This window comes from Ralstonia insidiosa (assembly GCF_008801405.1).
Lineage (GTDB): Bacteria > Pseudomonadota > Gammaproteobacteria > Burkholderiales > Burkholderiaceae > Ralstonia > Ralstonia insidiosa.
The window spans coordinates 2,395,307-2,850,659 of record NZ_VZPV01000001.1 but is presented as its reverse complement, the minus strand read 5'-3'; the positions used below and the strand labels follow the sequence as shown (position 1 = coordinate 2,850,659).

The window sequence follows — 455,353 nt, the reverse complement described above, 5'->3', positions numbered from 1 at the left end:
CCTGCATTCGAGATCGACGCGCAGCCGGTTACCAACGCTCAGTATCTGGAGTTCATTGAAGACCGTGGCTACGACCATCCGCAGTGGTGGTCGCCCGCCGGCATGGAGTGGCTGATGATGCAGGAGCGCTCCGCGCCGCTGGGCTGGCAACGTGACCCGGTCACGCGCGCGTGGCAAGCGCTGCGCTATGGTCAGGCGCGCACGCTCAACCGTGACGAACCTGTGCGCCATGTCAGCCTGTTCGAAGCACAGGCATGGTGCGGCTGGGCTGGCCGCCGCCTGCCGACCGAGGATGAGTGGGAAATGGCTGCCGTGCAGGGCCGGGCTGGCTTCCACTGGGGGCAGGTGTGGGAGTGGACCGCATCACCGTTCGAGCCGTATCCGGATTTTGTGCCGGGTGTGCCGCGCGGCCGCGTGGCAGGCCTGTCGGCGCCGCATTTTATGACGATGCAAGCGGTGCGGGGCGCGGCTGCCCACACGCCGCAACGGGCACACCATCCGCGCTTCCGTGGGTTCTTGCTGCCGGAGCGTGATGACATCTTTGTCGGCTTCCGCACGTGCGCACTGTGAGTTCGGCGCAGACAAAAGAAAAGGCCCCTTGCGGGGCCTTTTTCATTGGGGCGATGCGCTTAGCTGATCAACGATCGAAATCGCGCGAGCGGCCCTTGCTGCCGTAGCTGCTGCGGTTGCCGTCACGGTCGCCATAGCTGCGACGCGGTGCGCCTGTGCCGTTGCTATCGCCGAAGCGGCTGCCGCCGTTGTTGTCGCCGAAGCGACGCGGTGCACCTTCGCGAGCGCCATAGCCTTCGCGGTTGCCGTCACGGTTGCCGTAGCCGCCGCCGTTGCTGTTGCTATTGCCGAAGCCACGGTTGCCGTCTTGCGTACGGGCCGGGCGCTGTTGCCAGTCGCCACGGGCTTGCTGGCCTTGGCCGTACGACTGGCGCGGGGCGCGGTCATCACGGTTCCACTCGCGCTGGCCGCCTTGGCCTTGGTAGCCACCGCCACCATTGCCGTTGCGATCATCACGACGCGGGGCGAAGCCGTCACGGTCGCCGCCGAAGCTGCGCTGGAAGCGGCCTTCGCTGTTGCCGCCATTACCACCGGCGCCACCTTGGCGTGCGCCGTAGCCTTCGCGTTGGCCGCGGTAGCCGCCGCCATTGCCACCACCGTTTCCACGGTAGCCGCCACGGTCACCGCCGGCACGCGGGCCACCGGTGCGGGGCTTGGCCGAACGCTTCGGCTCCAGGCCTTCAATCACGGATGCGTCGATGCGGCGATCCACGAAGCGCTCGATGCGGCGCCATTGGAACGTATCGTTGTGGTTCACCAGGTTGATGGCGATACCACTACGGCCGGCACGGCCCGTGCGGCCGATACGGTGCACGTAGTCTTCGGCTTGCTTGGGCAGGTCGAAGTTGACCACGTGCGTGATGTCCGGCACGTCGATGCCGCGAGCGGCCACGTCGGTGGCCACCAGCACGCGCAGCTGGCCACGGCGCAGTGCCGTCAGCGTACGGTTGCGCGCGCCTTGGTGCATGTCGCCATGCAGGGCGCCAGCGGAGAAACCATGCTCGGTCAGGCGTTCGGCCAGCGAGTCGGCGTCACGCTTGGTGGCCGTGAAGACGATGGCCTGCTTGAGCGACGAATCGCGCAGCAGGTGGTCGAGCAGTTGCTGCTTGTGCGAGACGTCGTCGGTGAAGTGCAGACGCTCTTCGATGTTGCTTTGGTCAACCTTGGCAGCGGCGATTTCAATACGCTGCGGGTCGCGCATCATGCGCTCGGCCAGCTGTTCGATGCGGCGGTCCATGGTGGCCGAGAACATCAGCATCTGGCGCGTAGCCGGCGTGGCGCCGACGATGGCTTCGATGTCGTCCGAGAAGCCCATGTCCAGCATGCGGTCAGCTTCGTCAAACACGAGCATGTCGAGCGCCGACAGGTCGATGCGGCCCGAGTCGATGTGGTCGAGCAGGCGGCCCGGCGTGGCGATGATGATGTCCGGCATGCGTGCCAGCATGTCGAGCTGCTTCGGGTACGGCATACCGCCCAGGATGCTTGCGCAGACGATACGGCGCAGATGGCGGCCGTATTGTGCGGTGGCGGTGGTCACCTGCAGGGCCAGTTCACGCGTGGGCGTGAGCACCAGCAGCGACGGCTTGGCCGGGCTGGGGCGCGGGCGGCGGCCCTTCATGCGTTGCGGCGGGCCGTCCATGCGCGGACGCTGCGGCTCGGGCTGCTCGCTGATGCGCTGGATGGCCGGCAGGATGAAGGCCGCGGTCTTGCCCGAACCGGTCTGGCTCGTGACCAGCAGGTCGCGACCCGACAGGCAGGCCGGGATGGCTTGCGCTTGCACCGGCGTCGGCGTGGTGTAGTTCACTTCGCCGAGCGCGCGGACGATGCGATCGTCCAGGCCCAGCTCAGCGAATGCGCTCGCACGCGTTGCGGCTTCGGCGAGGAGGTTGTCGGTATTGGTATTGATGGTTTCAGCGTGCGCAATAGCGCCGCTGCCGTCTTGAGGCTGCGTCATGTCGAATAGGTAGTAAGGCTGCCGCGTCGACCGCTCACATGAGGCAGACGACGGAAATGGGATACGGCGACCGGTTAATCACGGGCGTCGGCGCCAATCGGATAAGGCCGGTTCGACAGACGGGCTGCAGAACGGACAGACGGGGGAGTGGGCCGGCCTCAGGCTGAATGTGAATCACATGGATCAGCGAGGTGGGGCGGCGGTCCCTGCGGCGTGATGTGAATCCACGCGGGAGATCGGAGACGATGCCAAGCACAATGGCAATCGGCTGCGCATGCTACGGGGCGGAACTGTGAGCAATGCACGCCGGCGTAGAAACCGGCACATCGATCAACCGCAATGAGGCAGTAAGCAGCCAAGCCTCGAACTATAGCACGATTTTTTGCAGTGCGCAAAAAATAAATGCGGGCTGTATTACAACAGGTTGCCGGAACGGGAGCGCGTCCTATACTCAAAACACCGGCCATTCACGGTCGGCAAGGGGCGGATGATGGAATTCCCGATGGCCTTCTCCAACCTATACCTGTTGCTCGCCGTCTGCGTGGCGGGCGTGATCGGACTGGTGTCTGCACCACTGGCGATCCGAGGTGCGCGGATAGGGATCCGTGTGCTGCTGACGATCATTGGGGTGCTGATCGGGCTGCTCGTGCTCGAAGCGCTGCCGGTGTTGACCTAGATGACCCGGGGCCATCCGCAACCATAGGCCCGCCCGATTGTGGCGGGCCTCGTCATTTGAAGGCCGGAAAAACAAAAAGCCAGGCGATGGTTCCCTGGCTTTTGTTGTCTATGCGTTGGTCCCGCCGACAGGAATCGAACCTGTATCTCACGCTTAGGAGGCGCGTGCACTATCCATTGTGCTACGGCGAGTGACCTGCCCCGGGTGACGCGAAAGGCCGCCCGAGCGAGCGGCGATTCTACGCAATTTGCCCCGCCAAGGCCAGACAGCCTAGGCCTTTGCAGCCTTTTCGGAAGCCGCTTCCACGGCCAGTGCCTCACGCCGGAAGTTGCGCGAGGCTGCGTGATAGAACGGCCGCGGGCAGAACTGCCGCGCCACGAATGAAGCCAGCAAGGTCGCGGCGAGCAAGTGGAACATCATGTTCTGGCTGCGCGTCATCTCCATGACGATCACGCTGGCGGTGATGGGCGCCTGCGTGGCCGCTGCCAGAAACGCGGCCATCGACACCAGTACCAATACGCGCTCGTCGGCAAGGCCCGCAGTGAGCTGCCACAAGTGCTGGCCCAGTCCCGCGCCAATTGCCAACGACGGCGTGAAGATGCCGCCCGGAATGCCCGCAAAGTAGGACGCCACAGTCGCGGCCAGCTTGGACACGCCAAACCAGTGTGTCTCGATCGGGTGGCCGTTGAGCAGTGCAGCCACTTGCTCATAGCCGGTGCCATAGGTATCGCCGTGCGTGCTGGCGCCGATGCATGCGAGGACGACGCCACAACCAAACGCAGTCCACACCGGATGCTGTTGAACGCGCTGCCCGATGGCTGCGGGCAGAATCCCCGTAACACCGCCCAGCAACAGCTTGGCGAACAACCCGCCGAACACGCCACACACCAGCGCGGCCAGCACGATCCACGGCCACGCTTCGCGCAGAAATAGGATGGGCTCGTGCACCTGGAAATACGGGTTGTTGCCGACGATCGCCAGCGACAGGAAGCCCGAGGCCAGCACGCCCGCCAATACCAGGCGATCCCATCGCAGCGAGGCACCTTTGCCCAGTTCTTCAATGGCGAAGACCACCCCAGCCAGCGGTGTGTTAAACGCCGCCGCCAAGCCACCAGCCGCGCCGGCAGTCAACAGCGCCTGCGCATGAAAACCGACACGCACGCCGGCGCGATGCTGCCACCAAGATCCCCAAGCCAGCATGGCCGCCGCGCCCACCTGCACGGATGGCCCCTCGCGCCCGACGGATGCGCCCAGGAACAACGCCACTGCTGTCAGCCCGATCTTCCACAACGCTTGCGGAAAGGACACCAGCGTCGTCTGCGCCACCCCAAACGGCGGCAGATGCTGCGTGGCGATAACTTGCGGGATGCCGCTGCCGCGCGCCTGCGGTGCCACACGCAACGTCAGCCAGCGCAACGCCGCCAACCCCGGCGGCAGGAGCACGAGTGTCGCCCACGTGTAGTGCGTATGCAGGGCGCGTTGCCACGCCAGCGCGGTATCCGCCACCCATGAGAACACCAATGAGAACACCGCCACGCCCATCGCGCCGGCCAGGAAAATCGAGAACCGCAGCCCGTTGCGCGACATGCGCGAGGTTTGCCGGAGTTTGCGATCCAAGGCACGCAAAACGCGCTCGCGCAACGCGGCCAATGGAGAAGAGGGTGGGGAGGGCGTATCACTCATGGAAAGGCAGGCAGGGGCGACGCAAACTGCGGCACAGAGGGACTATTCGAGCGGCGTGAAGCTTTGATGATGGTAGGGGTTTTGTGTGAAGCGCCCCACAATTCGGATGCGATTGTGGGGTAGCAAACGCTAAATCGAACGAACGATCGGTCACCGAATCTGATTTAAGTATTACGAACTTTGCATGATTGTTCACGGAAGTTATGCTTCCCCTCTCATCGGAAATTCTTTTTTGGCGACCAACATGCTGACATCCGAAGAACGGGACGATCCGTGGACGGTGGAGTCGTCGCTGGATAGCCTGCTACCGAAGCAACGGCCAGGGACGATCGATCGCCCGATCTATTTTCGTCATACCGATACCCCTGACGGTCACGTCATCAAGCAGTTTCCGGACGGCTCGCGCCAGCTCGTGCGCTTTATCGGCCTGGAAGAACAGGTCGTCAAGCACTTCCTGTAACCCCACTTTCCCTTCATCAACGGCTGGGCGCGTCACATTTGTGACGCGCCGTATGACATGCAGCGTTGTGTTTCCTGGCAATGCGCTGCGTCGTGAACGCCCTATCATTCGCGAATAAATTTGCCTAGGCGATTGATAAGTTCATGGGAAGTATGCAGGGGTTTGCGCCGGCTCAGCAGCCGGTCCGCGAAGAGTGCGCTGGGGAGTTGGCCGCCGTTGCGCCGCCCACCGTCGACATGGTGGTGCCTTGGCCGGTGCGCGAATGGGCGCCTACCGTTACCGCAACCGAAGCGATTGCCATGCGCGCCGCTCTGGAGCGCGGCAACGTGCTGCATTTCCCTGCCCTGGATTTTCCGTTGAATACGCGTGAGCGGCGCTTTCTTGATGCGCGTTGGTCTGACGGCAAGACGAAAAACATCAACCTGCGCGCCAACGAGACCGCTGTGCGCGGCGCAGTGGGCGCGCCTGTTGACCTGCGCGACCTTTCCACGCTGATCCGCCGCTACGCCGATGCTGCCGAGCGTCTGGTGCTTGCGCTGTTTCCCGACTATGGCCCGCACCTCAAGCGCGCCGGCACCTCGCTGCGACCCGCGGAGATCGCCGGGCGCGCGGTGAGCTGGCGCAAGGACGACACACGCCTGCATGTCGACGCCTTTCCGTCGAACCCGTTGTACGGCCAGCGTTTGCTGCGTGTGTTCCACAACGTGGATCCGGATGCGGCGCGCATCTGGCGCATCGGTGAGCCGTTTGCGCATTTCGCCAAGCGCTTCGTACCGAAAACGCGAGGCATGCTGCCCGGACAGCCCTGGCTGATGCACAAGCTGCGCATCACGAAGCGCCCGCGCTCGGATTACGACCATCGCATGCTGCAGCTGCATGATTTGGCGAAAGCCGATCTGCAATACCAGCGCAGTGCTCCGCAGCAGACCTTCGCGTTTGCGCCGGGTGCGACGTGGGTGGTATTCAGCGATCAGGCGTTGCATGCCGCCATGCGCGGCTGCGCGATGATGGAGCAGACCTTCTACCTAGACCCCGCTGCGATTGCCGATCACACGCACTCGCCGGAAGCCGTGCTCGCGCGCCTGCTCGGCAGACCGCTGCGCTAGTCGTGCAACGAAAAACGCCGCCGGACAAAGCGGCGGCGTTGAGCGTTCAACTGCGATATTCAGTCAGCGACCTTGTCACTCGGATACTTGAACGAATCACGCAGCAGGAAGCTCATCGGAATATCGAGCTTTGCCCCGTTGGGCGGAATCGGCTGCAGGAACCACTTCTTGTAGAGCTTCTCAGCCTCGTAGTCGAGGATGATGTTGGTCATCGCGCGGTCGACCATCCGCTTGAATTCGGCGTCGTCCTTGCTGAGCATGATCGCGTACGGCTCGATCGTCAGCATGTCGCCGACCACGGCGTAGTCGCTCGGTTTCTTGGCGTTGGCACGAAAACCGTAGAGCAGCACGTCGTCCATGGCAAAGGCATCGGCCTTGCCGGCTTCGACCATGGCGAAGGCCTCGCCGTGGTCCTTTGCTTCGATGATGTTCATGCCCAGCACGCGCGCGTCGTTCACCTTGCGCAACTCGGTGATGTTGGTGGTGCCCTTGGTCGAGACCACCGTCTTGCCGCGCAGGTCGTCCCACTTGCGGATGCCCGACGATGTCTTGACGATCATCCGGCTGCCGGCGATGTAGTGCGGGATGGTGAAGGCCACTTTCTCGCGGCGCTCGCGCGTGTTGGTGGTCGAACCGCATTCCACATCAGCCTTGCCTTCGGCGATGGTAGGAATACGCGAAGACGACGTCACCATCACATACTGCACCTTCAGGTCGGGACGCTTGAGTTCGGTACGCAGCTTGTCGACCACACGCAGGCAGAGATCCATCGCATAACCAATGGGCTTCTTGTCGGCGTCGTAGAACGAGAACGGCACGGAACTCTCACGATGCGCAACGCGGACGGTACCGGTATCACGAATGCGGTCGAGAACGGGTGTGGCAGAGGCCAGGGCAGTGCCCGGCGCAAAGACGGACAGCGAGATGGTCAGAAAAGCGGAAAGCAGCGCTGCGATCGGCAGCGTGCGCTTGAAGCACAGCATGGTTGTATCCCCCGGAAAGAATGGCGGCCCGCCTTATCGTTATGTCCGGCTTGTGGCCGGAGGGCCTGCCGCATGATACGGCGCGACGAGCGAGCCTGCAGGTCCGCACTTTTGCTCTGTTGTAAGCAGGCCGCAAGACTGGATTCCATGCTCTAGAAATCTGCTTGCAGGTGAGACGGGGTGCGTGCCTGACAGTGGTGCGTGACGCACATCAAGCGTGCGCGGATTGCACTGCATCAGCCTTGCGGCTGGCGCGTCGCACCCTTGTGGCGTGGGGCGCGCGCAAGCTTGACGCGGCATGCGTTGTTGCGGTGCAAATCCGCTCGGGGCTTGGCTTTGTGAGTCGTCTCGGCGTTTTTCCCTACCGGGTTTGTCCTGACTGCCCGAGACGGACAAGGGGCGCTATGCTCAGGCCATGTCTTGTTCGCAAGGCATCGAGGAGAGACTCTTCCGGCCCGCCGAAAGCGGGCCGTTTTCTTTGGTGCGAACCTTTGACGCACCCGATATCAGCGTTGCCCGGTTCAGCTTTGATTGGGCAACACATTGCCCGGCTGCGACGACTGCCGCGGCCAGTTCGAGAACGCGAAGATCCACAGCGCCACGAGGTTCACCAGCGGTAGTAGCACCAGCAGCGTCCACCACTGCGAGAAACCGGTTCGCAGCAAGACCTGCCGCACCGGGATACCTACCACGATCAGGGCGATCAACAAGCCGAACAGTCCGCGCATCAGTGTTCCCCTTCGCTAACGTTGTGGATGGAAGCGGCCGGAAAAGCGAGCCCGGCGGCACAAGCGTTATAGCACCGACGCGCGCAAGCGCAATGACGCCGGATGGCTGCCGCGCGGGCCGACTACAATACGCGCCTTCCGGCCCCACGCGGCCCGCATCCTTTATCACTCCAGCATGGCCCTGTTTTCCATTACCGATGCGCAACTGGCGTTCGGCCACGTGGCGCTGCTCGACCACACCGATTTCTCGCTGGAAGCTGGCGAGCGCGTCGGCCTGATCGGCCGCAACGGCACCGGCAAGTCGTCGCTGCTCAAGATCGTGGCCGGCACGACGGCCCCCGACGACGGCCTGATCGCCCGCCAGAGCGGTGTCACCTCGGCTTATGTGCCGCAGGAACCCGTATTCGACCCCGATCAGACGGTGGCCCAAGCCGTGGCGATGGGCGTGCCGCATGCCGCTGGCCTGCTCGCCGAGTACGAGGCGCTGATCGCCACCATGGGCGATGCGCACGATGACGAGGCGATGCATCAGCTGCATGCCCTGCAAGCCCAGCTCGACGCCGCTGATGCCTGGCAATTGCACACCCGTGTGGAAACCACCATCGCGCAGCTTGGTTTGCAGCCGGGTGCGCGCATCGGTTCGCTCTCCGGCGGCCTGACCAAGCGCGTGGCGCTGGCGCAGGCGCTGGTGGGGGCGCCTGACATTCTGTTGTTGGACGAGCCGACCAACCACCTCGACTACGACTCCATCCGCTGGCTGGAAGACTTGCTGCTCGCTTTCCGCGGCAGCGTGCTGTTCATCACACACGATCGCGCGTTCCTCGACCGTGTCGCCACGCGCATCATCGAACTGGACCGCGGCAAGCTGCGTTCATACCCCGGCAACTTCACCGCGTATCAGGAGCGCAAGGCACAGCAGTTGGAAGCCGAAGCGCTGGAAAATGCCCGCTTCGACAAGCTGCTCGCGCAGGAAGAAGTGTGGATCCGCAAGGGCGTGGAAGCGCGCCGCACACGCAGCGTCGGCCGCGTCGCACGGCTGGAACAGATGCGTGTGGATCGCCAGGCGCGTCGTGAAGTGCAGGGCAACGTCAAGCTCGAAGTCTCACAGGGCGACCGCTCCGGCAAGATCGTCGCCGAGCTGACCGATGTGACCAAGCAGTACGGTGACAAGACCGTGGTCGACAACTTCACCGCCACCATCATGCGTGGCGACAAGGTGGGCATCCTGGGCGCCAACGGCGTCGGCAAGACCACGCTGCTCAAGCTGATCCTCGGCGAACTGGCACCCGATTCGGGCACGGTGCGCAACGGCACCAACCTGCAGGTGGCGTATTTCGACCAGATGCGCGCGCAACTGGACCTGAACCGCTCGCTGGCCGACACCATCAGCCCGGGCAGCGACTGGATTGAGGTCAATGGCCAGCGCAAGCACGTGATGAGCTATCTGGGCGACTTCCTCTTCCCGCCCGAGCGGGCACGCTCGCCGGTGGCGTCGCTGTCGGGCGGCGAGCGCAACCGGCTGCTGCTGGCGCGCCTCTTCGCGCGCCCGGCCAACGTGCTGGTGCTGGATGAGCCGACCAACGATCTGGACATCGATACGCTCGAGCTGCTGGAAGAGCTGCTGCAGGAATACAGCGGCACGGTGTTCCTGGTCTCGCACGATCGCGCGTTCGTCGACAACGTCGTCACCTCGGTGATCGCCGCCGAAGGCGAGGGCCGCTGGCGTGAATACGTGGGTGGGTTCTCGGATTGGCAGACGCAATCGGCGCGTTCGGCGCAGATGGCCAAAGCTGCCACGCCGGTTGCCGAAGAGAAAAAGCCCGAAGCCGCCAAGCCCCGCGAGCGCGCCACGGTCAAGCTCAGCTACAAGGAACAGCGCGAGCTGGAGGCGTTGCCCGCCACCATCGAGGCGCTGGAAACCGAGCAGAAGCAAGTCAACGCCGAACTGGAAGACGGCGCGATCTACGGACGTGATCCGGAGCGCGCCCAGAAGCTGGCCGAGCGCCACGAGGCCATCGAGCTGGAACTGCTGGAGGCACTTGAGCGCTGGGAAGCCCTCGAAGGCAAGCGCGCCGGTACGGCGTGATGTTGCCGTAGTCCGTCAATATGTCAGCGGGATGTCGACTGTGCGTCGCATCCTGATGCTGACGATCCCTCCGCATTGTTGAGGGCGGCTTCCTTTACAATGCGCGCTGCATTCCGGTGCTCAGGGCAGACCCTGAGCCCGCCAGTTTTTCCGCCTTCCATGAGCAAAACCTCCCAATACAGCGAATCGTCGATCAAGGTCCTCAAGGGCCTGGAACCGGTCAAGCAACGGCCGGGCATGTACACGCGCACCGACAACCCCCTGCATATCGTGCAGGAAGTGATCGACAACGCCGCCGACGAGGCGTTGGGCGGCTTCGGCAAGCTGATTGCCGTGACGCTGCACAAGGACGGCAGCGTGAGCGTGGAAGACGAGGCGCGCGGCATTCCCGTCGGCATCCACCCGGAAGAGGGTGTGTCGGTGGTCGAGATCGTCTACACGCGCCTGCACGCGGGCGGCAAGTTCGACAAGGGCAGTGGCGGCGCGTATGCGTTCTCCGGCGGCCTGCACGGCGTGGGCGTGTCGGTCACGAACGCGCTGTCGACGCGGCTGGAGGTGACGGTTTGGCGTGATGGCAATGTGTCCACGCTTACCTTCTCCGGCGGCGACGTCATTGAGCCGCTCGCCACCCGCAAGGCCGAGCGCGGCGAGAAGAAGAGCGGCACGCGCGTACGCGCCTGGCCGGACGCCAAGTATTTCGATTCCGAGAACATCCCCCAGGCCGAGCTGCAGCGTTTGCTGCGTAGCAAGGCTGTGCTGCTGCCGGGCGTGAAGGTCACGCTCACGCTGGAGAAAACTGGCGAGACGCTCGAGTGGCAGTACGCCGAGGGCCTGCGCGGCTACCTGGTCGAATCGCTCGCGCAAGGTAGCGGCGCCGAGCCGGTCATCCCGCTGTTCGAGGGCGAACACTTTGCTGACCCTGACAAGTCCGGCGAAGAAGGCTTTGCCCTGGGCGAAGGCGCCTCGTGGGTGGTGGCGTGGACGGAAGAGGGCTCGCCGGTGCGCGAGTCGTACGTCAACCTGATTCCGACGCCTGCTGGCGGCACGCATGAATCGGGCTTGCGCGAAGGCCTGTTCCAGGCCGTGAAGAGCTTTGTCGAGATGCACGCGCTGCAGCCCAAGGGCGTCAAGCTGATGCCCGAAGACGTGTTTGCGCGCGCTTCGTTCGTGCTGTCGGCCAAGGTGCTGGACCCGCAGTTCCAAGGTCAGATCAAGGAACGCCTGAACAGCCGCGATGCGGTGCGGCTCGTTTCCACGTTCAGCCGCCCCGCGTTGGAGTTGTGGCTGAACCAGCATGTCGAGCACGGCAAGAAGCTGGCCGAACTCGTCATCAAGCAAGCACAGGCCCGCACGCGCGCGGCACAGAAGGTCGAGAAGAAGAAGGGCTCCGGCGTGGCCGTGCTGCCTGGCAAGCTGACCGATTGCGAATCCGACGACATCACCCGCAACGAACTCTTCCTGGTGGAGGGCGATTCCGCCGGCGGTTCCGCCAAGATGGGCCGTGACAAGGAATTCCAGGCGATCCTGCCGCTGCGCGGCAAGGTGCTGAACACGTGGGAAACCGAGCGCGACCGCCTGTTCGCCAACAACGAAGTGCACGACATTGCGGTCGCCATCGGCGTCGATCCGCATGGCCCGACCGACACGGTTGACCTCTCCGGCCTGCGCTACGGCAAGATCTGCATCCTGTCTGATGCGGACGTGGACGGCGCCCATATCCAGGTGCTGCTGCTCACGTTGTTCTTCAAGCACTTCCCGCAACTGATCGACCGCGGGCACGTATGCGTGGCCCGCCCGCCGCTGTATCGGGTCGATGCCCCGGCGCGCGGCAAGAAGCCCGCGCAGAAGCTCTACGCGCTGGACGATGGCGAGCTCGAAGCCATTGAAGACAAGCTGCGCAAGGACGGCGTCAAGGAAGGCGCGTGGCAGATCTCCCGCTTCAAGGGCCTGGGCGAAATGAGCGCCGAGCAGCTCTGGGAAACCACCATGAACCCTGACACGCGCCGCCTGCTGCCCGTGAAACTAGGCGAACTGGGCGAAGAGCAGACCATCGGCGTGATGAACATGCTGATGGGCAAGGGCGAAGCCGGCGCGCGCCGCACATGGCTGGAAGCGCGCGGCAACGAAGTCGAAGCCGATATTTGATCGCTGACTGAACGATGAAGTTGTTCCGACGATTCGCTTTGCTGCTCACGGCGCTGGCCCTGTTGGCCAGCCAGCCGGCGCGCGCGGATGTCTACGGCTACATCGACGAGAACGGCCTTGCGCACTTCGCCTCCGAACGTCTGGACGACCGCTACGTGCTCTTCATGAAGGGCGCGGCAGTGGCGGGCAGACCGGGCGACAAGAGCGACAACGCCATCGCCCTGCCGGCCACCGAGCTGCCGGACGCCGATGCCTACCTAGCTGCCAGCAAGCGAGATGCGCTGGACAACGCGGGTGATATGCGCCAGCGCCTCGTGCGCGCGGTGCTGCAGCACCCGAACGTGCCGACGGTCGAGCCGCTGATTCGCCAGGAAGCGGGCAAGCGCGGTATCGACCCGGCACTCGTGAAGGCCGTGATTGCTGCCGAGTCCGGCTTCAACCCGCAGGCTGTGTCACCCAAGGGGGCGATCGGGCTGATGCAGGTGATTCCCGACACGGGCGCACGCTATGGCGTGATCGGAGATGCGCGCCGCACGGCCGCGCAGAAACTGGCCGACCCCAAGATCAACATCACCACGGGCGTGCGCTATTTGAGCGATCTGCTGCGCATGTTCTCCGGCAATCTTGAACTGGTGCTCGCCGCCTACAACGCGGGCGAGGGCGCCGTGCAGAAGCACGGCAACGACATCCCGCCCTACGCCGAGACGCAGAACTACGTGAAGACGGTGATGCAGTTCTATCGCTACTACAACCCGATGGCTGAGATGAACGGGGCGGGCGGCTTCATGACCGTGAGCGCCAACGGTGCCATGGTCACGCGCAAGCCCGGTCGCACGGGCCGGCCCGCACGCATTGAAGTGGTACTGGACCCGGCCACCGGCGTGGTCACGAACGCACAACAACATTGATCCTGGTGGCGCCGCATGAATGCGCGCCGCCTTCGCTTGAGCTTCCATGGAACAACAAGACATCCTCTTCGACCCTAGCGAGCCGGCCGAAGCGCTCACGCTTGGCGCCTATGCCGAGCGCGCCTACCTCGACTACGCCGTCAGCGTGGTCAAGGGCCGCGCACTACCCGAGGTGGCCGACGGCCAGAAGCCGGTGCAGCGCCGCATCCTGTTTGCGATGCATGAGATGGGCCTGCGCTCTGACGCGAAGCCCGTCAAGTCGGCCCGCGTGGTGGGCGACGTGCTGGGTAAATTCCACCCGCACGGTGACCAATCCGCCTACGACGCGCTGGTGCGTCTGGCGCAGGATTTCTCGCTGCGCTACCCGTTGATCGACGGCCAAGGCAACTTTGGCTCGCGCGACGGCGACGGTGCGGCGGCGATGCGGTACACGGAAGCGCGCCTGACGCCCATCTCGCGCATGCTGCTCGAAGAACTGGACCAGGGCACGGCCGATTTCGTCCCCAACTACGACGGCTCAATGGACGAGCCGAAGCTGCTGCCGGCGCGCTTGCCGTTCGTGCTGCTCAACGGCGCATCGGGCATCGCGGTGGGCATGGCCACGGAAATCCCGTCGCACAACCTGCGCGAAGTAGCCACCGCCGCTGTGGCGCTCATCCGCGACGACAAGCTCACCAGCACCGACCTGATGCAGTACATGCCGGGTCCGGACTATCCGGGCGGCGGGCAGATCATCTCGTCGCCGGCGGACATCGCGCAGGTGTACGAAACCGGCCGCGGCAGCCTGAAGGTGCGCGCGCGCTGGAAGATCGAAGAGCTCGCACGCGGCCAGTGGCAACTGGTGGTCAACGAACTGCCGCCCAACACCTCGTCGCAGAAGGTGCTGGAGGAGATTGAAGAGCTGACCAATCCGAAGGTGCGCACGGGCAAGAAGTCGCTGTCGCCGGATCAGCTCACCATGAAGCAGACCATGCTCGGCCTGCTGGATGCGGTGCGCGATGAATCGGGCAAGGATGCCCCGGTGCGCCTGGTGTTCGAACCCAAGAGCAAGAACATTGACCAGCAGGAGTTTGCCAATTCGCTGCTGGCGCATACGTCGCTGGAGCAGGGTGCCTCCATCAACTTGGTGATGATCGGCATGGATGGCCGGCCGCGGCAGAAAGGTCTGGCCGAGATCCTGCGCGAGTGGATCAGCTACCGCTTTGCCACGGTCACGCGCCGTACGCGCCATCGCCTGGGCAAGGTGGAAGACCGTATCCACATCCTCGAAGGCCGGCAGATGGTGCTGCTGCGCATCGAGGACGTGATTCGCATCATCCGCGAGAGCGACGAGCCCAAGGCGGCGCTCATCCAGGCCTTCAACCTGAGCGATCGCCAGGCGGAAGACATCCTGGAAATCCGCCTGCGTCAACTCGCGCGCCTGGAAGCCATCAAGATCGAGCAGGAACTGAAGAACCTGCGCGAAGAGCAGTCCGAGCTGGACGTGCTGCTGAAGTCCGAGACCATGATGCGCCGTCGCATCATCAAGGAGATCGAGACCGACGCGAAGCAATACGGCGACGACCGCCGCACCCTCATCCAGGAAGAGCGCCGTGCCGCTGCCGAGGTGAAGGTCATCGACGAGCCCGTCACGGTGGTCGTCTCGCAGAAGGGTTGGGTGCGCACGCGCCAGGGTCATGGCCACGACGCCACGCAATTCGGCTTCAAGGCGGGCGATACGCTGTACGACACGTTTGAATGTCGCACGACCGATGCGCTGCTGATCTTCGGCACGCGCGACGACAAGGGTACGGGCCGCGTCTACTCCGTGGCCGTGGCGAATCTGCCGGGCGGCCGTGGCGACGGTGTGCCGCTGACCACGCTGATCGAACTGGCACCGGGCACGCATATCGCCCACACGTTCGCTGGCCATGCCGAGCAGAACCTGGTGATCTCCACGCGCGGCGGCAACGGCTTCATGGCCAAGGTGAGCGACATGGTCGGCCGCCAGAAGGCCGGCAAGGCGTTCCTGACGCTGGATGAGGGCGACCAACCCAACAAGCCGGCACCCGTACCGGAAGACGCATACGGTGTGGCTTGTCTGTCGGAAGGCGGGCGCATGCTGCTGTTCCAGATCAGCGAGCTGAAAACGCTTGCCAGCGGCGGCCGTGGCGTGATCCTGATGGAGCTGGAGAAGAACGAAACGCTGCTCCAGGCACTGGCCTTCGGTGCAGCCGGCTTCGTGCTCTCGGGCACTGGCCCGCGTGGCGGCAAGGCGGTCGAGCAGACCATGACGACCCGCGCGCAAGAAGCGTACGCCGGTAAGCGCGCACGCAAGGGCAAGACGCTGGAGCCCAAGCTGCGCGAGCCGAAGCTGTCGCTGCCCAAGCCTGCGCCAGAAGCTGCTTGATTCGTCGCCTGAATCAATGACCGACCTGAGCGCCGAGCCTGACAACGACGCTGCGGCCCCCGCAGCAAACGTTCCCTCCTGCAGCAAGCTCTTCACCGAGTTTGCGCGCATGGGGTTGTCAGGCTTCGGCGGCGTGCTGCCATTTGCGCGCGCGGGCATCGTCGACCGCAATGGCTGGCTCACCAACGCTGAGTTTGCTGAACTCCTGAGCCTGGGCCAGGTGCTGCCCGGCCCGAACGTCGTCAACCTCTCGGTGATGCTCGGCTACCGCTACCACGGCGTGCGCGGGGCGGCTGCGGCCATGTCCGGTCTGGTGGTTGTGCCTGCGGTACTGCTGCTGTTGATCGTCATGCTGTACGACCACTTCAGCGCGCTGTCCCTGGTGCAGAACCTGCTCAAGGGCATGGCGGCGGTGGCGGCGGGGCTGGTGCTGTCGACGGCGATCCGGCTGGCGCAAGGGCAGTCGCGCACGTGGCGCGCCATCGGCATTGGCTTAGCGGTGTTCCTGGCGATTGGCGTGCTGCAATGGCCGCTGCTGCCGGTCATGCTGGTGCTGATTCCGCTGGCGCTCGTGCTGGAGTGGAGGGCAACGCGATGACCTACCTCACCACGCTGTTCGACCTGTTCTGGCACTTCCTGACGCTGTCGTTTCTCGCCATTGGTGGGGCCAGCTCAACGCTGCCCGACATGCATCGCTTCCTGGTCGACACGCGACACTACATGACCAGCGAGCAGTTGAGCGCCATGTATGCCATCTCGCAGGCTGCACCGGGGCCGAACGTGCTGTTTGTCGAGCTGTTCGGCTGGCAGTCCGCTGGGTTGGGCGGTGCGATCGTCGCCCTGGTGGGCATCTGCGGGCCGTCCTGCGTGATTGCGGGTGTGATCGCTCGCGTCATGGACCGCGCACCCGATGCGCGCTGGGTCACGCTTATCCGACGTGGCCTCGCGCCGCTGACCATCGGCCTGATGTTCGCAACCGGCTGGGTGCTGACGCGCGGTGCAGATCACAGCATCGGCACCATCGTGCTGACGGTAGCGACGGTGCTGGCCTGCACCTTCACACGTGTGCATCCGCTGTTGCTGGTGGGGCTTGGCGCGCTCGTGGGCGGGCTGGGCTGGGTCTAGCGTCTAAGGGCGGGCGCGATGCATCGGCGCCGCAGGTGATCACAAAGGCGAACTGGGTTCGCCTTTTTTCATGGCGCGTGATCCGAGAAATCAGGTGCGCTGTGCTTCCTATTCTCGAAACCTCGGGAACACCCTAGTGCAACTCGTATTGTATATACAAGAGTATACGAATTATTGCGATGTTGCTTAGATATGGTGGCTATGCTTCGGCGCGCGTGCTGTCGCGTGTCCGAGCCGCGCCGCACTGGCGTCAAGCGGACGAAGATCCGCATGCCGCAGCGGTACGCCCCAAAGGCCACCTTGCTTACCCAGACAGGACAGGAGACAGATTGGAACACCTTCAACGCAACCTGCGCGCGCGGCATATCCGCTTTCTCGCGCTCGGTTCGGCCATCGGCACGGGCCTCTTCTATGGGTCTGCATCGGCCATCCAACTGGCGGGGCCGGCTGTGATCCTGGCGTACATCCTCGGTGGCGCGGCCGTGTACATGGTGATGCGCGCGCTGGGCGAAATGGCGGTGCGCCAGCCCGTCTCCGGCTCGTTCGGGCGCTATGCGCGCGACAACCTCGGGCCGCTCGCCGGTTTCCTCACGGGGTGGACGTACATCCTCGAAATGGTGATCGTCTGTCTGGCAGACGTGACGGCCTTCGGCATCTACATGGGTTTCTGGTTTCCCGATGTGCCGCAGTGGATCTGGGTGCTCGGCATCGTCATGCTGATCTGCGCGCTGAACCTGTGCAACGTCAAGGTGTTCGGCGAGATGGAGTTCTGGCTCGCACTGATCAAGATCGTGGCGATTGGCGCGATGATCGTCGGCGGCATCGCAATCCTGTTCCTCGGCGTACAGATGAACGGCGAGCAGGCGCCCGGCCTGAGCAACCTGTGGGCGCACGGCGGCTTCCTGCCGCACGGTGTAGGTGGCCTCGTCGCCTCGCTTGCGGTGGTGATGTTTGCCTACGGCGGCGTCGAGATCATCGGCATCACCGGTGGTGAAGCGCAGAACCCCGAGAAGGTCATCCCCAAGGCGATCAACGCCGTGCCCGCGCGCATCCTGCTGTTCTATGTGCTGACGATGTGCGTGCTGATGGCGATCTTCCCGTGGACCGGCATCGGTGGCCAGGGCAGCCCGTTCGTGCAGATCTTCTCCGGCCTGGGCATCAAGTCTGCCGCGGCGATCCTCAACCTGATTGTCATCTCGGCAGCCATCTCGGCTATCAACAGCAACATCTTTGGCGCGGGCCGCATGATGTACGGCATGGCCGAGCAGGGCCAGGCGCCGCGCATCTTTGCCGCAACGTCCCGCCACGGTGTGCCCTGGGTGACGGTGCTGACCATGGCCGGCGCGTTGCTGGGCGGCGTGGTCTTGAACTACCTGATTCCCGAGAACGTGTTCCTGATCATCGCGTCCATTGCCACCTTCGCGACGGTGTGGGTGTGGCTGATGATCCTGCTCTCGCAGGTGGCCATGCGCCGCCGCTTGTCGGCCGAGGAAGTGCACGCGCTCAAGTTCAAGGTGCCGCTGTGGCCGGTCGGTCCGGCACTCGCCATCGCCTTCATGATGTTCGTGATCGGTGTGCTGGGCTACATGGAAGACACCCGCGTGGCGCTGTACGTTGGCGCAGGCTGGGTTGCGCTGGTGTCGGCTGCGTGGTACCTCCGCGTCAAGCCGACCGCCACGGGTGCGCTGGCGGAAGAGGCGAGCGGGGTCTGAGCCAGCCAGCCGCCCCAAAAATAATCAATACGGAGACCACACCCATGTCCAACGACACCACCGCCCCGTCGTACGGCAGGACAGCCGGCGCGCCCGCAGCGGCGCACGCGCGTCCTCTGTCACGTCCACGCGCGATTGCCGCCATCACCATCGGCAATGGCCTCGAGTTCTATGACTTCGTGGTCTACAGTTTCTTTGCCACGCTGATCGGCCGGCTGTACTTCCCGGTCGGCAATGCCACGGGCCAGTTGCTGATGTCGTTCGCCACGTTTGGCGTGGGCTTTCTGATGCGGCCGCTCGGCGGCCTGCTGATCGGCATGTACGCCGACCGCGCAGGCCGAAAGCCGGCCGTGGCGCTCACGCTGTGGTTGATGGGCCTGTCGTCGCTGATCTTCGTGGTGACGCCGACGTATGCGCAGATCGGCATCATGGCGCCAGTGCTGGTGGTGCTCGCGCGGCTCGTGCAGGGCTTTGCCATCGGCGGCGAGATGGGTGCCTCGACCGCACTGCTGCTCGAATACGCGGACGACCGTTCGCGCGGCTTCTACACGAGCTGGCAGCCATTCAGCCAGGGGCTGGCCGCGCTGTTCGGCGCGCTGGTGGGCCTGCTGCTGAGCAACGTGCTGGCGCCGGCGCAGCTGGAGTCGTGGGGCTGGCGGGTCGCATTCCTGATCGGCATTCTCGTGATCCCGGTCGGCCTCATCATCCGCCGCCGTCTGGAAGAGACCGCCGCGCCGTCGAGCACGCATGAAGCCGATGCAACGCTGCCGCTGCTGCGCGAACACCGCCGCGCGCTGGTGGCGAGCATCCTGCTGATGATCGGCGTGGCCTCGTCGACGTACATCATCGTCTACTACCTCAGCAATTACGCCGTCAGCGTGCTGCACATGCCGCTGTCGCTGGGCATCTGGGCGGCGTGCGTCGCTTCCGTGGTGCAGGTGCTGCTGTCACCGTTCGCGGGCTGGCTCGCAGATCAGGTCGGACGCCGCAAGGTGGTGCTGTGGTCGCGCGTGGCGCTGCTGGTCATGGTCTATCCGGCGTTCGCACTGATCAACGCCGAGCCCTCGCTCGCGCGGCTGCTGATCGTGGTGGGCTGCCTGTCGGTGCCGATGTCGATGACCTCGCCGGCGTCGATGGTGCTCGTCAGCGAGGTGCTGCCGCAGCGGCTGCGCGCCACCGGACTGTCGATTGCCTACTGCGTTGCCATCGCCATCTTTGGCGGCTTCGCGCAGTTCTTCTCGACCGAGCTGATCCACCTGACCGGCAATGCGAACGCACCCGCGCTGTATGTGATCGGGTGCGGGCTGGTGTCGCTGATCGGCCTGGCGATGGTGCCGGAAACGCTTGGGCGCCGGCTATCGTAAGGCTCAGTCCACCCCGACAAAACCACCGGTCTGGTGCGCCCACAGGCGGGCGTACAGACCGCCGCGTTCCAGCAGTTCGGCGTGCGTGCCGCTCTCGACAATGCGGCCGCCGTCGAGCACCACCAGCCGGTCCATGCGCGCGATGGTCGAGAGCCGGTGCGCAATCGCAATCACCGTCTTGCCTTGCATCAGCGTTTCCAGGCTTTCCTGGATGGCGGCTTCCACTTCTGAATCCAGCGCTGACGTGGCTTCGTCCAGGATCAGGATCGGCGCATCCTTGAGCAGCACACGCGCAATGGCAATGCGCTGGCGCTGGCCGCCCGAGAGCTTCACACCACGCTCGCCGACCAGCGCATCAAAGCCGCGTCGGCCTTGCGCATCCGACAGGTGCGGGATGAACTCATCCGCGCGTGCGCGGCGCACGGCTTCCATCAGTTCCGCTTCGGTGCTGTCGGGTTTGCCGTAGCGCAGGTTGTCGCGAATGGAGCGATGCAGCAGCGACGTATCCTGCGTGACCATGCCGACTTGCGCGCGCAGGCTCTCTTGTGTGACGACGGCAATGTCCTGGCCGTCCACCAGAATGCGGCCGCGCTCCACGTCGTACAGGCGCAGCAGCAGGTTGACCAGCGTCGACTTGCCCGCACCCGACGGGCCGACCAGGCCGATGCGCTCGCCAGGGCGTACGACGAGATCCAGCCCTTCGATCACGCCGCTGCCCTTGCCGTAGTGAAAGCCCACTTGCTCGAAGCGCACTTCGCCGCGTGTGACGTGCAGCGGTTTGGCATCGGGGCGGTCCGTCACCGTGCGCGGCAGGGCGATGGTCTGCATGCCGTCCTGCACCTGCCCGACGTTCTCGAAGATGCCGTTGACCACCCACATGATCCAGCCCGACATGTTGTTGATGCGGATCACCAACCCCGTGGTCAGCGCGATGGTGCCGGCGCTCACGCGGCCCTCACTCCACAGCCACAGCGCGAGTGCCGTCGTGCCCGCAATCAGCAGACCGTTCATGGCAGTAATGGTGAAATCCATACCGCTGATCATGCGGCCCGAGAGGCGCGTCTTGTCGGTCTGCTCGGCCATCGCATCGCGCGCATAGGTTTCTTCGTGCTGCGTGTGCGCGAACAGCTTGAGCGTGGTGATGTTGGTGTAGCCGTCAACAATGCGGCCCATCAGCTTGGAGCGCGACTCCGAGGCGATGACCGAGCGCGCCTTCACGCGCGGCACGAAATAGCTCAGTGCGGCGATGTAGCAGCCGATCCACACCAGCAGCGGCACCACCAGCCACCAGTCCGCCTTGGCAAACAGCACCAGCGCGCTGACCGAGTAGATCAGCACGTGCCAGAGCGCATCCACCGATTGCACGGCCGAATCGCGCAGTGAAAAGCCGGTCTGCATGATGCGCTGGGCAATGCGGCCGGCAAAGTCGTTCTGGAAGAACGTCAGGCTCTGCTTGAGCACGTAGCGGTGGTTCTGCCAGCGGATCAGGTTCGACAGGTTCGGGTTGATGACCTGATGCACCAGCACATCGTGCAGACCAAAGATGACCGGCCGGGCGATCAGTGCGACAAAGGCCATCCACAGCAGTTCGCTGCGATGGCGGGCGAAGAATGCTGCCCCGGGCGTCGTCTGGATCATGTCGACGATGCGGCCGAGGAAGTCGAACAGCGCGACCTCGATCAACGCGCCCAGCAGCCCCACGAGCAGCAGGAGCGCGAACACGCCGCGCACCTCGCGCAGGAAGTAGGCGTAGAAGCGCCAGACGTCGCCCGGAGGCTGGGTGTCGGGCAGGGGACGGAACGGGTCAACGAGCTTTTCCAGGCGGCGCAGCAGCATGTCGGATCGGGAGGAAGGGACCGACGCCCCAGGGCGGGACGTGCGCGGAAGAGCGATCCATCATACGCGCGCGAAAGAACCCTTGCCCGAGCCTGGGCATTCGGGGTGAAGAATGCGGCGTGTTCCAAGTCCATTGGCGGTCTCAGTTGCTGGCGGCGGCACAAAAAAAGCCGCTCGGTTTGAGCGGCTTCTTGTGCTGATAGCGCCGGGTCTTCAATGCACGACCATGTGCGTGAACGGCTCCACGTATGCCTGCAGCGTGATCATCAGCCCCACCAGGAAGGCCAGTGCAATCGAGTGGAAGAACACGTAGCGCAGGATGTCGCCCTCGTGGCCGTACCACTTGGTGGCGGTGGAGGCCACCACGATGGACTGCGCATCGATCATCTTGCCCATCACGCCGCCCGAACTGTTGGCCGCCGCCATCAGCAGCGGCGGCAGGCCGAGTTGCTCGGCGGTGGTCTTTTGCAGGCCGCCGAACAGCACGTTCGATGCCGTGTCCGAACCGGTGAGTGCCACGCCCAGCCAGCCCAGCATCGTGCCGAACAGCGGATACAGCACGCCGGTGTGCGCAAAGGCCAGGCCCAGCGTGGCGTCCAGACCCGAGTAGCGGGTCAGGTACCCAATGCCGAACATCGCGCAGATGGTCAGCAGCGAATAGCGCGTGAGCTTGATGGTGTTCCAGTACTCCTTGAGCATGCGTGGGATCGAATAGCCCATCAGCAGGCCGCCCACGACGGCCGAGACCAGAATGCCCGTACCCGCCATCGACAGCACGTTGAAGAGGAACACCGCGCCTTCCTTTGTTTCCTTGGCGACCACCGGCGGGCCCTTGACCACCATCTTGTCCAGCCCCGGAATCGGGAACTTGAATTGCCAGATGCCGTCGACCAGCGCCTTGAACTGCGGCACGCCCCAGATGAACACGAATACCGTCAGGATCACCCACGGCAGCCACGCTTGCATCCGGCTGATCTTGCCGTCGGTAGCAGTGGTGGCTTCGCGGGCTTCAGCGGCGGCTTCGGGATCGACGCGGGAGTTGTCTTCACGGTTGCGCAGGGCCGTCGACGTCCAGATGGTCTTGGGCTTCCACACTTTCAGGAACAGCGTGAGCGAGCCCATCGACACCAGCGCCGCAATCACATCCACCAGCCACGGGCCATGGAAGTTCGACACCAGGAACTGCGGAATGGCGAACGACACGCCCGCCACCAGGATCGCCGGCCAGATCTGCAGCATGCCGCGGAAGCCCGCAAACGCCCAGATCAGCCAGAACGGCACCAGCACCGAGAAGAACGGCAACTGGCGGCCCACCATGGCCGACAGCTTCAGCAAGTCCAGCCCAGTGACCGAGGCCAGCCCGATGAGCGGCGCACCCAATGCCCCGAAAGCCACCGGCGCGGTGTTGGCGATCAGCGCCAGGCCAGACGCCGCCAGCGGTGAGAAGCCCAGGCCGATCAGGATGGCGCCCGTGACCGCCACCGGCGTGCCGAAGCCCGCTGCGCCTTCAAAGAAGGCGCCAAAGCTGAACGCCACCAGCAGCAGTTGCAGGCGGCGGTCTTCGGTAATGCCCGAGATGGAGCTCTGCAAGACCTTGAATGACCCATTCAAGGTGGTGAGCCGGTGCAGGAAGATGATGTTGAGGACGATCCAGCCGATCGGGAACAGGCCGGAGACGATGCCAAGGCCCGCTGCCTTGCCTGCCATGGCGGCCGGCATGCCAAACACGAACGACGCGATGCCGATGCCGACAATCAGCGCCAGGCCCGCAGCCAGATGGGCCTGCATATGAAAGAAGGCCAGCGAACACAGCAGCACGGCCACCGGTACCCCGGCCGCGATGGTTGACCACACGGCACTGCCGAGCGGGTCATAGACTTGATTCCACATCTTGATCTCCTCCTGTTTCTGGGCGTTTCAGTTCTTGGCGATACCGAACGTCTTCTTGCGGCCGCGTCTGGATAGATCAACGAGGCGAACGCGGATTTTAGGAACAAGCGTGTCGGGGTCTGCGCAATATTCTGTCACTTTCAACCTGAAAAGTATTCATCGGCGCGCGACGCCCGATGTTGTGCGGCTTGGTGCGGTGCGCAGGATTTGCACCGGGTAAATCCGGGTTGTGGAATCATTGCGCCTGCAAAGTTTCATTTGATAACAAATCAGCCCCGATCGATCCTTCCTTCATGGCTTTCCTGACGGCTCTCTCTCTGCGCCGCCTGGCCGTTGCCGGGCTGGTTTTGCTGATCGCATTCTCGCCAGCGGCGCGCGCCCAGACGGCGTCCGACGCCGCATCGACACCCGAGAAAAGCGAATCCACGCGCCCGCGCATCGGCCTTGTGCTGTCGGGCGGCGGGGCGCGCGGCTATGCGCATATCGGCGTGCTGAAAACGCTGGAGCGCATGCGGATTCCCGTGGACGTGATTGCCGCCACCAGCATGGGTGCCGTGGTGGGCGGGCTTTATGCCAGCGGCCTGCGGGCCGATGCGTTGGAGCAGAAGCTCACCCAGGTTGACCTGAGCGACATCGCCTTCGACCGCAACGAGCGCGCCAAGCTGCCCCAATCGCTGCGTGAGGATGATTTTCAGTATCCGATCGGTCTGTCTGCCGGTTATGGCAACGGCAAGCTCAAGCTGCCGGCCGGGCTGGTGCAGGGCAACCGCCTGCTGGCGCTGCTCAAGAACTGGACGGCGCAGTGGCCCGACAACATCAAGTTTTCGCAGTTGCCGATTCCGTTCAAGGCCATGGCAACCGACCTTGCGACGGGTGATCCGGTGATCCTCGATCGCGGCTCGCTGCCGTTGGCGATGCGCGCGAGCATGGCGGTGCCCGGCCTGTTTGCACCGATCGAGGTGGATGGGCGCACGCTGGTCGACGGCGGCCTGGTGGCCAACCTGCCGGTGCAGCTGGCGCGCGACATGGGCGCGGACATCATCATCGCCGTCAACATCGGCTCCGACCTGCAGCGCCCGGAAGACCTGGACTCTCCGGCCGCGGTGACGCAGCAGATGATCACCATCCTGGTCGGCCAGAACGTGCGCGCGCAGAAGGCGCTGTTGCGGGGGCGCGACGTGCTGATCGAACCGCAGCTCAATGAGTTGTCGTTCACCGACTTTGCCAAGGGCCCGCAGGGTGTGGCCCAGGGCGAGAAATCGGCGCGGGGCGTCGAGGCCAAGCTGGCGGCGCTGTCGATCTCGCCGCAGGCTTATGCGGCCTACCGCGCCGCCCACGTGCCGCAGGGCGTGCTGGCGGAGAATGCGCGCATCGATGCCATTGACGTGACCACCAGCGGCCGCGTGCCGGTGGCACGCGTGCGCCAGCTGCTCAAGGTGCGCGAGGGCGACCCTTACAACGCTGAAGAACTCAACCGCGAGCTGTCGGCCCTGGCGACGACCGGCGACTTTGAAACCGTGACGCAGCGTCTGGTGGAAGAGAACGGTGTGCACACGCTCAAGATCGACGCGCACGAGAAATCGTGGGGCAACCAGTTCTTCCTGTTTGGGTTGGGCATGTCGACCAACTTCGATGGGCGCGGCGCGTTCAACATCAACCTTGGCCATCGTTATCCATGGCTTACGCAGAGTGGGTTGGAGTGGCGCAACGACATCGTGCTCGGCAGCAACCGGGCGAGCATCCATACCGAGCTGCGGCAGCCATTGTGGCCGGCACGGGGGTTCTATATCGCGCCCTATGCAGAGTATTCACGCCGCCGCTCGGATCAGTACTTTGACGATCAGCCACCAACCAAAGACGCCAGACCGTTCAACAGTCTCACCATCGAAACGACGCGTGCCGGTGTCGACATGGGCATCCCACTGGGCCGCAAGGGCGAGCTGCGGCTGGGGGTGAACTACGTGAAAAAAACCGCGACCTACAACTACCTGTCGCTGGTGACGGATGACTCCGGCGACATCGTGGATGCGCTCAATCTTCCATCCCTGACGGCCACTCAGCCGGCATTCCGTGCGCAGCTCACACTGGACCAGCTTGACGACGCGCTGTTCCCGCGCAGGGGCTACTACCTGTTCGGCAGCGTGGAAGCAGGCTTCGGCTCGCCCGACAAGAAGTACAACATCGCCCAGGCCAAGGGCCTGTGGGCGACGAGTTATGGGCGCCACACGTTCAACGTTGCGCTGGAAGGAGCGGGGCAGTTCGGCGCAAACAGCCCGACGCAGGAGAACGGCGGTAACAGTGGTAACGGCGCCAATGAGGGTTTCTATCTTGGTGGCTTCCAGCACCTTTCTGCCTATGCGCAGGACCAGTTCAACGGGCAGTACCTGCTGTATGGCCGTCTGACCTATCTGTACGACCTGCGCGTGGATGATCTGCTGGGTTTGCGCGCACCGGTCTTTGGCGCGAGTGCAGAGGCGGGCAACGTCTGGCAGTTGCGCAACAACTTCGGTCGCGGCGGTTACCTGAAGAGTGGCAGCGTGTTCGTCGGCGGTAACAGCCCGATCGGGCCGTTGTACTTCGGTTTTGCACTGGCGCCGCAGGGCGTGTGGAACGTCTACCTGCAGTTGGGGCGCGTGTTCTGACGCCGCTTCACGCAGTGCATGTACGCAGGCGCCTTGGGGAAGTGCCTGCTTCGTAAGGTCTTGATCAGATTGGGAAATCAATCGACCAAGCCGTAGCGGGGCTGCGTGCTAGCCTTCCGCTTCGCTTTTTCAATATCTCGGGCGCGCACGCGCCCAGCCCCCTTTCCCATGATGTTCTCCGTGTTGTCCCAGGGTTCCCGTTCGTTCCGGTGGTTGTTCTGCGTAGGTGTGTTCGGCGCGCTGGTGGCCTGCAGCAAGCACGCTGATGAGGCTGCCAAACCTGCCGGCCCGCCGGAAGTCGAGTTTGCGGTTGCGCAGCGCTCCGATGCGCCACTGGTGACCGAGTTGCCCGGCCGTATCGAGCCGTATCGCACGGCAGAAGTGCGCGCACGCGTCGATGGCATCGTGCTCAAGCGCGCCTATGAAGAAGGGCAGGTGGTCAAGGCGGGCCAGGTGTTGTTCCGCATCGATCCCGCACCGCTCAAGGCGCAGGTGGATGCCGCACAGGGTGCGCTTGCCCGTGCGCAGGCGCAGGCCGCCATTGCCCACGACAAGGCCGCGCGCTACAAGGGCCTGGCTGCCACCCGTGCCGTGAGCGAACTCGAATACGCCGAAGCCCAATCCGCCGAGCGTCAGGCCGCAGCCGATGTGGTTTCCGCCCGTGCCGCGCTGGAGACCGCGCAACTGCGCCTGGGCTATGCCACGGTTACCGCGCCCATTGGTGGCCGCTCGCGCCGCGCGCAGGTGACCGAAGGCGCGCTGGTCAAGGAAGACGCCGCGACGCCGCTCACCACGGTCGAGCAGATCGACCCGATCTACGTTGACTTCGCCCAGCCTGCTGCCGAGGTGCTTGCCTTGCAGCGCGCACTGAAGAAAGGGCAGGCTGCTGCATTGACGGGGCAGGACATTGGCGTGCAAGTGATCCTGAGCGATGGCGTGGCCTACGAGCGCCCGGGCAAGTTGCTGTTCTCCGATCTGGCGGTGGACCGCGCGACGGATAACGTCTCGATGCGGGCCGTGCTGCCCAACCCTGATGGCCTGTTGCTGCCCGGCATGTACGTCCGCGTGAAGCTGTCGCACGCGGTGCAGCAGGGCGCGGTGACGATTCCGAAGGGCGCCTTGCAGCGCGATCGTCATGGCGCGACCGTGTTCGTGGTGAAGGCCGACAACACGCTGGCGGCGCAGCCCGTGGCTGCGCAAACGTTGGCCGGCGATCAGTGGCTCGTGACGAGCGGCCTGACCGGCGGCGAGCGTGTTGCCATCCCCGGCATGCAAACACTGGAAGCCGGCATGGCCGTCAAGCCGGTGCCTGCCACCAAGCACGCCAGTAGCGTCACCGATAGTGCCGCTGACACCAAGCCGACCGAGCGCACCAAAGGCTGACCATGGCACGTTTCTTTATCGACCGCCCGGTCTTTGCCTGGGTGATTGCGCTGGCCATCATCCTGGCCGGCCTGCTTGCGCTGCCGAGCTTGCCGGTGGCCCAGTATCCGAACATCGCGCCGCCCAACGTAAGCATCAACGCCAACTATCCGGGCGCGTCTGCGCGCACGGCGGAGAGCGCTGTCACGGCCATCATCGAGCGCGAGATGAACGGGGCGCCGGGGCTGCTGTACATGTCGTCGTCGTCCGATGCGGCGGGCAACGTGTCGATCAACCTGTCGTTCAAGCAGGGCACCAGCCCCGATCTGGCGGCGGTGGAGGTGCAGAACCGCCTGAAGATCGTCGAGGAACGCCTGCCCGAAGTCGTGCGCCGCAACGGCATCCGCATTGAGAAGGCGGCCGAGAACTACATGATGTATCTGTCGCTGACGGCCGAGCGTGGCCGCTTCGACGGTATCGACCTGGGTGATCTGGCCTCGTCCGACCTCATTCCGCAACTGCGCCGCGTGCCGGGTGTTGGTACCGCACAGTTGTTCGATGCGGAATACGCCATGCGCATCTGGCCCGATGCGGACAAGCTCACCGCGCTCGGCCTCACCGCCGGTGACTTGAGCGATGCCGTGCGCCGTTACAACGCGCGCATCACCGTGGGGGAAATCGGCAGCGGGGCGGTGCCGGGCAGTGCGCCCATCAACGCGAGCATCACCGGTGACGATGGGCTGACCACGCCTGATGCGTTCGGCCAGATTCCGCTGCGTGCCGATGCGCAGGGCCGCATGATGCTGCTGCGCGATGTGGCGCGTGTGGAGCTGGGCGGTAGCGACTACCTGTACCTCTCACGGATGAACGGCAAGCCGGCCACGACCATCGGCATCAAGCTCGCGCCGGGTGCCAACGCGGTGGGTGTGGCCAAGCGCGTGCGTGCAGTGCTGGACGAGGCGCAAGCCCATTTCCCGCCGGGCGTGCGCTACGAAGTGGCGTACGACAGCTCGCGCTTTGTCGGCATCGCCATCGAGCAGGTGGTCAAGACGCTGCTCGAAGCGGTGGTGCTGGTGTTCCTGGTGATGGTGCTGTTCATGCAGAACCTGCGTGCCACGCTCATCCCCACGCTGGTCGTGCCGATTGCGCTGCTGGGCACGTTTGCGGTGATGCTGCCGATGGGCTTTTCCATCAACGTGCTGACGCTGTTTGGCCTCGTGCTCGCCATCGGTATCCTCGTTGACGATGCCATCGTGGTGGTGGAAAACGTTGAGCGCGTCATGCACGAAGAGGGGCTCTCGCCGCGCGATGCCACGGCCAAGGCCATGCGCCAGATCAGCGGGGCCATCGTCGGCATCTCGCTGGTGCTGACGGCGGTGTTCGTGCCGATGGCGTTCTTTGGCGGCGCGGTGGGCAACATCTACCGGCAGTTCTCGTTGTCGCTGGCGGTGTCGATGGTGTTCTCGGCCTTCCTGGCGCTGACGTTGACGCCGGCCTTGTGTGCGACGTTGCTCAAGCCGGTGGAGCCTGGGCACAGCACGGAGCGCAAGGGCTTCTTCGGCGCGTTCAACCGCGGTTTCGGGCGATTGACTGCGCGTTACCAAGGTGGTGTCGCCAAGCTGCTGACGCGTACCGGCCGCGCGCTGATTGTCTATGGCGCGATCATCGGCGTGGTGGTGCTGTTGTTCATGCGCTTACCGACCGCCTTCCTGCCGGAAGAGGACACCGGCGAGTTCATGACTGTCGTCATGCTGCCCACGGGGGCCACGCAGGCACAGACGCTCGACGTGGTGCGCGAGGCCGAGCAGTACTTCATGACCAAGGAGCCGGCTGTTGCATCCACGCTGGCCATCACGGGCTTCAGCCTGTACGGCAACGGGCAGAACGCGGCCATGCTGTTCCTCACGCTCAAGGAGTGGAAGCACCGCAAGGGTGACGACCAGCACGTCGATGCGGTGGTCGCTCGCGCCAATGCCGCGTTCGGCAAGATCAAGGGCGCGATGGTCATGGCGATGAACTCGCCCGCGCTGCCGGAGTTGGGCAGCAAGCCCGGCTTCGATCTGCGTCTGCAAGATCGCGGCGGCGCCGGCTACGAGCGCCTGGCGCAAGCGCGCGACCACGTACTGGCCGCGGCCGCCAAGCATCCGGCACTGTCGGACGTGACCTTTGCCGGCCAGGGTGATGCCCCACAGATCCTGATCGACGTGGACCGCAAGAAGGCGCTGTCGATGGGCGTGTCGATTGACGACATCAATCGCACGCTGGCCGTGATGTTCGGCTCCGACTATGCGGGCGATTTCGTCTACCGCAACCAGGTGCGCCGCGTGATCGTGCAGGCTGACGGCAAGCAGCGCGTGTCGGTCGAACAGCTTGGTCGCATGCACGTGCGCAATGCAGCGGGCACCATGGTGCCGCTGTCTGCCTTCACCACCGCCAAGTGGATCGTCGGGCCGCTCAAGCTGGACCGCTACAACGGCTTCCCGGCCATGTCGATCAGCGGCTCACCCGCACCCGGCCACAGCTCGGGTGAGGCGATGGCCGCCATGGAATCCATCGTGCGCGACCTGCCCGACGGCTTTGGCTATGAGTGGACCGGTCAATCGTTCGAAGAGCGCTTGTCGGGCGCGCAGGCGCCGGCGCTGTTTGCGTTGTCGATCCTGGTGGTGTTTCTGTGTCTGGCGGCGTTGTATGAAAGCTGGTCGATTCCGCTGGCCGTGATGCTGGTCGTGCCGCTGGGCGTGCTCGGTGCGCTGCTGGGTGCCACGCTGCGTTTCCTGCCCAACGACATCTACTTCAAGGTCGGCCTGATCGCCACGATCGGCTTGTCAGCCAAGAACGCGATCCTGATCATCGAAGTCGCCAAGGACCTGGTGGCGCAGGGCATGGGGCTGATTGAGGCGACGCTGGAGGCGGCGCGCCTGCGCTTCCGGCCGATCGTGATGACCTCGCTGGCGTTTGCATTCGGCGTGGTGCCGCTGGCGATGGCAACGGGGGCGGCATCCGCCAGCCAGCGCGCGATCGGTACGGGTGTGCTGGGCGGCATCATCACGGCGACGGTGTTGGCGGTGTTCCTGGTGCCGGTGTTCTTTGTGGTGGTGCGGCGCGTGTTCAAGGGCAGCGAGCGCCAGCGCCGGCTGGATGCGGCGCACGAGCACGAGACGGCCGGGCCGGCGGCCTGACTAGCTCAATCGGCGGCGGCTGTGGCCTTACGCCTGGCGGCCGCCGGGTCGAACTGGAAGAAGCCCAGCAGCTCGGCCGCGACCTGATCACGGTCGTTGTCTACGCAGATCATGTGGTAGCTGTTTTCCAGCACCACGGTGCGGGCATGCGGCAAGTTGGCCTGCAGGGTCTCGGCAGAACGCAGGCTGGTCAGTTCGTCTTCACGGGCGTGGATGATCAGCGTCTCGCAGGGGGTGGTGCGCATGGCTGCATGTGCCTTGGCGCGCAGCCGATCGACTTCGCGAATGCACGTGAGCGGCACCCACGGATAGTGGAAGCTGTCGCCGCGCGCGAGCTTGGCCTTGATGATCCGTCGCAACAGCGGGTTCTTGATGCCGAAGGGCTCGTCTTCTTCCACACGCATGCGCGCGGCCATGCCGGGAATCCGGTACACCGCGTGACGCAGCTCCCGGTACCACGGCGTCGACCAGCCGTCGATGTACATAGGCGTGGCCAGCAGCGCCAGCCTGGCTTGTGGGCGATCCACGCCGTGTCGCACGCGATGCGCCAGCACCAGCGCCAGCAGCGCGCCCATGCACATGCCAGCGATGTGCACCGTTTCATGCTCGGCCAGGAGTTGGTTGTACGTTTGCGCAAGCGTATCGAGCCACGCCTCGGCATGTGTGGCGAGCAGGTCTTCCGGGCGCGTGCCATGGCCGGGCAGGGTGGGGGCGAGCGCCACCGCGCCCGCGTTGCGCAGCGCTTTCTGCAGCACGCCCAGATCGTAGGACGTACCGCCCAGGCCATGGATCAGCAGCACAGCCGTGCTGCCGGGCGCCGGCGTAGTCACAGTGCCGTCTCGACCGACCAGGTACCGGCCACCAGCGCCGTATTGCCCACGGCGTCCGTCAGCGGCCCGCCGGTATCCACCACTGTATGCAACGTGCCGTCGCGTGCGGTCAGGCGCAGCGTTTGCCGGCGTGCGGGCGGGACAGCCTCATCGTCGAATACCGGCGTGCCCAGCCAACGAGCGCTCAAGCCGGCGCGGTCGTCCGGATGCACGAGCTGCAGCACGGTGGAGACCGAAGCCATGGTTTGCGCGTCATGCCCGAAGGCCAGTGTTACGTCGCCGCCCCAGTCGATGCGGCCGCTGGCCGGGTCGATGGTGTAGACGAGCTGGCTGGATGCGGCCAGTGCAAGCTCCACGCGGTTCTGCCAGTGCGCGCTTTGCTCGTGCAGTTGCTCGCGCGTCGTCTTGAGCGCGCTCACAAGCAGCACCAGTAGTGCGGCAACGCCCAGGTACAACTGCGTTTCCAGCAACGATTGGCCGTAGTGGCGATCGAGCACTGCAAACGGGCCATCGCCTTCGGCCGTTTGCGTGAGCGCCACCAGCGCCAGCAGCAGCACCGCCACCGAGCCGCCGCGCCCGCCCCACAGCAGGGCCACCACCACGGCAAAGAACAGCGGGACGTAGGTCAGCGCAAAGCCAATGCCATCGCCAAACTTGTCCGCGCTGTTGCCATCGAAGACCACGTAAGACGACACGGCCAGCGCGATGAAGGCCACCAGACCGAGCAGGAAGTCGGTGCGATCGGTCCCCCCCGAGCGGAATGCGCGAAAGCGCGACCAGGCCGCCAGCACTGGCGTGACAATCAGCACGCCCAGGAAATCCGATGCGCCCCAGACCCGGAAGACGTGTCCGAACGAGCCGCCCTGCGACCACGCAAACCATGCCGCCCCGAACAGCGCGCCGACAATGCCGCTGATCGCGCCCGCCGTTAGCATGGCGCGCAGGAAGTACAACCCTTCAAGCGGCACGCCCATCAGCCGGATCAGCGCCACGGCCAGCGCCGAGCTGCCGACCTCGTCCAGCGCGAAGAGCATCGCGTGCGCCGGATTGGTGTGCTCGATGGCGGCCAGCGCCAGTTGCGCCACGGCAAAAGCGGCACCCAACCCCGGCCATTCGCGGTACGGCCGCAGCATGAAGGCCGCCATGGTCACGCCCGCCGGCAGCCAGATATAGCCCGTCATGTCCACCGGCCCGTTCAGGCGGTGCGACACGATGGCGGCAACCAGATACAGCACGCCCCACAGGATCGTGGCAACGGGGGTGGAAAGTCGGTGGAATCGCATCCGGGTTTCCCTCGGTAAAAACAAAAAACCGCGCCGGCGTTGAGGGCCGTGCGCGGTTGGTGATGCTACCGCAATCAGCTACGGTGTTGGCTTAACGCCAACCCTCGTGCCAGCCATGGTGCGGGTGCCACCATCCCCAGCCGTAGTGCGCGTGATAGCGCCAGGTATAGCCCGGTCCAGGGGCGACAGCCACTGGTGCGACATACACCACACCGGCCGGGGCCACCGTGGGCGGCTCGATTGGTGCGACCACACAACCGGCCAGCGCACTGCTGAGCGCCAACGCGGGCAGCAAAAGGCGGAATCCAACGTGCTTCATCAAGACATCTCCTAGTCATTCCAGGGCGGGCGCCCGGACATGAGGCGCGTCACACGGAATGACGCTTGCGCCTACCGCTCTTGAACGGGAGCCCGGTGGGTGTGGATGACTGGAGGTTTGTAACAGCCTATTAATCGCGGCGATCGGACGACCAGCGCAGGCCGAATGGCAATGTCCGCGGTCCATAGACGAAATGCAGTACGCGACGCGGTCGCCCGCTGGTGACCTTGGAGGAGGCATGCAGCAGAAGTGGGCGCATCAGCAGCACGCCACCGCGATCTGCCAGGCACGTGACCTCGCCAAGTCGGTCGCGTGTGCCCAGCATCTCGGTCTGACTCGCCCGGCCCTGCCGATGAGATCCCGGCACGACGCGCAACGGACCTTCAGCTTGGCCACAGTCGTCCAGGTGTAATCGGACGGCGATCAGGTCTTCCAGCACGTCATGTGGCGGCTGCACGTACAGTTGGCCATGCTTTTCAGACCAACCGGTCAGCGATGGATCGTTCACGCATTCCGCCACAGGAATGCTCAGGTCCTGGTGGATCGCTACCAGCCAGTTCTGCTCGGCGGACTTATTGAAGCCAGTGCATTGCACGGCGACATGCGAAGCAGGGATCAGCGGTGCAAGGGCATGGTGCTGGTGCAGCGTAACCGCCAACTCTGCGCACCAAGGCTGCGAAAGCAGTTCACGCGTGCCTGCGCCGTTGGTTTGCAGCTTGTCGGCTAGACGTTCGCAGGCCGCATTTGCCAATACGTTTGGGACGATGGTGTAGCCGTCAGCCAGAAAATCGCCGGACATCGGTGTGAGTCTGTTCAGACCACCGGCAACGCCAACACTTCCTGCGCCGCGCGCCGATCGCGCAGCTCGGCCATCCAGCGCTCGAGGTGGGGACGCGCCGGGCGCTCGATCGGCAGCCCGAACCAGCGGTGAGCGGCGCAGCCGCAGACGATGTCCGCCATGGTGAAGCGCTGGCCGGCCACATAGGGCTGTTTGGCCAGCACGGTGTCGAGGATGGCGGTGGTGCGCTCGGCAGCCTGGCGCGAGCGCTCGATGCGGGTGGCGTCGCGCTGGTCTTCCGGCGTACGTACGAGCTGCAGGAACGCATCCACCATCGACGGGCTGAATGAGGTGGTCTGCCAATCCATCCAGCGATCGGCGTCTGCGCGCTCGTGCAGTTCAAGCGGGTACAGGTTGCCCGGGCCGTAGCGTGCGGAGAGATAACGCACGATGGCGTTGGACTCCCACAGGACGAAGCGCGTGTCGCTGGAATCGTTCAGGCCGTCTTCGATGACGGGGATCATGCCGTTCGGGTTCATCGCCTTGAATGCCGGCGTGTCAACGCCCCCGAAGGCACCGCCGACGTCGATGCGCTCATGGTCGAGCGATAGCTCGCGCGCGCACCAGACCACTTTCTGTACGTTGACCGAAGAGAGTCTTCCCCAGATCCGCAGCATCGACGACGGCTCCTTTCCTTTCAATAGATGCGTGAGTTCAGTGACGTAATTTAGGCGGCCTTGGGTGTGATTGCCGCAATTTCTGCGCGCATCAACTCACCCAGCACGGCAATGCCTTGTTCAATGCGTTCCGGCGCCACCGTCACGAACGCCAGGCGCAGGGTATTGCGGCGCGGGGCGTTGGCATAGAACGGTGCGCCCGGCACGAAGGCCACGTTGCGCGCGACGGCTTTTTCCAGCAGCGCCATCGTATCGATGCCTTCCGGCACTTCCACCCAGATGAACATGCCGCCTTCCGGGCGATTCCAGTGCACGCCTTGCGGCATGTGGCGCTGGAGCGAATCGAGCATCGCCTCGCACTGCTTGCCATACAGGTTACGGATGCTCGGGATGTGCGTGTCGAGCAGGCCAGTCTTCAGCACCTCGTAGGCCACGCGCTGCGTGAAGCTGGGCGTGTGCAGGTCCGATGCCTGCTTGGCCTGCACGAGTTTGAAGTGGATATGCTCGGGCGCAATGATGTAGCCCAGGCGCATGCCCGGCGCCAGGATCTTCGAGAACGAGCCCATGTAGATCACGCCGTCCGGGTTGAGCGAGCGCAGCGAGGGCAGTTGATCGCCGGTGTAGCTCAGCTCGCCGTACGGATCGTCTTCCACCAGCAGCACGCCGAGTTCCTTGGCGCGGGCCACCAGGGCCTGGCGGCGCTCCAGCGGCAGACGGCGGCCGGTCGGGTTCTGGAAGTTCGGGATGGTGTAGAAGAAGCGCGCGCCAGCGGTCAGCTCGGGCGTGAGCGCTTCGGGCAGCAGGCCCTTGTCGTCGCTGGGCACCGATGCATAGGCCGGCTCGAACAGCGAGAACGATTGCAACGCGCCCAGGTAGCTCGGCGTTTCGACCATCACCTTGCTTTGCGGGTCGATGAAGATCTTGCCCAGCAGGTCCAGCCCCTGCTGCGAGCCCGTCGTGATGAGCACGCGCGATGCGGTGGTGCCATGACGCTGGGCAATCCATTCACGCAGTCCGGACAACCCTTCAGTCGGGCCGTACTGCAACGCGGCCTGCGGGTTGTCTGCAAACATGCGGGCGCACGCCGCCTGAATCGCTTCGACCGGGAAAGTGACCGGGGCGGGCAGGCCGCCGGCAAACGAAATGACCTCAGGACGTTCAGTGATCTTGAGGATTTCCCGGATCGCCGAGCTGGTCAGTTTCTGAGCACGGTTGGAGAAGGTACAGGCGGTGTGGTCCATGGTGTGGTCCTAGTGTTGCGACGCCCACCTCGTGAGCGGGCGCCGTGGGTGGGCAAAGCGAAAAGGATAGCAGGCAACGCCCCCGCCTTGGGTGACAGGAGCGTCGCAATTGGGGTGCTTAAGCGACTTCAGCAATCAGCTCGATTTCGACGCACGCGCCGAACGGAATCTGGGCGACGCCGAAGGCGCTGCGCGCGTGCTTGCCAGCATCGCCAAACACGTCGGCAAACAGCTCCGATGCGCCGTTGGTCACCAGGTGCTGCTCGGTGAACTCCTGCGTGGAATTGACCAAGCTCATGACCTTGACGATGCGCTTGACGCGGCTCAGGTCGCCGCCCAGGTGCGTATTCAGCGTGGCGATCAGGTCGATAGCGATGGCGCGTGCGGCGGCCTTGCCTTCTTCGGTGGTCATGCTGGCACCTAGCTTGCCAACCCACGGCTTGCCGTCCTTCTTGGCGATGTGGCCGGACAGGAAGACCTGGTTGCCGGTTTGCGCGGCCATGACGTAGGCGGCGGCGGGGGCGCCGGCGGCAGGCAGTTCGATACCGAGTTGCTTGAGCTTGGCCTGGGCGTCGTGCGTGGCGGACATGAGGACTCCTTGAGGTGTTGGGTGAATAAATACGGGTGAGGTAACGCTGACAGACGCGCTATCGGCGCACCGACGTCCGCCGGCCGATGCCGACCACGGCAATCACTGCCAGCGCAAACAGCACAGTGGGCGCATCCAGCGATTCGCCCAGCAGCAGCCAGCCGCCGATCAACGTCATGAAAGGTTGCAGCAATTGTATCTGGCCGACCCGCGCAACACCGCCCGCAGCCAGGCCCGAATACCAGAACAGGAAGCCGATGAACATGGAGAAGGCCGACACGTAGGCCAGCCCCACCCAAGCGCGGGCGGACGCATGCGTCAGCGCTTCGGCCTGATGCGTGGACGGCAGCCACGCCAGTGCACCCACCATCGGCAGCAGCACGGGCAGCGAGATGACCAGCGCCCAGGCAATTGTCTGCGTGCCGCCCAACTCGCGCGAGAGCTTGCCGCCCGTTGCATAGCCGAGGGCGCCAGTCACCATGGCGGCGAACAGCAGCCAGTCGGCGCGGTGCAGGGCGCCGGCACCTTGCAGCAGCGCAAATGAGACGACGAGCACGCTGCCCACCACCGCACACAGCCAGAACCCCGTCGATGGCCGTTCACGCCCAAACCACGCGGCAAACACAGCAGTCGCCAGCGGCAGCAGGCCGGTGATGATGGCGCCATGGGCAGCCGGTACATCGCGCATTGCCAGCGAAGAGAACAACGGAAAACCCACCACCACGCCCATCGCCGTGACCGCGAGTTGCCACCACTGGCTGCCATGCGGCCGTTTGGCTGCCGCGAACGCGCCGGTGGCTGCCAGCAGGCCCAGCGCCAGCACACTGGCCAACACCGCGCGCACGAGTGCCACGAAGGTCGCATCCAGCTCGGCCACGGCCATGCGGGTGAACGGCAGCGTCTGGCTGAAGATGGCCACGCCGATGAAGCCGAGCAGCATGCCGCGGCGTTCAGCGTGGTCGGTGTGGTGCATCGGCAGGGCGGCGGACTTGTTCATGGCGCGCGCCCGCTCAATCTGCAAACGCCACTGCCACGCGGCGGTTCTGGCGGCTCTTCTTTTCGATCTTGGTGACGACCACGCGGCCGATCTCGCCGGTGGCGCGCACGTGGGTGCCGCCGCACGGTTGGCGGTCGATGCCGTCGATATGGATGATGCGGATGGCTCCAGCGCCCACGGGCGGCGCAGCGCCGATGGTGCGCACCAGTTCGGGCTGCGCGGCCAGTTCTTCCGGCGTGATCAGGTCGATGCGCACGGGCGTGTTGCGGCCGATGAGTTCGTTCAGTTGCGTGGTGAGCGTGTCGCGGTCGAGCGTCGATTCGGGCAGGTCGAAATCGATGCGGCCGGAATCCGGCGAGATGCCGCAGCCTGTGACTGGCACCGGGATTAGCGAGCCGAGCAGGTGCAGGCACGTGTGCAAGCGCATCAGCCGGTGGCGACGGTCCCAGTCGATGGCGGCGGTGACGGGCGTGCCGGAAGCGAGCAGGGTGAGATCTGCGCCCTCGGCCGGCACGTGCAGCACCGTCTGGCGATCCGGGCTGTAGACGGTGTCGGCAATGGCGATGGTTTGCCCATCGCCGAGGGTGAGCACGCCGGTGTCACCCGCCTGGCCGCCGCTGCGGGCGTAGAACACGGTCTGGTCCAACTCGATGCCTTCCGGATGTACGGCGACGACGGTGGCGTCGCAGGTGACGCGGTAGGCGTCTTCGTCAAAGCGCTTGAGCGTTGGCATGGCGGGGGTCTCCGATTCGCTGGGTGCGGATTTCTGACCTTGATCCTACCGAACTGTGTCTGTACAGTACCTGTACACTTTGTCATGGTGCTTTCTGTACAGTTCTCGGCCCTTCTTTTGCCCACCTCCGTCATGACCGCTTCCTCCCAAATCGTCAGTCTGGATGCCCGGCGCGCCACCGCAAGGCCGGCTGCGGAGCAACTGCCCGACCCCATTCCATCGGCGCAGATGACGCTGGTGGATCAGCTGACCGAATGGGCGCGCATGCGCATCGACGAGCGCGTCTTTCGGGCCGGCATGCGCATGCCGTCGATCCGGCAACTGGCGCAGGAGAAGAGCATTTCGCGCTTCACCGTGGTGGAGGCGTATGAGCGGTTGGTGGCGCAGGGGTATCTGGAGTCGCGTCGCGGCTCGGGCTTCTATGTGAAGGAGCGCCATACGCCGCTGCCGGAAGAGCCGGTCGCGCCGCTGGCGGTTGGGCGCAAGGTGGATGTGGCCTGGCTGCTGCGCAACATGTTTCTTTCGGCCGAGCCGCGCAAGTCGCCCGGGACGGGTTTCTTGCCCAACGGCTGGTTGGATGGCGAGTTGATCGCCAACGCATTGCGCACACTGGGCCGCCAGAACGGCAGCCAGTTTCTGGCGCCGGGTTTGCCGCAGGGCTTCTTGCCGCTGCGCCAGCAGTTGCAGACGCGCCTGGCGGAGCTTGAGATCGGCGCACGGCCCGACCAGATTGTCATGACCTCAGGCATCACCTCATCGCTCGACCTGATCGCGCGCCAGTACGTGCAGCCCGGTGATACGGTGCTGGTGGCCGATCCGGCGTGGTTCCTGATGTTCGGCCGCTTTGCCGCGCAGGGTGCCCAGGTGATCGGTGTGCCGTACACCACCGAGGGGCCGGACCTGGTGGCCCTGGAAGGGCTGGTGCAGGTGCGCCGGCCCAAGCTGCTGATCATCAACTCGATCCTGCACAACCCGACGGGCACGTCGCTCTCGGCGGCCAAGGCGTTCCAGTTGTTGCGGTTGGCCGAGCAGTACGGCTTCCTGATCGTCGAAGACGATATCTATGGGGACCTCGCGCCGCCTGGACACCAAGGCACGCGCCTGGCAAGCCTCGACCAGTTGCGCCGCGTGATCTACCTGAGCAGTTTTTCCAAGACGCTGGCGATCAACCTGCGCGTGGGCTTTATTGCGTGCCATCCGGAGTTGGCCAAGAACCTGACCGATAGCAAGCTGCTGGCGGGTCTGACCACGCCCGAGATCAACGAGCGGGTGCTGTACAGGATCCTCACCGAAGGCCAGTACCGCAAGCATGTCGACCGGGTGCGAGGCCGCCTGGACCGTGCCCGGGATGGCGTTCAGCGCAACCTCGAACGCATGGGCCTGAAGCTGTTTGCCCAGCAGGGCGCGGGCATGTTCCTCTGGGCCGATACCGGGCAGGACACCAACGCCATCGCCCGTGCCGGCCACGAGCAGGGCTACGTGTTTGCGCCGGGGAGCCTGTTTTCGCCGTCGCAGATGCCGTCTACGTGGATGCGCTTCAACATTGCCACCAGCGGTGACCCCGACATGCTCCGCTTCCTGGCCGAACAGCTCGATCGCGGGGCTTGAAAACCGGGCCATCCGCCTTATCTAGCCTCACAAATTCATGCGGGCGCACGCGCAAGGTGTAGCCCGCTTCTCTTTCCACTTTCCAGACTTTTGATGCACACCATGAGCGCACCGCACGAGAAGATGGCTTTCCAGGCAGAAGTGAAACAGCTTCTGCACTTGATGATCCACTCGCTGTACAGCAACAAGGAAATCTTCCTGCGGGAGTTGGTTTCCAATGCGTCGGATGCGGTGGACAAGCTGCGCTTTGAAGGCATCGCCGATCCGTCGCTGCTCGAAGGCGGTGGCGAGCTGGGTATCCGCATCGGTTTCGATGCCGCCGCACGCACCATCACCATTGCCGACAACGGCATCGGCATGAGCCGCGACGAGGCCATCCACAACCTCGGCACCATCGCCCGCTCGGGCACGCGCGAGTTCTTCAGCCAGCTCTCTGGCGATCAGCAAAAAGATGCTGCGCTGATCGGCCAGTTTGGCGTGGGTTTCTACTCCGCTTTCATTGTGGCCGACCGCGTGACGGTGGAATCGCGCCGCGCCGGCGTGGCCGCCAATGAAGGCGTGCGCTGGGAAAGCACCGGCGATGGCGAATTCACCGTCGACACCATCGAGCGTGCCGAGCGCGGCACCACCATCACGCTGCACCTGCGCGAGGGCGAGGACGATTTCCTTTCCGCCTGGCGCATCAAGTCGGTCGTGCAGAAGTATTCGGACCACATCTCCCTGCCGATCCAGATGCGCAAGGAAGCGTGGGACGAAGAGAAGAAGGAGATGGTTGCCCAGGACGAATGGGAAACCATCAACCAGGGCAGCGCCCTGTGGGCCCGCCCGCGCGCCGACGTGACGGACGAGCAGTACATCGCGTTCTACCAGCACATCGCGCACGAAAACGGCAAGCCGCTCGCCTGGACGCACAACCGCGTGGAAGGCCGCAGCGAATACACGCAGTTGCTGTACCTCCCGACCAACGCCCCGTTCGACCTGTGGGATCGCGAGCGCCGCAGCGGCCTGAAGCTGTACGTCAAGCGCGTCTTCATCATGGACGACGCCGAGCAACTGCTGCCGGGCTACCTGCGCTTCGTGAAGGGCGTGATCGATTCGGCCGATCTGCCACTGAACGTGTCGCGTGAAATCCTGCAGGAAAGCCGCGATGTGAAGGCCATCCGCGAGGGCTCGACCAAGCGCGTGCTGGGCATGCTCGAATCGATGGCCGAGTCGGATGACGCCGCCGAGAAGGAGAAGTACGCCACCTTCTGGCAGCACTTCGGCCAGGTGCTCAAGGAAGGCATCGGCGAAGACCACGCCAACAAGGACCGCATCGCCAAGCTGCTGCGCTTCGCTTCCACGCACAACGAAGACAGTGCGCAGACCGTCTCGCTGGCCGACTACATCGGCCGCATGAAGGAAGGCCAGGACAAGATCTACTACGTGACCGCCGAGAACTGGACGGCCGCCAAGTCGAGCCCGCACCTGGAAATCTTCCGCAAGAAGGGCGTGGAAGTGCTGCTGCTGACCGACCGCGTCGACGAGTGGATGCTCTCGTTCCTGCACGACTTCGAAGAGAAGGAACTGGTGTCGGTGGCGCGCGGCGATCTCGACCTAGGCGCCATGGAAGACGAGGCCGAGAAGGCCGAGCACGCCAAGGTGGAAGGCGAGTTCAAGGCACTGGTCGAACGCGCCAAGGCCGTGCTGGGCGACAAGGCCAAGGACGTGCGCATCACGCATCGCCTGACCGATTCGCCGTCGTGCCTGGTCGCAGACGATGGCGATATCAGCGGCACGCTGGCGCGTCTGCTCAAGCAGGCTGGGCAGCAGGCTCCGGAAAGCAAGCCGGTGCTGGAACTGAACCCGACGCATCCGCTGGTGCGCAAGCTGGCGCTGCTGGAAACCATCACCGGCAACGACGCCGATCGCGCCGCGTTTGAAGATCGCCTGCACGTGCTGTTTGATCAGGCACTGCTGGCTGAAGGCGGTTCGTTGACCGACCCGGCGGCTTACGTGCAACGCGTGAACCGTCTGCTGGCCTGATCGGCGATCCGTCCACTGCAGTGACGCTCAAGCGATGCTTTCCGCCCGTGGTCGACGCGCATACCCGCGTGTTGATCCTGGGCAGCCTCCCCGGCGAGGCATCGCTTGCGCAAGCGCAGTACTACGCCTACAAGCACAACCAGTTCTGGCGTCTGGCCGGTGAGGTGATCGGCCAAGATTTGCCGGGCATGGACTACGACGCGCGCCTGCAAGCGCTGCGCGCGCATCGCCTTGGTTTGTGGGATGTCGTGGCCGAGGCCAAGCGAGAAGGCAGCCTCGATAGCAACATCCGCGACCACGCCGGCAACGACCTCGTCGGCCTCATCGCATCATTGCCGGAACTGGCGGTGATTGCCTTCAACGGCGGCACCGCCGCGCGCATCGGCCAGAAAGCGCTCGGTGCGTACGGCGGCAGCCACCACATCCTTACGCTCCCCTCCAGCAGCCCAGCGCATACCTTGTCCTACGCGGAAAAGCTGCGTGCGTGGCAGGCACTGCGGCCCTGGTTGGGTTAAGCCGCGTCTTCCTTCAAGCAGTTGCCTTGCGCTGTTCCACCAGGCGATTCGAGAGCATGCCAGCGCGGTTTCCGCTCCTGCAGTACGCGAGAATCGGCTTGGGCAGTGCATCAACCAACGCGCCAAACGCGTTGACTTCCGCATCACCGATGTGATTCGGCTCGACAGGCAGGTAACGTGTTTCCAGACCCAGTTCGCGCGCGGCTGCGGCGATCTCTTCAAAGTCGGGCTGGTCGATGTCTTCCCCATCGGGGCGGTTGCAGATCACGGAGCGGAACCCCGCATCGCGAATCGCTTTCAGATCCGTCGGCATGATCTGGCGCGAAGCGGCCAATCCATTCGACGCCGTGGCCCGGCATTGCTCGACGGCCCGTTGAAAACAGGCAATTGCAAAGTCGATGTCTTCCTCCGTCGTGAAACGACCGAGGCTGATGCGCACGGTGCGGCCCGCCGCGTCGGCATCCAGACCGATTGCCGTGAGCACGTGGGACGGTGTGCCGGCAGCGGAATTGCACGCAGAGGTCGAAGACACTGCGAGGTCATCACCCAGCATGAACGGGAAGAAGCCGGGCGCATTGACCGTCAAGCTCAGGGTGTGCGGGATGCGTCGTGCTACGTCACCGTTGTGGACCACATCGCCAAGGGCGAGCACTGACGTCTTCAGTCGCTGGCTGAGCGCCGAGATTCGGGCGGTTTCGCTCTCGATCTCTTCGGCCGCCAGTGCGCATGCAACCCCCATGCCGACGATCTGATGTGTCGCCAGCGTGCCCGAGCGCAGGCCGCGCTCATGCCCACCGCCATGCATCTGCGGCGCAATGCGGTCTGCAATATCGCGGCGGACATACAGCGCGCCGATGCCCTTTGGGCCATAGAACTTGTGTGCGGACATCGACAGCATGTCGATCCCGAGCGCGCGCACGTCAATCGGCGTCTTGCCCAGCGCCTGTGCTGCATCGACATGGAACAGCGCGCCCGCAGCGTGCACGATCTGCGCGATCGCACGGATGTCGGTCAGCGTGCCAAGCTCGTTGTTCACCAGCATGAGCGAGACGAGCCCCGTTTCCGGCGTCATCGCGGCGGCTACGGCGTCAGCGGTCATCTCGCCCTGCGCAGTTGGCGAGAGGTACGTCACCGAGACTGCCGATGGGCCGCGTGTCGACAGGTGCGCCATCGTGTCCAGAATGGCCTTGTGCTCGATGCGGCTGGTGATCAGGTGGCGCTTGTCGGTGGCGGTATCCGCGTAGCCCTTCAGGGCGAGGTTGTTGGATTCGGTGGCGCCGGATGTCCAGATGATTTCATCGGCATCTGCGTTAATGAGTGCGGCGACCTGTTCGCGTGCGTGCTCGACCTGGTTCTTCGCGCGTCGCCCGGTCGCGTGTGAGCTCGATGCGGGATTGCCAAATGCACCCTCGATGCCAAGGCAGGCAGTCATCGCGGCGATCACGCGGGGGTCGGCCGGCGTGGTGGCGGCGTAGTCGAGGTAATGCATCGTGTTGCTGTTGCTCATGTCGTTCTCTTGCTGCGGTAGTGGCGAGGAAATGATACGGCGAACGACCCGGAAAAATAATTCAAAATTCCTGCTGGATGCCTATCGATGGGGGAAAATATTTCCTAAAATTGCGGCTATGTAAAAGTATTTTCTCTACAAAAAAATGGATGCCATTGACCGCGAGTTGCTGAGGTTGTTGCAGACCGATGTGACCCTGCCCATAGCGGAGCTCGCGCAACGCGTGAATCTCTCGCAGACGCCGTGCTGGAAGCGGGTGCAACGTCTCAAGGAGACAGGCGTCATCCGGGCGCAGGTGGCGCTGTGCGACGCGCGCAAGCTGGGTGTCGGTACCACGGTGTTCGTTGCGGTGCGAACCGATCAACATACGGAGAAGTGGGCGCAGCGTTTCACGCAGGTGGTGAGTGCGATGCCGGAAGTGGTCGAGGTCTACCGGATGAGCGGCGAAGTCGACTATCTGTTGCGCGTCGCGGTGACGGGCATCGAGGATTACGATCGCGTCTACAAGCAGCTCATCAAGGCGGTGCCGCTGTCCGATGTGAGTTCATCGTTTGCGATGGAGCAGATCAAGTATTCGACCGCGTTACCCGTTCGCGATGGTGGATAAGGTGGTGCGGTCATCAACGCCGCAACGCCGCAATGCCGTAATCCGATCCGGTGCCTTCCGTATGATGGGCGTCTTGCCCGCCAGGCCGGTGCGGCGCCCAAACCATTTCTGTGACTCCCATCATGGCCCGTCTCAAACTCGACCTGCCTGTCGAACAGTTCTGCTATGCAACGCACCTGACTGTGCGCGTCACCGATATCAACTCGGCCAACCATCTTGCCAATGACTCGATGATCTCAATGATCTCTGAGGCGCGGGCGCGCTTTCTTTATGAGTTCGCCAGTGAGGACGTGGAGCAGAAAGGAAGCGGCATTATCGTGACCGACCTCGCCACCATGTACCGCAACGAGGCGCATGCGCGCGATCAACTGCTGTTTGAGGTGGGGGTGATGGACTTCAACAAGTACGGTGGCGACATCATCTTCCGCATCACGCGCCCGGCCGACGATACGCTGATCGCCATGGCCAAGTCGGGCTTCGTGTTCTTCGACTACGTGGACAAGAAGGTGGTGGCGATGCCGGAGGGGTTTGCAGGTCGGTTCCCGAAAGTGAATTGGGTGGAGTAAGGTTCCCGAGCGGGCCGGACAAGGCGACTAGCTGCCGGATTTTTTCGCCAGCGCCGTTTCCAGATCTCTGCGCATTTCGCGGGCGGTTGTTTTTCCGTTGCGGCCGGCGCCCAGCGTTGTGCCGTCGGGTGACAGGAACACCCACGAGGGCGTGGGGTACGCTGCAAAAATCTGGATGATGCCCGCTCGGGTTTGCTGCACACCATTCGGCAGATCAAACACCTCACTCTTTGGACCGCCCTTGGTGTCGAAATAGGCGAGCACGACCGATGACTGATATTGCGCGCGCAAGTCGTTGTCGCTCATTGCGCCTGCGTACAGCCGACTGCACCATGGACAGTCCTCAAAGCCGAACAACACAAAGATCGGCTTGTTGTCTCGTTTGGCAATTTTGATTGCCTCTCCCAAGGGCAAAAACCCCCATTCCTTCGGTGGTGCCGCGTTTGCCATGCTGGACATCAACACCAGCAGAAGTGCGAGCAGGAGTGTGCGCAGAGTCGATGTGTTTGGCATGGCAGCTTTCCGAAGACTGGGTCTCGTGTGCTCCCAATGTACTGGCGAGCGTTGCAGCACGCATCCCCAAAATTGGGGGCAAGCTGGGCCTGTTTGCACCTGGGTTTTTGGTTGGATGGGCTCGGGTGAGCCATTGCGTGCAGCGGTAGAATCGCGCCACAGTTGTTGTGGCTGGCGTTGCCGCAACGCTTCCTGAACTTACGGAGCACTTCCAGATGACAACTCCTTCCATGTACGAATTTCTGGTGCCGACGGCCAACCGCATGCTGGGCAATCTCTCGGCGTTGCTCGACAAGGCGGCTGCCCATGCAGAAGCGAAGAAGTTCGACCCTGCCAATCTCATGACGGCGCGCCTGGCGCCCGACATGCATCCGTTCACGCGTCAGGTGCAGATCGCCTGCGATCAGGCCAAGGGCGCGGCGGCGCGTTTGTCGGGCGCCGAGCCGCCGTCATATCCGGATGTCGAGGCCACCATTCCGGAACTGAAGGCGCGCATCGCCAAGACGCTGGAGTACGTCAACAGTGTCGACCCGGCGGCGTTTGCCGGCAGCGAAGACCGTACGGTCACGCTCAAGTCCCCGAGGGGCGAGCTGCAGTTCAGCGGTATCGACTACCTGCGCGGCTTCATGCTGCCGAATTTCTATTTCCACATCACCATGGCGTATGCGTTGCTGCGCCATAACGGCGTGGAGATCGGCAAGTTCGACTACATTGGGCGCCCTTGAGCGATAGGCTTCTCTGCAAAGACAACGCCGGCCGTCTGATCACAGGCGCCGGCGTTTTGCTTTTCAGGGTCGGGATCTTGATGCCGTGTCTCGACCGGCCCTGCGCTTTCGGGCGCGCCGCTGCGCCAGCAGCCAATGCGTTCGCGCGGGGTCGTTCGACCTGTGGTGCTTGATGCCGCCGGTGACCAGTCGACGCCAATCTCGGTCGTTCGGCGCGGGGTGGTGTGTGCTTCGCGGTGGACGTTTCCTGGCGGCCAGCATTTGCGCGCGCAGCGAGGCTGCCTCGATCTGCGCATAGCTTTCGCTGGCGGCGTCGGCCAGTGTGCATAGCAGGTCGACTTCCTCATCTTTCAGATCATCGCCTGCCCGATGTGGTCCGTAGAGCGCGACTGCGGAAAGATGGCCACTGACGAAAATGGGTACAGCCAGTGCTGGCGTTTGCGCAGCCGAAGCAAGGTCGCTCTCGAACGTGGCGCGGTCTTCAATGCGCAGCGCGGCCCGTGTGCGTTCAAGCTCGATGGCCAGCGGCCCGTTGGTGGCCAGTGCAGGTACGGTTGCGTTGGCGGTGCCGCCGAAGATCGGGGCACTACGAAAGCGTCGGTCGTCTTGGCGGTGCAGGACCTGCGCAGATACAAGGCTCAGGCTGCCGGCCATGTCGTGTGTCAGGAAATGGTCGATCGTTGCCGCGACTGTGGTTGCCTTGATCTGACCAACGAGCGCATGCACCTTTTTTTCTGCGTGATGCAAGCGGCGGAAGAACAGCAGGTCGCACCCGTGGTTCAACTGTTCGTGCAGAAACTCAAAGCCAAGCTGGAAGAAGATCATCGGCAGCGAGAACGAGAGCGCTCGCACGGAGAAGATGGCCTTGAGATCATCCTCGGCAAGCCAGTCGGCGCCAATCAGGAGTGCTTTTAATTCGTCCTCGAGCAAAAGTCCACACGCGCCGAGGGCTGCTCCGAGCAGGAGCCATGTCAATACAAGTGTTGCGCCACGGCTCAATGCAAACTTCACGTCGATCACCCGATGCCGGCGCACGGCGTGCCAGACGGCAATTGCCAGGCTGGCGCTCAGTACGTACAGGATCGCCAACACCCATTCGGGCGGATGAAAATCTTCCCCCAGGATGGTGGTTGCCTCGATCATGTCGGCCAGCAGGAAGGTAATCAGCCCCGGGCCGCCCAACCAGAACACCCAGCGCGTACGTTGACGGTCTTCCGGCGATTGGGCTCGCATGCGCAACGAGAAGATCATCAGGATTGAACATGCGAGCAACGCATCGGCCAGGTACGAGAGCCGTGCTGCGCGCTCCACGGGAAAACCGAAGCTCGCGCCCAGCCCCCACAGATGCACGATCGTGAGCAGCACGCAGACGACGGGCAGAGCGCGCTCGTACTTTTGCCAAGGGCCTTCTGCCGTGTCATGTGGAAAGCGCAGCGAAAACAGGATGAGCCCGACAATGCCAAGCGCGGCGATGATCGACTGAACGATTTCCTGCAGCACCAGGATTGCCGGAAAGCTCTGCAGATATGCAGTGGCAATGAAGTTGGGGCCGGGGTTGAACCACGCGCTATAGAAAAAGAACCCCCACGTCATCAACGTGGGGCGTTGCCAGGTCAGGATAAGCCCCACGGCAATGAAACCGAGGCCGAGCAACTCCTGCAGCGTCAGCATCAATTTCGCTTCGATTGAGGTCGTGGCGGGGCGAGAACGGATCAGGGTCGGTATCGAAGGCGTGTCTTCCGCGCGAGCGCAGCTTTCCGCGGGAATGATGCTGAGGTTCAGGATCTGGTCATGCCGCAGGTACTGCATACCGCCCATGCCGGCGAACACGGCCAGCCGCTCGGGCAGTGGGGTGCGCTGCAGGTCAATGCAGTCATTTCTATGCACCGGCAGATCGGCTACCTCTGGGTTGACCCAGTAGATCTTTCCATCGTTGTTGGCGTAAAAGCCGGGCGTTCCGTACTGGAAACTGTCTACGAGACGGAGCGCATCGGGGATGATCTGCGCCGATGCCCATAGCGCGAGCAGCAGCATCGCCATGCGTTCCCAGGCGCCTGCGGTGCGTCGCAGGGAGTGTGCGCCATGTCCGGTGGCAGAGGAGGTCGACTCGCCAGACCGGTCCGGCTCGGGAACCGCGCTCGTGTGCTGATGGGCGAGGTCTGGTCGTGGCATGGGGCGAGCCGTGATCTTTTTGAGATGACCGGTTCGCTTGATATTAGGGCACGCAGCGGGAAGCCCCCAAGGCTGCGAAACCTGCGTAGGCAAGCTTGGCAACGGCCGAGTGCATTGCCGAAGCCATGTCGGCACCGGTGTCACAGGCGGACGTCGGTGCCGGTGCGTATCAGGAGCTCACCCCAGTTCCGGCATCGTGGCGGCGTAACTGGGCCGTGCACGCATGGCGGCCTGCCCACGCTGGATGTTGGGGCGCGCATCCAGCAGCGCCTTGGTTTCGGGAAACATCTCCAGGTACATCGCGATCGGCGCGAAGAACAGGTCGGCCATCGATACTGTGTTGCCGACGAGGTAGTCGCGCTCGCCATAGGCCTGTTCCAGCGCGTCGAGCTGCGCGACGATTTCAGGCACGGCGGCGTCGATCACCTTGCGATCCGGCTGGCCGTCAGCGCCTTTGGGGAAGACGTACTGCAGCACGTAACGGCGCACCATCGCGTCATACGCATGGCAGTTGATCAGGCTGATCCACTGCTCGTTGCGGGCGCGGGCGGTGGGGCCGGTCTGCGGTATCAAGCTCGGGCCGTCGAAGGCTTCATTGATATAGCTGAGAATGGCCCGCGTTTCGTAGAACTCGATCGGCCCGTCGCTGAATGCCGGTACGCGGCCGAAGGGATTGTGCTCAAGCAGCTCGGGCGTATGCGGGGTGAGTGGGTCGAGCTTGTAGCGCAGGCCTTTTTCCTCAAGCGCCATGCGCACCGTGCGGCAGTAGGTGCTGCGTGGATTGCCGTAGACGGTGAGCGTGCCGGCGCTGCCTTCGGGGTCCAGGTAGTCGCTCAATCGGTTGAAGACGGATTGCCAGCCGCCATTGTGCGAATCGCGCGTGGGCTCGTCGGGGAAGCCGCTATGACGCATGTGCAGACGCGTACCGCCGTCCTGGTCGGTGAGGGTGACTTCAATGAGCGTGCGGGCGCTGGCCGGCAATTCGCCGGATTCCCAGCCCCAGGTGTAGGCGAGAAAGTTGGCGCGGTCGAGCAACTGGTATTCGCCATGTGCCACGTGCTGCTCGCCATCGCGGGCGCCCATGACGATGCGGTATTGGCCGCCGACGCGTGCATCGGCGCTGGCTTCGACCACGCCCATGCCCCGCGGGCAGTGCCAGACCGCCAGCGCAGCCTGATCGGTAAAGGCATCGAACACCCGCTCGCGCGGTGCGCGGATATGGCGGGTCATCTCCAGTTCGAATGTGGCGGCGCGGTCCATGGTGGTCTCCGGGTGTCTGTTGTCAGTCCTTGGTGGATGGGGTGTCCGCGTCTTGGTCTTGCGGCGCAGACGCGGCGTGGGTTTGCTCGACAAACGCGACCAGGCGATCCAGGTTGCCTTCCCAATGCAGGCGGTAGCGCTCCAGCCAGCCGTGCGCGTCGCGCAGGGCGTCGGGGCGCAGGTGGCAGATGCGCCAGCGCGCGTTGATTTCACGTTCGATCAGCCCGGCTTCGGCCAGCACGCGCAGGTGCTTGGAAATGGCCGGAGCGGACATGTCGAACGGGCGGGCGAGCTCACTCACCGGGGCTTCACCTTCCGCCAGGCGCGCAAGAATCGCGCGGCGCGTTGGGTCGGCCAGGGCGGCGAACACGGTGGAGAGGATGTCGTCTGATGTCGGCATGTCTTCATTTAACCAATTGGTTAAATGATTGTCAAGGTCGGTGACATCGGGCTTTGCCCGTACTCGACTCGCAAAGGCTAAGGAGAGGTCACGGCCGCGTGCCCGCGCATCTGTCACAATCGCGCCCGTGGCCGGCGCGGGGGTGCCGGCACATTTCTGTTACCGGGCCTCAACATGCCGTTTCTTGGAATCGGGTTTCACGTCATCGTCGCGCTGTTCTTTGCCGTGCACGTGGTGCGCAGCAACCAGAACATGTACTGGCTGTTCATCCTGTTCGCGTTTCCGCTGCTGGGCAGCGTGGTGTACTTCTTCGCCATCTACCTGCCGGGGATGCGCCACACGCGCGGTGCCCGTGTAGCGAGCCGCGCCGTGACCCAACTGATTGACCCGAACCGTGCTGTGCGCGAGGCACGCAACGATTTCGATCGTGCGCCGACCGTGCAGCACCGCCTGCGCCTGGGCGAAGCACTGCTGGAAGCGGGCGATGCGAAGGAAGCGCGCCAGCATTTCGAGCAGGCTGCCACCGGCCCGTTCGCGGGGGATTCGGCCGTGCTGCTGGGCTTGGCCCGCGCACAGTTCGCCACCGGCGATGCGGCGCTCGCCAAGAGCACCCTGGAGACGCTGTTCGAGGCGCATCGCGTGACGCGCCAGCAGCCTGATCCGACGCTGCTCTACGCCCGCGCGCTGGCTGCCATCAGCGCACCCAACACGCGCGAGGCATTCGAGCAAGCGCTGACCTACGCCAACGATGCCGCCGCCCGCTGCCTGTTCGGCGAATGGCTGCTCACCCAGAACAACGATGCCGACAAGCAACGCGCCCAAACGTTGTTTGACGACATCCTGCGCGACGCCAAGCACTGGACGCGCTACGCCAAAGACCACAACCGTGAATGGCTGCAGCGCGCTGCTGCCGCTCAGTCTTCTTCCCGTTGATCCGCTTTATGACGCTGTTGAAACGTAAATCCATCGAGGCCGTGGCCTCACGCCGTCCGGCCCGCGCCAAGCGCGAAGACCGCCTTGATCGTGTTGACCACGACGATGAACCGAAGCGCATGGCCCCGCGTTTTGCGCCGGTCACGTTCTCTGAACTGGCTGGCGTGCGCTACCTGCACTTCGGCACCGAGTGGGTGCAGGGCGCCATGCGCCTGTCAAAGCCCGATGCCATCGAACTGGAATACGCCCAGCAGATGATGGCGTGGATGCTGTTTCTCGATCCAAACGCGCGTCCGGATTTCCATGTCGTGCAACTCGGCCTGGGCGCTGCGGCGCTGACCAAGTTCTGCCATCGCCAGCTCGCACCCGTGCAGGTGACGGCGGTTGAACTGAATCCGTCGGTCATCGTCGCCGCGCGCAGCATGTTCGGCATGCCGTTCGACGACGCGCGCCTGAGCGTGCTGGAGCAGGACGCCTACGACTGGGTGATGGACGCCAGCCACCACAGCACCGTTGATGCGTTGCAGGTCGATCTGTACGACGCCACTGCACGCGGCCCGGTGCTCGACACGCCCGCGTTCTACAAGGCTTGCCGCCAGGTGCTGCGCTCGCCCGGCGTGATGACCATCAACCTGTTTGGCGATCACACGAGCTTCCCGCGCAACATCGAGCGCATCTGCGATGCGTTTGACAATCGCGTACTCGTCTTCCCCGAAGTGCACGACGGCAATGTGATTGCGTTGGCCTTCAACGGTCCGCCGCTGCAGGTGAGCTGGGAGGCGGTGCAAGAGCGTGCCGCTGCATTGCAGGCCTCACTCAAGCTGCCGACCAAGGGTTGGGCAGAGGGGCTGCGCAATGCCAATGCGGGTCAGGAAGACATGCTGACGATCTGAGCGACGTAGCGATACGCCAATGCAAAACGCCCCGGACTTCCGGGGCGTTTGCTTTTGCGCGGTGGGTGCTCAGGCTGCCTCGCCCATGCCGGGCATCTGGTCGATGAAGCCGGTCACCACGTGCATGCGGTCGCCAACGATCCGCACGAAGTCCGTGCCCTTGACCAGCGCCTGACCGTCCGGCCCGAGCGTCCAGCGGAAACGAATGGTGTCCTGCACCACGTCCACGCCGCCATCGCGCGCAAAGCGGAAACCCGGAAACTTGGCCTGCACACCGGCGATGAGCGCGTCGATGCCGTCGTGGCCCGCGCCCTGCATCAGCGGATCAACGTAGGTGGCGCCTTCGGTCCAGGTCTGGGCGACGAGGGTGCGGCGTTGCGCGGCGTCGGTTGCGTTCCAGGCGGCGATGTAGCGGTCGACCAGCGTGTCGGCGAGGGTTTCGTTGGCGGCGAGTTGCGTGGCGGTCATGGCGTTTCTCCGTACGAGGTTGAGGAGCTTGGCAGCGCGGGGTTTGTCTCCCGTGCTGCATGGCCTCATCTTCGGCGCCGGCGTGGATGGTGTCGATTACGCGGCAGGTAATCACGACATCCACGCCCGGAGAAACGAGAGGGAGAAAGGCGAGGGCGTTACTTGGACAACAACCGCATCGCCGATTCCAGCCCGGCGATGGTCACGGGATACATCCGCGTCTTCACGATCTGGTTGATGACCGAAATCGACTGGCGGTACTCCCACAGGCCCTCCGGCTCGGGGTTGAGCCAGACGAACTTCGGGAACTGTTCAATCAACCGCTTGAGCCACACTGCACCAGCCTCGGCATTGTTGTATTCCACCGAGCCGCCAGCTTGCAGGATCTCGTAGGGGCTCATGGTTGCGTCGCCCACGAAGATCAGCTTGTAGTCGGGCGGGTACTTGCGGATGACGTCCCACGTGGAGAAGCGCTCCGCATGGCGGCGCCGGTTGTTCTTCCACAGATGCTCGTACACGCAGTTGTGGAAGTAGTAGTACTCCAGGTGCTTGAACTCGGTCTTGGCGGCGGAGAAGAGTTCTTCCACGCGCTTGATGTGGTCGTCCATCGAGCCGCCCACGTCCATCAGCATCAGCACCTTGACGTTGTTGTGCCGCTCGGGGCGCATCTTGATGTCGAGCATGCCGGCGTTGGCAGCGGTCGAGTGGATGGTGTCGTCCAAGTCCAGCTCGATGTCAGCCCCGTCCCGCGCGAACTTGCGCAGGCGGCGCAGCGCCACCTTGATGTTGCGCGTGCCGAGTTCGACGGTGTCGTCGTAATCCTTATACGCACGCGCTTCCCACACCTTGACCGCCGTGCGGTTGCCCTTCGATGGTCCGCCGATGCGGATGCCTTCCGGGTTGTAGCCGCCGTGCCCGAACGGCGACGTGCCACCGGTGCCGATCCACTTGCTGCCGCCTTCGTGGCGCTCGTGCTGTTCGCCCAGCAGTTCCTTCAGGCGCTCCATGAGCTTGTCGAGGCCGCCCATGGCTTCGACCTTGGCTTTCTCTTCCGGCGAGAGCTCGCGCTCCAGCTTCTTGATGAGCCAGTCGAGGGGGATGTCCGCGCGCCAGTCGACCGCGCCTTCCACGCCTTTGAAATAGGCGCCGAAGGCCTGGTCAAACTTGTCGAAGTGCTTCTCGTCCTTTACCAGCGTCATGCGCGCCAGGAAGTAGAACTCGTCGAGCGAGGGCGCAATGACCTGCTGCTTGAGCCCCTCGAGCAGCGTCAGGTATTCCTTGACCGAGACCGGCAACTTGGCGTGCCGCAGGGTGAAGAAGAAATCGATGAGCATGTCAGTCTCCTGCTCGGTGGCTTAGTGGGCCAGTTAGTGAGACGCGCCGCTGACGTTCAGCAGAACCACGCCGCCCACCACCATGCCGATGCCCGAGAGCTTGGCCATCGACACCCCCTCCTTGAACAGCAGGATGCCGACGACGGCCGTCAGCACCGTGCCCACGCCCGACCACACCGCATACGTGATGCTCATGTCGATGCGCTTCATGACGATCGCCAGGCCCCAGAAGGCCAAGCCGTAGCAGATGGCCGTGCCGATGATCCACAGCGGCTTGGAAAACCCGTCTGACAGCTTCAGGCACAAGGTGCCGATCACCTCGGAGACGATGGTGCCGGCCAGCAGCAGCCACGGGTTCATCGCGGCTGCTCCAGCTTGTATTGCAGATGGCGTTTCACGGTCAGCCATTCCGATTCGATGATCGAGAACACCACCGTATCGCGGAAGCTGCCGTCCGGCATGCGCTGGTGATTGCGCAGCACGCCGTCCTGCTTGGCTCCCAGGCGGGCGATGGCGGCGCGGCTCTGGTGGTTCATCCAGTGCGTGCGGAACTCCACCGCAATGCAGCGCAGCGTTTCGAACGCGTGCGTCAGCAACAGCAGCTTGCATTCCGTGTTGATGGCGGTGCGCTGGACGGACTTGGCGTACCACGTATGGCCGATTTCCAGCCGACGGTTGGCTTCGTCCACGTTGAAGAGCCGCGTGGCACCAACCACCTTGCCTGGCTGCCCGTCGCGCATTTCGCGCACGACGAACGGCATGGCGCCCAGGCGTTCGCGCATGTCCAGCGCAATGGCCAGCCAGTCGCCAACGTTGTCAGGCGAGGGCACGGAGGTGTACCAGAGCCGCCACAGTTCACCGTCAGCGGCTGCGGCGCGGACTTCCTCTGCGTGCTCAGGGCCAAGCGGTTCCAGCCAGGCGTGCTGGCCGGACAGCGTGACGGGTTCGATCAGGCGCGGCATGGTGCAGCCCCGGTCAGCGGTTGGCGCGGTTCATGAAGACCAGGCGCTCGAACAGGTGCACGTCCTGCTCGTTCTTGAGCAGCGCGCCGTGCAGCGGCGGAATCGCGGCGTTCTTGTCCTGGCTGCGCAGCGATTCCGGCGGAATGTCTTCGGCCAGCAGCAGCTTGAGCCAGTCGATCAACTCGGAGGTCGAGGGCTTCTTCTTCAGCCCTGGCAGGTTGCGCATCTCGTAGAACGCATCCAGCGCGGCCTTGACCAGCGCCGGCTTGATGCCGGGGTAGTGCACGTCGACGATGGCCTGCATCGTCTCCGCATCTGGAAACTTGATGTAGTGGAAGAAGCAGCGGCGCAGGAAGGCGTCGGGCAGCTCCTTCTCGTTGTTCGACGTGATGATGACAAGCGGACGGTGCTTGGCGCGGATGGTCTCGCGCGTCTCGTACACGTAGAACTCCATGCGGTCCAGCTCGCGCAGCAGGTCGTTCGGGAATTCGATGTCGGCCTTGTCGATCTCGTCGATCAGCAGCACGACGGGCTCATCAGCCTCGAACGCCTGCCACAGCACGCCCTTGACGATGTAGTTGCGGATGTCGTGGACTTTGTCGTCGCCCAGTTGCGAATCACGCAGGCGCGAGACGGCGTCGTATTCGTACAGGCCCTGCTGGGCCTTGGTCGTGGACTTCACGTGCCACTGCAGCAGCGGCATGCCCAGGGCGGCGGCCACTTCCTCGGCCAGCATGGTTTTGCCCGTGCCCGGCTCGCCCTTGATCAGCAGCGGGCGCTGCAGCGTCATGGATGCATTGACGGCAAGCTTGAGGTCGTCGGTGGCGACGTACTGTTCGGAGCCTTCAAAACGCGCACGCGGGTTGGATGCGGCAGGCGAGGTGGTGGTGTTCATCGTGCAAGCCTACTGGGCGGTAAAAGAAATCGGAAACGGCCAGTATAAGAGACTTTGGGTGTTTGCTGCCCGGTGCCGCCAGGGCTGTTCTGTCGTGCCATTCCCCGCTGTCAAGTCACGGGACCCCTAACTGGACTGGAAAAAAATCTGTGCGCTACAATGCGCCGGTTTGACGCACCTCAAGACAACCGTCTTATGGCACCTTGCCAGCAGCCGGTGAAGGCGCCCAAAGAGACAGCCGGCTGACGGTCAAGCCAGGCAGGGCGAGCAGGATTCTGAACTCCACGCTTAAGAACGAGATGAAAAAGATCCTCACCATGGCGGCCGTGTTTGGCACATTAGGCGCGCTGGCCGCGTCAGCCTCCGCAGCGGACATCCAGGGCGATGCCGCCGCCGCCCAGAGCAAGGTCGCAATGTGCATCGGCTGCCATGCCATCCCCGACTACAAGACGTCGTTCCCCGAGGTGTACCGCGTGCCCTACCTGGGCGGCCAGAACGCCAAGTACATCGAAAGCGCGCTACACGCGTACCAGAAGGGTGACCGCAAGCACCCGACCATGCGCGCCATTGCCGGTTCGCTGACGGACCAGGACATCGCCAACCTGGCTGCGTACTACGCGCAGCAGACGGCCACCACGCCCAACAACCCCCGGAAGTGACGAGGAAGAACATGAAGAAGATCTCGCTTGGTTTGGGCGCGTTGATCCTGGGTGCTGCCGTGTCGGTACAGGCCGCCGATCTGGAAAAGGGCAAGCAACTGGTGGAGAAGGGCACGTGCGCGGCCTGCCACGGTGCTGGCCTGAACGCCCCGATTTCGCCGGACTACCCGAAGCTGGCTGGCCAGCACGGCGACTACATCTATCACGCACTGCTGGCCTATCAGACCAGCAATAATCCGCTGATGGGCCGCAGCAACGCCATCATGGCGGGCCAGGTCAACAGCAACCCGGCCACCATCGGTGCCGATGGCAAGCCGCGTCCGTTTACCGAGGCGGAGTTGAAGGACATTGCCGCCTACATCGAATCGCTGCCCGGCTCGCTGGTGCTCAAGAAGTAAGCCGGCTCCGGCAGGCAAAGAAAAACCGCTCCTCGGAGCGGTTTTTTATTGGGTGATTGACTCGGGCGTTTAGCGGGCGGTGGCGCGCTTGCGCACGCATTCAATATACACCTCGCCGTCGGGCGGCAGGCCGGTGCGCTGCGCGGTCCAGAGCATCTGGCCAAGGCATTCCATCACCTGATGTTGGGCTTCGTGCGGCGAGTCGAGCCGCTGGGCCAGCGCCTCGTATGCGGCGCGGATGCCGCGCGGCTGGTCCACCGACACCTGTTCGCTGATCGACAGATGCATCGACAGGTGCAGGAACGGGTTGCTCTGGCCGCTTTCGGGCGTGTAGTCACGGGCGAGGGCGTCTTCGCCGGCATCCAGGGTGTCGTGGTACTCGGGATGCAGTTGCATCCAGTCGACCGCCATGGCTTCGAGCGGCGTGAGGATTTCGGCCTGGCGATGCTTGCGCCAGGCGCCGCAAAAGAACTGGCGGACTTCGTCGCGGGAGGGATTGAACATGATTCCACCATTGTACCGGCCTGCCCTAGCGTGTGCCGGACCCTCCAAGCGACGCCAACGCTACAATGGCGACCCGCCCGCAGACGGCAACCCAACGCCGCGCGCCATGAGACAAAGTACTGATTCCACCCTCGCCGCACGCGCGGCCGACAAGCTGCTCGGCGTGCTGCTGATCGCCATTTCCGCCGCGTCGTTCGGGGCAATGGCCATCTTCACCCACTACGCCTACGCGAGCGGCGCCAACGTGGTGGGCTTGCTGATGGTGCGTTTCGTCATCGCAGCCGTGGCACTGATGGTGGTGATGCGCGTGCGGCGTATCGGGATTCCGCAGTGGTCGCGTGTGCTCGGCCTAGCTGCAATGGGGGGGATCGGCTATGCGGGGCAGTCGTTTACGTTTTTCTCGGCATTGAACTACGCGCCGGCCAGCCTGGTGGCGCTGCTGCTGTATCTGTATCCGATGTTCGTGACGGTGCTGGCAGCCGTGTTCCTGCGTGAGCGGCTGACCACGGCGGCGATTGTGGCACTGGTGCTGTGCTCGGTGGGGGCGGGGCTGACGGTGGGCGGCGCGGGGCTGTCGGGTGGCAGCGTGCTTGGCATTGCGCTGGGTGTGGCGTCTGCGGCGATTTACTCGATCTACATCACCGTGGGCGCGCGCGTGACGCATGGGGTGGACCCGCTGGCGTGCACCACGGTCATCTGTACGGCCGCGGGTGTCGTCTACACGGGTATGGCGTTAGCCGGTGCCCCGGCGCACTTGCCGGGTACGGTGGGTGGCTGGGCGGCCGCACTGGCGATTGCCGGGCTGTCGACGGTGGTGGCCATTCTCGCGTTCTTTGCCGGCCTGCAGAAGCTGGGTGCGGCGCAGGCGTCGATGCTCTCCACGCTGGAGCCGGTGGTGACAGTGCTGCTGGCGGCAATGCTGCTGGGTGAGTCGATTGCCCCCATGCAGATGGTCGGCGGGGCGCTGATCCTGGCCGGCGTGCTATGGCTCACGCGTGCTGATGCGAAGCCGACGGGTCACCGTGCGGAAGACATGGCCTAAGGTTTGATCGGCTGCTCAAAATGAAAGCCGCCCGGCCTGGTATGACCCAGGGCCGGGCGGTTTTTCTTTGTACCTTCAGGCGATTACTTCTTCACGCCTTCCGGCAAGCGTTGCAGGCCCTGCACCCGCATCAGCGCCGGACGATTCGCCAACACGCCATCGTAGAACGAGGCCAGGTCACCCTTGAGCGCCGTGCGCGACGCATCGTTCAGATAGATCATGTGGCCCGACGGGTAGTTCTTGATCGTCAGGTTCTTGGCCTTGATGGTCGGATCAAGCGGCATCTGCGCCAGCGTCAACTCGGTCTGGTGGAACGGCGTGACCGCATCGAAGTAGCCGCTGGCTTGCAGCACCTTCAGATCCGGGTTCAGGCTCATCGTCGAGGCCAGGTCGCCGGCGGTGTACAGCGTGTTGCCGCCGCCCTTGTTGGCGCCTGTCGGGTCGATGTGGCTGAAGTCCCAGTTGTTGAACACGGCGTCGTTCAGGTCCACGAACGACGAGGTCGACGTGTACTTGAGCTGGGTGTTCAGGTAACTGTTCCACAGCACCGTATAGGCGCCGCCGATGTTGGAGATCGACGGATCGTTGCTGCCCGAATTCGGCAGAATGAACGGTGCGATGCCCTGGCCCGTGTAGTTCGCGCGGCCGTCGTACTGACCGATCTGGATGCCCGGATTGAGCGTCAGGAAGAACGTGTACGGCGGGTTGTTGTTCTGCGACGGCACGTTGCCCAGCGCAGCCGGGTTGCCGAACGTCTGGATCAGCGAGATTGGATCGGTGCCGATGTACGAACCCATCGTCTGCGCGGCCTGCAGGTTCAAGTTCAGACGCACGTTGACGAGGCCACCGTCTTGCGGGTTGGGCGCTTGCGCGAGCGGCGTGAGCGTGTTGTCCGCATAGTTGCGTGCCTGGACCATGTAGCTGTCGAGATCGGCGGGCGGCGGGTTTACCGTCGTCTTCTTCCAGTACCACGCGTCCGCAGCCAGCGTCGGGAAGATACCGACGGCCGAGAGCGCGTTCGAGTAGTCGAGAATGGACGATTGCAGCGTGATGCCGTTCAGCTCGATGCCGTCTTCATGCAGCACCCACGACACCACCGCACTGCGCGCCGTGCCATACGACTCGCCGAACAGGAACTTGGGTGAGTTCCAGCGGGAGTACTTGGTCAGGTAGCGCTGGATGAATCGGTCGATCGAGTGGGCGTCCTGATCCACACCCCAGAAGTTCTTGTTAACGGCAGGGGAGATGGCGGCCGAATAGCCGGTGCCCACCGGGTTGATGAACACGAGGTCGGAGCGGTCGAGCAGGCTGTCCGGGTTGTCGGGCAGCTTGTACGGCGCCGGCGGCGTGAAATTCGGGAACGACGACTGCAGGCGCTTCGGCCCGAACGAGCCCAGCAGCAGGAAGACCGACGACGAGCCGGGGCCGCCGTTATAGAAGAACGTCACTGGGCGCGGCTTGGACGGGTCCGGATTGTCCTGCGTGTACGCCACGTAGAACATCGACGCATTGGCCTTCGACGTGACGGGGTCGATGGTCGTCAGGTGGCCGGCGGTGGCCGTGTAGGCGATGCTCTTGCCACCAATGCTCACCGTGTGGTGTGTGATGGCGGCGTTTTCGCCTGGGTCGGCGGCGAGGGCGTCATTGGGGCCGGTGCCGTAGACGTTGGGGTCAACGTAGGGCTGATCAGGTGGCGTGGCTGCTGTCACCGGTTGCGTGACCGTCTTGCCGGCATCCACAGCGGTGCCGCTGGGGTTGGCGGTGGCAGAGGAGTCTCCGCCGCCGCAACCCGCCAGCAGCGAGGCAGCGAGCGCTGCCGCGGCAAGCGATGCGCCCACGGCTTTGGGCAAACCTGCAAAATCACTGGTCGATAACCTGGATTTTTTCATGGCGATAAAGGCCTTTTTCAGGATGACGAACGCCATCACTTAAAACGGATGGTTTTAAGTTGGCTCCATATCTGATTTGCGTTTTGTAATCTCTATCCCGCGCAAACCGGATATTCTGATTTCCCGCTTCTTACGGGGAATTTAATTCAATCTATTTTTATTCGGCAAAATAATCCCCTTGAAAACCGGTTGGGTTTCAAAAAATAGGAGCAGCGCCGGAGTCAAGGTGGCAGGGTGTTTGCGCAAAGCCAGTGATGGCAATGCGAAAACGTTAGCGCGAATGCATCCGCGCACTTTGGTTAAATCAAAGTGCGAATCCGGTTCGCTCAGCCTGCTGGTGATTCAATGACGAACGAAAAAGTAGTTCGTAAGGAAACCGTTGTAAAGGCCTGTTTTATGGAGTGTGCAATCTACTGGTAAAAATGACATGCGCTTTGAATGGCGCGTCGCAAGAAAAGTGATTAAATACAATGCAGGCATGTCGTTTCTGCATGCTGGTGCGTGTTGACCGTCAAGGGGTTGATGCATTCCTGCGCTGAGACCCGGCCGGCGCAACGTGGCGGGCCGCATTACAATGCGCTCCTTGACTCTTTTCAGGAGCACACTGCAATGCCCATGCTTGAACCGTCCGTGCTGGACCAACTGTTCCACGAAGCCCGCACCCACAACGTGTGGCTGGACAAGCCGGTCGACGATGAACTGCTGAACACGCTGTACGAGACCGTCAAGTACGGCCCGACCGCCGCCAACAGCACGCCGGCCCGCTTCGTGTTCGTGAAGAGCGCGGCTGCCAAGGAGCGCTTGCTTCCGTGCATGTCGGCCGGCAACCAGGAAAAGACCCGCCAGGCACCCGTGGCCGTGATCGTCGCGTACGACACGCAATTCCACGAGCAACTGCCCAAGCTGTTCCCGCATATCGATGCGCGTTCGTGGTACGTGGGTGATCAGGCCAAGATCAACGCAGCCGCGTTGATGAACAGCTCGCTGCAGGGCGGCTACCTGGTGATCGCCGCGCGCGCGCTGGGTCTGGATTGCGGCCCGATGGCTGGCTTTGATGCCAACAAGGTCAACGAGACCTTCTTCCCCGATGGCCAGTGGAAGGTCAACTTCATCATGAACATCGGCTACGGCGACGTGGAGAAGCTGCACCCGCGCAACCCGCGCCTGTCGTTTGAAGAGGCCTGCAAGATCATCTGATCGACAGCCGATCGCGCAAAGAGAAACGGGGACTCGCATTCGAAACTGCGGTCCCCGTTTTTTATTCCTTCGGCGCCGGCGTCTTCGGCCTGAACTCGCACAGTGGCTCGATCGCGCAGTGCCAGCACTCGGGCTTGCGCGCCTTGCACACGTAGCGCCCATGCAGGATCAGCCAGTGGTGGGCATCCTGGCGAAACTCCTCCGGCACCACTTTCAGCAGCTTCAGTTCCACTTCCAGCACGTTCTTGCCCGGCGCCAGCCCGGTGCGGTTGGCTACGCGGAAGATGTGCGTGTCCACCGCAATCGTCGGCTCGCCGAAGGCCGTGTTCATCACCACATTGGCGGTCTTGCGGCCCACGCCCGGCAGGCTTTCCAGGGCGGCGCGATCACGCGGCACCTGGCCGCCGTACTGGTCGAGCAGGATGCGGCACGTCTGGAGGATGTGCTTGCCCTTGGTGCGGTACAGCCCGATGGTCTTGATGTATTCGGTCAGTCCTTCCTCGCCCAGCGCCAGCATCTTGGCCGGCGTATCCGCCACTGGAAACAGCTTGCGCGTGGCCTTGTTCACGCCCACGTCAGTGGCCTGCGCAGAGAGCAGGACAGCAATCAGCAGCTCAAACGGCGAGGTGTATTCCAGCTCGGTCGTCGGTGTGGGGTTGTTCTCGCGCAGGGTCTCGAAGATGGCGTGGCGCTTGGCGGGATTCATCGTCGGGGCAGGGCGTTTAAGGTTGGTCTGCGTCGGGGTTGGCGCCGTGCTCGATCTGGTCGGCGATGCGCTTGCGGCGGGCTTCGGCTTCGTCAATCTGGGCTTGCACGTCTGCCGACACATCGGTGACGTTGCGCGGACCTTGTCCGCGCGCAGCCATCTCGGCCTGCTTTTGGCGGGCGCGCTCGATGGCGGCCTGGATGATCGCCTTCTTGCGCGCCTGGGCGGCACGCTCGGCATCATCGGCGGGTTGTTCTGCGCTGACGGCGGCTAGCTTGGCGGCGGCCTTGGCGGCCAGGCGTGCTTCGTTCTCGGTTTGCTCTCGCTTGAGGCGCGCGTTGCGGAATTCGTAGCGATCGCGGGCGACGTCGGCCTGTGCCTGGCTCCAGGCGCCCCAGCCCGTGCGTTCACCGGTGATGGGGATCATGTCGATGCAATCGACCGGGCAGGGCGGAATGCACAAGTCACAGCCAGTGCACCAGTCTTCCAGCACCGTATGCATGGCCTTGGGTGCGCCGACGATCGCATCGACCGGGCATGCCTGAATGCACAACGTGCAGCCGATACAGCGTTCCGGGTCGATGACGGCGACTGCGCGTGGCTGCTCGATGCCGTTGGCTGGGTCCAGCGGCAGCAGATCGCCCGTGCGGCCGAGCGCGTCGGACAAGCGGCGGATGCCCTCTGCACCGCCCGGCGGGCAACGGTTGGGCAGCGCCTCGCCGTTCGCCATGGCTTCAGCGTACGGGCGGCAACCGTTGTAGCCGCACTTGGTGCATTGCGTTTGCGGCAGGAGGTGTTCGAGCCGGTCGGCCAAGGACATGGCCAATACGGGGACCAAGGAAACCACGATGGGACTTATCGTTTGAATAGCCTGCCATTATCGCTGATTTGGCGGCCGCGCAAGGCGTGCATGCCCTGACATTGACCGCGGCGGCCATGTCTTAACCGTATGACATAATCCTTGGGTTCTAAACGGACCGACGTGCCATGCCGTCTTACCCAGCCGCGCCGCTCGCCGACATTGATCCGGTCGATTCCTCGGGCGATCCCGCCACACCCCGTGCACGTCGCGACCCCGCCGGTACGCGTCGTCGCATCCTTGCTGCGGCCCTTGAAGAGTTCTCACGCGGTGGCTTTGCCGGCGCCCGTGTGGACGCCATCGCCCGCCGCGCCGAGACCAACGAGCGCATGCTGTACTACTACTACGGCAGCAAGGAAAAACTCTTCCTGACCGTGCTCGAGCACATGTACTTCCGCTTCAAGCAGGCCGAAGAGCAGGTGCAGATCGAGTCGTCCGACCCGCGTGAGGCGGTCATCCAGCTGGCGCGTTTCGTCTGGGATTTCTACTACGAGAACCCCGAGTTCATCCGCCTGCTCAACAGCGAGAACCTGCACGAGGCACGGCACCTGAAGACGTCACCGCATCTGGGGGAGCTGGTCAACCCGGTCATTGATGTGCTGCGTGGCGTGGTCGAACGTGGTCAGCGCAGCGGCATCTTCAACAAGGATGTGGATGTCTCGCGGCTGTATCTCACGATCTCTGCGCTGGGCTACTACGTGCTGTCCAACCGCTACACGATCAGCGCGGTGATCGGCCGAGACATTGCCTCGGCTGACGAGCACGAAGCCTTCGCGCAGTTGCACATCAAGATGCTGCTGGCTTATCTGGAGCGGCCTGAGGGCTGAGCAATGTGCCGGTTCAAAACGAAAAAGCCTCGCAACTGCGAGGCTTTTTTCTGGCAGGCCAGGCTTAGGCGACGGCCTTGATGCGCGGTGCGCCCTGATCGTACTGGCGGATGAAATCGCGCAGTTGCGGATACACCTGCTCGCGCCAGCGGCGGCCCGAGAAAATGCCGTAGTGGCCGCACTTCGGTGCCGTCAAATGTTGCTTGCGTGCCTTCGGAATGCCGGTGCACAGGCCATGGGCCGCCTCGGTCTGGCCGCTGCCGGAGATATCGTCCAACTCGCCTTCGATGGTGAACAGTGCAGTGCCCTTGATGTCCTGCGGGCGCACCGGCTTGCCTTCGATCACCCAGGTGCCGTTAGCCAGGTGGAACTCCTGGAACACGTCACGGATGGTTTCTAGATAGTAATCGGCGGCCATGTCGAGCACGGCGTTGTACTCGTCGTAGAAGCGCACGTGGGCTTCGGCGTCTTCCGTGTCGCCTTCGATCAGGTTCAGGTAGTAATCGTAGTGCGACGACAGGTGGCGATCCGGATTCATGGCCACGAAGCCGGCATGCTGCAGGAAGCCCGGATAGACCTTGCGGCCATGGCCGGGGTAGTTGGCCGGCACGGTGTAGATCACGTTGGTCTCGAACCAGCTGTGCGATTTGTTGGTCGCCAGCGAGTTGACGGCCGTCGGGCTCTTACGCGCGTCGATCGGGCCGCCCATCATGGTCATGGTGCGCGGCGTCTTTTCGCCGTCCGAGGCCATCAGCGAGATGGCGGCCAGCACCGGCACGGTCGGCTGGCACACCGAAATCACGTGCAGCTTGTCAGCACCAATGTGGTTGATGAACTCGCGGATGTAGTTGATGTAGTCCGACAGGTGGAACGCACCGTGCTCGGCCGGCACCATGCGGGCGTCGATCCAGTCCGTCACGTACACCTTGTGATCCTGCAGCAGCGTGCGCACGGTATCGCGCAGCAGTGTGGAGTGGTGGCCCGACAGCGGCGCACACACCAGCACCACCGGCTCATCCTTGAGCAGCTTGATGGTCTCGGCGTCGTCCGCGTAGCGCTTGAAGCGGATCAGGCGGCAGAACGGCTTCTCGATGATCGTCTGTTCGACGATCGGGATGTCGCGCCCGTTGGACTTGACCGAGCGGATGCCGAATTCCGGCTTCTCGTATTCCTTGCCCAGGCGATAAAGCAGCTCGTAGCCAGCGGCATAGCGCTGGGCACCGGGCACCATGGACAGCGGGCTGAGCGGGTTGGTGAAAGTCTTGGCGGTGGCTTGAGCCCAGGCCGTCATCGGGCTGAGCAGGGCGCGTTGGAATTCGTGGAGCTGGTAAAGCATGGCTGGACCGATCTGTGGTGGCGAGGGCGACGCAAACGATTATGCACCTAGGCGCATATTACTGCGATGCAGCAGAAACCCTGATAACAGAGTGTTGCGCGGCTTGTATGATGCGCCCATGTCAGTCTAGCGATATGCAGCAAAAAAGCGGCCGAAGCCGCTTTTCTTTTTGCAATTGCACCTAAGGCGTGACGCCTACTGCACCTTACAGAACATCAGCGATAGCGTTCACCACGGCGTCGATGTTGTGGGTGTTCAGCGCAGCCACGCAGATGCGGCCGGTCGACACCGCGTAGATGCCGTGCTCGTTGCGCAGGCGGTCCACCTGGGCCGAGGTCAGGCCCGAGTACGAGAACATGCCGCGCTGGGCCTTCACGAACGAGAAGTCGGTCTTCACGCCCTTGGCAGCCAGCTTGTCGACCAGCGCGTTGCGCATCGATTTGATACGGTCGCGCATTTCGCCCAGTTCCTGCTCCCACATGGCGCGCAGTTCGGGGCTGTTCAGCACCGTGGCGACCACCGTGCCGCCGTGCGTCGGCGGGTTGGAGTAGTTCGTGCGGATCACGCGCTTGACCTGCGACAGCACGCGGGTGGCTTCGTCCTTGCTGGTCGTCACGATCGACAGGGCGCCGACGCGCTCGCCATACAGCGAGAACGACTTCGAGAACGAGCTCGACACGAAGAACGGCAGGCCCGATTCTGCAAACAGTTGCACGGCCAGACCGTCTTGCTGGATGCCGTCGGCAAAGCCTTGGTAGGCCATGTCAAGGAACGGGATCAGGTTCTTGGCCTTGATGACTTCCACGACTTGCTTCCACTGGTCGGCGGTCATGTCGACGCCGGTCGGGTTGTGGCAGCAAGCGTGCAGCACGATGATGGTGTTCGCTGCGTAGCTGTTCAGCGAATCCAGCAGGCCAGCGAAGTTCAGGCCGTGCGATGGGGCATCGTAGTACGCGTAGTTGACGACTTCAAAGCCAGCCGACTCGAACAGCGCGCGGTGGTTTTCCCAGCTCGGGTCGGAGATGGCAACCTTGGCGTTCGGGTACAGGCGCTTGAGGAAGTCGGCGCCGATCTTCAGTGCGCCGGTGCCGCCCAGGGCTTGCGCCGTGACCACACGGCCTTCGGCGATCAGGTGGGAATCCGCACCGAACAGCAGCTTCTGCACGGCCTGGTCGTAGGCGGCAATGCCTTCGATCGGCAGGTAGCCGCGCGGAGCGACAGTCGCCAGGCGGGCCTTTTCAGCTTCCTGCACGGCGCGCAGCACCGGGATTTTCCCTTCGTCGGTGAAGTACACGCCCACGCCCAGGTTCACTTTGGTGCTGCGGGTATCGGCGTTGAAAGCTTCATTCAGGCCCAGGATGGGGTCGCGCGGGGCCAGTTCGACGGCGGAGAAAAGCGACATGAGATGTGTCTCGATCGGTTGGTTCGGAATTCGGTGGAGTGCTGCAGGCGGTGCGCCGCAAGCGGTCGGCAGGGCTGCCGACGCCGAATGCATGAAGCGGGCACAAGACTGAATTGTACCGAATACAGGCTCTAATCGCCCGAAAAATCCTTGCAGAACAGGGGTCTAAAGCGTTTGGGCAGCCGCTACAGATGCGCCGTGCAGGGCGCTTAAACGATTGCTGGGGCGCCGCGCTACACTAGACGGTTGGTTGCAATTGCCGCCGCCGCCCTCATTTTCTGGGGACGTGCGAGTCACTTTGTCGACTTCCTGCGCTGCCATCCACCCCCGCCGCCATGACCGATCTGAGCCAAGTCCCCCTTCAGCACGACAACTCGCACGACGAGTCGAAATTCGTGACCTTCGAGGGCTCGCCGTTCCAGTTGTACCAGCCGTATCCGCCGGCCGGCGACCAGCCCGAGGCCATTCGCCAGCTCGTCGAGAACATTGGCGATGGGCTCTCGTACCAGACCCTGCTGGGCGTGACGGGCTCGGGCAAGACCTTCACCATGGCCAATGTGATCGCGCAGGTGGGGCGCCCGGCTATCGTGTTTGCGCCCAACAAGACGCTGGCGGCGCAGCTGTATTCGGAGTTCCGCGACTTCTTCCCGCGCAACGCGGTCGAGTACTTCGTTTCGTACTACGACTACTACCAGCCTGAGGCCTATGTGCCGCAGCGCGATCTCTTCATCGAGAAGGATTCGTCGATCAACGAGCACATCGAGCAGATGCGGCTGTCGGCGACGAAGAGCCTGCTGGAGCGCCGCGACGTGGTGATCGTCGCCACCGTGTCGGCCATCTACGGTATCGGCAACCCAAGCGAATACCACCAGATGATCCTGACGCTGCGCGCGGGCGACAAGGTCAGCCAGCGCGACGTGATCGCGCGCCTGATCGCCATGCAGTACACGCGCAACGAGACGGATTTCCAGCGCGGTACCTTCCGCGTGCGCGGCGACACGGTCGACATCTTCCCTGCCGAGCATGCCGAGATGGCCGTGCGCCTGGAGCTGTTCGACGATGAAGTCGAATCGCTGCAGCTGTTCGACCCGCTCACCGGGCGCGTGCGGCAGAAGATTCCACGATTCACCGTCTACCCGTCGAGCCACTATGTGACGCCGCGCGAGACCGTGTTGAAGGCCATCGAGACCATCAAGGTGGAACTGCGCGAGCGGCTCGATTTCTTCTACAAGGAAAACAAGCTGGTGGAAGCGCAGCGGCTGGAACAGCGCACGCGCTTCGATCTGGAGATGCTGCAGGAGCTCGGCTTTTGCAAGGGCATTGAGAACTACTCGCGGCACCTGTCTGGCGCGGCACCGGGCGAGGCGCCGCCGACGCTGGTCGATTACCTGCCGCCCGATGCGCTGATGTTCCTGGACGAATCGCACGTGCTGATCGGCCAGCTCAACGGCATGTACAACGGTGACCGGGCGCGCAAGGAAACGCTGGCCGAATACGGCTTCCGCCTGCCTTCCGCACTGGACAACCGGCCGCTCAAGTTCGCCGAATTCGAGACCAAGATGCGGCAGGTGACGTTCGTGTCCGCCACGCCGGGGGATTACGAAAAGAGGACCGCCGGTACCGAGGTGGTCGAGCAAGTCGTGCGCCCCACGGGCCTGGTCGATCCGACCATTGAAGTGCGCCCGGCCACGACGCAGGTCGACGATCTGCTCTCCGAGATCCACCTGCGTGTGGAAGCCGGCGAGCGCGTGCTGGTGACCACGCTCACCAAGCGCATGGCCGAGCAGTTGACCGAGTTCCTGTCGGAGAACGGCGTCAAGGTCCGCTACCTGCACTCGGACATCGACACGGTGGAACGCGTGGAGATCATCCGCGACCTGCGCCTGGGCACGTTCGACGTGCTGGTCGGCATCAACCTGCTGCGCGAGGGCTTGGACATTCCCGAGGTGTCGCTTGTGGCGATTCTGGATGCCGACAAGGAGGGCTTCCTGCGCGCCGAGCGCTCACTGATCCAGACCATTGGGCGGGCGGCGCGGAACGTGAACGGCACCGCCATCCTCTATGCGGATCGCATCACCGATTCCATGCGCAAGGCGATCGACGAAACCGAACGCCGCCGCGCCAAGCAGATCGCGCATAACGAGGCGCACGGCATTACGCCGCGCGGGGTGGTCAAGCGCATCAAGGACATCATCGACGGCGTGTACAACGTCGACGATGCACGTGCCGAGCTCAAGGCCGCGCAAGAGGCCGCCAAGTACGAAGACATGAGCGAGAAGCAAGCGTCCAAGGAAATCAAGCGCCTGGAAAAACAGATGCTGGACCACGCCAAGAACCTCGAATTCGAAAAGGCGGCGCAGGTGCGCGATCAACTGGCCAAGCTCAAGTCGCAGCTCTTCGGGGCGAGCGGCGAGGACCATATCGTTCCGGCCGCCTGAACCGCACGGGCGGTTGATGCGTCAGAAGTCAGAACTGCACCGCAGCCTCGCCCGAGGGCTGGCGGCGGGGGAGTCGTGACACAATTGCGAACACATTTTCAGGCGCTGCACGTCGCCTGATCGCGGCGTCCAGACTTGCGCAGAAGAATCGGCCCAGGGGCGAGGCCGAGTCATGCGTGTCCGCCAACTAGGGAGTTCGATGTTCAAGTTTTTGCTCAATCCGTGGCGCAAATGGCGCGCTTCCCGGCACGCCAGCCATCAGCTCGACGCCATCCTGGCGCAGTTCGCGCCGACGCGCAGCGTGGCCGAACGCAATGAATGGCTGATCGAGCTGGCCTATTGGCTGCGCCGCGCAGACCGGCCCGCGGGCGCTACGTCCGAATCTTGGCGCTATGCGCGCCTGCGCTACCTGCTGCAGGTGCTGGAAAACAACCCTGAACTGGCCAAGCGCGTCGGGCAGACGCTGCGCGCGATCGTGCGGGACAACGACCCGGTCTCGCTGCTGTGCGATACGGGGTTGTCCTCGCGCTCCGGGTTCTGGGGCGAACTGGTCGATCGCTGGCAGGCGCGCTTCCTGCCGCCGGCACCCAATCAATCGCAATTGGCCACGTTGTTTGCGCTGCTGTTTGTCGGCCCGACCGATGCGCAGTGGGTGGATGGCCTGGACGATGAACTGGTCACGCGCCTGCATGCGCTGTTCCGCGCCGGGTTGAGCGACGAGGATGAAGCCGCCGGCCAGACGCGGTTGGAACGCAGCCTTGGCATCGGTATCCAGATCCTGATCAGCCAGGTGCGGGCGGCAGGGTTGTCGCGCGGCATCCGCTTGCGCATGGAGTATCCGGACGTCACCGATTCACCGTTCTACCGGCTGGCCGATGCGGCCAACGCCATCTTTCTTGAACGCCCGGACGAAACACTGGCCGCACCGGAGCGTCTTCCGCAGCAGCTCAATTACTTCCGTGCGGTGCTGGACCAGTGCCGCACTGCCACGGCCAGCGTCTACCAGCATCTGGACGAGAACGGTGTCTCCGTGGAGGTGGTGTTCCAGGTGGAACGCATGAAGGCGTGGCTGGGGCGCATTGATCTGCTGCTGACGGCCTGGGCCGACGCTAAGGCCTCACGCCGCTTCGTGCATTTGACGGCTGAGCTGGTGTCCGCCAGCCAGCATCGCCGCAGCGTCGGCTATCTGATCCGCTCCACGTTTGCCGATCTGGCGCGCAAGGTGGTCGAGCGTTCTGCCGAGAGCGGCGAGCACTACATCACCCGCGACAGCAAGGAGTACGGCGCGATGGTGAAGGCGGCCGCAGGCGGTGGTGTCATCACCGCGGCCACGGTGTACATCAAGTTCTTCATTGCCGGTGCGCACTTGTCCCGGTTCACTGAGGGTTTCTTTGCGTCGATCAACTACGCGGTCAGCTTTCTCGGTATCCACTTTGCCCATTTCACGCTGGCCACCAAGCAGCCGGCCATGACAGCGCCCGCGCTGGCGCACCGGCTGGACCAAGTGGGCCGTCCGGAAGGGCTGGACCGCTTTGTTGACGACACCGTCGCCATGATCCGCACCAATGCGGCGGCGATTGCCGGGAACCTGGTAGCGGTGGCGCCGGTGGCCTTTCTGGTGCAGTGGCTGGCGGGGCGGTTCTTCCACGCAAACCTGATTTCGCCGGAAAAAGCCGTGGCGACCATCGACTCGTTTTCGATTCTCGGGCCAACGCCGCTGTACGCGATCTTCACGGGCGTGTTGCTGTGGGCATCGAGCTTGGCGGCTGGCTGGGCCGACAACTGGTTCGCGCTGCACCGTGTGCACGATGTGATTGCCTACCATCGCCGTCTGCGCTTCATGGTGGGCACGCGGGGTGCGCAGCGTATTGCCGGGTTCTGGAAGCGCAACCTTTCGGGCATCGTCGCCAACGTGTCGCTGGGTTTCATGCTGGGCTTGGGGCCGGAGATCGTGTCGTTCTTCGGGCCGCACGTGGAGGTGCGCCACGTCACGCTGTCGACCGGTGCAGTGGCAACGGCGGTGGGCGTGCTGGGCCCGAGCGTGATGCATACGGCGCCGTTCTGGCTGGCCGTTGCCGGCATCGCGCTGATGGGTGTACTCAACGTGATGGTGTCGTTTGCGCTGGCGTTCAACATGGCGATGCGCTCGCGCAACTTGCGTGGGCTCGATCGCAAGCGCATCACCGGCGCGGTGTGGCGGCGCATTCTGCGTGATCCGCTGTGCCTGCTGGTGCCGCGTGCGCCGACTGCGGCCACGCCGCCGGGAACCGGTACGCCGGCCTGATCCGCCGGCTTAATGCGCGTGCGCGGCGAGCACACCCAGCTCGCTGCGGAAGGGGATGGACGGTTGCGCGCCCAGCCGCGTGACCGACACGGCGGCTGCCGCCTGGCCAAACGCGATGGCCGCATCCGGTGCGGCGCCCTCGGCCAACGCGGCAGCCAGCGCGCCGACAAAGGTGTCGCCGGCCGCAGTGGTGTCGACAGCCTGCGCAATGGGCGCCGGCATCAGCAGGCGCCTGGTGGCATCCACATAGGCAACGCCATGCGCGCCCAGCGTGACCATCACGTGCCGCGCGCCCTGTGCATGCAGGTCGGCTGCTGCATCCAGCGCGGATTCGGGGGAGTCGACGGCGTGTGCGGTCAGCAGCGCCGCTTCGGTTTCATTCGGGATCAGGTAATCGCACGCCGCCAGCCAGGGTGTCGGCAACGGGCCGATGGCCGGCGCGGGGTTCAGGATGACCGTCTTGCCCAGCCGTGCCCCAAGCTTGAGCGCGCATTCCACCGCATCTGGCGGTGACTCCAACTGGCAGACGATCACACGGGCGCGCTCGAACGCCGCGCGTTGCGCCTCGATCATGGCCGGCGTGAGCAACTGGTTGGCCCCCGCCACAATCACGATGGTGTTCTGGCCGCTGTCCGCCACCGTCACGCAGGCGATGCCCGTGGCCTCACTGGCATGCACCGACACCATCGACGTATCCACACCTTCGCGCCGCAGGCCGTCGCGCAGGGCCGTGCCATACGCATCATCGCCCACGCAGCCGAGCATGGCGACCCTGCCCCCCAGGCGGGCCGCAGCCACTGCCTGGTTGGCACCCTTGCCACCAGGAATCGTCTCCAAAGCGGGGGCCGCAACCGTTTGCCCAGGGCGGGGCAAGCGTGGCGTGCGGATCACGAGATCCATATTGAGGCTGCCGACGATCAGCACGTCGGCAGCCGGGTGGGCAGAAGAGGCAGAAGGGTGCTTGGCCACCATGGCGGACGACGTTGAGAGAGTGAGTGGGTGGGCGCTCAGGCGGCGCGGGCAGGGCGAGCCGGCTCTGCGGTCGACTCGCGCAGCGACAGGCGCGGCGGCAGCACAATGCGGCGCGCCTGCCGCTCGTCGACCGGATGGCGCATGGCGGCATCGCTCAGGTGCTCGAGCAGCGTCTGCGCGGTGGTCTCGCCCAACTGGCGGATCGACTGGCCGACCGTGGACAGCGCTGGATAGACGTAGCGGCTGAGTTCGATGTCATCAAAGCCGATGATCGAAAGCGCCTTCGGCACCGGGATGCCCAACTCGGCCGCGGCACGCAAGGCCCCGATGCCCATCAGGTCGTTGCTGGCAAAGATGGCGGTGGGCATTTCGCCCTCGGTCAGCAACTGGCGCGCGGCGCGGTAGCCGCCGGGGCTGGTGAAATCGCCTTCGGCAATGCGGGCGGAGGCTTCCGGCACGCCGGCTTCGCGCAGTGCACGGTGGAAGCCTGCCAGGCGGCCAGCCGTCACGCTCAGCTCCGATGGCCCGCTGATGCAGGCGATGCGCCGGTGGCCAAGCTCCAACAGATGCTTGGTCGCCATGTAGGCGCCTTCTTCGTGATCGACCTGCACCTGGTCGGCCTGGATGCCTTCGGTCGGGCGGTCCACCATGACCACGGGCAGGGCGGATTCGCCCAGCGCTTCGATGAGCGCGTTGTCGGGCCCGGCGCTGCTGACGATGATGCCGTCCACGCGCTTCTCCATCAGCACGCGCAAGTAGTCGCGCTGCTTGCGTGGGTCGTCGTCGGAGTTGCAGAGGATCACGCTGTAGCCGGCAGCAGCACAGACATCTTCAATGCCGCGCGCCAGCTCTGCAAAGTAGGGGTTGGTGGCCGTCGGTACCAGCACGCCGATGGTGCGCGTGGTGCGGTGCTTGAGCGAGCGTGCGACCGCGCTGGGCACGTAGCGCGTGGCGCGGATGGCTTCTTCCACGCGCTTGCGCGTCTCCGAGTTGACCGGCCTGGTGTTGTTGATGACGTGTGAGACGGTGGTGAACGAAACCCCAGCCAATGCTGCGACGTCCTTGATGGTTGCCATGACGATCTCCTCTGTCTCTTCAATGTTGCTTGCTACGGCCGGATTGACTGCCGGATCGGCTGTTACGTCTGCTGCGATACGTATCCATGACCACGGCCGCAACGATGACCGCGCCCGTGATGATGCGTTTGGTGGGTTCGGAGGCACCGATCTGTGCGAGGCCCGATTCGAGCACCGAGATGATCAGCACGCCGAACAGCGTGCGCGCGACCGAGCCGCGCCCGCCCATCAGGCTCGTGCCGCCGATCACCACGGCCGCGATGACCTGCAATTCCATGCCGACGCCGGCGTTCGGGTCGGCCGCCTCCAGCCGCGACACCTGGAACAGCGCCGCCAGGCCCGCCAGCAGCCCCATCAGCGCGAACACCGCGATCTTGTAGGGGCGCGGGTTCACGCCCGCCAGCCGCACGGCTTCTTCATTGGTGCCGATGGCGACGAGGTAGCGCCCGAACACGGTGCGCACCAGCACGATCTGGCCGATCACCGTGACGGCAATCGCAATGAGGAACGACGGTGCGATGCCCAGTGCAATCGGGTTGGCCAACCAGTCGACTGCGCTGCCGATATAGGCGGTGCGCGAATCGGTCAGGCTGTAGGCGAGGCCGCGTGCCATTTCCAGCACACCCAGCGACACGATGAACGACGGGATGCCCCAGTGCACCGTAACCGTGCCGGTCACCGCACCGGCGGCCGTTGCCACCAGAACGCCCGCCAACGCCGCTGGTAGCACGCCCCAGCCGAGCTTGGTCATGGCAATCGACAGCACCGAGGCTGCCAGCGCCAGCACCGATCCCACGGACAGATCGATGCCGCCGATCATCAGGATGAAGGTCATACCCACCGCCATCACCAGCAGGTCGGGAATTTCGTTGGCGATGGTGGTGAAGGTGGGTAGCGTGAAGAAGGTGGGCGACAGGGTGCCGAACAACACCAGCATGGCAATCAGCGCGCCTAGCAGCCCGCCGATGGTGCCGAGCGACATGCTCACCGCAGCGCGACGGTTGGCCTGCGTGCTCTCTGTACTGGCCGGCGGCAAGGTGGAATCAGAGCGCATCGGCGGTCTCCGGAGATGACTTGGGGGCCGGCGGAGCGGACTCGCCGAAGGCAGCTGCGAGCAGGGCATCCTGGCTCCAGCCGCCGCGTTGGAACACGTGTGTCAGCCGGCCGGCGCGCATGACGCCAATGCGATCACACAACTGCATGAGTTCGCGCAGATCGCTGGACACTACGACAAGGGCTTTGCCGCGTGCAGCCAGCGCATCGAGCAGGGCATAGATGTCGAACTTGGCGCCGACATCCACGCCGCGTGTGGGCTCATCGAATAGCAGCACTGGGGTGTCGCGCTCCAGCCAGCGCGCAATCGCCACCTTCTGCTGGTTGCCGCCGGAGAGTTCGCCCACCGGTTGCTCGGGCCCCGCGCAGCGGATGCGCAGTGCGTCGATGTGCCGCTGTGCCAGTGCACGTTCACGCGCAGGCTGCAGCCAGCCGCGTGTGGTCACGCCCGGCATGTTGCCCAGTGCGATGTTGGTGGCGATGGGCAAGCCCAGCATCAGGCCTTCATCCTTGCGGTCTTCGGTGAGCAGGCTGATGCCGTGGCGCACCGCGTCGCCGGGCGAGTGGATGTGCACCGGCTTGAGCGGCGACCCCGCTTCGATGGTGCCGGCGTCCGCGCGGTCTGCACCGAAGATCAGGCGCAGCAACTCGGTGCGCCCCGCGCCTACCAGGCCGGCAATGCCAAAGATTTCGCCCGGTGCCACCCCGAACGACACCTCGCGCACGGCCGGTGCACGGGTGAGCCCGGTCACACGCAGGGCAGGGGAGCCGTCGCCGGGCCACGGTTCGCGTGCAGCGCGTTTGCCTTCGGGCGAGGTGGCAACGTCGCGCCCGACCATTGCCTGGATCAGCGCGTCCTGTGTGACGGTGACGGCCGGCGCATCGGTAATGAGCTTGCCGTCGCGCAATACGACGATGCGGTCGGCGATGCGGGCCAACTCATCGAGCCGGTGAGAGATGTAGATGATCGCTACGCCCTCGCGGCGCAGCGCGTCGATACGTGCGAACAGCGTCGCGCTTTCATGTGCGCTCAGCATGGCGGTCGGCTCGTCGAGGATCAGCACGCGGCAAGCGCTGGCCAGCGCGCGGGCGATTTCGATCATCTGCCGGTGACCGATGCCGAGTGTGTGCACGGGTGTCCACGGGTCGAGGTCCAGGCCGACGCGGGCGAGCGCTTGCTCAGCCTGGTGGCGCAGGGTGGGGCGGTCGACAAAACCCAGCCGCCGCGGCAATTTGCCCAGGAACAGGTTTTCCGCCACCGTAAGCGTGGGCACCATGCTCAGTTCTTGCAGCACCATGCGCACGCCCAACGCTTCCGCTGCGCTGCGCGAGGCCGGTGTGTACGCCGTGCCCGCGAGCGTCATCGAACCGGATGTTGCCGTCTCCAGCCCGCAGAGGATCTTGGAGAGCGTGCTTTTGCCAGCACCGTTCTCGCCCGTCAGCGCAAGCACCTCACCCGCGTGCACATCGAGATCGATCTCGCGCAGCACGGGGGCGGCGTAGTGCTTGCTGATGGCGGACGCGCGCAATAGCGGCGGGCGTGGTTCGTAGGCGGTGGACATGGCTGGCGGCGGCTTGCCTTGTCGATCGGGTTATGTGCGCGTGACGAGGTTGACGGGCGTTTCGACCACGCCTGACAGCTTTGCCTGCGGCGTCTTGGCGGCGAGCGCCTTCAGTGCGGTCTCGATGCCATACACCGCTTGCTGGTCGGCGTGCTGGTCTGCTGTGGCCACCACGCGCCCGTCCGCCAGCATGGCCTTGATGGCGTCGATGTTGTCGTAGCCGCCAATCAGCACTTTGCCCAGCTTGCCCGCCGCACGCACGGCCGACACGGCGCCGATCGCCATGTTGTCATTGCCGCACAGCAGGGCCTTGAGATCCGGCTGCGCGCGCAGCATGGCGGCGGCTACCTTGTTGCCCTTGTCGATTTCCCACTCGCCCGACTGCACGCTGGCGATCTTCAGCTTGGCGGCCTCGGCGGCCTCCTTGAAGCCAGCGGTGCGTTGCTGGGCGTTGGTGGTGGTGGGAATGCCTTCGATGATGCCCACCTCGTCGCCCGGCTTGAGCGCCTTGGCGACAAAGTCACCCACCAAGCGCGCACCCTTGCGGTTATCCGGGCCCACGAAGGGCACGTTCAGGCCCTTTTCCTTGAGTGCCGCCGGGTCCAGCCGGTTGTCGATATTGATGACGAGGATGCCCGCGTCCACTGCCTTCTTGACCACCGGCACCATCGCCTTGGAATCGGCCGGCGCCAGCACCAGTGCATCCACGCGCGCGACGATCATCTGCTCGACCAGGCGGATCTGGCCGCCGGTATCGGTTTCGTCACGGATGCCGTTGGTGAGCAGCGAGTACTCCGAGGCGTGCGCCTTCTGGTGGGCTCGCGCGCCGTTCTCCATGGTCAGGAAGAACTCGTTGGCCAGCGACTTCATCACCAGTGCCACCTTGGGCGGCTGGTTGGCGGCATGCGCCAGCGAGGATTGGAAGATGAGAGGCAGGGGCAGAGCAAGGGCTACAGCAGAGCCCGAGCCAAGTTGCAGGGCGCGGCGACGGCGGATATCCATGGTGTCTCCTCCAGGAAAGGGGCCTGTCTGAGGCTTGGGTGGAGGCGGTCGTCGTTGCCCTGAGGTTCGTAAGCTAATCCTAAGGGCAATCGCGCCGCGTCGTTCGCAAACGTTTGCGTATTTAACAGTCTCGGTGGGTGCGTAACAAAAGTCAATGAATTTAGGCTGTGCGCAGCATAAGGAAAACCCGCAGTGGTGCCGCTTCGCGCATGGCGCTGGCAAGGTGCGGTGCGGGAGTGGAGCGATAGCCCTACCCGACGTGGTTGATTGTTTTAGTCCACAATACGGCCTGCCGCGCGGTTGCCCACCCAGGTGGGATCAGCAAATCCCCTTGCTGCGACGCGGAATCCCCCGACACCTTAGTTGACCGATTTTGTCGGGTTCCTTTATACTTGAGCAAAACGATCAGGTATTTCCCCGACGCCATGAGATTGACCACCAAAGGCCGCTTTGCGGTCACCGCCATGATTGACTTGGCGCTGCGCCAAGAGCAGGGCCCGGTCACGCTGGCTGGCATCAGCCAGCGCCAGAAGATTTCGCTGTCGTACCTTGAGCAGCTGTTTGGCAAACTGCGCCGCCACGAGATCGTGGAAAGCGTGCGTGGCCCGGGCGGCGGCTACAGCCTCGCGCGCCGTGCGGACGACGTCACCGTTGCCGACATCATCATCGCTGTGGACGAGCCCCTTGATGCCACCCAGTGCGGCGGCAAGGGCAACTGCGGCGGCGAGGAGCACAACGGGCACGCCGCCCGCTGCATGACGCACGACCTGTGGGCGACGCTCAATCAGAAGATGGTCGAGTACCTCGATTCGGTGTCGCTGCAGAACTTGGTCGACCAGCAGCGCGAACGCCAACCCGAAGTGATTCAGGACATGCGTGAAGCGCGTCCGGCGCGTCGCGAACGGTCACCGGCCCGCGCCCGCGCCGTTGATGCGCCGGCAACGTCGGTGGCCGCCGAGCCGGTCAAGCGTGCACCGCTGGTCAACTCCGTTTTCAGTCTGGCGCAGTCGTGATTGCATGACTGCACTAGCGTGAGGCCTGGCCACGACGCCAGCCCCACATATAGAACATCGCCCCCCACACAAGGCAGACAAGATATGAGCACCCTGCATCTTCCCATCTACATGGACTATTCCGCGACGACGCCGGTGGACCCGCGCGTGGTCGATAAGATGATCCCGTACCTGCGCGAGAGCTTCGGCAATCCGGCCTCGCGCAGCCATCCGTTCGGCTGGGAAGCTGAAAAAGCCGTCGAGACCGCGCGTGAGCAAGTCGCCGCTCTGGTGAACGCCGACCCACGCGAGATCGTCTGGACGTCGGGCGCCACCGAGTCCGACAACCTGGCGATCAAGGGTGCCGCCAACTTCTACAGCAGCAAGGGCAAGCACATCATCACCGTCAAGACCGAGCACAAGGCTGTGCTGGATACGACGCGTGAGCTGGAGCGCCAGGGCTTTGAGGTGACGTATCTGGACGTGAAGGACAACGGCCTGATCGATATCGATGTCTTCAAGCAAGCCATCCGCCCGGACACCATCCTCGCTTCGGTGATGATGGTGAACAACGAAATCGGCGTGATCCAAGACATTGAAACGCTGGGCGAAATCTGCCGCGAGAAGGGCGTGATCTTCCACGTGGATGCTGCCCAGGCCACCGGCAAGGTCGAGATCGACCTGCAAAAGCTGAAGGTCGACCTGATGTCGTTCTCGGCGCACAAGACGTATGGCCCGAAGGGCATCGGCGCGCTGTACGTGCGTCGCAAGCCGCGTATCCGCATCGAAGCACAGATGCACGGTGGCGGCCACGAACGCGGCATGCGTTCGGGCACGCTGGCCACGCACCAGATCGTCGGCATGGGCGAAGCCTTCCGTATCGCCAAGGAAGAAATGGCGACCGAGAACGAGCGCATCCGCATGCTGCGCGATCGCCTGTACCGCGGCCTGAACACGATGGAAGAGGTGTATGTGAACGGCGACATGGAAGCCCGTGTGCCGCACAACCTGAACATCAGCTTCAACTTCGTGGAAGGCGAGTCGCTGATCATGGCGATCAAGGATGTCGCCGTGTCGTCGGGCTCGGCTTGCACGTCGGCATCGCTGGAGCCGTCGTACGTGCTGCGCGCGCTGGGCCGCAACGACGAGCTGGCCCATAGCTCGATCCGCTTCACGGTGGGCCGCTTCACCACGGAAGAAGAAGTCGACTACGTGGTCGAGCTGCTCAAGGGCAAGATCGGCAAGCTGCGCGACCTGTCTCCGCTGTGGGAGATGTACAAGGACGGCGTGGATCTGAACAGCATTCAATGGGCGGCGCACTAAGCGCGGCGCGCTTTGACGGATAGCGGACAACGGATAAACGGCGCCCCCGCGCCAGCCAACGATTGAAAGAGGTGTGAAATGTCTTACAGCAACCAAGTTCTGGATCACTACGAAAACCCGCGCAACGTCGGTTCCTTCGAGAAGGGCGACGACACGGTCGGCACCGGCATGGTCGGCGCGCCGGCTTGCGGCGACGTGATGAAGCTGCAAATCAAGGTCAACGAGCAAGGCGTGATTGAAGACGCCAAGTTCAAGACCTATGGCTGCGGCTCGGCCATCGCCTCGTCGTCGCTGGTGACGGAGTGGGTGAAGGGCAAGACGCTGGACCAAGCGCTGGAGATCCGCAACACGCAGATCGCCGAAGAACTGGCGCTGCCGCCGGTGAAGATCCACTGCTCGATTCTGGCCGAAGACGCCATCAAGGCGGCCGTGGCCGACTACAAGGAAAAGCACGGCACCGCCGAGCAGAAGGCTGCTTAAGCCGCCTCCAGCATCAATAGAAAGGACGCAGCATGATCACCCTGACCGACAAGGCCGCGCAGCACGTTTCCCGCTATCTGACCCGCCGTGGCAAGGGCGTGGGCCTGCGCGTGGGCGTGAAGACCACCGGTTGCTCGGGCCTGGCTTACAAGCTCGAATACGCGGACGAGATTGCCGCGGAAGACCAGGTGTTCGAATCCAACGGCGTCAAGGTGATCGTCGATCCGAAGAGCCTGCCGTACATCGATGGCACCGAGTTGGACTTTGCACGCGAAGGGTTGAACGAAGGCTTCAAGTTCAATAACCCGAACGTGAAGGACGAGTGCGGTTGCGGCGAGTCGTTCCGCGTTTGAGCGGGGCGCATTGAAGCAAGCGATTGTCGGTTTCGAGCGGGACGAGGAAGGCCACTGGGTCGCCCGTCTCGCTTGCGGGCACGGGCAGCACATGCGTCACGATCCGCCTTGGCAGCAACGGCCCTGGACTGAAACCGAAGCCGGGCGCGCCAGCAAGATCGGCGTGGTGGTGGAATGCCTGAAGTGCGATCGGGGCGAGGTTCCGACATTCCCCGTCGAGTAGCAACACAAAGGCGGCGCGGCCGCTTTTTTTATTCATGAACGTCAGCGACACGCATTTCTCCTTGTTCGGTCTGCCCGAGCACTTCGAGGTCGACGAAGACGCGTTGAACGCTGCGTACCGCACCGTGCAATCGCAAGCGCATCCCGATCGTTATGCACACGCGGGCGACGCCGAGCGCCGTGTCGCCATGCAATGGGCCACGCGCGCCAACGAGGCGTATCAGACGCTGCGTGATCCGCTCAAGCGGGCCACGTATCTGCTGCATTTGAAGGGCATCGACGTGCAGGCCGAGAACAACACGGCCATGCCGCCCGCGTTTCTGATGCAGCAGATGGAGTGGCGCGAATCGCTGGGCGACGCCAAGGCTGAGCGCGATGTGGATGCGCTGGACGCGTTACTCGGCATGCTGCGCAAGGAAAAGCGCGCACGCTACGCCGCACTGGCGGGGCTGCTGAACGGTGATGGGGGCGACGGCAACAGCGCCGCTGCCGCAGATGCCGTCCGCCAGTTGATGTTCATTGAAAAGATCGAGCGCGACACTGCTGAGGCAATCGACCGGCTGGACGACTGAGACACAGAATTTGCGACAATGGCGGGTTTGCCGAGGCCGGCATCCTGCGACTTCCGCGCAATCGAGACATCCCATGGCTTTACTGCAGATTTCCGAACCCGGCGAATCGCCCGCACCGCACCAGCGCCGTCTGGCGGTGGGCATCGATCTGGGCACGACCAACTCGCTGGTGGCTGCTGTGCGCAGCAGTGTGCCGGAAGTGTTGCCCGATGATCAGGGCCGTCCGCTGCTGCCCTCCGTGGTGCGCTATTTGCCCGCCGGCGGCGCGCATATCGGTTACAAGGCCCAGGCCGAGGCCGTGCGCGATCCGAAGAACACCATCATCTCGGTCAAGCGCTTCATGGGCCGCGGCCTGAAGGACGTCGCCCACATCGAGAACACGCCGTACGACTTCGTCGATGCGCCGGGCATGGTGCAACTCAAGACCGTGGCCGGTGTGAAAAGCCCGGTGGAAGTGTCGGCGGAGATTCTCGCCACGCTGCGCCAGCGCGCGGAAGACACGCTCGGCGATGAGTTGGTCGGCGCTGTGATTACTGTGCCGGCGTACTTTGACGACGCGCAACGCCAGGCAACGAAAGACGCCGCCAAGCTGGCCGGCTTGAACGTGTTGCGCCTGCTGAATGAGCCGACTGCTGCTGCCATTGCCTACGGCCTGGACAACGCGGCGGAGGGCATCTACGCCGTCTACGACTTGGGCGGCGGCACGTTCGACATCTCCGTGCTCAAGCTCACCAAGGGCGTGTTCGAGGTGATGTCGACGGGCGGCGATTCCGCGCTGGGCGGCGACGATTTCGACCAACGCATCGTGTGCTGGATCGTCGAGCAGGCCAGCCTGCAACCGCTGTCGGCCGAAGACACCCGCCTGCTGCTGAACAAGGCGCGTGCAGCCAAGGAATGGCTCTCCACCGCCGACAGCACCGAGATTGACGCGATGCTCTCCACCGGCGAGACCGTGCACCTCGTGCTGACCGCCGAGACGTTTGCTGAGCTGACCGCCAATCTCGTGCAGAAGACGCTGTCGCCCGTGCGCCGCGCATTGCGCGATGCAGGCGTGACGGTGGAAGAGGTGAAGGGCGTGGTGCTGGTGGGTGGCGCAACGCGCATGCCGATCATTCGCCGCGCCGTGGGCCAACTGTTTGGCCGCACGCCGCTCACGAACCTCGACCCGGATCAGGTAGTCGCCATCGGCGCCGCCATGCAGGCCAACCTGCTGGCCGGCAACCGCGCGCCGGGCGAAGACTGGCTGCTGCTCGACGTGATCCCGCTGTCGCTGGGCGTCGAGACGATGGGCGGTCTGGTCGAGAAGATCATCCCGCGCAACAGCACGATTCCCGTGGCGCGCGCGCAGGAATTCACCACTTTCAAGGATGGCCAGACGGCCATGGCGATCCACGTGCTGCAGGGCGAGCGCGAACTGGTGAGCGACTGCCGCTCGCTGGCCCGCTTCGAGCTGCGCGGCATTCCGCCGATGGTGGCCGGCGCGGCACGCATCCGCGTGACGTATCAGGTGGATGCAGATGGCCTGCTGTCGGTGTTCGCTCGCGAGACGGTATCCGGCGTGGAAGCGTCCATCACCGTGAAGCCGTCGTACGGTCTGGGCGACGATGACATCGCCCGCATGCTGCAGGAAGGCTTCCAATCCGCCGAAGACGACATGCGCCGCCGTGCGCTGGCCGAAGAGCGCGTCGAAGGCGAACGCCTGCTCGAAGCGCTGTCGCATGCGCTGGAGGCCGATGGTGATCTGCTCTCGCCCGAAGAGCGGGCTGCGATCGACACCGAAGTCGCCGCGCTGCGCGCCACCATGCAGGGTGAAGATCACCGCGCCATCAAGGACGCCGTCGATACGCTCTCGCACGGCACCGACGAGTTCGCCGCGCGCCGCATGGACCGCGGCATCCGCAAGGCGCTGGCCGGCAAACGTATCGAGGAGCTTGGCTGACCGATTCGCCATCGGCCGCCGTGTTCCCAACCTTTTATTGAACGAGTCTCTTCATGCCACAAATCGTCATCCTTCCTCACGTCGAGTACTGCCCGGAAGGGGCCGTGATCGAAGCCAAGACCGGCACGACCATCTGCGACGCGCTGCTGGGCGCCGACATCGAGATCGAGCACGCCTGCGAAAAATCGTGCGCCTGCACGACCTGCCACGTGATCGTGCGCGAGGGCTTCAATTCGCTGGATGAGGCTTCGGAGAAGGAAGAAGACCTGCTCGACAAGGCCTGGGGCCTGGAGCCGAATTCGCGCCTGTCGTGCCAGGCCAAGGTGACGGACGAAGACCTCACCATCGAGATCCCGAAGTACACCATCAACCACGCCAAGGAAAACCACTGAGCCGAGTGGCCACGGTGCCGCCAGTGGAAAGGGAGCCCATCATGAAATGGAACGACATTCAGCAGATCGCCGAAGCGCTGTACGACAAGTACCCCGACGTCGACCCGACGCGTCTGAACTTCGTCGATCTGCACAACAAGGTCGTCAGCCTCGACGGCTTTGACGACGACCACAAGCGCGGCGGCGAGAAATTCCTCGAAGCGATCCAGCAAGCGTGGATCGACGAAGCGGAATAAGCGCACAGCCTCAAGTGCACGCGCATGAAAAAACCGGCCCGAAGGCCGGTTTTTCTTTGGGCGGGAATCCGCTACCCGATTAGCCTGCCACCAGCGAGCCGTCTTCGATATGCACGCGGTCGCCCGGCTGGAAGCCTGGGGCAGCCTTGTAGGTGAAGCTGCGGTTGGTGCCGTTGTCCATACGCACGTTCACGCGGTATTGGGTATCGCGGCTGTAGTAGTTCTCCGCCACATGGCCGCCGTAACCGCCCGCCAGCGCGCCGCCCACCGTCGCGAGCGTGCGGCCATTGCCGCGACCGACCTGGTTACCCAGCAGGCCACCCACCACTGCACCGCCGATCATGCCGAGACCGGTTTCCTTGGCTTGCGTCGAGATCGGGGTGACCGACGTGACATGGCCGGTGTACGGGCTGACCGATTGGCGTGGCTGCGTTTGAGCGTAGTGCGGGCTGGTCGACGGGGCGCGTTCAGCGTACGACGGCTCACGCGCACGTGCCGGGGCCGGAGCGGGTGCCACGTTCTGTGCCGGATACGGCGCGGCCTGATTCGGTTGCGTCGTCTGGCCCGGAGCCGCCAACGCCATCGGAGCGGAGGCGCCCGGTATCGCTGCTGCAGACTGGGCTGCGACGTTGGGATCGGTGCTGCCCTGCGTGGCCTTTGACGTCGGCAGGATGCCGGTGATGGCGGCCACTGCCGTCAGGCTGGCGATGATCACGGCCACAGCGGCCGTCGTCATCAGCGGATGCATGCGGCGCGACGACGGCGGCACTTGGCCCGGCGACGTGGCGGCATATTGTTGACCTTGGTTCGATTGGACGTTGTTGTTCATCATCGTTCTCCTGCGCCGTGATCGGTTCGGCGTTTTGATGATCACAGTGTGGTGCATCGCCGGAACGGATACCGTTTTAATTTGTAAGCATCTGTAGTCCTGTTTTTCTATTAAAAATCAAAGAGTTGCCGCGTTTTGATACATGTTGTGGCATCGTGGGGATGTTACAAATAGCAGGGTAGGCGCGCCACTTGCGCGACTGCGCGCCCAACAAAAACGCCCCCGAAGGGGCGTTCTCGTGAGGCAGGCTTTCCGACCGATCAGTCTTCGCGGCGCAGGTGCGGGAAGAGGATCACGTCGCGGATGTTCGGGCTGTCGGTCAGCAGCATGACCAGACGGTCGATGCCGATGCCGCAGCCACCGGTCGGGGGCATGCCGTATTCCAGCGCGCGGATGTAGTCGGCGTCGTAGAACATGGCTTCTTCGTCACCGGCGTCCTTCTGCTCGACCTGCTTGCGGAAGCGCTCGGCTTGGTCTTCCGCGTCATTCAGCTCCGAGAAGCCGTTGGCGATTTCGCGGCCGGTGATGAACAGTTCGAAGCGCTCGGTGATGCCCGGCTGCGTGTCCGATGCACGCGCCAGCGGCGAGACTTCGACCGGGTAGTCGATGATGAAGGTCGGTTCCCACAGTTGCGACTCGGCCGTCTCTTCAAACAGCACGAGCTGCAGCGAGCCCACGCCGGCGTTCAGGAACTGCGGCGCGTTGGTGTCGATCTTGAACTTCTTGAGTTCGGCGCGCAGGAAGTCGACGTCGGCCAGTTGCGCGTCTGTGTACTGCGGCGCGTACTTCTGAATGGCCTGGCAGATCGTCAGGCGGTGGAACGGCTTGGACAGGTCCAGCTCGCGGCCTTGGTACGTCAGCGTGGCGGTGCCCGAGGCATCGATCGCCGCTTGGCGGATCAGCTGTTCGGTGAAGTCCATTAGCCAGCGGTAGTCCGTGTAGGCTGCGTAGAACTCCATCATCGTGAACTCGGGGTTGTGTCGCGGCGACACGCCCTCGTTACGGAAGTTGCGGTTGATTTCGAACACGCGATCAAAGCCGCCGACGATTAGGCGCTTGAGGTACAGCTCCGGCGCGATGCGCAGGAACATCTGCATGTCCAGTGCGTTGTGGTGCGTGATGAACGGTTTGGCCGCAGCGCCACCCGGAATCGGGTGCAGCATCGGCGTCTCAACCTCCATGAAGCCGTTGCCGGCCATGAAGTTGCGCAGCGAGGCCATGGCCTTGGTGCGGGCGCGGAAGGTGTCGCGCGTTTCCTTCGAGACGATCAGGTCGACGTAGCGCTGGCGGTATTTCACTTCTTGATCGGCCAGGCCATAGAAGTCGCCCGGCAGCGGACGCAGGCTCTTGGAGAGCAGGCGCAGTTCTGTCACGGACACCGACAGTTCGCCGGTCTTGGTCTTCATCAGCGTGCCGCGCGCGGCCACGATGTCGCCCAGATCCCACTTCTTGAAGCTGGCGTAGACGTCCTCGCCCACCGCGTCGCGGCTGATGTAGAACTGGATGCGATCGGTGCTGTCCTGCACGGTGGCAAAGCTGGCCTTGCCCATCACGCGCTTGAGCATCATGCGGCCGGCGATGGCGACTTGCACCGGCTCGGCTTCCAGCGCGGCCTGCTCGAATTCGCGGTACTTGGCTTGCAGATCGCCGGCGTGATGCGTCGGGCGGAAATCGTTGGGGAAGGCGACGCCGTGCTGGCGGATCTCGGCCAGCTTCTCGCGGCGCTCGGCGATGATCTTGTTGTCATCCTGCGCGTGTCCGGCAACGAGGGGGGCGTTCGATTCGGCCGGGTTGTTCTGTTCGGTCATGGTGGTGATGAGAGGAGAGTCTTGTCAGGCGCGGATTAGGCGTAATTGCGCAGGTCGTCCAGCTCGGTCGCGCCAAAGTCGGGGCGAACGAGGTAGGCGGCGATGCGCGCGGCGGCGTCTTGCGGCGAGACCAGCTCGCCGTGCGCGTGCAGATCGCGGAAGCGCTGCACGCCGGCAAAGTCGGCGCCACGGATGGTGCGTTGCATGTCGGTGTCGATCACGCCCGGGGCCAATGCCACGGCACGCACGCTGGCATCGCCATCGGCGTTGATGGCGCGCACGAACATGTCGAGCCCGGCCTTGCCCGTGCAGTAGGCGGCCCAGCCGGCGATCGGCCGGCGTGCGGCGCCCGACGAGATCGCCAGCACGCGGCGCTGCGCATTCCACGCAGCGGTGCCGCGTAGCAGGGCGGCGGTCAGTGCCATCGGGCCAGCAAGGTTCAGTTGCAGATGCGGCAGCAGCGTGTCGGCGCGCAGCGTGTCGATGGTGCCGATCGGCTCGACGGCGCCGGCGTTGAGCACCAGCGTGACGTTCTTGTGAGCGGGCAGGGCAGCCAGCGTCTTGGTCATCCAGGCCTCGGCGGCATGCGCGTCGGTCAGATCGACCTGGTGCCAGTCGAGCGCCACGCCGGCGGCGGCCGCCTGCGCACGCAGCTCGGCGTTGTCGCCGCGCGCCACGCAGATCAGGTGGTGGCCAGGCTGCATCAGCGCCTGGGCCAGCGCGGCGCCCAGCCCGCGCGAGGCACCGGTCAGGATGAACAAGGACTGAGGTTTCCCAATGCTGGACATGGCAGTTGCTCGGGCTCGGTTAGACGCCTTGCTTCAGGCTGGCCTGGATGAAGGCATCGAGATCGCCGTCCAGCACCTTTTGCGTGTTGGAGATTTCCACGTTGGTGCGCAGATCCTTGATGCGGCTCTGGTCCAGCACGTACGAGCGAATCTGGTGGCCCCAGCCCACGTCCGTCTTGGCGGCTTCTTGCGCGTCGGCTTCAGCCTGGCGCTTGCGCAGTTCGTGCTCGTACAAGCGCGACTTCAGCATCGTCATCGCTTCAGCGCGGTTGCGGTGCTGCGAACGGTCGTTCTGGCACTGCACGACGATACCCGTCGGGATGTGCGTGATCCGCACGGCCGAATCGGTCTTGTTGATGTGCTGACCGCCCGCGCCGGAAGCACGGTACGTATCCACGCGCAGGTCCGCCGGATTGACCTCGATCTCGATCGAGTCATCCACTTCCGGGTACACGAAGATCGACGTGAACGACGTGTGGCGGCCACCCGCCGAGTCGAACGGCGACTTGCGCACCAGGCGGTGCACGCCGGTTTCCGTGCGCAGGAAGCCGAATGCGTATTCGCCCTCGACCTTGATCGATGCGCTCTTGATGCCGGCGACGTCGCCTTCGGACTCTTCCAGCACTTCGGTCTTGAAGCCCTTGCGCTCGCAGTACTTCAGGTACTGACGCAGCAGCATCGACGCCCAGTCGCACGCCTCGGTGCCACCGGCGCCGGCCTGGATGTCGAGGAAGCAGTTGGCGGCGTCCATCTTGCCGGAGAACATGCGGCGGAATTCCATGTCTTCGACAATGGCGCGCATGCCGGCGGTATCGGCTTCGATGGCCTCGATGGTGTCGTCGTCACCCTCTTCGCGGGCGAGCTCGAACAACTCGGCGCCGCCGGTGAGGTCTTCTTCGAGCTTGGTCAGCGTGTGGACCACGCCCTCGAGCGATTTTTTCTCGCGGCCCAGGTCCTGGGCGCGTTTGGGGTCGTTCCAGACCTCGGGGTTTTCGAGTTCTTTGTCGACTTCAACTAGACGTTCAGATTTGACGTCGTAGTCAAAGATACCTCCGAAGTTCGTCGGCGCGCGACTTCAGGTCGGCCAACGTGTTCTGGATGGCATTGAGGCGTTCTGCTTCCATGGTGCAAAAATCCGGTCGGAAACCAGAAATTATAGCGGAATCAAGGGGTTCCCAGCCCGCGCGGGTGGGTGAAACCGGCCTTTTCCGGCATCCTTTGCGGGATTTCTGTGGCGGAGGCGGGCGCTGCGGCGGGCTTCGGTTAGCATGACGCCCAATCCACGTGGTTTTGGCGCGCTGCCGCAATGAAGCAATGATCATCCACTCGCTGCTCGATACCGATCTGTACAAGTTCACCATGATGCAGGTGGTGCTGCATCACTTTCCCGGTGCGCACGTCGAATACCGCTTCAAGTGCCGCAATGCGGGTGTTGATCTGGTGCCGTTCATCGAGGAGATTCGCGCGGAAATCCGCCATCTCTGCACGCTGCGCTTTACCGAGGCGGAACAGGAGTACCTGCGCGGCCTGCGCTTCATCAAGAGCGATTTCGTCGATTTTCTCGGCCTGTTCCACCTGAACGAGAAGTACATCGAGGTGCGCCCCGCATCGACCAATGACGCCAGCAACGACGGGCAGATCGAGATCGTCATCGCCGGGCCGTGGCTGCACACGATCATGTTCGAGGTGCCGGTGCTGGCCATCGTCAACGAGGTGTTCTTCAGTCGCACGCAGAGTCACCCGCAATGGGACGAGGGCAAGCGCCGCCTGACCAGCAAGCTGGGCTCGCTGATGCGCCCCGGGCTGGAAGACTGCCGCATCGCCGACTACGGCACGCGCCGCCGCTTCTCGCACACGTGGCACGAGCATGTGCTGCTGGAGACACGCACGCAGCTCGGCGCCCAGTACGCCGGCACCAGCAACGTCTACTTCGCCATGAAGCACAACATGACGCCGCTGGGCACTATGGCACACGAATACCTGCAGGCCTGCCAGGCGCTGGGCCCGCGCCTGCGCGATTCCCAGACCTTCGCGCTGGAGACCTGGGCCAAGGAATATCGCGGCGACCTCGGTGTCGCGCTGTCGGATACCTACGGTTTCGATGCTTTCCTGCGCGATTTCGACATGTTCTTCTGCAAGCTCTTCGACGGCGTGCGCCACGATTCCGGCGACCCGTTCGAGTGGGGCGAGCGCATGCTCAAGCACTACGAAGAGATGCGCGTCGAGCCGAAATCCAAGGCGCTGATTTTCTCCGACAGCCTGGATATGCCCAAGGTGATCGGCCTGTACGAGCGCTTCCATGATCGCTGCAAGCTGGCCTTTGGCGTGGGTACCAACCTCACCAACGACCTGGGCTACACGCCGCTGCAGATCGTCATCAAGATGGTCCGCTGCAATGGCCAGCCGGTGGCTAAGCTGTCGGACGCGCCCGAGAAGACCATGTGCGACGACCCGGCCTATCTCACGTACCTCAAGCAGGTGTTTGGCGTGCAATAAGGTTCACGCGGTCGTCCAATAAGTTTCAGCGGCAGTTTCGGCGGCGTCAGGCGGCATGGCGTTGACCGGCTCGTATAATCGACCGATCCCACGCCAGCCGTTCCGGACATGACCACACGAGCCGATTCCCCCGCGCAGGATCCTGTTGATCCGCTCGACACGACCCGCGCACGCGACGCCATTTTTGCGCGCATCCGCAACGCGCAACATCGTCCTGAGCAGCCTACACAAGGCGAGCGCGACGCCGTGGCCGACTACATTGCGCGCCATCCGGCTGGCCCGCGTCCGCCGATGCCCCAAGACCTCGTTGCGCACTTTGCCGAGCAGGCGCTGAAGATGGCCTCCACGCTGGAGTCCGTTGCCACGCTGGCCGACGTGCCGGCGGCCGCGGCGCGTTACCTCTCGGGATTGAGCCTCAAGCCGCAGGCGGTGGCGTGGACCACGCTGCAGTCGCTCGACTGGGCGGCCGCCGGACTCAACGTTGAATTCCGTCCGCCGGTGCGCGAGCCGCAAGCCGATCACGACCACGGTGACCTCGTCGGTATTACCGGCTGCTTCTGCGCGATTGCCGAAACCGGCTCGCTGATGCTGCTGTCGGGGCCGGAGAACGTAGCCTCTGCAGCGTTGCTGCCCGAGACGCATATCGCCGTGGTGCCGCAGTCGCGCATCGTCGCCCACCTGGAGGATGCCTACGCGTTGATGCGCACGGAGCGGGGCGAATTGCCGCGCGCGACCAACGTCATCAGCGGGCCCTCCCGCACGGGCGACATCGAGCAGACCATCGTGCTCGGCGCGCACGGCCCGTACCGCGTACACGTCATCGTCGTGACAGGCGCCTGATCCCTGGGTTTGCCCAGGCGGCACTGTCAAACATGTGTGTACGTTTCATGGGGTAACGGACCCTAGGCGTTTACACTGGCGTCTTTGTTCATGTGGCGTGTGGCTTCGCGGCGCGCCAATGCTTAGGAGAACGTCTACGTGAAACGCCTCTGGCCCCTTGTCTTCCTGTTTTCCTGTGGCCTGGCGCGTGCCGCCGACGTGAATGGCGCGGAGTTATCGCTCTGGTGGGGCGCACCGTTTGCCGGCATCTTGCTGTCGATTGCCATTGCACCGCTGGTAGCGCCCAAGCTTTGGCACGACCACTACGGCAAGATCGCGGCGGCATGGGCGCTGGCGTTTCTGGTGCCGTTCGGCATCGGCTTTGGAGGTGAGTCTGCCGTTGCCTCCGTCATCCATGCCGCGCTTGCGGAGTACATCCCGTTCATCGCGCTGATCGCCGCACTGTACGTAGTGGCCGGCGGTATCTGCATTCGCGGCAATATCCACGGCACTCCAAAACTGAATACGGGCCTCATCGGGCTGGGCACGGTTCTCGCCAGCATCATGGGCACGACCGGGGCGGCCATGCTGCTGATCCGGCCACTGCTGCGCGCCAACGAGGCGCGCCGGCACCGTGCGCACGTCGTCGTGTTCTTCATCTTTCTGGTGGCCAACGCGGGCGGGGCACTGACGCCGCTGGGCGATCCGCCGCTGTTCCTCGGCTTCCTGCAGGGCGTCGACTTCTTCTGGACCGCCAAGTACCTCTGGCGCGAGACGCTGATGATGTGGGTGCTGCTGCTGGCGATCTTCTTCGCGGTCGACAGCTACTTCTATCACACGGGCAAGGAAGAACTGCCCAACATCACCGATGCCACGCCCGACGACGCCGGTCCGCTGCGCTTCGAGGGCAACGTCAACTTCATCCTGCTGGCTGGCATCCTGGGCCTCGTGCTGATGAGCGGGCTGTGGAAGCCCGGCATCGTCTTCCACGTGATGGGCACCGAGGTGCTGCTGCAGAACGTGGTGCGTGACATCGGCCTGGTCTGCATCGCTTTGCTCTCGCTGTGGCTGACGCCCGGCAGCGCGCGCGCCGGCAACGAATTCAACTGGGAACCCATCCTGGAAGTCGCCAAGTTGTTTGCCGGCATCTTCATCACCATCGGGCCGGTCATCGCCATGCTCAAGGCGGGTGTGGATGGTCCGTTCGCAATGATCGTTCGTCTCGTCAACGACAGTGCAGGGCAGCCGAACAACGCGATGTACTTCTGGGCGACGGGGCTGCTGTCATCCTTCCTCGACAACGCGCCGACGTATCTCGTGTTCTTCAACACTGCCGGCGGCGACGCCAAGATGCTGATGACCGAAGGCGCCTCCACGCTGGCGGCCATTTCAGCGGCGGCCGTGTTCATGGGGGCGAATACCTACATCGGCAATGCCCCCAACCTGATGGTCAAGGCCATTGCAGAGAGCCGTGGCCTGCAGATGCCGAGTTTCTTCGGCTACATGTTGTGGTCCGTGGGCATTCTGGTGCCGATCTTTGTGCTCATGACTTTCGTCTTCTTCCGCTAGAGATGCACTGCAAACCTACTGCGCGGTCCGATCTTGGCCCTGTGATGCTCACCGTACGCGTGTACGGCTGCGCGTCTCGGACCAACCTCGGACCGCTCGCTACGGTTTCCAGAGCATCTCAATTTCAGTGAGTGTGGAGCGTATGAAACCCGGAATCCTTGTCACCCGCGCGATGTTTCCCGAAGTACTGGAACGCCTGCGCGAAACCTTCGACGTGATCGACAACCAGGCGGACGTCGTCTATCCGCCTGAGGCCCTGGCCGAGCGTCTGCAGGGCCGCGTGGGGTTGCTGTCCAATGCCGCCGACACCATCAACGCCGAGTTGATCAGCCGTGTACCGACGCTGCGCGCGGTGTGCAACATGGCGGTCGGCTACAACAACTTCGATCTGCCGGCGATGACGCGCGCGGGCATTCTCGCCACCAACACGCCGGACATCCTGACCGAGACGACAGCGGACTTTGGCTGGGCGCTGCTGATGGCCGCTGCCCGCCGCGTGCCGGAGTCCGAGCACTGGTTGCGTGCGGGGCATTGGAAGCGCTGGACGTACGACATGTTCCTCGGTGCCGAGGTGTACGGCAGCACGCTGGGCATTCTTGGCATGGGCCGCATCGGGCAGGCTTTGGCGCGGCGCGCGAGCGGCTTCTCGATGCGCGTGATCTATCACAACCGCAGCCGGCTCGCGCCCGAGATCGAGCAGGACACGCGTGCCACGTACGTCAGCAAGGAAGATTTGCTGAAGCAGGCCGATCATCTCGTGCTGGTGCTGCCGTATTCCAAGGAAAGTCATCACGCCATCGGCGCTGCCGAGCTGGCGCAGATGAAGCCCACCGCCACGCTAGTCAACCTCGCGCGCGGCGGTATCGTCGACGATGCCGCGCTGGCGCAGGCACTGGCTGACAAGCGCATCTTTGCGGCCGGTCTCGATGTGTACGAAGGCGAGCCGAAGGTGCATCCAGCGCTGCTGGAGGCCGAGCATGTCGCGCTCACGCCGCACATTGCCAGTGCCACGTTGGGCACACGCCTGGGCATGGCCAACATGGCCGCTGACAACCTGATTGCCGCACTCGGTTTCGGCCCGCACGCGGGCCAACCGCCCAACTTGTTGAACCCTGACGCGCTGGCTGTGCCGCGCGCCGCTTCCTGATCGAACCGAACGCCCCTATGGATTGGTTGGCTTTATTGACGTTGTTTGGCGTGGCCATCGTGGCCGTGCTGTGTGTGCTGATCTGGCGAGGCGTCTCGCGCCCGGCGGCAAACGATGTGTCGCCATTGCTTGCGGCGCTGCAGGAAGGGCTCTTGCGGGAGCTTGCGCGCGGCAACGAACGCATCGAGCGTGAACTGCGCGGCGAAATTGCCGAGACGGCACGCATCGGCCGCAGTGATGTCACGCAACAGCTGGGGCAGTTCCAGCAGGTGCTGGCGACGCAGCTCACCAGCGTCGCCACGCTGCAGAACAACCAGATCGACACGTTCGCGCAGCAGCTCACCAAGCTGACGGAGACGAACACCCAGCAGTTGGAAGCCGTGCGCCAGAGCCTGCAGCAGCAGGCCCAGCAGGCACGCGAAGAGCAGGGCAACGCGCTGCGCCGCTTTGGCGAGGCGATGCAGCAGCAGCTCGCCCAACTGGGCGAGGGCAACGAACGCCGTCTGGCCGAGGTGCGCGCCACGCTGGAGCAGAAGCTCAAGGACATCGAGGCCAACAACGCCACCAAGCTCGACGAGATGCGCCGCACCGTCGACGAAAAGCTGCACGCCACGCTGGAGCAGCGCCTGGGCGAATCGTTCAAGCTGGTGTCGGACCGTCTGGAGCAGGTGCACCGCGGCCTGGGCGAAATGCAGGCGCTGGCGCAAGGCGTGGGCGATTTGAAGAAGGTGCTGACCAACGTGAAGACGCGCGGCACCTGGGGCGAAGTCCAGTTGGAAATGCTGCTGGAGCAGATGCTTACGCCCGAGCAATACGACAAGAACGTTGAAACCGTACGTGGCACCGGCGCACGCGTGGAGTTCGCCATCCGCCTGCCCGGCAAGAACGATGCCGATCGTGACGCCGCAGTCTGGCTGCCGATCGACGCCAAGTTCCCGAAGGAGCAGTACGAGCGTCTGCTCGACGCACAGGAACGCGCCGATGCAGAAGCCGCCGCCGTCGCCAGCCGCGAGCTGGAGGTGGCGGTACGCAAGGAAGCGCAGACCATCCACGAGAAGTACATTGCGCCGCCGGCGACGACGGATTTCGCGATTCTCTTCCTGCCGACCGAAGGTCTCTACGCTGAGGTGCTGCGCCGTCCGGGCCTGACGGATGAACTGCAGCGCAAGTTCCGCGTTACGGTGGCGGGGCCGACCACACTGACGGCCATCCTCAACAGTCTGCAGATGGGTTTCCGCACGCTGGCGCTGGAGAAGCGTTCCAGTGAGGTCTGGCAGGTGCTGGGCGCGGTCAAGACTGAATTCGGCAAGTTTGGCGATGTGCTGGCTAAAACCAAGACCACACTGGAACGTGCCATCAACAACATCGGGGACGCCGAGCGACGCACCCGCGTGATGAGTAGCAAGCTCAAGTCGGTGGAGGCTTTGCCCAGCGATTCTGCGCAGAACGTACTGGGTTTGGAGTCGGCCGTGCCGTCGGATGACGAGGCCGAGGCTGAATAAGCCAACAGCATCAGCAAAAGAAAAGGGGCGGAATTTTCCGCCCCTTCTTTTATCGGCCTACGACCGGATCAAGCTTCTTCCGGTACATCGCGCAGCGCGATCTCGATGCCGCCAAAGCGTGCGGCCACCCAGTTGTAGGCGTGGCAGCCGAGCCAAAGTGCACCAAAGCCGATCAGCGCGTTGAGTAGCAAGCCGCTCAGAATGGCGATTGCTGGGAGCTCACCCGTGCGGACAAAGCCGGTAAAGAACACCAGCCCGACGATCGGGAGCGAGAAACACAGGTACACCAGCACCAGCGCACGCGCGGTGTGGGCGGGGTGGAGGTAGACAATCTCCCTTTTCATCATGGCGTCACGCAGGCTCTAAACATTCAAACTGGCGCAAAGTGTAGCGAATCGACCGACGCGCCGATACCCGCGCCCTGAGGGTGACGCAAAAAACCGACAATATGCCTCACTGCTTCCAGCGGGAGGCGCCGTGAGCGCCACGCTCGCACTGTGATGGGGCTTGCCTGTAGCGACAGCAGGCCAGACGACACAGGTCCCAAGTCTCAGATCAGCCCGTCGAACAGCAGGATTTGTACGGCATCCCCTGCGTTCACCTGGCCCTGCTCGTGTGCGAGTACCACGAAGCAGTTCGCCTCACTCATGGACCGCAGCACGCCCGAGCCTTGCTGGCCGGTCAGGCGGACTTCGAGTTGGCCGCGCGCGTTCAGTACAGCTATGGCGCGCTGATACTCCGTGCGCCCGGGGCGTTTTCGGATTGGTGCAACGCTCACGGCGGGCACCAGCGGTGCGCCCAGCTCGGTGGCACCCATCATGCGCAGCAGCGCGCCACGCACGAAGTGATAGAACGTCACCATCACCGCCACCGGGTTGCCCGGCAGGCCAAACAGGAAGGCGCTGCGGCCGTTGGAGTGGATGCGTCCGAAGGCCATTGGGCGGCCTGGGCGCATGGCGATCTTCCAGAAGGTCACGTCGCCGAGCTTGGCCATCATCTGTTTGGTGAAATCGGCCTCGCCGACGGACACGCCGCCTGAGGTGATGATTGCATCGGCGTTCTCGGCGGCGGTGCGAAAGGCGGTTTCGAGCGCGGCCGGGTCGTCACGCACGACGCCCATGTCGATCAGTTCCACGCCCAGGCGCGAAAGCATGCCGTGCAGCGTGTAGCGGTTCGAGTCGTACACGCAGCCGGCGTCGAGTGGTTCACCGATGGAACGCAGCTCGTCGCCGGTGGAGAAGAACGCCACGCGCAGCTTGCGGCGCACGGCCACTTCGGCGATGCCTAGCGAGGCGAGCATGCCGATGTCGGCTGGACGGAGGATGCGGCCGGCCGCCAGCGCTGCGCTGCCCCGGGCGAGGTCTTCGCCACGCAGTCGGCGGTTGTCGCCTGCGCGTACCGCATCGCGGGCAAAGCGGACGGTGCTTGCGTCGCCCTGCGTGAATTCCTGCGGGATGACCGTATCGCAGCCGGTGGGCATGACGGCGCCGGTCATCACGCGTACGGCCTCACCCGCGCCTGGTGTGCCGTCGAAGGCGACACCAGCGTACGCCGTGCCGATCACATGCAACGACACCTCGCCTTCTCCGCGCGCGAGTTCTGCGCTGGCAAAGGCGAAGCCGTCCATCGCCGAGTTGTCATGCGAAGGCACGTCAATGGACGACAGCACATCTTCGGCCAGCACGCGGTCAAGCGCGCTGCGGATCGGCACGCGCGCAAAGCCGCTGATCGGCTGTACGAAGTCGCGCATGATGGCTTGCGCTTGCGCGACCGGCAGCGCATTCGGATCGTAGTCAGACAGGCAGGAAACGACGGAGGCGAGGGTGGTCATGACGTCGGTGAGGGGGAGGGCGGCGCTCTAGCGGCGCTCAGCCAGGTGCTGCAGTTCTTCCAGCGTGTTGATGTTGGCGAAGGCAGTGGCGTCGTCGAACAACACTTCCACCGTCGGGTGGCGCGCAGTCCAGGTTTCGATCTTACGGCCGCCGCCTTGCAGATAGGCGGTCAGGTCGTCTGCCAGCAGCGCATCGATCAAACAGAATACCGGCTGCACCTGCTTGCGCGGCTGACCGTGCGCATCTGGTTCCATCGTCACCGGCATGGCGATGCGTGCGTTGGCTTGTTCAAGCGCGGCCGACAGCTTGGTGGCCAGGTCGATCGGCACGAAGGGTGAATCGCACGGCGCGGTCAGCAGATAGCGCGTCTGGCATTGCTCCAACCCCGCGAGCACACCGGCCAGCGGCCCGGCAAAGTCCGGTACGGAATCCACCACGACCGGTACGCCAAACGATTCGTACGCGGCCAGGTTGCGATTGGCGTTGATCAACATGTGATCCACCTGCGGCGACAGGCGCATCAGCGTGTGCATCGCCATCGGCGCGCCGCGGAAGGTCTGCAGGCCCTTGTCGACGCCGCCCATGCGGCTGCCCCGGCCGCCGGCCAGGATCAGGCCGGTGATGTCGGAAGTCTGAATCATGTGATGGGTGACCGGCGGGTTTAGCCGCCGATGTAGGACATTTCGATGCGCCGGCCGGCCGGATGGCCCTGGCCATTGGCGCGCAATTCGGAGTAGCGATCTGCGCGGCCCTGCCAGATGGCGCGGATCGCGTTGGAGAGTTCGAGGTCAGTCGTGCCGCCGCGCAGCAGGGCGCGCAGGTCGAAGCCTTCGGTCGCGAACAGGCACAGGTACAGCTTGCCCTCAGTCGAGAGCCGCGCGCGCGTGCAGTCGTGGCAGAACGCTTGCGTGACGCTGGAGATCACGCCGATCTCGCCCGCGCCATCCACGTAGCGCCAGCGCTCGGCCGTCTCGCCGCTGTAGTTGGCCGAAACCGGCTCCAGCGGAAACGCTTCAGACAGGCGCTTGACCACCTCAGCAGACGGTACGACGGAGCCCATCTCCCAGTGGTTGGTTGTGCCCACATCCATGTATTCGATGAAACGCACGATGATGCCGCTACCCCGGAAATGACGCGCCATCGGCACGATCTGGCTGTCGTTGTCGTCTTTCTTGACGACCATGTTGACCTTGAGCGGCGCGAGGCCCACCTTCTGCGCGACTTCGATACCGCGCAGTACCTCGCTCACGGCAAAATCAACGTCGTTCATGCGGCGGAAGGCCGCATCGTCAATGGCATCCAGACTGACGGTCACGCGGTTGAGCCCGGCGTCCTTGAGTGACTGCGCCTTGCGCGCCAGCAGGGCACCGTTGGTGGTCAGCGTGAGGTCCAGCGGTTTACCCTCGGCGGTGGTCAGGCGCGCGAGCATCTCGACCAGGCGCTCGATGTCCTTGCGCAGCAGCGGCTCGCCGCCCGTGAGGCGGATCTTCTCGACACCATGCTCGATGAACAACCGCGCCATGCGCTCGATCTCTTCGAACGACAGCAGTTCGGAGTGGCGCAGGAAGCGGTAGTCCTTGTCGAACACATCCTTCGGCATGCAGTAGACGCAGCGGAAGTTGCAGCGGTCCGTGACCGAGATACGCAGATCGTGCAGCCGACGGCCGCGTGTATCCGTCAGCCAGCCCTGTGCCGGGACGAGCGTGTCCGGCACGGCAGGCACCGTGGCGCGATGGTGCTGGCCATCACGTACATCACGCAGATCGTAGAGGGGGATGACGGTTTCGGTCATGGTGTGTTGCGGCGCGTCAATCCACGAAGCAGGACAGGACGATCACGCTGGATATAGCTTCGAGTGTAGCGCAGCCCCCGTTTGACGCGGGGAGCACAATTCAGGCCCTGCCAGTCGTGCACAGGAAAAAGGGCGGCCGAAGCCGCCCTTAGGCAATGTGCCGGCGGTTGCCCGCCGGGTAGATTGCTTACTGCTGGTCAGCGCCGCTCGCCGTGCGGCCGGTCTCAACCAGGATCATCGGACCTTGCTGGATCGGCGGCAGCGGCTTGCGCTCACGCGGCACGCGCGGCGGCGTGACGGTGCGGGCAGCCTCTTCCTGCGAGGCTTGCAGCTTTTGCGCATCCGTGTGGACCCACGTCATGCCGACATTGGTCACCACGCTTTGCAGCGTTTCAACGGACAGCGGCGCAGCCTTGGCGACCGCGCTGACCGGTGCCGGTGCAGCGGCCATCGCAGTTTCGACAGCAGCCTCGGCAGCTTCAATTGCCGGAGCAGCGGCAGCCACCACGGCCGGTTCAGCCGGCTGCACAACAGGCGCAGCGGCGACTGGTGCCACGACTTCAGCCGAAAGCACGGGTTCCTGGACCACCGGGGCCGGCGCTTCAACCGGTGCGAACGTGGCGGTCTGCACCGGCTCGGTCACGGTCGTGTGCGGTGCCGGTTCGGCGGACTGGTTAGCTTCAGGCGCAGCATGCACTTCGGTTTCTGCGATGGCGTTTTCGCTGCCTTCCGCGTCGTCTTCACCTTCAGCGCGCACGCCTTCTGCGCCTTCGCGATCACGGCGATAGCGGTTGCGACCACGACGACCACGACGGCGGCGCTCTTCGCCCTCACCGTTGCCTTCTGCGCCCGGAGCCACGCCTTCTGCGCCGGTGACTTCTGCCGGAACCGTGGTGTCGAGCAGGGCTTGCTGCACTTGCGGTGCAGCAGCCTGGTCGATCAGGTCCTCTGCTGCCAGCGGAGTTGCGGCGGCAGCTTCCTTGGCTTGTTGATCGCGTTCGCGGTTTTCACGCGGCTCGCGCGGTTCGCGGGCCTCACGACCTTCACGGCCCTCGCGGGCACCTTCGCGCGGCTGACGCTCACGGCGTTCCTGGTTGCGCTCGCGGCGGCCTTGGCCCTGATTCTGACCGTCGGCGCGGGCTTCCTGGCCCTGTTGCGGCTGGCGGGCTTCAGCGGTTTCGCGTGCACCGCCTTCGACCTGAGCTGGCTGACGGTTGCGATCACGATTGCCGCGTTGGCCGTCACGTTGACCTTCGCGCTGGCTTTGTTGTTGCTGACCTTCGCGAGCTTCGTTGCGGTCACGGCCTTGGCGGTTGCCATCGCGGCCGTTCTGGCCTTGGCCTTGACCCTGGCGCTCGCCACGTTCTGCGCGTTCGCCACGCTGGCCGCGGCCACCGCGATCTTGGCGGCCGCCACGGTCGCGGCGGTTGGCATCTTCAGCGCGTTGTTTCGGAGCCTCAACCGGGGCTGCTACCACCGGCTCAGCCGGCTTGCCGCCAAACAGCGACTTCAGCCACGAAATGAAACCACCTTGTGCGGGCACCGGCGCAGCCACTTGCGGGGCAGCGGGGGGCTCGGTGCGAACCGGACGCTCCGGACGCGGCACCGACACCGGCGCCGGCTGCTCCGGCGTGATGCCCTTGACGGCGGCTTCCTGACGCGGCTTGGCAGCTTCCTTGCGGGTGCTGTAGGCGGTGTCGGCTTCCAGTTCCTTGGCGGCTTCCTCGGCCATCTTGTAGCTAGCCTTGGTGTCGTCCAGGCGCGGATCGTCGTGGCGCAGGCGCTCGAGCTTGTAGTGCGGCGTCTCGAGGTGCTTGTTCGGGATCAGCAGGACGTTGACCTTGAAGCGTGTCTCGATCAGGTTGATGTCCTGGCGCTTCTCGTTGAGCAGGAATGCAGCCACTTCCACCGGCACCTGGCAGTGCAGCGCGGCGGTGTTTTCCTTCATCGCCTCTTCCTGGATGATGCGCAGCACCTGCAGGGCAGACGATTCAGTATCGCGGATGTGGCCCGTGCCGTTACAGCGCGGGCAAGTGACGTGCGAGCCTTCCGATAGCGACGGACGCAGGCGCTGGCGCGACAGTTCCATCAGGCCGAAGCGGCTGATCTTGCCCATCTGCACGCGGGCGCGGTCGTGGCGCAGCGCGTCTTTCAGACGGGTTTCGACGTCCTTCTGGGCCTTACTCGACTCCATGTCGATGAAGTCGATCACGATCAGGCCGCCCAGGTCGCGCAGGCGGAGCTGGCGGGCGATCTCATCAGCGGCTTCGAGGTTGGTGCGCGCGGCGGTTTCCTCGATGTCAGCGCCCTTGGTGGCGCGTGCCGAGTTCACGTCGATGGCGACCAGCGCCTCGGTGTGGTCGATCACGATGGCGCCGCCCGAGGGCAGCATCACCATGCGCGAGTACGCCGATTCAATCTGGTGTTCGATCTGGAAGCGCGAGAACAGGGGCACGTCGTCGCGGTACTTCTTCACCCGATTCATGTTGTCGGGCATCACCACGCTCATGAAGGCGCGGGCCTGATCGTAGATATCGTCCGTATCGATCAGGATTTCACCGATATCCGGCTGGAAGTAATCGCGAATGGCGCGAATCACGAGGCTGGATTCGAGATAGATCAGCAGCGGCGCCTTGTTGTCGACGGCAGCGCCATCGACGGCCTTCCACAGCTGCATCAGGTAGTTCAAGTCCCACTGCAGTTCTTCCGCCGAGCGGCCGATGCCGGCGGTGCGGGCGATGATGCTCATGCCGTCCGGTACTTCGAGCTGCGCCATGGTTTCGCGCAGTTCCTGGCGGTCTTCGCCCTCGATGCGGCGCGACACGCCACCGCCACGCGGGTTGTTCGGCATCAGCACCAGGTAGCGGCCGGCCAGCGAGATGAACGTGGTCAGGGCTGCGCCCTTGTTGCCGCGCTCTTCTTTCTCAACCTGGACGATCAGCTCCTGGCCTTCGCGCAGCGCATCCTGGATGCGCGCGTTGCGCACGTCCACGCCGTCCTTGAAATAGGCGCGGGCGACTTCCTTGAAGGGGAGGAAACCGTGCCGCTCTTCGCCGTAGTTGACGAAGCAGGCTTCCAGCGACGGTTCGATGCGGGTGATGACACCCTTGTAGATATTGCCTTTGCGCTGTTCGCGCCCGGCGGTTTCGATGTCGATATCGATCAGTTTCTGACCATCGACAATGGCGACGCGCAATTCTTCTTGCTGCGTCGCATTGAACAACATGCGTTTCATTGCAACCTCACTCCAATGCCGTGCATGCACGGCGCTTCATGGAGCACGCGAAGGCGGAGCGGGTGGTCAACGAATTGCCGGGGTGTCGGCCGATGAAAAGACGGCGCGACGGGGCACGGGCGAAAGAAATGAGGGCGTCACGGACGGCAGGGCGGAGTTCGCAGACGCGGTTGGCGTCTTGTCGCGCGTCCTGTCACTCGTGCCACGGGCCCAACGCGTTGTGCGGGCGGGCCGGCGGCGGCGAGTCGCGTGAAGCGACCACAAAGAGCGAATAGACGGCGCGGCGTGTCCGGGCGAAACCCGCGGCGGGGCGAATCGGGCGGCGTGCTGCTTGTTGGAGTTTTGCCGCCGGACCGCCATGGCAACGCGGTAACCGGATACTGAGCCGGCCGGCACCAACTGTGGTGCGGCAAGGGCTTCTTTCACCAAGCGGGCGCCGTATGGAGACCATGTGGCGCCCGCTTTTGAATTCTGTTCTACCAGCTGCTCGTTCTACGCTGGCCGATCTTGCCGACGTGATCTTTGGTTCACGTCCTGCGCGATGGGACAGCGGTGCGTGCTGCTTTCGTGCCGATTGGACCGGCCACGTGATTAGCTTTGTAACACAAGTGGGTGGGGAATCGGCACGTTCCGGACGGAAACGGTGGCTGTGTACAATAGCTGTTGTTTCGTCCCGACCGGCTTTGCTGGCGCCTAAACGACTGTCCAGCGAGAAAATTATATTGAAAATGAATGAGTTACGCCATCCATTTGATGGCCGCATTCAACAGGCCGCGCGTGACGCACTCGATGGCAAATCCGTCGCCTATGTGGAAATCGGTGAAGACGCCGAAGGGCAGCGCATCGACAATTTCCTGATGCGCTTGGCCAAGGGCGTGCCCAAGAGCCATATCTACCGCATCCTGCGCTCCGGCGAGGTGCGCGTGAATAAAGGTCGGATTGATGCCGAATACCGTCTGAAACTTGGCGATCTGGTGCGCATTCCGCCGCTTCGGATCGCTCAACAGACTGACGCGCCGCGTGTGGTGCCGGCGGCCGAATTCACGATCCTCCACGAAGATGCGCACCTATTGGTGATTGATAAGCCGGCCGGCGTGGCCGTGCACGGCGGCTCGGGTGTCGCTTTCGGGGTGATCGAGCAGTTGCGTCAATCGCGTCCGGACGCCAAATTCCTTGAGCTGGTGCATCGCCTGGATCGCGAGACTTCTGGCGTCTTGCTGCTCGCCAAGAAGCGCTCGGCACTGGTGGCGCTGCATGAGCAGATTCGCGAAGGCCAGCTCGACAAGCGCTATTTCGCTGCCGTGAAGGGCGTCTGGCCGCACAAGCGCCAGCACATCAAATCGCCGCTGCACAAATTCACCACGCCAGAAGGCGAGCGCCGCGTGCGCGTGCAGGCCGACGGGCAGCCGTCGCACACGATCTTCAACAAGGTGGGGGTGTTCGGGCCTTACACCCTGCTGGAGGCCGAGTTGAAGACTGGCCGCACGCACCAGATTCGGGTGCACCTGGCGCATGCCGGTTTTCCTATTCTGGGCGACGACAAATACGGCGATTTCGCACTCAACAAAGCGCTATCGCGTGCAAACGCCTCGCCGCGGCTGGGGCGGATGTTCCTGCACGCGCATCGCCTGCAATTGACGCATCCGCATAGTGGTGAAATCGTCACATTCAATGCGCCGCTGCCGGCCGAGTGCGCCGATTTCCTCAACGCCTTCCAATCTGAGAGTCCCGATCCCGATGCCCCAGCAGCGCTTTGACCTGATCGTCTTCGACTGGGACGGTACCTTGATGGATTCGACGTCGGCCATTACCCGGTCGATCCAGCTTGCGTGCCGGGATCTGGATCTGCCTGTGCCGGATGATGCGCACGCCAGCCACGTGATCGGTCTGGGGTTGCGCGATGCGCTCGAATACGCGGTGCCGACGCTCGACCCGGCCGACTACGGCAAGTTGGCGGAACGTTATCGTTTTCATTACCTCAGCCGCGATTCGCAGCTGGTGCTGTTTCCGGGCGTGCGCGAGATGCTCGATGCACTGCGCGGCGAAAATTACCTGCTGGCCGTGGCGACCGGCAAGTCGCGCATCGGCCTGCAGCGTGCGCTGGAGGTCACAGGCCTGACCGGCGTGTTCGACAACACGCGTTGCGCTGACGAGACGTTCTCCAAGCCGCACCCGGCGATGCTGCTCGAACTCACGCGCGACCTCGGCATGGATGTCGAGCGCACGCTCATGATTGGTGACACCACGCACGACTTGCTGATGGCCGCCAATGCGGGGGCTGCCGGTGTGGCCGTCACATACGGCGCGCACCCTGCCGATGTGTTGCATGCGCTCACGCCGCTGTACTGCGCGCAATCGGTCGCTGATCTGCACCGCTGGCTGACTGACCATGCCTGAAATGACCGAGCCGATTCGTATTTGCGAAAGCGCCGCGCTGGAAGATGGCGGTCTCGGCGTGCGTTTCCCCGTGGAGGTGCGTGGGCGTGCGGTGAGCGCTTTCGTCGTCCGCTACGCAGGCAGCGTGCATGGCTACCTGAACCAGTGCGCGCACGTGCCGATGGAAATGGACTGGCAGGAAGGTCAGTTTTTTGAAAGCTCCGGGCTGTATCTGATGTGCGCCACACATGGCGCCATCTATGAGCCGGATACCGGTCGCTGCGTCGGTGGGCCGTGCCGAGGCTCGCATCTGTCCAAGCTCGACATTGCCGAGCGCGACGGCGAGGTCTGGTGGCAGCCCGACGCGTTGTTTCGCATGCCGGCACCCGCACCGGCGCCGATTCCACCGGCATGATGGTGTCGTCCATCTTCTCGATCTCCTCGAACGTTCTCCACTTCGTCTATGACCGACTCGAATCCGCCGAAAGGGCCTGAAAACGCACCCGAAGAGGGCGCCGGCAAACCGGAAGCACTGGAAGTCACGCGGCACGCCGATCACCCGCTCGAAGCTGAGCTGCGTGATTCGGCCGCCGGCAAGCCTGCATCTGCGGCTCCAGCGTCGGCCCAGGCCCAGCCGAGTGGCTGGGAGCGCGAGGTACTCGAAAAGGTACTCATGGCGACGGTGCGTGAGCAACGCGCTGCACGCCGCTGGCGCATCTTTTTCCGCTTCGTGTTGCTGGGTATCGTTGGTCTGATTCTTTGGGCGTTCGCCAGCTTCGAGGGCGAGACCGTCAGCACCGGTCGCCACACCGCAGTGGTCAACCTCGATGGCGAGATTGCCGCCAGCACAAACGCCAGCGCCGAGAACATCAATGCATCGCTCGAAGCCGCGTTTGCCGATGACAACACGGTCGGCGTGATCCTCAAGATCAATTCACCGGGTGGCTCGCCGGTGCAGGCGGGCATGATCAATGACGACATCCGCCGCTTGCGTGCCAAGTACAAGAACATTCCGCTGTACGTGGTGGTGGAGGAGATGTGCGCCTCGGGTGGTTACTACGTGGCCGCGGCGGCTGACAAGATCTATGTCGACAAGGCCAGCATCGTTGGCTCGATCGGTGTGCTGATGGACGGCTTCGGCTTTACTGGCCTGATGGACAAGGTCGGTGTGGAGCGCCGCCTGCTCACGGCTGGCTCGAACAAGGGAATGCTCGACCCGTTCTCGCCGGTGTCGCCGCAGCAGAAGCAGTACGCGCAGGACATGCTCAACGACATCCACCAGCAGTTCATCGACGTGGTCAAGCAAGGTCGCGGCAACCGTCTGAAGGACGATCCGACGCTGTTCACGGGCTTGTTCTGGACTGGCTCGAAGGCAATTGAGCTGGGCCTGGCCGATGGGCTTGGTAGCGCAGATTTCGTGGCGCGCAACGTTATCAAGGCGCCGGACGTGGTCGACTACACGGTCAAGGAAAACTTCGCCTCGCGCGTTGCCCGCAAGCTTGGCACGGCGATGGGCGCGGGGGCCGTCAAGGCGCTGGCCGCGACGGGCCAGCTCAAGCTGCTGATGAAGGAATAATCAGCGCGCCAGGAGTGAGAAGATCGCCGGCCGCTTGTGCAAATCCATGCGGTCGGCGCGCCAGTCGCTCACGGGCAGCGTCACCACCTGCTCGCTGGGCAACGTCAGATCCACCGCGATGGAAAGCAGCGTGCCCGGTGCGCAACCGGCCTGGATGGCTTCCAGCAGCGCGCCGTTGCGGTACGGCGTCTCAATAAAGACCTGGGTTTGCCCCGCTGAGCGTGAGAGCTGTTCCAGCGTACGCAGCTTGGTCTTGCGCTCGGCCGCATCCACCGGTAGGTAGCCGTTAAACGCAAAGCTCTGGCCATTCAGGCCGGATGCCATCACCGCCAGCAGAATCGAACTGGGCCCCACCAGCGGCTTCACGCGCACGCCGTGCTGGTGGGCGAGGCGCACGAGGTTGGCGCCCGGATCGGCCACGGCCGGCACACCCGCTTCCGACATCAGCCCTGCGTCTTGCCCGGCAATGATCGGCGCCAGCAGCGCTTTCAGCTCTGAGTCCGGCGTCTTGACGTTGAGTTCGCGGATGGTGATTTCCTGCAGCGGGCGCGCCAGCGGCGTGGTTTCGGCCAGCTTCTTCAGCAGCGCACGCGCCGTCTTGGCGTGCTCGGCGACGAAGTAATCGAGCCGGGCAGTGATCTGCTGTACGCCCGCGGGAATCACGTCGGGCAACGGGTCGGCCGCATCGCGCGAGCCGAGTGTGTTCGGGATGAGATAAAGCGTGCCAGCCATGATTTAGGCGAAGAGGGGGTAGTGCACGTTGCGCAGCATGCTGGTCAGTGCGATGAGCGGCAGACCGACCAGGGCCGTAGGGTCCGACGATTCCACGCGCTCCAGCAGAGCGATGCCCAACCCTTCGGATTTGGCGCTGCCGGCCACGTCGTACGGGTGCTCCAAGTGCAGGTAGGCGTCCAACTCGGCATCGGAGAGGTCGCGGAACGTCGCCAGCGTACGGACATCCTCACTTTGATGCTGCCCGGTGCGGCCGTCGTACAGGCACAACGCCGAGTGAAATGTGACGGTACGTCCACGCATCCAATGCAATTGGGCGAGTGCGCGAGCGTGATCGCCAGGCTTGCCGACCTGTTTGCCGTCCAGCGTGGCAACCTGGTCGGAGCCAATCACCAGCGCGCCCGGATAGTCCAACGCCACCTTTTCCGCCTTCTGCCGGGCCAGACGTAGTGCGGTCTGGTCGGGCGATTCACCGGGCGCAGGGGTCTCGTCGATGTTCGGCACCACGATTTCAAACGGCAGGCGCAGGCGTTCAAGCAATTCCCGCCGATAAGGCGAGCTGGAGCCGAGAATCAGCGGCGGACGCGAGGCAGAAGTCATAAGTGCTTGAAGATGCAGTGATTTTTGAGCGAAAACCTTTTGACGTCAGAGGTTTTTGTTCGCTATAATTCCGCGTTTCGCGGTTTGGCCGCGCAGTGTCGCAAACCGGGCGCCCAGGCGCAAGATGCCGAAAGGTGTCGGGGTTCGCGCGCAAGGCGGCACAAATCAGGTTTCGCGCACATATCGGCAACAAGCGGCAACGCGTTCAGCGGGTTCGATCATGAATTTTCGATCATTCGATCTTTTCGCGTTCATCCGCAGTGGCGAGCAGGTAAGTGGCACGGTCGCCCTGGCCGATATGCCCCGTCTGCTGGCCGAGCAGGCCGCCGATGCGCCGGCTGATGCCAACAAGCAGTTCCGTTGGCAGATGCAGGGTACGGTGCGCGAGGAAGCCACCGCGGGTCAGTCGGCCCGCCAGCGTCTTTTCGTTGATCTGGAAGTGGAAGGTGTCGTCTGGCTGCAATGCCAACGTTGCCTGCACGCCTACGAACAATCGCTACTGGTGCGTACGCGCCTGGAAGTGATGCGTTCGGAGGAGGAGGCCGACGCAGCGCCGCTGGATGATGATGAGGCGGATGTCATCGTCGGCTCCCGCAGCTTCGACCTGATCACGCAGATCGAAGACGAGTTGCTGCTGGCGCTGCCGGTGTCACCGCGTCATGCAGTCTGTCCGGATGAGGTCTTGCCGGAAGAGGCGGAAGCCGAAAAGAAGCCATCGCCGTTCGCGGTGCTGGCCAATCTGAAGACCAAACATTAGGCGCATGCAGGTTTTGCGTGCGTTGATGGCAGTACGTTTCACACGCCTACCGGAATGGCTACGCTCCGGCTCCGTGTGATGTGATAAAATCGATCAAATTGCTTAGGAGTCAGTCATGGCTGTTCAACAAAACAAGAAGTCGCCGTCCAAGCGCGGCATGCATCGTTCGCACGACTTCCTCACCACGGCCCCGATCGCTGTCGAGCCGACCACGGGTGAAGTCCATCTGCGTCACCACGTGAGCCCGAACGGCTACTATCGTGGCCGCAAGGTTGTGAAGACCAAGAACGACTGATGCGATTTGCCAGTTCTCTGGCAAGCGCGTTGGGTTGGTCTGAACGCACAGGTTCATGATGCAAACGAAAAAGCGGCAAGCCAATTTGCCGCTTTTTTGTTGCGCAGAATTCGGCAAGGCGTGGTCGGGTTTGTGTACCATACGGCGCCTATGCTGAAGCCGCACGTGAAACCGCAACTCAGACTCGCATGACCATCAAGCTTGCCATCGACTGCATGGGTGGCGATCACGGCGTTGGCGTGACGATCCCTGCAGCGATCCAATTTCTCGCCGCACACGAAGACGTCGAAATGCTGCTCGTCGGGCAGCCTGACGTCATTGCGGCGCAGCTCAAGCGTCTTCACGCTACCGCGAACCCCCGCATCCACGTCGTCCCCGCCTCCGAGGTGGTGTCGATGGACGATCCGGTGGAGGTCGCGCTGCGCAAGAAGAAAGATTCTTCGATGCGCGTGGCCATCAATCAGCTCAAGGAAGGCGCTGCACAGGCGTGCGTCTCTGCTGGCAATACCGGTGCCCTGATGGCTGTGTCGCGTTACGTTCTCAAAACGCTGGACGGGATTGACCGCCCAGCTATCGCCACCGCCATCCCGAACGAGAAAGGCTCCGGTACCACGGTGCTGGATCTCGGCGCCAACGCAGATTGCGAGCCCGAACACCTTTTGCAGTTCGCACAGATGGCCTCCGCGATGGTGTCGGTGGTCGAGCAGAAACCACGCCCGACGGTGGGCCTGCTCAACATCGGCGAAGAAGTCATCAAGGGCAACGAGGTCGTCAAGCAGGCGGGTGAGCTGCTGCGCGCTTCCGATCTCAACTTCTTTGGCAACGTTGAAGGCAACGACATCTTCAAGGGCACCACGGACATCGTCGTCTGCGACGGCTTTGTCGGCAACGTGGCGCTCAAGAGCACGGAGGGCCTCGCCAAGATGATCGGCGAGATGCTGCGCGAAGAATTCAGCCGCTCGTGGTTCACCAAGCTGCTCGCCGTGGTGGCACTGCCCGTGCTTTCGCGTTTCAAACGCCGTGTTGACCATCGGCGCTACAATGGCGCCGCGCTGCTCGGCCTGCGGGGCCTTGTCATCAAGAGCCACGGCTCGGCCGATGCCTATGCGTTTGAATGGGCGATCAAACGCGCCTACGACGCAGCGGCCAACGGCGTGATCGCCCGCATTGCGCAGGCGTTCGAATCGCATCACGACGCAGCGGGCGCTGCGCCGGTCTCCACTTCCACTCCGGCCGCCGACGCCGCTTGAGCGCGTTGCCCCCGAGTCAGCATTCACCCCACTGCACATGACACGTTACGCAAGGATCATCGGCACGGGCAGCTACCTGCCGCCCAAGCGGGTCACCAATCAAGAACTGGCTGCACAACTGGCCGAAAAGGGCATCGAGACGAACGATGAATGGATCGTCACGCGCAGCGGCATTCGCGCGCGCCACTTTGCCGAACCCGATGTCACGTGTAGCGATCTCGCCGTCAAGGCAGCCGAGCGCGCCATTGAGGCCGCCGGCATCGATCGCTCTGAGATCGACCTGATTCTGGTGGCGACGTCCACGCCGGATTTCGTCTTCCCGAGCACGGCTTGCCTTGTGCAGCAGAAACTGGGCATTACCAACGGCTGTGCTGCGTTCGACGTGCAGGCTGTGTGCTCCGGATTTGTCTACGCGCTGTCGACGGCCGACAACTTCATTCGTTCCGGCGCGTACCGCAACGTGCTGGTGATCGGTTCGGAAGTCTTCTCGCGCATCATCGATTTCAATGACCGCACGACTTGCGTGCTGTTCGGTGATGGTGCGGGTGCTGTGGTGCTGCAGGCTTCCGACGAGCCGGGCATCCTGTCGACGGCCCTGCATGCCGACGGCAGCCACGCCAACATTCTGTGCGTGCCAGGCAATGTGGCCGCGGGCGCGATCCAAGGCAGCGCCTTCCTGTACATGGATGGCCAGGCCGTCTTCAAGCTGGCCGTGACAGTGCTCGACAAGGTGGCGCGTGAGGCGCTGGCCAAGGCTGAAATGGCGGCCTCGCAGGTCGACTGGCTGATCCCGCATCAAGCCAACATCCGCATCATGCAAGGCACGACCAAGAAATTGGGGCTGTCGAACGAACGCCTGATCGTCACCGTTGATGAGCATGGCAATACGTCGGCCGCTTCGATTCCGCTGGCGCTTGATGTCGCTGTACGCGACGGGCGCATCCAGCGTGGCCAGCACGTGATGCTCGAAGGCGTGGGCGGCGGCTTTACGTGGGGCGCGGCACTGCTGCGCTTCTGATCGACGAATTTCCAGAACGAACAATACGAGCCATGACATTCGCTTTCGTCTTTCCCGGCCAGGGTTCGCAATCGGTCGGCATGCTCAACGCGTTTGCCGATCATCCGGCTGTGGCGGCCACGCTGGCCGAAGCCTCGGATGCACTGGGTCAGGACATCGGCAAGCTGATCGCCGAAGGTCCGGCTGAAGAGTTGAACCTGACCACCAACACGCAACCGGTCATGCTGACGGCTGCGGTGGCGGTCTATCGCGCGTGGCAGGCGGCAGGTGGCCCGGTGCCGACCGTCGTGGCTGGCCACAGCCTGGGCGAGTACTCGGCGCTGGTCGCTGCTGGCGCGATCGCCTTCAAGGATGCCGTACCGCTGGTTCGTTTCCGCGCCAAGGCGATGCAGGAAGCCGTGCCGGTGGGCGAGGGCGGCATGGCTGCCATCCTCGGCTTGTCGGACGACGACGTGCGCGCTGCATGCGCCGAGGCATCGGTTGCAGGGGTGGTCGAAGCCGTGAACTTCAATGCGCCGGCCCAGGTGGTGATCGCGGGTGCTAAGGCCGCTGTCGAGAAGGCCTGCGAGATCGCCAAGGCCAAGGGCGCAAAGCGCGCGCTGCCGCTGCCGGTGTCAGCGCCGTTCCACTCGTCGCTGCTCAAGCCGGCATCGGATCGTCTGCGTGAATATCTCGCCAACGTAACGATCAACGCGCCAGTCATCCCCGTCATCAACAACGTGGACGTGGCGATCGTGAGCGATCCGGCAGCCATCAAGGATGCGCTGGTGCGCCAGGCTGCCTCGCCGGTGCGCTGGGTCGAGACTGTGCAGAAGATGAAAGCCGACGGCATCACCCGCGTGGTCGAGTGCGGCCCGGGCAAGGTGCTGGCGGGCCTGGTGAAGCGTATCGACGGCGAGATCATCGGCGATGCGATCTTCGATCCGGCTTCGCTTGAGGCTGTGCTGGGCCAACTCAAATAATCAACGGGATTCGTATGACCCAAGCATTGAACAACCAAGTCGCGCTCGTCACCGGCGCGTCTCGCGGTATCGGCCGTGCCATCGCACTGGAACTGGCACGCCAGGGCGCGACGGTGGTCGGTACGGCAACGTCGGACGCTGGTGCGCAAGCCATCACGGCCTACTTTGCGGAGGCCGGCGTGAAGGGTGTGGGCGTGGTGCTCAACGTGAATGATGCTGCGCGCTGCGAAGCCGTCATCGACGAGACCATCAAAACGCATGGCGGCCTGAACATTCTGGTCAACAATGCCGGCATCACACAAGACAACCTGGCGATGCGCATGAAGGACGAGGAGTGGGTGTCGGTCATCGACACGAATCTCTCCGCAGTGTTCCGTCTGTCGCGCGCCGTGCTGCGCCCGATGATGAAAGCGCGCGGTGGTCGCATCATCAACATCACCTCGGTGGTAGGCTCTGCGGGCAACCCCGGTCAGGCCAACTACGCCGCTGCCAAGGCCGGTGTAGAAGGTATGGCGCGTGCACTGGCTCGCGAAATCGGCAGCCGTAATATCACGGTGAACTGCATCGCACCGGGCTTCATCGATACCGATATGACCAAGGTTCTGTCGGAAGAGCAACATACCGCGCTGAAGGCGCAGATTCCGCTGGGCCGTCTGGGCGCGCCGGAAGACATCGCCAGCGCGGTTGCCTTTCTGGCGTCACCGGCAGCCGGCTACATTACGGGCTCGACGCTGCACGTCAACGGCGGCATGTACATGGGATAAGGAAGCCGTCCCGGCGGCGATTGTGCGGGGTCTTGCGCATGCGCAGAATCCTGTGAAATCGCTGAATTAACTGGCTTTTAGCATCATGTTGGGCGCAGTTTTTGCAAGGATTCAGGCGCGGTTTTTCGCTGCGCAAACCTGCTAGAATGCGCGCACTTTTTGTCGAATACTTCCCTGGAGGGTTAAATGGACAACATCGAAGCACGCGTCAAGAAGATCGTCGCTGAACAACTCGGCGTCGCTGAAGGCGACATCAAGAACGAATCGTCGTTCGTGAACGATCTGGGCGCGGATTCGCTCGATACGGTTGAGCTGGTGATGGCTCTGGAAGACGAGTTCGGTATGGAAATCCCGGACGAGGAAGCCGAGAAGATCACCACGGTGCAACAGGCCATCGACTACGCGACCGCCCACGTCAAGGCGTAAGCGTCAATCGATCTCTTGACATCGCGGGCCACAGAAAGGGCGGTTGTCCGGTTTGACCGGGTGGCGCGCTTTCTGTGGCCTTTGTCGCTGATACAGAGTTGCAGGAAAGCATAGTGAGCCGTCGTCGCGTAGTCGTAACCGGCCTGGGGCTGGTCTCTCCGGTAGGAAACTCGGTCGCCGAAGCATGGGCCAATCTGGTCGCCGGCAAGACTGGGATCGCCACCATCACCAAATTCGATCATTCCGCGCTGGCCGTGCACTTCGCTGGTGAAGTGAAGGGCTTCAATGTCGAGGAATACGGTATCCCCGCCAATGAGGCGCGCCGCATGGATACCTTCATCCACTACGGCATTGCCGCGGGCGTGCAAGCGCTCAAGGACAGCGGGCTGGAGATCACCGAGGCCAACGCCGAGCGCATCGGCGTGTTGGTCGGCTCCGGCATTGGCGGTCTGCCGATGATCGAAGATACCCATGCTGAATACACGAATCGCGGCCCGCGCCGCATTTCGCCGTTCTTCGTGCCGGGTTCGATCATTAACATGATCTCGGGTCATCTGAGCATCATGTTCGGCCTGAAGGGGCCGAACCTGGCGGCCGTGACCGCCTGCACAACGGGTCTGCACAGCATTGGTCTGGCGGCTCGCCTGATTCAGGCTGGCGATGCCGATGTGATGGTTGCCGGTGGTGCCGAGTCGACCGTCTCGCCGCTGGGCATCGGCGGTTTTGCCGCGGCGCGCGCATTGTCGACCCGCAACGATGACCCCGCCACCGCGTCCCGCCCGTGGGACAAGGATCGCGACGGTTTCGTGTTGGGTGAAGGCGCCGGTGTGGTGGTGCTCGAGGAGTACGAAGCCGCCAAGGCGCGTGGCGCCACGATCTATGCGGAAGTCTCGGGCTTCGGCATGAGCGGCGACGCATTCCACATGACTGCGCCGAACATGGATGGCCCGCGCCGCTGCATGCTCAACGCGCTGCGCGATGCCGGCATCAATGCGGATCAGGTCCAGTACCTGAACGCGCATGGTACGTCGACGCCGCTGGGTGATAAGAACGAATCGGACGCCATCAAGGCGGCCTTTGGCGATCACGCCAGCAAGGTTGTCGTGAACTCCACGAAATCCATGACCGGCCACTTGCTGGGCGGGGCGGGGGGGCTGGAGTCGGTGTTTACGATTCTGGCGTTGCACAATCAGGTGTCGCCGCCGACCATCAACATCTTCAATCAGGATCCTGAGTGCGATCTCGATTACTGCGCCAATACCGCGCGTGATATGAAGATCGACGTGGCCGTGAAGAACAACTTCGGCTTTGGCGGGACCAACGGCACGCTGGTGTTTACGCGCCCATGACGCTATGCGGCGCGCACCCTTCGGGTTGTGCGCCGTTTTCGCTCCCCATATCTTGGTTGTTCAGCGCATCGTTTTTCCGGCGCCGTACCGACGGTTGTGTGCCGTCGGTCGCCTCTGTATGGCAGGCCTTGTTTGCTTTGTCTTGCTCTGGCTAGTCGGTGCGTGGGGTGCGGCGCTGCCGATGCCGGCGTGGGTCGTGATCGGTGCGCTGGCGGTGGCAGCGTGCATTCCGCTGGCAGTGAATCGTTCGCCGCTTACGATGGAACTGATGTGGCGCGCTCGTCTCAAAGCAGATGGTGAGCCAGGTCAGCCTGTTTGGCAGGTCCGGCTGGAGACGCCTCAAGCGGTCCGAAATGCGCTTCTGTTATGGTCTTGGTCTCTTGGCGAGCGCGTCTTGATCCTGGGTGTCGCGCAGCGCGGGTGGTGTCCGCAGATCTTCGTGCTGATGTCTCCTTGGTTTGCCGCCGGGCTGTTGCGCCGTATGCGAAGTCTGTTGCGTCTGGGGCCGCCGCCGATGGCCTCTCAGGCGACCGGTGTGTCGTAGGTAAAATACAACGTTTCGAAGTCATAAAAATTCAAGGCGATACACTGCAGGTGAAGAATCCGTGAGTGAACGCGAAGCCGACCAGATCCTCGTCGAGCGCGTCCAGCAAGGCGACAAGCGAGCGTTTGAGCTGCTGGTGGTCAAGTACCACCGCAAGATCATTCGGCTCGTCTCGCGCTTGATCCGTGACCCGGCCGAAGTCGAGGATGTGGCACAGGATGCCTTTATCAAGGCCTACCGTGCGTTACCCCAGTTTCGGGGTGAATCCGCGTTCTATACGTGGCTGTATCGCATCGCCGTCAACACGGCCAAGAATTACCTGGCGACCCAGGGCCGGCGCCCGGAATCGTCCAGCGACATTGACACCGAAGAGGCTGAAACTTTTGCCGACGGTGAGCAACTAAGGGATATCAATACGCCGGACTCCATGCTGCACACCAAGCAGGTGGCCGAAACGGTCAACCGTGCAATGGAAGCGCTGCCCGAGGAATTGCGTACCGCAATTACGCTCCGGGAGATCGAGGGTCTGAGCTATGAGGAAATCGCCGAAGCGATGGAGTGCCCAATTGGGACGGTCCGGTCACGGATCTTCCGGGCTCGCGAGGCGATTGCCGAGAAATTGCGCCCCCTGCTGGGAACAGTGGAGGGCAAACGGTGGTAGCCAGCCGATATGACAAGCCGGCGACCGTGGGTGCAAACCTCGGTTGCAAACGGTGAAACCTCGGGAAGTCTTCTCTCGGATCGTTGATTGGACGTTGGAGTTTTTGGGGTCGGGAAATGGGTCAGGCTCAAATGCAAGCAGCAGAAGCGGAGTTCGCGCAGCGTATCTCCGCGTTGATGGACGGTGAACTGGCGGCGCACGAGGTGTCGTCGGCTGTCGAACTCGCCAAGGACGGCGAGGGCGCGGCGCACTGGCGCGAGTATCAACTGATCGGTGATGTGCTTCGGTCGGAAGACCTGCTGAACACGCGTTCCTCCGAAGATTTCCTCAGCCGGTTCTCGGCCACGCTCGAAGCCGAGCCGCATCTGCTGGTGCCGGCCGTGGCGCAGCGCGCGCAAGCCGAAGAGAGGCATCGCTTCCTGGTTCGCCCATCTTGGGTCCGCCGGATCATGCCGACGACAGCCGTGGCTGCGGCGGTGGCGGCCGTTAGCTGGGTGGTTGTGCCGCAATTGCGGGGTCCCGCCGACGGCGGTAACACCTCGCCGGCGCTGGTCGCCAAGGCGGTACAGGGTGCCGACGTACCAGGCGTAACGCTGGCCTCGGCCGACAACACGCCCATGATCCGCGACGCCCGCCTGGACGAATACCTGAGCGCGCATCGTCAGTCCGCGACCAACGGCATGGTGGTTCCGTATCTGCGTGCGGTGGCCAACGGGGTGTCGAACACCCAGGACTCCAATCAGGAATAATGCGGGCATCCATGTCGAAGGTGTGGCACCCCGTTGCCGGGGCAGGCGCCCGCAAGCTGCAGGCCGTTCGTCGGTCCGTTTTCCTTTTTCTCTGTGCCTCGACGCTGGCTGCCGCTGCGCAGCCACAAGTCGAGCCCATGCCGCGCAAGGAGGCTGCCTCATGGCTGGCCAAGATTCATCGCGCGGCGCTCAAGCAGAACTATGTCGGCACGCTGACGTATCAGCGTGGCACCGGCATGCATTCCACGCGCATTCAGCACTACGCCGATCTCTTCAATAACGAGTACGAGCGCGTTGAAGCGCTGGACGGCAAGCAGCGAGAGATGCTGCGTCAGAACGACGTCGTCCGGAACCTGATCTACGACGTCAAGCTGGTTGTGACCGAGAAGCAGGAGCACAAGGACAGCTTTCCGGCGCTGCTCGCCACGACCAATGGTGATGTGCTCGACCAGTACGACATGCGTCACCTGCCGTCTGAGCGCGTTGCCGGCATGGATTGCGAAGTCTTCCAGCTCGACCCGAAAGATGGCTTCCGCTATGCCTATCGCATCTGGGCCGACCGCAACAGTGGTTTGCTGATGCGCGCGCAGACCGTCGGCGACGACGGCAAGGTGCTGGAGCAGGTCGCCTTCTCGCAGGTCGAGGTGGGGGTGCCGTCGGAGAAGCAGAAGATCATCGCAGCGCTCAAGAATCTGAGTGGCTGGAACCAGTACGAGATCGTCACGCAGCCGACCAACCTGGCTGATCAGGGCTGGACGATTGGCTCGCCCATCAAGGGCTTCCAGAAGATTCGTGAAGTGCGCCGTCCGCTGGGTGACATTGCGCCGGCGGGCAAAGGCAGTTCGAGCTTTGAGGTGCAGCAGGTCGTGTTCAGCGATGGCCTCGCCGGGCTGTCGCTTTTCATTGAGCCGGTTTCCGAGAAGCGTACGCGTCGCGAAGGCTTTATTTCGCAGGGTGCTACGCATGTGATGGTGCGCCGCATTGCCGATTTTTGGCTAACGGTGGTGGGCGAAGTGCCCTTCGCCACCATCAAGCAGTTTGGAGCGGCGGTCGACTACAAGCCGGTTTCCGCCAACGCAGCCAACTCGGCAGTCAGCAAGCCGGCCAACGCACCGCAGTAGGTCGGCGCCTGCCTCAAGCTGCGTGAACAGATCACGCAGCGTATTTCTCACTCTGTCTTTGTTCTCCGGGGAGCCTTCATGCGTACCGCTCGAGCCGTTCATGCATTGCGTCTGTTGTGCGTCGCTGCCCTCATGGCGGCTGGAGGCGCTCTCGCGCCCGCCTATGCGCAGAATGCGACCGGCAGCGTGGCCACCGGCACGTATGGTTTGCCCGATTTTGCCGATCTGGTCGAGAAGGTCAGCCCCGCCGTCGTCAACATCCGCACGACCGAGAAGGTCCGCTCGCAAGGTGGCCCGAACGACGATGACATGGCTGAATTCTTCCGCCGTTTCTTCGGTGTGCCGATGCCAGGCATGCCTGGCCAGGGGCAAGGGCAGAAGCGCCGCAATACACCACAGCCGCAGGAAGAAGAGCAGAGCCGCGGTGTGGGTTCCGGCTTCATCATCTCCGGCGATGGTTACATCCTGACCAACGCTCACGTGGTTGACGGCGCCGAGACCATCTACGTGACGCTGCTGGACAAGCGAGAGTTCAAGGCCAAGCTGATCGGCCTGGACAAGCGTACCGATGTGGCGCTCGTCAAGGTGGAGGCCAGTGGCCTGCCAAGCCTGAAGCAGGGCGATTCCGACAAGGTGCGCGTAGGCGAGTGGGTGTTGGCGATCGGCTCGCCGTTCGGGCTGGACAACACGGTCACGGCTGGCATCGTGTCAGCCAAGGGGCGCGATACGGGTGACTACCTGCCGTTCATCCAGTCGGATGTGGCCGTCAACCCGGGCAACTCGGGCGGGCCGCTGATCAACCTGCGCGGCGAGGTGATTGGCATCAACAACCAGATCTATAGCCAGAGCGGCGGCTATATGGGCATCTCGTTTTCGATTCCGATCGATGAGGCGATGCGCGTGGCCGAACAGCTCAAGGCGACAGGGCGCGTGACGCGCGGCCGCATCGGCGTGGCCATCGACAATGTGCCGAAGGATGCGGCGGAATCACTGGGTCTGGGTCGTGCGCGTGGTGCCTACGTGGGCAACGTCGAAGCGGGTGGTCCGGCCGATAAGGCAGGCATCGAAGCGGGCGACATCGTTCTGAAGTTCAACGGTCGCGATGTTGAGAAGGCGGGTGACCTGCAGCGTCAGGTTGGTGAAACCAAGCCCGGCACGCGCGCGACCGTGCAAGTCTGGCGTAAGGGCGCAACGCGCGATCTGACCGTGACCGTGGCTGAACTGCAGGCGGACACCAAGGTCGCGCAGCGCGGCAAGGGTTCTCAACCTGACAACAGCCAGCAGGGTCCGGGCAAACCGAACGCCCTGGGGCTGGTGGTGGCCGATCTGTCGGAGGGTGCGCAGCGCGAGTTCAAGACCAAGGTGGGTGTTGAGGTGCAAGTGGCGGAAGGTCCGGCGGCACGCGTTGGCATCCGCCCGGGCGACCTGATTCTGCGCGTGGGCGATACCGACGTTACCAGCGCCAAGCAGTTCAACGAGGTGGTTGGCAAACTCGACAAGAATCGCATGGTGGCAGTCTTTGTGCGCCGCGGTGATGCCACGCAAGTGGTGACGATGCGCCCGAGTGCGGCGCGTTCGGGCAGCGGCCAGTGATTGAGCTGACGCTCTACGGCCGCACGTACTGCCATCTGTGCGACGACATGAAGGTCGCGCTGGAACCGCTCCGGCGCGATTTTTCTTTTCAGTTGCACGAGGTGGACGTCGACAGCGATCCGGCGCTGGAAGCGCGTTTTGGCGAGCTGGTGCCCGTGCTTATGGCCGGCGCGCCCGACACGCCGCCCGAGGTAGCGCAGGAGTTGTGCCACTACTTTGTGGATGTGCCTGCCGTACAGGGCTGGCTGGCTGCGCAGGCGACGCGGGCTTGATCTCGGCGGTGCCGCAAAAAGAGGCGCGGGAGGCCCCCTGAAATCCGGTAAAATCGCCTGTTAGCGCCGATTTTTGCATCGCACGATTTTGCGTCGCAACCTTGGCTTGAAATCCAATTCTCCTGCCGGTGCCGTTCTGAGCGCGCCGGCTATGCTGGACTCGCCACACGCAGTCCGGCAACGCGCTCCTGGGATGGGCGCGCTTTTCGACGCATTCGATGGACAATATCCGTAATTTCTCGATCATCGCCCACATCGACCACGGCAAATCGACGCTGGCCGATCGCATCATCCAGTTGTGTGGCGGCCTCTCCGACCGCGAGATGGAAGCCCAAGTGCTGGACTCGATGGATATCGAGAAGGAGCGCGGCATCACCATCAAGGCCCAGACCGCTGCGCTGTCGTACAAGGCGCAGGACGGCAAGGTCTACAACCTGAACCTGATCGACACCCCGGGCCACGTTGACTTCAGCTACGAAGTCAGTCGCTCGCTGTCCGCCTGCGAGGGCGCGCTGCTGGTGGTTGACGCCTCCCAAGGCGTGGAAGCCCAGACGGTTGCCAACTGCTACACCGCCATCGAGCTGGGCGTGGAAGTGGTGCCGGTGCTCAACAAGATCGATCTGCCTGCGGCCGACCCAGACAACGCGATCCAGGAAATCGAAGACGTGATTGGCATCGACGCGACGGATGCGACGCGCTGCTCGGCCAAGACCGGTGTGGGTGTGCAGGACGTGTTGGAAGCACTGATTGCCAAGGTGCCGGCGCCCAAGGGCGATCCGGACGCACCACTGCAGGCGCTGATCATCGACTCTTGGTTCGATAACTACGTCGGCGTGGTGATGCTCGTGCGCGTGGTGAACGGCACGTTGCGCGCCAAGGACAAGGTGCTGCTGATGGCCACGGGTGCGCAGCACTTGGTGGAGCAGGTCGGCGTGTTTTCGCCCAAGTCGGTTCCGCGTGAAACGCTGTCGGCAGGCCAAGTGGGCTTTGTCATTGCCGGTATCAAGGAGCTGAAGGCCGCCAAGGTGGGCGACACGATTACCCACGTGGCGCCGCGCAAAGCTGAGGCACCGTTGCCGGGCTTCAAGGAAGTCAAGCCGCAGGTGTTCGCCGGTCTGTATCCGGTGGAAGCCAACCAGTATGAAGCACTGCGCGAATCGCTGGAGAAGCTCAAGCTCAATGACGCTTCGTTGCAGTACGAGCCGGAAGTCTCGCAGGCGCTGGGCTTCGGCTTCCGCTGCGGCTTCTTGGGCCTGCTGCACATGGAGATCGTGCAGGAGCGCCTGGAGCGTGAATTTGACATGGACCTGATCACCACCGCGCCGACGGTGGTCTATCAGGTGCAGCAGCGCGACGGCACCATGGTGCAGGTGGAAAACCCGGCCAAAATGCCGGCAGACCCAAGCAAGATCGAGGCGATCCTGGAGCCGATCGTCACGGTCAACCTGTATATGCCGCAGGAATACGTGGGCGCCGTGATCACGCTGTGCGAGCAGAAGCGTGGCTCGCAGATCAACATGAGCTATCACGGTCGCCAGGTCCAACTGACGTACGAGATCCCGATGGGCGAAATCGTGCTGGACTTCTTCGATCGTCTGAAGTCGGTCTCGCGCGGCTATGCGTCGATGGACTACGAGTTCAAGGAGTATCGCGTGTCAGACGTGGTCAAGGTCGACATCCTGATCAATGGCGACAAGGTCGACGCGCTCTCCATCATCGTGCACCGCTCCAACAGTGCCTACCGTGGCCGCGAAGTGGCTGCCAAGATGCGCGAGATCATTCCGCGCCAGATGTACGACGTGGCCATCCAGGCGGCCATCGGTGCCAACGTGATCGCACGCGAGAACGTCAAGGCGCTGCGCAAGAACGTGCTGGCCAAGTGTTACGGCGGCGATATCTCGCGCAAGAAGAAGCTCCTCGAGAAGCAGAAAGAGGGCAAGAAGCGCATGAAGCAGGTCGGCACCGTTGAAATCCCGCAAGAGGCGTTCCTCGCCATCCTGCGCGTCGAAGAAAAATAACCCCGGACGAATCTCTTACACATGAACTTCGCCCTGATTCTGTTTGTTCTCGTCGTCATCACCGGTATTGCGTGGGTGGCTGACAAGCTCGTGTTCCAGCGCCAACGCCAAGCGGCCGCAGCCACTGCGCTGGCTGAGTTCGATGCGCGCGCTCAGGTGCAGGCGCAATACGGTGGTGGTGGCGATATCGGCGCCGCGCGTCTTCAGTTGGCCGAAGACAAACTGCGCCAGCCGTGGTGGCTGGAGTACACCGCGAGTTTCTTCCCGGTGATTGCGGCCGTGTTCCTGCTGCGCTCGTTCGTGATTGAGCCGTTCAAGATTCCGTCGGGTTCGATGATTCCGACGCTGCAGATCGGCGACTTCATCCTCGTCAATAAGTACACGTACGGCATTCGTCTGCCGATCGTGAACAAGAAAGTTGTCGAGCTGAACCAGCCGCAGCGCGGCGACGTGATGGTCTTCCGCTACCCGAAAGACGAGTCGATGGACTACATCAAGCGCGTGATCGGCGTGCCGGGCGACGTGGTCAAGTACGACAACAAGCGTCTGACGGTGAATGGCCAGCCTGCCACGTATGCACCGCAGTCCGATTACCTCGATGGCGAGCGCCTGACGTATTCCAAGCAGTACCAGGAAACGCTCGGCACGGTCTCGCACAACATCCTGAACGACGCCGATCGCCCGGCCTATGTGTCCGGCCCGGACGATTTTCCGTTCCGCGAGAACTGCACTTACAATCAGACCGGCTTTACCTGCAAGGTACCTGAAGGTCACTATTTCATGATGGGCGATAATCGCGACAATAGCGCGGACTCCCGTTACTGGGGCTTCGTACCAGACAAGAACATCGTCGGGAAAGCGTTCTTCATCTGGATGAACCTGGGTGACCTGAAGCGGATCGGCAGCTTCCATTGAGCTGATAAGTGACTCAAAAATCTCTTATTGAAACTCGGCAATTGCACAACGGGGGAAATGCAATGCGGATTCGTCAGGCCGGTCTGAAACGCCAGTCGCGTGGGATTACGATGTTTGGGATGCTGATCGGCATCATCGTGCTGATCACGGCAGTGTTGCCGGCAATCCGGTCTATTCCGAGCCTGATGGAGTACCAAGCGATCACCCGTGCTGTGAAGCAGGCACGTGAACGCGCGAGCACGCGTGAAGAGGTGTCCAATGCATTCGACAAGCAGGCCGCCATTGACGACATCAAGTCGATCAAGGGCGAGGACCTGGAAGTACTGGATGCGGGCGGCACCATCCAGGCAGTGCGCTTCTCGTATAAGCGCGAAATTCCGATGTACGGTCCGATCGGCTTGGTGATTACCTATTCGGGAACCCTGCGTTGACATGAGTTTGGATGCATTGCAGCAACGCCTTGGCTATCGCTTCAGCAAACCGGAGTTGCTGCAGCAGGCGCTCACCCATCGCAGTCACAGCGCGATGCACAACGAGCGCCTGGAGTTTTTGGGTGATTCGATCCTGAATTGCGCCGTCGCAGACATGCTCTACGGCATGTTCGGCAAGCTGGATGAAGGTGATCTGTCGCGCGTGCGGGCCAACCTGGTCAAGCAGCAGGCGCTGTACGAGATCGCTCAGATGCTGCTGTTGCCTGACGCATTGCGCTTGGGCGAGGGCGAGTTGAAGAGTGGTGGCTTCCGCCGGCCGTCCATCCTGGCGGATGCGCTGGAAGCGATCTTCGGTGCGGTGTTTCTCGATGGCGGCTTCGATGCCGCGCGCACGCTGATCCGCAAGCTGTACATCCCGATTCTGGAGCAGGTCGACCCGCGCACGCTGGGCAAGGACGCCAAGACGCTGTTGCAGGAGTACCTCCAAGGTCACAAAATTGCGCTACCGCTGTATACGGTGGTTGCCACGCATGGCGCGGCGCATAATCAGCAATTCGAGGTCGAGTGCACGATCCCGAAGCTGGAGATTCGCGTCTCCGGCAACGGCGCTTCGCGGCGCGCGGCCGAACAATCGGCGGCCAAACTGGCTCTGGAAGAAGCGCATCGTCTGGTGCCGCAGCTCGTCAAGCGCAGCCGCGCCGAGCGCACTGGCAAGACGCGCAAGCAGGCCACACCGCCCGATCCGCAGTTGTCTCTCAGGTTGAAGGAATAATCAGGTAAATGAGCGACACCCCATTGCAGCCTCCGTCACCCGCACCGGGCACGCCGGAGGGGTTCCGCTGCGGCATGGTCGCCATTGTTGGGCGGCCGAACGTCGGCAAATCCACGCTGATGAATGCCCTGGTGGGCCAGAAAGTCAGCATCACGTCACGCAAGGCGCAGACCACGCGCCACCGCATCACCGGCATCCAGACGACGGACGACGCGCAGTTCGTCTTCGTTGATACGCCGGGCTTCCAGACGCGCCATGCTACCGCGCTCAACCGCTCGCTGAACCGTGCGGTTACGTCCACGCTCACGTCGGTGGATGCCGTGTTGTTTGTGGTTGAAGCGGGTCGCTATGGCCCGGACGACGAGAAGGTGCTCTCGCTGTTGCCGCGCGAGACGCCCGTGATCCTGATCGTCAACAAAGTTGACCGGCTGGATGGTTACACGCGTGCCGAGATGGTCGCCACGTTCCTGCAGGACATGGCGCAGGTGTTTCCGTTTGCCGAAATCGTGCCGATGTCCGCCAAGAACCGCGATGACATCGACCGCCTGCTCGGCATCGTGCGCCCGTACCTGCCGGAAGGCGAGCCGATGTACGACCCGGAAGCGCTGACGGACCGCAGCGAACGCTTCCTGGCCGCCGAGATCGTCCGAGAAAAGGTCTTCCGCTGGACGGGCGACGAGTTGCCGTATTCCAGCACCGTCGTCGTCGACAAGTTCGAGACCGAAGGCCGCCTGCGCCGCGTATTCGTGACCATCCTGGTCGACCGCGATGCGCACAAGGCCATGATCATTGGCGCGAAGGGTGCCAAGCTCAAGCAGATCTCTACCGAAGCCCGCATGGACATGGAAAAACTGTTCGACGGCAAGGTGTATCTGGAGGTCTGGATCAAGGTCAAGAGCGGCTGGGCTGACAACGAAGCCGGCCTGCGCGCCTACGGTTACGAGTAACCGTTAGCCAATCACCGTTCGCTGGCCCACTCCACACACGCTCGATGGCGGGACGATCCGATCCGATTCCGGACGAGGCGGCGGAATGGCTGGCCGAAGAAGGCGTTGCCGGCGCCGCGCCGCGCAGGGGCTTTCCTGCCGGGCGCTCCGAGACGCGCGTTGCGGCGCAGCCGGCCTTCGTGCTGCATAGCTATCCGTACCGCGAGACCAGCCTCATCATCGACGTTTTCACGCCGGACTACGGCCGCATGGCGCTGGTCGCCAAGGGCGCCAAGCGACCGCATTCGGCATTGCGTGCGGTACTGCAGACGTTCCAGCCGCTGTCGGTGTCATGGAGCGGTCGCGGCGATGTGCGCACGCTGACCCGCGCAGAATGGGTCGGTGGCATGGTGCCGCTGGGTGGCGAAGGGCTGTTGTCGGGCTTCTATCTGAACGAACTGCTGGTCAAGTTCGTCGCCCGTGAAGACGGCCATCCGGTGCTGTTTGCGCACTACGTCGAAACGCTCAATAAACTCGCTCACGGAGAACCCGCGGCCCTCACGCTGCGTGCGTTCGAGCGGGTGCTCTTACGCGAGACCGGCTTCGCAGCCCAGTTGGATCGGTGCATCGACGGCGAGCCGGTGCAGGCCGACGGCGACTACGTCTATCACCCTGAGCGTGGCATCCGTCGCGCGTTGCCGAGTGATCCCTCCTCCTGGCCCGTGCTGCGTGGCCAGACCCTGATCGACATGGAGCGCGACGATTACGCCTCACGCCCCACGACTGCCCAGCAGAGCCGCAGCCTGATGCGTTTCCTGCTGCATTATCATTTGCACGGCACGCCGCTTTCGACGCGCCAGATCCTCATCGACTTGCAGAAACTATGATCTTTCATGCCTCGCCGGGGGTCATCGACCTGGGCGTCAACATCGACCACGTCGCCACGCTGCGCAACGCACGCGGCACCGTCTATCCGGATCCGATCGCTGCGGCGCTGCTGGCTGAAGATGCCGGCGCCGATCTCATCACGCTGCATCTGCGTGAAGACCGTCGCCACATCAAGGACGCCGACGTGCGCGCACTGCGCCCGCAACTGCGTACGCGCATGAACCTCGAATGCGCGGTCACGCAGGAGATGCTCGACATCGCGTGCAACATCGGTCCGCAGGATGTTTGCCTCGTGCCGGAGCGCCGCCAGGAAGTGACCACCGAAGGCGGGCTGGACGTGGTGGGCGGTTTCGCCAAGGTGCAGGCCGCGTGCAAGCAACTGGCCGATGCGGGCATCCGCGTGTCGCTGTTCATCGATCCGGATGCCGCGCAGATTGAGGCGGCCGCTGCCGCAGGTGCACCCGTCATCGAACTGCATACTGGCCGTTATGCCGAAGCCACCGACGATGCCGAAGTGAAGGCCGAACTGGTCCGCATCGAAACGGCGGTGGAAGAGGGTATCCGCTGGGGGGTGCGCGTGAATGCCGGACATGGCTTGCATTACACGAACGTGCAGCCGGTTGCGGCCATTGCCGGCATCCATGAACTCAATATTGGCCACGCCATCGTGGCGCACGCGGTGTTTGCCGGCTGGCAAAATGCAGTGCGCGAGATGAAGGCGATCATGGTAGCGGCGCGCTTGTCGTCCATGACGCCCACTGCAGCCCATCCGGGCGTGCCCGTATGAACGAGCAGGCCACCACCACGGTTTCCGGTGCCATCTACGGCATTGGGACCGACATCATCCAGATCGAGCGTGTCGAAGGCGTGATGCAGCGGACCAACGGCCGCTTCGCCGAAAAGGTGCTTGGGGCCGATGAGCTGCGCGTCTACCACGCCCGCAAGGCACGTTCCGAGCGCCGCGGGCTAGCCTTTCTGGCGACGCGCTTTGCCGCCAAGGAAGCCGTGTCCAAGGCCATCGGCCTGGGCATGCGTTGGCCGATGACGTGGCGCGCCGTGCAGACGCTCAACTTGCCCTCCGGGCAACCCGTGGTGCGCTACAGCGGCGAACTGGCCGACTGGATTGCGCAGCATGGCCTCCATATCCAGATCAGCGTGACGGACGAGCGCGACTACGCAGTCGCCTTTGCCGTCGCCGAGTTGCAAACGAAACCCACCGAATGAATTCCACAGCAAAGACGCAGAAACGCCCCGGTCCGATCGTCCTCGACGTGGCAGGCCTTCAGCTTGGGCCTGACGATGTCCGCCGCATCGCGCACCCGCTGACGGGCGGTGTGATCCTGTTTGCGCGCAACTTTGAATCCCGTGCGCAACTGACGGCGCTCACCCAGGCCATCCGCGCCATTCGCGACGACGTACTGATCTGCATCGACCACGAAGGCGGCCGCGTGCAGCGTGCCAAGGCCGACGGCTTCACGCATCTGCCTGCCATGGGCGCCCTCGGCAAGCTGTGGGACAAAGACGTGCTGGCCGCCACGCGCGCCGCCACCGCATGCGGCTACGTGCTGGCCGCCGAACTGCGTGCGTGCGATATCGACCTCAGCTTCACGCCGGTACTCGATCTCGACTACGGCACCAGCAGCGTCATTGGCGACCGCGCCTTTCACCGCGACCCGCGCGTGGTGACCATGCTCGCCAACCATCTGACGCTCGGCCTGCGCCTGGCGGGCATGGCCAACTGCGGCAAGCACTTCCCTGGCCACGGCTATGTCCAGGCTGATTCGCACGTTGCCGTGCCGGTGGATGATCGCCCGCTGGAGGCCATCCTGAATGACGACGCCCAGCCCTATGGCTGGATGGGCCTCGGCCTGCAATCGGTGATGCCGGCGCACGTCATCTATTCGGCCGTCGATCCGAATCCGGCGGGTTTCTCGCGCTTCTGGCTGCAGGACATGCTGCGCGCCCATTTCAATTTCGACGGCGTGATCTTCAGCGACGATCTGAGCATGGAAGGCGCGAGCGTGGCGGGCTCTGTGGTGGACGGTGCCCGTGCGGCGCTGGCTGCGGGCTGCGACATGGTGCTGATCTGCAATGCGCCGGACAAGGCCGATCGCCTGCTGGGTGAGCTGGATGTGGCGATGGGCAAAGCTTCGCAGCGACGCGTGCGTCGGCTGTTTGGCGGCAGGGCAATCAAGGACTGGTCGAAGCTGCAGCAGCAATCGGCCTACAAGCAGGCCCTGCGTACCCTGCGTGAGGCCCGGCTGATCGCGTAAAGCGTAGAGAGGCGATGGCAGGCTGCATGCCTGCTGCGTTTCTCACAGGCAACAAAAAGGCAGCGCGAAGCTGCCTTTTTTGTTGGTGCGGCGCCAGCTTACTTGGCGCGGCTCTTGTACTCGTCCGTACGTGTGTCGATTTCGATCTTCTCGCCGATGTTGCAGAACAGCGGGACCATGATCGTGAATTCTTCGTTGTCGTTGATGCGCGCGGCTTTCAGCACCTTGCCCGACGACGTGTCGCCCTTGACAGCCGGTTCCGTGTAGACGATTTCGCGGACAACCGTGGTCGGCAGTTCCACCGAGAGGGGGGCATCGTTGTACAGCGTCACTTCCACTTGCATGCCGTCTTGCAGATAGTTCAGCGCGCTGCCCATGTTTTCGGCGCTGAGCTCGTACTGCTCTCCGGTCGCCATGTTCATGAACACGTAGTTCGTGCCATCGAAGTAGGAGTACTCGGCTTCCTTCTTGTCCAGGATGACTTGATCCAGCTTGTCGTCAGCGCTGAATACCCACTCACCACCAGCGCCGTTCAGCAGGTTCTTGTACTTCATTTTGACGACAGCGCCTTGACGGCCAGAGCGGCTGTACTCGGTCTTGAGCACAACCAGCGCCTCTTGGCTCTTGCCGGGAGGGCCCCACATAAACACGTTGCCGGTGCGGAGTTCTTGCGCGATTTTCAAAGCCATTTCACAGTTCCTGAGAGTAAGAGGGTTCGATGCGCGCCAAGCAACGAAGCACCGCGCGATACCCTCAGGTCGCGCGAACCAGGTCAGAGCCGGGGCCGCATACAAATCAGCCCGCTATTTTACCTGTTTTTCGCAAAATGCCACCAAATTCGCGGCGAGATCACCCAGTTGCATCAGGCTTTGCTCCCAGGTGATGGCCCGTACGCGCAGGCGGGGAGCAATGGCGGCAAACTCGGCCCAATTGAGTGACGCGGGCGCACCATTCCATGCGTGCCAGAAGGCGATGAGGATGTTGGCGTCGGTTTCCGCCAGCGCTGGTGTATAGCGAGCCAGAAAGGCGCCCAGCTTGGTGAGGTGCACATCGTCGCTTTGCGGGTAGATGTGCCAGACAAAGGGCTGCAGCGCCCATTGGGCGCGTACGAAGGAATCCTCGCCGCGCACAAAGTTGATGTCGCACGCCCACAGCAGGGGGTCGTAGTGTTCTTGCGGCACAAACGGCACGACGGCCACGGTCAGTTGGCCGCGCGTCCAGCGCGCACCTGTTTTGGCGGCACCGGTGTTACCGAGCAAGTCGGCGATCTGCGTAGCGGCCAAGCCCTCGGGCACCAGGCAGATCAACGGCTCTGGGGAGGCCTCCCATTGGGCAACCAGCGTCGGCAGGGCCGGGTTGGCGTACGCAAATAGGCTCACGCGCAGCGCGTTGGGGTTGTCGCGCATCAGGTCGTCAACCCCAAGGCGATGCCACAACGCCTGATGTGCTGCCGGGCTGGCGTTGAATGTCGTGCGCTGCGCGCCGAGGTGCGATTCGCGCAGCACGCCGCCTGTGTTGCGTGCAAAGCCTGGAAAGAAGAAGTGTCTGGTCTGCCCGCTTGGATGTGGCGATGGCAGCGCGTGGAATTCGGCCACCCAGTTTTCTGCACTGAGATATTCCAGGTTGATCCAGACAGGCGCCGTGCCCTGGGCTGCCTGCTCGGCCATGCCCTGCAGAATGGGCTCCGGGACGGCACACGCAAAGGCCCCAACCACCACGTCATGCGGCGCGGGGTGCGCATCCGCGGCGAGTAGCGCGGCGACCTGGGCATCGTCGCCCCAGTGGCGGATATCGACACCCGAGACGCGCTGCGCTTCGGCAGCCACATCAACAGCGGGGCAGAGTTTCTCGAACGAGCGCAGATCGTCGACCCACAGCCTGACGGTGTGGCCGTGCTCCTGTGCGAGCTGCCGGGCCAGGCGCCAGCACACGCCGATGTCGCCGTAGTTGTCGACGACGCAGCAGAAGAGATCCCAGGAGGTGATGGTGCGCATGGGGTGAAGCGGGGAAGGCCGGAGAAGGCCGACATTGTAGTCGGCGGCTTGTTCTACACTGACGCCCTCTGAGCCTGCAAACGCCATGCCGTCCGACCCCACGCCCCCCGATCTTCCTGAGACGCCCGAGAGCGTTGAACCCAGCGCAGCCGCGAATGTGCCCGATTTCGACGCGAAAGCGACCATCGCGCGCCTACCGAACCTGCCCGGCGTCTATCGCTACTTTGATGCGCAGGGCAATGTGCTCTACGTCGGCAAGGCGCGTGACCTGAAGAAGCGTGTCTCCAGCTACTTCAACAAGACGCTGCTGTCACCGCGTATTGCGATGATGGTGGCGAAGATCGCCCGCATCGACACCACCGTCGTGCGCAGCGAGGCCGAGGCGCTGCTGCTCGAGAACAACCTCATCAAGGCACTGGCGCCGCGCTACAACATCCTGTTTCGCGACGACAAGTCGTATCCGTATCTCAAGCTCACGCAGCATGCGTATCCGCGCATGGCGTATTACCGCGGCGCGACCGATCGCAAACACCAGTACTTCGGTCCGTTCCCGAGTGCGCATGCAGTGCGCGAGAGCATGCAGATCCTGCAGAAGGTGTTCCAGTTGCGCACGTGCGAAGACACCGTCTTCAACAACCGCACGCGCCCGTGCCTGCTGCATCAAATCCATCGCTGCAGCGGCCCTTGCGTGCAGGCGATCAGCCCTGAGGACTACGCCCGCGACGTCGCCAACGCAGCCGGGTTCCTGCAAGGTCGTCAGGACGAAGTCATGCAGACGCTGCAAAACAAGATGCAGCGCTATTCAGAGGCGCTTCAGTTCGAGCAGGCCGCCGTCGTGCGCGACCAGATCGGCGCGCTGTCGACCGTGCTCACGCAGCAATCGGTGGAAGAGGTGGGACAGGCCAGCGACATCGACATCCTCGCCGTGGCCATCAAGGGTGGTCACGCCTGCGTGAACCTGGCGATGGTGCGCGGCGGCCGGCATCTGGGCGACAAGGCCTATTTTCCGACTCACGTGGAGGATGGCGCCGCCATCGTCGGTGAAGACGTGGAAGCCGAGGTTGCTGCTGCAACCGATGCGGCGCGCGATCCGGAGCGCATGGCCAGCGACATCCTCGAGGCATTCGTCGCGCAGCACTATCTGGACCAGTTCGTGCCGCCCGTGCTGGTGGTCAGCCACCCGATCCACGCGACTGAGCTGATCGACGCACTGGCTGAACAGGCTGGGCGCCGCGTGTCGGTCGTGCGCCAGCCGCAGGGTGGGCGTCGCGCGTGGCTGGAGATGGCCGAGAAGGGTGCTGAGCTTTCTCTGATGCGCCGTCTCTCCGAGCAGGGCAGTCAGCAAGCCCGCACGCGCGCACTGGCCGAGACCATCGGCATCGATCTGGAAGACCTCGCCGCCCTGCGCGTCGAGTGCTTCGACATCAGCCACACTGCCGGCGAGGCCACACAGGCCTCGTGCGTGGTGTTCCACAGCCACGCCATGCAGAACGGCGAGTACCGCCGCTACAACATCCAGGACATCACCCCCGGCGACGACTACGCGGCCATGCGCCAGGTGCTCACCCGCCGCTACCAGAAGATCGTCGAGCAGGCAGGCGAAGACACACCCAGTATGCCGACCATCGTGCTGATCGACGGCGGCAAGGGGCAGGTGGAAGTCGCGCGCCAAGTGTTTGAAGAGCTGGGGCTCGACATCGGCTTGCTGGTCGGCGTGGCCAAGGGCGAGGGCCGCAAGGTTGGCCTGGAAACGCTGGTCTTTGCCGACGGCCGCCCATCGCTGGAGCTGGGGCAGGGCAGCGCCGCGCTGATGCTGGTCGCGCAGATTCGTGACGAAGCACACCGTTTTGCCATCACCGGCATGCGCGCCAAGCGGGCGAAGGCACGCAATACGTCGCGGCTGGAAGAGATCGAAGGCATCGGCGCCAAGCGCCGGCAGCGGCTGCTGGCGCGCTTCGGCGGCTTGCGCGGCGTCATGTCTGCCAGCGTGGATGAGCTGGCCACGGTGGAGGGCATCTCCCAGACCCTGGCCGAAGAAATCTACCGCCAGCTGCATTGATCGGCGACAATGCCCCATCTTGCCGCGCCGGCGCATGACCCGGCGCAGTAGTTGTTTTCTCGACTTGCCATGCCTTTCAATTTCCCGATCCTCCTGACCTGGCTGCGTGTGGCCATGATCCCGCTGGTGGTGGGCGTGTTCTACCTGCCGGACACTTGGATGGCGCTGCCCGCCAAGAACCTGACGGCCGCGGTGTTCTTTATCGTCGCGGCACTGACCGATTGGTTCGATGGCTTTCTCGCGCGCCGCTGGAACCAGACTTCATCGTTCGGTGCCTTTCTCGATCCGGTGGCCGACAAGCTGATGGTGGCCGCTGCGCTGCTGGTACTGCTGGCGTTGGGCCGTGTCTCGGACATCGTCGCGTTGATCATCATCGGCCGCGAGATCACCATCTCGGCGCTGCGCGAGTGGATGGCGCAGATCGGCGCGTCAAAGAGCGTCGCCGTCAATATGCTCGGCAAGCTGAAGACGACCTTCCAGATGATCGCGATTCCGCTGCTGTTGTTCGAGGGCAAGCTGCTCGACGTGATCGACGCGCATGTGTGGGGGACTTGGCTAATCTATGTGGCAGCGGTGCTCACGCTGTGGTCGATGGCGTACTACATGAAGCTCGCCTGGCCGCAGATCCGCGAGCGCGCAAAATGAGCCTGCAAAAACTCTTGCGCAAAAGTGTTGACGAGCGCGATTCTTTTTTGCCATAATCTCTTTCTCGTTGCAGCGATGTGACGAGCTGATGTAAAAGTCAGGGTCTGGCAGCACAAAAGTTGTACGGCAGTGCTGGTAGCCAAAATGCGGGAATAGCTCAGTTGGTAGAGCGCAACCTTGCCAAGGTTGAGGTCGCGAGTTCGAGCCTCGTTTCCCGCTCCAGTTTGAAATGTGTGGCCGTGTTGATGTGATGGCGCGGCGGCATAACCGGTTACGCGGGAATAGCTCAGTTGGTAGAGCGCAACCTTGCCAAGGTTGAGGTCGCGAGTTCGAGCCTCGTTTCCCGCTCCAATCCCGAAGGGAAGCCTTGCTTCCCTTTTTCTTTATCGGCACGGCAACCACGCGGTTCTTCACGAATTGCTACAATGCGGTGTTGAGCCCTTGGCGGGGTAGCAAAGTGGTTATGCAGCGGCCTGCAAAGCCGTGTACGCCGGTTCGATTCCGGCCTCCGCCTCCAGAATGCAAAAAAGCCCCGACTGGTTCGGGGCTTTTTCTTTGGCATCGCAGCCTAGCTGCGCGCTTTGATCGCCACCTTCCTCACCTCAGTTTCTGCGGCCCGTATCGCACGGCCGTCACGGGCCACGGGCTGCATCGGCGCGAGCGGTTGTTCCGTTTGCTTTTCGATCAGTACGGAGTGCTTCTCGCCCCGCGCAAACAGATGCGCTTCCCCCCATTGCCGCAGACCCACGACCAAAGGGAAGAGCGCCTCGCCCCTGGGGGTCAGCACGTACTCCTGATACGCCGTGCCATCGGAAGCCGGGGCAACGGCAAAGATGTCGTGCTCAACCAGTAGCCGCAGGCGGTCGGCCAGGATGTTGCGGGCCGCGCCGGTGCTCTTCTGGAACTCACTGAAGCGGCGCAGGCCGTCGAATGCGTCCCGCACGATCAGCAGCATCCAGCGGTCACCGATCACATCGAGCGCGCGCGCAACGGGGCAGGTGGAGTCATCGAAGCGTTTGCGTTGAACCATGGTCCATTGGCCATGAATGGCCGTGTCGATCAAGTGGTTGCATGATAAAACAAGTCTGTCTAGACTCATCTAGTTTTAAATTAAAACTAGATGGGTGGTGCGTGTCTGTCGATTCTCTTGATACTGATTTGCCTGGAGAGGGCGCTGTGCCTGCAGGCGCTTTGCCGCGGGCTTGGGTTGCCATGCTGGCGACGTGTGCGGCGGTCAGCGTGGCCAACGTCTACTTTGCGCAGCCGCTGCTCGATGCGCTGACCCGCGACTTTGCGCTCAGCGATGCCCGGGCCGGCGGCATCATCGGCGCAACGCAGGCGGGGTGCGCGCTGGCGTTGGTGCTGGTTGTACCGCTGGGCGACCGTTGGCCACGCAAGCCGCTGCTGTTGGCTCAACTTGTATTGCTGGCCTCGGCGCTGCTGGGTGTAAGCCTCGCGCAAACGCGTTGGCCGCTGTTGCTGGGCATGCTAAGCGTTGGCCTGCTGGGAACGGCGATGACGCAAGGTTTGATCGCCTGCGCCGCAGCGTTGGCGCCGGCGGCCGAGCGCGGCCGCGTGCTCGGCGTGGTGCAGGGTGGTGTGGTGATCGGCTTGCTCCTTGCGCGGGCGGCGGCGGGCGTCATTGCAGACGCCTGGGGCTGGCGCGCGGTGTATGCCGTGTCGGCGGTAATCTCGGTGACGATGCTGGCCGCGTTGTGGCGCTGGTTGCCAGCACCGGCGATGGCTGCCGCGCCCATGCGCTACGGCGCGCTGCTCCGCTCGATGTGGCAATTGCTACGGACCGAACGTGTGCTGCAGGTGCGTGGGCTGATCGGCTTGTTGATGTTTGCCGCATTCAGCGTGTTCTGGAGCGCGCTGGCATTGGCGTTGAGCGCGCCGCCGTATGCGTTTTCGACGGCGGTTATTGGCATGTTCGGGCTGGTGGGGGCGGTTGGAGCGATGGCGGCGGCACGTGCGGGGCGTTTGGCAGACCGGGGTTGGGCGCAACCGGCCACCGCCGTCGCGCTGGGGTTGCTGCTGATTGCGTGGGTGCCGTTGGGGTTGGGCTTGCAGCATCTGGCCTGGCTCATCGTTGGTGTCATCCTGCTTGATCTGGGTGGGCAGGCAGTTCACGTGCTCAACCAGAGCCTGATCTTTCGTTTGCACCCGGAGGCGCACAGCCGGCTGGTCGGCGCCTACATGCTGTTCTACGCGGCCGGCAGCGGGCTCGGGGCGATGACCTCGACGGCGATGTATGCGTGGGCGGGGTGGTCGGGCGTGTGCCTCTTGGGCGCGGGCATCAGTGTGGCCGCGCTGGGGTTATGGGCGGTAACCACGGCTTGGATGCGCCGCTTGGAGGCGCGGGCGCGTTAGTCATTCCCCTCTTTCGTGGGGCATGTCGGACCGATGTATTCCCAGCAGCCCTGCCATTCGATAAGCCGAGTCCTATACTTTTCGAAGGGGGGCTGCCTTGTTCTAACGTGGTAAAAAATGATAGAACACGACAGAGCCTTGGCTCTGCGCCTAGGTTTTCACAATTGTTTGCAATATGACAGGGTTGGCCTTTTAGGATGACCTGGGCTCAAGTCGACATGTCAGGCATGTTGGTGGCCTGGGTAAGGTCTTGCGCGGGAGTCGGTGCCGCGCCGGAGGTGGCCAGCAGATCCAACCATGATGCGCTGGTCCGGGACCCCGATCACAACGACAAAGGGAGCGAGCCGGCGTCCCATGTAGCGGCGGCGGGAGCCGGTTAAGCAGCCGGACCCGGAGCGGGGAAAGGGCAGTCCAGATGGCGATACGAATTGCCTCGGTAGAAGACAACCAGGCGCAATCGGAGTTGATTCGAGAGATCCTGGTTTCGTCCGGATACGAATGCGAGTCTTTCAGTAGCGGGGACGCCTTCGTCAAGGCGCTGCGGGATCGAACCTTCGATCTGCTGCTGCTCGACTGGCAGTTGCCGGACATCAGCGGCATCCAACTCGTGAGCTGGGTGCGGCAGACGGTCGGCCCGGCGCTGCCGGTGCTGTTTCTGACCAACCGCTCACTCGAAGATGACGTGGTGCGCGGGCTGGCTGCCGGCGCGGATGACTACGTCATCAAGCCAGTGCGCCGCGCCGAGCTGGTGGCACGCGTGGGCGCCTTGCTGCGCCGCGCCGCACCGCGCACCAGCGAATCGCTTGAGCGCATTCGCGTGGGTCCGTATGCAGTCGACCCGATCGGACGTGTGCTGACGCTGAACGGCTCGCAGGTCGAGTTGTCGCCGCGGGAGTTCGACCTGGGGCTGTACTTGTTCCGCAATGTCGGCAAGCTGGTGCCGCGCGAGCTGATCGAGCAAGCCGTCTGGGGGCGCAGCATCGGCCCGGATTCGCGTACGCTCGCCACACATATCTCCAAGCTGCGGCTCAAGCTGGACCTCAATCAGAAGAATGGCGTGCGGCTGGTCTCGGTGTACTCGCATGGCTATCGACTCGAAACCACACAAGAAGATGGCGAAGCAGGTTGAAGCGTTTCGACGCGAAGGATTCAGGCGCGCCGCGGTTGTCGGCGCGTTTGTTGTTTTTGGGGGCGCTTGGCAGGCAGCGGTTGCTCAACCTTCCGGTGCAGACGGCAGCGATTTTCTCTATCGCGTGCAGCCGGGCGACACGCTGATCACCTTGGCAGACCGCTACATGGATAGCGTCGAGGGTTGGCGCCTGCTGCAGCAGCGCAACCACGTCGCCGATCCGTATCGTTTGCAGCCGGGTTCTATGCTGCGGATTCCCTTCGATCGCATTCCGGTGGTGCCGGCCACGGCGCAGGTCGTGTTTGCGCGCGACGCCACGACTGCCGACCGCAAGCCGTTGCAGGCCGGCATGAAGCTCGCAGAGGACGCGCAGATCGAAACCGGCGACAAGGGCGCCGTCACGCTCGCATTTGATGACGGCACACGCGTGACCGTGCCGCCGGGCAGCCGCGTGGCGCTGTCGCGTGTGCGCGCGTTTGCACGCGCTGGGCTGATCGACGTGCGTGTGCACGTGAAGCAGGGCGAGGCCGAGTCGAACGTTTCGCCCAAGAAAACGGGCGTCGGCCGCTATGAGATTTCCACGCCTGCGCTCGTGACGGGCGTGCGCGGCACGCGCTTCCGCGTGCAGGCGAGCGAGTCCGTGTCGACCAGTTCTGTGCTCGAAGGGGAGGTGGCCACCAAGGCTGGCCGCCAAACGCAGGGGGTCAAGGCCGGGTTTGGTGTGCAGGTTTCGGGCGGACACCTCAAGCGTGCGGCGCTACCGGCGGCGCCAAAACTCGACGCCATTCCGGATCTGGTGCAGCGGCCGTGCTTCCGGGCGACGTGGCAGCCGGTGAAAGGGGCGGTTGCCTACCGTGCAGCCGTTGCGCGTGACGCCGCCCTAACCGAACTGAGTGCCTATCAGCACAGCAAGACGCCGGGTGCCACGCTGTGCGGTGACGAAGATGGCGACTACACGCTGGTCGTGCAGAGCATTGACGCGCTCGGCCTGACCAGCCCGTCGGCCACGCGGCCCTTTACGGTGCGCCTGCACCCGGAGGCGCCGTACACGATTCAGCCGGCGAGTGGCAAAACCTACCGCAGCGGTGAACTGGCGTTCTCGTGGGCGGCGGTGTCGGACGCGCGCAGCTATGACATGGAAGTGGCCGAAGCAGAGACCTTTGCATCGCCCGCAATCCAGGAGCACGGGCAGGACGTGCGTGTGAGCAAGACGTTGAGCGCGGGCACCTGGTGGTGGCGCGTGCGCTCGGTGGCCGAGGGCGGCAAGACCGGCCCTTGGAGCGACGCATTGCGCTTCCAGGCGCTTGATATTCCACCGGGCGCTGTGCCGCCTGCCTCCGTCGATGCGGGTGACGACGGCATGCTGCACGCCCACTGGCCTGCGCTGACGCCTGAACTGGCGGCAGCGGGCGCACGCACGCGTGTGCAACTCGCCAGCGAGCCGACCTTCGCCAAGCCGGTTGCCGACATCGTGAGCGACGGCAGCGAAGCCGCCATTCCGCAGCCGCCGGCCGGTACGTACTACATCCGTACGGGCGTTGACCTGGGCGATCCGGCATCGGTCGTGTACGCCAAGCCGCAGCGCATCGACGTCGGCGCGTTCGTTGGTGATTCATCGCGCAGCCCGGTGCAGAGCGGCGGTGGCAACCTCCTGCTCAATGACTGGTCCGGTCGCACCAACCCTCGCTGACCCGATGCGCGCGGCTCCGCGCGGCAGGCTGCGCTCTCTGGTGGAGTGGGGCGTGCTGGTGCTGCTGGCTGCCCTGCTGACGATCGGTGCCGTGCACTGGAGTGTGGTCGAGCGGTTGGATTCGGCGCTGTACGACACCGTGATCACGCTGCACGGGCATCCGGCGCGCGACGATATCGTCATCGTCGCCATCGACGATCAGAGCCTGGATGCAATGGGCCGCTGGCCTTGGCCGCGCCGCCGCCTGGCCGATCTGCTGGCGCGTGTGGGGGCGGCGCACCCGCGGGGAATCGGCGTCGATATTCTGTTTATCGAGCCAGACCTCGCACACCCCGAAGACGATCACGCCCTGGCTGCAGCCGTCGCTCAGGCTGGGCACGTTATTCTGCCCGCGCTGCCGGAGCGCACGGAGCAAGGGCGCGTGTATCACTACCCGTTCCTCGGCATCGAGGCCACCGTCGCACACATCAATGCTGCCGCCGACGCGGACAGCGTGGTGCGCGGCGTGTATCTGGCTGAAGGCCCACGTGGGCATGTGCTTGACCACCTGGCGGTTCAACTTGCGCGGCTGGCGGCACAGGCACCCGCGTCGACGCCAGCCACGCTCGATCTGGAAACCGACGCCGGCGGGTGGACCCGGCAGGCGCATATCCGCCTGAGCTTTGCCGGGCCGGCCGGTACGTTCCGGCATGTGCCCGCGCTGGATGTGCTCAATGGCCGCGTGCCGCCCGAAGTCTTCGCGGGCAAGCTGGTGCTGATTGGCGCCACGGCTTCGGGCGTGTCGGATATTTTCGCCACGCCCACTTCGCGCACGATGAGCGGCGTGGAGGTGCTGGCCAACGCCACGCAAACGGTGCTCGACGGCAGTGCCATCCTGCCGGTGCCGACCGGTGTGTTCTGGGTGACGACGTTGCTGCCGCTGTTGATGACCGCGTGCGCGGTGCGCTGGCTCACGCCACGCATGGCGCTGGCGGTGGCGCTGGCGAGTGCGGCAGCGCTGCTGCTGGGCGTGGTCGGCGCGCTGGTGCTGGGTAACCGCTGGCTGCCGCCGTTTGCCGCGCTGGTCGGGCCGCTGGTGCTGTATCCGCTGTGGAGCTGGCGCCAGCAGGAGGCTGCCTTGCGTTTCCTGCGTGACGAGCTCTATCGCCTCGCGCGCGAGCCCGGTGTCCTCACCGATACGGCGCCACTGGCCCGCACGGGCCGCACGCTCGGCGCACACATGGATGCGGTGGCCTCGCTGATCGACAAGCTGCGTGGGCTGCGCCGCTTCCTGGCCGATGCGTTGGAGAGCTTGCCCGATGCCACGGTCATCTGCGCCCCCGACGGCACGATCCGCCTGGCCAACGGCCGCAGCGCAGGGCTTGCTGGCCAGTCGAGCACGCCTGGCCAGAACCGCGCGGCTGCGCTGCGTGACCTGTCGAGCCTGCTGGCGCGCGCATTTTCCGACCCGGCCGCGGGTGAGCGTTACTGGGCGGACTGGTTGGCTGGACCCGACGCCAAGCTGGAGCCTGTCGAGCTGCATACACACGACGGCCGCTCGATGCTCATGCACGCCGCCGCCTTGCGTGACGATGCTGGCCGCCCCATCGACATCATCGTCAGCTTTGCCGACATCACCCCCGTGCGCCGGGCCGAGCGCCATCGTGAAGAAGCGCTGCGCTTCATCTCGCACGACATGCGTTCGCCGCAGAGCGCGATTCTTGCGCTCATCGAGCTGCAGCGCGATGCCTCGCGCGCGCTGGATCGCGAAGTGTTGCTCTCGCGCATCGAGCAGCTTTCGTCGCGCACGCTGGAGCTGGCCGACGCCTTCATCGACCTGGCGCGTGCCGAATCCCAGGCGCTCAAGCTGGTGGACGTGGATCTGGTGGGCCTGGTGCTCGATGCCGCCGACGAGGTCTGGGCCTTGGCGAATCGTCATCAGGTGGAGGTGCGTGTGAACGCCGACATCGAAGCGCCCGTGCGCGGCGAGCCGCGTCTACTGGTGCGTGCTCTGGTCAACCTGCTCAACAACGCCATCAAGTTCAGCACGCCGGGCTCGGTGGTGACGGTATCCGTAGGGACCGACGATGGGATGTTCACGGTGGCCGTGGCCGATCAGGGCGTGGGCATTGCGCTGGCGGATCAGCCAAGGCTGTTCCAGCCATTCCATCGCTTGCACGAGACGGAGGCCAACGCACCATCGGGCAGCGGCCTTGGCCTCGTCTTCGTGAAGACCGCCATTGAGCGCCATGGCGGCCGTATCGCCGTGCAGAGTGCACCGGGGCTGGGCTCCACCTTCACGGTCTGGCTGCCGCGCGGGCCGATTCACCAAGACGCCTGATCGCAGGCGTCTGCGACATATGGGCAACCGCACACACGGTGCGGCTTCTGCCACTTTCCTTTTTCAATCATTTGCAATCCGCTTGTCTGGCGGCCCTACAGTTCAATGGCCGACTGGCACAACGTACCCGGGTGATGCACCCGGTCGAGAGACGGCGGCACCTGGGCGAGAACCGGAAGCGCAGGCAGAAGCGAACCACGCAAGAAGGACCGGCGAACCGAGGTGCACCGTATGTTGAGCAAGACCGCAACCGATGTGCTGAGCGAATGCGAATACGAACACCTTCGCATGCAACTGCACCAAGCCCTGCGCGGCAACGGGAATCTGCCGCAGGATGCGCGAGTCTGGCTGGCTGGTCGGCGTTTATCCGCTCTGCGCGGCGAAGGCATCGTTCGGGTTGATGCGCGCCGGCGCGATGTTGTTTGCAGTTGATTTACGCGAAGCAGGCGGTTGATGCACCTCGCGGCCTTTCCAGAAAGAGACCGAGCCATGAAGATCGGCCTGATCGATACACATGTCGCCCGCCAACAGGCAATTCACTCCGCGCTGCAGCCGTCACGCTTTGAATGCGTGCCGCTGTTTCTCTCCCGCCAGGTATTCGAAGCCATCGACGTGCATGGCATCAACCTGCTGATGGTCGGTGCAAATGCGCATGACATGCCGGGCCTGTCGCTGGTGCGCACCGTGCGTGAGCGTGTGGGCCCTGGCATGGCCATCGTTTACCTCGCCGACGGTCAGGCCGATGTCGAGACCGCCGACGCACTGAACCACGGCGCAGATCTGTGCTTCCAGGGTGATATTCGCCCGCCTGAGCTGCTGGCGCGTCTCGATGCACTGATCCGCCGCTTTGCCGTCAGCCGTGCCGTGCGCGCCTCTGAAATTCGTCTGGGGCCCTACACGATCGACAGGCAGAACCGCTCGATCCGCCTGCGGGACACGCCGGTAGCAGTGCACGCCCGGGAGTTTGAGCTGGCGTTGCTGCTGTTTGCAAACGCCGGGCGCGTGCTGTCTCGTGCAGATATTGAGCTGGCGTTGTGGGGCCGCGAGCTGAGTCCGTATTCGCGCACGCTCGACACGCACGTCTCGCGCCTGCGCAAGAAGTTGCTGCTGGGCACCGAGAATGGCCTGCGCCTGCGCGCAATCTATGGGCAGGGTTTCTGCCTGGACCGCGTGATGGAAAGCGTCGTTTGACGGTGTAGCAACGCTGAAAGCGTCCCCACGCAGAACAAAGCCCCGCCAGTCGGGGCTTTTTCGTTGGCCGAAGAAGGGGCGGTAGGGGAGCGTGCCCAAAGAAAAACGCCCTGACACTCGGGACAGCAGCATCAGGGCCAAGTAGATCGCGGCTCTCTCTTCCGCGACCGGAGCGCACCCACGAGGGGTCGGTGCCTATTCAGGTTACGTGGCTGGCGTCGACACAATGCAAATCTTTATCAAGACCAGCCGGGGTGCGGTATGCGCCCAATCTGCGTTGGTTTGTCATAAGACATCGTACAACGTGGATGCCAATGTACCGCTTCCGCCTTCAGCTGCCGGCTGGTTCAGGTAAAGGCTTCCGATATCGAGGTGTCGGCCAGATCGTGCGCACGGCGCAGTCGTTCGCGGCTGTTCGACAGGTGCATGCGCATGGCTGCACGGGCGGCTTCCGGCTCCCTGCGGGAGATGGCCTCGAAGATGCTGCGGTGCTCGCGGTTGACGGTGGCGCGAGACTCTTGCGAGTTCAGATAGCCGACCTGCGATGCGTCAATGCGGCTGCGCGGGATCAATGTCTTGCCCAGTTGGTCTAGCACCGTCACGAAGTGCTGGTTGCCGGTGGCGCGCGCAATGCTCAGGTGAAAGCGCAGATCGGACGCCGCGCTGTCACGGCCGGCGGCCTGGTCTTCTTCGATGGCGTCGAGCGCTTGTTGCAGCGTGGCGAGATTCTCCGGCGTGGCGCGCTGGGCGGCTAGGCCGGCACATTCGGTTTCCAGCGCCACGCGCAACTCCAGCATGGCCAGGATCTCGTGCAGCGTAGAGGCGGTGCCCAACTGGATGGTGTTGTCCTGGCGCGGGGGCAGGACAAAGCTGCCGATGCCGTGGCGTGTCTCGATCAGCGCCTTGGCCTGCAGGCGTGAAATGGCCTCGCGCACGACGGTGCGGCTGACGCCCAATGCTTCCATCAACTCCGATTCGGTGGGCAGCTTGTCGCCGATGCGCAACGCGCCCGTGGCGATGCGCTGCTTAACGTAATCGACCACCACTTCCGCCAGGCTTTGGGTGCGGCGCGCGAGCGTTGCGGGGGAGCCTGGGGTGGGCATGCTGTCTCCGGATGGGTTTCGGGTTTACCAGGGGTGGTTCTGCGTGGATACGTCCATTATATTCCGCTCCATGTTGTATGACGACTGATAACGTATGTGACGGCCATGAATCACAACTCTGCTGAATCCACCCTGCGCACGCCGCGTATCACCCGCCTCCAGGTCATTCCCGTGGCCGGACGCGACAGCATGCTGCTGAACCTGAGCGGCGCGCACGCCCCGTTCTTCACCCGCAACATCGTCATCCTGGAAGACTCCGACGGCCATACCGGCGTGGGCGAGGTGCCGGGCGGCGAGGCGATCCGTAAAACCATTGAAGACGCGACACCGCTGGTGGTGGGGCAGCCGATCGGCGCATACAACAACGTGCTCAACACCGTGCGCCGGCAATTTGCCGACCGCGATGCGACCGGGCGCGGGCTGCAGACGTTTGACCTGCGCACCACTGTGCACGCCGTCACAGCATTGGAAAGCGCCTTGCTGGATTTGCTGGGCCAGCACCTGGGCGTGCCCGTGGCTGCCTTGCTGGGGCAGGGGCAGCAGCGTGCCAAGGTGCCGGTGCTGGGCTACCTGTTTTTCGTGGGCGACCGCAAGCGCACCAATCTCGACTATGCCGATGGCAGCGACGCCACCGACGACTGGACTCGTGTGCGCCACGAAGAAGCGCTCACCCCCGAAGCTGTCGTGCGCCTGGCCAAGGCCGCGCACGCCCGCTACGGCTTCAAGGATTTCAAGCTCAAGGGCGGCGTGTTGAGCGGCGATGATGAAATGGTCGTCACCACCGCGCTGGCCGAGGCCTTTCCCGACGCGCGTGTCACGCTGGACCCGAACGGTGCGTGGTCGCTGGAAGAGGCCATCCGCCTGTGCCGCGACAAGCACGACGTGCTGGCCTATGCCGAAGACCCGTGCGGTGCCGAAGGCGGTTACTCCGGCCGTGAGGTCATGGCCGAGTTCCGCCGTGCCACCGGCCTGCCGACCGCCACCAACATGATCGCCACCGACTGGCGCCAGATGGGCCACGCCATCCAGTTGCACTCGGTCGACATTCCACTGGCCGATCCGCACTTCTGGACCATGCAGGGCTCCGTGCGCGTGGCACAAATGTGCGATGACTGGGGCCTGACCTGGGGCTCGCACTCCAACAACCACTTCGATATTTCACTGGCGATGTTCACGCACGTGGCCGCTGCCGCGCCGGGCAACATCACTGCCATCGACACCCATTGGATCTGGCAGGACGGCCAGCGTCTGACGCGTGAGCCGTTCCAGATCGTGGGCGGCGAGATCGACGTGCCTGCTGTGCCGGGGTTGGGCGTGGTGCTCGACATGGCCCAGGTAGAGAAGGCGCACGCGCTGTACAAGCAGCACGGGCTGGGCGCGCGCGACGATGCTGCCGCCATGCAGTGCCTGGTGCCCAACTGGACGTTCAACAACAAGCGTCCGTGTCTGGTGCGTTGAGGTAGGCAGACCCCGGGCGGTCTCAGACCGCCCAAAAAAATACAAAAAATATCTGGAGACGAATCTTGAAAACCATCAAGGGTTTGCGCTGGTGGATCATCGTGCTGGTGTGTCTGGGCACGATCATGAACTACTTGGCGCGCAATTCATTGGGTGTGCTGGCCCCAACGCTCAAGGAAGATCTGTCAATGACCACGCAGCAGTATGGTTACGTGGTCATGGCGTTTCAGTTTGGCTACACGCTCATGCAGCCAGTGTGCGGCTTCATCGTCGACTTGATCGGCCTGCGCATCGGCTTTGCGCTGTTCGCTGTGTTGTGGTCGTTTTCCGGTGTGCTGCATGCAGGCGCAACGGGGTGGCTGTCGCTGGCAGGTTTCCGCGCCTTCATGGGATTGACGGAGGCGGCGGCCATTCCATCGGGTATGAAGGCCGTGGCGGAGTGGTTCCCGGACAAGGAAAAATCGGTGGCGACGGGCTGGTTCAACGTCGGCACGTCGTTCGGCGCCATGCTGGCGCCGCCGCTGGTGTTGTTCCTCTCCATGCGGCATGGCTGGCAAGCTGCGTTTGTGGTGACCGGTGCGCTGGGCTTCTTCTGGGCGGCATTGTGGTACGCCTTCTACCGTTCGCCAAACGAGCATCCGCGGTTGTCCAAGCAAGAGCTGCAAACCATCACCGACGGGCAACTGCGTTCGGCGGGCGGGAAGCGCGAAAAGCGTCCGATCTCCGAGATCGTGTTGTCGCGCCGTTTCTGGGCGATTGCACTGGCGCGCTTCTTTACCGAGCCGGCCTGGCAGACGCTCAGCTTCTGGATCCCGCTGTACTTCTTCAAGGAGCGCGGCATGGATCTGAAGCAGATCGCCATGTTTGCGTGGTTGCCGTTCCTCGCGGCGGACTTGGGTGGCATGGCCGGCGGTTATCTGTCACCGCTGCTGATGAAGTATGGTCGCCTGCCGCTGGTGTGGTCGCGTGTAGGCGGCGTGGTACTGGGTGCACTGATGATGATCGGCCCGGCGTGCGTCGGCCTGGTGGCATCGCCGTATGTAGCCATCGCGCTGTTCTGCGTGGGTGGCTTCGCGCACCAGATGATTTCCGTGTCCGTCAATACGCTCAGCGCAGACGTGTTCGATCCGCAAGAAGTGGGTACGGCCAGCGGTTTTGCCGGTATGTCCGGCTGGATCGGCGGTCTGGCATTCACTGCTGTGGTGGGCGCTTTGGCCGATACGGTTGGCTATGGCCCGCTGTTCAGCCTGCTGGGCGCGTTTGACGTGATTGCCGCCGTGCTGTTGATCATCCTGATCCGCGGTCAATCTCAGGAAGAGCGTGCTGCACGCCAGATGAAACTCTCCGCTTCAAATTGAGCTGAAACCGATGTCCATGCTGCATCCCCCCCGATTCGAACTCCAGGCGCAAGACGGCAACCGACTTCGCCTGGCCAGCAGCACTGGCGCTGCGATTGAAGTCTTCGTGCTCGAAGAAGACATCATCCGTGTGCTGGTGCTGCCGCACGGTGACTTGCGCGGCCCGGCCACGTGGTCGATTGCGCCGGGCGCCGACGATACGCCGCTCGAAGGGCGTGACCGACGTGATCTCAGCGGGTTCTCGCTGCCGACGTTCGAGCTGCATGCTGATGCCGACACGCTGCGCTTGCAGACCAGCAAGATCCGCCTGAGCGTTGCACTCGCGGGCGGCTTCTGCACGTGGGAGATCAGCCGAGCCGGCCAATGGCAGGCGGTGCTGCACGATCGCGCCACCCAGGCCTACAACTTCGGCTACTGGGATGAACAGGTCTATCACTACGTGCGCCGCGAACCGGGTGAGATGTACTTCGGTCTGGGTGAACGCGCTGGTGAGCTCAACCGCGCGCATCAGCGCTACGAGATGCGCAACATCGACGCGATGGGCTATAGCGCACGTACGACCGATCCGCTGTACAAGCACATTCCGTTCTATGTGACGTGGCACCCGGAGAACGGCACCGGTTTCGGCCTGTTCTACGATACGTTGTCCGACTGCAGCTTCGACATGGGCCGCGAGCTGGACAACTACCACGGCCACTACCGGTACTTTGCAGCGCCGTTTGGCGATCTGGACTACTACTTCATCGCTTCGCCCGATACGCCGCTCGACGCCACGCGCCGCTTCACGTGGATGACCGGCCGCCCGGCGTGGATGCCGAAATGGGGCCTGGGCTATTCCGGCTCGACCATGACGTATACCGACGCGCCCAACGCGCAGGAGCAGATGGGCGAGTTCATCAAGGGATGCCGCGAGCACGACATCCTGTGCGATTCGTTCCACCTGTCGTCGGGTTACACATCGATCGGCCCGAAGCGCTACGTCTTCAACTGGAACACCGACAAGTTCCCGGATGCGCGCGGCTTCGTACAGGGCTACCTGGATGCCGGCATTCGCCTGTGCCCCAACATCAAGCCCTGCCTGCTGCAGGATCACCCCAAGTTTGCAGAGGCTAAGGAAGCCGGCCTGCTGGTGTGCGACGCCAATGGTGAGCCCGCCTGGGTGCAGTTCTGGGATGAGGTGGGCGCGTATCTCGACTTCACCAACCCGAAGACACTGGATTGGTGGAAAGCCAACGTCAAGAGCGCGTTGCTCGACTACGGCATGGCGTCCACCTGGAACGACAACAACGAGTTTGAAGTGTGGTCCCCCGATGCCTTCGCGCAGGGGTTTGGCAAGAAGCACCCGATTCGCGAAGCCAAGGTACTGCACACCATGCTGATGATGCGCGCCTCGCGCGAGGCGCAGCTTGAGTACGCGCCGCAGCGCCGGCCGTTCCTGGTGTCGCGCTCGGGCGTCGTCGGCATGCAGCGCTACGTGCAGACCTGGTCGGGCGACAACTACACCTCGTGGGAGACGCTGCGCTTCAACAACAAGATGGGCCTGGGTCTGGCGCTGTCGGGGGTGTCGAACATCGGCCATGACATTGGCGGTTTCGCGGGTCCGGCGCCGTCGCCGGAACTGCTGGTGCGCTGGGTGGCGTTCGGCGCCTTCCTGCCGCGCTTCTCCATTCACTCGTGGAACGACGACAAGACCGTCAACGAGCCGTGGATGTACCCAGAGGTGACCTCGCAGATCGCCTCGCTCATCAAGCTGCGCTATCGCCTGATTCCGTATCTGTACGAGCTGCTGTGGCAATCCACGCAGGCCTACGAGCCGGTGCTCAAGCCGACGTTTGCCGAGTTCCCATCGGACCGCCGCTGCTACGAAGAGAACGACGACATGCTGATCGGCGCGTCGCTGCTGGTGGCGCCGGTGGTGGAGCAAGGGCAGCGCGAGCGCTCGGTCTATCTGCCCGCCGGTGCGCGCTGGGTGTCGTACTGGAGCGGTGAGGCATTCGAGGGTGGTCAAACCGTCACGCTGCCTGCACCGTGGGACCAGCCGGTCATGTTGATCCGCGAAGGTGGTGTGATTGCGCTGAACGTGGCTGAGCAGCATTTCGACCAGCGCGCCGATCAGCGTGCCTTCCTTGTGGTGCCGACGAGCGGCGCCGGCGAGGCGGTTGGTGGCTGCATTGAGGACGACGGCGAGACCGAAGCCTGGCGCCACGGCGAGCAGGGTCGCTGGAACGTGCGCGCGGTGTCGGACGCGCACACCCTCACGCTGCATGTCTCACGCGAAGGCCGCATGTCTGTGCAGACAGACACCATCGAGATCCAGTTGCCCGCCGCCGAGCAGCGGCAGGTGCAGGCCTCAAAGGCCCGTATTGTTGACGACAACGTTGCAGGCGGCTGGCGCCGTCTGACGCTGCAGTTGCTGGCCTAGTGCCGCATCCCCCGTGCATCGCAACCGGGCGCGGAGAGCCCGGAGATGCACGGTTTCCCCAAGGTGCTGGAGATAACCAAAACCGAGACAACAACGATGAAAACCACACGAGCCAAATTTTCTGTCAAACCTGTCTATGCATGCGCCGCACTGCTATGCGCGGGGCTGTCGATGCACGCATCGGCGCAATCGTCGGTCACGCTGTACGGCGTGGTCGATAACGCCATTGCCTATTCGAGCAATCAGGGCGGGCATTCCAACACGTACATGAACTCTGGCGCCCTGGCCGCCAGCAAGTTCGGCCTGATGGGCTCGGAAGACCTGGGCGGCGGCAACACGGCAGTGTTCCGCCTGGAGAACGGTTTTGCAGCCGATACGGGCGCGCTAAGCAAGGCGAACACCATTTTTAATCGCCAGGCCTATGTCGGCCTCGCTAACAAAGACTACGGCCAGGTCACGATGGGTCGTCAGTACACGCCGTACTTCCAGTACGTTGCCGCGCTGGGCCCGACCAATGTGTTGACCGGCGCTGTCGGTGCGCACCCGGGCGACGTCGACGCGATGGACACCACGCTGCGTGTGCCGAATTCGATCACCTATACGTCGCCCACGTTCGGCGGTTTCCAGGCGGGTTTGCAGTACGGCATGGGCGAGCAGGCGGGCAGCATGTCCAACGGCAGTGCCTTCAGTGCGGCAATGCGTTACGACTACCAGGCGTTCGCCTGGTCGGCTGGCTACATTCGCTTGAAGAACGTCCCGACCTTCCAGAACAACACTGGTGACTTCGCCAACAACGCGCCCATCAACAAGGGCTATGCAACAGCCGATACCGCACAGATCATCGGTACCGCTGCACGTTACACCGTGGGCAAGCTGATGATGGGGTTGAACTACTCCAACGTGCAGTACAAGCCGGGTGCCACCTCGCCGGCAGGGTTTGCACAGACGGCGTCGTTCAACACGTTTGGTGCGATTGCCACGTACGCGCTCACGCCTGCTCTGACTTTGGCCGCCGGCTACAGCTACACCGCCGAGAACAAGCGCAACGGCGTGGACAAGGCGGCGCGCTATCACCAGATCTCGATGGAGCAGCTGTATTCGTTCTCCAAGCGCACGGCGTTCTACATGGTTGAGGCCTATCAGAAAGCGAGCGGCCAGACGCTGAGCTCGACGGGCAGCATCGTCAACGCTGTGGCATCGGTGGGTGACTCGCAGAACGGCACGCCGTCCAGCGGCCCGAGCCAGTTCGTCGGCATGGTTGGCATTCGTCATTTCTTCTGATGACGTTGACGACGTGGCTGGCACCTGGCCCGGTGCATACGCTGCGGGCCGGCGCATTGACAATGGTCGTCGCGCCGGCGGCGGGTGGCCGCATTGCCTCGCTGGCTTCGGCCGGCGAGGGCAGCCAGCGCATTGATTGGCTGGCGCCGATGTCCGAGGTTTGCCTGCGTGACGGCTTCAATGGGTTGGCATGGCCCAAGGCGGGCTGCTACCCGTTGTTGCCGTTCTCCAACCGCATCCGCGAAGGACGCCTCCAATGGGGTGGCCGCGAGATTCGTCTCGCGCCGCATCCGGGCCAGCCGCATGCCATGCACGGTCTGGCGCACGCACGTGCATGGGCGGTCGAGCAACTGACCGCATCGTCGATCGTGCTCGGCCTGCGCCACGTGCCCGACGTCGACAGCTGGCCCTGGGCATTTACCGCCACGCAAACGCTGGTGTTGACCGCGGAAGGGCTGGACGCCGTCATGACGCTGCGCAATGACGGTGACAGTGATATGCCTGCAGGCGGCGGCTTTCATCCGTACTTCGTGCGCGCTGCCGGCATGCACATCCAGTTTGATGCGGCGACGATGTGGCCGACCGATGCCGGCGAGGTGGCCATCCGCAGCGAGCCGATCACGGCGCGCGAAGACTTCAGCAACGCACGTGCGTTGCCGGACGACGCCCTCAGCGTCTACTACAGCAATTGGCGGCAGCAGGCCGCCATATCCCGCGTCGACAGTGCAACGCTCACGATACGCGCTGCCGATCCCCTCGATCATTTCATCCTCCATGCGCCGAAAGGGCAGCCTTACTTCTGCCTAGAGCCCGTCTCGCATGTGGCCGACGCGGTCAATCTGGCCGCGCAGGGTTGGGAAGGAACGGGGCTGCGTGTTCTCGCGCCGGGCGAGACGATGCGTTTGCGCATGCAACTGCGTATCGAACCCGCCGTCAGCTGATCTCCCAAAGGGCGCTTGTACAGCGGGGTCATGACGATATGCAAACGGATTCGTTGGCGGCCCGGGATTAGCCCGTAGCATGGCTCCAGAAGGGAGCAGATTGACCAGCATGGCGTCTTTGTGCATCCAGCAAACCGTCATGGGGTCATCGTGAGCAGTCCAGTCGATCCGTCATCGCTGTCTTCGCAGTCCGGCTGGCAATCTGGCCAGGTGATCGCCGGTGTTCGTTCGCGGCTCAGCCCGTTGCTCAAGGCGCGCCTCGGTTTTTTTGCGGCGTGGGCGGCGTTCTTGCTTGTCTTGTTTGTGTTGCCGCAGCCAGAGGGGCTGTCGCCTGCGGGGCGTGCCACCCTGGCGGTGGTGGCCTGGGCTGCCGTGATCTGGATGAGCGAAGCGGTGCCGGTGGGGGTAAGCGGCATCCTCATTCCGGCGCTGCTGGTACTCGCGCATGCTGTTACACCCTTCTCCAAGGCCGCCAGCGGCTTCGCCACACCGGTGGTGTTCCTGTGCCTGACCGCGTTCCTGTTCTCGTCGATCATGCAGGGGGCGGGACTGGACCGCCGCATTGCGTTGTGGCTGCTCGACAAGCTCAAGACCAGCACCGCCAATGGCGTGATCTGGTCGATGTTTGCCATCAACTTCGTGCTGAGCTTTCTGGTGCCGGCGGCCAATGCACGAGCGGCGGCACTATTGCCGGTGGTCAACGGCATCGCCGATCTGTTTGGCGACACGCCGCGTGAGCGTAGTGCCAAGAAGGCCATCGTCATCCAGTCGCTGGTCTATGGCTCGATGATCAGCGGCATGTGCATCTTGACCGCGCATTTGCCCAACCTGGTGATCGTAGGCTTGCTGCAGAAACAGCTCGGGTTGCATCTGTCCTATCTCGACTGGTTCAAGCTGCAGTGGCCCTACCTGGGCATGTTCGTGCTGACGCAACTGTGGGTGCAGTTCTACTTCAAGTCGCGCGCTGTGAGACTGCCCGGCGGCGCGGCCGCCATCGCGGCTGAACGTGCCGCGCTGCCGCCGGCGGGTGGGCATGCCAAGGCCATCCTGTTGGTGTTCGCAGCGGTGGCTGTGCTCTGGGCGACCGAGTCGTGGCATGGCTTGCCTTCCGAGATCGTGGCGTTGCTTGGTCTGGCCGCCTTGTTCGTGCCGGGGCTGACGGGGCTGGGCTGGAAGGACATCCAGAACCGTACGATCTGGGGCACGCTCTTCCTGCTGGCGGGTGCGCTCAGCCTGTCTGCCGCCATCAGCGAAACAGGCCTCGCGCCGTGGGTGGCTGACTGGTTGTATCGCTTCGCCCAAGGCCACCCGTGGTGGCTGGCGTTGTTCATTGTGATGATCGGCACGCATGTGGCGCGGCTCGCCATGCTCTCCAACGTGGCTGCCGTCACCATGATTGCGCCCATCATGCTGGCGCTCGCACCCAAGCTGGGCCTGCATCCGGTGGCTTTCACGCTGCTGGTATGCGACAGCGACAGCTTCGCCTACATCCTCCCCACGCAGATCACCGCCGCCGTGGTGGCCTACAGCAGCGGCACCTTCACCACCGCGGATTACGCAAAGGTGGGCGTGGTGTCTGTGCTGATCGGCATCGTCTATGGCGTGTTCGTGATGGCGCCGTGGTACGCGCATCTCGGCATCCCCGTCTGGGACGCGGGTGCGCCGTGGCCTTTCCATTGATCGGAGTCACTCCATGAACGACCGAGCATCCCCGGCGTTAGGCTATGCCGCCTTGCGGGAGCGGCTGGGCGAGCATCACGCGCCCGCAGGCCTGTATGAAAAGAACAAGGCGTTGCCGTTTGCCGGCCGCGCCTCCTGCTCGGTGAGCCGGCTGGAGGCGGGTGAGTGGGCGGAGATCCTGATCGACTATGAAGTCGGTGCTTCGGGCATTGCAGACGGCGCCTGGCTGAAAACCACCTTCAAGTTCTATTCCGACTGGGCACTGTTTCAGACCACCGACCCGTCCGGCGCCAACTACCTCAGCGCCGAATACCAGGCTGGCCCATTGGTGCCTGGACAGAGCCCTGCGACCGTACAGGCGCTGAACGTGCGCTTCGAGCAGAAGGGCCACGAGCGGCCCTTCCAGAAGGCGATCATCGTTGACGTGGTCGACGGCTACCTGAACGCGGGTGACCACATCCTGATCCGCCTGGGCGATCGGCGGCGTGGCGGGCCCGGCACGCGCGTGCAGACCTTCATTGAAGACAGCTTCCGCTTCCGGTTGTATGTCGACCCGCTAGGCACCTCACGCTTCGTGGCGGTGCCGGGCGACGTGGTGATCGACATCCATGCAGGTCAGCCCGCACAGGTGTTGCTCCAGGCGCCGCGTTTTGCCCGGCCGGGCACGCCGCTGTCGGTGCGCACGTCCTTGCTCGACCGGTGGGGAAACATCAGTTCGGATGTGGGCGGCACGATCCGCTTGACGGCCTGGGATGGCGATACGCCGGTGCACCAGCGCGACTATCCGGTGCCAGGTGGCGGCTGGGCCACGCTCGGCATCGATGACCTGCCCACGGATGCCGGCACGCTTCGGCTGGAGGCCGTTCTGCTGGACGCGCCACATGTGAGCAAGGCCACGGCCTGGTTGTCGATCTTCGAGGCGCCCAACGCGCCGCGTGCGTTCTATGCAGACCTGCACGTACATGCCCACGACACCGTCGGCACCAACAGCCCCGCGTACAACGCTGCCTACGCGCGCGATATCGGCGGCATCGACGTGTTCGGCTACACCGTCAACGATTTCCAGATCACCGATGCCAACTGGAAGCTCGGGCTGGATGCCGTCAACGCGTTCAACGAGCCGGGCCGCTTTGTTGCGTACCCGGTGCAGGAGTGGTGCGGCAGTTCCACCGCTGGTGGAGACCACAACGTCGTCTTCCTCGGCGATGAGGCGCCGGGCTTCCCCTACAACGCGCGCGGCGAGCACAACCGCACGCTGGTGTGGAACGAAGACATGAAGGGCAGCGCCGTTGAACTTGGCCGCTGGCCGATCGAGGAGTTGTGGGATGCGTACATCGACGCGCCTGAAGAGCACCTGATCATGCCGCACGTGGGCGGGCGGCGTTATATCCCCGACTGGCATCACCCGCAGCTCGAACGGCTGGTGGAGATCGCCTCCAGTTGGGGGCATTTCGACTGGCTGTACCGCGACGTCATCGCGCGTGGCTACCAGCTCGGCGTGGCCGCCAGCGGCGATGAGCATCGCGGGCGGCCTGCGGGTGGCGCGCCTGGTGTGCAGGTGTTCGGTGTGCGCGGTGGCCTGACGGGCGTGCTGGCCGAGCGGCTTGATCGTCAATCGATTGGCCGTGCCCTGCGTGCACGCCACACCTGGGCCAGCACTGGCGAACACACTGCGCTGCTGGTACGCAGCGGCAAACATATCCAGGGCGATGCCTTCACGCATCAAGGCCCCGCGCGCTTTGACTACCGGTTCCTCGGCCAGGTCGGCTGGGAATACCTTGCCGCGTATGACCACACCGGCCTGATCTGGGAGCGCAACCTGCATCAGGAGGCCGGCTTCTCCGATCGGCTGATTCGCATACGCTGGGGCGGTGCCCGCATCCGCGATCGCTACCGCTGGGCCGCCTGGCAGGGGCGCATCCGCATTCTCAACGGCACCATCCACCGCTTTGGCGGCCACGGCTTCGAGCACCTGGAGGAATCATGCTGGCGCGAAGGCACCACGGACATCGGCTTTCGCAGCGACACCTATGGCGATGCCGATAGCGTGGAGATCGACATCAGCAACCTCGCCGCCGCACGGATCGTGATCGAGGGGCGCATCGACAGCTACATCAAAGTTGGTGATCCGCTACAGCGCAATCCGTTTGCGCATGCGCCGGATTTTCACTGGGAGATCAGCGGGGCCGAGTTGCTTGCCAAAGATGGATTGCGGCTCGAGCTTGGCGGGACCGAGCTTTTCATTGCGGTGGAGCGGTTGACGGAACAGGCCTTGCCAGTCGACGTGAGCGGGGCGCTGGAGGTCGAACCGGTGAATGGGCCGTTTGGCTTCCGGCCGGTGTACTTCCACGGGCGGGAGCGGGGCGACCAGAAGGTGTGGTCGTCTGCGCAGTTCGTATCGTTCGTGGGGGATGGCGGCGTGTGATGACAGCCGCTGCGCTGCGTTGACATGGATCTGCATAGGTCCATGTCTTTGCGGAAATTGTGGAAATGAAAAAGGCCCGACAGTTGCCTGTCGGGCCTTCCATATTCTGGTGGGGCGTGAGTGACTCGAACACTCGACCTACGGATTAAGAGTCCGCTGCTCTACCAACTGAGCTAACGCCCCGCGAAGAAATGAGACTATATCAACCTTTCTCGGATCGCGCTAGTCCTTTGTGCGATTTTTTTTACGAGTCGTCCGAATGCAGGCTCGCGTGGCCGTGTAGCGCGTCGATGAATTGCGTCAGGCCGTGCGTCGGATGCTTGTCGCGATGGCGCACGATGAGCAGTGGACGAGCGATGCGAGGTAGGCCGCTTTGCACCTCGACCAGCCGGCCGTCGCGCAGCGCATCGGCTACCACGTGGCGCGACAGGCAACTGATGCCATAGCCTGCAGCCACGGTGCGCTGAATCGCCTCCGAGTGCCCGAGTTCGAGTGCCACATGCAGGGGCCCAACGACCGAGGCAATGCGGCTGTCGACCAACTCCCGTGTGCCCGAACCCGGTTCGCGCATCAGCCAGCCGGCTTCGCGCAGCGCGGCATGTGAGGCCGGTCCTTGCGCGAGCGGATGCCCTGGCGCTGCAACGATCACCATCTCGTCGTCGATCCACGTTTCAATTTCCAGGGCTTCTCCGCGGCACGTGCCTTCGATCAGGCCGATGTCCACCTCGAAGCGCTGCACCGCGTCGACCACATCCTGTGTATTGCCGATCAGCACGTCGAGCTGGCTGTCGGGGGCGATCTGCTGCCGGAAGCTCGCGAGCAGGGCGGGCAGCACGTAGTTGCCGATCGTGCTGCTGGCGGCGAGCTTCAGGCGCACGTTGGGCTGCACGGTGGCGCGCTCCAGCGCGTCAGCATGGTCGAGCAGGGCTTGCGCCTGCGGTAGCAACTGGCGACCGAGCGCATTCAGGTGGAGGCGCCGTGCATGCCGGTCGAACAACGGGTGCCCGAGCGTCGATTCCAGCTCCGCCAGCGCCGCGCTCACCGCCGACTGCGACAGGCCGAGTTGCTCGCCGGCGGCGGTGGTGGTTTCGCACTGCGCGATGGCGGCAAACACAGCCCATTGGCGCAACGTGACACGAGGGGCTTTGTTATCCATAAAACTGGTCATTCTTAGAAAAATTACCCGTTTTACATGTTATCACATGCCGCATATCGTTATGCGTATAACGAATAAGCAAGGCGGATGTGATGACAATTGCACAGAAACAATTGGCCCCCCAGGGTGTGGTGCCCGGGTTTGATGGCCGGACGCTGTTGAGCGTGGGCGTGTTGTTTGGGTGCGCCGGGGTGGCGGTGGTGCTTGGCGGAATGGGCTGGGCGAGCCACCTGGGTTTGAGTGCGCTGACGCTGGCCATCCTGCTCGGCATGGTGGTGGGGCATGTGCCGGGGCACCAGCGGTGGCTGACGCCCGGCGCGATTCAGTTTGCACGCCACACGCTGCTGCGTGCTGGAGTGATTCTCTATGGTGCCCGGCTGACGCTGGCGCAGATTCATGACCTGGGCGCATCTGGCGTGGCGATTCCGCTGCTGGTGCTGGCGCTGACCATGGTGGCCGGCACCTGGATCGGCACGCGCTGGTTTGGTCTTGCCCGCACGCAGGCCGTGCTGGTGGCAGCGGGCAGCGCGGTGTGTGGTGCGGCGGCGGTGCTGGCTGTGGCACCGGCAGTCAAGGCGCAGCCGCGTGAGACGGCCGTGGCGATTGCGAGTGTGGTGCTGTTCGGCACCGTCGGCATCTTCCTGTATCCATGGCTTTACACGCTGCTGGCGCATGCTGGCATGGCAGTCGCGCCGGAGCATTTCGGTGTCTATATCGGCTCGACGATGCACGAGGTTGCGCAGGTGATTGCCACCGCGAAGCCGCTGGGCGATGACGCTACCAATGCCGCTGTCGTCAGCAAGATGGTGCGTGTGCTGGCCCTGGCGCCGCTGCTGGTGGTGCTGGCTTGCACGACGCCCGCTGCTGATGACGGTGCCGCCTCCACGCAATCCCGTGAGGGTGCGCTGCGCAAGGCATCCGGTCACGCATGGAAGGCGATGCCGTGGTTTGCAGTCGGCCTGCTCGGCGTGACGCTGCTGAACTCGGCGGGTGCGATTCCGGCCGCATGGCACGCCCCGATCGACGCGATCGACACGGCAATGCTGGCCTGCGCGATGTTCGCCATCGGCACGCAGACGCATGTGCCGATGCTGCTGAAGTCGGGTGTGCGTTCGCTGTTGTGTGCGGCCGTGCTGTGGGTCGGGTTGGTGGTGGGTGGTGCGCTGATCAACGTCGCTGTGCGCTGGCTGATGGGCTGATCTCGACACCCAGCGTCGGGTATGTAGAGACGGCGGATTCGCTTCCATGGCGCACAGGTCGCATCCGAATCGCGACTTGCGCGCCGCGCCTTTTCATTCGCGAGAGGCGGCCTAGTATGAAGTCCTGTCTGACTGTCGTAGAGAAGGGGACTCATCATGCAATCGCATCCCGTGGTTTCGAGAGACGAATGGCTCATCAAGCGGCGCGAATTGCTGGCGCGTGAGAAAGAGGCGATCCACCTGCGCGATGCCGTCAACGCCGAGCGCCAGGCGTTGCCGTGGGTGAAGGTCGACGCGCAGTACGTGTTCGATACACCTGATGGCAAGAAGACGCTGGCTGAGCTGTTCGATGGACGCAGCCAGTTGATGGTCTATCACTTCATGCTCGGGCCAGGCTGGGAAGCGGGGTGCCCCGGATGCTCGTTTCTCTCGGATCATCTGGGCGGCATGCTGCCGCATCTGAATCATCACGACGTGACGCTGGTCGCCGTGTCGCGCGCATCGATGGCGGAGATCGCGGCCTACAAGAAACGCATGGGCTGGCACTTTCCGTGGGTGTCGTCGTTCGGCACTACGTTCAATCACGACTACCGCGTGAGCTTCTCGCCCGAAGCGTTGGAGAGCGGGGCAGTCGACTACAACTACACCGCTACCCCAAGCGCCGAGGCCCACGACGAGTTGCCCGGCATGAGCGCGTTCTACAAGGATGATGCCGGTAACGTGTTCCACACGTATTCGACTTACGCGCGCGGATTGGAAGACATGGTTGGCACATTGCTACTGCTCGATCGCGCACCGCTGGGCCGCAACGAAACCGGCCCCATGTCATGGGTACGCCGTCACGATGAATACGACGATGCGCCGAAGGCGCACGCATGTCACGCTTCGTGAGGCAGCAGGAGCAAGAAAAAGAAGACAAGGGGATTGGTGCCCGAGGCCGGGATCGAACCGGCACGCGCCGATTAGGGCGCAGCGGATTTTAAGTCCGCGGTGTCTACCAATTTCACCACTCGGGCACGACGATCGGTGCAAGACGGTACACGATACCGGCGACGACACCGATGCCACAAATGAAATTGGACGGCTGTCCAATCGTGACGTCGACGTCCATTCACCAAAGTAAAAAGCCCTTGCGATTTCTCGCAAGGGCTTAAGTACTTGGCTCCTCGACCTGGGCTCGAACCAGGGACCTACGGATTAACAGTCCGGCGCTCTACCGACTGAGCTATCGAGGAATCGCTGCAACAGCGAAGAAACGAATTCTAGCTAGTTTCCGTTCTCCCCGTCAATACCTTTTTTGCGTTGACGGTAAAAAAAGTTGGAGATCAGCGCTCGAGATACTGCTCCTTGTCCTTCACGTCCTTCCAGTCGTCGGCGTCGGGCAAGGGTTGCTTGGTCTTGGTGATGGACGGCCAGCCGATGGTCGAGAGTTCGGCATTGATGGCGATCCACTTCTGCTGATCGGCAGGTACGTCCTCTTCAGCGTAGATGGCGTTGACCGGGCACTCGGCCACGCACACGGCGCAGTCGATGCACTCATCCGGATCGATGGTCAGGAAGTTCGGGCCTTCGCGGAAGCAATCGACGGGGCAGACGTCCACGCAGTCGGTGTACTTGCAGCGGACACAGCTTTCGGTAACGACGTGAGTCATTTCGCTTGGAGGTTAATGCTAGGAATTCGTGGGGTGTGCGGTCATGGCAGGTGCCAAGCCGACAATCTCGTATTGTAACGCAGCTGCCGTGCCTGACGGCTGCATCATCTGCGTACCGTCAGACAGTTTTGGCATGTGTTTATGCGCCGGCGCAAGTTCTGGGCAGGTGGCTATTGCGCGTGTTCGATCACCATCTGCACGCGCGTGATGCCGTTGAAGGTGTTGTTGTCGAGCCGGTAGGCCACATAAGCTGAAGCGCCAAGCGGTTCAGCGTGGTTGAACCAGATCGCATCGAAATGCTGCTTGCCGCGCCCGAGCTTGAGCTTCAGGTGCTTGTCCTTGAGCACCGCCTGCGACAGAACATCGAACTCGCCGCAGAAGCTCGGCGCCGGAAAACCCTGGCCCCAGACCTGGGTTTCGAGCAGCTCGACGAACTGGGGAGAGAAGCACTCGGGGTCGGCCTCGCCGTCGGTTTCCAGCACGCGTGAGAGCAGGGCCTCGGTCAGCCATTCGCGACCAACGGCTTCGAAGGTGGCAACGAATTCGTCGAAGCCGTCTTCGCGCAGCGTGAGGCCGGCCGCCATGGCGTGCCCGCCAAACTTGACGATCAGCCCGGGGCTGCGCTTGTGCACGGCGTCCAGCGCGTCGCGCAGGTGGAAGCCCGGGATCGAACGGCCCGAGCCCTTGATGACGCCGTCGTCGCCGGGTGCAAAGGTGAAGACGGGGCGGTGGAACTTGTCTTTGATGCGCGAGGCGACGATGCCGATCACGCCCTGATGCCATGTCTCGTTGTACACGGCGATGGTGTGGCGACCCGCGCCATCGAAGGCGTTCATGCTGTCCAGGATCGCCAGCGCTTCCTGCTGCATGCCGGCTTCGATCTCGCGGCGCTCGCGGTTCATGCCGTCGAGTTCGGCGGCAATGGCCATGGCGCGATCGTAGTCATCCGTGAGCAGGCATTCGATGCCGAGTGACATGTCGGCCAGCCGCCCGGCCGCGTTCAGGCGCGGGCCGAGGCCGAAGCCGAGGTCGAACGTCGATGCGCGACGCGCCTCGCGTGCCGCCACGCGGAAGAGGGCGGCGATGCCGGGGCACATCCGCCCCGCGCGCATGCGTTTGAGCCCTTGTGCCACCAGCAGCCGGTTGTTGGCGTCGAGCTTGACCACGTCAGCCACGGTACCCAGCGCCACCAGATCGAGCAGTGCGTCGAGGCGAGGCTGTTCCTGCGGTGTGAAGACGCCACGGGCGCGCAGTTCGGCTCGCAGTGCCAACAGCACGTAGAACATCACGCCCACGCCCGCCAGGTTCTTGCTCGGAAAGCCGCAGCCAGGCTGGTTCGGGTTGACGATCACGCGCGCCTCGGGCAATTGCGCGCCCGGCATGTGGTGATCGGTGACGACCACGTCGATGCCCAAGGCATTGGCCGCCGCCACGCCCGCCACATCGGCAATGCCGTTGTCGACGGTGACCAAGACGTCCGGCTTCTCGCGCGCGGCCAGCGCCACGATCTCGGGCGACAGGCCGTAGCCGTATTCAAAGCGGTTTGGGACGATGTAGCTCACCTGCGCGCCGAGCATGCGCAACCCGCGCACGCCCACGGCGCAGGCGGTGGCGCCGTCGCAGTCGTAGTCGGCAATGATGAGCAAGCGCTTGTTGGCGGCGATGGCGTCGGCCAGATAGCGCGCTGCATCGTCGATGCCCTTGAGCTGTGCCGGCGGCAGCAGGTCGGCCAGCTCGGTCGACAGTTCATCGGGTCGAGCAACGCCGCGTGCGGCCAGGATGCGTGCCAATACAGGATGGATACCGTGGCCAGCCAGCGTGTTGGCGGCCTCAGTGGAGTGCGAACGGACAGCGATACGGGTCATTCAGGCAGCCATGGAAAGCGGGGATAGCGCATCGCGTAAGGTGCGCGGGCGGCTGAAGCGGCGCAGCCAGCCCAATAGACCAAAGGGCCCGTTGGCCAGTTCGCGGCGGGTGACGCGGTAGTGGGCGTAGTGCGAATCGCCGGTCAGGATGAGGGAGACGGCATCGATACGGCCGTCGGCCAGTGCGTCGGCGGCGGGGGTGAACCAGTCGCGGTCGTAGGCACGCAGGGTTTCGATCCAGTCGTACCAGTCGGCGGAAAGGTAGGGCTTGCCAGCATCGCCCAGTAGCACGGCGGCGCTGGTGCCGTCTGCCGGCAGGGCGGCCAGCGTTTCGGCGCACAGCTCGGTGGCATTGGCGGCGTGGCACAGCCCAGCGAAGAACGGATCGGCGCCGATCATGCGCTCGGCAATCGGGCGGGTGTCGAGCAGGGCGCCCTGGCCGAACAGCCAGACCGAGTTGACCGGCAGCAGGCCGCGCGCCTCGCGGGCTTGGTTGACGGGGTGGTCGTACCACGTCATCTGGATTTCGTTCTGGAACTTGCGCCAGGCGCGCTCCTGCTCGCCCTTGTGCATCCAGATGTCGATATTGTGGCCGGTGGCGCGCTGCGGAGCTGCGGCAATCAGGTCGCCAAACGGCGCATCCGGGAGATACCAGCGGGCGGCCTGGGGGGCGTCCAGGTGCAAGTGCATGTCGGCCAGCAGCGGGGCGATGGCGGCGCGCAGCGCGTCGGCATCGGCCGCTTCCAGCCGGAGTTGCGCTGGGTCGAGCATCACCAGATGGTCGCGCGCGGCGTGAATATGCACCGGTTGCAGGCAGGCCCAGGTGCGCGTGTCGGCGGTGCTGCCGTCGGCCAGGCGCATGTACGGGGCGGAAGGCAACGGCGAGGTTGGGGAACCTGCGGGCAGCCCAGCGCGCGCCGCCAGCCAGCGTTCGTGCGGCAGCGTGGGCAGGTAGGCGTCGTCGTGGCGCTCGCGTTCCGTCTCACGCGCGCGGGCAAGCAACCTTTCCAGGCCCGGCAAGGTCAATTGACGGTAAGCGTCGTCCGCCACCTCGGCGGCGGGGGCGCAAAACGGGACAATCAGAAAGAGTTCAGGGATCATGGCTCCGAGATTGTAAACTTCCGGCTGCCCGGCGCGTGCGCCGGCGAAGTCACACAGCATCGTCACATCACACGGTCACACCACACGGGGATGCCCCTTTGAAATTTCCATACGAATGGCAGATCGGCTGGCGCTATACGCGCGCGGGCAAGCGTGCCAGCCGCAACAGCTTCATTTCCTTCATCTCGCTTATCTCCATGCTTGGCATTGCGCTGGGCGTGGCGGCGCTGATCATCGTGCTGTCGGTCATGAACGGCTTCCAGAAGGAAGTGCGTGACCGCATGCTGTCCGTGCTCGCGCACATCGAGGTCATGGCGCCGGGTAGCCTGCCCGACTGGCAGCGCACCGCCAATGAGGCGATGCAGAACAAGGAAGTCATCGGTGCAGCGCCGTACGTGGGCGCACAGGCCATGATCACGCGCGATGACGCCGTACGCGGCGTGCTGCTGCGCGGTGTGTCACCGGCGGATGAGCCGAAAGTGTCGGACATTGCCAAAGACTTCAAGTCCGGCGCGATCGACGATCTGAAACCCGGCGAGTTTGGTATTGCGCTGGGCAGTCAACTGGCCCAGGGTCTTGGCGTGCGCCAGGGGGACAAGGTCACGCTGGTGGCGCCGCAGGGCACCATCACCCCGGCTGGCGTGTTGCCCCGCCTGAAGCAGTTCACCGTGATCGGCACGTTTGAATCGGGGCACTACGAGTTCGACAGCTCGCTCGCGCTGATCAACATGGAAGACGCCGAGCGCCTGTTCCGCCTGGACGGCCCGACCGGCGTGCGCCTGAAGCTGACCGACATGGACCGCGCGCCCCAGGTGGCCGAGGCGCTGTCACGCACGCTCACCGGCGAGCTCTACATCCGCGACTGGTCGCGCCAGAACCGCAACTGGTTCGCGGCGGTGAAGACCGAGAAGAAGATGATGTTCATCATCCTCACGCTCATCATTGCGGTGGCGGCGTTCAACCTAGTGTCCACGCTGGTGATGACGGTGACGGACAAGCAGGCCGACATCGCCATCCTGCGCACGATGGGCGCGCAGCCAAGTTCCATCATGAAGATCTTCATCGTGCAGGGCGTAGCGATCGGCTTCATGGGCACGCTGCTGGGCGTGGGGTTGGGCACGCTCATCGCCTACAACATCGACGTGATTGTGCCCTTTATCGAACACCTCTTCGGCGTGCAATTCCTGCCGAAGGACATTTACTTCATCAGCGAACTGCCCTCGGACCCCCGCGTGAACGACATTGCGACCATCGGCATCATTTCCTTCATCCTCGCCTCGGTGGCGACGCTGTATCCGAGCTGGCACGCCTCGCGCGTGAACCCGGCGGAGGCCTTACGTTATGAATAAGGCGATGAGTGAGGCTGTCATGACTTCCATGGATGCGCCGGCCGATGCACGTCTGGGTGCGGTACTGCAGGCCGAGGGGCTGTCCAAGTCGTTCAAGCAGGGCGGGTTGAATGTGGACGTGCTCAAGGGCGTCGACATCCGTATCGGCGTGGGCGAGAAGGTGGCGATTGTCGGCGCGTCGGGCTCGGGCAAGAGCACGCTGCTGCATGTGCTGGGCGGGCTGGACGAGCCGAGTTCGGGTCGTGTCGCGCTGCTCGGCAAGCCTTTTACCGACATGAAGGAGCGTGAGCGCAACACGCTGCGCAACCAAGCGCTGGGTTTTGTCTACCAGTTCCACCATCTGTTGCCGGAATTCACCGCGCTGGACAACGTGGCGATGCCGCTGCGCATCCGCGGCGTGGCCGAGGCGCAGGCGCGCCATACCGCGCAGATGACGCTTGAACGTGTGGGGCTGGGCCCGCGCACGGCGCACCGTCCAGGCGAGCTGTCCGGTGGCGAGCGTCAGCGTGTGGCCATCGCACGCGCGCTGGTCGGGTCACCCGCCTGCGTGCTGGCCGACGAGCCCACTGGCAACCTGGACGACCACACCGCCGGTGAAGTCTTCCAATTGATGCTGGAACTGACGCGTACGCTTGGCACCAGCTTCGTCATCGTCACGCACGACATCGAGCTTGCCGGCCGTTGTGATCGCATCCTGCGTTTGCGCGAAGGCCATCTGCACGTCGAGCGCTGATGCCCGTGCGATGAGGCTGCGTGTCAGCGAGCCCGGCTGCCGTAGCGAATGGACTGCAGCCGGCCCTCGACAAAGCGCAGCGTCGTCATGAACTGGCCGGTGCCGGGGTTGTAGGTCCATTCGTCGACATTGCTGCAGGCGCCGTTGATGGCGGGCTGCGTGCTGCCGGTGCCTGTGGTTGCGCAGAAGGTATCGCGCATCACGGGCTCGCCGCAGTTCTGCAGGACGTCTGACTTGTTGTCGCCGATGCGGACGATGTAGCCGCTGCCGCAGCGCATGGTTTCCGCGCTGGCGGGCAGGGCGGGCAGGAGCGCGGTCAGTGCGGCACAAGTCAGGTAGGCTGTTCTCATTGCATTGTGCGGGCGGAGGCCCCCAGTATCAGAAAAGGCGGATTCTAGAACGCCTGTCTTTCCGGTACGTTGCCGCTTTTCGATAGACCAGAGCCGATCATGTGGATTGACACCCATTGCCATCTCGACGCCCGCGAATTCGACGCAGACCGTGACGCGGTCGTCGCGCAGGCGCACGCGGCGGGCGTGAACCACATTGTCGTGCCAGCCGTGGCGCGCTGGAACTTCGATACGGTGCGCACGCTCGCCCATCGGCACGCGGGCTGCAGCTATGCGCTGGGCATTCACCCGATGTGTGCTGCCCAGGCCAGCGACGATGATCTGGCCGAACTGCGACGCCAAGTCGCAGCATCGATGGACGATCCGCGCTTTGTTGCCATCGGCGAGATCGGGCTCGATTTCTTCATCCCCGATCCGAACGTCGAGCGGCAGAACACCGTCTACCAAGCGCAATTGCGCATTGCGCGCGAGTTTGATTTGCCCGTGCTGATGCACGTGCGCAAGTCGCAGGACCAGGTGCGCAGCGCGGCCGCCAAGGCAGGTGTACGTGGCATCGCGCATGCGTTCAACGGTAGCCCCGATCAGGCCCGCGCCTATGTTGATTCCGGCTTCAAGCTCGGCTTTGGCGGCGTGTTCACCTTCTCGCGCGCCAACCGTGTCCGCCGGCTTGCCGCCGAGATGCCGATCGAAGCGATCGTGCTGGAGACCGACGCCCCGGATCTCGCCCCGGCGTGGCTTGCTGATGATCAGTTCAGCGAGCAGGTCGGCACACGCAATGCGCCCGCCGAGGTGGCGGGCATTGCCGCCGCCATGGCGGAACTGCGCGGCATCTCCATCGATGCACTGGCCGCCCAGGCGCGCCGGAACAGTATCGAGGCCATTCCTCGCTTGGCAGCACTGTTGGCACCCTGACGCCCGCCCATGCGGTTGGGGTTGGTTGGGTTCGTGGCCGGGTGTGTGGCGCTGCAGATGCAGGCCGTGCTCATGCCTGCGTGGCAAGCGGTTGTGGTGCTGGGGCTATGTCTGCTGCTTGCCTTTGTGGCGCGTCGCAAACCGATTCTGTTCTCTGTCCTGTTGGTCACCAGTGCTTCCGTTGCTGGCTTTGGCTGGAGCGATTGGCGCGCGCAACAGCGATTGTCTGTCGTGCTCAGCCCGGTGTGGGAGGGCAAGGACATCATCGCGACTGGCGTGGTGGCCGAACTTCCGCAGGTCTCCGAAGACGCTACGCGCTTTCTCTTTCAAATCGAATCCAGCGATGCCGGCGATGCCGTGCCATCGCGCGTACGCCTTTCCTGGTACGGCGCTCGCACCTGGGGCGGGGCGGGTGATGAGGGCGTCGAGCCTGATCGCCGCGCCGGCATCCCCGACCTGCAGCCCGGCCAACGTTGGAAACTGACGCTGCGGCTCAAACGCCCGCATAGCCTGTCCAACCCGGGCGGCTTCGATGGCGAATACGCGATGCTCGCCGACGACATCCGCGCCACCGGCTACGTGCGCACCGGCAAGCGCGCACAGAACATCGCGCTGGGCGAGGCCGAGGCAGGCTTCGGCATCAACGTAGAGCGTTGGCGTGCTGCCGTGCGGCGCCACATCCTCGCGGCATTGCCCGATGCACGCTACGCGCCTGTCATCGTCGCGCTCGTGGTGGGCGATCAGAGCGGCATCGCCCGTGAAGATTGGGAGTTGTTCCGCCGTACTGGCATCAGCCATCTCGTCAGCATCTCCGGTTTGCACATCACGATGATTGCTGGGTTGTTTGCCGCGTTCTGGATGGCACTGTGGCGACGTTCGTTCGGGCTGGCGCGCTGGCTGCGCACGCCGTTGCCGCTGCGTATGCCAACGCCGCGAGCAGGAGCCATTGCAGCCATGCTGGCGGCCTTCGGCTATTGCCTGCTCGCGGGGATGGGGGTTCCCGCGCAACGCACGCTGCTGATGTTGTCGACTGTCGCGATTGCGCGGCTGACCGATCGCAACGTGCCGGCAAGCCTGTCGCTGTGCTGGGCAGCGGCCGTGGTGGCAGTGGTCGATCCTTGGGCCGTCATGTCGGCCGGGTTCTGGCTGTCGTTTGGCGCGGTCGGGATCATCTTTATGGCCGCGCAGATGGTGCTCGATGGCCGACGTGATCGCGAGACGGAGCGTTGGTGGGCGCGTTACCAACGCGGGTTTGCCAGCTCGACGCGCATCCAGTTTGCCGTCACCTTTGGCCTGCTGCCGTTGACGTTGCTCCTGTTCCAGCAGACGTCGGTGGTCTCGGCAGCGGCCAATGGATTGGCGATTCCGATGGTCAGCTTTTTAACGACACCGCTAGCACTGGTTGGCGCAGCGTTGCCCGATCCGTTGGCCCAGCCAGTGTTGGCACTGTCCGAGGTGAGCTTTCGCTGGTTGGTGGTGTGGCTTGAGTGGTTGGCGCGGCCGAGCTGGTCGGTTTGGGTTGCGCCAGTCGCCCCTGCGTGGGCCTTGCTGCTGGCAACGGGCGGCGTGGCTTTGCTGTTGGTGCCGGGTGCCCATCGCGCGTGGGCATGGCGCGCGCAGGGCGCATTGCTGCTTGTGCCGATGGTGCTGGCACGTGTTCCGGTGCCGTTGCCGGGCGAGTTTCGTGTCGTCGCGTTCGACATTGGTCAGGGTGCCGCCGCACTCGTTGAAACAGCCAACCATCGCCTCCTGTTCGACACCGGCCCACGCTACGGTGACCACGCTGATGCGGCCGCCCGCGTCATCACACCCTATCTGCGTGGGCATGGCATCGAAGCCCTGGACGCGCTGGTCGTCAGCCACGAAGACAGCGACCACGCCGGTGGCACCGAAACGGTGATCGACGCGGTGCCGGTACGCACCATGTTGGCGTCTCTGCCAAACGGACATGCACTACACGCGACGGCCGCCGCGCACGATATCGGCCTGACGAGCTGCTTGGCTGGGCAAGCATGGACGTGGGACGGCGTGACGTTCGAGATGCTCCACCCGGCGCGGCCGCCCGCCGACGGTGCGCGTGTATCGAGCAACGCCCGCAGTTGTGTGCTGCGCATCGGCAACGGCCGGCATGCGGCGCTGTTGACCGGCGACATTGAGGCCCCCCAGGAGGCTGCGTTGGTGGCCAGCGAAACCCCGGAGCGGCTGATGGCAGACATCTTGCTAGTACCCCATCACGGCAGCAAGACAAGCTCCAGCGGTGCGTTTTTGGACGCAGTGTCACCGCAGGTGGCGGTTTTCCAGGTCGGCTACCGCAACCGGTACGGACATCCGCACCGCCAAGTGTGGCAGCGCTATGTGGCGCGCGACATCGAGCGGCTGCGGACCGACCAGACCGGCGCCGTCGTCATCGAGACACGCGGCGATGCGCTGGAGGTGCAGACGGCACGGTCGATGCGGCCGCGCTACTGGTCCTCCGCGCTGGAAGTGGAAGCCCTGGCGACAGCCGCAGACGGAATTGATGCGCTGCCGTAAAACTTGGTTGCACAGCGGGTTGGCCCCATTGTGGCGCCCAAAACCACTGTGCTATAAAAACCACATGTCGTGCAACCGTGCGACATGGCAGTCCGTCAGGGGAGAACAGCATGGCAGTCCGGTTCTACGATGAAATGCTCAACTGGCATGGCGAACGCAGTCCCCATGCCGCCGAACCGGCCCCGGCAGCCCTCGTCCAGCAGGGCGAGGTGCGCAGCCACTACGGGCGCTTCGCCGAATGGCTGGGCGCACAGTCCGCCACTACGCTGCAGAACAAGCGTGCCGAGGCCGACCTCATCTTCCGTCGCGTCGGCATCACCTTCGCGGTGTACGGCGACAAGGACGAATCGAACAGCGGCACCGAGCGTACGATTCCGTTCGACATCATCCCGCGCATCTTCCCGGCCAGTGAATGGGCCACGCTTGAGCGCGGCCTGCGCCAGCGCGTGGATGCGCTCAACCGCTTCCTGCACGACATCTACCACGAGCAGAACATCCTGCGCGCCGGTGTCATCCCGCCCGACCAGATCTACAACAACGCCCAATACCGCCCCGACATGCTCGGCGTGAACGTGCCGCGCGACATCTACGCGCACGTGGCCGGCATCGACATCGTGCGTGCCGGCGAGGGCGAGTTCTACGTGCTGGAAGACAACCTGCGCGTACCTTCGGGTGTGTCGTACATGCTGGAAAACCGCAAGATGATGATGCGGTTGTTCCCCGAGCTGTTTGCACGCAATCGTGTGGCGCCGGTCGCGCATTACCCAGACTTGCTGCTCGACATGCTGCGCAGTGTGTCGCCGCAGAACATTGCGGACCCGACCGTGGTGGTGCTCACGCCGGGCATGTACAACTCGGCGTACTTTGAGCACGCGTTCCTTGCGCAGCAGATGGGCGTGGAACTGGTGGAAGGGCACGACCTGTTCGTGCAGGACGACCATCTCTACATGCGCACCACACAGGGCCCGCAGCGCATCGACGTCATCTACCGACGTGTCGACGACGACTTCCTTGATCCGTTGGTCTTCCGCCCCGATTCCTCGCTCGGTGCAGCAGGGCTGCTGTCGGTCTATCGCGCGGGCAACGTCACTATCTGCAATGCCATCGGTACCGGCGTGGCGGACGACAAGTCGATCTACCCGTACGTGCCCGACATGATCCGCTTCTATCTGGGCGAGGAGCCGATCCTGAACAACGTGCCGACCTACATGTGCCGCCGGCCGGACGACCTGCAATACGTGCTCGATCACATGGGCGAACTGGTGGTCAAGGAGACGCACGGTGCGGGCGGCTACGGCATGCTGGTCGGTCCGGCGGCTACCAAGGATGAGATTGCTGCGTTCCGCGAGGTGGTGAAGGCGCGTCCCGACCAGTACATCGCCCAGCCGACACTGGCGCTGTCGACGTGCCCGACCTACGTGGAAGCCGGCATCGCACCGCGCCATATCGACCTGCGGCCCTTTGTGCTGTCCGGCAAGGACGTGCGCATGGTGCCGGGCGGCCTGACGCGCGTGGCGTTGCGCGCGGGTTCGCTGGTGGTCAACTCGTCGCAGGGCGGCGGGACGAAGGACACGTGGGTGCTGGAGCGCTAACGCGTCGACATCTCGCAACCGACATAATTGAATACGGATAGGGAACGCCATGCTCAGCCGAACCGCAGACCACCTCTTCTGGATGGCGCGTTATACCGAACGGGCCGAGAATACCGCCCGCATGCTCGACGTGAACTATCAGACCTCGCTGATGCCGCAATCGGCGGAAGTGGCGGAGCAGGGCTGGTGGGCGATGCTCGATATCTCTGAACTCACGCGGGTTTTTGCCGACCGCTACGGCTTACTTTCGCGCGACGACGTGATCGACTTCATGGTCCGCGACATGACCAACCCGTCGTCGATCATGAGTTGCTTGCGCGGCGCGCGTGAGAACGCCCGAGCCGTGCGCGGCTCCCTCACAACTGAGGTGTGGGAGACCATCAACACTACCTGGCTGGATGTGCAGCGTCTGATGGCCGAGGGCATGCTGCGCGATGATCCGTCGCAGTTCTTCGAGTGGGTCAAGTTCCGCTCGCACCTGTCGCGCGGCGTGCAGGTCGGCACCATGCTCACGGATGACGCCTTCCATTTCATGCGTCTGGGCACTTTCCTGGAACGCGCCGACAACACCGCGCGGCTGCTCGACGTGAAATTCCAGTCCACCCCCACGCGCGATGAAGCCGCCGCCGAGCAGGGGGATTTCTATCACTGGGCTGCCACGCTGCGCTCGGTGTCGGGCTTCGAGGTCTACCGCAAAATCTATCGCAACGTCATCACGCCGACGCGCGTGGCCGAGTTGCTGATCCTGCGCAGCGATATGCCGCGCTCGCTGCTGGCCAGCATGGACGAAGTCGTGGCGATTCTGTCCACTGTACGTAACAGCCAGTCTGCAGAGACCGAGCGACGCGCTGGTAAACTCCACGCCGACCTGCGGTACGCTCGCATCGAAGACATTTTTGCGGTTGGCCTGCACCCTTGGCTGACCAATTTCCTGGAGCGCATTGGCGATCTGGGCAACGGCATCAGCCAGGACTTCCTGGTGCCGCTCGATGCAGTGTGACGCGCGGGGCATTTTGTATCTATCAGGGCGTTGCTTTCGGGCAGCGCCCGCGCCATCGTGAAATACCAAATTCGACATACGACGGTCTACCGTTATGCCGAGCCGCTGCGCCACAGCGTGCATGAGCTGCGATTGACCCCCCGCAGTGGGCCGCTGCAACAGGTGGACAGCTGGCAGATCCACGCCCCCGGCAACCTCACACGCGCCACCGACGGCTTCGGCAACGTGGTGCACCACTTCACCCTGGGCAACCGTGCGGACGACGTCACCATCGACGCCCGCGGTATCGTCGAGGCCTTCCCGTCCGCCGCGCCGGGCAGCCGCGGCTTTACCGATGCCCCCGGGGAGGGGCGCTACCGCGTGTCGCCGCTGTACTTCCTGAGCACCACGCCGCTAACATCCGCGCCGCCTGAGATGAGCGACTTCGCACGCGAGCATGCACTGGTGCGTGGTGATGCCGATTCGGCACTGAGTCTTGCCTGTGCCATCGCGCAGCGTGTGCGCTACAAGCCCAACTCCACCGATGTCGGTACGACCGCCGCCGAGGCATTCAACCTGAGCGCCGGCGTCTGCCAGGATCAGGCGCAAGTGATGGTGGCGTGCTGCCGCGCGCTGGGAATTCCAGCGCGCTACGTCAGCGGGTATTTCCATGCTGTTGGCGAGGAAGATCTCGCCAGCCACGCCTGGGTCGACGTCTGCCAGGATGCCGAATCGCATACTTGGTGCAGCATCGACGTGACGCACCAGTGCTTTACCGACGGGCGCCACATCCGCTTGGCGGTCGGTCGCGATTATCAATCCGCCGCGCCAATCCGTGGCATTCGCCAGGGTGGCGGTGCCGAGACGCTGGACGTCAGCATCTCGATCGAGCCCTTGCCTGCCGAGGCCGCCTGAGTGAACTGAACACCGCTTCCAAGCGTGCCAGTGCATTGCGATTGGCACGCTAGAATGCGCTCAACCCACAGATTTCGTTTGTTGCTGCTCCCATGACTTATTGCGTTGCCATGCGCCTGGACGCTGGCTTGGTCTTCCTGTCGGATTCCCGTACCAACGCGGGTGTTGACGCCATCTCGACGTTCCGCAAGATGACCGTCTTCGAGCGCGAAGGCGATCGCGTCATGGTGCTGCTGACCGCCGGCAACCTCGCCATCAGCCAGGCCGTGCGGCAGGTGCTGACGGAGGCGCGCGACAAACCACGCTCGCTGTGGACCGCCCGCGATATGTTCGAAGCCGCCACCATCGTCGGCGAGGCCGTGCGCGAGGTATACGACCGTGAAGCCGATGCACTGGCCAAGGCCAAGATCGACTTCAACGTCAGCATCATCTTCGGCGGGCAGATCGGTGCAGAGCGTCCGCGCCTGTTCAATGTGTACGCCGCCGGCAACTTCATCGAAGCCACGCCCGAGAATCCGTACTTCCAAATCGGCGAGGCGAAGTACGGCAAGCCGATCATCGACCGTGTGGTCTCCCCTGGGCTGCCATTGGATGAGGCCGCAAAATGCGCCCTGATCTCCATGGATTCGACGCTGAAGTCGAATATTTCGGTGGGGCTGCCGCTGGATCTGCTGGTCTACGAGACCAACTCGCTGCGCGTGACGCGCTTCGTGGCCATTGACGAAGAGAACCCGTATTTCACGATGATCCGCGGCACGTGGGGCAAGCGTCTGCGCCAAGTGTTTGCCGAGATCGACGACCCGGACTGGGAGACGGATACCAGTCCGACACATCCCCTGCGTCGCGAAGGGCATCCATCGACCAAGGTCGCGCCCGTGCGCATTGCCCCGCCCGTGGCGGACGCTCCGGCCACGCCGGAACGCGCGCCTGGCCCCGTGTTCGAGCAGGTGTCGACGCTCCAGCGCGTGGCTGGCAGTGGTTCGCAGGAATCTCACTGAGCGCCGGGCGGGGACGGGTTCGATGCGCGACGCGATTCTGTTTTCACATGCCAACGGCTTTCCGATCGGTACGTATCGCAAGATGCTCGGCGTGCTGGGTGACGAATTCGACATCCACGCCGTTGAGCGCTTCGGGCATGACCCGCGCTTTCCGGTCACCCGGTCGTGGCCGGGGCTGGTCAAAGAGCTGCTCGCAGAGATCGACGCGCAGCCCGAGCCGGTCTGGCTGGTCGGCCATTCGCTGGGCGGTTTCCTGAGTTTGATGGCGGCGCTGCGTCGGCCTGAGCGCGTGCGCGGTGTGCTGATGCTCGATTCGCCCATCATTGCGGGCTGGCGCGCCAAGCTGCTGCGCGTTGCGCAGTGGCTCGACATCGACGAGAGCCAGTCGCCAGCAGCCGCCACCAAGAACCGGCGCAACCTGTGGCCGGATCTCGATTCTGTCTGGAGCCACTTCAAGGCCAAGCGCAAGTTCGACCGCTGGGACGAAGACGTGTTGCGTGATTACGTTGAGCACGGTACCGAACCCACCGGCCGCGAGCGTGAACGCACGCTGCGTTTCTCGCGCGAGATCGAATACCAGATCTACCGCACGCTGCCGACCAACATGGGCCGCAAGGTCGCTGGCGGCACGCCGTTCCCGGTCAGCTTTGTGGCTGGCACGCGATCACGCGAAATCCGCCAAGTCGGCCTGGCGGCAACCCGGCGCATTGTCGGCAGCAAGCTGCGCTGGATCGAAGGCAGCCACCTGTATCCGATGGAAAAGCCGCTGGAAACGGCCGAGTTGATCCGCCAGTTGATCAATGAAATGCGCGCGAACGCAGGCGCCATGCCGGTTATTACGAGGTGTGCCGCATAAGCAAGCCCCCGGTCGGTCAAATTCCACCGTTCTGTCACGGATCGGGCAAGGCACCTTTGCTATAATCCGGCTTTCCCCGGCAAGCTAGGTCATGACCAAGTTCGTATTCGTTACCGGTGGCGTAGTGTCCTCACTCGGCAAGGGCATCGCCGCCGCCTCGCTCGCGGCCATTCTTGAGTCGCGCGGCCTCAAAGTCACCCTCCTCAAACTCGATCCCTACATCAACGTCGACCCGGGCACCATGAGCCCGCTTCAGCACGGCGAGGTGTTTGTGACCGAAGACGGCGCAGAAACCGACCTCGATCTTGGCCACTACGAGCGCTTCGTCTCGGCCAAGATGCGCAAGTCGAACAACTTCACCACCGGCCAAGTCTATGAATCCGTGATCCGCAAGGAACGTCGCGGTGAATACCTTGGCAAGACGGTGCAAGTCATTCCGCACATCACCAACGAAATCCAGGCCTTCATCGAGCGCGGTGCCGCGGCGTCGCACGATGGCAAGGCTGACGTGGCGATCGTGGAAATCGGCGGTACGGTAGGCGATATCGAATCGCTGCCGTTCCTGGAAGCCGCGCGTCAGATGAGCCTGCGCCTGGGCCGTAACCAGGCGGCGTTCATTCACCTGACGCTGGTGCCGTTCATTGCCAGCGCCGGCGAGCTGAAGACCAAGCCGACGCAGCACTCGGTGCAGAAGCTGCGCGAGATTGGCGTGCAGCCGACCGCGCTGCTGTGCCGCGCCGACCGCCCGATCCCCGACGATGAGCGCGCGAAGATTTCGCTCTTCGCCAACATGCCGCAAGACGCGGTCATCTCGGTGTGGGACGTCGACACCATCTACAAGATCCCGCAGATGCTCAACGAGCAAGGGCTGGATCGCATCATCTGCGAAGAGCTGCGCATCGACGCGCCGCCGGCGGACCTGTCGGTGTGGGCACACATGGTGCACACGCTGGAGAACCCGCAGCACGAAATCACCATCGGCATGGTCGGCAAGTATGTCGACCTGACCGAGTCGTACAAGTCGCTGATCGAGGCGCTGCGCCACGCCGGCCTGCATACCTCAACGCGCGTCAACATCGAGTACATCGATTCCGAAGAGCTGGAATCGGGTCACATGGACGTGCTCAAGTCGCTGGACGCGATCCTCGTGCCGGGCGGCTTCGGCAAGCGCGGTACGGAAGGCAAGATCCGCGCAATCCAGTACGCCCGTGAAAAGGGCGTGCCATACCTGGGCATCTGCCTGGGGATGCAGCTGGCCGTGATCGAATTCGCCCGCCATCTGGCCGGCATGACCGACGCCAACAGCACGGAATTCAACGACGAGACCCAACACCCGGTGGTGGCCCTCATCACGGAATGGCTGGATCGCGACGGCGCGGTGGAAAAGCGCTCGGCCGACTCGGACATGGGCGGCACCATGCGCCTGGGTTCGCAGCGCGTGCCGGTGCAATCGGGCACCAAGGCAGCGACGATCTACGGCGCGGAAGTCAACGAGCGCCATCGTCACCGCTACGAGGTGAACAACCACTACGTGCCGCAGCTGGAAAAGGCCGGGATGATCATCTCCGCCCGCACGCCGTCGGAAAACCTGCCCGAAATGATGGAGTTGCCGGCGTCGATGCACCCGTGGTTCGTCGGCGTGCAGTTCCACCCGGAATTCACCTCGACGCCGCGCGATGGCCACCCGCTGTTCAAGGCCTACGTGGAAGCCGCGCTGGCACATCACCAGCAGACTGCGGCACAACGCGCCGTAGCCTAAGGGCTAGCGCACAGGAAATACGATGAAACTCTGCGATTTCGAAGTCGGCCTCGACAAACCGTTCTTCCTGATTGCCGGCACCTGCGTGATCGAATCCGAGCAGATGGCGATCGACACCGCCGGCACGCTCAAGGAGATCACGGGTGCGCTGGGCATTCCGTTCATCTACAAGTCGTCGTTCGACAAGGCGAACCGCTCGTCGGACGCGTCTTTCCGCGGCCTGGGCATGGAAGAGGGCCTGCGCATCCTGGCGGAAGTCCGCCGTCAGGTAGGCGTACCGGTGCTGACCGACATCCACGAGATCGACGAGATCAAGCCGGTGGCCGAAGTCGTGGACGTGCTCCAGACGCCGGCGTTTCTGTGCCGCCAGACCGATTTCATCCGCGCCTGTGCGCAGAGCGGCAAGCCCGTCAACATCAAGAAGGGCCAGTTCCTCGCGCCGCACGACATGAAGAACGTCATCGACAAGGCGCGTCATGCTGCCCGCGATGCCGGCCTGCCGGAAGACAACTTCATGGCCTGCGAACGCGGTGCCTCGTTCGGCTACAACAACCTCGTGTCGGACATGCGCTCGCTGGCGATCATGCGCGAGACGGGCGCGCCAGTGGTGTTTGACGCTACGCACTCGGTACAACTGCCGGGTGGCCAGGGCACCAGCTCGGGCGGTCAGCGCGAGTTCGTGCCGGTGCTGGCGCGTGCTGCCATCGCTACGGGCGTGGCGGGCGTGTTCATGGAAACGCACCCCGATCCCGCATGCGCAAAATCAGACGGCCCGAATGCCGTACCACTGCGCCGCATGAAAGACTTGCTGTCAGTACTGAAAGAACTGGATGCGCTCACCAAGCGCAACGGTTTCCTGGAAAATCAGTTCGACTGATTTTTTCGACGACCGGCGGCTCCACCAGCCGCCGCTGTCGTTTCCAATTCAGTTTTCGATTCAGCTTCCGGAGAGAGACACATGGCCGCTGGCTACATCCTCGCGTACGTGGACGTGACGGACCCCGTGCAATACGAGCAATACAAAGTGCTGTCGACCAAGGCCATGCAAGTCCATGGCGCCGAGCCGCTGGTGCGCGGCGGCAAGACCGAGTCGCTGGAAGGCGAATGGAGCCCCACCCGCATCGTCGTGCTCAAGTTCCCGAGCTATGACGCCGCCAAGGCGTTCCATGACAGCGAGGAGTACCGTGCCGCCCGTGAAGCGCGCTCCAAGGCTGCCAAGATGAACATGATCGTGGTCGAGGGCATCTGAGCCTGGTCACCCGCCTTACCTGCTTTAAAGACATCAAGAGGGATTTTCATGAGTGCCATCGTAGATATCATCGGTCGCGAAGTGCTGGACTCGCGCGGTAACCCCACCGTCGAATGCGACGTGCTGCTGGAATCGGGCGTGATGGGTCGCGCCGCGGTGCCGTCGGGCGCCTCCACCGGCTCGCGCGAAGCCATCGAACTGCGTGACGGCGACAAGTCGCGCTACCTGGGCAAGGGCGTGCTCAAGGCTGTCGAGCACATCAACACCGAGATCTCCGAAGCCATCATGGGCCTGGACGCTTCGGAACAAGCCTTCCTGGATCGCACCCTGATCGACCTGGACGGTACTGAGAACAAGAGCCGCCTGGGCGCCAACGCCATGCTGGCCGTGTCGATGGCCGTGGCCAAGGCTGCTGCTGAAGAAGCCGGCCTGCCGCTGTACCGCTACTTCGGTGGTTCGGGCGCCATGCAGATGCCGGTGCCGATGATGAACATCGTCAACGGTGGCGCACACGCCAACAACAGCCTGGACATCCAGGAATTCATGGTGATGCCGGTCGGCCAGTCGAGCTTCCGCGAAGCGCTGCGCTGCGGCGCCGAGATCTTCCACGCGCTGAAGAAGATCCTGGCGGACAAGGGCATGAGCACCGCCGTGGGCGACGAAGGCGGTTTCGCACCGAACTTCGCCAGCAACGAAGAGTGCCTGAACACCATCCTGTCGGCCATCGAGCAGGCTGGCTACAAGGCCGGTGAAGACGTGCTGCTGGCGCTGGATTGCGCCGCGTCCGAGTTCTACAAGGACGGCAAGTACCACCTGGAAGGCGAAGGCCTGCAACTGTCGTCGGAAGACTTTGCCAACTACCTGGCAAACCTGGCCGACAAGTTCCCGATCGTGTCGATCGAAGACGGCATGCACGAGAGCGACTGGGCCGGCTGGAAGGCGCTGACCGACAAGCTGGGCAAGAAGGTGCAGCTGGTGGGCGACGACCTGTTCGTCACCAACACCAAGATCCTGAAGGAAGGCATCGAAAAGGGCATCGCCAACTCGATCCTCATCAAGATCAACCAGATCGGTACGCTGACCGAAACGTTCGCCGCCATCGAGATGGCCAAGCGCGCCGGCTACACGGCCGTGATCTCGCACCGCTCGGGCGAAACCGAAGACAGCACGATCGCCGACATCGCCGTTGGTACGAACGCTGGCCAGATCAAGACGGGCTCGCTGTCGCGCTCGGACCGCATGGCCAAGTACAACCAGCTGCTGCGCATCGAAGAGGACCTCGGTGATATCGCCAGCTACCCGGGCAAGTCGGCGTTCTATAACCTGCGATAATCCTTCGCAGTTTCGCCTCGGATGACCGTGCGACCGCCACTGTGGCGGTCGCGTGGTATTTGGGGCTGCGAGTTGCACCGCTCCAACGCCTGACCGTATGCGCCTGATCACGCTGTTCCTGCTGCTGCTGTTGCTTGCTATCCAATACCCGCTCTGGCTGGGTAAGGGCGGTTGGCTGCGCGTCTGGGACATGCAGAAGCAGGTGACTGCGCAGAATCAACGCAACGTTGAGCTCAAGCAGCGCAATACCAAGCTTGAAGGCGAAGTGAAGGACCTGAGGGATGGGACGGGCGCTCTCGAAGAGCGCGCGCGCTATGAGCTGGGGATGGTCAAGGACGACGAGGTTTTCGTGCAGTTCGTGGCGCCGGCGCCGAAGACCAGCGACACACCTCCGCCCCCGCCGCCCCCGGCAGGGCAGAAAACCCACCATTGAGCTCGCTTGGCGAACGCGCCATTCTGGCCACGCCCGCTTCTTCAGGCATCACTTTCTGATTTACCAGTAGTACGGATAGCCCCAGACGGGCGCGCCGTAACTGACACCCCAGCCACCACGGTGGCGCCATCCACTGCCGTAGTAGACCGAATAGCCGCCGTAGTACGGATACGGATACGGGGCGTAGTAGGGCGTTGCCGCGTAGGCGCGCGCTTCGGCATCGCGCTTGACCGCCTGGTCGGATTCGCGCAGCGCCTTGGCGTTCAAGTCATCCAGTCTCTTGCGGTCTTCCGCCGACAGTGCCGCAGGCGCAGGCGTTTGTGCATCCACCGGCAGGCGCGCGGTGTAGGGCGTGCCACCCGGGCCGCGTGGAACGGCAACGCATGCCGATGCCAGCAACGCTGCCACCACGGGCAGCACGAGCGCGCCAGCGCGAGGCAGGTTCAACGACTGGGTGATGGGCTTGGACATGATGCGCTCCGCAGCAAGCGGCAGATGAGGGAACTGGCGACTTAGAGCGCGGGCGACACCAATAAGTGCCGCGCGCCACGCTTCTTCATACTATGTCGCCGTACTCAATGGCGTTGGCCGGACGCACCTTGAACAGCCTGTACGACGGTCTCCTGCGCGAAGAGCTGCGCACAATCGACAGCGTCAAAGCTGTAGTGCTGGCCGCAGAACTCGCAGTCGATTTCCACCTTGCCTTGCTCTTCCAGGATGCCTTCGATCTCCGGCTGGCCGAGCGTGCGCAGCATGGCGCCCACGCGCAGGCGCGAGCACGAGCAGCGGAAGTGCGGCGCCAGCGGCTCGAACATGCGGATGCCGGCAGCTTCCATCTCTTCCCAGTACAGGCGCTTGATGAGCGTGTCGATCGACTCTTCGAGCAGTTCTTCGCGGCGCAGCGTCTTGCCGAGCTGGCAGACGCGTTCCCACGTATCGAGGTCCTGCTCCTGCACGTCCTTGTGCAGCGGCTGACCTGTCTCACCCACCTGTGCGGGCTCGCGATCGGGGCGGCCTTCCATGGTGCCGCCGTACGAGGGCAGGCGCTGCAGCAGCATGCCCGAGGCAACCTTGTTGTCGGCAGCCAGCCAGAGGCGCGTGTCGAGCTGCTCGGAGGCCTGCATGTACTGCTCAAGCACCTCGGTCATGCTGGTCAGCGGTCCGGTTTCGTCCGACAGCGGCACGATGCCTTGGTAGGGCTGCTGGCCCGGCAACTTGTCGTGCGGATCGAGCGTGATGGCGAAGCGGCCACGGCCGTGCACGTTGACCATCGAGGCCAGCGTGGCGTCGTCGGCAATCTCGGCGCCTTCGGCAATCTTGGCGGTCGCGCGCATCGACAGGTCAGAGTTGCACTCCACCACCAGCATGCGCACCGGACCATCGCCGTGCAACTGCATGACCAGCGCGCCGTTGAACTTCAGGTTGGCCGACAGCAGTGCGGCCGCAGCCATCATTTCGCCCAGCAGCGTGCTGACCGGGGCGGGGTAGCGGCGGCGGCGCAGAATCTCCTGCCAGGTGCTTTCCAGGCGCACCAGTTCACCGCGTACCGGCGCGGCGTCAAATACAAATTTCTTCAGCTCGTCAGTCATCCATCAATCCGTTTCAGTTGCTGCTTGTACATCGCCTGGCGCACCGCATATGTCTCGGTGTTCAGGTGCATCTTGGCGATGTCGTCTTCCGTCAGTTTGCGCACGGCCTTGGCGGGTGCGCCCAGGATCAGCGTGCCGTCTTCGAAGACCTTGCCTTCGGTGACGATCGCACCCGCACCCACCAGGCAGTTCTTGCCGATCACCGCGCGATTGAGCACCACCGCCTGGATGCCGATCAGCGAGCCTTCGCCGATGGTGCAGCCGTGCAGCATGGCCTGGTGGCCGATCGTCACGCGGTCGCCGATGTTCAGCGGGCAGCCCGGGTCGGTGTGCAGCACCGAGCCTTCCTGCACGTTGCTGGCCTCGCCCACGGTGATCGGTTCGTTGTCGCCGCGGATGACGGCGCCGGGCCAGACGCTTGCGCGTGCCTTGAGCTCCACGCGGCCGATGACGGTCGCTTCGGGGGCCACGTAGGCGTTTTCGTCAATGGTCGGGGCAACGTCGCCGAGTTGGTAGAGGGCCATGCGATCGGTCTCCAGAATCTATCTAAATGGGGAAATTGCGCGCGTCTTCAAGCCTGCCGGCGAGGCGGGCCCGACACGTCGAATTAAAATGGCGGAAAGCCCGAATTGTACGCTGATGAACCTTGCTCAGTCCCCCGCCCAGTCGCCTGCAGACAGCTTGCGCCACGCCGCCCTGGTCGCGTTGTGCCTCACCGATCCCGCCAGCAAAGTGGACGCCACCTTGCGCCTTGGCGAGCGCGCGCAACGTGCCGAAGGCGCCGCCTGGGGCGCCGACGAGGTGATTGCCGCGCCGGCCACGGGTATCCCTGGCCGGCCTGATGCGCCGGTTCTTGTGCCGCCCGCCAATGTGCCGCGCCGCCGTGCGATCGATACGCCGCGTGGACGTGCTGCGTTGCTGCATGCGCTGGCGCACATCGAATTCAACGCCATCAACCTCGCGCTCGACGCCGTGTGGCGCTTCGCCGGCATGCCGGTCGCTTTTTACCAGGACTGGATGCGCGTGGCCGCAGAAGAGGCGACACATTTCTCGCTGCTGTCGGCGCATCTGGCCACGCTGGATTGCCGGTATGGCGATCACCCCGCCCACGACGGCCTGTGGCAGATGACCGAAAAGACCGCTGCCGACCCCCTCGCGCGCATGGCGCTGGTGCCACGCACGCTGGAGGCACGCGGGCTCGATGCGTCGCCGCCGATCCGCGCGAAGCTGGCGCAGGCGGGCGACATGGCCGCCGCCGGCATCCTCGACATCATCCTGCGCGACGAGATTGGCCACGTGGCCGTGGGCAACCGCTGGTATCGCTACCTGTGCGAGCGCGCGGGGCTTGATCCGCTGCCGACGTATCGCCAGCTGGCCGAGCAGTACGGCGCACCGCGCCTGCGCGGGCCGTTCAACCTCGATGCGCGCCGCCAGGCTGGTTTCGACGATGACGAAATCGCCGCGCTGGAAGCCTTGTTCTAAGCGGCGCGCGGTCGGGCAGTCGTCGCTATAATCATCGGAAAAAGAACGATCGTTCGATTATTTGCTGATTCGATGACGGAAACCATGAACTCGACCACGCCGCCGGCCACGCGCCAAGCCTCCCGCTCGACCTACCTTGATGTACGCGGCCTGCGCTATCACGTGCGCGAATGGGGCGAGCCAGGTGCGCCCATCCTGTTCCTGTTCCACGGCTGGATGGATGTGTCGGCGTCGTTCCAGTTTCTGGTGGATGCGCTGCGCGAGCGCTGGCACATCGTGGCGCCGGATTGGCGCGGCTACGGCGAGTCGGCCCGTCCGACGGACGCCCCCGGCGTCGAGAGCTATTGGTTTGCCGATTACGTGGCCGATCTGGAAGCTATCGTCGATCACTACCAGCCGGAAGGACAGGTGATGCTGGTCGGCCACAGCCTGGGCGCCAACGTGGTGTGCCTGTACGCCGGCATCCGGCCCGAGCGCGTGCGCCGCGTGGTCGATCTGGAGGGCTTCGGTATGACGGCCTCCAAGGCCTCGCAGGCGCCGCGCCGGTATGCGCGCTGGCTGGATGAGCTCAAGGACAAGCCGCGCCTGAACACCTACGCCACCGTCGAGGACGTTGCCGCACGCCTTCAGAAGACTAACCCGCGCCTGCCGGCCGACAAGGCCGCATTTCTCGCGCAGCATTGGTCGCATCAAGGCGCTGACGGCCGCTGGGAAATCCTGGGCGATCCTGCGCACAAGATCATCAACCCGCAGCTCTATCGCCTGGACGAAGTGATGGAAGTCTGGCGCCGCGTGACCGCGCCTGTGCTGCACATCGAGGCGGTCGACTCGCCGACGCTCAAGGCGATTGCGGGCGAGATGCCATTGCCTGAGTTCAAGACGCGCTTTGCGGCGTTTCCTGATTTTCGCGAAGTGCTGATCGCAGATGCGGGACACATGCTGCATCACGATCAGCCCGAACAGGTGGCCGCGCTGATCGAGGAATTCTGCCAGCACGCCTGACCCGCGCTGGCCTCAGTCGAGAAACCGCTGCGCTGCGCCGGGCGGCGGCAGGATGCAGGTATCCGAACGTCCGAACCACCGATAGCGGTTGCGCGCGACGCAGCGGTAGAGCGCGTCACGCAGCGGCACCGGCATCAGCCAGCCGATCCACGCCAGCCGCCACGGCCAGCCGAGCACATGCAGGATGCGCAGCACGGCGGCGCTTTCGCGCCATGCATGGCCATCGCGTACGAAGAGCACCGTATCAACGTCGTCCGGATCGACGCCGGCCTGCGCGAGCAGTTGCCGCCCGGTTGCGCCCTGCATCGATGCAAAGCGCAGCACGCCTTGTCGATCGTGTCGCAGCAGGAATTGTGTGAAGCCGCTGCACAGCAGGCAGTGCGCGTCATAGACGACGATCATGCGGGCTCCGTCGTCGTCAGATCCAGGTAACCGCGGTACGCAGCAACCACGCCGAGCAGCGGCACACTGGCGCGTACGTTGAAGTGGAAGCGGTTGCCATCGCCGGTTTCTTCGGCCACGACGGCAGGCCGCAGCCACGCAGGGCACGGGATGCCGAGGAAGCGCAAGCCTTCCAGGCGCATCCGCAGCATGCCGTGCTCCGCTTCCAGCGCAAAGAACAGGCGGACTGCGCCGAGCCGCTCCATGATGCACCCCTGGTGCAGCGACAGCGTGGAACGCATCGTCTGGCGCGGGAAATGGCGCGTCCAGGTTTCCTCGGCTGCGGTGGCTTCGAGTGTGAAACGGATTGGGCCGCGCGTCGGCGTGCGTGGCGTGCGGATGCACCAGGCGAGCCAGCGCGCCATGCGGGTGGCAGGCGGTTCCGTCTCGACCTCACCGCGCAGCGTCGCCAGCCCTGCCATCCGGTGAAAGGTCTGCACGGCGGGCGCAAGCTGCGCGTACTGTGTGCCGAGCACCGTTTCGTAGAGCGAGGCGGTCATGCGCGCGCCTCCTGCATCGTGATCGCCAGGCCGTCGGTTTCGCGCACGAAGTCGTTCAGCGTCAGCAGCCCGACGCACGGCATCGCTCCGCGCTGTGGCAGCGCGCCTTCGAGGAGCCGGCGGACCAGCGCCGCGGCGGCGAGTGTGGGCACGTAAGGGCCGTCGCCGCGAATGGCCAGCAAGTGCCACAGGCGCGAGCGCAAAGTGCCGTCGGCATCCAGACCTTCGACACGCAGATGCATGCCGCCCACATCGGAGCCCCAGTGCAGGAACCAGTCGGACGCGGCTTTCAGCCAGCGCGTGTGTCGCGACCAATCTTTGATGATGCCAGCCCGCACGAGTGCGGCCATCAGGTTCATGCCGCGATGGAGGAAGCGCAGCTCCAGCCCGGCACCAAAGCGAACCCGCGGCGTGCCCGCATACCGCTGCGGAAACAGCGCCAGGTCCGGCACATCGCACGGCGACATCAGCCGTTCACCTACCGGCGCGGGATACGTGTGGCGCCACGTGCCGCTCCAGCCGAAGACCGGCTCGCCCGCAGACGGCAGCGGCTTGCCGCAATACGTCAGGATTGCCTGGATTGTCGACAGTCCACGCTCGGTGCGATTGCCCGGGCTGATGCCGATGTCGATGGAGCGCACCGATGCCATGTCGCGTGTCAGGTGGTCAACCGCCGCGCCGGACAGCGCCGGTACCGAGCTGGCCCCGCTGACAACGAGTACACCAGCCTGTGTGGCGGCGTCGTTCAGCGTCGTGATGTTCTGCACGAAGGCACGGCCGTCGGCCAGGTCGATGTAGTGCAGGCCTGCAGCAATGCACGAGCGCGCCACGCGGTAGTCCTGCCCTTGAAACGGCCCACCCGTGTGGATCAACAGGTCGGGTGACAGGGTTTGCAGATGTCGGTCGAAGTCGGGCGCGTGGATGTCAATAGCTGCAGCGCGCAGTGTGGCGCGCGCCTTTGGCTGCAACGCATCGGCCAGGGCCTGTGCCTGTGCCAATGACCGCCCAGCAATCGTTACCGTCAGCGATGCGTGGACGGATAGGCGCTCGACCAGCCGCTGCCCGAAAAAGCCGTAACCGCCGATGACGACGACATGCACTTCACGTGGGCGCGCGGTCATTCAACCCGCCGCCACATGCAGCTTCGTCTGCAGCCCTGCGTCGTTGCTCGAATGGGTATGTACCAGCGCCTTGTCCGGATTGGCGTAGCGGTATGCGCGGCGCAACGCCATCGCCACCTCGTGGAAGCCCGAGAGGATCAGCTTCTGCTTGTTCGGATACAGCGCGATGTCGCCCGCGGCAAAAATGCCGGGGCGCGACGTTTCGTACGCCGTGGTTTCCACCGCAATGCGACCCGCGCGCATTTCCACGCCCCAGTTGGCGATTGGGCCGGGCTCGGAAACCAGCCCATACAGTGCGATCAACTCATCGCAAGGCAGGGTGACTTCACCCTCGCGTCCACGGATGGCGACGCCGGTAAGCGTGCCATCTGGCGTGCTGTCCAGTCGCGAGAGCATGCCGAGCACGAAGTCCATTTCGCCAGCGGCAACGGCGGCGCGCATCTCGGCAACGGAGGCATCCGCGGCGCGGAAGCCCTCACGCCGGTGCACGAGCGTGACGCGCGCAGCAGTCTTGCGCAGCGCCAGTGCCCAGTCGAGCGCCGAATCCCCGCCGCCGGCAATCACGACCCGCTTGCCGGCGAAGCGCGCGGTGTCGCGCACGGCGTAGTGCACGTGACGACCTTCGAGCGCCGCAGCCTCGGGCAGGGACACGCGTTGCGGGGCAAAGGCGCCATTGCCAGCCGTAATGAGCACGGCCGCACAGTCGAATACGTCACCGGCACTGGTGGTGACGTGGAATCGCTGGCCGTGCTCGCCTTCGATGGTCTCCACCGTTTCAGCCCGCCGGCCACACAGGATGGGGTAGCCGAACGGCGCGCACTGTGCCAACAGACGGTCGACGAGTTCCTGCGCGGTGCACGACACCAGCGCAGGGATGTCGTAGATCGGTTTTTCCGGATACAGCTCGGTGCACTGGCCGCCTGGGCGGTCCAGCGCATCCACCAGCACGCACGACAGCCCCAGCACGCCTGCCTGGAACGCCGCGAACAGGCCAACCGGCCCGGCGCCCACCACGAGCACGTCGACGCGCTGTTCGACTGGCTGAGCGGTATTGGCGGGGAGGATGGCTGGGCTTGTCATGGCAAAGCGAAGAGAACGAAACAATGCGGCCACTATAGCGTGCGGCGGCCCATCGGCTGCCAACACCGTCACGGGCAGTCGGGTCTTCCCGGTTTTCTCCGGATCCGCGCTGAGTGGTGCGGGCGGCCCCCGATTCCGCGTCGCAGCAGTAAAATGACGGAATGCCAAACATTTCCACCGCCTCCGCCCGCAACGCTGATCTGCACTGTCATTCCACCGTGTCGGATGGCCTGTTGGCGCCACAAGACGTGGCTGCGCGCGCCGCTGCACATGGTGTGACGCTGTGGGCGCTGACCGACCACGATGAAGTGGCGGGGCAGGCCGCCGCACGCGAGGCGGCCACGTCGCTTGGCATGGCGTATCTGTCGGGTGTGGAGATTTCCGTCACCTGGGCAGGGCGCACACTGCACATCGTTGGTTTGGGCATCGACCCGGACAACGCCGAGCTGGTGCAGGGGCTGGAGCGCACGCGTTCGGGCCGCTGCGCTCGTGCGGAAGACATGAGCGAAGCGCTCGCCAAGCTGGGCATCGAAGGTGCCTATGCGGGCGCGCTGGGCTACGCCGGCAACCCGGACATGGTCTCGCGCACGCACTTCGCGCGCTTCCTGGTCGAGCACGGCCATTGCCGCGATATCTCTGAGGTGTTCGACCGCTACCTCGGTGACGGCAAACCGGGTTATGTGCCGCATCGCTGGGCACGCTTGGCAGACGCGATCAGTTGGATTAAAGGCGCCGGCGGCGTCGCCGTGATGGCGCATCCGGGCCGCTACACGCTCTCGCTGGTTGAGCACAGCGCGCTGTTCGACGAATTCAAGGACCTGGGCGGTGAGGGCGTCGAAGTCATCACCGGCAGCCATACGCCCGATCAATACGCGCTCTACGCCGACGTGGCGCGCCGCTACGGCCTGTTGGCCTCGCGCGGCTCGGATTTCCATGGCCCCGGCGAAGGCCGCATCGAACTGGGCGAGCTGCCGCCGTTGCCCGATAACCTGACGCCGGTGTGGAGCCGGTGGATGTCTTAACCCTATCGTCCACCCAATCCTACCCAGCGCCCCGCATGTCTCAGTTCTTCCAGATTCACCCGACCACGCCGCAAGGGCGCTTGATTCGCCAGGCAGCGGAGATCATCCGCGCCGGCGGCCTGGTCGCACTGCCCACCGATTCCTGTTACGCACTGGCCTGTCATCTGGACGACAAGTCGGCCGTCGAACGCCTGCGCCGCGTGCGCGGCATCGACGAGAAGCAGCACCTCGCGCTGATGTGCCGGGATCTTTCTGAACTGGCCATATTTGCACGCGTTGACAACAAGCAGTACCGCGTGGTGAAGGCAGCCACGCCGGGCCCATTCGTGTTTCTGCTCGAAGCGACCAAGGAGGTGCCGCGCCGGCTCTCGCACCCCTCGCGCAAGACCATCGGCCTGCGCGTGCCGGAACACGCGATTCCCCTGGCGCTGATGGCCGAACTGGGTGAGCCGCTACTCACCTCCACGCTGCAACTGCCCGGTGATGACGCGCCGCTGAACGAAGCCGAGACCATCCGCGAGCGGCTGGAAAAGCAGCTGGAACTCGTCATCGACGGCGGCCCGGCCCCGGCCGAACCCACCACCGTGATCGACTTGACCAGCGGCGAGCCGGAACTGGTGCGCCTCGGGCGCGGCGATCCGGCCCGCGTCGGCTTGTAGGCAAGTGCCGATGCGGTATGTGCGGCCGGCGTGCCGCCGCGCGTGCTTGCTACAATAGCCCGCCTATGGACCCCACACTGATCCAGAACATCGCGGTTTACGCGATCCCCGTCCTGTTTGCCATCACGCTGCATGAGGCGGCGCACGGCTATGTCGCCAAGCATTTTGGCGACGACACGGCCTATGTCATGGGCCGCATCAGTATCAATCCGCTGCGGCATATTGATCCGATCGGCACGATTGCGATGCCGCTGCTGCTGTATTTCGCCACCAAGGGTGCGTTCGTCTTCGGCTATGCCAAGCCGGTGCCGGTGCGCTTCGGCCGCCTGCGCGATCCGCGCTGGCATGGCATGTGGGTGGCGCTGGCCGGGCCGGCCTCCAACTTCGCCCAGGCGATCGTCTGGGGCGTGCTGGCCGTGCTGTTTGCCGTGGGCGGCGTGAACGAGCCGTTCCTGATCGGCATGGCGCGCGCGGGCATTCTGGTCAATATGGTGATGGCGGCGTTCAACATGTTTCCGCTGCCGCCGCTCGACGGCGGGCGCGTGCTGGCTGCACTGCTGCCGCCTCGGATGGCGCTGGGCCTGTCGCGCATTGAGCCGTTCGGTTTCTTTATCGTGATGGCGCTGATCATTTCCAACGTCATCACCAATGTCTGGATGCGCCCGATCATGGCGCTGCTGTTTCAACTGCTGCAGTGGATCCTGAGCCCGCTGCAGATGCTGTTTTCCTGAGTCTCCAAATCCATTTCCCACATGTTTCCTGACCGCGTACTTTCCGGCATGCGTCCGACCGGTGCCCTGCACCTGGGGCACTACCACGGCGTTCTGAAAAACTGGGTCCGGCTGCAGGCCGAATACCCGTGCTACTTTTTCGTCGCTGACTGGCATGCGCTGACCACGCACTACGAGTCGCCTGAGGTGATCGAGGAATCCGTGTGGGAAATGCTGATCGACTGGCTGGCTGCAGGAGTTGACCCGTCGCAGGCCACGCTGTTTATCCAGAGCCGCGTGCCGGAGCATGCGGAACTGTTCCTGCTGCTCTCGATGGGCACGCCGCTGGGCTGGCTCGAGCGCGTGCCGACCTACAAGGACCAGATCGAGAAGCTCAAGGAGAAGGACCTCTCCACCTACGGCTTCCTCGGTTACCCGCTGCTGCAGGCCGCCGACATCCTGATCTACCGCGCCGGCTTCGTACCGGTGGGCGAAGACCAGGTGCCGCACGTCGAGATGACGCGTGAGGTCGCGCGTCGCTTCAACTACCTGTACGGCCGCGAGCCGGGCTTCGAAGAGAAGGCGCTGGAAGCCGCCAAGAAGCTCGGTGGCAAGCGCGCCAAGCTGTATCTGGAACTGCGCACCGCCTATCAGGAGCGCGGCGAAGACGAAGCCCTGGAGCAGGCTCGCGCGCTGCTGGCCGAATCGCAGAGCCTCTCGTTGGGCGACCGCGAACGCCTGTTCGGTTACCTGGAAGGCGCACGCAAGATCATCCTGCCCGAGCCGCAGGTGCTGCTGACCGAGGCATCGCGCATGCCTGGCCTCGATGGCCAGAAGATGTCCAAGTCGTATGGCAACACCATCCGCATGCGCGAGGACAAGGAAAGCGTCGAGAAAAAGGTTCGTACCATGCCGACCGACCCGGCTCGCGTGCGCCGCACTGACCCGGGTGATCCGGACAAGTGCCCGGTGTGGCAGCTGCACCTCGTCTACTCCGACGACGACACCAAGCAGTGGGTGCAGAAGGGTTGCCGCAGCGCCGGCATCGGCTGCCTGGAGTGCAAGCAACCCGTGATCGAAGGCATCCTGCGCGAGCAACAGCCAATGCTCGAACGCGCGCAGAAATACATGGACGATCCGTCCTTGCTGCGCGCCATCATCGCCGACGGTTGCGACAATGCCCGCAAGGTCACGCAAGAGACCATGCGCGAGGTGCGCGAAGCGATGGGCTTGACCTATAGCTAACGCCTTTGATGTCCGCTGCCATGCTCGACCCGCATAGGCTCGCCGCGCCGTCCGCTTGGGTAGCGCGCTGGGCGGCCGAGTTGCCATCCGGCGCGTCCGTGCTGGATGTGGCCTGCGGTAGCGGCCGCCACGTGCGCTGGCTCGCTGCGCGTGGTTTCCGCGTGACCGGTATCGACCGCGATGCCACAGCGCTGGCTGGCCTGTCGGGCATAGCAGAAACCATCGTTGCCGACATCGAAGGTGGCCCCTGGCCGTTGCCGGCCGACGCGGCTTTCGACGCCGTGGTGGTCACCAACTACCTGCATCGGCCGCTGTGGCCGCAATTGCTGGCGGCCGTCGCGCCGGGCGGGCGCCTGATCTACGAAACCTTCGCCATCGGAAACGAAACCGTCGGTAAGCCGTCCAATCCCGCATTCCTGCTGTTGCCGGGTGAACTGCTCAGTGCCGTGCAGGGTCAATTGCGTGTCATCGGCTACGAAGACGGCTTCATCTCGTCGCCTCGAGACGCTTACGTGCAGCGGGTTTGCGCGGTGCGCGAGCGCTCGGATGACGTGGCGCCCCGGTACGCACTTTGAAGTTGCTGACGACTGCGGCTTACCCGTCTCTTGGCGGGCATCCGATGTGGCGAATTCGCTTTGACGATCCGGTACAATCCGACTGTTTACGTTGACGCTTTTGTTTGCTTTCGAAACCATGACCCAGATTTCCGGCAGTCTCGTCGCCATCGTCACGCCCATGCACGAGGACGGCAGCCTTGATTACCCGTCCCTGCGCAAGCTCATCGACTGGCACATCGCTGAGGGCACCGATGGCATCGTCATCGTCGGCACCAGCGGTGAATCCCCGACGGTGTCGGTGGAAGAGCACCGCGAGCTGATCCGCGTGGCGGTCGAGCAGGCCAACAAGCGCATCCCGATCATCGCCGGCACCGGCGGCAACTCCACCGTGGAGGCCATCGAACTGACGGCCTATGCCAAGCAGGTGGGCGCCGATGCTTCGCTGCAGGTCGTGCCGTACTACAACAAGCCGACGCAGGAAGGCATGTATTTGCACTTCCGCAAGGTGGCCGAATCGGTCGACCTGCCGGTCATCCTGTACAACGTGCCGGGCCGTACCGTGGCCGATATGACGGTCGAGACCATGCTGCGTCTGGCTGAAGTGCCGGGCATCATCGGTGTGAAGGAAGCCACCGGCAACATCGACCGCGCTGCGCAACTCATCAAGGGCGCACCGGCTTCGTTCAAGATCTACAGCGGGGATGATCCGACTGCCATCGCGCTGATGCTGCTGGGCGGTCATGGCAACATCTCCGTCACCGCCAACGTGGCGCCGCGCGCCATGCACGAGTTGTGCGTTGCCGCCATGCGCGGCGACGTGGAGACGGCCCGCCGCATCCACATGCAACTGCTGTCGGTACATAAGAACTTGTTCGTTGAATCGAACCCGATTCCCGTCAAGTGGGCCCTGCAAGCCATGGGCATGATGGAAGGCGGTATCCGCCTGCCGTTGACGCCGCTGGCACCCCAGTATCACGAAGTGGTGCGCGCATCCCTCAAGGATGCCGGGCTGCTCTCCTGATGTTCACCGGCTCTTCCTGGCCCACTAAGGCCATCGTTCTCGTTTGAAGGATCGCAAGTCAATGAAACTGCTCCAAACCCGTCGCGGGGCTGTGGCGACGTCCGCTCAACTGTTGCTGGCCGCGTTGTCGGTTGCCATGATTTCCGGTTGCGATACCGTTAATGAGGTGATGCAGCCCGACCGCATCGACTACAAGTCGCAGGCCAAGAAGGGCCCGACGCTGGAAATCCCGCCTGATCTGACCAGCGTCCAGGCTGACCGCCGTTATGCTGCACCGGACACGGGCACGACCACGCTGTCGGCCTATACGTCGACGGCCCCCAAGGTCACGACGCCCGGTTCGGGTCCGGACACTGTGCTGCCTGCCGTGTCGGACATGCGCATTGAGCGTGACGGCAATCAGCGCTGGCTGGTCGTGAAGACCACGCCGGATGCCCTGTGGCCGAGCCTGCGCACGTTCTGGCAAGAACTCGGCTTCCTGCTGGTGATCGACTCGCCTGAGACCGGCATCATGGAAACCGACTGGGCCGAAAACCGCGCGAAGATTCCGCAGGACATCATCCGCCGTACGGTCGGCAAGGTGTTCGACGGTCTGTATTCGACCGGCGAGCGCGACAAGTTCCGCACCCGTATCGAGAAGGGCCCGAACGGCACGGTCGAGGTGTACATCTCGCACCGCGGCGCGCAAGAACAGCTGGTTGGCTCGTCCAAGGATCAGACTGTGTGGACACCGCGTCCGGCAGATCCGGAGCTGGAAGCCGAATTCCTCTCGCGCCTGATGCAGCGTCTGGGTGCCAGCAAGGAAGCTGCGCAGCAGAAGCTCGCACAGACGCAGGCCGCGCATCCGGTGGAAGAGGGCGCGAAGGCAACCGAGGGCGTGCAGGCTGCACGTGCTGCGGGGCCGTCGCTGCTGGCGCAAGCCAATGGACAACCGGTGCTGAACGTGCCGGAACCGTTCGATCGCGCCTGGCGCACCGTGGGCCTGGCACTGGATCGCGTGAACTTCACTGTGGATGACCGCGACCGCTCGCAAGGCGTGTACTTCGTCCGCTATGCCGACACCAAGGCTGAAGCGAACGCGCCGGGCTTCTTCTCGCGCCTGTTCTCGGGCACGAAGATCGAAGACCTGAAGCGTGCCAAGCGCTATCGCGTGGTGGTCAAGGACGGCGGTGCCTCGTCGACCGTGCTGGTGCAGAACGACGATGGCTCGGCGCAGACCGGCGACATCGGCAAGCGCATTCTGTCGCTGCTCGACGAGCAACTGCGGTAATCGGCATCATGCAGTACGGCTGCCTGGGTTTGGCGATGATCGGGCGATGACACTGAGATTCGCCAGCCTTGGCAGCGGCAGTGAAGGGAATGCGCTGCTTGTCGAGTCCACGGATGGAACGACGAGCACGCGCATCCTGCTCGACTGCGGATTCGGTATCCGCGAAACCGTGCGCCGGCTCGAACGCCTTGGCTGTGCGCCGGAATCCCTCAACGCCATCCTCGTTACGCACGAGCATGGTGATCATGTTGGTAGCGCCTACGCGGTTGCTGCCAAATACAACATCCCCGTCTGGACCAGCCACGGCACGTATCGCGCCACCGTGAACTTGCGCGGTGCCGATCGAGCCGCCGTGCGCTTTTGCCGCGCAGACGACGTGTTCAGCATTGGTGATCTACAGATCCTGCCGTACACCGTGCCCCACGATGCGCGTGAGCCGTTGCAGTTCGTCTTCAATGATGGTGCGCGCTGCCTTGGTGTCCTGACGGACGCCGGCATGTCGACTGAATACCTGTGTGCGCATTTGGAAAACATGCACGCGCTCGTACTGGAGTGCAATCATGACCGCGAGATGCTGGCCAACTCGGCGTATCCATGGTCATTGAAGCAGCGTATCGGCGGCGATTTTGGTCATTTGGCCAATGACATCGCCAGTGGAATTCTCACGCGCGTAAGGCATGCCGCCCTGCAGACCGTGGTAGCTGCGCATTTGTCCAAACAGAACAACACGCCCCTGTTGGCGGGTCAGGCGATTGCTGTGGCGCTGGGCATTGATGCCAGCGATGTACCAATCGCCGATCAGGAAGAGGGGCTGCCTTGGTGCACGGTCTAGTGCTGGAGCGCGCGCCTTGTAAGATTCAGATACAACTTCGAGTGGCAACTGAAGCCGGCAACGACATTGTCGTAGTCACGCGCCCATAAAAAAAGCCGACCCGAAGGTCGGCTTTTTTGTCTCGCGAGAAACGCGATTATTGCTTGGCAGCCGGAGCCGAAGCGTCCGAGGCAGCAGCCGGAGCAGCAGCAGCGTCCGAAGCAGCAGCAGCCGGGGCAGCAGCAGCGTCCGAAGCAGCAGCCGGAGCAGCAGCAGCGTCCGAAGCGGCCGGAGCGGCAGCAGCCGGAGCCGAAGCTTCCGGAGCAGCAGCCGGAGCAGCAGCTTCTTCCTTCTTACCGCAAGCGGCCAGAGCCACAGCAGCCATCAGCGAGGCGATCAGGAGAGACTTTTTCATTTTTCGATCCTTAAACTGGATATGGAAAGCAGACAACACAAAGGGCGATGAATAATTACCGGTAATTATCGCTCTGGAACGACACCTTCTTCTGTGCTTCCAGCCAAGCTGCGCAAAGGCAGTCCCGGCCAGCAAGCTAGCAACGGATTATAGCGACCTTTACACACCCTGTGTAGCCGAGTCCGGCCTACAGCAGACGCGATTCATGCGCTTTTGTAACGATCTGTTTCAGCGCGAATCAGCGCGTCCCAGGTCCTGCCAGACGTAGCCAACCTTCTTCATACCAAGCATGCAGCGTATCCATCAGGTCTGGCAGATCGGCGACTGCATCGACGGACGCTCCGCTGGCGCTGCGTCGGTCAGATAACGCAGATAGCCACGCAAGCAGCGTACCCGGCGGCTCAAATGTGTCGCCGTTGATCCAGAAGTGCTGACTGCTGTAGAGCGCTTGCGTGCGCGCGTCCAGTACAACGCCTTCCTTGCGTGCTCGGGCAGTGAAGCGCGCGAGCGGTAAGCGCGGCTGGGTGATGAAGTCGATATGGTCTTTCGGCTCGGTCAGGTAGGCGCCGAGGAATTCGCCGACGAGCTCGGGTGTCCAGCGCAGCGCGTTGAGTTTCTGCGTGAGCGCCTTGACCATGGCGACAGGCAGTTCGCCGGGGTGCTCCGTGGGCTTCTGCTCGGGATCGGTGTAGCGGCCTTCAAAGTTGGGATCGTCTTCGAGCGTTTGAGAGAGGAAGCCGAGGAAGTGGCCGGCCAGTTCGCGGTACGACGGGGAGCGGAAGCCGATCGAATACGTCATGCAGTCGCCCTCGGCCACACCGTCGTGCGCGTAGTGTGGGGGCAGGTACAGCATGTCGCCGGGCTCCAGCACAAATTCTTCTTCAGGCTGGAAGTTGGCGAGGATCTTGAGTGGCAGGTCCGGCACGAGCGTGAGATCGTCCTGCGCCGAAATGCGCCAACGGCGTTTGCCGTGGGCTTGCAGCAGGAACACGTCGTACGAATCGAAATGCGGGCCGACACCGCCGCCGTCGGTGGCGAAACTGATCATCACGTCGTCGAGCCGCGCGTCGGGGATGAAGCGGAAACGCTGCATCAGCGCTTCAACCGCCGGTTCCACGAGGTTCGCACCCTGCACAAGCACGGACCAGTTGCGCGTCTTGCGTGAGGGCAGGGGCCGCTCGTCAAACGGGCCTTGCGTGAACGACCAGCGCCCGCGCGATTGGGCGATCAGCCGGGATTCCACGTCCGGACGTTGCGCCAGCGCCAGCACCCGTTCGGGTGACAATGGAAAGTGCAGCGCACGCATCTCATCAGGGGAGAGCGCCTGGCGGATCAGCAGAGGCTTCTTTTGCCAGTGTGTGCGCATGAAATCGCGTGGTGACAGACCGCCCAGCAGCTGTGCCGGACGTCCCGCCGGAAGGGCAGTTTGGTCGCTGCCTTGGACGCCGCCATCGGCAGCGTATAATGGGACTTCGTTCATGGAGTGCGCAATTGAAAATCGCGAAGAATACGGTGGTGTCGGTGGCTTACAAACTGTCCGACGCGCAGGGCAACGTCATCGAGGAATCCGATGAGCCGATGGTGTACTTGCACGGCGGCTATGATGGCACGTTCCCCAAGATCGAGGAAGCGCTGGACGGCCAGGAGCAAGGCTTTGAGACCAAGCTGCAGCTGGAACCGGACGACGCTTTTGGCGACTACGATCAGGAGCTGATCAAGATCGAGCCGCGTGACCGTTTTCCGGAGCCGCTCGAAGTCGGCATGCAGTTCGAGGGCGTGCCTGAAGACGGTGACGAGGAAGACGCCGTCGTCTACACCGTTACGGACGTGGCGGAAGACAAGGTTGTGCTGGATGGCAATCACCCGCTGGCTGGCATGGCGCTGCGCTTCGAGCTGAAGGTGACGGACGTGCGTGAAGCCACTGCCGAAGAGATCGAGCACGGCCACGTGCACGGCGAAACCGGCCTCGAAGTGGTCGACGAGGATGAAGACGACGACAAGCCGCACACGCTGCACTGATCGTCTGATTCTGCAGCACACATGAGAAACGGGAGCCTTGGCTCCCGTTTTTTATTGCGCGGGTATGGACTGTACGGGTGTGGGAACCGCCTCCGGCGGCGGTTCGCTGGCGATGCGGCGACCCCGCACGTGAAACAATGGCGTGCGGCCCGGCGTGACTGACACTTCCAGCCATTGATCGAGCGTGGGCGAGCCATACGTGCGGGCACGCATGACATGCGGGTCCGGGCGGCCGTCTTCATCCTTGAGCGGACGATCGAGCAGGAAGGTCTGGCTGGCACCGTGGATGAGCAGGACGGCGCCATCGTAGTCACGCGTGAGCGTGCGCAACTGGCGCTTGAGTGCCAGATAGCCGTCGTGCGGGCGGCGGCGCAGCAGACCGTCGAGCAGGTTTGGCGCGCGACGCCGCTCCCAGCCATCTTCAAACAGCGGGTCAGCTTGCATCATGATGACCACGCCAGGCGCCTTGCGCTGGCGGGCCACGCCGAAGGCGCGCGCCAGCCACTGGCGATTGGCTTCGAGGCGGTCTTCATATTCACCGTTGCGCCCACCCGCGGTCTTGTAGTTGTTGTTGTCGCCGGGCACGTTGAGGGTGACGAACAGCACGCCGTCCGTTTCCCAGCGCGTGTTCTCGCGGTAGCTGCGGAACTTGGCCTGATCGGACTGGCGCATGATCGTCATGGCGCGCTGACCGAGCGTGTTGTCGTCGGGGTAGAACAACTCGCGCAGGCGCAGCAGGCGTTCGATCGGGTCGAAGCGGCCGGCAGCGGGGCGCTGGCAGTCGCTCCAATCGTGGTCACCGGGTATGTAGATGAGCGGTGCGCTCAGGCTGTTGAGCAGATCGTGGCGTGCTTCGAGCAGGGTGTCGGCGCAGGACTCATCGCGGCCCTTCAGGTTGCCCAGGTGGACGACAAAGGCCGGGTGTTCGGCATCGATGGCGTCGAGCAGCGTGCGCGCTGGAGCTTCCTCATCAGCGCGTTCAGGCACGTTGCCGATGATCGCGAAGGTGAAGCTGGACGGGGCGGCCGGCTTGGGATCCTTGGGCGCGGACGTGGCTGCCATTCCGGCAGCCGGCACCAGCATCGCCAACACGATGGCGATGCCTTTGAGCGTGCGCGAAATCGAGCCGGGCCGGGGCATCAGGCAGATGGGGTGGACAGCGCCTTGAGCCGGTACAGCGCGTCGAGCGCTTCACGCGGCGTCATGTCGTCGGGATCGATGCCTGCCAGGGCCTCGGCCAGCGCGCTGTTGGCCGCCTCCGCTGGTGCTTCGTCCTCATCTTCATCAGCGATGGGCGTATCGGCGGCGAGCGCAAACAGATCGAGTTGTGGTGTGGCGCCAGTGTCGGCGGAATGCTGCTCCAGCCATGCCAGCCGCTTGCGCGCGGCGCGGATGACCGGCTGCGGTACGCCTGCCAGTTGCGCGACCTGCAGGCCATAGCTTTGGCTGGCCGGGCCTTCCTGCACAGCGTGCAGGAAGACGATGCCATCGCCATGCTCCACGGCCGAGAGGTGTACGTTGGCGGCCTGCGCGAATTCCTGTGGCAGTTGCGTCAGCTCGAAATAGTGCGTGGCGAACAGCGTGTGGCTGCGGTTGTGCGAGAGCAGGTGGCGTGCAATCGCCCAGGCAAGCGCCAGACCATCGAACGTGCTCGTGCCACGCCCGATCTCGTCCATCAGCACCAGGCTGTTGGCGGTGGCGCGGTGCAGGATGGCAGCGGCTTCGGTCATCTCGACCATAAAGGTCGAGCGGCCGCCCGCCAGATCGTCTGCTGCGCCGATACGCGTGAAGATGCGGTCGATCGGGCCGATGGTGGCGGCCTCGGCAGGCACGAAGGCGCCAACATAGGCGAGCAGCACGACCAGCGCGGTCTGCCGCATGAAGGTCGATTTACCGCCCATGTTCGGGCCGGTGATGAGCAGCAGCTTGCGTGCTTCTTGGAGTACGCAGTCGTTGGCGACGAACTGTTCGACTTGCTGTTCGACCACCGGATGGCGCGCACGCGTCAGCTCGATGCCGGGGGCATCCGTCAACGTCGGGCGCGACCATGACAGCGCATGCGCGCGCTCGGCCAGCGTGGCCAGCACGTCGGCCTGCGCCAGCGCGGCGGCGATGCGCTTGAACTCGGCCAGATGTGGCAGCAGCTTCTGCAGCAACTCTTCGTAGAGAAGTTTTTCACGCGACAGAGCGCGGTCCTGCGCAGAGAGCGCCTTGTCCTCAAACGCCTTCAGCTCGGGCGTGATGTAGCGCTCGGCGTTCTTGAGCGTCTGGCGGCGACGGTAATCATCGGGCACCTTGGCGGCCTGGCCGTTGGTGACTTCGATGTAGAAGCCGTGCACGCGGTTGTACTCGACACGCAGGTTGGCGATGCCGGTGCGTTCGCGCTCGCGTGCTTCCAGGTCGACGAGGAACTGGCCGCAGTTTTCGGAGATGTCGCGCAACTCATCGAGATCGGCATCGTAGCCGCGGGCAATGACGCCGCCGTCGCGCACCATCGCCGCCGGTTCGGCCATCACGGCGCGCTGGAGCAGGGCGTGGGCATCTTCGGGCAGCGTGAGCGCGGCGTACAGCTCGGCCAGCAACGGGGCGGCATCGCTCGCATTGTCGTCTTTGGGCAGCTCTTCGCGGATCTCGGGCAGGCGTGCAAGCGTGTCGCGCAGTGAAGAGAGATCGCGCGGGCGGGCGCTCAACAGCGCGAGCCGCCCGGTAATGCGTTCCACATCGGATAGCGTGCGCAGCGTCGCGCGCAGCGTCTGCCAATCGCTGCCGAGCAGCACCTCGATGGCCTGCTGACGCGCCTGCGGAATCGCACGGTCACGCAGCGGGTGATGCAGCCAGTGACGCAGCAGGCGGCTGCCCATGCTGGTGGCGCAGGTGTCGAGCAGCGAGAACAGCGTGGGCGATTCCTGCCCGCGCAGTGTTTCCGTCAGTTCCAGATTGCGGCGCGTGGCGGTGTCCAGGCCGATGAATTCGCTTTCGTGTTCGACGGTCAGGCCGATCACGTGCCGCAGCGATTGGCCCTGCGTGGCCGCCGCGTAGTTCAGCAATGCGCCGGCGGCGGCCAGTGCCGCCGTCAACGTGTCCGCGCCGAAGGCGACGAGGCTTGCGACGCCCAGTTGCTCGCGCAGGCGGCGTGCGCCGGCTTCCACGTCGAAATGCCAGTCGGGCAGGCGTGTGCGGGCGACGTCGAAAGTGATGGCGTTGAGCGTCGCATCATCGGCCAGCACTTCGGCGGGACGGATGCGTTCGAGTTCGCGGTCGAGCTGGTCGGGGCTGCACTCCATCAAGCGCAGCTCACCGCCGACAAGGTTGAGCCACGCCAGGCCGATCAGCGGGGCTGCACCGCGCTTGCCCGGCAGGTGTGCGATGGCCAGCAGGTGGTTGTTGACCTTGTCGGAGAGCAGCGCCGCATCGGTGAGCGTGCCGGGCGTGACCACGCGCACGACCTTGCGTTCGACTGGGCCCTTGGTGGTGGCCGGGTCCCCGATCTGCTCGCAGATGGCGACCGATTCCCCCAGCTTGACCAGCTTGGCGAGGTATTGCTCGGCGGCGTGGAACGGAATGCCCGCCATGCGGATCGGGTGCCCGTTGGAGCTGCCGCGCGCGGTGAGCGTGATGTCGAGCAGGCGGGAGGCTTTCTCGGCGTCTTCAAAGAAGAGCTCGTAGAAATCGCCCATGCGATAGAAGACAAGCGTGTGCGGATGCCCCGATTTGAGCCGCAGGTATTGCTGCATCATCGGGGTGTGCTTGTCGAAGGGGCCGTATTTCGGGTCGATCTCCAGAGCCGGAGCGGAGTGTTCAGCCATGCGGTGCAATGAGTACTAAGGCGCGGCGCGCGATCCGATGTAATGCGATGGAATCGCGCGCGGAAGGTGTTGAATCGCGCAATTGTTGCACAGGTGGGCAGCCGCTTCCTGGCGAATTGTCCGCAACGTTATGCGTAAAACCCAGGGTGGTAGGTGACTATGCCGTTGGGCAGCGTGCCCCGGAAGGTCAGGGCCTGGAAGTACTCTGCCGGCACCCCCGGAAACACGAGCGAAGGTTCTGCACGAAAGCCGAAGCGGCCGTAGTAGGCCGGATCACCGAGCACGACGCAGCCCGCCGCGCCCAGCGTGCGCAATTGGTCCAGCGCGGCGCGCGTCAGGCCCGCGCCGATGCCGCAGCCTTGCTCAGCTTGCAGTACGGAAATCGGCCCGAGCCCAAACCAGCCGGACGTGCCATCGGCAACCAATACCGGTGAAATGGCGACGTGTCCGACCACCGCACCATCGCGCTCGGCAACCAGCGAAACGGTGAGTGCACCTGCCTCGCGCAACGCGCGGACGATGTCCTGCTCGTTGTGGCTTGTGTGCTCCGCATCACGAAAAGCGGCGATGGTGACGACTTCAATGGAGGCCGTGTCGGCGGGGGCTTCGGGGCGAATCAGCACGTGTGCAGACGTCATGGGGTCAGGAGGCCAGTCGCGCTTCCAGAACATCCAGAAAGCACGCAATCCGTGAGGCTAGTTGTGTGTTTCGGTAGTAGACCGCGTGAATGGGTTGCAGCACCTCAACAGTGGCATCCGGCAGAACTTGTACGAGATCACCTGTGCGGCGGTCTTCGGCGGTCATGAAGTCGGCCAGGCAGACGATGCCGGCGCCTTGCAGGGCAAGCTGGCGTAGGGTCTCACCGCTGGATGCCTTGAGCGCGGGCTCGATGCGGAAATGATCGCCGTGCGGGCCGCGCAGGGGCCACTGGTTGAGCGATTCCGGCTGCGCGAACCCGAGCAGCGTGTGTTGGCGCAAATCGTCCACCGAGCGTGGCCGGCCATGTGCCTTGAGATAGGCGGGGCTTGCCAGCACGCGCAGCCGGCGTGTGCCAAGCAGCCGCGCGCGCAGCGTGGAATCACGCAGCGTGCCGATGCGGATGGCCACGTCGGTATCTTCTTCCAACAGGTCGATGATCAGATCGTTGGTGTTCAGCTCCAGTTCGATCTGAGGATACTGGGCGCGAAAGTCGGGCACCAACGGCGCGATCACGTGCAGCATGAACGGCATGGCGGCGTTGACCCGCAGGCGCCCGGCGGGTTGCTGGCGGCGCAGGGCGATCTGCTCCTCGGCTTCATCCACGGCAGACAGGATCTGCCGCGCCTGCGCCAGAAACACCGTGCCTTCGTCGGTCAGCGACAGACGGCGCGTGGTGCGCGACAGCAGCGTGGTCTCCAGCTTTTCTTCCAGTCGGCGCAACGCACGGCTCACGCCCGAGACGGTCTGGCCGAGCTGCTCGGCAGCAGCCGTCACGGAGCCGGTATCCACCACCGTGCGGAAGGCGAGCAGTTCTTCGAGCGTGGTTTTCATCGTCGATTATCAATTTTCAGTCAAAAATATTCTGCACAACATGGCCCTTTTTGCAAAGGCTTGCTCACCTTGAGCATGCAGACCACCGGGGCGCCGGCAGCCAGCGCCTGACGATCTGCCTATGCGGGCTACTCAAGATTGGTGAACACGTTGCCGATAGACCATCCGGAACGCTAAAACCATAGAGAGACGCATTGCGCACATTGCGCCATCGGTTCCCACCCTGGAGACTCTGGAATGAGCAATCTCAGCTTCCGCCAAAAGCTTTGGCTGCCGCTGGTCATCAGCCTGATCGCGCTGACCTTGATCTCGGTGTTCAACGCCTATCAGGCGCGTGAGATCCGCATCGAGGAACGCAAGAACAACCTCGTCAGCGTGACCACCATGGCGATGAATCTGGTCAAGCAGTACGACGACCTGGCCAAGAGCGGCGCGCTGACCAAGGAAGAAGCGCAGAAGCAGGCGCTGGACCGCTTCAAGGCGCTGCGCTACGACAAGGACGGCTACTTCACCATCAACAACTCGAACTATGTGGTGGTGCAGCACCCGATCAAGTCAGAGTTCAACGGCAAGGATCAAACCGGTTTCAAGGATGCGCAGGGCAACGCGGTCTACGTTGGCCTGACCAACGCTGCGAAGGACCCGAAGGGCGGCTTCACCAGCTATGTGTGGCCGAAAGTCGGCGGTACGGAGCCGGTACCCAAGACCGCCTTCGCCATGCGCTACGAGCCGTGGGACTGGGTGTTTTCGACCGGCGTCTACATGGACGACATCAACGCCGCGTTCATGACCTCGCTGTACCAGACCGGTGGCCTGCTGGCGCTGGTCGCGGCATTGCTGGTCTTGCTGGGCAGCGTGGCCAACCGCAGCCTGCAGCGCACGCTGGGCGGCGACCCGTCTTACGCGGCAGACGTGGCCAACCGCATTGCCGGCGGTGACCTGACCGTGGAGATCAACACCCGCCCTGACGACCAACACAGCCTGCTCTACGCCATGGGCCGCATGCGCGGTGCGCTGGTGCAGACCATCGGCCGCATCAAGGGCGCATCGGACACCATCGGCACGGCCACGCGCGAAATCGCCAGCGGCAACCTGGATCTGTCTTCCCGCACCGAGCAGCAGGCCAGCTCGTTGGAAGAGACGGCGTCGGCCATGGAAGAGCTGATGTCGACCGTGCAGCAGAACGCCGACAACGCGCAGCAGGCCAACCAGCTTGCCGTGTCCGCGTCTGACGTTGCTGTGCGCGGCGGCGAGGTGGTGACGCGCGTGGTGGAGACGATGGGCTCGATCAACGCCTCGTCGCGCAAGATCGTCGACATCATCGGCGTGATTGACGGCATTGCTTTCCAGACCAACATCCTCGCGCTCAATGCCGCTGTGGAAGCCGCGCGCGCAGGTGAGCAGGGCCGTGGGTTTGCGGTCGTGGCAGGTGAGGTGCGCAGCCTCGCGCAACGCAGCGCGGCAGCGGCCAAGGAGATCAAGGCGTTGATCGACGATTCCGTCAACAACGTGGATGCAGGCAGTGCGCTGGTGGAAGAAGCCGGCACGACCATGCGCGAAATCGTTGCGAGCGTGAAGCGTGTGACCGACATCGTGGGCGAGATTTCCTCTGCGAGCCAGGAGCAGCGCTCGGGCATTGAAGAAGTGAGCCATGCCGTCACGCAGCTTGACGATGCTACGCAGCAGAACGCCGCGCTGGTGGAAGAGGCGGCCGCTGCCGCCCAATCATTGGAAGAGCAGGCGGTGAGCCTGACGCAGGTGGTGGCGCAGTTCCGCCTCGATGCCCATGCACTGCGTGCGCCTGCGATGGTTGCCAAGGTTGAGCCAACCATTGCACACGTCTCGCTGGTAGCGCCGGTAGCGCTCAAGGCCGAAGCCCCGCGCCGCGAACCTGCCAAGCCGAGTACTGAAGCCGCCAAGCCCAAGCTGACGCCACGCAAGGCACCGCTGCTGCGCAAATCGGCTGACAAGCCAGTCGACAAACCGGTGGTTGCAGCGCCGGTTGCCGTGCCCGCCAGCCTGACGAAACCCAAGCCTCTGGTGGCCGCCGGCGACGATGCCGACTGGGAAACCTTTTAACCTCTTATTCACCTTGCTGACCCGGCGGGCGGCATAGCACGCCTGCTTCCGGCGCGGTGCAATCGTGTGCTGGCCGGACTACGGAGACAAAGATGGACCGTGTTCTGAAGAACACCAGCGTGCGCGCTGGCCTGCTGGCGATTCTGATCACGTTTGCGTTGATGATCGTGGTTGGCGCAGCGGTTGGCGTGCTCGCACTGCGCACGACCAACGCTGCAACCGAGCGTGTGCATGACATCTCGGATCGCAGCATGCTCCTGAATGACGCCTACAAGGACATGCAGCGCGCGCGCACCGGCATGTCGCGGCTGTACAGCGTGCTGCGCGAGAACATGGACGACGCGGCCAAGACCGCCGCGCTTGAAAGCTCGGAGAAGGGCCTGAAGAAGGCTATCGCGCAGGTGGAAGCGTTCAAGAACGCGCCGCCCATCGAGGGTGTCGACGACGTCTTGCGCCAGTCAATCGTCCAGGCCGCGCAGACGCATATCGAAGCCGTGCAGCGCGCTCTGGCGGCCCTGCGTGCAGGCGATGCCGCGGCCTATGCGCCCCTCAACTACAAGGATGTGACGGACACGGGCGCAGCGTGGTCGGCGCAGATCGAAAGCTTCCAGCAACGCGTCAAACAGTTGGCAAAGGACCAGACCGATGACGGCCTCGCGCGCTACCAAACAATCCTCAAGTTCGTTGCGCTGGGCATTGCGCTGGCGCTGGCGCTGATCGTGGCCGTGTTCTATGCGCTCAAGGCGTTCGTGATCTCGCCGCTCAATGAAGCGGTGACGGTGCTCTCGCGCGTGGCTGAAGGCGATCTGGCGGTGCATGTCGAAACCGGTGGTCGCAATGAGCTTGGTCGCCTGCTGGCGGCGGTGGCGCGCATGCGTGAGAGCCTGGTGAACACCGTGCGCCAGGTGCGCAGCAGTTCCGATTCGGTCAACACCGGCGCGCATGAAATCGCCAGCGGTAACCTGGATCTGTCCACGCGCACGGAGCAGCAATCGGCATCGCTGGAGAAGACGGCGGCCAGCATGGAGCAGATGACCTCCACGGTTAGCAATAACTCCGAGAGCGCGCGCCAAGCCAGTGCATTGGCATCGAATGCCGCCGATCTGGCATCGCGTGGCGGCGAGGTGGTGCGTGGCGTGGTGGCCACCATGGATGACATCAGCGCGGGCTCGCGCAAGATGGCTGACATCATCGGCGTGATTGACGGCATTGCTTTCCAGACCAACATCCTCGCACTCAACGCGGCGGTGGAAGCCGCGCGTGCCGGTGAGCAGGGCCGTGGGTTTGCCGTGGTGGCAGGTGAAGTGCGAGCACTGGCGCAGCGCAGCGCGGCCGCGGCCAAGGAGATCAAGACGCTGATCGACGATTCGGTCTCTCGCGTGCAAGCAGGTCACACGCAGGTATCGCAGGCGGGGGAGACGATTGCCGAGACGGTGGAAGCCGTGCGCCGCGTCGCCAACATCGTCGAAGACATTGCCGCCGCATCGACGGAGCAGACGCAGGGCATCATGCAGATCGGCCAGGCGGTGTCGGAGATGGAGCAGGTGACGCAGCAGAATGCCGCGCTGGTGGAAGAGGCCGCGGCGGCTGCGCAGTCGCTCGAAGAGCAGGCGAAGAACCTCACGCAGGTGGTGTCGCAGTTCCGCCTGGATGGCGCCGAGACGGTCGCGTTCGCAGCGCCTCAACTGGCGCAACCCGCCAAGCCAGCGGCTACTGCAAAAACCGTGGCCGTCAAGCCGGCCAAGCCCGTCAGCTCATTGAGCCCCGTGGTTCGCAAGCGTGAGCCGAAGCTGGCCGTTCAGCCGGCGGCCTCCGCGCCTGCAGCGCCCGCAATCGCCAAGAATCAGCCGCTGGCGGTGGCCGGCGGCGGATCTGACGCCGATTGGGAAACCTTCTGATCAGGCCGTTGTGCTTGCTGGGCCATCGATGCGCTTGGCCCAGCTTTCCACTTCACCGCGCATGAGGCGGCCCTGCACGAGCTTGCGCCATGACGGCGTGAGCGGCAGCGCCAGCATGTCCTCCAGCGCGGCGCGATCCAGCATGTTGCGATAGAGCACGTCCAGCACGCGCGCCAGCGGCCATTGCGGCCATGGGCGTTCGAGCCATGCCAGCGTGTCGCCCACGCGCAGCGTGCCGCCTTCCAGTACGCGGTAGTACCAGCCGGTGCGCCCTGTGTGTTGCACGCGGCGTGCCATGTCGCGCGTGTCAAAGCGGTCGTTGAGCTTCCAGCATGGTTGGCGTAGTTGCGACACCTCCAGCACTACGTTGCCCACGCACAAGCGATCCCCCACGCAGATGTCCGCTTCGGTCACGCCGGTGGTGCTCAGGTTCTCGCCAAACGCGCCTGGTGTCGCGAGCACTGGCAGCGCACCGATGTCTGCCTGCCACGCGGCGTAGTGGTCAAACGGGTAGTGGTGGATCGCCTTGTCGGGGCCGCCGTGCACGCGTGGGTCACCTTGTTCGTCGCCGATGATGCCGTTGATGTCCACCTGCACTGCATCGGCCACAGGGCGCTTGTCGATGGCGCTGCGTGAGCCGGGGCGCGTGTAGTCGACCGCGCGGCCAGTGAGGAGGGTGTCGATGCGGATGGGGGTGGGCAACGTCATGCAGCCTCCGCGCGATCGAGCCAGGCAGTGAACACATCGCGAGCACGCTGTGCCAGGCGATCCGCGATTGCCGGCGCTTGCGCACGCAATGCACGCGGATCGATGCCCGCCGCGCCAAGTTCCGCCGCATGCCCGATCAACCACGCCTCCAGCTCATCCAGATTCGCTTCCAGGTGGAATTGCAGGCCGAGTGCGTGATCGCCGATGGCGAAGGCCTGTTCCGCGCAAGTGGCCGTTGAGGCGAGCCGGCGCGCGTCGGGCGGCAGGTCGTAACGGTCTCCATGCCAGTGCAGCACCGGCGTGCCGTCGGCCAGCGGCGCGAGCGGTGAATTGAGGCCATCGGCGGTGAGCGTGACTGGTGCAAAGCCGATCTCCTTCACCCCCATCGGCGTGACTGCCGCACCCAGCGCCCGCGCCATCAACTGCGCGCCGAGGCAGATGCCGAGCAGCGGCCGGCGTGCGGCCAGTCGTTGCGCAATGGCCTCGGCCTCGTCGCGCACGAACGGATACATCGCGTCGTCATACGCGCCGATAGGGCCGCCCAGCACGATCAGCAAATCGGCCGTGGCCATGTCGTCGGCCGGCACGGATTGCACCCCAACGTCCACATAGCGCACGGCATAGCCGCGTGCTTCCAGCAGCGGCTGCAGGATGCCGAGATGTTCGAACGGAACGTGGCGCAGGGCGAGGGCGGTTTTCATGGCCAAGCGTGAGATATCGACAGGGTTGCATTGTATGACACACGGTGTCCTATGTGACAATCATGGCGATATCAATGACACGATCGTCCCCATGACCGTACGCCTGAAACCGCTGCGCAAGAACCACGGCTGGACACTCGAGACCCTGGCCGAACGCACCGGCCTCACCAAGAGCTACCTGTCCAAGGTCGAGCGCGGCGTCTCGGTGCCGTCGATTGCCGTGGCGATGAAGTTGGCGCAGGCACTCGGCGTGCCTACCGAAGACCTGTTCGGCGAATCCGCCTCATCTGCTGCCATCACCATCGTGCGGGCGGGGGAGCGCACGCGCGTCGGCAGCATCGGCACGCAGCCGCGGTACGAAGGGATCGCCACGCAGCGCAGCGGCAAGACATTGCTGCCGTTCGTGATCTTTCCGCCGGCCGATTTCAGCGCGTCGCCGTTCAAGGAGCACGACGGCGAGGAGTTGCTGTTCGTCCATCGCGGCGAGGTGGAAGTCGCCTTTGCTGGCCAGACAGTGCAGTTGGCAGCCGGGGATTCGGTGGTGTTCGATGCGCGCATTCCACACCGGACGCGCTCCGTGGGGGCAGAGCAGGCGGAGGTGTTGGTCGTTGTCAGTGCCCCGGATGCTGCAAACTAAACATCACTTAAATCTGCTCTTAAAAACTTGTATCGCCCTCCCCACCAAAAATCCGGTCCGGGGGGATGCCACTTTTGCAGCACTTCACTAAGATCGCTCCCCACAAACGCCGCGTCAACGTCACGCGGCACCCATAACAAACTCAGGGAGTGAGTTGTGCGAAAGCCAATGATGCATTTTGCTGCGGTATGCATTGCCGTAGCCGCCCTTGGCGCGTGTGCGCCGATGGTATCCACCGCGCCGGCTGCGCTGACCGCCGATAGCGCGACAGGCGCGTCGCGCCTCCAACTGAAAACGCCAACCGAGATTCGCCTGGAGACGGGCTACACGCGCACGCTCGCGGCAGGCTCGAACTGGCAGCGCGTGGGCACGGTGCCGCAGGGCGTGGTTTATCGCCCGGTTGGCACGATCTTCACGATCGAAGGCCGCCAGGTTCACGAGGCCTATCTCGTCATCGCGGATCAACGCCTGGTGGGTTTCTACCTGCCGGGTGAGCAGGCGTATTCCCCGCTTTCCACAGCTGTTCCAATCACAACAGGAGAACCACAATGAAGGGAGTTTTGCGCGCACTGGCTTCGGCCATTGGTATTACCGTCCTCATGGCAGGGTGCGCTTCGGGCGTGAAGTATTCCGAGATGGCCTCGACCATCCCGACGATCAAGCAGGATCAGGGCCGCGTGTACTTCTTCCGTTCGTCGTCGCTGATCGGCGCAGCACTGCAACCGGACATCAAGCTCAACAGCGAAGTGGTGGGGCAGTCCAAGCCGGGTGGCTTCTTCTTCGTCGATCGTCCGGCCGGCAAGTACGTTGTGTCGACCGCAACCGAGACCGAGAAGACGCTGAGCTTCGCGCTGGACGCGGGTGAGACCAAGTACGTGCGCACCTCGCCGTCGCTGGGTCTGATCGTGGGTCGCGTGGTGCCGGAATTGGAAACGCCGGAGAAGGCGCAGTCCGAACTGCCGTCGCTCAGCTTCGCACCGAACGAGCCGCCGGCCGCCAAGAAGTAACGAGAGCGCTGCAACTAAAAAAGCCCGCTTTTTGGCGGGCTTTTTCTCTTTCAGGCTGGGCAGACTTATTCCGATGCCTTCGATCGCGAGAACGGCGACGTAATCTTGAGCATCTGCACGAAGGCCTTCGGGTTGCCTGCCAGGATTTCGCCTTGGTCCAGGTAGCCGGCTTCGCCGCAGTAGTTGCCGACCAGGCCGCCCGATTCCGTAATCAGCAGCGAACCGGCGGCCATGTCCCACGCATTGATGCCTTGCTCGAAGAAACCGTCGAGGCGGCCGCATGCCACGTAGGCGAGGTCTAGTGCGGCAGCGCCCGGGCGGCGCAGGCCAGCGCAGTTTTCCGTCATGGTGGCAAACAGGCGGGTGTAGTCGTACAGACCTTCCATGTCGCGGTACGGGAAGCCGGTGCCGATCAGACAATCGGCCAGCTTGTCGCGGCGCGTGACGCGGATGCGGCGGTTGTTCAGGAAGGCGCCCGCGCCCTTGGAGGCGGTGAAGAGCTCGTCGCGCGTCGGGTCGTACACCACGGCCTGCGTGACCACGCCGCGCTGCATCAACGCGATCGACACGCAGTACTGCGGGAAGCCGTGGATGAAGTTGGTGGTGCCGTCCAGCGGGTCGATCACCCAGACGTTTTCGCTCACGGTTTCGCCGTCGGCCCAGGACTGGCCGGACTCTTCCGCTAGAATCGCGTGATCGGGGTAAGCAGTCTTGATGACTTCGATGATCGCGGCTTCGGCTGCGCGATCGACTTCGGTGACGAAATCGTTGTGTTGTTTGCGCTCGGTGCGCAGGCTATCGACGTCGAAGGACGCGCGGTTGATGATGGTGCCGGCCTTGCGAGCAGCCCGGACGGCGATATTGAGCATCGGATGCATGACGGATCTCCGCGCCAGTGCGCCGTTTCTTCGGAAAGGCGACTGACGAACAACACAGCGAATTGTAGAAGAACGAGCGGCGGGCCAATCACACGATCCTGCCCGCCGTCAAAAGAGTGGCCGTATTGTATATGAACCCCGCCTCCAGCGCCCTGGAAAACACACCGAACACTGCCCCCGCTGACCCGGAAACGTTGCGCCAGCGCGCTGCGCGCTGCCGTTTCGTGCTGGTCGAGACCAGCCATCCCGGCAATGTCGGCTCCACGGCGCGCGCGCTCAAGACCATGGGGTTTGGCGAACCGGGCAGCTTTGTGCTTGTGCGCCCGCGCGAGGCCGATGCCCAATCCCACGCCGATGCTATTGCCATGGCAAGCGGCGCACATGACGTCCTGGCCGGCGCCCGCGTGGTCGACGACATTGGTGAAGCGCTGGCAGGTGCTTCGCTCACCATCGCCCTGACGGCGCGCCCGCGCGAATTCGGCCCGCGTCGCATCGGCCCGCGCGCCGCCGCGGAAGAGGTGGCTGCTTTGCTGGCCGCGCCGGACACGACCGTCGCTTTCGTCTTCGGCAACGAGCGTTTCGGTTTGCCGAACGAGGTGGTGGACCGCTGCCATGTCGTCACGCACATTCCGGCCAATCCGGCGTATGCGTCGCTGAACCTGTCGCAGGCGGTGCAGTTGATTGCGTACGAGGTGCGCATGGCGTTGCTGACCGACACCGGCACGGGCGACACCCGCATGGACGGCGTCGGCTTTGTCGGCGAGCCAGCCACCGCCGAGCAGATCGACGGCATGTTCGAACACCTGGAGCAGGGCCTGGTCGAGATCGGTTTTCTCGACCCTGCCCAACCGAAGAAGCTGATGCCGCGCCTGCGGCGTCTGTTTGCCCGCACGCAGTTGGAGGCCGAGGAGGTCAACATCCTGCGCGGGATCGCCAAGCGCATGCTTGGCCGCCGTGGTGAGGCGGTTGGCGTGACCAAGACGCCCACTGGCGCCGCCGACGACTGTCGCTGATCGCCCAGAAAGCCGCCCGTTGTTGATCAAGCGGGGCGGCATCCCCCTGCATGTTTGGCCAAAACCCTTGCCGTAGAAGGCTAAGGGAATGCCTTACACTGCCCTCAGCGCATCGCGCATATTGATATAACGATCCACACACGAACCAAGATGTTCACACGCATTCGCGAAGATATTGGCGCCATCATGGAGCGAGACCCAGCCGCACGCAGCCGCTGGGAAGTGCTGACCTGCTATCCGGGTCTGCACGCCGTCATCGTCCATCGGGTCGCGCATGCGTGTTGGCACGGCGGCTTCAAATTGTTGGGGCGGTGGTTCTCGCACCTTGGGCGTTTTTTGACCGGCATCGAGATTCACCCGGGCGCGAGCATCGGCCGTCGCGTGTTCATCGACCACGGCATGGGCGTGGTGATTGGCGAGACGGCCGAAATCGGCGACGACTGCACGATCTACCAGGGCGTGACGCTGGGCGGCACTTCGCTATACAAGGGCGCCAAGCGGCATCCGACGCTCGGCAAGGGCGTGGTGGTCAGTGCAGGCGCCAAGGTGCTCGGCGGCTTCGTCATCGGCGATGGCGCGCGCGTGGGGTCCAACGCCGTGGTGCTCAAGCCGGTGCCGCCGGGTGCGACGGCCGTCGGTATTCCGGCGCGCATCATCGAACGCGATGCGGCCACCGAGGCCAAGTCTGCGCTCAAGCAGGAGTTCTCGGCCTACGGCATTACGCCGGATGCGGATGATCCGGTGTCGCTGGCGCTCAAGCGCTTGATCGACCACAGTGAGCTTCAGCAGGAACGCATCGAGTCGATTCGTTCTGCACTGGATCGTCTGGGCGCGCATCTTGAAAACTCGCCGAACGATCCGTTCGATGCGAGCGAGTTGAAGCGGATGCTGAAGTAATCGTGCGAGTGGCGGCGGCCTACGCCGTCACTTGCTCGACCGTCAGCGCGCCGTTTTCCAGCTTGAGGAAGCTGCCCCTTCTAGCGCTCGGCTGCGCCTGATCGAAATCCCAGTCGGAGAGGACCCAGCGTTCACCGCTCGGCTCGTGGTGCCGTTGCGGACGGTGCGTGTGGCCGTGGATCAGCGTGGGGGTGCCCGATGTCTTGAACAGCGCATCGACCGCTTCGGGTGCGACGTCGCCCATCATGGCGGCGGCCCGTGGTTCACCCGCCACGTTGGCCGATACGGCCCGGCCGGCTTCGCTCTCCGCGCGCATCTTCTGCGCGATCTTCATGCGCCAGCGCAGCGGCATCGTCAGGAAAATCCGCTGTACCCAGCGCTTGCGCGTCCAGTGGCGAAAGCGCATGTAGGCCGTGTCGCGCGTGCAGAGGGCATCGCCGTGCGCAAGCACGATGCGTTGTCCATCGACTTCCAGGATGCTGGGATCGGGCAGCAGCGTCGCATGTGCGGCAGCCAGAAAGCGTTTGCCGAGCAGGAAATCGCGGTTGCCGTGCATGAACAGCACGCGTGTGCCGGCGCTCGCCAGTTCAGCGAGCAGATTGGCAACGTGCTGGTGGAACGGATCGGCGAGCTCTTCATCGCCGACCCAGTATTCGAAGAAGTCACCCAGGATGACCAGCGTGTGTGCCGCGCGAGCGCGCGTGCGCATGAAGCGCTCGAACGCGGCGGCCGTGGCCGGCATGGTCGCCGTCAGGTGCAGATCCGAAATAAAAAACACCGGCCCGGAAACCCGGACCGGTGTCTTCAGCGCGGATGCCGGTGAGGCGTGCGCTGCGTCGCTCATTCGATCACGTCGGCGCTTTGGATCACCACGTCTTCCATCGGCACGTCTTGGTGGAAGCCGCGGTTGCCGGTGCGCACGCCACGGATCTTGTCGACCACGTCCATGCCTTCGGCGACCTTGCCGAACACGGCATAGCCCCAGCCTTGCGGCGTGGGGGAGGTGTGGTTCAGGAAGTCGTTGTCGACCGTGTTGATGAAGAACTGGGCCGTGGCCGAGTGCGGATCGTTGGTGCGTGCCATGGCAATGGCGCCGCGCTCGTTCTTCAGGCCGTTGTTGGCTTCGTTTTCGATCGGGGCATCGGTCGGCTTTTGTTTCATGTCCTGGCCGGCTTCGAAGCCACCACCCTGGATCATGAAGCCCTTGATGACACGGTGGAACACCGTGCCGTTGTAGTGGCCCTTCTTGACGTAGTTGATGAAGTTGGCGACCGACTTCGGTGCCTTTTCAGCGTCCAGCAGCAGGGTGATGTCGCCGTGGTTGGTGTGCAGCTTGACTGTGGTCATGATGATTTCCTTGGGGGATGCGGATACGTTGTTCCGGTGTTGCTCGGGCGTTACTTGGAGACGACCGTGGCCGATTCAATCAGGATCGGCTTCACAGGCACATTCTGGTGCGGGAACTTTGTGGTGGTTTCCACCGCCTTGATCTTGTCGATGGTGTCGGTGCCGTCGACTACCTTGCCGAAGACGGTATAGCCGTAACCGTCCTGACCAGGGTAGTTCAGCATGCTGTTGTCGACCACGTTCACATAGAACTGCGCGGTGGCGGAATTCGGGTCCATGGTGCGGGCCATGGCGATCGTGTACTTGTCGTTCTTCAGGCCGTTCTTCGATTCGATCTCGACCGGCGCCCGGGTGTCCTTCTGCTTCATATCGGGCGTGAAGCCGCCGCCCTGGATCATGAAGCCGTCCATCACGCGGTGGAAGATCGTGCCCTTGTAGAAGCCGTCCTTCACGTACTGCAGGAAGTTGGCGACGGTCTTGGGGGCTTTGTCCGGGTAGACCTCGACGGTGAAGTTGCCCATCGACGTCTTGAACTGCACGCGCGGTGCCGGTGCGGCCGCTGCAGCAGCGGACACGGCCAGTGCGCATACGAGCCCGGCAAAGAGAGAGCGGATACGGAGCATGGTCTGAGGGAGAGAGCTTGGGGGTGGGAAAACGGGATCGGCCGTTTTTTGTGGTTACTTGGCCGGTTTGTCGCTCACGCTGCTGGCGGCGGGCACCAAAACAGCAGGAGCGGTGGGTTTTGCGGGCGCGGGCGCCGGACGCACGCCAGGCACATTGGGCAGGGCATCGAGGCGCGCGCGCGCAGTGGTGTTCTTGGGGTTGAGCTTGAGCGCGCCCTGATAGGACTGCGCGGCCAGGCGGACGTAGACATCGCCGAGGTTGGCTTGCGCCTGGGCATTTTCCGGCGCCACGCGGCTCGCCATGATGAGGCTCTCGCGAGCGCGCTGCAGCTCACCGCGTTCCGCATAGAGCGCGGCCAGGTTGATGTACGGCTCGGGCAGTTCGGGGAAATCCTGCGTCATTTGGCCAAACGCAACGATGGCGTCGTCACCACGACCCAGGCCGGCAAGCGCCACGCCGCGCTGGAAGCGGGCCTGAGCATTGCGCGGTTGCTCGGTGATCTCCTTGTCCAGTTCCGTCAGCGCCTGGGTGTATTGCTTCTTGGCCAGCCAGTCGTCGATGCGCTTCTGGCGCGCGACCTGCGGCTGCTTCTGGGTGCTGGGCGTCAGATCGGCCGGCAGGGCAATGCCGGCGGTCTGGGCAAGGGCGGGCGCGGCTGACGTGACAAGCAGGGCGCTCACGATGGCAGCACACAGGGTTGCAGCGTGCGGGGTTGCAGCGCGATCTCGCAGCGGTCTGTTCATGAGAATCGGTTCCGTTATACTCCGCCGCATTCTAACAAACCGTCTTTGTGCGCAGCAGCGGCAATGCGCACCGGAAAAGGTTCTTGACGCAGAGCATGCCGGGTGCATTGACAGCCCGCACTGCCGCCGACGTTGATGCAGTTCCGGTAAGATATGCCGATAGCTTTACAGTGCGTCGCCAGCCGACGCTCTGCGCCCGCCGGCATCCAGCCCAGTACCTCAGTACGTGGCGGCGCACCGAATCTCCCGACACCGCTTCATGGAATCACTCAAGATCTACAACACGCTCGCGCGTGAGAAACAGACGTTCGTCCCCATCGAGCCCGGCCGCGTGCGCATGTACGTGTGCGGGATGACGGTGTACGACTACTGTCACGTCGGGCATGCGCGGGTGGTGGTGGTGTTCGACATGGTGCAGCGCTGGCTGCGCGCGTCGGGCTACGACGTCACGTACGTCCGCAACATCACCGACATCGACGACAAGATCATCAAGCGTGCGGTCGAGAACGGCGAGACCATGAGCGCGCTCACCGGCCGCTTCATCGATGCGATGCACGAAGACTTCGCCGCGCTCGGTACGCAGCGCCCCGATCACGAGCCGCGCGCCACCGAATTCGTGCCGCAGATGCTGAGCATGATCGGCAAGCTGCAGAACAACGGCCTGGCCTATCAGGCCACCGACGGTGACGTGAACTACGCGGTGCGCAAGTTTCCGGGCTACGGCAGGCTCTCGGGCAAGTCGCTCGAAGACCTGCGCGCGGGCGAGCGTGTCGATACCAACGACGCCAAGCGCGATCCACTGGACTTCGTGCTGTGGAAATCCGCCAAGGTTGACGAGCCGGCCGAGAGCCGTTGGGCTTCACCGTGGGGCGAGGGTCGTCCGGGCTGGCATATCGAGTGTTCGGCCATGAGCTGCGAGCTGCTTGGCGAGCATTTCGACCTGCACGGCGGTGGCGCCGACCTGCAGTTCCCGCACCACGAAAACGAGATCGCACAGTCCGAAGGCGCGACCGGCAAGACCTTCGTCAACACGTGGATGCACAACGGCTTCGTGCGCGTGAATGACGAGAAGATGTCGAAATCGCTCGGCAACTTCTTCACCATCCGCGATGTGCTCAAGGTGTACGACGCTGAGGTCGTGCGCTTCTTCATTCTGCGCTCGCACTACCGCAGCGACCTGAACTACAGCGACGCCCATCTGGACGATGCCCGACACGCGCTCACGCGCCTGTACACGGCGCTCAAGGATGTGCCCGCTGCTGCTGATGCCCAGCCTGACTGGAATGAGTCGCACGGCAAGCGCTTCCGTGACGCGATGAACGACGACTTCAACACGCCGGTGGCGGTATCGGTGCTGTTCGAGTTGGCCAGCGAAGTGAACAAGACGCGCTCGCCGGAGTTGGCCAATCAACTGGCCGCGCTGGCTGGAGTGATGGGCCTGCTGGGGCGTGATCCGCATGCCTTCCTGCAAGGCGGCGTGACGGCTGATGGCCTGGATGCTGCTGCGGTGGAGGCGCGCATTGAAGAGCGGCGTGCCGCCAAGGCGGCGCGTGACTTTGCCCGAGCGGACGCCATTCGTGCGGATCTGCTGGCTGCCGGCATCGTGCTGGAAGACAAACCGGGTGGCCTGACCGAGTGGAGACGCGCATGAACGCGGTGGCCAAGAAAGCCAGCGCAGTGCGCAGTACGGTTGCCAAGAAGGCGCCGGCCGTGAAGGCACCTGCGAAGAAGGCGGACGCCAAAAAGGTGGACGGCGTTGCCGGCAAGGCAGTGGTTACCAAGAGCGCCGCCATCAAGGTTGCCGACAAGGCGCCGGCCAAGCGCGCGCCTGCATCGAAGGTGCCCTTGCCTGAGACGCTCGCCACCCATGAGCCGGTGCCGGCTGAGGTGGTGCTGTCCGGTCCGCCGGAGTATTGGCAGGAGGCCTGCGCAGACTTGATGAAACGCGACCGCATCCTGCGCAAGATCATTCCCGCGTATGGTCCGGCGCACCTGGCTTCGCGCGGCGACCCGTTCGTCACACTGGCGCGGTCGATTGTCGGCCAGCAGATTTCGGTCAAGGCGGCGCAGTCCGTGTGGGAACGGGTGGTGGCCACATGCCCCAAGCTGGTGCCCGCACAGTTCCTGCGAGCCGGCCAAGAGAAGCTGGCGGGCTGTGGCCTGTCCAAGCGCAAGGCCGAGTACATCCTTGACCTTGCCGATCACTTCCGCAACGGCACTTTGCACGTCGCCAAGTGGGCCGAGATGGACGACGAGGATGTGATCGCCGAGTTGACGCAGATCCGTGGCATCGGCCGCTGGACGGCGGAGATGTTCCTGATGTTCAACCTGATGCGCCCAAACGTGCTCCCGCTGGACGACATCGGGCTCATCAACGCAATCTCACAGAATTATTTCAGTGGCGAACCCGTCACTCGCAGCGAAGCGCGCGAAGTGGCGGCTAACTGGGAACCGTGGCGCACAGTGGCCACCTGGTATATGTGGCGCAGCCTCGACACGGCGACCACCTATTGATCTGTTAATTTCGATGAAACGCGCAGCGTCGATCGGCGGTCAAAATCCGGTAGAATGCGCGCCTTCAAGAGCCTTTCAGAAGATCCATGAAAACAACCTTCCTGGAGTTCGAGCAGCCGATCGCAGAACTTGAATCGAAGATCGAAGAACTTCGATTCGTTCAAGACGATTCCGCTGTCGACATTTCTGAAGAAATCTCCCGCCTGGCCTCCAAGAGCCAGCAACTCACCAAAGATCTGTACGCCAACCTGACCCCCTGGCAGGTCGCACAGATCGCCCGGCACCCGCAGCGTCCGTACACGCTCGATTACGTCCGCGAAATCTTCACCGACTTCCACGAACTGCATGGCGACCGCACCTTCGCGGACGACCTGTCGATCGTGGGCGGTCTGGCACGTTTCAACGGCCAGCCTTGCATGGTGATCGGTCACCAGAAGGGCCGCGACACGAAGGAGCGCGCGCTGCGCAACTTCGGCATGTCCAAGCCCGAGGGCTACCGCAAGGCCAAGCGCCTGATGGAACTCGCCGACAAGTTCGGTCTGCCGATCTTCACCTTCGTCGATACGCCGGGCGCATTCCCGGGCATTGACGCTGAAGAGCGCGGCCAGTCGGAAGCCATCGGCCACAATCTGTTCGTCATGGCCGGCCTGAAGGTGCCCCTGATCGCCACCATCATCGGTGAAGGCGGTTCGGGTGGCGCACTGGCCATCGCCATGGGCGATTCGGTGATCATGCTGCAGTTCGCCACGTATGCCGTGATCTCGCCGGAAGGCTGCGCGTCGATCCTGTGGAAGACCGCCGAGAAAGCGCCGGAAGCCGCTGAGGCGATGGGTCTGACGGCACACCGCCTGAAGGCGCTGGGCCTGATCGACAAGATCGTCAACGAGCCGCTGGGTGGTGCGCATCGCGATCCGAAGGGCATGGCCTCGATGCTCAAGCGCGCACTGGCCGAATCGCTGCGCCAGTTCCAGGGCATGAAGACGTCGGAGTTGCAGGCGCGCCGTCACGAGCGCCTGATGGCCTATGGCAAGTTCAAGGAAATCGAAGCGCGCTGATTCGTCTGCCCCGCTGGTCACGCTTGTCGATAAGGTCGCACAACGCATTGCCGCGTGTGCGGCCTTTGTTGTTTCTGGCGGGGGCGGAGTGCCGACCGTGGCGGTGGCTCTGTCAGGCGGTCGTGACTCCGCAGCGCTGCTGCACGCGTGCGCCGCGTGGCGCGATGCCGGCGTGCGTGTGCGCCTTGTCGCCTTGCATATCCATCATGGCTTGCAAGCAGATGCGGATGCCTGGGAGTCCGCTTGCGCTCGCATGGCCCATGCTGCGCGTGTTGAATTCCATGCGCGCCGTGTGAACGTTGCCACCGATGCGGGGCGGGGCGTGGAAGAGGCGGCGCGCGAGGCCCGTTATGCCGCATTGGACGACCTGTGCACGCAGACCGGCGCGACGATTCTGCTCACTGCACATCACCAGGACGATCAGGCCGAGACCGTCTTGCTGCAACTGATGCGTGGCTCAGGTCTCGAAGGCCTTTCCGCCATGCCGATGAGCCGCGCTGGCGGCGTGACGTTGCTGCGTCCATGGCTGGATGTGCAACGCGCTGATATCGAGCAGTACGCACAAGCCAACGCGCTCGAATGGGTCGACGATCCTTCCAACGAAGATGCGCGGTACGCACGCAATGCATTGCGGCCATTGCTGGCCGGCATGGCGGGGCATTTTCCGGCCTATCGTGACGCGCTTGCGCGCAGCGCGGCCCATCTGGCGGATGCCGCGGCGTTGATCGACGAGATTGCGCAGGCAGATCTGACGCAGATCGCTTCGGTGGGTGAACTCGATGTGGCGGCATTGGCTGCACTCTCCGCGCCGCGCCAGCGCGCGGTGCTCCGTGCATGGCTGGCCCAGGCGGGTATGCGTGCGCTGTCCACGGGCCGCCTCGAGGATCTGCGCACGCAATTGATTGACGCGCGCGACGACGGCGCACTGTGCATTGCGTTGCCGACGGGGCAGGTCAGGCGCTATCGCGGGGCTGCATGGATTGAGTCCGGTGTTGGTGGTGGGGCCACGCCAGCGCTTGTTGCAATTAGTGCTGGGCAGTTCGACCCAATGTGCCGGACCGATCAGCGCGTGAATGTCGCTGAGTGGGGTGGGGTGCTGGTGTTTTCACCTGTGGTAGCAGACGGTATTGCGGTGCGAGCCTTGCAAGCGCCGCTGTCCCTGGCGCCTCGCTGTGGTGGCGAGCGCATTGTGCTGCGCCCTGGCGGGCCGTCGCGCGCGCTCAAGCAGGCCTATCAAGAAGCCGGTATTCCCGCCTGGGAGCGCCAGCGTTTGCCGTTGCTCTACGCGGGCGATGCGTTGGTGTTTGCCGCTGGCCTAGGCATGGACCGGACGGCTGCGGCCAGCGGCCCCGGCTGGCGGATCGCCTGGCTTGCGACCGCCCAGGGTGCGCCCTGACACACATCTTCACCGGGCTTCGCCGGCCAATTTCTTGCCGATCGATGCAAATTGCTGTATTTTCAAAAGCTTTTGCACCGTTCCGCCTCCTCTCGATCTTTCCAAGATGGCTCTCATCGTTCACAAGTACGGTGGCACCTCGATGGGTTCAGTTGAACGCATCAAGAATGTCGCCAAGCGCGTTGCCAAGTGGCATCGTGCCGGTCACCAGATCGTGGTCGTTCCGTCGGCCATGTCCGGCGAAACCAACCGCCTGCTGGGTATGGCCAAAGAGATTTCGGCCCAGCCTGACCCGCGTGAACTCGACATGATTGCCTCGACTGGCGAGCAGGTGAGCGTGGGCCTGCTGGCCATCGCGCTGCATGCCGAGGGCATCGATGCCCGCAGCTACACCGGCTGGCAAGTGCCCGTGAAGACCGATTCGGCCTACACCAAGGCCCGCATCCAGTCGATCGACGACGAGCGCGTGCGCGCTGATCTCGACGCTGGCCGCGTGGTCGTCATCACGGGCTTCCAAGGCATTGATGGCGAAGGCCACATCACCACGCTTGGCCGTGGCGGTTCGGATACTTCGGCCGTGGCGGTTGCCGCTGCGCTCGAAGCCGATGAATGCCTGATCTACACGGACGTGGACGGCGTGTACACGACCGACCCGCGCGTGGTGGACGACGCCCGCCGCCTGGACAAGATCACCTTTGAAGAGATGCTGGAAATGGCCAGCCTCGGCTCGAAGGTGCTGCAGATTCGCTCAGTGGAGTTTGCCGGCAAGTACCGCGTGAAGACCCGCGTATTGTCGTCGCTGACTGACCCGCTGATGTCGCTCGACGTCGAGATGAACTCGGGCACGCTGATTACTTTTGAGGAAGATTCGAACATGGAAGCCGCCGCCATTTCCGGCATCGCCTTTGCCCGCGACGAAGCCAAGATCACCGTGATCGGTGTGCCGGACAAGCCCGGCATCGCTTACCAAATCCTGGGCCCGGTTGCCGACGCCAACATCGACGTCGACATGATCATCCAGAACCAGTCGGTCGAAGGTAAGACGGACTTCACCTTCACCGTGCCGCGCGGCGAATACCAGCGCGCCCTGGCGATCCTCAACGACAGCGTGAAGGGCCATATCGGCGCTGCCAGCGTGTCGGGCGACCCGAAGGTGTCGAAGGTGTCGGTGGTGGGCGTGGGCATGCGCTCGCACGTGGGCATCGCCAGCAAGATGTTCCGCACGCTGTCGGAAGAGGGCATCAACATCCAGATGATCTCCACCTCGGAAATCAAGATCTCGGTGCTGATCGACGAGAAGTACATGGAGCTGGCCGTGCGCGCGCTCCACAAGGCGTTCGAGCTGGATCAGGCGTAATCGACTGAACTGGTGCCGGGTGGCGACCCGGAGCCACAGATTCTCACCACGGTGTCATGCAGTTGTCGTTGACCGGGTGGGGTGAAGTGGCTAGAATACGCGCTTCGTTGCACGGGCTCCTTCGTGTGACGCAAGTTTGGGAGACGTGGCCGAGAGGTCGAAGGCACTCCCCTGCTAAGGGAGCATCCGGGCCAAAACCTGGATCGAGGGTTCGAATCCCTCCGTCTCCGCCAGTTTGGCGCTTCTCGCGGGAAGCGCATTTAAACAGGCGGATGCGAGTCGAGATGACGTGACGGCTCGCATTGCACTGCACGTCAAAAAGCCCGCATGGTTTGCGCCATGCGGGCTTTTTCTTTGTCTGCTGCCTTGGTGGGCTTCACATGCATGCGCCACCCGAAGATGGCGCACACATGTATCCGTACATCAGCCTTGGCCGACGCTCTCCGGCACACCTGCGGTCACGTTGAAGCCGCAGTCGACGTAGGTGATCTCGCCGGTCACGCCGCTGGCGAGGTCCGACAGCAGGAACGCCGCCACGTTGCCGACTTCTTCGATGGTGACGTTACGGCGCAGCGGGGCCACGTCTTCCATGTACTTCAGCAGCTTGCCGAAATCCTTGATGCCCGAGGCGGCCAGCGTTTTGATCGGGCCAGCCGAGATGCCGTTGGCACGAATGCCCTTCGGGCCCAGCGCGCCGGCCAGGTAACGCACGCCGGCTTCCAGCGAGGCCTTGGCCAGGCCCATCGTGTTGTAGTTCGGGACGATGCGCTCGGCACCCAGGTAGGTCAGGGCGAGCAGCGAAGCGTTGGGCGACAGCATCGGCAGCGCAGCCTTGGCCAGCGCCGGGAAGCTGTATGCGGAGATGTCGTGTGCAATGCGGAACGACTCGCGCGACAGGCCATCGATGAAGTTGCCGGCAATCGCTTCGCGCGGCGCAAAGCCGATCGAGTGCACCAGGCCGTCGAAGTGGCCCCAGTGTTGGCCGAGGTCTTCGAACACCTTGGCGATCTGCTCATCGCTGCCGACGTCGCAGTCGAACACCAGCTTGCTGTCGAACTCGTTGGCGAATTCGGTGATGCGGTCCTTGAAGCGTTCGCCGACGTAGGTGAAGGCCAGTTCAGCGCCTTCGCGCTTGCAGGCGGTGGCGATGCCGTAGGCGATCGAGCGGTTGGACAGAAGGCCGGTAATCAGAATGCGCTTGCCAGCGAGGAATCCCATGGTTTCTCCGTACAAATGTGGGGCAACGTCGCGCCCGTATGTCACTGCGGTCACTCAGCGGCGGTATCCGGGGCACGAGGCAATTAGGGTCGGCGCGATCATACCGGAAAGCGCTGGGCGTCTGCGCTTTTGGGCGTCGCTGCATGTGCTGCATTCGTTGCCGGGTCAGCCTTGTCAATGCGGGACGATCCTTGGGCCAGAATTGACGGGAAAGCGCGAAGAGGGCGTTAGAATCGCCTGAAACAGGTTTTCATACAGTGATCAATCTGGATCAACGCATGCAGGGACAACGGGGGCTAGGGGCGCAATGAGCGCAATGGGCGTACTTGCAGCGATACATCAGCCGTACTGGCGACGACATCGACAACGCCTCGCAGCACTGGCCTGCCTGGTGGCGACCTTCTGCGCGGCACCGGCCTGGGCGGCGCATGGTTATGCGGAATACGGCGATCTCAAGTATCCCGCCGGTTTCCCGAACTTCGGCTATCTCAATCCGAAGGCGCCCATTGGTGGCATGCTGCTGCTGGGCAACCCCGACCGGCGTACGAGCTTCGACAAGTTCAATCCGTTCACGATCAAGGGCACGTCTGCGCCGGGGCTGACGCAGCTCGTCTTCGAGACGCTGCTCATCACGAGTTGGGACGAGACTGCCAGCGGCTACGGCCTGCTGGCTGACGACGTGACGGTCGCACCGGACGAACTCTCGGTCACGTTCCACATCAATCCGCGCGCACGTTTCTCCAATGGCGATCCGGTGCGTGCGTCTGATGTGAAGTACTCCTACGACATGCTGATGGGCAAGGGCGCAAGTCCGGCTTATCGCAGCATGACCGCCGATGTGTCCAAGGTGACAGTGGTGGACGCCGCCACTATCCGCTACGACTTCAAGCGCCGCAACAAGGAGTTGCCGCTGATCGTTGGCGGCCTGCCGGTGTTCTCGCCCAAGTGGGGCAAGGGCAGCGGCAAGCCGGACGATCCGGATGGGGGCAAGGACGTGAAGTTCGACAAGCTCACGTTTCAAGACCCGATTGCCAGCGGTCCCTATGTCATCGAGCGCTTTGACCCGTCTCGCGGCATCACCTTCCGCCGCAATCCGGATTACTGGGGCCGAGACTTGAACGTGCGCCGTGGCTCGTTCAACTTCGAGCGCATCCAATACAAGCTTTATAAGGACCAGACCGCACGCCTGGAGGCATTCAAGGCCGGCGAGTACGACGCGATGGTCGAGTACCTCGCGAAGAACTGGGCCAAGAGTTACGTGGGCGTGAAGTTCCGCAGCGGCGAACTCATCAAGAGCGAGTTCCCGCATCGCAACGGCGCGGGCATGCAGGGCTTTCTGATGAACCTGCGCCGGCCGCTGTTCCAGGATGTGCGGGTGCGCAAGGCGCTTACGCTGGCGCTGGACTTCGAGTGGCTCAACCGCCAACTCTTCTATGGCGCGTATCGCCGGCTCGACAGCTATTTCACCAACAGTGAGCTGGCCGCCTCCGATTCGCTGACCGGCATGCCGAGCAAGGGCGAGCTGGCTCTGCTGGAGCCGCTGCGCAGCCAGCTCGATCCGGACGTGTTCGGCATCCTGTCTGCGCCGCCTTCGACGGACCCGCCCAGTTCGCTGCGTGACAACCTCCGCCAGGCGCGCCGCTTGCTGGCCCAGGCCGGCTGGACGTATTCCGACGGTGCGCTGCGCAACACCCGTGGCGAACCCTTCGTCTTCGAGATGCTTGATGACGGCGGGGCAATGAGCCGTGTCATGGCGGCGTATGTGCGCAACCTGGAGAAGCTCGGCATCCAGGTCAACCAGCGCATGACCGATTTCGCGCTGTACCAGAAGCGGCTCGAAGAGTTTGACTTCGACATGATCTCGCTGCGCTTTCCCGATTCGCAGAGCCCCGGCAATGAGTTGAAGGATCGCTTTGGTACCGCGGCGGCGGATGAGCAGGGCTCAGACAACGTGATCGGCCTGAAGTCACCCGCTGTGGACGCGTTGATCGACGACGTGCTGCGTGCCAACAACCGCGATGAGCTGGTCACCGCCTCGCGCGCGCTCGATCGTGTGCTGATGCATGGCTACTACGTGATTCCACACTGGTATTCGGCCGTACATCGCGTCGCTTACAACAAGAACCTGATGTATCCGGACCGTCTGCCGTACTACTACTCGGCCGAGGCCTGGGTGCTGACGGCTTGGTGGCGTACGCCAGACTCCACCAAATGACCGCATCGGTGAGACCATGTTTGCCTACCTGATCAAACGGCTGCTGCTTCTGATTCCGACGCTCATTGGCGTGGTCACGCTCACCTTTGCGGTGATCCAGTTCGTGCCCGGTGGCCCGGTAGAGCAGATGATGATGGAGATGAAAGGGCGCAACGGCGCTGGCGAGGCCAGCGGTGGCGGTGCCTTCGACTACCGCGGCCGCCGCGGTGTCGACGCCGAGAAGATCAAGGAGATCCGCGCGCTGTACGGTTTTGATAAAGGTCCGGTCGAGCGCTACTTCCTGATGCTGGGCCGCTTTGCCCGTTTTGATCTGGGCGAGAGCTACTTCCAGCACCGTAGCGTGTGGGAACTCATCAAGTCCAAGTTGCCGGTATCGATCTCGATCGGGCTGTGGACGTTCTTCCTGACCTATCTGATAGCGGTGCCGCTCGGCATCGCCAAGGCGGTGCGGGCGGGCAGTCGGTTCGATCTGGTGACGAGCATCATCGTGCTGGTCGGTTACGCCATTCCAGGCTTCGTGCTGGGTGTGCTGTTGCTGGTGCTGTTTGGGGGCGGAACGTTCTTCCAGTGGTTCCCCATTCGCGGTATCACCTCTGACAACTGGGATCAGCTCAGTTTGCTTGGCAAGGTAACGGACTACCTCTGGCACATCGCCCTGCCCGTGACGGCATCCGTGGTGGGCAGCTTTGCCGTGATTACCATGCTGACGAAAAACGCGTTTCTGGAGGAGATCCGCAAACAGTACGTGTTGACGGCGCGCAGCAAAGGCCTGTCGGAGCGACGCGTGCTGTGGAAGCACATCTTCCGCAATGCCTTGCTGCCGCTGGTGACCGGTTTCCCGGCGGCCTTCATCGGCGCGTTCTTCACGGGCTCGCTGCTGATCGAACAGCTGTTCTCGCTCGACGGCATGGGGTTGCTGTCGTACGAAGCGGTGATGCGCCGTGACTACCCGGTTGTGCTCGGCACGCTGTACCTGTTCACGTTGATTGGTCTGGGGGCGCGATTGATCTCTGACGTGTGCTACGTGCTGGTTGATCCGCGCATCCACTTTGGCTCGGTCGGGCGATAGGCGGGCAAGCAACATGACTCAGTACTCCCGCGCTTCCGCACATCCGTCAAACATGGCGACGCCGCATGCGGTGCGGCATTCGCTGTCGCCGCTCAGGCGCGCGTGGCGACGCTTCAAGCAACACCGGCTGGGTTACTGGAGCCTGATTCTGTTCGTGGTGCTGTTTGTGCTCAGCATGGGCGGCGAGCTCATCTCGAATGATCGGCCGCTGGTGGTGAAGTACCACGGCACCTGGTATTTCCCTATCGTGAAGACCTACCCGGAGACCACGTTCGGCGGCGACTTCCCGACCCCCACGGACTACCTCGATCCGTATATTCGCGACAAGTTCAAGGAGCCGGGCAGCTTTGCGATCTACCCGCCCAATCCGTATTCGTACGAGACGCTGAACTACTTTTCGAAGGAGCCCAACCCGGCGCCACCCTCGGCCGAGAACTGGCTCGGCACGGACGATCGTGGCCGCGACGTGTTTGCGCGGCTGCTGTACGGTTTCCGAGTGTCGGTGCTGTTCGGGCTGGCGCTTACGCTGATCGGGGTGGTTGTCGGCACGCTCACTGGCGCGCTGATGGGCTTCTTTGGCGGGCGCTTTGATCTGTGGGCGCAGCGGCTGATCGAAGTTTGGAGCTCCATGCCGGAGCTGTACCTGCTGATCATCTTTGCGTCGATCTTCACGCCGAGTCTCGGGCTGCTGATCATCCTGCTGTCGCTGTTCGGCTGGATGAGCCTGTCCGACTATGTGCGCGCCGAGTTCTATCGCAACCGCTCGCTTGACTATGTGAAGGCCGCACGAACGATGGGGCTCTCCAGTTGGCAGATCATGTGGCGCCACATCATGCCTAACAGCTTGACGCCGGTCATCACGTTCCTGCCGTTCCGCATGAGCGCGGCCATCCTGGCGTTGACCAGCCTCGATTTTCTCGGTCTGGGCGTGCCGCCATCCACGCCTAGCCTGGGTGAGTTGCTCGCGCAGGGCAAGGCCAACTTGGATGCATGGTGGATTTCGCTGTCGACCTTCGTGGTGCTCGTGTTGACCCTCGTGTTGCTGACCTTCATGGGCGACGCACTGCGCGACGCCTTCGACACGCGCCTGTCGTTCGCGCAACTGCGCGCGCGCCAGAAACCGGCGGGGGTGAAATGACCCGCGTTGATCTGCGCTCCTCCGCGCCCAAGTACGACGGCCCGCTGTTGCGGCTGGATGACCTGTGCGTGCACTTCGAATCCGAACACGGTGAGGCCACCGAGGCTGTCAAGAATGTCTCGCTCGACCTGCATGCCGGCGAGCGCTTTGCGCTGGTGGGGGAGTCGGGCTCGGGCAAGTCGGTCACGGCGCTGTCGATCATGCGCTTGCTGGCTGACGCGCACTACAGCGGCCGCATCCTGCTGGAAGGTCGCGACCTGCTGGCCGCCAGCGAGCGCGAGATGCGCGGCCTGCGTGGCGCCGACGTGGCCATGGTGTTCCAGGAGCCCATGACGGCGCTCAACCCGCTGTACAGCATCGGCAACCAGATCGTCGAGACACTGGAACTGCACGAGGGCCTGGACAAGCGGGCCGCCAAGGCACGTGCGATCGCGTTGCTGGAGCGCACTGGCATCGCCGAGGCACCACGCCGTTTCGATGCCTTCCCGCACCAACTCTCGGGCGGCCAGCGACAGCGTGCAATGATCGCCATGGCGCTGGCGTGCTCGCCCAAGCTGTTGTTGGCGGATGAGCCGACCACCGCGCTGGACGTCACCGTACGCATGCAGATCCTGCAGTTGCTGCGCGAGCTGCAGGGCGAATTCGGCATGGCCATCATGCTGATCACGCACGACCTGAACATGGTGCGCGCTTTTGCCGAGCGGGTTGGTGTGATGGAGCGGGGTGTGCTGGTTGAGTCCGGTGATACCGCAACCGTATTCGCGGCCCCGCAACATCCGTACACCGTGCGCCTGCTGGAAAGCCGACCGCAGCGCGACGTGCTGCCGCTGGTGCCACTCGCGCCCGTGCTGCTCGAGGCAGATAAGCTGACCGTCACGTACGAGCGCCATCGCCCGGGGTTTGCGGGCTGGTTCCGCAGCGATCCGTTCACCGCGGTCGACGCCGTCTCGCTGCAATTGCGCGAAGGTGAGACGCTCGGCATCGTTGGTGAGTCTGGCTCCGGCAAGACCACGCTCGCGCAGACGCTGCTCGGGCTGCAAACGCCTAAGGGCGGTGAGTTGCGCTTTCTCGGCAACTCACTGCTGCACATCTCGCGCGATGAGCGCCGCGCGGTACGTGCGCGCATGCAGGTGGTGTTTCAAGATCCCTACGGCTCACTCTCACCCCGCATGACGATCGAAGAGATTGTCGGCGAGGGTTTGGCGCTGCATCAACCGCACGTGAACCCGACCGAGCGCCGGCATCGCGTGATCGAAGCGCTGCGTGAAGTGGGGCTGGATCGCACCGCGCTGGGGCGTTATCCGCACGAGTTTTCTGGCGGACAGCGCCAGCGCATTGCCATTGCGCGCGTGCTCATCCTCAAGCCGCAGGTGCTGGTGCTCGATGAGCCGACCTCGGCACTTGATGTGTCGATCCAGCAGCAGGTGCTGTCGCTGCTGGGCGCCCTTCAGAAAAAGTACAACCTGTCGTATCTATTCATCAGCCATGACCTCGCCGTCATCCGTGCGATGTCACATCGCGTAGTCGTGATGAAGGACGGCAAAGTGGTGGAAGAGGGCGACACGGAAGCGGTTTTGGCATCACCTTCCCACCCCTACACCTGCAAACTGATGGCCGCCGCGTCGCTCGTCCCGTCGAGGGATAACCCGTAAAAACGGCCGGGAATGCCCCGGAAAAGTGCAGTTTTGAAAGGTCTGCATTGTAAGGGTGCGCTTCTAAAGTCATGTCTAAGTGCCTGATTCGCATATGAATTCAGGCAAATTTGTAACGACCTTTGACAAGTCAAAGTGTGACTTTTATTATCCTGCGAGATTGTTTTGAGCAGGATTCGGACGCGTCTCATTTGCATTCACGCATAAAGAGCCGATCATTCCGACTTTCCCAGGAGAACCGATGCAGCACTTCGTACTTCATTCCATGGCGCGCCTGGCGGTAGGGGTTGTGATCGGCTGCAGCGTGATCGTGTCGAGTGCAGTGCAGGCTGATACGGTCTTCAAGGACACGGAAGTTCGTGCCGACGCGAAGCCGGAAGCCAAGCCTGGTCTTATCTCCAACGTCATGACCAAAACCGGCGACGTCGTCATGAACGCGCTGGGCATGATTGGTCTGCGCTACCGTTTCGGCGGCAATACGCCGGAATCGGGCCTCGACTGCAGCGGCTTCGTCCGCTATGTCTTCAACGACACGTTCGGTTTTCTGCTGCCGCGCCGCGCTGTTGAAATGAGCCGCGTTGGCACCAGCGTCGAGACGGCTGAACTGCGTCCGGGCGACTTGGTGTTCTTCAACACCATGCGCCACACGTTCTCGCACGTCGGCATTTATATCGGCGACAACAAGTTTGTACACGCGCCCTCCACGGGCAGCAAGATTCGCGTGGATGACATGACCGCCTCGTACTGGGTGTCGCGCTACAACGGTGCACGTCGCATCGAAGGCAACTCCGGCACCCCGATCAAGGACGGTGCCGACAACTTTGTCGAGCAGCTCAAGCGCGTGGATCCAAACGCTGCCGGCAAGCCGCTGGCACTGTATGGCGGCTGATCCGCTCGACTCCAAACAAAAAAGACCGCCACGGCGGTCTTTTTTGTTGCCCATCGAGTCAGCGTCAGTGTGCGGTTACGGCGGTCTGCGGCAAGCGCAGCTTTTCGCGCAGCAGCGGCATGGCGGCCTGTGCGGCTTGCTCGCCGGCGAGAATGGCCTCGTTGCGCGCGGTAAAGTCGCTGCCCTTCACAAACGGCAAGGATGGCGTGATCACCACGTCGGCTTGCGCCAATTCGGTCTTGTTGATGCTCTGGCCCATGATGGCCGTTGTCTGCAGCAGCATGCTGGCCTGACCCGAGACCGCCTGGTTGGATGGGTCTGCGGAGATGTTCACCGCAATCACGAACGTTGCACCCATCTGCTTGACGTACGAAACGGGCACTGGCGCCACCAGTCCGCCATCCACATATTGGCGCCCGCCGATCGTCACCGGTTGGAACACGCCGGGGATGCTGCACGACGCGCGCACCGCCTGACCAGTATTGCCGCGGCGGAACAGGATCGGCTTGCCGCTGGCTAGATCCGTGGCAACGATGCCCAGCGGAGTGCGCATCTGTTCGATGGTCTTCTGCTTGACGAGGCGGTTGATGTATTTCTCCAGCGCCTCGCCCTTGAGCCAGCCGCCAAAGCGCGTGCCGAACGGCAGTGCCCAGTCGGCAATCATGGCCTCGTCCATCTTGAGTGCCATGCGATTCATCTCCAGGCCGGACATGCCCGACGCGTAGATGGCCGCCACCACGCTGCCTGCGCTTGTGCCGGTAATGAAGTCGATCTGGATGCCTTGCGCCTCCAGCATCTTGATAACGCCGATGTGCGCGAAACCGCGCGCGGCGCCACCGCCCAGTGCCAGCCCGATGCGTACGGGCTGGGTGGCAGGCTGTGCCGTGGGCGGCAGCACGGCCGTCGGTGGCGTCACGGGGGTTTCAGTCTTGCCGGACGAAAAGCCCGTCACGGTGCAGGCAGAGAGCAGGGAGGCGCCGGCGGCACCCAGAAAGAGGCGGCGTTGCATGGATCGATTTGGAGAGCCCAGGTGCCGCGCGAAGGTGCGCGGCCGGTCGCCATTGTGCCAAAGATCGAGGGCAGGCTGAGCGCACCGCTGCCGTCAGTCGTGAAGCCAGAGATGGAATTGCCCGTCTCCTGCTTTGACAACGCGTGCTTGGATGGGCGGGCCATCCTTGAACCGGGCGTTTTTGCGCCAGTCGTGCACATCCGCGACATTCGGCTGAGCCTTTCACTCAAGGTCTCGCAAATCTTCAAGGGCTGCCTGGATGACCTGAAGCTGACGATCGACTCGATGGAGCCCATCGAAGCTGACCTGTTGCTCCTGCTGGCGACGCTGCGTTTTCGCCTGGAGCCTCGGCTGGAAGGCTCCGGCATCGCCCTGCGGTGGGAGGTGTAGGAGCTTCCAGCGCACTGCATGTCCTGCGCATCGTGAAGGAGAGCATCGTCAACATCCTCCATCACACCCGCGCCAGCGAGATTCGCGTGGCCAACGCCCGCGAGGGGGAGGGCGTGACGGTGAGCATCGACGATAACGGCCAAGGCTTCGACGTCAGGCAGGCGCTGGGCACCGCCACCGCGCGGGGTTTGCACCATCAGCAACGCCGCGCCCATGCCATCGGCGGCAGGGTGGATTGGCTTTCAGGGCCGACGGGCACACACTTCATGCTATGGCTGCCGCTGGCCCGCTGAGTCATCCCGCCGGCAGTACCAACCGGGTGGCCCCCACGCGAACGCGACGGCAAGAGAGCAGGGCGCGGTTGCTATAATTTGCGTTTTGACAGAGGCCGCTGATGATCCCGTTGCGCGGCCTTGTTCATTTCGCCCTTCCTATGACTCAGCGCGTCCGCACCCGTTTCGCCCCCAGCCCGACCGGCTTCATCCACCTCGGCAACATTCGCTCGGCTCTTTATCCGTGGGCCTTCGCTCGCAAGATGAAAGGCGATTTCATCCTGCGTATCGAAGACACCGATGTTGAGCGCTCCAGCCAGGAAGCCGTTGATGTGATCCTGGAAGCGATGGACTGGCTGGAAATGGACATCGACGAAGGCCCGTTCTATCAGATGCAGCGCATGGACCGTTACCGTGAGGTGATCGCCCAGATGGTCCAGCAGGAGTTGGTCTATCCCTGTTACATGAGCACGGAAGAACTCGACGCTCTGCGCGACGCACAACGCGAGCGCGGCGAAAAGCCCCGCTACGACGGCACGTGGCGCCCCGAGCCGGGCAAGGTTCTGCCGACCCCGCCGGCTGGTGTGCAGCCCGTGATGCGTTTCAAGAACCCCATTGGCGGCAGCGTGGTGTGGGACGACGCCGTCAAGGGTCGGATCGAAATCTCCAATGATGAGCTGGACGACCTCGTCATCGCGCGCCCGGATGGCACGCCCACGTACAACTTCTGCGTGGTCGTCGACGACATGGACATGCAGATCACCCACGTGATCCGCGGTGACGACCATGTCAACAACACGCCGCGCCAAATCAACATCTTGCGCGCATTGGGTGGCACGCCGCCGGTTTATGCCCACTTGCCAACCGTGCTCAATGAGCAGGGCGAGAAGATGAGTAAGCGCCACGGCGCCATGAGCGTGACCGGCTACCGCGATGCCGGCTACCTGCCCGAAGCCATCGTCAACTACCTGGCCCGCCTGGGCTGGGCACACGGCGATGCCGAGATCTTCTCGCGCGAGCAGTTTGTCGAGTGGTTCGATCTGGAACATCTGGGTAAGTCGCCCGCGCAGTACAACCCTGAGAAGCTCGCTTGGCTGAACAACCACTACATCAAGCAGGCCGACAATGCCCGTCTGGCTGAACTGGTGAAGCCGTTCATTGAAGAACTGGGCGGCAAGGTTGATGGCGGCCCCGTCCTAGCGGATGTGATTGCGCTAGTGAAGGATCGCGCCAACACGCTGCGCGAAGTCGCACAGACTGCGCTGCTGTTCTACCGCACGGATCTGACCATCGAGCCGGAACTCGCCGCGCAGCATCTGACCGACGACGTGCGTCCTGGTATTGCCGCACTGACCGAAAAGCTCGGCGCGTTGCCTGAGTGGAAGCGCGAGGCCATCGGTGCGGCTTTCAAGGAAGTGCTGGCTGCGCAGGGCTGGAAGATGCCCAAGCTGGCCATGCCGGTGCGCTTGCTGGTGGCTGGTCAACTGCAGACGCCGTCGATTGACGCGGTGTTGGAACTGTTCGGCCGCGATGTCGTTCTGCGCCGTTTGGCGGCGTGACGGGTGCACCGCAAAAAAATTTGCGAAAGGGTATTGCCAAGCGCTAAACAGTTCCCCTATACTCTTGTTTTCGCTGCAACACGAAGCGAATTGCAGTAAGAAGCAAGCAGTAAAAGGTAGTAACCCAGGCAGTACCCAAAGCAGTGCATCGGGGCTATAGCTCAGCTGGGAGAGCGCTTGCATGGCATGCAAGAGGTCAGCGGTTCGATCCCGCTTAGCTCCACCAAAATGCCGGAAGATTCGATTCAAAAATAAATTTGAAAAGAAGCTTCCAAAACGCAAAGAAGTACGTTATGATAGCGGACTTCGCAGCGTAAGACAGAAAGCGTTGCAAAACAGTTTCTGTCCCCTTCGTCTAGAGGCCTAGGACATCACCCTTTCACGGTGAGTACAGGGGTTCGAATCCCCTAGGGGACGCCATAACAAGAGCTTAACCAGAAGCTCATTCGCAAAGCCAGTCTCTAGCTGGTTTTGCAACCGACACGGAGCGGTAGTTCAGTCGGTTAGAATACCGGCCTGTCACGCCGGGGGTCGCGGGTTCGAGTCCCGTCCGCTCCGCCAAATCAAAACCCGCTGCTTGCAGCGGGTTTTTTCTTTTCTACTTCCCATTCAATTGCGGTAATTGCCCTGACTCCGTGTTTTTAAAGCCGGAGGTCATCCGTCGTTTAACGCATGACTTTAATAGGCAGTGCGGCTGACGCGGTTGAAATAGCTAACCAGCAGGGCGCCGGCCACCATCAAGCTCAAGCCATTGGCTGCCCAGAAGCCTGCAGCCCCGCGCAGTGCTGCGGCACCGTCTCCAAAAAGCCCGAAGCCAAGCACATAGCCACCGCCCAAACCAACGCCCCATAGCGAGAGCGCGTAGATGACGGTTGGGATCAGCGCGATCTTGTAGGCGCGCAGAATGAACGCGGCCATCACCTGCAATGCATCGAACATCTGGTAGAACGCGATGAAGGGCAGCAGCGGCACCGCAATCGCCAGGACGGCCGCGTCATGCGTGTACAGGCTGACCAAATCGTGACGGAGCATCAGCACTGCGGCACCGACAATCGCCGCACATATCACTGCCAGCTTGATGCCGTTCAACGAGATGCGCCGCGCGGCTGTGCGATCGCGGGCGCCGATCGATTGTGCTGCCAGCGTGGAGGTCGCAATCGACAGCGACAGCGGCACCATGTACGCCACCGCCCCGAGGTTGGCGGCAATCTGATGCCCGGCGAGTACCACCGTGCCCAGCCGCGCAATGAAGATCGCCATCAGCGTGAACGAGGTGATCTCAATCAGGTAGGTGAAACCCATCGGTACGCCCAGGCGGATCAACGCCCATAGCCGCGCACGATTCGGCGGCGAGAACTGCGTGAAAATCTTGAATGGCTTGTATGCCGGATTGCGCATCAGGATGGCCGCGCCGGCGGCAAACCACAGCCAGCTGATGATCATGGAGGCCAGCGCACAGCCCGGGCCGCCCATTGCCGGAATGCCCATGCCGCCGTATAGGAACAACGCGTTGAGCGGGAACTTGAGCACAAGGCCGCCGAGCTGCAGCACCGTTACCATCACCGGGCGCGACAGCGCGTTGTTCAGCGCCGAGTAGATCCGGAAGCCAAGCGCCGCAGGCAGTGCGAGTGCTTCATAGCGCAGATAGGCGGTCGCCTTTTCCGCCAGTTCCGGCGAGGCGTTTGCCAGATGGAGCAGCGGGGCTGGAAACCACAGAAGCAGCATGCCGATGGCTGCCAGCGCCAGCCCAAGCCAGATGGCCTGGCGGACTTCTTCACCGATCTCGCTGTGCCTTTGCGCGCCGTACAGTTGTCCTGCGATGGGCGAGAGCGCCTGAAGCACGCCCATCAGGCTGATGTAGACGGTGACGTAGATCGACCCGCCGAGTCCGATGGCCGCCAGATCTGCTGCCGATGCGCGCCCGGCCATCGCCGTGTCGAGTACTCCGAAGGCGATGACGGCCAGTTGGCCAATCAGAACCGGCCAGGCGAGTGCGGCAATACGGCGGACATCCGTGGCGAACATTGGGCGCTGCAGTGCTGTTACTCGCGCAGCTTGCGCCGGCGCGTGGTGGATGGGGTTGGTGGTGGATGTGTTGCGGCGCCAGCTTCCGTCAGGCGGTACATGCGGAAGTGCTCGTCTCGGTCGGCGGGGCGGCGGCCTTCCCAGATCAGATTCCACTCATAGTTCGAGACGCGCGAAGGTGCGCCGTAGTCGTACGGGTCGTGGCGCAGGAGGATGTCGCAGCTGTCTTCCGGGCTACCGAAGCGGATGTGGCCGAAGTAGGCGAACGACGCGAGCTGTGCATCGCCCATGCGAATCGGCTGCACGCAGGTATACGTGCGCGGCAGCGCGAGTGCGGCCGATTGTGCGACATCGCGATAGGTCTTGGCGTAGTTGATGGTGGGCAGCCACAGCGTCATCATCAACACCCACATCAGGGTGGTGCCGGCCGCAGAGATCACCACCGCGCGCCAGATGGCCTTGGGTGCGCGCGACGTGCGCCATATGACGATGAGCACCCACGCGGCCGTCACCAGCAGTGCGCAGGCCAACGCTGTCCAGCTGAACTCTGGCCGATAGCCAGGCACGATGCGGTACACGTTGCGCGCAAGTTGCGGCGGAAAGCCCGTCATCTTGGCGATCCACAGCAGCCATACCGTACCGCCCAAAACGGTGAAGGCCAGCAGCGCAAACCAATCGATTGCGCTGATGGCGCCACGCTTGAGTGTTGGCAGGGCAAACGTGGCCATCACGGCCATCGGCGGGATCAGCAGCAGGAAGCCGTCGTCACTCGGTTGCTGCTGCAACAGAAGCAGCAACAACTGGGGGGCAAGCATGGCCAGCGGCAGCACGATATGCGGCGCCTTGCGCATGCCGCCCCAGCTTTTCCAGGCCCATGTGGCCAATGGCCATACTGGCCACGCGAACAGCGGCAGGTTGCGCGCAATGTAGCCAAGCGAATGCGCGGTTGGGCCAGCATACTGGTGGCGGTCGAAGCGTGCCCACTCGCGAACGAAGGCGACGGCGTCGTTTGGGTTGGTGGCCAGCAGGTAGGCCGTGGCTGGCCACGAGCAGCCGAGCACCACCGACACTGGCAGCGCCACGGTCAGCAGCGGGCGCAGCGGCAGTACGCGTGTTGCCCGCGCGGCGGCAAGCACGGCGACGGTGATGCTGAGCGGCAGGATCGGTCCGCCCGCAAGCGCCAGGCACCCAACGCCGATGCCGTAAGTCAGGCTGCCTTGGATGGGCTTGTCGAGCGCGCGGATCAACCCGTACGCCGTCACCGCGACAAAGCATAGCGAGCCGACCAGCGGCGTGGTCTCGTGGCCGCGCTGCGCCAGGCCCACGCAGGCGAGAAAGATCAGCAGGGCGCCGTCGGCCAGCGTGCGGCCGTAGTCGCGTGAGTTCGGTTGTCCGCCGAAGACGAATTCGAAAGGCTGGACTTCAGCGCGGCGGCCGAGCAGGTAAGCGCCGTACCAGATGCAGGCACAGGTGACAAAGAAGAAGAGTGCCGTCGCCAGGCGCGACGCATCTGACGGGCCAAACCACTGGCCGAATACGCGGATGAATGCGCCGCCGATCCAGAACACCAGCGGGCCGGCTTGCGCGACCGGGCGGCCGACGATGTTCGGCATCAACCAGTCTTGCGCGTTGCCGGTGGCTAGCGTCCACATCGCGCCGAAGCCGGCGGCGTCTTCGTTCTTCCACGGGTCGCGCGAGAACAGGCCCGACAGGCCGTAGATCACGCAGATGGCAAGCAGCAGCCAGCGCGGCAATTCACGGGTGGCGGCGGCAGTCAGGCGGATGCGCGAGACGCGTGTGGTGTTCATCGGGTGTCAGACCAGGCGAGCCCGGCCGCGGTTGCACGGCGGCGTGCAGATCGTAAGAAGGGGCAGGTAAGAGGCCTGCCATTGTGCCGAGAAACAAAAAAGGCAGCCGGAGCTGCCTTTTTTTGACCAGTGAGACGGGCCATGAGGTGAGCCGTCTCCGGCGCTGGTATTACTTGGCAGCCTTGCCGATCTTGCTGCCGAACTTGTTGCGGAACTTCTCGACGCGACCGGCCGTATCCAGAACCTTTTGCTGGCCCGTGTAGAACGGGTGCGATTCGGACGAAACTTCGATCTTGGCCAGCGGGTATTCCTTGCCGTCTAGCGTGATCGTTTCCTTGGTCTGGATCGTCGAGCGGGTGACGAACTTGAAGTCGCTGGACATGTCCTGGAACACGACTTCGCGGTAATTCGGGTGAATGCCTTCTTTCATGATGGGCCCTGGTGTTGAGGTAGCCAACTCGAGACGCGCTACAGGTGCTTTGGTGAGAAATCGCACCGTGCGACCAGCCGTCGAATCACTTGCCGGGTGGAGAAACGGCGATTATGCCAGAGAAACAAGGGCTTGGGCAACGCGCCGGTTGCAAAATACGTGGCCGCTACGCACCGAAAAGCGCTGCATTGGTCGCTTTTTTTGCCGCCCGTGGATCAAGGCGTAGCCAAGCACTCGATTGTGAGGGTGCCGCGCCCGTCCGGGTCGAGGGTTTGCTGTCCCCCATGCGCAGCGAGGTGTCCAGATTCACGGTCCAGGCGTCGATCTTTGCGGGCGTCAGGGTGTCGGGGCGGACGGATCTGCTGACAGCGTCCACCCTTTGCGCTTCCGATTGACCGTCGAGCTGTGACATCGCGCTGAAATTGAGCGGCGTTGCCGATTGAGTAAACATGGCACCTGCATCGAAGCACAACGAGAGCAGAAACAGAACAGCGTGAAGCACGCGACGTGTCGTCATGTCGGGAACCCCTCCTGGCGTTGCTCGGCAAGCAGCATGCGGCGTGCCGGATCCTGCAGGTAGAACGCCTGCAGCAACGCATACAGCGTGGGCAGCGTATCGAGCAGTGCGGTGGGTTCGACAAAGAACACCTCGGAGGCCACCGCGAAGAACTCCGCCGGATGCTGTGCGCCGTACGGATCGAGCAGAGAGAGGATGGGATCGCTGTCCCAGTGATGCTCCGGGATCCGCTCGCAGCGGTCTGCAAACGCGTCGTATTCGGCGTAGAGGTCGTCGGCCCATTGCTCGCGATCGATGCCGGCATGCAGGTGCGAGGAGAACGCTGGAATGCCATCCGACTCGCCGTTGAGCATGTCGAGCTTGTGTGCAAACTCGTGCATGACCACGTTGTACGGCTGCGCGCCGGATTGGGCCAGCGCGCCGCCTAGCTCGATGTCCTGCCACGAGAGGATGACTGGCCCGTGCTCCCACGCCTCGCCAGCAGCTTCTTCGCGCACGTTGTGCACGACGCCGTCTTCGTCCATCACCTCCTTGCGGATGACGAACTCGCCGGGGTAGATGACCACGCCGCGCCAGCCGCGATACCACGTGATGCCCAACTCCAGGATCGGCACGCTGGCCTGTACTGCAATGCTGATCACCATGTCGTCGGTGAGCGGCAGGTCGTGGGCGGTGGTGAATTCCTTCTCGGCGATGAAGAGCGTGGCTGTTTCACGCAGGCGCACCAGGTCGGTCTCGGGCCAATCCAGCAGAAAGGGCAGGCCAGCGAGCGCGTGCGACCAATGCGTGTCGGAGATGGCGTAGCGCGCCAGACGCCGCGAGCGCGCGCGGCCGGAGAACCAGCGGAAAACGGATGAAAGCATGCGCCCAGTATATCGGCGCGTGCTTTCGTCCCTGGTGGGGTCAGGCCACAGACAACAGCCGCGCGCCGCGCTGATTGGCGACGTACACGGCTTCAGTGCGGCTGCGGACTTTCAGGCGCCGGTACAGCGTGCTGATATGCGCCTTGGCGGTGGCCTCGGAGATATTCAGCATGCGGCTGATGGTCTTGACCGGGTGCCCGCGCGACAGCAGCACCAGAATCTCGTACTGGCGCGGCGTAATGCCCAGCAGCTTGGGATCGGTTTGCGGATCACCGGCAAGCGCGGGATTGGGTGTGCCGTCTAGGCGAGACTCCGGCAGCAGCGCGCTGGCCGGGATGTACTGCCCACCCACCAGCACCAGCTCCAGCGAAGCCGCGATAACCTCGCCGGGCGAATGCTTGAGCGTATAGCCCGACAAGCCCATCTGCATGAGCGTGCGGATGATGTCGGGGGATTCGGATTCGGCCAGCACGACCACGTGGCGCGCGTGCGGCCTGTGCATGATCTCGCCGATGGCAGAGAGCTCGTCCAGATGTGGGAGCGGCAGGCCGATCACCAGCAGGCCTGCGTCGGCATTGGCTTCGATGGCGTCAAACATGCCGTCGTCCGGTTCGACGACGGTGACGCCGGTGACGCCCTTGAGCGTCCGCAGCAGGTGCGCAATGCCCGTACGCACCAACGGATGGGCTTCGATCAAAACAGTGTTCATCGTTGTTCTCGACCTGTTACCGATCTTGCGAACATCCTTCGTCGCTCCAAGCGAGAAACAGGCCGGAGCAGACCCCCGTTCCGAATCATTTTAGTGGCGTATCACGAAAATGACAGGCGCCACGGCCATGCCTCGGGACCCTCGTTGACGCATTCTGGCTACTGTAGACCAGTGTTCGCCAGGGCGCGTCATTCACTCAATGGAAGCGTTCGACCCTTCGGCCAGGTTTTGCGGCGATGGCTGTTTCGACCATGACACAAAAACACCCGCCAAACCGGAGCGATTGATCTTCCACGTGCTGAATATCCCGTAAAAACAAGGCTTTAATCGTCTTGGCACGGATGTCGCTCCACCGTCATTCGGGAGGACCGAGCCATGCCAATATCCGCGCAGCGCCGTGCTCGTCGATTGCCGTTCTGGTGGACGATCGATATGACCGGAATGGTCGCGAGTCATGCGGCCATGGTCGTCATGGTGCCGGCGCTCGCAGAAGACGGCGACATCATCAAACAGCGCACATTCGCACTGCGTATCGCCTATCGAGGCGCTCCCACCGATACGTTGCCGGTGCGAACTGCGCTCGGTCCTTATCCCACCCGCGCATTCGATCTGTCCAGCGGCCCTGTCATGTCGGTGCTCTCCGACGGCGAACTGAGTACGTCGCATGCGTGGCTTAACAATCCATCGCGTGAGGGGCAGGGCGCAATCCCCCCGGAAGTGGGGGTTGGGCGACGGGCCGGTGCCATGCTCAAGGCCCATCAGACGGATCTTCACAGTGTGTGCGGGCGCGGCACGCCAGCCATCGCAGGTGCAGCGGTTGCGGGCAAGCGCATGCGGTGCTATCGCCCGTATTTGGGGACAGTTTTGGAAGCCGCACTGTTGAGCCATCCGAGCGTCGCTTTTACGTTGATTTGCACGGTTGCAGCACGGTCACGGGGTGTCCGGTTGAAGGGCCTCTGTGACGAAGCCGATGCTTGGGGCGTGGGCGGGTGTACCGCCGTGCATCGGCTGGCGCGGCTCGAGGTACGGCCAATGTGCGTTGCAAGCGTAGCGTTGCCGCAACGTGCTTGTCGGCGCCGAGCATCCATTGCATTCACGCAGTGTCACCAGATTGAACCATCCGCCGGCGGTGCACTGCCGGACGCGGTGGCGCAGACGGGGCGTGTCACGTCCAACGCTTTCGTGCTCCGTCCCCCGGCGGGCACTTTTTTATAACGGCAATTCAGGCAGGGGAAATCAACATGCAAGCCAATCCGATTGCTTTTGCAGCCCTGGCGCCACTGCGCATACGGTGACCAGGGCTGCGTTGCGCAACAGGCTCCGAAACGGCATTGCCTGTTATGCAACTACTGCATAGGGCGACCGCCCAAAACAATCGGGGCGCAGCACGCAGGCTCCGCCCCGACACGATAAGGAAGACCGGCGATGAGATCAGGCCGAAGCCGAATGCAACGGATGTTCCGCGCGGATGCCGTGCTTCTGCATCAACCGGTACAGCGTCACGCGGGACACCGCCAGCTCGCGCGCCGTCATGCCCATATGGAACCCGTTGCGGGCGATGGCCGTGCGGATGGCATCGGACTCGGCGCCTTCGCGCGCTTCTTCCAGCGTCTGGCCCGATACGGATGCGTAGCCTTCCAGGTGCAGGTCTGCAGCGGAGATCTTGCGGTTGTCCGTCATCACCAGCGCGCGGCGCACGCGGTTGATCAGTTCGCGCACGTTGCCCGGCCACGGGTAATGCATCATCGCGTGCAGCGCGCACGGCGTGAAACCGCGGATGCGGTGCGAGGCTTCGCTCGCGTGCTGGGCGAGGATGTGTTCGGCGAGCAGCACGATGTCGCTGCCGCGCTCACGCAGCGGCGGTACCGACAACGTCAGCACACACAGGCGGTGGAAGAGGTCGGTGCGGAATCCACCGTGATGCTGGGCCGCCTCCAGATCCACGTGCGTGGCCGAGATGATGCGGATGTCCAGCGGAATCGCCTGATGCCCGCCCAGCCGCGTAATCGTGCCTTGCTGCAGGAAGCGCAGCAGGCTCACCTGGCTTTCCAGCGGCAGGTCGCCGATTTCATCGAGGAACAGCGTGCCGCCGTTGGCATGCTCGACCCAGCCGATATGGCGCTGGTGCGCGCCGGTGAAGGCGCCTTTCTCATAGCCGAACAGCTCGGACTGAATCAGGTGAGGGGGGATCGCGCCGCAGTTGATCGCGATGAACGGACCACTCGCACGTGCCGAGGCCTCGTGGATGGCCTGCGCGGTCAACTCTTTGCCCGTACCCGATTCGCCGGCGATGAAGGCCGGTGCGCTGTTCTGCGCAACCTTGCGAATGGCGCGGAACAGGTTGTGCATGGCCGGGCATTCGCCCAGCATGCGGGCATTGTTCCCTTTGGGAGCGGGCGTTGCTTCCTGCGCGAGGGACGCCATGCCCCATGCATGACGCAGGGAGTACGCGGTCTCTTCCGTGCGCAGCGGCATCTGCACATAGTCGACGCAGTAATCGCGCACGAGCTGCCGTACACGTTCATGGCTCAGCATGGCGGGCGGCAGCGCGGCGACCCAGCCCACGCGCGGCACCTGCATGCAACGCTCGAGCAGATCGAGATCGGCCGCCGAAAAGGCACTGCTGAAATCGATCAACCCGGCCTTGGGCACACCGTCTCGAATGGCGCAGCCAAGCTCGCGCATCGATGTTACGCGCCGCACGTGCCAGTCTGCTCCCAGAATCGTTTCATCGATCTCCCCCATCCCCGCACGTGACGCGACTACGACGGTTCGGCACGCACCAGTACATTCCAGCGACGCTTCTCGCATGGTTTCCCCCGTTCGATTTTTGGTGATTCCCTCCTGCTCTGGATCAAGCGGCTCGGCCCAGGCAGGTTTGCAGTATGGTTGCCGTGTTTCTCTTTTGCGATGACGTTTAAGGACGAGGGAAGCAAACGGTTGCGCGCCGCGCTCGTAATGCAAATGAACTAGCGAATTTCACAACTTTGCCGAGGAAATCCGCTGCCAAATCAAGCTGTTGACGCGGCAATAAAAAAGCGCACCGTTGCGGGTGCGCTTTTCGGTACGTGCCGGAGAAGCCTAGAGAGACTCAGCCGCCGCGTCGCATCATGTCAAAGAACTCGGCGTTGTTCTTGGTCGACTTGAGCTTGTCGAGCAGGAATTCCATCGCCTCGACTTCATCCATGTCGTGGATGAACTTACGCAGAATCCACACCTTCTGCAGGATGTCCGGCTTGATCAGCAGCTCTTCGCGGCGGGTGCCCGACTTGTTCAGGTTGATGGCGGGGTAGACACGCTTCTCGGCCAGGCGGCGCTCGAGGTGCACTTCCATGTTGCCGGTGCCCTTGAACTCTTCGTAGATCACGTCGTCCATGCGGCTGCCGGTTTCGATCAGCGCCGTGCCGATGATGGTCAGCGAACCACCTTCTTCCAGGTTACGTGCCGCACCGAAGAAACGCTTCGGGCGCTGCAGCGCGTTGGCATCGACACCACCGGTCAGCACCTTGCCCGAGGTTGGCACCACGGTGTTGTAGGCGCGCGCCAGACGCGTGATCGAGTCCAGCACGATCACCACATCCTTCTTCAGTTCGACTAGGCGCTTGGCCTTTTCGATGACCATTTCGGCCACTTGCACGTGGCGCACGGCCGGTTCATCGAACGTCGACGCCACCACTTCGCCGCGCACGGTGCGCTGCATTTCGGTCACTTCTTCCGGGCGCTCGTCGATCAGCAGCACGAACAGCTCGGCTTCGGGGTGGTTGGTCGCGATGGCGTGCGCAATGTGCTGCAGCATCACGGTCTTACCCGATTTGGGCGACGCCACCAGCAGCGCGCGCTGGCCGCGGCCGATCGGGGCGATCATGTCGATGATGCGGCCGGTGATGTTCTCTTCGGCCTTGATATCGCGTTCGAGGATGAGCGGCTTGTTCGGATGCAGCGGCGTCAGGTTCTCGAACATGATGCGGTTCTTGACCGCCTCGGGAGGCTGCGTGTTGACCTTGTCGACCTTCACCAGCGCGAAGTAGCGCTCGCCGTCCTTCGGGGTGCGGACTTCGCCTTCGATCGTGTCGCCGGTGTGCAGATTGAAACGGCGAATCTGCGACGGGCTGATGTAGATGTCATCCGTGCTGGCCAGATACGACGTTTCCGGCGAGCGCAGAAAACCGAAGCCGTCGGGCAGCACTTCGAGCGTGCCGTCACCGAAAATCGTTTCCCCCTGTTTCGCCTTCTTTTTCAGGATGGCAAACATCAACTCTTGTTTGCGCATGCGCTGCGCGTTATCAATCTCCAGCTGTCCCGCCATTTCCAGCAATTGGGACACGTGCAGGGATTTCAGTTCTGTCAGATGCATAGACGAAAGATGAGGGAAGGGCCCGAATGGGCAGCAAGGCACAAAGAGGGAGAAACGGGGGGAGGGGGAACAGGTCGAGCGAACGCTCGGGGAAACAGATTCGGTGCAATCTTAGCACAACGCTGGCAGGCTTCCAGGCGGAAGATTGCCAGCGTTGTACCTGGGCGGCGGGATGCGCTCCGCGCCGCGGTCGAATATCGACTTACAGGTGGCTATCCAGGAACGCGGTGAGTTGCGACTTGGACAGTGCCCCCACCTTTTGGGCGGCCACGGCGCCGTTCTTGAACAGGATCAGCGTCGGGATACCGCGAATGCCGAACTTGGCCGGCACGCCTTGGTTCTCATCGACGTTGATCTTGGCGATTTGTACCTTCTCGCTGTAGTCCTTGGAGACTTCGTCCAGGATCGGGGCGATCATCTTGCACGGACCGCACCATTCAGCCCAGAAATCGACGAGCACGGGTTTGTCGGACTTGAGCACATCGGCCTCGAAGGACGCGTCGCTCACATACTTGATCTGTTCGCTCATGGCGGGAACCTCTGTTATTTCGTAATAGCTGGCGACGTGCGCCGAACCCATACATTACACGATTACGCGAACCGGCGTGCATTGCGGCCACTGCCAGCGCGTATGCTGCTGATATAGTACCGGCGCCCCCATTTTCAACCGTTGATTGTCGCTATCACGCCGATAGGGACGGCCTCGGTCTTTGCACTCGCTTCATCGCCATCTTCCCTCGCCGCATGCAGACGCTTGCCTTCGCGCCCGGCCCAGCATTTCTCTCCCGCGCCGCCGATGCGACGTGGCGCTTCCTGGACGCGCACGCGCAGTCGTCCGGCGCCGGTACGGTCGTCGTGCCGACTGCCGCGCAAATCCCGGGTGTGCGCAGCGCTCTCCATGCCAGTGCTCTGGCGTCCGGCACGCCACGGCTGCTGCCGCGTATTCTGACGCTTGGCCACTGGCTGCTTGATCTGCCGCCTGAGCCGGGTTTGCCTGCTGCACGTACGACGCTCTCGCGGCTGCTGGCCGTGCAGCAAGCGCTCAAGACGCAAGCGTGGTTGCGCGAAGCGCTCGGTGCCCAGGATGATGCGGCGCTGTGGGGAGTGGCGCAGGTGATGGTCACCGTGTCAGACGAGTTGTCGCAGCGGTGGCTCACGCTTGATGCGGCCGACAGCGATGCGCAGGAGCGTCCTGACGCGCTGGAAGCCGCGCTGGAAGCCGCGCTGGCCGACGCGCTGGAGCGCACGTACGCACAGTTGTCCGAGCGCTTTCTTGGCACGGAATCGCGCATCGTGCTGACGTTCTGGCGGTTGTTGTCGGGGGCGGCAGATCCCATTCCGGTGCGGCTGCATGCCATGCGGCGTCTGCTGGAGGCATTGCGGGGGCCGATGGTCTGGATGAGTCCGACCGATCCCGAAGCCGTTGATCTCGATTTCCTTCAGCGCGCAGCTGAACACGTGCCCGTGCTGGCGATCGGTTACGACTGGAACGCGCCCGAGGTGGTGTCTCCCAGCAGTCCGGCCACGCATGCCGATTTTCGCGATCTGCTGTTGCATGCCTGGCCCGAGTGCGCCACGCCGGCACAGGCTGCGCACGAGGATTCCGATACCGAGCTTTCCTCACCGGTCTTGCACATCGCAGGTGCGGCACGTTTTGAGGACGAGGCGGCCTTTGCCGCCCACACGCTGGTCGATTGGCTGAATGCCGGGCGGCGCTCGCTTGCGCTGGTGGCGCAGGACCGCATCGTCGCGCGGCGTGTGCGGGCGTTGCTGGCGCGCGTGAACGTGCCCGTGCGCGATGAAACCGGCTGGAAGCTTTCCACCACCCGCGCCGCCGCCGCACTGATGCGCTGGGTGGACGTGGTGCAGGGTGACGGCGATACCGCGGCCTTGCTCGACCTCATCAAGAGCCCATTCTGTTTACGTGATATCAACACTGCGGCAGATGCCGGCATCGCCACGCCCGCGTGGGTGGCTGAACTGGAGCGCCGCATCCGCAGGCACAACGTGTCGGGTGGATGGGGGCGTCTGCGCCGCCTGGTGGCCGATCGCCCCGCCGAAGAGGCCGACGGCGAGCCGCAGGTCAGTCGCTTGGCTGACCGCCTAGGGCTGCTGGCCGACGAAGCTGCGTTGTGGCGTCGCGCTGGCAACGCCACGCTCGAAGCGTGGGTCACGCTGCTGGCCGGGACGCTCGACCGCCTGCACATGCGCACTGGCCTGCAGAACGATGATGCGGGGCGCCAGTTGCTCGACTGGATCGACCGGCTGCGTGCGTCCGTACACGGTAGTACGGATGCAGCTGCGCGCTTCTCACTCACGGAATGGCGCGCGCTGCTGTCGATGCTGCTCGAATCGGCTGTCTTCAGCGAGCCGGCACCACCGGCGGACCGGCGTGTCGTCATCCTGCCGTTGAACGGCGCACGCATGCGGCGTTTCGACGGCGTAGTGGTGGTCGGTTGCGACGATGCGCAGTTGCCGTCCGCGCAGCCGGAATGGCTGTTCTTCTCGAACGACGTGCGTCGCGAGCTGGGCTTGCCGGACCGCGCGCAACGTTTCGCTCAGCAGGCACGCGACTTGGCGGAGGTGCTGCTCAACCAGCCCGAAGTTGTGCTGACCTGGCAGCGCCACGGTGGGCGCGGAGAGCCCAACCGTCTTTCCGGTTGGCTGGAACGTTTGCAACGGCGGCTGGCCGTGGCGGGTGTGCGGATCGACATGCCGGTCGTTCTGCCGAACCTGCAGACCCGTCCTCAGCCGACCGGTATGCCCGCGCCGGCCGCGCCAGCGCTGGTGCCATCCACACTCAGTGCCGCGGCGTATAACAGTCTGCGCCGCTGCCCATACCAATTCTTCGTCGGCCGCATGCTGCGGTTGGGGGAGCTGGAGGAGGTGTCCGACGAGTTGGAGAAGCGCGACGTCGGCGAGGTCCTGCACGCGATCCTGCATCGCTTTCATCGGCACTTGCTGGACGCGCCGATACACGACCTTGTCGATCGACGGGCGCTGCTGCAATCCATCACTGACGAACAATTCGGCCCGATGTTGGCGGAGGATGGCAACGCGTTGCGCTTCTATCGTCGCTGGCAGGCCGTGATGCCGTCGTACCTGGCGTGGCAGGCCGCGCGCGAGGCCGAGGGCTGGCACTTTGAAGCGGGTGAGGTTGATGTCGATACATCGATCACGTTACCTGGTGGGCCAAATGCGGAGCGCCCCCTGCGCCTGCGCGGCCGCATAGACCGCATCGACGCGCATCGCGAACACGGCGTGGCTGTGCTGGACTACAAGACGCAATCGCCCATGGTGCTGGTGCGACGCGCCAAGACGCCGTTTGAGGATTGCCAGTTGCCGTTCTACGGCGTGCTCGACACGCGTGCCGATGCGGGCGGCTGGGTCTCGCTCGACGGTGAAGCGCGCGGTGATAAACGCGACGTTGCGTTGCCGGACTTCAGGCAAGTGGTGGATTGGCTGCTCGAACAGATGGAGAAGGACATGACCGCCCTGGCTGCCGGCGCACCGTTGCCGGCCTTCGGCGACGAATCGGCGTGCCGCTATTGCGCAGCGCGTGGCCTATGCCGCAAGGGGTACTGGACCGAAGGTGCCCCACGCGAACCGGCGGAGGGGCAGGTATGAGTGACCACGCTTACGAACGCGACGGCAGTCCGGTCGCACCCGAAGACTTCTCGCGCGCTGCGTGTGACCCACTGCGCTCGGTTGTGGTGGAGGCCTGCGCGGGCAGCGGCAAGACATGGCTGCTGGTGACGCGCATGCTGCGCCTGCTACTGGCCGGTGCGGCGCCGTCGGACATTCTTGCCATCACCTTCACGCGCAAGGCGGCCGAAGAAATGCGCCAGCGCTTGCTGGACATCCTCGCGCAACTCGCCAGTGCGGATGACGAGGGCGTTGTGCGTGAGCTGATCGCCCGCACTGTTGACGAGCGTGAGGCCCCACGTTTGATCGCATCGGCGCGCGGGTTGTATGCGCGCGTGTTGGAATCGCCGCAGCGCATGGCGATCGATACGTTCCACGGTTGGTTTGGTTCGTTGCTGCGTGGCGCGCCGTTGTCGTCCGGCGTGCCGCAAGGGGCATCGCTGCGTGAAGATGCCGGGCGGTTGCGCCGTGAAGCCTGGGCGCCGTTCTGGCGCGGACTGCTGGCGGAAGATCACGCCGAGCTGCGCGCCGTGTACGAGACGCTTGCGGACTTGGTGGGTGACTTTCAGGCTGGGCGCTTGCTTGACGCCATGTTCCATCAGCGCAGCGACTGGTGGGCCTACAAGGCGCAAGCCGGCGAGCATCCGCTGAACCCGCTCGATGACCTGCTCGGCGACGACGCACATACCGATCCGCTGATCGAAGCGTTGCAAAACCAAACCTTGCTGGCCGACATGCTGCGCATATCCGGCTGGTTAGGGCAGGGTGGTGCGACCGAAGGCAAACGCGCGACGCAGATTGAAATGGCAGCCACGTCCGCACGTTCGATCGATGCATCGGATGCATCCGCCCGCAAGCAGGCTTTCGATGACCTTTTCGGCGCGTTCCATACGCAAGCCGGCAAGGCGCGCGCCTGCAAGCCGACCAAGGCGCTCATCAAGGCGATTGGCGACCACCAGGCGCAAACCTTGGTTGCCCTGCATGCCGCCGTGTGTGAGGCGCTGACTGTTTATCAGGCACGCCGCCAGGAAATGCACGTGCGCGCCGTCAACGCGGCGTTATTCACCTTGGGCGATGCACTCATCGATCGCTATCAGGCCTACAAGCGCCAGGCGCGCGCAATGGACTTCACCGACCTGGAATGGGAAGCCGCCCGCCTGATGCAGGACGAAGAGACGGCGGCTTACCTGCAGGTGCGGCTTGATGCTCGCTACAAGCATCTGCTGCTCGACGAGTTTCAGGACACGAACCCGATGCAGTGGCGCATTCTGCAAGGCTGGCTTGCCGGCTATGCGGGTACGGGCACGCAACCGAGCGTGTTTCTAGTGGGCGATCCGAAGCAGTCGATCTATCGTTTTCGCCGTGCGGATGCACGCTTGTTTGACGCCGCACGCGAGATGCTCGTCGCGGACTTCAACGCCACCGTGCTGCGCACCAACCGGACGCGCCGTAATGCACCGGCCGTGCTGGAGTGGGTGAACGCCGTGTTCCTGCAGGCGCGCGCCCGGGGTGACTATCCGATCTACGCGGAGCAAAGCACAGCAGTCGATGCGCCCATCGGGCAGGCGTTGCTGCTGCCGCTGGTGCCTGTGCCTGAAGCGGCAGAAGCCGACGCAGCCACACCGCGCGACACGCTCACCGAACCGCGCGAAGAGGCCGGTGACTCCCAGCGCTATGACGAGGGCCGGCAAGTGGCTGCTTGCCTGCGCGCGCTGCACGCCGGAGAGCGCATCCGCGAGAACGGCGTCGAACGCCCGGTGCGCTGGAGCGACTTCCAATTGCTCGTTCGCCGCAAGCGCTATCTGGCCGACTATGAACGCGCGCTGCGCGACGGCGGTGTGCCGTACATGAGCCCGCGCAGAGGCGGCTTGCTGGCAACGCTTGAAGCGCTGGATCTGTGTGCGCTGCTGGACTTCTTGATGACGCCGCAAGCGGATCTGTCGCTCGCGCACGTGTTGCGCAGCCCGATCTTTGCGGCGTCTGATGACGATTTGATCCGGCTCGCGCAGGCAGTCGATGGAACGTGGTGGGCCCGCCTGAGCATGCTGGCACAGCAAGCCGAGACTGCCCCAGCGTTGCGCCACGCGCATCGTATGCTGTCACGCTGGCTGGCAGTGGCACCCACGCTGCCCGTGCACGACCTGCTCGACCATATCGTCTATACCGGCGAGCTTAAGCGCAGTTACGCCGAATGTGCACCGGCCGCCAATCGCGAACAGGTGCTTGCGAACCTGGATGCGTTCCTCAAGCTCGCGCTCGACCTGGACGGCGGCCGCTACCCGAGCCTGCCCAAGTTCATGGCCGAGCTGCGCGCCATCCGTCAGGGCGATGAAGATGAAAGCCCCGACGAAGGTATGCAGAGCGATGCCGCTGAAGCGCCAGACGCCATCGACGCCGAACTCGCAGGCGAAGGACTGGATGCTGCGCAGATCTTGACTGTGCACGCATCGAAGGGGTTGGAGGCGCCGTTCGTGGTGCTGCTCGACACCCACCACAGCGACACGCGCGCCGACAGTGCCGGCATCCTGATCGACTGGCCGCCAGGGGCTGAAGCGCCCACGCATTTCTCCGCCTTCGGCAAGACGGCTGAACGCGGCCTTGCACGCGACCCGTTGTTCAAGCAGGAAGAGTCGCTTGCCCAGCGCGAAAACTGGAACCTGCTGTACGTGGCAATGACGCGCGCACGGCAGGCGTTGATCGTCTCTGGCGTGGCCAACAAGCGCGACGGGTCTGCGGCGCAAGCAACAGACGAGGGTGACGTGCCGGATGTAGATGGCACCGCAAGCTGGTACACGTTGCTGGCAACGGCGGGTGTGGCTTCACCCGCGCCGGTGGTTGAGGCTGCTGCCAATACGGATGTCTTTGCTGCTGAAGCCGAGGTTGTCTCGTATCACGATTTCCGCGCGCCGCTCACGGTCGCGGTGCGTGTCGGTAGCGCTGTCGCACAGGCGGACGGCGCGGGCGATCCGGTATTCGATCAGGGCGCTGTCGCGCAAGGCGAATTGCTGCACGCCGTATTGGAGCGTCTGACGCGCCGCGGCGTGCCCGAGCAGACACCGGACGCAGCAACCGTCGCGCGCTGGTTCGGCGCAACCGGTGCGACGGAAGCCGATGCCGCCCGCGCTGCCGAAGCCGTGCACCGCATGCTAGCTTCCAAAGCCCTGACGCACGTGTTCGACCCCGCGCACTTCGACGTGGCCCACAACGAAATCGAGCTCTTCAGCCCCGACGGCGCATTGCTGCGCATCGATCGCCTGATCGAGCGCGGCGATGACATCCTGGTGGTGGACTACAAGTTGCGTCTCTTGCCGGTCGAGCGTGCTGCCTATGCAGACCAGTTGCGCGGCTACGTGGCCGCCGTCACACCGATGTACCTGGGCCGCACGGTGCGAGCAGGTGTGGCGACTGCGCAGGGTGAATGGATTGATTTGGAGTCGCTGCTGGAATCGCTACGCAAGCCAGCACAGTCGTCACGTGACGATAGCCAGGGCGCGCTGTTCTGACGCGGGCGACACAAACAAACGGGGGAGGGGCAATGCAGAAGGGAAAAGAGAAGGGGGACGAGCCTGACCCTCGGCACTGGCGGAAAACGGCTGTGGCTGCTTCGTTCCCGACCTGACCAGGTTGACCGCGCCACCATGCGAGGAGGCCCGTCCGACCGGCATTGTAACCGACTCGCGCATCCTCACCGGAATATCCTTGCAATTCACTCGGCGCGCACCATGTTCAAACCCTCGGAAAGCCCGTCGGAAATCCACCTCGCTTTGCTACAATCCGCCGCATGAGTTATCAAGTGCTCGCCCGCAAGTGGCGCCCTCGCGATTTCACCGCGCTCGTCGGTCAAGAGCACGTGGTGCGCGCGCTCACGCATGCGCTCGAACAGCAGCGTCTGCACCATGCCTACCTCTTCACGGGGACGCGTGGTGTCGGCAAGACCACGCTGTCGCGCATTCTCGCCAAATCGCTCAACTGCGTCGGTGCAGACGGGCAGGGCGGTATCACCGCGCAGCCGTGCGGCGTGTGCCGCGCCTGTACGGAGATCGATGCCGGGCGTTTTGTCGATTACATCGAGATGGACGCCGCGTCCAATCGCGGTGTCGACGAGATGGCTCAGCTGCTCGACCGCGCGGTCTATGCGCCGACGGTCGGCCGCTTCAAGGTCTACATGATCGACGAAGTGCACATGCTGACCAACCACGCCTTCAACGCGATGCTGAAGACGCTGGAAGAACCACCCGAGCACGTCAAGTTCATTCTCGCGACCACCGACCCGCAGAAGATTCCGGTGACAGTGCTGTCGCGCTGCCTGCAGTTCAACCTCAAGCAGATGCCGCCGGGGCACATCGTGTCGCACCTGGAGCACATCCTCGGTGAAGAGCACATCGTCCACGAAGCGAATGCGCTGCGCCTGCTGGCTGCCGCTGCGCAGGGGTCGATGCGTGATGCGCTGTCGCTCACGGATCAGGCCATCGCCTACAGCGCCGGCGAAGTGAGCGAAGCTGCCGTGCGCGGCATGCTCGGTGCGATTGACCAGAGCTACCTCGTGCGCCTGCTCGATGCGCTGGCCGACGAGAACGGCGCAGGACTCGTCGAGATTGCTGATGAGATGGCGGGGCGCAGCCTGAGCTTCTCGGGCGCGTTGCAGGATCTGGCGTCGTTGCTGCAGAAGATTGCGCTGGCGCAGGTCGTGCCGGGTGCCGTGCAGGACGATTGGCCCGAAGCTGATGATGTGCGCCGACTGGCCGAGCGCTTCGACGCGCAGTCGGTGCAACTGTTCTATCAGTTCGCCAACCTTGGTCGCAATGAGCTGGCCTTGGCACCTGACGAATACGCCGGCTTCACGATGACGCTGCTGCGCATGCTGGCGTTCCAGCCTGGGCAGTCGGGTGGGGACGCGACGCCGCCCTCGGGTGGCGGCGGCAAGCGGGTAGTGTCATCGCCGGCGGCGAGTGTGCCGGGTGCATCCCCGCGTCCGACCATGGCGGCGAGTGCGCCGGCAGTAGCGCCGGTTGCGCAGGCGACGCCTGCGGCGCGTCCGGAGCCGGTGGTTGAGGCGCCGCGCGCAACGTATCAAGTGTCCCCGCCTGCGCCTGCAGCAGTGGCGCCAGCGGTTGAAACGCCGGCTGCGGCGCCCACCAGTGCACCAGCGCGCCGTTCGCCGGCCATGGAGGCACTGGCTGCCGCCCGTCAGGCATCGAGCCGCGGTCGCGGCGGCGTCTCGGCACCGGCTGCGACGCCAGTGGCCGCTCCTGCGCCAGTCGTACGCCCTGTTGCTGCTGCGGGGCCGCGCCCGAATCCGGTGGCTGCCCCTGCGTCGCCACCGCCGCGCCGAGAGCCGCCAGCTGCATCGGCCTCATCATCTGATGATGGCCCACCGCCATGGGATGAAATGCCCGGCGAGTTTGCCTCGCCGTCGCTGGAAGAGATTGATGCCGCGTTCGCGGGCTGGGATTCGGCCTCGAGCGCGCGTCCTGATGCTTCCACACCAGTGGCTCGTTCTGCGCCGGTCGAATCACCCACTGCCGCACCAGTACCGGTGCAAGCCAAGCCCGTTGCGCTGGAGCCCGTGGCGGCCGCCACGCCCCCCGACCTGAGTGCAAGTAGCCTCACCACGTTTGATGGTGACTGGCCCAAGCTTGCGGCTGGCCTGCCAATGCGTGGTCTGGCTCAGCAGCTTGCGCACCAGAGTGAACTGGTGGCAGTGGAGGGCGTCACCGTGCGTTTGCGCGTGCCGCTGCCGGCGTTGACCGAAGCTGGTGTCGTGGAGCGGCTGGAAGCCGCACTGACGGAGCACTTCGGCACGCCGATACGCGTGGCGTGTGACATCGGTGCTGCTCGAGCGACAGCCGCTGCTGCCGATGCTGAGCTGCGCGCCCAACGCCAGCGCGACGCTGAAGACGCCATCGCTGCCAACCCGTTCGTGCAAGCGCTGGTGCGGGACTTTGCCGCGCAGGTCGTCCCGGGTTCGATCCAGCCGCACGCACACTGAACACGCATTCCCAAACTGAACACCGGCGCGCCCAATCAAGCGGTGCGCCTCGTATGACCCATTGCAAGGAGCAACGACCATGATGAAAGGCCAGATCGCTGGGCTGATGAAGCAAGCCCAGCAAATGCAGGAAAACATGAAGAAGGCGCAGGAAGCGCTTGCCCTGATCGAGGTGGAAGGCGTGTCTGGCGCTGGCCTCGTGAAGGTGGTGATGACCTGCAAGAATGACGTGAAGCGCGTGTCGATCGACCCGAGCCTGGTGGCCGAAGGCGAAGACAAGGAACTGCTGGAAGATCTGGTCGCCGCTGCGTTCAACGACGCCGTGCGCAAGGCCGAGGCCACCACGCAAGAGAAGATGGGCTCGCTCACGTCGGGTCTGGGTGGCATGGCAAGCATGCTGCCGCCGGGCTTCAAGCTGCCGTTCTAAGGTCACGCCCTAAAGGTTACGCTGATTAGGATCGCGCCATGGTGCTGGAATCTGCGCTGCTGCACGTCAAGCCCGGCCAGGAAGCCGCCTTCGAGGCGGCTTTTGGCGAGGCCCGTCACATCATCGGTGCAATGCAGGGCTTTATTTCGCTGACGCTGTCACGCTGCGTGGAAAAGCCTGGCGACTACCTGTTGCTGGTGCAGTGGCAGACGCTGGAAGACCACACCGTGGGTTTCCGGCAGTCGGCCGAGTACCAGCGCTGGCGCGCACTGCTGCATCACTTCTACGATCCGATGCCGGAAGTGCTGCACCATACGCTGGTTTGGGAGCAGGCATGACGCGCGGCGGTTCGGGCACGCCATCGGCGCTGCAGATGCTGGTCGAGGCCCTGCGCGTACTGCCGGGCGTCGGTCCGAAGTCTGCGCAGCGCATGGCGTACTACCTGCTGCAGCATGATCGTGATGGTGCGGAGCGCCTGGCGCAGGCGCTGAGGGAGGCCACCGAATCGATCCAACACTGCAGCCGCTGCAACACCTTTACCGAGCAGGAAGTCTGCGAAACCTGCCTGGATTCGCGCCGTGATGCGTCTGTGCTATGCGTGGTGGAAACACCCGCCGATCAGATGATGATTGAGCAGACACTCACGTATCGCGGCCAATACTTCGTGCTGATGGGGCGGCTCTCGCCGCTGGACAACATCGGCCCGAAGGAGATCCACCTCGAACGCCTGCTGGCCCGCGCGACTGATCCTGCACTGGGCGGGCCGTGCACCGAGGTTATCCTCGCCACCAACTTCACCAGTGAAGGCGAGGCCACCGCACACTACATCGGCGAGATGCTCAAGGCGCGCGGCATCAAGGCGACGCGTCTGGCGCGTGGCGTGCCGGTGGGTGGCGAGCTGGAATATGTCGACGCGGGCACCATCGCCCGCGCGGTGCTGGATCGGCGCCAGCTCTGATCTTCCGAACTTCCGAGGCGCTTCTTAAAACTCAGCGTGGATGCGCGCACCCACGATGGACACCGGGCCGCGATCCCGGTTGTACGCGGGGTGGACGACGTACTGATAGTTCAAGCCCAGCGTTAAGTGCTTTACGACTGCCCAGTTGTAGTACAGCTCGGCGATGCGCTCGGTGCCGTAGTTCAATGCGCCATCGCCGATCAGCACACCCATGCCGCCAGCCGCAAAGTATTGGCGTGCCGCGCCTGACAAGCCATTCACCACCACAGCCGCGCCAAACGTGTCGTTCGGGCGCCCCCAACGCGTGCCTTTGAGCGAGAGCCCGGCCGACACCGACTGGTTGATGTCGGTGAATTCGAACGTCTCCTTGCTGCCGTCGTTCATGCTGGCGCGGGCGAAGACCCCTACGTCATCAGTGACCTCTTGCTCCAGGTTCACCGCAATGCCGGGGCGCCAGGCGAGTCGCCGCACGAGGCCGGTGTCCGGTGTGGTGCCGGTCTGTTGGGCCAGGTTCACTGCATCGCCGTAGCCGCCCATCTTGCCGCGCGAGGCGAACGCCAGCAGCTTGACTTTGCCGGGGCGGCCGAACCAGTTCTGGCGCGCTTCAAATTCCCCCACCCACTGGTATTGCTTCCATGTGGTGTCGATGGTGATGCTGTTGGGCACGTTCGACAGTGCGAACAAGCCGCCGCGCAGCGTCCACCACGATTGCGTCCACTCCACCGCCAAGCCGTGCGTGTAACCCCAGGCGTCGGCCGCGTAGTCAAATGCGCCTGCATCGACCACCGACCAATTCAGGAAGTCACCGCGCGGGTCGTGCGCATAGGTGTTCGTATCAAAGATGTCGACCACCGAGAACTTGCCGACGGTGATGGTCAGGTTGTTGGCCGAATGGCTGCCGGCAAGCTGGTTGGGCCCGCTCTCTACTGCCTGTTGCTCGCCACCCAAATCGATGACTTGTCGCAGGAACAGGCGCGGCAGCTTGCGATACGGGGTGTTGTTGCCAACTTTGTAGGCTTCCGCACTGGAGAAGCCGGCCAGCCCGACCGTGTTGTTCAGGCCGAAACCCTGGTCGACTTCGGGGTTGGCGTACAGCTCTGCGCCTTTCCATAGACGCACGCCAAGATAAAGCGTGATGTCGGCCGTCTCTTTGTTATTGGTCTCTGGTGTCAGGCTGTTTGTGCCGCTATACGGCGCGTGGAACGACGGGTGCCATTGCGTCACATTGGTGAACTGCCCGTGAATGTTCCAGCGTTCGGGCTCTGGGATGTCCGCAGGCGGGGTGTCGGCATCTGCTGCCAGGGCAATCCCCTGCAGGCCCAGCGTTAGCATGACGGCCATCAGGGCCTGCCGGGCGGTGCCGGCACGCTTGGTACGGTGAAAAAAAGACCGGGGTGCGAGGCGAAGAGGCGAGGATGGCATGGGCGCAACGTAGAGGGCAGCCGCTAGAATTCCAGGGTTGTGCGCTCGGAATAGGCAAAAACCCGGCGATAGTAAACGCCGTGTCATGACCAACCGGTGAAAACCGCGCCGTTTGCACGAACCTGTCGCATTTCTCCAACTCCGCCAGATGGCTTCACGATGAACCTTGCCCGCTTCGATCTCGTCACCCTCGGCCTGTTTGTGGCGGTGGCCCGGCTGGGCAGCATTTCTGCTGGGGCGCGGCAATCACACCTGGCCGTGGCCGCGGCAAGCAAGCGGATTTCCGACCTAGAGGCCGCAGTGGGCGCGCCGCTGCTGTATCGCCATGCCGCTGGCGTGGAGCTGACCGAGGCTGGCCAGGCATGCTTTCGCCATGCCGTGGGCATTCTGCAAGACGTCGAACGCATGGCCGGCGCGCTGTCGGACTTTGCCGCCGGCACACGCGGGCAGGTGCGTGTGTGGGCCAATACCTCGTCGATCACGCAGTTCCTGGCCGATGACCTGGCTGCTTTCATGCTGGCCAATCCGGCCATCCGCATCGCGCTGGAGGAGCAGGACAGTGGCGATATCGTCGCCGCGCTGCGCGAGAACCGTGCGGACCTCGGCATCTTCGCCGCCGGCACGCCATGCGATGGGTTGCAATCGTTTGACTACCGCGAGGACGATCTCGCCCTTGTCACACCGCGCAACCACCCGCTGGCAGGCCGCAAGCAGGTGAGTTTTGCCGATGCGGTGGAGTTCGATTTCGTCAGCCTGCCGCCGGGCACGTCGCTGGCCGCGCAACTGCTGGAAGAGAGCCAGCGCCTGGGCAAGCCGCTGCGCTTGCGCATTCAGGTGCGCAGCTTCGAGGCGGTCTGCCGCATGGTGGCCTCGGGTCTGGGCGTGGGGGTGCTGCCGCGTATTGCTGCACAAGGACATGTGTCGGGCCTGCCGGGTGCGGGCCTCGCATTGGTGCCGCTGCAAGACGAGTGGGCACATCGCCGTCTGCTGGTGGGCGTGCGCGATCCGGATGCACTCACCAGTTCTGCGCGCCTGTTGATGACGCATCTACTCGGCAATCCTGCCGCACTCTGAGAACCTGTTCATGATCCTACTGCGCAACCCGATCTTGGCACTGCGATGCTCGCCGTACTCTTGTACGGCTGCGCTTCTCCTGCCAACCTCGGGCCACTCGCTACGGATCGTGAACAGGTTCTGAATTCAACGTTCTCTATACGACCATGCCGACACAGGTTTTGCAGAACATCCGCGTGCTCGAACTCGGGCAATTGATTGCCGGGCCGTTTGCCGCCAAGACGCTCGCCGATTTCGGCGCGCAGGTCATCAAGATCGAGCCGCCGGGTCAGGGCGATCCGCTGCGCAAATGGCGGATGCTGCATGAAGGCACCTCGGTCTGGTGGGAGGCGCAGTCGCGCAACAAGCAGTCTGTCTGCGTGGATTTGCGTGTGCCCGAGGGCCAGGAGGTGGTGCGCAAGCTGGCCGCCGAGGCAGACGTGCTCATTGAAAATTTCCGCCCCGGCACGATGGAGAAGTGGGGTCTGTCGTACGAGGCGCTGTCGGCCATCAACCCGAAGCTGATCATGCTGCGCGTATCGGGCTACGGTCAGACTGGCCCCAAGCGCGACGAGCCGGGCTTTGCAGCGATTGCCGAGGCGATGGCAGGCCTGCGCTACCTGACCGGTGAGCCGGGGCGCCCGCCTGCGCGCGCTGGGCTGTCGCTGGGCGACACGATTGCCGGGTTGCACGGCGCGCTGGGCGTGCTGCTCGCGCTCTATGAACGCGACGCGCGCGGCGGCAAGGGGCAGGTGATCGACGTAGCCTTGTATGAGTCGGTCTTCAACCTGACGGAGAGTCTGCTGCCGGAGTACTCGGTATTCGGCGCCATTCGCCATCCGGCAGGCGGGGCATTGCCTGGCATTGCGCCGTCCAATGCCTATCGCTGTGCGGGCGGCGAGTACGTCTTGATCGCCGCGAACGGTGACAACATCTTCCGCCGCCTGATGCAGCGCATGGGCCGACCAGACCTCGCCGATGATCCAGGGCTTGCGCGCAACGATGGCCGCGCCGCCCGCGTCGACGAGATCGATGCCGCCATCAACGCGTGGACGGGCGCGCTTCCCATTGCAGAGGTTTTGGCTGCGCTGCAAGAGGCCGAGGTGCCCAGCGGGCCGATCTACACCATCGCCGACATTGCTGCCGACCCGCACTATCGCGCGCGAGGTGTCATTGAGACCGTGCGCGCGCAGTCGGGCATCGACGTCGAAATGCCGGGCGTGGTACCCAAGCTTTCCGGCACACCCGGTGCGGTACAGGCCAGCGCTCCGCGCCTGGGTCAGCACACACGCGACGTGCTGCGCAGCCATGGCCTGACCGACGCGCAGATCGATGCGTTGGCCGCACAAGGCGTGATTGCCGAGGCGGCAAGCTAAGGAGCTAGGACCATCCCGCATGTTGTGTGGCAAATCGTTGCGGTAATATCGCCGCCAAGGCAGTGAACGCTGGAGAACCTGTTCTCGGTTCGTAGCGAGCATCGCAGAGCCAAGATCGGGGCGCGCAGTAGGATCGTGGACAAGTTCGCAGAACAACGCATTCAGGAGACAAGCATGGGGACACGAGGCATCAGCCGCTGGGCAAAATGGATGGGCGCAGCGCTATGCGCGACGAGCCTGCTGGCAGCTAGCCCCGCCGTGCTGGCGCAGGGCAAGCCGGAGAAGAGCAAGGTGACCATCGCCGTGGGCGGCAAGGCCTTGTTCTACTACCTGCCGCTGACGATTGCCGAGCGCCTGGGCTACTTCAAGGACGAAGGCCTGGATGTCGAGATCGTCGACTTTGCTGGCGGTGCCAAGGCACTGCAGGCCGTGGTGGGCGGCAGCGCTGATGTGGTGAGCGGCGCCTACGAACACACGCTGGTGCTGCAGGCCAAGGGCCAGATGTACCAGGAGTTCGTGCTGCAAGGCCGCGCTCCGCAGATCGTGCTGGCGATCAACAACAAGACGATGCCCAACTACAAGTCGATCGCTGACCTGAAGGGCAAGAAGATCGGCGTGACGGCCCCGGGCTCGTCGACCAACATCATGGTCAACTACGTGCTGGCCCGCGCCGGCATCAAGCCGAACGAGGTGTCGATCATCGGTGTGGGCCCGAGCAACGGTGCCATTGCGGCCATCCGTGCGGGGCAGATCGACGCGCTGGCCAATCTGGACCCGGTCATGTCGATGCTCACGCAGAAGAACGAAGTGCGCGTCGTTTCCGACACCCGTACGCTGGCCGATACCAAGGCCGTCTTCGGGGGCAACATGCCGGCTGGCTGCCTGTACGCATCCACTGCGTTCATCCAGAAGAACCCAAACACGACACAAGCGCTGACCAACGCCATGGTGCGTGCGCTGAAGTGGCTGCAGAAGGCGGGCCCGTCGGACATCGTCAAGACCGTGCCGGAAGCCTACCTGCTGGGGGATCGCGCGCTGTATCTGGCGGCCTGGGACAAGGTGCGTGAGGCCATCTCGCCGGACGGTGCGATGCCGGCCGATGGCCCGACCACGGCACTGCGTACGCTGTCGGAGTTTGACGCGGAAGTGAAGGGCAAGCAGATCAAGTTGGACCAGACCTTCACCAACACCTTCGTGCAGAAGGCCAACGCGAAGTACCACTAAGTCCGGCAGACTTTCATCCTGCGCCCGGTCCAGCCGGGCGCATTGCTTTCTTGGTAGCCATCAGGCAGACACCATGACGACGCCCGCGCTTTCGTTCGACCAGATTACCTGTACCTTCCTCTCGCCTGACAAACCGGGCCAGCGCTACACCGCCGTGCAGAACACGACGCTGGATATCCAGGCCGGCGAGTTCGTCTCGGTGGTGGGCCCGACCGGCTGTGGCAAATCCACCTTGCTGAATCTGGCGGCGGGGCTGTTGCAGCCATCGTCGGGGCAGGTGCGCGTGTTCGGCGAACCGCTGGCCGGCATCAACCGCCGTGCCGGCTACATGTTCCAGGCTGAAGCGTTGATGCCGTGGCGCAGCGCGCTCGACAACGTGCTGGCCGGGCTGGAATTTCGCGGCACGCCCGACAAGGAGGCGCGCGAGCTGGCGATGTCGTGGCTGGCGCGCGTGGGCCTGACCGGGTTTGAAGATCGCTATCCGCATCAACTCTCCGGCGGCATGCGCAAGCGCGTGAGCCTGGCGCAAACGTTGGTGCTCGACCCCGACATCATCCTCATGGACGAGCCGTTTTCTGCGCTCGACATCCAGACGCGCCAGTTGATGGAGAACGAGGTGCTCGACCTCTGGGCTGCCAAGCGAAAGGCCGTGCTGTTCATCACACACGATCTGGACGAAGCCATTGCCATGAGCGACCGCGTGGTCGTGCTGTCAGCCGGCCCCGGCACGCACCCGATCGGCGAGTTCGTCATCGACCTGCCGCGCCCGCGCGATGTGGCCGAGATCCGTGATCAAGCCGGCTTCGTCAACCTGCACGCTCGCATCTGGGATGTGTTGCGCGAAGAAGTGCTCAAGGGTTACGCGCAACATCGCCGCGTGGCCTGAACCGAATTCGACTGATCTCTCTCATGGCTAATCGTCCGCTCTCTCCGTTCATGCTGCGCGCCTGGCAGCTTGGCCTCCTCGTCGTCACGCTGGGTGTTTGGCACTTCGCTACGCGCTCGCAAGACGTCGCATTTTTCTTCGGTGAACCGCTCATCGTTGCGCAGCGCATCTGGGCATGGTTCGTGACGGAAGGCGATATCTACCAGCACCTCGGCGTGACGCTGGCGGAAACCGTGCTGGCCTTCGTTATCGGCACGGTCACCGGACTGGGCGCTGGGCTGTGGCTGGCGCTGAGCCCTGCGGTGTCTGCGGTGCTCGACCCGTACATCAAGGCCGCCAACTCGATGCCACGCGTGATCCTGGCGCCGATCTTTGGCGTGTGGTTCGGGCTGGGGATCTGGTCGAAGGTTGCGCTGGCGGTCACGCTGGTGTTCTTCATCGTGTTCTTCAACGTCTACCAGGGCGTGAAAGAAGTGAGCCCCGTGGTGCTGTCCAATGCGCGCATGCTGGGGGCCTCGCAGCGACAGCTGTTGCGCTTCGTCTATCTGCCGAGCGCAACGAGCTGGGTGTTTTCGTCGCTGCATACGTCGGTGGGTCTGGCGTTTGTGGGGGCGGTGGTGGGCGAGTACCTTGGCTCTGCGCGCGGCGTCGGTTACCTGATTCTGCAGGCCGAGGGCACGTTCGACATCAACACCGTGTTTGCCGGCATTGTCGTGCTGACAGTGTTTGCACTGGTACTCGATTGGTTGGTCGGTCTGGTGGAAAAGCGTCTGATGCGCTGGCAGCCCAAGACTGGCGAGACCGAAAAGCTCTGAACACCCGAAGTAGGCTCACTGAAGGTCACAACAACCCTGCCATGAGCAGGGTTGTGCAACTAGACGGTCGGTCTACTACAATCCGATTCACCATGAGCAAGCACCCCGAACCCGTCACCGCTGAAGGCACCGAAGCCCGGCACGACACCCGCGACCGCATTCTGGACGCCGGTGCCGAGTTGATCCTCGGGCGCGGCTTCTCGGCCGTGGGGCTGGCGGAAATCCTTGGCCGTGCGCAGGTGCCCAAGGGGTCGTTCTATTACTACTTCGGCTCCAAGGAAGACTTTGGCGTTGCCATGCTGGAGCGGTATTTCCAGGATTACGACGCGGGTGTCGTCAGCCTGTTCAACGACACGCGCCTGACCGCACGCGAACGGCTGCTGCGTTACTTCACTGCCTGGATTGACCTGCACGAGCGCAGCGCATGCGAAGTCACCTGCCTGGCCGTCAAGTTGTCGGGCGAGGTGTCGGACTTGTCGGAACCGATGCGCAAGGTGTTGTCGACGGGGATGACGCGCATGGTGGATCGCATTGCCGGCGTGATCGAGGCGGGTGTCGCCGATGGTTCGCTCGCACCGGTGAGCGACGCACGCTATCTGGCTGAAGGTCTGTACGCCATGTGGATGGGCGGGGCGCTGCTGGCCAAGGCGCACCGGACTGTCGCGGCGTTCCGGAGCTGCGTGGCGCAAACCGAAATCTTGCTGGCCAAGCCAACACATTGATCGCAACCGAATCCATTGCCGGCGAGGCATGTTCCTCGCTTTTTCTTTGACTCCGGTTCTAGATGACCGGTCGAATAGTAATAAGCATTCTCTCTTTCTGGAGCTGATATGACCCAACAACTGTTGTCGCCTGTCCAGGTCGGTCGCACGACCCTCGCCAACCGCGTCGTCATGGCGCCGCTCACGCGTTCGCGCGCCGGCCAGCCCGGCGATGTGCCGACCGAGCTGAACGTGACCTACTACGCGCAGCGCGCGACGGCCGGCCTGATCGTGACGGAAGCCACGCAAATTTCCCGCCAGGGCCAGGGTTACGCTTGGACGCCGGGCATGTACACCGACGCACAGGAAGCCGGCTGGAAAGCCGTGGTGGATGCGGTGCATGCCAAGGGTGGCCGCATTTCGCAGCAGCTCTGGCACGTGGGCCGCATCTCGAACACGCTGCTGCAAGAAAACGGTCAGGCGCCAGTCGCGCCGTCGGCCATCGTCGCCAAGGGTGCGCAGAGCTTTGTTGTGCACCCTGACGGCACGCCGGGCAACGAGCCCACCAGCGAGCCGCGCGCACTGGCGACGGAAGAAATCCCGGGCGTCATCGCGCAGTACCGTCAGGCCGTGCTGCGTGCACGCCGTGCTGGCTTCGATTTCGTTGAAATCCACGCTGCCAATGGTTACCTGCTGCACCAGTTCCTTTCCACCAACAGTAATCAACGCACCGACCAGTACGGCGGCTCGCTGGAAAACCGCGCACGGCTGATTCTGGAAGTCGTCGATACGGCCATCGCTGAAATCGGCGCCGATCGCGTTGGCATTCGCCTGTCGCCGCATTTTGTTGCGCACGACATTGCAGATGCCGAAGCCGAGGCCAGCGCGCTGTATCTCGCGCGTGAGCTGACCAAGCGTGGCATCGCCTACCTGCACATCGCCGAGCCGGATTGGGCGGGTGGCCCGGAGCTGTCCACGGAATTCCGCCGCCAACTGCGCGATGCCTTCAAGGGCACGCTCATCGTCTGCGGCCAGTACAGCGCGGAAGAGGGTGAGCAGATGGTGGCTTCGGGTCTGGCCGATGCGGTGGCCTTTGGCCGTCCGTTTATCGCCAACCCGGATCTGGTGGCGCGCTTCCGTGCCGGTGCAACGCTCAACAAGCCGGATCGCAACACCTACTACGGTGGTCAGGAAAAGGGCTACACCGACTATCCGACGCTGGAAGAAGCGGCCTAATCAGTACGGGCTGTCCCAACAAAGAAGCCGCGCTGGCGATTGCCTAGCGCGGCTTTTCTATTTGGCGTGCGGGTAACGCTCAGGGTTGGATGACCACCTTGCCCGTCACCTTGCGTGCCGCCATGTCCAGCAGCGCCTGCGTGGTCTGTTCCAGCGGATAGCGCGCTGAAATATGCGGACGGATCTTGCCTTCTTTCATCCAGCCGATCATCTGCATCATGTTGGCCAGATTGGCCTTCGGCTCTCGGCGTGCGAATTCACCCCAGAACACGCCCACCAACGACGCGCCCTTGAGCAGCGCCAGGTTCAGCGGCATCTTGGGGATTTCACCGTTGGCAAAGCCCACCACCAGATAGCGGCCGCGCCAGGCGATCGAACGGAACGCCGGCTCTGCATAGATGCCGCCAACCGGGTCATAGATCAAGTCCGGGCCCTTGCCGTCCGTCAGTTCCTTGATGCGTTCGCGCAGGTCTTCGGTCGCGTAGTTGATCAGCGCATCGGCGCCGTGGTCCTTGCAGACAGCGAGCTTTTCATCGCTCGACGCAGCGGCAATCACGCGCGCGCCGATGGCCTTGCCGATTTCGATGGCCGCCAGCCCCACGCCGCCCGCCGCACCCAGCACCAGCATCGTTTCGCCCGCCTTCAGTTGGCCGCGATCGACCACCGCATGGTGCGACGTGCCGTAGGTGAGGGTGAACGCTGCTGCCGTATCAAACGCCATGCCCGGCGGCATCGGCATCACCACCTTGGCCGACGCTTTCACCTGCGAGGCAAATGCACCCTGGCCAAGGAACGCGATCACGTGGTCGCCCGCTTTCACATGCGACACACCATCGCCCACCGCGTTGACCACGCCCGCCACTTCCGAGCCCGGCGTGAACGGCAGCTCCGGCTTGAACTGGTATTTGTTCTGGATGATCAGCACGTCGGGAAAGTTCACCCCCGCGGCCTTCACGTCGATGACAACTTCGCCAGCGCCCGGCGAGAGGTCCGGCAGCGTTTCAATCACCAGCGATTCGGGCGGGCCCCAGGTCTTGCAGACGACGGCTTTCATGGTGTGTCTCCTGAACGGTCTTGCGTTGGATGATTCACGTGTCTCGCATGCTTCGTGCGCGATCTCGTCTGGCAGTGTAACCGAATAAAAGCACGGTCGTTCGATTTGATCGCGGGCCGTGCGGTGGGCAATCGGTTGGACGATATATCGATCGGTTTTTGTAAGCGTGTACTACGTGCTCGTGAGCACGATTCGTTAACGTTGCTCGGTTACAATCCGCGCCATGCATATTCTTATCGCCAACGACGACGGATACCTCGCGCCGGGTCTCGCCGCGCTGCACCGTGCGCTCAGCCCCTTGGGCCGCGTGACGGTGGTGGCGCCGGAGCAGAATCACAGCGGTGCATCCAACTCGCTCACGCTCCAGCGTCCGCTATCGGTGTTTGAAGCAACGGATGGTGCCCAGAAGGGTTTCCGCTTCGTCAACGGCACCCCGACGGACTGCGTCCATATCGCCCTGACCGGCATGATCGAAGAGAAGCCCGACCTGGTCGTCTCTGGTATCAACCAGGGTCAGAACATGGGTGAGGACGTGCTGTATTCCGGCACTGTCGCTGCCGCCATCGAGGGCTATCTGTTCGGTATTCCGTCGATCGCGTTTTCGCAGGTCGATAAGGGCTGGACACACCTCGATGCTGCCGAGCGCGTCGTCCGCGAGGTGGTCGAGCGCTACCTGTCCGATCCGCTCGAGGGGCAGATGCTCCTGAATGTGAACATTCCGAATCTGCCATACAGCGAACTTGGTGGCTGGCGTGCCACGCGTTTGGGCAAGCGGCACCAGTCACAGCCGGTGATCCGCCAGGCCAACCCGCGCGGCGAACCGATCTTCTGGGTCGGCGCCGCCGGCGACGCCAAGGACGCCAGCGAAGGCACCGATTTCCATGCGGTCGCGCACGGCTTTGTCTCGCTGACGCCGCTGCAGCTCGATCTGACCGACACGGCGCAACTGCGCACCGTGCGCCGCTGGCAGACGCCATGATCGCCACGGTGGCCCATGTCTGAACATTCGCGCGGCCGGCGCTTTCCTCTGACGCTTGACGCGGTGGTCGAGCGCAAGCCGGTGGAGCGCCAGCGCGAGACGCGCATCTCGTCCGGTGTGAGTGCCGTTTCCCGGCCGACGCCAGCGCGTGCGGCGTCGGTCGAGCGCGTGCAGCCCGCGTCGGCTCCAGCGCCTGCCCCGCAGCGAGTGGCGGGCGTTGACGCTGCGGTCGGTGCCGTTGCGGCGAGTGCCGTACAGGCGCGTACGGCCGCTGCGCATGCGGCAGCCGGCGGCATGGCATCGGATCGCGCGCGCCAGGCATTGGTTGGCCGCGTGCAAGCCGCGGGTGTGAGCGATAAGCGCGTGCTGGCCGCGATTGGCTCGGTGCCACGCCATCTATTCGTGGATGCTGGCTTGGCCTCGCAGGCCTATGAAGATTCCGCGCTGCCAATAGGTCATCAGCAAACGATCTCGAAGCCCTCGGTGGTCGGCCGGATGATCGAGTTGTTGCTGCGCGAGCGTCCCGCGCGTGCGCAAAGCTTGCCGCTTGCGCGCGTGCTCGAAATTGGAACTGGCTGCGGCTATCAGGCCGCCGTGCTGTCGCAGGTGGCCGACGAGGTGTATTCGATCGAACGCATCCGCCCGCTGCATGAGAAAGCCAAAGCGAACTTGCGGCCACTCCGCGTGCCAAACATCCGCCTGCATTACGGCGACGGCATGCTGGGGTTGCCGAAAGCAGCACCGTTCGACGCCATCATCCTGGCTGCAGCCGGAATGGAGGTGCCGCAGGCGCTGCTCGACCAGCTCGCCGTTGGCGGTCGCTTGATCGCCCCGGTGGCGATTGACCGCAATAGCAGTGGCTCGGGCCCGGCGCAGCAGTTAGTGCTGATCGAGCGCCGCAGCCGCTTCCAGTTTCACAGTACCGCGCTTGAAGGCGTTTTCTTTGTCCCTTTAAAATCAGGAACTGTTTAGCATGTTCATTTCCCGGAGTTCCATGAACCCTCCAAGCCCCGCACGCACCGGCCGGCTTGCCGTGGCGATGGTGTCGGCCGCACTGCTGGCGGCTTGCGCATCCTCCGGCAACCAGGCACCCGTTCTCGACCGCACCTCGCGTGCCGGTACCACCTCCGCTGCCTCACAAGAGCCGCCGCCCCCCGGCTACTATCGAGTCAAGCGCGGCGATACGCTGTACAGCATCGCTCTGCGCAACGGCCAGGCACCGCGTGATCTCGTGGCGTGGAACAACATCCCGAATGCGAATCAGATCGAAGTCGATCAATTGATACGCGTCGTACCGCCGAACGCGGATGTCAGTAGCAGCGGCGCGGTTGTTACGCCGGTCCGCCCGGGCAACACGAGCGCACAGCCGGTCGATTCCACGCCTGCAACGTCACCCACATCCACGTCCAGCGCCTCTGCCGGGGCAAGCGATAGCGCAATCGCACTGGCCTGGCCGGCGCGTGGCGCGCTCCTCAATCGCTTCGATGACAAGGCCAACAAGGGCATCGACATCGGTGGCAAACGTGGTGACGCCGTGGTCGCTGCAGATGACGGAAAAGTGATCCACGTCGGACCCTTGCGTGGGTACGGGAATCTTGTCATCATCAAGCACAACGACACGTTCCTGACCGCCTACGGCAACAACGACAAGGTTCTGGTCACCGAGCAATCCACGGTCAAGAAAGGGCAGAAGATCGCAGAAATGGGCAGTACCGATGCGGATCGCGTGAAGCTTCACTTCGAAGTGCGCCGCAACGGTAAGCCGGTCGATCCGATGCGCTTCCTGCCGCCTCAATAGAGGAATGCATGCCGCGCCAGAAAGCCGCTACGCCCGCCACCCCCGCCGATGACAACATCGACGCTGCAGATGGCCAAAGCACCCAGAATGGGCGCGCGGGGCGGCGTGCGCGCGGCGGCGCGGCGCAACCTCCGGCAGAAGAGATCGAGGTTGTCGACACACTGATCGACGATCTGCCTGCCGCAGAGCCAGTCGACGTCAACGACGTTTCCGACAGTGCTGACGAGCCTGACGAAGACGAAGACGACGAAGAGGAATCGGAAGAGGCCGCGCCGGAGGAGGATTTCCGCAAGGTGCTGCAGGCCGAACTGGCTGCCGATACCGTCCAGCACTATCTCAATCGCATCAGTATCAAGCCGTTGCTCACGCCGGCCGAGGAGCTGCATTTCTCGACCTTGGCCAAGGCGGGCGAGTTTGCCGCGCGGCAAGTGATGATCGAGCGTAACCTGCGCCTCGTTGTCAGCATCGCAAAGGGCTATCTGAATCGTGGCGTGCCGCTGCTTGATCTGATCGAAGAGGGCAACCTCGGTCTGATGCACGCGATCGAGAAGTTCGATCCAGAGCGTGGCTTCCGTTTCTCGACCTACGCCACATGGTGGATCCGCCAAAGTATCGAGCGCGCCATCATGAACCAGGCGCGTACGGTTCGCCTGCCGGTCCACGTGATTCGCGAGCTCAATCAGGTGCTGCGCGCCAAGCGCCATCTGGAAAAGAGCGGGGTAGATGGGCGTGATGCGAGCCTGGAAGACATCGCACACCTGCTCGGCAAAACCACCGATGAAGTACAGGACGTGCTCTCGCTCAACGAGCATACGACCTCGCTCGATACGCCGTTCGATCTCGATCCGGGCACCAGCCTCCTCGATTTCCTGTCGGATGAGCATGGTGCCTCGCCGGATCAGGAGGTGGCGCATCGCGAGCTGTCGCAACTGATGAAGTCGTGGTTGGCGCGCTTGTCCGACAAGCATCGCTACGTGGTCGAGCGCCGCTTCGGCCTCAACCACATCGAACCTGCCACGCTGGAAGAGCTGGCGGCTGAGATGGGCCTCACGCGCGAACGCGTGCGCCAGATCCAGCAAGAAGCGCTGGTCAAGCTCAAACGCCATTTCGCCTCACAGGGCGTGCGCAAGGACGCGGTGCTGTAAGGCGCCGCTGGTCCAGTTCGCCCCATCAATCGTTACGTAGCTCCAGCAGCATCGGCTGATGGTCCGATGCCTGCGTGGCGCTGTTCACCTCCACGCGCAGCACGCGCGACTTCAGAGGTTCGCTGATCAGCATGTAGTCGCACGCGTAGGCCGGCTCGGTCCAGTCGGTACGGTCGTATACGCCGAAGGTCGGCGGCTGTGGCGTCGCGCCATGTGCTATCTCCCAGGCATCGTGCAATGCCGGTTCCCGTGAGAACGGAACGGTGGCCAGGCGCTTGGGCGTGGAATCGGGCTTGCAGTTGAGATCGCCGCAGATGATCGTGGCAGTGGTCTGTGGTAACGGGCGGAATGGACCAGCTTCCGATTCGGGGCCAAGTACGGAAGGGCGTACTGCACGGGCGCAGCCTTCTGCGTGAATCGCTCGCAGCGCGTCGATCTGCGCCAGCCGTTGGGGCTCGGAGTAATACTCCAGATGCGTTGTAACGACGCGCAACGCCCCGAACGGCGCTTGTACGGTCGCCTCGATGGCCATCCGTGGCATGAAGGGCGTGGCATCGTGCGGGCGGGGGAGTGCATGGCGCGTGACGTAGAGCACCGGTAGGCGCGTGGCAATTGCATTGCCGAAGCGCTGCACGTGCGTGCCGTCGTGGCGCTCAAGCGCAAAGCCGCCGATCACGGTGTATTCCGGGCCGAGCGCATCAGCGAGTTCGCCCCACTGGTCGGCGCTCGGGTGGCCGGGCAGGTTGCCGAAGCCGGAGGTGACTTCCTGCAGGCAGAGCACGTCGAAGTCAGCCATTGCGCGCGCTTCGGTGAGTTGGCGCATGAGGTCGACGCGCCCGTCCGCGCCTCGGCCCCACTGGATGTTCCACGTCAGGATAACGGTGCCCATGCGGGTCCTCCGGTGTCTTACAATGCCGCCCTTGTCCCCAATTTGTTCAGGCTCGCCCGTGTCTCAAGCTGCACCCACCGCCACGCCGTCGTCTTCTGATTCCGCAACTGCCGCGCCGGCCAAGGCCCCGCGTGGGCGAAGGAAGCCCGAGATGCCGGTAGCTGGCCCATTGGAGATTGTCTCACTCGATGGCGAGGCGCGCGGCATTGGCCGTCTGGCCAACGAGGATGGCACGCCGGGCAAGGTTGTCTTCGTAGAAGGCGCGTTGCCGGGTGAACTGGTGACGTATCGCAGCCACCGCGTGAAGCCGTCGTACGAGCAGGCGAGCGTGGTGAGCATTCTGCGCCAGTCCGCCTCGCGTGTGACGCCGCAGTGCCAGTTCTTTGGCGTGTGTGGCGGCTGCTCGATGCAGCATCTCGATTCGCGCGCGCAGGTCGCCATCAAGCAGCGTGTGCTGGAGGACGATCTGTGGCACTTGGCTAAGTTGCGCCCAGACGTCGTGTTCCGGCCGATTGCCGGGCCGGATTGGGGCTATCGCTATCGCGCCCGTTTGACGGTGCGCCACGTGGCAGCCAAGGGTGGCGTGCTGGTGGGCTTTCACGAGCGCAAGAGCAGTTATGTGGTCGACATGACCTCATGCGAAGTGCTGCCGCCGCATGTCTCGGCGCTGCTGGTGCCGTTGCGTGGGCTGGTGGGGCGTCTCTCCATTTTCCAGCGCATGCCGCAGATTGAACTGGCTGTCGGTCAGGATGTGACGGTGCTGGTGCTGCGCAACCTCGAGCCGCTCACCGCCGCTGACGAGGCGGAACTGCGCGCGTTTGCTGATCAGCACAACGTTCAATTCTGGCTGCAGCCCAAGGGGCCGGATACGGTGTATCCGTTCTATCCGCTCGACCGCGCGCTGACGTACACGCTTCCCGAGTTCGGCATCACGATGCCGTTCAAGCCGACGGATTTCACGCAGGTCAATCACCAGATCAACCGTGTGCTGATGTCGCGGGCCCTGAAGCTGCTGGATGCGCAGCCGGGCGATCGCTTGCTCGACCTGTTCTGCGGGATCGGCAATTTCACGTTGCCAATGGCCACGCGCGCCCGCGAGGTCATGGGCATCGAGGGCAGCGAAGCGCTGACTACGCGTGCGCTCGCCAACGCTCAGCACAACGGGCTCGATGCGAAGACGACGTTCGCTTGCCGCAACCTGTTCGAAGTGACTGCGGACGATATTGCCGCGCTGGGCAAGTTTGACCGCTGGCTGGTCGATCCGCCGCGCGAAGGGGCGCTGGCGGTTTCGAAGGCGTTGGCGGAGTTGGCGCAACGCGGTGGTGACGCGCTGGCGCTCCTGCCTAAGCGTATCGTCTATGTGTCGTGCAACCCGGCGACGTTGGCGCGCGACGCGGGCTTGCTGGTGCACGAAGCTGGTTACCGGCTGGCTGGGGCGGGTGTGGTGAACATGTTCCCGCACACGTCGCACGTGGAGTCGATGGCAGTGTTTGAGCGCGACTGATTCGCTATCGCGTATCTCTCAGGCAAAGAAAAACCGGCGCACCAGGCGCCGGTTTTTTTTCGCTGCGCTGTTTCCAGCGCGCTGCGAGTACTTAGTTCCGATTGCCGCCGAAGATCCCCAGGATCGCCAGCAGGTTCGTAAAGATGTTGTAGACGTCCAGGTAGATCGCCAGCGTGGCGGTCACGTAGTTGGTCTCGCCGCCGTTCACGACGCGTTGCACGTCGAACAGGATGTAGGCCGAGAAGATCGCGATGGCCAGCACCGAGATCGTCAGCATCATCGCGGGCATTTGCAGCCAGATATTGGCCACCGATGCGACGATCAGTACCAGTACGCCCATGAACAGCCACTTGCCCAGGCCCGAGAAGTCCCGCTTGCTGACCGTGGCCACCGTCGCCATCACGCCGAAGATGATCGCCGTGCCGCCGAATGCCGTCATGATCAGCGCCGCGCCGTTCGAGTAGCTGCCGAGCGTGAAGCCGATCAGGCGAGACAGCATCAACCCCATGAAGAACGTGAAGCCGAGCAGTAATGCCACACCCAGGCCGCTGTTCTTGAAGCGCTCGATGGCGTAGAAGAAGCCAAACGCCACGGCCATGAAGATGATGAAGCCCATCAGCGGGCGGCCACCCATCAGGTTGAAGCCAGTGGTGACGCCGATCCACGCACCGAGGATGGTGGGGATCATCGAAAGCGCGAGCAGCCAATAAGTATTGCGCAGCACACGGTTGCGGACGGCCAACGCGCCGGCGGTGCCGGAAGCGCCAAAACCGTACGTGTTGAGTTGGTTGTCCATGCGAACTCCTTGGGTGAATGACATTGCAGACAATGCGACGACGTTGCGAATGTGGCATCCACAGTGCGCTTTTGCAAGTCGCGTCGTCCTTACTTTGAGCGGGCAGGATGCCATGCGGTTCCGGCGTCCGGGCGATGATCGCGTCGGAAAGGGCACTTCCGGGGTGACTTTTTATGCTCTCAATAAGGCAATCCTAAGCCCGTTCCCCTTGTCACGTCGCGCGAGGCGCGCAGAGTGATGCATGGATCGCCTTCCGCGGCAGTTGGGCGCTAGGCGGGGTTGCACCGCTTGACATCCAATCTGGCTGCGCCCCGTGTTAGAATCTAACGTTTATCTTTCACGTAACACCTTCATTTTTTGGAGTTTTTAATGGCGATCGAACGCACCCTCTCGATTATCAAACCGGACGCAGTGGCCAAGAATGTCATCGGTCAGATCTACGCCCGTTTCGAAGGCGCAGGCCTGAAGGTCGTTGCGGCCAAGATGATCCATCTGTCGCGCGGTGAAGCCGAGCAGTTCTATGCTGTGCACAAGGAGCGCCCGTTCTTCAAGGATCTGGTTGACTTCATGATCTCGGGCCCGGTGATGGTGCAAGCGCTGGAAGGCGAAAACGCAATCGCCAAGAACCGTGACCTGATGGGTGCAACCGACCCGAAGAAGGCAGAGAAGGGCACGATCCGCGCCGATTTCGCTGACAGCATCGACGCCAACGCCGTGCACGGTTCGGACGCTGCTGAAACGGCTGCTGTGGAAGTCGCTTTCTTCTTCCCCGGCCTGAACATTTACAGCCGCTAAGCGTCAACACTAGACTGGAATTGGTGGTTTCGGGTTGCAAGTCATGAACGATGTGGTGAATCTCCTCGATTTCGACGCACAGGGCCTTCTCGCGTACTGCGAGAGCCTGGGCGAGAAGTCGTTCCGCGCCAAGCAATTGCAGCGCTGGATTCACCAGTCGGGCGCGTCCGATTTTGGCGAGATGACCGATCTCGCCAAGTCGCTGCGCGAAAAGCTCGCGACCCGCGCCAACATCCAGGCGCCGGCGGTCATTTCCGATCACCTCTCGACGGACGGCACACGAAAGTGGCTGGTCGACGTGGGGCAAGGCAATGCCGTCGAGACGGTCTACATCCCGGAAGAGACGCGCGGCACACTGTGCGTGTCGTCTCAGGCGGGATGTGCCGTCAATTGCCGGTTCTGTTCGACCGGCAAGCAAGGGTTCTCGCGCAACCTCAGCTCGGGCGAGATCATCGGCCAGCTCTGGATGGCCGAATTCGCCATGCGCAAGCAACTTAGCCGCGGCCCCAAGGATGACCGCGTCATCACCAACGTCGTGATGATGGGTATGGGCGAGCCGTTGCTGAACTACGATGCGTTGGTGCCCGCATTGCGTTTGATGCTGGACGACAACGCGTACGGCCTGTCGCGCCGACGTGTGACGGTATCCACCTCAGGTGTGGTGCCGATGATGGACCGTCTCGCGCACGATGTGCCGGTGGCGCTGGCGGTGTCGCTGCATGCCTCCAACGATGCGCTGCGTGACGTGCTTGTGCCGCTGAACAAGAAGTACCCGTTGGCCGAACTGATGGCAGCCTGCCGCCGCTATCTCGAGTTCGCGCCGCGTGATTTCATCACCTTCGAATATTGCATGCTGGATGGCGTCAATGACACCGTCGAGCACGCTCGCGAATTGCTGCGCGTCGTAGCTGACGTGCCTTGCAAGTTCAACCTGATCCCGTTCAATCCGTTCCCCGAGTCCGGGTTGAAGCGCTCGAACAACGAGCAGATCCGCCGTTTCTCGCAGGTGCTGCTGGACGCCGGCATCGTCACCACGATCCGCAAGACGCGTGGCGACGACATTGATGCGGCCTGCGGCCAACTGGCTGGCGAGGTCAAGGATCGCACGCGCTTGGCTGAGCGCGGCAAGTTTGGCAAGATCGTCGAGATCCCCGTGGTTGGGGCCGACTCCACTCACCGCATGGGTACCGCATGAAGCGTTGGTCGACTGCTGTCAGTTTGGTCTTCACGCTGGCAGCCGCCGGATGCGCATTGCCGCCGCCGGTCCAGACACAGACACGAGAAGTTTCGACCGTCCCCGATCAAAAGGCAGACATCGGCCGTCGTGCTGCGATCCGATTGCAGCTTGCAACGCAATATCTGGAAGCCGGCCAGGCTGCAACCGCGCTTGAAGAGATCAAGAACGCCATTGCGATCGACCCGAGCGTGCCGGGTGCGTATCACATTCGTGCGCTGGCTTACATGAATTTGGGCCAACGCGAGCAGGCAGACGACAGTTTCCGTAGTGCCCTGGCCGCGACGCCACAAGACGGCGATCTGCTGAACAACTACGGCTGGTTCCTGTGCTCGCAGGGTGGCAAGCCCGATCAAGGTATGGCGATGCTGCGTCAGGCCATCGAGGCGCCGGCAGCGGGCAGCCCGGCCAAGCCGTGGACCAACCTGGGTGTTTGCCAGATGCGCCAGGGCGATCTGGATAGCGCGGAGAAGAGCCTCACCCGCGCCACTTATATCGATGCCAACAGTCTGCTGACCAACATGACGTTGGCGCAGCTTTACTACAAGCGCCGCGAGTATGCGCGTGCCATGCCATTCGTCGAACGCGTGAACAGCCGCGGCAATCCGACGGCAGAGAGCTTGTGGCTGGGCGCACGCATCGCGCGCCGCGTGGGCGATGTCTCGCAACAGAATGCATGGAGCGCGCAACTGCAGCGCCGTTTCCCCAATGCGCCCGAAGAGGCGGCTTTCGAACGAGGAGCATGGGATGACTGACCGCGACGTGGCAAGCGCCGCCGACCTTTCTCAAGGTGCCGCGCCTGCCTCGGGTTCGCCCGCGGCCGTATCGCCGGAGCGTGATGATGCGCTGCGCGAGATTGCTGAACGCCTGCGCGCTGGCCGGGAGCACCAGCGCCTGACGGTGGAAGACCTCGCCACGCGCCTGAAGGTGGCACCGGGCAAGCTGTTGGCCGTGGAGGCCGCTGATGTCAGCGCGTTGCCGGACATGACGTTCGCCAAGGGGCTGATCCGCGCTTATGCGCGCGTCCTGCAGGTTGACGTTGATGACCAGCTTGTCCGACTGAACGCACGTGCGCCGGTCGCCAATATCGGTTTGCGCCCCGAAGGTGGGCTGGGTGAGTCATTCTCCGACAAGCCGAGCTTTTCCAAGCGTCGTGGCGGCGGCTGGCTCATTGGGCTCGTGGTTGCTGTGGTTGTGGCCGGCGGTGCGCTTGCCGGCATGGACCGCCTGAAGCAGTGGTTCGCCGCGCAGACAGCCGCTACGCAGACCACCGAACCTGCCGCGAAGGAAATCGCGCCGACTGAACAGCAACCGGCTCCGGCCGAGGCCGCGCAAGCGCCCGCCCCGGCACAGACGGAAACGCCGGCCGCGTCGCTGCCGACGCCGCTCACGCCCGTGGCCCCGGCTGCCCCGGCTTCCGGTGTGGTGACAGCACCGCTGACACCGCCGCCCACGCTGCCGCGGTCAGACAATGGCAATGGCGCCGCACCGGCACCGGTGGCTGACGCTGTCAGCGCCAAGCCTGCCGTAGTCAACGTCGATGCCCCTGCCGCTATTGCACCGAACGAAGCCGCCAAACCGGCAGAGTCGGCAACGGGTAACAGCGCAGTCTCAGTGCGTTTTTCGGGCGCCTCTTGGTTTGAGATCAAGGACAAGTCCGGTAAGACGCTCGCCAGCGGCTTGGCCAAGGAAGGTGACGCGCGCGACCTGACCGGTATGCCGCCGTTCAAGGTCACCTTCGGGAATGCTGAGGCCGTTGAATCGCTCACCGTTGGTGGCGCATCGGTCGACATCCAGAAGTACGCCCGCAATCGCGTGGCACGGGCCACGTTGCCCTGAACCGTTTTGTTGAATGGCGCGGCGCCTGATTGGGCGCCGTGCCTTGTCTGATCATGGAAACCACCACGCCCCTCGATTGCGCTTCTGCCTTGCCTGGCCCCCTGCCGCGCCGGAACTCGCGCGCGGCAGAAATCCGCTGGGGTGATCGCATCGTTCACGTGGGCGGCGCTGCGCCGGTCTGCGTGCAATCGATGACGAACACCGATACATCGGATGCTATCGGCACGGCGATCCAGGTGAAGGAATTGGCGCGTGCCGGTTCTGAACTGGTGCGCATCACGGTGGATACGCCGGCTGCGGCTGCCGCAGTGCCGGCCATCCGCGAGCAACTCGATCGCATGGGCGTGGACGTGCCGCTGGTGGGCGATTTTCACTACAACGGCCACAAGCTGCTGCAGGACTATCCCGAGTGCGCGCAGGCGCTGTCCAAGTACCGCATCAACCCGGGCAACGTGGGGCAGGGCGCGAAGCGTGACACGCAGTTCGCGCAGATGATCGAGATCGCCTGCCGCTACGACAAGCCCGTGCGCATTGGCGTGAACTGGGGCAGTCTGGATCAGGATCTGCTCGCACGCATCATGGATGAGAACGCTCAGCGTGCGACGCCATGGGATGCCCGCACCGTGATGGTCGAAGCGCTGATCACCTCGGCGATCCAGTCTGCGCAGAAGGCGGAAGAGATCGGTTTGCCGGGTAGCCAGATCATCCTGTCATGCAAGGTTTCAGCCGTGCAGGATCTGATCGCGGTGTACCGTGAGCTGGCGCGCCGCTGCAACTACGCGCTGCACCTCGGCTTGACCGAAGCCGGCATGGGCAGCAAGGGCATCGTCGCTTCGACGGCCGCGCTGTCGGTGCTGCTGCAAGAGGGCATTGGCGACACGATCCGCATTTCGCTCACGCCCGAGCCGGGCGCGCCGCGTGAAAAGGAAGTCATCGTGGCGCAGGAGATCCTGCAGACCATGGGCCTGCGCAATTTCACGCCGATGGTCATCGCCTGCCCTGGCTGTGGGCGTACCACCAGCACGGTGTTCCAGGAGCTGGCTGCACGTATCCAGTCGTATCTGCGCGAGCAGATGCCGACGTGGAAGGTCACGCACCCCGGTGTCGAAGAGATGAACGTGGCCGTGATGGGCTGCATCGTCAATGGACCGGGTGAGAGCAAGCACGCCAACATCGGCATCTCGCTCCCGGGTACGGGCGAATCGCCGGCAGCGCCGGTGTTCGTCGACGGCGTGAAGGTGAAGACGCTGCGCGGAGAGCGCATCGCAGAAGAATTCCAGACGATCGTCGACGAGTACGTGCGCACGCATTACGGTGCACAAACCGAGACGGCATAAGGCTTCACAGCAAGAAATGACAAGCCGGCCTGCAGATGAGGCCGGCTTTTAACGTGACATCATGAGCGAACTCAAACAACAACGCGCGCAGAAGATCGCTGGCGTCAAAGGCATGAATGACCTGTTGCCCAGCGACGCCCCGCTGTGGGAGCACTTCGACAACGCGGTGCGCAGCATGCTGCGCGCCTACGGCTACCAGCAGATTCGCACGCCCATCGTCGAGCAGACGCAGCTGTTCGTGCGCGGCATCGGCGAGGTGACGGACATCGTCGAGAAGGAGATGTACTCCTTCACCGACAGCCTGAATGGCGAGCAATTGACGATGCGCCCGGAAGGGACCGCCGCCGCTGTGCGCGCTGTGATCGAGCACAACCTGCTGTACGACGGCCCGAAGCGCCTGTGGTACACGGGCCCGATGTTCCGCCATGAAAAGCCGCAGCGCGGCCGCTACCGTCAGTTCCACCAGGTGGGCGTGGAGGCACTGGGCTTTGCCGGTCCGGACATCGACGCTGAAGTCATCCTGATGTGCCAGCGCCTGTGGGATGACCTCGGCCTGGTCGGCCTGAAGCTTGAGCTGAATTCGCTCGGCCAGGCGGAAGAGCGCGCCGCACACCGTGCCGATCTCATCAAGTACCTGGAAGGCTTCCAGGACATCCTTGACGAAGACAGCAAGCGCCGCCTGTACACCAATCCGCTGCGCGTGCTCGACACGAAGAATCCTGCGCTGCAGACCATGGCGGCCGGCGCACCCAAGCTGATCGACTATCTGGGCGACGAATCCCGTGCGCACTTCGACGGCGTGCAGAAGCTGCTCAAGGCGAACAACATTCCGTTCACGATCAATCCGCGTCTGGTGCGCGGGCTGGATTACTACAACCTCACGGTGTTCGAGTGGACGACCGACAAGCTCGGCTCGCAAGGTACCGTGGCCGGGGGCGGCCGCTATGACCCGCTGATTGAGCAGATCGGCGGCAAGCCGGCGCCTGCATGCGGCTGGGCGATGGGTGTGGAGCGCATCATCGAATTGCTGCGTGAAGAAAAGCTGGAGCCGGAAGCGCAAGGTTGCGACGTCTACATCGTCCATCAGGGCGACGACGCACAGGTGCAGGCCCTGGTGGCCGCCGAGCGCCTGCGTGATGCCGGTCTCGACGTCATCCTTCACGCTTCGGCGGAAGGGCGCAATGGCAGCTTCAAGTCGCAGTTCAAGCGTGCCGACGCAAGTGGCGCATCCTATGCGGTTATCATTGGCGACGACGAAGTGGCCCAAGGCGTGGCACAGATCAAGCCGCTGCGCGGTGATCCGAATGCGGATGCCCAGCAGACCGTGCCGGCTGACCAACTGGTCGACCGCCTGATCGATGCCATGGTGGCAAACAGCGACTAACTCGAAAACCTCAAGCTCTGCAAAGCATGGCCTACGATCTCGAAGAACAGGAACAACTAGAGAGCCTCAAGCACTGGTGGCGTGACAACGGCAACGTGGTGACGTGGATCGCCATCGTGGTGCTGTTGGCCGTGGCTGGGTGGTTTGGCTGGAAGAACTGGCAGCGCAAGCAGGCGGGCGAAGCGTCCGTGCTGTATGAGCAGGTGCAGAAGGCCGTCGATGGCAAGGACGCCGAGAAGATCAAGCGCGCCGCCACCGACATGGAAGACAAGTTTGGCGGAACCGCTTACGCGCAGATGACCGCGCTGGCTGCAGCCAAGGCGCTGTATGAGGCCAACGATGCTGCCGGCGCGAAGGCGCAGTTGCAATGGACCATCGATCACGCACGCGATGGTGAATACAAGGCGCTCGCCAAGCTGCGCCTGGCAGGTCTGCTGCTCGACGAGAAAGCCTACGATCAGGGCCTCGCGCTAGTCTCCGGCGACGTTGCGCCGGCGTTTACCGCACTGTTTGCCGACCGTCGTGGTGACCTGCTTGCCGCGCAGAACAAGACCGAAGATGCGCGTGCGGCCTACAAGCTGGCGCTCGAGAAGTTCGGTCCGACGGACGCTTCGGCTCGCCAGATCGTGCAGTTCAAGCTGGATGCCCTGGGCGGTGCCTGATCGGCAACGTTGGTGCACCTCAACGCATAACAAAAGGATCTCGATTTCATGATTCACGCACTTGAGCAGGGTGGTCTCGCGCGCGCAGCGCGTGTCGCAGTGCTGGCACTGGCGGCGACGGCCGTTCTGGGCGGTTGCTCGCTGTTCAGCAGCAAGGTCAAGCATGAACCTGCCAAGCTGAAGGACGTTCAGCAGGTGCTGGCCGTGAGCCAGGCGTGGAGCGTGAGCGTCGGCAAGAGCGGCCGCTACGTGATGCAGCCGTTCGTCTGGGGCAACAACGTTTACGTGTCGGCCGCCAACGGCGGGGTGACGGCGCTGGATGGCGCAACCGGCCGCACCGTGTGGCAAGGCAAGGCGGATGTCGATCTGACCTCCGGCCCGGGAAGCGACGGCACACTGACGGCCGTGGCTGGTGAGAAGGGCACCGTCGTCGCGTTCGACGAGAAGGGCGCGCAGAAGTGGAAGAGCACCGTCAACGGTGAAGTCCTGACCGCTCCGCTGGTCGGCCAGGGCCTGGTGATTGTGCGTACGACCGATGGCCGCATCCTTGGCTTGGATGGCAGCAATGGCGATCGCAAGTGGATCTATCAACGCTCGCCGTCGGCACTGAACCTGCGTAGCAGCCTGCCGATGATCTTTGCCGGTGACAATGTCATCCTGGGCTTTGCCGGTGGCAAACTGGGCGCGCTGGCGGCCAACAACGGTGCGCTGCGCTGGGAAGCGGCGGTATCGTATCCGCGTGGCGTGTCGGAGATTGAGCGCCTGAACGACGTGACTGGTTCACCGTCGATCGATGGTCAGCAAGTGTGCGCGGCCAGCTTCCAGGGTCGTGTGGCGTGCTTCGATGTCAGCACGGGTGCTCCGCGCTGGGGCCGCGATTTCTCCTCGCCGACCGGCGTGACGCAGGACGGCGGTTCGCTGTTCGCGGCGGATGAGAAGTCGATCGTCTACGGCTTCAATGCCCAGAATGGCGCAGACCTGTGGAAGAACGACGCGCTGCTGTGGCGTGATCTGGGTGCGCCGCTGGCATTTGGCCATGCGGTCATCGTCGGCGATTTCGAGGGCTGGCTGCACTTCCTGGCGAGCGACAGCGGCAAGTTTGTCGCCCGCGTGAAGCTGGACGGCAGCGCCATCAGCGCGGCACCGGTGGTGGTCGGCCAGACGCTCGTCGTGCAGACGCGCGGCGGTGGCGTCTACGGTTACTTGCCGAAGTAACACCTGCCGTCGCGTGCAGATAACGCCGCGACGGCAAACGAATCACTCGGGGCGGCTGGCAGTTGCCGGCGCCTTGAACCTGCGCCCGCGTATCCCGCGGGCGTCTTGCATCTGTTCGGTAGGCCGTGCGGGTGCCAACCGCAGTTGCAACAACCGGAATTTGCCGTGACGCCATTCGCGCACGGTACACAAGCATGAAACCAGTCATTGCCCTTGTGGGGCGGCCGAATGTCGGCAAATCGACCCTGTTCAACCGTCTGACGCGCTCGCGCGACGCGCTGGTCGCGGACATCCCCGGCCTGACCCGCGACCGCCACTACGGCGAGGGTCGCATCGGCGAACGCCCGTTCATCGCGATCGATACCGGTGGCTTCGAGCCCGTCGCCAAAGAGGGCATCGTCGCCGAGATGGCCAAGCAGACGCGCCAGGCCGTGGTCGAGGCCGACGTGGTCATCTTCATCGTCGATGGCCGCCTGGGGCTGGCACCGCAGGATCGCGTGATTGCCGACTATTTGCGCAAGACCGGGCGTCGCATCCTCCTAGCCGTCAACAAGGCCGAGGGCATGCGGTACACGGCAGTCGCCTCCGATTTCTACGAGCTCGGATTGGGCGATCCGGCGGCCATTTCGGCTGCGCATGGCGATGGCGTCAACGACTTGGTGGCGGAAGCACTTGACCTTGCGTTTGCCGAGCGTCCGGAGCTTGCCGAGGCAGCCGATGCGCACAGCCACGGCACGCGGATTGCCATCGTTGGTCGCCCAAACGTGGGCAAGTCGACGCTGGTGAACGCGCTGATTGGCGAGGAGCGCGTGATTGCGTTCGACATGCCGGGCACCACGCGCGACTCCATCTATGTGGATTTCGAACGCAACGGCAAGCCGTACACGCTCATCGACACGGCTGGCCTGCGCAAGCGCGGCAAGGTGTTCGAGGCGATCGAGAAATTCTCAGTGGTCAAGACGCTGCAGTCGATTGCAGATGCCAACGTGGTGGTGCTGCTGCTCGATGCGCAGCAGGATATTTCCGACCAGGACGCACATATCGCCGGCTTTATCGTCGAATCGGGCCGTGCGCTGGTGGTTGGCGTGAACAAGTGGGATGGGCTGACGGGCCATGCGCGTGACCGTATCAAACATGATCTGGAGCGCAAGCTGCAGTTCCTGTCGTTCGCGAACGTGCACTACGTCTCGGCCAAGGAAAAGACTGGTATCGGCGCGCTGCTGAAATCGGTGGATGCTGCGTACGCTGCTGCCATGGTCAAGCTGCCGACGCCCAAGCTCACCCGCGTGTTGCAGGAGGCGGTGGAATTCCAGCAACCGCGTCGCGCGGGGGTCTCGCGTCCGAAGCTGCGCTATGCCCACCAGGGCGGTTCCAACCCGCCGATTGTCGTGATCCACGGCAATGCACTGTCGAATATTCCCGACACTTACCGCCGCTTCCTGGAAGGGCGTTTCCGCGAGGCCTTCCAACTGAAGGGCACCCCGCTGCGAATCGAATTTCGTACGAACAAAAACCCGTACGCCCAATCCAACGAGTGAGCGCGTGCCAAGCCGCGCTCGAATGAGGGCGGGGCGCGCCGGGGGCATTCGAATGGGGGATCATCAGAAGGCTGAGCTAGCCATTTCGTATGGCGAAGTCAGCGCAGTTTTCCGTTTGCTTTCCCTGATTTCTAAGGCTAAATTCACGAAACATGGCGCCTCGTGCGCCATTGGTGTCGTTTAGATTCACCTGGCGGACTCTTTTGACGAACTTTTTTTGCGTCGCCTGCTTGAACCCGGGCTTCCCAGCCCCATAACCCATCACTAAACCTATAAATCTGGAGTGTGCCATGAGCAACAAAGGGCAATTGCTACAAGACCCGTTTCTGAATGCGCTGCGTAAGGAGCATGTGCCGGTGTCGATCTACCTCGTCAACGGTATCAAGCTGCAAGGCAATATCGAGTCGTTCGACCAGTATGTCGTGCTCCTGCGCAACACCGTGACGCAGATGGTGTACAAGCACGCAATCTCCACCGTGGTGCCGGCCCGTGCCGTGAATTTCCGCGTGGACGAAGCGTCCGACGCCTAATCCTGCCTCGCTCCCGCCGCCCTCTGCGCGGCGGGACGCACCCACCTCGGTTTCCCCCTTCTTTATTTCCCCCGCTTGGCATCCCATCCCACCTCCAGCTCGGAGCCGACGCGCGCTATTTTGGTTGCGGTCGATTTCGGCAAACACGATTTTCAGGAAAGCCTGAGTGAACTGGCATTGCTGGCTTCCACGGCAGGCTCCAACCCCGTGCGCGCTGTCACCGGCAAACGTTCCCGGCCCGACGCATCGCTGTTCATCGGCTCGGGCAAGGCTGAGGAGGTGAAGATCGCCGCGGATGAGGAGGACGCCGAGATCGTCATCTTCAACCACGCGCTGAGCCCCGCGCAGCAACGTAACCTCGAGCGCTTTTTCGGTCGCCACGTGGTGGACCGGACAGGCCTCATCCTCGACATCTTCAGCCAGCGTGCGCAGAGCCACGTCGGCAAGGTGCAGGTGGAACTTGCAAGCGTGCGCTACCAAGCGGCACGTCTGGTGCGGGCATGGAGCCACTTGGAGCGTCAGAAGGGCGGGGTCGGCCTGCGTGGCGGCCCGGGTGAGCGCCAGCTTGAGTTGGACCGCCGGATGCTGGATGAGCGCGCCAAGCGCCTGTCGTCCGAGTTGGATAAGCTGCAGCGCCAGCACGATACGCAACGCCGTTCGCGCAGCCGCAACGATGCATTTTCCGTCTCGCTGGTCGGTTATACCAACGCCGGCAAGTCGACCCTGTTCAACTCGTTGACCAAGGCGCGCACCTACGCGGCCAACCAGTTGTTCGCCACCCTGGACACCACCTCCCGCCGTCTGTACTTGGAAGGTTTGGGCAACGTCGTGCTGTCCGACACGGTCGGTTTTATCCGTGATCTGCCGACGCAGCTGGTGGCGGCCTTCCGCGCCACGTTGGAAGAAACCGTGCACGCGGACGTGCTGCTGCACGTGGTGGATGCCGCCAGTACGGTCAAGCACGAGCAGATGGAGCAGGTGGACCGTGTGCTCGATGAGATCGACGCCAGTGGCATTCCGCAGATTCTGGTGATGAACAAGATCGACGCGGCTGAGGAGTTGCGTGCTCAAGGCCCGCGTATCGAGCGAGACGAAAACGGTGCCGTGCGGCGCGTGTTCGTGTCCGCCATCGAGGGCGCGGGGCTGGATCTGCTACGTGAAGCGCTGGTGGAAACGGCAATTCGCCTGCGCGAGAACCCGGCGTCGCATGGTGGTGACTTCGATCCGCGCTTCGATACCCGTCGGGATCACCTCCCTGCGCAACGTGACGAACTGTCGCAGAACCTGCTTGGTGGCGGCTCTTCCGCCGAAGGTGACGAAGCGGGCTGATAGAATCACCCGTTACTTCTTTTGCAGTCAGACAATCAGGACAAGCCCAACCGCTCATGCCCGAGATTTCGACCCAGTCTTCTTCCATAGCCTCGCCCCGTCCAGTGCTGGGCATGTGGCACCGCTTGCGCGTGCTGCTTTCACTGAACGATCCACGCTGGGGTCGCGGCGACGACAATGCCGAGCGCGAAAACAAGGATGAGCCGAAGCGCCAAAGCAAGCCGCCCCAGGATGGTCCGCCCGACCTCGACGAGTTGTGGCGCGACTTCAACCGCCGCCTGAACAACCTGTTCGGCCGCAAGGAAGGTGGCGATGGCGGTAATGGTGGCCCGACGCCGCTGCGCCCCAGTGGTGGTCGCGGTGGTTCCGGCCTTGGCGTTGGTGTACTGCTGGCGGTGCTGGTGGGGCTGTGGCTGGCCAGCGGCTTCTTCATCATTCAGGAAGGCCAGACCGGTGTGATCCTGCAATTTGGCCGCTTCAAGTATTTGGCCACGCCGGGTATCAACTGGCGCTTGCCGTATCCGATCCAATCGCACGAGATCGTCAACCTGTCGGGCGTGCGTACGCTGGAAATCGGCCGCACCACGCAGATCAAAGACACGAACCTGAAGGATTCGTCGATGCTCACGCAGGACGAGAACATCGTCGACGTGCGCTTCTCGGTCCAATACAACATTGAGGATCCGGTCAAGTATCTCTTCTTCAACCGCACGGATCGTGGCGGCGATGAAGAGCTCGTCACGCAGGCCGCCGAAACCTCTGTGCGTGAGATTGTCGGCCGCAACAAGATGGATTCCGTGCTTTACGAAGGGCGCGACGCCGTCGGCCGCAACTTGGCAGAGTCGATTCAGCGCATCCTTGCGGCCTACAACACCGGTATCCGCATCCTCAGCGTCAACGTGCAGAGCGTGCAGCCGCCCGAGCAGGTGCAGGCCGCGTTCGATGACGTGACCAAGGCAGGCCAAGACCGCGAACGCGCGATCTCCGAAGGTCAGGCCTATGCCAACGACGTGGTGCCGCGTGCCAAGGGTACGGCTGCCCGCCTGATGGAAGAAGCGCAGGGCTACAAGGCGCGTGTCACGGCACGTGCGGAAGGTGATGCGGCTCGCTTTGCCTCTGTGCAGCGCGAGTACGCGAAAGCACCGCAGGTCACACGTGACCGTATCTATCTGGAGACCATGCAGGACATCTACGCCAACGCAAACAAGGTGCTGGTCGACCAAAATGGCAACGGCAATCTGCTGTACCTGCCGCTGGACAAGCTGATCGCGCAGACGCAGGGCGATGCTTCTCGCCCAGCAACAGCTCCCGGCGCTTCGCCGCAGGACAGCGGTTCGGCGCAAGGCGTGCCCACGCCCTCCAACCCGTCGTCGATGAGTGACGCAGACTCGCGCTCGCGCGAGGCGCTGCGTAACCGCGATCGCGATTCCCGCTAAGAGGAGGGCATATGAATCGTCTGATTTCCGCCCTCGTGGCGCTGGTAATTGCCCTGGCGGTGTTCTCGTCGGTGGTGTTCGTGGTGGACCAGCGGCAGTACGCCGTGGTGTTCGCTTTTGGTGAGATCAAGCAAGTCATCAAGGAGCCGGGGCTGCACTTCAAGCTGCCGCCGCCGCTGCAGAACGTCGTGTTCATGGACAAGCGCCTGCAGACCATTGATGTGGCCGGTGCTGACCGCTTCATCACAGCAGAGAAGAAAAACCTGCTGGTCGACTGGTTCGTGAAGTGGAAGATTGCTGATCCGCGCTTGTTCTATGTGAGCTTCAAGGGCGACAACCGCCTCGCACAGGACAGCATGACGCAGAAGATCAACTCCATCGCCCGCGATGAGTTTGCGCGCCGTACCGTCTCCGACGTGGTTTCCACGGATCGCGAAGCCGCGATGCAGAGCATCCTCAAGGGTGTGCAGGAGTACGGCAAGTCGGTGGGCGTGGACATCATCGACGTGCGCCTGAAGCGCGTGGACCTGCTGGCCAGCGTGACGGAGTCGGTCTACCGCCGCATGGAAGCCGAGCGCAAGCGTGTGGCCAACGAGCTACGTTCGACCGGTGCCGCCGAGGGTGAAAAGATCCGCGCCGATGCCGATCGTCAACGTGAAGTCGTGCTGGCCGATGCCTACCGCGATGCGCAGAAGATCAAGGGTGAGGGCGATGCCCGCGCCGCAGATATCTACGCCGATGCGTTTGGACGCGATCCGCAGTTCGCCGCGTTCTGGCGCAGTATGGAAGCCTACCGCGCGTCGTTCCGCGATCGTAAGGACGTGATGGTCCTGCAGCCGAACAGCGATTTCTTCAAGTTCATGCGCAGCCCGAACGGCGGTGGTTCGGCGGCAGCACCAGCGGCTGCCCAGTCGGGGCGACATCGCTAGTACAATGCGTCGCTGATCGTATTTGCGGCGGACAGACCCCGGCTTGCCGGGGTTTTGTTCGTTCGCCACCTGCATCCCATGGAAGAGTCACTCCCCACCGTTTTGCTGGCCGCGTGCGCGCTGGTGCTCGTGTTCGAGGGCATCCTGCCGTTTGTCGCGCCGCAGGCCTGGCGCCGTGCCTTCCAGGCGATGACCGAGCTACCCGACGAGAAGCTGCGTGTGATCGGGCTGGTGTCAATGGCGGTGGGGCTGATCCTGTTGCGCCTGCTGCATCACTGAACCGCTTTTCGCGCTTCCTGAAATTCCGCTGTACTGAGACTTCCGACCGAGACTGCCATGCCGACGAATTGGCTGCTGCCTGAATCCATTGCCGACGTGCTGCCTTCCGAGGCGCGCAAGATTGAAGAGCTGCGCCGCCGCATGCTCGACCTGTTCCGCACCTACGGCTACGAACTGGTCATGCCGCCGATGCTGGAATACATCGAGTCGCTGCTCTCCGGCACCGGCCATGACCTGGATCTGAAGACCTTCAAGCTGGTCGATCAGCTCTCCGGCCGGACCATCGGCCTGCGTGCCGACATCACGCCCCAAGTCGCCCGCATTGATGCCCACCTGCTGAATCGCTCCGGGGTGACGCGCCTGTGCTATGCCGGCTCGGTATTGCACACGCGTCCAAGTGGCTTTCACGTCACGCGTGAGCCGTTGCAGATTGGTGCCGAAATCTACGGCCACGCCGGTCTGGAAGCCGATCTGGAGATCCAGGAACTCATGCTCGCGGCGTTGTCGGCGGCAGGCTTGGCAGATGTGCGCCTCGACCTGTGCCATGTTGGCGTGTTGGCAGCTCTGCTGGAGCAGGCGCCGGTCGCGCTGAGCGTGCAGGATGAACTGTTCACCGCATTGGCGTCCAAGGACGTCCCAGCGCTGCGGGCGTTGACGGCCGACCTGCCCGCAGCTCAGCGCGATGCGATCAACCTGCTGCCGTCGCTGTACGGTGGTGTCGATGTGCTCGCTCGTGCCCGTGCGCAACTGCCGGCGCTGCCCGCCATCGGTCGCGCTCTGGATGATCTCTCCACGCTGGCCGAGCGCGCTGGAGGTGCCGCGGTCAACATCGACCTGGCCGATTTGCGTGGCTACCACTACCACAGCGGTGTGATGTTCACGGCCTACGTGGCTGGCGTGCCCAATGCGGTGGCGCGAGGTGGTCGTTACGACAAGGTCGGCGAGGCCTTCGGTCGCGCCCGCCCGGCGACCGGCTTTTCGCTGGATCTGCGTGAGGTCGCTGGCATTTCTCCGGTGGAGGCGCGTGCTGCCGCCATCCACGCCCCGTGGTCGGGTGATGCCAAGCTGCGTGAGGCGATTGCCGCCCTGCGCGCCGCCGGTGAAATCGTCATCCAGTCGCTGCCGGGCCATCCGGAAGATCTGGAGGAATTCGCCTACGATCGCCAGCTTGTAGAAGAGGGCGGTCGCTGGATCGTTAAGCCCCGCAACGCTTCAGTCTGAGGCTGTTGCATAACGTTGTGTAAATACCCGGTAATTTCAGGGAAGACCCTGGCAACAAGGGTAGAATACGTTTTTAACCCATCTGCAAATTCAACATGTCCGCACCAGCAGTGAGCCAAGGACGCAATGTCGTCGTCATCGGCACCCAGTGGGGTGACGAAGGTAAAGGGAAAATCGTCGATTGGCTGACCGATCATGCGCAAGGCGTGGTTCGTTTCCAGGGCGGACATAACGCAGGCCATACCCTCATCATCGGCGGCAAGAAGACGATCCTGCGTCTGATCCCGTCGGGCATCATGCGCGATGGCGTCGCATGCTACATCGGTAACGGTGTGGTGCTCTCGCCCGAGGCGCTGTTCAAGGAAATCGACGAGCTGGAGTCGGCCGGCGTGCAGGTGCAGAACCGCCTGCGCATCTCGGAAGCGACCACGCTCATCCTCCCGTACCACGTTGCCATCGACAAGGCGCGCGAACTCAAGCGCGGTGCTGCCAAGATCGGTACGACCGGTCGCGGCATCGGCCCGGCGTACGAAGACAAGGTCGCTCGCCGTGCGCTGCGCGTGCAGGATCTGTTCGATCCGGCCTACTTTGCCGAGCGCCTGCGCGAGAACCTGGACTTCCACAACTTCGTCCTGACGCAATACCTGAACCACCCGGCGCTGGACTTCCAGCAAGTGCTGGACGAGATGCTGCCGTACGGCGAGCGCCTTGCGCCGATGGTGACGGACGTGTCGGCTGAACTGTTCGCCGTGAATGCCGCGGGCAAGAACCTGATGTTCGAAGGCGCGCAAGGCACGCTGCTCGACATCGACCACGGCACTTATCCGTTCGTCACGTCGAGCAACTGCGTGGCTGGCAATGCGGCTGCCGGTGCGGGCGTGGGTCCGGGCCAACTGCACTACATCCTGGGTATCACCAAGGCGTACTGCACGCGCGTGGGCTCCGGCCCGTTCCCGAGCGAGCTGTACGACGCAGATAACCCTGCTCGTCAGGATCCGACCGGCGTGCGGCTGGCTAACGTTGGCAAGGAATTCGGTTCGGTCACGGGCCGTCCGCGCCGCACTGGCTGGCTGGATGCTGCCGCTCTGCGCCGTGCGATTCAGATCAACGGCGTGTCAGGCTTGTGCATCACCAAGCTCGACGTGCTCGATGGCCTCGAAACCATCAAGCTGTGCGTTGGCTACAAGCTCGACGGCAAGGAAGTCGACATCCTGCCGCGCGGCTCTGACGTCGTGGCGCGCTGCCAGCCGATCTATGAAGAGTTTCCCGGCTGGAACACGTCGACCTTCGGCCTGAAGGAGTGGGACGCACTGCCCGAGACCGCCCAGGCGTATCTCAAGCGCGTGGAAGAGGTGGCCGGCATCCCGATCGCCATGATCTCGACCGGCCCGGACCGCGACGAGACCATCCTGCTGCGTCATCCGTACAAGGACTGACGTGCTGCGCTCGCGCATGTGACAGACTCGCCCGGTGATTCGCCGGGCGAATTTGCATTCAGCAGCGCATTTACTGAACACGACAGCGGCAACTCATGCCGCATTCATGATCAAGAAGAGGAACACGATGAACCAGCCGATCAACGATGACTCGCACCTGTGGGTGTCCTGGGATGACTATCACGGCTTGATCGAGCGCCTGGCGCTGGTTGTGCATGAGTCGGGCTGGAAGTTCGACAAGATTCTGTGCCTGGCGCGTGGCGGTCTGCGCGTGGGCGATCAACTCTCCCGTATCTATGACCTGCCGCTGGCCATTCTGGCCACCAGCAGCTATCGCGAGGCCGCGGGCACGCAGCAGGGCGATCTCGATATCGCTCAGTACATCACGATGACGCGCGGCGAGCTGTCGGGTCGCGTGCTGCTGGTCGACGATCTGGTGGACTCCGGCATCACGCTTGAGCGCGTGGGGCGCCACCTGAAGGAGCGCTATCCCGCCGTCACCGACGTGCGCACCGCCGTGCTGTGGCACAAGGCATGTTCGAAGATCAAGCCGGATTATGCGGTGCAGTTCCTGCCGACCAACCCGTGGATTCACCAGCCGTTCGAGGAATACGATACGCTGCGCCCGCACAATCTGGCGGCTTGGATCAAGCGCGGCAAGGCGCGTGCGGCTGGCAACGGTGAGGCGCCGGCGGTTTGAGTCGTTGGTGGATTGCGTCGAAGCAATCGGGGAGTGGTGTGTGCGGCTTGCGCCGTGCGTGCCACTTCGGTAACCTCACGTGACGGGTCGCAACACGGGCCCGAAACCCGCGCACGGACTGGCTTTGCAGAATTTGGTCAATGCAGGCCGCGCGGATGATCGAAGTGCGGCGCGTCTTAAGGGATGCGCCGGGCATCGAACCCACCCAGCGCCTGGGATGCGCGAGCCGGTGATCCTGGCCCAGCCCCGGTGTGATAGCCGAGACACAATGCCTGTCGTCCTTCGCGGAATGTCGCGTCAGCCACTGAACAACAATCCGATCACGGAAAAGAAAAACGGCGCAACTTGCGTTGCGCCGTTCCTAAACTCTGGTGCCCAGGAGAGGACTCGAACCTCCACGGAGTTACCCGCTAGTACCTGAAACTAGTGCGTCTACCAATTCCGCCACCTGGGCAGGTGTGCGTGTACTGAAGCTGAAATTATCACGGGTTCTATCGAACCTGTCAACACTCTAGAAGAAAAAATTGAATCAGCCGACTTATCCGATCCCGAGCCGCGAGGAAATCCTCGGTGTGCTGCGCACTTCGGGGTCTCCGCTGTCTGCCACCGATATCGCTAAGACGCTGTCGGTCACCCGTAAAGAGCACGATGGCTTTATCAAGCGTCTGACCGCCATGGAGCGGGATGGTCAGATCGAACTCAACCGCAAAGGGCGCTACGAATTGGCGCACCAACCCAATTTCATCGAGGGCCGTGTGATTGGCCATCGCGATGGCTTCGGATTCTTCGTCCGTGATGATGGCGAGCCCGACATTTTCCTGCCCGAGCGCGAAATGCAGAAGGCCATGCATGGCGACCGCGCCCTGGTGCGTGCCGTGGGCTACGACCGCCGCGGGCGATCGGAGGGGCAGATCGTCGAGATCCTGCAGCGCGCCAACAAGCGCATCATCGGCCGCCTGCTCTCGGAGAGCGGCACGCTGGTGGTGGCGCCCGAAGACAAGCGTCTGGGCCGCGACATCCTGATTGCGCCCAAGGGGCAAGGTAAGGCGAAGGTTGGCCAGGTGGTGAGCGTGGAGATCCTGGAATATCCGGATCGCTACGTGCAGCCGATCGGTCGCGTGGTCGAAGTCCTGGGCGAGATTGACGATCCTGGCATGGAGATCGAGATCGCCGTGCGCAAGTACGGTGTGCCGCATGAATTCTCCCAGCCGACCCAGCGTGAGGCCGAAGCGCTGCCGGACGCTGTGCGTGATGCCGATTTGGCTGGCCGCATCGACCTGCGTGATGTGCCGCTCGTCACCATTGACGGTGAAGACGCGCGCGACTTCGATGATGCGGTGTATGCCGAGCCCGTGAAGATCGGTCGCAGTAAAGGTTGGCGCCTGATTGTGGCGATTGCCGATGTGTCGCACTACGTGCGGCCCGGACATCCGCTGGATGCCGACGCCATTGATCGTGCCACTTCGGTCTACTTCCCGCGCCGCGTGATTCCGATGCTGCCGGAGAAGCTCTCCAACGGGCTGTGCTCGCTGAATCCGGAAGTGGATCGCCTGTGCATGGTCTGCGACGCGGTCATCAGCGCCAAGGGCGAGATCAAGGCCTACCAGTTCTATCCGGCGGTGATGCACTCGAAGGCGCGTCTGACCTACAACGAGGTCTGGTCGATCCTGTCGAATGTGAAGGGCCCGGAGGCTGCGAAGCGTGCACCGCTGGTGCCGCATCTGCAGGACCTGTACGAGCTGTATCAGACGTTGCTCAAGGCACGCCGCGAGCGTGGTGCGATTGACTTCGATACCACCGAGACGTACATCGTCTGCAACGCGCAGGGCAAGATCGAGCAGATCCTGCCGCGCACGCGCAACGATGCGCACCGGCTGATTGAGGAGTGCATGCTGACGGCCAACGTCTGTGCGGCCGAGATGCTGGAGAAGTACAAACATCCGGCGCTGTACCGCGTGCACGCGGGCCCGACGGAAGAAAAGCTGCAAGCACTGCGCGCCTTCCTGAAGACCAGCGGCCTGACGCTGGGTGGTGGCGACAAACCCCAGGCGTCTGACTACGCGGAGGTGATGGAAAAGATCGCCGCGCGCCCCGATGCGCCGATGCTGCAGACCATGCTGCTGCGCTCGATGCAGCAGGCGGTCTACAGCCCGGACAACATCGGTCACTTTGGTCTGGCGTACCCGGCCTATGCGCACTTCACCAGCCCGATCCGCCGCTATCCGGACTTGCTGGTGCACCGCTCCATCAAGGCGATCCTGCAGCGCACGCGCTATGTGCCGGCGCTGGCGCCGGGCGTGCAGCTGAACAGCGCACTGTCGCCCAAGGCGCGCCGCCTGCAGGCGGAAGCCGAAAAGGGCGTGCCGGCCGCAATCGTCAATAAGGCCAAGGCCGAGGCGATCTGGCATGAGCTGGGTGTGCATTGCTCGGCCAACGAGCGCCGCGCGGACGAGGCCTCGCGCGATGTCGAGGCCTGGCTCAAGTGCTACTTCATGCGCGACAAGCTCGGCAACGAGTTCTCGGGCACGGTCAGTGCGGTCACCTCGTTCGGCATCTTCGTGCAGCTCGACGAGCTGTACGTGGAGGGCCTGGTGCATGTGACCGAACTGGGCAGCGACTACTTCCAGTACGACGAAGCCCGCAACGAGCTGCGCGGCGAGCGTACGGGCATCCGCTACCGCCTGACCGACCGCGTGCGTGTGCAGTTGCTGCGCGTGGATCTGGATGCACGCAAGATGGACTTCCGCCTGATTCAGGAGCCGTCGGCCAAGGCGCTGCGGCCGACGAAGGTGGCAGGGGCACCGGAAGCCGCGGCAGGCCGCCAGCCCGCTGTTGCTACGCCCGCGCCGCCGGTCGGCCGCAAGAAGCCGCGGCAGTTGGCGGCGCTGCTGGGTGGTACGGCCAAGCCGGAGGAATCGTTCGACGAGACGCTCGACCGCGTCTTCGAAGAGCAGCCGGTGTTCGAGCCGGGCTCGCGTGCACAGCCGCCGGGTCATGCGCATGCCAAGCCGGCCCGCAAAAGGCAGGCAACGCGTGCGCCCAAGCCCAAGGGCGGTGCCAAGACCACTGCACGCAAGGCGCCGGCCAAGGCGCCGCGGAAGTCCAAGGGGCGCTGACCCCCCCCTGGAAAACCGCTGAGGAGCGAGGGCAGACGGGTACAATCGCGCCATGTCTAAATCCAAGCTCCTCATCGGCTTCCATGCCGTGACCGCCCGACTGCGCCACGGCGCAAAGTCGATCGACGAAATCTATTTCGAGGCCAACCGCCGCGACCGCCGCATGCAGGATTTCCTGAAGGCGGCGGAAGCTGCCGGCGTGCGCCTGATTCCGGCTGATAACGAACGTCTGCGCGGTATCGCTGGCACCGACCGCCATCAGGGTGTGGTTGCCAAGGCAGAGTCGTTGTCGCTGGCGCTCAATCTCGACGAACTGCTCGACGGTATTGAGGGCACGCCGCTGCTGCTCGTGCTCGATGGCGTGACCGATCCGCATAACCTAGGCGCTTGCCTGCGCGTGGCCGATGCAGCCGGCGCACATGCCGTGATCGCTCCCAAGGATCGCAGCGTCGGCATCAACACCACGGTGGCCAAGGTAGCCAGCGGCGCTGCCGAGACCGTTCCCTACATCACCGTGACCAACCTGGCGCGCACGCTGCGCGAGCTGCAGGAGCGCGGTGTGTGGGTGATCGGCACGGCGGATGAAGCTGAGCAGGATCTCTACCAAGCTGACTTCAAGGGCCCGATCGCCATCGTGATGGGCGCTGAAGGCGAGGGCATGCGCCGTCTCACGCGCGAGACGTGTGACGCGCTGGTCAGCATCCCCATGGCAGGTAGCGTGGAAAGCCTGAACGTGTCGGTGGCCAGCGGCGTTTGCCTGTTCGAGGCGGTGCGTCAACGCGCAGCCGCACCGGCCAAGAAGTGATGTCTGTCGAACCGACGGCTGCGCCTGACGCGGCTGCGTTGGCGCAGGCACGTGCCTGGATTGAGTCTGCAGACCGCATCATGGTGCTGACCGGCGCGGGGGTGTCGGCGGAATCCGGCGTGGCCACGTTCCGTGATGCGCTCACGGGCTTGTGGGAGAAGTTCAAGCCCGAAGACATGGCGACCGAGGCTGCCTACCGCAAGCACCCGCGCATGGTGTGGGACTGGTACCAGGAGCGCCGCGAACGTGTGCTGCAGGCCCAGCCGAATCCTGCTCATCTGGCGATTGCCGCCTTGGCCAAGCGCAAGACAGTGACGGTCGTCACACAGAACGTCGACGGCCTGCATCAACGTGCCGGCAGCGAAGGCGTGATCGAGCTGCACGGCAACCTGTTCGTCGACAAATGGCTGGGCGGCTGCGGTAAATGTGATGTGGCGACGGCCGAGCCGGGCAGGCCGCCGCGTTGTGCGACATGCGGCGCGATGCTGCGTCCGGGCGTGGTGTGGTTTGGTGAACAGCTTCCGCTGGTGGCGAACTACCGCGCCGAAGAGGCGGCCAACACGTGTGACGTATGCCTGGTGGTGGGCACGTCCGGCATGGTGTATCCGGCGGCCGGATTGCCGGGTCTTGCGAAGGACCACGGCGCCAAGGTGATCGTCGTGAATCCGGAGCCGAGCGCGCTGGATGGAACGGCCGACCTGGTGATCCACCAGCCGGCGGGCGTGTGCTTGCCCGCCATGCTGGGGTAAGGCACCGCCTTCTTTTTAAGCCGCTACGCGCAGCGGCTCAATCAACGCTTCCAATTTAACCGCATCCGCAGCAAACAGGCGGATGCCTTCGGCCAGCTTTTCGGTGGCCATGGCATCGGCGTTCATGTGCCAGCGGAACGATTTCTCGTCGGCGGGCAGGCGCACGATGTTGGCGGCATTGGCGTTGTCCGGCGAGAGCTTGCGCTCGACCGGCGCATCGGATTGCTGCAACTGGGCGAGCAGGTCCGGGCTGATGGTGAGCAGGTCGCAGCCAGCCAGTTCGACGATCTGCGACACATTGCGGAAGCTCGCGCCCATCACCTCGGTCGCGTAGTCGAACTTCTTATAGTAGTTGTAGATGCGCAGGACGGACTGCACACCCGGGTCATTCGCACCGCCTTGGGCGACTGGGTCCCAGTTGGCGCCGGCGTCTTTCTTGTACCAGTCGTAAATGCGGCCGACGAACGGCGAGATGAGCTGCACGCCCGCTTCCGCGCATGCCACGGCTTGCGCCAGCGAGAACAGCAGCGTCATGTTGCAGCGGATACCTTCGGCGCGAAGCTGGTCGGCCGCGCGAATGCCTTCCCACGTCGATGCAATCTTGATCAGCACACGCTCACGTGCCACGCCGCGTGCTTCGTACAGCGCGATCAGGTGCTTGGCCTTAGCGACGGTCGCCTCGGTGTCGAACGACAAACGCGCATCGACTTCGGTCGACACGCGACCCGGGATGATCGAGAGGGTCTCGCAGCCGAATGCCACGAGCACGGCATCGATGATGTCTTCCACGCTGTTACTACGCGCATCGCGCACGGCTTGTTCCAGCAGCGGGCGGTATTCGGCCTTTTGCACGGCCTTCAGGATCAGCGATGGGTTGGTGGTCGCGTCGTGCGGCGCGTAGGCGCGCATCGACTGGAAATCGCCCGTGTCGGCGACAACGGTGGTGAACTGCTTGAGTTGATCGAGCTGAGTCATGAAGCGAGTCCGTGGTACGTTCCAGCGTTGCGCTGGAGGTGGAAGGATGAGTCGATTGTACTCCGCGGGTTTGGCTCCGCCAGCCGGCCGGGAGCCATCGTATTGATCCGGTACACTACCGGGTTTTCCGATTCCGACCGGTTTCTTGGGGTGTTTGCGATGACGCAGGATGAACTGAAGGCACTGGTGGCACAGGCCGCCGCAGATTACGTATTGGCCAACGTGCCCGAGGGCGCGGTACTGGGTGTCGGCACCGGTTCGACGGCCAACCTGTTCATCGACGCGATGGCGTCGCACAAGGCACGCTTTGCCGGCGCGGTGTCCAGCTCGGAGGCTTCGACGCGCCGCCTGCAGGGTCACGGCTTCACGGTGCTGGATCTGAATGAAGTCGACGCCATCCCTGTGTACGTGGACGGCGCTGACGAGATCGACGCTTCGGGCGCGATGATCAAGGGCGGCGGCGGTGCGCTCACGCGCGAGAAGATCGTCGCATCGGTCGCCAAGACGTTCGTCTGCATTGCCGATGGCAGCAAGCTGGTCGAGACGATGGGCGCATTCCCGCTGCCGGTGGAAGTGGTGCCGATGGCACGTGCCGCCGTGGCGCGCCAACTGGCTGCGCTGGGCGGTCAGCCGCGTCTGCGCATGACCAAGGAAGGGCAGATCTACAAGACCGACAACGGCAATGTGATCCTCGACGTGGTGGGGTCGCGCATTGCCGATCCGAAGGGACTCGAATCGGTGGTCAACGACATCCCGGGCGTGGTCACCGTGGGCCTGTTTGCCAAGCGCGGTGCCAACGTGCTGCTGCTGGGTACGGAAGCGGGCGTACAGCGTCGCGATTTCTGACCGCTACACCGCCACCAGGCACCAAACAAACATGCCGTTCAGTTCACGCTGAGCGGCATGTTTGCTTTTGAGCCTCGTATTGATTGCCTTAGTCGCCCGGCTCACCCTCGTGCACGCCGGGTGACGCGACACCGCACGCGCGCAGCACCAGCTGCACGACTTCCTCGGTGCGCTCGGCAAAGGCCTTTTGCGTGAGCGCGCGTTTGCCTGAGAGCGCGCGGATCTGCGCTTCGAAATCGGCGTAGTGCTGGGTGGTCGACCAGATCAGGTACATCAGCGTTTCTGCGTCGACGGGCGCGAGTTGTCCGCGTGCGATCCAGGTGTCGATGACCTGCACGCGCGTGTCGAACCACGGTTTGACGCGCTGCGCGAGGATGTCCTGCATATGTTCCGCGCCGTGGATGATCTCGTTGGCCCAGACCTTGGAGCCCAATGGCCGGCGGCGTGACAACTCCATCTTGGCGCGCACGTAGCTGCTGATGGCCTCGGCGGGATCGTCGCTGTCTTCAAACGAGTTGGCCGCGCGGTGCCAGTCTTCAAACAGATCTTCGAGCACCCGCTTGTACAGCGCCAGCTTGGTCGGAAAGTAGTAGTGCAGATTCGCCTTGGGCAAGCCGGCGCGCTCGGCAATCATGGCGGTGCTCGCGCCTTCGAGTCCACGTTCGGCAAACACCGCTTCGGCGCAGGCCAGCAGATGCGCTTCGTTCGAGGCGCGGATATGCGCCTTGCGCCGCCGCATTGGCGTTGCGGTTTCGGTGTTGTCGGAGGGTGCGGCTGCGGCTGGGTCGTCTCGCATGGTGGTCTCGTGCGGCGTGTCTGCGCAGGGGATGCCGCGCTGCGCCTCATTCTAGTCGCTGCGATGGCAGCACGGCATCTCTCGACCGTGAGGGCGAACTCTTCATGCTGCGCCGCAATGGCACGCTTCTCGCTTTAAAAGCCCGTCTGCGAAAGACATTGATTTGACAGGAATCCTCGTCTACAACCTGTCCATTCGGACAGGATTGCGTTGGCGAGGAGGACTCCGAAAACACTGCCCGAGACGACACCATCCGCATGCACCGCCCGCGTGCGGAGATGCCCCAAAACACGGCCGCCGCTGCACCGCATGGGTGTGACCGGCAGGCCGGCATGGCGGACCCCAAAGGAGCGACACGCAATGAGTGCAGCACCCGAAGCGTTGGAAACGGCCCGGCTTGATACGTCGATCCGGGTCAACGGCAAGCGATTGTGGGACAGCCTGATGACGGTAGCGAAGATCGGCGCGACACCCAAGGGTGGTGTCTGCCGGCTTGCGCTGACCGATCTCGATAAGCAGGGGCGCGATCTCATCGTCGGCTGGGCCAAGGAGGCCGGCTGCACGGTGACGGTCGATCAGATGGGCAACGTGTTCATGCGACGCGCCGGGCGCAACCCGGATGCGCTGCCTGTGATGACCGGTTCGCATGCGGACTCACAGCCGACCGGCGGCCGCTTTGATGGCATCTATGGCGTGCTCGGCGGGCTGGAGGTGATTCGCAGCCTGAACGACCATGGCATCGAGACCGAGCACCCGATCGAGGTCGTGATCTGGACCAACGAAGAAGGCTCGCGCTTTGCGCCGGCGATGGTGGCCTCGGGCGTGTTTGCGGGTGTCTTCACGCTGGAATACGGCCTCTCGCGCAAGGACGTGGACGGCAAGACCATCGGCGAAGAACTCAAGCGGATCGGCTATGCGGGCGATGTGCCGTGCGGGGGCCGCAAGCTGCACGCCGCGTTCGAGTTGCATATCGAGCAGGGGCCGATTCTGGAGGCCGAGCAGAAAACCATCGGTGTGGTGACGGATGCGCAAGGCCAACGCTGGTACGAGATCACGCTGACGGGCCAGGAGGCCCACGCCGGCCCGACACCCATGCCGCGCCGCCGCGACGCGCTGTTGGGCGCCGCACGCGTGGTCGATCTGGTCAACCGCATCGGGCTGGACCACGCGCCGTTTGCCTGCGCGACGGTCGGCATGATGCAGGTGCACCCGAACTCGCGCAACGTGATTCCGGGGCGTGTGTTCTTCACGGTCGATTTCCGGCATCCGGAGGATGCGGTGCTCGCGAAGATGGACGCCGCGCTGCGCGAGGGCGTCGCCAAGATCGCCCAGGGCATCGGGCTGGAAACGCAGCTCGAGCAGATCTTCTACTACGAGCCCGTCAAGTTCGATGCCGCGTGTGTGGCATCCGTGCGTGCGGCGGCAGAGCGCTTTGGCTATTCGCACCGCGACATGGTGTCCGGCGCGGGCCACGATGCGTGCTATCTGGCGCAGGTGGCGCCCACGTCGATGGTGTTCGTGCCGTGCGTGGACGGCATCAGCCACAACGAGATCGAAGACGCCACGCCCGAGTGGATCGAGGCCGGCGCGAATGTTCTGCTGCACGCGATGCTCTCGCGCGCATCCGAGCCCGCTTCATAGCGCAACCGTAGTCGCTGTCGCATCACCCCAAAACGAAAGCCGTCCCGACCTCGCCTGTGTGAGGCCGGCGGGCACGGCTGTGTCCTCACACGGAAGAAGGAGCCACCATGGCTATCAAGGAAACGGGCGATATTGCCGCGCACCGTCTGTCGCCGGAGCAGTTGTCGTGCGAGTTTGCCGACATCGCGCCGTTGCTCGATCCCACCGCTGCGGCGGCTGCGGCCAGCCGCTGTCACTACTGCTACGACGCCCCCTGCGTGCAAGCGTGTCCGACGCAGATCGACATCCCCAGCTTCATCCGCAAGATCGGCAACGGCAACCTGAAGGGCGCGGCGGTGGACATCCTCTCCGCCAACCCGCTCGGCGGGATGTGCGCGCGGGTGTGCCCGACCGAGATCCTGTGTGAAGGCGCATGCGTGCGCAACGATCAGGATGCGCAGCCTGTGGCGATTGGCGCGTTGCAGCGTCATGCCACGGATTGGGCGATGGCCAAGGGTGTGCCGCTTTTCAAGCGGGCGCCAGAAACCGGCCGCCATGTCGCCGTTGTCGGTGCTGGGCCGGCGGGGCTGGCGTGCGCGCATCGGCTGGCGTTGGCCGGGCACCGCGTCACGCTGTTCGACGCGCATGCCAAGCCGGGTGGCTTGAACGAGTACGGCATTGCCGCCTACAAGACCGTCGACGATTTTGCGCAGCGCGAGGTGGCGTGGCTGCTGTCGGTCGGCGGCATTGAACTGAAGACCGGCGTGGTCTTGGGCGGCGACATGTCGCTCGATGCGTTGCGCAAGCAGCACGATGCCGTGTTCCTGGCGATGGGCCTGGGTGGCGTGCGGGCGTTGGCGCTGGAAGGCGAAGACCTGTCGGGCGTGATGAACGCCGTCGATTTCATTGAGCAGGTGCGCCAAGCCGCTGCGCTGGAAACCGTGCCGGTCGGCCGGCGCGTGGTGGTCATCGGCGGCGGCAACACCGCCGTGGATGCTGCCGTGCAAAGCCACAAGCTCGGCGCGACGACGGTGACGATGGTCTACCGGCGCGGTGTCGAGTCGATGAGCGCCACCTGGGCTGAGCGCGAATTCGCGCAGAAGAATGGCGTCACCCTCATCACGCACGCCAAGCCGGTGCGCTTGATTGGGCAGGGCGGGCAGGTGATCGGCGTGGAGTTCGAGTGCTCGGGTGAAGCAGGCGAACGCTTTACGGTCGATGCCGACATGGTGCTCAAGGCCATCGGCCAGACACTGGTGCCGATTGGCGTGGATGGCGAACTGCTGACCGTTGACGGCAGCCGCATCGCCGTGGACGCAGGCGGGCGCACCACCTTGCCTGACGTGTGGGCCGGTGGCGACTGCGCAGCCACGGGTGGCGTCGACCTGACGGTGCAGGCCGTGCAGGACGGCAAGGTTGCCGCCGCCTCCATCGACGCTTATCTGGCAAGCCTCACGGCCAAGGCGGCCTGAGCCGCACCCCCGAACACCACTTTCCACGGAGCCGAACATGGCTGACTTGCGCTGCACGATTGCCGGCATTAAATCGCCGAACCCCTTCTGGCTGGCTTCCGCGCCGCCCACCGACAAGGCCTACAACGTGAACCGCGCGTTTGAAGCGGGCTGGGGCGGGGTGGTGTGGAAGACGTTGGGGCTTGACCCGCATGTGGTCAACGTCAGCTCGCGCTACGGCGCGGTGCAATGGAATGGCCAGCGTATCGCGGGGCTGAACAACATCGAGCTGATCACCGATCGTCCGCTGGATGTGAACCTGCGAGAGATTGCGCAAGTCAAGCGCGACTGGCCGGATCGTGCGCTGATTGTCTCGCTGATGGTGCCGTGCAATGAGAGCGACTGGAAGTGGATCCTGCCGATGGTGGAAGACACCGGTGCCGATGCGGTCGAGCTCAATTTCGGCTGCCCGCACGGCATGAGCGAGCGGGGCATGGGCGCGGCGGTCGGCCAAGTGCCGGAGTATGTGGAGATGGTGACCCGCTGGGTGAAAGAGACCACCAAGCTGCCGTGCCTGGTGAAGCTCACGCCCAACATCACCGACATCCGTTTGGGCTCGCGTGCGGCCTATAAGGGCGGGGCAGATGGCGTGTCGCTCATCAACACGATCAACTCCATCGTGGCGGTCGACCTGGACCAGATGGCGCCGATGCCCACCGTGGACGGCAAAGGCACCCACGGCGGCTACTGCGGCCCCGCCGTCAAGCCGATCGCGCTGAACATGGTGGCCGAGATCGCCCGCGATACGCAGACGCCCAATCTGCCGATCTCGGGTATCGGCGGTATTTCCAACTGGCGCGATGCGGCGGAGTTCATCGTGCTCGGCGCGGGCAGCGTGCAGGTGTGCACGGCGGCCATGCATTACGGTTTTCGCATCGTGCAGGACATGGCCGACGGCTTGGCCAACTGGATGGACGAGAAGGGCTACGCCACGCTGGACGACATCCGGGGCCGCGCCGTGCCCAATGTGACGGACTGGAAGTACCTGAACCTGAAGTACGACATCAAGGCGCGCATCGACCAGGATCGCTGCATCCAATGCGGCCTGTGCCATATCGCCTGCGAAGACACGTCGCACCAGGCCATCACGCGCGAGAAAGAGGGCAAGCGCCACTTCGAGGTGATCGACGCCGAATGCGTCGGGTGCAATTTATGCATGCATGTCTGCCCCGTCGAGCAATGCATCACGATGGAGCGTGTGGACGCGGGCGACTACGCCAACTGGACCACGCATCCGAACAACCCGGCGCGCGTGGTGGCAAGCGCGCCCGACGTCGGTGCCACAGAGCCTGCGCCTGCGGCCAAGGCAGCGTGATCCTGCTTGTGCTGACCGGTTTTGATTCCTACAAATGAGCCTGACGCGCGCCGCAGAGCGCGCCATCAACCCGTGGAGGTCTTTCAATGAAGCAGGCAGCGCACTCCGCCGATCCACTCGCGGCCGGCAGCAGTCTTTACAACGACGATCTGGCGCCCACCGGTGTGGCCCAGCGCACGTGGAAGTGGTACCACTTTGCGGCACTGTGGGTCGGCATGGTGATGAACATCGCCTCGTACATGCTGGCCGCGGGGTTGACGGAGCAGGGCATGTCGCCGTGGCAGGCGGTGGCGACGGTGCTGCTGGGCAACGCCATCGTGCTGGTGCCGATGCTGTTGATCGGCCACGCGGGCGCTAAGCATGGGATTCCATATGCGGTGCTGGTGCGCACATCGTTCGGTACGCAGGGGGCGAAGCTGCCGGCGCTGCTGCGCGCCATCGTTGCGTGCGGCTGGTATGGCATCCAGACGTGGCTGGGCGGCAGTGCCATCTATACGTTGGCCAACATCCTGACGGGCAATGCACTGCACGGCGCGCCGCTACCGTTTCTCGACATCTCAGGCGGGCAGCTTGCGTGCTTTCTGTTGTTCTGGGCGCTGCAGCTTTACTTCATCCTGCACGGTACCGATTCGATCCGCTGGCTGGAAAGCTGGTCCGCCCCCATCAAGATCGTGATGTGCATCGTGCTGGTGTGGTGGGCCACGTCCAAGGCCGGTGGTGCGGGCTCGATGCTCTCCACACCGTCGCAGTTCGTGGCCGGCGGCAAGAAGGCCGGCCAGTTCTGGGCAACGTTCTGGCCGAGCCTCACGGCCATGGTGGGCTTCTGGGCGACGCTGGCGCTGAACATTCCGGACTTCACGCGCTTTGCCAAATCGCAGCGCGACCAGATCATCGGCCAGTCGATCGGCTTGCCGATTCCGATGGCGCTGCTGTCGGTCATCTCGGTGGTGGTCACGTCGGCCACCGTGGTCATCTACGGCAAGGCCATCTGGGACCCGATCGACCTGACCAGCCGCATGACCGGCATCGGCGTGGGCGTTGCGCTCATCATCCTCACGCTGGACACCATGTGCTGCAACCTGGCAGCGAACCTAGTCGGGCCCGCATACGATTTTTCCAGCCTGTGGCCCAAGGGCATTTCGTACAAGACGGGCGGGCTGATCACGGCCACCATCGCCATCGTGATGATGCCGTGGAAGATTCTGGCCACGTCGGAGGGCTACATCTTCACGTGGCTGGTGGGCTATTCCGCGCTGCTGGGGCCGGTGGCCGGCATCATGATGGTCGACTACTTCCTCATCCGCGGCACGCGCCTGAACGCGCGCGAGCTGTTCGATGAGCACGGTGAATACACCTACACCGGCGGCTGGAACCTCGGCGCGGTCGTCGCGCTGGCTGTGGGCGTGCTGCCTAACCTGCCGGGTTTTCTGCATACCGCGTTTCCGAGCGCGTTCCCGAACGTGCCGGCGTTCTTCAATACGCTCTACACGTACGCGTGGTTCGTTGGCCTCGTGCTGGCGGCGCTGGTTTACAGCGCGTGGATGAAGCTGCGCGGCAGCCCGAGCGCCAGTGTGGCGAGTGCCTGAACTTCATCCAACTGCGCACCCATACAACCCACAAGGAGACAGCGACATGACGACCTTGATCCGTGGCGGCACGGTCATCGATGCAGACCGCACCTGGCGTGCCGACGTGCTCTGCGCCAGCCCAGAGAGTGGCGGCACCATCCTGCAGGTGGCGGCGCAGATCGACGCGCCGGCCGGCGCCACGGTCATTGATGCGCACGGGCAATACGTCATGCCCGGCGGCATCGACCCGCACACGCACATGGAGCTGCCCTTCATGGGCACCACGGCCAGCGACGATTTCTTTACCGGCACGGCGGCGGGTCTGGCAGGCGGCACCACCAGCATCATCGACTTCGTGATCCCCAGCCCGCGCCAGCCGCTGATGGACGCCTTTCGCGAATGGCGCGGCTGGGCCGAGAAGGCCGCCGCCGACTACGGCTTCCACGTTGCTGTGACATGGTGGGACGAGTCCGTGCATCGCGATATGGGAACGCTCGTGCACGAGCACGGCGTCTCCAGCTTCAAGCACTTCATGGCCTACAAGAACGCGATCATGGCCGACGACGAGATCCTGGTGAACAGCTTCTCGCGCTCGCTCGAACTGGGCGCGTTGCCCACCGTGCACGCGGAAAACGGCGAACTCGTCTTCCAGCTCCAGCGCCAGTTGCTTGCGCGCGGCATCACGGGGCCGGAGGCGCATCCGCTGTCGCGCCCGCCCGAGGTGGAGGGCGAGGCGGCCAACCGCGCCATCCGCATCGCCCAGGTGCTGGGCGTGCCGGTGTACATCGTGCATGTGTCGGCCAAGGATGCGGTGGACGTGATTGCCCGCGCGCGCAACGAAGGCCTGCGTGTGTTCGGCGAGGTACTGCCGGGCCATCTGGTGATCGACGAAGCGGTGTACCGCGACCCGGATTGGACGCGTGCCGCCGCCCATGTCATGAGCCCGCCGTTTCGCTCGGCCGAGCATCGTGAGGCGCTGTGGCGTGGGCTGCAGGCCGGCCAACTGCACACCACTGGCACGGACCATTGCACGTTCTGCGCTTCGCAAAAAGCGATGGGCCGAGAGGACTTCACCAAGATCCCGAACGGCTGCGGCGGCATTGAGGACCGCCTGTCCATCCTGTGGCATCACGGCGTCAACGCGGGCCGCATCACGCCCAACGAGTTTGTGCGCATTACCTCGACCAACGCTGCGCAGATCTTCAACCTGTATCCGCGCAAGGGCGCAGTGCAGCCCGGTGCGGATGCCGATCTGGTGGTGTGGGACCCGGCGGGCACCAAGACGATTTCCGTGAAGACGCATCACCAGAAGGTGGACTTCAACATCTTCGAAGGGATGACGGTGCGCGGCGTGGCCACCCATACGCTCACACGGGGCGCGCTGGCCTGGGCCAATGGCGACCTGCGTGCCGTGCGCGGCGCGGGGCAGTACCTGAAGCGTCCGCCGGCGGCGGCGTATTACGACGCCATCCGCCTTGCCAATGCGCGCCGCACGCCGCATGCGGTGGATCGCGCTACGGAGGTGTTGTCGACCGCAAAGTAGTGCGCTGCATATGCCAAGGCAAAGACCGCTCACTGCTTGGGCGGTCTTTTTTTGTGCGGCAGGAAAATCACATTCACAGCGGTTGAGCGTTTGCGATGTGCATGTTGCTAAAAACAGCATTAAGTAGCGCGTCAAGTGGCCGATAAGACGGACGCGGTGGCTCAGACGCCGCCCGCATTGCGCGCATGACAAGAACAGGATGCACGCGATGTTGCCTGCGCAGTCGTCTTACCCGGAACACGATGAAACTTGCTCTCAAACTCCCCCTGGCCTTTGCCGCCGCATTGCTGTTGATGTTTGCCGGGGCCATCTACGGCATTGCGTCCCTCAATCACTCCATCGTCGAATACAACACGACCGTGCAGGCGCGCGTGGCTGACGAACGTGCGGTGACGAATATGCTCGTCACCTTCAAGACGCAGGTGCAGGAGTGGAAGGACACCCTGCTGCGCGGTGAAGACCCGAACAAGCTGGACAAATACTGGGGCGCTTTCCTTCAGCGTGAACAGACCGTGGCCGACCAGGCGAAGGCGCTGCAGGCGTCGCTGCCGGCCGGCAAGAGCCGCGACCTGATCACCCAATTTGCAGCGGCGCACGCAGAGATGGGCAAGGGCTATCGCAAGGGCCACGACATGTTCGTGGCAGCGTCGTTTGATCCGACGGTGGGCGACAAGGTTGTGGCCGGCGTGGACCGCGAGCCGGCACGTTTGCTCGATGAGGCCGCCAGGGAGATTGCCGCAGAGAGCAAAGTCGTGTCAGCCAAGACTGCCGAGGCTGCGCACACTGCACTGGTGGTCAGCGTGGTGCTGATGCTGGCGGCATTCGGCTTGGGGTTGGGCGGCGCGTTTCTGTTCAGCCGCTCGATCACGCGGCCGCTGTCGCGTGCGGTGGATGTTGCGAGCGCCGTCTCGCATGGCGATCTGGCCCAGCAGTTTGAGGCGCACGGCACGGACGAAATCGGCCAGTTGCTCACCGCGCTCAAGGATATGCAGCGCAGCCTCGCCAAGGTGGTGAGCGAAGTGCGCCACAACGCCGAGGGCGTGGCTTCCGCCAGCTCGCAGATTGCTTCGGGCAACCTGAACCTGTCATCGCGTACGGAAGAGCAGGCGGCCTCGCTGGAGGAGACCGCTGCCAACATGGGTGAGCTGACTTCCACCGTGCGTCGCAATTCGGAGAGCGCGGTGCAGGCCTCCAAGCTGGCCGGGCACGCGTCGGATACGGCTGCGCGTGGCGGTCAGGTGATGAGCGATGTGGTGCAGACCATGCAGGGCATCTCGGAGAGCTCCAGCAAGGTCGGTGAGATCATCGGCGTGATCGACAGCATTGCGTTCCAGACCAACATCCTGGCGCTGAATGCAGCAGTGGAAGCCGCGCGCGCCGGCGAGCAGGGCCGCGGCTTTGCCGTGGTGGCAGGCGAGGTGCGTACGCTGGCGCAACGCAGTGCGTCGGCGGCCAAGGAGATCAAGGGACTGATCGGTCAATCGACCGAGCGCGTGGAGGCGGGAGCGAGGCTGGTGCAGGAAGCCGGCGGCATCATCGACGACATCGTCACCTCCGTGCACCGCGTGACGCAGATCGTGACGGAAATCTCCTCGGCCTCGGCGGAGCAGAGCACCGGTATCGAGCAGGTGAACATCGCCGTTGGGCAGATCGAGGAGGTGACGCAGCAGAACGCCGCGCTGGTGGAGGAGGCGTCAGCCGCCGCGCAAGCCATGGCGGATCAGGCTGATGCGCTGCGCCGCGCCGTGGCGATCTTCAAGCTGGACGGGGCTGCCGTACTGGCCTAAGCGTCGGGCGAGCGCCCAGAAGCAACCCAGAAGCAAAAAAGCCGTTCAGTTTGCGCTGAACGGCTTTTTTGCTGGGGTTGGCAGATCAGGCCGACGGCGGCGGCACGTAGCCCGAAGCCTGGTCGGCGCCTTCACCAAAGAAGTACTTCTCGGTCTGCTTGAGCAGGTACTGGCGCGCACGCGTATCCGCCATGTTCAGGCGGTTTTCGTTGATCAGCATGGTCTGGTGCTTGAGCCAGCCGGCCCAGGCTTCCTTTGAGACGCTTTGCCAGATCTTCTTGCCCAGTTCGCCGGGCAGGGGCGGGAAGTCGAGGCCTTCGGCTTCTTTGTCGAGCTTGATGCAGTGGACCATGCGGGCCATGGGGATTCCTCTTGTGTGGCGGAAGCGCCGCTCTAGCGCGGCGCAGGTGCCGGTATTGTAAAGGCCGCACGCCGCCGGGCTCGGATTCCACGACGGCGGCCGGGGATTTACAGCTTCTTCATCAGCACCATCGAACGCCGTTGCCAGTTGTACAGCTTGCGGCGGTCTTCCGGCAGATCATCCACGCTGGCGCGCACAAAGCCACGCTTGAGGAACCAGTGCTCCGTCCGCGTGGTGAGCACGAACAACCGCTTGAGCCCCAACGCGCGGGCGCGAACTTCGGTGTGCTTGAGCAGGCGTTCGCCGTCGCCGGTGCCCTGGCTGTCGGGGGAGACGATCAGGCAGGCCATTTCGGCCATGCCGTCCTTCGGGTACGGATACAGCGCCACGCAGCCAAAGATGATGCCGTCGTGCTCGATGACCGAGAAGTTGGCAATGTCGCGCTCCAGCAGCCGGCGCTCGCGCGGCACCAGCGTGCCGTCGGCTTCCAACGGTTCGATCAGCGAGACGATGCCGCCCACGTCGTCCAGCGTGGCTTCGCGCAGGTATTCCAGATCGGTGTGCGACACCATGGTGCCCACGCCGTCGTGCAGGAACAGCTCCAGCAGGATGCTGCCGTCCAGCGCAAACGGGATCACATGTGCCCGGCGCACGCCGCCACGCATGGCCTTGACGATGTGCTGCAAGTAATAGGCTGTGTCGTGCGACAGGCTGCCGTCGCGCAGGCGCTCGATGGCCGTTTCCATCGACAGGTCCTGCTGCAGCTTGCCCACGCGGTCCATGATGCCCGGCAGCTCGGTGATGAAGATCAGCTTGTCGGCCTTGAGCGCCGTGGCGGTGTTGGCGGCCACGTCTTCCATCGACAGGTTGAACGCCTGCCCCGTGGGCGAGAAGCCCAGCGGCGAGAGCAGCACGATCTTGCGGTTGGCCAGCGAATGCTGGATCGACTCCGCATCGATCTTGCGCACCAGCCCCGTATGCTGGAAATCCACGCCATTGACGATGCCAACCGGCCGCGCCGTCACAAAGTTGCCCGACACGACCGACATGCGTGCGCCCGCCATCGGCGTGTTGGGCAAGCCCTGGCTGAAGGCGGCTTCGATATCCAGGCGCAATTCGCCCGAGGCTTCCTTGGCGGATTCCAGCGCGGCGGCGTCCGTCACCCGCACGCCATCCACGAACTGGGTTTGCACGTTGCGCAGCGCGAGCTGTTCTTCCACCTGCGGGCGCGAGCCGTGCACCAGCACGATGCGCATGCCCATGGCGTGCAGCAGGGCGAGGTCGTTGACCAGCCAGCCGAGCATGTCGGCCTTGACCAGCTCGCCACCAAAGCCGATCACGAAGGTCTTGTCGCGGAAGGCATGGATGTACGGTGCCACCTCGCGCAGCCAATCGACGAACTGCCGCTGCTCGGCGGTGGGCGGAATCGGGGCGACGTCGACGGGGGCAGGCGTGTGCGCCACCAGCGAAACACCGGGGGCGGGGGCGGAGGAACGAGCGGTCACGGGCGGAGGAGGGAAAACGGCACGGGGCGCGGGCCGGCGCGAGGAAAGATGCGCGGATTATAATCCCGCCCGATGTCAGATTCCCATGCCCAGCCGTCCCGGCCACGCCCGGCGGCACCCTCCCCGAAATCGCCGAAAGACACCCCATCGCCCGAGCGCAGGCCCGGCGCTGGCAGTGGTGGAAATGGTCGTCCTCAGCGCCGCCCGAAACCGACGCCGGAAGAGCTCGCCGCCGCGCTGGAAGCCCGTCGCGCACGCGCCAACCGCGTCCCGCCAATCACGTTTCCTGAGGCGCTGCCGGTTTCGGCCCGCCGCGACGAGATTGCTGAGGCCATCACCGCCAACCAGGTGGTGATCGTCTCGGGCGAAACCGGCTCGGGCAAGACCACGCAGTTGCCGAAGATCTGCCTGTCGATCGGGCGGGGTATCGGGGCGGGCGGTACCGGGTTGATCGGCCATACGCAACCGCGCCGGATTGCCGCCACATCGACGGCCAAGCGCATCGCGCAGGAGATCGGCACGCCGGTGGGCGAACACGTGGGCTATCAGGTGCGCTTTAACGATGCGCTGTCGGCCGGCGCGTCGGTCAAGCTGATGACCGACGGCATCCTGCTGGCCGAAACGCAGAACGATCCGCTGCTGCGCGCCTACGACACGATCATCATCGACGAGGCGCACGAGCGCAGCCTCAACATCGACTTCCTGATCGGCTACCTCAAGCAGCTCCTGCCGCGCCGGCCCGACCTGAAGGTGATCATCACCTCGGCGACGATCGATGCGCAGCGCTTTGCCGAGCACTTTGCGGGGCCGAAGGGTCCTGCGCCAGTCATCGAGGTCAGCGGCCGGTTGTATCCGGTGGAGGTGCGCTATCGCCCGGTTCAGCGCGACGAGAAGGACAAGGAGCGCGATCTCTACGAGGCGCTCGTCGATGCGGTGGACGAACTCGCCCGCGAGGGCTCCGGCGATGTGCTGATCTTCCTGCCGGGCGAGCGAGAGATTCGTGAAGCCGCCGAGGCGTTGCGCAAGCACCATCCGGCGCATACCGAGATCCTGCCGTTGTTTGCGCGCTTGTCCGTGCAAGAACAGGAGCGCGTGTTCCGGCCATCCAATGCGCGTCGCATCGTGCTGGCGACCAACGTGGCCGAGACCTCGCTCACGGTGCCGGGCATTCGCTACGTGGTCGATACGGGGCTGGCGCGCGTCAAGCGCTATTCGTATCGCAACAAGGTCGAGCAACTGCAGATCGAGCCGGTGTCGCAGGCCGCCGCCAACCAGCGCGCGGGCCGTTGCGGCCGGGTGGCGGATGGCGTGTGCATCCGCTTGTACGAGGAATCGGATTTCATCGCGCGGCCGCGTTTTACCGATCCGGAAATTCTGCGTTCGTCGCTGGCGTCGGTCATCTTGCGCATGAAGGCGCTGCGGCTGACGGATGTTGAGCAATTCCCCTTCATCGAGCCGCCGCTGGGCCGAGCGATTGCTGACGGCTACCAGCTTTTGCAGGAGCTCGGCGCCGTCGACGACGAGAATGCGCTGACCCCGCTGGGCAAACAGGTCGCCCGCCTGCCGCTGGACCCGCGTGTGGCGCGCATGATCCTGGCCGGGCGCGACCACCAGTGCCTGCGCGAAATGCTCATCATCGCGAGTGCGTTGTCCGTGCAAGACCCGCGCGAGCGCCCGCAGGAACTCCAGCAGCAGGCCGACCAAGCGCACCGTTTGTTTGCCGACGAGAAATCTGAATTCCTCGGCTGGGTGAAGCTGTGGAAGTGGTTTGAAGAGGCCGTCGCGCACAAGAAGTCGAACAAGCAGCTGCAGGACCAGTGCCGCTCGCACTTCCTGTCGCACGTGCGGCTGCGCGAGTGGCGTGATGTGTATTCGCAACTGCATACCACGGTTGCAGAGCAGGGTTGGAAGCTCAACGAAACCGATCCGACCTACGAGCAGTTGCATCTGGCGCTGCTGACGGGGTTGCTCGGCAACATCGGCGTGCGCATTGAGGAGGCCGATGGCAAGGGCCGCGAATACCTCGGTGCACGCGGCATCAAGTTCTTCCTGTGGCCGGGCTCGGTCATCGCGCGCAAGGCGGGCAAGTGGGTCGTGGGCGGCGAGCTGATCGAGACCAGCCGTCTGTTCGGCCGCACGCTCGCGCGCATCGAGCCGGAATGGGTCGAGAAGGTCGGCGCACATCTGCTGAAGGTGTCGTGGAGCGACCCGCACTGGGAGAAGAAGGCCGGCCAGGTGATGGCCTTCGAGCGCGGCACGCTGTACGGCCTGCCGATCTACCAGCAGCGCCGCGTGCACTTCGGGCCGATGCAGCCGAAGGAAGCGCGCGAAATGTTCATCCGCCGGGCGCTGGTCGACGGCGAGTTTGAGACGCGCCTGCCGTTCTTTACGCACAACCAGCGCCTGGTGCGCGAGATTGAAAACCTCGAACACAAGTCCCGCCGGCAAGATGTGCTCGTGGACGACGAGTTGATCTACGCGTTCTACGACAGCCAGATTCCGGCCGACATCTACAACACCGTGTCGTTCGAGCGCTGGTATGCCGAGGCCGCCAGCGCCAGTGGCAAAGCCGGCCAGAAGCTGCTGTACCTGAATCGCGATGACCTGATGCGGCACGAAGCGGCCGGCATCACGACGGACCTGTTCCCGAAGGTGCTGCCGATTGCCGGCATCGATATGGCCCTGACGTACCACTTCGAGCCCGGCAGCCCGCGCGATGGCGTGACGCTCACGGTTCCGCTGTACGCGCTCAACCAAGTGCCCGCGCAGCGCGCCGAATGGTTGGTGCCCGGCATGCTCAAGGAGAAGGTACATCTGCTGCTCAAGAGCCTGCCGCAGAAGCTGCGCCGCCATTGCGTGCCGCTGCCGGATTACGCGGCGGGCTTCGTGTCGCGGGTGAAGCTGGGCGATGGCGACTTGCTCGACCGCCTGATCGCCGACGTGCGTGAGCAGACCGGCATCATGCTCAAGCGTGCCGACTTCAAGCTTGAGACGCTGCCCGCGCATCACTTCATGAACTTCAAGGTGATCGACGAGCACGGTCGCCAGCTCGACATGGGCCGCAACCTGGCCCAGCTGCGTGCAGAACTTGGTGGACGTGCGCAGCAGACGTTCCAGTCGATCGCCGCAAAAGACGCGGCGGTCCTCGGTGCGCAAGAGAACGCCAAGCCGAACAAGAGCGCAAAGGGCAGTGGCAAGGGCGAGGCGCCGTCCAATGCGGCGCTGTATTCCGGTCTCACGACATGGAATTTCGGCGAACTGCCCGAGCTGCTGGAAATCCGCAAAGGCAACCAGACGCTGTTCGGCTATCCGGCCCTCGTGGATGCGGGCGACCACTGCGATGTGGAAGTCTTCGATGACCCGGCCGAGGCCACGCGCATCCATCGGCTGGGCCTGCGCCGGTTGTTCGCGATCCAGCTACGCGAGCCGCTGAAGTACCTGGAAAAGAACATCCCCGGCCTGTCGCAGATGGCGATCCAGTTCATGAACCTGGGCACGCAGGACGAACTGCGCGACCAGATTCTGGACGCCACGTTGGAGCGCGCCTGCCTGCAAGACCCGCTGCCCACCGACGACGCCAGCTTCGGCGCCCGCAAGGACGAAAGCCGTGCTCGCCTGACGCTGCTGGCGCAGGAGATTGCCCGGCTGGTCGGCGCCATCCTGGCCGAATACGCGCAACTGCCGCGCAAGCTGCAGATCGCCAAGCCATTTGCTGCCGCCGCTGCGGATATCGACGCGCAGCTTAAGACGCTGATGCACAAGCGCTTTATCGAGGCGACGCCGTATGCGCAGTTGACGCACTTCCCGCGTTACCTGAAAGGCATCGCCTTGCGCATCGACAAGCTCAAGGCCGACCCGGCGCGCGACGCGCAGCGCATGCAGGAGATGGCGCCGCTGATCCAGCAATATCAGCGCGCCGAGAAAGCATTGCGCGTGCAAGGGCAGGGTGGCAGCGACCCGCGCATGGAGGAATTCCGCTGGATGCTGGAGGAGTTGCGCATCGCCCTGTTTGCGCAGGAGTTGCGCACACCGGTGCCGATGTCGGTCAAACGGTTGCAGAAAGTATGGGAATCGATGCAGCGGTAGCCCGCCGTGCATTGCTGGGCGCTGGGAAAGTTCCCACTTTCTTTTTTTGATTTGTGTCAGCGACGCCATAACAGCGGGCGTTAAAATGGCTGGCTAAGTTGCTGAATCTTCTCGCTATGTCTGCCTCGCGCGCCTCGTTTGCCTCCCGTTGGTTCTCCACACTCGTTCTGTCGGCCGCTGCCCTGATGGCAGCGCATGCGGCGCGTGCTGAAGTCGTCACTGTGCTCAACTCGGGCGACGCCAGCGTCTCACTGATCGACAAGGACACCCGCAAGGTGCTGGAGACCTTCCCGGTCGGCAAGGAGCCGCACCACCTGATTGCCACGCCCGATGAAAAGTCGCTGATTGTCGCCAACGCCGTCGGCAACGATCTGGTGTTCCTTGATCCGGTCACGGGCAAGATTCAACAGCGCGTGCCCCGCATTGATGACCCGTACCAGATCGGCTTCTCGCCTGACCAGAAGTGGTTCCTGACCACCGGCAACCGTCTGGACCGCGTTGATATCTATCGTTGGGACGGTCACGCGCTCACCATCGCCAAGCAAATTCCGGCCGCCAAGACGCCGAGCCACATTGCCTTTACCGCCGACAGCAAGATCGCGTTCATCACCGTGCAGGATTCCAACGAGGTGATGGCCATCGATCTGCCCACGCAGACCGTGATGTGGCGCATGACCATCGGCTCCGCGCCGGCCGGCGTGTGGGTCACGACGGATCAAAAATACCTGCTGGTTGGTATGACGGGCGCCGATTACGTTGAGGTGATCGACTGGCATACCCGCACCAGCGTCAAACGCATCCCGACCGGCAAGGGCGCGCACAACTTCCGCGCGCTGGGCGACAAGCGCCATCTGTTCCTGTCGAACCGCGTGTCGGGCACGATCAGCATCATCGACCAGCAAACGCTGACCAAGGTGGGCGACATCACTGGCCTGCCGCCCGGTCCGGACGATATGGAGTTGACCGCCGACGGCAAGCAGCTCTGGGTGACCTGCCGCTGGGCCAAGACGGTGGCCATCGTCGATGTGGCAAGCCGTACGGTGGTGGACAAGATCAAGGTCGGGCGCTCGCCGCACGGCATCTACTTCCGTTCGCGCGCTCCACTTATCTAACGCATGGCGGCCATGAAAACGGGTCTGTCGATACTTCGCACGGTGGCCGCTACGGCAGCCCTGGGGCTGTGTGCGCTAGCCATGGCAGCGCCTGGCGGCGTGAATGCCGGCGCCTGCAAGGGCACCGTCTACCTGACGTTCGATACCGGCAGCATGAGTCAGGCGCAGTTGATTGCCGACACGCTGCGCCGCCATCGCATCCACGCCACGTTCTTCCTCGCCAATGAGAAGACGATCAATGGCGACAGCACGCTGGACGATGGTTGGGCGCCGTACTGGAAATCGCTGGCGGCCGACGGCCACGCTTTCGGCACGCACACCTTCGATCACGTCTACTACAAGGGCGAAGCTGGCGCCGGAAAAGTCCGCTTCCGCCCGCAGTTCGGCGAGCAGGGCGGCCGCAACGTCGTCTGGGGCGAGCCCGAATTCTGCTCGGAACTCAAGCGCAGCGCCGAACGCTTCAAGGCCATGACTGGCCAGCCGATGGACCCGCTGTGGCGTGCGCCGGGCGGGCATCTGTCGGCCACCACCGAAGGCTGGGCCAAGCAGTGCGGTTTTGCCCACGTGGCTTGGGCGCCCGCCGGTTTCCTCGGCGACGAATTGCCGTCCGAGCGCTATCCGAACGACGCGCTGCTGCAAAAGGCGCTGTCCAACCTGCGCGATGGCGACATCACCATGGCGCACCTGGGCATCTGGTCGCGCAAGGACCCGTGGGCGCCAGCTGACCTGGAGCCGCTGATCACGGGCCTGGAGCGCAAGGGTTTCTGCTTCGCCACGCTGCGCGATCACCCGCAGTACAAGGCCTGGTTTGCCGCTCACCCGGCAGCCCGTTGAGTGTTCGCCATGTTCGACTGGATTTCCGACACCTTCACGCAAGCGCAGGATGTGCTGTTTCAGCACATCGTGATGCCGCTCACCTATGCGATTGGCCTCGGTGGCTACGTTGAAGATGCGTACCCCGGCACTGAATGGCTGTTGATGGGGCTGGTGCAGATCGCCGTGTTGCTGCTGGTTCTGCGGCCGCTGGAGCGCTGGCGCCCGGTGGAGCCGATGCATGACCGAAAGGCCGTGCGCTCGGACATCTTCTACACGTTGTTCCATCGGCTCGGTTTCTTCCCGCTGCTGATGTTCTTCACGCTGCAGCCGCTGATCGACGACCTGGACGGCAAGCTGCGCTTCTGGGGCTGGGCACACCTGAACGTTGAAGACTGGTGGCCGGGCGTCACGTCTGTCGCCATCGTCAGCTTTCTGATCTACCTGGTGCTGTTCGACCTGCTCGACTACTGGTACCACCGCCTGTCGCACAAGTTCCACTGGTGGTGGAACCTGCATTCGCTGCACCACAGCCAGCAGCAGATGACGATGTGGTCGGATGACCGTAACCACATCCTCGACGATGTGCTGCGCGGTGCGGTGTTCGCCATCGCCGCACTGGCCATCGGGGTTGAGCCGTCGCAGTACGTGCTGCTGGTTGCTGTCTCGCAATTGCTGCAAAGCTTGCAGCACGCCAATGTGCGGCTGCACTTCGGCTGGCTGGGTGGGCGGCTGCTGATCTCGCCGCGCTTTCACCGGTTGCACCACGCCATCGGCCTCGGGCACGAGGTGCCGGGCAAACCGGGCGTGCTGGGTGGCTGTAACTTCGGTGTGCTGTTCCCGTGGTGGGACATGCTGTTTGGCACCGCCATCTTCTCGCCGGACTATCACGCCACCGGCATCCGCGATCAGCTGCCCGCGCCGCAAGGCCGTTCGCGCGACTACGGACGCGGCGTGCTGCGCCAGCAATGGCTGGGCTTCAAGCGTCTGATTGGCCGCGCCTGAGGGGCACTCTGCGTGACCTGAGGCGATGCCGGCAGCATGTCGGCCTGCTGTGCTAGGCTGTCCGCTCCCTGATTTTCCGACTCCTGCATGAACGATCTGATTCGCTCGTTTGGCCGCGCGCTGCTCTCCCAACTGCATCCGCGCATGTTGTTCCTGACCGTGCTGCCGTTTGTGGTTGCCATCGTGGTGTGGGGCGCCGTCCTGTACTTCGGCTGGGATGCGATGAACGGCATGGCGCGGGGCGCCGTGGAAAGCTGGGCGTTTATGGGCTGGATCAAGAGCGGTCTGGGCGCCATCGGCATGTCGGGTTTGTGGTCGGCCATCGCGCCGCTGCTGGTCATCACACTGCTGGTGCCGGTGATCGTCGTGTCGATCCTCGTTTTTGTGAGCGTGACGGCGGTGCCGCCGGTCATGCGTTTTCTGGATCGCAGCTACCCGCAGTTGGAGCGTCGCAAGGGCGGTTCGGTGGTGGGCAGCGTGATGCATGCGCTGCTGTGCACGCTGGTGTTCATCCTGGTGGCGATCGTCACGCTGCCGCTTTGGCTGATTCCGCCGTTCTTCGCATTGATCCCCCCATTGCTGTGGGGCTGGCTGACTTACCGCCTGATGACCTACGACGCGCTGGCCGATCACGCCACGCCTGAAGAGCGCCGGGCGATCATGCAGCGCTACCGGTTGCCGCTGCTGGGCATCGGCATTGCAGTCGGCATGCTGGGCTCGGCGCCCACGCTGCTGTGGGTGTCGTCGGTGGTGACGATCGTGCTGTTCCCGATCATTGCGATTGCCGTCATCTGGCTGTACGTGCTGATCTTCATCTTCTCGGCGCTGTGGTTTGGGCATTTCTGCCTGCGTGCGCTCACACGCTTGCGCGCCGAGGCGCCACCCGCACGCATGGTCGAGGCGAGCGTCATCGACGTGCGGAGCATTGAACTGCCCCGCGAATAACAAGGACTGACATGGCTTTCGGCATGATCATCATCGGCGACGAGATCCTCTCCGGCCGCCGCGAAGACAAGCACCTGCGCAAGCTGATCGAAGTACTGGGCGAGCGCGGTCTGGCGCTGGAGTGGGCCGAGTATGTCGGCGACCAGCCGGCGCGCATCACCAGCGTGCTCAAGCGCACGTTCGCCAGCGATGACGTGGTGTTTTGCACCGGCGGCATCGGCGCCACGCCTGATGACCACACACGCCAATGTGCTGCCGCCGCGCTGGGCGTGCCGCTGGAATTGCATCCTGAGGCGCGTGAGCTGATTGCGCAGCGCATTGCCGACACGGCTGCTGGTGACCCGGTCAAGGCCGATCTCACCACGCCCGAGAACCAGCACCGTTTCAAGATGGGCGAGTTCCCGCAGGGTGCGCGCATCATTCCGAACAGCTACAACCGCATCCCAGGCTTCTCGGTGGCGCATCATCACTTCATGCCGGGCTTTCCGGTGATGGCGTGGCCGATGATGGAGTGGGTGCTCGACACCTACTACGGCGATCAATTCCACCGCGCGCCGCGCGAGGAGCGCTCGTTCCTGGTGTTTGGCTTGCCGGAGTCGAGGCTGACGCCGCTGATGGAGCGCATCGAGGCCGAGTTCGATGGCGTGAAGGTGTTCAGCCTGCCCAGCGTTGGCGATGCAGCGCGCGGCGAGCGCTATGCCCGCTCGCACATCGACCTAGGGGTGAAGGGTTCACCCGAGGCCGTAGCGCGCGCCTATGTGGTGCTGCGCGAAGGCGCGCTGGCGCTGGGCGGCGAGATCATTGAGGCGGACGCCGCAGCGGCGTCCTGATTGCCTTGAATTCCGTGGGCGGCGCGCTGTGTCGTTATGCGCCGTGCCACGGCAAGCCGCGGAAGCACCAGCCTTCCACCGTCTTGCGATGGCCTTCGCTGTCCTTGGCGCCCTCGAAACCTTCCAACACATCCATCGCCAGCGTGTAGCCGGCCTGTGCGGCCGCTACGGCGGCATGCTTGGAGCGCGCTGCGCTTCGGCACAGGAACAGCACCGGCACGTCCTTCGGCACGGCCGCTTCCAGCGCGCTGAGGAAGTTCGCGTTGCGCACGCCGCCCGGGTACTGGTTCCACTCCACGTGTGTGAACTGATCGGGCGCCACGTCCGGGGTACCAACCCAGTCCAGTTCAGCGCGTGTGCGCACGTCCACCAGATGGGCTTGCGGATCGGCCGCCAGCAGGGCGGCAGCTTCTTGCGGCGACAGGGCGCCGAAGTACTGGAGCTGGTCGGCCTCGCGGCGGGCAGAGGCCGCTTCCAGCAGGGACTCGCGGGTGAGTGTGGTGGCAGTCATGGCAATCGGCGAAAGGGAAAGCAACCATTCTAGCGTTGCCGTCACATGATGCGGGTGGAATTCACCGGAACGGTGCGAAGGCCGTTGGTGCGCACTTAAGTGGTGCCGCTCTGGTTTTCGTGCACCATGGCTGTGCGTTGGCTATCCTGCCTGAACAGCGGGGCTCTTGTGTGGCCGATTCCGACCAAGCTGTCTGCACCGGCGTCTTGATGCCGTCGCACCGTGTCAGGCATGGGCTGGCGCGGTGCTGCACTATTTGCGGGAGCACATGCCCGTCATCGGGGTGACACTGGCATGCTTTCTGCTAATATTCCCGCGGTCTTTTCCAGGGCGTTTGGCGGTGCCGGACGTCCCTGGCGAGAAGAAGATGTTTCGGGGGTGAGGGCGATCGCAGCGATCCGTCACACAACCGGCTCACAATACTTTGCGTTATTGCGCTACCAGGAGAATGGCATGTCCCAAAGCATTGCAGACGTGATGAAGCTCGTGAAGGAAAACGACGTCAAGTTCGTCGATTTCCGTTTCACCGATACCAAGGGTAAAGAGCAGCACGTCTCGGTTCCCGTCTCGCATTTCGACGAAGACAAGTTCGAAAGCGGCCACGCATTCGACGGTTCGTCGATCGCCGGCTGGAAGGGCATCGAAGCGTCGGACATGCTGCTGGTGCCGGATGCAAACACAGCCCACGTCGACCCGTTCTACGAAGAGCCGACCCTGGTGCTGACCTGCGACGTGGTCGAGCCGTCGGACGGCAAGGGCTACGACCGCGACCCGCGCTCGATCGCCAAGCGCGCTGAAGCCTACCTGAAGAGCACCGGCCTGGGCGACACCGCCTACTTCGGTCCGGAACCCGAATTCTTCATTTTCGACGGCGTGACCTGGAACGTCGACATGCAAGGCTGCTTCGTGAAGATTCAATCCGAAGAAGCCCCGTGGTCGTCGGGCAAGGAATTCGAACACGGCAACTCGGGCCATCGTCCGGGCAAGAAGGGCGGCTACTTCCCGGTTGCCCCGATCGACACGTTCCAAGACATGCGCTCGGAAATGTGCCTGATTCTCGAATCGCTGGGCATTCCGGTTGAAGTGCACCACCACGAAGTGGCTGGCCAAGGCCAGAACGAAATCGGCACGAAGTTCAGCACGCTGGTGCAACGCGCCGACTGGACCCAACTGCAAAAGTACGTGATCCAGAACGTCGCGCACACCTACGGCAAGACGGCCACGTTCATGCCGAAGCCGGTCGTGGGCGACAACGGTTCGGGCATGCACGTTCACCAGTCGGTGTGGAAGGACGGCCAGAACCTGTTCGCAGGCAACGGCTACGCCGGCCTGTCGGAATTCGCGCTGTACTACATCGGCGGCATCATCAAGCATGCTCGCGCGCTGAACGCCATCACCAACCCGGGTACGAACTCGTACAAGCGTCTGGTGCCGGGCTTCGAGGCTCCGGTCAAGCTGGCCTACTCGGCACGTAACCGTTCGGCTTCGATCCGCATTCCGTACGTTGCGAACCCGAAGGGCCGCCGTATCGAAACGCGTTTCCCGGATCCGCTGATGAACCCGTACCTGGGCTTCTCGGCCCTGCTGATGGCTGGTCTGGACGGCGTGCAGAACAAGATCCACCCGGGCGAAGCTGCCGACAAGAACCTGTACGACCTGCCGCCGGAAGAGGATGCAAAGATCCCGACCGTGTGCGCAAGCCTGGATTCGGCTCTGGAGCACCTGGACAAGGATCGCGAGTTCCTGACCCGCGGTGGCGTGTTCTCCAACTCGATGATCGACGCCTACATCGAGCTGAAGATGGAAGAGGTCACGCGCTTCCGTATGACCACGCACCCGATCGAGTTCGACATGTACTACTCGCTGTAATGCGCGAGCGCCCCGATCGATGTGTCGGGGCGAAGATCGGCTGTAAAGCGGACGGTTGTGAGGGGAGGGGCGGCGTAGGTCGCCCTTCCTTTTTTGCGGGGCGGAATTTTGTGGCTAGAATGATCGTCCGCCGGATTCCGGCGCCCGATCGACGTTTCGCCAGGTTCCATTTCATGCTCCGTCCTTCTTCACGCATTGCATCCGGACTGCTTTCCGCCGTTGCAGCGTTTGCTGCGTTGTCCGTGCAGGTGCCCGCGCACGCGGACGATGTCTACCTGTGCAGCGGCCCGAACGGCGTGCCGGAATACCGCAACAGCGGCAACACGAAGGGCTGCAAGAAGCTGACGCTGCCCGATGTGGTGACCGTGCCTGGTACGCGCAGCCCGCGCAGTGCAGGGGCTGCAGCGGCGCCGGCGCAGAGTAATGCAAGTGGTGGCTTCCCGCGTGTGGACAGCGCCACGCAGAAAGCGCGTGACGGTGAACGCCGCCAGGTGCTGGAAACAGAGTTGGCAGACGAGGAGCGCAAGCTCCAGGCGTTGAAGGCCGAATACAACAACGGCCAGCCCGAGCGCCAGGGCAATGAACGTAACTATCAGAAGTATCTCGACCGCACCGCGCAGTTGAAGAGCGACATCGAGCGCAGCCAGGCCAATGTCGATTCCATCCGCCGGGAGTTGGGCAACCTCAAGGAGTAACCGAGTGATGCGTCGACTGATCCGCAAAGCGGCACGCCGCGATGACCAGGAACAGACGACGCCCCCCGCGCCGTCAGTCCCCGCGCGCCAAGATATTTCCGACGGCGGCAGCATTGATGGTCCGCCGCCCATTCCGTTTTCTCATGGTGCACCGCCGTCGTACCCCGGGCTCGATGCGGTGCCCAATCCCATCCTCTTCGTCCGCCATCCGGCGCTGACGATTTTCTACGCCAACCCCGCCGCAGAAGCCGTACTGGCCGTGTCCCGCCGGCAACTGGTGGGGATGTCGCTGCATGAGCTGTTTGCTGAGCCGTCCGAGCTGGCCGAGATGATCGCCACCGTGGCGGTCCGCCAGTTCGATGCCAAGCGGCGCGATGTCTCGCTCGACAGGCTGGGTCATGAGCCGTTGCACGCGCATGCGGTGGTGGGTGCTATCGACTTTGCGCCGGGTTCCGTGCTGCTGGAGTTGATGCCCAATGAGCAGAAGATCCGCAGCGAGCGCGAAGAGCGCCTGCTGGACCTGACCGCCGCCAACAAGGAGCTGATCCGCAACCTCGCGCATGAGATCAAGAACCCGCTTGGCGGGATTCGCGGCGCTGCGCAGTTGCTGGAGTTCGAACTGCCCGAGCGTTCACTGCGCGAGTACACCCAGGTCATCATCAAGGAGTCCGACCGGCTACAGACGCTGGTGGACCGTCTGCTGGAGCCGCACCGGCATCCGCACATCGTGGGTGACGTGAACATCCACGAGGTGCTCGAACGCGTGCGCTCTGTGGTGCTGGCTGAGTTTCCGCAGGGTTTGCGCATCGTGCGCGACTACGACGCCAGCCTGCCCGAGTTCCGTGGCGACAAGGAGCAGCTCATCCAGGCCGTGCTCAACATCGTTCACAACGCGGCGCACGCGTTGGCGCATCGCATTGCACAAGGTGACGGCGAGATCGTGTTGCGCACACGTGTTGCACGACAAGTCACGATTGCAAAACGTCTTTACAAGCTGGCATTGGACTTGCATGTAGTGGACAACGGTCCTGGGATTCCGGACGACATCCGTGAACGCATCTTCTTCCCGCTGGTGTCCGGACGGGAGGGGGGGAGCGGGCTGGGCCTGACACTCGCGCAGACCTTCGTGCAACAGCATGACGGTCTGATCGAGTGCGAGAGCAGGCCGGGACAGACCGATTTCCGCATTCTTGTGCCGCTGCACTGACGCTGTATTTGGCGCACGCAGCGTACAAGGACCCAGGCAAAGACGAAGTCAAGCAGACGAACCAACACATGAAGCCAATCTGGATAGTCGACGACGATCAATCCATCCGCTGGGTCCTTGAAAAAGCGCTGGCACGCGAGAGCCTGCTGTCGCGCAGTTTCACCAACGCGCGCGATGCGCTCAATGCGCTGGATGAAGAAACGCCGCAAGTGCTGATTTCCGATGTGCGCATGCCGGGCGGTTCGGGGCTGGACCTGCTGCAGGCCATCAAGGCCAAGCATCCGGGGCTGCCGGTCATCATCATGACCGCGTATTCCGACCTGGACAGCGCCGTGGCGGCATTCCAGGGCGGTGCCTTCGAATACCTCGCCAAGCCGTTCGACGTGGATCGCGCAGTCGAGTTGATCCGTCGCGCGCTGGAAGAAAGCCTGCGTGAAGAGGAGATCGACGATCGCCTGAGCGATGCGCCTGAGATTCTCGGCCAGGCGCCGGCCATGCAGGACGTGTTCCGCGCGATTGGCCGCCTGTCGCAGTCGAACGTGACGGTGCTGATTACCGGTGAATCGGGCACGGGTAAGGAACTGGTGGCCCGCGCGCTGCACAAGCACAGTCCGCGTGCGAGCGGCCCGTTCATCGCGCTGAACACGGCGGCAATCCCGAAAGACCTGCTCGAATCGGAGTTGTTCGGTCATGAGCGCGGCGCCTTCACCGGCGCGCAGACCATGCGCCGCGGCCGCTTTGAACAGGCTGAGGGCGGTACGCTGTTCCTCGATGAAATCGGCGATATGCCGTTCGATCTGCAGACGCGCCTGTTGCGCGTGCTGTCGGACGGGCACTTCTATCGCGTGGGCGGCCACAACCCGCTCAAGGCCAACGTGCGCGTCATTGCTGCCACGCACCAGAACCTGGAAACGCGGGTCAAGGACGGCCTGTTCCGCGAGGATTTGTTCCACCGCCTGAACGTGATCCGCCTGCGCCTGCCGGCGCTGCGTGAGCGCCCGGAAGACATCACGCTGCTGGCACGCCACTTCCTGCAGAAGAGCGCCAAGGAACTGGGTGTTGAGCCCAAGCGGATGTCGGACGACGCGCTGGCACACGTTGCCACGCTGCCGTTCCCGGGCAACGTGCGCCAGCTCGAAAACCTCTGCAACTGGCTGACCGTGATGGCGCCGGCGCAGACCATCGAGATCAAGGATCTGCCGTACGACCTGGTACGGGGTAGCGCGCAGGCGCTGCCTGCTGCCGCCGATGCTGGAGCGGTACGGCCGGTGTTTGTCGGGGAACCTTCGTATGGCGGTGAGCCGTATGGCGCTGGGCTGTCGAGCGACACGCTGGCGACGACTGCTGCAGGCGCATCGGCCTCCGCAGGCTGGGAACGCGCGCTCGCGGGCGAGGCCAAGGCCATGCTCGAAGCCGGTCAGCCGGATGTGATGGACGCGCTCACGCGCCGCTTCGAAAAGGCGATCCTCGAAGCCGCACTTGGCGTGACACGCGGGCGTCGCGTGGAAGCCGCAACGCGCCTGGGCATCGGCCGCAACACGATCACGCGCAAATTGCAGGAGCTGGGCTTCGACTGACGCAACGTCGGCGCAGCCGGCCCCACCGAATATCGTCGAGCTTGGCGATTGGGATTGGGCGGATTTCCGAGAGGGGATCCGCCCTCTTTTTTTGCCGGGGCGGTGCCGCGCTTAGTGCAGATGGTGCTTCAGGCGCGACAGCTCGTCGTGCGAGCGCATGACGGCGGCGTGCACGCTGTGGTCGATCTTGCCGGCGCTTTGGCAGGCCATCTTGGCGCGGTCCGACGCGGCTTCCAGCTGGTCGACGGCCTGCACGAGTGCCTGCGTATCCTGGGTGTTCTCCAATGGCATGAGCGGCTCCTATCGGGTGGGCATCAGATGAGAAGGGAGCGCCGCATGCCACGCAATCGCTGTGTGCACCACGATGAGGCGTGTGCGTGATACGAATCGGTGCGGCGCACTAACGTGGCGCAAGCGGCGTGCCGCGTGCGCGCACCGATACGTGATAGGAGTCGGAAGAAACCTGAGAAATGGCTGATGAACGGCTGACTGCCGCCCGCTGTCGTTTGAGCCGGGCGGCAGTGTCTCAGCCGCGCGGGGCGGGAAGCGCCGGCGCGCGTGCCCCAAGAATGCGCTCGGCCACTTCAGCAAAGCCGCCGCCGCCTTCGGCCGCGGTCAGGTAGGCGGGCGGCATGGGTAGCGTGTCGATCACGTCCAGCACGTTAGCCACACCCACCGAGAGCGGGAAGAACTCGAACATCGCCGCATCGTTGGCGGAGTCGCCCACGAACACCCAGCGCTCGCGCTCGTCATGCAGATCGATGCCGAATGCGCGGCGGGCGAGTGCCACGCTGGCGCTCAACTTGTCGTGTTTGCCGAACCAGCCGTTGACGTGGATGGAACTGACAGTCGCATGCATGCCGTGCGTGCGCATGATGTCGACGATGTGCTTCACGGCGTTTTGCGGCAACGGCGGAACTTGCTCGGCATGATCGACGGCCAGGTCGGCAGCGTGCCAGGCCTGGTCGGTCGCCAGCGCCGAGCCCGGCACCGCACGCATGACCTCCGCACCGATCTCGCGGATACGTTCGAGGTTGCGCGCGCGGGTCTGCGCGTCGTCGACGAAATCGGTGGTCAGGTGTCCGCGTGAATCGATGCGCATGGCAAATGCGCCGTTTTCACCGATCACCGCATCGACCGGCCACAGCCGCGTAATGACCTCGCACCAGGCAATCGAGCGGCCGGTGACCGGCACGACCTTGATGCCCGCGCGGTGCAGTCGCTCCAGCGCGGAGTACGCCTGGGCGGGCAGCTTGCCGCGTGTGGTGAGCGTGCCGTCCACGTCGGTGAACACGCCGGTGATATTGCGCAGCGCATCATCCGGCAACTGGTGCAAGGCGAGCGGTACGCGTCGCGCGGCAATGACGGGCGCGGATTCGGGCGAATCTGCTGACGGCGGCGTAGTAGGAGAGGTCGGGGGGGCGAGCATGCTGCGTGTGCAAAAAGGGGTGGCTTCAATCCATTCTAACGGCCGTTGCAAGCCAAACCTTGGAGGGAATTCCCAATTTCTTTATGACAAAAAGACACGTAACATCCCGCTGTCATAAAAATGACCGACCGTGCCTATACAGTCGGCGCGCCGTGGGCGGAGCGAGGGAGCCCGCCGGGTCGAAACCAGGAGAAATGATGTCGATCAAGAAGATTGCGGGGGCAGCGGCAGTGCTGGCCGCGTGTACGTTTGCGCAAGGCGCGTACGCAGTGACGGAAATTCAATGGTGGCACTCGATGGAAGGCGCCTTGAACGACAAGGTGAACGAGATCGCCACCAAGTTCAACGCCAGCCAGTCTGACTACAAGATCGTGCCGGTCTACAAAGGCCAGTACGACGAATCGCTGGCGGCGGGCATTGCGGCCTTCCGCGCCGGTAATGCACCGGCCATCCTGCAGGTGTTTGAAGTGGGCACCGCCACCATGATGAACGCCAAGGGCGCCATCGTGCCGGTGGCCAAGATCATGAAGGACGCCGGCGAGAAGTTCGACCCGAAGGCCTACGTGCCGGCCGTGGCGGGCTACTACACGTCGAACAAGGGCGAGATGCTGTCGTTCCCGTTCAACAGCTCGACGACGATCATGTATTACAACAAGGACGCCTTCAAGAAGGCCGGCCTTGACCCGAACAAGCCGCCTGCAACGTGGCAGGAAGTGGCCATCGATGCGGCCAAGCTGAAGGCTGCTGGCGTGCCGTGCGGCTACACGACTGACTGGCAGTCGTGGGTGCATCTGGAAAGCTTCTCGGCCTGGCACAACGTGTCGTTCGCCACCGAGAACAACGGCTTTGGCGGCGCAAAGGCACGCCTGAATTTTAACGGCCCGGTCCAGATCAAGCACATCGAGAACCTGCTCGACATGCAGAAGAAGGGCTACTTCACCTACGCCGGCCGCAAGGACGAGCCGAAGGCGAAGTTCATCGCGGGTGAGTGCGCCATGCACACGGGTTCGTCGGCGGCGCTGGCGAACATTCGCAAGAACGCCAAGTTCAACTTCAGCCCGGCGCCGCTGCCCTACGAGGCTGGCGTGGCAGGCGCTCCGCAAAACACCATCATTGGCGGTGCTTCGCTGTGGGTGATGGGTGGTCACAAGGCTGAGGAATACAAGGGCGTTGCCAAGTTCTTCACGTTCCTGTCGCGCCCGGACGTGCAGGCAGATTGGCATCAGTCGACCGGCTATCTGCCCGTCACGCTGGAAGCGTATGAGCTGACGAAGAAGTCGGGCTTCTATGACAAGAACCCGGGCGCCGATGTGGCCGTCAAGCAGATGATTGTCAAGACGACGGACAAGTCGCGCGGCATCCGTCTGGGCAATTTCCCGCAAATCCGTCAGGTGATCGACGAAGAGCTGGAATCCGTCTGGGCCGGCAAGAAGCAACCGAAGGAAGCGCTGGACACGGCTGTATCGCGCGGCAACGAGCTGCTCGTCCGCTTCGAGAAGACCGTCAAGGAATAAGCGCAGCATTGCGCTCGTCGTCAACCGCCGGCCTCGTGCTATTGCACCGGCCGGCGGTGCGTTTTTGGAACGTCGTATGGAAAAACGCGTTGTCTTTCGATCGCGCTGGCTGCCGTATGTGCTGGTGGCCCCGCAGATCGTCATCACCCTGGTGTTCTTTTTCTGGCCCGCGGGCCAGGCGCTGTATCAATCGTTGCTGCGCCAGGACGCCTTCGGCATCAACCTCGAGTTTGTCGGGCTCGAGAACTTTCATGATCTCTTTGCCGATCCGACCTATCTCGGATCATTCAAGACCACCGCGCTGTTCGCCATTGGCGTGGCCTTCGTGGGCTTGGGCACCTCATTGGCGCTGGCGTACTTTGCGGATCGCGCGCTGCGTGGCGCCACGTTCTACAAGACGCTGCTGATCTGGCCGTATGCGATTGCACCGGCTGTGGCCGGCGTGCTGTGGAGCTTCCTGTTCAACCCGACGCTGGGCATCGTCTCGTTCCTGATCCACAAGATGGGCGTGGAGTGGAACTACGTGCTCAACGGCGAGCAGGCGCTGTTCCTGGTCGTCGTCATCGCGGCCTGGAAGCAGATCAGCTACAACTTCCTGTTCTTCCTGGCGGGTTTGCAGAGCATTCCCAAATCGCTGATCGAAGCGGCGGCCATTGATGGCGCCGGGCCGTGGAAGCGCTTCTGGTCGATCATCTTTCCGCTGCTGTCGCCCACGACCTTCTTCCTGATGGTGGTGAACGTGGTGTACGCGTTCTTCGACACCTTCGCCATCATCGATTCGGTCACGCAGGGCGGCCCGTTCAAGGCGACTGAGACGCTGGTCTTCAAGGTGTACCAGGATGGCGTGCGCGGGCTGGATATTGGCGGATCTGCCGCGCAGTCGGTGATCCTGATGGGCCTGGTGATCGTGCTGACGATTGTCCAGTTCCGCTACGTTGAACGCAAAGTCCAATACTAAAAGGAGGGCAAAGAACCATGATTGAACGCCGTCCATTCCTGGACTTCCTGACCCACGTCGTGCTGATCCTGGGCGTGATCATCGTCGCGTTTCCGGTGTATGTGGTCTTCGTTGCGTCGTCGTTGACGGCTGAAGATGTACTGCAGGCACCGATGACGCTGATTCCCGGTCCGCACCTGATCGAGAACTACCGCACGGTGCTCACGCAGGGCATGGGCAACTCCGCCACGCCGGTTGGGACCATGCTGATGAACAGCCTGATCATGGCGCTGGGCATCTCGCTGGGCAAGATCGCGATCTCCATCATCTCGGCTTTCGCGATCGTCTATTTCAAGTTCCCGCTGCGCAAGACGTTCTTCTGGCTGATCTTCGTCACGCTGATGCTGCCGGTGGAGGTGCGCATTCTGCCCACCTACAAGGTTGTTTCAGACCTCGGCATGCTGAATAGCTACGCCGGGATGACGATTCCGATCATCGCGTCGGCCACGGCCACGTTCCTGTTCCGGCAGTTCTTCCTGACCATTCCCGATGAGTTGGCCGAGGCTGCACGCATCGATGGTGCAGGCCCGCTCAAGTTCTTCTGGGACGTGGTGCTGCCGCTCTCGCGTACTAGCATCGCGGCGTTGTTCGTGATCCAGTTCATCTACGGCTGGAACCAGTACCTCTGGCCGCTGCTGATCACGACCGAGAAGAGCATGACCCCCATCGTGCTGGGCGTGACCCAGATGATCTCCCGCTCCGGCGATTCCGCCACCGACTGGAACCTGCTGATGGCCGTTGTGATGCTGGCCATGCTGCCGCCTGCGGCAATCGTGATCGGCATGCAGCGGTGGTTCGTGAAGGGCCTGGTGGAAACTGAGAAGTAAGCGAGAAGCAAAAGAATAGAAGACTCAAGATGGCAAAACTGTCTCTACGCAACGTTCAGAAGCACTACGCCAACCTCCAGGTCGTGCACGGCATCGACATGGAAATTGGCGATGGGGAATTCATCGTCATCGTCGGGCCCTCGGGCTGCGGCAAATCCACGCTGTTGCGCATGGTGGCGGGCCTGGAGCCCATCACTGGCGGCGAGGTGTGGATCGGCGACCGCGTCGTCAACGAACTGGAGCCCGCCGAGCGCGATATCGCGATGGTGTTCCAGAACTACGCGCTGTATCCGCACATGAGCGTGTTCGACAACATGGCCTACGGCCTGAAGATTCGCGGCCTGCCCAAGACCGAGATCCAGGCGCGCGTTGAACAGGCTGCGGGCATTCTCGAACTCGGCAAACTGCTCGACCGCAAGCCGCGCCAGCTCTCGGGTGGCCAACGCCAGCGTGTGGCCATGGGCCGCGCGATCGTGCGCGAGCCGGCTGTGTTCCTGTTCGACGAGCCGCTCTCCAACCTTGATGCCAAGCTGCGCGTGCAGATGCGCCTGGAGCTGAAGGATCTGCATCGGCGCCTGCGCACCACCAGCCTGTATGTGACGCACGATCAGGTTGAGGCCATGACGCTGGCCGATCGCATGATGGTGCTCAACGGCGGTCGGGTCGAGCAGATCGGCACGCCGTTGGAGGTGTACTCGCGCCCGGCCAGCACGTTCGTGGCCAGCTTCATCGGTTCGCCGCCGATGAACCTCGTGCCAGTGTCACGTCAGGCGGGCGAGGGCGCGCAGATCCGGGTGGATGGTGCGAAGGAGGGCGACGCTGCCGCCTCGCTCGGCCACCTGCCGATGGGCTTGCACCTGCCTGAACGCGCTTTGATGGGTTTGCGCCCTGAGCACATCGAGCCGTGTTCCGCCGATCAAGCCATCGCCTTTGTCGATGTGCGTGTGGTGGAGGCCCTCGGCGCTGATGCATTTGCGTATGGCTCGCTGGCGGGGCATCCGATCGTGGTTCGCCTGGAGCCGCATGCGGGCGTCAAGGCTGGTGACAAGCTGCCCATCACCACCTCGGCCGAGCATCTGCACTGGTTCGATCCGCAAACCACCCGCCGTATCGAGGCCCTGGCATGAGCGACGCACGCACGCTGCCGGCTTGGCCGTACCCGCGCGCCATCGCACACCGGGGCGCGGGCAAGCTGGCGCCGGAGAATACGCTGGTCGCGTTCCGCCACGGCGCGTCGTTCGGCTATCGCATGTTCGAGTTCGACGTGAAGCTCTCGGGCGATGGTGTGGCCGTGCTGCTGCACGACGCCACGCTCAATCGCACCACGAACGGTCACGGCCGCCCCGACGCGCTCACGCTGAGTCAGATCGCGCAGCTGGATGCTGGCAGCTGGCACAGCCCGGCCTACGCTGGCGAGCCTGTGCCCACGCTGGCTGCCATCGCCCGCTACCTGCGCGCCAATGGCTATCTCGCCAACATCGAGATCAAGCCGGTGCCGGGCGCGGAGTGGCGCACGGGCGCTGCCGTTGCACTTGATGCCCGTACGCTGTGGGCCGATGCCGATGTGCCGCCACTGCTGTCGTCGTTCTCTGAAGAGGCGCTGGCCGCCGCGCGCGATGCCGCTCCGGAGTTGCCGCGCGCATTGCTGCTCGACACATTGCCTGGCGATTGGCTCGACCGTCTGCGTGCGCTCGACTGCGTGGCACTCGACGCCAACCATCGCGAACTCACACCTGAAATCATTGCCGAGGCACACGCTGCCGGCTTCCGCGTTTGCTGCTATACCGTTAATGACGTCGACCGCGCGCAGTTGCTGTGGGACGCAGGCCTGGACGGCTTGATCACCGATTGGGTCGATCGGATTTCGCCCGCCTGAATGTGATGGAAAAGGTTCTTTGACGTAGCAAAACAACGGGCCGTTGTCACGTCAAAGAATCAGAATGTTGCTTATAAACGTGCTATGCTTCCCGCCCGTGAAGACTTAGGTCCTTCCCGCACAACTTGTCTGTAAAAGCTGTCTCGGTGCCTCCTTTCTGCTATGCACGATCTGGTCCGATCAGGTGATTTCAGGCGATTTAGTTTGCGATCCGCTAACCGGTCAAGCCGTGTCGCGGAAGGTTGATGAACCCGCTGAACTCCGGCAGACCCGGAGAAAAGTGAGCGCCCCATGACAGAGCTGTATAAGCAGTACCTGGACACTTCGTACCTGTCCGGCGGTAACGCCGCCTACGTTGAAGATCAGTACGAAGCGTACCTTCAAGATCCCACGTCCGTTAGCGAGGCCCTGCGCGCGTACTTCGATGCGCTGCAGAACGTCCCCGCCGTCGACGGTTCCAACGCCCGGGATATCCCTCACGCCCCCATCGTCACCTCGTTCGCTGAGCGCGCCAAAGCTGGCCCGATCAAGACGATCGTCGCGTCTGCCGATTCCGATATGGGTCGCAAGCGCGTGGCGGCGACGCAGTTGGTGGCTGCCTACCGCAACGTGGGCCTGCGTTGGGCCGATCTTGACCCGCTCAAGCGTCAGGAGCGCCCGCCGGTGCCGGATCTGGACCCGGCTTTCTACGGCTTTACCGAAGCCGACCAGGACATCATCTTCAACGCCAGCAACACGTATTTCGGCAAGGAGTCGATGAGCCTGCGCGAGCTGGTCAACAACCTGCGCGAAACGTACTGCGGCTCGATCGGTGCTGAGTTCATGTACATCAGCGACCAGGCACAGAAGCGCTGGTGGCAAGAGCGTCTGGAAACCATCCGCTCCAAGCCGACCTTCTCGGCAGAAAAAAAGAAGCACATCCTGGAACGCCTGACGGCCGCTGAAGGCCTCGAGCGCTTCCTCCATACCAAGTACGTCGGTCAGAAGCGCTTCTCGCTGGAAGGCGGCGAGAGCTTCATCGCGGCCATGGACGAAATGATCCAGCGCGCCGGCGAGAAGGGCGTGCAGGAAATCGTGATCGGTATGGCCCACCGCGGCCGTCTGAACGTGCTGGTCAACACGCTGGGCAAGATGCCGGCTGACCTGTTTGCCGAATTCGAAGGCAAGCACGTGGACGACCTGCCGGCCGGCGACGTGAAGTACCACAAGGGCTTCTCGAGCGACGTGACCACCCCGGGCGGCCCGGTTCACCTGTCGCTGGCGTTCAACCCGTCGCACCTGGAAATCGTCAACCCGGTCGTGGAAGGCTCGGTCAAGGCACGCCAAGAGCGTCGCGATGACAAGCACGGCGCGCAGGTGCTGGCTGTGCAAGTGCACGGTGACGCAGCCTTCGCTGGCCAGGGCGTTGTGATGGAAACGCTGAACCTCGCGCAAACGCGTGGTTACGGCACGGGCGGCACGATCCACATCGTCATCAACAACCAGATCGGCTTCACGACGTCGGACCCGCGCGATTCGCGCTCGACGCTGTATTGCACCGACGTGGTCAAGATGATCGAAGCGCCGGTCCTGCACGTGAACGGCGATGATCCGGAAGCCGTTGTGCTGGCCATGCAGCTGGCTGTGGACTTCCGTACCGAGTTCCAGAAGGACATCGCGGTCGACATCATCTGTTTCCGCAAGCTCGGCCACAACGAGCAAGACACGCCGGCGATGACGCAGCCGCTGATGTACAAGAAGATCGGCCAGCACCCTGGCACGCGCAAGCTGTACGCAGACAAGCTCGTCACGCAGAACACGCTGAAGGCCGAAGAGCCGGACGCCCTGGTGCAGGAATTCCGCGCCGCCATGGACGCCGGCAAGCACACCGTTGACCCGGTGCTGTCGAACTTCAAGAACAAGTTCGCAGTGGACTGGCTGCCGTTCCTGAACCGCAAGTGGACGGACTCGGCGGACACCGCTGTGCCGATGGCTGAACTCAAGCGTCTGGCTGAGCGCATCACTGCCATCCCCGACCACTTCAAGCTGCACCCGCTGGTTGAGAACGTCGTCAACAACCGCGCCAAGATGGGCAAGGGCGAGGTGTCGCTGGACTGGGGCATGGGCGAGCATCTCGCATTCGCCTCGCTGGTGGCGTCGGGCTACCCGGTGCGTATCACCGGTCAGGATGCTGGCCGCGGTACGTTCACGCACCGCCACGCCGTGCTGCATGACCAGAACCGCGAGCGTTGGGACGCTGGCAGCTACATCCCGCTGCAGAACGTGTCGGAAAGCCAGGCACCGTTCACCGTGATCGACTCGGTGCTGTCGGAAGAAGCCGTGATGGGCTTCGAATACGGCTACTCGTCGGCTGAGCCGAACACCCTGGTGATCTGGGAAGCCCAGTTCGGTGACTTCGCCAACGGCGCGCAGGTTGTGATCGACCAGTTCATATCGTCGGGTGAAGTGAAGTGGGGCCGCGCCTCGGGTCTGACGCTGATGCTGCCGCACGGCTATGAAGGTCAAGGTCCGGAGCACAGCTCGGCACGCCTGGAACGCTACCTGCAGCTCTGCGCAGACCACAACATGCAAGTGGTGCAACCGACCACGCCGGCGCAGATCTTCCACCTGCTGCGTCGTCAGATGATCCGGATGTTCCGCAAGCCGCTGATCATCCTGACGCCGAAGTCGCTGCTGCGCAGCAAGGACGCAGTGTCGCCGCTGACCGATCTGGCCAAGGGCCACTTCGAAACGGTGATCGCCGATACGGCAGAAGATCTGAACGCCGCCAAGGTGAAGCGCGTCGTGGCCTGCTCGGGCAAGGTCTACTACGACCTGGTCAACGCACGCAAGGAACGCGGCCAGACCGACACCGCCATCATCCGTGTGGAACAGCTGTATCCGTTCCCGCACAAGGCGTTCGCGGCCGAGCTGAAGAAGTATCCGAACCTCGCCGAAGTGGTGTGGTGCCAGGACGAACCGCAGAACCAGGGCGCTTGGTTCTTCGTGCAGCACTACATCATGGAGAACATGGCTGAAGGCCAGAAGCTGGGCTACGCAGGCCGTCCGGCCTCGGCATCGCCGGCGGTGGGCTACTACGCCAAGCACAACGAGCAGCAGAAGGCGCTGATCGATGCGGCGTTCTCCAAGCTCAAGGGCTTCGTGCTGACCAAGTAAGCGAGATCAGCTCCAGGGCGGTGGCAATGGCTACCGCCTTGGTGCATCTTCACTCCCGAATAACGCAAACGAATTGAAGCGCTGGCCCGCCCCGCCATGCAGGGTTGCAGGGCAGCGCACACAGAATCCAAGGAACCATCGAAATGGCTATTGTTGATGTCAAGGTCCCGCAGTTTTCCGAGTCCGTCGAAGAGGGCACGCTGATCTCCTGGAAGAAGAAGCCGGGTGAAGCCGTGGCCGTGGACGAAGTCCTGGTCGAAATCGAGACCGACAAGGTTGTGCTGGAAGTGCCGGCGCCGTCGGCTGGCGTGCTGGCTGAAGTGCTGGTGGCTGACGGTGCGACCGTTACGTCGGAACAACTGCTGGCGAAGATCGACACCGAAGGCAAGGCAGGCGCTGCTGCACCGGCTGCCGCTGCTCCGGCTCCGGCCGCTGCTGCACCGGCACCCGTTGCCGCCGCTCCGGCTGCTGCTGCCACGGGTGGCGTGGCCATGCCGTCGGCTGCCAAGCTGATGGCTGAGAACAATCTGTCGGCTGGTCAAGTGGCCGGCACGGGCCGCGATGGCCGTATCACCAAGGGCGACGTGCTGGGTGCCGTGGCTGGTGGCGCCAAGCCGGCAGCAGCTACGGCTGCTGCTCCGCAAGCTGCGCGTCCGGCCCTGCAACAAGTGGCTGCTCCGGTGGACTTCGCTGCCCTGGGCGACCGTCCGGAAGAGCGCGTGCCGATGAGCCGCCTGCGTGCCCGTATCGCCGAGCGCCTGGTGCAGTCGCAATCGACCAACGCCATCCTCACCACCTTCAACGAAGTCAACATGAAGCCGGTGATGGACTTGCGCGCCAAGTTCAAGGACCAGTTCGAGAAGACTCACGGCGTGAAGCTGGGCTTCATGTCGTTCTTCGTGAAGGCCGCTGTTCATGCGCTGAAGAAGTACCCGGTCATCAACGCCTCGGTGGACGGCAACGACATCGTCTACCACGGCTACTTCGACATCGGTATCGCTGTCGGCTCGCCGCGTGGTCTGGTGGTGCCTATCCTGCGCAATGCCGACCAGATGAGCCTGGCCGACATCGAGAAGAAGATCGCTGAATTCGGCAAGAAGGCCCAGGACGGCAAGCTGACGCTGGACGACCTGACCGGCGGCACGTTCTCGATCTCGAACGGCGGTACGTTCGGCTCGATGCTGTCGACCCCGATCATCAACCCGCCGCAATCGGCCATCCTGGGCGTGCACGCCACGAAGGACCGCGCTGTGGTGGAGAACGGTCAAGTCGTGGTTCGCCCGATGAACTACCTGGCCATGTCCTACGACCACCGCATCATCGACGGCCGCGAAGCCGTGCTGGGCCTGGTGGCGATGAAGGAAGCGCTGGAAGATCCCGCACGCCTGCTGCTGGACCTGTAATCGACCGCGTTGATGACACGAGACGCCGCCCCCGCTGTGCGGCGGCGTCCGAATCGAGGATTTCTCCATGAGCAAAGAATTTGACGTGCTGGTGATCGGCGCCGGCCCTGGCGGCTACATCGCCGCGATCCGTGCCGGCCAGCTGGGCCTGAACGTGGCCTGCTGCGAAGACAACGCCTACGACGATCCGAAGGGTGAACCGCGCCTGGGCGGCACCTGCCTGAACGTCGGCTGCATTCCCTCGAAGGCGCTGCTGGCCTCGTCGGAAGAGTTCGAGAACGTGAACCACCACCTGGCCGACCACGGCATCACGGTGGAAGGCGCGAAGGTCGACGTTGCCAAGATGCTCAAGCGCAAGGACGACATCGTCGGCAAGATGACCAAGGGCATCGAGTTCCTGTTCCGCAAGAACAAGGTGACGCTGCTCAAGGGCCGCGGCAAGTTTGTCGGCAAGACGGATGCCGGCTATCAAGTCGAGATCAACGGCAAGGCCGGCGCAGAAGTCGTGACCGCCAAGCACGTGATCATCGCCACGGGCTCGAAGGCGCGCCATCTGCCGAACGTGCCGGTCGACAACGTGATCGTTGCCGACAACGAAGGCGCACTGAAGTTTGGCGAAGTGCCGAAGAAGCTGGGCGTGATCGGCGCCGGCGTGATTGGCCTGGAGCTGGGCTCGGTCTGGCGTCGCCTGGGTTCGGAAGTGACGATTCTCGAAGCACTGCCGAGCTTCCTCGGTGCGGCGGACGAATCTGTTGCCAAGGAAGCCAACAAGCTGCTGACCAAGCAGGGCCTGAAGATCAACGTCGGCGTGAAGGTTGGCGAGATCGAATCGTCGGCCAAGGGCGTGAAGGTCAACTACACCGACGCCGCAGGCGCTGCACAAGTGCTCGAGTGCGACAAGCTGATCGTCTCGATCGGCCGCGTGCCGAACACCGACGGTCTGGGCCTGGAAGCCATCGGTCTGGCGACGGACCAACGCGGTTTCATCGAGGTGGATGACCACTGCGCAACCAAGCTGCCGAACCTGTGGGCGATTGGTGACGTGGTGCGTGGCCCGATGCTGGCGCACAAGGCAGAGGATGAGGGCGTGGCCGTGGCCGAGCGCATCGTTGGCCAGAAGCCGCACATCGACTACAACTGCATTCCGTGGGTGATCTACACCTTCCCGGAAATCGCATGGGTCGGCAAGACGGAGCAGCAACTCAAGGCCGAAGGCCGCGAGATCAAGGCTGGCCAGTTCCCGTTCCTGGCCAACGGCCGTGCGCTGGGCATGGGCACGCCGGAAGGCTTCGTCAAGGTGATCGCCGATGCGAAGACCGACGAGATCCTGGGCGTGCACATCGTGGCTGCCAACGCTTCGGACCTGGTTGCCGAAGCCGTGGTGGCGATGGAGTTCAAGGCTGCGGCTGAAGACATCGGCCGCATCTGCCACCCGCACCCGTCGATGTCGGAAGTGATGCGCGAAGCGGCGCTGGCTGTCGACAAGCGTCAGCTCAATATGTAATGACTCGCTGAAAAGCGAGCACGGTGCCCGGCTATCCACAAGATGCCGGGCATCGGTCCATTTGGGCCCGTCAATGGCGCCCCACGCAGATGAACGTCCAGGAAACCTACCTACAGGAACTGAAGGCGCGCGGCTATCAGCCCGACGAGGCACAGCAGCGTGCCGTCGATCGCCTGCAGCAGTGCTACGACGAATGGGTGGCCTACAAGGCCCGCCGCTCGAGCGCCTTGCGCAAGATGCTCGTGCATCCCGACCTGCCGCGCGGCGTGTACATGTGGGGCGGGGTGGGGCGCGGCAAGTCGTTCCTGATGGATGCGTTCTTTAGCTGCGTGCCGCTGGTGCGCAAGACGCGTCTGCACTTTCACGAGTTCATGCGCGAGGTGCATCGCCAGTTGGAAGAGCTGCGTGGCCGCGCGGATCCGCTCGACGAATTGGCACGCCGCATCGCCAAGCGTTACCGACTGATTTGCTTTGACGAATTTCACGTCAGTGATGTGGCTGACGCGATGATCCTGCATCGACTGCTGGACCAGCTGTTCGCCAATGGCGTGCAGTTCGTGATGACGTCCAACTATCGGCCGGACCTGCTGTATCCGGATGGCTTGCACCGTGATCGCGTGCTGCCCGCCATTGCACTGCTGCAAGAGAAGCTCGACATCCTCAACGTGGATGCCGGTGTCGACTATCGCAAGCGTGCGATGGAGCAGGTGCAGGCGTACTACACGCCGCTGGGCGCCAAGGCCAACTCGGCGTTGCGCGATGCCTTTGCTGCTGTGGCGGAAGTGCCGGACGAATCGCCGATGCTGCGCATCGAGCACCGTGAAATTCGCGCCGCGCGCAAGGCCGGTGGCGTGGTGTGGTTCGATTTCGCCACGCTGTGCGGTGGTCCGCGCTCGCAGAACGATTACCTGGAAATCGCCTCGCGCTTTCACACGGTCATCCTGGCCGACGTGCCGAAGATGACGCCGCGCATGGCATCCGAAGCGCGTCGCTTCACGTGGCTGATCGACGTGTTCTACGACCACAAGGTCAAGCTGCTGATGTCGGCCGAAGTGCCGGCAGACGAGCTCTATACCGAAGGCCAGATGGCCAACGAGTTCCAGCGTACGGTGTCGCGCATCGTCGAGATGCAGTCGCGCGAATACCTCGAGGCGCCTCGCCGCGAGGTGGATACGTCGTTGACCTGATCGCTACCGCGTTTGTCCCGACCCGCCGTTCTGACTAATGCGAGAGCGGCGGATTGCGGTGCGAAGACGGCGCGTGCGATGGGCGCAGGTTCGCTGCCCCCAGGAAATCCTGCGCCGGGCTCTCGTTCTTGCGGTTGACATTGCGGAACGCGCCTTCCACCAGCATCGGGGCGATGTTGCTCACGTCCGTTTGCGAGGCGATGGCCACATCTTCGGCAAAACCGCGTTCGCACAGTTCGCGGCCCGACACCGAATCCAGCATCCACGCTTTCATCATCCCGGTCTGGGAGGCCTCCCGGTAGATTGCCCGCGCGGCCAGTGCTTCGGGCGATAGTGCTTGCGGCAGAAAGCCCGCGACCGTCTCTGATAGGTGATGCACGATGGCGCCGGCGGCCAGCCAATCCTCCAGAGCTGGGCGCAGACTGCCGTCGGCCCAGCGCTCGCCCGATGCCACCACGGCCACGCGGCGGCCCAGTCGCGTAGCGGCTTCCGCCACAGCACGGGCATTGCGCAGGCAGCCGGCAAACGTCGGCGTTGAACCGGTCGCCAGGGCGAGCGTTGCGCCGTTGGGCGAGGGCAGGACCAGGCTGCTGCCTACCGGCAGCTCCTTCAACGAGGCAGGCGACAGCGAGTAGCCAGGCTGACTGCGATTGGTGCACGCCAGCATGGCGCCGGCACGGCGGGCGAAGACCTCCGCACTGCTGTCGCGCCACGGGTACGGGTAGATGCGTGCGCCGCGCCCCACCGCAATGTCCACGCAGGTGCAGAACGACAGCACGTCGACCACGATGACCACGTCGCAATGCGGTGCCAGCGCAGATGCGCCATGCTCGCCCCATTCGCAGTGGATGTTGTACAGGCTGAATTCGGTTGCCATAGGACGCCCTCCTAGTTGCCTGGTCCAGCTAACACTATAGGACGCGGAATTTTTTGCGACAGGGCAGCCTAGCAGCGAGTGGCTTGCACGGCGCTTAACGGCGTCTCTACCAACCGTGACGGCTCTTGACGCACATCAAGGGAGAATCGGCGGCGTGTGGCTAGCATGGCCACATAATGACGACGACCTACGCCCCCGCGCTTTCCGCCGCAGACCGCGGTGCGGCCCCGCCACATGTGGCGAGTGAGGCAGCGTCGTCACAAGCCCTCTGCTACCACTGCGGCTCGGCGCTCGATGCAGCGACGGCGCTGCACGGCAACATTGCCGACCAATCCCACACCTTCTGCTGCGCCGGTTGCCAGGCAATCGCGCAGACGCTGCATGCCTCCGGCATGGGCCACGTCTATGACGGCCCGATCGCCTTCGCCCGGCCCATGGATGGCGACAAGCGCGCCGAAGCCGAAGCCGTGTGGGCGACATACGATCTGCCCGTCATGCGCGAACGCTTTGTGCGCACCCGTGCGGATGGCGCAGAGGAAGTCTCCCTGGCGATCACCGGCATGCGCTGTGCCGCATGTGTCTGGCTGATCGAACGTGCACTCTCGCGCGTGGCCGGCATTCGAGAAGCGACTGTCAACTACGCCACCGAGCGTGCTCGCCTCGTCTGTGAGCCAGGTGTCGTGCGCCTGTCTGCCGTGTTTGCCGCCATTGCGGATGTGGGCTACGAAGCCTGGCCCGATCAACCTTCGGCGCGCCGCACAGCCGAGGCGCGTGAGCGCCGCAGCCTGCTGATCCGGCTTGGTATTGCCATGCTCGGGATGATGCAGGTGATGATGTACGCGTGGCCGGTGTACTTGCACGGCAACGACATCCCCGTCGATCAGACCCGCCTGATGCAGTGGGCGAGCCTGTTGCTGACCGTGCCGGTGGTGCTGATCTCTGCTGCCCCGATCTTCCGCAGCGCGTGGCGTCAGGTGCGGCACGCCCACGTCGGTATGGATGTGCCGGTGGCGCTTGGCATTGGCGCGGCATTCGTCGCCAGCGTGTTTGCCACGGTGCGAGGACACGGCGAGACGTACTTCGATTCCGTGACGATGTTCGTCGCTTTCCTGCTGGCAGCGCGGTATCTGGAACTGCGCGCGCGGCAGAGCGCCGCATCCGGCGCAGAAGCCCTGGTGCGCCAGTTGCCGGCCACTTGCCGCCGCATCGACGCGACGTCCGGCGCGGTGCAGACCATTCCCGTTGCCACGCTGTGTGTGGGTGACTGTGTGGAAGTGCGCGCGGGCGAGGTGCTCCCTGCTGACGGCACCATCGAGCGCGGCACCACCGAAGTCGATGAATCGCTGCTCTCTGGTGAGAGCGTGCCGCGCCAGCGTGACGTCGGCGCGGCCGTGCTTGCCGGCAGCTATAACGTGGCCAGCGCCATCCGCGTGCGCGTGAGCCGTGTAGGCACGCAGACACGTCTGGCGGCCATCGTTGAACTGCTGGATCGTGCGCTGACCGACAAGCCTCGCATGGCTGAGCTGGCCGATCACGTTGCCGGTCGCTTTGTGGCCGTGCTGCTTGGTTGGGCGTTGCTGACGGCGATCGCGTGGTGGTGGATCGATCCGACCCGCATGTTTGCCGTCACGGTGGCTGTGCTGGTGGTGAGCTGCCCGTGTGCGCTGTCACTCGCCACGCCGTCTGCACTGGCGGCGGCCAGCGGCGCGTTGGCAAGGCGCGGCGTGCTGGTCACGCGCGGTCACGCCATCGAAAGCCTGGCCGCTGTCACAGACGTGCTGCTCGACAAGACCGGCACGCTCACAGAAGGTCGTCTGCGGCTGTTGAGCATCGAAACCTTTTCCGACGCGGATGCCGAAACCTGCCTGGCAATGGCCTGTGCAATGGAGCAATCGGAGAACCATCCGATTGCGCAGTCGCTGCGTGCTGCCACGCCCGATGCATTGACGTTGCCCAGCGTGGCGCATGCCACCAACGTGCCGGGGCAGGGGGTACATGCGGTGGTTGGTGGCCAGTCGCTGCGCTTGGGCACGCAGTTGTTCGCCGCAGCGCAGTTCGCGGATCAACAAGTCAAAGCCGTCCGCTACGGCGATGAAGCGCCGATGGAAGAGGTGCCGCCCGCCGCGGCATGCACCGTGGTCTGGCTTGGCCGCGACGAACAACCCCTCGCGCGCTTCACTCTGGCCGATACGCCGCGTGCCGATGCACCTGCCTGCCTGGAGGCGTTGCGCGAGCAAGGCTTGTGTTTGCACCTGGTGTCCGGTGACGCACCGGAGACCGTGCGCTGGTGGGCAAACCGGCTAGGGATCGATCACGCAGTCGGCGGCGCCAGCCCCGAAGACAAGCGCGCCTATGTGCAGAAGCTGCAGGCACGCAGGGCACGTGTACTGGCCGTCGGCGACGGTATCAACGATGCGCCCTTGCTGGCGCAGGCGCAGGTCTCCATCGCCATCGGCACCGGTGCGCCGCTTGCGCAGGCAGGCGCCGACGCGATTCTCACCGAGCCGCGCCTGTCCGCCATCAGCGAGGCCGTATCCATCGGCCGCCGCACGTTGCGTGTGGTGCGCCAGAACCTCGGTTGGGCCTTTGCTTACAACGCGATCAGCATCCCGCTCGCTACGCTGGGGTGGCTGTCGCCATTGGCGGCGGGCATCGGCATGTCGGTGTCGTCATTGCTGGTGGCACTCAATGCGTGGCGGCTATCGCGTGCCCCACGGCACGCGGTCTAGGAGGCTGCATGGAAACGCTGTTTCTGCTGGTTCCGCTGTCGCTGATGCTGGTGATGGCAATCGTCGGCGTGCTGTGGTGGGCCGTCGGCTCGGGCCAGTACGACGACCTGAAGACGCCCGCCGAGTCGATTCTGCTGGACCCGGATACGCCTGCGCGCAACACACGGCTGCAGGACTGAGCGGCAGACCACATTCACATCGCACATTGGCCGGGGTGCCTTGATGCACATCAAGACCCCAAGGCCGCCCGGTTCTTAACATGACCGCATCAAACCAACACACTCGGGGAGCAAGCATGGAATCGTCCAGCGCGTTGCAGCACACCCAGACCTTCAACTACCGCGTTGTCCGCCAGTTCTCGATCATGACGATCGTCTGGGGCATCGTCGGTATGGCGGTCGGTGCGCTGATCGCGGCCCAGTTGATCTGGCCGCAACTGAATTTTGGGGTGCCCTGGCTGACGTACGGCCGGCTGCGTCCGTTGCATACCAACGCGGTCATTTTTGCGTTTGGCGGCAGCGCGCTGTTTGCCACGTCGTACTACATCGTGCAGCGTACCTGCCAGGTGCGCCTGTTCTCCGACACGCTGGCCGCGTTCACGTTCTGGGGCTGGCAGGCGGTCATCCTGGCCGCCGTCATCACGCTGCCGCTGGGCTACACCAGCTCGAAGGAATACGCCGAGCTGGAATGGCCGATCGACATCCTGATCACGCTGGTGTGGGTGGTCTACGCCGTTGTGTTTTTCGGCACCATCATCAAGCGCAAGACCAAGCACATCTACGTGGCCAACTGGTTCTTTGGCGCGTACATCATCACGATTGCGCTGCTGCACATCGTCAACAACGCAGAGCTGCCGGTGACGATGTGGAAGTCCTACTCGGCCTACGCCGGCGTGCAGGATGCGATGGTGCAGTGGTGGTACGGCCATAACGCGGTGGGCTTCTTCCTGACCACCAGCTTCCTGGGGATGATGTACTACTTCGTGCCCAAGCAAGCCGAGCGTCCGATCTATTCGTACCGCCTGTCGATCGTCCACTTCTGGGCGCTGAACTTCACCTACATGTGGGCAGGCCCGCACCACCTGCAGTACACCGCGCTGCCCGACTGGGCGCAGTCGCTGGGCATGGTGTTCTCGCTGATCCTGCTGGCGCCGTCGTGGGGCGGCATGATCAACGGGATCATGACCCTGTCGGGTGCCTGGCACAAACTGCGCACCGATCCGATCCTGAAGTTCCTCGTGGTGGCGCTGTCGTTCTACGGCATGGCGACGTTCGAGGGCTCGATGATGTCCATCAAGACCGTCAACGCGCTGTCGCACTACACCGATTGGACCATCGGCCACGTGCACTCCGGCGCGCTGGGCTGGGTGGCCATGATCACCATCGGCTCGATGTACTACATGATCCCGCGCTTGTTCGGGCAGCAGAAGATGTACAGCACGCGGCTGATCGAGGTGCACTTCTGGATCGCCACCATCGGCGTGGTGCTCTATATCGCCGCCATGTGGGTCGCCGGCGTCATGCAAGGCCTGATGTGGCGTGCCACCGAGGCTGACGGCACGCTCACCTACAGCTTTGTCGAAGCGGTGAAGGCGACGTACCCGTTCTACATCATCCGCCTGCTGGGTGGCCTGTGCTTCCTGAGCGGGATGCTGCTGATGGCATTCAACGTGTTCAAGACCATCCAAGGCAGCAAGGCGGTGGATGCGCCGATCCCTCAACCGGCACAGGCCCCGCTGGCCGCGGCACAGTGAGGAGACGAACATGAGCAACCAACAAAAGAGCTTCTTCTCGCACGAGACGCTGGAAAAGAACATCGGCTTGCTGATCGTGATGACACTGGTCGTCGTCAGCATCGCCGGGCTGGTGCAGATTCTGCCGCTGTTCTTCCAGCACTCCACGACTGAGCCGGTCAAGGGCATCGCACCGTATTCGCCGCTGCGGCTGGCCGGGCGCGACATCTACATCCGTGAAGGCTGCGTCGGCTGCCACTCGCAGCAAGTGCGTACGCTGCGTGCCGAGACCGAGCGTTATGGCCATTACTCGCTGGCTGGCGAGTCGGTGTTCGATCATCCGTTCCTGTGGGGCTCGAAGCGTACGGGGCCAGACCTGGCGCGCGTGGGTCAGCGCTATTCGGACGACTGGCACCGCATCCACCTGCGCGATCCGCGCGAGGTGGTGCCGGAATCGAACATGCCGGCCTATGCGTGGCTCGCGAAGACGCCGCTCGACAACAGTGACATCGAGAAGAAGATGCAGGTGCTGCGTCAGCTTGGTGTGCCCTATACGGACGCACAGATTGCCGGTGCACGCGAGCAACTTGCCGGCAAGACCGAAGAAGACGCCGTGGTGGCCTTTCTGCAAGGCCTGGGCGTAGAGCTGCGCAATGTGCGCGATGTGGCTGCAACGCCGGCATCGCCTGCCGCCGTCGCTACCAAGGAGTGAGCCATGGCCATGCTGAGTGCAATTGCCACCGCCGTCTTCCTGGTGCTGTTCGTGGGGATCAGCTGGTGGGCGTTCTCGGCGCATCGCGCTGCCGCCAATGCGGAATCGGCCATGTTGCCGTTCCTGTTGCCCGATGAAGCCGAGGTCGCCGGTGCACGCGCAGAGTCCACTCGTGCGTCGCGCCCACATCAATAAGGACACAAGATCATGAGCGACTTCATTTCTGAGTTCTGGGGGTACTACATCTCGGCGATTGCCCTGGTGGGTATCGCCTGGTGCATTTGGCTGCTGTTCTCGCAACGCAAGATCACGATCGCGCCCGGACAGCAAGCCGGCGACGACACTGGCCACGTGTGGGACGGTGATCTGCGCGAGCTGAACAATCCGTTGCCGCGCTGGTGGATGTGGATGTTCCTGCTGTCGTGCATCTTCGCCTTGTCGTACCTGGTCCTGTATCCGGGGCTGGGTGCGTATGGTGGTGTGCTGGGTTTCTCCACGCGCGGCGAGCTGGCCTCGCAGCGCGCTGCGGCTGATGCCAAGGTCCGCCCGCTCTATGAGCGCTACGCCGGTATGGACATCAAGCAGATCGCCGCCGACCCACAGGCACACGAGATCGGCCAGCGCCTGTTCCTGAACAACTGCGCGCAATGCCACGGCTCGGATGCGGGCGGCTCCAAGGGCTTCCCGAATCTGACCGACAACGACTGGCTGTATGGCGGTGATCCGGAGACGATCCTCACCACCATCACCAAGGGCCGACATGGCGTCATGCCGTCGCTGGCTGCAGTGGTGGATGCCAACCAGGCCGCCAACGTTGCCAACTACGTGCGCTCGCTGTCGGGCCTGGCCTATGACCCGATCAAGGCTGCACGTGGTGAGCCGACCTTCAAGTCGGTCTGCGCGGCATGCCATATGGCGACCGGCAAGGGCAATCAGGCACTTGGTGCCCCCAACCTGACCGACCGCGTATGGCTGTACGGCAGCTCAGAGGCAACCATTGTCGAGACCATTCTCAAGGGCCGCGACAACACGATGCCGGCGCACGAGAACCTGCTGTCGCCGGAGAAGATCCGCATGCTTGCGGCCTACGTGTGGGGGCTGTCGAACAACAACACGAGCGCCCAGCAATGAGTGAGCACGAACCCGGCTGGCGCCCCATGACACCTGCCGTTGCAACGGCAGGCTCGGACGACACGCCCACCGAGCAGGCGCTCTACGAGGTCCGGCGCAAGATCTATCCGCGCTCCGTGACGGGGGCGTTCGCAAGCTGGCGCGTGTGGATGGTGCTGGCCACGCAAGCCATCTTCTATGGGCTGCCGTGGTTTGAATGGAACGGGCGCCAGGCGGTGTTGTTCGATCTGGGCGCGCGCAAGTTCTACCTGTTCGGGCTGGTGTTGTGGCCGCAGGACGTGATCTACCTGACGGTGCTGCTGGTGCTGTCGGCGCTAGGGCTGTTTCTGTTCACGGCAGTGGCGGGGCGGCTCTTTTGCGGCTATGCATGCCCGCAGACGGTCTACACCGAAATCTTCATGTGGATCGAGCGGCATATCGAAGGCGACCGCTTCGCCCGCATCCGCCTCGACGGTGAGCGCTGGAGCCTGCGCAAGCTGCGCCTCAAGGCGGCCAAGCATTCGGCCTGGGTGGCGATTGCGTTGTGGACGGGCTTTACCTTCGTCGGCTTCTTCACGCCGATCCGTGAGCTCGGCATGGAGACGTGGACGCTGTCGCTCGGCCCGTGGCAAACCTTCTGGATGCTGTTCTACGCATTCGCCACCTGGGGCAATGCGGGCTTCCTGCGCGAGCAGGTGTGCCTCTACATGTGCCCGTACGCTCGCTTCCAGAGCGTGATGGTCGACCCAGACACCTACGTCGTGACCTACGACACGCAACGCGGTGAGCCGCGCGGCAGCCGTTCGCGCAGTGCAGACTTCGCGGCGCAGGGGCTCGGTTCGTGCGTGGACTGCAGCATCTGCGTGCAGGTGTGCCCGACCGGCATCGACATCCGCCAGGGCTTGCAGTACGAGTGCATCGGCTGTGGAGCCTGCATTGATGCCTGCGATCAGGTGATGGACAAGATGCGCTACTCGCGCGGCCTGATCCGCTACACGTCCGAGCGTGCGATGCACGACCGGCTCACCCCGAAAGAGGCGCGGCGCCATCTGCTGCGTCCGCGCGTGCTGATCTATGCCAGCATCATGCTGGTGCTCATCACGGGTTTCATCGTTGCGCTGACGATGCGCCAGCCGCTCAAGGTGGATGTGATTCGCGATCGCGGTGCACTGGCGCGCGAGGTGGACGGCGGCAAGATCGAGAACGTCTATCGCCTGCAACTGATGAATGCTTCCGAGCAACCCATGCGCGTGACCATCACGGCGGAAGGACTGCCGCAACTGGACGTGCAGGGTGGTCGCGGTGAATCGACCACGCTTGAACTGGCACCCGCAGCCAACCGATTGTTGCCGATCCGCGTGCGTCGTCCGGCAGACGACGTGGGAGCCGGCTCGCACAAGATCCGCTTCGTGATCCAGGCAGACAGCGGTAGCGACAGCCTTGTGCTGCGCGAGCCATCGAGTTTCATCGTGCCGCGCTGATGCGGTTTTTAGAACAGGAGACACAGATGCAGGCAATGCAATCTTCCGCTCCGGCCAGGCCATGGTGGCGCGAGCCCTGGCCGTGGCTGCTGATGGCCGGCCCCTTCGTCGCCATGATCGGGTGCGGCGTCACCATCTGGTTGGCCGTGTCGCATCCGGATCCCGTCATTCATGACAACGTCGTGCGGCGCGGCCTGGTCGTCGAGAAGCCCGTCTCCGTGCCGGCCCATGCCGCCCACGGGGAGGTCCAATGAAACGCCGCCTGCTGATGTGGATTCTCTGGCCCGCGTTTCTATGCGCGGCGCTGGCCGAGCTGGTCGTGTTTGCGGTGGTGGACCCGGCGGATCTGCGCTTCTTCGGCGAGCAGATTGCCGTGTCGGCCGAGGCGGTCTACACGGTGTCGTTCTTCGTGTTCTGGTTGCTGTGCGGATTGTCGAGCGCGCTCACGCTGTATGTGTCGCCGGGCATCGGTAAGCTGGAGGCGCATGAGCATCCGCTCGTGTGAGCGGATGTCTTGGAGGGTGAGCGGTTTAGTTGGCTTGGCCGCTCATCACCTGGCGCAGGCCTGCCATGTCGATCAGCTTGACGTGGCGCTGGCGGATCTGGATCAGGCCGGCCTCAGCAAAACGAGAGAACAGGCGGCTCACGGTTTCGAGCTTCAGGCCCAGATAGCTGCCCAGTTCTTCGCGGCTCATGCGCAGCACGAACTCGGTCGACGAATACCCACGCTGGGCTGAGCGCTTGGACAGGTTGAGCAGGAAAGCAGCAAGGCGTTCTTCTGCGCGCATCGAGCCGAGCGTCAGCAGCATCTGGTGATCCTGCGAGATCTCCTTGCTCATGATGCGCAAGAACTGGTGCTGCAGAGAGGGCAGCCGGCGCGAGAGCTGTTGCAGTTGGTCGTAACGCACCACGCAGACTTCGGTATCTTCCAGCGCGGTGGCATCCGACACGTGGCACATGTCGCCAATGCCATCGAGCCCGACGATCTCGCCGGGCAAGTGAAACCCAGTGATCTGGTGGCGGCCGTCTTCCAGCGTCAGGTGCGTCTTGAGCGTGCCGAAGCGGATGCCGTACACGGCTTCGAGCGGTTCACCGAGGGCGTAGAGCGTCTGGCCTTTCTTGATGCGGATGCGCTCGGCAACCAACTCATCCATCTTGCGCACGTCTTCCGAATTCATGCCTACCGGCAGACAGATCTGGCCGAGTACGCAGGTGGAGCAACGGGAGGCTTGGTCGGTGAGTGCGATTCGTGTGAGCACAGGGGGCGAGTGAATTTCGAGTAAGTGAAATGAGAAATTCTTGTGATGCAACCGCGGCCTATTATAGCGGCGGCCATACTGATATCGGATTGTTCCGATAACGTGAATTGCGCGAAATGCACGGAATTCCCGTCAGCAAAACACTAACTTTGGCCCATATCAAAAGAGCGTCAAAAAGATGAATGTTGCTGCGCTCGTGAGCGTTTTTCTGATCGCATTGCTCGGTGGTGTGCATTGCCTGGCAATGTGCAGCGGCATCGCGTTGGCCGCTGAACGCGGGCAGGTGCCGGTGCGCATCGTTTCGCGTCGCAGGCTGGCGTTCGAGCAAACGGTCATGCATGCCGGGCGCATCAGCATGTACGCGGTGTTGGGGGCCATCATGGGTGCGCTCGGTGCCACGGTTTGGCGCCAGCAGTGGCTGCCAATTCAACGCGGATTGTTTGCATTTGCCAGTGCGTTGCTGCTGGCTTACGGTTTGTTGCTGATCGTGCGAACTACGGGCGATACATGGCGCAGTCCTTGGCTGGAACGCGTGCTTGGTTATTTTGCCGGCGCCCTGTCGAAAATGGGGGCGCGGTTGGGTGGAAACCTGCATCGCAGCCCACCATTGGTGCGGCGCTATGTCACGGGCTTGGCATGGGGGCTTGTGCCGTGCGGAATGGTTTATGGGGCATTGGCTGTTGCGTTGTTGGCGGGCAACGCATCGTCGGGGGCGGTTGTGATGCTGGCGTTTGGCGCGGGCACGCTGCCGAATCTGCTGATGATGTCTGGTCTGGCCGGCTGGTTGCGAGGGTTGTCTCGCCGGAAATGGGCGCGCGGCGCGGCGGGCGCTGCTATCACTGGCTTTGGCGTTTGGGGGCTGGTGTGCGCCGCGTGGCTGCCGGAGATGCTCAATGCACATGGCTTCTGCCTGGTGCTGTAGCCGTTGGAAGCGCCTGCGGACCAGCATCCGGCCAAGGGTGGGGCACTAAGACATCTTCCCGGTTGCGGCACCGCAGGAAATTGCCCTACAATCAACCACAATTCGATTCGCCCACCGCGCAAATCAACAATCCCAAGCGCGGCGTCAAGCGACGCCATCCAGCGCGAAAGCCACAAAAAAGGCCGCCCTGGACAGTCGATTCGGTCGGGATGCCAGATTCGTTGGCAGCCGACCGGTGCAGTATCCGTCCCCATGGCGGCGGAAAAATTTGCCCTTGTGGTGCCTGACCGGCACCGGATCAACTCGCTCCTCCGGCCCTTTTTGCGGGCACAGCCACTGCGTTTCGGTGCAAGGCCCAATTGGTCCAATTGGCTCTCGCGCGCCGGGCCCGGGCGGGCAACAGCATTCAGACATGCCGCGTGCGTCGCGGCGGGACGACAAACCTCAAGCGTGACGGCGACCTGCCGGACGCGAGCAATGACGAGCCGCTCAACCGAATGAATACCCAAGAGGCGAAAATCGTCCTCGAGACCGCGCTGATCTGCGCGCAGGACCCCTTGCGAGTCAATGACTTGCGCAAGCTGTTCGACGAAGATGTTTCCGCGGACACCATCCGCGTGCTGCTTGAAGAGCTGCGTCAGGATTGGCTTAACCGAGGTGTCGAGTTGGTGGCGTTGGCCTCGGGCTGGCGTCTGCAGAGCCGTCCTGAGATGCGCGTGTATCTCGATCGCCTGCATCCGGAAAAGCCGCCGAAGTACTCGCGTGCGGTGATGGAAACGCTGGCAATCATTTCGTATCGCCAGCCGGTTACGCGCGGCGATATTGAAGATATTCGTGGCGTTACGGTCAACACGCAGGTCATCAAGCAGATTGAGGATCGCGGCTGGATCGAGGTCATTGGTCATCGCGATGTGCCGGGCCGCCCGGCGCTGTATGCCACCACCAAGCAGTTTCTCGACGACCTCGGGCTGCGCTCGTTGGATGAGCTGCCGCCGCTCGAAGATGCCCGTGCCCAGGCGCAGGCAAGCCTGCTGGAGCAGGGCGCAATCGAGTTCGAGGGCGGGGCGATTGCGGTGCAGGAATTGACTGCGTTGGTCAACGATGCGCCGGCGGGCGAGGGCGCTCAGGCGCCTTCTGCCGACGCAACCGAACCGCTGGTAGCCGAAGCGGCGAAAGCGGATGTGCCTGTTGTGCAAGCAGAAGTCGAGGCTGCCGCCGAGGTCGAGGTGAGTGGGTCGAGCGCACCTGAAGCTGAAACCGAAACCGTTGAGGCGGAATCGGAAGATCCGAACAAGACTGTGGCTGAGCCGTCAGCGGCTTCCACGAATGAGAACTCGTAATGCCATGCCAACCGCCGAATCGGTACCCCAAGCGGCGCATGGTCTGAACCCTTGAATTGAAAGACGTTGTGAGCACCCTGCCAGATTCCATGGATACACGTATGCCGGCTGATGCCGACGCTTCTGCACCCCGTCAAGAGGGCGCAGGCGATGGCGCTGAGTCGTCCGCGCCGCGCCGCAAAGGGCTGCGCAGGGGCTTGCGCAACCTGGTGGCGTCGCGCCGTCAGCAGCAGGATGGCCGCCCGGAGGGCGATGCGCCTGCAGGCGAGGTGGCTGCCGATGCTGGCCAACCTGCCCAGCCGCGCAAGAGCCGCGCTCCGCGCGCTCGCAAGCCGAAGGAAGCCGCCGCTGGCGACGCGCCGGTGGTCGTGGAAGCCGCTGCGCCCGTCGAAGGTGCGCCCGTAGAAGGCCGGGGCGACCGCGGCGAGCGACGTGGCCCGCGTGGCCGTTTCGGCAAGAACCGTCGCCGCGAGGGTGAGGGCCAGCCGGCAGGTGAGCGTGTCGAAAATGCCGGTGGCAAGAGTGCCAATCCCGGTCGCGGCAAGGGGCAGGGCCAGGGCCGCAATGGCAAGCCGCAGCAGGGCAAAGCAGCCGGCCAAGGTCGAGGCAATCAAGGCGGCAAGGGTGGCAAAGGCGCTGACGACGTCTTCCAGTACGTGATTTCCGGAGCGTACGACTCGGAAGCCGACGTCGGCGGCGCATCGCAGCCGAGCAAGGCGCGTGAACTGACCGCCGAGGACGATGCGCCCAAGCTGCACAAGATCCTGGCCGATGCGGGCCTGGGCTCGCGCCGCGACATGGAAGACCTGATCCTGCAAGGTCGGGTCTCGGTGAACGGCCTGCCGGCACACATCGGTCAGCGCATTCTCGCCACCGACCAGGTGCGCGTGAACGGCAAGCTGATTCAGCGCAAGCTGCCCAACAAGCCACCGCGCGTGTTGCTGTACCACAAGCCGGCCGGCGAAATCGTCAGCCAATCCGATCCGGACGGCCGTCCTACCGTGTTTGATGCGCTGCCGCGCATGAAGACCGGCAAGTGGGTCGCCGTTGGTCGCCTGGACTTCAACACGGAAGGTCTGCTGATCTTCACGACGTCTGGCGACATCGCCAACCGCTTCATGCACCCGCGCTATGGCGTTGAGCGTGAATACGCGGTGCGTACGCTGGGCGAACTCGCGGAAACCGATCGTCAGAAGCTGCTGCATGGCATCCAGTTGCAGGATGGTGAAGCCAACTTCCTGCGTTGCGCCGATGGCGGTGGTGAGGGCGTCAATCACTGGTATCACGTTGCCCTCACGGAAGGCCGCAATCGCGAAGTGCGCCGCATGTTCGAAGCGGTCAACCTGACCGTGTCGCGCCTGATCCGGACGCGCTATGGCAGTTTTGTGCTGCCGCGCGGCCTCAAGCGTGGGCGCTGGCAAGAGGTCTCGCCCGAAGATGTGCGCACGCTGATGGGCACGCTGGGTATGAAGGTCCCGACGGCCAGCTCGGGTGAGAAGAGTCGCCAGGGGGATCGCCGTCGCCAGCCGGCGCCGGTGCTGATGGGGCCGATGTCGTCGGGCTTTACCGGCGAAGCGAACTTCCAATCACGCGGCATGGGCGTTGAGAATGGCAACCGCGCTCAGCCTGCGCAACGCCGTCAGCCCAATCCTCGTCAGCCGGACCCGATGCAGACCTCCATGGGCTACATCAATGTGGGTGGTCCGACCACGTTGACGGCACGCACTCGCACGGGGGCTCGGCCGGACGGTCGAGGTGGCGCAGGTGCAGGTGGTGGCATGCGTGATGGTAATCGCGCGCCTGGCAACAAGCGTCCTGGCAGGGGTGGCGGTGCCCCTAACGGCAACAAGATGGGCAACAAGGCGCGCAGTGGCGGTGGAAACCGCGGCGGCAAGCGTTAAGTGTGGTGGCGCTGTGTGCGGTATCCGTCGCAGCGCCCGATTTTGTGGTGCGTTCAGGGCAATTTTTGCGTTTTGCGCTGAGACGGATTACAATATGAGTCTAATCAAAAGTCATCCTGTAGAAGATGGGCGAATGATATGGGCGTTGCGCCCATTTTTTTTTGCTTCAGCAGGTTGGCAGTACCGGGAAATTCTTCAGGAAAAACGTGCATCTGACTGATCTGATTGAGAAAACCCTCGCCGCCATGGGCTACGAACTGGTGGAAGTGGAACGCGCGCCGGCTGGATTGCTGCGCGTGTATATCGATCAGGCGGAGAATGGCATCGTCATTGAGGATTGCGAGAAGGTGAGCCATCAGCTCACGCGTGTCTTCGAAGTCGAAAACGTGAACTACGAACGGCTGGAAGTGTCGTCGCCTGGGTTGGATCGCCCGCTGCGCACGCTGTCCGACTTCACGCGTTTCGCGGGCCTTGAGGCCAAGGTGACGCTGCGTCTGCCGGTGGGCGGCCAGAAGAATTTCACGGGGATCATTCAGACTCCCACGGGGGAGCTCGGCCAGGAACGGGTCGGCCTCGAGTTTGAGGGAAAGGACGGCCCTGCGCTGCTGGAATTCACGCTGTCGGAACTCGACCGCGCCCGGCTGGTGCCAGTGCTGGACTTCAAAGGAAATCGAAACAAAGGGAACAAGCAATGAGCCGCGAAGTTCTGTTGCTCGTCGATGCGCTTGCGCGCGAAAAGAACGTCGACAAGGATGTGGTGTTCGGGGCGCTGGAAGCCGCATTGGCTTCGGCGACCAAGAAGCGCTTTGAAGAAGACGTGGATGTGCGCGTGGCGATCGACCGTGAGTCGGGCGAGCACGAAACCTTCCGTCGCTGGTTGGTCGTTCCCGATGATGCCGGGCTGCAGGAGCCGGACAAGCAGATTCTGCTGTTCGAGGCCAAAGAGCAGGACGCCGACATCGACGTCGATCAATTCATCGAAGAGCAGATCGAGTCGGTTGAGTTCGGCCGCATCGGGGCACAAGCTGCAAAGCAAGTGATCCTGCAGCGCATCCGCGATGCCGAGCGCGAGCAGATCCTGAACGACTACCTGGATCGTGGCGAAAAGGTCATGACCGGCACGATCAAGCGTGCCGACAAGAAAGGCCTGATCGTTGAAACCGGCCGCGTCGAGGCACTGCTGGCACGCGACCAGATGATCCCGAAGGAAAACCTGCGCACGGGCGACCGTGTCCGCGCGTACATCCTGAATGTCGACCGTACCGCACGCGGCCCGCAGATTGAACTGTCGCGCACCTGCCCCGATTTCCTGATCAAGCTCTTCGAGAACGAAGTGCCGGAAATGGAACAGGGCCTGCTGGAGATCAAGGCGGCCGCGCGTGACCCGGGCGTGCGTGCGAAAATCGCAGTCGTTGCACACGACAAGCGCATCGATCCGATTGGTACCTGCGTTGGCGTGCGCGGCACGCGTGTGACGGCAGTGCGCAACGAAGTCGGCGGCGAGGCCGTGGACATCGTGCTGTGGTCGGAAGACCCGGCGCAGTTCGTGATCGGCGCGCTGGCGCCGGCGCAAGTGCAGTCCATCGTCGTGGACGAGGAAAAGCACAGCATGGACGTGGTCGTCGACGATGAGAATCTCGCCGTCGCCATCGGCCGTAGCGGCCAGAACGTGCGTCTGGCATCGGAGCTGACCGGCTGGCAGATCAACATCATGACGCCGGCTGAGTCTGCGCAGAAGCAGGCTGAAGAAAGCTCCGTTGTTCGTCAGTTGTTCATGGCGAAGCTGGACGTGGACGAAGAGGTTGCCGACATCCTGATCGAAGAGGGCTTCAGCTCGCTCGAGGAAGTGGCTTATGTGCCGCTGCAGGAAATGCTGGAAATCGAAGCGTTCGACGAAGACACCGTCAACGAGCTGCGTAACCGCGCCCGTGACGTGCTGTTGACGATGGAGTTGGCAAAGGAAGAAAAGGTCGAGAAGGTGTCGCAAGACCTGCGCGACCTCGAGGGGCTGACCCCGGAGCTGATCGGCAAGCTGGCCGAGGGGAACATCCAGACGCGCGACGACTTGGCTGAGCTGGCCGTGGACGAATTGGTCGAAATGACCGGCGTTGACGAAGAACAGGCCAAGGCGCTGATCATGAAGGCGCGTGAACACTGGTTTTCGTGACGTTGCGACCGAGCGTTGATCGTTTTTCGCAATCTCACTTAAAACCAAGCATCGAAAGGGTTTGAATGGCAAGCACAACAGTTGCCCAACTCGCTGGCGAATTGAACCGTAGTGCTTCGGCGCTGCTGGAACAGTTGCAGGCCGCGGGCGTGCAAAAGGCGACGCCGGAAGACGTCATCACCGAATCGGACAAGACCCGTCTGCTCGACTATCTCAAGCGAGCACACGGCAGTGCCGAGGATGGCGCGCGCAAGAAGATCACGATCACCAAGCGTGAAACCAGTGAGATCCGCCAAGCGGATGCCACCGGTAAAACGCGCACCGTGCAAGTGGAAGTCAAGAAGAAGCGCGTGCTGGTCCAGCGTGACGAGGCGCACGCAGCCAAGTCGGAAGGCGAGGCTACGCCTGCGGCGCAGGTGATCGACGCCGAGGAAGTCGCGCGCCGCGAGGAAGAGCAACGCCAGCAGGCGGAACTGCTGGCCCGCCAGGAAGCCGAGCTGAAGGCCCGCCAGGAAGCGATGGAGCGCGAGGAAGCCGAGCGCCGCGCCCGCCAGGAAGCCGCTGAGGCTGAGCAGAAACGCCAGGCAGAGCTCGCCGCCAAGAAGGCGGAAGAGGAAGCTGTGGCCGCTCGCGCTGCCGCAGAAGCTGCAGATGAAGTTCCGCGCCGCAAGGCCGAGGAAGACGCTGCACGCCTGGCCACCGAGCGCGAAGCCGCACAAAAGGCTGCTGACGAAGCGCGCGTGGCTGCTGACAAGATCAAGGCCGAAGAAGACGCCGCGCGCAAGCGCCGCGAAGCTGCTGAAGCCGAAGCGCGTGCCATCCGCGAAATGATGAGCGCCCCGGCCCGCGTGCTGAAGACGCCAGCCGAGCGCAAGGCCGAAGAGGTCAAGAAGGCCGAGCAATCGGGCACGCTGCACAAGCCGGTCAAGCCGGCTGGCGAAGCGCGTCCGGCAGCAGCCAAGAAGCCGGCAGTTCCGGCACCTGCGGCTGCACCGGCACCGGGTTCGCCGGCTGGTGATAAGAAGGGCGGCCGTGGCAAGTCGGGCTGGCAAGACGACAACCGTGGTGGCAAGCGTGGTGGTCTGAAGACCCGCGGCGACACCGGCGGTGGTGCAGACGGCTGGCGCTCCGGCTCCAAGGGCGGCCGCAACCGTCATGGCGACGACAACCGCAATGCATTCCAGGCACCGACTGAGCCGGTCGTGCGTGAAGTGCACATCCCGGAAACCATCTCTGTGGCCGATCTGGCGCACAAGATGTCGGTCAAGGCTGCTGAAGTCATCAAGCAGATGATGAAGCTTGGCCAGATGGTCACGATCAACCAGGTGCTGGACCAAGAGACCGCGATGATCGTGGTCGAAGAAATGGGCCACCAGGCGGTCGCGGCCAAGCTGGACGATCCGGAAGCGCTGCTGGTTGGGGACGTGCAGGAGCAAACCAACGCCGAAGCCGAAACCCGTCCGCCGGTTGTGACCGTCATGGGTCACGTTGACCACGGCAAGACTTCGCTGCTGGACTACATCCGTCGCGCCAAGGTTGCGGCGGGCGAAGCCGGCGGTATTACGCAGCACATCGGCGCTTACCACGTCGAAACCGATCGCGGCGTCATCACCTTCCTGGACACCCCGGGTCACGAGGCCTTTACGGCCATGCGTGCACGCGGTGCCAAGGCGACCGACATCGTGATTCTGGTGGTGGCTGCCGACGATGGTGTCATGCCGCAGACGAAGGAAGCCATCGCCCATGCGAAGGCGGCTGGCGTGCCCATCGTGGTGGCGATCACCAAGGTCGACAAGCCTGAAGCCAATCCGGACCGCGTCAAGCAGGAACTGGTGGCTGAGAGCGTGATCCCGGAAGAGTACGGCGGTGATGTGCCGTTCGTGCCAGTGTCCGCCAAGACGGGCGCAGGCATCGACAGCCTGCTGGAAAACGTGCTGCTGCAGGCTGAAGTGCTGGAACTGAAGGCGCCGATCAACGCGCCGGCCAAGGGTCTGGTGGTGGAAGCTCAGCTCGACAAGGGTAAGGGTCCGATCGCGACGGTGCTGGTGCAGAGCGGCACGCTCAAGCGCGGCGACGTGGTGCTTGCGGGCACGGCCTACGGTCGTGTGCGCGCCATGCTGGACGAAAACGGCAAGTTGGCCAAGGAAGCCGGCCCGTCGATCCCGGTGGAAATCCAGGGTCTTTCGGAAGTGCCGGGTGCGGGCGAAGAAGTGCTGGTACTGCCGGACGAGCGCAAGGCGCGCGAAATCGCACTGTTCCGCCAGGGCAAGTTCCGCGATGTGAAGCTGGCACGTCAGCAAGCGGCCAAGCTGGAAAACATGCTGGAGCAGATGAGCGAAGGCGACGTGAAGTCGTTGCCGCTGATCATCAAGGCCGACGTGCAGGGCTCGCAAGAAGCACTGGTGCAGTCGCTGAAGAAACTGTCGACCGACGAAGTGCGTGTGCAGGTTGTGCACGCCGCCGTGGGTGGTATCACCGAGTCGGACGTCAACCTGGCAACTGCGTCGAAGGCCGTCATCATTGGCTTCAACACGCGGGCTGATGCCGGCGCGCGCAAGCTGGCCGAGCACCACGGTATCGACATCCGCTACTACAACATCATCTATGACGCAGTGGATGAGGTGAAGGCGGCGATGTCGGGCATGCTGTCGCCGGAAAAGCGCGAAGAGACCACGGGTACCGTCGAGGTGCGCCAGGTCTTCCACGTGCCGAAGGTTGGTGCAGTGGCTGGTTGTATGGTGCTGGATGGCTTCGTCAAACGGAACTCGCTGGTGCGTGTGCTGCGCGACAACGTGGTCATCTTCTCGGGCGAGCTGGATTCGCTCAAGCGCTTCAAGGACGATGTGAAGGAAGTGAAGCAAGGCTTCGAATGCGGCCTGTCGATCAAGAACTTCAACGACGTCAAGGAAGGCGATCACCTCGAGATCTACGAGATCACCGAGGTGGCACGTACGCTGTAATGCGTGGGCCGGACGCTACGGTGTCCGGCTCGACTTTGCGACGGTGGCCCGGGCGCGTCCCGCGCCACCGTTTTGTCTTTTTGGCGCTGCCAGCGCATGCTGGCGGCGTCGTATGGGGAACACGCTATGCCGAAGAAATCGGGATCGGCCGCCGGCCGTAACCTGCGCATTGCTGACCAGATCCAGCGCGATCTGGCCGAACTGATCCAGCGCGAGATCAAGAACCCGGCGATGGGGTTGGTGACGCTGCAATCCGTGACGCTCACGCCGGACTACGCACACGCCAAGATCTACTTCACGGTGCTGGGTGCCGAGGCGGAAGTTGCCGCTGCCATCCTGAACGAGAAAGCAGGCTACCTGCACTCGTTGCTGTTCAAGCGCTTGCATATCCACACCGTGCCGACGCTGCATTTCCACTTTGACGGCTCGCTCGAGCGCGGGATTGAGATGTCTCGCCTGATCGACGAAGCTAACGCCACGCGCGCCAAAGACGACTGACGATGGCCGAGCAACACGCGCCCAAGCCTCAGAAGCCGCCGCGCCGCGATGTGCACGGCGTGCTGCTGCTGGATAAGCCGATCGGCTGGTCGAGCAACGATGCGCTGATGCGCACCAAGCGTCTGCTGTGGGCAAAGAAGGCCGGCCATACCGGCACGCTGGATCCACTGGCGACCGGTCTGCTGCCGCTGTGCTTTGGCGAGGCGACCAAATTCTCACAGGACTTGCTCGACGCGGACAAGACGTACGAGACGGTTGTGCGTTTGGGCATCAAGACGAGTACCGCAGACGCTGAAGGCGAGGTGCTGAGCGAGCGGCCGGTATCGGTCACGCCCGAGCAATTGCAGGCTGCCGTCGCGCGCTTTGTCGGCGAGATCGACCAGGTGCCGCCGATGCATTCCGCCCTGAAGAAAGACGGCAAGCCGCTGTATGAGTACGCGCGTGCTGGGCAAACCGTGGAGCGCGCTGCACGACGCGTGACGATTCGCTCCATCGATGTGCTGGCGACGGATCTGGAATCTGCGGCACCAACCGTCACGCTGCGTGTGGCATGCAGCAAGGGCACGTACATCCGCACGCTGGGCGAGGATCTTGGCGAGATGCTGGGCTGTGGTGCACACCTGATCGCGCTGCGTCGTACGCAAGTCGGCAACTTGAAGTTGGAGGCAGCGGTCACGCTCGAGGCCGTGGAAGCCGCGCCGGAGGAGCACCGTGCAGCGCTGCTCGCACCGGTTGATGCGCTGCTGCAAACGCTGCCGCGCGTGGAACTGGATGCCGAAGACAGCCGCCGTTTCCTGCATGGACAGCGCCTGGCGCTCCGATTGGCGTTGCCGAACGCTGAGCAGGTTCGTGTCTACGGTGTACGCGGTGATGTCGTCACCTCGTTGCTCGGCGTGGCAGTTTGGCGCGAAGGGGCCCTGAGGCCCGAGCGCCTCGTTCACCTCTGAGCTGTTCTGTTCGACGGACAACAAAAAGCCACGCGTTGCTGCGTGGCTTTTTGTTTGAGCGACGTTTCCGTCAGTGCGCGCCAGCCGCTGCCTCCGCGCCACCGGCCGACTTTGCCGGCTTGGTCAGCCAGATAAAGCCGATCAGCCCGATGAACAGTACCGCCGAAATCCAGAAGATATCGTTGGCACCAAGCATTGCGGCCTGCTGCGTGATCGTGCGCTCGATCACGCCGTTGGCTTGCAGGTTGGGCATGCCCAGCTGCGTGTACTGGTTGATCGACGACGTGTAGGCCGGGTTGTACGCATTCGCATGCTCGACCAGTTGTGCGTGGTGCAGCGCAGAGCGGTTGTCCCAGATTGTGGTCGAGATCGACGCACCGATACCACCGAACATGATCCGCACGAAGTTCGACAGGCCCGATGCCGCCGGAATCCGCTCGGGCGACAGGCCCGACAAGATGATCGACGTGAGCGGAATGAAGAACATCGCCATGGCTGCGCCCTGGATAAGCGTCGGGATCAGCAGTGTCCTCGTGTCGATCTGCGTGGTGAAGTGCGAGCGCATCCAGAACACCAGCGCGAACGTCAGGAACGCCGTTGTCGCTACCCAGCGCGCATCCATCTTCGGCAGGTTCTTACCGATGACAGGCGAGAGGATGATGGCGAAGATGCCCACTGGCGCCATGATCAGGCCCGCGTCGGTGGCGGTGTAGCCCACGATGGTTTGCAGCCACAGCGGCAGGATCACCAGGTTGCCGAAGAACAGCCCGTACGCCACCGAGATGGCGACCACCCCGGCACTGAAGTTGCGCCCCTTGAACAGCGTCAGATCCACCACCGGGTGGTCTTCGGTCAGCTCCCAGATCAGGAAGAAGGCGAAGCCCACGATGGCGACGACGGTCAGCACAACGATCTCAGTCGAGTTGAACCAGTCGAGTTCCTTGCCGCGGTCCAGCATCAACTGCAGCGAGCCGACCCAGAGTACGAGCAACGCCAGACCGATCTTGTCGATAGGCAACGCACGTGTAGGCGATTCACGATCCTTGTAGATGGCCCAGGTTGCATACGCAGCCCCGATGCCCACCGGGATGTTGATGTAGAAGATCCACGGCCAGCTCATGTTGTCGGAGATCCAGCCACCAAGGATGGGCCCCATCACTGGCGCGACGAGCGTGGTCATGCCCCATAACGCCAGCGCCATGGAGCTCTTGGCGGGTGGATACGTCGACAGCAGCAGCGCCTGCGACAGCGGAATCATCGGGCCGGCCACTGCGCCCTGGATGATCCGCGCGGTAATCAGCATGCCCATGTTGGGCGCCAGCCCGCACGCCCACGACGACAGCACGAACAGGATGATCGACGTGATGAACAGGCGCACCTGTCCGAAACGTTGCGTCAGCCAACCCGTGAGCGGCACCGAGATGGCGTTGGCCACCGCAAACGAGGTAATGACCCACGTGCCCTGGTTCGGCGCCACGCCCAGGTCGCCCGAAATGGCCGGGATCGACACGTTGGCAATGGACGAATCCAGCACGTTCATAAAGGTAGCCAGCGACAGCGCCACTGTACCGATCGCCAGTTTGGCGCCGGTCAGTGGTTGTGGCGGCTTGGGCGCGGCAGTTGCCATGCTTGATGCCCTCTTTAGACCTTGGGTGCGGGTTGCGATGCGCGCGGTGCGGAGGCGGCTGCCGGTGCGGTGACAGGGGCAGGCGCATTGGGCGCGCCACGGCCGCTATTGGTGGCGATGATGCTGGCGATGACCTGGTCAGCATCCTTGCCGGCTTGGTCGTACACATTGGTTTCCAGCGGCGACGCTGCCGGCGTGGAGGCCAGACTCTGACCGCCTTCGTTATGAATATCGACCTTGGCGATCATCGACAGGCCCACGCGCAGCGGGTGATCCTTCAGCTCCTTCGGGTCGAGCGACACGCGCACCGGCAGGCGTTGCACCACCTTGATCCAGTTGCCCGTGGCGTTCTGTGCCGGCAGCAGCGAGAACGCCGAGCCCGTACCGGCCGAGAAGCCAACCACCTTGCCGTGGTACGTCACGCTGCTGCCATACACGTCGGCTTCCAGCTCAACCGGCTGGCCCACGCGCATGTGGCGCACCTGCACCTCCTTGAAGTTGGCGTCAACCCAGAGCTGGTCCAGCGGCACGATGGCCATCAGCGGCGTGCCCGGGGCAACGCGCTGGCCAACCTGCACCGAGCGCTTGGCCACATAGCCCGTTACCGTTGCCGGCAGGCTCGTACGTGCGTAGGCCAGATAGGCTTCACGCACCTTGGCGGCGGCCTGTAGCACGTTCGGGTGACGCTCCAGCGTGGTCTGCTCGGTCAGCACGCGGTTGCCTTGCAGTTGTTCCTTGGCGGTTTCAACGGCGGCTTCGGCAGCTTGCAGAGCGGTTTGCGCGTGCGAAATTTCTTCCTGCGACACGGCACCCGTGCCAGCGATCTGCTTGCGGCGTGCGAGGTCGTCCTTCGCCTTGGCGAGATCCGACTGGCGCTGCGCCAGTGCAGACGAATACGCGCTGGTATTCGAGTACAACGTGCGCACTTGACGCACGGTCTGCGCGAGCGCGGCCTCGGACTGTTCCAGCGCGACGCGCGCGTCGGCACGATCCAGTTCGATCAGCGGTTGGCCCGAGGTCACGAGCTGCGTGTCGTCAGCGCGGATGGCCACCACGGTGCCCGCCACCTGCGGCGTCACCTGAACCACGTTGCCTTGCACGTACGCATCGTCGGTGGATTCGAACCAGCGGCCATACAGGCCCCAGTAGAGGCCATAACCGACGCCGGCGACCACCAGTGCGGCGGCCAGCGTGGTCAGCATGCGCTTGCGTTTTCCGTTGCCATTGCCGTTGGGCGCCGCGGTCGGGGCTGCGGGAGCGGGGGCAGCGGACGGGGCGGCTTGGGGCTTGTTGTCACTCATGATGTTGGCTCGAAAGAATGCGTTGGAACGGTTGGTTCAATTCAAATCAGCTATGAGACGGGGCTTGTTGGGCAGCCTCGCCGGTCGTTGTGTCGGGTGCCGAGTGTGTTGGCTTGGCGCCGGGCAGTTCTTCTGCCGTATAGCCGCCGCCGAGCGCCTTGATCAGCGCCATCTGCACATCCAGGCGACGTGCCTGCAGGTCGGTCGCGAGCTTGCGTTGCTGCAGCACCGTCGTCTCGGCATTCAGCACGGTGAGCTGCGTACCGAGGCCCGCGCCATAACGCGTGCGGGCCAGGCTGTACGAGCGCTCGGCTTCTGTCAGGGCAGTGCGCTGGATGGCGATCTGCGTATCGATGCTGTGCAGCGCGGTGATCTGGTCTGCCGTGTCGTGCAGGGCTTCGGTCAGCGTCTGGTTGTAGCTGGCAACGGCTGCGTCATAGTTGGCGTACTTGCCGCGCAGGTTGGCGCGCAGCTTGCCGCCCTGGAAGATCGGCAGCTTCAGTGCCGGGCCGATGCCAAGCTGGCGTGAATTGCCCAGCAGCAGGTTCTCCGGAAGGATCGACGCCACACCCAGGAAGGCGGTCAGGCTGATATCCGGCAGGAACTCCGCCTTGGCCACGTCGATATCCTTCGATGCGGCCTCGACACGCCAGCGCGCGGCCACGAGGTCCGGGCGGCGGCCGATCAGGTCGATCGTCAGATTGTTCGGCAGCTTGGGCGTGCCTTGTGCCAGCAGCGTTGGGCGGGTGATCGACAGGCCGCGGTCCGGGCCCTTGCCGAGCAGCGCGGCCAACTGGTTGCGCGCCAGGGCAATCTGCTCGTCGACTTGTTCCAGCTCGGTTTGCGCTGCGGCCACATTGGCGCGCGCCTGCGTGGTCTCGACCTGCGTATCCAGACCAGCACGCACGCGCTGGCTTGCGAGGTTGGTCAAGTCCTTGCGTTGGTCGATGGCTCGCTGGGCCACGTCGCGCTGGGCATACAGCGCGGCGAGCTTGGCGTAGGTGCGCGCCACGGTAGTGGAGAGCATTAACCGGGCGGCCTGGCTTTCGGCCTCGATTGCCTTGTCGTCAGACAGCGCGGCTTCCAGTGCGGAGCGGTTCTTGCCCCAGAAGTCCAGGTCGTAGCTCACGCCCAGCTGGATCTTCGATTCAGTGAACCAGTTGCCGCCCAGCGGGGTGCCTTCAAACAGGTCATACGAGGAAAGGCGCTGGCGCGTCATCTCCGCATCCAGGCCTACGCTCGGGTACAGGTTGCCGCGTACGACATCCGCCATCGCGCGCGACGCCCGCACGCGGGCAAAGGCGACCTGCAGGTTGGGGTTGTCCTTGATCGCCTCGTCGACAAGCGCATGCAGTTGCGGATCGTTGAACTGGTCGACCCAGTTCATCGTCGGCCACTGGCCCCCCTGCGAGGGCAGCGTTTGCGCGCTGGCCAACTGCCCCGGTTGGGTCAGCGTCTGCGTGCTGTGCGAGTTGCCGAGGTTGGCGCAGCCTGCCAGTGCGGCCAGCGCAATGGCGGAAAGCGCCACACCCAGGCGTGCCGGCCATTGCGCCCGGGGGTAGCCCGTGCGGCGGCTGGGGCCAAGTGCCTGGGAGGCGGAGTTCAAGGCGTTCATGTTGTTTGAGGTGTCAGGCGATCGGGAGAGCGAAAAACGTTTGCTGCAATTCAGGCGGGTCGGCGTTAGTGATCGGCGGGGCGCAGACGGTTGCCTTCGGTAGCGGCGCCGTTGTCGAGGATGCGCTTGAGAAGACCGCGCAGCGTATCGACGTCGGCGTGCGAAAAGCCGGCAAAGAAGCGATTCAGCACATGGGTATAGATGGCGGGCATGCGGTCGGCCAGTTCACGGCCGGCAACGGTCAATTCCAGGTGTACGACGCGGCGGTCGGATTCACTGCGCACGCGCTCGATCAGGCCGCGCTTTTCCATGCGGCTCAGCATGCGGGTGAGCGAGCCGATGTCGGTGTTCAGTTCGCGGCCGAGGTCGGTTGCCGTCTGGCAGCGGCCGTTGGCGAGCAGCACCAGGCAGCTGGCCTGGGAATGTGTCACGTCCATTTGCGCGACTTCCTGCTCGATCGCCATGGACAGCGCCGTCTTGGCGCGTCCGACGAGGTAGCCCACGCTTTCGCACATGCGGTAGTCCTCCACCCGGAACAGGGCTCCGGTGGCTGCAACTTCGGTGGTGGGTCTTGTCTGTTCGGACATCTTATGTATGCACAATCATTGTCCGGACAAATATACGAATCTGCGCAGCAAACAGCAAGGTGCTGAATGTGTGATTCCAGTTTTAGAAATAATGCGTGATCCATGAGCCGCTTGCGCGACATCCCTTCATAGATTCGTCAGAGCGCGTCATGTCTTGCGCATCGCAGCATGCTAGAATGTCAGGTTATTCCGCGAGCTGTTTTTGAGCTCGTGTCACGTCTTTTCGAGTTCACATCCCATGCGCGCGCTTCGCAACATCGCCATCATTGCCCACGTTGACCACGGCAAAACCACCCTGGTCGACCAGCTCCTCCGTCAAGCCGGTACGTTCCGCGAGAACGAGCAGCTCACCGAGCGCGTGATGGATTCGAATGACATCGAAAAAGAGCGCGGCATCACCATCCTGGCCAAGAACTGCGCGGTCGAGTACAACGGCACGCACATCAACATCGTCGACACGCCGGGGCACGCCGACTTCGGCGGTGAAGTGGAGCGTGTGCTGTCGATGGTTGACGGCGTGCTGCTGCTGGTGGATGCCCAAGAAGGCCCGATGCCGCAGACGCGCTTTGTGACACGCAAGGCGTTGGCCCTGGGCCTGAAGCCGATCGTCGTGGTCAACAAGGTGGATCGCCCGGGTGCACGTCCGGACTGGGTGATCAACGAGACCTTCGAACTGTTCGATAAGCTGGGTGCCACTGACGAGCAGCTCGACTTCCCGATCGTGTATGCCTCGGGCCTGAACGGCTATGCCGGCCTGACCGACGATGTGCGCAGCGGCGATATGAAGCCGCTGTTCGATACCATTCTCGAGAAGGTGCCGCAGCGTGACGATGACCCGAACGGCCCGCTCCAGCTGCAGATCATCTCGCTGGATTACTCGAGCTACGTCGGCAAGATCGGCGTGGGTCGTATCACGCGTGGCCGTGTGCGTCCGCTGCAGGACGTGGTGGTCAAGTTCGGCCCGGAAGGCGCGCCGATCAAGGGCCGAGTCAACCAGGTCCTGAAGTTCCGCGGTCTGGAGCGCGAGATCGTGCCCGAAGCGGAAGCCGGCGACATCGTGCTGATCAACGGTATTGAAGAACTGGGCATCGGCTGCACCGTGTGCGCGCCGGACGCTCAGGACGCGCTGCCGATGCTGAAGGTGGACGAGCCGACGCTGACGATGAACTTCTGCGTCAACACCTCGCCGCTGGCTGGCCGTGAAGGCAAGTTCGTGACGAGCCGCCAGCTGCGCGACCGTCTGGACCGCGAGCTGAAGTCCAACGTGGCACTGCGCGTGAAGGACACCGGCGACGACACGATCTTCGAAGTGTCGGGCCGTGGCGAACTGCACCTGACGATTCTGGTGGAAAACATGCGCCGCGAAGGCTACGAGCTGGCCGTGTCGCGCCCGCGCGTGGTGTTCAAGGAAATCGACGGCGTGAAGCACGAGCCGTTCGAGCGCCTGACCGTGGACGTGGAAGACGGCCACCAGGGCGGCGTGATGGAAGAGCTGGGCCGCCGCAAGGGCGAACTGCTCGACATGGCATCGGACGGCAAGGGCCGTACGCGCCTGGAATACCGCATCCCGGCCCGTGGCCTGATCGGCTTCCAGGGCGAATTCCTGACGCTGACGCGCGGCACCGGCCTGATCAGCCACATCTTCGACGACTACTCCCCGGTCAAGGAAGGCGACCTGGGCGAGCGCCACAACGGCGTGCTGATCTCGCAGGACGACGGCGCTGCCGTGGCCTACGCACTGTGGAAGCTGCAGGATCGCGGCCGCATGTTCGTGTCGCCGGGCGATGCGCTGTACGAAGGCATGATCATCGGCATCCACAGCCGCGACAACGACCTGGTCGTCAACCCGATCAAGGGCAAGCAGCTGACCAACGTGCGTGCGTCGGGTACTGACGAAGCCGTGCGCCTGGTGCCGCCGATCCAGATGTCGCTCGAATACGCGGTGGAATTCATCGCCGACGACGAACTGGTGGAAGTTACGCCGAAGAGCATCCGCCTGCGCAAGCGTCACTTGAAGGAACACGAGCGCAAGCGCGCATCGCGTGAAGAAGCGGTCTGATCGCCAGTCGATCTGCCAACAAAAACGCCCCGAGGTTTCGGGGCGTTTTGTTTTGATGCGTTGTGCTCAGGAAGGTGAGCCAATGCTGCTCGGTTCTGCCGTTGCGGCCGAACGCGGGCTGCGCCACTCGGGTGGCTTCCACAGATAGCGGATGTCCCGATCGCGAAACACATCGGTCCACATATCGCGCCATTCATGAAAGGTGAGGGTGATCGGGTTGTGCGTGTGGACTTGCCGCGTGATGCCGAAGGTGGGCGCTTCTTCCTCGGGCACGAAACTGCCGAATATGCGATCCCAGATGGTTAGCACGCCGGCGTAGTTGCGGTCGATGTACTGCGGGTTCTTGGCGTGGTGCACACGATGTACGGACGGTGTGTTCACGTATTGCCCGAGCCAGCGCCAGAAGCCCGCGTAGCGCGAATCCAGCGCGCCCAGCCGCGTATGTACAAAGAACTGGAACGCCAGGTTCAGGCCCACGGCCAGGATCACCCAATCCGGCGTAAAGCCGATCCACGCCAGCGGAATCCAGAACAGCCACATCCCTGAGATGGGGTAGGTGAGGCTCTGCCGGAACGCGGTCGAGAAATTCATGCCCTCCGACGAGTGATGCGTCACGTGCGACGCCCACATCCAGCGCACGCGGTGGCTGGCGCGGTGGAAGAAGTAGTACAGAAAGTCCTGCAACAGCAAGAGCAGGGCGAACGACCACCATGTCTCAGGCACTGCGCGCAGGCCATGGCTGTACGTCCACGAATACACGGTCTTGATCATCAGCCACAGGAAAAACGCGTCCGATGCCTGGTGCATGAGCGCGAGGCAGGCGTTTGAAACGGTGTCCTTCAGGCTGTAGATGGACGGATCGCGTTTGCGCCAATACCAGGCCTCTGCGCCGATGGTCAGCAGGAAGACCGGTGCGAAGGCCAGCAGGATCAGGCCCGGGTCGAAACTGGACGCGCCGGCGGCGCCATTGGCAGGATTCATCTGATTGTTGTGATGTGTGTTGTCTCCAATTCGCAGATATACGCCCAACACCCGTGTCGCGAAAGGGGGCGGGCTAGAGCCCTTCCTCGCTTAAGAAGCGCGTCGTGTACAGTGCGACCCGTTATTCGTACAACAACACTCGAGAGACATGGAATCCACTGCATTGACCGCGCCCCAGGCCGAAGTCCAACCCAACGTGATCGCCGAGGTACGCGGCGGCATCGGCTGGCTGACGCTGAACCGGCCGCAAGCGCTGAACGCGCTGTCGCTGGAGATGATCCGCGCGATGTCGCATGCGCTGCTGGCCTGGCAGCACGATCCGGAAGTCCACGCCGTCATCCTGCGCGGTGAGGGCGGCAAGGCCCTGTGCGCGGGTGGCGACATCCGCTTCTTCCACCGCGCCGCCACGGCGGGTGAGCACACGCAGCTCGTTACCTTCTTCACCGAGGAATACCGCCTCAACCACCTGATCTTCCAATACGCCAAGCCCTATATCGCCCTGATGGACGGCGTCGTGATGGGTGGCGGCATGGGGATCTCGCAAGGTGCGTCGCTGCGCGTGGTGACCGAGCGTACGAAAATGGCCATGCCCGAGACCAACATCGGCCTGTTCCCGGATGTGGGCGGCGGCTGGTTCCTGGCGCGCGTGCCGGGCCATGTGGGCGAATACCTGGGCGTGACCGGGCAGATGATCGAGGCAGCGGATGCGCTGTCAGTTGGCCTGGCCGATTGCCATGTCACGACTGAGGCGCTATCCACCGTTGTGCAGCGTTTGCGCGAAGGTACCTGGCAGAGCGCCGAGCAGATCGCCGCGTGCTTCACCGAAGCCGCAACGGTGCCAGACGCCGCCAAAGCGATCGTGATCCCGCACCGCGCCGCGATCGATGCGTGTTTCAGCCAAGCCACCATCCCCGCAATTCTGGCCAATCTGGCCGGCAGCACTGACGCCGAGTGGGCCGCGCAGACCGCTGCGCACATGGCCAAGCGCTCGCCGCTGATGATGGCCGTGACGCTGGAGTTGATCCGCCGCGGCCGTCACACCACGCTGGCCGATGAACTGTGCCGCGAGCTGGACATGATGACGCACGTGTTTGCTGAGGGCGATGGCATCGAAGGCATTCGCGCCCTGGCCGTCGACAAGGATCACTCACCCAAGTGGAAGCACGCGAGCATTGACACCGTGCGTGACGACGAAGTGGCCGCGTTCTTTGTCTCGCCGTGGCGCCGCGAGCAGCATCCGCTGCTGGGGTTGTCGGACTAGAACCGGTAAACTGCGCGCTTGAATTGAACCGTTGATTTTGCTGTGACTGCTGAACGCCCTACGCCGAACCCGCGCCGCCTGTCCGTTGCCCCCATGATGGATTGGACGGATAGGCATTGCCGCTACTTCCACCGCCAGATCAGCCACCATACCTGGCTCTACACGGAAATGGTGACGACGGGCGCGCTGCTGCACGGCGACGTGCCGCGTCACCTCGATTTCGATGAAGTCGAACACCCCGTCGCACTGCAACTGGGCGGCAGCGAGCCCGACGATCTGGCCAAGGCCGCGCGCCTCGGCGAGCAGTGGGGTTACAAAGAGATCAACCTCAATTGCGGCTGCCCATCCGAGCGCGTGCAGCGTGGCGCGTTCGGCGCGTGCCTGATGGCTGAACCGAAGCTGGTGGCGGAGGGTGTCAAGGCGATGCGCGACGCCGTGTCGATTCCAGTCACGGTCAAGCACCGCATCGGCATCGACGCCATCGAAACCTACGATTTCGTACGCGATTTCGTCGGCACTATCGCCGCGGCCGGTTGCGAGACCTTCATCGTCCACGCGCGCAACGCCATCCTGAAGGGTTTGAGCCCGAAGGAAAACCGCGAGATTCCGCCGCTGCGCTACGAGGTGGTCTACCAGCTCAAGCGTGATTTCCCGCATCTGGAGATCCTGCTCAATGGCGGCGTGCAGACGCTGGAGCAGATCGACACGCATCTGACGCACGTCGACGGCGTGATGATCGGCCGCGAGGCGTATCACCACCCGCACCTGATGGCCGCGTTTGACGCGCGCTACTATGATGCCGGCACGCCGGCCCTCACGCGCGCCGAGGTGGAGGACGCAATGATTGCCTACGTCGGACGCTGGGTGGAGCGTGGTGGTTACGCCGGCGCGGCGGTGCGGCACATGCTGGGGCTGTATCGTGGCGTGGCGGGTGCGCGCGGCTGGCGACGCGTGTTGTCGGACTCCAAGGCGCTGGCTCGCGTTAAGACGTTGGCGGATGCCCATGCGCTGTTTGATGAGGCGCGGGCACACCTGCGGCGTGGCGAAGAATCTGGCGAGGAGGCGGTCGCGGCATAAATTGCGCCACCCCCTAGTCACGCCGGAAGAATGTTTGTATAATCTCGTTTTTCGTCGGGCAGCAATCAGTTTAAGCTGTTCGTACAACGGTGGCCGTAGCTCAGTTGGTAGAGTCCCAGATTGTGATTCTGGTTGTCGTGGGTTCGAATCCCATCGGTCACCCCAAAAGTTTCAGTAAAAAAGCCCGCTTCTTGCGGGCTTTTTTGCGTTCAGGCGTCTGCCACGATGGTTCCCTGGTGGTACACGACCTTCCAGCCATCCATCGTGCGTCGCCAAAGTGTTGATCGGCGTGTGGTGCGATTCGATTGCACCAGCGTGTAGGTCAGCAGATAGTTATCCGGTGCGATTTCCTGGCAGCGGAAGTCGCGCGTTTGCCAGAAATCCTCCCCGATGTGCCCATGCCGGGCATCCAGCACGCCGAGCACATAGCTGCGGCTATAGCGTTGGCCCGAAGCACCGACTTCCCAGAAATCCTCCGTTGTCATGCGCTCGAAATCTTCTCGGCGGGTGCCGAATTCCGGCCTGTGGAAGATGGGCTCGCGCCGGCGCAAATCTTCCAGCACGTTGAGTAGAGCGGGAGCAGTGTCCAGAGACGGTTCCATGCGGCAAGCCTCCTGGGAAAGGCTCAAGCATACCGCGCAGCCCGCGTGGCTTCGCATTTTGCGCGCTGCACAATGCGTGGCTCGCGCTTCGCCCCTATGATGGCGCCTTCGTCCTTTCCGGAAACTGTTTCGATGCAACGTCCTGCCCGTATTGGCTTGTCCGTCCTGACCATCGCGCTGTCCCTGACGCTGGGTGCCGGTGCCTTCGCTGCTACGCTTCAGAAGCCGCAGCTCGACGCGCTGCTCGCCGCTGAGCAATCCAAGGCATCGGCTGACCTGAACAGCTTCCTCGCCGCTGCCGCCAAGGCAGACCCGCAAGTCGCGGGCAGTGTGGCTGCGTACCAGAAAAAGGCGCCGCTCACGGGCGACGACCTCATCAACATCGGCCGCCTGCTCGGCGTGTATAACCGTCTGCACAACCAGCAGGCCGTGATCGGCTCGATCGAGAAGATGGTCGCGCTGCCCACGGTGCGCGACGACAAGATTCCGCAGCACGAAAACCCCGCCATCGTGGCGTTCGGCAAGCTGGTCGAGGGCATGGCGCGCGACTTCGGCCTGAAATTCCGCAACGTCGACAACCGTGTGTTCGAAGTCACGCTGCCCGGCACCGGCTCGGACGAGTTCGGCATCCTGACGCACGCCGACGTCGTGCCCGCCAAGGCTGAAGAATGGGTGCTCAGCGATGGCACCAAACTCGATCCGTTCAAGGTCACGCGAGTGGGCACGTTGCTGTACGGCCGTGGCACGATCGACGACAAGGGCTCGATTGCCGCCGCGCTGTACGCCATGAAAACGGTCAAAGACAGCGGCGTGCCGCTCGCGCGCACGATCCGCCTGATGATCGAGACCACCGAAGAAACCGGCGGCGACGGCATGAAGTACTACCGCGAGCGCACGCAGCTGCCCGCGTACAACATCGTGCTCGACAGCAAGTACCCAGCCGTCGTGGCCGAGAAGGGCTCGGGCGCACTGAAGGTGTTCTTCCCCGCGCAGGCTGGGGTGGGCGATTCGGCACGTACGGCGATCGTTTCGATGAGCGGAGCGGCATCGGCCAGCTCCATCCCGCAGACGGCCACGGCCACACTCAAGGGCGGCGACTTGGGCGTGGCTGCCGCCGCGCTCGAAGCCAAGCGCGACGCATTCGTGAGCAGCCTCGCGGCGCAGGGCAAGTTCTCGATCGACATCACGCGCAATGCCGACAGCATCGTCGTGAAGGTTACTGGTACCTCGGCGCACGGCTCGCGCCCGGAAGAGGGCGTGAATCCGCTACCGCGCCTGGCGCTGTTCCTGCGCGCGGCGGATCTGGGCCTGGCCGACAATGCCTACGCTCATGCCGTGCGCTACCTGACCGACCTCTACGGCACCGACTATCTCGGCAACACCATCGGCGTTGCCTACAAGGACGACTTCATGGGCCCGCTCACCATCTCGCCGACCGTGATCGGTGACAAGAATGGCCGCGTAGAGGTGACCGCTAACGTGCGCATGCCGCGCGGCAAAACGCCTGACGCGTTGCGTGGCGAGATCGCTGGCAAGATCAATGCGTGGGCCAACACCAACCATATCGCCCTGGAGATCAACCACGACCAGGGCAACTGGATGGCGCGCGATCCGAAGGGGGCTTGGTTGTCGACGCTGCTCAACATCTACGGTGACACGACAGGTCTGGACGCCAAGCCTGTGCCGACTGCCGGCAGCACCACCGCCAAGCTGATGCCGAACGCGATCAACTTTGGCCCCGCCATGCCAGGCAAGAAGTACACCGCGCACAACGCCAACGAGTACAAGGAAGTACCGGATCTCGACCTGGATATGCAGATGTTTACCGAAATGCTGGTGCGCATCGGCAACCTGCCGTCGATGCAATAAACGATCGCACGATCGCCATGAAGATCATCCGCGCCAAGTCGTTCACCGCAGAGCGTGCCTGGGGCGCACTCGACATCGCCAATATGAGCGGCATCACGACGCGCTTGCATTGGACTGACCAGCCTTATCGCTGGCACGTGAACGATGGTGAGGAGATCTTCGTGGTGCTCGACGGTACCGTCGATATGCACTATCGAGAGGCTGGCGCGGAGAAGGTTGCGGTGCTCGAGCCGGGTGACATCTTCTTTGCGGACATTGGCTGCGAGCACGTGGCGCATCCACGCGGCGCGGCGCGGATTCTCGTGGTGGAGAAAGCTGGCAGCGTGTAGATGCGATGCCGGATGGCGGGTTGCGGCGCAAAAAAAAGCCCGCAATCTGCGGGCTTCGAATTCAGCGATCTCAATTGCCCCTGAGGGCATTAGCAATAGTACTGTCACGTACGCCAAACAAAATCCGGGTAAACGTCTGTTTTGCTGGCGGAACATCTGCGAATGTGCCGCTGCAGCAACTTGCGTGCAAAAAAACAGCCCGCTCAAATGGCGGGCCGAAAATCAGTTGAAGAAAGCCCTGTCCTCAGGGCACGGCAAGTGTATGAAATCAGTTGCGGCGGCAGCATTGGGGAATGCCCTGATCGGCCGTCGCAGCGTGATTCCTGCCTCTCTATCATCTTCAGCAGCCTTCGGCGCCCGCCGTTCGAGAGGCCGCCGGAATCGCATCCAACATGCGGCAGATGGCGGCCATGCTGCCGACCATCGTGCGGCGTTGTTCCCCCTGGTAGATACGCACGCCTTGGGTTTGGCGGAAGGGCACCGGATGCACCGGGCGGCGTTGGGAAGACATCGATCCGAGTCGCATGGCAGACCTCGTGGGTTCGGGTGGAAAGCGAGCGGCAAGACTCCGCCCTGGCGAGCCGGTGGCTCACCTCCAGGTTGAATCAAACAGCGAAGAAATTCGGCGCCGATCTGCGCCAGAGATTTACGGAGCAGCAGGCCGGATCAGACCGACGGCCAAGCCCTCCAGGTGAAACTCATCGCGATCCAGGTCAACGTGGATCGGTTCGAAATCGGGGTTTTCAGCGATCAGTTCGACGTGACGTCCCTTGCGCTGGAAGCGTTTGACCGTGACGTCGTCGCCCAGTCGTGCAACGACGATCTTGCCGTTGGTAGCTTCGGTCGCGCGCTGCACGGCCAGCAGGTCGCCGTCCAGAATGCCTGCGTCGCGCATGCTCATGCCGCGCACCTTCAGCAGGAAGTCCGGTTGGGCTGAGAATAGTGACGAATCGACCTGGTATTGCCGATCAATATGCTCGGCGGCCAGGATCGGGCTGCCGGCAGCCACACGGCCCACCAGCGGTAAGGTCAATTGCATCAACCCCATCGATGGCAGCGAAAACTGGTGTTGGCTCGCATCAGCGCCCATTGCGCGCAGCCGGATGCCACGGGAGGCGCCTGGCGTCAGCTCGATCACGCCCTTGCGCGCCAGCGCCCGCAGGTGTTCTTCAGCAGCATTGGGCGACGAGAAGCCAAACTCCGCAGCAATCTCGGCGCGGGTGGGCGGAAAGCCGGTGCGCTGGATCGTCTGGCGGATCAGGTCGTAGATCTGCTGCTGGCGGGGGGTGAGGGTGGCCATTGGCGTACTGTATATTTGAACAGGTGCTGTGATTTTATACAGTGACGCGGGAAGCGCAAGTGATTTCGTTGCGGCGTGTTGCGCGGGTGCGCCGCAGCCTCTGACCCAAGTCAAAACCTGTGCGGCTGGTTAGAAGCTTATGCGCAATCCATACAGGCGCGGCTAAGGGGAATCGCATAAAATCAAGGCCTTGACCGCATTTTGCACCGCCACATAGCCCGATTGAGCCTCGTTGGGCTGGCCAAACGTCACCATGTCCGCATTCAATCAAGAGACCGTTCTGAGCGTCCATCACTGGAACGACTCCCTGTTCAGCTTCAAGACCACGCGCGACCAAGCGCTGCGCTTTCATAACGGCCACTTCGTCATGATTGGCTTGGAAGTCGAGGGCAAGCCGCTGATGCGTGCCTACAGCATTGCCAGCCCGAACTACGAAGAGCATCTGGAGTTCTTCAGCATCAAGGTTCAGAACGGCCCGCTCACTTCGCGCCTGCAGCACCTGAAAGTGGGTGACAAGCTGCTGGTGAGCAAGAAGCCGGTCGGCACGCTCGTGCTGGATGACCTGCTGCCGGGCAAGAACCTCTACCTGTTCGGTACCGGCACCGGCCTGGCACCGTTCATGAGCATCATCCAGGACCCGGATACCTACGAGCGCTTCGAAAAGGTCGTGCTGCTGCACGGCGTGCGCCAGGTGAGCGAGTTGGCCTATGCCGACTTCATCACCAGCGAGTTGCCGAACAACGAATTCTTTGGCGACCAGGTGCGCGAGAAGCTGATCTACTACCCGACCGTCACGCGCGAGCCGTTCCGCAACATGGGCCGCCTGACCGATCTCGTGGACAACGGCAAGCTGTCTGCTGACATCGGGCTGCCGCCGCTGGACCCGGCGGTCGATCGCGCCATGATCTGTGGCAGCCCGGCCATGCTGGATGACACCTGCAAGCTGCTCGATGCGCGTGGTTTCAAGATTTCGCCGCGCATGGGTGAGGCCGGTGACTATGTGATCGAGCGCGCTTTCGTCGAGAAATAAGCGACGCGGCTTTTCCTGCAAACGCCGGCCTGTGTGCCGGCGTTTTGCTTTGGTGCTCGCCCAAGGGCAATCCCGCGTCGGCAAAGGCGGGGCGCGCGGATACAATGCGCGCCTTGCCCACCACGCATGTCTGCAACGATGTCCTTGCCTACCATTGCCATCCTCGCCACCGGCGGCACGATCGCCGGGTCTGCTGATGATGCCGGCTCCGCCGCCCGCTACCGAGCCGGCGCTGTGCCCATTGATCAATTGCTTGCGGCCAGCAAGCTTGGTTTGGAGCGCATTGCCAATGTGCGTGCCGAGCAGGTCGCGCAGATCGATAGCAAGGACCTGACCTTTGACGTGTGGGAGAAGCTGGTTGCGCGTGTCCATCACTGGATCGATGTTGAGCGCGTGGATGGCGTGGTTATCACGCACGGTACGGATACGCTCGAAGAGACGGCCATGCTGCTGCACCTGACGCAGCAGACCGATACGCCCATCGTCATGACGGCGGCGATGCGGCCGTCGACGTCGTTGTCGGCCGATGGTCCGCTGAATTTGCTGAACGCGGTGCGGCTGGCGGCCAGTCCGGCCTCGCGCGGGCGTGGTGTGTTGGTGGCGCTCAATCAGCGCGTGCATGCGGCGCGTGATGTCCAGAAGGGGCACACCTACGCGGTAGAGGCATTTATTTCGCCGGATAGTGGTCCGGTGGGTTTCGTACTCGACACGCAGGTGCAGTTCACGCGCACGACCCAGCGCCCGGCTTCGACCGATGTGCTGCCGATGCCGCAGGCGGGGCAATGGCCGTGGGTGGAGGTGCTGGCGAGCTATGCGCAGCCGGATGCGCGACTGGTCGATACGCTGGTCGCAGCCGGTGTGAAGGGGCTCGTGATTGCGGCCACCGGCGCGGGCTCTATCCACACGAATCTCGAGGCTGCACTGGAGCGCGCCAGCCGGCAAGGCGTGTTTGTGCTGCGTTCGACACGTACTGGCGCGGGCGTCGTGCCGACGCAACCCACCGGGCAGGGCTGGGCCTCGACGGGCACGCTCAATCCGTATAAGGCGCGTGTGCTGCTGATGCTCCTTCTCGCGGCCGGGCGTGCTCAGGCAGAAACTGTCTCCCTGCAGCAAGTCATTGATCGGTATTGAAAAAATCGCCAAAGCCTGCGTATAATGGCAGGCTAACCAACCTTGCTGCACCGGAGTGTGACGCCCGGGCGGCTTAATCCACAAGGAGCGTCAATGCGTCATTACGAAATCGTATTCATCGTCCATCCGGACCAGAGCGAGCAAGTGCCTGCAATGATCGAGCGCTACAAGAGCACGGTCACAAGCCAAGGCGGTCAGGTGCATCGCGTCGAGGACTGGGGCCGTCGTCAACTGGCCTACATGATCCAGAAGCTGGCCAAGGCTCACTACGTGTGCATGAACATCGAATGCGGCAAGGAAACCCTGGCCGAGCTCGAGCACGCGTTCAAGTTCAACGACGCTGTGCTGCGTCACCTCATCGTTCAGACCAAGAAGGCTGAAACGGCTCCGTCGCCGATGATGAAGGAAGTGGCACGCGAAGAGGCCAAGAAGGCCGCCGCTCAAACCGAACAGGCCGCCTAATGCCGCGCGGTGCGGCGCAAGTTTAACTACGCACCGCGAGCATGAACGGAAACCCTGGGGAAAGCGCCATCAACCGCCTGCAGCTCGTCGCCACACTGGTCGAGCGCGAGGTGATGCGATACACCCCAGCCGGCGTGCCCATCGTCAATTGTCTGCTGACCTACAGTGGGCAGGCGATGGAAGCGCAGACAGCGCGACAGGTCGAGTTTTCGATCGAAGCGCTGGGCGCCGGCAAGATGGCCTCCGTTCTGGACCGCATCGCACCGGGCACTGTCCTGGATTGCGTCGGATTCCTGGCTCGCAAGCACCGCAGCAGCAAGACATTGGTCTTTCACATCTCCGGATGTAACGTATTCGTAAAGGATTGAATCATGGCATTCATGAACAAGAAGCAGCGCGACGCGAAGAACAAGAAGCGCTTCACGCAGCAAAACCCGCTGTTCAAGCGTAAGAAGTTCTGCCGCTTCACCGTGGCAGGCGTTGAGCAAATCGACTACAAGGATGTCGATCTGCTCAAGGACTTCATCGGCGAAAACGGCAAGATCACTCCGGCCCGCCTGACCGGTACGCGCGCGATCTATCAGCGCCAGCTCGATACGGCCATCAAGCGTGCGCGTTTCCTCGCGCTGATGCCGTACACCGATCAGCACAAGAAGTAATCGGCGCGGATAAGGAGAACAAACGATGCAAGTCATTCTGCTGGAAAAAGTCATCAACCTGGGTAACCTGGGCGACGTGGTGCGTGTGAAGGACGGTTACGCCCGTAACTTCCTGATCCCGCAAAAGCAAGCACGCCGTGCTACGGCTTCGGCAATCAAAGAATTCGAAGCACGCCGCGCTGAGCTGGAAAAGCTGGCCGCTGAGAAGCTGGCTGCTGCACAAGCCGAAGGCGAGAAGCTGAACGGCCTGACGCTGCAACTGTCGCAAAAGGCAGGTGTGGACGGTCGCCTGTTCGGTTCCGTTACCAACCACGACATCGCTGACGCACTGGTTGCACAAGGCTTCAAGGTCGAGAAGGCGCAAGTGCGTCTGCCGAACGGCCCGCTGAAGACCACGGGCGATCACCCGGTCGTCGTGTCGCTGCACACCGATGTGGCAGTCGACGTGAACGTGTCGGTGCAAGGCGAGACCGTCTAAGCACGTACGCTACACCTCGCGGCGCCCGGGTGACCGGCTGGCGCGAGTCAAGAAGGCAGGGACGAAAGTCTCTGCCTTTTTTTGTTGTCCTTTGTGTCAGGGGTTCAGATTGAAGACCGAGCAGCGCCGCTATAATCCCGCCATGAACGCGCCCTCCGATCCCCAGCTCGATTCCCTCAAGGTGCCCCCACATTCCATCGAGGCCGAACAATCGGTGCTCGGCGGGCTGCTGCTGGACAACGCTGCCTGGGATCGTATTGCCGACTTCATCAACGAAGGCGATTTTTATCGCTACGACCACCGGCTGATTTTCCATCACATCGGCAAGTTGATCTCACAGGCCAAGCCGGCTGACGTGATCACCGTGTATGAGCAATTGCAGGTCGTCGGCAAGGCGGAAGAGGTGGGTGGCCTGGCCTACCTGAACGCGCTGGCGCAGAACACGCCGAGCGCGGCCAACATCCGACGCTATGCCGAGATCGTTCGTGACCGTGGTGTGCTGCGCCAACTGGTGACGATTGCCGACGAAATCTCTGCCGGCGCCTTCAACCCGCAGGGCCGCGATGTGCGCCAACTGTTGGATGAAGCCGAATCCAAGGTGTTCGCGATCGCCGAAGAGGGCGCGCGCGGGCAGAAGGGTTTCCTGGAAATCCAACCGCTGCTGACGCAGGTGGTCGAGCGGATCGACGAGCTGTATCACCGCGACAACCAGAGCGACATCACGGGCGTGCCGACGGGTTTCGTCGACCTTGACCGCATGACCAGCGGTATGCAGGGCGGGGATCTGATCATCGTGGCCGGCCGTCCGTCGATGGGTAAGACGGCGTTCTCGCTCAACATCGGTGAACACGTGGCCGTGGAGCAGGGGCTGCCAGTAGCAGTGTTCTCGATGGAAATGGCGGGCACGCAGCTCGCCATGCGTATGTTGGGTTCGGTCGGTCGGCTGGATCAGCACCGACTGCGTACGGGGCGTCTGCTCGATGAGGATTGGCCGCGCCTGACGCACGCCATCCAGAAGATGAATGACGCACAGCTCTTCATCGACGAAACACCCGCGCTGAATCCGATGGAACTGCGTGCACGCTCGCGCCGTCTGGCGCGGCAGTGCGGGCAGCTCGGCCTGATCGTCATCGACTACTTGCAGCTGATGTCAGGCTCAGGCAACGGCGAGAACCGTGCGACCGAAATCTCGGAAATCTCGCGTTCGCTGAAGGGCTTGGCGAAGGAACTCAACTGCCCAGTGATCGCGCTGTCGCAGTTGAACCGAAGCCTGGAACAGCGCCCGAACAAGCGCCCCGTGATGTCGGACTTGCGGGAATCCGGCGCTATCGAACAGGATGCCGACGTGATCCTGTTCATCTATCGCGATCAGGTCTATAACCCGGATTCACCAGACAAGGGTACGGCCGAAATCATCATCGGTAAGCAGCGTAACGGGCCGATTGGTACGGTTCGTCTCACGTTCCTGGGTGAATACACGAAGTTCGATAACTTCACCGGTGGCAATGCTTTCTTCGACAACGATACGTAATCTGTTTTTCTTGTCGGTCTGCCACAACGTGCCACGCATGATGGGCGCTCGGTTCCGGTAAAATATTGCGTTTTGATGACAGCGCCCGCGGTGATCCCGTCCGGCGCTGTTTTTACGACGTCTGCATTCCTCCGTTTTCAAGGATCATCATGTTCGGTCGCTTCATGCCCACCGAAGGCAAGTTTTTCGAATACTTCAACCAGCACGCCGAGTGCGCCGTCAAGGCGGCCCATGCGCTCAAGGAGCTGGTCAATGACTTGCCCAATGCCGAAATGCATGCGCGCAACGTGCAAAACTTCGAGAAGAAGGCGGACCGCATCACGCATGACACGATCGAGCTGCTGCACAAGACCTTCATCACGCCGCTGGATCGCGACGAGATCCACAAGCTGATCACGACGATGGACGACATCCTCGACCTGATGGAGGACGTGTCGCTCACCATCTCGCTGTATGACGTGACCAACGTGACCGACGAATCGCGCCAGCTGGCCACCATCTGCGTGTCCTGCTGCGAGGAAGTCCGCAAGGCCGTGGCGTTGCTCAGCGACATGAACAATGGCCGCCAGATCCTGACCATTGCGCAGGAAATCGACCGCCTCGAATCGGAAGCCGACCGCGTGATGCGTGCCGCCATGGCAAAGCTGTTCCGCACTGAGAACGACATCAAGCTGTTGATCAAGCTCAAGGCCATCTACGAGCAACTGGAGAGCGTTACGGACCGTTGCGAGGATGTCGCCAACATCATCGAAGGCATCGTGCTCGAAAACGCCTGACGAGACGACGCCTCATGCATACGCTTCAGATCAGTCTTTGGGTGGTCGTCCTGCTGGTGGGATTGGCCATCGTGTTCGACTTCATGAACGGCTTTCACGATGCGGCCAACTCCATCGCTACGGTGGTGTCGACCGGCGTGCTCAAACCGCAGCAGGCAGTGGCGATGGCCGCCGCCTGCAACGTGATCGCCATTTTCATCTTCCATCTCAAGGTGGCAACCACGGTGGGGCGGGACACGATCGATCCGTCGATCGTCGACCACTACGTCATCTTCGGGGCGCTGGTGGGCGCCATCGCGTGGAACATCATCACGTGGTACTACGGCATTCCGTCTAGCTCATCGCACGCGTTGATCGGCGGTTTGATCGGCGCGGCGGTGGCCAAGTCCGGCACAGGCTCGCTGGTGGCGAGCGGTCTGCTCAAGACTGTTGCCTTCATCCTGATTTCGCCGCTGCTGGGCTTTATTCTCGGGTCGATCCTGATGGTGGCGGTGTCGTGGTTGTTCTTCCGAACGCCGCCATCCAAGGTGGACCGGTGGTTCCGGCGGCTGCAACTGCTGTCGGCGTCGCTCTATAGCCTGGGCCATGGCGGCAACGACGCGCAGAAGACCATCGGCATCATCTGGATGCTGCTGATCGCGGGTGGTTATGCGTCGGCCACGGCTGCAGAGCCGCCGGTGTGGGTCATCGTCTGCTGCTATGTGGCGATCGGCATGGGCACGCTGATGGGCGGCTGGCGCATCGTGCGCACCATGGGGCAGAAGATCACCAAGCTCAAGCCGGTGGGCGGTTTCTGCGCAGAAACTGGTGGTGCGCTGACGCTGTTCCTCGCGTCGGCCCTGGGGGTGCCTGTGTCGACCACGCACACGATCACCGGCGCCATCGTCGGTGTAGGCTCGGCGCAGAAGGCATCGGCCGTACGCTGGGGTGTCGCCGGCAATATCGTCTGGGCGTGGGTTTTGACGATTCCCGCTTCCGCGTTCATGGCGGCGATTGCTTGGTGGATCGGCCGGCACGTGCTGTAAATCGATTGCCAACGCGTAAAGCGAAACGCCCACCAAATTGGTGGGCGTTTTGTTTTGGACGTGCCGGCGCGCTATTGCGTGGCGAAGCGGGCGATGGGATCGTCGTCCACAGGTACGGTGTTGGACGGTGTGCTGCGTGCGCGGGCGAGGGCGCCCAGCGGGTCGTCGTCGATCATCCGTGCTGGTGCGGCAGGTGCTGCCGGGATCGGCGTGACTGCAGGCGCAGGGGCATCCGGCAGATTGCCGACCGCCACCACGCGGCGTGCACCCATGTAGCGGCTCGCCCAGTAGGACTTGGTCATGTCCTCCAGACGGACCGTGCCGCCGGTAGCCGGTGCATGCACAAACCGATTCTGGCCAACGTAGATGCCGACGTGCGAGTTCGGCTGGCCCGTGGTGTTGAAGAAAACGAGGTCGCCCGAGGCCACGTCGCGGCGTTCCAGCGAGGTACCGCGACGGCCCATCTCGGCAGCGGTACGGGGCAGATTGACCGAGGCGGCGCGCTGCACGACGTAGCGCACGAGTCCGCTGCAATCGAAGCCGGTGTCGGGCGTATTGCCGCCGTAGCGGTAAGGCGTACCGACCAGCGCCATCGCTTCAATGGAGATCTCCTCCAGCCCTGCGCTCGGATCGTTGACCGTGGCGCCGCGTGTGCGCAGTCCGGTGGTATCGCGCGAGGCGGTGGAGCGGGTAGGCGTCGATGAACAGGCGGACAGCAGGCATGCCAGCGCCAGCAGGGCAGCGCCTGCCAGTCGGGTGTTGCCATGAGGAGAACTGTGCCGCGTCAGCATGCGCCATCAGGAAAGTCCGGATAGCTCGCATGCTATGCGTTCGGCGCCCCAAATGCCAAATTCGGGCCGACGCAGGCCACGCGGCGTGTTGGTGAGGCGCAACGCCAAGCGGGGTGCGGGTCTGCAGAATTTCCTCCCATGGCGTCGCGGTTTTCGGGCGGGTGTTACCAGCGCAACTGCACGTTACGCGTACTGCCAGTCTGCACCGTGACGCGCTTGGTGGTGCCCTGGTAGCTGGCGATGACGTTATAGCTGGCGGGCGGTGCCTTGATCAGGCAGCGCGGGCCATCGGCGCGGAAGCTGGCGACTTCCTTCCCGTGTCGGGTGATTTGAACGTGAACGTCGGCGAGGTATTCGCCGCTCGGCCCCTGCGTAAACAACAGAGACAAGTTGTAGTTGCGTGCTTCGGCGTTCAAGGCCTGTTGTTCATCCTGGGCAACGCCACCACAGACGTAGCTGATCTGACCGGCGGTCTGCGGCGTGAGGTTCTTGCCCTGCGCGGTGGACGCGCTGGCAGACAACAGCATTGCCAGCGCGACCCAGGGTAGTGTCGAGCGCGTGCGGAACTGCGGATTTCGCTGCATGAACATCGTCGAGCCTCCTGTAGGTGAATGAACGGCAAGGACTATGCAGCAAGAAAAAGGCCGCGCAATTGCACGGCCTTGTGGCACAACAGTTGGCGACGGGCGAACCCGTCGCTGTATGGCGGTTACAGCACGTCCGACGCGTGATCTGCGAGTCGCGAACGCTCGCCGCGCGCCAGCGTAATGTGACCGCTGTGGCTCCAGCCCTTGAAGCGATCCACCACGTACGTCAAGCCGGACGAACCTTCCGTCAGGTACGGCGTGTCGATCTGCGCGATGTTCCCCAGGCAGATGATCTTGGTGCCCGGGCCCGCGCGCGTAACCAACGTCTTCATCTGCTTGGGCGTCAGGTTCTGTGCCTCGTCGATGATGAGGAACTTGTTGACGAAGGTGCGGCCGCGCATGAAGTTCATGCTCTTGACCTTGATGCGCGAGCGGATCAGCTCTTGCGTGGCAGCGCGGCCCCATTCACCGGCGTTGTCGTCGGACTTCTGCAGGACTTCGAGGTTGTCATCGAAGGCGCCCATCCACGGCTGCATCTTCTCTTCTTCCGTGCCAGGCAGGAAGCCGATGTCTTCACCCACAGGCACCGTGGCGCGCGTGATGATGATCTCGTTGTAGAGCTTCTGGTCCAGCACCTGTTCCAGGCCTGCAGCCAGCGCCAGCAGCGTCTTGCCCGTGCCGGCCGAGCCCAGCAGCGTGACGAAATCCACCTCAGGGTGCATCAACAGGTTCAGCGCGAAGTTCTGCTCGCGGTTGCGCGCGGTCACGCCCCAGACGTTGTTCTTCTGGTGCGTGTAGTCCTTGAGCGTCTGCAGCACGGCGGTTTTGCCGTTCAGCTCCTTGACCTGCGCGTACAGCGGCAGGCTGCCGTCATTCGGCTCCAAGAAGACGAACTGGTTGACCAGGAACGACGGCACCAGCGGGCCTGACAGGCGATAGAACGTCGTACCCGTCTTCGGGTCCTGCCAGCTCTCGATGTTCTTGCCGTGCTTTTGCCAGAAATCGGCGGGCAGGGCCATCACACCGCTGTAGAGCAGGTCGGTGTCTTCCAGCACACGGTCGTTGAAATAGTCCTCTGCTGGCAGGCCGAGCGCGCGCGCCTTGATCCGCATGTTGATGTCTTTCGACACCAGCACGACGTTGCGATCCGGGCGCTGCTGCTGCAGCGCGGCCACCACGCCCAGGATCTGATTGTCGGCTTTGCCCTGCGGCAGGCCGTCGGGCAGCTTGATGTCGTTCAGGCGCGTCTGGAAGAACAGACGGCCTTGCGCATCGCGGTTACCCAGTTTTTCGAGCGGCAGGCCTTCGTCCATCACGCCGTCGGTGCCGGCAACCAACTGGTCAAGCGTGCGGCTGACCGTGCGTGCGTTGCGCGCGACTTCGCTCATGCCCTTCTTGTGGTTGTCCAATTCCTCCAACGTCATCATCGGCAGATAGACGTCGTGTTCTTCAAAGCGGAAGAGCGACGACGGATCATGCATCAGCACGTTGGTATCGAGCACAAACAGCTTGGTCGGGCCCTCGTCGCGACGGGCGCGGCGGCGGGCAGCGGTTTCGGTCGACTTGTCGGTGGTGGGCACCTTGTCGACGGTCTTGGTAGCGACGGTCGGACGCTGGCGGGCGTCTTCCTTGGCCATCGGCGAAGCTTCGCCTGAACGGGCCCGGGCCGTGCTGCCGGTCGCACGTTTCGGTTGTGCACGGCCGGTTTCGGACAGCGCCTCGCGCTCCAGCGCGGGTACCGGTTTTCGAGGTTCCTGACCCGCCTTGGGCTTTCCGGCTTTGCCGAAAGGCTTGAATTCAGCCGGGTCTAGCAATTGGGCTGGCTGGGTGGGCATGGTCGGCAGCGGCATGCTTAGATTACCTCTCTGGAGGGAACAACGACGAAACACCGCGCCCGCTCATGGCGGGGCGATGCTGGTGGAAAACATGTGGGAACGGGCCGCCGCGGCGCTCACAGGTGCGCATGAACGACAGCCACAAAAAAGCCGCCATGACCTGCGAGAGGTGGGGCGGCCTAGGTGGGTACCACGAGCGCCACAGCAAGTTGCACGATTCGGACGTTCTGCCCAGCCTTGCTGCTGGGGAAAACGCCGATGCGGTATCAGGCCAACTTGGCCGCCGGTACCGTCGTGGGCAATCGGAATGGCATCCGGATTTCGTACTCATCGGTTCCGACTGTATCGGAAGCGTTTGTGATTTGCAATCTGTCACATGTGACGTGTGGTGTCGCGTTGCGGCCACGCGAAACTGGCACAAAAGCAAGCGCCGTTGTGCCCCGCGCGGCGCTTTGGTGACTCATGGGTGACAAGCGCGATTACAGCGCGCGCACTGCCGCCAGAACATCATCCACATGGTTGGGCACCTTCACGCCGCGCCATTCTTTGCGCAACACGCCTTTGGCATCGACCAGGAACGTGCTGCGCTCGATGCCGCGCACATCCTTGCCATACATCTTCTTCATCTTGATGGTGTCGAAGAGATTGCAGACGGCTTCGTCGGTGTCGGAGATCAGCTCGAAGGGCATCTCCAGCTTGGCCTTGAAGTTCTCGTGCGACTTCAGGCTGTCACGCGAGATGCCGAACACGACGGCGCCGGCCGCTTCAAAGGCGTCGTACTGGTCACGGAAATTCATTGCCTCGGTGGTACAGCCGGGCGTGTTGTCCTTCGGATAGAAATACAGCACGACGATCTTGCCATGCTGCGACGCCGGCGAGAACGTGACGCCGCTGGTGGCCGGCGCGGAGAAATCGGGAAGAGGCTTGTCGAGGGTGACGGGCATGGTGTGTTCCGGAAAACCGCGGGGGAGAGACAGGAAACTCGTGGACGGGCAAGGCTGAAACACGGCGCCCGCCGCCGAACCGGAGCCCAGAGCAATCAGGCCGGCTGAACGATCAGGCTGCCGCTGCGGCCGGCAACTTCGCCCCACGTGACGGGCTGCACGGGCAGGGTGCTGCGATCGAGCGTCGCGTAGTAGTCGCCCATCGATGCCAGCCGATGGCCTTGCGCACGCCAGCCTTGCAGCAACTCGCGGAAGATCGGGGCGAGTTTCTGCCCTTCAAGCTCCGCATGCAAGGTAAACACTTGGTCGCGATCGGATTCGGTCATCTTCAGGATGTGCCGGGCGACGGTTTCTGTCGTCAGGTCATCCACACCGATGAGTTCATCCAGCGTCGGAAGCGTGGTCGGCAATTGGACGTGGTTCAGTGCCTGACCGTCAACGCTTGGGATGTACGGATGCGTGCCGCGGCCGTCTGAAGCGTAGGCCATGCTCCAGGCGTCGATCTGGCGGAAGGCGTGGTCGTTCATCTGCCAACCAGCGGCGCCGTGTGTGACCGGCGCATGACCGAAGATCTCGGCAAAGCGCTTGTGTGAGGCGCCCATCTGGCGGGCCGTCCAGGCGGCATCGCGCTCGCGGACGTTGTCTTGCCAGAGCACGTGGTCCCACGTGTGGATGCCGGTCTCGAAACCTGCCTCGGCAATCGCACGCATCTCTGCGGCAGCCTTGCGGCCGATGTCGGGGCCGGGCAGCAGCACGCCGTACATCAGCGTGCGCAAGCCGTAGTGCTCGACCACGGACGTGCGGGAAACCTTTTTCAGGAAGCCGGGGCGGAATGCCCGGCGCAGCGCCCAGCCGGTGTGATCCGGGCCAAGGCTGAAGAGGAAGGTCGCGCCTGCCTCGTGCTCACGAAGCATGCGCGAGAGATTGGGCACGCCTTCGCGGGTGCCGCGCAGGGTGTCGACGTCGATCTTGAGGACGATGAGGGCCATGAACCTGCGCGGGGTGGTGCTTTGCTGTTGCTTACTTGTTGCCGTTGCCTTCTTCGACCAGGCTGCGGGCGTCGGCCACGTGCATGCGATACGCTTCGAAGATGTTCGCCAGCGCGTCCTGCATCGTGGTGGTCGGCTTCCAGCCGAGTTCGTCCATGGTGTTGGCGATCTTCGGCACGCGGTTCTGCACGTCCTGGTAGCCGTTGCCGTAGTAGGCGCCGGAGGTCGTTTCCACCAGTTGGACTTGCTTAGCGGTGTCCTTGTACTCGTCGATCTTGGCGGCTTGCTCCAGCATCATGTTGGCCAGCTCGCGCACCGAGTAGTTGTTCGACGGGTTGCCGATGTTGTAGATCTTGCCCGAAGCCACGCCATCCTTGTTGGCGATGATGCGCACCAGCGCGTCAATGCCGTCATCGATGTACGTGAAGGCGCGCTTTTGGCTGCCGCCGTCGACGAGCTTGATGTTCTCGCCGCGCACGATGTGGCCGAGGAACTGCGTCACGACGCGCGACGAACCTTCCTTCGGGGTATAGATCGAGTCCAGGCCCGGGCCGATCCAGTTGAACGGGCGGAACAGCGTGAAGTTCAGGCCTTCCATGCCGTAGCCCCAGATCACGCGGTCCATCAGCTGCTTGGAGCACGCGTAGATCCAACGCGGCTTGTTGATCGGGCCGTAGACCAGCGACGAAGCTTCCGGATCGAATTCCGAATCGGTGCACATGCCGTAGACCTCGGAGGTCGACGGGAAGACCAGGTGCTTCTTGTACTTGGCGGCCGAACGCACGATCGGCAGGTTGGCTTCAAAGTCCAGCTCGAACACGCGCAGCGGGTCTTTGACGTACGTCGACGGCGTGGCGATGGCCACCAGCGGCAGGATCACGTCGCATTTCTTCACGTGATACTCAACCCACTCCTTGTTGATGGTGATGTCACCTTCGAAGAAGTGCATGCGCGGGTGGTTGACCAGGTCGCCCAGACGCTCGGTCTGCATGTCCATGCCATAGACCTCCCAGTCGGTGGTCTCCAGGATGCGCTTGGACAGGTGGTGGCCGATGAAGCCGTTGACGCCGAGGATCAGTACTTTTTTCATGAAGGCAAACTCAAGATCAGGAGATGGCAAGCTGGCTGGCGAGCTGCTGTGCGGTCACGACGGACGTGCCGCCGGCAGCATTGGGATCGACGCGCCAGAGCTCGTGGATGGCAATGGCTCCCCCATCGCCGCACACGCCGAACGTCGCATTATCCACGACGTGCAAGCCCGGGGGCAAATTCGTGAAGGTTTGATGTGCCAGACGGGCGCGGGCGACGATATAGCGCTCGCTGCCGGCGTCTGTAAATGCACCAGGGTAGGGCGGTGCGACGGCACGGATCAGGTTGTAGACCTGCTGGGCAGGCTTTGACCAGTCGATACGGCCGTCTTCGGGCTTGCGGCCGCCGAAGTAGCTGCCGTTGGCGAGCACGTTCGGGTGCTGCGGAATCTGTCCGGCAATCATCGCGGGCAGTGCACGCCACAAGGTTTGTTCAGCGGCCACGGTGGCCTTCTCGAACACTTCGTGTGACGTATCGTCCGGCAGGATCGGCACGATGGTCTGGTCGACGATGTAGCCGGCATCCGGTTTTTCGACCATCTCATGCAGGGTGGCGCCGGTTTCGGTCTCGCCGTGCAGGACGGCCCAGTTGATCGGCACGCGGCCACGGTACTTCGGCAGGAGCGATCCATGCATGTTGAACGCGCCAAACTTGGCGAGGTTCAACAGCGACATCGGGATCATGTGCCGGTAGTAGAACGAAAAGATGAAGTCCGGCGCGATGGCGGCGATGCGGGCGCGCAGGTCTTCACCGTTCGCGTTCTCCGGCGTGATGAACGGAATGCCCAGTTCCTGTGCTGTGGCGCGCACGCTGCCAAACCAGATGTTCTCGGCGGCGTTGTCTTCGTGCGTGACGACGAGTTCGACCTGGATGCCGCGCGCCGCCAGCACGCGCAGGCAGCGCACGCCGACGTTGTGATACGCAAAGACGACAGCACGGCGCTTGATGTCCGAACTCATGCAACACCCCGCTGCGAATTGTTCTTCAGGTCAGCCGGGCCGGCTTCGTGCAGATGGGGCGTGTCTTCCAGCACGCCTTGCACCAGATAGCGCGGACGCTCACGCACCTGTTGATAGATGCGGCCGATGTACTCGCCCAAGAGGCCAATGCCAAACAGCAGCACGCCCATCAGGAAGAACGTGATGGCAAACAGCGTGAATACGCCCTGAACTTCCGCGCCAAGCACGAAGCGGCGAATCACCAGCAGGATGAACAGGATGGCCGAGGCCAGCGACAGCAGCATGCCGATCGCCGAGAACCATTGCAGCGGCACCACCGAGAAGCCCGTCACCAGGTCGAAATTCAGGCGCACCAGCTTGTACAGCGAGTACTTCGATTCGCCTGCGAAGCGTTCTTCGTGGTCGACTTCGATTTCGGTCGGGTTCTTGCTGAAGGTGTAGGCCAGTGCCGGGATGAAGGTGTTGACTTCGCGGCAGCGGTTGATGGTATCGACGATGGTCCGGTTGTAGGCGCGCAGCATGCAGCCCTGGTCGGTCATCTTGATGTGCGTGATGCGCTCGCGCAGCGAGTTCATGGCGCGCGATGCGGTGCGGCGGAACCAGCTGTCCTGCCGGGCGCGACGGATGGTGCCGACGTAGTCGTAGCCTTCGTCGAGCTTGGCTATCAGGCGGCCGATTTCTTCCGGCGGGTTCTGCAGGTCGGCATCAAGTGTGACGACGCGTTCGCCGCGCGCATGCTCGAAGCCGGCCAGGATGGCCATGTGCTGACCATAGTTGCCATTGAACAGCACGACGCGCGTGCTGTCCGGGCGTGCGCGGAACTGCTCGGCCAGCATGGCGGCGGAGCGGTCGCGGCTGCCGTCGTTGACGAACACGACCTCGTACGAAATGCCGAGCGCATCGAGTGCGGGATACAGTCGCGCAAACAGCGCGGCGAGCCCGTCTTCTTCGTTGTAGACAGGAATGACGACCGAGAGAGCGGGTGTCTTCATTATTGGCTTATTGGTACTGGGCGCAAAGTTGGCGGACCGCGCTGACCACGCGATCCACGTCAGAATCTTCCATGCCGGCGAACATCGGCAGCGTGACAATAGCGCGGCCGATGCGTTCTGCCACTGGGAACATACCCGGCTTCCAGCCGAGTTCGCGATAGAGCTTGAACAGATGGATGGGCGGATAGTGCACGCCCGCGCCGATGCCCAGCGCCTTCAGGCCGGCCATGAACCCGGCGCGGTCCACCTTCAGGCGATCCAGTGGCAGCACGATCTGGAACATGTGCCAGTTGGTGGCCGTGAAATCTTCCACCGGCAGCTCGACGCCGAACGATTCGATGTCGGCCGCGCGCATGGCGGCAAAGTAGCGGCGCGCGAGTGCGGCGCGGCGTGCGGTCACGGCTTCAAGCTGCGCGAACTGGCCCAGGCCGATGGCCGCATTGACGTCCGTCAGGTTGAACTTGCCGCCGACCAGGTCGACTTCCATGCCGTCGAAGCCGGTGCGCACGACGCCTTGCAGGCGGTACTTCTCGGCCAGCACGGCTTCTTCGGGCGTGTTCAGCACGAGCGCGCCGCCTTCGATGGTGGTGATGTTCTTGTTGGCCTGGAAGCTGAAGCTGACCAGATCGCCAATCTCACCGATGCGCTTGTCGCCCCAGCGCGAGCCGATGGCCTGCGCGGCGTCTTCCACCACGCGCAGCTTGTGGCGGCGGGCGATGTCGTACAGGCGATCCATATTGACAGGCAAGCCGGACAGGTAGACCGGAATGATCGCTTTCGTGCGCGGCGTGATGGCGGCTTCGACCTTGTCCAGATCGATGTTGCGCGTGACCGGGTCAATATCGACGAAGACCGGCTTGGCGCCAACCGTCAGCACCACGTTGGACGTGGCCACCCACGAGATCGGCGTGGTGATGACCTCATCGCCAGGGCCGATGCCCGCGATGCGCAGCGCGACTTCCATCGTGGCCGTACCGTTGGCGAACGTGCGCACGATGCGCCCGCCGAAGTATTCCGACAGCGCGGCTTCGAACGCGGCAACCTTCGGGCCCGAGGTGATCCAGCCAGAGCGCAGCACATCAGCCACCGCGGCGATGGTCGCCTCGTCAATGGTCGGGCGCACGAAGGGCAGGAACGGTTGTTCAGCGGTGGCGTTGGTTTGCGTCATTGTGGCAAATGCGGACGTAAATAGGATGAGGAGGCCAAGCCGCTCATGAGCGGGCTAGCACGAGCACACCGACGAGGATGATGGCGATGCCGACCAGTCGCTGGATCGACAACACTTCGCCAAACAGATACCACGCCAGGAAGGCATTGACCACGTAGCCCAGCGAGAGCATTGGATACGCAATGGTCACATCCACGCGCGACAGGCCGAGGATCCACACCACCACGGAAATCACGTAGCACGACAGGCCGCCGATGATGGGCAACTGCGTTGCAAGCTTGATGCCGATCGGCACGATGTTTTCGGCCGAGAACGCAAAGCGGCCAATGTTGTTGACGCCTGCCTTGAGCAGTAGCTGGGCGCAGGCATTGAGCATGACGCCTGTCAGGATCAGCCCGAAAGTGACCAGATTCATGTGTTGTTTTGATGTTTTACCAACTGCGGCGGCTTCCCCGCGACTCTACCGCCGGGGCGCATGTTACGACAATTCCGCTTGCACGCCCCTTTCGGCGGGGCCGAATGATGACAAGCGGGTGGCACCTAGTTGCGCCGCACGATCACGCGGCGGGCATCTCGGGCGATCACAATCATCGGTACGCCCTGGGCTGACAAGCGGTCATACGTACCCGGCCCCATCATGGCGACGGCCTGGCCGCCTTCCTTCCAGTGGGTCACGAAGGCCTCGGTGGTCGGAATCCACTTGGTGGGCTCTTGCTCGATGCCGAAGGCCAGTTCATCGGGCTGCTGCACCATCGTGGTTGGCGTGCCGAGGTAAAACGGCATTGTATGGTCCAGTCGCTCCACCGCATAGAACGGTACGCCGGGCTTCAGCCACGGTTTGACGGCAGGTACGAGATCGATACCCGACATCGAACGCCCGAATGCCTCGTGGCCGAGCAGGGCGACCGTAAACGTCAGGAACCACGCACAGGCGAACGCAACGAGACTCTCAAAGCGCCTGTCTGCAAAGCGCAGCGCCAGCCACGTAAAAACGGCGCCTGCAGCGAAGGCCACCGCCAGGAACACCCCAAAACGCGAAAACACGGCATTCGGGTACATGTCCGACGACATTGTTGCCACATAGCCGCTCGCCGCCAGACCGACCACGGCCAACGCCAGGAAGACCTTGAGTTGCCAGCGCCAAGCGCGCTCGCTGGTCGTTTCCAGCGCCAGCGCAGCCAGAACCGCCAGCGCCGGGATGATCGGGAAGATATAGCCCGGCAGCTTGGAGTCGGAAATGCTGAAAAACGCGAAGATCAGGATGGCCCACAAACCGAGCATGAGCGTTGGTCGGAAGCCATTGGTAGCAGTTTCAGTGCGAGCGAAGGAGAGGCGTGCCGCGCCCGGCAGTTGCGCAAGCCACGGCAGGAAGCCCGCCAGCAGCAGCGGCACGAAATACCAAAGCGGCGCGTTGCGGTTGTGCACGGTCGAGGTGAAGCGCTGGAAGTGCTCGTGCACGAAGAAGAACCACGCAAACTCCGGGTTGCGCGCAGAAATCAGCGCGAACCACGGTGCACCCACCGCAAAGAAGACGATCAGCCCCGTCATCAGGTGCAGCCGTTTCCACAATGCCCAGTCACGCGCGACGAGTGTGTAGACCACCAGCACGAAGCCCGGCAGCACAACACCGATCAGGCCCTTGCTCAGTACAGCCAGTGCCATCGACGCCCAGCAGACCCACATCCAGTTGCGTTGCTGGCTGCGCGTGGCATCCGGATGCTGTGCCAGCAGCAGCGCCGCCAGTGCCATCGTCATGCAGCCGGCCACGCCCATATCGAGCGAATTGAAATGTGCACCCACATTCCACATCGGCGCACTCACCAGGACCAGCCCGGTGATAACGGCGGTTCGTTTGCCCCACCAGCGCGCTGCCGCCAGCATCGTGAAAACGAGGCCGGCGATGCCCGACAACGCCGTGAACAGCCGTGCCTGCCAGTCGCCAACGCCAAACAGCGTGTAGGCGAGCGCCGTGCCCCACATCTGCAGCGGTGGCTTCTCGAAATACTTCAGGGCGTTGTAGCGGATGGTCACCCAGTCGCCCGTGGTGAACATCTCGCGGGCGATCTCGGCGTAGCGGCCTTCGTCGGTGGGGATCAGGTGGCGGTAGCCCAGTGTGCCCAGCCAGACAGCCAGAAAGGCGGCGGCCAGCAGCCACAGGGAGGCATTGCGCCAGGGCAGGGCAGGCGCGTTGGCAGAGCGGTCGATCGGCATGCAGTCAGGCGCGTTCGATCAGCAATGCGGCCGCCGCTTTGCGGCCTTCCAGCATCAGGATGTTGTAGGTGCGGCCCGCGGCCTGCAGGTCCATTGCTTCCACGCCGATGCGCTTCTCGGTGAGCGGCGCGGTCAGGCGCGGGTGCGGAAAGCGCAGTTTGTTACCGGTGCCGAATACGACCACCTCCGCACCCAGTTCCAGCAGGCGGGCGAAGTGCTCGGGCGTGAGGTCTTCAAAGCGCGCGACATCCCACGGTATGACCGCACCTTCGGGCATGACGAGCACCGAATGCTCGTAGCGCACCTTGTTGATTTCGATATAGCCGTCGCCATAGGCGGTGACGGTATTGAGAACGGTGGTTGGATCGGAGGAATGGAGCTTCAAGGCGGAATCCCATCAGGCGCATTGGCTGCGGCGCACACAGCAGCAGAGCGCTAGGTTTCAGACTGCCGGGGCGATCTCGCTGCGTTGCAAAAATGCCCGCCGAAGTCTGTCATAATGGGCTAAATTATATCTTTTTCTCTCCTTTGCCCGCCGCGCCCGACGCCACGAACGACCGGCGACGCCCGGCAAGGAAGAGCGCAGCGCTTGCCGCGCAAGTGGCGCCACCCTCGCCGCCTTGCTGCATTACAAAATCATCCGCAATCCAAGCCCGCTCGACATCGCCCGTGAAAACGATCCAGAAATCCGCCAAGCTCAATAACGTCTGCTATGACATTCGCGGCCCCGTGCTCGAGAAGGCCAAGCAGATGGAAGAAGACGGCCATAAGATCATCAAGCTGAACATCGGCAACCTAGCCCCGTTCGGCTTTGATGCCCCGGAAGAGATTCAGCTGGACATGATCCGCAACCTGCCGAACTCGGCCGGTTATTCGGATTCCAAGGGCATTTTCGCGGCGCGCAAGGCGGTGATGCACTACACGCAAGAGCAGGGCATCAAGAACGTCACGCTGGATGACATCTACCTGGGCAATGGCGCATCGGAGCTGATTTCGCTGGCGACCAACGCGCTGCTCGATCAGGGCGACGAGCTGCTCCTGCCGGCGCCCGACTACCCGCTGTGGACCGCGGTGACCAGCCTTTCGGGCGGCACGCCAGTGCATTACTACTGCGATGAGTCCAACGGCTGGATGCCGGACCTGGACGACATCCGCGCCAAGATCACGCCGAACACCAAGGGCATCGTCGTCATCAACCCGAACAACCCGACGGGCGCGTTGTATTCCGATGATCTGCTGCGCGGCATCATTGCGATTGCGCGCGAGCACGGCCTGGTGATCTTCGCCGACGAGGTGTACGACAAGGTCCTGTTTGACGACAACAAGCACACGGCTCTCGGCTCGCTGTCGGAAGATGTGCTGACCATCACGTTCAACAGCCTGTCGAAGAGCTATCGCTCGTGCGGTTACCGCGCGGGCTGGATGGTCGTCTCCGGCGACAAGCGCCCGGCCAAGGACTACATCGAAGGCCTGAACATGCTGTCGTCGATGCGCCTGTGTGCCAACGTGCCGGGGCAATGGGCGATCCAGACTGCGCTGGGCGGCTATCAGAGCATTAAAGACCTCGTGGCGCCGGGCGGCCGCATGCGTCGTCAGCGCGACCTGGCGCACGAGCTGATTACTGCGATCCCGGGTGTGACCTGCGTGAAGCCCAAGGCTGCGCTGTACATGTTCCCGCGCCTCGATCCGGCCGTGTACCCGATCGAAGACGATCAGCAATTCATCCGCCAACTGCTGGAAGAGGAGCGTGTGCTGCTGGTGCAGGGCACGGGCTTCAACTGGCACTCGCCGGACCACTTCCGCATCGTCTTCCTGCCGCACGAAGACGACCTTCGTGAAGCGATTGGCCGAATTTCGCGCTTCCTGGAGCGGTACCGTCAGCGTCACGGTACTGGAATCCGGGCCGCCTGAGTCGGCAATTCGCTCGGTCATCCGTCAGACATGTTGTTCGCGGGGCAGACCGAAGTGTCTGCCCTGTCCGTTTTTTGCTTTCCGTTTTTACGATACGTCCCATGAATCCCATCAAGATCGGCCTGCTCGGGCTCGGTACCGTCGGTGGCGGTACCCTCAAGGTTCTGCAACGGAACCAGGAAGAAATCCGTCGTCGCGCTGGGCGCGGTATTGAGGTCGCCATGATTGCTGTGCGCAACCTCGAGAAGGCACGTGCCATCGTGCAGGAAGCCGGGGCGACCGTGCCCGTGGTGAACGATCCGTTTGCGATCGTGGATTCGCCCGAGATCGATATCGTCGTAGAACTGATCGGCGGCTATGACCTGACGCGCGAACTGGTGCTGCGCGCCATCGCCAACGGCAAGCACGTCGTCACCGCCAACAAGGCGCTGCTGGCCGTGCACGGCAACGAGATCTTCAAGGCTGCCCAGGACAAGGGCGTGATGGTGGCGTTCGAGGCCGCAGTGGCCGGTGGCATCCCCATCATCAAGGCGCTGCGCGAGGGCCTGACGGCCAACCGCATCGAGTGGATCGCCGGCATCATCAACGGCACCACGAACTTCATCCTGTCGGAGATGCGTGACAAGGGCCTGGACTTCGACACGGTGCTGAAGGAAGCCCAGCGCCTGGGGTATGCCGAGGCCGATCCGACGTTCGACATCGAAGGCTTCGACGCCGCACACAAGCTCACGCTCATGAGCGCGATCGCTTTTGGTGTGCCGGTGCAGTTCGAGCGCGCGTATGTGGAAGGCATCACCAAGCTGGAAGCCGTCGATATCCGCTACGCCGAAGAACTCGGCTACCGCATCAAGCTGCTGGGCATCACGCGTCGCGCTGAAGCGGGCATCGAGCTGCGCGTACATCCGACGCTGGTGCCGACCAAACGCCTGATCGCGAACGTGGAAGGTGCGATGAACGCCGTGGTCGTCAACGGTGACGCCGTGGGCCCGACGCTGTACTACGGCAAGGGCGCCGGTGCCGAGCCGACCGCCTCGGCCGTCGTCGCCGATCTGGTGGACGTGACCCGCCTGCACACGGCTGACCCGGAACACCGCGTGCCGCATCTGGCGTTTCAGCCCGACGCGCTGTCCGACACGCCGGTGCTGCCGATCGACGAAGTGCGTTCGAGCTACTACCTGCGCATCCGCGTGGCCGATCAGACGGGCGTGCTAGCCGACATCACGCAGATCCTGGCCAAAACCGGTATCTCGATCGACGCGATGCTGCAGAAGGAATCGCGCGAGGGCGAGCCGCAGCCGCAGACCGACATCATCATGCTGACGCACACGGCCGTTGAGAAACACGTGAACGGTGCCATTGCCGCCATCGAAGCGCTGCCGACCGTGCTGTCGAAGGTCAAGCGCATCCGCATGGAAGAGTTGAACTGAGGTCATGAGCATGCAATACCGATCGACCCGCGGCCACGCAGAGCCGCAGAGTTTTTCCCGCATCCTGCTGGGCGGCTTGGCGCCGGACGGCGGCCTGTACCTGCCCGAGCAGTACCCGCAAGTCAGCGTTGAAGAACTGACCCGCTGGCGCGATCTGCCATATGCCGACCTCGCGTTCGAGATCCTGCGCAAGTTCGCCACCGACATTCCGGAAGACGATCTGCGCGCGCTGACCCGCCGCACGTACACGGCCGAGGTCTACAGCAACGCGCGCGCCGGAGACAACACCGCCGACATCACGCCGCTGCACAAGCTGGGCGATGAAGGTGGCACGTCGCTGTCGCTGCTGTGCCTGTCCAACGGCCCGACGCTGGCGTTCAAGGACATGGCGATGCAGCTGCTGGGCAACCTGTTCGAATACGCACTCGACCGCGAGCACGCCGAGTTGAACATCCTGGGCGCCACCTCCGGCGACACCGGCAGCGCCGCCGAATACGCCATGCGCGGCAAGCGCGGCGTGCGCGTGTTTATGCTGAGCCCGCACCGCAAGATGAGCGCGTTCCAGACCGCGCAGATGTTCAGCCTGCAAGACAAGAACATCTTCAACATCGCCATCGAAGGCGTGTTCGATGATGCGCAGGACATCGTCAAGGCCGTGTCGAACGACCACGAGTACAAGGCCCGCCAGAAGATCGGCACGGTCAACTCGATCAACTGGGCGCGCGTTGTGGCGCAGGTTGTCTACTACTTCAAGGGCTACCTGCTGGCCGCCCCGAAGATTGGCGACAAGGTCTCGTTCTGCGTGCCGTCGGGCAACTTCGGCAACGTCTGCGCGGGTCACATCGCGCGCATGATGGGTTTGCCGATCGACAAGCTGGTCGTTGCGACCAACGAGAACGACGTGCTCGACGAGTTCTTCCGCACCGGCACGTACCGCGTGCGTTCGGCCGCGCAGACGTACCACACGTCCAGCCCGAGCATGGACATCAGCAAGGCATCGAACTTCGAGCGCTTCGTGTTCGACCTGCTGGGCCGTGACCCGGCGCGCCTCGCGCAGCTGTTCCGCGACGTGGACGAGAAGGGCGGTTTCTCGATGACCGGCAAGCCGGAATTCGATCGCATCGCCGAGTTCGGTTTTCTCTCGGGCCGCAGCTCGCATGAGGACCGCGTCAACACGATCCGCGACGTGTTTGCCACTTACGGCACGATGATCGACACCCACACCGCCGACGGCGTGAAGGTGGCGCGCGAGAACCTGACGCCAGGCGTGCCGATGGTGGTGCTGGAAACGGCGTTGCCGGCCAAGTTCGGCGACACCATCCGTGAGGCGCTGGACCGCGAGCCGGAGCGCCCGGCCGGCTACGCTGACATTGAATCGCTGCCGCAGCGCTTCGAAGTCATGCCTGCGGATGCCGACCGCATCAAGGGCTACATCGCCCAGCACACGGGCCTGTAAATCCATGGCAGCGGTGCCGGATGACGTAGCCGAGGCAGCCTTCACGCGCTGCCTGCACGACATCCGTGCCTGCCGCGAGTGCAAGGGCGCGCTGGCGCACGAACCTCGCCCGGTCGTGGTGGCGGATCGCCGCGCGCGCCTGCTGATCGTCGGGCAAGCCCCTGGACGTATCGTCCATGAAACCGGCATCCCCTGGAATGATCGCTCGGGCGATCGCTTGCGCCAGTGGCTGCAAATCTCGTACGCCGATTTTTACGCCGACAAGCGCATCGCTGTGGTGCCAATGGGGTTCTGCTTTCCCGGCACCGGCGCGAATGGCGATTTGCCGCCGCGTCCGGAATGCGCGCCCAAATGGCATCGGCCCTTGCTGACGGCCATGCCGGAGGTCAGGCTGGCGTTGCTGGTCGGTACCTATGCCCAGCGCCACTATCTCGACGTTCCGCGTGATTGGTCGCTCACCGATGTGGTCCGCAATGGCCCTGTTCAGGATGGAGACGGCCGCGTGCTGTTCCCGCTGCCGCACCCGAGCCCGCGCAACCTGGCCTGGTTCAAGCACAACCCGTGGTTTGACGAGCACATCGTGCCCGCGATGCGGACGGCGCTGGCAGACGCATTCGCTTGATACGCCGGCGCTGATGGATGGCGGCCGCCTGGAACCGATACAATCGAAATCTTCCTTTCGATTTCGTTCCATCATTCCCGCATGTCTGCCAACGATGCTCCCGCCGTCAAACCGTCCCTGCTGACGCTCGAAGCGGCGCTGTCGCAATTGCTCGCCGCTGCACGCGTTCTGCATGACACCGAAACCGTGCCGACGCTGCACGCCAACGGCCGCATCCTCGCGCAAGCCGTGCACAGCAGCCTCAACGTACCGCCGGCAGACAATACGTCGATGGACGGCTACGCCGTGCGCGCAGCCGATATCACTGTGCCGGGCACGCGCCTGAAGGTGGCGCAGCGCATTCCTGCGGGTCACGTCGGCCAGCCGTTGAATGCGGGCGAAGCGGCGCGCATTTTCACTGGCGCGATGATTCCGCCGGGCGCTGATGCGGTCGTCATGCAGGAGCAATGCAAGGCTGATCCGGATACGGGCACCGTCGTCATTGACCATGTGCCGGAATCGGGCGAGTGGATTCGCCGCGCGGGCGAGGACATCGCCGACGGTGCCGAAATCCTGCCGCGCGGCGCGCGCCTCGGTGCACAGCAACTGGGCCTGGCCGCATCCGTCGGCTGCGCCAACCTGCAGGTTGTGCGCCGCCCGCGCGTGGCCGTGTTCTTTACCGGCGACGAGCTCGCCATGCCCGGCGAACCGCTCAAGCCCGGCGCCATCTACAACTCCAACCGCTTCACGCTGCGCGCGCTGCTCGAAAACCTCGGTTGCGACATCACCGATTTCGGCATCGTGCCTGACACACTGCAGGCCACGCGCGAGACGCTGCGCGAAGCTGCTGAAGCGCACGACCTGATCATCACGTCGGGCGGCGTCTCGGTGGGCGAGGAAGACCACATCAAGCCCGCCGTGGAAGCTGAAGGGCGCCTGAACATGTGGCAGATCGCCATCAAGCCGGGCAAGCCGCTGGCTTTTGGCGAGGTGCGCCGGCCTGAAGGCATGGTGGGTGGGCCAACCGCGTTCTTCATTGGTTTGCCGGGCAATCCGGTATCGAGCTTCGTGACCTTCCTGCTGTTCGTGCGGCCGTTCATCCTGCGCCTGCAGGGTGTGGCCGACGTGGCGCCCAAACGCATCCCGATGCGCGCCGACTTTGCGCTGCCCAAGGGCGATCGCCGCAACGAGTTTCTGCGCGCGCGCATCAACGCCAACGGCGGGTTGGATCTGTTCCCGAACCAGAGCTCCGGCGTGCTGACCTCCACCGTGTGGGGTGATGGTCTGATCGACAACCCGCCCAACCAGCCGATCGCGCAGGGCGACGTTGTGAGCTTCCTGCCGTTCGCGGGTCTGGTGTAAGGAGCGATGGCCATGCAGATCGAGCTTCGTTTCTTTGCCAGCGTGCGTGAGCAACTGGGGACCTCGCATGAGGCGGCGACCGTGCCGGACACCTTGCGCACAGCGGGTGACGTGCGCCGCTGGCTGATGGCGCGTGGCCCGGTATGGGCCGAGGTCTTGGCTGAAGGCCGTGCCCTGCGCATGGCGGTGGACCACCAGATCGTGCCTGCCGATACCGCGATTCACGAAGGCTGCGAAGTCGCATTCTTCCCGCCCGTCACTGGCGGCTGAGCGGAGGAGAGCGACCATGACCGTTCGTGTGCAGGAAGCCGACTTCGACCTCGGTGCTGAGATTGCCGCGCTACGCGCCGGCCGCCCGAGCATCGGTGCGGTGGCCAGCTTTATCGGTACCGTGCGCGACATTAACGACGGCTCCGGTGTGTCGGAGATGGAGTTGGAGCACTATCCCGGCATGACCGAGAAGGCGCTCGCCAACATCGTGAGCGCAGCCATGCAGCGCTGGGAGCTGATCGACGCACTGGTCATCCACCGCGTTGGCAAACTCAAGCCGGAAGACCAGATCGTGCTGGTGGCGGTGGCCTCCAAGCATCGCGGTGAGTCCTTTGCCGCGTGCGAGTTCATCATGGATTACCTCAAGAGCGAAGCGCCGTTCTGGAAGAAGGAACAGACGCCAGAGGGTGCCCGCTGGGTCGATGCACGCGTGACCGACGACAAAGCGCTCGCCCGCTGGGGCGTCACCACCAGCAACGCGGCCGGTGCTTCCACCGCAGCCGGCACACCGGCGCAACCCAACGACTACGAATAACAAGGACGCGGCCGCATGAGCGGAATGGGTTTTCTGGCAGTCGGGGTGGGCGCTGCGCTAGGGGCCTGGTTGCGCTGGGGGTTCGCCGTGTTGTGGAATGCGATCAATCCGGCCTTGCCGTACGGTACGCTGGCGGCCAATCTGGTGGGGGGCTACCTGATTGGCGTGGCGGTCGGTTTTTTCGATACGCATGCGGGGCTGCCGCCGGAGTGGCGCTTGCTGGTCATTACCGGGTTCCTGGGCGGCCTGACGACGTTCTCAACGTTTTCCAGCGAGGTCGTCGCCAATATTCTGGCCGGCGACTACGTCATCGGTGCACTGCACATCGTGGCGCATCTGGGCGGTTCGCTCTTCCTCACGATGCTAGGTCTCTGGACGGTGCGTACGTTCAGTTAATCGGCGTCGTTCGCATGGGCAGTATGAATCACATTACATGCGGCGCACAGGCTGCGGTGCGACGATCCTGAGCCCCGTGCTCACCCTCGGCAAGACGATTCCCGCGCACTTGGGGCTGCGGCGCGACCGGCAGGCGCGCCGCCGTTTGCGCTGGCGCAAATCTGCATGAAAACCGGCGATTGCGTGCTTGAAATGCCACCGAAGCTCCCTATCTTTCGGAACAAGTGAATAATTTCCGCAAGGGGTTTTTAATGCGTTTGGACAAACTGACCACCCGCTTCCAGGAAGCGCTGGCCGACGCGCAGAGCCTGGCGCTGGGCAACGACAATCCGTATATCGAACCGATCCACCTGCTGCTGGCGATGCTCCGCCAGCCGGATGGGGCCACCAAGAACCTGCTGGCCCGCGCGGGCGTCAACACGGGTGCGCTGGATACGGCGCTGGACCGTGCCATCAAGCACCTGCCGCAGGTGCAGGGTGGCGAACAGGTGCAGGTCGGCCGTGACCTGGGCAGCCTGCTGCAGCAAACCGAGAAGGAAGGCATCAAGCGTGGTGACCAATTCATCGCCAGCGAGCTGTTCCTGCTGGCCGCCGCTGACGACAAGGGCGAGGCCGGCCGCATCGCACGCGAACATGGCCTGGCGCGCAAAGCGCTCGAATCGGCCATCGACGCCGTACGCGGCGGTCAGACCGTCGGCAGTGCCGAGGCTGAAAGCCAGCGTGAAGCGCTCAAGAAGTACACCATTGACCTGACCGAGCGTGCCCGTAGCGGCAAGCTCGACCCGGTTATCGGCCGTGACGACGAAATCCGCCGTGCCATCCAGATCCTGCAGCGCCGTACCAAGAACAACCCGGTGCTGATCGGTGAGCCGGGTGTGGGCAAGACCGCCATTGTTGAGGGGCTGGCACAGCGCATCGTCAATGAAGAAGTGCCGGAAAGCCTGAAGGGCAAGCGCGTGCTGGTGCTGGACATGGCGGGCCTGTTGGCCGGTGCCAAGTACCGCGGCGAGTTCGAGGAACGCCTGAAGGCCGTGCTGAACGACATCGCCAAGGAAGAGGGCCAGACCATCCTCTTCATTGACGAGATCCACACCATGGTGGGCGCGGGCAAGGCCGAAGGTGCGATGGATGCCGGCAACATGCTCAAGCCCGCGCTGGCGCGCGGTGAGCTGCATTGCATCGGCGCGACCACGCTGGATGAGTACCGCAAGTACATCGAGAAGGATGCTGCGCTTGAGCGCCGCTTCCAGAAGGTGCTCGTGGATGAGCCGAGCGTGGAGGCGACCATCGCCATCCTGCGTGGCCTGCAGGAGAAGTACGAACTGCACCACGGCGTGGAGATTACCGACCCGGCAATCGTGGCGGCGGCGGAACTCAGCCACCGCTACATCACCGACCGCTTCTTGCCGGACAAGGCCATCGACCTGATCGACGAAGCGGCCGCGCGCATCAAGATGGAAATCGACTCGAAGCCCGAGGTGATGGACAAACTGGATCGTCGCCTGATCCAGCTCAAGATCGAGCGCGAAGCGGTGAAGAAGGAAACCGACGAAGCCTCGCAAAAGCGCCTGGAGCTGATCGAGCAGGAGATCGAACGCCTGCAGAAGGAATACGCCGATCTGGATGAAATCTGGAAGGCCGAGAAGGGTGCAGCGCAAGGCACAGCTGTGCTCAAGGAAGAGATCGACAAGATCAAACTTGAGATTGCCAAGCTGCAACGCGAAGGCAAGTTCGACAAGGTGGCCGAGTTGCAATACGGCAAGCTGCCCGAGTTGGAGGGCAAGCTGAAGGCCGCGACCGACGCGGAGACCGCTGGCCAGAAGCAGCCGAACAAGCTGCTGCGCACGCAGGTGGGTGCCGAAGAAATTGCCGAAGTCGTCAGCCGCGCCACGGGCATCCCCGTGTCGAAGATGATGACCGGCGAGCGCGAGAAGCTGCTCAAGATGGAAGACCGCCTGCACGAGCGCGTGGTCGGCCAGGACGAGGCTGTGCGCCTGGTGTCCGACGCCATCCGCCGCTCGCGCGCCGGTATCTCGGACGAGAACAAGCCCTATGGCTCGTTCCTGTTCCTGGGCCCGACTGGTGTCGGCAAGACCGAGCTGTGCAAGGCGCTGGCCGGGTTCCTGTTCGATTCGGAAGAGCACCTGATCCGCATCGATATGAGCGAGTTCATGGAGAAGCATTCCGTGAGCCGCCTGATCGGCGCGCCTCCGGGCTATGTCGGCTATGAGGAAGGCGGTTATCTGACCGAAGCCGTGCGTCGCAAGCCGTACAGCGTGGTGCTGCTCGATGAAGTTGAGAAGGCCCACCCGGACGTCTTCAACGTGCTGCTGCAGGTGCTGGACGATGGCCGCCTCACTGACGGTCAGGGCCGCACCGTGGACTTCAAGAACACGGTGATCGTGATGACGTCCAACCTCGGCTCGCAGTTGATCCAGTCGATGACGGGCGAGCCGTTCGATGTGGTGAAGGGCGCGGTGTGGCAGGAAGTGAAGACGCATTTCCGCCCCGAGTTCCTGAACCGAATCGACGAGGTGGTGGTGTTCCATTCGCTGGACCAGAGCAACATCGAGTCGATCGCGCGCATCCAGCTCAAGCGTCTGGCGGCACGTCTGGCGCATATGGACCTGACGCTGGAGATTACCGATTCTGCCGTGGCCAAGCTGGCCTCGGCGGGCTACGACCCGGTGTTTGGGGCGCGACCGCTGAAGCGTGCCATCCAGCAGCAGATCGAGAACCCGGTCGCGCGGATGATTCTGGAGGGCAAGTACTCGCCCAAGGATGTGGTGCCAGTGGACTATCGCGACGACCACTTCACGTTCGAGCGCGTGGTGCACTAAGCCGCGCAGTGTTGTGTTTGAGAAAGCCCGTCTTGCGAAGACGGGCTTTTTTTATGCCTGCAACGTGCCGTCAGGCGACAAGTGGCAGGCTGATGCGGAAAATCACGCCGCCTTCCAGGGCATTTGCCGCGTCGATCCGCCCGCCGTGTGCCTGCACGATGGCTTGCGAAAGCGCCAACCCAAGACCCGTACCCGGCGTCTCGCTCGCCCGGGCACGCGCGCCACGGTAGAAGCGCTCGAAGATGTGCGGCAATTCGGCAGGGGGAATCCCGGGGCCATGGTCGCTGACTTGCAGGACGGCGTCGCCGTGCTCGGCCGACCAGGCAATCTCAACCGTGGTGCCCGCTGGCGAAAACTTGACGGCGTTGTCCAGCAGATTGGTCAGGGCCAAGGTTGCCGGGGCACGGGCGATCCGGATGGGCAGATTCGTGCCCGCTTGTGTGGCCAGGGTGATGCCGCGATCCTGGGCCGCCGGGGTGACACGCTTGACGCACGTCTGCACAAGCTCAATGACCGGCACCGCTTCCAGCATGTCCTGGTCCTGGCCGGCATCCAGGCGCGCGAGCATCAGCAGTTCTTCCACCATCTGCGTGAGCCGTCCGACCTCTTCCACGCACGAGTGCAGGGTCTCGACGTATTCTTCGCGGCTGCGCTCGCGCCGCAGCGTGACCTCAAGCTCGGTACGTAGCCGCGACAGCGGTGAGCGCAACTCGTGCGAGGCATCGGCCGTGAAGCGGCGCTGCATGTCGAAGCCGTGTTCGAGGCGATCGAGCATGTCGTTGAGCGTATCGACGAGCTTGCCGATGTCATCGGACGTGCCGGGGTGCGGCAGGCGCTCGTCGAGGTTGTTGTCGCCGATCCGGCGGGCCTGCTTGACGACGTTGTCAATGGCGCGAAAGACGCGCTGCGTGAGCATGGCGCCCGCGGTGCCGACAGCGAGCAGCAACGCAACCGCCAGCCCGACGAACAGCACCACCGCCGAGTCCAGGATCCGGTTGACGTCATCGAGCGACCCCGCAACCTGGATGACCAAGGGCGGCGCACCGGGGGTGCTGTGTATCGGCAGCGACACCATGCGCAGCGGCTCTTCGCTGAAATCCTGCAGGGTCTCGAAGACCGTTTCGCCTTGCGCGAGACGGCCGAGCAATACCGGAGACGTCGGCAGACGGGTCGTGCCAAGGTTGGCACTGCGTGCAAGGACGTCCCCCTGCGCATCGACAATCTGCACCAGACGGTCCAGGCGCACCAATGAAGGGGGGGCCGTACCTGTGGGTTTTTCATGCACGCGGATGGGTTGGCTTTTGCTACCTAACAGCATGCCGGCCTCGGTTTCGGCCAGTGCCAGCAGCGCGGCATCCAGTTGCCGATGGGCGATGCGCGACAGCTCCCACCACGCGGCGAAGGCCACGCCCGTCACAACGATCACGATCACGGCCCAGTGCGCGAGGATCAGGCGGCGCTGAAAACTAAACATGGTGATCCGTTGGTGCGCTCAGGCGAAAGCCTTGTCCGCGTACGGTTTGAACGAGCGCTGGCAGGTCGGGCGGATCGATCTTGCGGCGCAGGTTCTTCATGTGCACGTCGATCAGGTTGTCGATGGCGATGAGGTCAGCATGCCAGATGTTTTCAGCGAGCTGCACGCGGCTGACCACCTCGCCGGCATGGCGCATCAGGAACTCCAGCAGGGCGTATTCCTTGGGCGTGAGATCGATGGCGTTGCCTGCTCGCGTGACCAGGCGCGTGGCTGGTTCGAGCCGCAGATCACCAATGGCGAGCACTGGCGCCGGTGCCAGCCTGGCCCGCCGCAGCAGTGCGCGGACGCGGGCCAGCAGCTCGTCAAACACGAACGGCTTGGTCAGGTAGTCGTCAGCACCGGTGTTGAGGCCGGCGATGCGGTCGGTGTGGGCATCCCGCGCGGTCAGCATCAGGATCGGGGTCTGGATGCCACGCTGGCGCAACTCGGCACAAAACGTCACGCCTTCTTTGCCGGGAAGCATCCAGTCGAGGATGACCAGATCGGCCGCGCGGATCATCGGTTCGTGGGCTTCTTCCGCCGCGTGTGCAAGCGCCACCGTAAAGCCTTCTTCTTCCAGGCCGCGTGCCAGCAGGCGGGCGGCTTTGCGGTCGTCTTCGATCAGCAGGATGTTCATCGGGTAGCGCGCATGAGGGCGGCAGGACGGCGGGATTCTAGCAATGCGACCGTCTGATGTTCCTGAAGAAGAATTCAGGTTGCACTGCAACATCGTTGCGTAGCATGGCGACCGCGTCCTCATGGAGCGGATGCGCAGAACATCAACACGCATGTATCGGAGCACGCCATGCAAGCCTCCTCGACTTCTTCCAAACGACTTTTCTATAGCGCCATCACGTTAGCCGTGGCGGGCGTTTTCCTGTGGGGCGCGCTGTCCCTGCACGCCAAGGAGCCCAGCGCTCAGGCGGTGGTCGCCCTTCAGCATAAAGATGACCGCATCGTGGTTCCGGATGCCTCTCCGCTGCGCCGCTCGCTGGTGGTGACGGCCGCGTCGGAAGATGCCGTTTCTGCGGCGTTTGTACTGCCGGCCTCGGTGGAGGCCGACCCGGGCAAGCTCGTCAAGGTATTGCCGCCGCTGTCGGGCCGCATCGTGAGTCTGAACAAGCAGCTGGGCGATGAAGTCAAGGCTGGCGACGTGCTGTTCACGCTCGATTCTGCCGACTTGGCCGAGGCGACCAGCACCGCGGCCAAGGCGCAAGCGGCGCTGGTGCTGGCCAAGAAGAATCTGGACCGCCTGCACGAGCTGGACAAATCCGAGATCACACCCCGGCGCGATCTTGAGCAGGCCCAGAACGACTACGCGCAAGCCGTGAGCGAGGCCGAGCGCGCCAACAACAAGCTGGCACAGCTCGGTGCCAAGGGTGGGGCCAAAGTGTCCGGCGGGCACATCCTGTCGGTGCGCTCGCCCATCTCGGGCCGCGTTGTCGACCTCAATGGCGCCACCGGCGGGTACTGGAACGACAGCAATGCGTCGGTGATGACGGTGGCGGATCTGTCCCGCGTGTTCGTCACGGCCAATGTGCAGGAGAAGGATCTGTCCAAGGTCTACGTTGGCCAAGCGGCTGCCGTGAAGCTCGATGCCTATGCCGAACCGCTGGCCGCCAAGGTGCGCTACGTGGGCGAAATGCTCGACGCGGATACACGCACGGTCAAGGTGCGCATGGTGTTCGACAACAAGGACGGTCGCCTGAAGCCCGGCATGTTCGCGCAGGCCACGCTGCAGGGCCAGCCGCACACGGGCGTGATCGTGCCGATGTCGGCGCTGGTGCAGTCGGGCTTCAACACGCGCACGTTTGTCGAGGTGGCGCCGTGGCAGTTCCAGGCGCGCGTGGTCAAGACGGGTGCGCAGGTTGGCGACAAGATCGAGATCCTCTCGGGCCTGAAGGCCGGTGAGCGCGTGGTGACCAAGGACGGGGTGCTGCTCAATGATTGAACGTCTGGTCACCCTATGCTTCAACCGGCGCGGCATTGTCGTGCTGGTCTTCCTGATGGCCGCGCTGTACGGCTGGTATTCATGGAAGCAGCTGCCGCTTGAAGCCTATCCCGATATTGCCGACACCAGCTCGCAGGTCGTAACGCAGGTCAATGGCTTGGCGGCGGAAGAGGTCGAGCAGCAGATCACCATTCCGCTGGAGCGCGCCATCATGGGTACGCCCGGCATGCACGTGATGCGCTCCAAGAGCACGTTCGGGCTGTCGCTGATCACCGTGGTGTTTCAGGACGGCGCGGAAGACTACTGGTCACGCCAGCGCCTGCAGGAGAGCATCAACGGCGTCGACTTGCCCTATGGCGCCAAACCGGGCATGGACCCGTTGACTTCGCCCATTGGCGAGATCTACCGCTACACGCTCGAATCCAAGACGCGCGATCTGCGTGAGCTATCGGAGCTGCAGTTCTGGAAGGTCATCCCGCGCCTGAAGCAGGTAGCCGGCGTGGTGGATGTCGCCAACTTTGGCGGTCTGACCACGCAGTTCATGCTCGAATTCGCTCCAGCCAAGATGACCAAGTACAGCGTGTCTCTGAGCCAGATTTCGCAGGCCATCCAGGCCAACAACGCCAACGCGGGCGGCAGCATCATGCAACGCGGGGAGCAGGGCCTGGTGGTGCGCGGCGTCGGCTTGATCCGCAACCTGGAAGACCTCGGCAACGTTGTCGTGAGCCAGAAGGGCGGCGTGCCGGTGCTGATCAAGGACATCGGCCAGGTGGTGCTGGGCAACCACGAGCGCAACGGCATCCTGGGGCGAGACGGCAATCCCGACACCATCCAGGGCATCACGTTGCTGCTGCGTGGCCAGAACCCGTCTGTCGTCATGAAAGGGGTGCACGAGGCCGTGCGCGACCTCAACGAGCACATCCTGCCGAAGGACGTGAAGGTAGTGGCGTATATCGACCGCAGCAAGCTGGTGGATGCCACTGTCCACACCGTCGGCAAGACCCTGATCGAGGGCATGGTGCTGGTGTCGCTGGTGTTGCTGCTGTTCCTGGGCAGCCCGCGCGCGGCGCTGATCGTGGCGGTGACGATTCCGTTCTCGCTGCTGGCGGCGTTCATCCTGATGCACCACTTCAAGATTCCGGCCAACCTGCTGTCGCTGGGCGCAATCGATTTCGGCATCATCGTCGACGGTGCGATCGTGATGATGGAAAACATCCTGCGCAAGCGAGAAGAAGAGGAAGGGCGCGAACTGGACGGCGCCGACATCATGGCTGCCGCGCGTCAGGTCACGCGACCGATCTTCTTTGGCATGGTGGTCATCATCGTGGCCTACCTGCCGCTGTTTGCCTTCCAGCGCATTGAGTACAAGCTGTTCTCGCCGATGGCGTTTGCAGTGGGGTTTGCGTTGCTTGGCGCGTTGCTGGTGGCGCTGTTGCTGGTGCCCGGTCTGGCGTACTGGGCTTACCGCAAACCGGCCAAAGTGTTCCACAACCCGGTGCTGCAGTGGCTGACGCCGCGTTATGAGGGTTTGCTCAACCGGGTGGTCGGCAAGTCGCGCGCCATGATCGGCCTGGCGGTGGCCACGCTGGCGGGGGTGGTGATCCTGGGCGCGTCCATCGGGCGGGATTTCCTGCCCTATCTGGATGAGGGCTCGATCTGGCTGCAGGTGACGCTGCCGCCCGGCATTTCGCTTGACAAGGCATCGGAGATGGCCGGCAAGCTGCGCGAGGCCGCACGGGAGTTTCCGGAGGTCGAGCACATCGTCACGCAGGTCGGCCGCAATGATGAGGGGACGGACCCGTTCTCCCCATCGCACATTGAAAGCGCGGTGACGCTGCACCCGTACAGCGAATGGAAGACCGGTCGAGACAAGCAGGAGTTGATCGCCAAAATGGCCGAGCGCTTCCAACAGTTGCCCGGCATTCAGGTGGGCTTTTCGCAGCCGATGATCGATGGCGTGCTCGACAAGCTGGCGGGTGCGCATAGCGATCTGGTGGTCAAGGTGTACGGCAATGACTTTGCGCAGACCCGGCAGCTGACCACGTCGATCGAGCAACTGCTCAAGACCGTGCCCGGCGCGCAGGATGTGATCATCGATCAGGAGCCGCCGTTGCCGCAGGTGCGCATCGATGTGGACCGCGCAGCAGCGGCCCGCCTGGGCATCAACATTGCCGATGTGATGGACCTCATCCAGACCGGCATCGGCGGCAGCCCGGTCACGAAGGTGTTTGTGGAGGACCGCAGCTACGACGTAGCCGCGCGCTTTGTCGGTACCTCGCGCAACAACCCCGAGGCCATCGGCAACCTGACGCTGACCACCGCCAACGGTGCGCACATTGCCCTGGCGCAGATCGCCAAGGTGGGCTTTGCCGAGGGCGAAACGACGATCACGCGAGAAATGAACAAGCGTCACCTGACCGTACGGCTGAACTTGCGCGGGCGCGATCTCGCTTCGTTCCTGGACGAAGCCAAACAGCGCATCGACCAAGAGATCCAGTACGACCACACGCGTAACCAGATTGCGTGGGGCGGCCAGTTTGAGAACCAGCAGCGTGCGCAAGCCCGCCTGGCGCTGATTCTGCCGATGGTGCTGGCGCTGATGTTCGTGCTGCTGTTTGCCGAGTTCAAGAACCTGCGCCAGCCGGCGTTGATCCTCTGCGCGGTGCCGTTGGCCACGCTGGGTGGGCTGGTGGCGCTGCACCTGCGCGGCATGACATTGAACGTGTCGTCTGCCGTGGGCTTTATCGCGCTGTTTGGGGTGGCAGTGCTCAACGCCATCATCATGGTCTCGAACCTGAACCGCTGGCGCAAACAGCCCGGCCTGAGCTTGAAGGAAGCCGTGGTGGGCGGGGCGCGCGAGCGCATGCGCCCGGTGCTGATGACGGCCACCGTGGCTGCGCTGGGTTTGATTCCTGCAGCGCTGGCACATGGTCTTGGCAGCGATGTGCAGCGGCCGCTGGCCACTGTGGTGGTGGGTGGTCTGACGAGTGCAACTGTACTCACGCTGGTGCTGCTGCCCGCGCTGTATTACCTGATTGAAGAACGAGCGGCCCGACGCAAGCGTCCGGAAGGCCCGGTCGCCTATGTTGCAACGGAAGGGGAGTCGTGATGAACCGCATGACACGTATTGCCGCCAGCGTCGTGCTGTTGGTGACTGCCGCGGGCTGTGCCGTGGGGCCGGACTTCAAGCGCCCGGCGGCTCCGGATGTGTCCGGATACACGGCCAATCAGCTGACGACCACCGTAGCAACGCCGACGCAAGACGGACAGTCCCAACGCCTGAACCAAGGGCAGGCCGTTTCGGCAAAGTGGTGGACGCTGTTTGGCTCCGACGCGTTGAACACGCTGGTGGAGGAGGCGCTCAAGGCGAATCCCGACCTGCAATCGGCCAAGGCGGCCCTGCGCGCTGCTCAGGAAAACCTGGCAGCACAGCGGGCCGACTTCTTCCCGACGCTGGATGGTTCGCACAACTCGTCACGCACACGGAATGCCAAGGCGATCGCCAGCCCGCTCAAGTCCAACGCGGATCTCTATTCGCTACATACGTCGCAGCTGGTGGTGTCCTACATGCCCGACGTGTTCGGCGGGGTCCGGCGGCAGGTGGAGTCGACCGCAGCCCAGACGGAGGCGGTGCGCTTCGAGTATGAGGCCGCTTATCTGACGCTGACTTCCAGCGTGGTCAACGCAGCCATCCAGGAGGCAGCGCTGCGCGCGCAGGTCAAGGCGACACAGGAGGCCGTGAAGGTCGCCAACCAGTTGCTGGAAGCCACCCGCAAGCAACAGCGCGCAGGGCTGCTGGGCGGCGCCGATGTGGCCGCGCAGGAAGCCGCGCTTGCGCAGATGGAGGCCAGCTTGCCCCCACTTGAGAAGCAACTGGCCCAGCAGCGCAACCTCATCACCGTGTTGGCCGGCCGTTACCCCAGCGACGAGATCACGCAGCGCTTCGAGTTGGATGCATTGCATCTGCCGGCTGAACTGCCGCTGAGTCTGCCGTCGCAACTGGTTGAGCAGCGGCCCGACATTCGGGCGGCACAGGCGCAACTGCACGCGGCCAGCGCGGACATTGGCGTGGCGATTGCAGCACGCCTGCCCAGCGTGACCTTGACTGGCAACGTCGGCAGCTCGGAGGAGTTGCTGCGCATGCTGTTCTCCAGCGGTACGGGCTTGTGGAACCTCTCGGCTGGCTTGGCGGTGCCGATTTTCCATGGCGGCAGCCTGATGCACCAACAACGTGCGGCAGAGGCCCGGTATGACCAGGCAGCCGCGCAATACCGCAGCACCGTACTGACGGCGTTCCAGAACGTGGCGGATACGCTGCATGCCATCCAGGCCGATGCCCGCTCCCTGCAAAGTGCACATAAGGCCGAGTTGGCAGCACGCAAAAGCCTGAGCATGGCGCAGCGCCAACTGGCAGCCGGCATGGTCGGCTCGCCCGCCGTATTGCAGGCGGAGCAGGCATATCAGCAGGCCCTGGTGAGCGTGGCGCAAGCCCGCGCGGACCGGTTTGTCGACTCGGTAGCACTGTTGCAGGCGCTGGGCGGTGGCTGGTGGGCGCGTGACGAGCAAGTCGCAGGCAGCAGCTAAGCCACGCTATCAAGAGAGAAGCGCACGATCCTCACCCTGCGAGCGGGCGACCCTCGCAGGGTGTTTTTTTCTGGAGAGGCATCGTGCCGGTCTCTCTTATGCAAAAAACGATGAACAATCCCTGAAACCATTCGTTCCCCGTACAAGGCCCGCTCGGTAGTCTTGCTTCTATCCAAATCCATAAGACGTAAGAAACGGAGCCAGCAAGATGATTCGCAAGTTTGTCTTCAACGCCATCGCGGCTGCCATTGTGGCGGGGGGATCCGTCGGTGCGCACGCGGCAACGACGCTGCTGAACGTGTCGTATGACCCAACGCGCGAACTGTACAAAGAGATCAACACCGAATTCGCCAAGAAGTGGAAGGCCGAAACGGGTGAGGACATCACCCTGCGTGCCTCGCACGGCGGTTCGGGCAAGCAGGCCCGCTCGGTCATCGACGGGCTGGAAGCCGACGTGGTGACGCTGGCCCTCGGCTACGACATCGACGCCATTGCGGAGAAGGGCCTGACGGCCAAGGATTGGCAGAAGCGCCTGCCGAACAACGCCTCGCCGTACACGTCCACCATCGTGTTCCTGGTGCGCAAGGGCAACCCGAAGGGCATCAAGGACTGGAACGATCTGGTCAAGCCGGGCATTGCCGTGATCACGCCCAACCCGAAGACCTCGGGCGGTGCACGCTGGAACTATCTGGCCGCCTGGGCCTATGCGCTCAAGCAGCCGGGCGGCTCGGACGCCACGGCCAAGGATTTCGTGCAGAAGCTCTACAAGAACGTGCCGGTGCTCGATTCGGGCGCACGCGGTGCGACCACCACCTTTACCGAGCGCGGTATCGGCGACGTGCTGATCGCGTGGGAAGACGAGGCGCTGCTGGCCGCGCGCGTGGAAGGCAAGGACAAGTTTGACGTGGTGGTGCCGTCGATCTCCATCCTGGCTGAGCCGCCGGTGGCGGTGGTGGACAAGGTGGCCGACAAAAAGGGCACGCGCAAGGCTGCGGAGGCGTACCTCAAGTTCCTGTACACGCCGCAAGGGCAAGAGATTGGCGCGAAGAATTTCTATCGCCCGACCGATCCGGCCGTGGCCAAGAAGCACGAGAGCGAATTCCCGAAGGTGAAGCTGGTGACCATCGACGACACGTTCGGCGGCTGGCAGAAGGCGCAGAAAACGCACTTTGCCGATGGCGGCCAGTTTGATCAGCTCTATCAACCGGGCAAGTAAGCCCAAGCAACCAACAGGTGTGTCCGCATCATGAGCATCCTGACCATCTCCGGCAGCCCTTCGGCGCAATCGAAGTCCGCGCGCCTGCTGGGCCATGTACGTGCGCAGCTTGAACGTGCCGGTGAGACAGCGGACCACCTAGACCTGCGCAGCCTGCCAGCTGATGCGCTGCTGGGCGCGCAGGTGTCCGACCCCGCCATCGCCAATGCGGTGGCGCGGGTGGAAGCGGCTGGGGTGGTGATTCTGGCCACGCCGGTCTACAAGGCGGCTTACAGCGGCCTGCTCAAAACGTTTCTCGATCTGCTGCCGCAGAGCGGGCTGCGCGACAAGGTCGTGCTGCCGATTGCCACTGGCGGCAGCCTCGCCCACACGCTGGCGATCGACTATGCGCTGCGCCCGGTGCTGACGGCACTGGCGGCACGCTCGATCCTGCCCGGCATCTTTGCGGTCGATTCGCAGATCGTGGTGGAAGACGATGGCCTCACGGTGGAGCCATCGCTGCAACAGCGTCTCGATGACGGTGTGGAGCGCGTGCACCAGGCGCTTGCGCTGGCCCGGCACCCCGCCGTCGCGCAGGTGATCGTCTCCAGTCGCAGCGCGGTACGTGCCACGTTCCAGACTGCTGGCGCAGAACGAATGCGATGTCTGGTTTGATGCCACAGCGGGTGCGCTAAGCGCACCGCTTGCATCGCCGACGCGTCCCCGACGCTTTCTCGTTGTTGTCATGCCGCGCAGCGCCTGCGCGCGGATCGTGCCGCCCTTACATCCCAGATCGACTGAATCATGAAAGCCCACTCGCCCCTGCGCAGGACCCTGACCATCGCCGCCACGCTGCTCGCCACGTTGGGTGCACCGGCTGCGTTTGCCAATAGCGATACGCCGCCCCCAACCGCTGCAAAGCAACTCCGCATCGGCTATCAGAAATACGGCACGCTGACCGTGCTCAAGGCACGCGGCACGCTGGAAAAGCGCCTCGCGTCGCAAGGCATTGAAGTGAAGTGGACGGAGTTTCCGGCTGGCCCGCAGTTGCTCGAAGGCCTGAACGTGGGGGCTATCGACTTCGGCACCACGGGCGAAGCGCCACCGATCTTCGCGCTGGCTGCTGGCGCGCACCTCGTCTACGTGGGCAACCAGCCGCCCGCACCGGCTGGCGAGGCCATCATCGTGCCGAAGAATTCGCCGCTGAAGACCGTGGCCGACCTGAAAGGCAAGCGCGTTGCCTTCAACAAGGGCTCGAACGTGCACTACCTGCTGGTCAAGCTGCTGGAGAAGGCCAATGTGCCTTACAGCGACATCCAGCCCGTCTACCTGACCCCCGCCGATGCACGTGCCGCCTTCGAGCGCGGCGCCATTGATGCCTGGGTGATCTGGGACCCGTTCTTTGCGGCTGCCGAACAGCAACTCGGCGCACGTGTGCTGGCCGACGGTACGGGCGTCGTCAACAACTCGCAGTACTTCCTGGCATCGAAGGGCTATGCGGCTGCGCGGCCCGATGTGCTGAACATCGTGCTCGATGAGCTGAAGAAGACCGACACGTGGGCGGCTGCCAATCCGAAGGACGTGACGATCATTCTCGGTCCGCAACTGGGTCTGGAGCCAGCAGTGGTGACCCGTTCGGTCTCGCGCATTGTTTACGGCATCCAGCCGGTCAGTGCGGAAGCCCTGGCGGATCAGCAACGCATTGCCGACACGTTCCACGCGCTCAAGCTGATCCCGCGTCCGGTGAAGGTGGCGGATTCCGCCTGGAATCCGAACGCGCAACCGACCACGCAACAAGCGGCTCGCTGATCGCCATGACCATTGATATTCAACGCCGCCGTTTGCTGACGGCCTCGGCCGCCGGGGCATCGCTGGCGGCGCTGGGCTCCGTCGCTCATGCCGCGAACGCTGCCGGCGCCCCTGCCAACCTGCCGAAGATCACGCCGCCCGCGCAACTGCGCATTGGCTTTCAGAAGAGCGCGGTCAACCTCGTCATCGTCAAGGAGAACCGCGCGCTGGAGCAGCGCTTTCCGGGCACGAAGGTGAGTTGGCTGGAGTTTCCGGCCGGGCCGCAGCAACTGGAGGCGCTGTCCGCAGGCAGCCTGGATCTGGCCATCACCGGCGATACGCCGCCCGTGTTTGCGCAGGCGGCTGGCAAGGACTTGCGCTATGTGGGCGTGGAGCCGCCCAAGCCGGACAGCTCGGCCATCCTCGTGCAGCAGGACTCGTCGCTCAAGACACTGGCTGACTTGAAGGGCAAGCGCGTGGCGCTGCAAAAGGGTTCGAGCGCGCATTTCCTGATCGTGCGCGGCCTGCAGAAGGGCGGCCTGACCTTTGCCGATATCCAGCCCGTGTATCTGACGCCCGCCGATGCGCGAGCCGCCTTCGAGCGTGGCGCCGTAGACGCCTGGGGCATCTGGGACCCGTACTACGCTGCCACCGAGCTCGCCATCAAGCCGCGCGTGCTGGCGACGGGCCGCACGCTGTCGTCCAACAACTCGTTCTACTTCGCACCGACCGCGTTCACCGAGAAGCATGGCGACACCATCGCCGCGATCTTCGCCGAGCTCTCGCGTGCAGACCGGCTGGTGCAGGAAAACCGCAAGGAAGCGGCGCAGCGCATTGCGGATTTCTCCGGCCTGTCGCTGGCGACGGTGCATCTGTTCCTCTCGCGCCGGCCGCCATCACCGGTGCGCCCGGTCACGCCCGAGGCGATTGCCGAGCAGCAGCGCGTGGCCGATGCCTTCCACGGGCTCGGGCTGATTCCGCGCGCGGTCAAGCCGGTGGACATCGTGTGGCATCCGACGCCGGCCCAATTGGCCATCGCTCGGGCTTGAGTTGATCTGAGAACAACACAATCCAAGGAAACCATCATGCAAGTCTTCTGGTTCATCCCCACCCACGGCGACAGCCGCTACCTCGGTACTGCAGAAGGTGCGCGCCAGGTCGATCACACCTATCTGCAGCAGGTGGCCGTGGCGGCCGACACGCTCGGCTACGAGGGCGTGCTGATCCCCACCGGCCGCTCGTGCGAAGACCCGTGGATCGTCGCCGCCAGCCTGATTCCGGTGACGAAGCGCCTGCGCTTTCTGGTGGCCGTGCGCCCCGGGCTGATGGCACCGACGCTGGCTGCTCGCATGGCCGCTACGTACGACCGCCTCTCGCAAGGTCGCCTGCTGGTGAATCTCGTGACGGGTGGCGACCCGGCTGAGCTGGAGGGCGATGGCCTATTCCTCAATCATGCGGAGCGTTACGAAGCCTCGGAAGAATTCATCCGCATCTGGCGCGAGACGCTGGCGGCCAGCCACGAAGGCGCGGCACTCGACTACACCGGCAAGCACCTGAGTGTGAAGGGCGCGAAGGTGCTGTATCCGCCCGTGCAGAAGCCGCATCCGCCGGTGTACTTTGGCGGCTCGTCGGAAGCCGCGCATGAACTGGCGGCCGAGCAGGTCGACACCTATCTCACCTGGGGCGAACCGCCTGCCGCCGTGGCCGAGAAGCTGGCTGACGTGCGCAAGCGCGCCGCCAAGCATGGCCGCACGGTGCGCTTCGGCATCCGCCTGCACGTGATCGTGCGTGAGACGGACGAGGAAGCGTGGGCCGCCGCCGACAAGCTCATCAGCAAGCTGGATGACGATACCGTTGCCCGCGCGCAAGAGGCGTTCCGCAAGATGGATTCCGCCGGCCAGCAGCGCATGGCTGCCCTGCACGCAGGCGGTGCCAAGCGCAGCCGCGCCGATCTGGAAATCAGCCCGAACCTGTGGGCCGGCGTGGGCCTGGTACGTGGTGGTGCAGGCACGGCACTGGTGGGCGATCCGCAAACGGTGGCCGCACGCATCAAGGAATACGCCGATCTGGGCATCGACACGTTCATTTTCTCGGGCTATCCGCACCTGGAAGAGGCGTACCGCTTTGCTGAGCTGGTGTTCCCGCTGCTGCCGCGCTCGGTGCGTGAAAAGCTGCCGGGCAACGTGCTCAACGGGCCGTTTGGCGAAGTGATTGCCACCGGCATCGTGCCGCGCGTGGCGGCAAGCTGAAGGGGCAGGCGCATGGCATCAAAACAGAACACCTTCCTGCGTGCGGCGCGCCAGCGTCTGACGCCGTGGATCGTGCCGCTGGTGCTGCTGGTGCTGTGGCAGGCGTCGGCGCAATGGGGCTGGCTGTCGAACCGCATCTTGCCGGCGCCGCTGGACGTGGCCAAATCTGCCGTTGCGCTCGCGCGCTCGGGTGAGTTGTGGACGCACGTGGCGGTGAGCACGTGGCGCGCGCTGCTGGGCTTTGCGATTGGCGGCTCGCTCGGGTTGGCGCTGGGATTGCTGACCGGCACGTTCCGCACCGCTGAGACGCTGCTCGACACGACCTTGCAGATGATCCGCAACATCCCGGTGCTGGCGCTGATTCCGCTGGTGATTCTGTGGTTCGGTATTGATGAATCGGCGAAGTTGTTTCTGGTGTCGCTGGGCGTGTTCTTCCCGATCTACCTGAACACGTATCACGGCATCCGCTCGGTCGATCCGGCGCTGGTGGAGATGGCGCGCAGCTATGGTCTGTCGCGTGCGCAGTTGTATCGCGAGGTGATCCTGCCTGGTGCGTTGCCGCAGATCCTGGTGGGGGTACGGTTCTCGCTGGGTCTGATGTGGGTGACGCTGATCGTGGCGGAGACGGTGTCCGCCCAGGCCGGCATCGGCTACATGACGATGAATGCGCGCGAGTTCCTGCAGACCGACGTGGTGCTGCTGGGCATCCTGCTGTACGCGTTGCTGGGCAAGCTGGCTGATCTGCTGTCGCGTGCGCTGGAGCGCTTCTGGCTGCGCTGGCACCCCGGCTATCAAGCGGCAGCCTGAGCTGAATTGGAGAAACCCATGCAAAGCAACGCGACCGAACAGGCTGAACTGGAGCGTGTGGAACATCGCGGCACAGCGCTGCACATCGAACACGTCGTCAAACGCTATGGCGACCGCGAAGTGCTGCACGGCATCGATCTGGAAATCACGCCGGGCGAGTTTGTCGTCATCGTTGGACGCAGCGGCTGCGGCAAGAGCACGCTGCTGCGGCTGATTGCCGGGCTGGAAAGCATTGACGATGGCCACCTGCGCCGCGACGGCGACACCGAAGACGGCCTGCTCGACGATGCCCGCGTGATGTTCCAGGATGCGCGCCTGCTGCCGTGGAAGAAGGTGCTCGATAACGTCGCACTCGGCCTGCCGAAAGCACAGCGCGCGCAGGCCGCTGAAGTGCTCGCACAAGTGGGCCTGGCCGAGCGGGCAGGTGAGTGGCCGGCGCGTCTGTCGGGCGGACAACGCCAGCGTGTGGCACTGGCGCGGGCACTGGTACACCGCCCACGCCTGCTGCTGCTGGACGAGCCGCTGGGTGCGCTCGATGCGCTCACCCGCATTGACATGCAGAACCTGATCGAGGGGCTGTGGCAGCGCCTTGGTTTTACCGCCGTGCTGGTCACGCACGACGTGGCCGAAGCCGTGGCGCTGGCTGACCGCGTTGTGCTGATCGAAGACGGCCGCATCACACTGGATGAGCGCATCGATCTGCCGCGCCCGCGCCACCGGGGTTCGCCCGCGTTTGCACGGCTGGAGGAGGCCATCCTCAACCGCGTGATGCAGCGCAAGATCGATCCGAATGCAGTAACCGATGTGCGCTCGCACACGGCGTGGACATCACCCCTGGACGTGCCGGCCACGGCCGTGCGCTGGGCGGTGTAAGACGCCGCAAACCTTTCTCCTGAAAACATTCATTGGCACGTAGTGTCGTTGTCATCTAAGAAGGAACATCATGAGCATCCAAGCGATTAACGTACGCAACCAATTTCGCGGGCAGATCAAAGAGATCATCCGGGGCGATGTGCTCTCGGAGATCGACGTGGAGACCCCGGCCGGCATCGTCACTTCGGTCATCACCACCCGCTCGGTCGATAGCCTTGGCCTCAAGATCGGCAGTGAAGTGGTTGCGCTGGTGAAGGCGACGGAAGTCTCGATCGCCAAGCTGTAAGGACGGGGAGGAGACGGCGACCTAGTAGGAACATCCAGGAGCCCCATCCCATGAGTCTCATGCACACCACTGCACTCGCACAATTTCTCGGCACCCTGCCGAATGCCCCGACGCCGGACCGCCAACTGTGGCGCGACGCCAGCGGCCGCGTGCAGGGCCAGTTCTTCCACAGCTCGCTCACCAGCCTGTTTGAACCGGTCTGGCAGCTTGCCGCTGACGGCACGCTGGCGCTCGCCGGCCACGAAGCGCTCATGCGCACATGGACGCGCGACGGCGATCTGGGCCTGAACCCGTGGAAGCTGTTCTCGCTGGCGTCGGACGACAGCACGCTGGTGGAACTCGATCGCCTGTGCCGGCTGGTGCATACGCTCAACTACTTTGCCCGTACCGATGCGCGGCGGCTGGTCGTCAACGTGCACGGCCGCTTGCTGGCGGCGGTGGCGGCCGACCACGGCAAGGCGTTCCACCGCGCGGTGGTGGCGCTGGGGCTGTCGCCGGAGCAGTTCGTCATCCAGGTGCCGTCCACGGCCAATGACGATCTGGGGCTGCTGCTGTTCGTGGTGGACAACTACCGGCGCAACGGCTTTGCCGTGGCGGTGCAGGCATCGGACCCGGCCGAAGCAGGGGCATTGCTGGTGCACGCCAAGCCCGCGTATCTGAAGCTCGATGCGCGCCGCGATTGGGTGACGCGGCACGTGGTGTCGCTGGCGGATTCGGCACGTGAGCTGGGTGTCACGCTGACCCTGCGCCGTTGCGAGCGCCTCAGTGATCTGGAGCTGGCGCGTGCGGCCGGTATCACCCACGTGCAGGGCAGCATATTGCCCGGCGCGGAGCCCGAGCCGGAACCTGTGGCGGCATCCGAACCCTTGGTGGTGGTGTCACCGACGCGTGCCCCGATGGCGCAGGCGCCGTTACTGCCGCAGCAATGCGCCGGTATTTCTCTGATTGAATAGCCGCCTCGCCGGTCACCCGGCAAGCGGCCCCGAGGATGCATTCATGGCACGCAGTGCATTGGCAACTTCGCCCGAACCTTCACCGGACAAACGCGCGACACGCGCTTGGCACTGGCCGGCCGATGTGGCAATCGTCACGGTGCCCGGTCTGCATGGCAGCGGCCCCGGACACTGGCAGACGCGCTGGGAGGCGCGATTTCCAGAATGGCGCCGGGTCGAACAGACGGATTGGTCGACGCCCGAGCTGCCGCGCTGGTCGGCGCGCGTGGGTGAAACGGTGCGCGCTGCGTTGGCCGAGCGTGCTGCGTCTCGCCAGAAGCGCCGGGTGATTCTTGTCGCGCACAGCTTCGGCTGCCTGGCGTCGATTCATTGGGCCACCCAGGTGCACGAGGCACGAGAGGCGCGCGATTCGGTCGCGGGCATCCTGCTCGTCGCACCGGCTGATCCGGACAAGTTTGGTGTGCGCGATCTGCTGCCGCAGCGCACCTTGCCGTTTCCCGCCGTGCTCGTCGCCAGCCGCAACGACCCGTGGATGCCGCACTGCTACGCGGTCGACTGGGGCTCCCGCTGGGGTGTCGAGTTGGTCGATGCCGGGGAGGCCGGTCACATCAACGCGGATTCCAACCTGGGCGAATGGGACGCCGGCCTTGCGCTGCTCGATCGCCTGATCGGCCGGGCAAGTGCACAAGACACCACCCGGGACGGCGCAGACTGGCAAGCCCAGTGGGATGTCTTACCAAGCACCCCTTATATCTAAAACGATGATGCACATGCGCAAATATTCGTTTTCGTCATAAGAACTGTTCGCCACAATTGGTTCATCTGCAAATCGGTCGCAGTACTTTTCGCTCTGTGGCCATTTTTATCGGTTGCGCTGATGAGCCTGTCCTCTGCGTTGTCCCCTTCCAAGCGGCGTAAGCCTGCCAACGTGCTCCCGGGTTTTGGGCTGGCGCTGGGCTTTTCGCTGCTGTACCTCGCGCTGATCGTTCTGATCCCGCTGTCGGCGACTGTCCTCAAGACGTTCACGATGACGTGGGATGCGTTCTGGACTACGGTCACCGCGCCGCGTGTGGTGGCGTCGTACAAGCTGACCTTCGGCGCGTCGTTGATTGCGGCGGTGGTCAACCTGGTGTTCGGGTTGATCCTGGCGTGGGTGCTGGTGCGCTATCGCTTTCCGGGCAAGCGCGTGATTGATGCCCTGGTCGACCTGCCGTTTGCGCTGCCGACCGCGGTGGCGGGCATTGCGCTCACTGCGCTGTATGCGCCGAATGGCTGGATTGGCTCTCGCCTGGAGCCGCTCGGGCTGAAGGTCGCATTCACGCCGCTGGGCATTGTGGTTGCACTCACCTTCATCGGCCTGCCGTTTGTCGTGCGCACGGTGCAGCCGGTGCTGGAAGACTTGGAAACCGAGCTGGAAGAAGCTGCCGCCAGCCTGGGTGCCACGCGCTGGCAGACCTTTACGCGGGTGATCCTGCCGACTTTGCTGCCCGCACTGTTGACCGGTTTTGCGCTGGCCTTTGCCCGCGCCACAGGGGAATACGGCTCGGTCATCTTCATCGCCGGCAACATGCCGATGATCTCCGAGATCACGCCGCTGATGATCTATTCCAAGCTCGAACAGTTCGACTACGCAGGCGCTACGGCCATCGCCGTCGTTATGCTCGGTATCTCGTTCACGCTGCTGCTGGTGATCAACCTGCTGCAGGCCTGGACGCGCCGCCGCGGCAATCGCAATGACACCATCGAGCGTGCCCCCGAAACCTTGACCGCCAACGCGGCAGGAGCCTGACATGGCCGGTACTGTTTCCCGTCAACTTGGCCATGCGCCGGCTGCTGCACGAAAGGGCGCCACAGCAGAATCCGCCTGGGTGCGCGCGACGCTGATCCTCGTGTCGTTTGTCTTCCTCGCGCTGTTCCTGTTCGTGCCGCTGGCGAGCGTGTTCTACGAGGCCTTCAAGAAGGGCGTGGATGTTTATCTCGAAGCGCTGATCGAGCCCGATGCGCTGTCCGCGATTTACCTGACGCTGACTGTCGCGCTGATTGCCGTGCCGCTGAACGTGGTGTTTGGCGTGGCGGCTGCATGGGCCATCGCCAAGTTCGAGTTTCGCGGCAAGAACCTGCTGCTCACGCTGATCGACTTGCCGTTCTCGGTGTCGCCTGTCATTGCCGGCCTGATCTACGTGTTGCTGTTCGGCGCGCAAGGCTGGTTCGGCCCCTATCTGTCAGACCACGATTTCAAGGTCATTTTTGCCGTGCCAGGCATTGTGCTGGCGACCATCTTCGTCACATTCCCGTTCGTGGCACGTGAGTTGATTCCATTGATGCAAGCGCAGGGCAGCGAAGAGGAAGAGGCCGCCATCGTGCTGGGCGCATCGGGCTGGCAGACGTTCTTCCGCGTGACGCTGCCTAACATCAAGTGGGGCCTGCTGTACGGCGTGATCCTGTGCAATGCGCGGGCGATGGGTGAGTTTGGTGCGGTGTCGGTGGTATCGGGCCACATCCGCGGGCTGACCAACACGATGCCGCTGCACGTCGAGATCCTCTATAACGAATACAACTTCGCGGCCGCATTTGCCGTGGCCTCGCTGCTGACCCTGCTGGCGCTGGTGACGCTTGGCCTCAAGACGCTGGTCGAATGGCGCAGCCGCCGTGAACTGGCTGACGCCGATGCCGGCGTGGGCGAGGGCCCCGGTCAGCGCGCTGCACAACAACAGACATCCAATCCGAATTCGCACGTCTCCGTGCAATCTCCGCTCGAAGGGAGCGCAGCATGAGCATCCAGGTTCAACACATCACCAAGCGCTTCGGCAACTTCATCGCCCTCAACGATGTCTCGCTCGATTTCAAGAAAGGCGAACTGACCGCATTGCTGGGCCCGTCGGGCTGCGGCAAGACCACGCTGCTGCGCATCATCGCGGGGCTGGAGCATGCGGATTCGGGAAGCATCCATCTGAACGGTGAAGACGCCTCGGAACAGCACGTGCGCGAGCGCCAGGTCGGCTTCGTGTTCCAGCACTACGCGCTGTTCAAGCATATGACGGTGTTCGAGAACGTGGCCTTTGGCCTGCGCGTGAAACCGCGTGCGCAGCGGCCCAGCGAAGCGCAGATCCGCGCCAAGGTAAAGGAACTGCTGGAGCTGGTGCAGCTTGATTGGCTGGCTGATCGCTACCCGCCGCAACTGTCGGGTGGGCAGCGTCAGCGGATTGCGTTGGCGCGTGCGCTGGCGGTGGAGCCGCGTGTGTTGCTGCTTGATGAGCCGTTTGGCGCGCTCGATGCCAAGGTGCGCAAGGAACTGCGCCGCTGGCTGCGCCGCCTGCACGACGATCTGCATGTCACCAGCCTGTTCGTCACGCACGATCAGGAAGAGGCGCTGGAAGTGGCCGACAACGTGGTGCTGATGAACCGTGGGCAGGTGGAGCAGGTCGGCAGCCCGGCTACGGTCTACAACACGCCAGCCACGCCGTTCGTCTATGGCTTCCTCGGCAACGTGAACCTGTTCCACGGCCGCTTGGAAGAGGGCGAGGGCGGCAGCGTGCTGCATGTGGGCGATGCGTCCATCACCGTGCCGTCGGGCGGTGTGGATTCGTCGCGTGCCGATCAAGCGGTGGCGTTTGTGCGCCCGCACGAGATCGACCTAGAGCGCTATGCGCCCGGCGCCGAAGGCATCCCCGTGACGTTGCGCCGCGCGCTCACGCTGGGTGCCGTTGCACAGCTGGAGCTGGAGCGTTCGGATACCGACGACGTCATCGAAGTCTCGCTGCCCATCGAGCGCTTCCGCGCCGAGGGTTTCCGTGAAGGCGAAACGCTGGTGGTGCGCCCGCGCGCCATTCGCGTGTTCGCCCAGGGCAGCGCACAGCCCACCGTGCAGGCCACCGCTTAACCCCCACCCAATTCGCCGCTCCGACGACAACCATTCGAGAGGACACGAGCATGAACTTTCAGCAACTGCGTTCCATCCGCGAGGCGGTGCGCCGCCAGTTCAACCTGACCGAAGTCGCCAACGCGCTCTATACGTCGCAGCCGGGTGTGTCGCGGCAGATCCGCGAGCTGGAAGACGAGCTCGGTGTGGAGATTTTCGAGCGCTACGGCAAGCGTCTGACCGGCCTGACCGAGCCGGGCCGCGAGATCGTGCGCATCGTCGAGCGCCTGCTGCTCGAAGCCGAAAACCTGCGCCAGGCCGGTGAGGAATTCTCCGGCCGCCAGTCCGGCCGCCTGACTGTGGCGACCACGCACACGCAGGCGCGCTATGCGTTGCCGAAGGTGGTGCAGTCGTTCCGCAAGGAATACCCGCACGTCACACTGGCGCTGCAGGAGGCATCGCCTTCGCACATCGTTGAACTGCTGCTGACGGGGCAGGCCGACATCGGCATCGCCACCGAGGCTGTGGCCAACGAACCGGGGCTGACCTCGTTTGAGGCCTACCGCTGGCGCCACGTGCTAGTGGTCAGCCCGGACCATCCGCTGACCAAGAACCCGCTGCCCACGCTGGAAGACGTGGCGCAGTACCCGTTGATTACCTACGACGCCGGCTTCACGGGCCGCCGCAACATCGACGCCGCGTTTGCTGCCTCGGGCCTGCATCCGGAGATCGTGCTGACCGCCATGGACGCCGACGTGATCAAGACCTACGTCGCGCTGGATGTGGGCGTGGGCATCATCGCGTCGATGGCGTATGACGGGCGCAAGGACGATAACCTCGTGTGCATCGGCGCGGATCATCTGTTCGAACCGAACACTACGCGTGTGGCGGTGCGGCGTGGCGCGTACCTGCGCGGCTATGCGCACGACTTCATCGGGATGTTCGCGCCGCATCTGTCGCGTGAGACGGTGGCGGAGGCGGTGGCTTCTACGGTGGTGGCGCAAATGACGCGGCCAGCGTCTGGGGAGGCGTTGGCCGCGTAGGCTGTACGAGATATGACTGAGTGTGTTAGATGGCCTACTCGAAGAAAGGGTATGTGTTACGTGATCGAGTCGGCTTCCCAGTCTTCCAAGGCCGAATCAACGATTCCAGATGGTGCCTTGGCTGGAAAGATTTAGTTCGCCTTGAACTTCGTTTCTCCAGACATAAAGATCATCGGCGCTGTGTATGCGCACATCGCCCATCGTGTAGAGGCTCAACAAGCTAGCTGAGTCTCCATAGGTTCCGGACAGCGAGATATCAACTTTCCCTGTGTTAGCGGTAACCAACTGATTGACAAAAATCGACCCGCGTCGGAAATCGAAGTTGCCTAAATTGCCACCGTTGTTGTCGTTGAGTAGTTGCAGGTAGGAGGTGCGCATCAATGCGCGATCAGTTGTTGTTGCATCCCCAAATACCCAAATTTCTGGTGCGGAGAGATCGCCACCAATAGAGGTTTTGCCTCCGATTACGGAGATTCCGCCTTCGGCATCCACTACGCCATTAACCGTCATTCGGGTTTGGTGAGTGTTTTCTGGGCTAAGTACCGAAGTGATTAGCTCAACGTGTCCGTATCTGGGTATCCCATATTCATCATGGGTTAAGCTCCGCGCCTCGATGGTTCCAGTATTGTTCAAGACACTGCGTGCGACTGCATCGCGGACCGTAGCTACTAGAGCGATGGAGCCATTCTCCGTTCTTAGCGAGCCACTATTGTTAACCAGTGCATTGGCGCTGCCATCAGCGACAATATCCCAGTGCATGCTGTCCGGAGAGTCGCCAAAAAAAAATGACAGTGCCTCCGGATTGGAGGGCAATGTCTCCCCTAGTGCTATGAATGGCGCCGTTGTTTTCGACTAATCCACCTCCGATGAGCGCGACCGAGGTGTCTGCATTGATACGGCCGTTGTTGATGACATCACCGTTGCCTCCACCGGAAAATGTGAGGGCTTGTCTCCAGCCTGTGGGGTTCTTGAAAACCTCGTCGGAAATGTTGAGAGAAGATGCAACTAGGCTGCCGACATTGACCCGTGCGGTTGAGCCAAACAGTACGCCGTTCGGGTTGACGATATAGACGCGGCCGTTGGAGGTGAGATTGCCGAGAATGCTCGTCGGGTCGATCGAGTTGATGCGGTTCAACACAGAAGCCGTTGTGCTCGGCTGCTGGAAAGCCAGCGTTTCGTTGCTGGCCACGTTCATGTTGTCCCAATTGATGATCAGCTTGTCGCTGGACTGATTGACGGTCGTCGTGCGGCCGCTAGTGCTGATGTTGCCAACACCGTCTGCAATGGTGCCGGTGCCCACGGCGTAGGCCTGTGTTCCTGCCAGCAAAAGCGCCGCCAAAGCGGCTGGGCGGATTTTGGCGATTGTTTTGGTCATCGCATTCCTCTCCAAGTCTCATGATTGATGGGGCGCTTAGCCTAGGAGGAGCGATGGGGTAAATCTATCGGCGGATTCTTAGTCTATGTGGGTCGTAACAACCCTTGCCGTATTTGCGTGCCCGTGCGGATCCGGTCAAAACCGGACCACCGTACTGAACCACGTCATCGCCCGATGCTGCGCCCCAAGCAGTGGTGAGCTGCCCATACGCAGTGCATAGGTCAGGTTGAACTCCGCACGTTTAGCCACCGAATAATTCAGCTCGAACCCGTATCCCTCCATCGTGACCGCGTTGGCGCCCCGGCTCACGAATTTCTGCACCGTGGCGCGTGCCCGGTCATAGAAGACTTGCGCGGTCAGCCCATCGACATAGGGCACAGTGGCATTCAATTGCATGGATGCGATATGGCCGCTGTCTGCGCTGACGGTGTCGTTGCTATATGCGCGTACGGCATTGGTGCCGCCCAGCGTCATTTTTTCCGAGCCGTCTAGGTTGCGTGAGCTTTGCTGCGCCTGGATCGATAGGTCGGCATAGAGGCCGCGATACAAGACTTGCGTGTACTTGGCGTATTGCGTGGCCTTGAAGTAGGTGCCACGTGTCTGCGCGCCGTTCCAGGCATCCTCGTTATGTAGGTCGCCGCCGGTCAGGCCGAATTGGTATTGCAGGATGTACGGCAGCCCACCCAGTCGACTTTGCCGGTTGCCCGAGAGTTGCGTGGAGACGACCGATGCCCAGCGTTGGTTGGGTTCGTCAAACAGCGTGTCGGTCAGGCGCTTGTAGTCGAGGTTGGCGGCAGCGTCGAGGTTGTCCGATTGGGTGCGCATAAGCGGGTAGCTGCCGTAGAGGCCGTACACGGTGGCGTGGCCGTCGCCCAGGTCGTTGTATAAGCCGCCCAGCGTGTAGTTGACGCGTGATACGGCCATGCCGGCGCGCGCGCCGTGCGTGCTGATCGGGATGTCGTAAGAGACACGGCCGATCAACGTCTTGCCGCCGTCGCTGTCGTGGTTGAACTGGAGGAAATCGGGTGCGCCGTACAGCACGGCCTGAAACCGGTCGCCCAGGCCGAATGGACTGTTGACGTTGACTTGCGTACCGATGCGGTTGCGCCCGCTGACGCGCGAGCCGGCGTTGTCGGCCACGAAGGCGCCGTTGATGCGGTCGCCCGCAGCCGTGTCGACCGTCAGCACGGTGCCGCCAGGCGTTTGCCCAGGCGAGAGCATCGGCGTGATGCCACCAATGCCGGGCAGTTCGGACAGGCGTGTGAGCTGATCCTGTGCCGTCTGCATGTCACCAGTGGCCGATACACCGTGGTCCAGATAGCCCTGCAGGACGCGATCGCTGACCAGCGAGTCGTTACGACGCAACTGAATTGTCTCAACATGCCCGCGCAGGATGTTCAGGCGTACGACACCGTTGGTGATCTTCTGCTGCGGCACATAGGCGTAGGAAATGGGTTCACCGTTGTCGAGCAGCGCGTTCGTGACTAGAACTGCCACGTTGCGCACGTCCCTCAACGTCATGTCCCGGTCACGGTAGGGGGCAACGACGGCATCGACTTGTAGCCTCAGGCGTTCCGGCACGTTGTCGACTTCGATGCGAGCGACATGCACGGCTTCGGTATCGGCAGGCGATGTTGGCTCCGTGGCGGGGCGATGGCCCTCGACCTTGACCTCATCCTTGCCTTGTGGCTCAGCGGGGACGTTCAGAATCGGGTTGTTCTGCAGCAGGGAGCCCGTTGAGGGCAAGGCGATGTCTCTGGGCGGCGTGGTTTGCCCACAGGCTGGCAGGCTATGCGTGGCGGTAGCAACCAGTGCACCAACGGCTGAAAGTATCGCCACACTGCGTTTTGCGGATGTTTGCGGGGCCAGTGTGGGTCGGTCGCTACCTTGCATGCCATGCACTCGGAAAAATCACGGAGCGCGGAGTGTGTGGGGCGCCAGGGGGCAAATCCATCAGCAAAATCTGAGTGTGAAGGCGGTGTAACAGTTTTCATTGCGGGCGCGGTGGCGTCGGTGCTGGTCGATTCGCGCTTGCAATCCCACCATTCGTCGGACACGGATGGCGCTTGCCCAGGCGGCATTCCTATACTCCCGACATCCCCGGCGTCGTCTGAGCTTCCATGTCCGTCGCCTTCCACACTGCATCCGATTGCGTCGCATCGTGTGGGCACCGCAGCCACTGCCCGTTCGTGCGCGAGTGCGACAACGCCTGCGTAAACGAAATTCGGCGAGCCGCATGACGGCTCGCCGAACAAGAGGCGCCAGGCTTACTGCCTGACCGGAACCAGATCGAAATGATCGCGCTGGTATTGGAACAGCAGGCAATCATCACCCGTTGCGCAACCGCTGAAGTGCGGCATGTTGGCCGGCAGGTTGTAATAGGAGCCCGGCGGATAATCAACGCGCTTGCCGTCGATGATGGCGTAGAACGTGCCCTTGAGTACCACGGTCGGCAAGTCTTGCGTGTGCACGTGGTAAGGGTTGTTCGCCCCGTTGGGGAAGAGGACGAACGCATCGTACGGGCCATGTCCGGCGAGATCGCCCTGAACGTTGGCGTACTTCACGCCGCCGCTGCCGGGCAACTCGGTCCATGTCAGTTCGCTGGCGGGAAACGACACCAGGTTTTCGCTTGATGCACCGCCCGCACCCGGGGTGGTGGGAACGAGGTCGAAGTGATCGCGTTGATACTGGAACAGCAGGCAATCGTCGCCCGGTGCGCAACCGCTGTAGTGCGGCATGTTGGCGGGCAGGTTGTAGTAAGAGCCCGGCGGATAGTCAATGCGCTTGCCATCGACAATGGCGTAGAACGTGCCCTTGAGCACCACGGTCGGCAAGTCTTGCGTGTGCACGTGATACGGGTTGTCCGCCCCGTTGGGGAAGAGGACGAACGCTTCGTAGTTACCATGTCCAGCGAGGTCGCCCTGAACGTTGGCGTACTTCACGCCGCCGCTGCCGGGCAACTCGGTCCACGTCAGCTCGCTGGCAGGGAGTGACACGAGGCCGGGGTGTACCGGAGCGTTATCACCGCCGCCGCAGGCGGTCAGCGCAAGTGCCGACAGTAGCGGCAGTAGTAATTTCTTTTTCATCATCGTTTTTGTTGGGAGCGAATCGGTGTACGTAGTGGATCGGCACGCCGTGTTTGTGTGAGCCGCGCAGGCTGTGTGCTGGAATGCAGTCTATGGATAGGCTCTGCCCACCACCACAGGGCTCCCGCCACAGAACTTGTGCAGCGGATGCACAAGTCGATGCGTAAGACGCGCGGGCTCGAATACCTGGAATCCTGCGGTTTTCGTGCCGCGTCTGAGCACCTGCTGTTGCTACGTTCGCACCCTGAATCCCGCCATTCGTCGCACACCGATGGCGCCTGCCCAAGCGCCATTCCTATACTGCGGACATCTTCGGTTCCACCTGAGACCGCCATGTCCGCCATCCCCTACAACACCTCCGCTGAATCTGACGATGCCCTGTTGCGCCGCGCCCGCCACCGTGCCGGCGCACGCATGGGGTTTCGCATCCACCTGCTGTCATTTCTGGCCGTGAACGGTGTGCTGGCGGCGATTGCGCTGTCGCGCGGGCAGTTCTGGTTCGTCTGGCCGCTGCTGGGCTGGGGGATGGGGCTGGCCGCGCACGGCCTGAGCCTGGCCTGGAGCATGGGCAACGGCTACCAGCGCATGGTCGACCAGGAGCTCGCCCGTCTGCGCGAACAGGCTGGCCGCTGATGCGGGAAACCCCAAGCTTCAACGCCGGAGAACCCTCCGGTAAGATCGCCCGCATGCTCGCCAATGTGTCGTTTCCTTCGCTTGCCGATTGCCTGCGCCTCCTGCGGCGCTGGCTGGTCCGCTACGCCGTCATCATCGTCATCAATACGTTGATTGCGACGGTGCTGGCGTTCGGCATTCGCCCGGAAGAGACGTTCTGGCAGGACTTTGTTTTCAGCCAGTCGATAGGTCTGGCGGTGTTCTCGTTGATTGGCATTCCGCGTCACGCGTTTTGGGGCGACGGGCCGCCCAGCAAGAAGTTCTTTCCGTGGGTTGTGGTTGGTGCGGTGGTGATTGGCGTGCCGTTCGGGCAATGGGTGGCCCGCATGATTCTCTGCATGAATGCGCCGTTCCCCATGCCCTGGCGGGCCGATAGCCTGCGCATGAGCTTCATCATCACGATGCTGGCTGCGCTGGGGGCAACCTACTACTACTGGTCGCGCGGCAAGCTGGTTGCGCTGGAGCGTCAGGCCGCGCTCGATGCGTTGGATCGTGAAGAAGCCGAGAAGCAGGTCGTGCGTGCGCAGCTCATGGCGTTGCAAGCGCAGATCGAGCCGCACTTCCTGTTCAACGTGCTCGCCCATGTGGATGTGCTGATCGCCCGGGACCCGGTTGGCGCGCGGCGCTTGCTGCAGCACCTGATCGGCTTTCTGCGTACGTCGCTCTCGCATGCCCGCGCCGAACAATGCACGCTAGCGCAGGAATTCGCGCTGCTGCGTGCGTATCTCGATATTCAGGCGCTGCGCTTCGGCAACCGGCTGCGGTTTTCACTGACGCTGGACGATGCCATCGCCAACATCGTCATCCCGCCCATGTTGATCCAGCCGCTGGTGGAGAACGCCGTCGTGCACGGCATCGAGCCGGCACGCGAAGGCGGTGAGATTGCGCTCTCGGCCCGCTTGGTTGCCCACAATGAGGGCGAACGCCTCGTGCTGGAAGTGCGCGATACCGGCGTCGGCTTCGGCAACGATGGCGGCAAGGGCTCGGGGCTGGGCCTCACGCATGTGCGTGAACGGCTGGCGCGCCTGTTTGATGGCGATGCACGCCTGACGATTGCGGAAACCGTGCCGCATGGCGTGACGATCATTGTTGAGCTGCCGCTCGCACGCGAAACAACTGACGCGCCTGCCCAGGCCGATGCGCCTGAATGGCGCTGCCGCTTTTCCCAGTCTGCACGCCCCGCCGCCAACCCAGCGCTGTCTTCACGCGCGCCCGCCGGAACCTGACCGATGCCGTCTTCCCCCCGCCTGCTGATTGCCGACGACGAACCGGCACTGGCTGACAACCTGGTCGCCGAACTGGCTGCGCTGTGGCCCGAGGCCACGCTGTTGCCGGCCGTGCACGACGGGCAATCCGTGCTGGACGTGATTGACGATGCGCAGGCCGGGCAGGGGCCGGACGTTGTCTTTCTCGACATCCGCATGCCGGGGCTCTCAGGCATTGACGTAGCGCGTGAGCTATCGGACCGGGCGGACCGCCCGCTGGTGGTGTTCGTCACGGCCTACGATCAGTTTGCGTTGGATGCCTTCGAACAGGCCGCTGTCGACTACGTGCTCAAGCCCGTGCAGACCGAGCGCCTGGCCGAGACCGTCAAGCGCCTGAAGGACCGACTGACCGTGCGCCCCAGCAGCAACGGTGCCGCGGATCCGGCACAGACGTTGGCAGAACTCGTCGAACGCCTCGCCGGCCTGCAAGGCGCTGCGCAGACGCGGGTGACACCGCAGGGCGGTTATCTACGCTTCATCAAGGCGCTGGTCGGGCAAGAGGTGCGCTTCATCCCCGTGGATGACGTGCTGTATCTGGAGGCGACCGACAAGTACGTCAACGTGGTCGCCAGCAGCGGTGAATCGCTCATCCGCATGAGCTTGCGCGAGTTGCTGGCCCAGCTTGATCCGGAGCACTTCTGGCAGGTGCACCGCGGCACGGTGGTCAACGTGGCGCATGTGTCGAGCGCCGTGCATCTGTCGCTGGGCCGATTGGGCCTGAAGATACGCGGACGGGCGGAGACGCTGCCGGTGGCACGGCAGTACGCGCATCTGTTCCGGCAGATGTAGCCCGAACGGGGCGTGTGCGCTCATGACACCTTCCGCTATGATCCGTTGTGTCGTCAACGAATCAAGCGTGAGACTACTCGCCATGGAGACTGCAGTTGTAGGCCAACCCCGCCACGGCGGGCAGATCCTGGTCGATGCGTTGGTTGGCCACGGTGTCGACATCGCCTTTGGCGTGCCCGGTGAGAGCTACCTGTCGGTGCTTGAGGGCTTCTATCAGCGCCGCGACCGCGCGCGCTTCATCATCTGTCGGCAGGAAGGCGGCGCCGCCAACATGGCCGACGCCTACGGCAAACTGACCGGCCGCCCCGGCATCGTCTTCTGCACACGGGGCCCCGGCGCCACCAACGCCAGCATCGGCGTGCACACCGCGTTCCAGGATTCCACGCCGATGATTCTGTTCATCGGCCAAGTCGGCCGCGATTTTGTCGACCGCGAAGCGTTTCAGGAAATCGACTACCGCCGTATGTTCGGCCAGATGGCCAAGTGGGTGGCGCAGATCGACAGCGTGGAGCGCATTCCCGAATACATCGCACGCGCCTTCCAGACTGCTACTGCTGGCCGGCCCGGTCCGGTCGTGCTGGCGTTGCCGGAAGATATGCTCACCGAGGTTGCCACGGTTGCAGACGTGCCGCCCGATGTAGCAACGAAAGCGCGCGCCATGGCGTGGCCCGGTCCGCACGATCTCTCGCAACTGAAAGTGTTGCTGCAGAGCGCAGCGCGCCCGCTATTGCTGCTGGGCGGCTCTGGCTGGACACCGCAGGCCGCCGCCCGCATGCAGGCGTTTGCCGAGCGCTGGAACCTGCCCGCCGGCTGCGTGTTCCGCCGGCAAGACCTGTTCGACAACCGTCACCCGAATTACGCGGGCGATGTCGGTATCGCCATCAACCCGAAGCTCGCTGCGCGTGTAAAAGACGCCGATGTGGTGCTCGCCATCGGCCCGCGCCTGGGCGAGATGACCACCTCCGGCTACACGCTGTTCGACGTGCCGCGCCCCAGGCAGACGCTCATCCACGTACATGCTGGCGCGGAAGAACTGGGGCGCGTCTATCAGGCACACCTGATGATCCATGCGTCGATGCCCGCGATTGCTGAAGCGCTGGAGGGCGTTGTGCCGGACGCCACGCCACGCTGGTCTGCCTGGACCGAAGCCACCCATGCCGATTACCTTGCCAACATCGTGCCGCCACCGTTCACCGGGCAAGGCATCGACATGGCCCGCGCGATGCAATGGCTGCGCGAGCGCCTGCCGCACAACAGCATCCTGACCAATGGCGCAGGCAACTACGCCACGTGGCTGCATCGCTTCTATCAGTACGGCGCGCTGGCTGCCGGCTCGCGCACGCAACTGGCGCCGACCAGCGGGGCGATGGGCTACGGCGCACCGGCTGCCGTGGCCGCCAAGATCGTGTGCCCTGACACGCCCGTCATCTGCATGGCGGGTGATGGCTGCTTCCTGATGAACGGGCAGGAGCTGGCGACCGCCATGCAATACAACGCGCCGGTCATCTTCATCGTGGTCAACAACAACATGTACGGCACCATTCGCATGCATCAGGAGCGCGAGTACCCTGAGCACGTGAGCGGCACGGAACTGCGCAATCCCGACTTTGCGGCACTGGCCCGCGCGTACGGCGCCGAGGGGCATACGGTACGCTCACTCGAAGGTTTCCAGTCGGCCGTTGAGGCTGCGTTGGTTGCCCCCGTTGCCACGATCATCGAGGTGCAGACGGATCCGAACATCATCAGCCCGCGTGCGACCATCGATTCGTTACGCGCACAGTCGCGCAGCTAATCTCTTTCTACCAACGCCCAACCCTTCGACACTGCCATGACGATGACCCCAGTCACTGACCTGTGCGATCTGCACGAAGACAAACTCATCTACGGAAGCCTGCGTGTACTCACGCCCGTGTTCTGCAGCTTTGGAAAGCGTGCCGCGTTTGCCGGCCCGGCTTCCACGCTCAAGGTGTTCGAGGACAACGGCCTGGTGCGTGCCGCGCTGGAAGAGCAGGGCGCGGGGCGCGTGCTCGTCATCGACGGCGGCGGTTCGTTGCGATGTGCATTGGTGGGCGGCAACCTCGGCAAGCTGGCCGAGGAGAACGGGTGGGAGGGCATCCTGCTCAACGGCTGCGTGCGCGATACGCGCGAGCTGATCGAATGCAACGTCGGCATTCATGCACTGGCAGTGCATCCGCGCAAGAGCATCAAGAAGAACGCTGGCCAGCGCGAGGTGGGGGTGCAGATGCCCGGTGCGTACATCCAGTCCGGTGAATGGATCTATGCCGATGAAGACGGTGTGCTGGTTTCGCAGGACCCACTTGTATGAGCCCGGTCAACGCCATTCACGTGTTCGTCTACGGCACACTGCGCGCCGGAGAGGCCAATGACCTGCGCGTAGCCGCAGCCAAGCGCGGCATTCCCGAGCCAGAGTTGCTAGGCACCGCCATGTTGCACGGTCGCCTGTACGACTTTGGCGCGTATCCGGGCCTGGTGCTGGACCCGACCGGCACCGCCGTACGGGGTGATGTCTATCGCATCGATGCCGCGCTCGTGCCGGTGCTCGACGAGATCGAAGAGGTGTATCCAGGCGGTGATGCGCTCTTCCTGCGCGAGAACCACGCCGTGATGCTGGGCAGCGAGCCTGTCGAGTGCATCGTCTATCCGGTCAGCCCGGCGCACATTGCCGGGCGGCATGTCATTACGGGCGGCGATTGGGTCGCGCATCGGCTGGCGCGCGGCTGAGCACTGCGCCGCAGTGTCGTAGCGCCTCAGCCGACATTCATCGGCAGCAGTACCATCTGCTTGCCTTGCAGGTGCAGCCGCGTCTGAATTTCCAGCGGGCTCTGGTTGTGCAACCAGGCGGTGAGGAAGTTAACCTGCCGGAAGATCAGTTTGCTGGCAAAGCACACGCTGTTGGGAAACTCATCCATCGTGGTCTCGGCCAGCTTGGTGAACTGTGCAACCGGGTTGGTGCCGAAGGCGATGCGGTAGTCGGCCGCATCGCCATGTCGGCGGCATTGCGCCACGTAGTACTCCAGCGATGCCGTGATGGTCTGGCGTAGGCGTTCCAGGTGCTCGGCACCGTCGTAGCTCTTGGCATCGACTTCGCCCACGGCCAGGAAAATGAAGTTCTTGAAGTGGCCGGGGAAGAGCCGGTTGACCCACAGCAGTGCATGCATGCTGGCCCCGCGATGCTTGCCCACCAGGAGGATGGCAGTGGGTAGGCTGGGGTCGGGTTTGCTGGGCGCCGCGGTGTCGGGCACGACGGGTGTTTCTCCGGAGAACAGCGCGTCTTCCTTGGCGATTTGCGCGCGGGTCTCGTCGTAGTGATGCCGGATCAGGAAGCACAGCGCAATCACGGCGCTCGTGACCAGCACCGTGAGCCAGCCGCCTGCAGTGAACTTTTCGACCAGGGTGATGACCAGCACCGTGCTCGTGACCGACAGCCCCAATGCTGACAGCGCAAAGTGTCTCCACCAGTGCGCGGCATTCCTGCGTTGGCGCCACCAATAGGTGCACAGGCCCAGCAGTGACAGGCTGAAGGTCAGGAATACGTTGATGCTGTACAGCACCACCAGCACCGCCACGTCACCGTGCGTCCAGAACAGGATCAGCAGGCTTGCTACGCCCATCACGATGATGCCGTTCTGGCGCACCAGCCGGGCCGACAGATCGCGAAAGTGGCGCGGCACCCAGGAATCGTGCGCCATGTTGGCCAGCACAGCCGGGCCATCGAGAAAGCCGGTCTGCGCACCGACCAGCAGCAGCCCCGCCTCAAACGCCAGCACCGCAGCCAGCAGCGCACCGCGCGCAAATGCCGAGCTGAGCCCCATGTGGTCGATCACGCTGCCGAACACCACGGCGTTGAGCGTCTGGCCCTCCACCGGTTTGGCGTGCCACAGCATGTAGAGCAGGATGATGCCGCCCGCCGTGAACGCCAGCGAGGTCGACATATAGAGCATGGTCCGCTTGCCGTGGGGCGTGCGCGGCTCGGCCAGCATGTTGACGTTGTTCGAGACCGCTTCCAGGCCCGTGTAGGTACCACCGCCCAGCGAGAACGCGCGCATCAACAGCGCCAGCATCACCAGTGGCCCGAGCGTTTGCGACATGGTGTGCGCCTCGCCCACGGCATCCGGCACGACAGCGGTGAGCCCGCTGCCATGAACTGCCACGCCATAGACGATCAGTCCGAAGTGCAGCACGACAAAGCCCAGGAAGATCGGCAGCAACACGAGAATCGATTCGCGCATGCCCCGGAAGTTGAGGCCCGTCATGAGCACGATCAGGATCAGCTCGGTGGTCAGCTTGAACGCTTGCGCGCTCAATGGCAGCAGGCTGAAGAAGGCATCGACACCGCTTGCCAGAGACGTGGCCACCGTCAGCACGTAGTCGACCAGCAGCGCGGCGCCGGACACCAGCCCCGCGCGCTGGCCCAGCAGCGCAGTTGCAACGCGATAGCCACCGCCCCCGGTGGGAAACAGTTCGATGACCTGGTTGTAGCCCAGCGCAATGATGAACACGGTGGCTGCAGTCGCCAACGCCAGGAAGAGGGCGAGGGGTGTGTGCTGACCCAGGGCGAGGAACGCCTCCTCGGGGCCATAGCACGATGAGGACAGACCATCAGCCCCAAGCCCCACCCACGCCAGAAGCGGCGTCACCGCGATGGCATGGCGGGTTCGTGGGTCGAGTGGATCAAGCGGCTTACCAACAACCACCTGCCACATCTTGTCGAATGTAGCCATCGTGCCTCCCACCCTTCTTATTGGCGCTATCTGTAGGTGTAGAGCAATTCCGTGAGGCATACCAGTCCGAGATACCCGGCGCCCTGGTTGCGCAGATGGCTGCCGGGTCAGCGGCTTGCGCGCGGGCCGGTACGTTGATACGAATTTTGCGTCGAGGAGAGCGTTCTTTATGACTTCTTGATGAACGACGTCTTACGCTGGAGGCTCAAAAAACACTTGGGCATGCTGCGCCCGTATGGTTATGACGCTAACGGATCGGTTGTTGCTGGGCGTGGCGGCCGTGTTGGCTGTCATCGGTATTTTTGTTGCCGAAGCGATTCGTGCCGAACGGGTTGCGCGGCGCCTGGCCAAGGCGAAAGAGGGTGCGGCACACAAGTACGCCAACGATTCGGATTGAACGCGCATGGCCTGCGTGTAGATGCCAGGCATAGGCATGTAGGCGTATTTCTCCTGGCCCGCAGAAGCCCGGTGCCAAAGATGGCCGCTGGAACGGTGCCATCAGCGTTGTAAAGCCAACGTGGTGTGTGCCGACCTACCGCATGTGAAGGATAGGTCTTCTATTTTTCACAATGCGGAAAGTCTTTTTGGTCCTCAAAAATTCCGCACCGCAGGGCACCATCACCATCTTTCATGATAGGGAAAATCTTTCCGTATCGTGAAACGATGGTGTTAAGCCTTTGAAAATAAACAAATAAAAACTTCGGATCGAGTTGAGGTTCTCCTTGTTGCGCTGCATCGTGCCTTTCTACACTCTTATATAAGACACATGACTTTTGGCCGGCCGACGACACCCAAAAAGGGCGCCAGCGGAAGGCAAGTGGCTTTAAGCGGTGAGCGAGCTACCCGGTTCTTATTGGATGGATGCGATCAAGCAGGAGAGTGTGATGACGACGCGCGAACAACAAGTGCAGCAACTGCAAAAGGAATGGGACACCAACCCGCGTTGGAAAGGCATCAAGCGCGGTTATACCGCCGAAGACGTAGTGCGCCTGCGTGGCTCGCTGCAGATCGAGCACACGCTGGCCAAGCGCGGTGCGGAAAAGCTGTGGGACCTGATCAACAACGAGCCGTTCGTCAACGCGCTGGGCGCACTGACGGGCAACCAGGCCATGCAGCAGGTCAAGGCGGGCCTGAAGGCCATCTACCTGTCGGGCTGGCAGGTGGCGGGCGATGCCAACAGCAACGGGGAGATGTATCCGGACCAGTCGCTGTACTCGGTGGACTCGGTGCCCAAGGTCGTCAAGAAGATCAACAACACCTTCCAGCGCGCTGACCAGATCCAATGGTCGGAAGGCAAGGACGACATCGATTTCTTCGCCCCGATCGTGGCGGATGCGGAAGCTGGTTTCGGCGGTGTGCTGAACGCGTTCGAGCTGATGAAGGCCATGATCGAGGCCGGCGCTTCGGGCGTGCATTTTGAAGATCAACTGGCCGCCGTGAAGAAGTGCGGGCACATGGGCGGCAAGGTGCTGGTGCCGACGCGTGAAGCCGTGAGCAAGCTGGTGGCTGCGCGTCTGGCTGCTGACGTGATGGGCGTGCCGACCGTGCTGATTGCCCGTACCGATGCCGAAGCCGCTGATCTGCTGACCACCGACGTGGACGACAACGACCGCCCGTTCTGCACCGGCGAGCGCACGGTGGAAGGTTTCTACCGCACGAAGCCCGGTCTGCAGCAAGCCATCTCGCGCGGCCTGGCCTACGCAGAAGTGGCCGATCTCGTGTGGTGCGAAACCGGCAAGCCGGATCTGGAGTACGCCAAGAAATTCGCCCAGGCCATCCACGCCAAGTTCCCGGGCAAGATGCTGGCCTACAACTGCTCGCCGTCGTTCAACTGGAAGAAGAACCTGGACGACGTCACGATTGCCCGGTTCCAGAAGGAACTCGGCGCGATGGGCTACAAGTTCCAGTTCATTACGCTGGCCGGTTTCCACGCCCTGAACTACTCGATGTTCAACCTGGCTTACGGCTATGCCCGCAACCAGATGAGCGCGTTTGTCGAGCTGCAAGAGGCCGAGTTCAAGGCAGCGGAAAAGGGGTTCACTGCGGTGAAGCATCAGCGCGAAGTCGGCACGGGCTACTTCGATGCCGTGACGCAGACCATCGAGCGCGAAGCGTCCACCACGGCGCTGAAGGGCTCGACGGAAGACGAACAATTCTTCGAAGAAACGGCGCAAGCCAAGAAGGTGGCTTGAGTTTGCCGACGCATCCGGCATCCAGGACACCTGGGCCAGCGCGCTGACCACGCGCCGGCCTCTCGAAACCGCGTCCCGTGAGTGGCGCGGTTTTTTTTATGCGCGCTTGAAAATCGATTCGAGATCCAGCGCCGACGTTGGCGTGGTGTGCAGGTCCAGCGAGTGCTCGATGTGCTCGAGATGCTCGCGCATCAGGTCGTGCGCGCGTGCCGCATCGCCTGCGGTAATGGCCTCGGTGAGGGTGTCATGCTCGTGCTCGGGGCAGGCGGGCAGGCCGGGGCGGTCGTACAGCGTGATGATCAGGCAGGTGCGTGAGACGGTCTCGCGAATCAGCCGCTCCAAGACGTGGTTGCCGGCCATTTCGGCGATGAGCACGTGGTACTCGCCGGAGAGGCGGATGGTGGCTGCACGATCTCCACGCTCGCGTGCGGCATGCTCTGCAGCGATGTGTTCGCGCAGGCGCTTGGCCTGAGCCGGCCCGCATGCGCGTGCCAGCATGGCGGCCAGTTCGGGTTCGATGATGCGGCGGGTCTGGAAGACGTCGCGCGCCTCCTCTACGGACGGCTGCGCGACGAAGGCACCCTTGTTGGGTACGAGCGTCACGAGTTGCTCGTGCGCCAGCCTCGCCAGCACCTGGCGGATGCGCGGCCGGCCTGCACCGGTGGCTTCACATAACCGCTCTTCGACCAGCTTGGTGCCGGCGGCCAAGCGGTGCTCCATGATGGCCGTCAGCAGGCCTTGGTAGATCGGTTCGGCAGCAGGCTGGCTGTCGGTGGTTTCCCGTTCGGATGCGGGCATGGCGGGTGACAGAGCGGAGGAAAAAGGCGGAAGGATGCATGGTAGCAAATGCACCCTCCCGTGCCGCGCTAGGCTAATGCAAACGGTGCAAGCATCCCCGTGTAGGGTTTGGGCAGCGGGCGTGCCCAATCGCCGCGCTTGCTGGTCGATAGCCGCATGCCGACCAGCGCCTCCACCAATTTCACCGCCGCCACCACGCCGTCGATGACGGGCACGCCCAGTTCAGCGCTCAGGTCTTCACACAGGTCGGCCATGCCGGCGCAGCCGAGCACGATGCAGTCGCTGCGGTCTTGCGCCAGTGCGTCGCGGCAGGCTTGCAGGATGATGCCGCGCGCATTGGAACCCGGCTTTTCCAGATCCAGCACCGGCAGGTCACTCGCGTGGACGTTGCGGCAGGCATGGCGCATGCCGTAGCGCTCGGCCAAGTGCCAGGCCATGCCGACAGTACGTTCCAGCGTCGTCACCACGCTGAAGCTGTTGCCGATCAGGCTGGCCATGTGCATGGCCGCTTCTGCAATGCCGATGACGGGGCCATGCGCCAGCTCGCGAGCCGCATAGAGGCCCGGATCGCCAAAGCAGGCAATGACGTACGCATCAGCGCCATCGCGCTCGCCGTGGCGGATTTCTTCCAGGATGCCGGGCACGGAGAGGGCTTCGTCGTAGTGGCTCTCGATGGAAGCCGGGCCCATCTTCGGGCTGACCGCCGTGATGCGTGTGCCCGATGCGGCCGCCGCCTGTGCGCAGCGGCCGATCAGCGCGGTCATGCTGGCGGTCGTGTTGGGGTTGATGATGCGGATGTCCATGTTCGTGCGTCGTAAGTCGTCAGGGGCGTCAGGGTCAACGGGCGGCGGCGAGTTGCTTGCGGCTCAGCACGGTGTAGAGCACCAGTGCGATGCCCACGCCGATGAACCAGCTGTAGTTGGCCAGCCATTGCAGGCGCTCGAATACCACGCAGGCCATCGGGATCAACGCGGACGGGATCATCGTCCAGACGGCTGCCGGGTTGTAGCCGTTGCGGAACCAGTAGCTGCCCGTCGGGCGCATCGAGTAGAGATCATCCACGTTGATCTGCTGGCGGCGCACGAAGTAGTAGTCCGCAATCAGGATGCCGAACAGCGGGCCGATGAAGGCGCCCAGCACGTCGATGGTGTAGTGGATCACCTCAGGGTTGTTGTAGAGGTTCCAGGGCGTGATGAAGATCGATGCCACCGCCGCGATCATGCCGCCCGTGCGCCAGCTGATGTGCTGCGGCGCCACGTTGGAGAAATCGAACGCAGGTGAGACGAAGTTGGCGACGATGTTGATGCCGATGGTGGCAATCATGAAGGTCAGCGCGCCGATCACCACTGCCGTCGTGTTGTCGATGCGGGAGATGACTTCCACCGGGTCGGAGATCAACTGGCCAAACACCGGCAGCGTGGCAGAGGTGGTGATGACCACCAGCAGCGCAAAGCCGAGGAAGTTGACCGGCAAGCCCCAGAAGTTGCCGCGCTTGACCGAGCCGAAGTCCTTGCCGTAGCGCGAGAAGTCGCCAAAGTTGAGCATCGGCCCCGAGAAGTACGACACCACCAGCGCGATCCCGCCCAGCATGACGGGCACGGCATCCCAGCCTTCGTACTTGAGGAAGGAGAGCGTGAAGTTGATGTTCTCCCAACCCGCCTTGTGTACGAGCCACACGGCCAGCGCGATCATCACCACGTACACCGCCGGGCCGGCCCAGTCGATGAACTTGCGGATCGATTCCATGCCGTGCCAGAACACGAACGCTTGCAGGACCCACAGCGTCATGAAGGCCGCCCAGCCCAGCGTGGACAGGCCGACAAAGCCATGCTGTTGCAAGTCTGCGTACGGCGCGAGTTCCGGCATGAATTTCAGCGCGACGATTAGGAAGGCATGCGAGGCCAGATAGGTCTGGATGCCGTACCACGCCACCGCGATCAGGCCACGGATAATGGCCGGAATGTTGGCACCCAGCACCCCGAACGAGGCCCGGCAGATCACCGGATATGGCGTGCCGGTCGCCTGGCTGGGTTTGGCGACGAGGTTGCAGAAGACCTGCACGATCAGGATGCCCACCAGCAGCGCAAACAGCACCTGCAAGCTCGACAGGCCGAGCGAGAACAGGCTCGCCGCCGTCAGGTAGCCGCCCACGCTGTGCACGTCCGACATCCAGAACGCGAAGATGTTGTAGGTGCCCCAGGTTTGCTTGCGCAGCGGCGCAAGGTCTTCGTTGGTGAGCCGTGGGTCGTACTGCGGTTTGATGACGACGTTGGAATGCGCGTGCGGCGGATCATCCGCCGGTGCCGCCGAAGCGGTGGTGGTGGTCATTCTGTCTTCTCCTTGGTTGATGCCGGCAGGAAGTCGAGTTCAGGCCGTGCGGTCATTGTGCGCAAACTTGTGCACAAGATTATTTAGTTTTGTGTACAAAGTTGTATGCATCAACAAGCCAAGAGTCAAGGGCAAAAAGAAAGCCGCCCGGTCAGGGGCGGCTGCGTGTCGAAGGAGTCTGGTCTTCTGGAGGCGGCTCAGCGATAGACAATCACGGGGATTTCGGTGTGCGTGAGCACCTTCTGCGTCTCGCTGCCGAGCAGCAGCCCGGCCAGTCCGCGCCGGCCGTGCGAGGCCATGAAGATGACGTCACAGCCGTGACGTTCTGCCGCATCGATGATGCCCATGTAGGGCACCGCAAAGCAGCTCATGTCGGTATCGCAGGTGATGCCGGCGCTGCGGGCAGCGTCTTCCACGTCCTTGAGCACCACGCGCGCCTGGGCTTCAACGCGCTCCTTGAAGGCCTGAGGGGTCTCCACAACGATTTCGGAGAAGGGCGTGTAAGGGTATTCCTCCAGGCACGTGTAGGCCGTCAGGCGCGCGCCGAGTGTCTTGGCAAAGTCGAGCGCGCCCGCCACCGCCTTACGCGACAGCTCGGAACCATCGGTCGGGATGAGGATGTGCTGGAACATGCGGCCTCCTTGGTTGGGTGGATACGCGTTGTTTTGATTGTAGGCCGCGTGCAATGTTCCACCCATCCGGAGTGATCGCTAGTCCATCCCGATGAGGGCGTCGGCCCGGCGCCAGTAGGCCGGGTTGCCGTAGGTGTTCTTGAGGAAATCGATGAAGAGCCGCACGCGCAGGGGCAGATGCTTGCGTTGCGGAAACACGGCGTGGATGCCAATCGGCGGCGCTTCGAACGCATCCAACACTGTCACCAGCTTGCCCGTGGCGATGTCGTGGCCGACCTCCCACCACGAGCGCCACGCCAGGCCGTAGCCCTGCAAGCACCACTCGCGCAGCACGGCGCCGTCGGTGCATTCCATCGTGCCCGATACCTTCACGGTGACGGTCTTGCCGCCTTGTTGGAAGACCCAGCCGCGCTGCACGTTGGCGCTGGCGCCAAAGGCCAGGCAGTTGTGGCCCGAGAGTTGCTCCACCTGGGTTGGCACGCCATGGCGCTCCAGATAGGCGGGCGCGGCCACCACGACGCGGCGGTTCTCCCACAGGCGGATCGATACCAGGCTCGAATCCGGCAGATCACCCAGGCGGATCGCGCAGTCGAACCCTTCGTTGACGAGGTCAACCACGCGGTCGCCCAGGTCCAGCGTCATCGACACATCTGGGTGGGCCTCGATGAAGTCCGGCACCATCGGCGCGACATGGCGGCGGCCGAAGCCGGCCGGGGCCGTGATGCGCAGGTGGCCACTGGCCTTCACGCCACCAGCGGAGACGCTGGCCTCGGCGTTGTGCAGGTCGTTGAGGATGCGTTGGCAATCCTCCAGGAATGCCGAGCCCTCGAAGGTGAGGGTGATGCGCCGCGTGGTGCGCACCAGCAGCTTCACACCCAGGCGTTCTTCCAGTGCGTCGATGCGGCGCCCGATGATGGCCGGTGCCACACCTTCGGCCGCAGCCGCAGAAGACAAACTGCCGCGCGTGGCCACCGCGACAAAGGTTTCGAGTTGCTTGAAGTGATCCATTCTGATGCCAGCGCTGTTAGGCGGGGAGTTCCGCCGATGTCGATGTCCGGCGCAAGCGCCATTGCGCAAGACCGATTTCTAGTGCCGCCAGGGCCAGCCAAAAGAGGCAGTGCAACCCGATACCGCGATACAGCGCGATGAAGAATGCACGTATCCGCTCGGCCAGGATACTCGCCACGAATTCGCCGTCGGCCAGCGATGCCAAGGATTGGCGCAGCGCAATGCGCGTGGTTTGTGCATCGATATGCGCGAGTTTGTGCACGCGCTCCACCAGCACGTCCTTGATCGTTTCGCGAAACGCGTGGGCCCCCAGCAGCGCGGCACCCGCCGCAGCCAGTTGCCGCAGCGCGCCATTCCCCATGGCTTCGGGCGCCTGCGCGGCTCGGTCAACGGCGGCGTCCACCACATGCTCAATGGAAACCGTAGACAACTGCGGATGCTGTTCAAGCAGCGATTGCAGTTGCACCTGCATCGCGCCGAGCGTCTGCTGCGTCAATGTCCGGATGACGGGGCGAGCGGTCTTCAGGTGTTCGGCCAATGTGCCTTCCACGCACACGGCCAATGCGGCCTGCATCGCGCAGATGGCCAGCACGACGGGCAGATACAGGAAATACAGGCGTGCCACCCAACGCCCGATCCGAGTGCGCCGGCGCAGCAGCCCGGCACGATGCAGCCCCCATGCCGCCATGACGCCCAGCGTCAGACCGGCCAGCAGCGCCAGTGCGGCGTACAGCATCAGTTTTGCGACCGGCACGAACTGTGCAATCGACCAGAATTGGGCCCACAGAGACATAGGGTTTGGAATGTATCGGAAAGCGCGGGATTGTGACGAATATAAAGGTTATCACTCGTCATTCCGATGGTAAAAGTTAAAGATCAAGTGACCATTGCCGTCTTTGTGCGGTGCGTCACCTTTTCTACAATGGCCCTCGTTGCGAAGGTCGGAGAGGCGTTCTGCTGGATGGAACACGCGAGAGCAAGCAGAGCGCACGACCTTCGGTTACGTGGAGCTTCGTGGGGCTTGTCTATGAGTTCGATTCGCGCGGTGGTCTTCGACGCCTATGGCACGTTGTTTGACGTGTATTCCGTGGCTGCGCGCGCCGAGCAACTCTTTGCCGGCAAGGGCGAGGCACTGTCGGTGCTCTGGCGCGACAAACAGATCGACTACACGCGCATCCGCTCGCTGGCCGGCCCCTCGGGCGAGCACTACAAGCCGTTCTGGGACATCACCGTTGATGCGCTGCGCTACGCAGCGGCACGCCTGGGCGTAGAACTTTCCTCCCACGACGAAGCCACGCTGATGCGCGAATATGCGTGCCTGTCGGCGTTTCCCGAGAACGTGCCTGCGCTGCGCCGCCTGCGCGAGATGGGGTTGCCGCTGGGCATCCTCTCCAACGGCAATCCGCAGATGCTGGACATCGCCGTCAAGAGCGCGGGTATGTCAGGCCTGTTCGACCACGTGCTGTCGGTCGATGCGGTGAAGCTCTACAAGACCGCTCCGCAAGCGTACGCATTGGCACCGCAGGCTTTTGGCGTGCCGGCCGAAAAGATTCTGTTCGTCTCGTCCAACGGCTGGGATGCCTGCGGCGCGACGTGGTATGGCTTCACAACGTTCTGGATCAACCGCCTGGGGCATCCGCCCGAGGCGCTCGACGTGGCGCCCACCGCGGCTGGCCACGACATGCGCGATCTGCTGCAGTTCGTGCAGGCAACACAAGCGACGTAAGGATTTTCCAATCGGCCCAGTCATAGGACCGAACCCGTTCAACCCTCACACATCCTCTGGAGAACACCATGGCGCTCACGCTGCCCCAAGGCATGGAGATCAAGGCCGAAATCCTGCCGGCCTACGAAGACATTCTGACCCCCGAAGCACTGGCGCTGGTTGCCAAGCTGCACCGTGCCTTCCAGCCGCGTCGCAAAGAGCTGCTGGCTGCCCGCGTTGAGCGCGCCAAGCGCCTGGACGCCGGTGAGCGCCCGGACTTCCTGGCCGAAACGAAGGCCATCCGTGAAGGCGACTGGAAGGTTGCCCCGATCCCGCCCGCGCTGCACTGCCGCCGTGTGGAGATCACCGGCCCGGTCGATGCCAAGATGGTCATCAACGCGTTCAACTCGGGCGCGGACAGCTACATGACCGACTTCGAGGATTCGAATTCGCCCAGCTGGCACAACCAGATCCAGGGTCAGGTCAACCTGAAGGCCGCCATCCGCCGCACGCTCACGCTCGAGCAGAACGGCAAGACGTACAAGCTGAACGACAAGATCGCCACGCTGCAAGTGCGTCCGCGCGGCTGGCACCTGGACGAGAAGCACGTGCTGATCGACGGTGAACGCGTGTCGGGCGGCATCTTCGACTTCGCGCTCTTCCTGTTCCACAACGCCAAGGAGCAGATCGCCCGCGGCGCCGGCCCGTTCTTCTATCTGCCGAAGATGGAAAGCCATCTGGAAGCGCGTCTGTGGAACGACATCTTCGTGATGGCCCAGAACGAGATCGGCCTGCCGCAAGGCACGATCAAGGCCACCGTGCTGATCGAAACCATCCTCGCCGCGTTCGAGATGGAAGAAATCCTGTACGAATTGCGTGAGCACAGCGCTGGCCTGAACGCCGGCCGTTGGGACTACATCTTCTCGTGCATCAAGAAGTTCAAGGTCGACAAGAACTTCTGCCTGGCCGACCGCGCCAAGGTGACGATGACCTCGCCGTTCATGCGCGCCTACGCGTTGCTGCTGCTCAAGACCTGCCACAAGCGTGGCGCGCCCGCCATCGGCGGCATGAGCGCGCTGATCCCGATCAAGAACGATCCGGAGAAGAACGCCATCGCCATGGCCGGCATCATCGGCGACAAGAAGCGCGACGCGACCGACGGCTACGATGGTGGCTGGGTGGCGCACCCGGGTCTGGTCGAGCCAGCCATGAAGGAATTCGTGGCCGTGCTGGGCGACAAGCTGAACCAGTTCGAGAAGCAACGCCCGGACGTGGAAGTGACGGCCGCCCAGCTGCTGGACTTCCAGCCGGAAACGCCGATCACGGAACACGGCCTGCGCATGAACATCAACGTCGGCATCCACTACCTGGGTGCCTGGCTGGCCGGCAACGGTTGCGTGCCGATCCACAACCTGATGGAAGATGCTGCCACGGCCGAGATCTCGCGCTCGCAAGTGTGGCAGTGGATCCGCTCGCCCAAGGGCAAGCTGGAAGACGGCACGAAGGTTACGGCTGAACTCGTGCGCAAGCTGATCCCGGAAGAGCTGGCCAAGGTGAAGGAGACGGGCGCGGTGGGCCACTTTGACCGCGCAGCAGTGATCTTCGAACAGATGTCGACGTCGGAAGACTTTGCGGAATTCCTGACGCTGCCGCTGTACGAAGAAATCTAAGCGACGCTTGGGTTGCAGGGGAAACGCCGGCTGGGGCAACCCGCCGGCGTTTTTTCATTTTTCCGTTGCCGCGCGATAATGTCGGGAAATCTTGCGGAGGCCGCTTTGCGCTTTGAACACCTAGTGGAAGTCAACGATCCACTGAACCCCCTGATCGACACGCTCACCCTCAACCAGATCTGGCAAGGCCTGGTGCTGCGCGTGCGGGAGCAAACCGAATTTGTCGAAAGCCTGGACGAATGCATCATCACCGCGGAAGGCGATGGCTGGGTCGAGCGTGAACTGCGCTTCGGCAAGGCACGCATCCAGGATCGCGTGACCCTCGAACCGCACAAGCGCGTGACCTACACGACCGCTGCCACGGGCGAACACGCCGGCGGTTCGCTCACCATGACGATCGAGACGAACGACACCAACGCGGCGTTCATCCGATTTGTCTACGACACCACGCTGCCCAGCGCTGATGAAACCGGCGACACGCGTTACTCGGAGATCGTCAAATCGGCCTATCGCGAGAGCGATATCGACACCGTGCGCCGCATCCGCGAGATTGCTGCCACCGGCCGCCTCGGCTGATTGCGACACCGCCCGCCCGATGCGTGGAGGACGCACCGGGCAGGGCTTGTCCCCCAAGTCGTCTCACATCACTAGAACGAGACCATGACGACATTCACACCCACCCTGGAAGCCCTGCGTGCCCGCTACGGCGAGCGCTTCAAGTGGCTGGTGTTGTTCACGCTGATGGTGGGCGCGGTGTCGTCCGTCATTTCGGCCACCATCGTCAATGTGGCGATTCCTGATCTGAGCCGGCATTTCGTGCTCGGACAGGAGCGCGCGCAGTGGGTGTCTGCCAGCTTCATGGTGGCGATGACGCTGGCGATGCTGCTGACACCCTGGCTGCTGTTGCGCTTTGGGTTGCGGCGCACGTTCATCGGCGCGTTGCTACTGCTGGGGCTGGGTGGGTTGGCCGGTGGGCTGTCGCCCAACTACGAGGTGATGATCGCCATGCGGGTGGTGGAGGGCATTGCCGCCGGCATCATGCAGCCGCTGCCCAACATCCTGATCCTGCGCGTGTTTCCGGAGCGTGAGCAGGGTAAGGCATTTGGCTTGTTCGGTTTTGGCGTGGTGCTGGCGCCTGCAGTGGGCCCAAGCGTGGGTGGCTTTCTGGTGGAGCTGTTCGGCTGGCGCTCGATCTTTTTCGTGGTGGTGCCGTTCACGCTGATGGGTTGGGTGATGGCGCGGCGCTTCATGGCGCTCAACTCGTCCATGGCGGGTGAGCCCAAGCCGCTCGACTGGCGCGGTCTGCTGCTGATCGGCGCGGCCACGGTATCGCTGCTCAACGGGTTGGTGGCGCTGCATACCGATGCCACGCACGGCGTCATGCTGATGGCTGTGGCGGCCGCGTGCGTCGCGGGTTTCGTCTTCTGGCAGCGGCGGGTGGAGTCGCCATTGCTGGATCTGCGGCTGTTCAGCTACCGGCAGTTTGCGATGGGGGCGGTGGTCGCCTTTATCTATGGGGCGGGGCTATACGGCTCGACGTATCTGGTGCCGGTGTATATGCAGGTGGCACTGGCCTATGCGCCGTCGCGTGCGGGGCTGGTCCTGTTGCCGGCCGGGTTGGTGCTGGCCGTGACCATCATTTTGGCGGGGCGCCTGACTAACCGTATCGAGCCGTTCCGGCTGGTGTCGTTCGGATTGGCCGCGCTGGCAGTGTCCTTCTTCCTGATGGCGACCAACACCCGAGCGACGAGCTATCTGCTGCTGATCGCGATTGCCGTTATTGGCCGGATCGGGCTGGGTTTCGTGCTGCCATCACTGAGTCTTGGTGCGATGCGCGGTGTGGATTTCACACTGATTCCGCAGGGCTCCAGCGCGGTTAACTTCCTGCGCCAGCTCGGCGGGGCGATTGGCGTGTCGGCCACGGGCATCTTCCTGCAATGGCGGCTCGCGTCACGCGGCATCGAAACCGTGCACGGCGCGGCGGTCGACCCGGATGCCCGCATCCTGGCCTTTGACGAGACGTTCATTTTTCTCGGCACGCTGTGCACGCTGGCGGTGCTGGCTGCGTGGCGCATGCGGCGCCGCGAGGTGCCATCTGCCATTCCCGCCGCGCAATAAAAAACCGGGCACGAGGCCCGGTTTTTCGTCTGACGAGGCAACGATCAGGTCGTCGCGCCGCTCTTCAGTTCTTCGACGAGGTCGATGTATTTTTGCTTGGCGTCGTCTTGCGAGGTGCCCTTCAGGCCTTCCCAGGCTTCAAATTTGTAGCGGCCGACGATGTCGGTGAAGCCCGGCTTGTCGCCGTGCGCATCGCCTTCGCTGCCTTGCTTGAAGAGGGCGTACAGACGCAGCAGCGTCATGTTGGCGGGGCGCTCGGAAAGGCCCTTGACGTCAATCTGGGCTTGGTCGAAACGGGCTTGCAGGTCGCTCATGATGATTCCCGGCTGAAAACAATGGTCCGACGATGATAGCGCCGGGGTCGTGCGGTCGGGCCGTTTGAATTCGAGGATGGCTTCGGTTTTCCGCATGACTGGGTACGGGTTTGCGCATTCAGCCGTCACACCAGCCGGTACAATGCCGCCATGCCTTGGATTCTTGCTTTCGATACCTCCACCGAGTTCTGTTCCGTCGCCCTTGGTGACGGCGCGCGCACGCTGTTCCGCCATGAGCACACCGGCGCGCGTTCCAGCAGCCGTGTGCTGCCGGCCGCCGGCGAATTGCTAGCCGAGGCCGGCATCGCGCTGGCCGATTGCGCTGCGATTGCCTTCGGTGCAGGGCCTGGCTCCTTCACCGGGCTGCGTACCGCTTGCGGGGTTGCGCAGGGTCTGGCGTTTGGCGCTGATCTGCCGGTGGTGCCGGTCAACTCCCTGGTCGCATGCGCGGAACAGACGCGCGCAACGCTGCCAGCCGGCACGGCGGTGACGGTTGCGCTCGATGCACGGATGGACGAGTGCTACTGGGCCAGCTTCGTCCCCGCTGATGCAACACAGGATGCTTCGGGCTGGCACGCGCTTACGGCCATCCAGGTGAGTGGCCCTCAAACCGTGATCACACCGTCGCAGCCGTACTGGCTGGTCGGCAATGCCGCTACGGTATTCGGAGACCAACTGACCGCTGCGACCGGCGCGACCACCGTGCTGCCGGAGGTGGCACCGCATGCGCGCGAGATCGCCGCGCTCGGGTTGCGCCTGCTGGCTGCGGGCCACACGGCCCGCCCCGAGGATGCTGCGCCGCTGTATGTGCGCGACAAGGTCGCACTCACCATTGAAGAGCGTCAGGCCGTGCAGCAGGCCAAGGCTGCGGCAGGACTGGGCGCATGAGTCTGATCGACAACGCACTGGCCAGCGTGACCGCGCAGACGCCGCTGCCCGCCGGCTGGCGCGCCGAACGCATGACAGCGCTGGATCTGGGCGGCGTCGCCGCTATCGAGCAGGCCGCGTTTGCGTTTCCCTGGTCGCGCGGCAACTTCGAGGATTCGCTCAAGTCGGGTCACCTTGGCATCGTGCTGCGTGACGGTGGCAACGAGGTCGCGGGCTACCTGATCCTGATGCCGGTAGTTGACGAGATGCACCTGCTGAACGTGACAGTGGCTCCCGTCTGGCAGCGACAGGGGCTGGGGCGTTGGCTGTTGCGTCTGGCAGTGGCGCTGACGCTCGCGCGTGGCTTTGGCAGCCTGCTGCTGGAAGTGCGGCCGTCCAACGCCGGCGCGATTTCGCTGTATCACCGCGTGGGGTTTGCCGAGATCGGCCGCCGCAAACGCTATTACCCGGCCGAGAACAACACACGCGAAGACGCGCTCGTCATGCGCATCGTCTGCGAAGCGAGCGGGGTGGAGGCAGCATGAATCGTCGATCTCGCATGCTGGAGGCGCTGGGCGTTTCCAACGAATGGGTGCTGCGCGGCACCGAGCCGGTCGAGGTGGAAGTTGCTGAGGTCGTCGAGGTTGCCGTTGCCGAGCCGGTTGTCGCTGAGACTGCCGTTGCGGCTCCGGAACCCGTCGTCGCGCGCATCGAGGTACTCCCCGAAGTGGCACACGCGGCTGAAGCGCCAAACGATGCTGCCGAGCCCCGCGCGCAACGCATTGCAGCGTTCGACTGGGCGCAGCTGGAAGACGCCGTTTCCAACTGCACGTCGTGCAAATTGTGCGAGCGCCGCACCAATACGGTCTTTGGCGTTGGCGACCGCCAGGCCGAGTGGATGCTGATCGGCGAGGCCCCGGGCGAAAACGAAGACAAGCAAGGCGAGCCCTTTGTCGGCCAGGCCGGCAAGCTGCTCGACAGCATGCTGCGTGCTGTGGGCCTCTCGCGTGAGAAGGGCGTGTTCATCGCCAACGTGCTCAAATGCCGTCCGCCAGGCAACCGTGATCCGGAGCCGGATGAGGCGGCGATGTGCGACCCGTATCTCAAGCGCCAGATTGCGCTGGTCAAGCCACGCATCATCGTTGTGCTGGGCCGCGTTGCCGCGCAGAACCTGCTGCAGACACAGACGGCTGTGAGCAAGCTGCGCGGCAAGGTGCACGAGGTGGAAGGCGTGCCCGTGGTAGTGACGTATCACCCGGCCTATCTGCTGCGCACGCTCACTGATAAGGCCCGCGCGTGGGAAGACCTGTGCCTCGCGCGCAAGGTCTATGCAGAGCACGGCGGCCAATAGCATCGCACTCAGGTGAGGGCGACATACGCCGCCACCGCGAGCATGCACAGCCCGAAGATCCACCCCTGAATGCGCAGCGCCCGCGGCGAGCGGAAGCGCTGCAGTACCACCTTGCCGCCCGCAATCCAGGGGAAGTGGCACGTCACGCCCACGAGCATGAAGCCTGCCGTCAGCATGGCCGCCTGTGTCGCCATGCTTGCGCCCGGCTTCAGGAACTGCGCGAACATCACGACGATCATCGAGTGGATCTTCGGGTTGACCATGACGCAGAAGAAGCCCGCGCCAAAACCCAGGCGCGAGGTATTACGCGCTTCCGCAGCGCCTTTGACCGACGGCATCAGGAAGCCCTTGGCGAGATAGAGCAGATACAGCACGCCCACCCATTTCAACGCCTGTTCGATCGCCGGATAGTCGTGCAGCACACGGCCGAGCCCGAGGCCATAGATCAGGCACAGCACCAGGTTGGCCGCTTCAAAGCCCAGCCAGAACGGGACTGAGCCACGGATGCCGAAGCGCCCGCCGGTAGTCGCCAGCAACGTGTTGCCCGGACCGGGGCTGATGACCATCGGAATGGCGTAGCCGAAGAAGGCGACCCACAGTTCCCACGCGAGCATGGTGTTGATCTCCAATGACGATGGCGCGGTGTGCGCCGAAGCCGCCATTAGACGGGGTGCGCGATGCGGTGCAAAACGATCTATCCTCATGGCTTCGATCAACCAGGGTTATCGAGCAAACACCATGCGACGACTGCCGCCGTTGGGCGCGCTGCGGGCCTTCGAAGCTGCCGCGCGCCACCTGAGCTTCACTCGCGCCGCTGCCGAGCTGTGCGTCACGCAGGCGGCCATCAGCCATCAGGTAAGGCAGTTGGAGGACTGGCTTGGCCTGAAACTGTTTGCCCGACGCGGTCATGCACTGACGCTCACGGCGGAAGGCGGCAGCTATCTATCCGAGCTGACGCATCTGTTCGATGGTCTGGCGGAGGCGACTGCGCGCTTGAGCGGGCGCTCGCAAGACATGCTGCGCATCACCGCGTTGCCGTCGTTTGCATCACGCTGGCTGCTGCCGAGGCTGGGCGGCTTCCGCGCGCAGCATCCGGAGATCGAGTTGAAACTGACCACCTCCACCACGCTGTGGGCCCACACCGACGACAGCTTCGACATTGGCATCCGCTCTGGGTTGGGCCGCTGGCCGGGCTTGAAAGCCGACCTCATCGCACGTGAGTACCTGAGCCCCGTGTGCAGCCCGGCGTTGCGAGATTCATTGGCAGCGCCAGCTGACTTGCGCCATGCCACGCTGCTGCACGACGAGCCCAAAAGCGCCTGGCGCGCGTGGTTCGAGCATGCTGGTGTGACACCGCCCCGGCGTACGTCGGGCGTGGTCTTCAACGATGCGGGGATGGTCTTGCAGGCGGCCGTGGAGGGCCAGGGCCTGGCGTTGGGCCGGTTGCTGCTCGCCGCGGACGACCTGGCGGCCGGGCGGCTGGTGCAGCCGTTCGACGTGAGCATGCCGAACGACTTCAGCTACTGGCTGGTGTATTCGCGTGCCTCGGCCGGTCGCCCCGAGGTTGCCGCGTTCCGTGCGTGGCTCCTGGCAGAGGCACGCAGCAGCGCTTAGCGGTGCTTGCTCAGTGGTGCTTGTCCTCGCCGATGAGGGCTGCGGTGTGGAACAGCTTCTCGTTGATGCGATGTCGGCGCATCACCAGCGCCATCGTGATGCACACGAAGATGCCGAACGACACGATCACGATGCTCACGGGCACGTTGAGTTTGATGAGCAGGGCGTACAGGCACAGCATCAGCAGCACCGAAACGTTCTCGTTGAAGTTCTGCACGGCGATCGAGTGACCTGCCGAGAGCAGCACGTGCCCACGGTGCTGCAGCAATGCATTCATCGGTACCACGAAGAAGCCCGACATCGCGCCCACCACCATCAGGAACAGGTAGGCGATCAGCATGTACAGCGGCAACTTGAACTCGCCGATGTGGAACGTGACTTCGGGAATCGTGTGCTTGGTATAGAACGCCATCAGCATGACGACCGCGCCCATCGCTACGCCCACCGGCAGCACATCGAGCGAGCGGCGCAGCGGGATCTTTACCGCAGCCGCCATGGCGCCGGCGGCCACACCCACGGCCACTACGGCCTGCAGAATGGCGCCCTGTGACAGGTTCAGCTCAAGCGATTGCTCCGCCCACTTCAGCACGATGAACTGCAACGTGGCGCCCGCGCCCCAGAACAGCGTCGTCACCGCCAGCGAGATCTGGCCCAGCCGGTCGCGCCACAGCGCGTTGAAGCAGTCGGCAAATTCGGAGATCAGGCGTACCGGGTTCTTCTCTTGCTGCGGGTAGCGTGCACCGGTGTCGGGAATCCGCAGATTGAACAGTGCCGCGATCAGGTAGATCACCATGATGACGAGCATGGCCGCTTCCGCAGGCGTGTCGATGGCTTCCAGGCCGGGAATATCAAACGCCAACAGCCACGTCGACACATGCTTGGAGATCAGTGCGCCGCCCAGCACCGTGCCGAGGATGATCGAACTGACCGTCAGCCCTTCGATCCAGCCGTTGGCGGCAACCAGTTTTTCAGGGGGAAGCAGCTCGGTGAGGATGCCGTACTTGGCCGGAGAATACGCTGCCGCGCCAAAGCCCACCACGCCGTAGGCGAGCAGCGGATGTACGCCGGTGAGCATGACGCCGCAACCGATCAACTTGATGGCATTGGTGATGAGCATCACGCGGCCTTTGGGCCGGGAGTCTGCAAAGGCGCCCACGAAGGCGGCAAGCAGAACGTAAGAGAGCACGAAGAACAGTTTGAGCAGCGGGGTCATCCACTGCGGCGCATGCATCTCTGTCAGAAGGGCGATGGCGGCGATGAGCAGCGCATTGTCGGCGAGCGACGAGAAAAACTGCGCCGCCATGATGGTGTAAAAACCCTTCTTCATACCTTCGAATTCGTCCCCGTAGATCGCGGTGCCAATCCCGTCTTCACGACGCGCAGACGTTGTGCCGGCGTACGGAAGCTTCCCTCCCAGGCAGCCGGCTGCGCGATGCATCGGCTGACCGGCCGTGCAGCGCACAGGTGCGCGAGTGCAGCATGCATGCCGCCGCCCGCGCGGGCTCCCCTGGCTGTGGTTCCCTTTATCGGGCCAGTTCGGTGCTGCAAGACACGCATCGCCGGGCAACCGTAGGAATCTTCACTGACAGGCGTCCGAGGCATGCGTTCCGCTCGGTACGTCTTTTTGTCTCGCCTGCGCACATGGTCAAACCCGGGTGCGATGCGGTCACGCAAAAAGAAGTGGCTGTTGCCCAACTTTCCTTATGCAGCCAATGCATCACGTATGTTTGCCCATGCCTAATTTGAACGGCTTTATAACATGAAACTTGTGCGCTTCCGGTGACGGCGGCGCACTTTCTTTTTTGCCGATCGGCCTGTGGGGGCGAACCAGTTGGCGTCCTGTGGTCAAATAGAACGCTGATCGCTCGGGGCCGGCCGCTGCACGTTCGCCGGCCTCGCAATATTTATTGCATTGCAACACCGATGCCGCACCACCAGCGCGCCATCGCTCCAACGTTCTGCAGGTTTGCCGTCATGCCAAGACCCATTCAGGCCGTCATCCACGGCCCCGCACTTGCCAACAATCTCCAGGTTGCCCGCCGCCATGCGCCCAACTCGCGTGTGTGGGCGGTCGTCAAGGCCAATGCCTACGGCCACGGTATCGAGCGCGCCTACGAAGGCCTGCGCCAGACCGATGGTTTCGGGCTGCTCGATCTCGATGAAGCCGTCCGCGTGCGCCAGCTTGGCTGGCAAGGGCCGGTTCTGCTGCTGGAAGGCTTCTTCAAGCCTGAAGACCTCGCTGTCGTCGAGCAGTACCGCCTGACCACGACTGTCCATAGCGAAGACCAGTTACGCATGCTGGAATTGGCGCGCCTGAAAGGGCCCATCAGTGTGCAGCTCAAGATCAACACCGGTATGAGCCGCCTCGGTTTCATGCCGGCGGCTTACCGGGCTGCGTGGGAACGTGCCCGCGCCATCTCCGGCGTTGGCACCATCGTCCACATGACGCATTTTTCCGATGCGGATGGCCCGCGCGGCATTGAGCACCAGCTCGCTGCCTTCGAACTGGCTACGCAAGGGTTGCCGGGCGAGGCATCGCTGTCGAACTCCGCCGCCACGTTGTGGCACCCGAAGGCGCATCGCGACTGGGTGCGCCCGGGCGTGATCATGTACGGCGCCTCGCCGACGGGCCTGGCCAGCGATATCGAAGGCACGGGCCTGATGCCGGCCATGTCGCTCAAGAGCGAACTGATCGCCATCCAGGATCTGCAGGCGGGCGACACCATCGGTTACGGCTCGCGCTTCGTGGCAGAACGCCCGATGCGCATCGGCGTGGTGGCGTGCGGCTATGCAGACGGCTACCCGCGTCATGCCCCAGGTTGGGGCGACCAGTTCACGCCGGTGCTGGTTGACGGCGAGCGCACGCACACGGTGGGGCGCGTGTCGATGGACATGATTACCGTCGATCTGTCAAACCTGCCGAACGCCCGCGTTGGCACGTCCGTCACGCTGTGGGGTGAAGGTCTGCCCATTGATGATGTGGCGCATGCCGCTGGTACGGTCGGCTATGAACTGATGTGCGCGGTCGCGCCGCGCGTGCCGGTCACAGTCGAGCCGGTTGAGACCGCAGACGCGGGCGAGCTCGGCAAGGCGGCCTGAACGTCGCGCCAAGTTACACACGCAATACGAAGATCAAGCGGCTGCCCGACAAGCGTAGCGGCCGCAAGCAGGGGGTTGTTTGGCCAAGAGCAAGACGGTCTATACGTGCACCGAATGCGGTGGCACGGCGCCGAAATGGGCGGGGCAGTGCCCGCATTGCCAGCAGTGGAACACGCTGGTGGAAACCGTAGCGCAGCCGGCCTCTGGCGCGGGCGCGCGTTTCCAATCGCTGGCATCGAGCGCGACGGTACGCAAGCTGTCGGAGATTGACGCGGAAGACGTGCCGCGCTTCTCCAGCGGTATCGATGAGTTTGACCGTGTACTGGGCGGTGGCCTGGTCGGTGGCGGTGTGGTGCTGATCGGCGGCGATCCGGGCATCGGCAAGTCGACGCTGCTGCTGCAGGCGCTGTCCAACCTGTCGGCCACACGGCGTGTGCTGTATGTGAGCGGCGAAGAATCCGGCTCGCAGATTGCGCTGCGTGCGCATCGCCTCGGCATCGAGAGCCAGAATCTAGCGCTGCTGGCGGAGATTCAGCTCGAACGCATCCAGGCAACCATCGAGACGGAAAAGCCGGAAGTCGTCGTTATCGATTCCATCCAGACGCTGTATTCGGAGGCGTTGACCTCTGCGCCGGGCTCCGTGGCGCAGGTGCGCGAATGCGCGGCGCAACTCACGCGTATTGCCAAGCGGCTGGATGTGACCACCATCCTGGTCGGCCATGTGACCAAGGAAGGCGCGTTGGCGGGGCCGCGCGTGCTTGAGCACATCGTCGATACGGTGCTGTATTTCGAGGGCGATACGCATTCGTCCTACCGGCTGGTGCGCGCGTTCAAGAACCGCTTTGGCGCCGTCAACGAGCTGGGCGTGTTTGCGATGACCGAGCGCGGGTTGCGCGGGGTGGCGAATCCGTCGGCGCTGTTCCTGTCGCAGCATGAACAGGTGGTGCCAGGCTCATGCGTGCTGGTCACGCAGGAAGGCACGCGGCCGCTGCTGGTAGAGATCCAGGCGCTGGTAGATACCGCCAATGTGCCGAACCCGCGCCGCTTGGCGGTGGGCCTGGAGCAGAACCGTCTGGCGATGCTGTTGGCGGTGCTGCACCGCCATGCCGGCATTGCGTGCTTTGATCAGGACGTGTTCCTCAATGCCGTGGGCGGGGTGAAGATCACCGAGCCGGCGGCGGATTTGGCGGTGTTGCTCGCGATCCATTCGTCCATGCGCAACAAGCCGCTGCCGCGTGGGCTGGTGGTGTTTGGTGAGATCGGTCTGGCGGGCGAGATCCGTCCCACACCGCGCGGCCAAGAGCGGTTGAAGGAAGCGGCAAAACTGGGTTTTTCGATTGCTGTCATCCCGAAATCGAATGCACCCAAGCAGGCGATTGATGGGCTGGAGGTGATTGCTGTCGAGCGCATCGAGCAGGCGATTGATCGTGTGCGGGCGTTGGAAGCCTGATCCTTCAAAAATTCGCAACGATGTCGCGCGCGCCATTTGAAAATGCACGTGCCGTTGCAATGCGATAATCCGCCAACTTTTCTCTAAGACGCCTCTGAGCCGACGCCGCCATGCAAGCCAATTCGCGCGCCTTTTTCCTGCTGATTGCCGTGATCTCCTTTGGGGTGGTCGGCTATGCGCTGTACCTGCAACACGTTGAGGGGCTCCAGCCTTGCCCGCTGTGCATCCTGCAGCGGTTCGCGTTCCTTGGCATTGGCGTGTTCTCGCTGCTGGCGGCGCTGTCGTCGGCCACGCGGCTGCTGTGGCACGGGCTGGGGATGCTGTCCGGGCTGGCCGGCCTGTGCGTGGCGGGGTATCACGTATCGCTGCTGCTGAACCCGAAGGCGACATGCGGTATCGACCCGATCGAGAACTGGGTCAATGCGTTGCCCACAGCGAAATGGCTGCCGCAGGTATTCGAAGCCGATGGCCTGTGTGTTGGGCCGATGCCGCCGGTGCTGGGCCTATCGGTGCCGGTGTGGTCGCTGATCTGGCTGCTGATTCTGGCGTTGACGCTGGTGGTGGGGATGATCCGCCGCGAGCGCCGCTAAGCCGGAGCCGCCGACCATGCAACGCGTGCTGGTGAGTGCCTGCCTGCTGGGCCAGCCGGTACGCTATGACGGCGGCACGGTCGTCACCGAAGGCGGCATCCTGGCGCGCTGGCAGATGGAAGGGCGCATTGTGCCGATGTGCCCCGAGATGGCCGGCGGCCTGCCGGTGCCGCGTCTGCCAGCGGAAATCCATGGTGAGGGCGGCGGTGCTGCAGTGCTGCGCGGGGCCGCCCGCGTGGTCGAGCACCATGGTCATGATGTGACCGATGCGTTTGTACTGGGTGCGCAACGTGCCCTGGAGGCGGCGCAGGAAGCCGGCGTGCAAGTTGCCGTGCTCACCGAGCGCAGCCCGTCATGCGGTTCTGCATTTCTCTACGACGGTACGTTCTCCAGCCAACTGCAGCCCGGCGAAGGCGTGACCGCAGCGCTGCTGCGCCAGAACGGTATCCGCGTGTTCAGTCAACACCAGTTGGAAGAGGCAGCGCATCTGCTTGATGCGCTGGACCGCGCCGATTCAGTCGGCAAATCGTAGCGGCAGGGCGAGCTGCACAGGCTCGCCGTTTTCCTTCACCACGCTGTTGCGCTCGGTAAAGAGCGGATGCTGCAGGGCTTCTTCCATACGCAACACGGGCGTGACACAACAGTCGGCATCGGCGAAACGTGTGGTCCATTCGGCCTGTGTAGCGGTGCGGAACAGCGCAGCGAGTTCGTCGCGAAGGGCGAGCGCATCATCGCCGCCGACGCGCTGGCCAAGGGCCCAGTGCTTGTCTTTCCATTCGGGCTTGCCGAGCACGTCGCACATCGTCTGCCAGAACTTCAATTCCAAGGCGCCAACAGCCATGAAGCGATCGTCCGACGTGCGGTAGACGCCGTAGCACGGCACGCCGCCGTTGAGCAGATCCCCACCGGCCCGGCTTGCCTTGCCGCGCGTGCCGACGGCAAAGAACGCCATCAGGTTGTGTGCGAACACCGAATCCGTCATCGATACGTCGACGTAGCGGCCGCGGCCGGTGGCGCGCGCATCGACCAGTGCAGCCAGGATGCCGACCACCGCCGTCAGTGCGCCGCCCAATAAGTCGCCGATCTGCACGTTCGGGACGATGGGCGTGCCGTCCGCGCTGGTGAGCTGGTCCAGCATGCCCGCATAGCCGACGTAGTTGATGTCATGGCCGGCTGCCTGTGCGAGCGGCCCGTCTTGGCCGTAGCCGCTGATGGAGCACATCACCAGGGCCGGGTTGGCTGCGCGCAGCGTCTCCCAGCCGACCCCAAGGCGCGCCATGACGCCGGGGCGGAAACTCTCGATCAGCACATCCGCATGGCGCGCGAGTTCGATGAGCGCTTCTCGGTCTTCAGCGAGTTTCAGGTCCAGCCGCGTTTCGGTCTTGCCGCGATTGAGCGAGCGGAAGAACAGGCTTGGGCGTTCGGCCGCGCGGTCGGCGGGGGAGCGCATCATGTCGCGGGCGTAGTCGCCGGGGCCTGGGTCTTCGATCTTGATGATCTCGGCACCGAGATCGGCCAGGTGGCGCGTGGCGGCAGGGCCCGGCAGCAGGCGCGTGAGGTCGAGCACGCGCACGCCGGCCAGCGGCTGGCTGGTGGAGGTGGCGGTGTCCGGCGACGGGGTTGTCATCAACAAGGTCTCCTTGGCCGGACACGCCAGCCTTAGCTGATTTGTTCGAGTTGTTCGTGCAGTTCGAGCCAGCGTTCTTCCAACTGGTCGAGCTCGGTATTGATCTCGGCCTGGCGGCGCAGGCTTTCCATCATGCGCGTCTTGTTCGCTTCTTCGTAGGCCGCGCTATCGGCCAGGAAGGCTTCGAGTTCGGCCTTTTCCTTCTGCAGCGGTGCCATGCGCTTTTCGATCGTGTCGACGTTCTTTTGCAGCGGCTTGCGCAGTGCGTTCAGGCGTTGACGTTCGGCGGCTTCTTCGCGTTTCTGGTCGCGGCGATTGACGGCCGGCATGCCATCCGCATCGGTGGAGGCGGCAGGTGTGCTGGCAGCCGCGCGCTTGGCGGCGGCCTGCTTGAGCAGCCAGTCGCGGTAGTCGTCCAGATCGCCGTCGAACGGGGCGACAGTGCCTTGGCCCACCAGCAGGAACTGGTCGGTCGTGGCGCGCAGCAGGTGCCGGTCGTGCGAGACGAGGATCAGCGTGCCGTCGAACTGGGCGAGCGCCATCGTCAGCGCTTCACGCGTGTCGAGATCCAGGTGGTTGGTCGGCTCGTCGAGCAGCAGCAGGTTGGGGCGCTGCCAGACAATGAGCGCGAGCGCCAGGCGTGCCTTCTCGCCGCCGGAGAACGGCTCGATGGGCGCGGTCGCCATGTCGCCGCGGAAGTTGAAGCTGCCGAGGAAGTCGCGCAGCTCCTGCTCGCGCACGTCGGGCGCCAGGCGTGCCAGATGCAGCAGCGGGGATGCGTGGTCGTCCAGCGTTTCCAGTTGGTGCTGGGCGAAGTAGCCGATCTGCAGGCCCTTGCCACGGCGGATCGTGCCGGAGAGCGACGTCAGCGTATCGGCCAGCGTCTTCACCAGTGTCGATTTGCCCTGGCCGTTGGCGCCCAGCAGGCCGATGCGCTGGCCAGTCTGGATCGAGAACGTCAGGTGCTTGAGGATGGTGATGGGCGCGTCTTCGCTCGGCCCCGGATAGCCGCAATCGACACCCTCGAACGTCAGCATCGGGTTGGGCGCCGCATCGGGCTCGCGGAACTCGAACGAGAAGCCGGCCGCCGCATGCACGGGGGCGAGGCGTTCCATGCGTTCCAGCGCCTTGACGCGGCTCTGGGCCTGCTTGGCCTTGCTGGCTTTGGCCTTGAAGCGCGTGATGAAGGATTCGAGATGCGCGATCTGCTTTTGCTGGCGCGCGTACGACGCTTCCTGCAGCGCCATCTGCTGCAGGCGCTGCGTCTCAAACTGCGTGTAGTTGCCGCCGTAGCGCTTGAGCTTCTGGTGTTCGATATGCAGCGTGACGTTGCACACGCCGTCGAGGAACTCGCGGTCGTGCGAAATCATTACCAGCGTGCCGGCGTAGCGCGACAGCCAGTCTTCCAGCCAGACCACGGCGTCCAAGTCCAGGTGGTTGGTCGGCTCATCGAGCAGCAGCAGGTCGGACGGGCACATCAGCGCCTGCGCCAGGTTCAGGCGCATGCGCCAGCCACCGGAAAAGCTCGCCACCGGCTGCGTCGTTTGCGCCATCGTGAAGCCGAGGCCAAGCAGCAAAGCCTGCGCGCGCGCCGGGGCGGTGTAGCCGTCGGCATCGGCAAAGGCGGTGTGGGCTTCGGCTTGCGCGTGGCCGTCATGCGCGGCTTCAGCGGCGGCGAGGCGGCGTTCGATGTCGCGCAGGCGGGTGTCGCCGTCGAGCGTGTAGTCCAGCGCGCTGCGGTCCACTGCAGGCGTTTCCTGCGCCACGTGGGCAACCTGCCAGGTGGGCGGGATGGCGACTTCGCCGCCGTCAGCATGCAGCTCGCCGCGCAGCATCGAAAACAGCGTGGATTTGCCGCTGCCATTCACGCCGACAAGGCCGACCCGTTCACCGGGGTTGAGGGTGGCGGTGGCGTGGTCGAACAGCACCTTGGTGCCGCGCTGGAGGACGAGGTCGTCGAATCGGATCACGAAAAACTGCGCTTGAGGACAATCGAAGAAGGGAGCGATTGTAACGTGCTGCGGCGCACGATCCTGGCGCACCGTGAGCGTTTGGACAGGTGCATCGCACCATGAGGCAGCGGCGCTGGCCCGCAATCTGTGCACCTGCTTTCGACCTAGGGAAAACCATAGGCCTTCGTGAAAGTTTTTTTCTTTACATGGTCGTTTCGTGAAAATACATTTACACAAAATTTTCACGGCCCAGGACGATGGCGAAATCCACCAGCAAGCGTACGGATGTGTCGAAAGGCGCATTTGCTGCCGAAGCGACGGTCTCCGACCGCATTGCGGCCACGCTGGCTACACTCACGCCCGCGCACCAGCGCATGGCCGAGTACGTGCTGGCGAACCCGTTTCGCGCGGCCACCATGCGCATCGACGAGTTTGCCGCCGCGGTGGAGATGTCGATTGCCACAGCCAACCGTTTTGCGCTGGCGCTGGGCTTTGATGGCTATCCGCAGTTTCGTTCCGAGTTGCTGCGCGGTTTCGAAGCAACGCTCGCACCGGTAGAGAAGCTGCGCCACGAACTGGCGCGGCCGGCTACCAGCGCGGAGATTTTTGCTGCGTCGCTCAACGAAGATATTGCCAACCTGGATGCCACGCGCCGCATGCTTGACCCTGCCGCTTGCGAGCGTGCGGTGGACGCCATCCTGGGCGCCCAGCGCATCTACGTGATGGGCTTTGGCGCCAGTGGTTATCTCGCGGGCCTGCTGCGCCACGGGCTGGATTTGTATTGCGACACGGTGATTTC

General features: G+C 63.6%; 412 protein-coding genes, 13 tRNA genes, 1 other RNA gene and 1 pseudogene (2 of these 427 cut by a window edge). 283 read left to right on the top strand and 144 right to left on the bottom strand.

Annotated features, from left to right (window positions below; all coding sequences use genetic code 11):
- A protein-coding gene (locus tag F7R11_RS13510) for an ergothioneine biosynthesis protein EgtB (protein ID WP_064804357.1) crosses the window boundary here: on the top strand, positions 1 to 570 show its 3' portion. 729 nt of this gene lie to the left of the window's left edge; the window shows 570 of its 1,299 coding nt (coding positions 730-1,299); its start codon lies beyond the left edge, outside the window; it ends in the stop codon at positions 568 to 570.
- A 67-nt stretch (positions 571 to 637) separates the two neighbouring features.
- Here the strand turns inward: F7R11_RS13510 and F7R11_RS13505 are convergent, their stop codons facing one another.
- Positions 638 to 2,524 carry a DEAD/DEAH box helicase gene (locus F7R11_RS13505; RefSeq protein ID WP_064804355.1) on the bottom strand — a complete coding sequence of 629 codons (1,887 nt, stop codon included), beginning with the start codon at positions 2,522 to 2,524 and terminating at the stop codon, positions 638 to 640.
- A 487-nt stretch (positions 2,525 to 3,011) separates the two neighbouring features.
- Here F7R11_RS13505 and F7R11_RS13500 point away from each other — a divergent pair, with 487 nt between their 5' ends.
- Positions 3,012 to 3,200 (top strand): hypothetical protein, encoded by a 189-nt coding sequence (locus F7R11_RS13500; RefSeq protein WP_021195468.1) that lies wholly within the window; start codon positions 3,012 to 3,014, stop codon positions 3,198 to 3,200.
- Positions 3,201 to 3,316: 116 nt separating this feature from the next.
- Here the strand turns inward: F7R11_RS13500 and F7R11_RS13495 are convergent.
- Both F7R11_RS13495 and F7R11_RS13490 read right to left on the bottom strand, forming a co-directional pair.
- Positions 3,317 to 3,391: transfer RNA gene (locus F7R11_RS13495), tRNA-Arg, on the bottom strand.
- A 79-nt stretch (positions 3,392 to 3,470) separates the two neighbouring features.
- Entirely contained in the window at positions 3,471 to 4,787 is a 1,317-nt protein-coding gene (locus F7R11_RS13490) for a chloride channel protein (protein WP_390624423.1), read from the bottom strand.
- Positions 4,788 to 5,115: 328 nt separating this feature from the next.
- Between F7R11_RS13490 and F7R11_RS13485 the strand changes: the two genes are divergently transcribed.
- Together F7R11_RS13485 and kdoO are read left to right on the top strand one after the other, a co-directional pair.
- Positions 5,116 to 5,343, top strand: a complete 228-nt coding sequence (locus tag F7R11_RS13485) for a hypothetical protein (protein ID WP_169340107.1) — start codon at positions 5,116 to 5,118, stop codon at positions 5,341 to 5,343.
- Positions 5,344 to 5,486: 143 nt separating this feature from the next.
- Positions 5,487 to 6,449, top strand: a complete 963-nt coding sequence (gene kdoO, locus F7R11_RS13480) for a Kdo hydroxylase KdoO (protein ID WP_064804170.1) — start codon at positions 5,487 to 5,489, stop codon at positions 6,447 to 6,449.
- Positions 6,450 to 6,508: 59 nt separating this feature from the next.
- Here the strand turns inward: kdoO and F7R11_RS13475 are convergent, their stop codons facing one another.
- Positions 6,509 to 7,432: an amino acid ABC transporter substrate-binding protein gene (locus tag F7R11_RS13475; protein WP_021195464.1), complete on the bottom strand. Its 924-nt coding sequence runs from the start codon at positions 7,430 to 7,432 to the stop codon at positions 6,509 to 6,511.
- Between the two features lie 521 nt (positions 7,433 to 7,953).
- Positions 7,954 to 8,160: a hypothetical protein gene (locus F7R11_RS13470; RefSeq protein WP_064804168.1), complete on the bottom strand. Its 207-nt coding sequence runs from the start codon at positions 8,158 to 8,160 to the stop codon at positions 7,954 to 7,956.
- Positions 8,161 to 8,335: 175 nt separating this feature from the next.
- On the opposite strand from F7R11_RS13470, the gene abc-f reads away from it, so the two are divergent.
- The 8 genes from abc-f (at position 8,336) to F7R11_RS13430 (ending at position 19,889) form a co-directional block, all read left to right on the top strand.
- A complete protein-coding gene (gene abc-f, locus F7R11_RS13465) occupies positions 8,336 to 10,246 on the top strand; it encodes a ribosomal protection-like ABC-F family protein (protein WP_064804166.1) in 1,911 nt (636 codons plus the stop codon).
- A 159-nt stretch (positions 10,247 to 10,405) separates the two neighbouring features.
- Entirely contained in the window at positions 10,406 to 12,391 is a 1,986-nt protein-coding gene (locus F7R11_RS13460; protein WP_064804164.1) for a DNA topoisomerase IV subunit B, read from the top strand.
- Positions 12,392 to 12,405: 14 nt separating this feature from the next.
- Positions 12,406 to 13,299, top strand: coding sequence for a lytic transglycosylase domain-containing protein (locus F7R11_RS13455; RefSeq protein WP_064804162.1), 894 nt, complete (start codon positions 12,406 to 12,408; stop codon positions 13,297 to 13,299).
- 46 nt (positions 13,300 to 13,345) lie between these two features.
- Positions 13,346 to 15,688 (top strand): DNA topoisomerase IV subunit A, encoded by a 2,343-nt coding sequence (gene parC, locus F7R11_RS13450; RefSeq protein WP_064804160.1) that lies wholly within the window; start codon positions 13,346 to 13,348, stop codon positions 15,686 to 15,688.
- Between the two features lie 16 nt (positions 15,689 to 15,704).
- Positions 15,705 to 16,286, top strand: a complete 582-nt coding sequence (locus tag F7R11_RS13445; protein WP_064804158.1) for a chromate transporter — start codon at positions 15,705 to 15,707, stop codon at positions 16,284 to 16,286.
- Positions 16,283 to 16,813 carry a chromate transporter gene (locus F7R11_RS13440; RefSeq protein ID WP_064804156.1) on the top strand — a complete coding sequence of 177 codons (531 nt, stop codon included), beginning with the start codon at positions 16,283 to 16,285 and terminating at the stop codon, positions 16,811 to 16,813. The genes F7R11_RS13445 and F7R11_RS13440 overlap by 4 nt, the downstream gene beginning before the upstream one ends.
- Positions 16,814 to 17,142: 329 nt before the next feature.
- Positions 17,143 to 18,525 (top strand): amino acid permease, encoded by a 1,383-nt coding sequence (locus tag F7R11_RS13435; protein WP_064804154.1) that lies wholly within the window; start codon positions 17,143 to 17,145, stop codon positions 18,523 to 18,525.
- A 44-nt stretch (positions 18,526 to 18,569) separates the two neighbouring features.
- Complete coding sequence (locus F7R11_RS13430) at positions 18,570 to 19,889, top strand: MFS transporter (protein WP_064804152.1); 1,320 nt, start codon at positions 18,570 to 18,572, stop codon at positions 19,887 to 19,889.
- Between the two features lie 3 nt (positions 19,890 to 19,892).
- Here the strand turns inward: F7R11_RS13430 and F7R11_RS13425 are convergent, their stop codons facing one another.
- Both F7R11_RS13425 and F7R11_RS13420 read right to left on the bottom strand, forming a co-directional pair.
- Positions 19,893 to 21,725, bottom strand: a complete 1,833-nt coding sequence (locus F7R11_RS13425) for an ABC transporter ATP-binding protein (RefSeq protein ID WP_064804150.1) — start codon at positions 21,723 to 21,725, stop codon at positions 19,893 to 19,895.
- A 213-nt stretch (positions 21,726 to 21,938) separates the two neighbouring features.
- Positions 21,939 to 23,615 carry an L-lactate permease gene (locus tag F7R11_RS13420; RefSeq protein WP_021195453.1) on the bottom strand — a complete coding sequence of 559 codons (1,677 nt, stop codon included), beginning with the start codon at positions 23,613 to 23,615 and terminating at the stop codon, positions 21,939 to 21,941.
- Positions 23,616 to 23,908: 293 nt separating this feature from the next.
- On the opposite strand from F7R11_RS13420, the gene F7R11_RS13415 reads away from it, so the two are divergent.
- The 3 genes from F7R11_RS13415 to F7R11_RS13405 all read left to right on the top strand — a co-directional run bounded on the left by F7R11_RS13415 (position 23,909) and on the right by F7R11_RS13405 (position 30,798).
- Positions 23,909 to 26,257, top strand: a complete 2,349-nt coding sequence (locus tag F7R11_RS13415) for a patatin-like phospholipase family protein (protein WP_064804148.1) — start codon at positions 23,909 to 23,911, stop codon at positions 26,255 to 26,257.
- Positions 26,258 to 26,425: 168 nt separating this feature from the next.
- Positions 26,426 to 27,640 carry an efflux RND transporter periplasmic adaptor subunit gene (locus F7R11_RS13410; RefSeq protein ID WP_231973089.1) on the top strand — a complete coding sequence of 405 codons (1,215 nt, stop codon included), beginning with the start codon at positions 26,426 to 26,428 and terminating at the stop codon, positions 27,638 to 27,640.
- 2 nt (positions 27,641 to 27,642) lie between these two features.
- On the top strand, positions 27,643 to 30,798 hold the full coding sequence (locus F7R11_RS13405; protein ID WP_064804146.1) for an efflux RND transporter permease subunit: 3,156 nt from the start codon (positions 27,643 to 27,645) through the stop codon (positions 30,796 to 30,798).
- 5 nt (positions 30,799 to 30,803) lie between these two features.
- On the opposite strand, the gene F7R11_RS13400 is transcribed toward F7R11_RS13405, so the two are convergent.
- The 9 genes from F7R11_RS13400 to F7R11_RS13360 form a co-directional block, all read right to left on the bottom strand.
- On the bottom strand, positions 30,804 to 31,628 hold the full coding sequence (locus F7R11_RS13400; protein ID WP_064804143.1) for an alpha/beta hydrolase: 825 nt from the start codon (positions 31,626 to 31,628) through the stop codon (positions 30,804 to 30,806).
- Complete coding sequence (locus F7R11_RS13395) at positions 31,625 to 32,911, bottom strand: MASE1 domain-containing protein (RefSeq protein WP_021195448.1); 1,287 nt, start codon at positions 32,909 to 32,911, stop codon at positions 31,625 to 31,627. Before F7R11_RS13395 ends, F7R11_RS13400 begins: the two co-directional genes overlap by 4 nt.
- Positions 32,912 to 33,002: 91 nt before the next feature.
- Positions 33,003 to 33,230 (bottom strand): hypothetical protein, encoded by a 228-nt coding sequence (locus F7R11_RS13390; RefSeq protein ID WP_064804141.1) that lies wholly within the window; start codon positions 33,228 to 33,230, stop codon positions 33,003 to 33,005.
- A 130-nt stretch (positions 33,231 to 33,360) separates the two neighbouring features.
- The gene (locus tag F7R11_RS13385) at positions 33,361 to 34,029 is read right to left on the bottom strand and encodes a phytanoyl-CoA dioxygenase family protein (RefSeq protein WP_064804139.1); all 669 of its coding nucleotides are present in this window, start codon (positions 34,027 to 34,029) and stop codon (positions 33,361 to 33,363) included.
- Between the two features lie 14 nt (positions 34,030 to 34,043).
- Complete coding sequence (locus tag F7R11_RS13380) at positions 34,044 to 34,685, bottom strand: glutathione S-transferase family protein (RefSeq protein ID WP_064804137.1); 642 nt, start codon at positions 34,683 to 34,685, stop codon at positions 34,044 to 34,046.
- A 50-nt stretch (positions 34,686 to 34,735) separates the two neighbouring features.
- Positions 34,736 to 35,926: an aminotransferase-like domain-containing protein gene (locus F7R11_RS13375; protein ID WP_064804135.1), complete on the bottom strand. Its 1,191-nt coding sequence runs from the start codon at positions 35,924 to 35,926 to the stop codon at positions 34,736 to 34,738.
- A gap of 118 nt (positions 35,927 to 36,044) precedes the next feature.
- Positions 36,045 to 36,515 carry a RidA family protein gene (locus tag F7R11_RS13370; RefSeq protein ID WP_064804133.1) on the bottom strand — a complete coding sequence of 157 codons (471 nt, stop codon included), beginning with the start codon at positions 36,513 to 36,515 and terminating at the stop codon, positions 36,045 to 36,047.
- Between the two features lie 58 nt (positions 36,516 to 36,573).
- Positions 36,574 to 37,512 (bottom strand): DMT family transporter, encoded by a 939-nt coding sequence (locus tag F7R11_RS13365; protein WP_064804131.1) that lies wholly within the window; start codon positions 37,510 to 37,512, stop codon positions 36,574 to 36,576.
- A gap of 13 nt (positions 37,513 to 37,525) precedes the next feature.
- On the bottom strand, positions 37,526 to 38,245 hold the full coding sequence (locus F7R11_RS13360; protein WP_064804129.1) for an alanyl-tRNA editing protein: 720 nt from the start codon (positions 38,243 to 38,245) through the stop codon (positions 37,526 to 37,528).
- A 132-nt stretch (positions 38,246 to 38,377) separates the two neighbouring features.
- On the opposite strand from F7R11_RS13360, the gene F7R11_RS13355 reads away from it, so the two are divergent.
- The 3 genes from F7R11_RS13355 (at position 38,378) to F7R11_RS13345 (ending at position 42,393) form a co-directional block, all read left to right on the top strand.
- Positions 38,378 to 39,853 (top strand): aminotransferase-like domain-containing protein, encoded by a 1,476-nt coding sequence (locus F7R11_RS13355; RefSeq protein ID WP_064804126.1) that lies wholly within the window; start codon positions 38,378 to 38,380, stop codon positions 39,851 to 39,853.
- Between the two features lie 102 nt (positions 39,854 to 39,955).
- Positions 39,956 to 41,878, top strand: coding sequence for a molecular chaperone HtpG (gene htpG, locus F7R11_RS13350; RefSeq protein WP_064804124.1), 1,923 nt, complete (start codon positions 39,956 to 39,958; stop codon positions 41,876 to 41,878).
- 20 nt (positions 41,879 to 41,898) lie between these two features.
- A complete protein-coding gene (locus tag F7R11_RS13345; protein ID WP_031329525.1) occupies positions 41,899 to 42,393 on the top strand; it encodes a DNA-deoxyinosine glycosylase in 495 nt (164 codons plus the stop codon).
- Positions 42,394 to 42,406: 13 nt separating this feature from the next.
- Here the strand turns inward: F7R11_RS13345 and F7R11_RS13340 are convergent, their stop codons facing one another.
- Positions 42,407 to 43,900: an aminotransferase class V-fold PLP-dependent enzyme gene (locus F7R11_RS13340; protein ID WP_064804122.1), complete on the bottom strand. Its 1,494-nt coding sequence runs from the start codon at positions 43,898 to 43,900 to the stop codon at positions 42,407 to 42,409.
- Between the two features lie 145 nt (positions 43,901 to 44,045).
- On the opposite strand from F7R11_RS13340, the gene F7R11_RS13335 reads away from it, so the two are divergent.
- Entirely contained in the window at positions 44,046 to 44,507 is a 462-nt protein-coding gene (locus F7R11_RS13335) for an Lrp/AsnC family transcriptional regulator (protein ID WP_064804120.1), read from the top strand.
- 122 nt (positions 44,508 to 44,629) lie between these two features.
- The gene (locus tag F7R11_RS13330) at positions 44,630 to 45,073 is read left to right on the top strand and encodes a thioesterase family protein (protein ID WP_064804118.1); all 444 of its coding nucleotides are present in this window, start codon (positions 44,630 to 44,632) and stop codon (positions 45,071 to 45,073) included.
- Positions 45,074 to 45,100: 27 nt separating this feature from the next.
- Here the strand turns inward: F7R11_RS13330 and F7R11_RS13325 are convergent, their stop codons facing one another.
- Positions 45,101 to 45,586: a thioredoxin fold domain-containing protein gene (locus tag F7R11_RS13325; protein WP_064804115.1), complete on the bottom strand. Its 486-nt coding sequence runs from the start codon at positions 45,584 to 45,586 to the stop codon at positions 45,101 to 45,103.
- Positions 45,587 to 45,801: 215 nt separating this feature from the next.
- Between F7R11_RS13325 and F7R11_RS13320 the strand changes: the two genes are divergently transcribed.
- The gene (locus F7R11_RS13320; RefSeq protein ID WP_064804113.1) at positions 45,802 to 46,311 is read left to right on the top strand and encodes a DUF1993 domain-containing protein; all 510 of its coding nucleotides are present in this window, start codon (positions 45,802 to 45,804) and stop codon (positions 46,309 to 46,311) included.
- Between the two features lie 63 nt (positions 46,312 to 46,374).
- On the opposite strand, the gene F7R11_RS13315 is transcribed toward F7R11_RS13320, so the two are convergent.
- The 3 genes from F7R11_RS13315 to F7R11_RS13305 form a co-directional block, all read right to left on the bottom strand.
- Positions 46,375 to 48,351, bottom strand: coding sequence for a hypothetical protein (locus F7R11_RS13315; protein WP_064804110.1), 1,977 nt, complete (start codon positions 48,349 to 48,351; stop codon positions 46,375 to 46,377).
- Between the two features lie 309 nt (positions 48,352 to 48,660).
- A complete protein-coding gene (locus tag F7R11_RS13310; RefSeq protein WP_064804108.1) occupies positions 48,661 to 49,743 on the bottom strand; it encodes an SRPBCC domain-containing protein in 1,083 nt (360 codons plus the stop codon).
- Positions 49,744 to 49,765: 22 nt separating this feature from the next.
- A complete protein-coding gene (locus F7R11_RS13305) occupies positions 49,766 to 50,143 on the bottom strand; it encodes an ArsR/SmtB family transcription factor (RefSeq protein ID WP_064804106.1) in 378 nt (125 codons plus the stop codon).
- A 174-nt stretch (positions 50,144 to 50,317) separates the two neighbouring features.
- Here F7R11_RS13305 and F7R11_RS13300 point away from each other — a divergent pair, with 174 nt between their 5' ends.
- Together F7R11_RS13300 and F7R11_RS13295 are read left to right on the top strand one after the other, a co-directional pair.
- The gene (locus F7R11_RS13300; RefSeq protein WP_064804104.1) at positions 50,318 to 51,076 is read left to right on the top strand and encodes a tetratricopeptide repeat protein; all 759 of its coding nucleotides are present in this window, start codon (positions 50,318 to 50,320) and stop codon (positions 51,074 to 51,076) included.
- 8 nt (positions 51,077 to 51,084) lie between these two features.
- Entirely contained in the window at positions 51,085 to 51,969 is an 885-nt protein-coding gene (locus tag F7R11_RS13295) for a class I SAM-dependent methyltransferase (protein WP_064804102.1), read from the top strand.
- A 69-nt stretch (positions 51,970 to 52,038) separates the two neighbouring features.
- Here F7R11_RS13295 and F7R11_RS13290 read toward each other — a convergent pair whose 3' ends face one another.
- The 5 genes from F7R11_RS13290 to F7R11_RS13270 form a co-directional block, all read right to left on the bottom strand.
- Positions 52,039 to 52,437, bottom strand: coding sequence for a nuclear transport factor 2 family protein (locus tag F7R11_RS13290; protein WP_064804099.1), 399 nt, complete (start codon positions 52,435 to 52,437; stop codon positions 52,039 to 52,041).
- A 158-nt stretch (positions 52,438 to 52,595) separates the two neighbouring features.
- Positions 52,596 to 53,771: a vWA domain-containing protein gene (locus F7R11_RS13285; RefSeq protein ID WP_048931741.1), complete on the bottom strand. Its 1,176-nt coding sequence runs from the start codon at positions 53,769 to 53,771 to the stop codon at positions 52,596 to 52,598.
- 33 nt (positions 53,772 to 53,804) lie between these two features.
- Positions 53,805 to 54,131, bottom strand: coding sequence for a DMT family transporter (locus tag F7R11_RS13280; protein ID WP_064804097.1), 327 nt, complete (start codon positions 54,129 to 54,131; stop codon positions 53,805 to 53,807).
- Entirely contained in the window at positions 54,128 to 54,733 is a 606-nt protein-coding gene (locus F7R11_RS13275) for a GNAT family N-acetyltransferase (RefSeq protein ID WP_064804095.1), read from the bottom strand. The genes F7R11_RS13280 and F7R11_RS13275 overlap by 4 nt, the downstream gene beginning before the upstream one ends.
- Before the next feature lie 13 nt (positions 54,734 to 54,746).
- On the bottom strand, positions 54,747 to 55,628 hold the full coding sequence (locus tag F7R11_RS13270) for an AAA family ATPase (protein WP_064804093.1): 882 nt from the start codon (positions 55,626 to 55,628) through the stop codon (positions 54,747 to 54,749).
- A gap of 299 nt (positions 55,629 to 55,927) precedes the next feature.
- Between F7R11_RS13270 and F7R11_RS13265 the strand changes: the two genes are divergently transcribed.
- On the top strand, positions 55,928 to 56,287 hold the full coding sequence (locus tag F7R11_RS13265) for a c-type cytochrome (RefSeq protein WP_064804091.1): 360 nt from the start codon (positions 55,928 to 55,930) through the stop codon (positions 56,285 to 56,287).
- An 11-nt stretch (positions 56,288 to 56,298) separates the two neighbouring features.
- Positions 56,299 to 56,685, top strand: coding sequence for a c-type cytochrome (locus tag F7R11_RS13260; protein ID WP_021195423.1), 387 nt, complete (start codon positions 56,299 to 56,301; stop codon positions 56,683 to 56,685).
- A 69-nt stretch (positions 56,686 to 56,754) separates the two neighbouring features.
- On the opposite strand, the gene F7R11_RS13255 is transcribed toward F7R11_RS13260, so the two are convergent.
- Positions 56,755 to 57,189 carry a DUF1841 family protein gene (locus F7R11_RS13255; protein ID WP_064804089.1) on the bottom strand — a complete coding sequence of 145 codons (435 nt, stop codon included), beginning with the start codon at positions 57,187 to 57,189 and terminating at the stop codon, positions 56,755 to 56,757.
- Between the two features lie 106 nt (positions 57,190 to 57,295).
- Here F7R11_RS13255 and F7R11_RS13250 point away from each other — a divergent pair, with 106 nt between their 5' ends.
- Positions 57,296 to 58,231, top strand: a complete 936-nt coding sequence (locus F7R11_RS13250; RefSeq protein ID WP_064804086.1) for a DMT family transporter — start codon at positions 57,296 to 57,298, stop codon at positions 58,229 to 58,231.
- Between the two features lie 83 nt (positions 58,232 to 58,314).
- On the opposite strand, the gene F7R11_RS13245 is transcribed toward F7R11_RS13250, so the two are convergent.
- Positions 58,315 to 60,120, bottom strand: coding sequence for a S10 family peptidase (locus F7R11_RS13245; protein ID WP_418324521.1), 1,806 nt, complete (start codon positions 60,118 to 60,120; stop codon positions 58,315 to 58,317).
- Between the two features lie 609 nt (positions 60,121 to 60,729).
- On the opposite strand from F7R11_RS13245, the gene F7R11_RS13240 reads away from it, so the two are divergent.
- Complete coding sequence (locus F7R11_RS13240) at positions 60,730 to 61,317, top strand: malonic semialdehyde reductase (RefSeq protein ID WP_021195419.1); 588 nt, start codon at positions 60,730 to 60,732, stop codon at positions 61,315 to 61,317.
- A gap of 61 nt (positions 61,318 to 61,378) precedes the next feature.
- Here F7R11_RS13240 and nth read toward each other — a convergent pair whose 3' ends face one another.
- Together nth and rsxB are read right to left on the bottom strand one after the other, a co-directional pair.
- On the bottom strand, positions 61,379 to 62,023 hold the full coding sequence (gene nth / locus F7R11_RS13235; RefSeq protein WP_064804082.1) for an endonuclease III: 645 nt from the start codon (positions 62,021 to 62,023) through the stop codon (positions 61,379 to 61,381).
- Between the two features lie 16 nt (positions 62,024 to 62,039).
- On the bottom strand, positions 62,040 to 62,843 hold the full coding sequence (gene rsxB / locus F7R11_RS13230) for an electron transport complex subunit RsxB (protein ID WP_104656620.1): 804 nt from the start codon (positions 62,841 to 62,843) through the stop codon (positions 62,040 to 62,042).
- A gap of 167 nt (positions 62,844 to 63,010) precedes the next feature.
- On the opposite strand from rsxB, the gene F7R11_RS13225 reads away from it, so the two are divergent.
- Positions 63,011 to 63,709, top strand: coding sequence for a TetR/AcrR family transcriptional regulator (locus F7R11_RS13225; RefSeq protein ID WP_064804077.1), 699 nt, complete (start codon positions 63,011 to 63,013; stop codon positions 63,707 to 63,709).
- A 64-nt stretch (positions 63,710 to 63,773) separates the two neighbouring features.
- Here the strand turns inward: F7R11_RS13225 and F7R11_RS13220 are convergent, their stop codons facing one another.
- Positions 63,774 to 65,045 (bottom strand): polyhydroxyalkanoate depolymerase, encoded by a 1,272-nt coding sequence (locus F7R11_RS13220; RefSeq protein WP_021195415.1) that lies wholly within the window; start codon positions 65,043 to 65,045, stop codon positions 63,774 to 63,776.
- Positions 65,046 to 65,250: 205 nt separating this feature from the next.
- Positions 65,251 to 66,447: an amino acid aminotransferase gene (locus tag F7R11_RS13215; protein ID WP_048931754.1), complete on the bottom strand. Its 1,197-nt coding sequence runs from the start codon at positions 66,445 to 66,447 to the stop codon at positions 65,251 to 65,253.
- Positions 66,448 to 66,782: 335 nt separating this feature from the next.
- Between F7R11_RS13215 and uvrB the strand changes: the two genes are divergently transcribed.
- Together uvrB and F7R11_RS13205 are read left to right on the top strand one after the other, a co-directional pair.
- Complete coding sequence (gene uvrB, locus F7R11_RS13210) at positions 66,783 to 68,885, top strand: excinuclease ABC subunit UvrB (protein WP_064804076.1); 2,103 nt, start codon at positions 66,783 to 66,785, stop codon at positions 68,883 to 68,885.
- 199 nt (positions 68,886 to 69,084) lie between these two features.
- The gene (locus F7R11_RS13205; RefSeq protein ID WP_064804074.1) at positions 69,085 to 71,169 is read left to right on the top strand and encodes a site-specific recombinase; all 2,085 of its coding nucleotides are present in this window, start codon (positions 69,085 to 69,087) and stop codon (positions 71,167 to 71,169) included.
- A gap of 9 nt (positions 71,170 to 71,178) precedes the next feature.
- Here the strand turns inward: F7R11_RS13205 and rbsK are convergent, their stop codons facing one another.
- From rbsK to F7R11_RS13180, 5 genes are read right to left on the bottom strand one after another with little or no spacing between them, the layout of a single operon-like run.
- Positions 71,179 to 72,141, bottom strand: coding sequence for a ribokinase (gene rbsK / locus F7R11_RS13200; RefSeq protein WP_064804072.1), 963 nt, complete (start codon positions 72,139 to 72,141; stop codon positions 71,179 to 71,181).
- Positions 72,142 to 72,176: 35 nt separating this feature from the next.
- Positions 72,177 to 73,217, bottom strand: coding sequence for a LacI family DNA-binding transcriptional regulator (locus F7R11_RS13195; RefSeq protein ID WP_021195410.1), 1,041 nt, complete (start codon positions 73,215 to 73,217; stop codon positions 72,177 to 72,179).
- Positions 73,218 to 73,236: 19 nt separating this feature from the next.
- On the bottom strand, positions 73,237 to 74,271 hold the full coding sequence (locus F7R11_RS13190; RefSeq protein ID WP_064804070.1) for an ABC transporter permease: 1,035 nt from the start codon (positions 74,269 to 74,271) through the stop codon (positions 73,237 to 73,239).
- Positions 74,261 to 75,832: a sugar ABC transporter ATP-binding protein gene (locus F7R11_RS13185; RefSeq protein WP_064804068.1), complete on the bottom strand. Its 1,572-nt coding sequence runs from the start codon at positions 75,830 to 75,832 to the stop codon at positions 74,261 to 74,263. The genes F7R11_RS13190 and F7R11_RS13185 overlap by 11 nt, the downstream gene beginning before the upstream one ends.
- Positions 75,833 to 75,862: 30 nt before the next feature.
- On the bottom strand, positions 75,863 to 76,834 hold the full coding sequence (locus F7R11_RS13180) for a sugar ABC transporter substrate-binding protein (protein ID WP_064804066.1): 972 nt from the start codon (positions 76,832 to 76,834) through the stop codon (positions 75,863 to 75,865).
- 425 nt (positions 76,835 to 77,259) lie between these two features.
- On the opposite strand from F7R11_RS13180, the gene iscR reads away from it, so the two are divergent.
- From iscR to iscX, 9 genes are all read left to right on the top strand, one after another.
- Positions 77,260 to 77,847, top strand: coding sequence for a Fe-S cluster assembly transcriptional regulator IscR (iscR, locus tag F7R11_RS13175; protein WP_031329519.1), 588 nt, complete (start codon positions 77,260 to 77,262; stop codon positions 77,845 to 77,847).
- Positions 77,848 to 77,931: 84 nt separating this feature from the next.
- Complete coding sequence (locus F7R11_RS13170) at positions 77,932 to 79,149, top strand: IscS subfamily cysteine desulfurase (RefSeq protein ID WP_021195405.1); 1,218 nt, start codon at positions 77,932 to 77,934, stop codon at positions 79,147 to 79,149.
- A gap of 78 nt (positions 79,150 to 79,227) precedes the next feature.
- Complete coding sequence (iscU, locus tag F7R11_RS13165; RefSeq protein ID WP_064804064.1) at positions 79,228 to 79,629, top strand: Fe-S cluster assembly scaffold IscU; 402 nt, start codon at positions 79,228 to 79,230, stop codon at positions 79,627 to 79,629.
- A gap of 32 nt (positions 79,630 to 79,661) precedes the next feature.
- On the top strand, positions 79,662 to 79,982 hold the full coding sequence (iscA, locus tag F7R11_RS13160) for an iron-sulfur cluster assembly protein IscA (RefSeq protein WP_064804062.1): 321 nt from the start codon (positions 79,662 to 79,664) through the stop codon (positions 79,980 to 79,982).
- A gap of 10 nt (positions 79,983 to 79,992) precedes the next feature.
- Positions 79,993 to 80,205, top strand: a complete 213-nt coding sequence (locus tag F7R11_RS13155; protein WP_048931764.1) for a DUF3565 domain-containing protein — start codon at positions 79,993 to 79,995, stop codon at positions 80,203 to 80,205.
- A 34-nt stretch (positions 80,206 to 80,239) separates the two neighbouring features.
- Complete coding sequence (gene hscB / locus F7R11_RS13150; protein WP_064804060.1) at positions 80,240 to 80,776, top strand: Fe-S protein assembly co-chaperone HscB; 537 nt, start codon at positions 80,240 to 80,242, stop codon at positions 80,774 to 80,776.
- A gap of 73 nt (positions 80,777 to 80,849) precedes the next feature.
- The gene (gene hscA / locus F7R11_RS13145) at positions 80,850 to 82,715 is read left to right on the top strand and encodes a Fe-S protein assembly chaperone HscA (protein WP_021195400.1); all 1,866 of its coding nucleotides are present in this window, start codon (positions 80,850 to 80,852) and stop codon (positions 82,713 to 82,715) included.
- 53 nt (positions 82,716 to 82,768) lie between these two features.
- Positions 82,769 to 83,107 (top strand): ISC system 2Fe-2S type ferredoxin, encoded by a 339-nt coding sequence (gene fdx / locus F7R11_RS13140; RefSeq protein WP_064804058.1) that lies wholly within the window; start codon positions 82,769 to 82,771, stop codon positions 83,105 to 83,107.
- Between the two features lie 41 nt (positions 83,108 to 83,148).
- Positions 83,149 to 83,343: a Fe-S cluster assembly protein IscX gene (iscX, locus tag F7R11_RS13135; RefSeq protein WP_021195398.1), complete on the top strand. Its 195-nt coding sequence runs from the start codon at positions 83,149 to 83,151 to the stop codon at positions 83,341 to 83,343.
- Between the two features lie 79 nt (positions 83,344 to 83,422).
- Here the strand turns inward: iscX and F7R11_RS13130 are convergent, their stop codons facing one another.
- The 4 genes from F7R11_RS13130 to prfB form a co-directional block, all read right to left on the bottom strand.
- Positions 83,423 to 84,172 carry an outer membrane lipoprotein gene (locus F7R11_RS13130; RefSeq protein ID WP_064804056.1) on the bottom strand — a complete coding sequence of 250 codons (750 nt, stop codon included), beginning with the start codon at positions 84,170 to 84,172 and terminating at the stop codon, positions 83,423 to 83,425.
- A gap of 260 nt (positions 84,173 to 84,432) precedes the next feature.
- Positions 84,433 to 85,980, bottom strand: a complete 1,548-nt coding sequence (gene lysS / locus F7R11_RS13125; protein ID WP_064804054.1) for a lysine--tRNA ligase — start codon at positions 85,978 to 85,980, stop codon at positions 84,433 to 84,435.
- A gap of 35 nt (positions 85,981 to 86,015) precedes the next feature.
- Positions 86,016 to 86,768, bottom strand: a complete 753-nt coding sequence (locus tag F7R11_RS13120) for an SDR family oxidoreductase (RefSeq protein WP_064804052.1) — start codon at positions 86,766 to 86,768, stop codon at positions 86,016 to 86,018.
- Between the two features lie 19 nt (positions 86,769 to 86,787).
- Positions 86,788 to 87,892, bottom strand: a protein-coding gene (gene prfB / locus F7R11_RS13115) for a peptide chain release factor 2 (protein ID WP_104577602.1) whose coding sequence is annotated in 2 segments (ribosomal slippage) — positions 86,788 to 87,810 and positions 87,812 to 87,892 — 1,104 coding nt in all. Because the reading frame shifts where the segments join, the coding sequence is not laid out codon by codon here.
- A 190-nt stretch (positions 87,893 to 88,082) separates the two neighbouring features.
- Here prfB and pncB point away from each other — a divergent pair.
- The 5 genes from pncB to F7R11_RS13090 all read left to right on the top strand — a co-directional run bounded on the left by pncB (position 88,083) and on the right by F7R11_RS13090 (position 94,301).
- Positions 88,083 to 89,264: a nicotinate phosphoribosyltransferase gene (pncB, locus tag F7R11_RS13110; RefSeq protein ID WP_064804048.1), complete on the top strand. Its 1,182-nt coding sequence runs from the start codon at positions 88,083 to 88,085 to the stop codon at positions 89,262 to 89,264.
- A gap of 108 nt (positions 89,265 to 89,372) precedes the next feature.
- Positions 89,373 to 90,104 carry a LutC/YkgG family protein gene (locus F7R11_RS13105; RefSeq protein WP_064804046.1) on the top strand — a complete coding sequence of 244 codons (732 nt, stop codon included), beginning with the start codon at positions 89,373 to 89,375 and terminating at the stop codon, positions 90,102 to 90,104.
- A gap of 138 nt (positions 90,105 to 90,242) precedes the next feature.
- The gene (locus F7R11_RS13100; protein WP_064804044.1) at positions 90,243 to 91,652 is read left to right on the top strand and encodes a sodium:proton antiporter; all 1,410 of its coding nucleotides are present in this window, start codon (positions 90,243 to 90,245) and stop codon (positions 91,650 to 91,652) included.
- Positions 91,653 to 91,794: 142 nt separating this feature from the next.
- Positions 91,795 to 92,799, top strand: a complete 1,005-nt coding sequence (locus F7R11_RS13095) for a 2-hydroxyacid dehydrogenase (protein WP_031329516.1) — start codon at positions 91,795 to 91,797, stop codon at positions 92,797 to 92,799.
- 17 nt (positions 92,800 to 92,816) lie between these two features.
- Positions 92,817 to 94,301 (top strand): DNA recombination protein RmuC, encoded by a 1,485-nt coding sequence (locus F7R11_RS13090; protein WP_064804043.1) that lies wholly within the window; start codon positions 92,817 to 92,819, stop codon positions 94,299 to 94,301.
- Positions 94,302 to 94,369: 68 nt separating this feature from the next.
- Here the strand turns inward: F7R11_RS13090 and F7R11_RS13085 are convergent, their stop codons facing one another.
- From F7R11_RS13085 to F7R11_RS13065, 5 genes are all read right to left on the bottom strand, one after another.
- A complete protein-coding gene (locus F7R11_RS13085) occupies positions 94,370 to 94,648 on the bottom strand; it encodes a membrane protein (RefSeq protein ID WP_021195388.1) in 279 nt (92 codons plus the stop codon).
- Positions 94,649 to 94,851: 203 nt separating this feature from the next.
- The gene (gene moeA / locus F7R11_RS13080; protein ID WP_064804041.1) at positions 94,852 to 96,132 is read right to left on the bottom strand and encodes a molybdopterin molybdotransferase MoeA; all 1,281 of its coding nucleotides are present in this window, start codon (positions 96,130 to 96,132) and stop codon (positions 94,852 to 94,854) included.
- 27 nt (positions 96,133 to 96,159) lie between these two features.
- Positions 96,160 to 96,774, bottom strand: coding sequence for a molybdenum cofactor guanylyltransferase MobA (mobA, locus tag F7R11_RS13075; protein WP_064804039.1), 615 nt, complete (start codon positions 96,772 to 96,774; stop codon positions 96,160 to 96,162).
- Between the two features lie 20 nt (positions 96,775 to 96,794).
- A complete protein-coding gene (moaA, locus tag F7R11_RS13070; RefSeq protein WP_064804037.1) occupies positions 96,795 to 97,925 on the bottom strand; it encodes a GTP 3',8-cyclase MoaA in 1,131 nt (376 codons plus the stop codon).
- Positions 97,926 to 98,112: 187 nt separating this feature from the next.
- The gene (locus F7R11_RS13065; protein WP_064804035.1) at positions 98,113 to 101,160 is read right to left on the bottom strand and encodes an Rne/Rng family ribonuclease; all 3,048 of its coding nucleotides are present in this window, start codon (positions 101,158 to 101,160) and stop codon (positions 98,113 to 98,115) included.
- A gap of 728 nt (positions 101,161 to 101,888) precedes the next feature.
- Here F7R11_RS13065 and F7R11_RS13060 point away from each other — a divergent pair.
- The 4 genes from F7R11_RS13060 to F7R11_RS13045 are packed head-to-tail and all read left to right on the top strand — an operon-like array spanning position 101,889 to position 105,112.
- A complete protein-coding gene (locus F7R11_RS13060) occupies positions 101,889 to 102,917 on the top strand; it encodes an RluA family pseudouridine synthase (protein WP_064804033.1) in 1,029 nt (342 codons plus the stop codon).
- A complete protein-coding gene (locus tag F7R11_RS13055) occupies positions 102,898 to 103,557 on the top strand; it encodes an HAD-IA family hydrolase (RefSeq protein WP_064804031.1) in 660 nt (219 codons plus the stop codon). The genes F7R11_RS13060 and F7R11_RS13055 overlap by 20 nt, the downstream gene beginning before the upstream one ends.
- Entirely contained in the window at positions 103,550 to 103,951 is a 402-nt protein-coding gene (locus tag F7R11_RS13050) for a Rieske (2Fe-2S) protein (RefSeq protein ID WP_064804029.1), read from the top strand. The genes F7R11_RS13055 and F7R11_RS13050 overlap by 8 nt, the downstream gene beginning before the upstream one ends.
- A 48-nt stretch (positions 103,952 to 103,999) precedes the next feature.
- Positions 104,000 to 105,112 (top strand): S49 family peptidase, encoded by a 1,113-nt coding sequence (locus tag F7R11_RS13045; RefSeq protein WP_064804027.1) that lies wholly within the window; start codon positions 104,000 to 104,002, stop codon positions 105,110 to 105,112.
- Here the strand turns inward: F7R11_RS13045 and F7R11_RS13040 are convergent, their stop codons facing one another.
- Together F7R11_RS13040 and F7R11_RS13035 are read right to left on the bottom strand one after the other, a co-directional pair.
- Complete coding sequence (locus F7R11_RS13040) at positions 105,113 to 105,844, bottom strand: SAM-dependent methyltransferase (RefSeq protein WP_064804025.1); 732 nt, start codon at positions 105,842 to 105,844, stop codon at positions 105,113 to 105,115.
- A gap of 3 nt (positions 105,845 to 105,847) precedes the next feature.
- Entirely contained in the window at positions 105,848 to 106,444 is a 597-nt protein-coding gene (locus F7R11_RS13035; RefSeq protein ID WP_021195378.1) for a Maf-like protein, read from the bottom strand.
- 220 nt (positions 106,445 to 106,664) lie between these two features.
- Here F7R11_RS13035 and F7R11_RS13030 point away from each other — a divergent pair, with 220 nt between their 5' ends.
- From F7R11_RS13030 to nagZ, 23 genes are all read left to right on the top strand, one after another.
- Positions 106,665 to 107,201 (top strand): YceD family protein, encoded by a 537-nt coding sequence (locus F7R11_RS13030; protein WP_064804023.1) that lies wholly within the window; start codon positions 106,665 to 106,667, stop codon positions 107,199 to 107,201.
- 115 nt (positions 107,202 to 107,316) lie between these two features.
- Entirely contained in the window at positions 107,317 to 107,496 is a 180-nt protein-coding gene (rpmF, locus tag F7R11_RS13025) for a 50S ribosomal protein L32 (protein WP_003268823.1), read from the top strand.
- Positions 107,497 to 107,684: 188 nt separating this feature from the next.
- Entirely contained in the window at positions 107,685 to 108,746 is a 1,062-nt protein-coding gene (gene plsX / locus F7R11_RS13020) for a phosphate acyltransferase PlsX (protein ID WP_021195376.1), read from the top strand.
- 37 nt (positions 108,747 to 108,783) lie between these two features.
- On the top strand, positions 108,784 to 109,764 hold the full coding sequence (locus F7R11_RS13015) for a beta-ketoacyl-ACP synthase III (RefSeq protein WP_064804021.1): 981 nt from the start codon (positions 108,784 to 108,786) through the stop codon (positions 109,762 to 109,764).
- 32 nt (positions 109,765 to 109,796) lie between these two features.
- Positions 109,797 to 110,726 carry an ACP S-malonyltransferase gene (fabD, locus tag F7R11_RS13010; protein ID WP_021195374.1) on the top strand — a complete coding sequence of 310 codons (930 nt, stop codon included), beginning with the start codon at positions 109,797 to 109,799 and terminating at the stop codon, positions 110,724 to 110,726.
- Between the two features lie 14 nt (positions 110,727 to 110,740).
- Positions 110,741 to 111,490, top strand: coding sequence for a 3-oxoacyl-ACP reductase FabG (fabG, locus tag F7R11_RS13005; RefSeq protein WP_021195373.1), 750 nt, complete (start codon positions 110,741 to 110,743; stop codon positions 111,488 to 111,490).
- 186 nt (positions 111,491 to 111,676) lie between these two features.
- Positions 111,677 to 111,916 carry an acyl carrier protein gene (gene acpP, locus F7R11_RS13000; RefSeq protein WP_021195372.1) on the top strand — a complete coding sequence of 80 codons (240 nt, stop codon included), beginning with the start codon at positions 111,677 to 111,679 and terminating at the stop codon, positions 111,914 to 111,916.
- A gap of 113 nt (positions 111,917 to 112,029) precedes the next feature.
- Positions 112,030 to 113,265: a beta-ketoacyl-ACP synthase II gene (fabF, locus tag F7R11_RS12995; RefSeq protein ID WP_021195371.1), complete on the top strand. Its 1,236-nt coding sequence runs from the start codon at positions 112,030 to 112,032 to the stop codon at positions 113,263 to 113,265.
- Between the two features lie 181 nt (positions 113,266 to 113,446).
- Positions 113,447 to 113,809, top strand: coding sequence for a hypothetical protein (locus tag F7R11_RS12990; RefSeq protein ID WP_231973088.1), 363 nt, complete (start codon positions 113,447 to 113,449; stop codon positions 113,807 to 113,809).
- Positions 113,810 to 113,870: 61 nt separating this feature from the next.
- Positions 113,871 to 114,470, top strand: coding sequence for an RNA polymerase sigma factor RpoE (gene rpoE, locus F7R11_RS12985; protein WP_021195369.1), 600 nt, complete (start codon positions 113,871 to 113,873; stop codon positions 114,468 to 114,470).
- Between the two features lie 116 nt (positions 114,471 to 114,586).
- Positions 114,587 to 115,219, top strand: coding sequence for a sigma-E factor negative regulatory protein (locus F7R11_RS12980; RefSeq protein ID WP_064804019.1), 633 nt, complete (start codon positions 114,587 to 114,589; stop codon positions 115,217 to 115,219).
- An 11-nt stretch (positions 115,220 to 115,230) separates the two neighbouring features.
- Positions 115,231 to 116,340, top strand: a complete 1,110-nt coding sequence (locus tag F7R11_RS12975; protein ID WP_064804017.1) for a MucB/RseB C-terminal domain-containing protein — start codon at positions 115,231 to 115,233, stop codon at positions 116,338 to 116,340.
- A gap of 78 nt (positions 116,341 to 116,418) precedes the next feature.
- Positions 116,419 to 117,933 carry a DegQ family serine endoprotease gene (locus tag F7R11_RS12970; RefSeq protein WP_031329510.1) on the top strand — a complete coding sequence of 505 codons (1,515 nt, stop codon included), beginning with the start codon at positions 116,419 to 116,421 and terminating at the stop codon, positions 117,931 to 117,933.
- Positions 117,930 to 118,205 carry a glutaredoxin family protein gene (locus F7R11_RS12965; RefSeq protein WP_021195365.1) on the top strand — a complete coding sequence of 92 codons (276 nt, stop codon included), beginning with the start codon at positions 117,930 to 117,932 and terminating at the stop codon, positions 118,203 to 118,205. The genes F7R11_RS12970 and F7R11_RS12965 overlap by 4 nt, the downstream gene beginning before the upstream one ends.
- 218 nt (positions 118,206 to 118,423) lie before the next feature.
- On the top strand, positions 118,424 to 120,223 hold the full coding sequence (lepA, locus tag F7R11_RS12960) for a translation elongation factor 4 (protein WP_064804015.1): 1,800 nt from the start codon (positions 118,424 to 118,426) through the stop codon (positions 120,221 to 120,223).
- Positions 120,224 to 120,244: 21 nt separating this feature from the next.
- On the top strand, positions 120,245 to 121,138 hold the full coding sequence (gene lepB, locus F7R11_RS12955) for a signal peptidase I (RefSeq protein WP_064804013.1): 894 nt from the start codon (positions 120,245 to 120,247) through the stop codon (positions 121,136 to 121,138).
- A gap of 62 nt (positions 121,139 to 121,200) precedes the next feature.
- The gene (locus F7R11_RS12950) at positions 121,201 to 121,569 is read left to right on the top strand and encodes a DUF4845 domain-containing protein (protein WP_021195362.1); all 369 of its coding nucleotides are present in this window, start codon (positions 121,201 to 121,203) and stop codon (positions 121,567 to 121,569) included.
- A 1-nt stretch (position 121,570) separates the two neighbouring features.
- Positions 121,571 to 122,341, top strand: coding sequence for a ribonuclease III (gene rnc / locus F7R11_RS12945; protein ID WP_021195361.1), 771 nt, complete (start codon positions 121,571 to 121,573; stop codon positions 122,339 to 122,341).
- 8 nt (positions 122,342 to 122,349) lie between these two features.
- Complete coding sequence (gene era / locus F7R11_RS12940; protein WP_064804011.1) at positions 122,350 to 123,288, top strand: GTPase Era; 939 nt, start codon at positions 122,350 to 122,352, stop codon at positions 123,286 to 123,288.
- A gap of 44 nt (positions 123,289 to 123,332) precedes the next feature.
- Complete coding sequence (gene recO, locus F7R11_RS12935; protein ID WP_064804008.1) at positions 123,333 to 124,154, top strand: DNA repair protein RecO; 822 nt, start codon at positions 123,333 to 123,335, stop codon at positions 124,152 to 124,154.
- Positions 124,151 to 124,942, top strand: coding sequence for a pyridoxine 5'-phosphate synthase (gene pdxJ, locus F7R11_RS12930; RefSeq protein WP_064804006.1), 792 nt, complete (start codon positions 124,151 to 124,153; stop codon positions 124,940 to 124,942). The genes recO and pdxJ overlap by 4 nt, the downstream gene beginning before the upstream one ends.
- Positions 124,939 to 125,379, top strand: a complete 441-nt coding sequence (gene acpS / locus F7R11_RS12925) for a holo-ACP synthase (protein ID WP_064804004.1) — start codon at positions 124,939 to 124,941, stop codon at positions 125,377 to 125,379. Before pdxJ ends, acpS begins: the two co-directional genes overlap by 4 nt.
- A complete protein-coding gene (gene nagZ / locus F7R11_RS12920; RefSeq protein WP_064804002.1) occupies positions 125,376 to 126,428 on the top strand; it encodes a beta-N-acetylhexosaminidase in 1,053 nt (350 codons plus the stop codon). The genes acpS and nagZ overlap by 4 nt, the downstream gene beginning before the upstream one ends.
- Before the next feature lie 98 nt (positions 126,429 to 126,526).
- Here nagZ and efp read toward each other — a convergent pair whose 3' ends face one another.
- Both efp and earP read right to left on the bottom strand, forming a co-directional pair.
- Entirely contained in the window at positions 126,527 to 127,111 is a 585-nt protein-coding gene (efp, locus tag F7R11_RS12915) for an elongation factor P (protein ID WP_031329506.1), read from the bottom strand.
- Between the two features lie 120 nt (positions 127,112 to 127,231).
- The gene (gene earP / locus F7R11_RS12910; RefSeq protein WP_064806361.1) at positions 127,232 to 128,422 is read right to left on the bottom strand and encodes an elongation factor P maturation arginine rhamnosyltransferase EarP; all 1,191 of its coding nucleotides are present in this window, start codon (positions 128,420 to 128,422) and stop codon (positions 127,232 to 127,234) included.
- Between the two features lie 85 nt (positions 128,423 to 128,507).
- Here earP and uvrC point away from each other — a divergent pair, with 85 nt between their 5' ends.
- From uvrC to F7R11_RS12885, 5 genes are all read left to right on the top strand, one after another.
- Complete coding sequence (gene uvrC / locus F7R11_RS12905; RefSeq protein ID WP_064804000.1) at positions 128,508 to 130,481, top strand: excinuclease ABC subunit UvrC; 1,974 nt, start codon at positions 128,508 to 128,510, stop codon at positions 130,479 to 130,481.
- Between the two features lie 69 nt (positions 130,482 to 130,550).
- The gene (gene pgsA, locus F7R11_RS12900) at positions 130,551 to 131,126 is read left to right on the top strand and encodes a CDP-diacylglycerol--glycerol-3-phosphate 3-phosphatidyltransferase (protein WP_021195352.1); all 576 of its coding nucleotides are present in this window, start codon (positions 130,551 to 130,553) and stop codon (positions 131,124 to 131,126) included.
- 146 nt (positions 131,127 to 131,272) lie between these two features.
- A tRNA-Gly gene (locus F7R11_RS12895) sits at positions 131,273 to 131,348 on the top strand.
- A gap of 53 nt (positions 131,349 to 131,401) precedes the next feature.
- Positions 131,402 to 131,477: transfer RNA gene (locus F7R11_RS12890), tRNA-Gly, on the top strand.
- Between the two features lie 92 nt (positions 131,478 to 131,569).
- Positions 131,570 to 131,643 (top strand) — tRNA-Cys (locus F7R11_RS12885).
- A gap of 51 nt (positions 131,644 to 131,694) precedes the next feature.
- On the opposite strand, the gene F7R11_RS12880 is transcribed toward F7R11_RS12885, so the two are convergent.
- Positions 131,695 to 132,156 (bottom strand): winged helix-turn-helix transcriptional regulator, encoded by a 462-nt coding sequence (locus F7R11_RS12880; RefSeq protein ID WP_064806357.1) that lies wholly within the window; start codon positions 132,154 to 132,156, stop codon positions 131,695 to 131,697.
- Between the two features lie 182 nt (positions 132,157 to 132,338).
- On the opposite strand from F7R11_RS12880, the gene F7R11_RS12875 reads away from it, so the two are divergent.
- The 6 genes from F7R11_RS12875 to F7R11_RS12850 all read left to right on the top strand — a co-directional run bounded on the left by F7R11_RS12875 (position 132,339) and on the right by F7R11_RS12850 (position 139,829).
- The gene (locus F7R11_RS12875; protein ID WP_104577601.1) at positions 132,339 to 133,499 is read left to right on the top strand and encodes an MFS transporter; all 1,161 of its coding nucleotides are present in this window, start codon (positions 132,339 to 132,341) and stop codon (positions 133,497 to 133,499) included.
- A gap of 415 nt (positions 133,500 to 133,914) precedes the next feature.
- Entirely contained in the window at positions 133,915 to 134,628 is a 714-nt protein-coding gene (locus tag F7R11_RS12870; RefSeq protein WP_021195289.1) for a response regulator transcription factor, read from the top strand.
- Complete coding sequence (locus F7R11_RS12865) at positions 134,612 to 136,318, top strand: FecR domain-containing protein (protein WP_064803994.1); 1,707 nt, start codon at positions 134,612 to 134,614, stop codon at positions 136,316 to 136,318. Before F7R11_RS12870 ends, F7R11_RS12865 begins: the two co-directional genes overlap by 17 nt.
- Positions 136,287 to 138,638 carry a CHASE2 domain-containing protein gene (locus F7R11_RS12860; RefSeq protein ID WP_064803992.1) on the top strand — a complete coding sequence of 784 codons (2,352 nt, stop codon included), beginning with the start codon at positions 136,287 to 136,289 and terminating at the stop codon, positions 138,636 to 138,638. The genes F7R11_RS12865 and F7R11_RS12860 overlap by 32 nt, the downstream gene beginning before the upstream one ends.
- Positions 138,639 to 138,869: 231 nt before the next feature.
- The gene (locus F7R11_RS12855; RefSeq protein WP_021195286.1) at positions 138,870 to 139,070 is read left to right on the top strand and encodes a hypothetical protein; all 201 of its coding nucleotides are present in this window, start codon (positions 138,870 to 138,872) and stop codon (positions 139,068 to 139,070) included.
- 57 nt (positions 139,071 to 139,127) lie between these two features.
- Positions 139,128 to 139,829: a response regulator transcription factor gene (locus F7R11_RS12850; RefSeq protein WP_021195285.1), complete on the top strand. Its 702-nt coding sequence runs from the start codon at positions 139,128 to 139,130 to the stop codon at positions 139,827 to 139,829.
- 347 nt (positions 139,830 to 140,176) lie between these two features.
- On the opposite strand, the gene F7R11_RS12845 is transcribed toward F7R11_RS12850, so the two are convergent.
- Positions 140,177 to 140,932, bottom strand: coding sequence for a FadR/GntR family transcriptional regulator (locus tag F7R11_RS12845; protein ID WP_021195284.1), 756 nt, complete (start codon positions 140,930 to 140,932; stop codon positions 140,177 to 140,179).
- Positions 140,933 to 141,037: 105 nt separating this feature from the next.
- Here F7R11_RS12845 and gudD point away from each other — a divergent pair, with 105 nt between their 5' ends.
- The 7 genes from gudD to F7R11_RS12810 all read left to right on the top strand — a co-directional run bounded on the left by gudD (position 141,038) and on the right by F7R11_RS12810 (position 152,497).
- Positions 141,038 to 142,390 (top strand): glucarate dehydratase, encoded by a 1,353-nt coding sequence (gene gudD, locus F7R11_RS12840; protein WP_031329472.1) that lies wholly within the window; start codon positions 141,038 to 141,040, stop codon positions 142,388 to 142,390.
- Between the two features lie 65 nt (positions 142,391 to 142,455).
- A complete protein-coding gene (locus tag F7R11_RS12835; RefSeq protein WP_021195282.1) occupies positions 142,456 to 143,748 on the top strand; it encodes an MFS transporter in 1,293 nt (430 codons plus the stop codon).
- Between the two features lie 10 nt (positions 143,749 to 143,758).
- Positions 143,759 to 146,170: a glycoside hydrolase family 31 protein gene (locus F7R11_RS12830; protein ID WP_064803990.1), complete on the top strand. Its 2,412-nt coding sequence runs from the start codon at positions 143,759 to 143,761 to the stop codon at positions 146,168 to 146,170.
- A 96-nt stretch (positions 146,171 to 146,266) separates the two neighbouring features.
- Positions 146,267 to 147,451, top strand: coding sequence for a porin (locus F7R11_RS12825; RefSeq protein WP_064803988.1), 1,185 nt, complete (start codon positions 146,267 to 146,269; stop codon positions 147,449 to 147,451).
- Positions 147,451 to 148,392 (top strand): aldose 1-epimerase, encoded by a 942-nt coding sequence (locus F7R11_RS12820; protein WP_064803985.1) that lies wholly within the window; start codon positions 147,451 to 147,453, stop codon positions 148,390 to 148,392. The genes F7R11_RS12825 and F7R11_RS12820 overlap by 1 nt, the downstream gene beginning before the upstream one ends.
- 150 nt (positions 148,393 to 148,542) lie before the next feature.
- The gene (locus F7R11_RS12815; RefSeq protein WP_064803983.1) at positions 148,543 to 150,072 is read left to right on the top strand and encodes an SLC13 family permease; all 1,530 of its coding nucleotides are present in this window, start codon (positions 148,543 to 148,545) and stop codon (positions 150,070 to 150,072) included.
- A 13-nt stretch (positions 150,073 to 150,085) separates the two neighbouring features.
- Positions 150,086 to 152,497, top strand: coding sequence for a hypothetical protein (locus F7R11_RS12810; RefSeq protein ID WP_064803981.1), 2,412 nt, complete (start codon positions 150,086 to 150,088; stop codon positions 152,495 to 152,497).
- A 107-nt stretch (positions 152,498 to 152,604) separates the two neighbouring features.
- Here F7R11_RS12810 and F7R11_RS12805 read toward each other — a convergent pair.
- Both F7R11_RS12805 and F7R11_RS12800 read right to left on the bottom strand, forming a co-directional pair.
- Positions 152,605 to 152,680, bottom strand: a tRNA-Lys gene (locus F7R11_RS12805).
- A 61-nt stretch (positions 152,681 to 152,741) separates the two neighbouring features.
- A complete protein-coding gene (locus tag F7R11_RS12800) occupies positions 152,742 to 153,653 on the bottom strand; it encodes a LysR family transcriptional regulator (RefSeq protein WP_064803979.1) in 912 nt (303 codons plus the stop codon).
- 92 nt (positions 153,654 to 153,745) lie between these two features.
- Here F7R11_RS12800 and F7R11_RS12795 point away from each other — a divergent pair, with 92 nt between their 5' ends.
- Positions 153,746 to 154,852 carry a YeiH family protein gene (locus F7R11_RS12795; protein WP_064803976.1) on the top strand — a complete coding sequence of 369 codons (1,107 nt, stop codon included), beginning with the start codon at positions 153,746 to 153,748 and terminating at the stop codon, positions 154,850 to 154,852.
- A 156-nt stretch (positions 154,853 to 155,008) separates the two neighbouring features.
- Positions 155,009 to 155,743 (top strand): DUF899 domain-containing protein, encoded by a 735-nt coding sequence (locus tag F7R11_RS12790; protein ID WP_064803974.1) that lies wholly within the window; start codon positions 155,009 to 155,011, stop codon positions 155,741 to 155,743.
- Positions 155,744 to 155,777: 34 nt separating this feature from the next.
- On the opposite strand, the gene F7R11_RS12785 is transcribed toward F7R11_RS12790, so the two are convergent.
- From F7R11_RS12785 to F7R11_RS12765, 5 genes are all read right to left on the bottom strand, one after another.
- Positions 155,778 to 155,868, bottom strand: a tRNA-Leu gene (locus tag F7R11_RS12785).
- A gap of 143 nt (positions 155,869 to 156,011) precedes the next feature.
- Positions 156,012 to 156,087 (bottom strand) — tRNA-Asn (locus tag F7R11_RS12780).
- A 90-nt stretch (positions 156,088 to 156,177) separates the two neighbouring features.
- Complete coding sequence (fdxA, locus tag F7R11_RS12775; protein ID WP_021194063.1) at positions 156,178 to 156,504, bottom strand: ferredoxin FdxA; 327 nt, start codon at positions 156,502 to 156,504, stop codon at positions 156,178 to 156,180.
- A gap of 170 nt (positions 156,505 to 156,674) precedes the next feature.
- Positions 156,675 to 158,369, bottom strand: a complete 1,695-nt coding sequence (recJ, locus tag F7R11_RS12770; RefSeq protein WP_064803971.1) for a single-stranded-DNA-specific exonuclease RecJ — start codon at positions 158,367 to 158,369, stop codon at positions 156,675 to 156,677.
- The gene (locus F7R11_RS12765) at positions 158,370 to 159,470 is read right to left on the bottom strand and encodes a hypothetical protein (RefSeq protein ID WP_064806354.1); all 1,101 of its coding nucleotides are present in this window, start codon (positions 159,468 to 159,470) and stop codon (positions 158,370 to 158,372) included.
- Between the two features lie 98 nt (positions 159,471 to 159,568).
- Here F7R11_RS12765 and F7R11_RS12760 point away from each other — a divergent pair, with 98 nt between their 5' ends.
- Complete coding sequence (locus F7R11_RS12760) at positions 159,569 to 160,819, top strand: lipoprotein-releasing ABC transporter permease subunit (RefSeq protein ID WP_064803969.1); 1,251 nt, start codon at positions 159,569 to 159,571, stop codon at positions 160,817 to 160,819.
- A gap of 4 nt (positions 160,820 to 160,823) precedes the next feature.
- The gene (lolD, locus tag F7R11_RS12755; RefSeq protein WP_021194067.1) at positions 160,824 to 161,552 is read left to right on the top strand and encodes a lipoprotein-releasing ABC transporter ATP-binding protein LolD; all 729 of its coding nucleotides are present in this window, start codon (positions 160,824 to 160,826) and stop codon (positions 161,550 to 161,552) included.
- Positions 161,553 to 161,575: 23 nt separating this feature from the next.
- Here lolD and F7R11_RS12750 read toward each other — a convergent pair whose 3' ends face one another.
- Entirely contained in the window at positions 161,576 to 161,902 is a 327-nt protein-coding gene (locus F7R11_RS12750) for a DUF2845 domain-containing protein (protein ID WP_064803967.1), read from the bottom strand.
- Positions 161,903 to 162,001: 99 nt separating this feature from the next.
- On the opposite strand from F7R11_RS12750, the gene F7R11_RS12745 reads away from it, so the two are divergent.
- The 12 genes from F7R11_RS12745 (at position 162,002) to ftsB (ending at position 175,459) form a co-directional block, all read left to right on the top strand.
- The gene (locus F7R11_RS12745) at positions 162,002 to 162,814 is read left to right on the top strand and encodes a TatD family hydrolase (RefSeq protein ID WP_064803965.1); all 813 of its coding nucleotides are present in this window, start codon (positions 162,002 to 162,004) and stop codon (positions 162,812 to 162,814) included.
- Positions 162,815 to 162,823: 9 nt separating this feature from the next.
- Positions 162,824 to 165,346 carry a DNA internalization-related competence protein ComEC/Rec2 gene (locus tag F7R11_RS12740; RefSeq protein WP_064803962.1) on the top strand — a complete coding sequence of 841 codons (2,523 nt, stop codon included), beginning with the start codon at positions 162,824 to 162,826 and terminating at the stop codon, positions 165,344 to 165,346.
- 110 nt (positions 165,347 to 165,456) lie between these two features.
- Positions 165,457 to 166,938, top strand: a complete 1,482-nt coding sequence (locus tag F7R11_RS12735; protein ID WP_021194071.1) for a circularly permuted type 2 ATP-grasp protein — start codon at positions 165,457 to 165,459, stop codon at positions 166,936 to 166,938.
- A gap of 49 nt (positions 166,939 to 166,987) precedes the next feature.
- A complete protein-coding gene (locus F7R11_RS12730) occupies positions 166,988 to 167,938 on the top strand; it encodes an alpha-E domain-containing protein (RefSeq protein WP_064803960.1) in 951 nt (316 codons plus the stop codon).
- A gap of 57 nt (positions 167,939 to 167,995) precedes the next feature.
- Entirely contained in the window at positions 167,996 to 168,832 is an 837-nt protein-coding gene (locus tag F7R11_RS12725; protein ID WP_031329132.1) for a transglutaminase family protein, read from the top strand.
- Between the two features lie 92 nt (positions 168,833 to 168,924).
- Positions 168,925 to 169,830 carry a proteasome-type protease gene (locus F7R11_RS12720; RefSeq protein ID WP_031329134.1) on the top strand — a complete coding sequence of 302 codons (906 nt, stop codon included), beginning with the start codon at positions 168,925 to 168,927 and terminating at the stop codon, positions 169,828 to 169,830.
- 22 nt (positions 169,831 to 169,852) lie between these two features.
- On the top strand, positions 169,853 to 170,686 hold the full coding sequence (locus tag F7R11_RS12715) for an alpha/beta fold hydrolase (RefSeq protein WP_064803958.1): 834 nt from the start codon (positions 169,853 to 169,855) through the stop codon (positions 170,684 to 170,686).
- Positions 170,687 to 170,777: 91 nt separating this feature from the next.
- The gene (gene pyrG / locus F7R11_RS12710) at positions 170,778 to 172,445 is read left to right on the top strand and encodes a CTP synthase (protein ID WP_021194076.1); all 1,668 of its coding nucleotides are present in this window, start codon (positions 170,778 to 170,780) and stop codon (positions 172,443 to 172,445) included.
- Between the two features lie 22 nt (positions 172,446 to 172,467).
- Positions 172,468 to 173,322 carry a 3-deoxy-8-phosphooctulonate synthase gene (kdsA, locus tag F7R11_RS12705; protein WP_064803956.1) on the top strand — a complete coding sequence of 285 codons (855 nt, stop codon included), beginning with the start codon at positions 172,468 to 172,470 and terminating at the stop codon, positions 173,320 to 173,322.
- An 81-nt stretch (positions 173,323 to 173,403) separates the two neighbouring features.
- Complete coding sequence (locus F7R11_RS12700) at positions 173,404 to 173,694, top strand: DUF1330 domain-containing protein (protein WP_021194078.1); 291 nt, start codon at positions 173,404 to 173,406, stop codon at positions 173,692 to 173,694.
- Positions 173,695 to 173,742: 48 nt separating this feature from the next.
- Complete coding sequence (gene eno, locus F7R11_RS12695; RefSeq protein ID WP_004626133.1) at positions 173,743 to 175,026, top strand: phosphopyruvate hydratase; 1,284 nt, start codon at positions 173,743 to 173,745, stop codon at positions 175,024 to 175,026.
- Between the two features lie 97 nt (positions 175,027 to 175,123).
- Positions 175,124 to 175,459, top strand: coding sequence for a cell division protein FtsB (gene ftsB, locus F7R11_RS12690; RefSeq protein ID WP_021194080.1), 336 nt, complete (start codon positions 175,124 to 175,126; stop codon positions 175,457 to 175,459).
- A 60-nt stretch (positions 175,460 to 175,519) separates the two neighbouring features.
- On the opposite strand, the gene F7R11_RS12685 is transcribed toward ftsB, so the two are convergent.
- The 3 genes from F7R11_RS12685 to F7R11_RS12675 all read right to left on the bottom strand — a co-directional run bounded on the left by F7R11_RS12685 (position 175,520) and on the right by F7R11_RS12675 (position 177,572).
- Positions 175,520 to 175,930 (bottom strand): hypothetical protein, encoded by a 411-nt coding sequence (locus tag F7R11_RS12685; RefSeq protein ID WP_021194081.1) that lies wholly within the window; start codon positions 175,928 to 175,930, stop codon positions 175,520 to 175,522.
- 104 nt (positions 175,931 to 176,034) lie between these two features.
- Positions 176,035 to 177,048 carry an Hsp33 family molecular chaperone HslO gene (gene hslO / locus F7R11_RS12680; protein ID WP_021194082.1) on the bottom strand — a complete coding sequence of 338 codons (1,014 nt, stop codon included), beginning with the start codon at positions 177,046 to 177,048 and terminating at the stop codon, positions 176,035 to 176,037.
- Complete coding sequence (locus F7R11_RS12675) at positions 177,045 to 177,572, bottom strand: gamma carbonic anhydrase family protein (protein WP_021194083.1); 528 nt, start codon at positions 177,570 to 177,572, stop codon at positions 177,045 to 177,047. The genes hslO and F7R11_RS12675 overlap by 4 nt, the downstream gene beginning before the upstream one ends.
- An 88-nt stretch (positions 177,573 to 177,660) precedes the next feature.
- Between F7R11_RS12675 and F7R11_RS12670 the strand changes: the two genes are divergently transcribed.
- Positions 177,661 to 178,530 carry a ferritin-like domain-containing protein gene (locus F7R11_RS12670; RefSeq protein WP_064803954.1) on the top strand — a complete coding sequence of 290 codons (870 nt, stop codon included), beginning with the start codon at positions 177,661 to 177,663 and terminating at the stop codon, positions 178,528 to 178,530.
- A gap of 84 nt (positions 178,531 to 178,614) precedes the next feature.
- Positions 178,615 to 179,532, top strand: coding sequence for an alpha/beta fold hydrolase (locus F7R11_RS12665; RefSeq protein ID WP_064806352.1), 918 nt, complete (start codon positions 178,615 to 178,617; stop codon positions 179,530 to 179,532).
- A 12-nt stretch (positions 179,533 to 179,544) separates the two neighbouring features.
- On the opposite strand, the gene F7R11_RS12660 is transcribed toward F7R11_RS12665, so the two are convergent.
- Genes F7R11_RS12660 through F7R11_RS12645 form a run of 4 tightly spaced genes read right to left on the bottom strand, consistent with a single transcriptional unit; the run spans position 179,545 to position 182,674 of the window.
- A complete protein-coding gene (locus tag F7R11_RS12660; RefSeq protein WP_064803952.1) occupies positions 179,545 to 179,934 on the bottom strand; it encodes a thiol-disulfide oxidoreductase DCC family protein in 390 nt (129 codons plus the stop codon).
- Positions 179,931 to 180,473: a DUF4166 domain-containing protein gene (locus F7R11_RS12655; protein WP_064803950.1), complete on the bottom strand. Its 543-nt coding sequence runs from the start codon at positions 180,471 to 180,473 to the stop codon at positions 179,931 to 179,933. The genes F7R11_RS12660 and F7R11_RS12655 overlap by 4 nt, the downstream gene beginning before the upstream one ends.
- Positions 180,470 to 181,594, bottom strand: a complete 1,125-nt coding sequence (locus tag F7R11_RS12650) for a saccharopine dehydrogenase family protein (RefSeq protein ID WP_064803948.1) — start codon at positions 181,592 to 181,594, stop codon at positions 180,470 to 180,472. The genes F7R11_RS12655 and F7R11_RS12650 overlap by 4 nt, the downstream gene beginning before the upstream one ends.
- The gene (locus F7R11_RS12645; protein ID WP_064803945.1) at positions 181,595 to 182,674 is read right to left on the bottom strand and encodes an NAD(P)/FAD-dependent oxidoreductase; all 1,080 of its coding nucleotides are present in this window, start codon (positions 182,672 to 182,674) and stop codon (positions 181,595 to 181,597) included.
- A 161-nt stretch (positions 182,675 to 182,835) separates the two neighbouring features.
- Between F7R11_RS12645 and F7R11_RS12640 the strand changes: the two genes are divergently transcribed.
- From F7R11_RS12640 to F7R11_RS12605, 8 genes are all read left to right on the top strand, one after another.
- Positions 182,836 to 183,696 (top strand): 3',5'-nucleoside bisphosphate phosphatase, encoded by an 861-nt coding sequence (locus tag F7R11_RS12640; RefSeq protein ID WP_064803943.1) that lies wholly within the window; start codon positions 182,836 to 182,838, stop codon positions 183,694 to 183,696.
- A gap of 35 nt (positions 183,697 to 183,731) precedes the next feature.
- The gene (locus F7R11_RS12635) at positions 183,732 to 184,355 is read left to right on the top strand and encodes an L-threonylcarbamoyladenylate synthase (RefSeq protein ID WP_064803941.1); all 624 of its coding nucleotides are present in this window, start codon (positions 183,732 to 183,734) and stop codon (positions 184,353 to 184,355) included.
- 65 nt (positions 184,356 to 184,420) lie between these two features.
- Entirely contained in the window at positions 184,421 to 185,086 is a 666-nt protein-coding gene (locus F7R11_RS12630) for a site-2 protease family protein (RefSeq protein WP_064803939.1), read from the top strand.
- Between the two features lie 21 nt (positions 185,087 to 185,107).
- A complete protein-coding gene (locus F7R11_RS12625; RefSeq protein ID WP_021194093.1) occupies positions 185,108 to 186,310 on the top strand; it encodes a tryptophan--tRNA ligase in 1,203 nt (400 codons plus the stop codon).
- 8 nt (positions 186,311 to 186,318) lie between these two features.
- Positions 186,319 to 186,885 carry a class I SAM-dependent methyltransferase gene (locus F7R11_RS12620; protein WP_064803937.1) on the top strand — a complete coding sequence of 189 codons (567 nt, stop codon included), beginning with the start codon at positions 186,319 to 186,321 and terminating at the stop codon, positions 186,883 to 186,885.
- Between the two features lie 118 nt (positions 186,886 to 187,003).
- The gene (gene dapA / locus F7R11_RS12615; protein WP_031329139.1) at positions 187,004 to 187,888 is read left to right on the top strand and encodes a 4-hydroxy-tetrahydrodipicolinate synthase; all 885 of its coding nucleotides are present in this window, start codon (positions 187,004 to 187,006) and stop codon (positions 187,886 to 187,888) included.
- Between the two features lie 61 nt (positions 187,889 to 187,949).
- Positions 187,950 to 189,158 (top strand): NlpB/DapX family lipoprotein, encoded by a 1,209-nt coding sequence (gene bamC / locus F7R11_RS12610; protein WP_021194096.1) that lies wholly within the window; start codon positions 187,950 to 187,952, stop codon positions 189,156 to 189,158.
- Between the two features lie 46 nt (positions 189,159 to 189,204).
- On the top strand, positions 189,205 to 189,990 hold the full coding sequence (locus tag F7R11_RS12605; RefSeq protein ID WP_064803935.1) for an MBL fold metallo-hydrolase: 786 nt from the start codon (positions 189,205 to 189,207) through the stop codon (positions 189,988 to 189,990).
- Between the two features lie 136 nt (positions 189,991 to 190,126).
- Here the strand turns inward: F7R11_RS12605 and F7R11_RS12600 are convergent, their stop codons facing one another.
- Together F7R11_RS12600 and F7R11_RS12595 are read right to left on the bottom strand one after the other, a co-directional pair.
- Positions 190,127 to 190,384: a hypothetical protein gene (locus F7R11_RS12600; protein WP_064803933.1), complete on the bottom strand. Its 258-nt coding sequence runs from the start codon at positions 190,382 to 190,384 to the stop codon at positions 190,127 to 190,129.
- A 238-nt stretch (positions 190,385 to 190,622) separates the two neighbouring features.
- Positions 190,623 to 191,864 (bottom strand): ribosomal protein uL16 3-hydroxylase, encoded by a 1,242-nt coding sequence (locus F7R11_RS12595; protein ID WP_064803931.1) that lies wholly within the window; start codon positions 191,862 to 191,864, stop codon positions 190,623 to 190,625.
- An 11-nt stretch (positions 191,865 to 191,875) separates the two neighbouring features.
- On the opposite strand from F7R11_RS12595, the gene F7R11_RS12590 reads away from it, so the two are divergent.
- Positions 191,876 to 192,403: an FKBP-type peptidyl-prolyl cis-trans isomerase gene (locus F7R11_RS12590; protein WP_021194100.1), complete on the top strand. Its 528-nt coding sequence runs from the start codon at positions 191,876 to 191,878 to the stop codon at positions 192,401 to 192,403.
- A 51-nt stretch (positions 192,404 to 192,454) separates the two neighbouring features.
- Here the strand turns inward: F7R11_RS12590 and F7R11_RS12585 are convergent, their stop codons facing one another.
- The 4 genes from F7R11_RS12585 to F7R11_RS12570 form a co-directional block, all read right to left on the bottom strand.
- On the bottom strand, positions 192,455 to 193,543 hold the full coding sequence (locus F7R11_RS12585; RefSeq protein WP_064803929.1) for a metallophosphoesterase family protein: 1,089 nt from the start codon (positions 193,541 to 193,543) through the stop codon (positions 192,455 to 192,457).
- The gene (mutS, locus tag F7R11_RS12580; RefSeq protein WP_064803927.1) at positions 193,543 to 196,209 is read right to left on the bottom strand and encodes a DNA mismatch repair protein MutS; all 2,667 of its coding nucleotides are present in this window, start codon (positions 196,207 to 196,209) and stop codon (positions 193,543 to 193,545) included. The genes F7R11_RS12585 and mutS overlap by 1 nt, the downstream gene beginning before the upstream one ends.
- Positions 196,210 to 196,337: 128 nt before the next feature.
- Positions 196,338 to 196,847, bottom strand: a complete 510-nt coding sequence (locus F7R11_RS12575) for a GNAT family N-acetyltransferase (protein WP_064803926.1) — start codon at positions 196,845 to 196,847, stop codon at positions 196,338 to 196,340.
- A 4-nt stretch (positions 196,848 to 196,851) separates the two neighbouring features.
- Positions 196,852 to 197,739, bottom strand: coding sequence for a LysR family transcriptional regulator (locus F7R11_RS12570; RefSeq protein ID WP_064803925.1), 888 nt, complete (start codon positions 197,737 to 197,739; stop codon positions 196,852 to 196,854).
- A 237-nt stretch (positions 197,740 to 197,976) separates the two neighbouring features.
- Between F7R11_RS12570 and F7R11_RS12565 the strand changes: the two genes are divergently transcribed.
- Both F7R11_RS12565 and F7R11_RS12560 read left to right on the top strand, forming a co-directional pair.
- Positions 197,977 to 199,818, top strand: coding sequence for a methyl-accepting chemotaxis protein (locus F7R11_RS12565; RefSeq protein WP_064803924.1), 1,842 nt, complete (start codon positions 197,977 to 197,979; stop codon positions 199,816 to 199,818).
- A gap of 92 nt (positions 199,819 to 199,910) precedes the next feature.
- Positions 199,911 to 201,716, top strand: coding sequence for a methyl-accepting chemotaxis protein (locus F7R11_RS12560; protein ID WP_064803922.1), 1,806 nt, complete (start codon positions 199,911 to 199,913; stop codon positions 201,714 to 201,716).
- Here F7R11_RS12560 and F7R11_RS12555 read toward each other — a convergent pair whose 3' ends face one another.
- Together F7R11_RS12555 and F7R11_RS12550 are read right to left on the bottom strand one after the other, a co-directional pair.
- Positions 201,717 to 202,424, bottom strand: coding sequence for an MOSC domain-containing protein (locus F7R11_RS12555; RefSeq protein ID WP_064803920.1), 708 nt, complete (start codon positions 202,422 to 202,424; stop codon positions 201,717 to 201,719).
- Entirely contained in the window at positions 202,421 to 203,125 is a 705-nt protein-coding gene (locus tag F7R11_RS12550; RefSeq protein WP_064803918.1) for a glutamine amidotransferase, read from the bottom strand. Before F7R11_RS12550 ends, F7R11_RS12555 begins: the two co-directional genes overlap by 4 nt.
- Positions 203,126 to 203,216: 91 nt before the next feature.
- On the opposite strand from F7R11_RS12550, the gene F7R11_RS12545 reads away from it, so the two are divergent.
- From F7R11_RS12545 to F7R11_RS12535, 3 genes are all read left to right on the top strand, one after another.
- Positions 203,217 to 203,762 carry a helix-turn-helix domain-containing protein gene (locus tag F7R11_RS12545; protein WP_064803916.1) on the top strand — a complete coding sequence of 182 codons (546 nt, stop codon included), beginning with the start codon at positions 203,217 to 203,219 and terminating at the stop codon, positions 203,760 to 203,762.
- Positions 203,763 to 203,918: 156 nt separating this feature from the next.
- Positions 203,919 to 204,314 (top strand): hypothetical protein, encoded by a 396-nt coding sequence (locus tag F7R11_RS12540; RefSeq protein ID WP_037011383.1) that lies wholly within the window; start codon positions 203,919 to 203,921, stop codon positions 204,312 to 204,314.
- Positions 204,311 to 204,769, top strand: coding sequence for a DUF2846 domain-containing protein (locus F7R11_RS12535; RefSeq protein ID WP_021194111.1), 459 nt, complete (start codon positions 204,311 to 204,313; stop codon positions 204,767 to 204,769). Before F7R11_RS12540 ends, F7R11_RS12535 begins: the two co-directional genes overlap by 4 nt.
- Positions 204,770 to 204,834: 65 nt before the next feature.
- On the opposite strand, the gene F7R11_RS12530 is transcribed toward F7R11_RS12535, so the two are convergent.
- Complete coding sequence (locus tag F7R11_RS12530) at positions 204,835 to 205,647, bottom strand: inositol monophosphatase family protein (RefSeq protein ID WP_021194112.1); 813 nt, start codon at positions 205,645 to 205,647, stop codon at positions 204,835 to 204,837.
- A 131-nt stretch (positions 205,648 to 205,778) separates the two neighbouring features.
- Between F7R11_RS12530 and F7R11_RS12525 the strand changes: the two genes are divergently transcribed.
- Together F7R11_RS12525 and cysE are read left to right on the top strand one after the other, a co-directional pair.
- Positions 205,779 to 206,660 (top strand): RNA methyltransferase, encoded by an 882-nt coding sequence (locus F7R11_RS12525; RefSeq protein ID WP_064803914.1) that lies wholly within the window; start codon positions 205,779 to 205,781, stop codon positions 206,658 to 206,660.
- A gap of 150 nt (positions 206,661 to 206,810) precedes the next feature.
- Positions 206,811 to 207,557: a serine O-acetyltransferase gene (gene cysE / locus F7R11_RS12520; protein WP_064803912.1), complete on the top strand. Its 747-nt coding sequence runs from the start codon at positions 206,811 to 206,813 to the stop codon at positions 207,555 to 207,557.
- Between the two features lie 19 nt (positions 207,558 to 207,576).
- Here the strand turns inward: cysE and F7R11_RS12515 are convergent, their stop codons facing one another.
- From F7R11_RS12515 to F7R11_RS12500, 4 genes are read right to left on the bottom strand one after another with little or no spacing between them, the layout of a single operon-like run.
- Complete coding sequence (locus tag F7R11_RS12515; protein WP_064803909.1) at positions 207,577 to 208,401, bottom strand: UDP-2,3-diacylglucosamine diphosphatase; 825 nt, start codon at positions 208,399 to 208,401, stop codon at positions 207,577 to 207,579.
- Positions 208,398 to 208,904, bottom strand: a complete 507-nt coding sequence (locus F7R11_RS12510) for a peptidylprolyl isomerase (protein WP_021194116.1) — start codon at positions 208,902 to 208,904, stop codon at positions 208,398 to 208,400. Before F7R11_RS12510 ends, F7R11_RS12515 begins: the two co-directional genes overlap by 4 nt.
- A gap of 50 nt (positions 208,905 to 208,954) precedes the next feature.
- Positions 208,955 to 209,527, bottom strand: coding sequence for a peptidylprolyl isomerase (locus tag F7R11_RS12505; RefSeq protein ID WP_064803907.1), 573 nt, complete (start codon positions 209,525 to 209,527; stop codon positions 208,955 to 208,957).
- 54 nt (positions 209,528 to 209,581) lie between these two features.
- Positions 209,582 to 210,271 (bottom strand): tetratricopeptide repeat protein, encoded by a 690-nt coding sequence (locus F7R11_RS12500; protein WP_064803905.1) that lies wholly within the window; start codon positions 210,269 to 210,271, stop codon positions 209,582 to 209,584.
- 259 nt (positions 210,272 to 210,530) lie between these two features.
- Here F7R11_RS12500 and cysS point away from each other — a divergent pair, with 259 nt between their 5' ends.
- The 6 genes from cysS to F7R11_RS12470 all read left to right on the top strand — a co-directional run bounded on the left by cysS (position 210,531) and on the right by F7R11_RS12470 (position 216,826).
- Positions 210,531 to 211,922, top strand: a complete 1,392-nt coding sequence (gene cysS / locus F7R11_RS12495) for a cysteine--tRNA ligase (RefSeq protein ID WP_064803903.1) — start codon at positions 210,531 to 210,533, stop codon at positions 211,920 to 211,922.
- A complete protein-coding gene (locus F7R11_RS12490) occupies positions 211,919 to 212,785 on the top strand; it encodes a DNA-3-methyladenine glycosylase family protein (protein ID WP_064803901.1) in 867 nt (288 codons plus the stop codon). The genes cysS and F7R11_RS12490 overlap by 4 nt, the downstream gene beginning before the upstream one ends.
- Positions 212,786 to 212,871: 86 nt before the next feature.
- The gene (locus tag F7R11_RS12485; RefSeq protein ID WP_021194121.1) at positions 212,872 to 213,840 is read left to right on the top strand and encodes an acetyl-CoA carboxylase carboxyltransferase subunit alpha; all 969 of its coding nucleotides are present in this window, start codon (positions 212,872 to 212,874) and stop codon (positions 213,838 to 213,840) included.
- Positions 213,809 to 215,236, top strand: coding sequence for a tRNA lysidine(34) synthetase TilS (gene tilS, locus F7R11_RS12480; protein WP_064803899.1), 1,428 nt, complete (start codon positions 213,809 to 213,811; stop codon positions 215,234 to 215,236). The genes F7R11_RS12485 and tilS overlap by 32 nt, the downstream gene beginning before the upstream one ends.
- A gap of 106 nt (positions 215,237 to 215,342) precedes the next feature.
- Complete coding sequence (locus F7R11_RS12475) at positions 215,343 to 216,593, top strand: aspartate kinase (protein ID WP_021194123.1); 1,251 nt, start codon at positions 215,343 to 215,345, stop codon at positions 216,591 to 216,593.
- Between the two features lie 139 nt (positions 216,594 to 216,732).
- Positions 216,733 to 216,826 (top strand) — tRNA-Ser (locus F7R11_RS12470).
- A 190-nt stretch (positions 216,827 to 217,016) separates the two neighbouring features.
- Here F7R11_RS12470 and fabI read toward each other — a convergent pair.
- Positions 217,017 to 217,811: an enoyl-ACP reductase FabI gene (gene fabI, locus F7R11_RS12465; protein ID WP_064803897.1), complete on the bottom strand. Its 795-nt coding sequence runs from the start codon at positions 217,809 to 217,811 to the stop codon at positions 217,017 to 217,019.
- Between the two features lie 316 nt (positions 217,812 to 218,127).
- Here fabI and F7R11_RS12460 point away from each other — a divergent pair, with 316 nt between their 5' ends.
- The 5 genes from F7R11_RS12460 (at position 218,128) to F7R11_RS12440 (ending at position 224,774) form a co-directional block, all read left to right on the top strand.
- Positions 218,128 to 220,026, top strand: a complete 1,899-nt coding sequence (locus tag F7R11_RS12460) for an extracellular solute-binding protein (RefSeq protein ID WP_049285722.1) — start codon at positions 218,128 to 218,130, stop codon at positions 220,024 to 220,026.
- A 16-nt stretch (positions 220,027 to 220,042) separates the two neighbouring features.
- On the top strand, positions 220,043 to 221,095 hold the full coding sequence (locus tag F7R11_RS12455; RefSeq protein WP_064803894.1) for a microcin C ABC transporter permease YejB: 1,053 nt from the start codon (positions 220,043 to 220,045) through the stop codon (positions 221,093 to 221,095).
- Between the two features lie 13 nt (positions 221,096 to 221,108).
- Complete coding sequence (locus tag F7R11_RS12450; protein WP_064803892.1) at positions 221,109 to 222,233, top strand: ABC transporter permease; 1,125 nt, start codon at positions 221,109 to 221,111, stop codon at positions 222,231 to 222,233.
- Positions 222,230 to 223,885, top strand: a complete 1,656-nt coding sequence (locus F7R11_RS12445; RefSeq protein WP_064803890.1) for an ABC transporter ATP-binding protein — start codon at positions 222,230 to 222,232, stop codon at positions 223,883 to 223,885. Before F7R11_RS12450 ends, F7R11_RS12445 begins: the two co-directional genes overlap by 4 nt.
- Positions 223,886 to 224,126: 241 nt before the next feature.
- A complete protein-coding gene (locus F7R11_RS12440) occupies positions 224,127 to 224,774 on the top strand; it encodes a C40 family peptidase (protein ID WP_021194152.1) in 648 nt (215 codons plus the stop codon).
- A 64-nt stretch (positions 224,775 to 224,838) separates the two neighbouring features.
- Here F7R11_RS12440 and F7R11_RS12435 read toward each other — a convergent pair whose 3' ends face one another.
- Positions 224,839 to 225,783, bottom strand: a complete 945-nt coding sequence (locus F7R11_RS12435) for a patatin-like phospholipase family protein (RefSeq protein ID WP_021194153.1) — start codon at positions 225,781 to 225,783, stop codon at positions 224,839 to 224,841.
- Positions 225,784 to 226,011: 228 nt separating this feature from the next.
- Between F7R11_RS12435 and F7R11_RS12430 the strand changes: the two are divergent.
- The 5 genes and pseudogenes from F7R11_RS12430 to F7R11_RS12410 form a co-directional block, all read left to right on the top strand.
- A pseudogene (locus F7R11_RS12430) lies at positions 226,012 to 226,466 on the top strand (sensor histidine kinase); the annotation flags it as partial.
- A gap of 140 nt (positions 226,467 to 226,606) precedes the next feature.
- Positions 226,607 to 228,004: a glutamate--tRNA ligase gene (gene gltX / locus F7R11_RS12425; RefSeq protein ID WP_064803884.1), complete on the top strand. Its 1,398-nt coding sequence runs from the start codon at positions 226,607 to 226,609 to the stop codon at positions 228,002 to 228,004.
- 150 nt (positions 228,005 to 228,154) lie between these two features.
- Positions 228,155 to 228,230, top strand: a tRNA-Ala gene (locus tag F7R11_RS12420).
- A gap of 118 nt (positions 228,231 to 228,348) precedes the next feature.
- A tRNA-Glu gene (locus F7R11_RS12415) sits at positions 228,349 to 228,424 on the top strand.
- A 64-nt stretch (positions 228,425 to 228,488) separates the two neighbouring features.
- Positions 228,489 to 228,565 (top strand) — tRNA-Asp (locus F7R11_RS12410).
- Between the two features lie 117 nt (positions 228,566 to 228,682).
- Here the strand turns inward: F7R11_RS12410 and F7R11_RS12405 are convergent.
- From F7R11_RS12405 to F7R11_RS12380, 6 genes are all read right to left on the bottom strand, one after another.
- Positions 228,683 to 230,029, bottom strand: a complete 1,347-nt coding sequence (locus F7R11_RS12405) for an MATE family efflux transporter (RefSeq protein WP_064803882.1) — start codon at positions 230,027 to 230,029, stop codon at positions 228,683 to 228,685.
- A 17-nt stretch (positions 230,030 to 230,046) separates the two neighbouring features.
- Positions 230,047 to 231,837, bottom strand: a complete 1,791-nt coding sequence (locus F7R11_RS12400; protein ID WP_064803880.1) for an ArnT family glycosyltransferase — start codon at positions 231,835 to 231,837, stop codon at positions 230,047 to 230,049.
- 169 nt (positions 231,838 to 232,006) lie between these two features.
- Complete coding sequence (locus F7R11_RS12395; RefSeq protein ID WP_021194158.1) at positions 232,007 to 232,267, bottom strand: type B 50S ribosomal protein L31; 261 nt, start codon at positions 232,265 to 232,267, stop codon at positions 232,007 to 232,009.
- Positions 232,268 to 232,433: 166 nt separating this feature from the next.
- Positions 232,434 to 232,784, bottom strand: a complete 351-nt coding sequence (locus F7R11_RS12390) for a hypothetical protein (RefSeq protein ID WP_064803877.1) — start codon at positions 232,782 to 232,784, stop codon at positions 232,434 to 232,436.
- Entirely contained in the window at positions 232,781 to 233,647 is an 867-nt protein-coding gene (locus F7R11_RS12385) for a M90 family metallopeptidase (protein ID WP_064803875.1), read from the bottom strand. The genes F7R11_RS12390 and F7R11_RS12385 overlap by 4 nt, the downstream gene beginning before the upstream one ends.
- A gap of 40 nt (positions 233,648 to 233,687) precedes the next feature.
- Positions 233,688 to 234,356 carry a LuxR C-terminal-related transcriptional regulator gene (locus F7R11_RS12380; protein ID WP_064803873.1) on the bottom strand — a complete coding sequence of 223 codons (669 nt, stop codon included), beginning with the start codon at positions 234,354 to 234,356 and terminating at the stop codon, positions 233,688 to 233,690.
- Between the two features lie 375 nt (positions 234,357 to 234,731).
- Between F7R11_RS12380 and F7R11_RS12375 the strand changes: the two genes are divergently transcribed.
- Positions 234,732 to 235,571 carry a hypothetical protein gene (locus F7R11_RS12375; protein ID WP_151180527.1) on the top strand — a complete coding sequence of 280 codons (840 nt, stop codon included), beginning with the start codon at positions 234,732 to 234,734 and terminating at the stop codon, positions 235,569 to 235,571.
- A 216-nt stretch (positions 235,572 to 235,787) separates the two neighbouring features.
- On the opposite strand, the gene F7R11_RS12370 is transcribed toward F7R11_RS12375, so the two are convergent.
- From F7R11_RS12370 to trxA, 3 genes are all read right to left on the bottom strand, one after another.
- Positions 235,788 to 237,167: a sigma-54 dependent transcriptional regulator gene (locus tag F7R11_RS12370; protein WP_064803871.1), complete on the bottom strand. Its 1,380-nt coding sequence runs from the start codon at positions 237,165 to 237,167 to the stop codon at positions 235,788 to 235,790.
- Positions 237,168 to 237,447: 280 nt separating this feature from the next.
- Positions 237,448 to 238,710, bottom strand: coding sequence for a transcription termination factor Rho (gene rho / locus F7R11_RS12365; RefSeq protein WP_021194164.1), 1,263 nt, complete (start codon positions 238,708 to 238,710; stop codon positions 237,448 to 237,450).
- 202 nt (positions 238,711 to 238,912) lie between these two features.
- On the bottom strand, positions 238,913 to 239,239 hold the full coding sequence (gene trxA / locus F7R11_RS12360; protein ID WP_021194165.1) for a thioredoxin TrxA: 327 nt from the start codon (positions 239,237 to 239,239) through the stop codon (positions 238,913 to 238,915).
- Between the two features lie 215 nt (positions 239,240 to 239,454).
- Between trxA and F7R11_RS12355 the strand changes: the two genes are divergently transcribed.
- Positions 239,455 to 242,337: a PD-(D/E)XK nuclease family protein gene (locus tag F7R11_RS12355; protein WP_064803869.1), complete on the top strand. Its 2,883-nt coding sequence runs from the start codon at positions 239,455 to 239,457 to the stop codon at positions 242,335 to 242,337.
- Positions 242,334 to 245,858 (top strand): UvrD-helicase domain-containing protein, encoded by a 3,525-nt coding sequence (locus tag F7R11_RS12350; RefSeq protein ID WP_064803867.1) that lies wholly within the window; start codon positions 242,334 to 242,336, stop codon positions 245,856 to 245,858. Before F7R11_RS12355 ends, F7R11_RS12350 begins: the two co-directional genes overlap by 4 nt.
- Positions 245,859 to 245,911: 53 nt before the next feature.
- Here the strand turns inward: F7R11_RS12350 and ffs are convergent.
- Positions 245,912 to 246,010: signal recognition particle sRNA small type (gene ffs, locus F7R11_RS12345), an RNA gene on the bottom strand.
- Positions 246,011 to 246,136: 126 nt separating this feature from the next.
- On the opposite strand from ffs, the gene F7R11_RS12340 reads away from it, so the two are divergent.
- From F7R11_RS12340 to recR, 4 genes are all read left to right on the top strand, one after another.
- A complete protein-coding gene (locus F7R11_RS12340; RefSeq protein WP_064803865.1) occupies positions 246,137 to 248,344 on the top strand; it encodes a DNA polymerase III subunit gamma/tau in 2,208 nt (735 codons plus the stop codon).
- Positions 248,345 to 248,423: 79 nt separating this feature from the next.
- Complete coding sequence (locus tag F7R11_RS12335) at positions 248,424 to 248,771, top strand: YbaB/EbfC family nucleoid-associated protein (protein WP_021194169.1); 348 nt, start codon at positions 248,424 to 248,426, stop codon at positions 248,769 to 248,771.
- Positions 248,772 to 248,809: 38 nt separating this feature from the next.
- A complete protein-coding gene (locus tag F7R11_RS12330; RefSeq protein WP_021194170.1) occupies positions 248,810 to 249,109 on the top strand; it encodes an antibiotic biosynthesis monooxygenase family protein in 300 nt (99 codons plus the stop codon).
- Positions 249,106 to 249,729: a recombination mediator RecR gene (gene recR, locus F7R11_RS12325; RefSeq protein ID WP_064803863.1), complete on the top strand. Its 624-nt coding sequence runs from the start codon at positions 249,106 to 249,108 to the stop codon at positions 249,727 to 249,729. Before F7R11_RS12330 ends, recR begins: the two co-directional genes overlap by 4 nt.
- A 24-nt stretch (positions 249,730 to 249,753) precedes the next feature.
- On the opposite strand, the gene F7R11_RS12320 is transcribed toward recR, so the two are convergent.
- A complete protein-coding gene (locus tag F7R11_RS12320) occupies positions 249,754 to 251,070 on the bottom strand; it encodes a carbohydrate porin (protein WP_021194172.1) in 1,317 nt (438 codons plus the stop codon).
- Between the two features lie 240 nt (positions 251,071 to 251,310).
- Between F7R11_RS12320 and F7R11_RS12315 the strand changes: the two genes are divergently transcribed.
- The 7 genes from F7R11_RS12315 (at position 251,311) to F7R11_RS12285 (ending at position 258,442) form a co-directional block, all read left to right on the top strand.
- Complete coding sequence (locus F7R11_RS12315) at positions 251,311 to 252,225, top strand: LysR family transcriptional regulator (RefSeq protein ID WP_064803858.1); 915 nt, start codon at positions 251,311 to 251,313, stop codon at positions 252,223 to 252,225.
- A gap of 146 nt (positions 252,226 to 252,371) precedes the next feature.
- Complete coding sequence (locus F7R11_RS12310; protein WP_021194174.1) at positions 252,372 to 253,580, top strand: CaiB/BaiF CoA transferase family protein; 1,209 nt, start codon at positions 252,372 to 252,374, stop codon at positions 253,578 to 253,580.
- 174 nt (positions 253,581 to 253,754) lie between these two features.
- On the top strand, positions 253,755 to 254,804 hold the full coding sequence (locus F7R11_RS12305) for an ABC transporter substrate-binding protein (protein WP_104577600.1): 1,050 nt from the start codon (positions 253,755 to 253,757) through the stop codon (positions 254,802 to 254,804).
- Between the two features lie 73 nt (positions 254,805 to 254,877).
- Positions 254,878 to 255,690: an ABC transporter ATP-binding protein gene (locus tag F7R11_RS12300; RefSeq protein ID WP_064803855.1), complete on the top strand. Its 813-nt coding sequence runs from the start codon at positions 254,878 to 254,880 to the stop codon at positions 255,688 to 255,690.
- A 23-nt stretch (positions 255,691 to 255,713) separates the two neighbouring features.
- On the top strand, positions 255,714 to 256,505 hold the full coding sequence (locus tag F7R11_RS12295) for an ABC transporter permease (RefSeq protein WP_064803853.1): 792 nt from the start codon (positions 255,714 to 255,716) through the stop codon (positions 256,503 to 256,505).
- Between the two features lie 92 nt (positions 256,506 to 256,597).
- Complete coding sequence (locus F7R11_RS12290; RefSeq protein WP_064803851.1) at positions 256,598 to 257,227, top strand: TetR/AcrR family transcriptional regulator; 630 nt, start codon at positions 256,598 to 256,600, stop codon at positions 257,225 to 257,227.
- Between the two features lie 108 nt (positions 257,228 to 257,335).
- Positions 257,336 to 258,442 carry an alkene reductase gene (locus F7R11_RS12285; protein WP_064803849.1) on the top strand — a complete coding sequence of 369 codons (1,107 nt, stop codon included), beginning with the start codon at positions 257,336 to 257,338 and terminating at the stop codon, positions 258,440 to 258,442.
- A gap of 79 nt (positions 258,443 to 258,521) precedes the next feature.
- Here the strand turns inward: F7R11_RS12285 and F7R11_RS12280 are convergent, their stop codons facing one another.
- Positions 258,522 to 259,496 carry an NADPH:quinone oxidoreductase family protein gene (locus F7R11_RS12280; protein WP_064803847.1) on the bottom strand — a complete coding sequence of 325 codons (975 nt, stop codon included), beginning with the start codon at positions 259,494 to 259,496 and terminating at the stop codon, positions 258,522 to 258,524.
- Positions 259,497 to 259,719: 223 nt separating this feature from the next.
- Between F7R11_RS12280 and surE the strand changes: the two genes are divergently transcribed.
- From surE to rpoS, 4 genes are read left to right on the top strand one after another with little or no spacing between them, the layout of a single operon-like run.
- Complete coding sequence (gene surE, locus F7R11_RS12275; protein WP_021194180.1) at positions 259,720 to 260,475, top strand: 5'/3'-nucleotidase SurE; 756 nt, start codon at positions 259,720 to 259,722, stop codon at positions 260,473 to 260,475.
- 15 nt (positions 260,476 to 260,490) lie between these two features.
- Complete coding sequence (locus tag F7R11_RS12270; protein ID WP_048934274.1) at positions 260,491 to 261,447, top strand: protein-L-isoaspartate(D-aspartate) O-methyltransferase; 957 nt, start codon at positions 260,491 to 260,493, stop codon at positions 261,445 to 261,447.
- Position 261,448: 1 nt separating this feature from the next.
- The gene (locus F7R11_RS12265) at positions 261,449 to 262,273 is read left to right on the top strand and encodes a peptidoglycan DD-metalloendopeptidase family protein (protein ID WP_064803845.1); all 825 of its coding nucleotides are present in this window, start codon (positions 261,449 to 261,451) and stop codon (positions 262,271 to 262,273) included.
- An 8-nt stretch (positions 262,274 to 262,281) separates the two neighbouring features.
- The gene (rpoS, locus tag F7R11_RS12260) at positions 262,282 to 263,418 is read left to right on the top strand and encodes an RNA polymerase sigma factor RpoS (protein ID WP_064803843.1); all 1,137 of its coding nucleotides are present in this window, start codon (positions 262,282 to 262,284) and stop codon (positions 263,416 to 263,418) included.
- A 25-nt stretch (positions 263,419 to 263,443) separates the two neighbouring features.
- Here the strand turns inward: rpoS and F7R11_RS12255 are convergent, their stop codons facing one another.
- Positions 263,444 to 264,307, bottom strand: coding sequence for an endonuclease/exonuclease/phosphatase family protein (locus tag F7R11_RS12255; protein ID WP_064803841.1), 864 nt, complete (start codon positions 264,305 to 264,307; stop codon positions 263,444 to 263,446).
- A 151-nt stretch (positions 264,308 to 264,458) separates the two neighbouring features.
- On the opposite strand from F7R11_RS12255, the gene rlmD reads away from it, so the two are divergent.
- Positions 264,459 to 265,811, top strand: coding sequence for a 23S rRNA (uracil(1939)-C(5))-methyltransferase RlmD (rlmD, locus tag F7R11_RS12250; protein ID WP_064803839.1), 1,353 nt, complete (start codon positions 264,459 to 264,461; stop codon positions 265,809 to 265,811).
- Positions 265,812 to 265,902: 91 nt separating this feature from the next.
- Here the strand turns inward: rlmD and F7R11_RS12245 are convergent, their stop codons facing one another.
- Positions 265,903 to 266,607: a Bax inhibitor-1/YccA family protein gene (locus tag F7R11_RS12245; RefSeq protein ID WP_021194186.1), complete on the bottom strand. Its 705-nt coding sequence runs from the start codon at positions 266,605 to 266,607 to the stop codon at positions 265,903 to 265,905.
- 369 nt (positions 266,608 to 266,976) lie between these two features.
- Between F7R11_RS12245 and ndk the strand changes: the two genes are divergently transcribed.
- The 17 genes from ndk to F7R11_RS12160 all read left to right on the top strand — a co-directional run bounded on the left by ndk (position 266,977) and on the right by F7R11_RS12160 (position 284,471).
- Positions 266,977 to 267,402, top strand: coding sequence for a nucleoside-diphosphate kinase (gene ndk / locus F7R11_RS12240; protein ID WP_021194187.1), 426 nt, complete (start codon positions 266,977 to 266,979; stop codon positions 267,400 to 267,402).
- Positions 267,403 to 267,445: 43 nt separating this feature from the next.
- Positions 267,446 to 268,597, top strand: coding sequence for a dual-specificity RNA methyltransferase RlmN (gene rlmN, locus F7R11_RS12235; protein ID WP_064803837.1), 1,152 nt, complete (start codon positions 267,446 to 267,448; stop codon positions 268,595 to 268,597).
- Complete coding sequence (gene pilW, locus F7R11_RS12230) at positions 268,594 to 269,391, top strand: type IV pilus biogenesis/stability protein PilW (RefSeq protein WP_031329166.1); 798 nt, start codon at positions 268,594 to 268,596, stop codon at positions 269,389 to 269,391. The genes rlmN and pilW overlap by 4 nt, the downstream gene beginning before the upstream one ends.
- A complete protein-coding gene (locus F7R11_RS12225) occupies positions 269,384 to 270,475 on the top strand; it encodes a helix-turn-helix domain-containing protein (protein WP_064803835.1) in 1,092 nt (363 codons plus the stop codon). The genes pilW and F7R11_RS12225 overlap by 8 nt, the downstream gene beginning before the upstream one ends.
- 53 nt (positions 270,476 to 270,528) lie before the next feature.
- A complete protein-coding gene (gene ispG / locus F7R11_RS12220; RefSeq protein WP_064803833.1) occupies positions 270,529 to 271,812 on the top strand; it encodes a flavodoxin-dependent (E)-4-hydroxy-3-methylbut-2-enyl-diphosphate synthase in 1,284 nt (427 codons plus the stop codon).
- Positions 271,813 to 271,873: 61 nt separating this feature from the next.
- The gene (gene hisS / locus F7R11_RS12215) at positions 271,874 to 273,196 is read left to right on the top strand and encodes a histidine--tRNA ligase (protein ID WP_064803831.1); all 1,323 of its coding nucleotides are present in this window, start codon (positions 271,874 to 271,876) and stop codon (positions 273,194 to 273,196) included.
- A 26-nt stretch (positions 273,197 to 273,222) separates the two neighbouring features.
- A complete protein-coding gene (locus F7R11_RS12210) occupies positions 273,223 to 273,858 on the top strand; it encodes a YfgM family protein (RefSeq protein ID WP_021194193.1) in 636 nt (211 codons plus the stop codon).
- A gap of 48 nt (positions 273,859 to 273,906) precedes the next feature.
- Positions 273,907 to 275,073, top strand: a complete 1,167-nt coding sequence (gene bamB / locus F7R11_RS12205) for an outer membrane protein assembly factor BamB (protein ID WP_064803829.1) — start codon at positions 273,907 to 273,909, stop codon at positions 275,071 to 275,073.
- A 194-nt stretch (positions 275,074 to 275,267) separates the two neighbouring features.
- Complete coding sequence (gene der / locus F7R11_RS12200; protein ID WP_021194195.1) at positions 275,268 to 276,611, top strand: ribosome biogenesis GTPase Der; 1,344 nt, start codon at positions 275,268 to 275,270, stop codon at positions 276,609 to 276,611.
- Positions 276,612 to 276,901: 290 nt separating this feature from the next.
- Positions 276,902 to 277,141, top strand: coding sequence for an RNA chaperone Hfq (gene hfq, locus F7R11_RS12195; protein ID WP_003263868.1), 240 nt, complete (start codon positions 276,902 to 276,904; stop codon positions 277,139 to 277,141).
- Between the two features lie 75 nt (positions 277,142 to 277,216).
- Complete coding sequence (gene hflX, locus F7R11_RS12190) at positions 277,217 to 278,470, top strand: GTPase HflX (protein ID WP_064803826.1); 1,254 nt, start codon at positions 277,217 to 277,219, stop codon at positions 278,468 to 278,470.
- Positions 278,471 to 278,526: 56 nt separating this feature from the next.
- Positions 278,527 to 279,906: an FtsH protease activity modulator HflK gene (gene hflK, locus F7R11_RS12185; protein WP_031329171.1), complete on the top strand. Its 1,380-nt coding sequence runs from the start codon at positions 278,527 to 278,529 to the stop codon at positions 279,904 to 279,906.
- A gap of 11 nt (positions 279,907 to 279,917) precedes the next feature.
- Positions 279,918 to 280,835: a protease modulator HflC gene (gene hflC / locus F7R11_RS12180; RefSeq protein ID WP_048934290.1), complete on the top strand. Its 918-nt coding sequence runs from the start codon at positions 279,918 to 279,920 to the stop codon at positions 280,833 to 280,835.
- A gap of 78 nt (positions 280,836 to 280,913) precedes the next feature.
- A complete protein-coding gene (locus F7R11_RS12175; protein WP_048934328.1) occupies positions 280,914 to 281,114 on the top strand; it encodes a DUF2065 domain-containing protein in 201 nt (66 codons plus the stop codon).
- Positions 281,115 to 281,171: 57 nt separating this feature from the next.
- Positions 281,172 to 282,335, top strand: a complete 1,164-nt coding sequence (locus tag F7R11_RS12170; RefSeq protein WP_064803824.1) for an ATP phosphoribosyltransferase regulatory subunit — start codon at positions 281,172 to 281,174, stop codon at positions 282,333 to 282,335.
- A 95-nt stretch (positions 282,336 to 282,430) separates the two neighbouring features.
- The gene (locus F7R11_RS12165) at positions 282,431 to 283,771 is read left to right on the top strand and encodes an adenylosuccinate synthase (RefSeq protein WP_064803822.1); all 1,341 of its coding nucleotides are present in this window, start codon (positions 282,431 to 282,433) and stop codon (positions 283,769 to 283,771) included.
- A 127-nt stretch (positions 283,772 to 283,898) separates the two neighbouring features.
- Positions 283,899 to 284,471, top strand: a complete 573-nt coding sequence (locus F7R11_RS12160; RefSeq protein ID WP_031329173.1) for a phosphoribosyltransferase — start codon at positions 283,899 to 283,901, stop codon at positions 284,469 to 284,471.
- Between the two features lie 369 nt (positions 284,472 to 284,840).
- Here F7R11_RS12160 and F7R11_RS12155 read toward each other — a convergent pair.
- Positions 284,841 to 284,925 (bottom strand) — tRNA-Leu (locus tag F7R11_RS12155).
- Between the two features lie 70 nt (positions 284,926 to 284,995).
- Here F7R11_RS12155 and rnr point away from each other — a divergent pair.
- The 3 genes from rnr to F7R11_RS12140 are packed head-to-tail and all read left to right on the top strand — an operon-like array spanning position 284,996 to position 289,141.
- A complete protein-coding gene (gene rnr / locus F7R11_RS12150; RefSeq protein ID WP_064803819.1) occupies positions 284,996 to 287,587 on the top strand; it encodes a ribonuclease R in 2,592 nt (863 codons plus the stop codon).
- Positions 287,588 to 287,639: 52 nt separating this feature from the next.
- Complete coding sequence (rlmB, locus tag F7R11_RS12145; protein WP_021194204.1) at positions 287,640 to 288,392, top strand: 23S rRNA (guanosine(2251)-2'-O)-methyltransferase RlmB; 753 nt, start codon at positions 287,640 to 287,642, stop codon at positions 288,390 to 288,392.
- Positions 288,392 to 289,141, top strand: a complete 750-nt coding sequence (locus tag F7R11_RS12140; RefSeq protein WP_064803817.1) for an SIR2 family NAD-dependent protein deacylase — start codon at positions 288,392 to 288,394, stop codon at positions 289,139 to 289,141. Before rlmB ends, F7R11_RS12140 begins: the two co-directional genes overlap by 1 nt.
- A gap of 15 nt (positions 289,142 to 289,156) precedes the next feature.
- On the opposite strand, the gene tal is transcribed toward F7R11_RS12140, so the two are convergent.
- Positions 289,157 to 290,116 (bottom strand): transaldolase, encoded by a 960-nt coding sequence (gene tal, locus F7R11_RS12135; protein ID WP_064803816.1) that lies wholly within the window; start codon positions 290,114 to 290,116, stop codon positions 289,157 to 289,159.
- Positions 290,117 to 290,275: 159 nt separating this feature from the next.
- Here tal and rpiA point away from each other — a divergent pair, with 159 nt between their 5' ends.
- On the top strand, positions 290,276 to 290,962 hold the full coding sequence (gene rpiA / locus F7R11_RS12130) for a ribose-5-phosphate isomerase RpiA (RefSeq protein ID WP_064803814.1): 687 nt from the start codon (positions 290,276 to 290,278) through the stop codon (positions 290,960 to 290,962).
- Positions 290,963 to 291,050: 88 nt separating this feature from the next.
- Here rpiA and F7R11_RS12125 read toward each other — a convergent pair whose 3' ends face one another.
- The gene (locus F7R11_RS12125) at positions 291,051 to 291,758 is read right to left on the bottom strand and encodes a TetR/AcrR family transcriptional regulator (protein ID WP_064803811.1); all 708 of its coding nucleotides are present in this window, start codon (positions 291,756 to 291,758) and stop codon (positions 291,051 to 291,053) included.
- Positions 291,759 to 292,118: 360 nt separating this feature from the next.
- Between F7R11_RS12125 and F7R11_RS12120 the strand changes: the two genes are divergently transcribed.
- The 6 genes from F7R11_RS12120 (at position 292,119) to F7R11_RS12095 (ending at position 301,102) form a co-directional block, all read left to right on the top strand.
- The gene (locus tag F7R11_RS12120) at positions 292,119 to 293,399 is read left to right on the top strand and encodes a Zn-dependent hydrolase (RefSeq protein WP_064803809.1); all 1,281 of its coding nucleotides are present in this window, start codon (positions 292,119 to 292,121) and stop codon (positions 293,397 to 293,399) included.
- Positions 293,400 to 293,506: 107 nt separating this feature from the next.
- Positions 293,507 to 294,850, top strand: coding sequence for an NAD(P)-dependent oxidoreductase (locus F7R11_RS12115; protein ID WP_064803807.1), 1,344 nt, complete (start codon positions 293,507 to 293,509; stop codon positions 294,848 to 294,850).
- A gap of 37 nt (positions 294,851 to 294,887) precedes the next feature.
- Positions 294,888 to 296,204: an NAD-dependent dihydropyrimidine dehydrogenase subunit PreA gene (gene preA / locus F7R11_RS12110; RefSeq protein ID WP_064803804.1), complete on the top strand. Its 1,317-nt coding sequence runs from the start codon at positions 294,888 to 294,890 to the stop codon at positions 296,202 to 296,204.
- Between the two features lie 86 nt (positions 296,205 to 296,290).
- Complete coding sequence (locus F7R11_RS12105) at positions 296,291 to 297,790, top strand: NCS1 family nucleobase:cation symporter-1 (protein WP_064803801.1); 1,500 nt, start codon at positions 296,291 to 296,293, stop codon at positions 297,788 to 297,790.
- A gap of 46 nt (positions 297,791 to 297,836) precedes the next feature.
- Positions 297,837 to 299,315, top strand: coding sequence for a dihydropyrimidinase (hydA, locus tag F7R11_RS12100; RefSeq protein ID WP_064803799.1), 1,479 nt, complete (start codon positions 297,837 to 297,839; stop codon positions 299,313 to 299,315).
- 242 nt (positions 299,316 to 299,557) lie between these two features.
- Entirely contained in the window at positions 299,558 to 301,102 is a 1,545-nt protein-coding gene (locus F7R11_RS12095) for a methyl-accepting chemotaxis protein (protein WP_064803797.1), read from the top strand.
- A gap of 85 nt (positions 301,103 to 301,187) precedes the next feature.
- Here F7R11_RS12095 and F7R11_RS12090 read toward each other — a convergent pair whose 3' ends face one another.
- Together F7R11_RS12090 and argA are read right to left on the bottom strand one after the other, a co-directional pair.
- Entirely contained in the window at positions 301,188 to 301,463 is a 276-nt protein-coding gene (locus F7R11_RS12090) for an oxidative damage protection protein (protein ID WP_021194215.1), read from the bottom strand.
- A gap of 107 nt (positions 301,464 to 301,570) precedes the next feature.
- On the bottom strand, positions 301,571 to 302,926 hold the full coding sequence (gene argA / locus F7R11_RS12085) for an amino-acid N-acetyltransferase (protein WP_231973231.1): 1,356 nt from the start codon (positions 302,924 to 302,926) through the stop codon (positions 301,571 to 301,573).
- 114 nt (positions 302,927 to 303,040) lie between these two features.
- Between argA and hrpA the strand changes: the two genes are divergently transcribed.
- From hrpA to F7R11_RS12055, 6 genes are all read left to right on the top strand, one after another.
- Positions 303,041 to 307,054, top strand: coding sequence for an ATP-dependent RNA helicase HrpA (gene hrpA / locus F7R11_RS12080; RefSeq protein ID WP_064803793.1), 4,014 nt, complete (start codon positions 303,041 to 303,043; stop codon positions 307,052 to 307,054).
- A gap of 116 nt (positions 307,055 to 307,170) precedes the next feature.
- The gene (locus tag F7R11_RS12075) at positions 307,171 to 308,166 is read left to right on the top strand and encodes a YVTN family beta-propeller repeat protein (protein WP_021194218.1); all 996 of its coding nucleotides are present in this window, start codon (positions 307,171 to 307,173) and stop codon (positions 308,164 to 308,166) included.
- Between the two features lie 12 nt (positions 308,167 to 308,178).
- The gene (locus F7R11_RS12070) at positions 308,179 to 309,000 is read left to right on the top strand and encodes a polysaccharide deacetylase family protein (protein WP_064806348.1); all 822 of its coding nucleotides are present in this window, start codon (positions 308,179 to 308,181) and stop codon (positions 308,998 to 309,000) included.
- Positions 309,001 to 309,009: 9 nt separating this feature from the next.
- Complete coding sequence (locus F7R11_RS12065) at positions 309,010 to 309,984, top strand: sterol desaturase family protein (RefSeq protein ID WP_064803791.1); 975 nt, start codon at positions 309,010 to 309,012, stop codon at positions 309,982 to 309,984.
- Between the two features lie 87 nt (positions 309,985 to 310,071).
- The gene (locus F7R11_RS12060; RefSeq protein ID WP_064803789.1) at positions 310,072 to 310,929 is read left to right on the top strand and encodes an EI24 domain-containing protein; all 858 of its coding nucleotides are present in this window, start codon (positions 310,072 to 310,074) and stop codon (positions 310,927 to 310,929) included.
- 11 nt (positions 310,930 to 310,940) lie between these two features.
- Positions 310,941 to 311,759, top strand: coding sequence for a competence/damage-inducible protein A (locus F7R11_RS12055; protein ID WP_064803786.1), 819 nt, complete (start codon positions 310,941 to 310,943; stop codon positions 311,757 to 311,759).
- Positions 311,760 to 311,793: 34 nt separating this feature from the next.
- Here F7R11_RS12055 and F7R11_RS12050 read toward each other — a convergent pair whose 3' ends face one another.
- Positions 311,794 to 312,270 (bottom strand): rhodanese-like domain-containing protein, encoded by a 477-nt coding sequence (locus F7R11_RS12050; RefSeq protein ID WP_064803784.1) that lies wholly within the window; start codon positions 312,268 to 312,270, stop codon positions 311,794 to 311,796.
- Between the two features lie 453 nt (positions 312,271 to 312,723).
- Between F7R11_RS12050 and F7R11_RS12045 the strand changes: the two genes are divergently transcribed.
- From F7R11_RS12045 to ntrC, 4 genes are all read left to right on the top strand, one after another.
- The gene (locus F7R11_RS12045) at positions 312,724 to 314,139 is read left to right on the top strand and encodes a 3-hydroxylaminophenol mutase (protein ID WP_021194224.1); all 1,416 of its coding nucleotides are present in this window, start codon (positions 312,724 to 312,726) and stop codon (positions 314,137 to 314,139) included.
- Between the two features lie 173 nt (positions 314,140 to 314,312).
- Entirely contained in the window at positions 314,313 to 314,834 is a 522-nt protein-coding gene (locus F7R11_RS12040) for a hypothetical protein (protein WP_064803781.1), read from the top strand.
- A 7-nt stretch (positions 314,835 to 314,841) separates the two neighbouring features.
- Complete coding sequence (glnL, locus tag F7R11_RS12035; RefSeq protein ID WP_021194226.1) at positions 314,842 to 316,041, top strand: nitrogen regulation protein NR(II); 1,200 nt, start codon at positions 314,842 to 314,844, stop codon at positions 316,039 to 316,041.
- A gap of 68 nt (positions 316,042 to 316,109) precedes the next feature.
- Positions 316,110 to 317,618, top strand: coding sequence for a nitrogen regulation protein NR(I) (gene ntrC, locus F7R11_RS12030; protein ID WP_064806346.1), 1,509 nt, complete (start codon positions 316,110 to 316,112; stop codon positions 317,616 to 317,618).
- A 111-nt stretch (positions 317,619 to 317,729) separates the two neighbouring features.
- On the opposite strand, the gene F7R11_RS27300 is transcribed toward ntrC, so the two are convergent.
- Together F7R11_RS27300 and F7R11_RS12020 are read right to left on the bottom strand one after the other, a co-directional pair.
- The gene (locus F7R11_RS27300; RefSeq protein WP_064803779.1) at positions 317,730 to 317,909 is read right to left on the bottom strand and encodes a hypothetical protein; all 180 of its coding nucleotides are present in this window, start codon (positions 317,907 to 317,909) and stop codon (positions 317,730 to 317,732) included.
- Between the two features lie 235 nt (positions 317,910 to 318,144).
- Positions 318,145 to 319,047 (bottom strand): HAD-IIB family hydrolase, encoded by a 903-nt coding sequence (locus F7R11_RS12020; RefSeq protein ID WP_064803777.1) that lies wholly within the window; start codon positions 319,045 to 319,047, stop codon positions 318,145 to 318,147.
- Between the two features lie 197 nt (positions 319,048 to 319,244).
- Here F7R11_RS12020 and ugpB point away from each other — a divergent pair, with 197 nt between their 5' ends.
- The 9 genes from ugpB to zapE all read left to right on the top strand — a co-directional run bounded on the left by ugpB (position 319,245) and on the right by zapE (position 331,511).
- Complete coding sequence (gene ugpB / locus F7R11_RS12015; RefSeq protein WP_031329190.1) at positions 319,245 to 320,561, top strand: sn-glycerol-3-phosphate ABC transporter substrate-binding protein UgpB; 1,317 nt, start codon at positions 319,245 to 319,247, stop codon at positions 320,559 to 320,561.
- A 76-nt stretch (positions 320,562 to 320,637) separates the two neighbouring features.
- Positions 320,638 to 321,519 (top strand): sn-glycerol-3-phosphate ABC transporter permease UgpA, encoded by an 882-nt coding sequence (gene ugpA / locus F7R11_RS12010; protein WP_064803775.1) that lies wholly within the window; start codon positions 320,638 to 320,640, stop codon positions 321,517 to 321,519.
- A 17-nt stretch (positions 321,520 to 321,536) separates the two neighbouring features.
- Positions 321,537 to 322,385: a sn-glycerol-3-phosphate ABC transporter permease UgpE gene (gene ugpE / locus F7R11_RS12005; protein WP_021194232.1), complete on the top strand. Its 849-nt coding sequence runs from the start codon at positions 321,537 to 321,539 to the stop codon at positions 322,383 to 322,385.
- A 29-nt stretch (positions 322,386 to 322,414) separates the two neighbouring features.
- Complete coding sequence (locus F7R11_RS12000) at positions 322,415 to 323,512, top strand: sn-glycerol-3-phosphate import ATP-binding protein UgpC (protein WP_064803773.1); 1,098 nt, start codon at positions 322,415 to 322,417, stop codon at positions 323,510 to 323,512.
- Complete coding sequence (gene ugpQ, locus F7R11_RS11995; RefSeq protein WP_064803771.1) at positions 323,509 to 324,261, top strand: glycerophosphodiester phosphodiesterase; 753 nt, start codon at positions 323,509 to 323,511, stop codon at positions 324,259 to 324,261. Before F7R11_RS12000 ends, ugpQ begins: the two co-directional genes overlap by 4 nt.
- A gap of 291 nt (positions 324,262 to 324,552) precedes the next feature.
- Positions 324,553 to 327,417 carry a 2-oxoglutarate dehydrogenase E1 component gene (locus F7R11_RS11990; protein WP_064803769.1) on the top strand — a complete coding sequence of 955 codons (2,865 nt, stop codon included), beginning with the start codon at positions 324,553 to 324,555 and terminating at the stop codon, positions 327,415 to 327,417.
- Between the two features lie 143 nt (positions 327,418 to 327,560).
- On the top strand, positions 327,561 to 328,820 hold the full coding sequence (odhB, locus tag F7R11_RS11985) for a 2-oxoglutarate dehydrogenase complex dihydrolipoyllysine-residue succinyltransferase (protein WP_021194236.1): 1,260 nt from the start codon (positions 327,561 to 327,563) through the stop codon (positions 328,818 to 328,820).
- A gap of 67 nt (positions 328,821 to 328,887) precedes the next feature.
- Complete coding sequence (lpdA, locus tag F7R11_RS11980; protein ID WP_064803766.1) at positions 328,888 to 330,324, top strand: dihydrolipoyl dehydrogenase; 1,437 nt, start codon at positions 328,888 to 328,890, stop codon at positions 330,322 to 330,324.
- Between the two features lie 89 nt (positions 330,325 to 330,413).
- The gene (gene zapE / locus F7R11_RS11975) at positions 330,414 to 331,511 is read left to right on the top strand and encodes a cell division protein ZapE (protein ID WP_021194238.1); all 1,098 of its coding nucleotides are present in this window, start codon (positions 330,414 to 330,416) and stop codon (positions 331,509 to 331,511) included.
- 34 nt (positions 331,512 to 331,545) lie between these two features.
- Here the strand turns inward: zapE and F7R11_RS11970 are convergent, their stop codons facing one another.
- Positions 331,546 to 332,388, bottom strand: a complete 843-nt coding sequence (locus tag F7R11_RS11970) for a 2-phosphosulfolactate phosphatase (protein ID WP_021194239.1) — start codon at positions 332,386 to 332,388, stop codon at positions 331,546 to 331,548.
- Between the two features lie 176 nt (positions 332,389 to 332,564).
- Between F7R11_RS11970 and F7R11_RS11965 the strand changes: the two genes are divergently transcribed.
- The 9 genes from F7R11_RS11965 (at position 332,565) to F7R11_RS11925 (ending at position 340,657) form a co-directional block, all read left to right on the top strand.
- Complete coding sequence (locus F7R11_RS11965; protein ID WP_064803764.1) at positions 332,565 to 335,117, top strand: heavy metal translocating P-type ATPase; 2,553 nt, start codon at positions 332,565 to 332,567, stop codon at positions 335,115 to 335,117.
- An 8-nt stretch (positions 335,118 to 335,125) separates the two neighbouring features.
- Positions 335,126 to 335,296: a cbb3-type cytochrome oxidase assembly protein CcoS gene (gene ccoS / locus F7R11_RS11960; protein ID WP_021194241.1), complete on the top strand. Its 171-nt coding sequence runs from the start codon at positions 335,126 to 335,128 to the stop codon at positions 335,294 to 335,296.
- Positions 335,297 to 335,412: 116 nt separating this feature from the next.
- Complete coding sequence (ccoN, locus tag F7R11_RS11955) at positions 335,413 to 336,870, top strand: cytochrome-c oxidase, cbb3-type subunit I (protein ID WP_021194242.1); 1,458 nt, start codon at positions 335,413 to 335,415, stop codon at positions 336,868 to 336,870.
- Positions 336,871 to 336,880: 10 nt separating this feature from the next.
- Positions 336,881 to 337,561 carry a cytochrome-c oxidase, cbb3-type subunit II gene (gene ccoO, locus F7R11_RS11950; protein WP_064803762.1) on the top strand — a complete coding sequence of 227 codons (681 nt, stop codon included), beginning with the start codon at positions 336,881 to 336,883 and terminating at the stop codon, positions 337,559 to 337,561.
- Positions 337,562 to 337,564: 3 nt separating this feature from the next.
- Positions 337,565 to 337,756 (top strand): cbb3-type cytochrome oxidase subunit 3, encoded by a 192-nt coding sequence (locus F7R11_RS11945; protein WP_021194244.1) that lies wholly within the window; start codon positions 337,565 to 337,567, stop codon positions 337,754 to 337,756.
- 12 nt (positions 337,757 to 337,768) lie between these two features.
- Positions 337,769 to 338,692, top strand: coding sequence for a cytochrome-c oxidase, cbb3-type subunit III (gene ccoP, locus F7R11_RS11940; RefSeq protein ID WP_021194245.1), 924 nt, complete (start codon positions 337,769 to 337,771; stop codon positions 338,690 to 338,692).
- Positions 338,689 to 340,152 (top strand): cytochrome c oxidase accessory protein CcoG, encoded by a 1,464-nt coding sequence (gene ccoG / locus F7R11_RS11935; protein ID WP_064803760.1) that lies wholly within the window; start codon positions 338,689 to 338,691, stop codon positions 340,150 to 340,152. Before ccoP ends, ccoG begins: the two co-directional genes overlap by 4 nt.
- 26 nt (positions 340,153 to 340,178) lie before the next feature.
- Positions 340,179 to 340,406, top strand: coding sequence for a FixH family protein (locus F7R11_RS11930; protein WP_021194247.1), 228 nt, complete (start codon positions 340,179 to 340,181; stop codon positions 340,404 to 340,406).
- Entirely contained in the window at positions 340,403 to 340,657 is a 255-nt protein-coding gene (locus F7R11_RS11925; protein ID WP_021194248.1) for a hypothetical protein, read from the top strand. The genes F7R11_RS11930 and F7R11_RS11925 overlap by 4 nt, the downstream gene beginning before the upstream one ends.
- Positions 340,658 to 340,682: 25 nt before the next feature.
- Here F7R11_RS11925 and fnr read toward each other — a convergent pair whose 3' ends face one another.
- Entirely contained in the window at positions 340,683 to 341,411 is a 729-nt protein-coding gene (fnr, locus tag F7R11_RS11920; RefSeq protein WP_080981278.1) for a fumarate/nitrate reduction transcriptional regulator Fnr, read from the bottom strand.
- Between the two features lie 178 nt (positions 341,412 to 341,589).
- Between fnr and F7R11_RS11915 the strand changes: the two genes are divergently transcribed.
- The 8 genes from F7R11_RS11915 to truB all read left to right on the top strand — a co-directional run bounded on the left by F7R11_RS11915 (position 341,590) and on the right by truB (position 352,146).
- Entirely contained in the window at positions 341,590 to 342,333 is a 744-nt protein-coding gene (locus F7R11_RS11915) for a sulfite exporter TauE/SafE family protein (RefSeq protein WP_021194250.1), read from the top strand.
- Positions 342,334 to 342,830: 497 nt separating this feature from the next.
- Positions 342,831 to 343,673: an SMC-Scp complex subunit ScpB gene (gene scpB, locus F7R11_RS11910; protein WP_064806344.1), complete on the top strand. Its 843-nt coding sequence runs from the start codon at positions 342,831 to 342,833 to the stop codon at positions 343,671 to 343,673.
- A gap of 101 nt (positions 343,674 to 343,774) precedes the next feature.
- Positions 343,775 to 345,574 carry a 23S rRNA pseudouridine(2605) synthase RluB gene (rluB, locus tag F7R11_RS11905; protein ID WP_064803759.1) on the top strand — a complete coding sequence of 600 codons (1,800 nt, stop codon included), beginning with the start codon at positions 343,775 to 343,777 and terminating at the stop codon, positions 345,572 to 345,574.
- A gap of 206 nt (positions 345,575 to 345,780) precedes the next feature.
- A complete protein-coding gene (rimP, locus tag F7R11_RS11900) occupies positions 345,781 to 346,269 on the top strand; it encodes a ribosome maturation factor RimP (protein WP_021194253.1) in 489 nt (162 codons plus the stop codon).
- Positions 346,266 to 347,741: a transcription termination factor NusA gene (gene nusA, locus F7R11_RS11895; RefSeq protein WP_021194254.1), complete on the top strand. Its 1,476-nt coding sequence runs from the start codon at positions 346,266 to 346,268 to the stop codon at positions 347,739 to 347,741. Before rimP ends, nusA begins: the two co-directional genes overlap by 4 nt.
- Before the next feature lie 65 nt (positions 347,742 to 347,806).
- Positions 347,807 to 350,701, top strand: coding sequence for a translation initiation factor IF-2 (gene infB / locus F7R11_RS11890; protein ID WP_064803757.1), 2,895 nt, complete (start codon positions 347,807 to 347,809; stop codon positions 350,699 to 350,701).
- A gap of 126 nt (positions 350,702 to 350,827) precedes the next feature.
- Positions 350,828 to 351,199, top strand: a complete 372-nt coding sequence (gene rbfA / locus F7R11_RS11885; RefSeq protein WP_031329194.1) for a 30S ribosome-binding factor RbfA — start codon at positions 350,828 to 350,830, stop codon at positions 351,197 to 351,199.
- A gap of 2 nt (positions 351,200 to 351,201) precedes the next feature.
- Complete coding sequence (gene truB / locus F7R11_RS11880) at positions 351,202 to 352,146, top strand: tRNA pseudouridine(55) synthase TruB (RefSeq protein WP_064803755.1); 945 nt, start codon at positions 351,202 to 351,204, stop codon at positions 352,144 to 352,146.
- A 70-nt stretch (positions 352,147 to 352,216) separates the two neighbouring features.
- Here truB and F7R11_RS11875 read toward each other — a convergent pair whose 3' ends face one another.
- From F7R11_RS11875 to F7R11_RS11860, 4 genes are all read right to left on the bottom strand, one after another.
- On the bottom strand, positions 352,217 to 353,773 hold the full coding sequence (locus F7R11_RS11875) for a DHA2 family efflux MFS transporter permease subunit (protein ID WP_021194258.1): 1,557 nt from the start codon (positions 353,771 to 353,773) through the stop codon (positions 352,217 to 352,219).
- Positions 353,774 to 353,787: 14 nt separating this feature from the next.
- The gene (locus F7R11_RS11870) at positions 353,788 to 355,074 is read right to left on the bottom strand and encodes an HlyD/EmrA/EmrK family protein (protein WP_064803753.1); all 1,287 of its coding nucleotides are present in this window, start codon (positions 355,072 to 355,074) and stop codon (positions 353,788 to 353,790) included.
- A gap of 46 nt (positions 355,075 to 355,120) precedes the next feature.
- Positions 355,121 to 356,689: an AdeC/AdeK/OprM family multidrug efflux complex outer membrane factor gene (locus tag F7R11_RS11865; protein ID WP_064803751.1), complete on the bottom strand. Its 1,569-nt coding sequence runs from the start codon at positions 356,687 to 356,689 to the stop codon at positions 355,121 to 355,123.
- 65 nt (positions 356,690 to 356,754) lie between these two features.
- Entirely contained in the window at positions 356,755 to 357,276 is a 522-nt protein-coding gene (locus tag F7R11_RS11860; protein ID WP_192840349.1) for a MarR family winged helix-turn-helix transcriptional regulator, read from the bottom strand.
- Positions 357,277 to 357,514: 238 nt separating this feature from the next.
- Between F7R11_RS11860 and typA the strand changes: the two genes are divergently transcribed.
- Positions 357,515 to 359,335, top strand: coding sequence for a translational GTPase TypA (gene typA / locus F7R11_RS11855; RefSeq protein WP_021194262.1), 1,821 nt, complete (start codon positions 357,515 to 357,517; stop codon positions 359,333 to 359,335).
- A 66-nt stretch (positions 359,336 to 359,401) separates the two neighbouring features.
- Here typA and F7R11_RS11850 read toward each other — a convergent pair whose 3' ends face one another.
- Positions 359,402 to 360,316 carry a sterol desaturase family protein gene (locus tag F7R11_RS11850; protein ID WP_064803748.1) on the bottom strand — a complete coding sequence of 305 codons (915 nt, stop codon included), beginning with the start codon at positions 360,314 to 360,316 and terminating at the stop codon, positions 359,402 to 359,404.
- Positions 360,317 to 360,464: 148 nt separating this feature from the next.
- Between F7R11_RS11850 and F7R11_RS11845 the strand changes: the two genes are divergently transcribed.
- The 3 genes from F7R11_RS11845 to F7R11_RS11835 all read left to right on the top strand — a co-directional run bounded on the left by F7R11_RS11845 (position 360,465) and on the right by F7R11_RS11835 (position 362,819).
- Positions 360,465 to 361,577: an enoyl-CoA hydratase/isomerase family protein gene (locus F7R11_RS11845; RefSeq protein WP_064803746.1), complete on the top strand. Its 1,113-nt coding sequence runs from the start codon at positions 360,465 to 360,467 to the stop codon at positions 361,575 to 361,577.
- 42 nt (positions 361,578 to 361,619) lie between these two features.
- On the top strand, positions 361,620 to 362,654 hold the full coding sequence (gene dusA / locus F7R11_RS11840; RefSeq protein ID WP_082932827.1) for a tRNA dihydrouridine(20/20a) synthase DusA: 1,035 nt from the start codon (positions 361,620 to 361,622) through the stop codon (positions 362,652 to 362,654).
- Positions 362,655 to 362,743: 89 nt separating this feature from the next.
- Positions 362,744 to 362,819, top strand: a tRNA-His gene (locus tag F7R11_RS11835).
- A 44-nt stretch (positions 362,820 to 362,863) separates the two neighbouring features.
- Here the strand turns inward: F7R11_RS11835 and F7R11_RS11830 are convergent.
- Positions 362,864 to 363,256: a nuclear transport factor 2 family protein gene (locus tag F7R11_RS11830; protein ID WP_064803742.1), complete on the bottom strand. Its 393-nt coding sequence runs from the start codon at positions 363,254 to 363,256 to the stop codon at positions 362,864 to 362,866.
- 132 nt (positions 363,257 to 363,388) lie between these two features.
- Here F7R11_RS11830 and F7R11_RS11825 point away from each other — a divergent pair, with 132 nt between their 5' ends.
- On the top strand, positions 363,389 to 365,125 hold the full coding sequence (locus tag F7R11_RS11825) for a dipeptidase (protein ID WP_064803740.1): 1,737 nt from the start codon (positions 363,389 to 363,391) through the stop codon (positions 365,123 to 365,125).
- Between the two features lie 17 nt (positions 365,126 to 365,142).
- Positions 365,143 to 365,454 carry a cupin domain-containing protein gene (locus F7R11_RS11820; protein ID WP_064803738.1) on the top strand — a complete coding sequence of 104 codons (312 nt, stop codon included), beginning with the start codon at positions 365,143 to 365,145 and terminating at the stop codon, positions 365,452 to 365,454.
- Positions 365,455 to 365,794: 340 nt separating this feature from the next.
- Here the strand turns inward: F7R11_RS11820 and F7R11_RS11810 are convergent, their stop codons facing one another.
- Together F7R11_RS11810 and lexA are read right to left on the bottom strand one after the other, a co-directional pair.
- Positions 365,795 to 365,980 carry a hypothetical protein gene (locus tag F7R11_RS11810; RefSeq protein ID WP_064803736.1) on the bottom strand — a complete coding sequence of 62 codons (186 nt, stop codon included), beginning with the start codon at positions 365,978 to 365,980 and terminating at the stop codon, positions 365,795 to 365,797.
- A gap of 120 nt (positions 365,981 to 366,100) precedes the next feature.
- On the bottom strand, positions 366,101 to 366,754 hold the full coding sequence (lexA, locus tag F7R11_RS11805; RefSeq protein ID WP_064803734.1) for a transcriptional repressor LexA: 654 nt from the start codon (positions 366,752 to 366,754) through the stop codon (positions 366,101 to 366,103).
- Between the two features lie 253 nt (positions 366,755 to 367,007).
- Here lexA and F7R11_RS11800 point away from each other — a divergent pair, with 253 nt between their 5' ends.
- The 9 genes from F7R11_RS11800 to F7R11_RS11760 all read left to right on the top strand — a co-directional run bounded on the left by F7R11_RS11800 (position 367,008) and on the right by F7R11_RS11760 (position 373,846).
- The gene (locus tag F7R11_RS11800) at positions 367,008 to 367,784 is read left to right on the top strand and encodes a ferredoxin--NADP reductase (RefSeq protein ID WP_021194271.1); all 777 of its coding nucleotides are present in this window, start codon (positions 367,008 to 367,010) and stop codon (positions 367,782 to 367,784) included.
- 138 nt (positions 367,785 to 367,922) lie between these two features.
- The gene (locus F7R11_RS11795) at positions 367,923 to 368,915 is read left to right on the top strand and encodes an asparaginase (protein ID WP_064803732.1); all 993 of its coding nucleotides are present in this window, start codon (positions 367,923 to 367,925) and stop codon (positions 368,913 to 368,915) included.
- Between the two features lie 93 nt (positions 368,916 to 369,008).
- Positions 369,009 to 369,377 carry a 30S ribosomal protein S6 gene (rpsF, locus tag F7R11_RS11790; RefSeq protein WP_021194273.1) on the top strand — a complete coding sequence of 123 codons (369 nt, stop codon included), beginning with the start codon at positions 369,009 to 369,011 and terminating at the stop codon, positions 369,375 to 369,377.
- A gap of 41 nt (positions 369,378 to 369,418) precedes the next feature.
- On the top strand, positions 369,419 to 369,745 hold the full coding sequence (priB, locus tag F7R11_RS11785; protein ID WP_021194274.1) for a primosomal replication protein N: 327 nt from the start codon (positions 369,419 to 369,421) through the stop codon (positions 369,743 to 369,745).
- A 3-nt stretch (positions 369,746 to 369,748) separates the two neighbouring features.
- Positions 369,749 to 370,036 (top strand): 30S ribosomal protein S18, encoded by a 288-nt coding sequence (rpsR, locus tag F7R11_RS11780; protein WP_021194275.1) that lies wholly within the window; start codon positions 369,749 to 369,751, stop codon positions 370,034 to 370,036.
- A 25-nt stretch (positions 370,037 to 370,061) separates the two neighbouring features.
- Positions 370,062 to 370,514, top strand: coding sequence for a 50S ribosomal protein L9 (gene rplI, locus F7R11_RS11775; protein ID WP_021194276.1), 453 nt, complete (start codon positions 370,062 to 370,064; stop codon positions 370,512 to 370,514).
- 142 nt (positions 370,515 to 370,656) lie between these two features.
- Complete coding sequence (locus F7R11_RS11770; protein ID WP_021194277.1) at positions 370,657 to 372,045, top strand: replicative DNA helicase; 1,389 nt, start codon at positions 370,657 to 370,659, stop codon at positions 372,043 to 372,045.
- 149 nt (positions 372,046 to 372,194) lie between these two features.
- Positions 372,195 to 372,821 carry a DUF47 domain-containing protein gene (locus tag F7R11_RS11765; protein WP_064803730.1) on the top strand — a complete coding sequence of 209 codons (627 nt, stop codon included), beginning with the start codon at positions 372,195 to 372,197 and terminating at the stop codon, positions 372,819 to 372,821.
- Positions 372,822 to 372,835: 14 nt separating this feature from the next.
- Positions 372,836 to 373,846: an inorganic phosphate transporter gene (locus F7R11_RS11760; protein WP_021194279.1), complete on the top strand. Its 1,011-nt coding sequence runs from the start codon at positions 372,836 to 372,838 to the stop codon at positions 373,844 to 373,846.
- Between the two features lie 71 nt (positions 373,847 to 373,917).
- Here F7R11_RS11760 and F7R11_RS11755 read toward each other — a convergent pair whose 3' ends face one another.
- The 12 genes from F7R11_RS11755 to F7R11_RS11700 form a co-directional block, all read right to left on the bottom strand.
- Positions 373,918 to 374,637: a C40 family peptidase gene (locus tag F7R11_RS11755; protein ID WP_064803728.1), complete on the bottom strand. Its 720-nt coding sequence runs from the start codon at positions 374,635 to 374,637 to the stop codon at positions 373,918 to 373,920.
- A gap of 164 nt (positions 374,638 to 374,801) precedes the next feature.
- On the bottom strand, positions 374,802 to 375,227 hold the full coding sequence (locus F7R11_RS11750) for a hypothetical protein (RefSeq protein WP_064803726.1): 426 nt from the start codon (positions 375,225 to 375,227) through the stop codon (positions 374,802 to 374,804).
- Between the two features lie 119 nt (positions 375,228 to 375,346).
- Positions 375,347 to 377,074: a PhoH family protein gene (locus F7R11_RS11745; RefSeq protein ID WP_064803725.1), complete on the bottom strand. Its 1,728-nt coding sequence runs from the start codon at positions 377,072 to 377,074 to the stop codon at positions 375,347 to 375,349.
- Between the two features lie 464 nt (positions 377,075 to 377,538).
- Complete coding sequence (locus F7R11_RS11740) at positions 377,539 to 378,003, bottom strand: peroxiredoxin (RefSeq protein ID WP_064803723.1); 465 nt, start codon at positions 378,001 to 378,003, stop codon at positions 377,539 to 377,541.
- Positions 378,004 to 378,098: 95 nt separating this feature from the next.
- The gene (locus tag F7R11_RS11735; protein WP_064803720.1) at positions 378,099 to 378,992 is read right to left on the bottom strand and encodes a 4-deoxy-4-formamido-L-arabinose-phosphoundecaprenol deformylase; all 894 of its coding nucleotides are present in this window, start codon (positions 378,990 to 378,992) and stop codon (positions 378,099 to 378,101) included.
- A 31-nt stretch (positions 378,993 to 379,023) separates the two neighbouring features.
- Complete coding sequence (locus F7R11_RS11730) at positions 379,024 to 380,082, bottom strand: bifunctional UDP-4-keto-pentose/UDP-xylose synthase (protein WP_021194285.1); 1,059 nt, start codon at positions 380,080 to 380,082, stop codon at positions 379,024 to 379,026.
- Between the two features lie 16 nt (positions 380,083 to 380,098).
- On the bottom strand, positions 380,099 to 381,028 hold the full coding sequence (locus tag F7R11_RS11725) for a formyltransferase (RefSeq protein WP_064806343.1): 930 nt from the start codon (positions 381,026 to 381,028) through the stop codon (positions 380,099 to 380,101).
- A gap of 8 nt (positions 381,029 to 381,036) precedes the next feature.
- A complete protein-coding gene (locus F7R11_RS11720) occupies positions 381,037 to 382,032 on the bottom strand; it encodes a glycosyltransferase (protein ID WP_064803718.1) in 996 nt (331 codons plus the stop codon).
- A 7-nt stretch (positions 382,033 to 382,039) separates the two neighbouring features.
- Positions 382,040 to 383,200, bottom strand: coding sequence for a DegT/DnrJ/EryC1/StrS family aminotransferase (locus F7R11_RS11715; RefSeq protein ID WP_064803716.1), 1,161 nt, complete (start codon positions 383,198 to 383,200; stop codon positions 382,040 to 382,042).
- A gap of 43 nt (positions 383,201 to 383,243) precedes the next feature.
- A complete protein-coding gene (locus tag F7R11_RS11710; RefSeq protein WP_021194289.1) occupies positions 383,244 to 383,615 on the bottom strand; it encodes an EamA family transporter in 372 nt (123 codons plus the stop codon).
- 125 nt (positions 383,616 to 383,740) lie between these two features.
- Positions 383,741 to 385,411 (bottom strand): glycosyltransferase family 39 protein, encoded by a 1,671-nt coding sequence (locus F7R11_RS11705; protein WP_064803713.1) that lies wholly within the window; start codon positions 385,409 to 385,411, stop codon positions 383,741 to 383,743.
- A gap of 4 nt (positions 385,412 to 385,415) precedes the next feature.
- Complete coding sequence (locus F7R11_RS11700; RefSeq protein WP_064803711.1) at positions 385,416 to 385,796, bottom strand: Mth938-like domain-containing protein; 381 nt, start codon at positions 385,794 to 385,796, stop codon at positions 385,416 to 385,418.
- Between the two features lie 284 nt (positions 385,797 to 386,080).
- Between F7R11_RS11700 and F7R11_RS11695 the strand changes: the two genes are divergently transcribed.
- The 9 genes from F7R11_RS11695 (at position 386,081) to clpB (ending at position 396,209) form a co-directional block, all read left to right on the top strand.
- The gene (locus F7R11_RS11695; protein ID WP_031329206.1) at positions 386,081 to 387,322 is read left to right on the top strand and encodes a pyridoxal phosphate-dependent aminotransferase; all 1,242 of its coding nucleotides are present in this window, start codon (positions 386,081 to 386,083) and stop codon (positions 387,320 to 387,322) included.
- A 101-nt stretch (positions 387,323 to 387,423) separates the two neighbouring features.
- Positions 387,424 to 388,749 carry a homoserine dehydrogenase gene (locus F7R11_RS11690; protein ID WP_064803709.1) on the top strand — a complete coding sequence of 442 codons (1,326 nt, stop codon included), beginning with the start codon at positions 387,424 to 387,426 and terminating at the stop codon, positions 388,747 to 388,749.
- A gap of 10 nt (positions 388,750 to 388,759) precedes the next feature.
- Positions 388,760 to 390,205, top strand: a complete 1,446-nt coding sequence (thrC, locus tag F7R11_RS11685; protein ID WP_031329208.1) for a threonine synthase — start codon at positions 388,760 to 388,762, stop codon at positions 390,203 to 390,205.
- 4 nt (positions 390,206 to 390,209) lie between these two features.
- A complete protein-coding gene (locus F7R11_RS11680) occupies positions 390,210 to 390,827 on the top strand; it encodes a uracil-DNA glycosylase family protein (RefSeq protein WP_064803707.1) in 618 nt (205 codons plus the stop codon).
- Between the two features lie 81 nt (positions 390,828 to 390,908).
- Positions 390,909 to 392,168, top strand: a complete 1,260-nt coding sequence (locus tag F7R11_RS11675) for a molybdopterin molybdotransferase MoeA (RefSeq protein ID WP_064803705.1) — start codon at positions 390,909 to 390,911, stop codon at positions 392,166 to 392,168.
- A 12-nt stretch (positions 392,169 to 392,180) separates the two neighbouring features.
- The gene (gene moaD / locus F7R11_RS11670) at positions 392,181 to 392,438 is read left to right on the top strand and encodes a molybdopterin converting factor subunit 1 (protein ID WP_064806341.1); all 258 of its coding nucleotides are present in this window, start codon (positions 392,181 to 392,183) and stop codon (positions 392,436 to 392,438) included.
- Between the two features lie 16 nt (positions 392,439 to 392,454).
- Entirely contained in the window at positions 392,455 to 392,973 is a 519-nt protein-coding gene (locus F7R11_RS11665) for a molybdenum cofactor biosynthesis protein MoaE (protein WP_064803703.1), read from the top strand.
- Between the two features lie 15 nt (positions 392,974 to 392,988).
- Entirely contained in the window at positions 392,989 to 393,369 is a 381-nt protein-coding gene (gene crcB / locus F7R11_RS11660; protein ID WP_064803701.1) for a fluoride efflux transporter CrcB, read from the top strand.
- Positions 393,370 to 393,620: 251 nt separating this feature from the next.
- Positions 393,621 to 396,209, top strand: coding sequence for an ATP-dependent chaperone ClpB (clpB, locus tag F7R11_RS11655; protein ID WP_064803699.1), 2,589 nt, complete (start codon positions 393,621 to 393,623; stop codon positions 396,207 to 396,209).
- A gap of 70 nt (positions 396,210 to 396,279) precedes the next feature.
- Here clpB and F7R11_RS11650 read toward each other — a convergent pair whose 3' ends face one another.
- Together F7R11_RS11650 and F7R11_RS11645 are read right to left on the bottom strand one after the other, a co-directional pair.
- Positions 396,280 to 397,683 carry a sensor histidine kinase gene (locus F7R11_RS11650; RefSeq protein ID WP_021194303.1) on the bottom strand — a complete coding sequence of 468 codons (1,404 nt, stop codon included), beginning with the start codon at positions 397,681 to 397,683 and terminating at the stop codon, positions 396,280 to 396,282.
- A complete protein-coding gene (locus tag F7R11_RS11645; protein WP_064803697.1) occupies positions 397,676 to 398,359 on the bottom strand; it encodes a response regulator in 684 nt (227 codons plus the stop codon). The genes F7R11_RS11650 and F7R11_RS11645 overlap by 8 nt, the downstream gene beginning before the upstream one ends.
- 168 nt (positions 398,360 to 398,527) lie before the next feature.
- Between F7R11_RS11645 and F7R11_RS11640 the strand changes: the two genes are divergently transcribed.
- The 17 genes from F7R11_RS11640 (at position 398,528) to F7R11_RS11560 (ending at position 417,310) form a co-directional block, all read left to right on the top strand.
- On the top strand, positions 398,528 to 399,673 hold the full coding sequence (locus F7R11_RS11640) for an efflux RND transporter periplasmic adaptor subunit (protein ID WP_064803695.1): 1,146 nt from the start codon (positions 398,528 to 398,530) through the stop codon (positions 399,671 to 399,673).
- Positions 399,666 to 402,782 (top strand): efflux RND transporter permease subunit, encoded by a 3,117-nt coding sequence (locus F7R11_RS11635; RefSeq protein ID WP_064803693.1) that lies wholly within the window; start codon positions 399,666 to 399,668, stop codon positions 402,780 to 402,782. The genes F7R11_RS11640 and F7R11_RS11635 overlap by 8 nt, the downstream gene beginning before the upstream one ends.
- Complete coding sequence (locus tag F7R11_RS11630) at positions 402,782 to 404,257, top strand: efflux transporter outer membrane subunit (RefSeq protein WP_082932826.1); 1,476 nt, start codon at positions 402,782 to 402,784, stop codon at positions 404,255 to 404,257. Before F7R11_RS11635 ends, F7R11_RS11630 begins: the two co-directional genes overlap by 1 nt.
- Positions 404,258 to 404,465: 208 nt before the next feature.
- Positions 404,466 to 405,473 carry a sulfate ABC transporter substrate-binding protein gene (locus tag F7R11_RS11625; protein WP_021194307.1) on the top strand — a complete coding sequence of 336 codons (1,008 nt, stop codon included), beginning with the start codon at positions 404,466 to 404,468 and terminating at the stop codon, positions 405,471 to 405,473.
- A 30-nt stretch (positions 405,474 to 405,503) separates the two neighbouring features.
- Positions 405,504 to 406,127: an NADPH-dependent FMN reductase gene (gene ssuE, locus F7R11_RS11620; RefSeq protein WP_064803690.1), complete on the top strand. Its 624-nt coding sequence runs from the start codon at positions 405,504 to 405,506 to the stop codon at positions 406,125 to 406,127.
- 129 nt (positions 406,128 to 406,256) lie between these two features.
- Positions 406,257 to 407,261 (top strand): sulfonate ABC transporter substrate-binding protein, encoded by a 1,005-nt coding sequence (locus F7R11_RS11615; protein ID WP_064803688.1) that lies wholly within the window; start codon positions 406,257 to 406,259, stop codon positions 407,259 to 407,261.
- Positions 407,262 to 407,266: 5 nt separating this feature from the next.
- The gene (locus F7R11_RS11610) at positions 407,267 to 408,289 is read left to right on the top strand and encodes a sulfonate ABC transporter substrate-binding protein (protein WP_064803685.1); all 1,023 of its coding nucleotides are present in this window, start codon (positions 407,267 to 407,269) and stop codon (positions 408,287 to 408,289) included.
- Between the two features lie 36 nt (positions 408,290 to 408,325).
- Entirely contained in the window at positions 408,326 to 409,489 is a 1,164-nt protein-coding gene (gene ssuD, locus F7R11_RS11605) for an FMNH2-dependent alkanesulfonate monooxygenase (RefSeq protein WP_064803682.1), read from the top strand.
- A gap of 12 nt (positions 409,490 to 409,501) precedes the next feature.
- A complete protein-coding gene (ssuC, locus tag F7R11_RS11600) occupies positions 409,502 to 410,296 on the top strand; it encodes an aliphatic sulfonate ABC transporter permease SsuC (RefSeq protein WP_064803680.1) in 795 nt (264 codons plus the stop codon).
- Positions 410,297 to 410,314: 18 nt separating this feature from the next.
- Entirely contained in the window at positions 410,315 to 411,169 is an 855-nt protein-coding gene (locus F7R11_RS11595) for an ATP-binding cassette domain-containing protein (RefSeq protein ID WP_064803678.1), read from the top strand.
- Between the two features lie 70 nt (positions 411,170 to 411,239).
- Positions 411,240 to 411,455, top strand: a complete 216-nt coding sequence (locus tag F7R11_RS11590; RefSeq protein WP_004626558.1) for a TOBE domain-containing protein — start codon at positions 411,240 to 411,242, stop codon at positions 411,453 to 411,455.
- Positions 411,456 to 411,505: 50 nt separating this feature from the next.
- On the top strand, positions 411,506 to 412,408 hold the full coding sequence (locus F7R11_RS11585; protein WP_064803675.1) for an EAL domain-containing protein: 903 nt from the start codon (positions 411,506 to 411,508) through the stop codon (positions 412,406 to 412,408).
- Between the two features lie 43 nt (positions 412,409 to 412,451).
- Entirely contained in the window at positions 412,452 to 413,165 is a 714-nt protein-coding gene (locus tag F7R11_RS11580) for an RBBP9/YdeN family alpha/beta hydrolase (RefSeq protein WP_064803673.1), read from the top strand.
- Between the two features lie 120 nt (positions 413,166 to 413,285).
- Positions 413,286 to 414,197 (top strand): sulfate ABC transporter permease subunit CysT, encoded by a 912-nt coding sequence (cysT, locus tag F7R11_RS11575; RefSeq protein ID WP_021194316.1) that lies wholly within the window; start codon positions 413,286 to 413,288, stop codon positions 414,195 to 414,197.
- A gap of 1 nt (position 414,198) precedes the next feature.
- Positions 414,199 to 415,182 carry a sulfate ABC transporter permease subunit CysW gene (gene cysW, locus F7R11_RS11570; protein WP_021194317.1) on the top strand — a complete coding sequence of 328 codons (984 nt, stop codon included), beginning with the start codon at positions 414,199 to 414,201 and terminating at the stop codon, positions 415,180 to 415,182.
- Entirely contained in the window at positions 415,179 to 416,288 is a 1,110-nt protein-coding gene (locus tag F7R11_RS11565) for a sulfate/molybdate ABC transporter ATP-binding protein (protein WP_104577598.1), read from the top strand. Before cysW ends, F7R11_RS11565 begins: the two co-directional genes overlap by 4 nt.
- Positions 416,289 to 416,338: 50 nt before the next feature.
- Positions 416,339 to 417,310 (top strand): CysB family HTH-type transcriptional regulator, encoded by a 972-nt coding sequence (locus F7R11_RS11560; protein ID WP_064803669.1) that lies wholly within the window; start codon positions 416,339 to 416,341, stop codon positions 417,308 to 417,310.
- Between the two features lie 96 nt (positions 417,311 to 417,406).
- Here F7R11_RS11560 and F7R11_RS11555 read toward each other — a convergent pair whose 3' ends face one another.
- The 4 genes from F7R11_RS11555 to F7R11_RS11540 form a co-directional block, all read right to left on the bottom strand.
- On the bottom strand, positions 417,407 to 418,069 hold the full coding sequence (locus F7R11_RS11555; protein ID WP_151180526.1) for a hypothetical protein: 663 nt from the start codon (positions 418,067 to 418,069) through the stop codon (positions 417,407 to 417,409).
- Positions 418,047 to 418,685 (bottom strand): two-partner secretion domain-containing protein, encoded by a 639-nt coding sequence (locus tag F7R11_RS11550; protein ID WP_064803664.1) that lies wholly within the window; start codon positions 418,683 to 418,685, stop codon positions 418,047 to 418,049. The genes F7R11_RS11555 and F7R11_RS11550 overlap by 23 nt, the downstream gene beginning before the upstream one ends.
- A gap of 135 nt (positions 418,686 to 418,820) precedes the next feature.
- Positions 418,821 to 420,524, bottom strand: a complete 1,704-nt coding sequence (locus F7R11_RS11545; RefSeq protein ID WP_167317187.1) for a ShlB/FhaC/HecB family hemolysin secretion/activation protein — start codon at positions 420,522 to 420,524, stop codon at positions 418,821 to 418,823.
- A gap of 428 nt (positions 420,525 to 420,952) precedes the next feature.
- The gene (locus tag F7R11_RS11540; protein ID WP_082932824.1) at positions 420,953 to 421,774 is read right to left on the bottom strand and encodes a cupin domain-containing protein; all 822 of its coding nucleotides are present in this window, start codon (positions 421,772 to 421,774) and stop codon (positions 420,953 to 420,955) included.
- Between the two features lie 330 nt (positions 421,775 to 422,104).
- Here F7R11_RS11540 and F7R11_RS11535 point away from each other — a divergent pair, with 330 nt between their 5' ends.
- From F7R11_RS11535 to F7R11_RS11510, 6 genes are all read left to right on the top strand, one after another.
- On the top strand, positions 422,105 to 422,404 hold the full coding sequence (locus tag F7R11_RS11535; RefSeq protein WP_064803660.1) for a 2TM domain-containing protein: 300 nt from the start codon (positions 422,105 to 422,107) through the stop codon (positions 422,402 to 422,404).
- Entirely contained in the window at positions 422,404 to 423,669 is a 1,266-nt protein-coding gene (locus F7R11_RS11530) for a sensor histidine kinase (protein WP_064803657.1), read from the top strand. The genes F7R11_RS11535 and F7R11_RS11530 overlap by 1 nt, the downstream gene beginning before the upstream one ends.
- 3 nt (positions 423,670 to 423,672) lie before the next feature.
- Positions 423,673 to 424,497, top strand: coding sequence for a LytR/AlgR family response regulator transcription factor (locus F7R11_RS11525; RefSeq protein ID WP_064803655.1), 825 nt, complete (start codon positions 423,673 to 423,675; stop codon positions 424,495 to 424,497).
- Between the two features lie 82 nt (positions 424,498 to 424,579).
- Positions 424,580 to 426,289, top strand: coding sequence for a thiamine pyrophosphate-binding protein (locus F7R11_RS11520; protein WP_064803653.1), 1,710 nt, complete (start codon positions 424,580 to 424,582; stop codon positions 426,287 to 426,289).
- Positions 426,290 to 426,325: 36 nt separating this feature from the next.
- Positions 426,326 to 426,823: a ribonuclease E activity regulator RraA gene (gene rraA / locus F7R11_RS11515; protein ID WP_064803651.1), complete on the top strand. Its 498-nt coding sequence runs from the start codon at positions 426,326 to 426,328 to the stop codon at positions 426,821 to 426,823.
- Positions 426,820 to 427,239 carry a gamma-glutamylcyclotransferase family protein gene (locus F7R11_RS11510; protein WP_021194325.1) on the top strand — a complete coding sequence of 140 codons (420 nt, stop codon included), beginning with the start codon at positions 426,820 to 426,822 and terminating at the stop codon, positions 427,237 to 427,239. Before rraA ends, F7R11_RS11510 begins: the two co-directional genes overlap by 4 nt.
- Before the next feature lie 26 nt (positions 427,240 to 427,265).
- Here the strand turns inward: F7R11_RS11510 and F7R11_RS11505 are convergent, their stop codons facing one another.
- The gene (locus F7R11_RS11505) at positions 427,266 to 429,239 is read right to left on the bottom strand and encodes an APC family permease (RefSeq protein WP_064803649.1); all 1,974 of its coding nucleotides are present in this window, start codon (positions 429,237 to 429,239) and stop codon (positions 427,266 to 427,268) included.
- A gap of 235 nt (positions 429,240 to 429,474) precedes the next feature.
- Between F7R11_RS11505 and F7R11_RS27025 the strand changes: the two genes are divergently transcribed.
- Entirely contained in the window at positions 429,475 to 429,636 is a 162-nt protein-coding gene (locus tag F7R11_RS27025; protein ID WP_021194327.1) for a hypothetical protein, read from the top strand.
- A 487-nt stretch (positions 429,637 to 430,123) separates the two neighbouring features.
- Positions 430,124 to 431,431, top strand: a complete 1,308-nt coding sequence (gene aceA, locus F7R11_RS11500) for an isocitrate lyase (protein ID WP_021194328.1) — start codon at positions 430,124 to 430,126, stop codon at positions 431,429 to 431,431.
- A gap of 96 nt (positions 431,432 to 431,527) precedes the next feature.
- Here the strand turns inward: aceA and F7R11_RS11495 are convergent, their stop codons facing one another.
- The 6 genes from F7R11_RS11495 to F7R11_RS11470 form a co-directional block, all read right to left on the bottom strand.
- Complete coding sequence (locus F7R11_RS11495; RefSeq protein ID WP_064803647.1) at positions 431,528 to 432,229, bottom strand: GntR family transcriptional regulator; 702 nt, start codon at positions 432,227 to 432,229, stop codon at positions 431,528 to 431,530.
- Positions 432,230 to 432,297: 68 nt separating this feature from the next.
- Positions 432,298 to 433,032: an aspartate/glutamate racemase family protein gene (locus F7R11_RS11490; protein WP_064803645.1), complete on the bottom strand. Its 735-nt coding sequence runs from the start codon at positions 433,030 to 433,032 to the stop codon at positions 432,298 to 432,300.
- Between the two features lie 34 nt (positions 433,033 to 433,066).
- Positions 433,067 to 434,557 carry an NCS1 family nucleobase:cation symporter-1 gene (locus F7R11_RS11485; protein WP_064803643.1) on the bottom strand — a complete coding sequence of 497 codons (1,491 nt, stop codon included), beginning with the start codon at positions 434,555 to 434,557 and terminating at the stop codon, positions 433,067 to 433,069.
- A 197-nt stretch (positions 434,558 to 434,754) separates the two neighbouring features.
- Complete coding sequence (locus F7R11_RS11480) at positions 434,755 to 435,189, bottom strand: universal stress protein (protein ID WP_064803640.1); 435 nt, start codon at positions 435,187 to 435,189, stop codon at positions 434,755 to 434,757.
- Between the two features lie 78 nt (positions 435,190 to 435,267).
- The gene (locus F7R11_RS11475) at positions 435,268 to 436,197 is read right to left on the bottom strand and encodes a LysR family transcriptional regulator (RefSeq protein ID WP_021194333.1); all 930 of its coding nucleotides are present in this window, start codon (positions 436,195 to 436,197) and stop codon (positions 435,268 to 435,270) included.
- Between the two features lie 16 nt (positions 436,198 to 436,213).
- Positions 436,214 to 436,990, bottom strand: coding sequence for a hypothetical protein (locus tag F7R11_RS11470; RefSeq protein ID WP_064803638.1), 777 nt, complete (start codon positions 436,988 to 436,990; stop codon positions 436,214 to 436,216).
- Positions 436,991 to 437,224: 234 nt separating this feature from the next.
- Between F7R11_RS11470 and F7R11_RS11465 the strand changes: the two genes are divergently transcribed.
- The 4 genes from F7R11_RS11465 (at position 437,225) to F7R11_RS11450 (ending at position 441,690) form a co-directional block, all read left to right on the top strand.
- A complete protein-coding gene (locus F7R11_RS11465) occupies positions 437,225 to 437,923 on the top strand; it encodes a haloacid dehalogenase type II (protein WP_064803636.1) in 699 nt (232 codons plus the stop codon).
- A 68-nt stretch (positions 437,924 to 437,991) separates the two neighbouring features.
- Positions 437,992 to 439,572, top strand: coding sequence for a malate synthase A (gene aceB / locus F7R11_RS11460; RefSeq protein ID WP_064803634.1), 1,581 nt, complete (start codon positions 437,992 to 437,994; stop codon positions 439,570 to 439,572).
- Between the two features lie 105 nt (positions 439,573 to 439,677).
- A complete protein-coding gene (locus tag F7R11_RS11455) occupies positions 439,678 to 440,148 on the top strand; it encodes an SRPBCC family protein (RefSeq protein ID WP_021194337.1) in 471 nt (156 codons plus the stop codon).
- Positions 440,149 to 440,232: 84 nt separating this feature from the next.
- Complete coding sequence (locus tag F7R11_RS11450; protein ID WP_064803632.1) at positions 440,233 to 441,690, top strand: DHA2 family efflux MFS transporter permease subunit; 1,458 nt, start codon at positions 440,233 to 440,235, stop codon at positions 441,688 to 441,690.
- 44 nt (positions 441,691 to 441,734) lie between these two features.
- Here the strand turns inward: F7R11_RS11450 and F7R11_RS11445 are convergent, their stop codons facing one another.
- Positions 441,735 to 442,004, bottom strand: a complete 270-nt coding sequence (locus tag F7R11_RS11445) for an acyl-CoA-binding protein (RefSeq protein WP_021194339.1) — start codon at positions 442,002 to 442,004, stop codon at positions 441,735 to 441,737.
- A gap of 150 nt (positions 442,005 to 442,154) precedes the next feature.
- On the opposite strand from F7R11_RS11445, the gene tsaB reads away from it, so the two are divergent.
- Genes tsaB through F7R11_RS11430 form a run of 3 tightly spaced genes read left to right on the top strand, consistent with a single transcriptional unit; the run spans position 442,155 to position 444,222 of the window.
- Complete coding sequence (gene tsaB / locus F7R11_RS11440) at positions 442,155 to 442,892, top strand: tRNA (adenosine(37)-N6)-threonylcarbamoyltransferase complex dimerization subunit type 1 TsaB (protein ID WP_064803630.1); 738 nt, start codon at positions 442,155 to 442,157, stop codon at positions 442,890 to 442,892.
- Complete coding sequence (rimI, locus tag F7R11_RS11435; protein ID WP_064803628.1) at positions 442,889 to 443,416, top strand: ribosomal protein S18-alanine N-acetyltransferase; 528 nt, start codon at positions 442,889 to 442,891, stop codon at positions 443,414 to 443,416. The genes tsaB and rimI overlap by 4 nt, the downstream gene beginning before the upstream one ends.
- Positions 443,413 to 444,222, top strand: a complete 810-nt coding sequence (locus F7R11_RS11430) for a uracil-DNA glycosylase (RefSeq protein ID WP_064803626.1) — start codon at positions 443,413 to 443,415, stop codon at positions 444,220 to 444,222. Before rimI ends, F7R11_RS11430 begins: the two co-directional genes overlap by 4 nt.
- 8 nt (positions 444,223 to 444,230) lie before the next feature.
- Here F7R11_RS11430 and F7R11_RS11425 read toward each other — a convergent pair whose 3' ends face one another.
- Complete coding sequence (locus F7R11_RS11425) at positions 444,231 to 444,836, bottom strand: LysE family translocator (protein ID WP_064806334.1); 606 nt, start codon at positions 444,834 to 444,836, stop codon at positions 444,231 to 444,233.
- A gap of 124 nt (positions 444,837 to 444,960) precedes the next feature.
- Here F7R11_RS11425 and gcvA point away from each other — a divergent pair, with 124 nt between their 5' ends.
- Positions 444,961 to 445,836, top strand: a complete 876-nt coding sequence (gcvA, locus tag F7R11_RS11420) for a transcriptional regulator GcvA (protein WP_064806332.1) — start codon at positions 444,961 to 444,963, stop codon at positions 445,834 to 445,836.
- Positions 445,837 to 445,846: 10 nt separating this feature from the next.
- Here gcvA and lplT read toward each other — a convergent pair whose 3' ends face one another.
- A complete protein-coding gene (gene lplT, locus F7R11_RS11415) occupies positions 445,847 to 447,163 on the bottom strand; it encodes a lysophospholipid transporter LplT (RefSeq protein ID WP_064806330.1) in 1,317 nt (438 codons plus the stop codon).
- Between the two features lie 647 nt (positions 447,164 to 447,810).
- Between lplT and alr the strand changes: the two genes are divergently transcribed.
- From alr to F7R11_RS11395, 4 genes are all read left to right on the top strand, one after another.
- On the top strand, positions 447,811 to 448,935 hold the full coding sequence (alr, locus tag F7R11_RS11410) for an alanine racemase (RefSeq protein ID WP_064806328.1): 1,125 nt from the start codon (positions 447,811 to 447,813) through the stop codon (positions 448,933 to 448,935).
- 79 nt (positions 448,936 to 449,014) lie between these two features.
- On the top strand, positions 449,015 to 450,385 hold the full coding sequence (gene radA, locus F7R11_RS11405; protein WP_064803624.1) for a DNA repair protein RadA: 1,371 nt from the start codon (positions 449,015 to 449,017) through the stop codon (positions 450,383 to 450,385).
- Positions 450,386 to 450,495: 110 nt separating this feature from the next.
- Positions 450,496 to 450,975, top strand: coding sequence for a disulfide bond formation protein B (locus F7R11_RS11400; protein WP_064803622.1), 480 nt, complete (start codon positions 450,496 to 450,498; stop codon positions 450,973 to 450,975).
- 16 nt (positions 450,976 to 450,991) lie between these two features.
- Positions 450,992 to 451,507: a 2-thiouracil desulfurase family protein gene (locus F7R11_RS11395; protein WP_064803620.1), complete on the top strand. Its 516-nt coding sequence runs from the start codon at positions 450,992 to 450,994 to the stop codon at positions 451,505 to 451,507.
- On the opposite strand, the gene F7R11_RS11390 is transcribed toward F7R11_RS11395, so the two are convergent.
- Together F7R11_RS11390 and F7R11_RS11385 are read right to left on the bottom strand one after the other, a co-directional pair.
- Positions 451,490 to 452,602 (bottom strand): CaiB/BaiF CoA transferase family protein, encoded by a 1,113-nt coding sequence (locus tag F7R11_RS11390; RefSeq protein WP_064803618.1) that lies wholly within the window; start codon positions 452,600 to 452,602, stop codon positions 451,490 to 451,492. The genes F7R11_RS11395 and F7R11_RS11390 overlap by 18 nt on opposite strands.
- A gap of 32 nt (positions 452,603 to 452,634) precedes the next feature.
- On the bottom strand, positions 452,635 to 454,572 hold the full coding sequence (locus F7R11_RS11385) for an ATP-binding cassette domain-containing protein (protein ID WP_064806326.1): 1,938 nt from the start codon (positions 454,570 to 454,572) through the stop codon (positions 452,635 to 452,637).
- Between the two features lie 239 nt (positions 454,573 to 454,811).
- Here F7R11_RS11385 and F7R11_RS11380 point away from each other — a divergent pair, with 239 nt between their 5' ends.
- On the top strand, positions 454,812 to 455,353 hold the 5' portion of the coding sequence (locus F7R11_RS11380; protein ID WP_064803616.1) for a MurR/RpiR family transcriptional regulator. 451 nt of this gene lie beyond the right edge of the window; 542 of the gene's 993 nt are visible here — the first part of the coding sequence; the start codon lies at positions 454,812 to 454,814; its stop codon lies off the right edge, out of view.

Bases quoted from the DNA above. Each gene is read 5' to 3' on its own strand.
- F7R11_RS13505 (WP_064804355.1), bottom strand. From the start codon at position 2,524: ATGACGCAGCCTCAAGACGGCAGCGGCGCTATTGCGCACGCTGAAACC.
- F7R11_RS13500 (WP_021195468.1), top strand. From the start codon at position 3,012: ATGATGGAATTCCCGATGGCCTTCTCCAACCTATACCTGTTGCTCGCC.
- F7R11_RS13490 (WP_390624423.1), bottom strand. From the start codon at position 4,787: ATGTCGCGCAACGGGCTGCGGTTCTCGATTTTCCTGGCCGGCGCGATG.
- kdoO (WP_064804170.1), top strand. From the start codon at position 5,487: ATGGGAAGTATGCAGGGGTTTGCGCCGGCTCAGCAGCCGGTCCGCGAA.
- F7R11_RS13475 (WP_021195464.1), bottom strand. From the start codon at position 7,432: ATGCTGTGCTTCAAGCGCACGCTGCCGATCGCAGCGCTGCTTTCCGCT.
- F7R11_RS13470 (WP_064804168.1), bottom strand. From the start codon at position 8,160: ATGCGCGGACTGTTCGGCTTGTTGATCGCCCTGATCGTGGTAGGTATC.
- abc-f (WP_064804166.1), top strand. From the start codon at position 8,336: ATGGCCCTGTTTTCCATTACCGATGCGCAACTGGCGTTCGGCCACGTG.
- F7R11_RS13460 (WP_064804164.1), top strand. From the start codon at position 10,406: ATGAGCAAAACCTCCCAATACAGCGAATCGTCGATCAAGGTCCTCAAG.
- F7R11_RS13455 (WP_064804162.1), top strand. From the start codon at position 12,406: ATGAAGTTGTTCCGACGATTCGCTTTGCTGCTCACGGCGCTGGCCCTG.
- parC (WP_064804160.1), top strand. From the start codon at position 13,346: ATGGAACAACAAGACATCCTCTTCGACCCTAGCGAGCCGGCCGAAGCG.
- F7R11_RS13445 (WP_064804158.1), top strand. From the start codon at position 15,705: ATGACCGACCTGAGCGCCGAGCCTGACAACGACGCTGCGGCCCCCGCA.
- F7R11_RS13440 (WP_064804156.1), top strand. From the start codon at position 16,283: ATGACCTACCTCACCACGCTGTTCGACCTGTTCTGGCACTTCCTGACG.
- F7R11_RS13430 (WP_064804152.1), top strand. From the start codon at position 18,570: ATGTCCAACGACACCACCGCCCCGTCGTACGGCAGGACAGCCGGCGCG.
- F7R11_RS13425 (WP_064804150.1), bottom strand. From the start codon at position 21,725: ATGCTGCTGCGCCGCCTGGAAAAGCTCGTTGACCCGTTCCGTCCCCTG.
- F7R11_RS13420 (WP_021195453.1), bottom strand. From the start codon at position 23,615: ATGTGGAATCAAGTCTATGACCCGCTCGGCAGTGCCGTGTGGTCAACC.
- F7R11_RS13415 (WP_064804148.1), top strand. From the start codon at position 23,909: ATGGCTTTCCTGACGGCTCTCTCTCTGCGCCGCCTGGCCGTTGCCGGG.
- F7R11_RS13410 (WP_231973089.1), top strand. From the start codon at position 26,426: ATGATGTTCTCCGTGTTGTCCCAGGGTTCCCGTTCGTTCCGGTGGTTG.
- F7R11_RS13405 (WP_064804146.1), top strand. From the start codon at position 27,643: ATGGCACGTTTCTTTATCGACCGCCCGGTCTTTGCCTGGGTGATTGCG.
- F7R11_RS13395 (WP_021195448.1), bottom strand. From the start codon at position 32,911: ATGCGATTCCACCGACTTTCCACCCCCGTTGCCACGATCCTGTGGGGC.
- F7R11_RS13390 (WP_064804141.1), bottom strand. From the start codon at position 33,230: ATGAAGCACGTTGGATTCCGCCTTTTGCTGCCCGCGTTGGCGCTCAGC.
- F7R11_RS13385 (WP_064804139.1), bottom strand. From the start codon at position 34,029: ATGTCCGGCGATTTTCTGGCTGACGGCTACACCATCGTCCCAAACGTA.
- F7R11_RS13380 (WP_064804137.1), bottom strand. From the start codon at position 34,685: ATGCTGCGGATCTGGGGAAGACTCTCTTCGGTCAACGTACAGAAAGTG.
- F7R11_RS13375 (WP_064804135.1), bottom strand. From the start codon at position 35,926: ATGGACCACACCGCCTGTACCTTCTCCAACCGTGCTCAGAAACTGACC.
- F7R11_RS13370 (WP_064804133.1), bottom strand. From the start codon at position 36,515: ATGTCCGCCACGCACGACGCCCAGGCCAAGCTCAAGCAACTCGGTATC.
- F7R11_RS13365 (WP_064804131.1), bottom strand. From the start codon at position 37,512: ATGAACAAGTCCGCCGCCCTGCCGATGCACCACACCGACCACGCTGAA.
- F7R11_RS13360 (WP_064804129.1), bottom strand. From the start codon at position 38,245: ATGCCAACGCTCAAGCGCTTTGACGAAGACGCCTACCGCGTCACCTGC.
- F7R11_RS13355 (WP_064804126.1), top strand. From the start codon at position 38,378: ATGACCGCTTCCTCCCAAATCGTCAGTCTGGATGCCCGGCGCGCCACC.
- htpG (WP_064804124.1), top strand. From the start codon at position 39,956: ATGAGCGCACCGCACGAGAAGATGGCTTTCCAGGCAGAAGTGAAACAG.
- F7R11_RS13340 (WP_064804122.1), bottom strand. From the start codon at position 43,900: ATGAGCAACAGCAACACGATGCATTACCTCGACTACGCCGCCACCACG.
- F7R11_RS13335 (WP_064804120.1), top strand. From the start codon at position 44,046: ATGGATGCCATTGACCGCGAGTTGCTGAGGTTGTTGCAGACCGATGTG.
- F7R11_RS13330 (WP_064804118.1), top strand. From the start codon at position 44,630: ATGGCCCGTCTCAAACTCGACCTGCCTGTCGAACAGTTCTGCTATGCA.
- F7R11_RS13325 (WP_064804115.1), bottom strand. From the start codon at position 45,586: ATGCCAAACACATCGACTCTGCGCACACTCCTGCTCGCACTTCTGCTG.
- F7R11_RS13320 (WP_064804113.1), top strand. From the start codon at position 45,802: ATGACAACTCCTTCCATGTACGAATTTCTGGTGCCGACGGCCAACCGC.
- F7R11_RS13315 (WP_064804110.1), bottom strand. From the start codon at position 48,351: ATGGCGATGCTGCTGCTCGCGCTATGGGCATCGGCGCAGATCATCCCC.
- F7R11_RS13310 (WP_064804108.1), bottom strand. From the start codon at position 49,743: ATGGACCGCGCCGCCACATTCGAACTGGAGATGACCCGCCATATCCGC.
- F7R11_RS13305 (WP_064804106.1), bottom strand. From the start codon at position 50,143: ATGCCGACATCAGACGACATCCTCTCCACCGTGTTCGCCGCCCTGGCC.
- F7R11_RS13300 (WP_064804104.1), top strand. From the start codon at position 50,318: ATGCCGTTTCTTGGAATCGGGTTTCACGTCATCGTCGCGCTGTTCTTT.
- F7R11_RS13295 (WP_064804102.1), top strand. From the start codon at position 51,085: ATGACGCTGTTGAAACGTAAATCCATCGAGGCCGTGGCCTCACGCCGT.
- F7R11_RS13290 (WP_064804099.1), bottom strand. From the start codon at position 52,437: ATGACCGCCACGCAACTCGCCGCCAACGAAACCCTCGCCGACACGCTG.
- F7R11_RS13285 (WP_048931741.1), bottom strand. From the start codon at position 53,771: ATGCTCATCGATTTCTTCTTCACCCTGCGGCACGCCAAGTTGCCGGTC.
- F7R11_RS13280 (WP_064804097.1), bottom strand. From the start codon at position 54,131: ATGAACCCGTGGCTGCTGCTGGCCGGCACCATCGTCTCCGAGGTGATC.
- F7R11_RS13275 (WP_064804095.1), bottom strand. From the start codon at position 54,733: ATGCCGCGCCTGATCGAACCCGTCACGCTGTCCGGCCAGCACGCCTGG.
- F7R11_RS13270 (WP_064804093.1), bottom strand. From the start codon at position 55,628: ATGAACACCACCACCTCGCCTGCCGCATCCAACCCGCGTGCGCGTTTT.
- F7R11_RS13265 (WP_064804091.1), top strand. From the start codon at position 55,928: ATGAAAAAGATCCTCACCATGGCGGCCGTGTTTGGCACATTAGGCGCG.
- F7R11_RS13260 (WP_021195423.1), top strand. From the start codon at position 56,299: ATGAAGAAGATCTCGCTTGGTTTGGGCGCGTTGATCCTGGGTGCTGCC.
- F7R11_RS13255 (WP_064804089.1), bottom strand. From the start codon at position 57,189: ATGTTCAATCCCTCCCGCGACGAAGTCCGCCAGTTCTTTTGCGGCGCC.
- F7R11_RS13250 (WP_064804086.1), top strand. From the start codon at position 57,296: ATGAGACAAAGTACTGATTCCACCCTCGCCGCACGCGCGGCCGACAAG.
- F7R11_RS13245 (WP_418324521.1), bottom strand. From the start codon at position 60,120: ATGAAAAAATCCAGGTTATCGACCAGTGATTTTGCAGGTTTGCCCAAA.
- F7R11_RS13240 (WP_021195419.1), top strand. From the start codon at position 60,730: ATGCCCATGCTTGAACCGTCCGTGCTGGACCAACTGTTCCACGAAGCC.
- nth (WP_064804082.1), bottom strand. From the start codon at position 62,023: ATGAATCCCGCCAAGCGCCACGCCATCTTCGAGACCCTGCGCGAGAAC.
- rsxB (WP_104656620.1), bottom strand. From the start codon at position 62,843: ATGTCCTTGGCCGACCGGCTCGAACACCTCCTGCCGCAAACGCAATGC.
- F7R11_RS13225 (WP_064804077.1), top strand. From the start codon at position 63,011: ATGCCGTCTTACCCAGCCGCGCCGCTCGCCGACATTGATCCGGTCGAT.
- F7R11_RS13220 (WP_021195415.1), bottom strand. From the start codon at position 65,045: ATGCTTTACCAGCTCCACGAATTCCAACGCGCCCTGCTCAGCCCGATG.
- F7R11_RS13215 (WP_048931754.1), bottom strand. From the start codon at position 66,447: ATGTCGCTTTTCTCCGCCGTCGAACTGGCCCCGCGCGACCCCATCCTG.
- uvrB (WP_064804076.1), top strand. From the start codon at position 66,783: ATGACCGATCTGAGCCAAGTCCCCCTTCAGCACGACAACTCGCACGAC.
- F7R11_RS13205 (WP_064804074.1), top strand. From the start codon at position 69,085: ATGTTCAAGTTTTTGCTCAATCCGTGGCGCAAATGGCGCGCTTCCCGG.
- rbsK (WP_064804072.1), bottom strand. From the start codon at position 72,141: ATGGTGGCCAAGCACCCTTCTGCCTCTTCTGCCCACCCGGCTGCCGAC.
- F7R11_RS13195 (WP_021195410.1), bottom strand. From the start codon at position 73,217: ATGGCAACCATCAAGGACGTCGCAGCATTGGCTGGGGTTTCGTTCACC.
- F7R11_RS13190 (WP_064804070.1), bottom strand. From the start codon at position 74,271: ATGCGCTCTGATTCCACCTTGCCGCCGGCCAGTACAGAGAGCACGCAG.
- F7R11_RS13185 (WP_064804068.1), bottom strand. From the start codon at position 75,832: ATGTCCACCGCCTACGAACCACGCCCGCCGCTATTGCGCGCGTCCGCC.
- F7R11_RS13180 (WP_064804066.1), bottom strand. From the start codon at position 76,834: ATGGATATCCGCCGTCGCCGCGCCCTGCAACTTGGCTCGGGCTCTGCT.
- iscR (WP_031329519.1), top strand. From the start codon at position 77,260: ATGAGATTGACCACCAAAGGCCGCTTTGCGGTCACCGCCATGATTGAC.
- F7R11_RS13170 (WP_021195405.1), top strand. From the start codon at position 77,932: ATGAGCACCCTGCATCTTCCCATCTACATGGACTATTCCGCGACGACG.
- iscU (WP_064804064.1), top strand. From the start codon at position 79,228: ATGTCTTACAGCAACCAAGTTCTGGATCACTACGAAAACCCGCGCAAC.
- iscA (WP_064804062.1), top strand. From the start codon at position 79,662: ATGATCACCCTGACCGACAAGGCCGCGCAGCACGTTTCCCGCTATCTG.
- hscB (WP_064804060.1), top strand. From the start codon at position 80,240: ATGAACGTCAGCGACACGCATTTCTCCTTGTTCGGTCTGCCCGAGCAC.
- hscA (WP_021195400.1), top strand. From the start codon at position 80,850: ATGGCTTTACTGCAGATTTCCGAACCCGGCGAATCGCCCGCACCGCAC.
- fdx (WP_064804058.1), top strand. From the start codon at position 82,769: ATGCCACAAATCGTCATCCTTCCTCACGTCGAGTACTGCCCGGAAGGG.
- iscX (WP_021195398.1), top strand. From the start codon at position 83,149: ATGAAATGGAACGACATTCAGCAGATCGCCGAAGCGCTGTACGACAAG.
- F7R11_RS13130 (WP_064804056.1), bottom strand. From the start codon at position 84,172: ATGAACAACAACGTCCAATCGAACCAAGGTCAACAATATGCCGCCACG.
- lysS (WP_064804054.1), bottom strand. From the start codon at position 85,980: ATGACCGAACAGAACAACCCGGCCGAATCGAACGCCCCCCTCGTTGCC.
- F7R11_RS13120 (WP_064804052.1), bottom strand. From the start codon at position 86,768: ATGTCCAGCATTGGGAAACCTCAGTCCTTGTTCATCCTGACCGGTGCC.
- pncB (WP_064804048.1), top strand. From the start codon at position 88,083: ATGATCATCCACTCGCTGCTCGATACCGATCTGTACAAGTTCACCATG.
- F7R11_RS13105 (WP_064804046.1), top strand. From the start codon at position 89,373: ATGACCACACGAGCCGATTCCCCCGCGCAGGATCCTGTTGATCCGCTC.
- F7R11_RS13095 (WP_031329516.1), top strand. From the start codon at position 91,795: ATGAAACCCGGAATCCTTGTCACCCGCGCGATGTTTCCCGAAGTACTG.
- F7R11_RS13090 (WP_064804043.1), top strand. From the start codon at position 92,817: ATGGATTGGTTGGCTTTATTGACGTTGTTTGGCGTGGCCATCGTGGCC.
- F7R11_RS13085 (WP_021195388.1), bottom strand. From the start codon at position 94,648: ATGATGAAAAGGGAGATTGTCTACCTCCACCCCGCCCACACCGCGCGT.
- moeA (WP_064804041.1), bottom strand. From the start codon at position 96,132: ATGACCACCCTCGCCTCCGTCGTTTCCTGCCTGTCTGACTACGATCCG.
- mobA (WP_064804039.1), bottom strand. From the start codon at position 96,774: ATGATTCAGACTTCCGACATCACCGGCCTGATCCTGGCCGGCGGCCGG.
- moaA (WP_064804037.1), bottom strand. From the start codon at position 97,925: ATGACCGAAACCGTCATCCCCCTCTACGATCTGCGTGATGTACGTGAT.
- F7R11_RS13065 (WP_064804035.1), bottom strand. From the start codon at position 101,160: ATGAAACGCATGTTGTTCAATGCGACGCAGCAAGAAGAATTGCGCGTC.
- F7R11_RS13060 (WP_064804033.1), top strand. From the start codon at position 101,889: ATGAATGAGTTACGCCATCCATTTGATGGCCGCATTCAACAGGCCGCG.
- F7R11_RS13055 (WP_064804031.1), top strand. From the start codon at position 102,898: ATGCCCCAGCAGCGCTTTGACCTGATCGTCTTCGACTGGGACGGTACC.
- F7R11_RS13050 (WP_064804029.1), top strand. From the start codon at position 103,550: ATGCCTGAAATGACCGAGCCGATTCGTATTTGCGAAAGCGCCGCGCTG.
- F7R11_RS13045 (WP_064804027.1), top strand. From the start codon at position 104,000: ATGACCGACTCGAATCCGCCGAAAGGGCCTGAAAACGCACCCGAAGAG.
- F7R11_RS13040 (WP_064804025.1), bottom strand. From the start codon at position 105,844: ATGGCTGGCACGCTTTATCTCATCCCGAACACACTCGGCTCGCGCGAT.
- F7R11_RS13035 (WP_021195378.1), bottom strand. From the start codon at position 106,444: ATGACTTCTGCCTCGCGTCCGCCGCTGATTCTCGGCTCCAGCTCGCCT.
- F7R11_RS13030 (WP_064804023.1), top strand. From the start codon at position 106,665: ATGAATTTTCGATCATTCGATCTTTTCGCGTTCATCCGCAGTGGCGAG.
- rpmF (WP_003268823.1), top strand. From the start codon at position 107,317: ATGGCTGTTCAACAAAACAAGAAGTCGCCGTCCAAGCGCGGCATGCAT.
- plsX (WP_021195376.1), top strand. From the start codon at position 107,685: ATGACCATCAAGCTTGCCATCGACTGCATGGGTGGCGATCACGGCGTT.
- F7R11_RS13015 (WP_064804021.1), top strand. From the start codon at position 108,784: ATGACACGTTACGCAAGGATCATCGGCACGGGCAGCTACCTGCCGCCC.
- fabD (WP_021195374.1), top strand. From the start codon at position 109,797: ATGACATTCGCTTTCGTCTTTCCCGGCCAGGGTTCGCAATCGGTCGGC.
- fabG (WP_021195373.1), top strand. From the start codon at position 110,741: ATGACCCAAGCATTGAACAACCAAGTCGCGCTCGTCACCGGCGCGTCT.
- acpP (WP_021195372.1), top strand. From the start codon at position 111,677: ATGGACAACATCGAAGCACGCGTCAAGAAGATCGTCGCTGAACAACTC.
- F7R11_RS12990 (WP_231973088.1), top strand. From the start codon at position 113,447: ATGCCGGCGTGGGTCGTGATCGGTGCGCTGGCGGTGGCAGCGTGCATT.
- F7R11_RS12980 (WP_064804019.1), top strand. From the start codon at position 114,587: ATGGGTCAGGCTCAAATGCAAGCAGCAGAAGCGGAGTTCGCGCAGCGT.
- F7R11_RS12975 (WP_064804017.1), top strand. From the start codon at position 115,231: ATGTCGAAGGTGTGGCACCCCGTTGCCGGGGCAGGCGCCCGCAAGCTG.
- F7R11_RS12970 (WP_031329510.1), top strand. From the start codon at position 116,419: ATGCGTACCGCTCGAGCCGTTCATGCATTGCGTCTGTTGTGCGTCGCT.
- lepA (WP_064804015.1), top strand. From the start codon at position 118,424: ATGGACAATATCCGTAATTTCTCGATCATCGCCCACATCGACCACGGC.
- lepB (WP_064804013.1), top strand. From the start codon at position 120,245: ATGAACTTCGCCCTGATTCTGTTTGTTCTCGTCGTCATCACCGGTATT.
- F7R11_RS12950 (WP_021195362.1), top strand. From the start codon at position 121,201: ATGCGGATTCGTCAGGCCGGTCTGAAACGCCAGTCGCGTGGGATTACG.
- rnc (WP_021195361.1), top strand. From the start codon at position 121,571: ATGAGTTTGGATGCATTGCAGCAACGCCTTGGCTATCGCTTCAGCAAA.
- era (WP_064804011.1), top strand. From the start codon at position 122,350: ATGAGCGACACCCCATTGCAGCCTCCGTCACCCGCACCGGGCACGCCG.
- recO (WP_064804008.1), top strand. From the start codon at position 123,333: ATGGCGGGACGATCCGATCCGATTCCGGACGAGGCGGCGGAATGGCTG.
- pdxJ (WP_064804006.1), top strand. From the start codon at position 124,151: ATGATCTTTCATGCCTCGCCGGGGGTCATCGACCTGGGCGTCAACATC.
- acpS (WP_064804004.1), top strand. From the start codon at position 124,939: ATGAACGAGCAGGCCACCACCACGGTTTCCGGTGCCATCTACGGCATT.
- nagZ (WP_064804002.1), top strand. From the start codon at position 125,376: ATGAATTCCACAGCAAAGACGCAGAAACGCCCCGGTCCGATCGTCCTC.
- earP (WP_064806361.1), bottom strand. From the start codon at position 128,422: ATGCGCACCATCACCTCCTGGGATCTCTTCTGCTGCGTCGTCGACAAC.
- uvrC (WP_064804000.1), top strand. From the start codon at position 128,508: ATGCCGTCCGACCCCACGCCCCCCGATCTTCCTGAGACGCCCGAGAGC.
- pgsA (WP_021195352.1), top strand. From the start codon at position 130,551: ATGCCTTTCAATTTCCCGATCCTCCTGACCTGGCTGCGTGTGGCCATG.
- F7R11_RS12880 (WP_064806357.1), bottom strand. From the start codon at position 132,156: ATGGTTCAACGCAAACGCTTCGATGACTCCACCTGCCCCGTTGCGCGC.
- F7R11_RS12875 (WP_104577601.1), top strand. From the start codon at position 132,339: ATGCTGGCGACGTGTGCGGCGGTCAGCGTGGCCAACGTCTACTTTGCG.
- F7R11_RS12870 (WP_021195289.1), top strand. From the start codon at position 133,915: ATGGCGATACGAATTGCCTCGGTAGAAGACAACCAGGCGCAATCGGAG.
- F7R11_RS12865 (WP_064803994.1), top strand. From the start codon at position 134,612: ATGGCGAAGCAGGTTGAAGCGTTTCGACGCGAAGGATTCAGGCGCGCC.
- F7R11_RS12860 (WP_064803992.1), top strand. From the start codon at position 136,287: ATGACTGGTCCGGTCGCACCAACCCTCGCTGACCCGATGCGCGCGGCT.
- F7R11_RS12855 (WP_021195286.1), top strand. From the start codon at position 138,870: ATGTTGAGCAAGACCGCAACCGATGTGCTGAGCGAATGCGAATACGAA.
- F7R11_RS12850 (WP_021195285.1), top strand. From the start codon at position 139,128: ATGAAGATCGGCCTGATCGATACACATGTCGCCCGCCAACAGGCAATT.
- F7R11_RS12845 (WP_021195284.1), bottom strand. From the start codon at position 140,932: ATGCCCACCCCAGGCTCCCCCGCAACGCTCGCGCGCCGCACCCAAAGC.
- gudD (WP_031329472.1), top strand. From the start codon at position 141,038: ATGAATCACAACTCTGCTGAATCCACCCTGCGCACGCCGCGTATCACC.
- F7R11_RS12830 (WP_064803990.1), top strand. From the start codon at position 143,759: ATGTCCATGCTGCATCCCCCCCGATTCGAACTCCAGGCGCAAGACGGC.
- F7R11_RS12825 (WP_064803988.1), top strand. From the start codon at position 146,267: ATGAAAACCACACGAGCCAAATTTTCTGTCAAACCTGTCTATGCATGC.
- F7R11_RS12820 (WP_064803985.1), top strand. From the start codon at position 147,451: ATGACGTTGACGACGTGGCTGGCACCTGGCCCGGTGCATACGCTGCGG.
- F7R11_RS12810 (WP_064803981.1), top strand. From the start codon at position 150,086: ATGAACGACCGAGCATCCCCGGCGTTAGGCTATGCCGCCTTGCGGGAG.
- F7R11_RS12800 (WP_064803979.1), bottom strand. From the start codon at position 153,653: ATGGATAACAAAGCCCCTCGTGTCACGTTGCGCCAATGGGCTGTGTTT.
- F7R11_RS12795 (WP_064803976.1), top strand. From the start codon at position 153,746: ATGACAATTGCACAGAAACAATTGGCCCCCCAGGGTGTGGTGCCCGGG.
- F7R11_RS12790 (WP_064803974.1), top strand. From the start codon at position 155,009: ATGCAATCGCATCCCGTGGTTTCGAGAGACGAATGGCTCATCAAGCGG.
- fdxA (WP_021194063.1), bottom strand. From the start codon at position 156,504: ATGACTCACGTCGTTACCGAAAGCTGTGTCCGCTGCAAGTACACCGAC.
- recJ (WP_064803971.1), bottom strand. From the start codon at position 158,369: ATGACCCGTATCGCTGTCCGTTCGCACTCCACTGAGGCCGCCAACACG.
- F7R11_RS12765 (WP_064806354.1), bottom strand. From the start codon at position 159,470: ATGATCCCTGAACTCTTTCTGATTGTCCCGTTTTGCGCCCCCGCCGCC.
- lolD (WP_021194067.1), top strand. From the start codon at position 160,824: ATGAGTGAGGCTGTCATGACTTCCATGGATGCGCCGGCCGATGCACGT.
- F7R11_RS12750 (WP_064803967.1), bottom strand. From the start codon at position 161,902: ATGAGAACAGCCTACCTGACTTGTGCCGCACTGACCGCGCTCCTGCCC.
- F7R11_RS12745 (WP_064803965.1), top strand. From the start codon at position 162,002: ATGTGGATTGACACCCATTGCCATCTCGACGCCCGCGAATTCGACGCA.
- F7R11_RS12740 (WP_064803962.1), top strand. From the start codon at position 162,824: ATGCGGTTGGGGTTGGTTGGGTTCGTGGCCGGGTGTGTGGCGCTGCAG.
- F7R11_RS12735 (WP_021194071.1), top strand. From the start codon at position 165,457: ATGGCAGTCCGGTTCTACGATGAAATGCTCAACTGGCATGGCGAACGC.
- F7R11_RS12730 (WP_064803960.1), top strand. From the start codon at position 166,988: ATGCTCAGCCGAACCGCAGACCACCTCTTCTGGATGGCGCGTTATACC.
- F7R11_RS12720 (WP_031329134.1), top strand. From the start codon at position 168,925: ATGACTTATTGCGTTGCCATGCGCCTGGACGCTGGCTTGGTCTTCCTG.
- F7R11_RS12715 (WP_064803958.1), top strand. From the start codon at position 169,853: ATGCGCGACGCGATTCTGTTTTCACATGCCAACGGCTTTCCGATCGGT.
- pyrG (WP_021194076.1), top strand. From the start codon at position 170,778: ATGACCAAGTTCGTATTCGTTACCGGTGGCGTAGTGTCCTCACTCGGC.
- kdsA (WP_064803956.1), top strand. From the start codon at position 172,468: ATGAAACTCTGCGATTTCGAAGTCGGCCTCGACAAACCGTTCTTCCTG.
- F7R11_RS12700 (WP_021194078.1), top strand. From the start codon at position 173,404: ATGGCCGCTGGCTACATCCTCGCGTACGTGGACGTGACGGACCCCGTG.
- eno (WP_004626133.1), top strand. From the start codon at position 173,743: ATGAGTGCCATCGTAGATATCATCGGTCGCGAAGTGCTGGACTCGCGC.
- ftsB (WP_021194080.1), top strand. From the start codon at position 175,124: ATGCGCCTGATCACGCTGTTCCTGCTGCTGCTGTTGCTTGCTATCCAA.
- F7R11_RS12685 (WP_021194081.1), bottom strand. From the start codon at position 175,930: ATGTCCAAGCCCATCACCCAGTCGTTGAACCTGCCTCGCGCTGGCGCG.
- hslO (WP_021194082.1), bottom strand. From the start codon at position 177,048: ATGACTGACGAGCTGAAGAAATTTGTATTTGACGCCGCGCCGGTACGC.
- F7R11_RS12675 (WP_021194083.1), bottom strand. From the start codon at position 177,572: ATGGCCCTCTACCAACTCGGCGACGTTGCCCCGACCATTGACGAAAAC.
- F7R11_RS12670 (WP_064803954.1), top strand. From the start codon at position 177,661: ATGGCGGAAAGCCCGAATTGTACGCTGATGAACCTTGCTCAGTCCCCC.
- F7R11_RS12665 (WP_064806352.1), top strand. From the start codon at position 178,615: ATGAACTCGACCACGCCGCCGGCCACGCGCCAAGCCTCCCGCTCGACC.
- F7R11_RS12660 (WP_064803952.1), bottom strand. From the start codon at position 179,934: ATGATCGTCGTCTATGACGCGCACTGCCTGCTGTGCAGCGGCTTCACA.
- F7R11_RS12655 (WP_064803950.1), bottom strand. From the start codon at position 180,473: ATGACCGCCTCGCTCTACGAAACGGTGCTCGGCACACAGTACGCGCAG.
- F7R11_RS12650 (WP_064803948.1), bottom strand. From the start codon at position 181,594: ATGACCGCGCGCCCACGTGAAGTGCATGTCGTCGTCATCGGCGGTTAC.
- F7R11_RS12645 (WP_064803945.1), bottom strand. From the start codon at position 182,674: ATGACAAGCCCAGCCATCCTCCCCGCCAATACCGCTCAGCCAGTCGAA.
- F7R11_RS12640 (WP_064803943.1), top strand. From the start codon at position 182,836: ATGCCAAACATTTCCACCGCCTCCGCCCGCAACGCTGATCTGCACTGT.
- F7R11_RS12635 (WP_064803941.1), top strand. From the start codon at position 183,732: ATGTCTCAGTTCTTCCAGATTCACCCGACCACGCCGCAAGGGCGCTTG.
- F7R11_RS12630 (WP_064803939.1), top strand. From the start codon at position 184,421: ATGGACCCCACACTGATCCAGAACATCGCGGTTTACGCGATCCCCGTC.
- F7R11_RS12625 (WP_021194093.1), top strand. From the start codon at position 185,108: ATGTTTCCTGACCGCGTACTTTCCGGCATGCGTCCGACCGGTGCCCTG.
- F7R11_RS12620 (WP_064803937.1), top strand. From the start codon at position 186,319: ATGTCCGCTGCCATGCTCGACCCGCATAGGCTCGCCGCGCCGTCCGCT.
- dapA (WP_031329139.1), top strand. From the start codon at position 187,004: ATGACCCAGATTTCCGGCAGTCTCGTCGCCATCGTCACGCCCATGCAC.
- bamC (WP_021194096.1), top strand. From the start codon at position 187,950: ATGAAACTGCTCCAAACCCGTCGCGGGGCTGTGGCGACGTCCGCTCAA.
- F7R11_RS12605 (WP_064803935.1), top strand. From the start codon at position 189,205: ATGACACTGAGATTCGCCAGCCTTGGCAGCGGCAGTGAAGGGAATGCG.
- F7R11_RS12600 (WP_064803933.1), bottom strand. From the start codon at position 190,384: ATGAAAAAGTCTCTCCTGATCGCCTCGCTGATGGCTGCTGTGGCTCTG.
- F7R11_RS12595 (WP_064803931.1), bottom strand. From the start codon at position 191,864: ATGAACGAAGTCCCATTATACGCTGCCGATGGCGGCGTCCAAGGCAGC.
- F7R11_RS12585 (WP_064803929.1), bottom strand. From the start codon at position 193,543: ATGCCCCGGCCCGGCTCGATTTCGCGCACGCTCAAAGGCATCGCCATC.
- mutS (WP_064803927.1), bottom strand. From the start codon at position 196,209: ATGGCTGAACACTCCGCTCCGGCTCTGGAGATCGACCCGAAATACGGC.
- F7R11_RS12575 (WP_064803926.1), bottom strand. From the start codon at position 196,847: ATGACGTCTGCACACGTGCTGATTCGCCCCGAAGCCCCCGCCGACACG.
- F7R11_RS12570 (WP_064803925.1), bottom strand. From the start codon at position 197,739: ATGAAAACCACGCTCGAAGAACTGCTCGCCTTCCGCACGGTGGTGGAT.
- F7R11_RS12565 (WP_064803924.1), top strand. From the start codon at position 197,977: ATGAGCAATCTCAGCTTCCGCCAAAAGCTTTGGCTGCCGCTGGTCATC.
- F7R11_RS12560 (WP_064803922.1), top strand. From the start codon at position 199,911: ATGGACCGTGTTCTGAAGAACACCAGCGTGCGCGCTGGCCTGCTGGCG.
- F7R11_RS12555 (WP_064803920.1), bottom strand. From the start codon at position 202,424: ATGACGTTGCCCACCCCCATCCGCATCGACACCCTCCTCACTGGCCGC.
- F7R11_RS12550 (WP_064803918.1), bottom strand. From the start codon at position 203,125: ATGAAAACCGCCCTCGCCCTGCGCCACGTTCCGTTCGAACATCTCGGC.
- F7R11_RS12545 (WP_064803916.1), top strand. From the start codon at position 203,217: ATGACCGTACGCCTGAAACCGCTGCGCAAGAACCACGGCTGGACACTC.
- F7R11_RS12535 (WP_021194111.1), top strand. From the start codon at position 204,311: ATGAAGGGAGTTTTGCGCGCACTGGCTTCGGCCATTGGTATTACCGTC.
- F7R11_RS12530 (WP_021194112.1), bottom strand. From the start codon at position 205,647: ATGCATCCGATGCTCAATATCGCCGTCCGGGCTGCTCGCAAGGCCGGC.
- F7R11_RS12525 (WP_064803914.1), top strand. From the start codon at position 205,779: ATGAACCCCGCCTCCAGCGCCCTGGAAAACACACCGAACACTGCCCCC.
- cysE (WP_064803912.1), top strand. From the start codon at position 206,811: ATGTTCACACGCATTCGCGAAGATATTGGCGCCATCATGGAGCGAGAC.
- F7R11_RS12515 (WP_064803909.1), bottom strand. From the start codon at position 208,401: ATGAGCGACGCAGCGCACGCCTCACCGGCATCCGCGCTGAAGACACCG.
- F7R11_RS12510 (WP_021194116.1), bottom strand. From the start codon at position 208,904: ATGACCACAGTCAAGCTGCACACCAACCACGGCGACATCACCCTGCTG.
- F7R11_RS12505 (WP_064803907.1), bottom strand. From the start codon at position 209,527: ATGCTCCGTATCCGCTCTCTCTTTGCCGGGCTCGTATGCGCACTGGCC.
- F7R11_RS12500 (WP_064803905.1), bottom strand. From the start codon at position 210,271: ATGAACAGACCGCTGCGAGATCGCGCTGCAACCCCGCACGCTGCAACC.
- cysS (WP_064803903.1), top strand. From the start codon at position 210,531: ATGGAATCACTCAAGATCTACAACACGCTCGCGCGTGAGAAACAGACG.
- F7R11_RS12490 (WP_064803901.1), top strand. From the start codon at position 211,919: ATGAACGCGGTGGCCAAGAAAGCCAGCGCAGTGCGCAGTACGGTTGCC.
- F7R11_RS12485 (WP_021194121.1), top strand. From the start codon at position 212,872: ATGAAAACAACCTTCCTGGAGTTCGAGCAGCCGATCGCAGAACTTGAA.
- tilS (WP_064803899.1), top strand. From the start codon at position 213,809: ATGGCAAGTTCAAGGAAATCGAAGCGCGCTGATTCGTCTGCCCCGCTG.
- F7R11_RS12475 (WP_021194123.1), top strand. From the start codon at position 215,343: ATGGCTCTCATCGTTCACAAGTACGGTGGCACCTCGATGGGTTCAGTT.
- fabI (WP_064803897.1), bottom strand. From the start codon at position 217,811: ATGGGATTCCTCGCTGGCAAGCGCATTCTGATTACCGGCCTTCTGTCC.
- F7R11_RS12460 (WP_049285722.1), top strand. From the start codon at position 218,128: ATGGGCGTACTTGCAGCGATACATCAGCCGTACTGGCGACGACATCGA.
- F7R11_RS12455 (WP_064803894.1), top strand. From the start codon at position 220,043: ATGTTTGCCTACCTGATCAAACGGCTGCTGCTTCTGATTCCGACGCTC.
- F7R11_RS12450 (WP_064803892.1), top strand. From the start codon at position 221,109: ATGACTCAGTACTCCCGCGCTTCCGCACATCCGTCAAACATGGCGACG.
- F7R11_RS12445 (WP_064803890.1), top strand. From the start codon at position 222,230: ATGACCCGCGTTGATCTGCGCTCCTCCGCGCCCAAGTACGACGGCCCG.
- F7R11_RS12440 (WP_021194152.1), top strand. From the start codon at position 224,127: ATGCAGCACTTCGTACTTCATTCCATGGCGCGCCTGGCGGTAGGGGTT.
- F7R11_RS12435 (WP_021194153.1), bottom strand. From the start codon at position 225,783: ATGCAACGCCGCCTCTTTCTGGGTGCCGCCGGCGCCTCCCTGCTCTCT.
- gltX (WP_064803884.1), top strand. From the start codon at position 226,607: ATGACTCAGCGCGTCCGCACCCGTTTCGCCCCCAGCCCGACCGGCTTC.
- F7R11_RS12405 (WP_064803882.1), bottom strand. From the start codon at position 230,029: ATGTTCGCCACGGATGTCCGCCGTATTGCCGCACTCGCCTGGCCGGTT.
- F7R11_RS12400 (WP_064803880.1), bottom strand. From the start codon at position 231,837: ATGAACACCACACGCGTCTCGCGCATCCGCCTGACTGCCGCCGCCACC.
- F7R11_RS12395 (WP_021194158.1), bottom strand. From the start codon at position 232,267: ATGAAAGAAGGCATTCACCCGAATTACCGCGAAGTCGTGTTCCAGGAC.
- F7R11_RS12390 (WP_064803877.1), bottom strand. From the start codon at position 232,784: ATGACGACACGTCGCGTGCTTCACGCTGTTCTGTTTCTGCTCTCGTTG.
- F7R11_RS12385 (WP_064803875.1), bottom strand. From the start codon at position 233,647: ATGCTTTCATCCGTTTTCCGCTGGTTCTCCGGCCGCGCGCGCTCGCGG.
- F7R11_RS12380 (WP_064803873.1), bottom strand. From the start codon at position 234,356: ATGAACACTGTTTTGATCGAAGCCCATCCGTTGGTGCGTACGGGCATT.
- F7R11_RS12375 (WP_151180527.1), top strand. From the start codon at position 234,732: ATGCCAATATCCGCGCAGCGCCGTGCTCGTCGATTGCCGTTCTGGTGG.
- F7R11_RS12370 (WP_064803871.1), bottom strand. From the start codon at position 237,167: ATGCGAGAAGCGTCGCTGGAATGTACTGGTGCGTGCCGAACCGTCGTA.
- rho (WP_021194164.1), bottom strand. From the start codon at position 238,710: ATGCATCTGACAGAACTGAAATCCCTGCACGTGTCCCAATTGCTGGAA.
- trxA (WP_021194165.1), bottom strand. From the start codon at position 239,239: ATGAGCGAACAGATCAAGTATGTGAGCGACGCGTCCTTCGAGGCCGAT.
- F7R11_RS12355 (WP_064803869.1), top strand. From the start codon at position 239,455: ATGCAGACGCTTGCCTTCGCGCCCGGCCCAGCATTTCTCTCCCGCGCC.
- F7R11_RS12350 (WP_064803867.1), top strand. From the start codon at position 242,334: ATGAGTGACCACGCTTACGAACGCGACGGCAGTCCGGTCGCACCCGAA.
- F7R11_RS12340 (WP_064803865.1), top strand. From the start codon at position 246,137: ATGAGTTATCAAGTGCTCGCCCGCAAGTGGCGCCCTCGCGATTTCACC.
- F7R11_RS12335 (WP_021194169.1), top strand. From the start codon at position 248,424: ATGATGAAAGGCCAGATCGCTGGGCTGATGAAGCAAGCCCAGCAAATG.
- F7R11_RS12330 (WP_021194170.1), top strand. From the start codon at position 248,810: ATGGTGCTGGAATCTGCGCTGCTGCACGTCAAGCCCGGCCAGGAAGCC.
- recR (WP_064803863.1), top strand. From the start codon at position 249,106: ATGACGCGCGGCGGTTCGGGCACGCCATCGGCGCTGCAGATGCTGGTC.
- F7R11_RS12320 (WP_021194172.1), bottom strand. From the start codon at position 251,070: ATGGCCGTCATGCTAACGCTGGGCCTGCAGGGGATTGCCCTGGCAGCA.
- F7R11_RS12315 (WP_064803858.1), top strand. From the start codon at position 251,311: ATGAACCTTGCCCGCTTCGATCTCGTCACCCTCGGCCTGTTTGTGGCG.
- F7R11_RS12310 (WP_021194174.1), top strand. From the start codon at position 252,372: ATGCCGACACAGGTTTTGCAGAACATCCGCGTGCTCGAACTCGGGCAA.
- F7R11_RS12305 (WP_104577600.1), top strand. From the start codon at position 253,755: ATGGGGACACGAGGCATCAGCCGCTGGGCAAAATGGATGGGCGCAGCG.
- F7R11_RS12300 (WP_064803855.1), top strand. From the start codon at position 254,878: ATGACGACGCCCGCGCTTTCGTTCGACCAGATTACCTGTACCTTCCTC.
- F7R11_RS12295 (WP_064803853.1), top strand. From the start codon at position 255,714: ATGGCTAATCGTCCGCTCTCTCCGTTCATGCTGCGCGCCTGGCAGCTT.
- F7R11_RS12290 (WP_064803851.1), top strand. From the start codon at position 256,598: ATGAGCAAGCACCCCGAACCCGTCACCGCTGAAGGCACCGAAGCCCGG.
- F7R11_RS12285 (WP_064803849.1), top strand. From the start codon at position 257,336: ATGACCCAACAACTGTTGTCGCCTGTCCAGGTCGGTCGCACGACCCTC.
- F7R11_RS12280 (WP_064803847.1), bottom strand. From the start codon at position 259,496: ATGAAAGCCGTCGTCTGCAAGACCTGGGGCCCGCCCGAATCGCTGGTG.
- surE (WP_021194180.1), top strand. From the start codon at position 259,720: ATGCATATTCTTATCGCCAACGACGACGGATACCTCGCGCCGGGTCTC.
- F7R11_RS12270 (WP_048934274.1), top strand. From the start codon at position 260,491: ATGTCTGAACATTCGCGCGGCCGGCGCTTTCCTCTGACGCTTGACGCG.
- F7R11_RS12265 (WP_064803845.1), top strand. From the start codon at position 261,449: ATGTTCATTTCCCGGAGTTCCATGAACCCTCCAAGCCCCGCACGCACC.
- rpoS (WP_064803843.1), top strand. From the start codon at position 262,282: ATGCCGCGCCAGAAAGCCGCTACGCCCGCCACCCCCGCCGATGACAAC.
- F7R11_RS12255 (WP_064803841.1), bottom strand. From the start codon at position 264,307: ATGGGCACCGTTATCCTGACGTGGAACATCCAGTGGGGCCGAGGCGCG.
- rlmD (WP_064803839.1), top strand. From the start codon at position 264,459: ATGCCGGTAGCTGGCCCATTGGAGATTGTCTCACTCGATGGCGAGGCG.
- F7R11_RS12245 (WP_021194186.1), bottom strand. From the start codon at position 266,607: ATGGACAACCAACTCAACACGTACGGTTTTGGCGCTTCCGGCACCGCC.
- ndk (WP_021194187.1), top strand. From the start codon at position 266,977: ATGGCGATCGAACGCACCCTCTCGATTATCAAACCGGACGCAGTGGCC.
- rlmN (WP_064803837.1), top strand. From the start codon at position 267,446: ATGAACGATGTGGTGAATCTCCTCGATTTCGACGCACAGGGCCTTCTC.
- pilW (WP_031329166.1), top strand. From the start codon at position 268,594: ATGAAGCGTTGGTCGACTGCTGTCAGTTTGGTCTTCACGCTGGCAGCC.
- F7R11_RS12225 (WP_064803835.1), top strand. From the start codon at position 269,384: ATGACTGACCGCGACGTGGCAAGCGCCGCCGACCTTTCTCAAGGTGCC.
- ispG (WP_064803833.1), top strand. From the start codon at position 270,529: ATGGAAACCACCACGCCCCTCGATTGCGCTTCTGCCTTGCCTGGCCCC.
- hisS (WP_064803831.1), top strand. From the start codon at position 271,874: ATGAGCGAACTCAAACAACAACGCGCGCAGAAGATCGCTGGCGTCAAA.
- F7R11_RS12210 (WP_021194193.1), top strand. From the start codon at position 273,223: ATGGCCTACGATCTCGAAGAACAGGAACAACTAGAGAGCCTCAAGCAC.
- bamB (WP_064803829.1), top strand. From the start codon at position 273,907: ATGATTCACGCACTTGAGCAGGGTGGTCTCGCGCGCGCAGCGCGTGTC.
- der (WP_021194195.1), top strand. From the start codon at position 275,268: ATGAAACCAGTCATTGCCCTTGTGGGGCGGCCGAATGTCGGCAAATCG.
- hfq (WP_003263868.1), top strand. From the start codon at position 276,902: ATGAGCAACAAAGGGCAATTGCTACAAGACCCGTTTCTGAATGCGCTG.
- hflK (WP_031329171.1), top strand. From the start codon at position 278,527: ATGCCCGAGATTTCGACCCAGTCTTCTTCCATAGCCTCGCCCCGTCCA.
- hflC (WP_048934290.1), top strand. From the start codon at position 279,918: ATGAATCGTCTGATTTCCGCCCTCGTGGCGCTGGTAATTGCCCTGGCG.
- F7R11_RS12175 (WP_048934328.1), top strand. From the start codon at position 280,914: ATGGAAGAGTCACTCCCCACCGTTTTGCTGGCCGCGTGCGCGCTGGTG.
- F7R11_RS12170 (WP_064803824.1), top strand. From the start codon at position 281,172: ATGCCGACGAATTGGCTGCTGCCTGAATCCATTGCCGACGTGCTGCCT.
- F7R11_RS12165 (WP_064803822.1), top strand. From the start codon at position 282,431: ATGTCCGCACCAGCAGTGAGCCAAGGACGCAATGTCGTCGTCATCGGC.
- F7R11_RS12160 (WP_031329173.1), top strand. From the start codon at position 283,899: ATGAACCAGCCGATCAACGATGACTCGCACCTGTGGGTGTCCTGGGAT.
- rlmB (WP_021194204.1), top strand. From the start codon at position 287,640: ATGTCTAAATCCAAGCTCCTCATCGGCTTCCATGCCGTGACCGCCCGA.
- F7R11_RS12140 (WP_064803817.1), top strand. From the start codon at position 288,392: ATGTCTGTCGAACCGACGGCTGCGCCTGACGCGGCTGCGTTGGCGCAG.
- tal (WP_064803816.1), bottom strand. From the start codon at position 290,116: ATGACTCAGCTCGATCAACTCAAGCAGTTCACCACCGTTGTCGCCGAC.
- rpiA (WP_064803814.1), top strand. From the start codon at position 290,276: ATGACGCAGGATGAACTGAAGGCACTGGTGGCACAGGCCGCCGCAGAT.
- F7R11_RS12125 (WP_064803811.1), bottom strand. From the start codon at position 291,758: ATGCGAGACGACCCAGCCGCAGCCGCACCCTCCGACAACACCGAAACC.
- F7R11_RS12120 (WP_064803809.1), top strand. From the start codon at position 292,119: ATGAGTGCAGCACCCGAAGCGTTGGAAACGGCCCGGCTTGATACGTCG.
- F7R11_RS12115 (WP_064803807.1), top strand. From the start codon at position 293,507: ATGGCTATCAAGGAAACGGGCGATATTGCCGCGCACCGTCTGTCGCCG.
- preA (WP_064803804.1), top strand. From the start codon at position 294,888: ATGGCTGACTTGCGCTGCACGATTGCCGGCATTAAATCGCCGAACCCC.
- F7R11_RS12105 (WP_064803801.1), top strand. From the start codon at position 296,291: ATGAAGCAGGCAGCGCACTCCGCCGATCCACTCGCGGCCGGCAGCAGT.
- hydA (WP_064803799.1), top strand. From the start codon at position 297,837: ATGACGACCTTGATCCGTGGCGGCACGGTCATCGATGCAGACCGCACC.
- F7R11_RS12095 (WP_064803797.1), top strand. From the start codon at position 299,558: ATGAAACTTGCTCTCAAACTCCCCCTGGCCTTTGCCGCCGCATTGCTG.
- F7R11_RS12090 (WP_021194215.1), bottom strand. From the start codon at position 301,463: ATGGCCCGCATGGTCCACTGCATCAAGCTCGACAAAGAAGCCGAAGGC.
- hrpA (WP_064803793.1), top strand. From the start codon at position 303,041: ATGTCAGATTCCCATGCCCAGCCGTCCCGGCCACGCCCGGCGGCACCC.
- F7R11_RS12075 (WP_021194218.1), top strand. From the start codon at position 307,171: ATGTCTGCCTCGCGCGCCTCGTTTGCCTCCCGTTGGTTCTCCACACTC.
- F7R11_RS12070 (WP_064806348.1), top strand. From the start codon at position 308,179: ATGAAAACGGGTCTGTCGATACTTCGCACGGTGGCCGCTACGGCAGCC.
- F7R11_RS12065 (WP_064803791.1), top strand. From the start codon at position 309,010: ATGTTCGACTGGATTTCCGACACCTTCACGCAAGCGCAGGATGTGCTG.
- F7R11_RS12060 (WP_064803789.1), top strand. From the start codon at position 310,072: ATGAACGATCTGATTCGCTCGTTTGGCCGCGCGCTGCTCTCCCAACTG.
- F7R11_RS12055 (WP_064803786.1), top strand. From the start codon at position 310,941: ATGGCTTTCGGCATGATCATCATCGGCGACGAGATCCTCTCCGGCCGC.
- F7R11_RS12050 (WP_064803784.1), bottom strand. From the start codon at position 312,270: ATGACTGCCACCACACTCACCCGCGAGTCCCTGCTGGAAGCGGCCTCT.
- F7R11_RS12045 (WP_021194224.1), top strand. From the start codon at position 312,724: ATGTCCCAAAGCATTGCAGACGTGATGAAGCTCGTGAAGGAAAACGAC.
- F7R11_RS12040 (WP_064803781.1), top strand. From the start codon at position 314,313: ATGCTCCGTCCTTCTTCACGCATTGCATCCGGACTGCTTTCCGCCGTT.
- glnL (WP_021194226.1), top strand. From the start codon at position 314,842: ATGCGTCGACTGATCCGCAAAGCGGCACGCCGCGATGACCAGGAACAG.
- ntrC (WP_064806346.1), top strand. From the start codon at position 316,110: ATGAAGCCAATCTGGATAGTCGACGACGATCAATCCATCCGCTGGGTC.
- F7R11_RS27300 (WP_064803779.1), bottom strand. From the start codon at position 317,909: ATGCCATTGGAGAACACCCAGGATACGCAGGCACTCGTGCAGGCCGTC.
- F7R11_RS12020 (WP_064803777.1), bottom strand. From the start codon at position 319,047: ATGCTCGCCCCCCCGACCTCTCCTACTACGCCGCCGTCAGCAGATTCG.
- ugpB (WP_031329190.1), top strand. From the start codon at position 319,245: ATGTCGATCAAGAAGATTGCGGGGGCAGCGGCAGTGCTGGCCGCGTGT.
- ugpA (WP_064803775.1), top strand. From the start codon at position 320,638: ATGGAAAAACGCGTTGTCTTTCGATCGCGCTGGCTGCCGTATGTGCTG.
- ugpE (WP_021194232.1), top strand. From the start codon at position 321,537: ATGATTGAACGCCGTCCATTCCTGGACTTCCTGACCCACGTCGTGCTG.
- F7R11_RS12000 (WP_064803773.1), top strand. From the start codon at position 322,415: ATGGCAAAACTGTCTCTACGCAACGTTCAGAAGCACTACGCCAACCTC.
- ugpQ (WP_064803771.1), top strand. From the start codon at position 323,509: ATGAGCGACGCACGCACGCTGCCGGCTTGGCCGTACCCGCGCGCCATC.
- F7R11_RS11990 (WP_064803769.1), top strand. From the start codon at position 324,553: ATGACAGAGCTGTATAAGCAGTACCTGGACACTTCGTACCTGTCCGGC.
- odhB (WP_021194236.1), top strand. From the start codon at position 327,561: ATGGCTATTGTTGATGTCAAGGTCCCGCAGTTTTCCGAGTCCGTCGAA.
- lpdA (WP_064803766.1), top strand. From the start codon at position 328,888: ATGAGCAAAGAATTTGACGTGCTGGTGATCGGCGCCGGCCCTGGCGGC.
- zapE (WP_021194238.1), top strand. From the start codon at position 330,414: ATGAACGTCCAGGAAACCTACCTACAGGAACTGAAGGCGCGCGGCTAT.
- F7R11_RS11970 (WP_021194239.1), bottom strand. From the start codon at position 332,388: ATGGCAACCGAATTCAGCCTGTACAACATCCACTGCGAATGGGGCGAG.
- F7R11_RS11965 (WP_064803764.1), top strand. From the start codon at position 332,565: ATGACGACGACCTACGCCCCCGCGCTTTCCGCCGCAGACCGCGGTGCG.
- ccoS (WP_021194241.1), top strand. From the start codon at position 335,126: ATGGAAACGCTGTTTCTGCTGGTTCCGCTGTCGCTGATGCTGGTGATG.
- ccoN (WP_021194242.1), top strand. From the start codon at position 335,413: ATGGAATCGTCCAGCGCGTTGCAGCACACCCAGACCTTCAACTACCGC.
- ccoO (WP_064803762.1), top strand. From the start codon at position 336,881: ATGAGCAACCAACAAAAGAGCTTCTTCTCGCACGAGACGCTGGAAAAG.
- F7R11_RS11945 (WP_021194244.1), top strand. From the start codon at position 337,565: ATGGCCATGCTGAGTGCAATTGCCACCGCCGTCTTCCTGGTGCTGTTC.
- ccoP (WP_021194245.1), top strand. From the start codon at position 337,769: ATGAGCGACTTCATTTCTGAGTTCTGGGGGTACTACATCTCGGCGATT.
- ccoG (WP_064803760.1), top strand. From the start codon at position 338,689: ATGAGTGAGCACGAACCCGGCTGGCGCCCCATGACACCTGCCGTTGCA.
- F7R11_RS11930 (WP_021194247.1), top strand. From the start codon at position 340,179: ATGCAGGCAATGCAATCTTCCGCTCCGGCCAGGCCATGGTGGCGCGAG.
- F7R11_RS11925 (WP_021194248.1), top strand. From the start codon at position 340,403: ATGAAACGCCGCCTGCTGATGTGGATTCTCTGGCCCGCGTTTCTATGC.
- F7R11_RS11915 (WP_021194250.1), top strand. From the start codon at position 341,590: ATGAATGTTGCTGCGCTCGTGAGCGTTTTTCTGATCGCATTGCTCGGT.
- scpB (WP_064806344.1), top strand. From the start codon at position 342,831: ATGAATACCCAAGAGGCGAAAATCGTCCTCGAGACCGCGCTGATCTGC.
- rluB (WP_064803759.1), top strand. From the start codon at position 343,775: ATGCCGGCTGATGCCGACGCTTCTGCACCCCGTCAAGAGGGCGCAGGC.
- nusA (WP_021194254.1), top strand. From the start codon at position 346,266: ATGAGCCGCGAAGTTCTGTTGCTCGTCGATGCGCTTGCGCGCGAAAAG.
- infB (WP_064803757.1), top strand. From the start codon at position 347,807: ATGGCAAGCACAACAGTTGCCCAACTCGCTGGCGAATTGAACCGTAGT.
- rbfA (WP_031329194.1), top strand. From the start codon at position 350,828: ATGCCGAAGAAATCGGGATCGGCCGCCGGCCGTAACCTGCGCATTGCT.
- truB (WP_064803755.1), top strand. From the start codon at position 351,202: ATGGCCGAGCAACACGCGCCCAAGCCTCAGAAGCCGCCGCGCCGCGAT.
- F7R11_RS11875 (WP_021194258.1), bottom strand. From the start codon at position 353,773: ATGGCAACTGCCGCGCCCAAGCCGCCACAACCACTGACCGGCGCCAAA.
- F7R11_RS11870 (WP_064803753.1), bottom strand. From the start codon at position 355,074: ATGAGTGACAACAAGCCCCAAGCCGCCCCGTCCGCTGCCCCCGCTCCC.
- F7R11_RS11865 (WP_064803751.1), bottom strand. From the start codon at position 356,689: ATGAACGCCTTGAACTCCGCCTCCCAGGCACTTGGCCCCAGCCGCCGC.
- F7R11_RS11860 (WP_192840349.1), bottom strand. From the start codon at position 357,276: ATGTCCGAACAGACAAGACCCACCACCGAAGTTGCAGCCACCGGAGCC.
- typA (WP_021194262.1), top strand. From the start codon at position 357,515: ATGCGCGCGCTTCGCAACATCGCCATCATTGCCCACGTTGACCACGGC.
- F7R11_RS11850 (WP_064803748.1), bottom strand. From the start codon at position 360,316: ATGAATCCTGCCAATGGCGCCGCCGGCGCGTCCAGTTTCGACCCGGGC.
- F7R11_RS11845 (WP_064803746.1), top strand. From the start codon at position 360,465: ATGGAATCCACTGCATTGACCGCGCCCCAGGCCGAAGTCCAACCCAAC.
- F7R11_RS11830 (WP_064803742.1), bottom strand. From the start codon at position 363,256: ATGGAACCGTCTCTGGACACTGCTCCCGCTCTACTCAACGTGCTGGAA.
- F7R11_RS11825 (WP_064803740.1), top strand. From the start codon at position 363,389: ATGCAACGTCCTGCCCGTATTGGCTTGTCCGTCCTGACCATCGCGCTG.
- F7R11_RS11820 (WP_064803738.1), top strand. From the start codon at position 365,143: ATGAAGATCATCCGCGCCAAGTCGTTCACCGCAGAGCGTGCCTGGGGC.
- F7R11_RS11810 (WP_064803736.1), bottom strand. From the start codon at position 365,980: ATGCGACTCGGATCGATGTCTTCCCAACGCCGCCCGGTGCATCCGGTG.
- lexA (WP_064803734.1), bottom strand. From the start codon at position 366,754: ATGGCCACCCTCACCCCCCGCCAGCAGCAGATCTACGACCTGATCCGC.
- F7R11_RS11800 (WP_021194271.1), top strand. From the start codon at position 367,008: ATGTCCGCATTCAATCAAGAGACCGTTCTGAGCGTCCATCACTGGAAC.
- F7R11_RS11795 (WP_064803732.1), top strand. From the start codon at position 367,923: ATGTCCTTGCCTACCATTGCCATCCTCGCCACCGGCGGCACGATCGCC.
- rpsF (WP_021194273.1), top strand. From the start codon at position 369,009: ATGCGTCATTACGAAATCGTATTCATCGTCCATCCGGACCAGAGCGAG.
- priB (WP_021194274.1), top strand. From the start codon at position 369,419: ATGAACGGAAACCCTGGGGAAAGCGCCATCAACCGCCTGCAGCTCGTC.
- rpsR (WP_021194275.1), top strand. From the start codon at position 369,749: ATGGCATTCATGAACAAGAAGCAGCGCGACGCGAAGAACAAGAAGCGC.
- rplI (WP_021194276.1), top strand. From the start codon at position 370,062: ATGCAAGTCATTCTGCTGGAAAAAGTCATCAACCTGGGTAACCTGGGC.
- F7R11_RS11770 (WP_021194277.1), top strand. From the start codon at position 370,657: ATGAACGCGCCCTCCGATCCCCAGCTCGATTCCCTCAAGGTGCCCCCA.
- F7R11_RS11765 (WP_064803730.1), top strand. From the start codon at position 372,195: ATGTTCGGTCGCTTCATGCCCACCGAAGGCAAGTTTTTCGAATACTTC.
- F7R11_RS11760 (WP_021194279.1), top strand. From the start codon at position 372,836: ATGCATACGCTTCAGATCAGTCTTTGGGTGGTCGTCCTGCTGGTGGGA.
- F7R11_RS11755 (WP_064803728.1), bottom strand. From the start codon at position 374,637: ATGCTGACGCGGCACAGTTCTCCTCATGGCAACACCCGACTGGCAGGC.
- F7R11_RS11750 (WP_064803726.1), bottom strand. From the start codon at position 375,227: ATGTTCATGCAGCGAAATCCGCAGTTCCGCACGCGCTCGACACTACCC.
- F7R11_RS11745 (WP_064803725.1), bottom strand. From the start codon at position 377,074: ATGCCGCTGCCGACCATGCCCACCCAGCCAGCCCAATTGCTAGACCCG.
- F7R11_RS11740 (WP_064803723.1), bottom strand. From the start codon at position 378,003: ATGCCCGTCACCCTCGACAAGCCTCTTCCCGATTTCTCCGCGCCGGCC.
- F7R11_RS11735 (WP_064803720.1), bottom strand. From the start codon at position 378,992: ATGGCCCTCATCGTCCTCAAGATCGACGTCGACACCCTGCGCGGCACC.
- F7R11_RS11730 (WP_021194285.1), bottom strand. From the start codon at position 380,082: ATGAAAAAAGTACTGATCCTCGGCGTCAACGGCTTCATCGGCCACCAC.
- F7R11_RS11720 (WP_064803718.1), bottom strand. From the start codon at position 382,032: ATGAAGACACCCGCTCTCTCGGTCGTCATTCCTGTCTACAACGAAGAA.
- F7R11_RS11715 (WP_064803716.1), bottom strand. From the start codon at position 383,200: ATGACGCAAACCAACGCCACCGCTGAACAACCGTTCCTGCCCTTCGTG.
- F7R11_RS11710 (WP_021194289.1), bottom strand. From the start codon at position 383,615: ATGAATCTGGTCACTTTCGGGCTGATCCTGACAGGCGTCATGCTCAAT.
- F7R11_RS11705 (WP_064803713.1), bottom strand. From the start codon at position 385,411: ATGCCGATCGACCGCTCTGCCAACGCGCCTGCCCTGCCCTGGCGCAAT.
- F7R11_RS11690 (WP_064803709.1), top strand. From the start codon at position 387,424: ATGAATCCCATCAAGATCGGCCTGCTCGGGCTCGGTACCGTCGGTGGC.
- thrC (WP_031329208.1), top strand. From the start codon at position 388,760: ATGCAATACCGATCGACCCGCGGCCACGCAGAGCCGCAGAGTTTTTCC.
- F7R11_RS11680 (WP_064803707.1), top strand. From the start codon at position 390,210: ATGGCAGCGGTGCCGGATGACGTAGCCGAGGCAGCCTTCACGCGCTGC.
- F7R11_RS11675 (WP_064803705.1), top strand. From the start codon at position 390,909: ATGTCTGCCAACGATGCTCCCGCCGTCAAACCGTCCCTGCTGACGCTC.
- moaD (WP_064806341.1), top strand. From the start codon at position 392,181: ATGCAGATCGAGCTTCGTTTCTTTGCCAGCGTGCGTGAGCAACTGGGG.
- F7R11_RS11665 (WP_064803703.1), top strand. From the start codon at position 392,455: ATGACCGTTCGTGTGCAGGAAGCCGACTTCGACCTCGGTGCTGAGATT.
- crcB (WP_064803701.1), top strand. From the start codon at position 392,989: ATGAGCGGAATGGGTTTTCTGGCAGTCGGGGTGGGCGCTGCGCTAGGG.
- clpB (WP_064803699.1), top strand. From the start codon at position 393,621: ATGCGTTTGGACAAACTGACCACCCGCTTCCAGGAAGCGCTGGCCGAC.
- F7R11_RS11650 (WP_021194303.1), bottom strand. From the start codon at position 397,683: ATGTTTAGTTTTCAGCGCCGCCTGATCCTCGCGCACTGGGCCGTGATC.
- F7R11_RS11645 (WP_064803697.1), bottom strand. From the start codon at position 398,359: ATGAACATCCTGCTGATCGAAGACGACCGCAAAGCCGCCCGCCTGCTG.
- F7R11_RS11640 (WP_064803695.1), top strand. From the start codon at position 398,528: ATGCAAGCCTCCTCGACTTCTTCCAAACGACTTTTCTATAGCGCCATC.
- F7R11_RS11635 (WP_064803693.1), top strand. From the start codon at position 399,666: ATGATTGAACGTCTGGTCACCCTATGCTTCAACCGGCGCGGCATTGTC.
- F7R11_RS11630 (WP_082932826.1), top strand. From the start codon at position 402,782: ATGAACCGCATGACACGTATTGCCGCCAGCGTCGTGCTGTTGGTGACT.
- F7R11_RS11625 (WP_021194307.1), top strand. From the start codon at position 404,466: ATGATTCGCAAGTTTGTCTTCAACGCCATCGCGGCTGCCATTGTGGCG.
- ssuE (WP_064803690.1), top strand. From the start codon at position 405,504: ATGAGCATCCTGACCATCTCCGGCAGCCCTTCGGCGCAATCGAAGTCC.
- F7R11_RS11615 (WP_064803688.1), top strand. From the start codon at position 406,257: ATGAAAGCCCACTCGCCCCTGCGCAGGACCCTGACCATCGCCGCCACG.
- F7R11_RS11610 (WP_064803685.1), top strand. From the start codon at position 407,267: ATGACCATTGATATTCAACGCCGCCGTTTGCTGACGGCCTCGGCCGCC.
- ssuD (WP_064803682.1), top strand. From the start codon at position 408,326: ATGCAAGTCTTCTGGTTCATCCCCACCCACGGCGACAGCCGCTACCTC.
- ssuC (WP_064803680.1), top strand. From the start codon at position 409,502: ATGGCATCAAAACAGAACACCTTCCTGCGTGCGGCGCGCCAGCGTCTG.
- F7R11_RS11595 (WP_064803678.1), top strand. From the start codon at position 410,315: ATGCAAAGCAACGCGACCGAACAGGCTGAACTGGAGCGTGTGGAACAT.
- F7R11_RS11590 (WP_004626558.1), top strand. From the start codon at position 411,240: ATGAGCATCCAAGCGATTAACGTACGCAACCAATTTCGCGGGCAGATC.
- F7R11_RS11585 (WP_064803675.1), top strand. From the start codon at position 411,506: ATGAGTCTCATGCACACCACTGCACTCGCACAATTTCTCGGCACCCTG.
- F7R11_RS11580 (WP_064803673.1), top strand. From the start codon at position 412,452: ATGGCACGCAGTGCATTGGCAACTTCGCCCGAACCTTCACCGGACAAA.
- cysT (WP_021194316.1), top strand. From the start codon at position 413,286: ATGAGCCTGTCCTCTGCGTTGTCCCCTTCCAAGCGGCGTAAGCCTGCC.
- cysW (WP_021194317.1), top strand. From the start codon at position 414,199: ATGGCCGGTACTGTTTCCCGTCAACTTGGCCATGCGCCGGCTGCTGCA.
- F7R11_RS11565 (WP_104577598.1), top strand. From the start codon at position 415,179: ATGAGCATCCAGGTTCAACACATCACCAAGCGCTTCGGCAACTTCATC.
- F7R11_RS11560 (WP_064803669.1), top strand. From the start codon at position 416,339: ATGAACTTTCAGCAACTGCGTTCCATCCGCGAGGCGGTGCGCCGCCAG.
- F7R11_RS11555 (WP_151180526.1), bottom strand. From the start codon at position 418,069: ATGCACTGGGATATTGTCGCTGATGGCAGCGCCAATGCACTGGTTAAC.
- F7R11_RS11550 (WP_064803664.1), bottom strand. From the start codon at position 418,685: ATGACCAAAACAATCGCCAAAATCCGCCCAGCCGCTTTGGCGGCGCTT.
- F7R11_RS11540 (WP_082932824.1), bottom strand. From the start codon at position 421,774: ATGATGAAAAAGAAATTACTACTGCCGCTACTGTCGGCACTTGCGCTG.
- F7R11_RS11535 (WP_064803660.1), top strand. From the start codon at position 422,105: ATGTCCGCCATCCCCTACAACACCTCCGCTGAATCTGACGATGCCCTG.
- F7R11_RS11530 (WP_064803657.1), top strand. From the start codon at position 422,404: ATGCGGGAAACCCCAAGCTTCAACGCCGGAGAACCCTCCGGTAAGATC.
- F7R11_RS11525 (WP_064803655.1), top strand. From the start codon at position 423,673: ATGCCGTCTTCCCCCCGCCTGCTGATTGCCGACGACGAACCGGCACTG.
- F7R11_RS11520 (WP_064803653.1), top strand. From the start codon at position 424,580: ATGGAGACTGCAGTTGTAGGCCAACCCCGCCACGGCGGGCAGATCCTG.
- rraA (WP_064803651.1), top strand. From the start codon at position 426,326: ATGACGATGACCCCAGTCACTGACCTGTGCGATCTGCACGAAGACAAA.
- F7R11_RS11510 (WP_021194325.1), top strand. From the start codon at position 426,820: ATGAGCCCGGTCAACGCCATTCACGTGTTCGTCTACGGCACACTGCGC.
- F7R11_RS11505 (WP_064803649.1), bottom strand. From the start codon at position 429,239: ATGGCTACATTCGACAAGATGTGGCAGGTGGTTGTTGGTAAGCCGCTT.
- F7R11_RS27025 (WP_021194327.1), top strand. From the start codon at position 429,475: ATGGTTATGACGCTAACGGATCGGTTGTTGCTGGGCGTGGCGGCCGTG.
- aceA (WP_021194328.1), top strand. From the start codon at position 430,124: ATGACGACGCGCGAACAACAAGTGCAGCAACTGCAAAAGGAATGGGAC.
- F7R11_RS11495 (WP_064803647.1), bottom strand. From the start codon at position 432,229: ATGCCCGCATCCGAACGGGAAACCACCGACAGCCAGCCTGCTGCCGAA.
- F7R11_RS11490 (WP_064803645.1), bottom strand. From the start codon at position 433,032: ATGGACATCCGCATCATCAACCCCAACACGACCGCCAGCATGACCGCG.
- F7R11_RS11485 (WP_064803643.1), bottom strand. From the start codon at position 434,557: ATGACCACCACCACCGCTTCGGCGGCACCGGCGGATGATCCGCCGCAC.
- F7R11_RS11480 (WP_064803640.1), bottom strand. From the start codon at position 435,189: ATGTTCCAGCACATCCTCATCCCGACCGATGGTTCCGAGCTGTCGCGT.
- F7R11_RS11475 (WP_021194333.1), bottom strand. From the start codon at position 436,197: ATGGATCACTTCAAGCAACTCGAAACCTTTGTCGCGGTGGCCACGCGC.
- F7R11_RS11470 (WP_064803638.1), bottom strand. From the start codon at position 436,990: ATGTCTCTGTGGGCCCAATTCTGGTCGATTGCACAGTTCGTGCCGGTC.
- F7R11_RS11465 (WP_064803636.1), top strand. From the start codon at position 437,225: ATGAGTTCGATTCGCGCGGTGGTCTTCGACGCCTATGGCACGTTGTTT.
- aceB (WP_064803634.1), top strand. From the start codon at position 437,992: ATGGCGCTCACGCTGCCCCAAGGCATGGAGATCAAGGCCGAAATCCTG.
- F7R11_RS11450 (WP_064803632.1), top strand. From the start codon at position 440,233: ATGACGACATTCACACCCACCCTGGAAGCCCTGCGTGCCCGCTACGGC.
- F7R11_RS11445 (WP_021194339.1), bottom strand. From the start codon at position 442,004: ATGAGCGACCTGCAAGCCCGTTTCGACCAAGCCCAGATTGACGTCAAG.
- tsaB (WP_064803630.1), top strand. From the start codon at position 442,155: ATGCCTTGGATTCTTGCTTTCGATACCTCCACCGAGTTCTGTTCCGTC.
- rimI (WP_064803628.1), top strand. From the start codon at position 442,889: ATGAGTCTGATCGACAACGCACTGGCCAGCGTGACCGCGCAGACGCCG.
- F7R11_RS11430 (WP_064803626.1), top strand. From the start codon at position 443,413: ATGAATCGTCGATCTCGCATGCTGGAGGCGCTGGGCGTTTCCAACGAA.
- F7R11_RS11425 (WP_064806334.1), bottom strand. From the start codon at position 444,836: ATGCTCGCGTGGGAACTGTGGGTCGCCTTCTTCGGCTACGCCATTCCG.
- gcvA (WP_064806332.1), top strand. From the start codon at position 444,961: ATGCGACGACTGCCGCCGTTGGGCGCGCTGCGGGCCTTCGAAGCTGCC.
- lplT (WP_064806330.1), bottom strand. From the start codon at position 447,163: ATGAAGAAGGGTTTTTACACCATCATGGCGGCGCAGTTTTTCTCGTCG.
- alr (WP_064806328.1), top strand. From the start codon at position 447,811: ATGCCAAGACCCATTCAGGCCGTCATCCACGGCCCCGCACTTGCCAAC.
- F7R11_RS11400 (WP_064803622.1), top strand. From the start codon at position 450,496: ATGCAAGCCAATTCGCGCGCCTTTTTCCTGCTGATTGCCGTGATCTCC.
- F7R11_RS11395 (WP_064803620.1), top strand. From the start codon at position 450,992: ATGCAACGCGTGCTGGTGAGTGCCTGCCTGCTGGGCCAGCCGGTACGC.
- F7R11_RS11390 (WP_064803618.1), bottom strand. From the start codon at position 452,602: ATGACAACCCCGTCGCCGGACACCGCCACCTCCACCAGCCAGCCGCTG.